Below are 330472 nucleotides of genomic sequence, written 5' to 3' on the forward strand. Positions count from 1 at the left end.
CCACGACGACGCGGGCCTTGTCGGTCTCCTCGATCTTCACGCGACCGGCCGACTCCGAGATCGGCGTACGACCCTTGGGCGAGCGGGCCTCGAAGAGCTCGACCACACGGGGCAGACCCTGCGTGATGTCGTCGGCGGAGGCCACACCACCGGTGTGGAAGGTACGCATGGTCAGCTGCGTGCCGGGCTCACCGATGGACTGGGCGGCGATGATGCCGACCGCCTCACCGATGTCGACCAGCTTGCCGGTGGCCAGCGAGCGGCCGTAGCACTTGGCGCAGGTGCCCGTGCGGGCGTCGCAGGTCAGGACCGAGCGGACCTTGACCTCGGTGATGCCGGCCGCGACCAGCTCACCGATCTTGACGTCGCCGAGGTCCTCGCCGGCGGCGGCGAGCACCTCACCCGTCTCCGGGTGGGTGATCTCGACGGCGGAGGCCCGGGCGTACGCCGAGGTCTCCACGTGCTCGTCGTCGATCCGCTTGGGCAGGCCACGCTCGGTGCCGCAGTCGTCCTCACGGATGATGACGTCCTGCGACACGTCCACCAGACGACGGGTCAGGTAGCCCGAGTCGGCGGTGCGCAGCGCGGTGTCGGCGAGACCCTTGCGGGCACCGTGGGTGGCGATGAAGTACTCGAGGACGGTGAGGCCCTCGCGGAAGTTCGCCTTGATCGGGCGCGGGATGATCTCGCCCTTCGGGTTGGCCACCAGACCACGCATGGCCGCGACCTGCCGGATCTGGTTCATGTTTCCGGAGGCGCCCGAGTCGACCATCATGTAGATCGGGTTGGCACGGTCGAAGTTGGCCTCCATGGCCCGACCGACCTCTGCCGCGGCCTGGGTCCACAGCTCGATGAGCTCCTGACGACGCTCGTCGTCGGTCATCACACCGCGCTCGTAGTTCTTCTGGACCTTCTCGGCCTGCGCCTCGTAGCGGCCCAGGATCTCGGCCTTGCTGTCGGGCGTGGTGACGTCGTCGATCGAGACGGTCACACCCGAGCGCGTGGCCCAGTGGAAGCCGGCGTCCTTGAGGGCGTCGAGCGAGGCCGCGACCTGCACCTTGGTGTAGCGCTCGGCGAGGTCGTTGACGATCGCGCCGAGGCGCTTCTTGCCGACCTCCTCGTTGACGAACGGGTAGTCCGCCGGGAGCGTGTCGTTGAAGTAGACCCGGCCCAGGGTGGTCTCGAGCAGGATCGCGGTCCGGTCCTCCCAGTCGGCACCGAGCTCGAGGTCGAGCGGCGGGACGACGTCGTCGAGGCGGATCCGGACCTTGCTCTGCAGCGTGATCTCGCGGCGGTCGAAGGCCATGATCGCCTCGGCCGGGCTGGAGAACACGCGGCCCTCGCCAGGCTCGCCCTCACGGTCGGTGGTCAGCCAGAACAGGCCGATGATCATGTCCTGCGAGGGCATGGTCACCGGGCGGCCGTCCGACGGCTTGAGGATGTTGTTGGTCGACAGCATCAGGATGCGGGCCTCGGCCTGCGCCTCCGCGGACAGCGGGAGGTGGACGGCCATCTGGTCACCGTCGAAGTCGGCGTTGAACGCGCCGCACACGAGCGGGTGGATCTGGATGGCCTTGCCCTCGATCAGCTGCGGCTCGAAGGCCTGGATGCCGAGGCGGTGCAGGGTGGGCGCACGGTTGAGCAGCACCGGGTGCTCGGTGATGACCTCTTCCAGGACGTCCCACACGACCGGGCGCGCACGCTCGACCATCCGCTTGGCGGACTTGATGTTCTGCGCGTGCGACAGGTCGACGAGGCGCTTCATCACGAACGGCTTGAACAGCTCGAGCGCCATCTGCTTGGGCAGGCCGCACTGGTGGAGCTTGAGCTGCGGGCCCGAGACGATGACCGAACGGCCTGAGTAGTCGACGCGCTTGCCGAGCAGGTTCTGACGGAAGCGACCCTGCTTGCCCTTGAGCATGTCGGACAGCGACTTCAGCGGACGGTTGCCCGGTCCGGTGACCGGACGACCGCGACGGCCGTTGTCGAAGAGGCTGTCGACAGCCTCCTGCAGCATCCGCTTCTCGTTGTTGACGATGATCTCGGGGGCACCGAGGTCGAGCAGCCGCTTGAGGCGGTTGTTGCGGTTGATGACGCGGCGGTAGAGGTCGTTGAGGTCGGAGGTGGCGAAGCGGCCACCGTCGAGCTGGACCATCGGGCGCAGGTCCGGCGGGATCACCGGGACCGCGTCGAGCACCATGCCGATGGGCTGGTTGCCGGTCTTGCGGAACGCGTCGACGACCTTGAGGCGCTTGAGCGCGCGGACCTTGCGCTGGCCCTTGCCGTTGGCGATGGTGTCGCGCAGCGACTCCACCTCGGCCTCGATGTCGAAGTCCTGGAGGCGCTTCTGGATCGCCGTGGCGCCCATGTGGCCCTCGAAGTACTTGCCGAACCAGGTCTTCATCTCGCGGTAGAGCAGCTCGTCGCCGAGCAGGTCCTGGACCTTGAGGTTCTTGAAGGTGTCCCAGACCTCCTCGAGCCGCGCGATCTCACGGTTGGCGCGGTCACGGAGCTGGTTCATCTCGCGGTCGGCACCGTCGCGCACCTTGCGCTTGGCGTCGGCCTTGGCGCCCTCGGCCTCGAGGGTGGCGAGGTCCTCCTCGAGCTTCTTGGCGCGGTCCTCCACCGAGGTGTCGCGGCGCTTCTCGAGGCGCTCGCGCTCCAGGCCGACCTTGTTCTCGAGGGAGTCCATGTCGCGGTGACGGGCGTCCTCGTCGACCGAGGTGATCATGTAGGCGGCGAAGTAGATGACCTTCTCGAGGTCCTTCGGCGCCAGGTCGAGCAGGTAGCCCAGGCGCGACGGGACGCCCTTGAAGTACCAGATGTGGGTCACGGGAGCGGCGAGCTCGATGTGGCCCATGCGCTCGCGGCGCACCTTGGAGCGGGTGACCTCGACGCCACAGCGCTCGCAGATGATGCCCTTGAAGCGCACGCGCTTGTACTTGCCGCAGTAGCACTCCCAGTCCCGGGTGGGACCGAAGATCTTCTCGCAGAAGAGGCCGTCACGCTCGGGCTTGAGCGTGCGGTAGTTGATGGTCTCCGGCTTCTTGACCTCGCCGTGGCTCCACGTGCGGATCTCGTCCGCGGTGGCCAGGCCGATCTGAAGCTGGTCGAAGAAGTTAACGTCGAGCACGATGGCTGCAGTCCTTCGTTAGTACGTGGGAAGTTGAGCTGGGGACCGAGGGGGCCCGCCCGCTGGTCGAGGAGGTCGCGCTAGCGACCGTCACGAGACCACCGGACGGGCGTCACCTCAGACTTCTTCGACAGAGCTGGGCTCGCGGCGGGACAGGTCGATGCCGAGCTCCTCGGCCGCCCGGAAGACGTCTTCCTCGGCGTCCTTCATCTCGATGGTGGAGCCGTCCTGCGACAGCACCTCCACGTTGAGGCAGAGCGACTGCATCTCCTTGACGAGCACCTTGAACGACTCGGGGATGCCGGAGTCGGGGATGTTCTCGCCCTTCACGATGGCCTCGTAGACCTTCACGCGGCCGGGCACGTCGTCGGACTTGATCGTCAGCAGCTCCTGGAGGGCGTACGCGGCGCCGTAGGCCTCCATCGCCCAGACCTCCATCTCGCCGAACCGCTGGCCACCGAACTGGGCCTTACCGCCCAGGGGCTGCTGCGTGATCATCGAGTAGGGGCCGGTCGAGCGAGCGTGGATCTTGTCGTCGACGAGGTGGTGCAGCTTGAGGATGTACATGTAACCGACAGACACCGGCTCCGGGAACGGCTCACCCGAACGACCGTCGAAGAGGTGGGCCTTGCCGTCCTCCTTGACCATCCGCTCACCGTCACGGTTGGGCAGCGTGGAGCCGAGCAGGCCGGTGATCTCGTCCTCGCGCGCACCGTCGAACACCGGGGTCGCGACCTTGGTGTCGGGGTCGGCCTTGTCGGCGCCGATGGCGATGAGGCGCTTCTTCCAGTCCGACTCGCCCTTCTCGCCGGAGAGGTTGAGGTCCCAGCCCTGCTTGGCCAGCCAGCCCAGGTGCAGCTCGAGGATCTGGCCGATGTTCATCCGTCGCGGCACACCCAGCGGGTTGAGCACGACGTCGACCGGCGTGCCGTCCTCCATGAACGGCATGTCCTCCACGGGCAGGATCTTGGCGATGACGCCCTTGTTGCCGTGGCGTCCGGCGAGCTTGTCGCCGACCGAGATCTTGCGCTTCTGCGCGACGTAGACGCGCACCAGCTCGTTGACGCCGGGGGGCAGGTCGTCGCCGTCCTCGCGGTTGAAGACGCGCACGCCGATGACCGTGCCGGACTCACCGTGCGGCACCTTCATCGAGGTGTCGCGCACCTCGCGCGCCTTCTCACCGAAGATCGCGCGGAGCAGGCGCTCCTCGGGGGTCAGCTCGGTCTCGCCCTTGGGCGTGACCTTGCCGACGAGGATGTCACCGGTGGTGACCTCGGCGCCGATGCGGATGATGCCGCGCTCGTCGAGGTCGGCCAGGCCCTCCTCGGAGACGTTGGGGATGTCCCGCGTGATCTCCTCGGGGCCGAGCTTGGTGTCGCGGGCGTCGACCTCGTGCTCCTCGATGTGGATCGAGGTGAGGACGTCCTCCTGCACCAGGCGCTGGCTGAGGATGATCGCGTCCTCGTAGTTGTGCCCCTGCCACGGCATGAAGGCGACGAGCAGGTTGGTGCCCAGTGCCATCTCGGCGTCGTCGGTGCAGGGACCGTCGGCGATCGGGGTGCCGACCTCGAGGCGGTCACCGGCCTTGACCAGCGGGCGCTGGTTGATGCAGGTGCCCTGGTTGGAGCGACGGAACTTGGCCAGGCGGTAGGTCTGGTAGGTGCCGTCGTCGTTCATCGTCTCGATGGCGTCGGCGGACACCTCCTTGACCACACCGGCGTTGTCGGCGACGACCACGTCACCGGCGTCGACGGCGGCGCGGTACTCCATGCCGGTGCCCACGAGCGGGCTGTCGCTGGTGATCAGCGGCACGGCCTGGCGCTGCATGTTGGCACCCATGAGCGCGCGGTTGGCGTCGTCGTGCTCGAGGAACGGGATCAGGGCCGTCGCGACCGACACCATCTGGCGCGGCGAGACGTCCATGTAGTCGACCTCGTCGGCCAGGATCGCGTCGACCTCGCCGTCCTTCTGGCGGACGAGGACGCGGTCCTCGGCGAAGCGCATGTTGTCGTCGAGCGGCGCGTTGGCCTGCGCGATGACGTAGCGGTCCTCGTCGTCGGCGGTGAGGTAGTCGATCTGGTCGGTGACGACACCGTCGACGACCTTGCGGTAGGGCGTCTCCACGAAGCCGAACGGGTTGATCCGTCCGTAGGAGGCCAGCGAGCCGATCAGGCCGATGTTGGGGCCTTCCGGGGTCTCGATCGGGCACATGCGGCCGTAGTGCGACGGGTGGACGTCACGGACCTCCATGCCGGCGCGGTCGCGGGACAGACCACCGGGGCCGAGGGCGGAGAGACGACGCTTGTGCGTCAGGCCCGCGATCGGGTTGGTCTGGTCCATGAACTGCGAGAGCTGCGAGGTGCCGAAGAACTCCTTCAGCGCCGCCACCACGGGGCGGATGTTGATCAGGGACTGCGGCGTGATGGCCTCGACGTCCTGGGTCGTCATCCGCTCGCGGACCACACGCTCCATGCGGGCCAGGCCCGTGCGGAGCTGGTTCTGGATGAGCTCGCCGACCGTGCGCATGCGGCGGTTGCCGAAGTGGTCGATGTCGTCGGCCTGGACCTTGACGGGAGCACCGTCCGGGCCCTCGACGACGTTGCCCTCGGCGTCGACCAGGTCGGGCGCCTCGGCCTGGACACCCGCGGCGTGCAGCTGCACGACGTAGCGGATGGCGGCCACGACGTCGTCGATGGTCAGCGTCTGCTGGTCGAAGGCCTCGTGGAGGCCGAGCTTCTTGTTGATCTTGTAGCGGCCGACCTTCGCCAGGTCGTAGCGCTTGGGGTTGAAGTAGTAGTTGTTGAGCAGCGTCTGCGCGGCCTCGGCCGTCGGCGGCTCGCCCGGGCGGAGCTTGCGGTAGATGTCGAGCAGCGCGAGGCGGGTGACCTCGTCGTTGACCTGCTCGGCGGTCGGGGCCTCGCCCCGCGCCTTCTTCTGCAGCTCCTCGTAGACGACCTCGTAGCGGACGCTGTCCTTCTCGAGGGTCAGCATCATGGACTCGTACTGGCCGAACTCCTCGCGGATCTGCTCAGTGGTCCAGCCGAGCGCCTTGAGCAGCACGGTGACGTTCTGCTTGCGCTTGCGGTCGAGGCGGACGCCGACCAGGTCGCGCTTGTCGATCTCGAACTCCAGCCAGGCACCGCGGCTCGGGATGAGCTTGGCGGTGAAGATGTCCTTGTCGGAGGTCTTGTCCGGGGTCGACTCGAAGTAGACGCCGGGCGAGCGGACGAGCTGCGAGACCACGACACGCTCGGTGCCGTTGATGATGAAGGTGCCCTTCTTGGTCATCATGGGGAAGTCGCCCATGAAGACCGTCTGGCCCTTGATCTCACCGGTCTCGTGGTTCATGAACTCGGCCGAGACGTAGAGCGGGCGGGAGTAGGTGAAGTCCTTCTCCTTGCACTCCTCCTCGGTGTACTTCTCGTCGAGGAAGACGGGGTTGTCGAAGGAGAGCATCATCGTCTCGGAGAAGTCCTCGATCGGGGAGATCTCCTCGAAGATCTCCTGCAGACCGGTCTTCTCGGAGACGTCCTCACCGGCGGCCCGACGGGCTGCCACCTCCTCCTCCCAGCGCTCTCCGCCGACCAGCCAGTCAAAGCTGCTCGTCTGGAGCGAGATGAGGGGGGGAACCTCGAGAGGTTCGGTGATCTTTGCGAAAGAGGTGCGACGGTGGTTACCAGCGGAGCTGCGCGCGGCCAAGAGGTGTCCTCACAAATGATCCAAGTGATCTCGGCGCCGGCCGACCACCGCAACAGCCGTCCGGAAGGCGTCGGGCATCTGAGGGCAGGCGCAAGGAGCCACACTAGCGCACTTGTGGACACGCCTCAAACGCGGGGACCATTTTCCCGGAGGACCACTGCCACGCGTTGGCGTCGACTATGAACGCCGGAGCCTCCCGGGTCAAGCAGAACGCGCCGATCCGGGCCCGCTCGCTCACCCCTGGGCGGGGGAGGTCGTGAGGTCGTCGACCAGCCACTCGCCGTCGACGAGCTGCATCGAGACCGTCACCTGGTCCTTGTAGACCACCGGCTCGGCGTTGAGCTTGTTGGTCGTCGGGCGGTCCACGAAGACGAGCACCTGGACCCGGTCCTCGGTGGCGCGGACGATGCCCGAGGCGACCACCTCGGCCGTGACGCGCGTCTGCGTCTGCGGCGCGTTGTCCTCGAGGACCGTGAACAGCTTGTCGTACTCCTCGCGGTAGCCGCCGGTCATCACCGCCTGGGCCGCCCGCTGATCGGCCTCGAGTGTCTCGTGGTCGTAGGAGAGGACCGGTACGACGGCTCGCTCGGCCGCGACCTGCGCCGCCCGCGCCGCGGAGTCATCGGCCTGCGCGCTGGCCGACCACGCCCACGCCGTGGCGGCCAGGAGGCCCGCGGCGAGCACGCCGAGGCCGGCCAGGAGCCAGCCCGCGACGCCACCGGCGGTCCCCCCGTGGGTCGAGGAACGGCGAAGCCGTGTCACGAGACCCGGTCGCTCGGAGCGTGGTCTCGTGACCGGCGCTGGGGCGCCTTCCTCGACCAGCAACGGCGCGGAGGCAGCCAGGGTCTCGTCGTACGCCTCGCGCGCGGCGGGGTCGAGGAGCACCTTGGCGGCGCGGTTGAGGGCGTCGAAGCGGCGGTCGCCGGGCTCGAGGTCGGCGATCTGCGCCTTCCAAGCGGCCCTGACGTCCGCGGACGTGGCGTCGCGGGGGACGTCGAGCAGGTCGTACCAGGTGGGTGCGTCGCTCACGGGGTGCTCCCCTCGGTGCCGGTGCCGGCGCCTGCGCCGCCGCCCGCCGGCGCGCTGACCGGGGTGAAGTCGTCGACGAGCCACTCCCCCTCGATCTTCACCAGGTCGACGGTGAAGCGGAACGGCAGTGGCTCCTGGTCGACGGTGCGGGCCTTGTCGCCCGTCCCCTGGGTGTAGCTGTCGGTGAACGCGCCCGCCACGAGGACGCGTGCGGAGTCGTCGTCGACCGAGGACACCGCGGTGGCGAAGACCTCCGCGCTGCGGGTGATCCCACCCTGGGCCACGAGCTGCTCAGCCGTGGCGACCTCCTTGTCGAAGTCGGCCGCGAACTTCGGCGTGATGACCTCACGGACCTGCTCGCGGTAGGCGGGCATCTGGCCGGAGTCGTCGAGCATGTCGGGGCTGTAGGTGCCGAGGCGCTTGACGAACTGGTCGGTCAGGCTCATCGCCTGCTCCCGCTCCCGTGGCAGGTCGAGGCCGCCGGAGTCCGAGGAGCGGCCGCCGGCGGCGAGCCAGCCGAGCAGCGCGACGCACACCACGCACACGACGACGAGCGCGAGGGCCAGCACCCGGCGCAGGCGGGTGCGGTCAGGGCGTGCGGCGGGCTCCGGCGGTGCGGCCGCCTCGGTCCGGTCGACGCCGACGGGCGTGTCGGTCAGCACGGGCATCTGGGTTCCCTCCCTCGAGATCGCCGGGCCACCCTCCCGGGGCCCTGGGATGTCTCACTGGTGGTCTAACGAGCCTCCTCCGACGGGGTCACGCCTCCCGCCAGGAGCGGCTCGAGGAGGAGCCACTTCCAGGAGTCGCGGCCGAGCGTGCCCGGTGCCGTCGGGCGCGCACCGGTGAGCCGCCGGATCTCTGCAGGGTCCGACGTCACGCCGCCCGTCTCCGGGTCGTAGGCGAAGTCGGCCGTCCCCCAGCCGGTCGCCGCGCGGGGGGCCTGGATGTTCTGGGCGCCACGGGCGTTGGACGTCGAGGCGGGCTCGGTGCAGCGGGCGTCCTCGTTCATCGGCGCGTTGCTGCCGTCGAGGGGCGAGCGGCGGTCGGTGCCCTCGTAGCCGCCGAGGCACACGTGCGGCTCCGAGGTCATCACCATGCCGAAGTGGGCGTCGTAGAGGCCGGTGCCCGGGGACTTCGACACCACGGTGTAGCCGCCCTCGACGACGTAGGGGTAGAGCACCAGCAGCTGCTCGACGCCGTCGAGGTGCTTGACCACCACCTCCCCGGTGGTGACGAGGTTGTTGATCAGGTCGCCGAGCTCGACCTCGTTGTCCTCGAGGAACACGCGCAGCTCGTTGGCCCCGAGCGAACCGCTGTCGATGAGCCGCCGGAGGTCCTTGTCGTTGTCGGCGACCGTCGTGCTGAACAAGGAGAGGTCGCGGGCGAAGCGGCGGAACGCGCCCTCGGAGTCGATCTGCCCGTTGAGCACCGTGTTGCTGTCCCGGATCAGGTCGACGGTGACCTCGAAGTTCGCATCGGCGGCGGTGATGAACGCGTCGCTGCTGTCGAGGATCGTCTGGAGGTCCTCACCAGCGCCGTTGAACGCGAGGCCGAACTCGGAGGTGACCGTACGGAGGTCGTCGGCGTCGACGCTGCGGACGGTCTCGTCGAGGTGGGTGAGCAGCGTGTCGGTGCGGATCGGCGTGGTCGTGAGCTCCTGCGCGATCTCGGAGCCGTCCTCGAGGTAGGGGCCGCGGTCGCTCTGCGGCTGGAGCTCGACGTACTGCTCGCCGACCGCCGACCGGTTGCCGACCAGGGCGTGCGCGTCGGCCGGGATGTCGTCGTGCTCGTCGTCGATGTCGAGGACGAGGTCGACGCCGTCGTCGGTGAGGACGAGCTCGCGGACCTCGCCGACCCGTACGCCGCGGTAGGAGACCAGCGCCCCGGCGAACGCTCCTCCGGAGTCTGCGAAGTGGGCCGTCACGGTGTAGCTCTGGTCGGTCACGAGACGGTCCAGCCGTGCGTAGCGGGCGCCGACGAAGCTCACGCCCACCAGCGTGATGATGGCGAAGACGAGGAGCTGCACCTTGGTCCGGCGGGTGATCATCGCTGCACCATCCCCGGGATCAGGAGGCTCACCAGGTCGGGGTCGTAGGCCTCCATGAGGTCACCCATCGTCGGGTTGCCCGGGCGCGGCCTCTCGTCGGTGCCGGCCCGCGGCAGGCCGGTGGGGACGAGCGTCGGGAGCAGCGTCGACGGGATCGGCAGGGACGGCTCGGGCGGCAGGCCGGGGATCTGGTTGAGCTCGCGGCACACGTCCTTGTCCTTGTTCTCCGCCTTGGCGCACTCCTCGCGCAGCCGGGTCAGCTTCTCCAGGTTGGCCAGGACCTCGGCGCACGCCTCGCTGGTGAGCGAGCCGCTCTGCAGGCAGGCCAGCACGTCGCCGACCACGGCGGTCGGGTCGATGACGGCAGGAAGGTTCGTCGGCAGCGACGGCGTGCCGCTCGCACCGCCCTGGACGTCGACGTCGAGGGTGATGGAGAGGTTGGTGTAGTCGCCCATGTGCAGGTTGCGCGCGACCTGCGGGTCGCGGCCCACGACCTCGTCGACGAACGGGTAGGTGAGGAAGACGTGGAAGGCGTTGGTGAAGTCGTCGCCCGACGCGGCCAGCTGGGTCAGGACCGGGTCGAGACGCTCGAGGGAGGCGATGGTGGCGCCCTTGGACCGCGCGATGACGTCGACGGCGACGTCGGACAGCTCGTTGAGCGCGGCGAGCATCTCCACCAGGTCGTCGCGCTGGCGGTCGATCGAGTCGAGCGCGCTGGGCAGCTCCTCGAGTGCCTTGTCGATCGTCGGCAGCTGCTTCTCCGCGGCCAGGGCCAGACGGTTGAGCGACTCGATCGCGGCGACGATGTCGGCCTTGTTCTCGTCGAGCTGTCCGGTGAACGTGCGCAGGTTGCGCAGCACCGAGCGCGCCGAGTCCTCGCGACCCTCCAGCGCCTTGTTGAGCTCCTGGGTGATGGTCTTGAGCTGCGCGACGCCGCCGCCGTTGAGCAGCAGGCTCAGCGCGCCGAGCACCTCCTCCACCTCGGGGTTGCGGCCCGCACGCTCGATCGGGATCGTCTCGCCGTCCTCGAGCGGATCAGCGATGGCACCCTGCTCGGGCGCGCTCAGCTCGACGAACTTCTCGCCGAGCAGGCTGGTCTGCCGCAGCTCGGCGACCGCGTTGCCGGGCAGCTCGACGTCGCGGCGGATCTCCAGCGTGACGAGCGCCTGGTAGCCCTCGAGGTCGATGTCGGTGACCTTGCCGACGCTCACGTCGTTGACCTTCACCGTCGACTGCGGCACCAGGTCGAGGACGTCGGCGAACTCGACCTTGACCGTCATCGGGTCCTCGCCCACGTCCGGCCCGCCAGGCAGGGGCAGGGAGTAGACGCTGGCGTCGCACGACGACAGGACCAGGGCCGTCGCTCCGGTCACCGCGAGTGCCGTGAGGCGCTTCATCGCTCCACCTCCACGAGTCCGCCGAGCGTCGGGTCGAAGACGTCCTGCGCCGGCAGCGCGGGCGACTCGTCGAGGGCGCCGGCCCGCGGCCGGGCGAGCAGCTCGGTGATCCGGTCGCAGACCTGCCCCGACCGCTCGACCTGGCCGACGAAGCCGCACAGGAACGCCGCGGGGTCGAGCTCGAGCTGGTTGATCGACTCACCGAAGTTGGCCCGCGTGTCGAGGGTGCCGGCCTGCGGGTTGTAGGTCAGCGCGAGGTTGTTGAGCGCGCCCGGGGCGACCCGGAGGATCTCGTCGAGAGCCCCCCGCTGGCGTACGAGCACCTTGGCCACCCGGTTGAGGCCGGCGATGTTGCGGCTGAGGGATCCCTTGTTCTCCTCGACGAACTCCTTGACCGCGGTCAGCGCCACGGACAGGTTCCTCGTGGCCGCGACCAGCTCCTCGCGCTCGCCCGCGAGCATCGTCGAGACGTCGGCCAGCGACTGGTTGAACTGGCGGACGGTCTGGTCGTTCTCGGCGAGGGTCTCCATGAAGCCGCCGAGGGCCTCGACCGAGCCGAACAGCTCGTCAGAGTTGCCCGCGAGGGTGCTGCTGAGGCGGGAGTAGTCCTTCACGGTCTGGCGGAAGGTCGCGCCCTGGCCGCCGAAGTTGTCGGCCGTGACCGAGAGCAGGTCGGACAGGGCGCCGGTCTTGTTGGCGCCGCGTGGGCCGAGCGCGACGTTGAGCCGGTCGAGGCTGTCGTAGATCTGGTCGAGCTCCAGCGGCTGCGAGGTGTCCTCGACACCGAGCTCGGCGCCGTCGGCGAGGACCTCGCCGGTGCCGGAGTAGGCAGGTGTGAGCTGGACGTAGCGGTCGCCGACCACCGACGGGGCGATGATGACGGCCTTGGCGTCGACCGGCAGCTTGACGTCGTCGTCGTAGGTCATCGTCACCGTGACGTCGGTGCCGGTCGGCTCGACGCGGGTCACGCTGCCGACGGGGACGCCCAGGACGCGTACGTCGCTGCCCTCGTAGACCGAGATCGCCCGGGGGAAGTGCGCCACGACGGTGCGAGAGGTGTCGCCGCCGAGCACGCTCACCGCGGCCGCGACGACGAAGCCGAGCACGACGAGGGGCACGAGGATGCGCTTCACGAGGTCCATGGGTCAGCCCACCTGCGGAACGGGAGGGAAGTTGGAGATCCAGGTGTCGAACCACGGACCGGTGCCGAGCGTGTTGGCGAAGACGCGGTAGAACGGCGCCATCAGCCGCAGGCTGCTGTCGAGGTTGTCCTCGTTCTTGTTGAGCACCGCGATGACGTTCTCGAGGTGCGCCAGCGCCGGCTTGAGGTCCGCACGGGACTCCTCGATCAGCCGGGTGAGCTCCTTCGACAGGGTGGTGCTGGAGACCAGCAGGTCGTGGACGGCCTCGCGGCGGGCCACGAGGGCGCGGAACAGCACGTCGCTGTCCTCCATCAGCCTGATGATGTCGCGGTCGCGCTCGTCGAGGACCGTGGAGACGCGCTCGAGGTTGACCAGCAGCGTGTTGAGCTGCTCGTCCTTGGCCGCGATGTTGGCCGAGAGCCGGCTGAGGCCGTCGAGCGCCCCGCGGAACTCCTCGGGGGTGTTGCGGGTGAGGTCGGCCAGTGTCGTGAGCGACTCGGCGAGCTGGTCGGTGTCGATCTGCTCCGACGTGGCGGCCAGCCCCTCGAACGCCTCCACGACGTCGAACGGGGAGGTCGTACGGGCAGCGGGGATCGTGGCTCCCTCGTCGAGACGGCCGCCGCCGGCGGGCTCGAGCGCCAGGAACATCGCCCCCAGGACGGTCTTGACCTTGATCGCCGCGCGGGTGTCGCTGCCGAGCTCGGCGGCGTCGTCGACCTTGAAGCTCACCTTGACCTCGTTGCCGGCCAGCTCGATGTCGTCGACCTTGCCGACCCGTACGCCGGCGACGCGCACCTCGTCGTTGACCTTGAGGCCGCCGGCCTCGGTGAACATCGCGTGGTAGGTGTCGCCGCCGCCGATGAGGGGCAGGTCGTCGGCGCGCAGCGCGGCGACCAGCAGCATCGCCAGCACGACGATGCTGACGGCGCCGACGACGACGGGGTTGCGCTCCCTGAACGGTTTCATCCCAGATCACACCTGTCGGACCCGGTCTGGTACTTGACCGGGATCTGGTTGTTGCCGGGCAGGTTGACCCGGCCCTGGAACTCGCAGAGGTAGAAGTTGAAGAACGAGCCGTAGATCGCGGTGCGGCCGATCTTGTTGAGCTTGATCGGCAGGACCTGCAGGGCGCGGTCGAGCTCGGCCTTGTTCTTGTCCACGCTGCCGGCGACCGCGCGCAGCTCCTTGATGTCCTTGACGAAGGGCTCGCGGATGCCGTCGATGAGCGAGGCCGTCTCGACCGACAGGGCGGAGACCTCCTCCAGCGAGCCGAGGATGGCGTTGCGGTCCTTCTTCAGCCCGCCGACGAGGGTGCGGAACGACCTGATGAGGCGGGTCAGCTGCTCGTCACGGTCGGCGACGTGGTCGAGCACGAGCGAGAGGTTGTCGATCAGCTCGCCGATGACCTCGTCGCGGTCGGCCAGCGTCGAGGTCACCGACGCCGTGTGCGCGAGCAGCCCCTCCAGCGTCCCGCCCTCGCCCTGGAAGACCTGGATCAGCTCGAAGGAGAGCTGGTTGACGTCCTCGGGGGACAGCGCCTGGAACAGCGGCTTGAAGCCGTTGAACAGCACGGTCAGGTCGAGCGCCGGCTTGGTGCGCGAGACGGGGATCGTCGAGCCGGGCGGCAGCCGCCGGGTGTCGCCGACCTCCTGGGTCAGCGAGATGTAGCGCTGGCCGACGAGGTTGCGGTAGCGGATGGTGGCGTTGGTGCCGCCGTTGACCGAGGTCTCCTCGTCGACGGAGAAGGTGATCAGCGCCCGGGTGCGGTCGACGATCTCGACGTCGTCGACGGTGCCGACCCGTACGCCGGCGACGCGGATGTCGTCGCCCTTGTTGACGCCGGTCGCGTCGGTGAACTCCGCGCGGTACTGGCGCGAGGAGCCGAAGCCGAGGTTGCCGATCGTCACCACGAGGACCGTCGTGGCGAGCGACGTCACCACCACGAAGACCAGGAGCTTGACCAGGTCGACGGACGTCTTCTTGTCGAGGAGGCCGTTCATCGCAGCGACACCTCCGCGCCCCGCGCCATCGGACCGACCAGCAGCACGCCGAGGTCGGGGACGTCGTCGGTGCTGACGCCGAGCCCCGGGGCGAGGAGGCCCTTGAGGAGGGCGCTCTCCTCGCGGCCGCCCGCGAACCCGGCGGCGGTGCCGGACCACCCGGGGCCGACCCGGCTGGTGCCCTTGCCCGTGGGCTCGTCGACGCCGTCGACGAAGTCGGGCTGGGTGCCCGGGTTGGCCTGGCTGTAGCTGGGACTGGGCAGCTGGCCGCAGTAGGGCCCGCGCTTGTCGCCGTACAACGGCGTGTCGGCGGTGGTGTAGCCGCGCGGCTGGTTGGGCAACGTCTCCAGCACGATGTGGAGGGTGAACCCGCGGAACGCCTCGGCCTGCAGCTTGCCGGCGCCGACGATCCCGCCGAGCAGGCACGGGTACTCCGGCGCGTACTTGGCGAACACCTCGAGCTGCGCCGCACTGAGGTCCGCGAGACGCACCAGGTTGTCGCCGTTGGCGGTGGTGAACCGGTCGGCGACCGCGGCGAACGCCGACACGTCGTTGAACAGGGCCTTGAGCTTGTCCTCGCGGTCCTCGAGCGTGGTCGTCGTGGTGATCGTGTTGCGCAGGATCGTGGCGACCTCGGGCAGCACGTCGGCGTAGGTGTCGGAGACCTCCGCGGTCAGGCGCAGGTCCTCCACGAGTGCCGGGAGCTCGGGGTTGAAGCGGGTGAGGTAGCGGTCGAGGGTCTCGAGGGACTCGCCGAGCTGCTCGCCGCGGCCCTCGAGGGCCGTGGCGACGGCGTTGAGGGTGGTGTTGAGGTCGGCGGGCTGCACGGCGCGCAGCAACGGGTAGAGGTCGCTGAGGACCTGCTCGACCTCGATCGACAGGTCGGTGCGCTCGATGACGTCGCCGTCGGCGATGGGCGCAGCCGTCGAGCCGCCGTCGGGCACGTCGAGGGAGACGAACTTCTCGCCGAACAGGGTCTTGGGCAGGATCGAGGCCGTCACGTCGCTCGGGATGTCGGTGGTGCGGTCCTGGTAGAGCCCGAGGGTGATCTCGGCGCCCTCGCCGGTGGGCTCGAAGTCGAGGACCTCGCCCACGATGACGCCCTTGATCTTCACGTCGGCACGCTGCGGCAGCTGCAGCCCGATCCGCGATGCCTGCAGGGTCACCTCGTCGTAGTCGCTGAACTTCTTGGTGAACACGCCGTAGGTCGCCCACACCGCGGCGAGCATGAGGACGAGGAACACCACTCCCAGGGACTTGGTCTTCATCGCCCGCTCACCCCGCCAGCCGTACGGTCGTGGACGCGCCCCAGATGGCCATCGACAGCAGCAGGTCGAGGACGTTGATCGCGACGATGCTGGTGCGTACGGCGCGGCCGACGGCGACGCCGACGCCGGCGGGCCCGCCGGAGGCGTTGTAGCCGTGGTAGCAGTGGATGAGGATCACGGTCACGGCGAAGACGAGGACCTTGCCGAAGGACCACAGCACGTCGCCCGGGGGCAGGAACGCGTTGAAGTAGTGGTCGTAGGTGCCGGCGGACTGGCCGTAGATCTGGGTCACCACGAGCCGGCTGGCGAAGTAGGACGACAGCAGGCCGACGACGTAGAGCGGGATGATGGCGATCAGGCCGCCGACGACGCGGGTGGCCACGAGGAACGGCATCGACGGGATGGCCATCACCTCGAGGGCGTCGACCTCCTCGGAGATGCGCATCGCGCCGAGCTGCGCGGTGAAGCCGCAGCCGACGGTCGCGGCGAGCGCGATGCCCGCGACGAGCGGGGCGATCTCGCGAGTGTTGAAGTAGGCCGAGACGAAGCCGGAGAAGGCGGCGGTGCCGAGCTGGTTGAGCGCGGCGTAGCCCGACAGGCCGACCTGCGCGCCGGTGAAGAAGGTCATGCCGATGATCACGCCGACGGTGCCGCCGATGACCGCGAGGGCACCCGAGCCGAGGGTGACCTCGGCGAGGATCCGCATGATCTCGCGGGGGTAGCGCGTGACCGACCGTGGCACCGACCGCAGCACCTTGAGGTGGAAGGCCAGCTGCCCGCCGAGGTCGTCGAGCGAGGACAGCGGCTTGGCGTAGACGTCCTTGAGGGCCATGGTCATCCGCCCTTCGGGGGCACGACCTGGAGGTAGATCATGCTGAGGACGAAGTTGGCCACGAACAGCAGCAGGAACGTGATCACCACGGACTCGTTGACGGCGTCGCCGACGCCCTTGGGGCCTCCGTTGGCGTTCATGCCCTTGTAGGACGCGACGATCGCCGCGATCAGGCCGAAGACCAGCGCCTTGATCAGTCCGATCCAGAGGTCGGGCAGCTGGGCCAGCGCCGTGAAGCTCGCGAGGTAGGCACCGGGGGTGCCGTCCTGGAGGATGACGTTGAAGACGTAGCCGCCGGCCACGCCGACGACGCTGACCATGCCGTTGAGGAAGAACGCGACGAGCATGCAGGCGAGGACGCGCGGCACGACGAGCCGCTGGATCGGGTCGATGCCGAGCACCATCATCGCGTCGAGCTCCTCGCGGATCTTGCGCGCGCCGAGGTCGGCGGCGATCGCGGACCCGCCGGCGCCCGCGATCAGCAGGGCGGTCCCGATGGGTGCGGCCTGCTGCACCACCGCCAGCACGGACGCGGACCCGGTGAAGGACTGCGCGCCGAACTGCTTGATCAGCCCGCCCACCTGCAGCGCGATCACCGCGCCGAACGGGATGGCCACCAGCGCCGTCGGGACGATCGTGACGGAGGCGATGAACCACGACTGCTGGATGAACTCCCGCAGCTGGAACGGCCGGCGGAACAGTCCGCGGAAGACGTCGAGGGCGAACGCGAACAGGTTGCCCGCGACCCCGATGGGGGCGAGCGCGCGTGAGGACAGGGAGGTGGACACGGCTCGTCAGACCCCCGGTGCCAGGCCGGCGTTGCTGGACTCGAACGAGCCGGGCGGCGGGGTGACGCCGTTCTCGCGGCACCACTCCCCCGCGGGTCGCTGGCTGCGGCGCGGGATGCCGTTGGAGGGGTCGAGCTGCAGCGGGATCGGCGGCAGCGGCGGCAGCTCCTGACCGGCCTCCGCGGCGAGCTCGTCGGCGTCCTTCTCCTCCGACATGCCGATCGGACCGACCCGCTGGGCGTTGAGGAACTGGCGCACGACCGGCTCCTCGGAGCTCAGCAGCTGCTCTCGGGGTCCGAACATCGCGAGGTGGCGGTGGTAGAGCAGCCCGATGTTGTCCGGCACCGTGCGTGCGGTGTTGATGTCGTGGGTGACGATGAGGAACGTCGCGTCGATCTGCGCGTTGAGGTCGACGATGAGCTGGTTGAGGAACGCGGTGCGCACCGGGTCGAGACCGGAGTCGGGCTCGTCGAAGAGCACGATCTCGGGGTCGAGCACGAGCGCGCGGGCGAGCCCGGCGCGCTTGCGCATGCCGCCGGAGATCTCGCCCGGCAGCTTGTCCTCGGCACCGAGGAGGCCGACGAGGTCCATCTTCTCCATGACGATCTCGCGGACTTCGGACTCCGACTTGCGGGTGTGCTCGCGCAGCGGGAAGGCGACGTTGTCGTAGAGGTTCATCGAGCCGAACATCGCGCCGTCCTGGAACAGCACGCCGAACAGCTTGCGGATCTCGTACAGCTCGCGCTCCGAGCAGCTCGCGATGTCCGTGCCCTCGATGATGATCGAGCCCTTGTCGGGCTTCAGCAGGCCGATCAGGGTCTTGAGGAAGACCGACTTGCCGGTGCCGGACGGGCCGAGCATCACGCAGATCTCGCCGGCCGGCACGGTCAGCGTCACGTCGCCCCAGATCAGCTGCTTGCCGAAGGACTTCGTGAGGTCGTCGACCCGGATCTCGACACCCATCTGCACCCTCCTGACATCGCGGTCCTGACAGAGCCGCGTGGCTCCCTCCACGCTGCTACTGGGGGGTACAACGCGGCCGGGCGGCGGAGGTTACGGCCGGAGTGCGACGAGCGTCACCACTTCCAGGCCGGGGGGTGGCGCGGTGGACGAGGAGATCGTGGAGTCTGCGTTCCGGCTCCCGGCTCACGGACTCCACGCTCGTGTTGCGATCACCGGTCAACCGGTGATCGCAACCCTCGCGGTCGGGCCCTACCCCCGTCGGCGGCGGATCTCGGCGTTGACCGCAGGTACGACCTCGTGCAGGTCGCCGATGACGGCGTGGGTCGCGCGGGTGACCATCGGGGCGTCCGGGTCGGTGTTGATGGCGAGGATCGCCTTCGCGCTGCTGCACCCTGCCCAGTGCTGGATGGCGCCGCTGATGCCGCAGGGGATGTAGAGCTCGGGCGCGATGCGGCTGCCGGTCTGGCCGACCTGCTCGTGGTGCGGGCGCCAGCCCAGGGAGGTCACCACCCGCGAGACGCCGAGCGAGCCGTCGAGGAGCTCGACGAGCTCCAGCAGGTCGTCGAACCCGTCGGCCGACCCTGCCCCGCGGCCGGCACCGACGACGACCCTGGCCGACGTCAGGGCCCCGGACAGGTCGGGCTCGGGCTCCTCGGTGGAGACGACGCGGGCGACGAGGTCGGCCTCGGCGACGGTGGGGGTCTCGACGACCAGCTCCCCAGCGCCGGGGACGTCGGCGGGCGCCGCCGGCACGGCGTGGCCGGCCACCGTGAAGACGGCGGGACGCTCCGCGAGCCGCATCTCCTCCAGGACGGCGCCGCCCACGACCTGACGGGTCACGGTGAACGGGGAGAGCCCGCCGAAGGACACCACGTTGGCGGCCATCGGCACCGCCAGCCGGGCCGCCACGTGGGCGAGCACCTCGTTGCCGCGGGGAGTGCCGGCGGCCATCACGACCACCGATCCCGCACGCTCACGCACCTCGACGAGACCGGCGGCCCAGGCCGCCCCGGAGAAGGAGTCGTACGCCGGGCCGGTCAGGGCGTGGACTCGCCGTACGCCATAGGACGCGAGCACCCCGGCCAGGGCGTCGTCAGGGGCGCCGACCAGCACGACGTCGACCGGGACGCCGCCGCCGACGGCAGCGAGGTCGCGGGCGAAGGTGACCGCCTCGCGCGAGGTCTCGACGGCCCCGCCCGCAGGCGAGACCTCGACCAGCACCAGGATCATCGCGCCAGCACCCCCAGCCGCTCGAGGAGGTCGACCACCGCCGGCGCGGCAGCGGCCCCCTCCCCCAGCACCTCGACCGTCGACGGTGACGGCGGCGGGAGCACGAGGCGTACGCGGGACGGGCCGACCGGCTCGGTGACCGGCTCCCGCTCCTCGATCAGCACCTTCTTGGCCTTCATCCGCCCGGGGACGGTGGGGTAGCGCGGCTCGACACCGCCCTCGAGGACGGTCACCACGGCCGGCAGCGGCACCCGGTACGTCTCGTGGCCGTCGGGGCCCGCGCCGCTCGCGGTCACCACGCCGTCGGCCACCGACACGGTGCTCACGCCGTTGACGACCGGCCAGCCGAGCTCGTACGCCAGCCGGATCCCGACCTGGAAGTCGCCGGTGTCGGCGGCGTCGTTGCCCAGCAGCACCAGGTCGTGCGGGGTGCCCGCGGCAGCGTGGTCGCGGACCACCGCGGCGATCTCGCGTGCCACGTCGGCCGGTCCGTACGCCTGGGGGTCGGCGAGCACGTGGGTCGCGGCGCTGCACCCCACCGCCAGCGCGGAGCGCAGCTGCTCCACCGCGTCGGTGTCACCGAGGGTGAGGACCGTGGCCCCGCCTCCGCCGTCGGCGGCGATCCGTACGGCGAGCTCGACCGCGCCCTCCTCGTGGGCGCTCGTGGTGAAGCCGGCGAAGCGTCCGTCGACGCCCTGGCCGTCGTCGGTGAGCACCACCTCGCTCGAGGAGTCGACGACGCGCTTCACGCAGACGAGGGGGTTCATCGGATGCGCTCGTTGGCGGGGTCGAGCAGCGGGGTGGCGTCGACCGAGCCGACGGTCACCGGATAGAGCTCCTCCATGTAGGACACGGCGAGCTCGTTGCCGACGACGGCCGCCTCCGGCGGGAGGTAGGCCATCAGGACGTGCTTGCCGAGCGAGGGCGCTGACCCGGCGCTCGTGACGTAGGGGTGGTGGCCGTGCCCGTCGATGAGCGTGCCGCCGTCGCGGGTCAGGATCGGCTCGCCGCCGAGCATGTAGCGCTTCGTCCCGGAGGCGGAGGTGTGGTCGTCGACGGTGAGGGTGCAGAGCACGGCCCGCGGCGCTGCCTCCCGCTGCGCGAGGTAGGCCTCCTTGCCGACGAAGTCGGCCGCCTTGACCTTGGGCCGCTGCATGCCGGCCTCGACGATGGTCCGCTCGGAGTCGAGCTCCGCGCCGTAGGCCCGGTATCCCTTCTCGATGCGACCGGTCGTGCCGTAGACGCCGATGCCGGCCGGGACCGCGCCGTGCGGTGCGCCCGCCTCGAGCAGCACCTCCCAGAGCTCGGCCGCCCGGTCCATCGGCACGTAGAGCTCCCAGCCGAGCTCGCCGACGTAGGAGATGCGCGAGGCGAGGACCGGGATGCCCTTGCCCGATCCTGCCGCCGCCACCGTGACCTCGCGGCACGACAGGAAGCCGAAGCCGGCGTCGGAGACGTCGTCGGAGGTGAGCGAGGAGAGGATGTCGCGGGCCCGCGGCCCCCAGATCCCGATCGTGGACACGTCGTCGGTCACGTCGGCCAGCGTGGTCGTGCCCGACTCGGGCAGGTGGCCGGAGAACCAGGCCCGGTCGGCCATGCCGTGGGCGCCGCCGGTGACCACGCGGAAGTGCTCCTCACCGAGGCGCATCACCGTCAGGTCGGAGCGGAACCCGCCCTTGGTGTCGAGGACCGGCGTGTAGACCACCTTGCCCACGGCGACGTCGCACTGCGCGACGCACGTGGTCTGCACGACCTCGAGCGCCTCGGGTCCCTCGATGTCGAAGATGCAGAACGCGGAGAGGTCGATGACGGCCGCCGCCTCGCGCATCCGGAGGTGCTCGGCGTTGATGATCGGGCTCCACCACCGCGAGTCCCACTCGTGCTCGCGCGGCATCACCGCGTCGCCGTACTGCTCGAGCAGCCCGGCGTTCGACTCGTACCAGAACGGCCGCTCCCAGCCGGCGGTCTCGAAGAAGACGGCGCCGAGCTTGGTCTGGGAGTCGTGCATCGGGGAGAGCCGCTGGTCGCGGTCGGACTCGTACTGCTCGGCGGGGTGCACGATGCCGTAGGTCTTGATGAACGACTCGGTGGTCCGCAGCCGGGTGTGCTCGCGCCGCTTCTGGTGCTGGTGGAAGCGCGCGATGTCGCTGTGGTGGAGGTCGATCTCGGAGTGGCCGTGGGTCATCCACTCCGCGACCGCGCGGCCCACGCCGGGGCCCTCCTTGATCCACACGGCGGCGGCGGTCCAGAGCCCGGCGACCTCGCTCTCGCCGAGGATGGGGTTGCCGTCGCAGGTCAGGGAGAGCAGCCCGTTGATGGCGTAGCGCATCTCGGCGCCCTCCGCGCCCAGCAGCTCGGGCATCAGCTCGTAGGCCTGCTCGAGCTGGGGGTCGAAGTCGTCGGAGGTGAAGGGCATCTCGGTCGGCGACAGCTTCGCCTGCTCGATCGAGGGGATGTCCTCCGGCTCGTGGAGGATCGCGCGGTGGGCGTAGGACCCGACCTCCATGTCGGCGCCGTGCTGGCGCTCGTAGCAGAAGGTGTCCATGTCGCGGATGATCGGGAAGGAGATCTCGCCCTCCTTCTCCGCCAGCTGCGGGCACGGGCCGACGCTGATCATCTGGTGCACCGCCGGGGTCAGCGGGATGCTGACGCCGGCCATGTCGCCGAGCTTGGGGCTCCACACGCCCGCGGCGATCACGACGGTCGAGGTCTCGATGTCACCGCCGGTCGTGCGCACCCGGGTGATGCGACGTCCGCGCGGCCCGTCCTCGGTGTCGAGGCCGACCACCTCCACGGTCGGCACCACGGTCAGCTCGCCGGTCGCGAGCGCCCGCTCGCGCATGATGGTGCCGGCGCGCAGCGAGTCCACCACGCCGACTCCGGGGGTCCAGAAGGCGCCGATGAACTGGTCCTCCTCGATGAAGGGGACCTTCTCCTTGACGAAGGCCGGGCTGACCAGCTCGGCCTCGATGCCCCACGCCCTGGCGCTGGACATCCGGCGCCGCAGCTCCTCCATGCGCTCCGGCGTGCGCGCGAGCTCGAAGCCGCCGGACTGCGTGAAGACGCCCATCTCCCTGTACTGCGCGACCGAGTCGAGGGTCAGGTCGGTGATCTCGCGGGAGTGGTCGACGGTGAAGATGAAGTTGGACGCATGGCCGGTGGACCCGCCGGGGTTGGGCAGCGCCCCCTTGTCGATCTGCACCACGTCCGTCCACCCCAACCGGGTGAGGTGGTGCACGAGGCTGTTGCCGACGATGCCGGCTCCGATGACGACGACGCCGGCGGTCGCGGGGACCTCTGCCATGACAGGCCTCCTGGGAGTCAATAGTTGCGTATCACGCAACCAGTTGCGCTATGCGCGACCTTTCGAAATGTACGCCGCCGCCCCCGCGCCCTGTCAAGGGTGCGTGGGGCGGCGGGGGCCGGTCTGGGACGGCTAGGCCGGCCGACCGTCCTCCGGCCCCGGGCTGACCTCGTCCGGGTCGGCCCCGAGCGCGGCCAGGGCGACCGAGTGGTTCTCGACCGAGTCGTACCTCTGCGCGTGGAGCACGGCCTTGCGCACCCGCGACGGGAGGGTCGCCTCGTACGGCTCCTCGCGCAGCGACTTCATCAGCGAGACGCACATCGCGCAGATCACGAGCATGAACGGGCCGGCCACGATGATCACCAGCGTCTGCAGCGCCCCCAGGCCTCCTGAGAACAGCAGCACGGCGGCGACCGCGCCCTGGGCGACGCCCCAGAAGATGACCAGCCAGCGCATCGGCTCCTCCTTGCCGTGCTGGCTCAGCATGCCCATGACGATGGAGGCCGAGTCGGCGCCGGTGATGAAGAAGATCGCCACGAGGAACACGGCGAGCACCACGGTGACACTGGCGAGCGGGTACTCCCGCAGGGTGGTGAAGAGTGCGCTCTCGGTGCCTTCCTCCGCCAGCACCGCACCGAGGTCGCGCGCACCGGAGAGCTGCAGGTCGAAGGCGGCCCCGGCCAGGATCGAGAACCACACGAAGGACACCAGGCTCGGCACCAGGATCACGTAGACGACGAACTGCCGGATGGTGCGGCCCTTGGAGATCCGCGCGATGAACATGCCCACGAAGGGCGTCCACGAGATCCACCACGCCCAGTAGAAGATCGTCCACGCGCCCAGGAACTCGCTGCCCCCGAACGCGCCCGTGCGGAACGCCATCGTGGGCAGGTGCGTGAGGTAGCCGCCCAGCGACTCGGTGAACGTGCTCAGGATGAAGACCGTCGGTCCGACCACGAACAGGAAGAAGACGAGCACCACGGCCGCGATCGCGTTGGCGTTGGAGAGCAGCTGCACGCCCTTCTCGATGCCCGTCACGGCGGAGACGACGAAGCACGCGGTGAGGAACCCGATGACCCCCACCGTCAGCCACCGGGAGTCGCCGGTGCCGAAGACGTCGTCGAGGCCGCCGGTGATCTGCAGGGCGCCGAGGCCGAGCGACGTCGCCGAGCCGAAGAGGGTGGCGAAGATCGCGATGATGTCGATCGCCTTGCCGGGCCCCTGCGTCGCGCGGTCGCCCAGCAGGGGGCGGAAGGCTCCCGAGACCAGGTTGCCGGTGCCCTTGCGGTAGGCGAAGTAGCCGATCGCGAGGCCGATCACGCTGTACATCGCCCACGGGTGGAAGCCCCAGTGGAAGAAGGCGTACTCCATCGCGACGCGGGCGCTGTCGGGGGTGGAGGGGTCGCCCCGTCCGGGCGGGATGCTGGCCGGATCGGTGGCGGTGAGGTAGGTGAGCGGCTCGGCGACGCCCCAGAACATCAGGCCGATGCCCATCCCGGTCGCGAACATCATCGAGACCCAGGAGAACGTCGAGAACTCGGGCTCGGAGTCGTCGGGACCGAGCCGGATGTTGCCGTAGCGGGTGACGGCGAGGTAGGCGGAGAAGAGCAGGAAGACCGCGCTGACGAGGACGAACAGCCAGCCGAACGACCTCGTCAGCCAGCCGAGCACCTCGCCGGTGCGGGTCCCCATGCCCTCGGAGTCGAGCGTGCCCCACGCGAGGAACGCGATCGCGAGCCCCGCGGCCACGCCGAAGGTGACCTTGTCGAGCGGCAGGTGTCCGCCACGCCCTGCGTGCGGGGGCAGCAGTGACTCGCCCACGGGATCCTTGAGCGCCATCTCGTCTCCGTCCCGTTGCGCAGAGCGCAACTCAGTGCGTGACCTGCAACACACAGTCCTCCGACCACCCGCGGGTGTCAAGACTCACCCGGAGGGGTGGGGTCACTCGGTCCGGAGGAACTCCAGGTGCCGCTCGTACTGGTCGAGGCAGTCGTGGATGACCTGCTCGGCGGTGTAGCCCATGACGTCGTAGTCCTGCCCGCCGTCGACGAGGTGCACCTCGAGCCGCGCGTACTGGTCGCGGTTGCCGATCATCCGCCCGCCGTAGGTCGGCACGGGCGAGCGCCGCACCTGGACCCGGTAGACGAACCGACCCGCCTCCTCCGCGGTCGCGAGCTCGGCGTAGGGAAGCCGGCCGACCTCGCCCCGCGTCACGCTCGCCCCGACCCCCATCGACGTGAGCTCCTCGGCGACCTCGCGCAGGGCGGGCTCGACGGTGCTGGCGAGGTAGGTGGTGGCCGCCTCGTCGTCGACGAAGTTGATGGTCCTGGCGAGGCGGGCCTTCCACGCCTTGCGGGCGTCGTGCGGCGGCCCGGTGCGCGCCGAGAGCAGCGGGGCCATGCCGCGTACGCCCATGTCCTTGCGGCCCTCGTTGCGGATGGAGCGGAACAGGCCCCACATGACCAGCACCAGCACGAAGGCGAACGGCAGTCCCATGATGATCGTGGCGTACTGCAGGGCGAGGATGCCGCCCACGGCCAGCATCGCGACCGTCAGCAGGCCGGTGATGCTGGCCCAGCTGATGCGCAGCCAGGCCGCGCAGTCCTGCTGCACGTCGTGCAGCTCCGAGCACAGGTTGCCCATCACCAGCGCGGCGGAGTCCGCGGAGGTGACGTAGAAGAGCAGGCCGACGACGAAGGCGACGAAGATGACGACGTCGGACAGCGGGTAGTCGCGCAGCAGGTCGTAGAACCCGACCCCGGTGAAGTCGACGGCGGCCTCGGCGAAGTCGTCGTCGCCGGCCCGGACCTTGTCGATGGCGGCGTTGCCGAAGATCGAGATCCACATGACGATGTAGCTGAACGGGATGACCATCGTGCCGAGCACGAACTGGCGGATCGTGCGACCCCGGGAGATGCGGGCGAGGAACTGGCCGACGAACGACGCCCACGCCACCCACCAGGCCCAGAAGAACAGCGTCCAGAGCGCCATCCACTCCTGGGTGTCGGTGAACGCGAAGGTCTCCATCGACTTCGCCGGGAACGAGCGGATGAAGTCGCCGACGTTCATCACGACGGCGTTGAGCAGGAACGAGGTCTTGCCGGTGACGAGCACCCACCCGGCGAGGGCGAGGGCGAGGGCCACGTTGAGCTGGGAGAGGAAGCGGATGCCCTTGTCGACGCCGGTGGTCGCCGAGACCGCCGCCACCGCGACCGCGAGGACCGCCAGCGCGGCCTGGGCCCCGGTCGTCACCGGCACGTCGAAGATCACGTTGAGCCCGACGTTGAGGAACACCACGCCGATGCCGAGGCTGGTGGCGACGCCGAAGATCGTGCCGAGGACGGCGGCGGTGTCGACGGCGTGGCCGAGGGGGCCGTGGATGCGCTTGCCGAAGACGGGGTGGAGCGCCGAGCGCACGGCCAGCGGCAGGCTCTTGCGGTAGGAGAAGTAGGCCAGGGCCAGGCCCATCAGGGCATACATCGCCCAGCCGGTCACGCCGTAGTGGAACAGGGTCCAGACCGTCGCCTCGCGGGCAGCGTCGACGGTGCCGCCGTCACCGACGGGCGGCGCGGTGTACTGCGAGACCGGCTCGATCACCGAGTAGAACATCACGTCGGTGCCGATGCCGGCGGCGAAGAGCATGCTCGCCCAGGCGAAGGTCGAGAACTCGGGTCGCGAGTGGTCGGGGCCCAGGCGGATGCTGCCGTAGCGGGAGACGCCGAGGAAGATCACGAAGCCGACGATCACCGTCGCCAGCGCGACGTAGAACCAGCCGAACCCGGTCCCGACCCGGCCGACGATGTCGCCGATCACGGTCTCGGCGTTGGTGGGCGCGACGATCGCCCACAGCGTGACCACGCAGACGCCGGCGAACGAGGTGATGAAGACCGGCCACCGCACCGCCGCACGCGACGGACCTTCGGGGTCGGGATCGCCCGTGGGAGCGGGCGCATCGAGCTGTGCGGTCATGCTGGCCTCCTGGATCGTGCAGGGTGGCGGGACGGGTCACGTGGCGTTGCGGGGGTCCCCGGGCGGGTAGAGCGGCGACTGGTCGCGGTGCCGGTAGTAGGGCACGTCGGCCGGCGGCAGCGGCGTGTCGCCGAGGATGAGGTCGGCGGCCTTCTCGGCGACCATCATCACCGGCGCGTAGATGTTGCCGTTGGTCACGAACGGGAACACGCTCGCGTCGACCACGCGCAGGCCGTCCGTGCCGTGGACCCGCATGCTGGTGGGATCGGTCACCGCCAGCTCGTCGGTGCCCATCTTGGCAGTGCACGAGGGGTGCAGCGCGGTCTCGGCGTCCTTGCGGACCCAGTCGAGGATCTCCTCGTCGGTCTCCACCGCACTGCCCGGGGAGAGCTCGCCGCCGTTGAACGGCGCGAGGCCGGGCTGGTTGAGGATGGTGCGGGCCACGCGTACGGCCTCGACCCACTCGCGACGGTCGTTGGGCGTGGAGAGGTAGTTGAAGAGCATCTTCGGCTTCTGCCGCGGGTCGCTCGACGCGATCCGGACCCACCCGCGGGTGTCGGCGTACATCGGGCCGATGTGGACCTGGTAGCCGTGGGCGTAGCGGTCCTGCCCCTCCGGCGGCGAGCCGTCGTAGCGGATCGCGATCGGCAGGAAGTGGAACATCAGGTTGGGCCAGTCGACGTCCTCGTTGGACCGGCAGAAACCACCGGCCTCGAAGTGGTTGGACGCCGCGGTGCCGGTGCGCTTGAGGAGCCACTCGAGGCCGACCAGCGGGCGGTTGTGCCACTTCAGGCCCTCCACGATGGACACGGGCTGCAGGCAGGCGTACTGGATGTAGACCTCGAGGTGGTCCTGGAGGTTCTCCCCCACCCCGGGCAGGTCCTGGACCATCTCGATGCCGAGCGGCCGCAGGTGCTCGGGGTTGCCGACGCCGGAGAGCTGGAGCAGCTGGGGGGAGTTGATCGCCCCGCCGCACAGGATGACCTCGCCCGCGGCGGCGTACTCCTGCTTGCGACCGGCGCGGAGGTACTCCACGCCCACCGCCCGCCTGCCCTCGAAGCGCACGCGCGTGGCGTGGGCGAACGTCTCGACCGTGAGGTTCCTGCGACCCATCACCGGGTGCAGGTAGGCCCGGGCGGCCGACATCCGTACGCCGTCGACGATGTTGCGGTCGAAGCGCCCGAAGCCCTCCTGGCGGTAGCCGTTGACGTCGTCGGTGAGCGGGTAGCCGGCCTGCTGGGCGGCCTCGAAGAACGCGTTGAAGAGCGGGTTGGTCGCCGGGCTGCGCTCGAGCCGCAGCGGGCCCGACCCGCCGCGCCAGGGATCGGCGCCGACCTGCCCGTCGGGCATGACCAGCGACTCCATGCGGCGGAAGTAGGGCAGGCAGTGCCGGTAGTCCCAGGTCTCCATGCCGGGCTCGGCGGCCCAGCGCTCGTAGTCCATCGGGTTGCCGCGCTGGAAGATCATCCCGTTGATCGACGAGGACCCGCCGAGCACCTTGCCACGAGCGTGGTAGACGCGGCGACCGCCCATCGCCGGCTCCGGCTCCGACTCGTACTTCCAGTCGTAGAGCCGGTTGCCGATCGGGAACGGCAGGGCAGCCGGGGCGTGGATGAGCGGGTCGAACCGGTCGGTGCGCCCGGCCTCGAGCACCAGCACGCTCGTCGACGGGTCGGCGGAGAGCCGGTTGGCCAGGGCACACCCGGCGGACCCACCACCGACGATCACGAAGTCGTAGGTCCTGCTCATGACGACGACCCTCCGAACCAGCGCTGCGGCTCGGGTGCGATGTTGTGCCACACGTGCTTGGTCTCGCGGTACTCCTCGAGACCGGCCAGGCCCAGCTCGCGCCCGATGCCCGACTGCTTGTAACCGCCCCACTCGGCCTGGGCGACGTACGGGTGGTAGTCGTTGATCCACACGGTGCCCATCCGCAGGCCCGCTGCGACGCGCTGGCCGCGGCCCGCGTCCTGGGTCCAGACCGCGCCGGCGAGGCCGTAGATGCTGTCGTTGGCGATCCGGACCGCCTCGGCCTCGTCGCGGAACGTCTCCACCGTGAGCACCGGCCCGAAGGACTCCTCCTGCGTCACGCTCATGTCGCTGGTGCACCCGTCGAGCACGGTGGGCAGGTAGTAGAACCCGTCGGCCAGCGCCGGGTCGTCGGGGCGGGCCCCGCCACAGCGCAGCACGGCGCCCTCGGCCAGGCCGGCAGCGACGTACGCCTCGACCTTGTCCCGGTGCGCGGCGCTCGTGAGGGGACCGGTCTCCGCCGCCTCGTCGAACGGACCGCCGAGCCGGATCTCGCGGGCGCGGGCGACGAGGTCGTCGACGAACCGGTCGTGGAGCGACTCCTCGACGACGAGGCGGGCGCCGGCCGAGCACACCTGGCCGGAGTGCAGGAACACCGCGGTGAGGGCGAAGTCGAGGGCCGTGTCGTAGTCGGCGTCGGCGAAGACGATGTTGGGGTTCTTGCCGCCGAGCTCGAGGGCGACCCGCTTCACCGTCCCCGACGCGGCGGCCATCAGGCGCTTGCCCGTCGCCAGTCCGCCGGTGAAGGAGACGAGGTCCACGCGGGGGTCCTCCGAGAGCGGGGCCCCGGCGCTCGCACCCTCCCCGAGCACGAGGTTGCCCACGCCGGCCGGCAGCCCCGCCTCCTCGAGCACGAGCAGCAGGTGGATGGCGGTGTGCGGGGTGATCTCGCTCGGCTTGAGGACGAAGGTGTTGCCCGCGGCCAGGCAGGGCGCGACCTTCCACGCCACCTGCAGCAGCGGGTAGTTCCACGGCGTGATCAGGCCGCACACGCCGACGGGCTCGTGGACGATGCGGCTCACCACGGCGGGGTTGCCGGTGTCGACGACCCGGCCCCCCTCGGTGTCGGCCGCGTGGCCGAAGTGGCGGAAGACCGACACCACGTCGTCGACGTCGTAGCCGCTCTCGACCAGGCGCTTGCCGGTGTCGAGCGACTCCGCCCGCGCGATGGCGTCGCGGTCGCGCTCGAGCAGGTCGGCGACGCGCAGCAGCAGGTCGCCACGCGCACGGTTGGACCAGCCCGGCCACTCACCCTCGTGGAAGGCGCGGTGGGCCGCTGCGATCGCCAGGTCGGTGTCCTCCGCGCCGGCCTCCGCGACCTCGCCGACCAGCGAGCCGTCCGCGGGACAGCGGATCTCGCGCCGACCACCTCCGCGGGCCGGGATCCAGCTTCCGTCGATGTACAGGTCGGGCACGGTCGTCTCGCTCTCTCTGTGCGGGAAGGGTCCTGCTGCGCGGGCCCAGCGTCAAGGTCTGGGCTGGTCCGGCCCCGACCGTGGGCGGTGCCCCCAGCCCAGTCGGTGGGAGACCTCGTCCGCGGCCGCCACGACGAGGCGTACGACCTCCTCGACCCGGTCGGCGTGGAGCCGGAACGACGGTCCGGACACGCTCATCGAGGCGACCACGTCGCCGTGCGCGTCGCGGACGGGCGCGGCCACCGCCGTCAGCCCGACCTCCAGCTCGTCGACCGCCACGGCATGGCCCTGCTCGCGCACCCGCGCCACCTCCGCGCGCAGCTGCGCGCGCCCGGTGATCGTGTGCGGGGTGTAGGTCGTCAGGGTGCCGAGGACTGCGACCAGGCCGGCGTCGTCGAGGCCGGCCAGGAGGACCTTCCCGTTGCTGGTCGCGTGCAGCGGGATGCGCTGGCCGACCCAGTTGTGGGACTGCAGCGCCGACGAGCCGGCGACCTGGTCCAGGTAGAGCGCCGAGCTCTCGGCGAGGACGGCGATGTTGACGGTCTCACCGGTGTCGGCGGCGAGCCGTCGCGCGATCGGCCGGGCCTCCTGCACCAGGTCGAGGCGCGCCGTGGTCGCGCCGGCGAGGCGCAGGATCCCGACACCGAGGCGGTAGCGGCCCCGGTCGCTGGTCTGCTCCACGAGGCGGTGCGCCTCGAGCGTCGCGACGAGCCGGAAGGCGGTGCTCTTGTGCACGCCGAGCTCGCCCGCGATCTCGGTCACCCCGGACTCGCCGGTGCGCGCGAGGACCTCGAGGATCCCGAGCGCCCGGTCGACCGACTGCACGCCGCCCCCGGTCGGGGCTGGGTTCGGCACGGTGTCCGCCATGAGGGGGACACTAGCGCAGCAGCTGTTGCGTATCGCAGACTGCGTTTCGCCGAGCGCAACAGCAGTTCGGCGAGCCTCGGTCCCTCCTCCCGCTCCAGGAGACACCATGCCGCACCGCCCCGCAGGTGCCGAGTTCGTCCTGACTCTCTCGTGCCCCGACCGCCCCGGCATCGTCCACGCGGTGGCGGGCTTCCTGGTCGAGCGCGGGGCCAACATCGTCGAGAGCCAGCAGTTCGGCGACCGGCTCACCGACCGGTTCTTCATGCGCATCGCCTTCGTCACCCCGGCTGCGGCCGAGGCCGACGACCTCCGTCAGGAGTTCGCCGGGGTCGCCTCGGCGTTCGGCATGGAGTACGGGCTCTGGGCCGCCGACGCGCCGTACCGGACGCTGATCATGGTCTCGCGGCACCTGCACTGCCTCAACGACCTGCTCTTCCGCGCGAGCACGGGGGCGCTGCAGATCGAGGTCCCGGCCATCGTGTCCAACCACCCGGACGCAGGGGCGCTGGCCCGCTCGTACGGCGTCGACTTCCACCACGTCCCGGTCACGGCCGACACCAAGCCGGAGGCCGAGGCACGCCTGCTGCAGCTCGTCGAGGACACCGGCACGCACCTCGTCGTCCTGGCGCGCTACATGCAGGTGCTCTCGGACGACCTGTGCCGGCGCCTCTCGGGGCGCGCGATCAACATCCACCACTCGTTCCTGCCGAGCTTCAAGGGGGCCCGGCCCTACCACCAGGCCTTCGACCGTGGCGTGAAGCTGGTGGGCGCGACCGCGCACTACGTGACCGGCGACCTCGACGAGGGGCCGATCATCGAGCAGGACGTCCTGCGCGTCGACCACGGCTACGACCAGGACCAGCTCGTCTCGGCAGGACGCGACGTGGAGGCGCAGGTGCTCTCCCGGGCGGTGCGCTGGCACAGCCAGTCGCGGGTCCTGCTCAACGGCGAGCGCACCGTCGTCTTCCGCTGAGGCGACGGGCCAGCCGCAACCGCACCCACCGCCATCGCCCAGGAGCCCGCCATGCAGTCCGACATCGAGATCGCCAACGCCGCCGTCCTGCGGCCCATCCGCGAGGTCGCGCAGGAGACGCTCGGGATCGGCGAGGAGCACCTGGTGCCCTACGGCCACCACAAGGCCAAGGTCGACATCGGCTACCTGACGTCGCTGGCCGACCGCCCGCTCGGCCGGCTGGTGCTGGTCACCGCCCTCTCGCCCACCCCGCCCGGCGAGGGCAAGACCACCACGACCGTCGGGCTCACCGATGCCCTGCACGGCCTGGGTCACCGGGCGATGGCGTGCCTGCGGGAGCCGTCCATGGGTCCGGTCTTCGGCATGAAGGGCGGCGCGGCCGGCGGCGGGTGGAGCCAGGTCGTGCCGATGACCGACATCAACCTCCACTTCACCGGCGACTTCGCCGCCATCGCGGCGGCCAACAACCTGCTCTCCGCGCTGATCGACAACCACGTGCACCACGGCAACGAGCTCGACATCGACGTACGCAGCGTGACGTGGAAGCGCGTGGTGGACACCAACGACCGCGCCCTGCGCGAGGTCGTGGTGGCGCTCGGCGGGCACGCCAACGGCTTCCCCCGCGAGGACGGCTTCGACATCGTCGTCGCCTCCGAGCTGATGGCGATCTTCTGCCTCACCGAGTCCTGGGCCGACCTCAAGCGGCGCATCGGCGACATCGTCGTCGGCTACACCCGCGCGATGACGCCGGTCACCGCCCGCGACCTCGGCGCGGAGGGGGCGATGGCCGCGCTGCTCCGCGACGCCCTCGCGCCCAACCTGGTGCAGACGCTCGAGGGTGCTCCGGCCTTCGTGCACGGCGGTCCGTTCGCCAACATCGCCCACGGCTGCAGCTCGGTGATGGCGACCCGCGCCGGGCTGCGGCTGGCCGACATCGTGGTCACCGAGGCGGGCTTCGGCGCCGACCTCGGCGCGGAGAAGTTCGTGGACATCAAGTGTCGCAAGTCGGGCCTGCGTCCCGACGTGGCCGTGGTGGTCGCGACCGTGCGGGCCCTGAAGTACCACGGCGGGGTGCCGCTGGCCGACCTCGGTCGCGAGGACGTCGGCGCCGTCGAGGCCGGGATGGCCAACCTGCGCCGCCACCTGGCCAACGTCCGCGAGGTCTACGGCATCCCCGCCGTGGTGGCGGTCAACCGTTTCCCCACCGACACCGACCGCGAGGTCGAGCGCGTCGTCGAGCTGGTGGCCGACGAGGGCGTACGGGCCTTCCCCGCCACGCACTTCGCCGACGGGGGCAACGGTGCGAAGGACCTCGCGGAGGGCGTGCTGGCGTCGCTGGCCGAGCCGTCGCCGTACGAGTTCTCCTACACCTACGACGACGACCTCTCGCTCACCGCGAAGGTCGAGGCCATCGCCACCCGCCTCTACGGCGCCGGCCTGGTGACCTGGGACGCCCGGGCTCGGCGGCGCCTGCAGCGCATCGAGCGCGACGGCTACTCGCAGCTCCCCGTGTGCATCGCCAAGACCCAGTACTCGTTCTCGACCGACCCGGCGGAGCTGGGCGCACCGACGGGCCACGAGCTGCACGTGCGCGAGGTACGCCTCTCGGCCGGCGCCGGCTTCGTGGTCGTGGTGTGCGGCGACATCATGACCATGCCCGGCCTGCCGCGCGAGCCGTCCGCGGCGCGCATCGACCTCGCCGACGACGGGACGATCCTCGGGCTCAGCTGACCGCACGCGGCCCGCTGGCCCAGGAGGTCAGTCGCCGAGCTCGGCCCGCCGGCGGACGACGTAGTCCTCGAGCTCCTCGCGGACCGCGTCGTCGAGCGGCGGCTGCTCGTACTCCTCGAGCACCTTCTCGTAGGCGAGCTTCGCGCGCGCGTTGGCGTCGTGGCCGCCCCCGCGCATCCATCGCTCGTAGTTCTCCGAGGACGACAGCAGCGGACGGTAGAAGCACGTGCGGAAGCGTTCCATCGTGTGCATCGCCCCGAGGAAGTGCCCGCCGTGGCCGACCTCCTGGTGGGCGTCGAAGGCCATCGAGGCCTCGTCGATCTCCAGGGGCGTGAACTCGTGGCGCAGCATCTGGAGCAGCTCGACGTCGACGATGAACTTCTCGTAGCCCGCGACCAGCCCGCCCTCGAGCCACCCGGCCGAGTGCATCACCCAGTTCGCGCCGGCGAGGAAGGTCGGCATCAGGGTCATCAGGGACTCGTAGCCGGCCTGGGCGTCGGCCACCTGCGAGGAGGTCAGTCCCCCGCCGGTGCGGAACGGCAGGCCGAAGTGCCGGGCGATCTGGCCGGTGCACAGCAGGCCGATGCCCGACTCCGGGGTGCCGAAGGTCGGGGAGCCCGACTGCATGTCGATGTTGGACAGGAACGACCCGAAGATCACCGGCGTCCCCGGCCGGACCAGCTGCGACAGCGCGATCCCCGACAGGGCCTCGACGATCTGCTGGACGAGGGCGGCCGGGATGGTCACCGGCGACATCGCCCCCATCAGGATGAACGGGGTGAGCACCACCGGCTGGCCGGCGGCGGAGTACTCGAGCTGGGCCTCCAGCATCCGGTCGTCCCAGCGCAGCGGCGAGTTGCAGTTGATGAGCGAGATCGTGGCCGGCGTCTCCTCGATGGCCTCCCGTGAGCCGAACAGGATGGACGTCATCGCGATCGTGTCCGCGGCGTTGACCCCGGAGACGACGTTGCCCATGTAGACCTTGTCGGTCAGCGTCTGCAGGGCGTACGTCATGTCGAGGTGGCGGCTGTCGAGCGGGGTGTCGTTGGGCTCGCAGATCACGCCGCCCGCGGAGTCGAGCACCGCGAAGGACTGGGCGAGCCGGGTGAAGCTGCGGAAGTCCTCCATGGTGGCGTCGCGGCGTACCTCCCCCTGTCGCACGAACGGGGGGCCGTAGACCGCACCGAAGGCCATCGAGTCGCCGCCGATGTGGATGTTGTTGGCCGGGTTGCGGGCCTGGACGTCGAACTCGCGCGGCGCCGTGGCGACCTGCTCGAGGACGAAGTCGGGGTCGAGGAAGACGGTGTTGTCCTCCACGCGCTGGCCCGCCGCGCGGAACAGCGCGAGGGCGCGCTCGTCCATGAACTCCACGCCGATCTCGGTCATCAGCCGGCGCCATCCCCGGTCGAGGGTGGCCATGGCCTCCTCGGACAGCACCTCGTATCGCGGCATCGCGTTGCGGAACACGGACCCTCCCTTGACCTGGCCGTCAGCCGGCTTCTAGCCTCATGATGTGGAACACGGTTCCACATCATGGAACCCCTGGGAACCCCCAGCGAAGGAGTGCACGTGAGCGAGACCGCCACCGGGACGCGGGCCCTCGACCGCGCCGCCGACCTGGTCGCCACGGTCGTGCACGCCGACGAGCCGATGTCCTTCGCCGACCTCCAGGACGCGAGCGGCCTCGCCAAGTCGACGACGTCGCGGCTGCTGACCGCGCTCGAGCGCTCGGGGCTGCTCGAGCGGGACCCGTCAGGGTCGTACGTCGCGGGTCGCCTCTTCTGGCTCTACGCAGCACGCCACGACCCGTGGGAGGAGCTGGTCCGGCTCGCCCGGCCGGTGATGGACGCGCTCGGGGCCGACACCGGCGAGACCGTGCACCTCAGCGTCGCTCGCGGCGAGCGGGTGGTGCAGGTCGCCCAGGTCGACTCGACCTTCCTGCTCGGCACCCGCGACTGGACCGACGTCGAGGTGCCCGCGCACTGCTCGGCCCTCGGCAAGGTCCTCCTCGCCTGGGGTGCGCTCGAGCTGCCCGAGGGCGACCTGGAGCGACCCACACCGTCCACGCTGCCCGACGCCGACGCCGTGCGCCGCGACTGCGAACAGGCACGCCGCCGCGGCTGGGCGCTGACGCAGGACGAGCTCGAGATCGGGCTCACCGGCATCGCGGTCCCCGTCTTCGGGGTGCGCGACGACGTCGTCGCCTCGCTCGGGATCTCCGGTCCCACCCCCCGGCTGGCCCAGCGGGCCGACGAGCTCGGCCGCCGGCTGCTGGACCGGTCCGCCGCGCTGTCGTCCCTCCTGCGCGGCCCCGCCCGTCCGACCACGGTCGGCGGCACCGCTCGCACCGAGAACGAGGAGGTGGTCGCGTGACCCCCGAGGACATCCTGCAGGCCCTGTACGACGAGACGCTGGTGGGCAACGCCCCGCGCGTGCTCGAGCTGACCAACCAGGGGCTCGATCTGTCGATGGAGCCGCAGACGCTGCTCTTCGACGCGCTGATCCCCTCGCTGGAGGAGGTCGGCGCCCGCTTCGAGCGCGGCGACTTCTTCGTCCCCGAGATGCTGATCGCCGGCCGGGCGATGGCGGGCGCGATGGAGCGGCTGCGACCGCTGCTCGCCGAGACCGGCGTCGAGACCGTCGGCCGGTTCCTCATGGGCACCGTCAAGGGCGACGTCCACGACATCGGCAAGAACCTCGTCAACATCATGCTCGAGGGGGCCGGCTTCGAGGTGATCGACCTCGGCGTGCAGGTGGCACCGGAGAAGTTCGTCGCCGCGATCGAGGAGCACCAGCCCGACATCGTGGGCTTCTCGGCCTTCCTCACCACCACGATGCCGATGTTCAAGGCCAACATGAACGCCCTCGAGAAGGCCGGCCTCCGTGACGAGGTCATCGTGATGGTGGGCGGTGCGCCCGTCACCCAGGAGTACGCCGACGCGGTCGGGGCCGACGGCTACGCCGCCGACGCCTCGCAGACCGTGAAGCGCGCCAAGAGCCTGCTCGAGGCCAAGCGCACGAAGGTCCCGGCATGAGCATCGCGGAGCCGCTGCGGACGGTCCTGCGCTCCGCCTCGCGCGAGGTGGTCATCGGTCACGACACCCGCTTCACCGTCATCGGCGAGCGGATCAACCCGACCGGACGCCGGATCTTCCAGGAGCAGCTGCGCGAGGGCGACTTCTCCGCGATCGAGCGCGACGTCAAGGCGCAGGTCGAGGGCGGCGCCGACGTGCTCGACGTCAACATGGGCGTACCGCTGACCGACGAGCCCGACCTGCTGGCCCGGGCGATCACGATGGTGCAGGAGCTGACGGACCTCCCGGTCTGCATCGACTCCTCGGTCGTCGAGGCCCTCGAGGCCGGTCTCGCCGCGTACGAGGGCCGGGCGCTCGTCAACTCCGTCACGGCCGAGGACGACCGCCTCGAGCTGATCCTGCCGCTGGTGAAGAAGCACGACGCGGCGGTCATCGCGCTGCCCAACGACCACGACGAGATCCCGATGGAGGCCGACAAGCGGCTCGAGCTCACCGCCAAGATCGTCCGGGTCGCCACCCAGGAGTACGGCATCGCGCAGGCCGACATCGTGATCGACCCGCTGGCCATGCCGATCGGCGCCGACACCACGACCAGCCTGGTCACCTTCGAGGTGATGCGCCGCATCCGCGACGACTTCGGGGTCAACATGACCTGCGGCGCCTCCAACGTCTCCTTCGGCATGCCCGGTCGGCACACCCTCAACGCCACCTGGCTGCCGATGGCGATGGCCTCCGGGCTCACCAGCGCGATCATGGACGCCCGCACGCCGCAGGTGGTGGAGGCGGTGAAGGCGGCCGACGTCTTCCTCGGCCACGACGACTGGGGCATGGCGTGGATCTCCGCCCACCGCGCCAAGCAGGCGGCCGCGGACGGCGCGTGAAGACAGCCCGATGACCCGACCGATCGACGGGCCCGACTTCTCCCTCGCGGACGTCGCCCGTGAAGGGCTGATCGAGCGGCCGGGCGCCGAGCCCGCGCCCCACGACGGCACCGGTCGCGTCGACCTCGCCTTCACCGTCCACAGCACGGCCGAGGACGGCACCGAGGTCGCGCCGGCCCAGCGCGGCGTACGGGTCCCGCCCGGGGTGACCGTCTTCGACGCCGCCTCGTGGAACGGCATCGCCATCGACTCGACGTGCGGCGGGCACGGGACGTGCCACAAGTGCCGGATCCGGGTCACCTCCGAGGTCGAGGTGCCACTCACCCGCCACGACGTGCGCACCTTCACCGCCGACCAGCTCTCCGCCGGCTGGCGGCTCGGCTGCCTGCTCCACGCGACCCGCGACCTCGCGGTCGACGTACCCCCGCTGACCACCCGGCCCAAGGCGGCGACCGTCGGGATCGGCCGGCAGGTGATCCTGCGTCCCGCGCTGCAGAAGCGCTACGTCGAGCTCGCCGAGCCGAGCCTGTCCGACCAGCGCACCGACCTCGTGCGGCTCACCGACGCCATCGACGACCTCGAGCTCACCGCGGACCTCCACGTCCTGCGGCGGCTCGCCACGGTGCTGCGCCAGGCCGACTTCAAGGTGACCGCGGTCGTCCTCGACGAGGCGCTCGTCGACGTGGAAGCCGGCGACACCACGGCGTTCCGCTACGCCATCGCCTTCGACCTCGGCACCACGACGGTCGTCGGCACGCTCCTCGACGTCGGCACGGGGACCCCCCTCGCCGTCGCCTCGTCGCTCAACGCGCAGCAGCCCTTCGGCGGGGACGTGATCACCCGGATCAGCGCGACGATGATGGACCCCGCCGCGCTCGGCCGCCTCCAGCAGGCGGCCGGCGCCACCCTGGCCGACCTGGCCCGGCGGGTGTGCCGCGAGGCCGGGGTCGAGCCGACCGACGTCTACGAGGTGGCCGTGGCGGGCAACGCGACGATGACCGCACTCGTGCTGGGCATCGACCCCGAACCGCTCGGGGTCGCGCCGTTCGTGATGGCCGCGGCCGAGCCCCCCGACGTCCTCGCCTCCGAGATCGGGCTCGACCTCCACCCGCGCGCCCGGGCGTTCTTCTTCCCGGCGCTCGGGGCCTACGTCGGCGGCGACATCGTCGCCGGGATGCTCGCCACCGGCATGGACCGCGACAAGCGCACGCGGTTGTTCATCGACGTCGGCACCAACTGCGAGATCGTGCTCAGCGACGGCGAGACGCTGCTGTCCACGGCGGCCCCTGCGGGCCCGGCTTTCGAGGGAGGCGCGATCAGGTGCGGGATGCGGGCCGCCGACGGCGCGATCGAGGTCGTCAAGGTCGACCCGCACGCCGAGGACCCCGACGCTGCGGTGACCCTCGGCGTGATCGGCGACGTCGAGCCGCGGGGCCTGTGTGGGTCCGGCCTCGTCGACGCCGTGGCCGAGCTCGTACGGGTCGGGCTGCTCGACGCCAGCGGCCGCCTCGTGCCCGAGGAGGAGGCGAAGGGCGTCGCCCCGGCCCTCGCCGACCGGCTCGCCCGCGTCGGCGAGGAGCGCGTGTTCGTGCTGCACCGGCCCGGTCCCGGGGTCGACCCGGCGGAGTGCGTCTACCTCTCGCAGCGCGACGTCCGCGAGCTGCAGTTCGCCAAGGCCGCCATCTCCACCGGCTGGTCGCTGCTGCTCGCCGAGCTCGGCCTGGAGCACCGCGACGTGCAGCAGGTGCTGCTCGCCGGCTCGTTCGGCAGCTACCTCTCCCCCGCCTCGGCCGTGCGCATCGGCCTCGTCCCGCGGCTGCCCGTGCTGCGGATCGTCGCCGCCGGCAACGTCGCCGGCGAGGGAGCCAAGATGGCCCTGCTGTCCGTACGCGAGCGTGCCGGCGCCCTGGCCCTGCTGGAGGAGGTGACCTATGTCGAGCTCTCCGACCGCCCCGACTTCAACGACGCCTTCGTCGAGCAGCTCGCGTTCGGGCGCTGAGGAGGGTGCGCCCAACCGGGTCGCCTTCATCGCCTGCGGGGCCATCGCCCAGCCGGCCGCCGCTGTCGTCGAGCGCCACGGCTGGGCCGTCGACGTGCACCCACTGCCGCCGCTGCTGCACAACCACCCCGCTCGTATCGCCGGCGAGGTGCGCGCCCTGGCCGAGCGGCTCGCGGAGACGTACGCCCGGGTCGTGATCGGCTACGCCGACTGCGGCACGTACGGCGCCTTGGACGACGTGTGTCACGAGCTCGGCGTCGCGCGCCTCCCCGGGCTGCACTGCTACGACGTGTACGCCGGGGAGTCGCGGCTCGAGCGCTTCTTCGACGAGCAGCCGGGGACCTACCTGCTGACCGACTTCCTGGTGCGCTCGTTCGCCCGGACCGTCGTGCAGGAGATGGGGCTCGACCGCCACCCCGAGCTGCGCGAGGCCTACTTCGGCAACTACACGCGCGTGGTCTGGCTGGCGCAGCAGCCCGACGACGACCTGCACGACCTCGCGCAGCAGGCCGCCACCACGCTGGGGCTCCCCCTCACCGTCGTGGAGACCGGCGACCACGGCCTCGAGCGGGCCCTCGCCGAGCACCTTGCCCGGTAGTCAGGGACGTTCTGGTGGGCAGACGGCCCCGTACGCCCCCAGAACGTCCCTGACTACCGCCCGTGGGCGTCGCGCAGGCGCTCGAGCATCCCCGTACGCCACGCCTCGGTCTCGGCGACCTGGTTGAAGGTGAAGACGTGCAGGCCCTCGACGAGCGCACCCTCCTCGCCGAGGGCCGGCGCACACCTCTCCAGGAAGCGCTCGCCGGTGAAGCCGCCCGGCGCGGCCAGGCGGGCGAAGACGCCCTTGTTCTTGGCGAGGAACCTCGTCGACTCGCCGACGCCGATCCTGGTGGCCATCGCGAGGAGCTTCGCGCGCTCGACCGGGCCGGGGATCCCGAGCAGGAGCGGCATGGCGACACCGCGGGCGCGAAGCCGGCGCACCCAGTCGCGCACGACGGCGGGGTCGAAGGTCAGGTTGCTCACGATGTGCGTGGCATGACGCCGCTTGTCCCACATCGACTGCACCGTGAGGTCGTCGTGGATCGTCGGGTGCGACTCGGGGTAGCCGGTGATCCCCACGTGCGCAAAGGGCGAGCCCAGCTCCTTGAGGTCCTCCAGCAGGGCGAGGGCGTCGGGGTAGTCGCCGACGGTCTCGGCGTCGCCCCCGGGCACGAACACGCTCGTGACGCCCTTGCCACGCAGCCGCTCGACGATCTCCACCAGCTCACCGCGGCCGGAGACCATCCGGGCGGCAAGGTGCGGCACGGTGGTGTAGCCGTGACCGGTGAGGCGCTCGGCGAGCTCGAGGGTCGCAGCCAGCCCTTGGGACGGCGAGGCCGTCACCGTGATCGTACGGTCGCGGGGCAGGTGCGCGAGGACCTTGTCCTCCGTGGAGGCGGTGGGCAGCACCTCGTACCGGGCGTTCTCCAGCAGCCGGACCATCGTCGCCGCAGTTCGCTTGTTGCGCATGGAGCAACTCATTTCGTGATGCGCATCCAGTGCTGGTCACTGTAGACCGTGCGCCGCCGCGGCGACAGCGCGCGCGGCACCCTGAAATGGCACGAGGGGCGGCCACCTCTCGGTGGCCGCCCCTCGGCTGGGACGTGCTGGAGCGACTAGCGGATCGTCACTTGACGGTGACGGTGGCGCCGGCGGCCTCGAGGGCCTCCTTCGCCTTGTCCGCGGTCTCCTTGTTGGCACCCTCGAGGATCGTCTTGGGGGCGGCCTCGACCAGGTCCTTGGCCTCCTTCAGACCGAGGGAGGTGAGGGCGCGCACCTCCTTGATGACGTTGATCTTCTTGTCGCCGGCGGCCTCGAGGACGACCTCGAACTCGTCCTTCTCCTCGGCGGCGGCGTCGCCACCGGCGGCACCACCGGCGGCCGGGGCGGCGGCCACGGCGACGGGGGCGGCGGCGGTCACGCCGAAGGTGTCCTCGAACTGCTTGACGAACTCGGAGAGCTCGATCAGGGTCATCTCCTTGAAGGCGTCAAGGAGCTCGTCGGTGCTGAGCTTCGCCATGATGGCAAACCTTTCCATGTGTGGCGCACCCGCATCTGCGCGGGGCGCCGGGGTTTCAGGTGGTGTACGTCGGCCCGGTCAGGCGTCGGTGGACTCGGCGGCCGTGTCGGCTGCCTCGTCGGTCGCCTCGGGCTCGGCGGCCTCCTCCGAAGAGGGTGCCTCCTCCACCGGGGCGTCCTCGGCAGCGGCCGGCGTGCCGGCACCACCTGCGAGGATCGAGGGGTCCTGCTCGGCCTTGGCCTGCAGCGCACCCGCGAGACGGGCGGCCTGGGCGATCGGCGCGTTGAGCAGGTAGACGGCCTGGGACAGCGAGGCGAGCATCGCGCCCGCCATCTTGCCCAGCAGCACGTCGCGCGACTCGAGGTCGGCCAGCTTGGCCACCTCGGCAGCGTCGAGCGGCTTGCCGTCCAGGACTCCACCCTTGATCACAAGGGCGGGGTTCGCCTTGGCAAAGTCACGCAGACCCTTGGCGGCCTCGACCACGTCTCCATTGATGAAGGCGATGGCGGTGGGGCCGGTCAGCAGGTCGTCGAAGCCTTCGATCCCCACCTCGGTGGCGGCGATCTTGGCGAGCGTGTTCTTGACCACGGCGTAGTTGGCGTTCTCGCCGAGGGAGCGCCGCAGGTCCTGCAGCTGCTTCACGGTGAGCCCGCGGTACTCGGTCAGCACAGCGCCGGCGGAGCCGTTGAACGAGTCAACGATCTCTGCGACGGCGGCAGTCTTTTCTGGCCGCGCCATGGGTCTCCTTCCGGGGTTGACCACCGGCGTCCGGCCCACAGACGACGAACGCCCTGAGCACAGGCTCAGGGCGTGATGGCGGCGAGGCCGCTGCTCTGACACCTGCGCCGGCCGTCCGCTGCTGCGAACCTTCGGTCACGAGCTGGAGCTCACGACAACCTGCGGTCTCTGGTTTCGAGTGGGAACTGTACGCGGCGGCACACGGACGCGACAAATCGGCGCCGGACGCCCGCCAAACCGGGCAATCGGCCCACCCGCGGCCCCCAACACTGGTTGCATGGGCCCGTGGACCACCAGCTCATGACCGTAGGGGCCTCCCTGGCCCGCAGCGACGAACGCATGCTCACCGGGCGCAACGCGGCCGGACGCGTGTGGAAGACCGGCTTCGTCGGCCTCGACCCGCTGATCGGCGGCGGGATGCGCGCCGGGTCGCTCGTCCTCCTTGCCGGCCCGCAGGGACTCGGCAAGTCGACCTTCGCCCTGCAGGTCGCGCGCAACAACGCCGCGACCGGACGGCCCGTCCTCTACTTCTCCTACGAGCACGACGCCGAGGACCTGACCCAGAAGCTCATCGCCATGGAGGCGGGCGAGCTCGACGACTCCGACCAGGTCCGGGTCACGACCATCCGCTCGATCTTCGACGACCTGTGGGTCAGCTCCCTGGAGCACCGGCTGGAGTCGGTGCCCTCCGGCGTCGAGGCGCTGACGAAGGTCTCGCAGTACTCCGAGATGCTCTTCGTGCACCGCTCGACGGGCACCCGGACGGACCTCGACGCCATCCAGAACGCGATCGAGGCGGTCCGTGAGCTGTCCGGAACCACCCCGCTGGTGATCGTGGACTACCTCCAGAAGGTGAAGTCCATGCACGAGGACGAGGAGGCCAGCACCACCCAGATCGTCGAGGGCCTCAAGGACCTCGCCATCGACATCAACGCCCCGGTCCTGGCCATCGCCGCGGCCGAGAAGGAGGCGCTGCGGTCGGGCAAGCGGATGCGGGCCAACGACCTGCGCGGCTCGAGCGCCCTGGCGTACGAGGCCGACGTCGTGCTGGTGCTCAACAACAAGTTCGACATCGTCGCGCGCCACCACCTGACCTACGACCTCGGCAACGCCGAGCGCTTCCGCGAGTACGCCGTGCTGACGATCGAGAAGAACCGCTTCGGCCGCGACGGTGCCGTGCTCCAGTTCCGCACCCGCTTCGACCAGGGTCGCTTCGTGCCCACGGGCACCGAGGTCAAGGAGCAGCTGATCGACGAGCGGGTCTTCCGGGAGTGACCCGCCCGCCGACCCGGGTCACAGGCCCGGCTGCTCGGTGACCTCGCTGGCGGGGGGCGCCTCGATCTCGACGTCGGTGCCGAAGTCGGAGTAGGTGCCCTCGGTGGTCGAGGTCGTTGGCTTCACGCCGCCCGCGGCCGGCGACTCGGTGGTCTGGGTGAACTTGCGCGGCAGGTTGTCGGCGTCGACCCACATCTCGGTCACCAGCTCCTTGGGGAGCATGTCGGCCATCGCCGCGGGGAACTCCATGGCCTTCACGTACTGGGTGGGGTCGAGCGTGATCCGGTAGTGGTTGGTGTCGACCCCGTCGACCTCCTCGGACCCGACGAGCTCGAGATCCTTGGGCTCCTCCATCGCCTTGAACATGACCTCGGGGTCCGTGGCCTTGCCGATCATCCCGAACAGCGAGTTGGGGTCGCTCAGGTCGATCTTGAGCCACTTGTCCCCCGTGCCGAGCTCGGGCGACTTCATGTACATCGCCTGGTCGAGCAGGATCATGTCCATCGCCTGGGCGCCGCTGCCCGTCGCCTGCATCTCCATGCCGTCGTCGCCGAAGCGGGCCGTGCCGGACATCGTCTGGGTCTGGCCACCGGTGTCGGAGGTGGTCTCGAAGGCGAAGGTCTCGGCCTCCTGCAGCGCCTCCATCACCGCCGGGTAGAAGTCGGCGGCGGACAGCTCGGCCAGCGACGCCTCGGCCGGCTCCTCGGTCTCCTCGGCGTCCTGCGTCGACTCGTCGGTGCCCTCGTCCGTGCTCTCGTCCGTGGCCGAGCTCGAGGAGTCGGTGGAGGAGGAGTCGTCACTGCACGCAGCGAGTCCGGCTCCCAGGGTCAGGACCAGGGCGGCGGAGCCGAGGCGGCGGGCAAGGGACGTGACGCGCATGTGTGTCTCCTGGGACGAGTGGTGCGGAGGTCAGGGCGGGTTGGTTGCCTGCGGTCGTTCTACCCGATGGTTCCACAACCAAACGGCCCGGCCGCCCCTGAGGGGCGACCGGGCCGTACGGAGTGCGCGGCTGTGGGCCAGGTGCGGCTCAGGCCTGGACGGCCTCGTCCTCGCTCGCGACGTTCTTGGTGCGGTTGGGGTCGACCTGGATGCCGGGGCCCATCGTCGTGGAGACGGTGACCTTCTTGATGTAGCGACCCTTGGAGCTGGCGGGCTTGAGACGCAGCACCTCCTCGAGGGCGGCGGCGTAGTTCTCGGCCAGCTGGACCTCGGAGAAGGAGGCCTTGCCGATGATGAAGTGCAGGTTGGCGTGCCGGTCGACGCGGAACTCGATCTTGCCGCCCTTGATGTCCGTGACGGCCTTGGCCACGTCAGGGGTGACCGTGCCGGTCTTGGGGTTCGGCATGAGCGAACGAGGGCCGAGGACGCGACCGAGGCGGCCGACCTTGCCCATCATGTCGGGCGTGGCGACGACGGCGTCGAAGTCGAGCCAGCCGCCGGCTACCTTCTCGATCAGCTCGTCGCCACCGACGAACTCGGCGCCGGCCTCGCGGGCGGCGTCGGCCTTGTCGGCGTTGGCGAACACGAGGACGCGGGCGGTCTTGCCGGTGCCGTGCGGGAGGTTGACGGTGCCGCGGACCATCTGGTCGGCCTTGCGCGGGTCGACACCCAGGCGCATGACGACGTCGAGGGTCTCGTCGAACTTCTTCTTGGAGCCGGACTTGGCGATCTTGATGGCTGCCAGCGGGGCGTAGAGCTCGTCCTTGTCGAACGTCTCGGCGGCCGCGCGGTAGGTCTTGCTGCGCTGCATTGTCTTCTCGATTCTCTGGTGCGAAGGATGTGGTTAGCGAGCCAGCGCGGCTCTCCCACGTGTCAGTCGGTCGTGATGCCCATCGAGCGCGCAGTGCCCTCGACGATCTTCATGGCCGCGTCGATGTCGTTGGCGTTGAGGTCGGGCAGCTTGGTGGTCGCGATCTCGCGGACCTGGTCCTTGGTCAGCTTGCCGACCTTCTCCTTGTGCGGGACGCCGGAGCCCTTGGAGAGACCGGCAGCCTTCTTGATGAGCTCGGCGGCCGGCGGGGTCTTGGTGATGAAGTCGAACGAGCGGTCCTCGTAGATGGTGATCTCGACGGGGATCACGTTGCCGCGCATGGACTCGGTCTGGGCGTTGTAGGCCTTGCAGAAGTCCATGATGTTGACGCCGTGCGGACCGAGCGCCGTACCGACCGGCGGGGCCGGGGTGGCCGAACCGGCCTGCAGCTGCACCTTGACGAGTGCGGCGATCTTCTTCTTGGGAGGCATTGCCTTCTACTTTCTCTCGTGTGGTCATGACGAGGGCCACTGCCCCCTGCCACGGGTTGTCGCTACTGCATTGTCAGGCCGCATGGCGGCCAGACGCCAATCGTCGGGGCCTGGCGTCAGACCTTCTGGATCTGCGAGAAGGAGAGCTCGACGGGGGTCTCGCGGCCGAAGATCTCGACGAGCGCCTTGACGCGCTGCGACTCGGCGTTGATCTCGGTGATCGTCGCGTGGAGCGTGGCGAACGGGCCGTCGACCACCATGACGGAGTCGGAGACGTCGAAGTCGGCGACCTCGACCGGCTTGCGCGGCGTGGTGGAGGAGCCCTTCTCGCCCGCCGCGGCGGCCTCGGCCTCGGCGACGGCCACGACGGCGGGTGCGAGCATGTCCTCGACCTCGCTCATGCTCAGCGGCACGGGCTGGTGGCTGTGGCCCACGAAGCCGGTCACCGAGGGCGTGTGGCGCACGGCGGACCAGGACTCGTCGGTGAGGTCCATGCGGACCAGGACGTAACCCGGGAGCACGGTGCGGGTGACCATCTTGCGCTGGCCGTTCTTGATCTCCGCGACCTCCTCGGTGGGGACCACGATCTCGTGGATGTAGTCCTCCATGTTGAGGGAGATGATGCGGTTCTCGAGGTTGTGCTTGACCCGCTTCTCCATGCCGGAGTAGGTGTGCACGACGAACCAGTCGCCGGGCTTGGCCCACAGCTCGCGACGGAAGGCCTCGAGCGGGTCGTTCTCCTCGGCGGCCTCGGCAGCCTCGTCCTCGTCGCCGGCGACCTCGTCGACGTCAGACCCGGTCTCGCCGGTCTCGTCGGCACCGTCGGTCACGGTCTCGTCGGTGTCCGCGACGAGGTCCGCGGAGGCGTCCTCCGGGGTCGCCTCGTCGACGGACTCGACCTGGTCGTCGACCTGGTCCACGTCATTGTTCTCAGACACGTCTCACTCCGTACGTCGTTGCTGGTTCCGGCCGCGGGGCCGGGGCCGGGATCACCCGGCGGGATTCACGAGCGGTGGATCACTGCCGCGATCGTCACTGGGTGTTGCTGCCGGTGAAGACCTCGAAGACCAGCTTGCCGAAGCCCAGGTCGAGCAACGTCACGATCGCCATCACCACGATGACGAAGACCAGCACGACGAAGAAGTAGGTGATCAGCTGCTGCTGGGTGGGCCACACCACCTTGCGGAGCTCGGCCACCACCTGGCGCAGGAACGTGACGGGGCTGGTGCGCCCACGGTCGTCGCCGCGCGAGTCGCGCCGGTCCTGAACCGCGTTGCCGTCGGCCACGTCATCCACCTTCTCGTTGTTGCTGTGCGTGCTGCTGGTGCAGTGATCTCTCGCAGGGCACGAGGGACTTGAACCCCCAACCTTCGGTTTTGGAGACCGATGCTCTGCCAGTTGAGCTAGTGCCCTTCGACGGTTCCTGTCCCCATCGCTGGGGCATGCCGAAGCATGTGGCGAAACCACCAATCGGGAAGCATACGTGGCCGGTCCGGCCCGCGTCGAACCGAGGTCGCCGTGGCGCCTACGATGCGACGCATGACGGCAACGGGGGCGGACGGCTCGCGACGCCTGCGCGACGTCTCCCGGCTGCCGAAGGCGCACCTGCACCTGCACTTCACCGGGTCGATGCGCCACGAGACGCTGCTCGAGCTCGCCGAGCGCGACGGCGTCGTGCTGCCGGACTCCCTCGTCGAGGACTGGCCGCCGCAGCTCAGCGCGGCGGACGAGAAGGGCTGGTTCCGCTTCCAGCGTCTCTACGACGTGGCGCGCTCGGTCCTGCGCACGCCCGAGGACGTGCGCCGGCTGGTGCTCGAGGCGGCCGAGGACGACGTCCGTGACGGCGGTCGGTGGCTGGAGATCCAGGTCGACCCCAGCGGGTACGCCGCGCGCTTCGGCGGGATCACTGCCTTCACCGACCTGGTCCTCGACTGCGTGCGCGACGCCACCGAGCGCACCGGCCTCGCGATCGCCGCCGTCGTCGCCGCCAACCGCACCCGGCACCCGCTCGACGCGCGTACGCTCGCGCGCCTCGCCGCCCAGTACGCCGGGCGCGGGGTGGTCGGCTTCGGCCTGTCCAACGACGAGCGCCGCGGCCGCACGGAGGACTTCGAGGGCGCCTTCCGGATCGCCCGGCGCGCCGACCTGATGCTCGTCCCGCACGGCGGGGAGCTGCGCGGTCCCGACCACGTCCGCCAGTGCCTCGACAGTCTCGGGGCGCACCGCCTCGGCCACGGCGTACGGACCGTCGAGGACCCCGCGCTGCTCGAGCGCGTCGTCGCGTCCGGGATCGCCCTCGAGGTGTGCCCGACCTCGAACGTCTCGCTGGGCGTCTACTCCGACCTGACGTCGGTGCCGCTGCCGCAGCTGCTGGCAGCCGGCGCGACGGTCGCGCTCGGAGCCGACGACCCCCTGCTGTTCGGGTCGCGCCTCGCCGGCCAGTACGCCACGATGCGCGCCGCGCACGACCTCGACGACGCCACCCTGGCCCGCCTGGCCGAGATGTCCTTCGAGGCCTCGTGCGCGCCGTCGGACGTCGTCCTGGCCGCGAAGCGCGACATCGCCGCCTGGCTCGCCTGAGACTGGGTGCCCCCTTCCGCCCACCCGCTGCGGTAGTCAGGGACGTTCTGGTAGGCCAACCAGGGGTCCGACCTACCAGAACGTCCCTGACTACCGTGGCGACGGCGAGGTCCTCAGAGGGAGCAGCCGACCGTCACGGGCTCGTTGACGAGGGTGACGCCGAACCTCTCGCGCACGCCGTCGCGCACCTCGCGGGCCAGCGTGAGCAGCTCGTCGGTGGTGGCGTCGCCGCGGTTGGTGAGGGCGAGCGTGTGCTTGGTCGACAGGCGCACCCGCTCGCCAGCCGCGGCGCTGGTGTAGCCCTTGCCGAAGCCGGCGTGCTCGATCAGCCAGGCGGCGCTCGACTTCCACGACCCGTCGGGCTGCTCCCACCGCGGCGCACCCTCGGGAAGGGCGGCCACCTGCTCCGAGGTGAGGAACGGGTTGGTGAAGAACGAGCCGGCGCTCCAGGTGTCGTGGTCGGCGGCGTCGAGGACCATGCCCTTGCCCGACCGCAGCGCGAGCACGGCTTCGCGGACCTCCGACAGCGGCGCCCGCTGGCCGGCCTCGACGCCGAGACGGCACGCCAGCTCGGCGTACGCCACAGGCTCGGACAGGTCGCCCTGCCTCAGCTGGAAGGTCACCTCCAGCACGACGTGTCGACCGGGCTCGGCCTTGAACCGGCTGTGCCGGTAGCCGAAGCCGCAGTCGGCGGCGGCGAAGGTGCGCTGGGTGCGCTCGACGCGGTCCCACGTACGGACCCGGGAGATCGTCTGGGCAACCTCCTGGCCGTAGGCGCCGACGTTCTGGATGGGTGTCGAGCCGACCGCGCCGGGGATCCCGGACAGGGCCTCGATGCCGGCCCAGCCGTGCGCGACCGCGCGGGCGACCAGAGCGTCCCAGTCCTCGCCGGCAGCCACCGTGAGGACGACCCCGCCGCACTGGGCGAGGGCGTCGACGTCGCAGGTGTCGGTGTCGGCGGCCACCCCGGTCGTGGCGACCTGCACGACCCGGCCGTCGAACCCCTCGTCGGCGACGACCAGGTTGGAGCCGCCGGCCAGCAGCAGCACCGGCGTGCCGGCGGCGTCCGCCTCGGCGACCGCGGCGATCAGCTCGGCCTCGGTGGTGGCGCGTACCCACTCGCGGGCCGGACCACCCAGGCGGAGGGTGGTGTGGTCGCGCAGGTCAGGCACGTACGACTGCCTTCGGCATGCCGAGGACCTTCTGGCCGCCGCAGGTGACCTCGAGCGACAGGGTCGCGAGCCCGTCGGCCACCGACTTCACGGTGCCACCGACGACCACCTCGGCCCCGCCCTCGGCCGGGACGACGACCGGGCTGGTGAACTTCGCACCGAGGTCGACCACCTCGGCCCCGCCGGTCCACTCGGCGACCGCGCGGCCGACCAGGGCGAGGGTGTACATGCCGTGCGCGATCACCCCGGGGAGACCGACGCTGCGGGCGACGTCCTCGTCCTGGTGGATGGGGTTGTGGTCGCCGCTGGCGTCGGCGTAGGCGACGAGGTCGGCACGGGTGACGGTGAAGGTGGTGGGGCCGAGCACGTCCCCGGCGGCGAGCTGCGCGGTCACTGGTCGGCCTCCGCGGACGAGTGGACGAGGGTGGCCTTGCCGGTGCACACGACGGCGCCGGTGGCGTCGGTGAGCTCGCTGGCGGTGGCGATGATGTCGGCTCCGCCGATCTGGCGCAGGCCGGTCACGGTCAGCGTCGCGCTGAGCTCGTCACCGACGGCCAGCGGGCGTACGTAGGCGAAACGCTGCTCGCCGTGGACGATGCGGTGCAGGTCGATGCGCTCGGCGTCGAGGAAGGCCTGCATCGCGTCGAAGGCGAGCACGATCGGGAAGGTCGGCGGCACGTCCGCCCCGGGGTGGCCGACGGCGGCGGCGAAGGCGGCGACCCGGTCGGAAGTGATGGTCAGGGGGGCCGGCGCGGGGAACTCACGTCCCACCAGCGAGGAGTCGACGGGCATGCCCCGACCCTAGATCACGCCCGGAACACACAACGACCCGTCCGATGGCACGGACGGGTCGGAGTGGAGGAGGAGAAGCGTCAGCGGGTCTCGCGGTGAGCCGTGTGCGCGCGGCAGCGCGGGCAGAACTTCTTCAGCTCGATGCGGTCGGGGTCGTTGCGACGGTTCTTCTTCGTGATGTAGTTGCGCTCCTTGCACTCGGTGCACGCGAGCGTGATCTTGGGGCGAACGTCAGAAGACTTGCTGGCCATGAGGAGAACCTTTGCGTTGGCGGGTGGTGCGGGGTGGAGCTGGCGGACACTGGTGGTAGCGGGGGCGGGACTCGAACCCGCGACACCACGATTATGAGCCGTGTGCTCTAACCACCTGAGCTACCCCGCCGCGGAGGTCGGGGGCTCCCGGAGGAGACCCGACCCAGAGCCCCTTTACGGAATCGAACCGTAGACCTTCTCCTTACCATGGAGACGCTCTGCCGACTGAGCTAAAGGGGCAACGACGGAGAACGATACACACGCCCCGCCGCGATGAGAAATCGGCCTGGGCGGTGCGTCATCCGGCCTCTGCAGCCTCCTGGATCCGGGGCCAGCCGACCGCTTCCTCGAGCTCGTAGGCGAGCCCCAGCAGACGTGCCTCGCGACCGGCTCCGGCGCCCAGCATCATGCCCTGCGGGAGGCCGCTGGCGGTGGTCGCGAGGGGCAGGGAGATGGCGGGCTCGCCGGTGGCGTTCTGGAGCGGGGTGAACGCGACCCAGTCCATCAGCCGGTCCATGATCTCCTCGTAGTCCTGGTCGGGACGCAGGTGGCCCACGCGCGGCGTCTCGGTGGCCAGCGTCGGCGTGAGCGTGACGTCGTACGAGGCGCGGTGGCGGGCCGCGAGGTGCTGCGAGCGACGCAGCACCGCGATCGACAGCGGCTGCTTGTGCAGGTTGCGCGCCGCGTGCCGCGCGAGTCCGAGCGTGAGGTTGTCGAGCATGGTGGGGTCGAAGGTGTCGCCGTAGTCCTTGCGACCCCGCTTGGCGATGACGTAGGCGAGCAGCGACCAGAACCGCACGAAGTGGTCCGGGAAGCTCGCCGGGACCGGGTTCTCCACCTCCTCGACGTGGTGGCCGAGCGACTCGAGCAGGGCGGCCGTGGCGAGGGTGAGCTCGCGCACCTCGGGGCTGCACTCGCGGCCGATGCCCTGCGTCACGACCGCGACCCGCAGCCGCGCCCGGCTGGGCCGGGTGACGTCGCCGACCGGCGCGAGGAGCGGGTTGCGCCAGATCTTCTCGGCCTCGCGGTAGAACGCGGCGGTGTCGCGCACGCTGCGGGTCAGGACGCCGTCGGAGACGATGCGTACGGGCATGTCGCGCATCATCCGGTCCTGGGCGAGGCGGCCGCGGGTGGGCTTGAGCCCGACGAGGCCGTTGACCGCGGCCGGGATCCGGATCGACCCGCCGCCGTCGTTGGCGTGGGCGATCGGCACGGCCCCGGCGGCCACGAGCGCGGCGGACCCGGCCGAGGAGGCGCCCGCGTAGTGGTCGGGGTTCCACGGCGAGCGCACCGGACCGAGGCGTACGTGGTCGGCCGCGCCGGAGAAGCCGAACTCCGACAGCTGGGTCTTGCCGAGCGGGATCAGCCCCGTCGCGAGGTACATCCGCGCGAAGTCGCCGTCGGCCGTCGCGGACCGGGCCGTGAAGGCGTCCGCGCCGTGCTGGGTCGGCATGCCCGCCACGTCGACGTTGTCCTTGACGAACGTCGGCACGCCGGCGAACCAGCCGCCGCGCGGGTCCGCTGCTTCGGCGCGGGCGCGGTCGTAGGCGGCGTGGGCGACCGCTCCGAGCGCGGCGTCGACCTGCTCGGTGCGGGCGATGGCCGCCTCGACGACCTCCGGCACCGAGACCTCGCCCGCCCGGAGTGCGGCGACGAGACCGGTCGCGTCGAGGTCGGCCAGGGCGTCATCGGTGAAGGCGTGCACGCGCGTCATGGACGGAGGCTAGGACCTGCCCTCAGCCCGCACAACCGCGCCGGTGGCAGTCCTCGAGGTGGTCGTCGACGAGCCCGATCGCCTCCATCAGGGCGTACATCGTGGTCGGCCCGACGTGGGCGAAGCCGGCCCTCTTGAGCGCCTTCGACAGCGCGACCGACTCGGGCGAGGTGGTCGGGACGTCGGCGGTGGTGAGCGGTGCCGGGCCGGGGTCGGGACGGAAGGACCAGATGAGCTCCTCGAGGCCGCCGGTCTCGCGCAGCGCGACGGTGGCTCGGGCGTTGGCGATCGCCGCGTCGACCTTGCGCCGGTTGCGCACGATGCCGGCGTCGCCCATCAGGCGCTCGACGTCGCCGGGCCCGTAGGCCGCGACGACGTCGGCGTCGAAGCCGGCGAAGGCCGCGCGGAAGTTCTCGCGCTTGTCGAGGATGGTCCGCCACGACAGGCCGGACTGGAACGCCTCGAGCGTCAGTCGCTCGAGATGGGCGGACTCGCCGGAGACCCGCAGTCCCCACTCGGTGTCGTGGTAGGCGAGGTTGACCGCGTCGCCGGCACCCCAGGGGCAGCGGGGCAGGCCGTCGTCGCCGACGATCACGGGTGAGCCCATCGCTCAGCGCCGGAGCTTGAGGCGGACGTGAGGCATCTCGGGCGCGGGGATCGCGTCCATGTCGATGTCGACCACGCCGAAGCGGCCGTCGACCTGGCGGCCGTCGCGGATCTGGGCCTGCCACTCCTCGCGGTAGCCCACGATCTCGTCGTGGTCGCGACCGATGAAGTTCCACCACATCACGATCGGCTCGCCGAAGGGCGGCCCGCCGAGGAGCAGCAGTCGGGCCTCCTCGTGGGCGGTGACGGTGAGCGTACGGGAGCCCGGGGCGGCGTAGGCGAGGTCGCTGGGCTTGAGGTCGGTGCCGTCGACGTCGACCGCACCGACGTCGAGCAGCACGCCGTGCTCGAAGGACTCGTCGACCTCGATCTCGAGGGACCTGCCGGTGGCGAGCATGATCTCGGCACCCAGCAGCGGGGAGTGCGTCGCGACAGGCGACTCGGCGCCCAGCACCGAGCCGAGGAAGACCCGGGCCTCCCAGCCGGGGCCGCGCACGGGCTCCGGGACGAAGTGCTCGAAGCCGGGGTCGGTGTGGCGCGCGCCGTCCGGCAGCGCGATCCACAGCTGGGCGCCGTGCAGGACGGACGTGCCCTCGGTGGAGACCTCGGTGTGGGAGATGCCGCGCCCGGAGGTCATCAGGTTGAGCTCGCCCGGACGCACGATCGCCCGGGTGCCGACCGAGTCCCGGTGCTCGATCTCGCCCTCGAAGAGCCAGCTCGCGGTCTGCAGGCCGGTGTGCGGGTGGGGGGCGACCACCATCCCGCCGGTCTGGTCGACCTCGTCGGGCCCGTAGTGGTCGACGAAGCACCAGGCGCCGATGAGCGAGCGGTGCCGCTGGGGCAGCGTCCGTCGTACGCGCATGGCCCGGGGACCTCCCAGCGGGACCTCGCGCGAGGTGAGCACGTCGATCTGCGTGGTCATCACCGCCACGCTAACCGATCGGGTGAACTCGCGGCGGGCCGGCTCACGTCGGCCCGGGTCAGCTCAGGTGGTGAGGGGCGTCGTCGCGCATCGAGCCGGACCCCTGGTCGGGAGAGCCCTGGGAGTGGCCGTGCTGCTGCTCGGGCTCGCCGGGGCGGTCGAGGCGCACGACGATCGACTTGTAGACCGGCTGGTTGCTCTGCTCCGCGGTCGAGTCGAGCGGGACGAGCGCGTTGGCCTCGGGGTAGTAGGCCGCCACGCACCCGCGCGGCTGGTCGTACGCCACGACGCGGAACGACCGGGCCGTGCGCTCGACGCCGTCCTTCCACTCGCTGACCAGGTCGACGACCTCTCCCTCGGCGAAGCCCAGGTCGCGGATGTCGTCGGGGTGGACGAAGACGACCCGGCGACCGCCCTTGACCCCGCGGTAGCGGTCGTCGAGGCCGTAGATGGTGGTGTTGAACTGGTCGTGCGAGCGCATCGTCTGGAGCAGGTAGCGCCCCTTCGGCACGTCGAGCACGTCGATCGGCGTGCACGTGATGACCGCCCGGCGGCTCGGCGTCTCGAACACCCGGTTGTCGCGCGGCGGGTGCGGGAGCACGAAGCCTCCCGGCTCGTCGACCTTCTCCTCGTACGACGCGCAGCCGGGCACGACGCGCGCGATCCGGCGGCGGATCTCGGTGTAGTCGTCACGGAAGTCCGCCCACGGGACCGGCGAGTCCTCACCGAGCGTCGCGAGGGCGAGCGAGCAGATGATGTCGACCTCGGAGCGCAGGTGCTCCGACGGCGGGTCGAGCGGTCCCCGGGAGGCGTGCACGGCCGACATCGAGTCCTCGACGGTCACCCGCTGCACCCGGCCCCCGGTGAGGTCCTTCTCGCTGCGCCCCAGCGCGGGCAGGATCAGGGCCTCGGACCCGTGGACCACGTGCGAGCGGTTGAGCTTGGTCGACACGTGCACCGTCAGCGCGGCGTTGCGCATGGCCGCCTCCGTGGCCTCGGTGTCAGGAGCCGCACCCACGAAGTTGCCGCCCATGCCGAAGAAGACCCGGACCCGCCCGTCGCGCAGCGCCTGGATCGAGCCGACGGTGTCCAGCCCGTGCTCTCGGGGCGGCTCGAAGCCGAACTCGTCGCGGATCGCGTCGAGGAAGTGGTCGGGCACCCGCTCCCAGATGCCCATCGTCCGGTCGCCCTGGACGTTGGAGTGCCCGCGCACCGGGCACACGCCCGCGCCGGGCTTGCCGATGTTGCCCTGGAGCAGGGCGACGTTGACGATCTCCTTGATGGTGCCCACGGCGTTGTGGTGCTGGGTGATGCCCATCGCCCAGCAGGTGATCGTGGCCGGGGACTCCGCGACCATCCGGGCCGCCTCGGTGATCTGCGCGCGGGTGAGGCCGGTCGAGGCCTCCACCTTGGCCCAGTCGAGGTCGGCGACGTGGGCGGCGTACGCCTCGAAGCCGGTCGTGTACCGCTCGAGGAAGTCGTGGTCGAGCGCGTCCCACTCGACCAGCAGCGCCCCCACCGCCTGGAAGAAGGCGAGGTCGCCGTTGAGGCGGATGGGCAGGTGCAGGTCGGCCAGCGCGGTCCCCACCGCCAGGCCCTTGGCGTGCTGCGGGTTCTTGAAGCGGACCAGGCCCGCCTCCTGCAGCGGGTTGATGGAGATGATGCGGGCCCCGCGCGACTTGGCCTCCTCCAGCGCCGAGAGCATCCGCGGGTGGTTGGTGCCGGGGTTCTGCCCCACGACCAGCAGGAGCTTGGCCTGGTGGATGTCCTCGAGGCTGACCGAGCCCTTCCCGATGCCGATGGTGTCGACGAGCGCGGACCCGGACGACTCGTGGCACATGTTGGAGCAGTCGGGCAGGTTGTTGGTCCCGAGCGAGCGCGCGAAGAGCTGGTAGACGAAGGCCGCCTCGTTGGAGGTCTTGCCCGAGGTGTAGAAGGTCGCCTGGTCGGGGTGGTCGAGGCGGCGCAGGTGCCCGGCGATCGTCGCGAACGCGTCGTCCCAGGAGATCGGGGTGTAGTGGGTCGCGCCGGGTCGAAGGACCATCGGCTCGGTGAGCCGGCCCTGCTTGCCGAGCCAGAACTCGGTGCGCCCGGCGAGGTCCTCGACGGAGTGGGTGGCGAAGAACTCGCGGTCGAGCAGCTGGCGGGTGGCCTCCTCGGCGACGGCCTTGGCGCCGTTCTCGCAGAACTCGGCCGCGTGGCGGTGGCCGGGCGCCGGGTCGGGCCAGGCGCAACCTTGGCAGTCGAAGCCGTCGACCTGGTTGAGCCGGGTGAGCGTGGACGCGGTGCGACGCAGACCCATCTGGCCGAGGGCGCGCCGCATCGCGACGGCGACCGCGGTCGCACCGGCCGCGGCGTGGGCGCCCGACTCGACCTCGACCTCCGTCTCGTCGACGTCGTGGGTGGGCACCTGGCGGGCCTCGTTGCGCAGGCGGGCCGGCACGTCTCGCAGCTGGGAGAGGAGCGTCACGCGTCCCATCCTGCACTCCGGTCTGTGCCCTGCACACCGCCCGCAGGGGTCCCGCGACCCCGGAGAGCGGACGTCGACGCCGGAATAGCCCAGTGCCACCACCGGTTGGCACCTGTCATGCCTTCCCTCTTCGAGCCCCTGTCCCTCGGCGCGGTCAGGACGGAGAACCGCGTCCTGATGGCACCGCTGACCCGGATGCGCGCCAGCGTCCCGGGCGACGTCCCCAACGAGCTGATGCGCGAGTACTACGTGCAGCGCGCCGGCGCCGGCCTCCTGATCTCCGAGGGGACGCAGATCAGCCCCGAGGGCAAGGGCTACATGGACACCCCAGGCATCCACAGCGACGAGCAGGTCGAGGGCTGGCGCACGGTCACCGACGCGGTGCACGAGGCCGGCGGCCTCATCGCCGCGCAGCTGTGGCACGTCGGCCGCGTCTCCCACGAGTCCCTCCACGACGGCGAGCTGCCCGTCTCGGCGAGCGCCGGCCCCTACCGCAACCGCACCACGGTGCGCGGCGAGGACGGACGCCCGACGCGCGTGGCCTGCCCCGTTCCCCGCCCGCTGCGGCTCGACGAGATCCCCCGGGTGGTCGACGACTACCGCCGCGCCACCGTCAACGCCCGCGAGGCCGGCTTCGACCTCGTCGAGATCCACGGCGCGCACGGCTACCTGCTGCACCAGTTCCTCGCCGCGGACAGCAACCTGCGCACCGACGCGTACGGCGGTCCGCTGGAGAACCGCGCCCGGCTCATGCTCGAGGTCACCGACGCGGTGGTCGACGCCTGGTCTGCCGACCGGGTCGCCGTACGGATCTCCCCCATCGGGTCGTTCAACGGCACCGAGGACCCCGAGGGCGCCGAGGCCGGCCTGCACGTCGCCCGTGAGCTCGGCCGTCGCGGCCTGGCCTTCCTCCATCTCTCCGAGCCCGACTGGGCCGGCGGACCCGTGCTCGAGGACGACTACCGCCGGGCCTTGCGCGAGGCGCACCCCGGTCCGATCGTCGGCGCCGGCAACTACGACCTGGCCAAGGCGGAGCGGCTGCTCGAGGCGGGCTGGATCGACGCGGCGGCGTTCGGCCGGTCCTTCATCGCCAACCCCGACCTGCCGCGCCGCCTCGCCGAGGGGCTCCCGCTCAACGCGCCGCGACCGGAGACCTTCTACGGCGGGGACGCCGAGGGTTACACCGACTACCCGGCGTACGGGGCCGCCTGACGGGCACCCGCCCGGCCGGTCCCGTCGTCGCGTCTGCTTATTGCGTCGTGCCGACGGGGTCGGACCACCTAGGGTCGTCGGTGCCATGCAGGACTTCCCACCCCGGACCGCGACGTTCTTCTCGGGTACAGACGCCGCCCCCGACCCGGACCCCGACACCCGTACGCCTGCCGCGTTCCTGAGGTGGGTGCTGGGCCGGCAGAAGGCGCTCATCGCCCTGTCGTCGCTGTGCTACGCGCTGTGGTTCCTGCCGATGACCCTCGGGCCGTGGATCTTCGGCCGGGCCGTCGACGACGGCATCGTGGGGGGCTCGACACCCGCGCTCCTCGGCTGGGCGGCCCTGCTGCTCGGCGTGGTCGCCATCGGCGCCGTGTTCGGCATCGTGTCGCACACGCTCGTGGTGCGCACGTGGCTCATCGGCCTCTACGGCGCGCTCGAGATGGTGACCCGCAAGGTCGTGCAGATGGGGCACGTGCTGCCCCGCCGCTCGCCGACCGGGGAGGTGCTGAGCGTCGCCTCCAGCGACTCCGACGAGTTTGGGGCGCTCACCGAGATCCTGGCCCGCACCGTCGGCCAGCTCGTCTCCTACCTCACGGTCGCCGCCATCGTGCTGACCATGTCGTGGCAGCTCGGCCTGCTGACGCTGGTCGCCGCGCCCGTGCTCGTCGGCGCCGCGCTGCCGCTGCTGCGCCCGCTGCACCGTCGTCAGCAGCTCGAGCGCTCGCGCACCTCCGACCTCACCTCGCTGGCCACCGACATCGTGGCCGGCCTGCGGATCCTGCGCGGGATCGGCGGCGAGCAGACCTTCGGCGCCAACTACGACCGGCAGTCGCAGTCGGCCAAGGAGGCCGGCGTGGCGGCCGGCATCTGGCAGGCGGTCGTCGAGGCCGTCGGTGTGCTCCTGTCGGGCATCTTCCTCGTCACGCTGGTCTGGCTGGGCGCCCGCCAGGTCGAGGCCGGCGCGCTCACGGTCGGCCAGCTCATCACCTTCCTCGGCTACGGCCTGTTCATGGTCGGGCCCATCCGCACGTTCTTCGAGTTCGCGCAGAAGGGCGTGCGCTCGATGGTCAGCGCCCGCAAGGCGATCGCGATCTTCGAGCAGCGACCGCCGTGGCGCGACCCGGCCGAGCCCGTCGCCCTCGACGGCACCGCGGAGCTCCACGACGCCGCCAGCGGGCTCACCGTGCGGCCGGGCATCCTCACCGTCGTCGTGAGCGCCGTCCCCGAGCAGAGCTCGGCACTCGCCGACCGCCTCGGCCGCTACCTGCCGGCCGACACCGAGCCCGTCCCCCTCGACGGGGACGTCGACGTGCGCGGCCGAGCCGCCCGTCGCGCCCGCGCGGAGAAGGCCCGCGAACGGGCGCGGATCGCCGCGCTCGACGAGGAGCGCGCGGGGCGCGACTGGGGCGTGACGCTCGGCGGCATCGACCTCGCCCGCGCCGACCTGGCCGACGTACGCCGCCAGGTGCTCGTCAGCGACACCGGCAGCCAGCTCTTCGCCGGCACGCTGCAGGACGCCGTCGACCCGCACGGCCGGCTCAGCCGCGAGCAGGCCGAGCACGCGCTGCGCGTGGCCAACGCCGAGGACGTCTACGACGCGCTGCCCGAGGGCTGGCAGGGACAGCTCGACGAGCGCGGTCGTGGCCTGTCCGGAGGCCAGCGCCAGCGCGTCGTGCTGGCGCGGGCGATCGCCGCGGACCCGCCGGTGCTGGTGCTGGTGGAGCCGACGTCGGCCGTCGACGCCCACACCGAGGCCCGCATCGCCGAGCGCGTGACGCAGACCCGCCGCGGGCGCACCACGGTCGTCACGACCGTCTCGCCGCTGTGGCTGCACCACGCCGACCACGTGGTGCTGCTGCACGACGGCACGGTGGTGGCCGAGGGCCGGCACGCCGACCTGCTCGAGACCGACGACTACCGCCGCGTGGTCGCCCGCGCCCTCGACGAGGAGGAGGTCAGCCGGTGAGCGCTCCCTCCAGCCATGACCTGCTCGCCACGTCGGCCGCGACGTGGCGTGACCGGACCGAGGACCCGCCGGCCGTCCCGCCCGAGCTGCGCCCGCCGCCGGCGGGTGTCGGCGCGCGCGAGCGGAACCGCGCGCTGTGGCGGCGCCACGCGCTGCGCCGGCAGCGCGCCGAGGACGTCTACGCGGCCTCCCGCAACCCGGCGCGCGGCTGGCCCGTGTCCGGCAACCGCGCCGTGCTGGCCTTCTTCGGCGACCTCGTCCGCAGCCGCAAGCGCTCCTTCGCCGTGCTCGTCGCCCTCAACGCGCTCGCCGCCGGCTCCGCGCTGGTCGTGCCGCGGCTGCTCGGCGAGCTGGTGAACCGCGTCGAGTCCCAGGGCTCGGGCGTCGAGGGGCTCGACGCCCTCGCGCTGACCGTGGTCGGCGTCGTCCTCCTGCAGGCGCTGTTCACCTTCGGCGCCCAGCGGACCTCCACCCACTTCGGCCAGGACCTCCTCGCCTCGGCTCGCGAGTACATCGTCGGCACGATCCTGCGCCTGCCCGTGGGACGGGTCGAGGGAGCGAGCACGGGCGACCTCGTCACTCGCGTCACCCGCGACGTCGGCACCATGGCCCGCTCGGTGCAGTGGGGCGTGCCCCGCCTGCTGATCTCGCTGCTCACGGTGCTGCTGTCGGTGGTGGCGATGCTGCTCAACTCCCTCGTGCTCGCCGTGCCGGCGCTGCTGGTCTTCGCGCTGTGCACGCCCGCGGTGCGGACCTACCTGCAGCGCGCGCCCAAGGCGTACATCACCGAGGGCGCGACCTACTCGCGGATCAACACCACCCTCACTGAGACCGTCGAGGGCGCCCGTACGGTCGAGGCGCTCGGCCTCTCGGCCGCGCGGGTGCGCGCCGGGTCCGACGACATCGAGGTCTCCGCGCAGGCCGAGCGCTACGGCATGACGCTGCGCAACGTGCTCTTCACCGCCCTCAACGGCGCCTTCCAGGTGCCGCAGGTCGTCACGCTGCTGGTGGGGGCGTACGCCTACTCCCGCGGATGGGTCGACCTCGGGCAGATCACCGCCGCGATGCTCTACGTGGTCGCGCTGAGCGAGCCGCTCGACGCGGTCATCGGAGAGGTCGACCGGCTCCAGGTCGGCGCGGCCTCGACCAGCCGGCTGCTCGGCATCGCCGAGGTGCCGCCCGACCGCGAGCCCGGCGACCGCCTGCCCGACGGGGTGGAGCTGGTGGGGGAGGACCTGCGCTTCGCCTACCGCGAGGGACACGACGTGCTGCACGGCGTCGACCTGCACCTGCGCACCGGCGAACGGCTGGCCGTCGTGGGACCCAGCGGTTCGGGCAAGTCGACGCTGGGCCGGCTGCTCGCGGGCATCAACCGGCCGCGCACCGGGTCGGCGCGGGTCGGCGGCGTCGACCTGGTCGACCTGCCGCTGGAGGTGCTGCGCACCGAGGTCGCGCTGGTCACCCAGGAGCACCACGTCTTCATCGGCACGGTGCGCGACAACGTCGTGCTCGCCCGTGAGGACTCCTCCGACGACGCCGTGCGCGAGGCGCTGCGTGCGGTCGGGGCGCTCGCGTGGGTCGAGCGGCTGCCCGAGGGGCTGGACACGACGATCGGGTCCGGTCGCAACGCCCTCACCCCGGCGCAGGCCCAGCAGGTGGCGCTCGCGCGGCTGATCATCGCCGACCCGCACACGCTGGTGCTCGACGAGGCCACGTCGCTGATCGACCCCCGCACCGCGCGCACGCTCGAGGGCTCGATGAACAGCCTGCTCGAGGGCCGCACCGTCGTCGCGATCGCCCACCGCCTCCACACCGCCCACGACGCCGACCGCATCGCGGTCGTGATGGACGGCCTCGTCGTCGAGCTCGGCAGCCACGACGAGCTCCTCGAGCTCGACGGGGAGTACGCCGCGCTCTGGCGGGCCTGGACCTCCTGACCTGCCCGGGCCGCCCCGCGAAAGGTGGCGGCACATCGCACGCCGCACGCGCCCGTACGTGCAAGCCGCCGCCACCACCCGACGCCCGCCCCACAGGGTGGCGGCACATCGCACGCCGCACGCGCCCGTACGTGCAAGCCGCCGCCACCACCCGACGCCCGCCCCACAGGGTGGCGGCACATCGCCGCCCCCGCCCCCTCGTACGCGCAATCTGCCGCCACCACCGGCGACCCACCCGGGCTGGATCAGGCGCGCGCGGCGGCGGCCGTGACGGGGACGCGCGAGGCGTGCTGGTGCCAACGCCAGCACGCCCAGCCGAGGAGCACGCACACGGCGGCGGCGATGGCGAAGCCGAGGACCGAGCGTCCGGCGTACGGCACGAGGACGGCGGCGCTGACGGCGTTGAAGACGAGCGTGACGAACGACCCCGCCGACATGACCGCGCCCCGGCGGGTGGGGACGAGGTCGAGCATCAGGAGCTGGATGTTGGGGAAGGCCAGTCCGTTGCCGAAGGCGACCAGGGCGACCCCGGCCGCCGCCCACGGCAGCACATCGCCCGCCGGGGTCAGCGCGACGACGACGCCGAGCATCGCGCCGGCCGCGCTGATGGCGTACCCGGCGGAGACCAGTCGCGTGCTCGACACGAACCCCCCGAGGCGTCCACTGAGGACCGACCCGACCACCATCGAGCCGATCATCGGGGCGAAGAGCTTCCAGAAGTCGAGCTCGCCCTCCCCGAGCAGGTCGACGACGAAGACCGCGGCGCCGCCGATGTAGAGGAACTGGGCCCCGAAGACCAGCGTGCCGGCCCACGCCATCCGGTGGAAGGCGGGCACCCTCACGACGGCGGCGAGGCCGACGACGACCTCGCCGACGCGCAGCGGGACACGGCGCTCGGGCGGGTGGCTCTCGGGCAGCAGCACCAGCGAGCCGACGAGCAGGACGACCGCCAGCGCTGCCATGAACCAGAAGACCGTCTCCCAGGGCCCGACCTGCACCAGCAGGCCGCCGACGACGGGAGCGATGGCGGGCGCCAGCCCGAAGAGCACCGCGACCTGGCTCATCATCCGCTGCGCCTCGGCCCCGTCGAACAGGTCGCGGATGATGGTCCGGCTCACGACCGTCGACCCGCCCGCGGCCAGGCCCTGCACGACGCGACCGGCCAGCAGCCACTCGAGGGTGGGGGCGAAGGCGCACGCGACGGACGCGACGGCGTACGCCGCGAGCGACCACACGATGACCGGCTTGCGGCCGATCGAGTCCGACAGCGGCCCGTGCAAGACGCTCATCGCCGCGAACGCCAGCATGTAGGCGGTCACGACGAGCTGCAGCTCGGCCGAGGACACCTCGAGCGCCTCTCCCATCCGCGCGAACGCGGGGAACGGGGTGTCGATGCTGAACGGGCCGATCATCGACAGCATGGCCAGCACGAACGGGATCAGCACCAGGGTTCCGCGGGCCGGCCGGGTCCCCGGCACACTGGTCATGCGTCGAGGCTACGGTCCAGGTTGATCACGGCGCTGATCAGGCTCAGGTGCGTGAACCCCTGGGGGAAGTTGCCGAGCTGCTCGCCGTTGAGGCCGACCTGCTCGGCGTACTGTCCGACGTGGTTGGCGTAGGTGAACATCTTCTCCAGCGCGAGCCGGGCGTCGGCCAGCCGGCCGGCCCGGGTGAGGGCCTCGACGTACCAGAACGAGCACAGCGAGAACGTGCCCTCGCCGTCGAGCATGCCGCCCTCGACCCCACCCTCGGCCGAGACGCCGTCGTCGAACGCCTCCGGGTCGTAGCGCAGCACCAGGCTGTCGGAGACCAGCCGCTCCTCGATCCTGGCGAGCGTGGAGAGGAACCGCGGGTCGTCGGGCGCGACCATCTTGACCATCGGCATCAGCAGCGCGCCGGCGTCGAGCACGTCGCTGCCGGGGAAGGCGGTGAAGGCGCCGAGCTCCTCGTTCCAGCACTCGTCCATCACCCGCTCGTAGATCGCGTCACGGGTGGCGGCCAGCTCGGTGAGGTCGCCCGGCAGGCCGCGGCGGCGCGCCACCCGCATCATCCGCTCGGCCGCCACCCAGCTCATCACCAGCGAGGTCGTGTGGGTGCGCGCCTTGCCGCGGATCTCCCACATCCCGGCGTCGGGGCGCTCCCAGTTGTCCATCAGCCAGCCCACGATGCGGCGCAGGTCGGACCAGCCGTCGTGGCTGATCCCGAGCCCGTGCTTGTCGAAGAGGTAGACCGAGTCGACCAGCTCGCCGTAGACGTCGAGCTGGAGCTGGTCCACCGCACCGTTGCCGACGCGTACGGGGCGCGAGCCGCGGTAGCCCTCGAGGTGGTCGAGCTCGCGCTCGTGGGGGATGCCGCCGTCGAGGTCGTACAGGACGCGCAGCGGGCCAAGGTCCTCGTCGTCGGTGGCCTCGCCGAGCCGCTCGGAGAGGAACCGGACGAACGACGCGGCCTCGTCGGTGAAGCCCAGGCGCAGCAGGGCGTAGACGCTGAACGCGGCGTCGCGCACCCAGACGTAGCGGTAGTCCCAGTTGCGGGTGCCGCCGATGCTCTCGGGCAGGCTGGTCGTCGGCGCGGCGACGATGCCACCGGTGGGCTCGTGGCACAGCAGCTTGAGGGTCAGCGCCGAGCGGTCGACCCACTCGCGCCAGCGCCCGGTGTAGGTGCTCTGCGAGAGCCAGTCGCGCCAGAAGGCGGCCGTGGCCTCGAAGAGGTCGTCGACGTCGGTGTCCCCGCACGCCTGCGCGGGCTGTCCGGGCGCGAGGACCTCGAGCACGAAGAGGGCGGACTCGCCGGCGCGGAGCGCGAGGCGGGCCGAGGCCGAGCAGTCGTCGACGTCCAGCGGCACGGTGCTCGACAGCGCGAGGTGGACGTCACCGTCAGCGAAGCGCACGACCCCGTCCTCGACGTCGAGGTCCGGCTCGGTGGTGCCGTAGTCGGGTCGCGGCGCCATCGACATCGTGAGGTCCACCGACCCGCGCAGCCCGACGACGCGGCGTACGAGTCGCTGGCGGTGGTCGGGGTCGTGGGCCCGCAGGACCGGCATGAAGTCGTGCACCTCGACCACACCGCGCTCGGTCATGAACCGGGTGACGAGGATGTTGGTCTCGGGGTGGTAGTACTGCTGGCTGCGCGCGTCCGCGTCGTCGGGGGACATCCGCCACGACCCGGCGTCGGGGTCCAGGATCGAGGCGAAGACGCTGGGCGCGTCGAAGCGACCCGGGCAGAACCAGTCGATGGTGCCGTCGGTGGCGACGAGCGCGGCGGTGCGGAGGTCGCCGATCAGGCCGTGGTCCGCGATCGGGACCCCGGCGGGCCGGTCCTCACTCCCCATCGGAGCCCTTGCGTCCCAGTCGCCAGCCTCCGTCGGGGAGGTCGAGCGCCTGCTCCGGCCCCCACGATCCGCGCGGGTAGAGCAGCGGGTCGGGGCGGTCGTCGAGGACGGGCTGGCAGACCTCCCACAGGCGCCGGGTCTCGTCGGCGTGCGCGAAGAGCGTGTGGTCGTCGTGGAGCACGTCGAGGATCAGCCGCTCGTAGGCCTCGAGCGGCTCGTCGTGCGGGAGCTCCTCGCCCAGGTCGAGCCGCATCGTGGCCGGCGCGAGCTCTATCTCCGGACCGGGGCGCTTGCCGAGCAGGTCGACGTGCACCTGTGCCTCGTCGGTGAGCTCGAGGACGAGCTCGTCGGGGGCCAGACCGGAGCCGAAGACCGTCGACTCCGGCGCGCGGAAGCGGAGCGTCACCGTGCGCCGCGTCTCGGCCATCGCCTTGCCGGTGCGCAGGTGGAACGGGACGCCGCGCCACCGGTCGTTGTCGACGAAGGCCTCCAGCGCCACGAAGGTCTCCACGTCGGACTCCTCGTCGACGTCGTCCTCGTCGCGGTAGCCGTCGTACTGGCCGAGCACCACCCGGGCGGGGTCGAGCGGGCGCACGTCGTCGAACACCGCGGCCCGCGCGCGTCGTACGGCGGTGGCGGACCACTCCCCCGGGTCCTCCAGCGCGACGGCGCCGAGGATCTGGAAGAGGTGGGTGGACACCATGTCGCGCAGCGCGCCGGTCGACTCGTAGAAGGAGCCGCGCCCCTCCATCGCGAGCGTCTCGGGCACGTCGACCTGCACCGAGGCGATGCTGTCGCGGCCCCAGGCCGGCTCGAAGAGCGCGTTGGCGAAGCGCAGCGCCAGCAGGTTCTGCAGGGCCTCCTTGCCGAGGAAGTGGTCGATGCGGAAGACCTGGTCCTCCTCGAACACCTCGTGCACGTCGCCGTCGAGCTCCTCGAAGGACGCCAGGTCGAGCCCGAAGGGCTTCTCGACGACGAGGCGCGCGCGCTCGGCCAGCCCCTCCCGGCCCAGCATGGCGACCATCCCCGACATCGCGGTCGGGGGCACGGAGAGGTAGACGAGGCGCAGCACGTCGTCGCCGAGCCCGTCCTCGACCTCGCGCACCCGGGCCGCGAGGTCGGCGCCGTCGTCGGCGTCGGAGGTGCAGAAGGACGTCCGCGCGAGCAGGTCGCGCGCGACGTCCTCGTCGAGGTCGTCGACCGACTCCCGCAACCCGTCGAGCACCTCGGCGCGGAAGTCGTCGTCGGAGCCGGGCGAGTGGCGACCGCTGCCGATGACGGCCCAGTCGCGCGGCAACCGGTCGGCGGCGGCGAGGCGGTAGAGGCCGGGGAAGAGCTTGCGGGCGGCGAGGTCGCCCCGGGCGCCGAAGAGCAGCAGGACGCAGGGTCGGAGGTCGGCGTCGCCGCCCGAGTGCTCAGCGGTCGTCATGCCCGCCACGCTAACGACCACCCGAAGGAAGGGGGCCGCACCGAGGTGGTCAGCTGTTGCTGAAGACCGCCGGCCCGCCGTCCTCGTCGGAGGCACCGCTCGCGGGTCCGCGCCCGGCCCAGGTCCAGGCGTACGCCGGGTCCTCGACCGCGAGGCCGCCCTCCCCGAGCTCGAGGGGGGCGAAGGTGTCGACCATGACGGCCGACTCCTCGAAGTACTGCACGCCGAGCGACGCCTCGATCGCGCTCGGCTGCGGGCCGTGGGCGTGGCCGCCGGGGTGCAGGCTGATCGAGCCGATCCCGATGCCGGAGCCCTTGCGGGCCTCGTAGTCGCCACCGACGTAGAACATGACCTCGTCGGAGTCGACGTTGGAGTGGTAGTAGGGCACCGGGATCGCGAGCTCGTGGTAGTCGACCTTGCGGGGCAGGAAGTTGCAGACGACGAAGTTCCAGCCCTCGAAGACCTGGTGCACCGGCGGCGGCTGGTGCACCTTGCCGGTGATCGGCATGTAGTCCTCGATGTTGAACGTGTAGGGGTAGAGGCAGCCGTCCCAGCCGACGACGTCGAAGGGGTGCGTGGCGTAGGTCAGCCGGGTGCCGACGATGCCCGCGCTGGTGCGGTGCTTGACCAGCACCTCGACATCGGTGCCCTCCGCCTGGAAGGTCTCGGCCGGCCCGTGCAGGTCGCGCTCGCAGTAGGGCGCGTGCTCGAGGAACTGGCCGAAGCGCGAGAGGTAGCGCTTGGGCGGGTGGATGTGGCTGTTGGCCTCGATGGCGTAGAGCCGCGAGGCCTCGGCCGGCACCCAGCGGTGGTCGGTCGCCCGCGGGATGAGGACGTAGTCGCCGGCGCGGTAGGGGACGACCCCGAAGACGGTCTCCACGGCGCCGCTTCCGGACTCGACGTAGACGCACTCGTCGCCGATGGCGTTGCGGTAGAGCGGGGAGGGCTCGGTGCCGGTGACCACGTAGGCGATGCGGACGTCGTTGTTGCCGAGCACGAGGCGGCGGCCCTCGACCGGGCAGTCGCCGGTGGCGAGGTCGTGGAGCTTGAGGTGGCGCGGCTTGAGGGGGTGGTTGGGGGTGCGGGTCTGGTCGCCGAGCTCCCACACCGTGCTGTCGGTGATCGCGCTCGGGACGCCGCGGCGGTAGAGCAGCGAGGAGTCGGAGGAGAAGCCCTCCTCGCCCATCAGCTCCTCGCGGAACAGCTGGCCGTCGTCGTCGCGCAGCTGCGTGTGCCGCTGGCGGGGCAGGCGGCCCAGCGCTCGGTAGTAGGCCATCGCTCGCATCTCCTCATCCGACTATCGGACGCGTGCGTCCGTTATCTGGCGACTAGAGTAGACCCGTGACCCCCTCCCCCGCACCCGTCGATCCAGTGCCCGGCGATCGCGGCGCAGCCGACTGGCCCGAGGAGTGGAGCGGCCTCGTCGACGACGCCGCCATCTTCCCGCCGGGCGACGCACCGCTCCACGACGCGACCGCGGCGTACGGCGCCCGCCGCGACGAGTGGTGGTCCGGTCTCGTCGGGAGCTTCGTGCTCCGCGACACCGACGTCCCGCTCGTGCGCGGCTTCGGCGGCCCGCTCTCGGTGGTGGTGACCGGCGGCGCCGGCCAGCTCGCCGGGCCGCTGGGCGCCGCCGCGCGCCTCGGACTGCACGTCGCGGCCGTCGAGGTCGCCGTGCGCGACACCGACGACCCGGTCGGCAACGTCCGGCGCATCGACGCCGCGGCTCGCGCGGCCGACCTCGACGCGCCGCTCTTCATCGAGGTCCCCGGCCCCGTGACCGCGGCCTGGCTGGCGGCGGCCGACGAGGTCGCGGCCTGCGACCACCGCCTCAAGCTGCGCCTGGGGCACGTCGACCACGACCTCGTGCCCGACTCCGCGACGGTGGCCGCGTGGATCGATGCGGCACTCGACCGGGAGACGCGGTTCAAGGCGACCGCCGGCCTGCACCGCGCCGTGCGCCACGACCCCGAGGGCGGCGGCAAGCACGGTTTCCTCAACGTCGCCGCAGCGACGAGGACGCTCTGGGACGGTGGGTCCGTCGACGACGCGACGGAGGTGCTCGAGCAGCGCGACGGCGCGGCACTGGCCGCGAGCCTGGCCGACGGCGGCGTGGCCGCCGCCCGCCGCTGGTTCACCTCGTTCGGCTCGTGCTCGGTCACCGAGCCCCGCGACGACCTCGTCGCCCTCGGCCTGCTGCCCCACCGGCCCCCTCGGAAGGACGCCTGATGAGCACACCCACCACCACTCCCCGGACCCCGGCCAGCTGGGTCGAGGGAGCCGCCGGCTCCGGCTTCGACGTCGACCACCTGCCCTACGGCGTCTTCGCGCGGTCCGGCGAGGACCCGCGCGTCGGCGTACGGATCGGCGACCAGGTCCTCGACCTCAGCGTCGTCGCGGCCGCCGACATGGTCGACACCCACGCGCTGTTCGACCAGCCGACGCTCAACCCCTTCATGGCGGCCGGACCGGCCGTGTGGGACTCCACCCGCGCGTGGGTCACCGGGCTGCTGACCGACCGCACCGAGCGCGACCTCGTCGAGCCGGCGCTGGCCCCGCTCGACTCGGTGCACCTGCTGATGCCGTTCACGGTCGGGGACTACGTCGACTTCTACGCCTCCGAGCACCACGCCTCCAACGTCGGGCGGATGTTCCGTCCCGACGCCGAGCCGCTGCTGCCCAACTGGAAGCACCTCCCCGTCGGCTACCACGGCCGCTCCGGCACCGTGGTCGTCTCGGGCACCGACGTCGTGCGCCCGTGCGGGCAGCGGGTTTCGACAGGCTCAACCGACGGGGGTGCGCCGCAGCCGACGTACGGCCCGTCGGCGCGCCTCGACATCGAGGCCGAGCTCGGCTTCGTGGTCGGGGTGCCGTCGGCGATGGGCGAGCGCGTCGCGACCGCCGACTTCGCCCGGCACACCTTCGGCGTCGTCGGCCTCAACGACTGGTCGGCGCGCGACATCCAGGCGTGGGAGTACGTCCCGCTGGGACCGTTCCTCGGCAAGTCGTTCGCCACCTCGATCAGCGCGTGGGTCACGCCCCTGGCGGCCCTCGACGCCGCGTGGACCGACCTGCCCGGCCAGGACGACCCCGAGGTGCTCGACTACCTCCGTGTCGAGGGTCCGGCGGGCCTCGACATCGAGGTGGAGGTGGTGCTCGACGGCGAGGTCGTCGCGCGTCCGCCCTACCGCACGATGTACTGGTCGCCGGCGCAGATGCTGGCCCACACCACGGTCAACGGGGCGAGCGTGCGCACCGGCGACCTGTGGGGCTCGGGCACCGTGTCGGGCCCCGAGCGCGACCAGCGCGGGTCGCTGCTCGAGCTGTCGTGGGGTGGCAAGGAGCCGTTCACCGTCGCGGGCCGCGAACGCACGTTCCTCGAGGACGGCGACGAGGTGACTCTGCGCTACACCGCTCCCGGCACCGGCGGCGGCCGGATCTCGCTCGGCGAGGTCACCGGGCGCATCCTGCCCGCCCGCTGACGTCCCCTCCGCAGTCGGCATCCGTTCACCGGTCCGTTCACCTGGCTGCGCCACCGTGCGCGCATGCGCATCGCCCAGCTCGCCAACTTCGTCGGCCCGGCATCAGGAGGGATGCGTACGGCGCTGCACGCGCTGGGTGCGGGGTACGTCAGCGCCGGCTGCGAGCGGCTGCTCGTGGTGCCCGGTCCCGTGGACGCTCGCACCTCGACGCCGTTCGGAGAGGTCGTCCAGCTCCGCGCGCCGCGGGTGGGCGGCGGCTACCGGCTGATCGTCGAGCCGTGGCGGGTGACCGACGTCCTCGAGCAGTGGCGGCCGACGTCGATCGAGCTCAGCGACAAGCTCACCCTCCTCCCCGTCGCCCGCTGGGCGCGGCGTCAGGGCGTCGGGTCGGTGCTGCTCTCGCACGAGCGGCTCGACGACATGCTCGCGCTGCGCACCGGGTTCGACGCCACGTCCAAGGTCTCGGTCGGCCTGCTCAACCGGCTCCTCGTCCGCAGCGTCGACGCCGTCGTGGTCACCTCCGAGTACGCCCGGCAGGAGTTCACCGAGGTCGCTGCCACCGCGGGCTGCCCGGTCGTACGCGTCCCGCTCGGCGTCGACCTGGCGACCTTCCGCCCCCGCCCGCGCGGGCCCGTCGAGGTGTTGCGACTGGTGCACGCCGGCCGGCTCTCGCGGGAGAAGAGCCCGCACCTCGCCGTCGCGACCGCGGTGGAGCTGCACCGCCGCGGCGTGCCGGTCCGTCTGGACGTCTACGGCGTCGGTCCGCACCGGGACGAGCTCGTCGCGATCGCCGGCTCCGCGCCCGTACGGTTCCGCGGGTACGTCGACTCCCCCGCCTGCCTCAGCCGGGCGCTGGCGCACGCCGACGTCGCGCTGAGTGTCTGTCCGGGCGAGACCTTCGGCCTTGCAGTGCTCGAGGCGCTCGCGTCGGGCACGCCGGTGGTGACCGCCGACCGCGGCGGCGCGCGCGAGCTGGTGGACGAGGCATCCGGCGGCTGGGGCTCGCCCGATCCGGCCTCGCTCGCCGACGCCGTGCTCGCGGTGGCCTCCCGCCCGGTGTCCGGCAGGCGCGCCGCCGCGCGCGAGCGGGCGGCGCGTTATCCGTGGTCGGCGACGGTGGCGTCGATGCTGGAGGTGCACTCGTCGGTCGTGATCCCGGCCAGTCGCTCGCGGGCCCGCCGGGTGAGCAGCAACAGCACGGCCGCGCCGGCGACGACCAGGGAGCCGGTCACGATCGCGAGGTAGGCGCCGTGCAACGACGAGTCCATCGGCGCGACCAACCCGCAGACCAGGGACACGGCGACCAGCGACGACGTCGCGGCGCGACCGAGCTGCTGGACGGCGACGAAAGGCACCACCCACAGGAAGTACCAGAGGTGGACCACTGGGCTGAGGGCCACGACGGCGAGCATCACCAGCGCGAGCGCGCGCACCGCAGCGCGCCCGTCGCCGGCCGGGTGGGTGGACAGCACCCGTGCGACGAGCACCACCACGGCGACCTGGGCGAGCAGCCGGACGATGCCGAGGAAGGCTCCGTCGGGTGTGCCGGCCCCGAGGAGCCGCGCCACGAGGTCGAGGCAGCCGCCGAGCAGCGTCGGGAGCGACAGTGGCGTGTCCACGGTGCCGGGCACCCCCAGGGCACCGAGCCAGCCGGCACCCAGTCCCCACGCGACGCCCGGCAGGACGAGCGCAGCGACGGCGACGGCGCCGACGCGCACCGCGTGCCGAGCCCTCGCCGACGCACGTGCCGCCGCCGGCAGGGTCAGCAGGACGACGGCGACGCAGGCCAGCCCTCCGGGCAGCTTCACCCCGGCGGCGAGCCCGGCCAGCACGGCGCCGGCGACCCAGCCGTGCTCGCGCGCCACCACCACGGCAGCGGCCATCAGCCCCACCATGAGCAGGTCGTTGTGCAGCCCTGCCACACCGTTGGCGATGGTCAGCGGCGAGGCCAGCACGAGACCCGAGGCGAGGGCGGGGTTGGCGCCGCACCAGCGCGCCAACCGAGGCAGCGCCCACGCCAGCAGGGCCAGTCCGACCAGCGCGAGGGCCCGGTGGACGACGACGAGCAGCCACGGGTCGGCTGTCACGCCGGCCGCGAGGTCACCGCCGATGAGTGGGACCGGGCCGTACGGCGCCGGCGTGGCCATCCACCGCGGATCCACGCCCTCGACGATGGGCCCCGGGACCGAGCGCGGCCCCACCAGGCTCCACGGGCCGTGCTCGTACGGCGAGAGCCCGCGGTGCACCAGCATCCCCTGGGCGGCGTACGACCAGCCGTCGCGCGAGAAGAGAGGCGGCGCCGCGAGCAGGGGCAGGGACCACGCGACGGTCGCAGCGCGCACGCGCACCAGCGCGGTCGACTGTCCGGGTCCGTCCGCTCGAGCCGCCTGCCGGCACAGCCGCAGCCAGGCAGACGACAGCAGGGCGAGCCCCGCGAGCACGACCACCAGTCCGGCCATCCGGCCGGCGCTCGAGCCGCGCACGGGCTGCATCAGGTCGACGACCGCGTAGCCGCCCGGGACCGTCGCGACGACCAGCCCGCCGAGCAGCACCAGCAGGCTCCCGACCACGCCGCGGGACATCACGGGCTGGACGCTAGAGGTGCCCCTCGACGGCGGTCCGACCGTCGGGTGAATGGTCGGCCAACGCCGTCCGTGGCCCGGTGCCGGACTTGTCGCTGGCCCTAGGCTTCGGGTCGTGAAGCAGCTCGGCCAGTACGCCGCCCCGCGGCACGTGGTGGCTCATCTCAGCGACCCGCACCTGATCGGCGGCGGCAGGCTGCACTACGGCGTCATCGACAACGTGGACCACCTGCGTCGCACGCTCGACCGGCTGGCGGCCGTACAGCCCGTGCCGCAGGCGCTGGTGTTCACCGGCGACCTGGCCGACCGGGGAGAGCCGGAGGCGTACGCCACCCTCCGGGGGATCGTGGAACCGTTCGCGGCGGAGATCGGCGCCGTCGTCGTGTGGACGATGGGCAACCACGACGAGCGCGCACCGTACGCCCGCGGGCTCTTCGACTCCGACGACGCCGGCCCCCAGGACCGGGTGCACGAGGTCGACGGCCTGCGGATCGTCGCCCTCGACACCAGCGTCCCCGGCCACCACCACGGTGAGCTGGCGCCCGAGCAGCTCGGGTGGCTCTCCGAGGTCCTGACGACCCCCGCCGAGCACGGCACCCTGCTGGCGATGCACCATCCGCCGCTCCCGCTCCCGATGCTGCGGGCCGCCGAGCTGATCGAGCTGCACGAGCAGCAGGCGCTCGCCGACGTGATCACCGGCACCGACGTGCGCGGCATCCTCGCCGGCCACCTCCACCTGACCACGTGGTCGACCTTCGCCGGCGTGCCGGTCTCGGTCACCTCGGCCAGCTGCTACACCAGCGACCCCGCCCCGGTGGACCGCTTCGTCTCGGGCGTCGACGCCAACCAGGCCTTCACGATGGTCCACGCCTACGACGACCGCCTCGTCCACACGCTCGTGCCGCTGGAGCGCGGCGTCGAGGTGAGCCACATCGGCTCCGACGTCGCCGAGGCGCTCGAGACCGTCCCGCTGGAGCAGGCGCGCGAGCTCGCGTCCAGCAAGACCTCCGAGTTCAACTCCTAGCCCCCAGGACCCTGCCTTGCGACTGCTGCTGATGCGCCACGGCCAGACCCACGCCAACGTCTCCGGCGAGCTCGACACCGCCCACCCCGGCCTCGAGCTGACCGACCTCGGTCGCGCCCAGGCCGAGGCGGCCGCCAAGGCCATCGCCGAGCACCGCCTCGACGCGATCTACGTCTCGAGCCGGGTGCGCACCCACCAGACGGCCGCCCCGACCGCCGAGCACCGCGGCCTCACCCCGACCGAGCTCGACGGGCTCGAGGAGATCGCCGCCGGCGACTTCGAGATGCGCAGCGACCACGACGCCGTCGCGGGCTACATCGGCTCGGTGGCGACGTGGCTCGAGGGCGACCTGACCCACCGCATGCCGGGCGCGGAGACCGGCGAGGAGTTCCTCGCCCGCTACGACGCCGCCGTCCGTACGATCGCCGAGGCCGGTCACGACGCCGCCCTCGTCGTCTCGCACGGCGCCGCGCTCCGTACGTGGGTCTCGACGCGGATGAACCCGCACCCCGACGCGCCGTCGGTCCACCAGCCGCTGCACAACACCGCGCTGATCGTGCTGGACGGCCACCCCGACACCGGCTGGGAGATGGTGTCGTGGCAGGGCCACCCGGTCGGCGGCGAGCTCCTGGAGGACCCGGCCGCCGAGGACCCCACCGGCGACCTGGACTCCGATGGGGACGGCGAGATCGGCTGAGCCGGCGGCCTACTCGTCGGCGACGACCTCGTTGAGCATGTCCGTGAACTCCGGCCCCGCGTGGACGGACTTCGTCCCGTCGGCGTCGATCCGGGTGAGCTGCTCGTAGCCGGTCCCGTGCCACCAGTAGACGTGCGGGCTCAGGGGGCTGGGTGCGTCGGCGTGCATGACGGCCGCGAAGTGGGCCATCGCGGAGACGACCGGGAGGACCGAGGCGTCGCGGACCACGTGCCAGGCCACCTGGTGCCGGTTGGGGATGCTCATCAGCCATCCGTGACCGAGGTCGTCCTGCCCGGTCAGCGTCGAGGCGAGCTCGGGCAGCAGCAGCGCGCGGCTGGCGGTGTGGACGGAGTCACCGATGAGCGCGTGGAAGACTCCGCCACCCGGGACGTCGACCTGCTCGAGCTGCTCGACCGGCAGCGAGCGGAGGTTGGCGACACCGTGCTCGCGCAGTCGTTCCCAGCCACCCAGCCGCGACGCGTGCTCACGGTTGTAGACCGCCACCGTCTCCGGGAGGTCGAGGGCCAGCAGCTCCACCACTCCGGGCACGAACTCACGGTGGGGGAAGCCGTCGAGCGAGGGCATCGCGCTCTCGTCGTAGAGCCGCGCGTAGGTGTGCAGCGCGGCCTCGTCGGCGGAGAGGTCCTCGAACGGGTCGGGCGCGTCGAGGCTGGCGAGGACCCGGTCGACGTGCTCGGCGGCGAGGCGCGGCCACTCCCGGCGGCGCGCCTCGACACACTGCGCGGCGAGGTTCCACAGCCCGAACTGCCGCCCGGCGGCGTCCACCGCGTGGTCCGGCCTCATCTGCACCTCGAGCCCACGCGCGCCGAGCGTCGCTCCGACCAGCGCCCGGAAGTCGTCGGCCTGGTCGCGGGAGAAGAAGGTCAGCGCGTCGTCGGGGGGACCCGCGTCCCGCCCCCGCGACCTGGAGAAGAGGCCCATGCCCGCATCCTCTCCGAGTGCGCGGCGGCTGTCCTGCGAATGCGGCGGCCGCTGCCTCAGACGCCCTCGGTCCCGATCCCCGGGTGCACGAACGGGTGCCCGGCCCTCATCTGCTCGACGGAGCCGGGGTGCACCCGGGCGAGGTGGGCGAGTCCGCGGCGGCGGTAGCGGAGGACCTGGACGAAGCCGAGGGTCCAGAACAGGTACTGCACGGCCATCGCGAGCTTGAAGTCGCCGAGCGTGTAGGACTCCATCCCACCGCTCGCCGACAGGTCGAGCACGACCCCGATGAGCGCCATCGTCAGCAGCGAGGCGGTGAACCCACCGATGTTGACCAGCCCGTTGGCGCGACCGGTCTCGTGGGGCGGTGTGAAGGAGCGGGCCAGGTCGAAGCCGACCATCGAGGCCGGGCCGCCGCTGGCCGTCGTGAAGGCCATGACCACCACGAGCCAGGTCGGTGCGGCACCGGGCCACAGCAGCACCGCGGTCCACGGCACCACCATGGCGAGGACGACGCCGACCACGAGCCACGACCGGTAGTAGGGCAGCCGCGACGCGAGCCGGGCGAGCACGAGTCCGCTCACCACCGCCCAGGCGGTCATCGCCATCAGCAGCGTGCTGGCTCCGCGCGAGGTCCACCCGAGCCCCTGCACGAGGAACGGGTAGCCCCACAGCATCGCGAACACCGTCGCGGAGAACTGCGAGGCGAAGTGGGACCACATGCCCAGCCGGGTGCCCGGGTTGCCCCACACCGTGCGCACCGACTGCGCCAGCGCGCGGAGCTTGACGGCCACGACGTCGTCGCGGGCGTACGGCGAGTCCTTCACCAGCGCGAGCACCACAACGAGGAGTACGACGCCGACGCTGGAGGTCAGCGCGAAGGTCTGGGTCCAGCCGAGCTCGTGCAGCAGGTACGACAGGGGGCCGGCCGCGGCGATCGCCCCGAGCTGGCCGGTGAGACCGGTGAGCTGGGTGACCAGCGGCGCCTGCCGTACCAGGAACCAGACCGTGACGAGACGGATCACGCTGACGAAGATCATCGCGTCGCCCGCTCCGACGACGGCGCGAGCGACGACGGCGCCGGCGAAGGAGGTGGAGAACGCGAACGCGAACTGCCCGGCCGTCATCAGCACCAGGCCGACCAGGAGGATCGCGCGTGAGCCGAAGCGGTCGAGCAGCACCCCGACCGGCACCTGCATCCCCGCGTAGACGACGAGCTGGAGCACCGTGAAGGTCGCCAGGCTCGTCGCGGTTATGTCGAAGCGGTCGGAGGCGATGATGCCCGCGACACCGAGCGAGCTGCGGTGGAAGACCGCGAGCACGTAGACGGCCAGCGCGACCAGCCAGATGACCCAGGCGCGGCGACGGCCGATGTCGTGGATCTGCTGCGCCGTCACTCCCGGCCGACTTCGGGGCCGTCCCCCGTCGCCGCGCTCAGCTCGGCCCGCGTGGGCGGGTCCGCTCCGGGACGCGAGACGTTGATCGCGGCGCCGATCGCGGCGGTCGTCACCGCGCCCAGGACATCGCGGTCCGACAGCGCGCGCAGTGCGTCGCCCGCTCCGGCACCGTGCGCGCCGAGCGCGAGCAGGGCGTCCACGAGCACCCCGCTGAAGGTGTCGCCGGCGCCCACCGTGTCGGCGACCGCGACCGGCACCCCGGGGACCTCGAGCGTGCCGCCGCCCGGGCGCACGGCTACGGCCCCCTCGCCACCGCGCGTCACCACGACGAGCCCGGGTCCGGCGGCGGCCCAGCGGGCGGCGGTCGCGACGGGGTCGCGGTCGGGGTGCAGCCACGCGAGGTCCTCGTCGCTCACCTTGACCACGTCGGCGAGCGCGACGAGCTCCTCGACACGAGCGGCGGGACCGGCCCGGTCGGGTGTGATGGCGGGGCGGGCGTTGGGGTCGAGCGACAGCAGCGCCCTGCCCTTGCGGGCGCCGAAGGCCTCGAGGACGACATCGGCGCCCGGGTCGAGGACGGTGGCGATCGACCCGACGTGGAGCACCTCGCACTCCTCGTCGGGCACCGCCGACAGCTCCCAGTCGAGGTCGAAGACGTAGCTCGCCGCGCCGGACTCGTCGAGGGTCACCGCCGCGCTCGACGTGCGGCCCGAGCCGGTCGGTCCGGCCAGCACGACCACGTTGCTCGCCTCGAGCCAGGCGCGTACGGCCGCGCCGCGCGCGTCGTCGCCGAGCAGGGTCACGAGCCGTACGTCGCGCTCGAGCCGGCCGAGGGCGATGGCGACGTTGGCGGGACTGCCTCCGGGGAGGTCGCGGGGCTCACCGTCGGGACCGGGGACGACGTCGACGAGCGCCTCGCCGACCACCAGGACGCGGGGCTGCGTGTCGGTCATGGCCCCATCATGCCGGGGCGGACGGGCGCTGCGACAGGGCCACCGCGCGGGCGAGACCCGGCGCCAGGGGAAGGCGGGGCAGCAGCGTCGCCTGCACCGCGTGGTAGAGGTCCGGCTTGCCCGGCCAGACGCTCGCGTGCGGGTGGTTGGCGGGGTCGAGCTCGTGGTGCCACGACCCTCGCTCGCGGTCGAGGAGGTGCTCGGCGGCGTACGCCCACCACTCGGCGTAGCGGCGTGCGTGGGTCTCCTCGCCGGTGCGCCGGTGCAGCGCACCCGCGGCCGCGATCCCCTCGGCCGTGACCCAGTGCATCCGCTGCCGCACCACGGGCCGGCCGTCCCAGTCGGTGGTGTAGACGAACCCCGGCGCGCCGTCGGCGTGCCAGCCGTCGGCGACGGCACGGTCGAAGAGCAGCCGCGAGGTGTCGAGCAGGCCGGGCGGCGCCTCATCGCCGAGCGTCGACTCGACGTGGAGCAGCAACCGCGACCACTCCAGGCCGTGGCCGACGGTCGCACCGTACGGCTTGAAAGGGTCGTCGGGCCGGTCCCGGTTGAGGTCGAGGTCGACCGACCAGTCAGGCCCGAAGTGCTCGGGGAGGCGGCCGTCGTACGCCGGCGCCAGGTCCACGACCAGCCCGGCCAGGCGCGCGGCCCGCCGGTGCCAGGTGGTGTCGCCAGTGGCGTCACCGGCCGCGAGCATCGCCTCGACGGAGTGCATGGTGGAGTTGAGGCCGCGGTAGGGCACCGGCTCGGACCACGGGCGATCCCACTCGTCGACCACCCGGGCGAGGTCCTCGTCCCAGAAGCGCTGCTCGAAGACCGCTGTCGCCTCCGCGAGGAGGTCCTCGGCACCGGGCAGACCGGCGACGGTGGCCGTCGACGCGGCGAGCACCACGAAGGCGTGGTCGTAGCAGGACTTGCCCGTGCCGACCGGCTGCCCGTCGGCGTCGACCGCGCCGAACCAGCCGTCGTGCTCGGCGTCGCGCAGCGTCGTACGGAGCCCGTCGAGGGTCGCGGTCGCGATCGAGGCACAGCCGTCGACGCCCAGCAGGGCGCCGAGGGCGTGGACATGGACCATCCGGGCGGTGATCCACGTGTGCACCGGGCGCGACAGGTCGGGGGCGCCGTCGTCGTCGAGCCACGCCGCACCGCCGACGGGATGGGCGACGCGGCGGCCGAAGTCGAGCAGGCGGCGGCACTCGGCGTCGAGCCACGCGTCGTCGGGTGGGGCCGGGGCGCTCACGGGGCCAGTCAAGCAGCGCCGCCGGGAAATGCACGAGACCCCCGCCTGTCGACGGGGGTCTCGCGACTGGACTGCGTCCAGTGGCAGGTAGAGGATTCGAACCTCTGTAGGCAATGCCGGCTGATTTACAGTCAGCTCCCTTTGGCCGCTCGGGCAACCTGCCGGGCCGTGCGGAACAATAGCAAGGCACGGACTTCTCCACGAATCGCCGGGGCGCCACAGAAGGCCCCAGCACGCACGCCCACAAGGAGGCACAACCATGGCTGACTCGAGCTTCGACATCGTGAGCAAGCTGGACCGCCAGGAGGTCGACAACGCGCTCAGCCAGGCGGCCCGCGAGATCGCCACCCGCTTCGACTTCAAGGGCACGGGCGCGTCGATCGAGTGGAAGGGCGAGAAGGCCATCGAGATCACCGCGTCGGCCGAGGACCGGGCGAGCGCCGTGCTCAGCGTCTTCCAGGACAAGCTGATCAAGCGCAACCAGAGCCTGAAGATCCTCGACGCCTCCGAGCCCCGCCAGTCCGGCCAGGTGGCCAAGATCGACATCTCGCTCAAGGAGGGCATCACCTCCGAGGACGCCAAGAGGATCTCCAAGCTGATCCGCGACGAGGGCCCCAAGGGCGTCAAGGCGCAGGTGCAGGGTGAGGAGCTGCGTGTCTCGTCGAAGAAGCGCGACGACCTCCAAGCCGTGCAGCAGCTGGTGAAGTCGCAGGACTACGACTTCGCGGTGCAGTTCACCAACTACCGCTGATCACCAGCGTCTGGTCTCCGCCAGCTCCCCGACGAGCGCCACCACCGCGCGCACCGGGTCGGCGGGCAGCGCCCGGGCCCCGACCTCGGCCAGGGTCTGCTCGTCGGCACCCCGGCCGGCGGCGTACAGGGCGTGGTCGGCGGCGAGCTTGCGCAGCGCCGAGGCGTTGGCGGTGAACATCGTCGGCCTCGTGGCGGCGAGCACTACGGCGTCGGCGGCGGTGCCGCGCGCGGCGGTGAGGATCGCCGGGATCGGGGTGTCCGCCCCGAGGAAGCGCACCCGTACGCCGCGCTCGCGCAGCATCAGGGCGACGCACAGCAGCACCATGTCGTGACGCTCCCCCGGCGGGCAGGCGAGCAGGACGACGGGCGCCGGCGCCGCCGCGCCGTCAGCCGCCCGTGGCGGCACGGCCGCGAGCGCGGTGAGCTTGCGCCGCAGCATGTCGCTGACGAAGTGCTCGTGGGCGACCGACAGCGTGCCGGCCTCCCACCGGTCGCCGACCTCCTGGAGGAACGGCAGGACGACGCCGGTGACCGCCCCGGAGAGCGGCACGTCCCACAGGAGTCGTGCGATCGCGACCTCCGCCGCCTCGGCGTCGAACGTCTCGACCGCGGCCCACAGCTCGTCGGAGGTCGTCAGGATGGTCACGGCTCGCACGCTAGTGCCCCGGGGGCCTGCCGGCCTGCGTTCGGCCCGACTCTCCCCCACGCGGGTGATCCTCAGACGACCGCCGCCATCCGGGGCACGACCGTCGCGCCGGTCGCCGGCGTCAGCCACACGGTACTGCCCTCCTCCAGCCGCTGGGCGCGGGCGTGCGCACGGGTGACGACGACCGAGACGGCGTCGCCGTCGACGGTGAGCACGGTGAGCCGGACCTCGACCCCGATCCGGACCAGCCGGGACACCGTGCCCTCCACGCTCCCGGCGAGCGACGGCGCCACCTCCAGCTCGATGTCGTGCGGGCGGAGTGAGACGCCGCCGAGGTGGGTGACCTCGCCGAGGAACGACATGACGAAGTCGTTGGCCGGCTCGTCGTAGAGCTGGTCGGGCGTGCCGACCTGCTCCACCCGCCCCTCGTTGATCACCACGATCTCGTCGGCGACCTCCAGGGCCTCCTCCTGGTCGTGGGTGACGAAGACGGTGGTGACGTGCACGTCGTCGTGCAACCTGCGCAGCCAATCCCGGAGCTCCTTGCGGACCTTGGCGTCGAGGGCCCCGAACGGCTCGTCGAGCAAGAGCACGCTCGGCTCGACCGCCAGGGCGCGGGCGAGCGCCATGCGCTGGCGCTGGCCGCCGGAGAGCTGCGAGGGGAGCCGGTGGGCGAACTGCGAGAGGTGCACGAGCTTGAGGAGCTCGTCGACCCGGTGCGCGATCTCGTCCTTCGGACGCTTGCGGATCTCGAGCCCGAACGCGACGTTCTTCGCGACGGTCATGTGCTTGAAGACGGCGTAGTGCTGGAAGACGAAGCCGACGTTGCGCTTCTGGGCCGGCAGGTTCGTGGCGTCGACGCCCTCGATGTCGACCGTGCCGGTGTCGGCCTTCTCGAGGCCAGCGATGATGCGCAGCAAGGTCGACTTGCCGCCACCGCTGGGACCGAGGAGTGCGGTGAGCTGCCCGGTCGGGATCGTGACGTTGACGTCGTCCAGCGCGACGAAGTCACCGAACTTCTTGTTCAGTCCTGACACTTCGATGCTCATGGAGGTGGCCTTTCGGGAGACGTGGGGACGCTGAGCCGCGGCTCAGGCGTGGTTCTTGGGACGGATGATGGCGACGATGACGATGCAGGCGACCGAGACCATCGCCAGCAGGAAGGCGGTCGCGTAGGCGCCCTGCTGGTCGAAGTTGAGGTACTTCTCCTCGACCGCCAGCGTGGCCGTACGTGTCTGCCCGAGGACGTTGCCCGAGACGACCTTGACCGCGCCGAACTCGCCGAGCGAGCGCGCCAGGGTGAGCACGACGCCGTAGACGATGCCCCAGCGGATCGACGGAAGGGTGATCCGCCAGAACCGCTGGAACCCGCTGGCCCCGAGGCTCTGGGCGGCCTGCTCCTGCTCGACACCGATCTCCTCGAGCACCGGCACGAGCTCACGGATCATCAACGGCAGCGCCACGAAGGTGGTGGCCATGATGATGCCCGGCGTCGAGAAGATGACCTCCAGCCCCCATCCGGCGAGCGTGGGCCCGAGCCAGCCGTTGCGACCGCCGTAGACGAGCACGAGCGCGAGCCCGACGACGATCGGCGAGACCGACAGCGGGAGGTCCAGCAGGGCGTTGAGCAGTCGCTTGCCGGGGAACTCGTAGCGGACGAGCAGCAAGGAGATCCCGACGCCGAACAGCGTGTTGATGACCACCGACCACACCGCGACGTACGCGCTGAGCTGCAGCGCCACGACCATGTCGGGGTCCTCGAAGAGCGAGGTGATCGCCCCGACGCCGTCGGCGAAGGTGTTGGTCACGACCAGGGAGACCGGCCACGCCACGAGGAGGAACAGGTAGACCGTCGCGATGGCACGCAAGGCGTACGTGGTCGGGGTCTTGCGCACCCGTGGCGGCCGGCGGCGCTCCGGCACGGGAGCGGACTCGGCGACGTCGTGGACCAGCGTGTCAGCCACGTGCGGCCACCCGCCTCTGGATCACGTCGAGGAGCACGATCACTGCGAGCGAGATGGCCAGCAGGACGGTGGCGACCGAGGCCGCCGCGACGACGTTGTCGTTCTCGATGCTGCTGAGGATGCGCACGGAGGTGACCTCGGTCTTGAACGGGAGGTTGCCCGACAGCAGCACGAGCGAGCCGTACTCGCTGACGCCGCGGGCGAAGGACAGGGCCGCGCCGGCAGTGATGGCCGGGGTCAGGCTGGGCAGGATGATCCGGCGGAAGGTCGTGAACCGGCTGGCACCCAGGGACGCCGCCGCCTCCTCGACGTCGAGCTCCAGCTCCTCGAGCACCGGCTGCACCATGCGCACGACGAACGGCAGCGTCACGAAGAGGAAGGCGAGGAACACGGCTGGCCTCTCGTTCGCGATGTCGATGCCCAGCGGGCTGTCCGCGTCGCCGTAGAGGGACAGCAGCACCAGGCCGGCGACGATGGTCGGCAGCGCGAAGGGGATGTCGATCATCACCTCGAGGACCGACTTGCCCCAGAACCGGTCACGGACCAGCACCCAGGCGATGAGCGGACCCATGACGACGTTGACCGCGGTCACGCTGAGGGCGGTGAAGACCGTGAGCCTGATGGCAGCCGCGGTCTGAGGACCGGTGATCGTGTTCCAGAAGGCCTGCCAGCCGCCGTCGGCGGCGGTGACGACGACGGCCGCGAGTGGGATCAGGACCAGCGCGCTGAACCAGATCATGGCGATGCCGAGCCCGAGCCCCGACGAACGCGTCAGCGTGTTGCGCGGGCCCGACCGGCGAGGAGTCCTCGCCGGTCGGACCGCGGCAATCTCGGTGGAGGTCATTCAGTCGATCATTCGAGGGAGAGACCGGCGCCGAGGATGGCCTGGAAGATGAGGCCGTTCTCCTCGTCGAAGAACTTCGTCGAGACCTCGTCCCAGCCGCCGAAGTCCTCGTCGACGGTGAGCAGCGTCTCGACCGGCGGGAACGGGTTGCTCGGGTCGGCGGCGCCCTCGACGGTGCCGCCGAAGTCGACGTCGTCGCGGATCGGGCGGAAGCCGGTCAGGGCGAACTGCGTCTGGCCCTCGTCGGAGAGGACGAAGTCGAGCCAGGCCTGCGACGGCTCGGAGGCGTCCTCGAGGATCGCGCCCGCGTTCTCGATGAGCAGCGTGGTGTCCGGGAGGACGTACTCGAAGCCCTCGTCGTTCTGCGCGGCGAGGATGGCCTCGTTCTCGTACGCCATCAGCACGTCGCCGGTGCCGCCGAGGAACGCGGTGGTGGCGTCACGACCGCTGCTCGGCAGGGAGACCACGTTCTCGAAGAACTTGTCGACGTAGTCGGTGGCCTCCTCCTCGGTGCCACCGTCGCTCATCACCTGGCCGTAGGCGGCCAACGCGTTCCAGCGGGCCGCACCCGACGAGGCCGGGTTGGGCGTGACGATCTCGACACCGGGCTTGACCAGGTCGGCCCAGGTCCGGATGTTCTTCGGGTTGCCGTCGCGGACGCCGAAGACGACGACCGAGCGCGACACGACGCCCTGGTTCGCGCCGGCGTCCCAGTCCTCGGCCACCAGGCCCTCGTCGACCAGGCGAGTCACGTCGGTCGGGACCGAGAAGTGGACGTAGTCGGCCTCGAGGCCCGCAGCCACGGCGCGGCTCTGGTCACCCGACGGGCCGTAGGAGGTCTGGAACCTCACACCCTCACCCTCGTCGGTCTCCTGGAACTCGGCCGCGATGTTCTTGTTGGCGGCCTCGGGGACGGCGAAGCCGACGATGCTGATGGTCTCCGCCGTGTCGGCGTCGCTGGTGCTGCCACTGCCCGGCGCGCACGCCGACAGGAACGAACTGGAGACGAGTGCCCCGAGAAGGGAGGCCGCAGTGGCGGCGCGTGAACGGATGTGCATGGGGTTCTCGACTTTCTGGAGCGGGATGCAATGTCGAGTAACATACATGACTTTAGTGACAACATCGTATTTGTTCGTGCCACGTCGCGTGTCGTGCGTCACTCCGCGTGCGTGAGAGCCCCGCGGGAGGCGTCCATCACGTGGGGAGCGGGGTCCCGACGACCGCGGCGCGGCTAATGTGGGCGGTTGGGAGAGGACTCTCGAGAACACGAGGAAGCAGGGCAAGAGGTGACCCAACCCGCCAAGCAGGTCAAGCAGCTCGACCGCGTCATCATCCGGTTCGCGGGCGACTCCGGCGACGGCATGCAGCTCACCGGTGACCGGTTCACCCAGGAGACCGCGGCCTTCGGCAACGACCTGGTGACCTTGCCGAACTTCCCGGCCGAGATCCGCGCCCCCCAGGGCACGCTGCCGGGCGTCTCGTCGTTCCAGGTGCACTTCGCCGACCACGACATCCTCACCGCGGGCGACACCCCCGACGTCCTCGTCGCGATGAACCCGGCCGCGCTGCGCGCCAACCTCGGCGACCTCCACCGGGGAGCGACGATCATCGTCGACACCCACGACTTCACCGCGCGCAACCTGACCAAGGCCGGCTACACCGAGAACCCCCTCGAGAACGACTCCCTCGCCGAGTACGCGCTGCACACCGTGGACCTCACCGGCATGACGGTCGAGGCGGTCAAGGAGTTCGGCCTCTCCCGCAAGGACGCCTCGCGCGCCAAGAACATGTTCGCCCTGGGCCTGCTGTCGTGGATGTACGGCCGGCCGGGCGAGTCGACCATCGACTTCCTGTCCAGGAAGTTCGCCAAGGTCCCCGACATCCGCGACGCCAACGTGGCCGCCTTCAAGGCTGGGTGGAACTTCGGCGAGACCACCGAGGCCTTCGCCGTCCAGTACGAGGTCAAGCCGGCCGTCCTGCCGCCCGGCACCTACCGCAACATCACCGGCAACCTCGCGCTGGCGTACGGGCTCGTCGCCGGCGGCGTGCAGTCGGGCCTCCCGGTGTTCCTCGGGACCTACCCGATCACCCCGGCCTCCGACATCCTCCACGAGCTCAGCAAGCACAAGTCGTTCGGCGTGACGACCTTCCAGGCCGAGGACGAGATCGCCGGCGTGGGCGCGGCGATCGGCGCGTCGTACGCCGGCCACCTCGGCGTGACCTCCACCTCCGGACCGGGCGTGGCGCTGAAGTCCGAGGCGATCGGCCTCGCGGTGATGACCGAGCTCCCGCTGGTCGTCATCGACGTCCAGCGCGGCGGCCCGTCGACCGGCCTGCCCACCAAGACCGAGCAGGCCGACCTCCTGCAGGCGATGTTCGGTCGCAACGGCGAGGCGCCGGTGCCGATCGTGGCGCCCCAGTCCCCCGGCGACTGCTTCGCCGCGGCGGTCGAGGCCACCCGCATCGCCGTCACCTACCGGACGCCCGTCCTGCTGCTCTCCGACGGCTACCTCGCCAACGGCTCGGAGCCGTGGCGGGTGCCGACGATCGACGAGCTGCCGGTCATCGACCCCGACTTCGCCACCGAGAAGAACCACGGCTCGGGCGAGGATGCCGAGTTCTGGCCCTACCTGCGCGACGAGAAGACCCTCGCGCGGCCGTGGGCGATCCCGGGCACGCCCGGCCTCGAGCACCGCATCGGCGGCCTGGAGAAGGGCGACGGGCACGGCAACATCTCCTACGACCCGGCCAACCACGACTTCATGGTCCGCACCCGCCAGGCCAAGGTCGACCGGATCGCCGAGTCGATCCCGCTGGTCGAGGTCGACGACCCGTCCGGCGAGGCGAAGGTCCTCGTGCTGGGCTGGGGCTCGACCTACGGCCCGATCGGCGCCGGCGTACGCCGCGTGCGCAAGGCCGGCTACCACGTCGCCCAGGCGCACCTGCGCCACCTGAACCCGTTCCCCAGCAACCTCGGCGAGGTCCTCGAGGGCTACGACAAGGTCCTCGTGCCGGAGATGAACCTCGGCCAGCTCTCGCTGCTGCTGCGCGCGGAGTACCTCGTGGACGCCGTGGGCTACAACCACGTACGCGGCCTGCCCCTCAAGGCCACCGACCTCGCCCACGCGATCGGCGAGCTGGTCGGCCAGGCCGAGGGCGTCGACGTCGAGCTCGGCGTGTGGGGCGAGCCCACCCAGAAGGAGCACATCTGATGAGCACAGACCTCGGCCTGCCCGGCCTCCGCTCCGGCACCGAGCTCGTCCCCACCACGGACCAGCCGCAGACCGGCAAGGACTTCACCTCCGACCAGGAGGTCCGCTGGTGCCCCGGCTGCGGCGACTACGCCGTGCTCAAGGCCGTCCAGTCGTTCCTGCCCGACCTCGGCCTGCGCCGCGAGAACATCGTGTTCGTCTCCGGCATCGGCTGCTCGTCGCGCTTCCCCTACTACCTCGACACCTACGGCATGCACTCGATCCACGGCCGCGCGCCGTCGATCGCGACCGGCATCGCCACGGCGCGCGAGGACCTGTCGGTCTGGGTGGTCACCGGTGACGGCGACGCGCTGTCGATCGGCGGCAACCACCTCATCCACGCGCTGCGCCGCAACGTCAACATGACGATCCTGCTCTTCAACAACCGCATCTACGGCCTCACCAAGGGCCAGTACTCCCCCACCTCGGAGACAGGCAAGATCACCAAGTCGACCCCGATGGGCTCGCTGGACCACCCGTTCAACCCGGTGTCGCTGGCGCTGGGCGCCGAGGCGTCGTTCGTGGCTCGCACCATCGACTCCGACCGCAAGCACCTCACCCAGGTGCTCGCCGCCGCCGCCGCCCACCGGGGGACGTCGCTGGTCGAGATCTACCAGAACTGCCCGATCTTCAACGACGGCGCCTTCGACGCGATCAAGTCGCCGGACACCAAGGCCGACGCGATCATCCCGCTCGTGCACGGGGAGCCCGTCACCTTCGGCGCTCGGCTCGAGGACGGACGCGGGGCGAAGGCCCTCGTGCGTGACACCGCGACGGGTGGTGTGAAGGTCGTCGCGACCGCCGACGTCGCTGCCGGCGACATCCTCGTCCACGACGCCCACAACGAGGACCCGTCGACCGCATTCGCGATCTCCCGCCTCACCGCGGCGGACTACCTCGACCAGTCGCCCATCGGGATCTTCCGCCAGGTGGAGCGCCCGACCTACGACGACGCCGCGCGTGAGCAGGTCGCGGCCGCGACCCCCGCGTCCGCGAGCCCCGGGGACGACGACACCGCCGACCGCGCCGCTCGACTGGCCGCGCTGATCGGCGGTGGCGACACCTGGACGATCCTCTGAGCGTCCGGGTGGTGGCCCGGCCCACCACGTGTGGGCCGGGACCGGGGCTCACCTGAAGAAGAGGGTCCAGACCTCGCCCTTGGTGTTGGCGTAGCCGTTGGAGTGGTCGACCTTCGAGCGCCACTTCCAGCGGCCCCGCTCCGGGGCGTAGATGCGGGTCTTGAAGACGCCGTCAGCGTTGGTCTTGACCTTCTTGACGGTCTTCCACTTGCAGGTGCCGCACTTCTTCTTGAGGATCTTCACCTGCTGGTTGGCGTAGGGCAGCGTCGTGCCGTCGACCTGCGGCTCGAGGACGGTGCCCTTGAGCTTGAAGGCGTTGTAGGTGACCTGCTTGGTGCTCGGCGGGATCTCGTCGATGATCCGCTCGGGCTTCGACGCGGCGCCGGCGCTCGTGCTGAGCACGCCGGCGACGAGCAGTGCGGCGACCAGGGCCGCCAGGACGGTGCGGAGAGTCCGCATGGTTGTTCCCCCTCGAGAGACGATGAGTGTCTGACCTTCGGGGTTCCCCACCCCGAGACCGCTCCATCGTAGGCGACGACCCGCCCCTAGACTCCCGGAGTGCCAGACAACCGTCGCGGACTGATCTACGGTGCCTCGGCCTACGCCCTCTGGGGCGCCTTCCCGCTGTACTGGACGCTGCTCGAGCCGGCCGGGGCGATCGAGATCCTCGCGCACCGCATCCTGTGGTCCGTGCTGACCATGGCGGTGATCCTCGTCCTCGCCCGACGGGTGGGCCACTTCCGCGCCCTCGTCCGGGACCGACGACGCCTGGTGCTCATCGGCTGCGCGGCGGTCGTGATCACCGTCAACTGGGGCGGCTACATCTGGGGCGTCAACAACGACCGCGTCGTCGAGACGTCCCTGGGCTACTTCATCAACCCGCTCGTCACGGTCCTGATGGGCGTGCTCGTCCTCGGCGAGCGGCTACGCCGCCTGCAGTGGGCGGCCATGGCGATCGCGTTCGTCGCGGTCGCGCTGCTCACCCTCGACTACGGAAGGCCGCCGTGGGTGGCCCTCGTCCTCGCGTTCTCCTTCGGCACCTACGGCCTGCTCAAGAAGCAGGCGGGCGTCGGTGCCGTCGAGAGCATCACGCTGGAGACGCTGGTCATCGCGCCGTTCGCCGCGGCGTACATCGGCTGGCTGGTCGTGGCGGGCGAGTCCGGCTTCGGCACCCACGGGGTCGGGCACGCGCTGCTGTTCACCACGACGGGCATCATCACCGCGGTGCCGCTGATGCTCTTCGGTGCCGCCGCGATCCGGGTCCCGATGGTCTCCCTGGGGCTCCTGCAGTACCTCGCGCCCACCCTCCAGTTCGCCCTCGGCCTGCTCGTCTTCCGCGAGGACATGCCGGCCAGCCGCTGGATCGGCTTCGGGCTGGTGTGGGTCGCGCTGGTGATCTTCACCGTCGAGGCCGTGAACCACCGTCGCCGGCAGCTGCGGCTGGTTGCCCAGGCCAGCGCCGCCTGAGTCGACAGGCCGGCTCAGGCCGTACGGGTCGCCACGATGTCGGCGAAGGACTCCAGCGCCTCGCGGACCGGACCGGGGTCGAGGGCCTCGAGGAGCTTCTTGGCGCGCGAGGCCTCGGCGAGGACGTGCTCGCGGGCCCGGTCCATCGCGGGGTGCGCACGCATCAGCTCGAGCGCCTCGGCGTGCTCGGCGTCGTCGGTGAGCGGGCGGCCGAGCAGCGACAGGAGCCGGGCGTCCGACGGGTCCGACGAGGCCTGCGCCATCAGCACCGGCAGCGTCGGCACGCCCTCGCGCAGGTCGGTGCCCGGCGTCTTGCCGGACGCGTCGGACTCCGAGGCGATGTCGAGGATGTCGTCGGTGAGCTGGAAGGCCGAGCCGACGATCTCGCCGTAGGCGCTGAGCGCCTCGACGACCTCGGGCCGCGCGCCGCCGAACATCGCGCCGTAGCGCGCGGACGTGGCGATCAGCGAGCCGGTCTTGCCGGCCACGACGTCGAGGTAGTGCGCGAGCGGGTCCTCGCCGGGGCCGGGCGGGACGGTCTCCATGATCTGGCCCTCGACGAGCCGGGTGAACGTCTGCGCCTGGATCCGTACGGCCTCGGGGCCCAGGTCGGCGGTCAGCTCCGAGGATCGGCCGAAGAGGAAGTCGCCGGTGAGGATGGCGACGTTGTTGTCCCAGCGTGCGTTGGCCGTGTGCGCCCCGCGGCGCAGGTCGGCCTCGTCCATCACGTCGTCGTGGTAGAGCGAGGCCACGTGGGTGAGCTCGACGACGCACGCCGCGGTCTCGACCTCGGGGGCCTCGGGGTGCGGCCCGCTCTCGGCCGCGAGCAGCACCAGGAGCGGGCGGAACCGCTTGCCGCCCGCCGCCATCAGGTGCGCCGCCGCCTCCGAGACGAAGGCCGTGCGAGCACGGCAGTGACCTGCCAGCTGCTCCTCGATGCGTGCCAGCCGGTCGAGCAGCCGCTGCTCGAGAGCGGCGTCGACGACGGGCAGCGCAAGCGGGGAGTCGGTCACCTGATGAATTCTCCCGCAACGGCCGCGAGCTCGAGCACCGGCCCCGGCAGCACGCCGAGGACGAGGGTCACGGCCGCGCCGACGGCGATCGTCGTCGCGGTCAGCACGGACGGGTACGCCACGCTCGGGCCGGCGCCCACGGGCTCGTCGAAGTACATGACCTTGATGACCCGGATGTAGAGGAACGCGGCGAGGATGCTGGCGAGCACGGCGGCCACGACCACCGGCCAGGCACCCGCGGCCAGCGCCACGGAGAACACCGCGAGCTTGCCGACGAACCCGGACGTCAGCGGGATGCCCGCCATGGCGAGCAGGAAGAAGGCGAAGACCGCCGCCACCACGGGCGACTCCTTGCCGAGGCCGGCCCAACGGTCGATCGCGGTGGTCTCGCCGCCGCCGTCGCGCACGAGGCCGACGACCGCGAAGGCGCCGATCGTCGCGAAGCCGTAGGTCGCGAGGTAGAACAGCACCGCCTGGACCGAGGAGATCTCGCCGGTCGCGAGCTGGTCGGCGGCCTGCACCCCGAGCACGCCGGTGAGGATGAAGCCGGTGTGGGCCACCGAGGAGTAGGCCAGCAGGCGCTTGATGTCGCTCTGGGTGATGGCGAGCGCGGCGCCGACGAACATCGACAGGATGGCGATGATCCACAACATCGGCTGCCACGACCAGCGGTCGGCGCCCAGCGCCACGTAGAACAGCCGCATGATGGCGCCGAAGGCCGCGACCTTGGTGCCGGCGGCCATGAAGGCAGTGACGGGGGTCGGCGCACCCTGGTAGACGTCGGGGGTCCACGCCTGGAACGGCACGGCACCGACCTTGAACAGCAGGCCGACCGACATCAGACCGGTGCCGATGAGCAGCAAGCTGGAGCTGCCGACGTCGTTGCGCACGGCCTCGTTGATCGCGGCGAAGTCCATCGACCCGGCGTAGCCGTAGAGCAGGGCCGCGCCGTAGAGGAAGAAGCCGGACGAGAAGGCGCCGAGCAGGAAGTACTTGAGCGCGGCCTCCTGGCTCAGCAGGCGGCGCCGGCGGGCGAGGCCGCTCAGCAGGTAGAGCGGCAGCGACAGGATCTCGAGGCCCACGAACATGGTCAGCAGGTCGTTGGCGGCCGGGAACAGCATCATGCCGAACACCGCGAACATCATGAGGGGGTAGACCTCGGTGTGCTCCCGGTTGGCCGCGATCGACGCGGTCTCGGCGTCGGTGCCCGGCACCGCGGCGGCCTGGCCGGCGAAGGCCGAGACGCCGCCGTCGAGGTGCCGCTCGGCGAAGAGCAGCACGCCGGCGACGGACAGCGCCAGGACCAGGCCCCAGATGAACAGGCTCGGCCCGTCGACGGCGATGGTGCCGCCGACCGCCAGGATGCCGCGGGCGGCACCGTCGTCGTACGTCCGCACGTCCTGGGCGACCAGCACGACGCCGACGAGGGCCAGCACGAGGCCGCCGATCGCCAGGACCACCTGGACGGGGTAGCGCAGCGTGCGCGGCAGGAAGGCCTCGACGACGACGCCGAGGCACGCGGCGCCGAAGACGACCAGCAGCGGCCAGAGCTCGAAGTACTCGATGCTGGGCTTCACGAACTCGGTCACTGGGGACCACCCTCCTGGCCGATGCCCACCGCTGCGAGCGAGTCGTGGACGAACGGGTTGATGACGTCGAGCAGCGGCATCGGGTAGAAGCCGAACAGCACGAGCGCGAGCAGCAGCGGCGCGAGGATGCCGACCTCACGCCGGTCGAGGTCGGCCACGGGGGCGACGCCCTCGCGGTCCGGGCCGGTCATGGTGCGCTGGTACATCCAGAGCGCGTAGAACGCGGCCAGGACGATCGCCAGCACCGCGACCGACCCGACCAGCCAGTGGTGGTCGAAGGCGGCGATGATGACGAGCATCTCGGACACGAAGGGCGACAGGCCCGGCAGGCCGGCCGCGGCGAGGCCCGCGACGAGGAAGAAGCCGGCCAGGACCGGGGCGCTCTTCTCGACGCCGGCCATCTGGCGGATCGACGCCGTGCCGGTGCGACGGATGAGGAAGCCCGCCACGAGGAACATCAGCGCGGTCGCGATGCCGTGGTTGACCATGTAGAGGATCGCGCCGGCGCCGCCGGTCGGGCTGAAGACGAAGATGCCGAGCACGATGAAGCCGAAGTGCGACAGCGACGTCAGACCGATGAGGCGCAGCACGTCGTCCTGGCCGATCGCCACGAGCGCGCCGTAGATGATCGAGACCAGCGCGAGCACCACCACGACCGGGGTCGCCCACTGCGAGGCGTCGGGCAGCAGGCCGAGGCAGAACCGCAGCATGCCGAACGTGCCGATCTTGTCGAGGATGCAGACCAGGAGCACCGAGGTGCCGGTGGTCGCCTTCTCCGTGGTGTCGGCGAGCCAGGTGTGCACGGGGAACATCGGCGCCTTGATCGCGAAGGCGATGAAGAAGCCGACGAACAGCCAGCGCTGGGTGGTCTCGTCGATGTCGAGCGCCGCCAGGTCGCTGATCAGGAAGCTCGGGTTGCCGGCGTCGGCCGACACGACGTAGAGACCGATCACCGAGGCGAGCATCACGAGCCCGCCGGCGAGCTGGTAGATGAGGAACTTGGTCGCGGCGCGACCGCGACCGGCGCGACCGAAGCCGCCGATGAGGAAGTACGCCGGGATCAGCGTGGCCTCGAAGACGACGTAGAAGAGCAGGACGTCGGTGGCCGTGAAGACCGCCAGCGACATCGCCTCGAGGGCCAGGGTCCAGGCGAAGAACGACCGGGCGCCGTTGTTGCCCTCGTCCTCCGACTCGTTCCAGCCGGCCAGCAGCACGATCGGCACGAGGACGACGGTGAGCAGCACCATCAGCAGACCGAGGCCGTCGACGCCGAGCGCGTAGTGGACGCCGAGCGACTCGATCCACGTGCGGGTCTCGGTGAGCTGCATGCCCCCGCCGAGGGAGTACTGGCTGGCCACGACGACGCCGGCGACCAGGGTCGCCGCGGCGAAGCCGAGGCCGACGAGCCGCGCGAGCGCAGCGGGCACGAAGGCCGTCGCGAGCGCGCCGACCAGCGGCAGCAGGATCAGGATGGTCAGGATCATCGGAGGTTCACCGCCAGGAGAGCCAGGACGACCAGCAGGGCGCCACCGAGGAGGGACAGGGCGTAGGAGCGGACGAAGCCGTTCTGGACGCGTCGCAGCGTGGAAGAAAGGCCGCCCACGGCCAGCGATCCGCCCTCGACGGCACCGTCGACGCCGCGACGGTCGAAGGCGGTGAGCCCGCCGACGAGCCCGGCACCCGGACGTACGACGACCGCGTCGTTGATCGCGTCGCCGTAGAGGTCGGCGCGGGCGGCACGGGTCGCGAAGGACACGTCCCGCGGGGCCTCGCGCGGGATGTCGCGCTTGCCGACGAGGAACCAGGCGGCCGCGACGCCGATCGCGACCACGGCGGTGATGATCAGCGTGATCACGAGGGCGGGCAGCGGGGGCTCGTGGTGCTCCACGGTCCCCGTGACCGGCTCGAGCCAGGTCTTGATCCAGTCGCCGAGCAGCAGGACGCCGCCGAGGACCGAGAGCGCGGCCAGGACGACCAGTGGCACCGTCATCACGCGGGGCGACTCGTGCGGGTGCACGCCGGGCTCCCAGCGCTTGGTGGTGAAGAACGTCATCAGCATCAGGCGGGTCATGTAGAAGGCGGTGATGCCGGCGCCGAGCAGGGCGAGGAGGCCGACGACCAGGTTCTCGGCGAGCGCGGTCTCGATGATCCGGTCCTTGGACCAGAAGCCGGAGAAGCCGGGGAAGCCGATGATCGCGAGGTAGCCCATGGCGAAGGTCAGGAACGTCACCGGCATCGCCTTGCGCAGCGCGCCGTAGTGGCGCATGTCGACGTCGTCGTCCATCCCGTGCATCACCGAGCCGGCTCCCAGGAACATGTTGGCCTTGAAGAAGCCGTGGGTGAGCAGGTGGAAGATCGCGTAGGGGTAGCCGGCCGGGCCGAGGCCAGCGGCGAGCATCATGTAGCCGATCTGGCTCATGGTCGAGCCGGCGAGCGCCTTCTTGATGTCGTCCTTGGCGCAGCCGAGGATCGCACCCCACAGGAGCGTGACCGTCGCGACGACGACCACCGCGGTCTGCGCGACCGGCGTGAGCTCGTAGATGAAGTTGGACCGGACCACGAGGTAGACGCCGGCGGTGACCATGGTGGCGGCGTGGATGAGCGCCGAGACCGGGGTCGGGCCCTCCATCGCGTCGAGCAGCCAGGCCTGCAGCGGGACCTGCGCGGACTTGCCGCAGGCACCGAGCAGGAGGAGCAGGCCGAGGGCGTTGAGCGTGCCCTGGTCGGCCTCGCCGGCCAGCTCGCTGACGGCGCCGAAGTCGGTGGTGCCGAACGTGGCGAACATCAGCGCGATCGCCAGCGACAGGCCGATGTCACCGACGCGGTTGATGACGAAGGCCTTCTTGGCCGCGGCGGCGGCCGAGGGCTTGTGCTGCCAGAACCCGATGAGCAGGTACGACGCCAGTCCGACGCCCTCCCAGCCCAGGAACAGGCCCACGAAGTTCGCCGAGAGGATCAGCGTGAGCATGGCCGCGACGAAGAGGTTGAGGTAGCCGAAGAACCGGCGGCGGCGCGGGTCGTGCTCCATGTAGCCGATGGCGTAGACGTGGATCAGCGAGCCGACGCCGGTGATGAGCAGCAGGAACAGTGCGGCCAGCGGGTCGTAGAGCAGGTCCATGCCGACGGTCAGCGAACCGGTCTCGAACCAGGTCCACAGCTGCTGGCCGACCTGGCGCGCCTCGGCGTCGCGACCGAGCAGCGCCACGAACAACACCAGGCTGAGCACGAAGGACAGCGCGGCAAGCGCCGTGCCGAGCAGGTGACCGTGCTTGTCGACGCTCGCGCGCAGCGACGGCGGGAGGAACGGGGTGACGCCGAGCAGGAGGACGGCACCGAGCAGCGGCAGCGCGATGACCAGCCACAGCAGGTCGAACACACCGCCGGCGCCCATGTCGGGCGCGACCACGGGTGCGGTGGCTCCTTCCTCGGCCATGGGCAGGCCGGCAAGCAGCACCGAGTGGGACAACAGGTTCACGAGCGCTCCCTCAGTACTTCAGCAGGCTGGCGTCGTCGACCGAGGCCGAGCGTCGGGTGCGGAAGATGGTCATGATGATCGCGAGCCCGATGACGACCTCGGCGGCAGCCACGACCATCACGAAGAACGCGGTGATCTGGCCGTCGAGGTTGCCGTGCTGGCGGGCGAAGGCGACGAACGCCAGGTTGCAGGCGTTGAGCATGAGCTCGACGCACATGAACACCACGATCGCGTTGCGCCGCGTGAGGACGCCGACGCAGCCGATCGTGAAGAGGATTGCCGACAGGACGATGTACTGGGTCACTTCTGCACGTCCTCTTCCGTGGTCGCGGGCGCGCCGGCCTTGCCGGAGGTCTCGGGCATGGCGGTCGGGTCGTCACCGTCGAAGCGGGCGATCTGGCGGCGCACGTCGTCGATGTCGTCGGCGAGCGCCGGTGCCGACCGCACCGTGCCGCGGGCGGCGAGCACCCGCGAGACCGACGACTCGGCGGCGGTGCCGTCCGGCAGCAGCGCGGGGGTGTCGACCGCGTTGTGGCGGGCGTACACACCGGGCGAGGGCAGCGGCCCGAGGGGCTTGCCGTGCTCGGCGTAGTCACGCATGCGCTGTGCTGCGAGCGCGGCCTGACCGGCCTTGGGGGTGAGGCGCTCGCGGTGGGCGAGCACCATCGCGCCGAGGGCGGCGGTGATGAGCAGGGCACTGGTCGCCTCGAAGGCGAACACGTAGCGGGAGAACAGGATGTTGGCGATGGCCGGCACGTTGCCGCCGGCGTTGGCCTCGTCGAGGCCGACGACCACGCCGAAGGTCACCTGGCTGATGCCGAGCACCAGCACGGTGCCGAACGCCAGGCCCAGGACGACCGCCATCACCCGCTGGCCGCGGATCGTCTCCACGACCGAGTCGGCTGCGTCGACGCCGATCAGCATCATCACGAACAGGAACAGCATGAGGATGGCGCCGGTGTAGACGATGATCTGCACCGCGAAGAGGAACGGGGCGTCGAGCACGGCGTAGAGGAACGCCAGGCTGATCATCACCACGGCCAGCAGCAGCGCGGCGTGCACGGCCTTGCGGACGAACAGGATGCCGAGCGCGGCGGCGACCATGATCGGGGCGAGGATCCAGAACGTCATCGCGTGGTCCCCCTGTAGTAGTCGCCCTCGTCGTCGCCGAGGCGCATCGGGTGGGGCGGCTGCTCCATGCCCGGCAGCAGCGGGGCCAGCAGGTCGGCCTTCTCGTAGATCAGGTCGGCACGGTTGGTGTCGGCCAGCTCGTACTCGTTGGTCATCGTCAGCGCACGCGTCGGGCACGCCTCGATGCACAGCCCGCACAGGATGCAGCGTAGGTAGTTGATCTGGTATACGCGGCCGTAGCGCTCGCCGGGGCTGAAGCGCTGGCTGTTGCCGTCGGCGTCCGGCGCGTCGCTGTTCGAGGCACCCTCGACGTAGATCGCGTCGGCCGGGCAGGCCCACGCGCACAGCTCGCAGCCGATGCACTTCTCCAGGCCGTCGGGCCAGCGGTTGAGCTGGTGCCGGCCGTGGAAGCGGGGCGCCGTGGGCAGCTTCTCGAAGGGGTACTGCTCGGTGACGACCTTCTTGAACATCGTCCGGAAGGTGACGCCGAACCCGGCGATCGGGTCCCAGAAGCTCTCCTTGGCCCCCTTGGCGACCCCCTTGGACTGCCCGGATTTCTGACCGGGATTCTGAGAGGACTCACTCATGGTCGGGGTTCTCCTCCGCTGCAGCGGTGACGGTGGTGCGTCCCCCCGGTGAGTGGGCGAACGTCAGCGGCGCGGCGGCACCGCGTACGGCACCTCCCGCCGGCATCGGCGGGACGGGGTACCCGCCGGCGAAGGCGTCGTGCGGCTCCTCGCGGACCTCCGCAGGCTCCTCCTCGGTCTCCTTCTCGCCGACGAACATCAGCCCGACGGTCAGCACGAGCAGGACGGCTATCGCGGCGACGAGGTAGGTGCGGTCGATGTTGCCCTCGAGCGAGATGACGCGGATGGTGGCCACGGCCACGATCCAGGCCAGCGAGACCGGGATGAGGACCTTCCAGCCCAGCGCCATGAACTGGTCGTAGCGCATGCGGGGCAGCGAGCCGCGCAGCCAGACGAACAGGAAGATGAAGCAGAAGACCTTGCCGAAGAACCACAGCACCGGCCAGTAGCCGCTGTTGGCGCCCTCCCACACGTTCTCGATGCCCCACGGAGCGGCCCACCCGCCGAGGAACAGCGTCGTGGCGATGGCCGACACGGTCGCGAGGTTGATGTACTCGGCCAGGAAGAACAGCGCGAACTTCAGGCTGGAGTACTCGGTGTGGAAGCCGCCGACCAGCTCGCCCTCGGCCTCGGGGAGGTCGAAGGGCGCGCGGTTGGTCTCGCCGACCATCGAGATGACGTAGATGACGAAGGACGGCAGCAGGATCAGGCCGAACCAGAGGTCGTCCTGGGCTGCGACGATCTCGGAGGTCGACATCGACCCGGCGTAGAGGAAGACCGCCACGAGCGCGAGGCCCATCGCGACCTCGTAGGAGATCATCTGCGCGCTCGAGCGCAGGCCACCGAGCAGCGAGTACGTCGAGCCGGACGACCAGCCGCCCAGCACGATGCCGTAGATGCCGATCGAGGCGATGGCGAGCATGAAGAGGACCGCGACCGGCATGTCGGTGAGCTGCAGCGGGGTCTGGTGGCCGAAGAAGTTGACCTCGGGCCCGAACGGGATGACCGCCCAGGTGACGAAGGCGGGCACGACCGCGATGACCGGGGCCAGGAGGAAGACGACCTTGTCGGCCGCCTTGGGGATGATGTCCTCCTTCAGCGCCAGCTTCACGCCGTCGGCCAGCGACTGCAGCAGGCCGAAGGGACCGTGCACGTTGGGCCCGACGCGGTGCTGCATCCGGGCCACGACCCGACGCTCGAACCAGATGTTGAACAGCGTCAGCAGCACCAGCACCAGGAAGATCAGGACGGCCTTGAGCAGGATCACCCACCACGGGTCCTGGCCGAACTGGGCCAGGTCCGGGTCGGGCAGGTCCGCCGCGAGCGGCAGGATGCTCATCACTGTGCCCATCATCGGGAGGCTCCCTTCAGGGTGACCGGGCTGCCGGGCGAGGCCAGGTCGGCGAGGACGCCGCGACCGAAGGACCGGGCCGGGACCCAGACCACGCCGTCGGGCAGGTCGGCGACCACGACCGGCAGCGTCACGCTGCCCCGGTCACCGGTGATCGTGGCGAGCTGCTCGCCGGCCGGCTGTGCCTCGAGCATCCCGAGGACCGACTCGTAGGTCCCGCGGCTGACGCGGGCGACCGGGGTGCGGGCGGTGGCGCGCAGGTGCTGCTCGCCGTCCTGCATCGACCCGAGGTCGACCAGCTGCTTCCAGGTGGCGAGCGCGAGGGGCGTCTCCCCCTTGCGCGGCGCCTTGGGGGGCTTGGGCGCCTTGCCGGCGTCGAGCGCGGGCCGCGGACCGTCCCACGGGCCGAGCGCCTGCATCTCCGCGCGGACCTCGGCGACCGTACGGAAGCCGAGCGAGCGCCCGGTGCCCCCGGCGGCGAGCTCGTCGGCGATGCCGGCGAGGACGCGCAGGTCGGGCAGCGAGGCCGGGTTCTCGAAGACGGCGTCGAACGAGCGGGCACGACCGTCCCACGTCACGAACGTCCCGGCCTTGTCGGCGACGGGCGCGACGGGCAGGACGACGTCGGCCACCCGGGTCACGTCGGTCTCGCGCAGCTCGAGGCTGACCACGAAGCCGGCCGCGTCGAGGGCGGCGCGGAAGGCGGCCGGGTCGGCGGTGTCGTCGGGGTCCACGCCACCGACAACCACGCCGCCGAGGTCACCCTTGACGAGGGCGGCGACGATGGCGTTGCCGTCACGTCCGGGCTTCGCAGGGAGCGTCTGGACGCCCCACGCGGCCGCCACGTCGACGCGGGCCGACGCCTCGCCGACGGGACGTCCGCCGGGCAGGAGCGTGGGAAGGGCACCGGCCTCGACCGCACCGCGGTCGCCGGCGCGGCGCGGCACCCACGCGAGGCGGGCTCCCGTGCCGGCGGCGAGGTCGGCGGCGGCGCTGAGCGCGCCGTGGGTCTGGGCGAGGCGCTCGCCGACGAGGATGATCGCGTCCTTGGTGATCCCGTGCTCGGCGTCCCTGAGCGAGCCGATGGCCTCGACCTCGGCACCGGGGGCGGCCGGCACGAGCCGCCCGCGCATCTTGGCCAGGCCGCGCGAGGTGAAGGGCGCGACGGACACGACCTGCGTACGACCGCGCTTGGCGGCCTTGCGCAGCCGCAGGAAGATCGTGGCGGCCTCGTCCTCGGGCTCGAGGCCGAGGAGCACCACGACCGGCGCGGCCTCGAGGTCGGCGTAGGTCACGTCGCCGGACAGCGCGACGTGCGAGGCCAGGAAGCTGGCCTCCTCGGCGCTGTGCGGGCGGGCACGGAAGTCGACGTCGTTGGTGTCGAGCGCCACACGGGCGAACTTCGCGTAGGCGTAGGCGTCCTCGGCGGTCAGGCGACCACCCGTGAGGACCGCGGAGGCGCCGGCGTCGCGGAGCCCGCGGGCGGCGACGGCGAAGGCCTCGGGCCACGAGGCCGGGCGCAGCACACCGTCCTCGCGGACCTGCGGGTAGGTGATCCGGTCCTCGACCTGGGCGTAGCGGAACGCGAAGCGGTCCTTGTCGCTGATCCACTCCTCGTTGACCTCGGGGTCGTTGCCGGCGAGGCGGCGCATGACCTTGCCGCGCCGGTGGTCGATGCGGATCGCAGCACCGCACGCGTCGTGCTCGGCCACACCGGGGGTGGAGACGAGGTCGAAGGGGCGCGAGCGGAAGCGGTAGTCGGCCGAGGTGAGCGCGCCGACCGGGCAGATCTGGATGGCGTTGCCGGAGAAGTAGCTCTCATAGGGCTCGCGCTCGTAGATCGCGACCTGCTGCAGCGCGCCACGCTCGGCGAGGGCGATGAACGGGTCGCCGGCGATCTGCTCGGAGAAGCGCGTGCAGCGCGCACACAGCACGCAGCGCTCGCGGTCGAGCAGGACCTGCGCGGAGATGTTGATCGGCTTGGGGAAGGTGCGCTTGACCCCACCGGTCTCGGCGAAGCGGCTCTCGCCCCGACCGTTGCTCATGGCCTGGTTCTGCAGGGGGCACTCGCCACCCTTGTCGCAGACCGGGCAGTCGAGCGGGTGGTTGATCAGGAGGAACTCCATGACCCCCTGCTGGGCCTTGTCGGCGACCTCGCTGGTCGCCTGCGTGTTGACGACCATGCCCTCGGCGACCGGCAGGGTGCAGGAGGCCTGCGGCTTGGGGAAGCCACGGCCGTTGCCGGCGTCGGGGATGTCGACCAGGCACTGGCGGCACGCGCCGACCGGGTCGAGCAGCGGGTGGTCGCAGAAGCGCGGGATCTGCACGCCGACCTGCTCGGCGGCGCGGATCACCAGGGTGTCCTTGGGGACGCTCACCTGGACGCCGTCGATCGTCAGCGTGACGGTCTCGACCTCCGTACGCTCGGGAGTGGTGGTCATGCAGTGGCTCCAGCCGCAGTGGTCATCGAGGAGGGGAAGGCGGTCGAGGCGGCCGGGTCGAACGGGCAGCCCCCATGGGTGAGGTGCGCGAGGTACTCGTCGCGGAAGTACTGGATCGAGCTAGTGATCGGGCTGGTCGCGCCGTCACCCAAGGCGCAGAAGGCGCGACCCAGGATGTTGTCGCACTGGTCGAGCAGCACGTCGAGGTCGGCCTCGGTCCCCTCGCCCTTCTCCAGGCGCGCCATGGTCTGCGTCAGCCACCAGGTGCCCTCGCGGCACGGCGTGCACTTGCCGCACGACTCGTGCTTGTAGAACTCGGTCCAGCGCAGCACGGCGCGGACCACGCAGGTGGTCTCGTCGAAGAGCTGGAGCGCACGCGTGCCGAGCATCGAGCCGGCCGCGCCGACCGACTCGAAGTCGAGGGGCACGTCGAGGTGCTCGGGCGTCAGGAGCGGGGTGCTCGAGCCGCCGGGCGTCCAGAACTTCAGCTCGTGGCCCTCGCGCATGCCACCGGCCATGTCGATGAGCTCGCGCAGGGTGATGCCCAGCGGCGCCTCGTACTGGCCGGGCGTCCTCACGTGGCCCGACAGGCTGAAGATGCCGAACCCGTTGGACTTCTCGGTGCCCATCCCGGCGAACCACTCCGGGCCGTTGACGATGATGCTCGGCACGGACGCGATCGACTCGACGTTGTTGATGACCGTGGGGCTGGCGTAGAGGCCGGCGACCGCGGGGAACGGCGGGCGCAGGCGGGGCTGGCCGCGACGGCCCTCGAGGCCCTCGAGCAGCGCCGTCTCCTCGCCGCAGATGTAGGCACCGGCACCGGCGTGCACGACCAGGTCGAGGTCGTAGCCCGAGCCGTGGATGTTCTTGCCGAGGTGGCCGGCCAGGTAGGCCTCCTGGACCGCGCGCTGCAGGCGGCGGATCACGTGGAGCACCTCGCCACGGACGTAGATGAACGCGGTGTTGGCGCGGATGGCGTAGGAGCTGACGATGACGCCCTCGACCAGCGTGTGGGGGCTGGCCATCATGAGCGGGATGTCCTTGCAGGTGCCCGGCTCGGACTCGTCGGCGTTGACCACGAGGTACTTCGGCCTCGGGTTGTCCTGCGGGATGAAGCCCCACTTCATGCCGGTGGGGAAGCCTGCGCCGCCGCGACCGCGCAGGCCGGACTCCTTGACCGCGGCGATCACGTCGTCGGGAGCCATCGCGAACGCCTTGTCGAGGGCCGCGTAGCCACCGCGCTCCTCGTACGCCGCGAGCGTCCAGGCGCGCTCGGTGTCCCAGTTGTCGGTCAGGACCGGTGTCAGGGTCGTCACTTGTCTACCTCCGGAGCCGTCCAGCCCTTCTCACGGGCGATCTTCAGACCCGCCAGCGACGCGGGACCGGCGGCCGGACCCTCGTCGGCGCGGTCGTCGGGGAAGCCGGCGAGCACCCGCTCGGCCTCGCGCCAGGTGCACAGCCGCGGTCCGCGGGTCGAGTGGACCTCGCGACCCTCGCGGAGGTCGTCGACGACCTGGACGGCCGACTCGGGGGTCTGGTTGTCCATGAACTCCCAGTTGACCATCATCACCGGGGCGTAGTCGCAGGCCGCGTTGCACTCGATGTGCTCGAGGGTGATCTTCCCGTCCTCGGTGGTCTCGTCGTTGCCGACGTCGAGGTGGTCCTTGAGCCGCTCGAAGATCAGGTCGCCGCCCATCACCGCGCACAGCGTGTTGGTGCACACGCCGACGTGGTAGTCGCCGACGGGCTTGCGCTTGTACATCGTGTAGAAGGTCGCCACGCCGTTGACCTCGGCGGCACTGATGCCGAGGATCTCGGCGCAGGCCTCGATGCCCTCGGGGGTGACCCGGCCCTCGACCGACTGCACGAGGTGCAGCATCGGGAGCAGGCCGGAGCGGGCCTCGGGGTAGCGGGCGGCGATCTCGCGCAGCTCGCCCCAGGTGTTGTCGTCCAGACTCATCGGTCGACGCCTCCCATCACGGGGTCGATCGAGGCGATCGCGACGATGACGTCGGCGACCATGCCGCCCTCGCTCATCACGCTCGTCGCCTGCAGGTTGGTGAAGGACGGGTCACGGAAGTGCGCGCGGAACGGACGCGTGCCGCCGTCGGAGACGACGTGGGCGCCCAGCTCGCCGCGGGGCGACTCGACCGGGACGTACGCCTGGCCGGCCGGGACGCGGAAGCCCTCGGTCACCAGCTTGAAGTGGTGGATCAGCGCCTCCATCGACTCGCCCATGATGTGGCGGATGTGGTCGAGGCTGTTGCCCATGCCGTCGCTGCCGATGGCCAGCTGGCTGGGCCAGGCGATCTTCTTGTCGGCCACCATGACGGGCGCGCCCTCGAGGCCGGCGAGGCGCTCGGCGCACTGCTCGACGATCTTGAGCGACTCCCACATCTCGTTGAGGCGGATGCGGAACCGGCCGTAGGAGTCGGCGGTGTCCCAGGTCTGGACCTCGAAGTCGTAGTCCTCGTAGCCGCAGTAGGGCTGCGTCTTGCGCAGGTCCCAGGCGTAGCCGGTCGAGCGGAGCACCGGTCCGGTGAGGCCGAGCGCCATGCACCCGGCGAGGTCGAGGTGGCCCACGCCCTCGAGCCGGCCCTTGAAGATCGGGTTGGCGTTGCAGAGCGCGGCGTACTCGGGCAGGCGCTTCTTCATCAGGGCGACGAAGTCACGGATCTCGTCGAGCGCGCCGGGCGGGAGGTCCTGCGCGACGCCACCGGGACGGATGAACGCGTGGTTCATCCGCAGGCCCGTGATCAGCTCGAAGAGGTCGAGCACCAGCTCGCGCTCGCGGAAGCCGATCGTCATGACCGTCAGGGCCCCGATCTCCATGCCGCCGGTCGCGATCGCCACGAGGTGCGAGGAGATGCGGTTGAGCTCCATCAGGAGCACGCGCATGACCTGCGCCTTCTCCGGGACGTCGTCCTCGATGTCGAGCAGGCGCTCGACGCCCAGGACGTAGGTCGCCTCGTTGAAGAACGGGGACAGGTAGTCCATCCGGGTGCAGAAGGTCACGCCCTGCACCCAGGAGCGGAACTCCATGTTCTTCTCGATGCCGGTGTGGAGGTAGCCGATGCCGCACCGGGCCTCGGTGACCGTCTCGCCCTCGAGCTCGAGGATGAGGCGGAGCACGCCGTGGGTGGACGGGTGCTGCGGGCCCATGTTGACCACCACGCGCTCGTCGGCGGACTCGCCGATGCTCTGCGTGATCGAGTCCCAGTCCTGGCCGGTCACGGTGAAGACGCGACCCTGGCTGGTGTCGCCGGGCGCGGCGTAGAAGTCCTGCTCGGTGGTCATGTCAGTTGTAGCTCCTGCGCTGGTCCGGCGGAGGGATGGAGCCGCCCTTGTACTCGACGGGGATGCCGCCGAGCGGGTAGTCCTTGCGCTGCGGGTGGCCCGGCCAGTCGTCCGGCATGAGCACCCGGGTCAGAGCGGGGTGACCGTCGAAGATCAGCCCGAACATGTCGTACGTCTCGCGCTCGTGCCAGTCGAGCGTGGGGTAGATGCTCACCAGGCTCGGCAGGTGCGGGTCGCTGTCCGGCGCGGTCACCTCGAGGCGGATCCGCCGGTTGTGGGTCATCGACGTCAGGTGGTAGACGGCGTGCAGCTCGCGACCGGTGTCCTCGGGGTAGTGCACCCCGCTGACGCCCGAGCAGAACTCGAAGCGCAGCGCCTCGTCGTCGCGCAGCATCTGCGCCACGAAGGGCAGGTCCTCGCGGCGCACGTGGAAGGTGATCTCGCCGCGGTGGACCACGACGCTCTCGATGGCCGACGTGAGCTCGGTCGCCTCCAGGCGCGCCTCGAGCGCGCCCGCGACCTCGTCGAACCAACCGCCGTAGGGCTTCTGCGACGGGGCAGGGAAGACCGTGGCGCTGACCAGGCCCCCGTAGCCGGAGGTGTCGCCGGTGCCGGAGACGCCGAACATGCCGTGGCGGGCGCCGACCGCGCGCACCTCGCCGGTCGGGGCGGGGACGTTCTCCGGGGACTGCTCGGGAGCCGGCTGCGCGACACCGCTGCCGGCGCCGGTCTCGGCCTTGGCCTTCTCGAGGTTGCGCTCCTCGACGGGCCGGGCGCTCTCGTTGGCGTCGGTCTTGTCGTCGGTCGTGTCGTCGCTCACCGGAGCAGGCCCTTCATCTCCGAGGTGGGCAGGGCACGCAGCGCGGCGGTCTCGAGCTCGGCGACCTCGTCGCGCCGGTTGGCGCCCAGCTTGGTCTGCTGCACCTGGTCGTGCAGCTTGAGGATCGCGTCGATGAGCATCTCCGGGCGCGGCGGGCAGCCGGGGAGGTACATGTCGACGGGCACGACGTGGTCGACGCCCTGAACGATCGCGTAGTTGTTGAACATGCCGCCCGACGAGGCGCACACGCCCATCGCGAGCACCCACTTGGGCTCGGGCATCTGGTCGTAGATCTGGCGCAGGACCGGGGCCATCTTCTGGCTGACGCGACCGGCGACGATCATCAGGTCGGCCTGGCGCGGGCTGGCCCGGAACACCTCCATGCCGTAGCGGGCGAGGTCGTACTTCGGGCCGCCGGTTGTCATCATCTCGATGGCGCAGCAGGCCAGGCCGAAGGTGGCCGGCCAGAACGACGCCTTGCGCATGTAGCCGGCGACGCCCTCGACCGTGGTCAGCAGGACGCCGGACGGCAGCTTCTCTTCAAGTCCCATGGTTCAGTCCCAGTCAAGTCCGCCGCGGCGCCACACGTAGGCGTAGGCCACGAACACAGTCGCGATGAAGAGGACCATCTCGACGAGGCCGAACAGCGCCATCTGGTCGAAGTGGACGGCCCACGGGTAGAGGAAGATGATCTCGATGTCGAAGATGATGAAGAGCATCGCGGTGATGAAGTACTTCACCGGGATCCTGCCGCCTCCGATCGGCTGCGGCGTCGGCTCGATGCCGCACTCGTAGGAGTCGAGCTTGGCCCTGTTGTAGCGCTTGGGCCCGATGACGGCGCTCATGATCACGGAGAAGACCGCAAAGCCCGTCGCCAGGAGTGCCAGCGCCAGGATCGGCGTGTAGAGCTCCATCGCTTCCCTTCCGGTGGACCTGCGCGCCCGTCACGGAGAATGTGACTTTGTGAATGGCTTCACGAGTGGCGCGTGCCACAGTCTAGGACTCGGGTGTCACGTACGTCACGTGGGGGTCCGGACCAGACCGGGGGCCGCGATTGCGGGTCTGACCTGCGGATTTAGGTGACGCAGGCGTGCCCTAATTGGGTCGCGGCTCAGGCGGTGGCGCGGTGCAGCGCGACGATGCCGCCGGTGAGGTTGCGCCACTCGGGCCGCTGCCAGCCCGCCTCCGCGACCAGCTCGGCGAGCCCGGCCTGGTCGGGCCAGGCGCGGATCGACTCGGCGAGGTAGACGTAGGCGTCCGCGGCGCTGGCGGTGAGCGAGGCGATCGCGGGCAGCGCGCGCATGAAGCCGTCCATGTAGACGCTGCGCAGCGCGCCGTTGGTCGGCGTGCTGAACTCGCACACCACCAGGCGTCCGCCCGGGCGGGTCACCCGCAGCATCTCGCGCAGACCTGCGACGGGGTCGACGAAGTTGCGCAGTCCGTAGGAGATCGTCACCGCGTCGAACGTGTCGTCGAGGAACGGCAGCCGGGTGCCGTCGCCGGCGACGAAGGGCAGGGTGGGACGGTCCTTCTTGCCCTGCTGCAGCATGCCGACGGAGAAGTCGCACGGCACCGCGGTCGCGCCGCGGTCGAAGAAGGGCTCGCTGGAGCAGCCGGTGCCGGCGGCGAGGTCGAGGACGAGGTCGCCGGGCTGCGGAGCGACGGCGTCGACCATGGAGCGGCGCCAGCTGCGCTGGATGCCGGCCGTCATCAGGTCGTTGGTCAGGTCGTAGCGCCTGGCCACGGTGTCGAACATGCGACGTACGTCGGTCGGTTGCTTGTCCAGGTCAGCGCGGGCCACGCGGTGAGCGTAGGCGCCCGATCAACGGCACGTGCAACGTGGGGCCGTCGTACCGCGTCCCTATGATCGAGTCCTCGATGGCTCCAGGGGGAGGAACCACATGCCACACCGTCCCGCACAGCGCCTCGGCGCGCTGCTGCTCGCACTGCTCGTCGCCGCGGGCGGCCTGTCCGTCGTCGGCGCGTCGAGCGCCGCCGGTGCCGCGCGCGCCGACTTCGTCGCGATGCGCTTCGGCGACACCGGCTGGCGGGTGCGCGAGCTGCAGAGCCGCCTGCACCAGCTCGACCTCCACTCCGAGGTCGTGACCAGCCGCTTCGACCGCGAGACGCGGTCGGGCGTGGTGACCTTCCAGCGCCGGCGCGGCTGGCCCGCCGACGGCGTCGTCGACGAGCGCACCTGGCGCCGGATCACCTCGCTCACGACCGAGCCGACCACGGAGGCGCTGCACAACGTCTACACGCCCGGTCGCCCGCTGCTCCGGCGCGGCGACACCGGCATGTGGGTCCGCCAGGTCCAGGCGCGGCTCGCACAGGTGCGCTGGTACGACGGCCGGGTGACCGGTCGCTACGCCGGCTCGACGGTGCGCGCCGTCGAGGGCTTCCAGGCCAAGCGGCGGATCCCGGTGACCGGCCAGGTCGACCGCCGCACGCTCACCCGGCTCAAGGACATGACCCGCACGCCGACCAGGGCCGAGCTGTTCAACATCGTGCCCACCGGTCCCGCGCTGGACCCGCGCTGCACGACGGGCCGCGCGATGTGCGTGGACAAGACGTCGCGGTCCCTGCGCTGGGTCGTCGACGGCGTCGTGCTCAAGACGGTCGACGTGCGCTTCGGCTCCGACGAGCTGCCGACCCGCGAGGGCGCCTTCGCGGTCTTCCGCAAGTCGCGCGACCACGTCTCGAGCCTGTACGACACCCCGATGCCGTTCGCGATGTTCTTCTCCGGCGGCCAGGCGGTGCACTACTCCCCCGACTTCGCGGCCAACGGCTACGACGGCGCGTCGCACGGGTGCGTCAACGTGCGCGACCGTCCGGCGGTGGCGTGGCTCTTCGACCGGGTCCGGATCGGCGACAGGGTGATCGTCTACCGGTCCTGAGCCGGTCTCAGGTGCCCGGCGCGCCGGCGATGGAGAAGGCGGAGTCGAGCGCCTCGCCGGCCCGGCCGCGGCGCGGGAGCGACACCGACGTCGCCTCGACCGAGGGCGCCGCAGGGACCTCGACGACAGCGTGCTCGCGCGACAGCTCGAGCTTGACCGCGGGGTGGTGGGCGATCCGGCCGACCTTGAAGCCGAGCGAGGTGGCGAGGCCGCTGATCGTCCGGTTGACGCGCGCGTCGAGCACCAGGACACGGATCCGCCCACCCCACCAGGGGCACAGCGCCACCACGTCGGCGGCGAGCTTCCTGGCCCGCGACCCCAGGCGAGCCTCGGCCACCCGGGCGGACATGGCGTCGAGCACGTCGCGCGGTGCCGGGTGCCACGGGGCACCGCCGACGGTGCCCGCGACGAGCAGGTCCTCCAGGACCTTGGCGCTGACGTGGTCGAGCAGGACGTGGGTCGGTGCGACGTGCGCGAGCGCGGCCTCGAGCCGGCCGGGCGACTCGATCCACGCGAGCGTGCACCCGGAGGTGAGGTGCGCGTCGCGCGCGACCGTGGTGAAGCGGTCGGTCGCCTCGCCCACCAGCAGCACGACGTCGTCGGCGACCAGGTCGCCCAGGGTGCCCGACGACTCCGGGCGGAACAGCCAGGCGTGGCTCTTCTCGCGGGGCAGGCCGAGCACCGCCCCCGACGGCGCGCCGCTACGGGCGTCGGCCACCCAGGTCAGCAGGTCCGGCTGGCGCTTGCGGCGCTCCAGGCCCATGCCGCGCAGGCGCTCCCAGGAGCGGTCGTCGCACTCGAAGAGCTGGGCGTCGGCGAGGGCGGCACGGCGCAGCAGGGGCAGGCGGCTCTCGTGGTCGACGACGACCAGGCGCACGCGGACCTGGGCGAGCAGGCGCGCCGTCTCCTCGACGCCGAGCTGGTCGGGCAGCAGCAGGGGCACCGCCCCCGCCACCCGCGTCGCGAGCTCGAGCTCGAGCTGGCGGGTGCCGGCCGGGACGCGGATGACGACGACCTCACCGGGATGGACCCCGGCCTCGATCATCCCGGCGGCACCGTCGATGACACGACGGTAGAGCTCGTTCCACGTCAGCGAGGACCAGACCCCGTCCCGCTGCTCGACCACCGCGACCTCGAGCGCGCGGTTGCGCGCGTGCCGCTCCAACCGGACGAGTGGGTGTTCGTCGACGGGCACGGCAGGGCTCCTAGAGGGGGGCGGTTGTCGCAGCAACCTAGGTGACCTGCGCCTCTCCTGTCCGCGGTTTGGCCGATCTCCCGTCACCGCCCTGCGCGCTCCGGCGTAGGCTCCCACCTCGTGACGACCCCCGCGTCCGCACCCGGCACCGGACCTGCTGCGCCCCTCGTGGTGCGCACCGTCCCGGTCGACCTGGCGGACCTCCCGCTCCTCGACCTGCTCCCGCGCGAGCAGCCGGTGAGCTGGCTGCGCCGTGGCGAGGGCCTGGTCGGCTGGGGCGTCGCCGCCCGTCTGGAGACCTCGGGCCCGACCCGCTTCAGCGACGCGGTGAAGTGGTGGGCGGAGACCGTCGCGCGCGCCGACGTGGTGGACCACGTCGGTGAGCCGGGCACCGGCCCGGTCTGCTTCGGCGCGTTCGCGTTCGCCGACGAGCCCGGCGACTCCGTGCTCGTGATCCCGCAGGTCGTCGTCGGTCGCCGCGGCGACCGCGCGTGGCTGACGACCGTGTCGGTCGACGCCCCCGTCCTCGCGCCCACCGAGCCGCCCGCGCCGCCGGCGGGACTGGTCTTCTCCGACGGCGCCCGCAACGGCGAGGAGTGGATGTCGGTCGTCGCCGAGGCGGTGCGCCGCATCGGCGCAGGCGACCTGGAGAAGGTGGTCCTCGCCCGCGACCTGATCGCCACCACCGACGAGCCGCTCGACGTCCGCTGGCCGCTGCGACGCCTCGCCGCGCAGTACGAGATGTGCTGGACGTTCCACGTCGACGGCCTCTTCGGCGCCACCCCCGAGATGCTCGTGCGGCGCGAGCGGGGCCTGGTGACCTCCCGCGTCCTCGCCGGCACCATCCGGCGCACGGGAGACGACGAGCGCGACCTCGCGCTGGCTGCGACCCTGGCGCGGTCGTCGAAGGACCTCGAGGAGCACGAGTACGCCGTGCGCTCGGTCGCCGACGCGCTCGAGCCGCACTGCTCGTCGATGAACGTGCCGGAGGCGCCGTTCGTGCTGCACCTGCCCAACGTCATGCACCTGGCGACCGACGTCAACGGCGTCGTCCACGACGTCGCGACCTCGCTGCAGCTCGCCGAGTCGCTGCACCCCTCAGCAGCCGTGGGCGGCACCCCGACCCCCGAGGCGACCCGCCTGATCGAGGAGATCGAGGGGATGCCCCGCGACCGCTACGCCGGCCCGGTGGGCTGGATGGACGCCTCGGGTGACGGCGAGTGGGGCATCGCGCTGCGCTCGGCGATGGTGACCGAGAGCGGCGTACGCCTCTTCGCCGGCTGCGGCATCGTCGCCAGCTCCGACCCCGAGGCCGAGCTCGCCGAGTCGCAGGCCAAGTTCGTCCCGGTCCGCGACGCGCTCGAGGCGGGCTGAGCCCAGCCGCCTCAGAGGTCCTGACCGGGCTCGCGGCGCTCGTAGGCCTGCCCGTCGGGCAGCAGGTTGCCCATGTGGGTGGCGACCATCTCGAGCCCCACGTCGCTGTAGACGCGGTCGTGGATCGCCAGCGACCGCGGCGCGGCGACCTCGCGCACGAAGTCGACCGCCTCGCTGACCTTGAGCCACGGAGCGCTCACCGGCGCGAGCAGCACGTCGACCTCGCGACCGGGCGGGGTCAGTGCGTCGCCGGGGTGGTAGACGCTGGCGCCGCCCGACTCCAGGACGTAGCCGGAGTTGTCGAAGCGGTCGTAGTCGGGATGGATCACCGCGTGCTTCTCCCCGACGACCTCGACCGCCGTGCCCGCGACCTCGAGCCGGTCACCGGGGCGTACGACGGTGACCCGCGCCGCCACGTCGGGCGCCTGCTCGTGCAGCAGCCGCTCCACGGCGGCGATCGTCCAGACGGGCACGTCGCGCGAGCGCAGGTGGTCGGCATGGATGTGGTCGGCGTGCTCGTGGGTGATCAGCACGGCGTCCGCGCCGTCGAGGGCGGAGACGTCGGTGAACACCCCGGGGTCGATGACGACGACGCCGCCGTCGCCCTGGACCCGCACGCAGGCGTGTCCGAACTTGGTGATCCGCATGCCGTCCACCCTAGGCGTGCCGACCTCGCGGCGAATCGTCCGACGGGAGGGACGGAAGGTTAAGGTGGGGCAGCCTCCGACGGGTAGGTGCCCTGGGGGAACCACCAATCGCACCCGAGACGAAGAGAGTCCTACATGTCTGCACGCCGCGTGCTCGCAGGCAGCGTCACCGCGCTGCTCCTGCCCGCGTCCCTGCTCCTCACGGTCGAGACCGGCTCGGCCACCGACTCCGCGGCCCGGCCTGCGTCGACGTCGGTGACCAAGAAGGCCAGCCAGAAGATCTCCCTGGAGGTGCTCCCGCAGATCGTCCAGCAGGGCAAGCGCACCGCCAGCGCGGACTCCGCGAAGGCCGGCGTCACCGCGACGATCAAGCCGGTCAAGGTCGGTCGCAAGGTCGTCCTCGAGCAGCTCAACGGGTCGTCCTGGAAGAAGGTCGGCACCGCCAAGCAGGAGAAGTCCGGTCGCGCCCACTTCTCCGCCGTCGTCTCCAAGGGCGGCGCCGCCGTGACCTACCGGGTCACCGCGATGAAGTTCAAGGGCCTCAAGAAGGTCACCAGCAAGACCGCCGACACCTCGCGGTGGCTGACCCCGACCTTCACCGACGAGTTCTCCGGCTCCAGCCTGAGCCCGGTGTGGAGCATGCGCGGCCAGGACTACGAGCCGACCAGCAAGCGCAAGTGCTCCAAGGGTGACCCGAAGGCCGTCAAGGTCGGCGCCGGCGCCCTGCGCCTGAGCGTGATCAAGGACCGCGACAAGAAGGGCAAGTGCCTGGCGAAGTCGCGCAAGCTGAAGAAGAAGATCGCCTACCGCCTCAACGGCCACGTGGGCACCCGGGGCGGGTTCGACTTCAAGTACGGCGTCGCAGCGGCCCGCATCAAGATGCACAAGAGCCAGGGCCAGCACGCCAGCTTCTGGTCGCAGCCGATCGACGAGAACAGCCCCAACAGCGACGGTCACGAGATCGACGTCATCGAGTACTTCGGCGACAAGCACCCGCAGGGCGGCCTGACGAGCTTCATCCACTGGTACAAGGGCAAGCGCCTGATCAAGACCGGCTCGTGGATCAAGGACTCCAAGTCGTTCCTGAAGAACAAGCGCGACGGCTGGTCGAAGAACTACCACGTGTTCTCGGTCGAGTGGACGCCCCGCGTCATCATCTTCCGCATCGACGGCAAGGAGACCTGGCGCACCTCGAAGCAGGTCTCGAAGGAGCAGCAGTACCTCATCCTGAGCCTGCTCGCCTCCGACTACGAGGCGCTGGAGATGAACGACAAGAAGCTGCCGCAGCACATGTACGTCGACTGGGTCCGCGTGTGGGAGACCCCGCAGTCCTGATCGGCTGAGCAGCCACGCACCACGGTCCGCGCGCTGGTCCGCTCCCTGGAACCTCAGGGGTGGGCCAGCGCGCGGATCTTTTCGTCCAGCGCCCGGCGGTCGTCGCGGCGCACGCGCGCCTCGACGACCTCGATGCCGCCGTTGGGCGAGGCCAGCGCCTGCTCGAGCTCGGGCAGGCTGGTGACCCGCAGGTGCGGCACCCGGGCCGCGGCGCACAGGCTGGCGACGTCGACGCCGTGGGGCGTGCCGAACAGCGTCTCGAAGCGGTCCGCGTGCTCGGGCGCCCCCTGCTCGAGCGTGGCGAAGATGGAGCCGCCGTCGTCGTTGACGACCACGATCGTGAGGTCGGGGCGCTCCTCGCGAGGGCCGAGGAACAACCCCGTCGTGTCGTGCAGGAAGGTCACGTCGCCCATCAGCGCGAGGGCCCGCGACGACTGCGGACGGCCGAGCGCGGCGCCGATCGCGGAGCTGATGGTGCCGTCGATCCCGGCGAGCCCGCGGTTGGCGATGACCTTGCGACGCCCGCCCACCTCGTACGGGGCGACCATCAGGTCGAGGTCGCGGATCGGGTTGGAGGCGCCGACGACCAGCAGGCCACGTGGCGGCAGGGCGCGGCTCACCGCGCCGGCCACCTCGTACGGGGTCAGGTCGGGCTCGGCGGCCAGGAGGCGGTCGAGCCGGCGCGACAGTACGCGGTCGGCCTCGCGCCACGCCTGCGCCCACGCCGGGTCGTCGGGCGACGCGACGTCGAGCTGGTCGGCCTCCTGCGCGACGGCGTACGGGCGCTCGGCCCACGCGCCGCGGGCACGCGCCGACACCACCTGGACGTCGTCGCGGGCGAGGAGCCGCGCGACCGGCCGGGACAGCGTGGGGTGGCCGAGGACGACCGCGCGCTCGACCTGGGCTCCGAGCTCGCCGGACAGCAGCAGCCGGTAGGTGCGGATGACGCTGTCACCGGTGCGGCAGCCGCTCGACGGCTCGGCGAGCAGCGGCCAGCAGGCCTTCTCGGCGAGCACGCGCGCGGGCGGCCCGGCGTCGTCACCGGCGACCACGACGGTGCGCGGGCCCAGCACGAGGACGTGGCTCGTCAGCGGCGCGCCGTCCGCGGGCGCGGTCCACTCGGGTGCCGGTCCCCCGTCCCAGCCGTCGTCGTCGGGCAGCAGGGGGTCGTCGAGCTGGACGTTGAGGTGGACCGGCCGGTCCCAGCCGTGCCCACGGACGAAGGCGGCGAGCAGCTCGTCGAGGTCCGCCCCGGCGACGTCGAGGGTCGGCGCGAAGGGGCCGAAGATCCCGACCTGGTCGGTCGTCTGGTTGGCCCCGGTGCCGCGCAGCCTGGCCGGTCGGTCGGCGGTCACCACGACGAGCGGGACCCCGGCGTGGGCGGCCTCCATCACCGCGGGGAGCAGGTGCGCGACGGCCGTGCCGGAGGTGCAGGTCACGGCGGCCGGACGGTTGCCCACCTTGGCCAGGCCGAGGGCGAGGAACCCTGCCGTGCGCTCGTCGATCCGCGTGTGGAGGCGCAGGCCGCCTGCCTGCGCGGCGTCGTACAGCGCGAAGGACAGCGGGGCGTTGCGGGATCCGGGGGCGACGACCACCTCGTGCACCGCCGCACCGCGGAGCGCGGTCACCACGGAGCGGGCGAGCCGGGTCGAGGGGTTCATCATGTCGGCTGATCCTGCCCGACCGAGGCCAGCCGGGCGTGCCAGTGGTCAGCCCGGTCGGCGGGCGCGGCGAGCCGGGCGAGCGCCTCCTCGTCGACCTCGGGCATCCCGACGCGCAGCATCCCGTCGACCGGCAGCAGCGGGTGGGCGGCGACGTCGTCGGTGAGCAGCTGGACGGTGGCGAGGCCGCTGGCGTGGTGGAGCTCCGGCAGGGCGGCGGCGAGGGCGACCCCGGCAGCGATGCCGACGCTGGACTCCAGGGCGCTGGAGACCACCACCGGCAGGCCGATGTCCTCGGCGATCCGCAGGCACGCGCGGACGCCTCCCAGGGGCTGGACCTTGAGCACGGCGACGTCGGCTGCCTCCAGGTCGCGGACGCGGTAGGGGTCCTCGGCCCGGCGGATCGACTCGTCGGCGGCGATCGGCACGTCCACGCGCCGGCGCACCGTGGCGAGGTCCTCGACCGTCATGACGGGCTGCTCGACGTACTCCAGGCCGCCGGCGGCCCGGTCGATCGCGGCGATCGCGCGCACCGCCTCGTCCACGTCCCAGGCACCGTTGGCGTCGACCCGCACCAGGCCGCCGGGCCCCAGCGCGTCGCGTACGGCCTCCACGCGCGCCAGGTCGTCAGCCAGGGTCTGGCCGCGCTCGGCGACCTTGACCTTGGCCGTGCGGCAGCCGCCTGCGGCGACTATGGCGTGAGCGTGCTCGGGGTCGGTGGCCGGGACGGTGACGTTGACGGGCACGAGGTCGCGCACCGGCGCGGGCCAGCCCTCGTCGGCCGCCTCGCGGGCGCACGCCAGCCAGGGCCGGCAGGTGGCGTCGTCGTACTCGAGGAATGGCGAGAACTCACCCCAGCCGGCCGGGCCGCGCAGCAGCACGCCCTCACGCACGGTGATCCCGCGGAACCGCGTGCGCAGCGGGACGGAGAAGACGTGGACGTCGTGCATCAGAGGCCGGCCCGGACGGCCTGGCGGTCGACCTTGCCGTTGGGCAGCAGCGGCAGGTCATCGACCCGGTGGAACTCGCGCGGGGCCCACGACCGCGGGTGCGCCAGACCCACCCAGTCGCGCAGCTCGGCGTCGTCGGCGGTACTGACCACGACAGCGACGACCCGCTGGCCCCACTCGGGGTCGGTGACGCCGAAGACCTCGGCCTGCTGCACGAGGACGTGCTGGCGCAGGCGGGCGGCGACGGTCTCGAGCGGGACCTTCACGCCGCCACTGACCACGACGTCGTCGATGCGGCCGAGGACCTGGAGCCGACCGTCCTCGTCGAAGCGGCCCGCGTCGGAGGTGAGGAACCAGCCGTCGACCAGCGACGCGGCGGTGAGCTCCGAGTCGCCCTCGTAGTGGCTGAACAGGGTGGGACCCGCGATCCGTACGCGGCCGTCGACCCCGAGGGTCACGCCGACCCCGTCCAGCGGGACGCCGTCGTAGACGCACCCACCCGCGGTCTCCGACGAGCCGTAGGTCGCGACGAGGCTGATGCCCTGCTCCCGGGCCCGCCGGCGCAGGTCCGGGTCCAGACCGCCGCCACCGACGAGCACGGTGTGGCACCGCGCGAGCGCGGCCACCTGCTCAGGGTTGCCGAGGACGCGGTGCAGCTGGGTGGGCACCAGCGAGACGAATGTCGGGGTGTCGCGGTGGTCGGCCGCCGCCGCACGACCGACGTCGAGGCCGTCGACGACGAAAGGCTCGTGCCCGGCGACGAGCGATCGCACGATGACCTGCACCCCGGCGACGTACGACGACGGCAGGGCCAGCAGCCACCTGCCCGTCTCCCCCAGCCGACGTGCCGAGGCCTCGACGCTGGCGAGCACGGCGCGACGCGGGAGCACCACGCGCTTGGGCCGGCCGGTGGAGCCGGAGGTCTCGATGAGCAGCGGGTCGGGCGTGTCGGCCTCGAGCCAGCGCGACAGCTGCCGGACAGCCACCGAGGGCTCGTCCGAGGGCCGCAGGAAACTCACACGGCGAACGCTAGCGGCTCGGCCGCGCCGTTCCGCAAGGATGTCGTCATGCAACGGAGCAGGGTCCACGTCATGGGAGCCAGCGGGTCGGGGACGAGCACGCTCGCACGCGCACTGGCGGACCACTGGTCGGTGCCGCACGCGGATGCCGACGACTACTTCTGGGTGCCGAGCGACCCGCCGTACGGCCACAAGCGCGACGAGGTGGCCCGGGTGTCGCTGATGCGCGAGGTGTTCGTGCCCCGCGAGGCCTGGGTGCTGGCTGGGTCGGTGGTGGGCTGGGGCGAGGCGGTCGTCGAGGAGTGCGACGCCATCGTCTTCCTCACCCTCGACCCCGACGAGCGGCTGCGGCGCCTCGAGGAGCGCGAGGTGCACCGGCGGGCCGGGCGGTCCTTCGACGAGGACGCGTGGGCGGAGTTCCTCGACTGGGCGGGCAGCTATGACGACCCGTCCTTCGACGGGCGCAGCCGGGTCCTCCACGAGGCGTGGCTGACCGAGCGCCCCCAACCCGTGCTCCGCCTCGACAGCGCGGCGAGCCCGCGGGCGCTCGTGGACGCCGTGCTGGACTGGAGCCCTGACACCCCGGCATAGGCTCGCAGCATGACTGCCTACTGGATCACCACCTACCAGGCCGTGCACGACCCCGCGAAGGTCGCGGCGTACGCCGAGCTCGCCGGACCCGCCCTGCGTGCCGCCGGCGGGACATTCCTGGTGCGTGGCACGCCGGAGGCGACCTTCGAGAACGGTCAGGCCACCCGCACCGTGGTCATCGAGTTCCCCTCGGTCGAGGCCGCGGTCGCCGCCCACGACAGCGAGGCCTACCAGGAGGCGCTCCGTGCCCTCGACGGCGGCGCGGACCGCGACATGCGCGTGGTGCCGGGGGCGTAGCGCGCCATGGACGTCTACCGCCTCGTGCTGACCATCCTGGTGTTGGCCGGCGTGGTCGTCGCGATCCTGCTCTTCGAGAAGCGACGGGCCCAAGGGATCGAGCGGGACACGCGGGACATGGCGCAGGGGCAGGATCGTCAGGACGACAGCCCGGACGACCTCGACCCGGACCGTTAGCGAGTCCCCTCGAAGGGGTGGGCCGGCGCTTGCAGCGCACCGTGCACGACGGTTAGGACATGTGCCCACAATGGCTCACTGGAGACCACGGTGAGCGCCCCGGAGAGCGGGAAGGACCACCACCGTGGTCGATGTGCAGATCACCCCCCACCGTCACCTGGCCTCGACCGGTTCGACGGCCCCGGCGCCCGTGTCGGGGCGCGACCTCCTCACCGACGAGCTCATCGAGACCCACCTCGAGGTCGCCCGGTCGATGGCGTTGCGCTATCGCAACCGTGGCATCGACGTCGATGACCTCGAGCAGGTCGCACTGCTCGGGCTCACCAAGGCCGCGCACCGGTTCGACCCCGATGCCGGACACGAGTTCCTGTCGTTCGCCGTCCCCACGATCCGGGGCGAGCTGCGCCGCCACTTCCGTGACTGCGGGTGGATGGTCCGCCCGCCGCGCCGGATCCAGGAGCTGCAGGCGCGCATCGGCCAGGTCGAGGACGAGCTGCTCGCCCGTCACGGGCATTCACCGCGACCCAGCGACATCGCCGCGCACCTCGACGTCGACGTGGACGACGTCGTCGATGCCCTCTCGATCGACGGATGCTTCACTCCAGCGGCCCTCGAGACGCCCGTCGGGGACGGCACCTCCACGCTCGCCGACTTCCTCGGCTCGCCCGACGAGGCGTACGGCGCGGCCGAGGCGGCACTCATGCTCGAGCCCGCTGTGCGGCAGCTGACGCCCCGGGACCGTCGCATCGTCTACCTGCGGTTCTACGAGGAGCGGTCCCAGGAGGAGATCGGCGACGCCGTCGGTCTCTCGCAGGCGCAGGTGTCCCGCGTCCTCAACCGCATCCTGAAGGACATCCGCGACGTGCTCGGGGGTCAGGCCCCGGTCGCGTGAGCAGGTGTGTCTTCGCTGGTGGGGCCGCCTGCCGGGTCGTGTAGACGAGTGCGACGACTCGAGCGCGGGGACTACGGTAGTGGGCGTGCGCGAGACAGGACCGTCCTGATGGAGCTGCCGTGCGAGGACTGTGGCGGGACCGTGATCTCCGGCCCCGAACCCTTCGCCCCCGGCGATGATCCGGAGCCGGAAGCAGACGGCCGGTCGAAGGCCTGGAGCGACTGGTGCACGAACCTCGAGTGTTCGTCCAACCACGTCCTGAGCGGCCTGACCCGCGTCGGCGTGAACGACTACGTCTGCACGGTCTGCGGCACGTCGTTGCGGACACCGATGAGCGCAGTCCTGGCCCACCGCGCAACGCACTGATCCTCCGCAGTCCTCGTGACACATCGCTGGCGCTGGTAGCGCGCACCTGTGGCCCGATCACCGGGTGGTGGTCGGGCTCAGCGGGGCGGTCAGGGTCTGGAAGCTGGCTCTGGTCGCGGGCGTGGGCGTGGGGGGTCGGTGGTGATCTGTCTGCCGGAGGGCAGGGTCCACTCGTAGGTGCCGTCGGGGCGGCGCTGGTAGGTGAAGTCGCCGAAGGTCTTGGCCCGGTGGTGTCGCCGGCACAGCGGCGCGAGGTTGGCTGGGCGGGTCTGGCCGGGTGGGCCGTCTTCGTCGAGGGGGACGTACTCGACGATGTGGTCGAGGTCGGCCCGACCGGACGGGCGGGTGCAGGCGGGGTATACGCACGTCTCGTCCCTGAGGCGGACGGCGGCCGCCATCCGCGCGGGCGGGTCGTGCTGGTCGACCGGGTGCATCCGCTCTGCGTCGAGGACGGGCTGGATGATCACCTTGCCGGCGGTGAGCAGCCAGGTGTGCAGCCGCTCGAGCAGCATCGGGCCGAGCTCCTCGGAGCGGGCCACGCCGTGCGGATCGGCGAGGAGGTCGGTGTCGGTGACGTGCAGCACCAGCCGCACCTCGCCCGACCTGTTGGGCCCGTCCGGCTGGGTTTCGGCGCCTCGGGGATGGGTGGGGCGGCGGAACGGGTCCGGCGTGGCGTAGGTGGCCTCCTCGGCCACGCACACGATCTCGTCGGCGGCGGGGTCGACGACCCGGTCGGGGTCCGCGACGTCTACGGCGGCGAGGAGGTCGAGGGCCTGCTGGGGGTCGGCGAGCAGCCCGACCGCGTGGGCGCGGCGTACGCCGAGGTCACCGCCGTGACCCAGCGCCTTCATGGTGGTGGCCATCGTGGTCACCGTGTGGTCGAACGCCACCGCATCGGCGACATCGAGGCTCATGAACACCTCGCTCACCCCGGGTGCGCCGTGCTCGTGGTGGACCTCGACGCGCCGGGCCACGAGGGCCTCGTCGTGGTCGGCGATCGCCCGGTCCGGGTCGGCGTACAGCCGGGCCTCGTGGACCAGCACCCCGATCCGGTGCGGGTTGAGCCGACGCGGCTGCCAGACCAGCAGCCGGTCCGCGTGCGCGACCGTCGCCTCGTCGAGGTCACGCGAGCCCCGGGCTGCCTCCCGCCCCAGCCGCACCGGCACCTCCAGCGAGCAGACCAGCGCCCACAACCGCGGGAGGCGGTGGGCCAGGTCGAGCACGTCTCCCAGCAGCGCCAGCGTCGCCTCGTACGACTGCTCCAACACGCCCGCGAGCTCGACGACCGCGAACTCCGCCACCAGCGGCGCACCCTCGCCCGCGAGCGGCAACGGACGCTCCCCGAACAACGCCGCCGCCGACCCGGCCGGGTGGATGACCTCCGAGCGCCAGCCCGCCGCCACGTCCTCCCCGGTCACCACGTGCGCGTGGGCCCACGCCAGCGCGGACTCCAGGACCTCGACCTCGACCCGCCGGCGCGCGGTCATCGCCGCGACCGCGCGGTCCAGCACGGCAGCGGTGCTGCGAGCCGGGGCCGGAGCGAGGGCCGGAGTGGTGGTGGACATGGGTCCAGTCTCCCAGAGCCCACCGACACTGCGACCTGCGAGAACTGATCTGTGGAGACGTATTTTCGAACAGGTGCCCACGACTCGGCGCTGCGCGACCTCCTCGACCAGCGAACTGCGCGCGCCTAGCTGTACCTAGCCCCCGCCGCCACCGAGCCACTGGTGGGGGGTCATCCGGTCGGCGGGGTTCGCCTGCTTCCTCGCCCGGTAGCGCTCGAGGCTCCTCTTCTCCCCCCGCAGCCTCGCGGTCGCCTTCCGTGCCTCCGCCAGGGCCTCCTCCTTCGAGCTGGCCTTGGCACGCCGTCGGAAGAGGTTCACGGCGCCACCCTAGGGCTCTCGCGAGTCGCGTGACGGAGAGCACGTCGCCACCCACTGCCCCGACCGAAAATGGCAGGACGGGTGTCGGTCCCGCGGGAGAGGATGACCGGCGATGCTCACCGCCCTGAAGAACTACGCCACGCCTCCGTCCACCCTCGCCCGGAGGCTGTCGATCCAGTCCCTGCTCTTCGCCTCGGGCGACGGCGCGTTCCTCGCCGGGTCGGCCGTGTTCTTCACCCTCGTGGTGGGACTCTCGCTGGCCGAGGTGGGCATCGGCCTCACCATCGCCGCGATCGCGAGCTTCGTCGTCGCGGTGCCGATGGGCAAGCTGGTCGACCGCTTCGGCCCGAAGCGCATGTGGACCCTGTCGGCGTCGATCCACGGCGTGTTGTTCCTGGCGTGGCCGTTCATCGACAGCTTCCCCGAGTACGTCGCGCTCGCCGTCGTGATGGAGGTCGCCGGGACCCTGGGCGGTGCGGCCCACGGGGCGTACGTCATCGACATCCTGCCGCCGGCCGAGCGCGTCGAGTCGCGTGCCTACCTCTACTCCGCGCTCAACGTCGGCTTCAGCATCGGTGCCTTCCTCGGCGCAGGCGCCATCGCCTTCGGCACCGACGTCCTGCGGTGGGCGCCCGTGGTGAGCGCGGTGCTGTTCCTCCTCAACGCCCTGGCGATCCCCCGGCTCCCCGACGCCAGCCACGACGTCCGCAGCTCCGAGCCGCGGGTCAAGCCCGAGGGCATCCCCGCGATCCGCAACCGCAGCTGGATCGCGGTCACCTTCTTCACCGGCGTCATGTGGACCAACCAGGTGCTGCTGCACACCGTCATCCCGGTGTGGCTGGTCACCGAGACCGACGCGCCCAAGGTGCTGGTCGCGGTGCTCTTCGGCACCAACACGGTCATGTGCATCGTGCTCCCGCGGCTGGCCTCGCGCGGCATCCGCAACGTCGAGACCGCCCTGCGTGCCGTACGGCTGTCCACCCTCTTCTTCGTCCTGACGTGCCTCGTCACCCTGGCCACCCACGAGACGACCGGCTGGCTGACCATCGTGCTGTTCTTCGTCGGCCACATCGTCCTCACCTGGGCCGAGCTCTTCCTCTCCGCCTCGGGCTGGACCCTCGAGGTCGAGCTGATGGACCCCCGTCGCCGCGGCGACTACCAGGGCGTCTCCGAGCTCGGCGGCACGCTCGGGCGGTTCTGGGCCCCCGCGGCCTACGGCTTCCTCGCGATGGAGTGGGGCGCCTTCGGCTGGCTCACGATCGCGGCGATCGTCGTCGTGGCCGCGGCCGGCCTGCACAAGTCCGCACACTCGGGCCGACGCTTCCTCGAGCAGCACGTCCCCGCCGACGTCCTGGCAGACGCCCGCGCGAGCGACCCGGAGCCCATGGAGGTCGCGGTCTCGCAGGAGCCCACGCCGATGGAGCCCGACGCACCCCTGCCAGAATCCACCGGTGACCTCCACCGCTGACTGGATCGCCGGCGCCCGGCCCCGCACCCTTCCCGCTGCGGTCGCGCCCGTGCTCGCCGGCACGGGCGTCGCGGCGTACGCCGACCAGGTGGTGTGGTGGAAGGCCCTCCTGGCCCTCGTCGTCAGCCTCGCGCTGCAGGTCGGGGTCAACTACGCCAACGACTACTCCGACGGCATCCGCGGCACCGACGCCGACCGGGTGGGCCCGATGCGCCTCGTCGGCTCGGGTGCGGCGACAGCCGGGGCGGTGAAGGCCGCCGCGTTCGCCGCCTTCGGCGTGGCGGCGGTGGCCGGGCTCGTGCTCGCCGCCACGACCGCGTGGTGGCTGGTAGCCGTGGGCCTGGTGTGCGTGGTGGCCGCGTGGTTCTACACCGGCGGCGAGAAGCCCTACGGCTACCTCGGGCTCGGCGAGGTGATGGTGTTCGTCTTCTTCGGCCTCGTCGCCGTCATCGGCACGACCTACGTCCAGACCGGGACGTGGGAGTGGCCCGCGCTCTACGCCGGCACCGGCATCGGCGCGCTCGCCTGCGCGATCCTCGTCGCCAACAACCTGCGCGACATCCCGACCGACACCGTCGCCGGCAAGCACACGCTGGCCGTACGCCTCGGCGACGAGCGCACCCGCTACCTCTACGCCTTCCTCGTCCTGGTGGCCGCCGCGGCGGTCGTCGCGGTCGCCGCCGCCACCACCTGGTGGGCGCTGCTCGGGCTCGGCTTCCTGGCCCGCGCGGCCTCCCCGACGCGGTCGGTCCTCGGCGGCGCGAGCGGTCCGGCCCTCATCCCCGTCCTGGCCGCGACCGGGGCGTCCGAGCTGATCTGGTCGATGCTGGTCGCGGTGCCGCTGCTCCTGGTCTCGTGACGGGACTTCGTCCCTCCTCGACCAACGGATAAACGATGGCCGAGCAGTGTCCGCGCTCACTAGCGTGACCGGGTGGACTACGACTTCGCGATCCTCGACTTCTCCGACGACTCCCCCGAGGCCGCCGCCCGGCGCCGTGGGTGGATCGAGGCGGTGCTGCGCGGCTTCCGCGACGACCGCCCCGATGACGATGCCGTCGCGAGATGGGTGAAGCACTACCGCAACGACCGGGTGACCGTGCGCGGCGCGTGGCTCCCCGAGGGCGAGTTCGGCGCGGGCCCGATGCCGGTCGCCACCTACGCCAGCCTCGACAAGACGCTCAACGCCGGCCGCGAGCTGCTCCCGCTCCGGATGATCACCGACGTCACCACGAGCGCCACGCATCGCCGGCAGGGCCTGCTACGCCGCATGATCGAGGACGACCTCGCCGACGCCGTCGCCGCAGGTGTGCCGATGGCCGCGCTGACCGCGGCAGAGGCCACGATCTACGGCCGCTGGGGCTTCGGCCCGGCGACCTTCCGCGTGGGCGTGGACGTCGACACCACCCCCGGGTTCGGGTTCCGCGACTTCGTGGACCCCGGTCGCGTCGAGCAGCTCGAGCCGTCGGAGGCGTGGCCGCACGTCAAGTCCGTCTTCGACGCCTTCCACGCCCGCCAGCGCGGATCGGTCGAGTGGCCCTCCCCCTACGAGGACATGCACACCGCGGCGTGGGATCCCAGCGGCGGCGGCGCCAACCGCAAGCTCCGCGGCGCCGTCCACCTCGACGCGAGCGGCGCCGTCGACGGCTTCGTCCTCTGGAAGCCGGGCGAGGACAACGCGGTGAAGGTCGACGAGATGGCGACGCTCACCCCGCAGGCACAGCTCGCCCTCTGGTCGTTCCTCGCCAGCATGGACCGCGTCACCAAGGTCAGCTTCAACCTGTTCCACCCCGAGGACCCGCTGGCGTGGGCCCTCACGGACCTCAACCGGGTCAGGACGACCGAGGTCAAGGAGTTCCTCTGGCTGCGGGTCCTCGACGTGCCGCGCTGCCTCGTCGCCCGCCCGTGGTCAGCCGACGGCTCCGTCGTGCTCGAGGTCGACGACCCGCAGGGACACACGAGCGGGCGCTACGCGGTGACCACCGCCGACGGGGTCGCGACCGTGACCCGCACCGACGGCGACCCCGACGTACGCCTCACCTCGGAGACGCTCGGGTCGCTCCACCTCGGTGCGGTCCCCGTACGCATGCTCCACCGCGCCGGCCGTCTGGAGGGCTCGGAGGAGGCCGTACGCCGCTTCGGCGCGATGGCCGACCTGGCCGAGCCGCCCTACAGCCTGACCGGGTTCTGAGGACCGTTCAGTCCTCGTCCTCGCGGGCCTTGCGCTGCTCGAAGGCGGCAGACGCCTTGGCCGCACGCGCCTCGACGCGGCGCGCGAAGGCCTCCCGCTGGCGGTCGAGGACGTAGAACGACGCCACGCCGGAGATCAGGAAGGCGAGGACGATGGCCCAGAACAGGTTGTAGCGACCGTCCAGCACGAGCGCCATGACGCCCACGACGATGCCGAAGGACGCCAGGAACAGCCCGATCCGCATGGCGGTGTAGACGATGAACTCCTTCACGCCTCAAGCCTAGGACGTGGCGTCTACATTGGAGGAATGCTGAAGGTCCTGCTCGTCGTCGCGGCGATCGCGGTCGTCGTGTGGTTCCTCGTCAGGCTGACGCTGCGTCGCCTCGACGGCGGCTCGGCGTCACGCCCGCGCGTGATCGGCCCCGACGACGACCCCGACTTCCTCCGCGGCCTCGACCGGCCCCGCGAGCCCGACGACGACTGAGGTCTCCGGCGCGGCCCCCTCGGCGTAGGAGTGCTGGCTCGAGGAGCTGAAGAAGTTGATGCCGATGAAGTTGAACCACAACGTCGCGGCACCGACCAGGGCCAGGATCGCGGCGTTGCGTCCGCGCCAGCCCGCCGTCGCGCGGGCGTGCAGGTAGGCGGCGTAGACCACCCAGGTGATGAAGGCCCACACCTCCTTGGGGTCCCAGTTCCAGTAGGCGCCCCAGGCCTGGTGTGCCCAGATCGGGCCGGTGATCAGCACGGCGAACGTCCAGACCGGGAAGCCGAAGGCGTGCATCCGGTAGGACAGCCGGTCCAGCACCTTGGGCTCGGGGACGCGGGCGAGGTAGCCGGTGGTCGACGTCGAGCGTTCCTTGGCCAGGTAGAGGCCGGACAGCAGCGCACCGATCGTGAAGGCGCCGGTCGAGATCACCGCCGACACCACGTGGATGACCAGCCACGGCGAGTTGAGGGCGTCCGGCAGCGGCAGGACGGCGTCGTCGAGGCCGAGGAAGGCCGCCATCAGCGCCGCGACGACGAAGGTCGTGACGAGCGGGCCGAGCCACTCGATGTCGGTGCGGAGGGTGGCGAGGACGAAGATCAGCGCCACCACGAAGGTGCCGGAGATCGTGAACTCGTACATGTTGCCCCACGGCACCCGGTTGGGGTTCGCGGCGAGCCCCCGCGCGACGAGGGCGACGAGGTGGACGACCACGGCGAAGACCGTCAGCACCAGGCCGAGACGGGCGGCGACCTCCGTACGGCGGGGCGTGGCCACGAGCGCCTGGGTGCTGCCGCCCGCGGCCTGCTCGTGCTGCTCCTGCTCCTGCGCCGTGAGCCGGGCCGCCGAGCGCAGGCTCGCGAGCTCGAAGAAGTAGGCCAGCATCGCGATGAAGTAGAGCACCGCGGCGCCGATCACGCCCTGGTAGCTGAAGACCTCCCACTGTGCGTCGGTCACGACTCGTCCTCCTCGCGCTTGCTGTTCTTCGTCTCGGGTGTCTCCCCCTGGAGTGCTGCCACGACCTCGGCGAGCTCGGCGGCGCCGTCCTCGGGGTCGCCGGCCGAGGACCGGTCGAGCCGTGCCACCTCGACCAGTGTGGTGCCGTCGTCCTGCCGCCGTGCCCGCACCCACATCCGACGCGGGCGGATGAAGAGCGAGCCGAGCAGTCCGATGAGCGCCAGCACGACTCCGGCCAGCGCCACCATCTTGCCGGGGCTCCGGCTGACCTGGATCTTGTTCCACCGCTGGAGGCCGTCGAAGGACACGGTGCCGAGGTCGTCGGGCAGCGTCACCGTGTCACCGGGGCGCAGGTCCATCCGGAACGGCTGGCCGTCGTCCTTGACGACCTGGGTGGCCTTCGCCTTGTCGAGGACGTAGACCGAGGCCGGGGTGCCGTCGTCGAGGCCGAGGTCGCCGGTGTAGACGAACAGCGAGACCAGCGGGTCGATCGCGTCGCCGAAGACCGAGGCCGGCATCGTCAGGTTGCCCTCGGTGTCGCGTCCCATCGCGAACGTCGGGTAGAACGTGCCCTCGAGCCCGATCTGGTCGGGCCGGGCGTCGGGCGCCTTGATCACGCCGAAGGACTCGAAGGTCTGGGCGTTGGTCGGCAGGAACACCGACGGGCCGCTGTAGGCGACCTCGCCGTCGCCGTCGCGGATCGTGATGACCGGCGCGTAGCCGTGACCGATGAGGAACACGTCGGTGCCGCCGATGCTCAGCGGGTGGTTGACCCGGAGGTCGTAGGACCTGGTCTCCCCGCCCGGCTCGATGGCGTAGTCGAGCTCGGCGACGAACTCGCGGGCCATCCCGGCCCGCCTGCCCTCGGTGAGCCAGTCGACCTGGAAGTCGGTGATGCTGAAGGAGAACGGCTCCATCACGTCGGGGTCGAAGAGCGCGCCCGGCGCGAAGTCGTCGTACTGGGTGAGGTTGTTGGAGAAGCCGTAGTCGTCGCCGTTGAGCATGATGACGCCACCCTTGTAGCCGAACAGGCTGCCGACGGCGACCCCGACGAGCACGACGATGACGGCGAGGTGGAACAGCAGGTTGCCGGCCTCGCGGAGGTAGCCGCGCTCGGCCGCGACCGCGTCGGCGCCGGCGTCGACGCGGAAGCGCCTGCCACGCAGGGCGGTCGCGGCGCGCTCGAGCACGGCCTCGGGGCTCTCGTCGGTGGCGTACGACGCGCTCTCGGGCAGCCGGGTGAGGTGGCGCGGCGCCCGCGGTGGCCGGGCCCGGAGGGCGCGGGCGTACACGAACAGGCGCGGCACGATGCACCCGACGAGCGAGATCATCAGCAGGATGTAGATCGAGGAGAACCACACCGACCCGTAGACGTTGAACAGGTCGAGGCGGTCCCAGATCGGCGCGAGCTGCGGGTGGTTGTCCCGCCACTGCGAGACCGCGAGCGAGTCGATGTTCTCCTGCGGGATGACCGACCCCGGGATCGAGGCGAGCGCGAGCAGCAGGAGCAGCACCAGCGCCGTGCGCATCGAGGTCAGCTGCCGCCACGTCCACCGCCCGAGCTCGCGGGCGGTGAGGTCGGTGGGCAGCGCGGTCGCCTGGCGGTCGTGGGACGGTCGCTGCTGGAGGTCGGGCTTGAGGTCGGTCACACCGGCACCGTGAATCCCTGGACGACCTGGAGCTGGAGCCACTGCACGATGCGGTCCCACCAGCCGCTGACGAGCAGGAGGCCGACCAGGATCATCATCGCGCCGCCGAGGCGTACGACGAGCTGCTGGTGGCGACGGATCACGGCGAACGCGCCCAGCATCCTCCGGTAGGCCAGCGCCGCCGCGATGAAGGGCAGGCCGAGCCCGAGCGCGAACACCGCCGACAGCAGCGCGCCACGCCCAGCGGTGGCCTCGTTGACCGACAGCACGTTGATCGCGGCCAGGGTCGGCCCGACGCACGGCGTCCAGCCGACGCCGAACAGGAAGCCGAGCAGCGGCGCCGCCGCGAGCCCGACGGCCGGCACCTTGTGGATGCGCCAGTCGCGCTGCAGGAAGCCGAAGGCTCCGAGGAAGGCGATGCCGAGCAGGATCGTGATGACGCCGAGGACCACGTTGAGCTGGCGGGTGTGGGTGAACAGCCACGCCCCGGCGGCGCCGGTGAGGCTGCCGAGCAGCACGAAGACCAGCGAGAAGCCGAGGACGAAGAGGCTCGCGCCGAGCACCAGGCGGCTGCGTCGCGCCTGGTCGAGGTCGCCGCCGGAGATCCCGGTGGCGTAGGACAGGTAGCCCGGCAGCAGCGGGATCACGCACGGGCTGAAGAACGAGACCAGTCCGGCGGCGAGGGCGACCGGCAGGGCCAGCACCATCGACCCCGACAGGGCGGTCTCGCGGAACCAGTCACTCATCGAGGACCGCCTCGACCAGGGACAGCAGCGTCTGGGTGGTGGGGATGCGGCCGTTGACCGAGGCGGCGATCCTGCCCTCGGCGTCGAGCACGACGGTGCTCGGGATCGAGCGCGGCGTCAGCGTGCCGGCGAAGGGCAGCAGCGCCGAGCCGTCGGCGGAGTAGACCGAGGCGTAGGGCACCTCGAGGTTGCGCACGTAGGCCTGGGCGTTCTCGCGCGAGGCGTCGCGGATGTTCAGCCCGACGAAGGAGACCTCGTCGCCGAGCTCGGCTGCGGCCTCGTTGAGGTCGGGCTGCTCGACGCGGCACGGCGGGCACCACGACGCCCACACGTTGACCACGACCGGCTTGCCACGCAGCGCCGCGAGGTCGACCTCCTCGCCGTCGAGGTCGGTGCCGGTCAGCGTGACCGGCTCGCCGCGGTCGGCGGGCGCGACCTCGGTCGGGACGCCCTCCCCCGAGATGTAGCCCTTGTCGCCGGTGCCGGACAGGTCGGAGCAGCCCACGAGCAGGAGCAGGCAGGCGAGCGCCACGAGGGGCGCGGCAAGGCGGCGCAGCATCGTCACGGCCGGTCCTCCCGCGGCGCGCCCCCGGCCGAGAACGGCGCGGACCGGTCGCCGACCGGGATCAGGTCACCGGCCGGCTCGGAGTAGCGGACCTGCACCACGCGGTCGTCGTCGAAGACGATGCTGGTGAGCGAGCACAGGGTGCACTGGCGGGTCTTGGGGTGGTGGAGGTAGCTGCGCTTCTCGAGGAAGAGCCGCGTGGTCCAGATGGGCAGCTGGTGCGAGACGACGACCGCCTCGTGCCCGGCGGCCGCGTCGCGGGCGTCGTGGACGGCGGCGACCATCCGGCCGGCGATCTCGTCGTACGGCTCCCCCCACGACGGCTTGAACGGGTTGTACATGTGGCGCAGCAGGTCGGGACGCTTGAGGAAGGTCTTCGCGCCCGCACCGAAGTTGACGCCCTGGAACTTGTTGCCGGACTCGATGACGCGCGCGTCGACCTCGGGCGTGATCCCGAGCGTGGCCGCGAGCGGCGCCAGCGTCTCCTGGGCCCGCTCCAGCGGGGAGGTGCGCAGGTGCACGATGTCGCGGTCACCGATCGAGTCGGCGATGCGCTGCGCCATCTGCCGGCCGAGGTCGGACAGGTGGAACCCGTCCATCCGGCCGTAGAGGATGCCGTCGGGGTTGTGCACCTCGCCGTGGCGCAGCAGGTGCACGATCGTCTCGACGCCCATGTCAGTGGCCTCCCGCCGTCGCGGCCGCGAAGGCGGCGGCCGGCAGTGCGTCGACGATCGTCTGGATCGCCCGGTCGTCGTGGGCCGCGGAGACGAACCACGACTCGTACGCCGACGGGGGCAGGTAGACGCCCTGGTCGAGCATCGAGTGGAAGAAGGCGGCGTACGCCGCGGTGTCCTGCTGGCTCGCCTCGGCGAAGTCGCGCACCGCCGCGTCGCGGAAGAACACCGAGAACATCGTGCCGGCGGTCTGCACGACGTGCGGCACGCCGGCGGCGAGGAGGTGCTCGGCCACGGCGTCGCGGATCGTACGGGCGGTGGCGTCGAGCTGCTCGTAGACCTCGGGCGTCGCGAGGCGGAGGGTGGTCAACCCGGCGGTGGTGGCGACCGGGTTCCCCGAGAGCGTGCCCGCCTGGTAGACCCGGCCCTCGGGCGCCAGGTGCGCCATCAGGTCGGCGCGACCGCCGAAGGCGGCCGCGGGGAAGCCGCCGCCCATCACCTTGCCGAAGGTCATCAGGTCGGGCGTCCAGCCCTCGATGGCGCCGTCGAGGCCCCAGCCACCCTGCTCAGTGGCGCGGAAGCCGGTCATCACCTCGTCACTGATGAACAGGGCGCCGTGGGTGCGGCAGGTCTCGGCGAGGAAGGCGTTGAAGCCCGGGGCCGGCGGGACGACGCCCATGTTGCCGGGGGTGGCCTCGGTGATCAGGCAGGCGATGCGCGAGCCGTACGCCTCGAAGGCGGCGAGCACGGCCTCGCGGTCGTTGTAGGGCAGCACGAGCGTCTCGGCGGCGGCCGACGCCGGCACGCCGCTGGTGCCGGGGACCGCGAGGGTGGCCACGCCCGAGCCGGCCTCGGCCAGCAGCGCGTCGACGTGGCCGTGGTAGCAGCCGGCGAACTTCACGACGAGGTCGCGCCCGGTCGCACCGCGGGCGAGCCGGATCGCCGACATGGTCGCCTCGGTGCCGGAGGAGACGAAGCGGACCCGCTCGACGGGGGTGCGCGCGACGATCTCCTCGGCGAGCTCGACCTCCGGCTCGGTGGGGGTGCCGTACGACGTGCCGCGCGCGACCGCCCCGGCGACGGCGGCCTGGACGTCGGGGTGCGCGTGCCCGAGGAGCATCGGCCCCCAGGAGCAGATCAGGTCGACGTAGTCGTTGCCGTCGGCGTCGGTGAGCCAGGCACCCGACGCGGAGGTGATGAAGCGCGGGGTGCCGCCGACGGCGTTGAACGCGCGGACGGGCGAGTTCACCCCTCCCGGCGTCACGGCCCGGGCTCGCTCGAACCAGGCCTCGCTGGCCGCGGTCGTGGAAGGGGTCGTCGCGGAGGTCACCTGGTCATTGTCACGCAGGTGCGCAAAGGGATCCCACTCGGCGGGTCCGGACGGGCCCCGACCTGTGGGTTGGCGCACAGGTGGACGGAGCGTAACTTGGAGTGACGATTCCTCGTTGGCGAGGTGTGGATGGGCCCGGAGGGGGCATCATCACACCCGTTCGACCGAGGGTTCGACCAAGGGGAGGCACGACATGCCGGGTTCCGGGCGACTGCACCGAGCGACCGCCATCGTCCCGCTGGCGGTGCTCTCCGCCGCGTGGACGGCGAGCCTCACCGGCGGCGTCAGCACCGCGAGCGCGGACCCCGACGGTCCCCGTACGCTGCCCGACGGGACCGCGCTGCCGGCCTCCGTGATCGAGGCGCCCGCGAGCGTCGGCGACCCGGTCGCCCGCACCGCCGCGCTCACCCCCGGGTCGGCCGGCGACATCCCCCAGGCCGCGCTCTCGGCCTACCAGCGCGCGGAGGGCGTCATCAACAGCGCCGACAAGGGCTGCAACCTCCCCTGGGAGCTCCTGGCCGCGATCGGGAGGGTCGAGTCCGACCACGGCCGCTTCGGCGGCAACGCGCTGGACGGCCAGGGCGTGGCCCGCCCCGGCATCTACGGCATCGCGCTCAACGGGCGCAACAACACCCAGGACATCGCGGACACCGACGCTGGCCGGTACGACAACGACACCCGTCACGACCGGGCGGTCGGGCCGATGCAGTTCATCCCCTCGACCTGGGCGGTCGTGGGCGTGGACGGCGACAGCGACGGCACCCGCGACCCGCAGGACATCGACGACGCGGCGCTCGCGACCGCGGTCTACCTGTGCTCCGGCGACGACGACCTGTCCGGCGAGCAGGGCCAGCGCGCCTCGGTCTACCGCTACAACCACTCCAACGACTACGTCGACCTGGTGCTGGAGATCATGCAGGCCTACATGGACGGCGACTTCAGCGCCGTCCCGACCGCCACCCTCGCCAGCGGCGTGATCGTGCCCGACACGACCCCTGGGGCCTCGGGCGACGGCGGCAAGGGCGGCAAGGGAGGCAAGGGAGGCAAGGACGACGGCGGCAAGGGCGGCGGCGGCAACGGCGGCGGCCCCTCCACCTCGACCCAGACCCCCACCCAGACCCCGACGCAGACGCCGACCCAGACGCCGACGTCCACCCCGACCTCCACCCCGACCCAGACACCCACCCAGGCGCCGACGAAGAACCCGACCGAGTCCGTCACGACCTCGGTGCCCACGTCGGTGCCGACGCTCTCCCCCACCCTGCCGCCGCTCCCGACGGCGACGATCAGCAACACGATCACCTGGGCCGAGGCCCAGCTCCAGTGCCTCGCGGCGAACCCGCTGCTCTCGGGCGCCGCGCTGGAGGCGTGCATCGCGGACCTGATGAACCCCTGATCCGGACGCTGGTCGAGGAGGGCGCCCCAGCGCCCGTCACGAGACCCCGCCTCAGCGGGTCAGCAGCCGCGCGGCCTCCGAGGCCCAGTAGGTGAGGACCACGTCCGCGCCGGCGCGGTGGATGGAGGTGAGGGTCTCCAGGATCGCGGCCTCGCGGTCGATCCAGCCGTTGGCGGCCGCGGCCTCGACCATCGCGTACTCGCCGGAGATGTTGTAGGCGGCGACCGGGACGTCGACGGCGTCGCGCACCCGGCGTACGACGTCGAGGTAGGCCAGGGCGGGCTTGACCATCACGATGTCGGCGCCCTCCGCGACGTCGAGCAGCGCCTCGCGCACGCCCTCGACGGCGTTGGCCGGGTTCTGCTGGTAGGTGCGGCGGTCGCCCTCGAGCGAGGAGTCGACGGCCTCGCGGAACGGGCCGAAGAACGCCGAGGCGTACTTCGCTGAGTAGGCCAGGATCGAGACGTGGCTGTGCGCCGCGGCGTCCAGCGCCTGCCGCACGACCGCGACCTGGCCGTCCATCATGCCGCTGGGGCCGACCATGTCGACGCCGGCGGCGGCCTGGGCGAGCGCCATCTCGCCGTACGCGACGAGGGTCCGGTCGTTGTCGACCTCGCCGTCGGGCGTGAGCAGGCCGCAGTGGCCGTGGTCGGTGAACTCGTCGAGGCACAGGTCCGACATCACCGTCAGCTGGTCGCCCACCTCCGCGACCACGTCCGTGATCGCGAGGTTGAGCACCCCGCCGGGGTCGATCGCGCCCGAGCCGGTGGCGTCCTTGTGCTCGGGGATGCCGAAGAGCATCACTCCGCCGAGGCCGAGCTCGGCCGCCTCGGAGACGGCCTGCTTGAGCGAGTCGCGGGAGTGCTGGACGACGCCGGGCATCGAGGAGATCGGCCGCGGCTCGTCCAGCCCCTCACGGACGAAGACGGGCAGCACGAGCGAGCTGGGCACCACGTGCTGCTCGGCGACCATCCGGCGCAGGGCCGGGGTGCGCCGCAGCCGCCGGGGTCGGATCGTCGGGACCTGGACGTGGGTTTCATCGGTCACGGGTGCATCCTTCCCCAGCGGCGGTGACGGCTACTTGGCGCGGGCCTTGCGGCGCCCCGAGGCGGTCCGCTCGCTGGGCCGGGTCACGGGCTCGCCGGCCTCCAGCATCGCGAGGCGACGGGCCGCCCCGAAGTCGGCCAGCGCGTCCACCAGCACCTCCACGTCGGGCGTGGGTGCGAGGACGTCGACGCGCAGGCCGTGCTCCTCGGCGGTCTTGGCGGTCTGCGGGCCGATGACCGCGATGACCGTCGACGGGTGCGGCTTGCCGGCGATGCCGACGAGGTTGCGCACGGTCGAGGACGAGGTGAACACGACCGCGTCGAACTTGCCGGTCTTGATCGCGTCGCGCACCGGCGCCGGCGGCGGCGTGGCGCGCACGGTGCGGTAGGCCGTGACGTCGTCGCACTCCCAGCCGAGGTCGATCAGGCCGGCGACGAGGTTCTCCGTGGCGATGTCTGCGCGCGGCAGGAAGACCCGGTTGATGGGGTCGAGGACCTCGTCGTACGGAGGCCAGTCCTCGAGCAGGCCGGCGGCCGACTGCTCGCCCGTCGGCACCAGGTCGGCGCGCAGGCCCCAGGCGGCGATCGCCTGGGCGGTCTTGTCGCCGACGGCGGCGATCTTGAGGCCCGAGAACGCGCGCGCGTCGAGGCCGTACTCCTCGAACTTCTCGCGCACGGCCTTGACGGCATTGACCGAGGTGAAGGCGATCCACTCGTAGCGGCCCTCGACGAGGCCGCGGACGGCCTTGTCCATCTGGAGCGGGTTGCGCGGCGGCTCGACCGAGATGGTCGGCACCTCCTCCGGCACCGCGCCGTACTCGCGCAGGCGACGCGAGAGCGAGCCGGCCTGCTCCTTGGTGCGGGGCACCAGGGCACGCCAGCCGAAGAGCGGCTTGGTCTCGAACCACGACAGCGTCTCGCGCAGGTCGACGACGTCGCCGATCACGATGATCGCCGGCGGCGCGACGCGGGCGGCACGGACGTCGGTCGCGACGGCGGCGAGGGTGGAGGTGAGGGTCTGCTGCTCGGTCGTGGTGCCGACGCGGGTGACCGCGACGGGGGTCTCGGGCGAGCGGCCGGCCTCGACGAGGGCCGCGGCGGTCTCGCCGATGCTCCCCACGCCGGAGAGCAGGACGAGCGTGCGGTCGTCGGCGTACGCACTCCAGTCGACCTTCTCACCGCAGGTCACCACGGCCATCTCGCGGTGGCGCTTGGTGGTCAGCGGGATGCCGGCGTAGGCCGGGACGGCGCTCACCGAGGAGACGCCCGGCACGACCTCGAAGCCCACGCCGGCCTTGACGCAGGCCTGCGCCTCCTCGGGGCCGGAGGCGTAGAGGAAGGGGTCGCCGGTCATCAGCCGGACCACGCGCTGCTTCTTGCCGTGGCGCACGACGACCTTGGCACGGGCGGCGTGGGTCAGCGGCTGGCCGTCCTCGCCGAAGCCGCCGTCGACGATCTCGGGGCCGCCCTCGAACCCGTCGGGGCCCTCGACGAGGCCGAGGACCGTACGGACGAGGTCGACGTGCTCGGGCGCCTCTGTGACGACGACGTCGGCGCCCTGGAGCAGCTCGACCGCGCGTACGGTCAGCAGGCCCGGGTCACCGGGTCCGCTGCCCACGAACGACACCCACCCCTGGGCCGGGGTGGTCGCGCCCTTGCCAGTCGTGCCAGTGGCCTGGGGGGTCTGTACTCGCGTCATGCGTGCTGCTTCCTCACTGGTGGTCCCTGCTAGGTGCTGTCGTCATCTGGGGTGCCGTCATCAGGTCTGCTGCTCCCTCGTCGAGCATGTCGCCCGCGAGCCGTGTTCCGAGTCGTACGGCCTCGGTCACCGGGCCGGTGGCGCTCATCCGCACCGAGAGGACGCCGTCCTCCGACAGCGCGACGGCGCGCAGCCACAGCTCCTCGCCGTCCTCCCCCTCCACGACCTCGGCCAGGGCACCCAGCGGGGCCGAGCAGCCGGCCTCGAGGGTGGACAGGACCGCGCGCTCGGCCGTGACGGCGGCGCGGGTGGCGGGGTCGTCGAGCCGGGCCAGCGACGCGACGAGCTCGGCGTCGTCGGTGCGGCACTCGATCGCCAGCGCGCCCTGGCCCGGGGCCGGGAGCATCTGGAGCGGGTCGAGGACCTCGGTGACCTCGTCGAGGCGGCCGAGGCGGGCCAGGCCCGCGCGGGCCAGGACGACGGCGTCGACCTCTCCCTCGCGGACCTTGCGGATGCGGGTGTCGACGTTGCCGCGGATGCCCTGCAGCTCCAGACCGAGACCGAGCGCGGCGAGCTGGCTCACGCGCCGGGGCGAGCCGGTGCCGAGGCGGCTGCCGACCGGAAGCTCGCCCAGGGTCAGGCCGTCGCGGGCGACGACGACGTCGCGCGGGTCCTCGCGCACGGGGATCGCCGCGAGGGTGATGCCGTCGGCGGGCGTGGTCGGCAGGTCCTTGAGCGAGTGGACGGCCAGGTCGACCCGGCCGTCGAGGAGGGCGTCGCGCAGGGCGCTGACGAAGACGCCGGTGCCACCCATCGACGCGAGGGGCGCCCGGTTGACGTCGCCCTCGGTCGAGACCTCGACGAGCTCGACCTCGCGGCCGAGCCGCTCGCGGACGAGGTCGGCGACGTGGCCGGACTGGGTCGTGGCGAGGGCGGAGGCGCGGGTGCCGAGTCGCAGGGGCTGGTCAGTGCTCACGTGGGTGGTCATGGCTGCCCCTCTGCCCGCGAGATGGCCTCGACGGCGTCGGGGTCGAGGCGGAACAGCTCGGCCAGCGCGGCGGTGTAGGACACGGCCGGCTCGGCGTCGGCGAGCTCCTTGACCCGGACGGTCGGCTCGTGGAGGAGCTTGTCGGCGACGCGCCGCACGGTGTGGAGCAGCTCGGCGAGGGTCGCCTCGTCGAGGTCGGGCAGGCGCGAGGCGAGGCGCTCCATCTCGGCGTCGACCACCGAGGTCGCCATCGAGCGCAGGGCCACCACCGTGGGGGTCACGCTCGCCTGGCGGCGTACGGCGAGGAACGCGGAGATCTCCTGCCCGACGATGGTCCGCACGTCGTCCACGCCCGCCGTGGTCTCGAGGCCGCGCAGCTCCTCGGCGAGGCCGGCGAGATTGACCAGCTGTACGCCGGGCAGGTCGGCCAGCGACGGGTCCACGTCGTGGGGCAAGGCGAGGTCGATGACCGTGAGGGGGCGGTCGCTGCCGCCGCGAGCCGTGACGACGTCGCCGAGGCGTACGAGCGGCTCCGGCGCCCCGGTGCAGGATATGACGATGTCCGCTGTGGCGAGCTCGGCCCCGAGCGCCTCAGGGGGCACGGACGTCGCGGCGTACTCGCCGGCGAGCCGCTCGGCGCGGGCGGCCGTGCGGTTGAGCACCTTGATGCTCGCGGCGCCGCTGCGCGACAGGTGGGCGACGGCGAGCGAGGCCATCGCCCCGGCACCGATGACGAGGGCGCGGGCGCCGGCGACCGGGACCGTGCTCCGCTCGAGCGCCGCGGTCACCAGGGACGGCGCGGCACGGTCGATGTCGGTCTCGGCGTGGGCGCGCTTGCCCACGCGCAGGGCCTGCTGGAAGAGGGTGTTGAGGGCGGGGCCGACCGTGCCCTGCTCCTGGCCGATCCGCAGCGCCTCGCGGGTCTGGCCGAGGATCTGCCCCTCGCCGACGACCATCGAGTCGAGGCCGGCAGCGACCTGGAAGAGGTGGGAGACGGCGCCCTCGTCGTAGTGGACGTAGAGGTGCGGCAGCAGCGCCTCGGTCGACTGCTGCGCCCGCGCGACCAGGAGGCCGGAGAGGTCCTCGACGCTGCCGTGGAAGCGGTCGACCTCGGCGTAGACCTCGAGCCGGTTGCACGTGACGATCGCGGTCGCCTCGGAGACGTGCTCGCCGCCCATCACGTCGGCGATCAGCTTGGTGGTGCCGTCGCCGTCGAGCGCGAGCCGCTCGAGCAGCTCGACGGGCGCGGACTTGTGGGAGATGCCCACGACGAGAACACTCACGACACGACCTCCGCTCCGGGAGCCACTGACTTGCGCTGCTCGTGGTAGGCGAGGATCTGGAGCTCGATGGAGAGGTCCACCTTGCGCACGTCGACTCCGTCGGGCACCGACAGGACCGTCGGCGCGAAGTTCAGGATGCTGGTGATGCCCGCGGCGACCATCCGGTCGGCGACGGACTGCGCGGCGACCGCCGGCGTGGCGATGACGCCGATCGACACCGCGTTGTCGGCCACGATCGACTCGAGGTCCTCGAAGGAGCGCACGTCGAGGCCGGCGACGACCTCCTCGTGGCGGTCGGGGTCGGCGTCGAGCAGCGCCACCACGCGGAACCCGCGACTGCGGAACCCGGAGTAGTTGGCGAGCGCGTGCCCGAGGTTGCCGATGCCGACGATGACCACGGGCCAGTCCTGCGTCACCCCGATCTCGCGGGCGATCTGGTAGCGGAGGTACTCCACGTCGTAGCCGACGCCGCGGGTGCCGTAGCTCCCGAGGTAGGAGAGGTCCTTGCGGAGCTTGGCGCTGTTGACCCCTGCGGTCGCCGCGAGCTCCTCGCTGGAGCAGGTGGTGGTGCCGCTCTCGGCGAGGCCCGTCAGGGCACGCAAGTACACGGGAAGCCTGGCGACGGTCGCCTCGGGGATGTCCCGGGCAGAGTCGGGGGTCCGTGCGGTCACAGCTGCTCTTTCCAGTCCGCGCGAATCTCGCTCGGACCCCGCCACTGTAGGAGTTTGTGAACGGGAGAACAAAACGAGAACAGGGGTGGCTAGCACATGTGAGAAGACCCACCTCACGCGGGGGTCACCCGACTTGCGCGAGGGGTGCCGCAGGGCATATCAGAGGCCTTGCACCGCGCCCGCCTCGCGGGGGTCGAGGAGCTACGAAGTCGCGTCACGAGACCCCCGCCCCCGCCGGTCGAGGAGCGACGAAGTCGCGTCACGAGACCCCCGCCCCCGCCGGTCGAGGAGCGACGAAGTCGCGTCACGAGACCCGTCGAAAGTCGTAGGCCACTTACCGTCCACAGCCATGGTCAGTGTCGGTGGGCTCGCGTAGGGTCGAACACATGATCGAAGTCGCTGCAGGGCCCGGAGCAGGTGAGGTCGAGGACCTCGCCGCCTCCGACCTGCTCGCCTCTATCCGGCTGGAGCGGGCCGCCGAGAACACCGCGGCCGCCCGCCAGCTCGTCCTTGCCGCGCAGTGGGCGGACCTGCACCCGCCCGAGTCGATCCACTCCGCCGCCGCGTTCACTGTGCCGGGGTGCGAGCACGAGGAGCCCATCGCCGGCGACGGTACGCCCCTGGTCGCGGAGTTCTGCATCGCCGAGCTCGGCACCGTCCTCGGCATCAGCACCACTGCGGCGAAGAAGCTCATCGGCCACGCCCTCGAGCTGCGCCACCGCCTCCCCCGGCTCTGGGACCAGGTCCACGCAGGGCGTGTGCCTGCGTGGCGGGCGCGGTCGGTCGCCGAGACCACCATCCACACAAACCCCGTCCTGACCCGTGAGGCGGCGGGGTTCGTCGACGCCCAGGTCGCCGCCGTCGCCGGCCGGATCGGTCCCGCGCAGCTCGACCGGCTCGTCGCCGAGACCATCAAGCGCTACGACCTCGCCGTCGCCGACCCGACAGCCGATCCGGAGGACGGCTACCTGTCGGTGGACCCGCGCCACGTGACGGTGCATGACGACGACGTCCACTTCGCCGGCACCATGCGCATCGAGGCCGAGGTCGACCTCGCCGACGCCCTCGACCTCGACCGCGCCGTCGCGCACGACGCCGCCACCCAGAAGGCACTCGGCTCGCAGCTGTCGCTCGACGCCCGCCGGGCCAAGGCTCTCGGGAACCTCGCCCGGACCCAGACCGCACTGGACCTCCACGCCTCGGGCGCGACCGGACCGGCAGACACTGATGGTCTGCCGCCGGCGCGGGAGATGGTGATCCACGCCCACTTCGACGCCACCCTGTCCGGCGACACCACCGTGTTCGGTCCGACCGGGCGGATGGAGAACGGCCAGCGGCTCGTGCTCCTCGAGCAGATCCAGGCCTGGTGCGGCGACACCCACACGAGCGTGACGATCAAGCCCGTCATCGACCTCAACACCCCGTTGACCGCGCAGGGCTACGACATCCCGGACCGCATCCGCGAGCAGATCATCCTGAGGGATCGCACGTGCGTGTTCCCGAACTGCAGCCGCCCCGCCCGCGGCTGCGACATCGACCATGTCGTGCCGTGGGACGAGCACGCCGATGCCGAGGGCAGACCCCAACCCGGACCCACCACCACGAGCAACCTCGCCGCCCTCTGCCGCTTCCACCACCGCCTCAAGACCCACTCGGGCTGGCGATACGAAGCCTCCGCGCCGGGGGTGTTCGAGTGGACGGCTCCCCACGGCTACCGCTACCGACGCGACCACACCGGCACCACCGAGCTCGACCCACCCGATCCACCCGGCATCCCACGCCCCCGCCGACGATGACCCCGCCCCACACCCCGCCAGTCCCCACGATGGCGGGGGCACAAGCACGTCCTCCCGTGATCACTACGATCCGCACGTGCCGCTCCTGATGGTCGACCTCGACAACACCCTCGTGGACCGTGCGGCCGCGTTCCTCGCGTGGGCCGAGGCCTTCTGCCGGGACCACCATCGCGACGACGACGAGGCCGTCACGGGGCTCGTCGAAGCGGACGCTGACGGCTACACCCCCCGCGACGGATTGGCGGAGTCGGTGCGCGAGAGGTTCCGGTTGAGCCCTGGTGCCTTCGCCGCTTTGGTGGACGACCTGCGCTGGGGGATGGCGGACCACCTCGAGCTCGAGCCGCGTGTGGTCGACGCCGTGAGGCGCGCACGCACTACCGGCTGGACGGTGGTCATCGTCACCAACGGGACGGTGGAGCAGCAGCAGCGCAAGCTGCGCCTCACCGGGCTGGACGAGGAGGTCGACGCCTGTGTCATCTCGGAAGCCGCAGGGGTCAAGAAGCCGTCGCCGGAGATCTTCCACCTCGCGGCCTCCACCGCATCCGAGACGCTCGAGGGCGCTTGGGTGATCGGAGACTCGGCTCGCGCGGACATCGCCGGCGCCCACGGCCTCTCGCTCCGGAGCGTGTGGCTCCGCCGGGGGCGGACATGGGACGAAGAGGATTTCGCACCGACCCTCGAGGCAGACGACTGTGCGCAGGCGATCGACCTCGTCATCGCGCGCCGTCCGTCCTGACGAACGCGCCGGCAGCCAGGGCTCAGCCCCCCAGCGCCGCCCGCAGCCGCGCGGCGTCGACCCGCCAGAAGTCGTGCTGGCGCCCGTCGACCAGGGTCACCGGGATCTCGTCGCCGTAGCGGTCCTCGAGGTCGTCGTCTGTGGTGATGTCGACCTCCTCGTACGACTCCCCGAGCTCGGCGCACACGGCCTCGATGACCGCCCGGGCGTCGTCACAGAGGTGGCACCCGGGCCGGGAGTAGAGGGTGACGCGCGGGGCGGTCACTCGAGCAGCCCCTGGACGCGTCGGCGCTCGATCCCGCGCAGCCGGCCCTTCTGCACCTTGCCGGTCGCGGTCAACGGCAGCTCGTCGACGACCTCGATGCGCGACGGCTGCTTGAAGCGCGCGAGTCGCACGACGGCGTGCGCCCGGACCGCGTCCTCGAGGTGGGTCATCGGGCGGGACGGGACGACGTACGCCACGACAGCCTCGCCGGTCTCCGCGTCCGGCGCGCCGACCACGGCGGCGTCGGCGACGCCGTCGACCTCGCGGATCACGTCCTCGACCTCGGTCGGGTAGACGTTGAAGCCGCTGACGATGATCAGCTCCTTGACCCGGTCGACGAGGAAGAGGTCACCGCTCGCGTCGAGGAAGCCGACGTCGCCCGTGGCGTACCAGCCGTCGGCGTCGGGGCCGTCGGCCCCGTCGGGCCAGTAGCCGCTGAAGAGGTTGTCGCCGCGGACCTGGATCTGGCCGGGGTCCTCGCCCTCGACCTGCCCCCACGTCTCGTCGACGAGGCGCAGCGCGATGCCGGGCAGGGCCGCGCCCACCGAGCCCGCCCGCGGCTCGGTGCTGCACAAGGTGCTCGTCACGACCGGCGCCGCCTCGGTGAGCCCGTAGCCCTGGTGCACGGGAATCCCGGTGAGCGCGGTGAACTGCTCGATCACCTCCGGCTCGAGCGGCGCCGAGCCCGACAGCACCAGCCGGACCGGGCCGAGGCGCTCGCGCAGGTGCTCGTCGGGCAGCCAGTGCGCGAAGACGGGCGGTGCGATCGGCACGACGCTGCACGCCTCATCGTCGATGAGGTCGAGCACCGCCTGCGGGTCGTAGTCCTCGACGAGCAGCAGCCGGGCGCGGTGGCGCAGCACCCCGCCGAGGACGGCGTTGAGACCGTAGACGTGGAACAGCGGCAGCACGCCGAGCACCACGTCGTCGCCGTGCATCATCGGCGGCTCGACGGCCGCGACCTGCTCGATGTTGGCCAGCAGCGCACGGTGGCTGAGCATCGCCGCGCGCGGCAGCCCGGAGGTACCGCTGGTGTAGAGCAGGGCCGCGAGCTTCTCCGGGTCCGGGAGCGGCGGGACCGGGCGTACGACGTCCGCGCGCAGGTCGCCGAGGGCGACCTCGCCGTCGGCCGGGGCCGTGCCGGTGACGACGACGGTGGGAGCGGGGACATCGGCGTCGAGCTCGGCCACCGCTGCACGTACGACGTCGACCGCCCGCTCGTCGACGACCACCAGGCGCGACCCGGAGTCGGCGATCATCCGGGCGACCTCGCCGGCCGTGGACCGCGGGTTCACCGGCACCGCGACCACCTGGGCGCGCAGCACCGCGAGGTAGGTGGTGACGAACTCGATCCGGTTGCCGACGACGATCATCACCCGCTGCCCCGCGCGTACGCCGTGGGCGCCGAGCCCGGTCGCGAGACGGGCCACCTCGTCCTCGAGCTGGGCCCAGGTGAGCGAGCGGCCGCCGCTCTCGACGAGGGCCTGCCGGTCGGGGACGTCCGCGGCGGCCTCGGCCACCAACGCGGAGATGTCGTTGCGCGGCATGGGCCGATCCTTCCACAGCTAGGCTGGGCGGGTGACCCCGTCCGAGCGACCGCGACGCCTCAACCTGCAGCAGCGCTCGGCGCTGGCGGGCGAGGCGGCGGCGGCCTCGGCGGAGGTCGAGAACGCGCTCCTCACCCCCAGCGACCCCACCGCTGCGGCGTTCTTCGACGTCGACAACACCGTGATGCAGGGCGCGAGCATCTTCCACTTCGCCCGCGGGCTGCACCGCCGCCAGTTCTTCACCACGCGCGAGATCGCCTCGGCCGCCTGGAAGCAGGCCTACTTCCGGATCGTCGGAGTCGAGGACCCCGAGCACGTCGCCGAGGCCCGCAACTCGGCGCTGTCCTTCATCGCCGGGCACACCACGGCCGAGCTCGAGGAGCTCGGCGAGGAGATCTTCGACGAGGCGATGGCCCACCGGATCTGGCCCGGCACGCGCGCCCTCGCGCAGCTGCACCTCGACGAGGGCCAGCGGGTGTGGCTGGTGACCGCCGCGCCGATCGAGATCGCCACCATCATCGCCCGCCGCCTCGGCCTCACCGGCGCGCTGGGCACGGTCGCCGAGCACGTCGACGGCGTCTACACCGGCCAGCTCGTCGGCGACCTCCTGCACGGCCCGGCCAAGGCCGAGGCGATCAAGGCGCTCGCCGCGCGCGAGGGCCTCGACCTCGCACGATGCTCGGCCTATTCCGACTCGAGCAACGACCTGCCGATGCTGTCGATGGTCGGCGACCCCTGCGCCATCAACCCCGACGCCCGCCTCCGGGCCCACGCCCGCGCACACGGCTGGCGGATCCACGACTACCGCACCGGGCGCAAGGCGGCGCGGGTGGGACTGTTCGGCGCCGCCGTCGCAGGGGCGCTCACCGGAGCCGTCGCCGCCGGGGTGGGCGTGCGAGGCCGCGACCGCTCAGCCTGAGACGTAACTCGAAGTTACTCACGGGTTCACAAGACCCGCGGTGCGGCCTATCGTGGATGATGCTGCAACCGGGAGGGGACACCGCATGCGGTCACCAGACGACCTTCAGCATGCCTTCGACGAGGGCATGGACGCGCTGCGGCGCGCCGTCCTCGCCGTGCTGTCCCCCCAGCTCGCCGGGCAGGTCCTGCTCGCCGAGACCGCCGTGCCCGGCTCCGCGCCGCTGCCCGCGCGCGGATCGGTCGGAGCAGGCCGGGGCCCGGGGCCCGGGTCGAGCCCCGTCGGCGACGAGGACCGGGCCACGTCCTCGGAGGTCGACGAGGCGGAGCGCGAGCGGCTCATCGCCCTCGTCGAGCTGGCCCGTGCCGGTGACAAGGAGGCCTTCGGCCTGCTCTACGACCACTACCACCTCGCGGTCTACCGCTTCCTCCACCACCGCACCCGCTCGCAGACGCTGGCCGAGGACCTGACCTCCGAGACCTTCTTCCGGGCCCTGCGGAGCATGAACAGCTTCCGGTGGCAGGGCAAGGACTTCGGCGCTTGGCTGATGACGATCGCGCGCAACCTCACCACGGACCACTTCAAGGCCGGCCGGACCCGCCTGGAGATGACCACCGAGGACATGACGCCGCACGACGACGCCACCGAGGGCCCCGAGGACACCGTCATCGCGGGGCTCACCAACGAGGTGCTGCTCACCGCGCTGACCCAGCTGCCGACCGAGCAGCGCGAGTGCCTGGTCATGCGGTTCCTGCAGGGGCTGTCGATCGCTGAGACCGCGCTCGCCCTCGACCGTTCCGACGGTGCGGTCAAGCAGCTGCAGCTGCGCGGCGTGCGCAACCTGGCCAAGCTGCTGCCGGAGGGGTTGAGAGACGCGTGACACACCCCGTAACCCCGGCCTCGCCTGGCTCGTTCGTCCGAGTGGGAGGAACCACCCGCAGTGAGACAGGACGATCGCGATGACACCCGCCTTCTCGGCACGACGGCGTGCCGACGAGTTCGAGGCACTGCTCTCCCGAGACCCCGACGCCCCGCTCACGGGGCGTGACGCCGAGCGGTTCTCTGCCCTCCTCGACGTCGTCGCCGACCTGCGCGCCGTCCCCCAGCCCGTCCCACGTACGGAGTTCGTCTCGTCGCTGCGCGAGCGCCTGATGGAGGAGGCCGACACGGTCCTGGTGCGCCAGCCCCCCGCACCAGAGCGGCTCGCCATGCCGGCGGCCTCCCGCACCCGCCAGCGACGGCTCGGCGCACTGCTCGGCGGGGCCGCCCTCGTGGGCTCCGCCGCGACGATGGCCGTGGCCGCGCAGACAGCCCTGCCGGGTGAGTCGTTGTACGGCGTGAAGCGCGGCATCGAGTCCGCGCAGGTGCGGCTCGCGACCGACGACGCCGCCCGCGGGCGCGCCCTGCTCGCCCAGGCCGGCACCCGGCTCACCGAGGTCGAGGAGCTGGCGGCCGGCGACGCGGGCGAGCAGCTGCTGGCCGACACCCTCGACAGCTTCACCCGCCAGTCCGGCGACGGCGTGCGCACGCTGTTGACCTCGTACGAGTCCACCGGCCGCGAGGACGACGCCCAGGACGCCCGCGACTTCACGACCTCGAGCATGGAGCGGCTCGCGGCCCTCGAGGACCAGCTGCCCGAGAGCGCCCGCGACGAGCTCGTCGCGGCCGGCCGCACGCTCAGCGACCTGGACCTCGAGATCAGCAACACCTGCCGCGCCTGCACCGGCGACCTGACCACGGTGCCCGACTTCCTGCTCGCGAGCGCTCCGACCGACCTGCTGGCCGGTCTCGACACGGACGACCTCACGCTCGAGGCCGCCCCGATCTCGGGCCAGGACCTCACCGGCATCACGGTGCCCGAGGAGCTCGACCCGCAGCAGCCGGTGCCGACGGCGGGCCTGCCCTCGGCCCCGGTCCCGACCCCCACGCCCCCCGGCCCGACCGCGACCGAGTCGACCACGATCCCGCCGACGACGCCGGTCGAGGAGGTCACGGAGACGGTCACGGAGACGGTCACCGGCACCACCGGTGGAGTCCTCGGCGGGGTCGACGGCGCGACCGGCGGCGCGGTCGGCGGGTTGACCACCGACATCGACAACGCGACCGGCGGACTCATCGGCGAGGTGACCGGCAGCATCGACGGAGCAACGGGCGGGACCCTCGGCGAGGGGACGGGCGGTCTGCTGCCCTGACCGCTGCGGGCTAGCTGAACACCCCGTCTCGCTCACGCAGCAGGTCGAAGAGCGTGTGCTGGATCGTCTCGCGCACCTGGTCGGTGACGTTGAAGACCAGCATCGGATCCTCCGCCTCGCCCGCGTCGTAGGCATCGGTGCGGATCGGCTCGCCGAACTCGAGGATCCACTTCGACGGCAGCGGCACCATCCCGAGCGGACCCAGCCACGGGAAGAACGGCGTGATCGGGATGTAGGGCACGCCCAGCAGCCGCGCCAGCGACGGGACGTTGCCGACCAGCGGGTAGATCTCCTCGGCGCCGACCACCGAGAGCGGGATGATGGGCACCCCGGTGCGCAGCGCCGCCGACACGAACCCGCCGCGTCCGAACCTCTGGAGCTTGTAGCGCTCGCTGAACGGCTTGCCGATGCCCTTGAACCCCTCGGGCCACACGCCGACGAGCTCGCCGCCGGCGAGCATCCGCTCCGCGTCCTCGATGCAGGCCAGGGTGGCGCCGCCCTTGCGTGCGAGCGAGCTGACGACCGGCAGCCGGAAGACCAGGTCGGCCCCGAGCGGGCGCAGGAAGCGACCGGCGTGGTCGTGCACGGTGAGCATGGTCATCAGGCCGTCGAGCGGCACCGTGCCGGAGTGGTTGGACACCACGAGCGCCCCGCCCTCGGCGGGGATGTTCTCCAGGCCGCGGACCTCCAGGCGGAACCACTTCTCCGCGATCGGGCGCAGCGCGGTCATGAAGAAGCGCTCGGTGAGCTCGCGGTCGAAGCCGTAGTCGTCGACGTCGTAGTCGCCCTCGAGCCGACGGCGCACGAACGCCATCAGCTCGGCGAGGCGGCGCTCCCAGTCCTCGCCGAAGACCTCGTGCGCGGCCGCCTGCAGGGCGGAGAGCCACTCCCCGACCGGGATGCCCGTCGTCGGTGCCGCGGCGGCGGGAGGCGGGGTCGTCGCGTCGTCGCCCGCGGGGGGCTCGGCGGCGGGCTGCTGGGCGCCGGACTGCTCGGGGGCGGGCGCCTCGGGCCGGGACGCCCTCGGGGTCCTGCGCGGTGCGGCCTTCGCCGATGACGACCTCGAGCCGGACGGGGCGAGGTTGCGGGCGGCCGAGGAGGGGCGGGCGCTGCCGGACCCGCGACCGGGCCGGCCGCCGGTGCCGATCGGGATGACGACGGCGTCCTCGCTGCGGCGGGCTTCGTCAGGCACGACCGGCTCCTTGGCTCTCGTGGTCCGGGTGGGGAGCCGCGTGGCGGGCACCGGGGGCGGAGGGGAACTCGCGGCAGAAGTCGGCGAAGGCCTCGGCGGTGGTGAACCTCGGCTCGAAGCCGAGCTCGGTGCGCATCCGGGTGGTGTCCACGCCTCGACCGTAGGTCAGGAACCCCAGCTGCTCGGGCGAGAAGTCGGAGATGCGGGCCTGTCGCATGGTCGCGCCCAGGCGGCCGACGGCGAAGCTCGGCAGCGCGACGGAGGGCCGGCCGAGGCGTCGTACGGCCTGGCTCAGCGTCATCAGCCCGTCGCCTGCGACGTTGAAGGTGCCGGGGATGCCGGTGACCGCGGCGTGCCGCAGCACGCGCAGCAGGTCGTCCTCGTGGAGGAACTGCAGGCGCGGGTCGAAGCCGAGGACCCGGGGCACCACGGGCAGGCGGAAGTAGTTGGTGAGGGGGCTCGAGACGTGCGGGCCGACGACGTTGGCCGCCCGGACCATCGTCACGTCGACGTCGGGGCGGCGGCGCGCGAACCCGCGGACGTAGCCCTCGATCTCGAAGACGTCCTTGCCGTAGCCCGAGGAGGGCAGGCGCTTGGGCCCCATGTCCTCGGTGAACATCGCGGGGTCACGAGGACTGGAGCCGTAGACGGTGGTGGTGGACTTGACCACCAGGCGCTCGACGGTCGTCGACCTCTGGCACGCAGCGAGCAGCTGCATGGAGCCGATGACGTTGAGCTCCTTCATCGTCCCGCGGCCGCCGGCGGAGCCCGGCGTCGCGATCAGGCTCATGTGGACGACGGTGTCGACGTCCTCCTTGGCGATGACCTTGGCGATGACGGGGTTGCGGATGTCGGCGCGGACGAACGAGACGTCCCCGATGTCACCCCGTGGCGGGACGACGTCGACCCCGATGACTCGATCGATGGACGGGTCGCCGGCCGCGGCGCGCGCGAAGCGTCGCCCGATGTCCCGGGAGATCCCGGTGACCAGCACGACCCGCCCCATGGTCGAGGGGTGTTACTTGCCGAGCTTGCGGCGCTGGACGCGCGTCTTCTTGAGAAGCTTGCGGTGCTTCTTCTTGGCCATGCGCTTGCGCCGCTTCTTGATGACAGAACCCACGTGGATCAGACCTTTCCTTGCGACCGGCGTTCGTCGGTCGGACCCGCACACCCTACTTGCCTGGTGCGCGGACGGAGGAATCGCGTCCCGCGGGGGTCAGCCGGCGTTGTAGAAGCTCTTGCGGAGGTACTCGTTCACGTCGTCCTCGGTGACCCGGAACGAGCGACCGACGCGCACCGCGGGCAGCTCGCCGCCGTGGACGAGACGGTAGACCGTCATCTTCGAGACGCGCATCTTCGCCGCGACCTCGGCAATGGTCAGGAACTGCGCCTCGGACATGTCGCCAGGGGTGTTCTCAGCCATGGTGTCCACCGATCCTTCTGCGCGGCGACGGCGCCGGCTTCCGCGCCGGCGTCACAGGCGTGCCGCTTCCGCTGAGAATAGGGCTCGCGTGACGCGTGGGGAAGAGGAATGCCAGAGAAACTTGTGGGACTGGCGGCGTGTCGGCTTGCCTCAGGGCAGCGGGTCGAGGCCGTGCAGCGGGAAGACCTCGGTCCGGGTGGCGTTGATCGCGCGGTCCAGCCACGTCTCGGGGTCGTAGCCCGCGGACCAGTCGCGGTAGGCCGGAGTGCGGCCGTCGGTCATCCGGTGCGGGGCGGTCGCGCCGACGACGTCGGTGACGTACGCCCGCCAGCGCGGCGGCGTCGGCAGGGCGGGGTCGAGCGGACGGCCCGCGGCGATGGCGAGCAGGTGCGCCCAGGCACGCGGCACGACGTCGACGATCGAGTAGCCGCCGCCGCCGGTGACGACCCAGCGTCCGCCCGCGACCTCGTGGGCGAGCTCGTGCAGCGCGAGGTAGGCCGCGCGCTGGCCGTCGATGCTCAGCATCATGTGCGCGAGCGGGTCGTTCATGTGGGAGTCGCAGCCGTGCTGGGTCACCAGCACCTCGGGGGCGAACTCGCGCAGCACCGGCGGCACGACCGCGTGGAAGGCGCGCAGCCAGCCGGCGTCGGAAGTGCCGGGCGGCAGTGCGACGTTGACCGCGGTGCCCTCGGCGCCCGGGCCGCCGGTGTCGGAGGGGAAGCCGGTGCCGGGGAACAGCATCTGCCCGGTCTCGTGCAGCGACACCGTCAGGACGCGGGGGTCGTCCCAGAAGATCTTCTCCACGCCGTCGCCGTGGTGGACGTCGATGTCGACGTAGGCCACCCGTTCGGCGCCGTCGGCGAGCAGCTGCTTGATCCCGACCGCGACGTCGTTGTAGATGCAGAACCCGCTGGCCTTCTCGGGCATCGCGTGGTGCAGGCCACCGGCGATGTTGACCGAGTGGAGCGACTCCCCGCTCCAGACCTGACGGAACGCCTCCAGGGTCGCGCCGACCACGTGGGCGCTGGCCAGGTGCATGTCGGCGAAGACCGGGTCGTCCTCCGTGCCGAGACCGCGGGAGGCGTCCTCGAAGCCCGGCGTCGCCCCGGCACGGGTGACGGCGTCGATGAGTCCCCGGTCGTGCACGGTGGCGATCTGCTCGTCGGTGGCGACCGGCGCGTCGACGCGCTTGACCAGCTCGAGGACGCCGAGCTCCTCGGCCAGCCGCATCGTCAGGTCGACACGGACCGGCGACATCGGGTGGGTGGGCCCGAAGTTGTACTCCGTCAGCGTCTGGTCGAACACGACTGACGTGGGCCCGACGCACTCCATGTGGCGGACGTTACTCCAGACGGCGGGCGGCGGGCCTCCCGGTCCACCGGTACGCGGCACCCACGATCAGGCAGGCGGCGTCCACCACCAGGCCTCGGGAGCGGCCGGGGACTCGAAGCCGGCCTCCTGGTCCACCCCGCCGAGGACGAAGAGCCGCTGGTCCGCCCAGGTCGCGGCGAGGTTGTGGTCGAGCCCGGAGTCGGGACGGTCGAGGGCGACCCAGGCGCCCGTACGGGTGTCGAGGAGGTGTCCGAGGCTGACGATCCGGCTCCCGGCCGCCGCCGAGACCCGCCATCCGGTGTACGACAGGTCTGCCCGCGGCACGTCCAGCGGCTGCCAGTCCCCCGTCCGCGGGTCGAGGGTGCCGGCGAACGGGTAGGCGCGGTCCCACGCGTTGACCTCGCCACCGTCGACCTCACCCGGCTCGACCCCCACCAGCCGTCTCCCGTCCCAGTGGCCGAGCCAGCCGACCTGGCCGGTGACGAACCGTCGCCAGCCCCCCGCGCCGTCCGGGACGTCCACCTGGGTGAGCGTCGGCTCGTCGGGCGCCGCTTCGCCGTAGCGGACCCCGGCCAGCACGGGGCCGGCCGGCGTGACGAACAGCTGGGTGTCCTGCAGCGGGCGCTGCGGTGCGTACGACGCCTCGAGCCGCACCGCGTCGGCGACCGGGTCCCAGCTGAGGATGCGGCTGCCCGAGCGCGCCCAGAGCCGGTCCCCGCTGGCGACGAGCCGCCCCTCGAAACCCGGCGGTGGGCTCAGCGTCGACCACGCGTCGCCGACCACGTCGTAGCCGCGCCACGACGTGTCCCTGGTCCCCCGCACGACCAGCAGGTCGCCCACCACCACGGAGTCGTGGCCGCCGCCCCAGCTGTTCCAGACCCCGACGGGCGCCGGGGCGACCTGGCGCCAGGTGCCGGTCGCCGGGTCGAGGGCGACGCCGTCGGAGGCGAGCTCCGTGGGGGTGGTGCAATCGGCGTACGGCGGACAGATCGAGCCGGTGTTGCCTCCGACGACCAGCACCTCGGACCCGGTCCAGGCGAGGACGGGGTCGGTGCGCGGCGAGAGGGGGATGTCGGGCACACGCGCCCAGGTCGCGCCCTGCCCTGCGACCCTCTCCACGCTTCGCCCCGGACCGCCGGGCGTCGCCGCGGGACCGCAGGCGGACAGGCAGACGGCGAGCGCGACGGCCGCGAGGCGGCGTACGGGGTGCGGCGTCATGCCCCTCGGACGGCGCGGGTGCCGGTCAGGATCCCTCGGCGAGCTCCCGGGAGCGGTTGCGGGCGGCCTCCATCGCGGCGAGGAACGCCGCGCGGACCCGGTGGATCTCGAGCTCGCGGAGGGCGGAGGCCGTCGTGCCGTTGGGCGAGGTGACCTGCTCGCGCAGCACCACCGGGTGGGTGCCGGTCTCGCGCAGCATGGCCGCCGAGCCGACGAGGGTCTGGACGACCAGCTCGGTCGAGGTGGCGCGCGGGAGGCCGAGGTGGACGCCCGCCTCGATCATCGACTCGACGACGAAGAAGATGTAGGCCGGGCCCGAGCCGGAGATCGCCGTGACGGCGTCCATCTGCTTCTCGGGGATGCGCAGCACCTTGCCGGTGGAGGCCATCAGCGACTCGACCTCGGCGAGGTGGGCCTCGTCGCAGTGGGAGCCGGGCGAGATCGCGGCCATGCCCTCGTCGACCAGGGCGGGCGTGTTGGGCATGACCCGCACCACCGCGACGCCGTCGGGCACCCGGGACTCGATGAAGTCGGTCGTGATGCCGGCGGCCAGCGACACGACGAGCTGCCCGGCCCGCAGCTGGGGGGCGATCTCGTCGAGGACGTCGCCCATGTCCTGCGGCTTGACGACGAGTGCCACGGTGTCGGCCTTCGCGGCCGCCTCACGGTTGGAGACCACGGCGACGCCATAACGCTCCTCGAGCTCGCGGGCGCGCTCGGGACGCTTCTCGCCGACCATCAGCTGGTCGACCCGACGGCCCGCGCGCACGAGGCCGGACAGCAGGGTCTCGCCCATCACGCCGGCACCGATGATGGCTGTACTCATGGCGCCAACCTACTGCGCGGCGGGGCCGGACCTAGCTCTTCGAGACCAGGGAGCGGACGAAGAAGGCGAGGTTCTGCGGCTTCTCGGCCAGGCGGCGCATCAGGTAGCCGTACCACTCGGTGCCGTAGGGGATGTAGACCCGCACGGTCTCGCCGGCGGCGGCGAGGCGCTTCTGCTCCTCGGGCCGGATGCCGTAGAGCATCTGGAACTCGTAGGTGCCGGGCTGGCGGCCGTAGCGGCTCGCGAGGGACGAGGCGATCTGGACCATCCGCGGGTCGTGCGTGGCGATCATCGGGTAGCCCTGGCCGCCGAGCAGCACCTTGAGGCAGCGCACGTAGGACTTGTCGACGTCGATCCGGTCCTGGAAGGCGACGTCCTCGGGCTCCATGTAGGCGCCCTTGCACAGGCGCACCCGCGAGCCCTCGTAGGCCAGCGCCCGACAGTCGGCCTCGGTGCGGTGCAGCATCGCCTGGAGCACCGCGCCGGTCTCGGGGAAGTCCTTGCGGAGCTCGCGCAGGATCGCCAGCGTCGAGTCGGTGGTGGTGTGGTCCTCCATGTCGAGGGTGACCGTGGTGCCGGCGTTGCGGGCGGCACGGCAGATGTCGCGCGCGTTCTCGAGCGCGATCTTGTGGCCGTTGTCGGGGAGTGACTGGCCGATCGCGCTGAGCTTGACCGACACCTCCGCGTGGGGGGCGAGACCCTGGGCCGTGAGGTCGGCGAGCAGCTCCTTGTAGGCCACGACGGTCGCCTCGGCCTGGGCGGCGTCGGTGGTGTCCTCGCCGAGGTAGTCGAGGGTCACCCGCAGGCCGTCGTCGACGAGGACCTGCGTCGCCGAGACGGCCGACCCGGTGGTCTCGCCGGGGACGTAGCTCGTCACGATGCCGCTGGAGACGGGCATCGTCGAGACGAGCCGCTTGACCCCCTGGCTGCGGGCGAGGAGCAGGATCGGCTGGCGGAGCAACGACATGCGTGCAGGCTACGCCGATCCCCGCCGAACCTTCACACCTCCTCCACCCGTTCCGACGGGGTGCGGGCCTAGCGTCGGTGCCATGACTCCGACCCTGACCAGCCCGTCCTCGCCCACCGCGCGCTACGCGATCGCCATGGCCGTGTCGGTCGGCACGGTCCTGTTCCTGCTCCTCGGCATCGGCGCCCTCGGGATCATCGGCGACGGCGACCGGGACTGGGTCTTTCTCGCCGCGCCCGCGGTCCTGCTGGTCGTCGCGCTCGCCACGCGCCTGCGCCCGCGCGGGATGGCGTACGCGCTGGGCGCCGCGGCGCTGGCGACCGTCGCCGCCGGTGTCGCGGCGGTGGTGATGGTCGCGACCGACGACGTGGCGGCCTCGGTCGCGGACGTCGTCATGCTGACCGCGATGTACGCCGGGCTGTTCGCCACCGGCGCGTGGCTCTTCACCCGGGTCAGGGCGTCCGGCGCCTGAGCGTGGCGGCCCCGAGCGCGAGCGCCGCCAGCGCGAAGCACGCGACCACCGCCACGTCGCCCCACACCTCGCCGGTCGCGGTGCTGGCCACGAGGCCCTGCATCGCGTCCACGGCGTACGACAGCGGCAGCACGTCGCTGATCGCCTCGAGGACCTGCGGCATCGCCTCGCGAGGCACGAAGAGCCCGCACAGCAGGACCTGGGGCAGCACGAGCGCGGGCATGAACTGCACCGCCTGGAACTCGGTGGTCGCAAACGCGCTGACCAGCAGCCCGAGGGCGGTGCCGAGGACCGCGTCGGCGACGGCGACCACCCCGAGCAGCCACACCGGCCCCTGCACGTCGAGGCCGAGCAGCCCGACGCTGACGGCGACGGCCAGCGCCGACTGCACCGCGGCGAGCAGCCCGAACGCGAACGCGTAGCCGAGCAGGAAGTCGAGCTTGCCCAGCGGCATCGTCAGCAGCCGCTCGAGGGTGCCGGAGGAGCGCTCGCGCAGCGTCGTCACGCTCGTCACCAGGAACATCACGATGAAGGGGAACATCGCGAGCAGGCCCGGCCCGAAGCGGTCGAACAGGGTGGGGTCGAGGTCCTCGAACATCCACCACAGCACGCTGATCAGCGCGCACGGGACCACCAGCAGCATCGCGAGGGTGCGGTGGTCGCGGCGGACCTGCCGCAGCACCCGGCCGGCGACCGCGAGGGTGACCCGGGGGTTCATCGCGCTCCCTCCTCGCCCTCGACCAGGCGGAGGAACGCCTGCTCGACGTCGGGTGCCCCGGTGCTCTCGCGGATCTGCTGCGGCGACCCGTCGGCGATGATCCTGCCCTCGCGCATGAGCAGCAGCCGGTCGCTGCGCTCGGCCTCGTCCATGACGTGGCTCGACACGAGGACGGCCGCCCCCGTCGCTGCGATCCGGTGGAACAGCTCCCACAGGTCACGTCGCAGGACCGGGTCGAGGCCGACCGTCGGCTCGTCCAGCACCAGCAGCTCCGCGGTCCCGAGCAGGGCGACCGCGAGGCTGACCCGGCTGCGCCCGCCCGAGAGCCGGCCGACGACCCGCGAGCGGTGCTCGTGGAGCCCGACCGCGGCGACCGCCTCGTCGACCCGGCCGTCGTCGACGCCGAGGACACGGGCGAAGAAGGCGAGGTTCTCCGCGACCGTCAGGTCGTCGTACACGCTCGCCGACTGGGTGACGTAGCCGACGCGCGTGCGCAGGTGCCGGCTGCCCGCCGGCTCACCGAGCACCTCGACGGTGCCGGACCGCACCCGCTGCGCGCCCACCAGGCACCGCATGAGGGTGGTCTTGCCGCAGCCGCTCGGCCCGAGCAGGCCGGTCACCCCGGCCGCCACGTCCAGCGAGATGCCCGGCAGGACCTCGTGCCCGCCGCGCACGACGACCAGGTCGCGCGCCTGGACGAGGTTCGTCACCATGCGCTGATTGTGCGCCTCAGGCGCCGCTCATGGGGTGGTCACGCCGAGGTGCGCGCGGGCGAAGGCGAGCGACTCGGCGAGGTCGGCCTCGCGCTCGTCACGGCCGGCGGCCCGACGCGTGTTGATCTCGAGCACGACGTGGCCGGAGAAGCCGGTGCCGGCGAGGTGGCGCAGGAAGGCGTCGGCCCCCATCACGCCCCGCCCCGGGACCAGGTGCTCGTCCTTGGCCGACCCGGTGCCGTCGGTGAGGTGGATGTGGCGCAGGCTCTCGCCCATCCGCTCGGCCATCGCGATCACGTCGCTGCGGGCGATGGCGGCGTGGGACAGGTCGATCGTGGTGTTGGCGTAGTCGTGCGAGCTGGGGTCCCAGCCGGGGAGGTACATCTCCATCCCGCGACGCGACGAGGCCCGCCACGGATACATGTTCTCGACGGCGAAGGCGATGCCCGTACGCGCCTCGAGCGAGGCGATGCCCTCGACGAACCCGGCCGCGTAGTCCTTCTGCCAGCGGAACGGCGGGTGGACGACCACGACGTCCGCGCCGACGGCCTCGGCCATCTCGGCCGACCGCTCCAGCTTGCCCCAGGGGTCAGTGCCCCAGACCCGCTGGGTGAAGAGCAGGCACGGCGCGTGCACCGCGCAGATCGGCACCTCGTGGTGCTCGCTCAACCTCCTCACCGCGTCGACCTGCTGGCTGAGCGAGTCGATGCCGACCATCACCTCGACGGCGTCGTAGCCCAGCTGTGCCGCCCAGCCGAAGGCGTGCGCCGTCGACTCGGGGTAGACCGAGGCGGACGAGAGGCCGATCAGCGGAGCGGCCATGGTCAACGCTGCCTGGTGACGACGGAGATCTGGTCGAGACGCTCGAGGATCACACCCTCGCGCAGCGCCCAGGGGCAGATCTCGAGCGCGGACAGCTCGAAGATGTCCATGCAGGCCTCCGCGACCAGCGCACCGGGGACGATCTGGTGCGTACGGCTCGGTGAGACGCCCGGCAGCTCGGCGAGCTCCTCGGGCGACATGGCCATCAGCTTGGGGATCCAGTCCGACAGCGTCGCGAGCTCCAGCACGCGCGGCACCAGCGGTCCGTCGCCGCTCGGCGCCGCGCCGCAGATCCGCGCCAGTGAGCGGAAGGTCTTGGACGTGGCCGCGGCCCGGTCGGGCACGCCGGGGCGCAGCAGGTGCCCGGCGTCGCGGGCGATGTCGGCGCGGATCTGGCGACGCAGGTCGCGGACCTCGTCCTCCGACGGCGCGCCCCCTCCGAACCAGGCGCGTGCCAGCCGCGCCGCGCCGAGCGGGAGGGACCAGGCGACGTCGGGCGCCTCGTCGGGGCCTCCGGCGATCTCGAGCGAGCCACCGCCGATGTCGAACACCGCGAGCCGGCCGGCCGACCAGCCGAACCAGCGGCGTACGGCCAGGAAGGTCAGCCGCGCCTCGTCCTCCCCCGACAGCACCTCCAGCGTCACGCCGCTGTGCTCGGCGACGTGCGCGAGCACCTCGTCGGAGTTGACGCTGTCGCGCACGGCCGAGGTCGCGAAGCCGATCATCTCCTCGCACCCCTTGTCCTCGGCGATCCTCGTCGCCGACGCGCAGAACTCCGTCAGCGCCTCGATGCCCTGCGGGGTGACCGCGCCCGCCTCGTCGAGGTGCTCGGCCAGGCGCAGCGGCTGCTTGTGCGAGGACGCCGGCAGCGGCGCGGCGCCGCCGTGCGCGTCGACCACCAGCAGGTGGCCGGTGTTGGATCCGATGTCGAGGACGCCCAGGCGCATGCCCTTCACGCTACTAGGGTTGCGGAGTGCCCGAAGTCGACCTGGTGTTCCCCCGCGCGTACGTCGAGTTCGCCGACCCCGCCGACGAGGACCAGGTCTTCCGGTGCGACCTGACCTGGCTGACCTCCGCCTACATGTGCATCTTCGGCCAGGGCTGTGCCGGCATCTACGCCGACGCCCCCGACGTCGGCTGCTGCACCCTCGGCGCACACTTCGCCGACACCGACGACGAGGCGCGGGTCGCGGGGTTCGTCGCCCAGCTCACCCCCGACGACTGGCAGCTGCACCCCCGGCGCGCCGTACGGAAGTCCGACTGGGTCGAGACCGACGACGAGGGCGAGCGCAAGACGCTGGTCGTCGAGGTCGACGGCCAGCAGGCGTGCGTGTTCCACAACCGCACCGACTTCGCCACCGCCGAGGGCCACGTCGGCGCGGGCTGCGCGCTCCACGGCCTCGCGCTGCGCCAGGGCCGCAACCCGCTGGAGACCAAGCCCGACGTGTGCTGGCAGCTGCCGATCCGCCGACAGTTCCGCACCGTCGAGCGACAGGACGGCACCTCCTACACCGAGGTCTCGATCGGCGAGTACGACCGTCGCGGCTGGGGCCCGGGCGGCCACGACCTCGACTGGTACTGCTCGGGCAACACCGAGGCGCACGTCGCCGTCGAGCCGGTCTGGGTCACCCACGAGGCCGAGCTCGTCGAGCTGATGGGCCCCGAGGCGTACGCCGAGCTCAGCCGGCACTGCGAGGCGCACGTGCGCTCCCGCTCGGCCCTCGCGCTGCACCCGGCCGCCCCCCGCTGAGCGCGCCACGGGTTCCGCAGGCGCCGATCGCTCGACATCAAGAGAACCGGACCCCGGTGTCACGGCCCGCAGGCAGCGGGATCACAATCTGGTCATGCGCCTGGACCACGTCAGCTTCGCCGCAGGACCTGATGGACTCGCCAGCACCGCCCAGCGCATCGGGGGGCTGCTCGGCACCGAGTTCGTCGACGGAGGGGTCCACCCTCGTTTCGGCACCCGCAACATGATCCTTCCGCTGGCCTGCGACACCTACATGGAGATCGTGGAGGTGCTCGACCACCCGGCGAGCGACAAGGCTCCCTTCGGACAGGCCGTGCGTGCGCGCTCGGCCCTCGGCGGCGGATGGCTCGGCTGGGTCGTCGCCGTCGACGACATCTCGACCCTCGAGTCCCACCTCGGCCGCGAGGCCGTCAAGGGCAACCGGCACCGCCCGGACGGCACCGAGCTGCTCTGGAAGCAGCTCGGCGTCAACGGGCTGCTGTCCGACCCCCAGCTCCCCTTCTTCATCGAGTGGATCTCCTCCCCGGAGCTCCACCCGGCCCACGGCGCCAGCGGCGACTTCTCGCTGGCGTGCCTGGAGATCGCCGGTGACCCGCAGCGGGTCAGCGAGTGGCTCGGCCACAGCGTCGAGGCGCCGCTGGAGGACGTGAAGGTCGAGTGGGTCGCTCCCAACGGCACCCCCGGCATCGTCGCGGCCCAGCTGCAGACCCCCAACGGGCTCGTCCGCATCTGACCTTGGCGCACCAGCCGAGGCCCTCCCCCAACATCTGGAACACCCCGGAGCTCTACGAGCTCGAGAACCGCGCCGCCGACCCGCACGGGCGCATCGTCGCGGCGATGCGGGAGATCGACGACTGGTCCGGCCGCACGCTCCTCGACATCGGCTGCGGCAGTGGTTTCCACCTGCCGCTGTGGGCCGCCGCCGCCGCGCATGTCGTCGGCGTCGAGCCCCATCCCCCGCTCGCGGCGCTCGCCCGCCGGCGTACGCGATCGCTCCCCCACGTGACGGTCCGCGAGGGCACCGCGCAGGCGCTGCCGGTCCCGGACGCGTCGGTCGACGTGGCGCACGCTCGCTGGGCCTACTTCTTCGGTCTCGGCAGCGAGCCGGGGCTGCGCGAGCTGGACCGGGTCGTGCGCCGGGGCGGCACCGCGTACGTCATCGACAACGACCCCACCCGCTCGACGTTCGGCGCCTGGTTCCGCCGCGGCTTCCCCGAGGTCGACCCCGACGCCGTCGAGCGGTTCTGGTCGATGCACGGGTGGCAGCGTCGCCAGGTCGACATGGGCTGGTCCTTCGCCTCCCGCGAGGACCTCGAGTCCGTCGTACGCATCGAGCTGCCGCCGGAGGTCGCGGAGGAGGCGCTCGCCTCGCACACCGGGACCGAGGTGGACTACGCCGTGAACCTGTGGTGGCGCCGCTTCTAGGACCGGGCGAACCTCAGCTCCGTCGTGCCCCACATCGAGGTCGTCACCCTGACGTCCTGCTCCTCGCCGGCCTGCTCGCACGAGCCCGTGCTCATCGTGCAGCGCACGACCTGCACGGTGTGGACGTAGTGCTTCCCCATCGGGACGGTGTCGTCCCATCGATCGGAGACCGGCAGGAGGAAGCTGTCCGCGTCCTCCCAGACCACGCCTCCCATCTGGGCGGCCATCTGCGCCTGGCCGACACTCGCAGGCATGTCGACGGCTCGCCACTCGCCGTCCCGCAGGTCCCACACCTCGGGGATGTCGTCCGTGACGAGCCAGCGTCGGTCGGGCGAGACCGTGAGCGCCTCACCGAGGCGGCGGCCCATGCAGCCATGCCCCGCCTCCGACCAGGCCCCGTCCTCGAGGGCGTACGACGTGACGCACGTGTCGCCGGCGTCGGAGGCGTACTCGTAGTCCACGGCGAAGTCGGCGGGGACGTCATCGCCGATCCAGCCGCTCGGCGGTTGCGCCTCGATCGTCGAGCCGTCGTCCCTCAGCAGCCAGTAGGTGCCGCGACCCTCGTCGAACGGCGCGCCCTCGTAGACAAGACCCTCGTCGGTGAAGCCGGCCATCCGGATCGTCGCCCCGTAGCCCTCGGACTCGTCCGGCTCCGGCTGGTGCGGGACAGGTGTCACGGCCATGGTCTCGAGCTCCACCACCCAGGACGCGTAGGCGACCCGACGACCGTCGCGCGAGACCTCGACCCGTGCGTCGTGGACACCCCCGCCGAAGGTCTCGGCCGGGAGCTCGCGCAGGGACATGTCGGGAGCCATCACGGCCAGGCCGAGCTGCCCCTCGTCGTGGCCGGTCATGACGAGCCACCCGCCCGCCACCTCACGAGGGGGGTAGGCGTAGTTGACCTCGTCGGGCACGTCGTACATCTGGCCGTCGCTCCAGATCCCGCCCTCGCCGAAGAACGGCAACGCCGGGGGCTCCCCCTGCGGCAGGGAGCGCGCCCAGCTCAGGGCCGCTCTGCCCGAGTCGGTGCCGCCGACGGCGACCTGCCCCTCCCGGGCGAGTGGCCCTGTCCCCGGCCACAGCACCGAGCCGGCGACCACGGCAGCGGTCGCGAGGGCGAGGGCCCCTCCGGTGCGCCGCCGGCGGCGACGACGCCCGCCCACGAGCGCGGTGCGGGCCAGACCCGGCGGCACCACGGTGGGGGCGACGGCGGCGGCCATGCGGTCCAGGAGCTGTGTGTCGAGGCTCATCGCTGGACTCCTGCAAGGTCGATGTCGGTGTCGGCGGTGAGACCGCGCATGATGGCCAGCGCCCGCGAGGCGTGCGACTTCACGGCGCCCGCGCTGCAGCCGAGCGCGTCTGCGATCTGCGCCTCGGAGAGGTCGTCGTAGTAGCGCAGGACCATGACGGCGCGCTGGCGCGGGGACAGCGAGGCGAGCAGCGTGAAGACCTGGTCGCGGTCCTCGGGCCCGACCTGGTGGAACGCGACGTCGGGCACGTCGTCGGTCACCACCTCGCTCCGGCGGCCGCGCTGACGGGTGCGGTCGATGGCGGCACGGGTCATGATCGAGCGGACGTACGCCTCCTGCGCGCCCTTGCGCTGGATGCGCGGCCACGCGACGTACGCCCTCTCCAGCGCGATCTGCAGCAGGTCCTCGGCGGCATGCTGGTCACCAGCGGTGAGCAGCCGGGCCGTGCGCAGCAGCGCCGTGGACCGGGAGTCCACGAACTCGACGAAGTCGTCGTCGCGTCGTGCCACGGGCTCTCCTCGGGGTCGGCGGGTCCTCTGCCCGTGAAGACGACGACGGGCCGCGACCGGTTGACGTCCGGGGTCAGCTCGACTCGCGGATCGCCAGCGTCGGCTCGAGCAGGACGCCCCGCGTCTCGACGGGCTGGTGCGAGAGCAGCGCGCGCAGGGCGCGGACGATCTCGACCGCCACGTCCTCCAGCGGCTGGCGTACGGACGTGAGCCCGACGGGGAAGACCTGCGCGACCTGGGAGTCGTCGAAGCCGACCACCGCGATGTCCTTGCCGGGCGCGAGCTGGCGGATCCAGAGCGTGTGGAGGACGCCCATCGCGAGGGTGTCCGACGCGCACACGAAGGCGGTGGGCGCGGACTCGTCGAGCAACACGGCGGCCGCCTCGGCGCCGCTGTGCACGACGTCCTCGACCCGCGAGGCCAGGCCCGTGGTGGGCAGGCCGTTGGCGTGCATGGTGCGGACCCAGCCGGAGCGACGGTCCTCGCCGATCGGGGAGTCCTTGCGCCAGCCGATCCAGGCGATGCGCGTGTGGCCGCGGTCGATGAGGTGCTGCGTGGCGAGGGCGATGCCGGCGGCACCGTCGACGTCGACCCAGACGTGGCGGGCACCCTCGTCGTCCCAGGGGCGACCGAAGGCGACGAAGGGTGCACGCTGCTGGCTCAGCCACGCCGCCTGGGGGTTGCCGAGGTAGGTGTCGGTGACGACGAAGGCGTCGACCGCGGTCGAGCGCAGCAGGTTCTCGTAGCCGCCGATCGGGTCGTCGTCGTCGCCCGGGAAGAGCAGCACGTGGTAGCCGACCTCCTCGCTGGCCTCGACCAGCGAGTGCACGAAGCGGTCCATCGCGGCGTTGGCGGTGCCCTCCTGCGCGGGGGCGAAGCGCAGTCCGATCAGCGAGGACGTGCGGGTGCGGAGGTTGCGGGCGGCGCGGTTGGGCGAGTAGCCGAGCTCGGCGATCGTCTGCCGCACCCGCTCGAGGGTGTCGGGGCGCAGCAGGTCGGGGTTGTTGACCGCGTTGGAGACGGTCTGTCTAGACACGCCTGCGCGCTCGGCGACGTCGGCCAGGGTCGGCGGGGTGACGGGCAGCGTGCTGCCCGACCGGTGCTCGCTGCGTGCCATGCCCTGCTCCCCCTCGACCGCCCTAGATCGATCCAATCACGGTGAGCATAGGCCCCGGGTGTCGGTGGGCTCACCTAGCGTTGCCCCCATGTCGACGAAGACCGCGCGGGCCCGCTCCTCCTACCGGTGCACCGAGTGCGGCTGGGAGACCGCGAAGTGGGTCGGCCGGTGCGGCGAGTGCCAGGCGTGGGGGTCGGTCGTCGAGGCCGGGGCACCGACGTTGCGTGCCGCTGCCGGACCTGTGTCGACGCCCGCCGTGCCGATCGGGCAGGTCGCGGTGACCGAGTCCGTGGCCCGCACGAGCGGCGTCCCCGAGCTCGACCGCGTCCTCGGAGGCGGGCTCGTGCCCGGAGCGGCGATCCTGCTCGCCGGCGAGCCCGGCGTCGGCAAGAGCACCCTGCTGCTCGAGGTCGCCGCCCAGACCGCCCGGACCCGCCAGCGCACCCTCTACGTCACCGGCGAGGAGTCCGCCGCGCAGGTTCGGCTGCGCGCCGACCGGACCGGCGGTGTGCACGACGAGCTGTTCCTCGCCGCCGAGACCGACCTGGGGGCGGTGCTGACCCACATCGAGGACGTGCGTCCCACCCTGCTGGTCGTCGACTCCGTGCAGACGATCGGCGCCTCCGGCATCGACGGCGTGCCCGGCGGCGTCACGCAGGTCAAGGAGGTCGCGGCGGCGCTGATCCGCGTGGCCAAGACCCGCAACATCACCACGATGATCGTCGGCCACGTCACCAAGGACGGTTCGATCGCCGGTCCGCGCGTGCTCGAGCACCTCGTCGACGTGGTCCTCCACTTCGAGGGCGACCGCAATTCCCGCTTCCGGATGGTCCGCGCGATGAAGAACCGCTACGGCCCGGTCGACGAAGTGGGGTGCTTCGACCTGTCCTCCGAGGGCATCCAGGCCGTCACCGACCCGACCGGCCTCTTCGTCGAGCACCACACCCAGGACGTCTCCGGCACCTGCGTCGCGGTGACCATGGAAGGTCGCCGCCCGCTCCTCGCCGAGGTGCAGGCGCTGCTGACTCCCTCACCCCTCGAGCGCCCCCGCCGTACGGTCTCGGGGGTCGAGTCGTCCCGCGTCGACATGGTGCTCGCGGTCCTCCAGCGCCACGCCGGGCTGCGCATCGCCGGCAGCGACACCTTCGTGGCGACCGTCGGAGGCGCCCGGCTCCACGACCCGGCCGCCGACCTCGCCCTCGCCGTCGCCGTCGCCAGCTCCCACCTCGGCGCCCCGCCGCCGCGCGGCGCCGTGGCCATCGGTGAGATCGGCCTCGCCGGCGAGCTGCGCCGTGTCCGCGACCTGCCGCAGCGCATCGCCGAGGCGTCCCGGCTCGGGTTCAAGGTCGCGGTCGTCCCCCGTGGGCGGGCGCTGCCGAGCGAGCGGGGCATCCCGTCGCGCCGGATGGTCGACGGCCTGCGCGTCGTCGAGGTCGACGACGTCGTCGGTGCGCTGCTGACCCTCGACCTCACGCCGCCGCTGTAGACGACCGATGGTCCAGGTCACGGCTTCCTAACGGAATCAGCGCAGGAGCGCGGCGCACCCCTACACTTCACCGGGGCGCACCGGGGGCGCACAAGGACAGCAGGTGGAGGGGAACCGGTGGCAGAGCGCATCGACGAGCAGCTGCGGCTGCGCGCGACCCTGGCCTCGATCGCACCGGGCACGCCCCTGCGCGACGGGCTCGAGCGGATCCTGCGGGGCCGTACGGGCGCCCTGATCGTGCTCGGCCAGGACAAGACGGTCGAGTCGATCGCCACCGGCGGCTTCACCCTCGACGTGCCGTTCACCGCCACCGGTCTGCGTGAGCTGGCCAAGATGGACGGCGCGATCATCCTCGACAAGGACATCACCCGGGTCCACCGTGCGGCGGTGCACCTGATGCCCGACCACACGATCCCGTCGGAGGAGACCGGCACCCGGCACCGGACGGCCGAGCGCGTGGCCAAGCAGACCGGGCACCCGGTGATCTCGGTGTCGCAGTCGATGCAGATCATCGCCGCCTACGTCGGCGACATCCGCCACGTCCTCGAGGACTCCGGCAAGATCCTGTCCCGCGCCAACCAGGCCCTCGCGACGCTCGAGCGCTACAAGCTGCGCCTCGACGAGGTCTCGGCGACGCTGTCGGCCCTCGAGATCGAGGACCTCGTCACCGTGCGCGACGTCGCCGTCGTCGCCCAGCGACTCGAGATGGTGATCCGGATCGCCCGCGAGATCGAGGACTACGTGCTCGAGCTCGGCACCGACGGCCGGCTGCTGTCGCTGCAGCTCGAGGAGCTCGTCACCGGCGTCGACGCCGAGCGCGAGCTGGTGGTGCGCGACTACCTCCCCGGCGGTCGCCGCCGCCACGCGAGCCCCGCCTCGCACCTCGCCGAGCTCGAGGCGCTGTCGCCGACCGAGCTCGTCGACCCCGCGTCCGTCGCGCGCGCGATCGGCCTCGGCGGGGCCGAGCACCTCGACGCGGCCGTCGCCCCCCGCGGCTACCGGCTGCTCGCCAAGGTGCCGCGGCTGCCCGCCGCCGTCGTCGACCGGCTCGTCGACCACTTCGGCGGCCTCCAGCAGCTGCTCTCCGCCGGCATCGACGACCTGCAGACCGTCGAGGGAGTCGGCGAGCTGCGCGCGCGAAGCGTGCGCGAAGGACTCTCCCGCCTCGCCGAGTCGAGCATCACCGAGCGCTACATCTGAGACACGCAGCGCTCACCGGGACAGCAGCACCCCGACCCCGGACACCACGTTGAGCAGCACGAAGCCGCCCGCGACGACGATCGCCACCACCGCGGGATAGCGGCCGCGGGGGTCGCCGAGCTGCATCGCGCGGCGCCCGAAGTGCACGGCCGCCACGGCCGGCAGCACGAAGACCACCAGCGCCGGCACCGAGGCGACCAGCATCACCCACAGCTCGGCGGGCTGGGAGCCGCCCGGCGGGTGGCCCAGCGCGCTGGCGATGCCCTCGCCGATGGCGAAGGCCAGCCCGAAGGTCACGACGAACCCGAGCAGCGACCACCAGGCCCGGGCGACGTAGGCCCGCGGATCCGTTCCGCGGCGGACATCGGTCGTCATGTCCTCACCCCACCGCGATCACGAGGGCGGCGAAAGCCACGGCGCCGACCACGCCGAGCGCCAACCCGACCTCGGCGAGACGTCGCTGCGCGCCGCCGCGCGACCAGTAGTAGCCGATCGGCACGCCGGCCATCCCGAGCGGGAGCCACACCAACCCGACCACGCGCACCCAGTCGGGTGGGTTCACGCCATCGGCGAGGCTGAGCACGTACGCAAAGGCGACGGCCAGCGCGAACAGCACACCCAGCGCCAGGGTGACGGGTGCGGCGACGTCCGCGCCGGGCAGGACGTCGCGCTTCTCGAGGGTCCTCATGACCCCACCTCCTCGGACACCTCCATCCTCCCGCTGGGACGGGAGCGGCGGCAGGGCCGAAGGGCCCCACTGCCGACGACCTCAGCCGGCGGAGTTGCCCGCGCCGTCCTCACCGGGGGTGTGCGAGGTGTCGCCGTCCTTCGACTTGTCAGCCTTCTGCTGCGGCTCGGCCGTCTGGGTGACCACCTCGGGCTGCCTGGGGGTCAGCTCGAACTGCACGTCGGTGCCGAGTCCGCCCAGGGCGGCCGCCTGCACGTGGTAGAACCCGACCCGCGCCCAGTCGGTCCACTTCGTGCAGCCCTCGTCCGAGCGCCGCGCCGACCAGGTGACCACCACCGGAGCGTCGACGGCCTGGCGCACCACGACGTCCTGCGGGGGGATGGAGGCGGGGCACTCGCGGCTGCTCCAGATGTCGTCGCTGCCGGACGTGATGGTCACCGTCATCGTCTCCGGAGACGCCTGCCACGTGCAGGCCTCGGTGACCACGGTGCGCAGGTTGATCGTGATCGGGATGTCCGCCCCGCCGGCGGCGGACGTGATCGCGGGAGTCGCGACGATGTCGGAGGGCTCGCACGGGCCGGACGGCTCGGCCAGGACGGGCTCGGGCGGGACGGTCTCCACCGGGACCTGGTCCTTCTCGCGGTTCTTGCCCTTCTTGCCCTTCTTCCCCGTGCCCGGAGCCACCTGCGCGGTCGGCCCGGCGGTCGGGGCGGGCGTGGTCTCGACGGCGGCACCAGCCTGCGTGGCCGTGCCGCTCGCGTCGTCCCGCGCGTCCGACGACCCGCCGAGCACGCGGGCAAGCACGACGACGAGCAGGAGCGGGATGCCGAGCACCACGAGGCGCCGGGTCCAGTAGACCCGGGCCGGCAGCGGCCCCCGAGGTCGTACTGTCGTCGCCATGCGCTAAGGGTAGGGAGCCGGCGGCCCGTCTCGGCGGAGGCGCACCGGCTCACCTACGATCGCGGGCGATGGACGCCCCTGACCCCCGTGCGCTGCACGACGCCGTGCTCGACTGGTACGACGTCCACGCCCGCGAGCTGCCGTGGCGTGGAGGGTCGGCCACCCCGTGGTCGGTGATGGTCAGCGAGTTCATGCTCCAGCAGACCCCGGTCGCGCGTGTGCTGCCGGTGCACGCCGCCTGGCTCGAGCGCTGGCCGACACCGGCCGGCCTCGCGGCCGACAGCACCGGCGAGGCCGTACGGATGTGGGGACGGCTCGGCTACCCCCGCCGTGCCCTGCGACTGCACGCCGCTGCCGTGGCGATCGTCGACCGGCACGACGGCGCGGTGCCCCCGTCGTACGACGACCTGCTCGCGCTCCCGGGCGTCGGCGACTACACCGCCTCGGCGATCGCGAGCTTCGCCTTCGGCCAGCGCCACGTCGTGCTCGACACCAACGTGCGCCGCGTGCTGGCGCGGACGGTCACCGGCACGGAGTTCCCCGCCCCGGCCGTGACCCGCGCCGAGCGCGACGTCGCGACCGGCCTGCTCCCCGACGACGAGGCCACCGCCGCCACGTGGGCAGTGGCGACGATGGAGCTCGGTGCGCTGGTGTGCACCGCGCGCCAGCCGTCCTGCGGGTCGTGCCCCGTGGCGGACCTCTGCGCGTGGCACGCGGCCGGCTTCCCGGCGTACGAGGGACCGCCGCGCCGCGGCCAGGCGTGGGCCGGCACCGACCGGCAGTGCCGGGGCCGCATCATGGCGCTGGCCCGCGAGGCGGACTCCGTGTCGTCCGCCCGGGTCGAGGCGGCGTGGCCGGCCACGGAGCAGCGTGAGCGCTGCCTCGCCGGCCTGGTCGCCGACGGGCTCCTGACCCAGATCACCCCGGGGCGCTGGGCGCTGCCCCGCTGACCGGGCGCTTCGTGCCCGTCACACGCAGCGACCGGGCGCTTCCTGCCCGTGTTGCGGCAGGAAGCGCCCGGTCGGCGTTCAGGACGGGCAGGAAGCGCCCGGTCAGGCCTCGTTGGACTTCGGGACGTCGGTCGGGCCAGCGGAGTCGTCCGGACCGTCGCCGGTCGGGCCCTCGACGACCGTCTCGAGCGGCGGCATGTCGGGGACAGCGGAGTTCTTCTGGCCCTTGAAGGTGAACTTCGCCTCCACGCCCTCGCCCTCGACGTCCACCAGCACGATCTGGCCGGGGCCGACCTCGCCGAAGAGCATCTTCTCGGCGAGCACGTCCTCGATCTCGCGCTGCACCGTGCGACGCAGCGGCCGGGCACCGAGCACCGGGTCGAAGCCACGCTCGGCCAGGAGGTCCTTGGCCGGCTGCGTGAGCTCCAGCGACATGTCGCGGTCCTTCAGGCGCAGCTCCACCGCGTCGATCATGTTGTCGACCATCGCGATGATCTGCTCGCGCGACAGCGGCGGGAAGACCACGATCTCGTCGACACGGTTCAGGAACTCGGGACGGAAGTGCTGCTTGAGCTCCTCCGACACCTTGCTCTTCATCCGCTCGTAGGAGCCGGCGGCGTCCCCGGTCTGACCGAAACCGAGGTTCACGGACTTGGAGATGTCACGCGTACCGAGGTTGGTGGTCATGATGATGACGGTGTTCTTGAAGTCGACCACGCGGCCCTGCGAGTCGGTCAGGCGGCCTTCCTCGAGGATCTGCAGGAGGCTGTTGAAGATGTCGGGGTGCGCCTTCTCGACCTCGTCGAAGAGCACGACGCTGAACGGCTTGCGGCGCACCTTCTCGGTGAGCTGGCCGCCCTCCTCGTACCCGACGTAGCCGGGGGGCGAGCCGAACAGGCGCGACACCGTGTGCTTCTCGGAGAACTCGCTCATGTCGAGCTGGATCAGCGCGTCCTCGTCGCCGAAGAGGAACTCGGCGAGCGTCTTGGACAGCCACGTCTTTCCGACGCCGGACGGGCCGGCGAAGATGAACGAGCCGCCGGGACGCTTGGGGTCCTTGAGCCCGGCACGCGTACGACGGATCGCGCGGCTGAGCGCCTTGACGGCCTCCTCCTGGCCGATGACGCGCTTGTGGAGCTCGTCCTCCATCTTGAGCAGGCGGGTGGACTCCTCCTCCGAGAGCTTGACGATCGGGATGCCCGTGGCGACGGCCAGGACCTCGGCGATCAGCTCCTCGTCGACCTCGGCGATCTCGTCGAGGTCGCCGGCGCGCCACTGCTTCTCGCGCTCGGCACGGCGGGCGGAGAGCTGCTTCTCCTCGTCGCGCAGGCGGGCCGCGGCCTCGAAGTCCTGCCCGTCGATGGCGGCCTCCTTGCGCTGGCGCACGTCGGCGATCTTCTCGTCGAACTCGCGCAGGTCCGGCGGGGCGGTCATCCGGCGGATGCGCAGTCGCGAACCGGCCTCGTCGATGAGGTCGATGGCCTTGTCCGGCAGGAACCGGTCGGAGATGTAGCGGTCGGCCAGCGTCGCCGCCGAGACCAGGGCCTCGTCGGTGATGGTGACACGGTGGTGCGCCTCGTAGCGGTCGCGCAGGCCCTTGAGCATCTCGATGGTGTGCGCGATCGAGGGCTCCTGCACCTGGATCGGCTGGAAGCGGCGCTCGAGCGCGGCGTCCTTCTCGAGGTACTTGCGGTACTCATCCAGCGTGGTGGCACCGATGGTCTGCAGCTCGCCGCGGGCCAGCATCGGCTTGAGGATGCTGGCGGCGTCGATCGCTCCCTCGGCCGCGCCCGCACCGACGAGGGTGTGGATCTCGTCGATGAACAGCACGATGTCGCCGCGGGTGCGGATCTCCTTGAGGACCTTCTTGAGGCGCTCCTCGAAGTCACCGCGGTAGCGCGAACCGGCGACGAGCGCACCGAGGTCGAGCGTGTAGATCTGCTTGTCCTTGAGCGTCTCGGGCACGTTGCCCTTGACGATGTCCTGCGCGAGGCCGGCCACGATCGTGGTCTTGCCGACGCCGGGCTCACCGATGAGGACGGGGTTGTTCTTCGTGCGGCGCGACAGGATCTGCATGACGCGCTCGATCTCCTGCTCGCGGCCGATGACCGGGTCGAGCTTGCCCTCGCGCGCGGCCTGGGTGAGGTTCTGGCCGAACTGGTCGAGGACCAGCGAGCTCGACGGCGCCTCGCCACCGGACCCCGAGGTCTGGGCGCCGGCCGTGGCCGACTCCTTGCCCTGGAAGCCGCTCAGCAGCTGGATGACCTGCTGGCGGACCCGGTTGAGGTCGGCGCCGAGCTTCTGCAGGACCTGGGCCGCGACGCCCTCGCCCTCGCGGATCAGGCCGAGCAGGATGTGCTCGGTCCCGATGTAGGAGTGGCCGAGCTGGAGCGCCTCGCGCAGCGAGAGCTCGAGCACCTTCTTGGCGCGCGGCGTGAACGGGATGTGGCCGGACGGGGCCTGCTGGCCCTGGCCGATGATCTCCTCGACCTGGGCGCGCACGGCCTCCAGGGAGATGTCGAGGGACTCGAGGGCCTTGGCGGCGACGCCCTCGCCCTCGTGGATGAGGCCGAGCAGGATGTGCTCGGTCCCGATGTAGTTGTGGGAGAGCATGCGGGCCTCTTCCTGGGCCAGCACGACAACTCGCCGGGCTCGGTCGGTGAACCGCTCGAACATGTGCGCTCCTCTGCGTCTGCGTGGTCCGCGGGTCCGGCACGGGGCCGGGGTGCGGACACTGGGCTCAACGCCCGGGATCAGCCTACGTGTTCCCACCCCAGCGACCAGTGCGTCCGCTGACAGCGAACGGCCCGGACGCTGCAACGCCGGGTTGGTGGCTGTACCCACCCCCATGCAAGGGGGTGGGTACAGCCCGTAACCCGGCGTTACAGGAGTGTGCGGCGGTCAGTGTGCGGCGTCGTACGCCTGCTGCACGTCGGCGGAGATGCGGCCGCGCTCGGAGACCTCCATGCCCTGGGCCTTGGCCCACTCGCGCACGTCCTTGGTGTTGGAGGACGACGACGAGCCGCTCGCGGCCTTGCGGGTGCGCCGGGCGCCGCCGGTCACCTTGCGGGCGTGCCCGACGTAGCCGCTCATCGCCTCGCGCAGCGCAGCGGCGTTGGCGTCGTTGAGGTCGATCTCGTAGGTGGTGCCGTCGAGCCCGAACGTCACCGTCTCGGTGGCCTCGGTGCCGTCGAGGTCGTCGACGAGAACGATGTTGACCTTTTGTGCCATGGTCTTTTCCTTTGCTTTTCCGACGGGATCGAAAAGGAGTGTTGCAGAAATGCGGCAAAGGCGCCAAAAGAAGTCAGGAAACCCCTGACGCGACAATTCAGGAATTGCGCTCGAAAACGAGCCTCAGGCCCTGCAGGGTCAACCACGGGGAATGCTCGGTGAAACACGAACAATCGTCGACGAGAAGTGCCGCCAGGTGCCCGGTCGAAATCACCGTGACGTCATCGGCCGGTTCGCCGAGCTCGGCGATCATCCGCGCCACCAGGCCCTCCACCTGCGCGGCGACGCCGAACACCATGCCGCTCTGCAGGGCCTCGACGGTGTTCTTGGCGATGACCGAGCGCGGCCTCGCGAGCTCGACCTTGCGCAGCTGGGCGCCGCGGCGACCGAGGGCCTCCAGCGAGATCTCGATGCCGGGCGAGATCGCGCCGCCGACGTACTGGCCGGCGGCGTTGACCACGTCGAACGTGGTCGCCGTACCGAAGTCGACGACGATGGCCGGGCCGCCGTACAGCGTCGCGGCGGCGAGCGAGTTCACGATCCGGTCGGTGCCGACCTCGCGCGGGTTGTCCATCAGCACGGGGATCCCGGTGCGGACGCCCGGCTCGACGACGATCGAGGGGACGTCGCCGAAGTGTCGTTCGAGCATCTCGCGCCACTCGTGCAGCACGGCCGGGACGGTCGCGCACACCGAGATGCCGTCGACGTCGTCGATGCGCTCGCCGAGCAGCCCGCGGATCACGATCGACCACTCGTCGGCCGTACGGCGCTCGTCGCTGTTGACGCGCCAGTGGGCGGTGACCTCGTCACCGTCGAGCAGGCCCACGAACGTGTGGCTGTTGCCGATGTCGGCCGCGAGGAGGGTCATGGCCTCACTCCCCCACGAGGTCCATGCCGATGTCGAACACCACCACCGAGTGCGTCAGCGCCCCGACCGAGACGAAGTCGACGCCGGTCGCGCCGATCCGCGCGGCCCGCTCGAGGGTGATCCCGCCGCTGGCCTCGAGCGGCACGCGGCCGGCGGTGCGGCGTACGGCCTCGGTCATGGTCGCGTCGTCCATGTTGTCGAGCAGGACCCGCTCGGGCGGCTCGGGGAGGGCGAGCAGCTCCTCGAGCTGGTCGAGCGTGGTCACCTCGACCTCGACCGGCAGGCCGGGGTGGCGGCCGCGGATCGCCTCGAGCGCCGGCAGCACTCCCCCGGCGGCGAGGACGTGGTTGTCCTTGACCATCGCCATGTCCTGCAGGCTGTGGCGGTGGTTGACGCCGCCGCCGCAGCGCACGGCGTACTTCTGCAGGGCGCGCAGGCCGGGCAGCGTCTTGCGGGTGTCGAGCACCCGCGTCGGGGAGCCGGCCAGCGCGTCGACCCACCGCGAGGTGGCGGTCGCGATCCCGGAGAGGTGGCAGGCGAGGTTGAGGGCGGTGCGCTCGGCGACGAGCATCCGCTGGGTCAGCCCCTCGACCCGCATGACCACGTCGCCGCGCGCGACGCGAGTGCCGTCGGGGAGGCGGTCGGTGACGGTGGCGTCGGCACCGACCATCGTGAAGGCGACGGCCCCGACGGCGAGGCCCGCCACGACGCCGTCCTCGCGGGCGGCGAAGACGGCCTCGGCGCGCACGTCGGGCGGGATCGTCGACTCGCTGGTGGGGTCGACGCGCGGCTCGTCCGGGAGGTCCTCCGCGAGCGCCCGGGCGACGACGTCCCAGACGTGGGCCGGGTCGAGCCCGGACGCGGCCAGCTCGTCGAGCAGCTCCTGCGGGACGTCAGCCAGGGTCGTCATGCCAGCGCCTCCGCTGTCGAGGGATCGGTGGAGGGGGCGTACGTCCACTGCACCGCGACGGTGCCGTCGGCCTCGAGCCACGAGTCGACGTGGCCCGCCCTGGTGTCGTCGCGCTCGGGGTGGTCCTCGCGCCAGTGCGAGCCGCGGGTCTCGGTGCGCAGCGCCGCCGCCTCGGCCAGCGCGGTGCTGACGGTGAGCAGGTTGGTCGTCTCCCAGGCCGCGGGCCCCACCTCGTCGTCGCCGTGGTCGAGGGAGGCGAGGAAGGCCAGCGCCTCGGCGAGGCCCTCGGCGTGCCGGAGCACACCGACCCGGGCGGTCATCACGTCCTGCATCTCCACGCGGCGCTCGCCCGCGACCAGCCCCTCGGGTCGCTCGTCGGGGGCGGGCACGGCCCACGGACGCAGCTCGCCCGGCAGCACGTCGGCGATGCGCCGGGAGAACACCAGCCCCTCCAGCAGCGAGTTGGACGCGAGGCGGTTGGCGCCGTGGACGCCCGAGCAGGCGACCTCGCCGGTCGCGTAGAGGCCCGGCACGCTCGTACGGCCCCACAGGTCCGTGGCGACGCCGCCGGAGGCGTAGTGCTGGGCGGGCGCCACCGGGATGAGCTCGGTGACGGGGTCGACGCCGTGCTCGCGGCAGACCCGCAGGATGGTCGGGAAGCGCCGCTCCCAGAACGGCTCTCCGAGGTGTCGGGCGTCGAGCCACATGTGCGGTCGGCCGGTCTCGATCATCCGGCGCGTGATCGCCTTGGCCACGACGTCGCGGGGCGCGAGGTCGGCCAGCTCGTGCTGTCCCTGCATGAACCGGTCGCCCTCGAAGTCGACGAGGAACGCGCCCTCGCCGCGCACCGCCTCCGAGATCAGCGGCTGCTGGCCCTCCGACTCGAGGCCGAGCCACATGACGGTCGGGTGGAACTGGACGAACTCCAGGTCGCGCAGCCGGGCCCCGGCACGCATCGCGACGGCCATCCCGTCGCCGGTGGACACGCTCGGGTTGGTCGACTGGCTGAAGACCTGGCCGAGGCCGCCGGAGGCGAGCACGACCGCCCGACAGTGCACCGCCCCGACGCCGTCGCGCTGGCCCTCGCCGAGGACGTGGAGGGTCAGGCCGGCGACACCCCCGTCGGGGGCGAGGAGCAGGTCGACGGCCAGGGCGTGCTGGATCACCTCGATCTCGGGCGCGCGCTCGACCGCGGCGGTCAGCGCCCGCTGGATCTCCGCGCCCGTGGCGTCACCGCCGGCGTGGGCGATGCGGTCGCGCAGGTGGCCGCCCTCGCGGGTCAGCGACAGCTCGCCGTCGGGGTGGTGGTCGAACTGGGTGCCGAGCGCGATCAGCTCGCGCACCGCGTCGGGCCCCTCGGTCACCAGCACGCGGACGGCCTCGACGTCGCAGGCCCCCGCGCCGGCCACGAGCGTGTCGTGCTCGTGCTGCTCGGGGGTGTCGCCGGGGCCGAGAGCAGCGGCGATGCCGCCCTGGGCCCACTGCGTGGAGCCCGCGGCGAGGACGTCCTTGGTGACGACCAGCAGGTGCAGGGAGGGGTCGGCGGCGTGGATCCGGAGCGCGGCGGTGAGCCCGGCGATGCCCGACCCGACGACGACCACGTCGGCACGCGTGGTCCAGCCGGGCGCCGGCGCGCGGAGGCGGGCCGGGACCGGCCCGTGCGATGTCATTCGCGCAGGCTACCGAGCGACCGCGTCACCACGCTGCAGCGACTGGTCGCCGAAGGTCTCGGCCGGGTCGAACCCCGTGGCCAGGATCTTGTTGTCGCCGTCGACGAACACGACGTGCGGCTGGTGCTCGCGGGCCTCCGCGGTGTCCATCTGGCCGTAGCCGATGAGGATGACGGTGTCGCCGGGGTGCACGAGGCGCGCGGCCGCACCGTTGATCCCGATGACGCCGGAACCACGCTCGCCGGCGATCGTGTACGTCTCGAGGCGGGCGCCGTTGGTGACGTCGACGATGTGCACGAGCTCGCCGGGCAGCAGGTCGGCCGCGTCGAGCAGGTCCTGGTCGACGGTCACCGACCCGACGTAGTGGAGGTCCGCCTGGGTCACGGTGGCCCGGTGGATCTTGGAGGTCATCATCGTGCGCAGCATGGGCTGCTCCTCTCAGGAAGTGGTCGAGGCCGCGGACGCGGTCCCCGCCGGTCGCGCATCGGGTGCGATGCGGTCGAACACGATCGGCATGTTGTCGATCAGGCGCGTGGAGCCGACTCGCGCGGCCACCAGGATCCGGCCCTCGCCGGTCTCAGGTGGCTCGCCGAGGTCGGGCGAGGTGAGCGCGAGGTAGTCGAGCTCGAGGCCGTCGGTCGCGGCCTCCTTGAGGACCGACATCGCCGCCCAGCGCGCGGCGGGCACGCCGTACGGTGCCCGGTCCTGCGCGGCGCGCAGCGCCCTGCTCAGCGCGCCGGCGACCCGGCGCTCGCCGGCGTCGAGGTAGCGGTTGCGGCTGGAGAGGGCGAGGCCGTCGGGCTCGCGGACGGTCTCCGCGCCGACGACCTCGATGCCCAGGCAGAGGTCGCGGACCATGCGGCGGACGAGCACGAGCTGCTGGTAGTCCTTCTGCCCGAAGACCGCGACGTCGGGGCGGACCAGGCCGAAGAGCTTGGCCACGACCGTCAGCACGCCGTCGAAGTGGCCGGGGCGGGACGCGCCGTCGAGGATCGTGGCCAGCTGCCCGGGCGCGACGGTGACGCCGTCGCGGACCGAGTCGTGGCTGAAGCCACCGGCGTACATCTCATCGACGGACGGGGCGAAGACGACGTCGACGCCTTCGGCGGCGCAGACCTCCAGGTCGGCGTCGAGGGTGCGCGGGTAGCGGTCGAGGTCCTCGGTCGGGGCGAACTGCATCGGGTTGACGAAGATGCTCACCACGACGGGGCCCGCGGTGGCCGCGCGGGCCGTGCGCATCAGGCTCGCGTGGCCGGCGTGGAGGGCGCCCATCGTCGGCACGAACGCCACGGGCTCGCCCGAGCGACGGGCCCCGGAGAGCAGACCGGAGAGCTCCTCGCGGGTGCTCGCGAGGACCGGGGTGGAGGTCATCGAGGCGCTTCGCCGGTCGAGGAGGGGCGGAGTCCCGCGGCGAGGACCGTCGGCAGGTGCGCCTCGGCGGCGGCGAGGACGCGCAGCATCGACGACGCCCGGATCGGCAGCAGCCGGCCGTCGGTGACCGCACGGTCGAGCGTGGCGTGCGCCATCGCGACGTAGGACGGCAGCGTCTGCGGGGCGTTGGCCACGAGGTCCGCGACGTGGGCGCGCACCGTCTCGACGTCGCCCCGGACGATGGGACCGGTCAGCGCGGCGTCGCCCTCGGCGAGGGAGTTGTCGAGCGCTGCGGTGAGGAGCGGGCGCAGCGTGGCGGCGGGGTCCTCGGCGCCGGCGGCCGAGAGGATCTCCATCGCCTCGGCGACCAGGGTGACGAGGTGGTTGGCGCCGTGCGCGAGGCCGGCGTGGTAGAGCGTGCGGCGGTCCTCCGGCACCCACATGGCACGTCCGCCGAGGTCTGCCACGAGGGACTCCGCCAGGTCGCGGTCGGCGGCGAGGGCGGTGACGCCGAAGACGCACCCGGAGAGGCGCGGCAGGTCGACCTCGGTGCCGGTGAAGGTCATGGCCGGGTGCATCGCGACGGTGCGGGCGCCGACCTCGCGGGCGGGCTCGAGGACCGCGAGGCCGTGGCGGCCGCTGGTGTGGACCACGAGCTGGCCCTCGCCGATGGCGCCGCTGGCGGCGAGCATCGTCACGACGTTGCCCAGCATGTCGTCGGGGACGGTGAGCAGCAGGAGGTCACAGCTGCGCGCCACCTCGGTCGGCTTGCCGGCCCGTACGCCCGGGAGCAGGGCCTCGATGCGTCCCCGCGAGGCGTCGGACTCGCCGGCGGCGGCGACGACGTCATGGCCCGCGGCGCGGAACGCGGCTGCCAGGACGGCGCCGACGCGGCCCGCTCCGACCACGCCGATGTCGTGCTTCGTCATGTCGACCTCTTCGTTTCAGTCCCTCGCGGGTACCGATCTACTGCGATCAACACCGAGCGTACGCCTGCGGATTCCGCGGCGGGAACAGCGCGCGGACGTGACGCACGCCACGCTGGCCCGGGAGGATCAGGCGCGCAGGTGCAGCTTGGCGTGGTCGGGGTCGTCGACGACGAACGGCCGCGGCGCCCGCGGCAGCCAGGTGTGGGTGACGTGGTCCACGACGTGGACCCCCTCGGGGGAGGTGATCTCCACGACGCCCTCGGGCACCTCGCCGGCGTGCAGCGCGTTCCAGACCAGCCACTCGCGGCGCTTGCGCCGGTTGCGGATCGAGGTGGCGAAGGACTCCGGGTTGGTCCAGTGGGCGAACTCGTCGCCGTCGAGCCACTTGAGCTCCACGCACAGCCCCTGCGGCAGGGCGAACATCTCGATGCGCTCGGGAGTCGTACGGATCTCCCACTCCGGTGCCTTGGTGTAGACGTAGTCGGGGCTCATCGGGAAGCCCCACTCCTCGATGTTGCGCAGGCCGAGGTCGAGGAAGGCGCGGCGGTCGGACTCGATGTAGAGCCCGTGGCGCGGGAAGCGGATGACGGCCTCGGCCATGCCCACCTGCCAGGACAGGTCGGCCATCGACACCTCGCCCTCGGTGGTGAGGACCATGTCGCCGTCCCACTTCCACGAGTACCGGGTGCGCACGTGGGAGAAGCACCAGTTGTAGAAGTAGGCCAAGGAGTGCACCGAGCGCTCGTTGACCGCCAGGTGCTCGGCACCGGCGCGGGCGACCTGGAACGGGTAGGTCTTGAGCGTGAACCTGTCCGACAGGCCGTGCTCGGACGCGACGCGCAGCGCCTCCTCGCCGGTGCCGTCGTCGGAGCCGTTGTCGACGAGCAGCACGTGGTCGCAGGCGCGCAGCAGCGGGGGCAGGACGAACCGCAGGCCCGGCGCCTCGTTCTTGACCCGCAGCACCGCGGTCGCGCCACGGCGCAGGCCGCCGGGCTGGTTCCACGGCCAGACGATGTCGAAGTCCGCGTGACCCTCGAGGTTGGTGATGCCGTGGCCGGAACCGAGCGGGATCGTCACGACTCGTCCCGCTCGCGGCCGAGCGCCTTGCGCACGCCCCGGCGCACGGACGGCGGGATCGCGGCGCGCACCTCGTGCGGCACCCGGTCGACGATGCCGCGCGAGGCCTCGGCGGCCTCGGCCCGGGCGCGTCGGCGCGCCTGGTGGCGGGCGTGCTCGGCGGTCGAGCGGCTGATCGCCGCGGCCTCCTCGTAGAGGTCGACGTACTCGGCGCGCAGCTCGTCGAAGGTCGCGTGCGCGGCCGTGGTGTCCCCACCCTCGTCGGCGAGCTTGTTGAGCTCGTCCCACGTCGCGGCCGTCAGGTCGTGCAGCCGGCGCGGCAGCCCGAGGTCGTCGAGCGTGGAGGTCACCCGGCGCAGGTTGGGGTCGATGAAGCGGTGGACCTCGCGGATCTGGTCGCTGCGGGTGTGGATGATCGTCTGCAGGTCGAGGGCGTGGCCGAGCGCCGTCGTCGTCCGCACCCAGTCGGTCAGCAGGTCCTCGTAGCGGACGAACACGCGGCCGCCGTCACCCTCGGCGGGCCGGGTGGCACGCTCGGTGTGCAGCAGCATGTTGACCCAGCTGGCCGCGAGGTGGGCCGAGCCGAGCTTGTTGGCGTAGTACTTCTGCTTCGAGCCCACGACCTCGGCCGGCGGGCGCAGCATCGTGGCGAAGACCGGTGTGGCGCCCGTACGGATCGCGGCGACTCGCCACAGGCCGAGGAACCAGCTGAGCCGGGGGTCCTTGACGACCAGCTCGGGGTGCTCGGCGAAGTGCGGCTCGAGCCACTCGCTCACCCGGATGCGGGCGGGCTCGCGGCTGCAGATCCGGCCGGTGTCGAACCACGCCTCGGGGCGGCTGTCGCTGACCTGGACGAGGGCCTCGGCCAGCCACTCGTCGTGGACGTCGACGACCCACTGCGGCTCGCTGAAGCCACGCGGGTTGGAGTCGTCGGGCGGGACCTCGGGCAGTGGGACGTGCATGCCCAGCCGGGAGACGATGCCCGCCAGCGTGCTGGTGCCGCTGCGGCCGGCGCCGGCGACGAAGAGCACCTTGCGCGGGACTCCGTCGGGGTTCATCTCGTCGATCGCTCTGGGCTGCTCGGTCACGGCGGGCAGCCTACCGGCGAGCGGTCATGTCCTAGGGTCCCGCCGTATGAGACGCCTCTTCCGTCGCGCTCCCCTCGTCGGCGTCGTCATCCCCGCGTGGGGGGTCGAGGACTACCTCGACGACTGCGTCCGCTCGCTCCTCGCCCAGACCCACCAGCGGTGGGAGGCGGTGGTCGTCGACGACGGCGCGACCGACCGCACCGGCGAGATCGCCGACGAATGGGCGCGCCGGGACAGCCGGATCCGCGTCGTGCACTCCGTCAACGGAGGCCTCGGGGCGGCGCGCAACCTGGGCGTCTCGCACGTGCGCGGCGACTACCTGGCGTTCCTCGACTCCGACGACGTGCTGCCGCCGACGGCGTACGCCGACCTGGTGGCCGCGCTGGAGGAGTCGGGCTCCGACTTCGCCACCGGCTCGATCGTGCGCTGGGAGGGGGACGCGCTGGTCGAGCCGCCGTGGATGCGCCGGCTGCACCGCCCGCTGCGGGGGGCACGGGTGGAGGACCGCCCCGAGATCCTCGGCGATGTGTTCGCGTGGAACAAGGTCTGGCGCCGTTCGGCCTGGGACGCCGCGGGCCTGTCCTGGCCCGAAGGGGTCCGCTACGAGGACCAGCCGACCACGACGCGGGCCTTCCTCGGTCAGCGGTTCGACGTGCTCGAGGAGGTGGTCTACCGGTGGCGGATCCGCGAGGGGTCGATCACCCAGTCCCGCGCCTCCTCGGTGCGGGACCTCGCCGACCGGTGGGCGACCAAGCGGATGTCGCTGGCGGCCGTGCGCGCGCACGGCTCCACGGAGGTCGAGGCGGTCTTCGTCGACCGGGTCCTCGCCGGCGACCTGTGGCGCTACTTCCTGCTGGTGCCCGGGTGCACGCCCGAGTGGTGGCGGCTGCTGCGCTCCGGCGTGCTCGAGCTGTGGGGCAGGCGCTCGCTGGTGCACAGCGGGCTGCCGCCGGTCCACCGGCTGGCGGGCTGGCTCGTCGAGCAGGACCGCCGCGCGGACGTGGTGGCCCTCATGGAGTGGGTGAGCACCCTCGACGGACCCGCGCCGCGGGTGCAGGACGTCGCGACCGGCGCCTGGCGGCTGTCGGTGCCGCACGCGGTGCTCGACGAGACCACCGTGGCCCCGGAGGCCTTGGCGCTCCGGGACCACGAGGTCTGACTAGATCAGGCCCTCGGACTCGAGGAACTCCTGCGCCACGTCGGCGGGCTGCTCACGGTCGATCTGGACCTGGACGAGCAGCTGGCCGAGCGTGTCGTTATCGAGCGCGGCCATCAGGTCGTTGAGCGGGCCCTCGACGTCGGGGTTGTCGGCGAGGAACTCCGTCGACACCGCCGGGATGAGGTTCTGGGCGGGCTGGATCCCGCGGTCGTCCTCGAGCAGGAGCAGGCCCTGCTCCTCGAGCGTGCCGTCGAGCGTGCTGGTCTGGCCGAGCTCGGCCTCGCCGTCGAGGACCGCCTGGAAGGTCTCGGTCGAGGCGTAGCCCAACGGCTCGAGGGTGACGTCGATGCCGTAGGTGTCGACGAGGCCCTTCTCGCAGTCGGTGCGGCCCTTGCAGTCGGGCGCTGCGGCGAGGGTCACGGACCGGCCCTCGAGGTCAGAGAGCGCGGTGACGCCCTCGGCGTCGGAGAACTCCTGGCTGGTGAAGTAGCCGTTGGCGGAGAACGCCTCGGACGGCTCTAGCAGGGTGATGCCCTTCTCCTCGAGCAGGTCCGCGCCGGCGTCGATCGTCTCCTGGGCGTCACTGGTGGAGAGCGGCTCGGCGTCGGGGCCGTTGGCGTCGGTGTTGAGCTGGTCGACGATGCCGGCGACGTACTCCGGGGCGATCTGCACCGCGTCGGGCATCTCGTTGAGGTAGACCGGGCGGGTGTCGACGAGGCGGGTCTCGACCTCGTAGCCCTGGGCCTCGAGGACCTGCTGATACATCGCGGTGACGAGGGCGGCCTCGTCGAAGGCCTGGCTGCCGATGACGACGGAGGTGCCCTCGCCCCCGCCGGAGCCGGAGGTGGGCTCGTCGTTCTCGGCGGCGAGGTCGTCGCCGGCGCAGCCGGCCAGGAGGGCGGTCAGGGCCAGCCCGGTCACCGCCAGCAGCGGACGTCGTACGTGCATGAGGTTCAACCTTCTGTGTCCCGCGGCGTGGGCCGCGCGTGTCCGGTGATGCGAGCGGGTCCGCTCAGCTCCCGGCAGGAGCCTCCTCCACCGTAGTCGAGCGACCTGACAGCGGCTCCACTCCATCGGGTGACGGGTCGCGGCGCGACGGCCCGCGGGGCATCGGGTCGACCGCGCGCTGGAGGGCCGCGGCGGTGAGCTCGAGCACGAGCGCGACCAGCGCGACGACCACCGCCCCGGCCATGCCCTGGGCGTAGTCGTTGCGGGCGAAGCCCTCGGTGATGATGCGACCGAGTCCGGGGCCTGCGACGAGGGCGGCGATGGTGGCGGTCGCCCACACCTGCACGAGCGCGAGGCGTACGCCGGAGGCCACCACCGGCAGCGCGAGCGGCAGCTCGACGCGCCGGAAGCGCTGGCCGGGCGACATCCCCATGCCGTCGGCGGCCTCCTGCACGTCGGAGGGCACCTCGCGCATCCCGACGTAGCCGTTGGTGATGAGCGGCGGCAGCGCGAAGAGCACCAGCGCGATCAGCGTCGCGAGTCCGGCGCGACCGTACGGGCCGAAGTCGCCCGACCCGGGCCAGTCGGCCGCGACCAGCAGCGCCAGCAGCGCGAAGGTCGGGACGGCACGGCCCACGTTGGAGACGTTGACGGCGAGGAAGCCACCGCGGCCGAGGTGGCCCAGCCACAGCGCGAGCGGCAGCCCGAGCAGCATGGCCGCGACGAGGGCGGTGGCGGTGAGGAGCAGCTGCTCGAGCAGCCGCGCGACGAGGCCGCCGCCACCGGTCCAGCTGTCGGCGTCGAGCAGGTACTGCCAGGTCTCGGCGAAGAGCTCCATCAGCGCGCCCCCGCCGTCCACGGCGTCAGCACCCGCTGGAGGACCACGAGCACCACGTCGAGCACGACCGCCAGCACCACGCACAGCACCGCGGCGGTCATCAGCTCGGCCTTGAAGTCGCGCTGCACCCCGTGGGAGATCAGGTCCCCGAGGCCGCCGTACGCCACGAGCGTGCCGACCGTCGTGAGCGCGATCGTCGACACCGCGGCGACCCGCAGGCCGGCCATCGCGACCGGCAGCGCCAGCGGCATCTCGACACGGGTCAGCATCCGCGCCCGGCCGTAGCCCAGGCCGGTGGCCGCCTCGCGCACGTCGTCGGGCACCGAGCGGAGGCCGTCGAGGAGGGCGCGCACGAGGATCGTCAGGGCGTAGAGGCCCAGGCCGATCACCACCGTCGCCGCCGACAGGCCGGTGAACGGCACCAGCAGCGGGAGCAGCGCGAGCGAGGGGATCGTGTAGACGCCGGTGCTGAAGCCCATCACCGCGGACTCCAGGCGCGGCAGCCGACGGGCCAGGAGCGCCAGCGGCAGCGCGATCGCGATCCCGAGCAGCAGCGCGGCCAGCGTGATCAGGACGTGCTCGACGAGCGCGTCGGTGATCTGCTCGTGCCGGTCCTCGACGTACTGCCAGCAGAACCACTCGTTGACGAACCGGCTGTAGCAGCTCGGCCCGGTGTCCGCCGCGGCAAGTAGGGTCACCGCATGGACGCTACCGCCTCGCCGGAGAGCACGACCTCACCCGAGTCGGGGGCCGACACCATGATCCGGCTCGAGGGCGTGGGCAAGACCTATCCCGACGGCACCGTGGCGGTCCACGAGCTCGACCTCGACGTCGCGCGCGGCGAGATGGTCTGCCTGGTGGGCCCGTCCGGCTGCGGCAAGTCCACGACGCTGAAGATGATCAACCGGCTCATCGAGCCCACCACGGGCCGGATCTGGCTGGACGGCCAGGACGTCACCGACGCCGACCCGGTGGAGCTGCGCCGCGGCATCGGCTACGTCATCCAGCAGATCGGCCTGTTCCCCCACCAGCGCATCGAGCAGAACGTGATGACCGTGCCGCTGCTCTACGGCGAGTCGAAGGCCACCGCCCGCGACCGCGCCCACGAGCTGCTGCACACCGTCGGCCTCGACCCCGACCAGTACGCCCGCAAGTACCCGCACGAGCTCTCCGGCGGCCAGCGCCAGCGCGTCGGCGTCGCCCGCGCGCTCGCCGCGAACCCGCCCGTGCTGCTGATGGACGAGCCGTTCGGCGCCGTCGACCCGGTGGTGCGCGGGCGGCTGCAGGACGAGTTCCGCCGCCTCCAGGACGAGCTCGGCAAGACGGTCGTGCTGGTGACCCACGACATCGACGAGGCGATCCGGATGGGCGACCGCGTTGCGGTCTTCGCCGCCGGCGGGCGCCTAGCCCAGTACGCCACCCCGGGCGAGCTCCTGGCCCACCCCGCCGACGACCAGGTCGCCGACTTCGTCGGCTCGGGCGGCCTGCGCACCCTCACCGTGACCCGGCTGCGCGAGGACCACCTCGAGCCGCTCGACGGCGTCTCGACCGGTGACCTCGGCTCGGCGATCGACATCGACTCCTCGCTCGAGGACGCCCTCGCCGCCATGCTGCGCGACGACAAGCCGATGGTCGGCGTACGCCGCGGGCCGGTCTTCCTCGGCGTGCTGACGCCCGCCGGGGTGCACCGGGCGCTGCGGGAGTCGCTGCGCTGATGGGTGCGGTCGGGACCACCGGTTGACCGGTGGTTGCTGAGCTTCTTGTCCGTTGCAACGGGCAGGAAGCGTACGGAAAGGACTGTCAGTCGACGGGTACGTCGCGGTGCCAGGACTCCGTGACGTACTTCGTGCCCCACCCCATCGAGGTGTAGAGCCCGTCGGCCCCGGTCGGGGAGTCGGCGTCGACCTCGAGGCCCACGCGGTCGCGACCGCGCGAGGCCGCGTCGGCGATGATCGTGCGCAGCAGGCCGGTCGCGACACCGCGGCCGCGGGCGGACTCGAGGACGCCGAGGTAGGAGACGTACGACCCGTCCGGGCCGGTGTCCGACTCGCTGACCGTGCCGACGAGGGCACCGGCGGGCTCGACACGGTCGCCGTCGACGATCTCCGCCAGCCACCAGTGGTCCCAGCGGTGGCCGGGGTCCTCGCGCAGGCGGTGGATGAACTCGTGGAACGTCTCCTCGGCGGAGTTGAAGTGGTCGGTGAAGGCACCCTCGAGCACCTCGTGGACCGCGCGCAGGTCGTCGACGTCGGGCATCCCGCCGGAGTCGGGGCCGCCCTGGCGCTCGACGAGGCGGAAGACGACGCCCTTGCGCTCCCAGCGCGCCGGGTCGGGCACCAGGTCGGCCTCTGCGGCCTCGACCGAGCGGCTCATCTGCCACCAGGTGCGCACGCGGGTGAAGCCGGCGCCCTCGAGCCACCGGTGCTGGCGCTCGTCCTCGGCGAAGGCACCTGTGTCGATCTGCTGCTCGGCCAGCCCGCGCGCGGCGCCGACGGCCTTCGCCTGTGCCTCGGCCCACTCGAAGAGGACGTCGCTGCACCGGTCTGCGAGCCGCTCGTCGATCTCGCGGTCGACGATGTGGACGAAGAGCATCCGGCCCTCGGCGCGGTCGTGCACGCTGCCCCACGCCTGGATCCGGCCGTCCGGGTCTCGCACGACGAGGTTCTCCCGCATCGCGAGACCACGCTCGGAGACCTCGACCAGGACCTCGTCCTCGCCGGACCCGGCCCAGCCGCGACCGGCACGCTCGTGGCCGCGCAGCAGCTCGGTGAGTCGGGCGACCGTCGCCGGGTCATCACCGTCGGGGCTGTCGGCCGACCAGCCGGTCGGCAGCCCGGGGTCCTCGGGCAGTGCGTCGGCGGGGTCGCTCTCGAACCGGTTGTCCTCGGGGATCACGGACGCCATCCTTCCGTACGCCGCCCTGTCGGAGGGTGGAGCGGTGCGTGGGACACGCTCTGACAGCAGAAAACCTGCCTCACGCACCGCCCACCCCGTACGACCGGGGCTGGCGGTGCGTGACGCAGGTTCTCGTCGCCCAACAGCTGCCTCACCCACCGCCCGGGGGCGGCGGGCGTGAGGTCAGGCGCTGCGGTGGTTGCGGCGCGCGGCGGCGGCGCGCAGCGAGTCGAGCTCGGCGCGCACGACGTCGATCTCGGCCTCGAGCTCGGCGACGAGGACGATCGCCTCGGCGGCCCGGGACTCTGCCTCGTCGCGGCCGCGCTCGGCGGTGTCGCGGCCCCGCTCGGCGGCGTCGGCGCGGCGGGCCTCCTGGCCGCGCTTGAGCGTCTGCTCGGCGGCGTGCTTCTGCGCGTCGGAGAGCGCCCGCTCGAGCGCGCTGATGGTGTCCTCGCGCTCGGTGATGCGGCGCGTCATGTCCGCGGCGAACGCGGCGGACTCGGCGGTGCGGCGCTCGGTGAGCGCGCGGTACTCCTGGGCCTGGACGGCGCGGTCGCGCGCGGCGTCCCGGCGGGCCTGCATCAGCTCGGAGTGGGTGATCCGGGTGGCGGCGGCGCCCGCGAGCACGGCCACCACGGCAGCGACAGCGGTCAGTCCGGCCGAGGAGGACGCCAGGGCGCCGATGACGAGCGCGGCGCCGGCGGCGAGGAGCCCGACGGCCACGACCAGGCGCGTGCTGCGCTGGCGTCGGCGAGCCGCGGTCCGGGACACCTGGGACTGCTGGGGCTGCTGGGAAGGCATGTCGCCCAGACTAGGGCTGCGACCGTCCGCCGTCGGCGCGACACGCTCGCTCCAGGGCGAGGGAGGCGAGCGTCACCCCGGCCGCACCGAGCGCCGCGACGAGCGAGCGGAGGAGCCATCTATCGGCGAGCTGCGAGGCGTCGCCGAGCCAGCTGACGGCGTAGCCGACATAGCCCGCGGCGACGAGCGTGCCGCCGATCGCGCAGGCCCGGGCGAGGACCAGCCGGTTGACCGCCTGGTGCGGCTCGAGCCGGTCGCCGCGCACGTGGACGGTCTGCCACGTGTGCCAGGCGAGGAAGCCCATGATCGCGGCCACCATCACCAGCGCGAGCGCCTGCGCCCACGACACCAGCGGCGGACGCCCGGTCAGGGCCGTGGCGACGGGGTGGAGGCCCCAGCCGAGCACGAGCCCGAGCACCGAGGACGCCGTCAGGGCGCGCGCCGACGTGGGGCGCAGGGTGCCCGTGGGCTCCGGCTGCTCGTCGTCGGGTCCGGTCGGCCCGTGGCCTGCGCTCACTCGACCTCGAGGACGAGGTCGTCGCGCTTCTTCACCCCGGCCGTGTCCGCGGACTGCAGCAGCTCGGCGATCGGCCCGTGGTCGGGGAAGACCGCGTCGGGCTCGAGGTCGTGCCACGGCTGGAGCACGAAGGCCCGCTGGTGGGCGCGCGGGTGCGGCAGGCGCAGGAAGTCCTCGTTGGAGCGGCGGTCACCGACGACGATCAGGTCGACGTCGAGCGTACGGGGGGCGTTGCGCACGTCGGTGCGCTCGCGCTCGAAGGCGTCCTCGACGGCCAGCGCGCGCTCCATCAGGCGAGCCGCGGGGAGCGTGGTGTCGGCGAGCAGGACGGCGTTGAGGTAGGCGCCTGCTCCGTCCGGGGAGTCGACCGGCTCGGTCTCGTAGACCGGCGAGACGCCGGTGACGAAGAAGTCCGGGGTGTCGGCGAGCGCGTCGACCGCGCCCTGCAGCGACGCCAGCCGCTCACCGAGGTTGGATCCCAGACCGACCACCACCCGGCGGATCGGGTGCATCTCCCCGGTGAGGGAGTCGGCGTCCACGATGTTCGGGTTGGGGGTCTCAGTCATGAGCGTTGCCTCGCGTTCTGGTGATCGTCAGCGCGACGTCCGAGTACGTCGCGTCGATGGGGGCATCAGGCTTGTGGAGCGTGACTCGCGTCCATTCAACACGAGTGTCCGTCAGGCACACATCCGCGATGCGCTGAGCGACGGTTTCTATCAGGTCGACCGGATCGCGCTCGACGGCGGCCTTCACGGCGTCGACGAGCGTGCCGTAGTTGACGGTCTCGGCGAGGTCGTCGGTGGCCGCCGCGGGCCGGGTGTCGATGCCCAGCACCAGGTCGACCACGAAGACCTGCCCCTCGCGCCGCTCGAAGTCGAAGACCCCGTGGTGCGCGAAGCACTCGATGCCGCTCACGCTGAGCTCGTCCTGAGGAGGGCGCCCTGCGCCCGTCTCGAAGGGCTCGTCGATCAGTCGTCGGGTGCTCACTGCTCGTCCTCCCGTGTGGTGACCCAGCTCGTCTGGCCGGGCTGTCGCAGGCTCAGCGCCTCCGCGACGGCCAGGGCGTCGCGGGTGGCGCGTACGTCGTGCACGCGCAGCGAGTCGACCCCCCGCGCCGCGAGGAGGGCGACCAGCGCCGCGTGGGCGTGCTCGCGCTCGTCGACGGGGCGGGACACGCCGTCGCGCGCCAGCAGGGAGCCGAGGAACGACTTGCGGCTCGCGCCGACCAGGAGCGGGCAGCCCAGCGTCTCGAGCACGTCGAGGAACATCAGCAGCTGCCAGTTGTGCTCGGCGGTCTTGGCGAAGCCGAGGCCCGGGTCGAGGACGACCCGGTCGTGCGGGACGCCGGCGGCCAGAACCGCCTCGAGGCGCTCGCCGAGCTCACGGCGCACGGTCGCGACCACGCCGTCGGGCGAGTAGTCGGTGAAGTCGCGCATCCGGTCGGCGTGCGCGCGCCAGTGCATCGCGACGTACGTCGCCCCGCGGTCGGCGACGACGTCGAGGATCCGCGGGTCGGCCAGTCCGCCCGAGACGTCGTTGACGATCTGCGCACCGGCCTCCAGCGCTGCCTCGGCGACCTCGGCGCGCATGGTGTCGACCGAGACGCCGGCCCCGGCGGCGACCAGCTCGCGGATGACGGGGACGACCCGGTCGAGCTCCTCGGCGACCAGCGGCCGGGTGGCGCCGGGGCGGGTGGACTCACCGCCGATGTCGAGGACGTCGGCGCCGTCGCGGAGGAGCTGCAGGCCGTGGGTGACCGCCCGCTCGGTGGTGTCCCAGCGTCCACCGTCGGAGAAGGAGTCAGGGGTGACGTTGACGATCCCCATCACCCGGGGCCTGCGGAAGGAGGTCCCGCCCGTCACCTGGTGCCTGAGTGGATCAGCGCCATCGCCTCGGCGCGGGTGGCCGGCTTGGTGAGGAACGTCCCGCGCACCGCCGAGGTGATGGTGCGCGCACCTGCCTTGCGCACGCCGCGCATCGTCATGCAGAGGTGCTCGGCCTCGATCACCACGATCACGCCGCGCGCCTCGAGGATCTCCATCAGCGAGTCGGCCACCTGGGTGGTGAGCCGCTCCTGGACCTGCGGGCGCTTGGCGTAGACGTCGACGAGCCGCGCGAGCTTGGACAGTCCAGTGATCTTGCCGGTGTCGGCGGGGATGTAGCCGACGTGGGCGACGCCGGTGAACGGCACGAGGTGGTGCTCGCACATCGACCACAGCTCGATGTCGCGCACCAGCACCATCTCGTCGTGACCGAGGTCGAAGGTGGTGGTGAGCACGTCCTCGGCGCTCTGGCGCAGGCCCTGGGTGAGCTCGGCGTACGCCCGGGCGACGCGCGCCGGGGTCTCGAGCAGGCCCTCGCGGTCGGGGTCCTCGCCGATGGCGTAGAGCAGCTCGCGCACGGCCGCCTCGGCACGGTCGTGGTCGAAGGCGGGCACGTCCTCGTGCGCCCGCTCCGGGAAGGTGATCGGGTCGGTCATGGCGCGTCCGGCCGCGGAGGCGCCGGGGTGTCTCCGCCGATCTCCGGGGTGCCGTGGACGTCGCCGCCGGCGCCGGGGGGCGTGAGGACCGCGCCACCGCGGGGCTCCTCGGGAACCCCGTCGACGTGGGCCCGCTCGCGGATCTCCTGCGGGATGTCGACCGGCGGGATCGACGACGGCACCCGCTCGGGCGAGCCGGTCCACGCCGGACGGCTCGGGCGCAGGACCAGCGGCTCGAAGATCTCGGCGATCTCGGCCTTGTCGAGCGTCTCCTTGTCGAGCAGCGCGAGCACGAGCGCGTCGAGGACGTCACGGTTGGTCTCGAGGATCTCGAAGGCCTCCTGGTGGGCGTGACCCAGCAGCGACTTGACCTCGGCGTCGACCGCGGCGGCGGTCTCCTCGGAGTAGTTGCGGGTGTGGCCCATGTCGCGGCCCAGGAAGGGCTCGGAGTTGCTGTCACCGAGCTTGACCGCGCCGAGGCGCTCGGTCATGCCGTACTGGGTCACCATCGCGCGGGCGAGGTTGGTCGCCTTCTCGATGTCGTTGCCGGCACCGGAGGTGACGTCGTGGAAGATCAGCGCCTCCGCGGCCATGCCGCCCAGCATGTAGGCCAGCGAGTCGAGCATCTCGCTGCGCGTCTGGGAGTACTTGTCGCGGTCGGGCAGCACCATCGTGTAGCCCAGCGCGCGACCGCGCGGCAGGATCGTGACCTTGTGCACCGGGTCGGTGCCGGGCAGGGCCGCGGCGACCAGCGCGTGGCCGCCCTCGTGGTAGGCGGTGACGAGCTTCTCGCGCTCGCTCATCAGGCGCGTACGGCGCTGCGGGCCGGCGATGACGCGGTCGATCGCCTCGTCGAGGGCTGCGTCGGTGATCAGCTTCTCGTTGCTGCGCGCGGTGAGCAGCGCGGCCTCGTTGAGCACGTTGGCGAGGTCGGCACCGGTGAAGCCGGGCGTACGGCGCGCGATGCTGAGCAGGTCGATGTCCTGCGCGATCGGCTTGCCGCGGGAGTGGACCTGCAGGATCTTGTGACGGCCGTTGAGGTCGGGGGCGTCGACCTGCACCTGGCGGTCGAAGCGGCCCGGGCGCAGGAGCGCGGGGTCGAGGACGTCGGGGCGGTTGGTGGCGGCGATGAGGATGACGCCGCCGCGCACGTCGAAGCCGTCCATCTCGACGAGCAGCTGGTTGAGGGTCTGCTCGCGCTCGTCGTGGCCGCCGCCCATGCCGGCGCCGCGGTGGCGGCCGACGGCGTCGATCTCGTCGATGAAGACGATGGCGGGCGGGTTCTCCTTGGCCTGCTCGAACAGGTCGCGCACGCGGGAGGCACCGACGCCGACGAACATCTCGACGAAGTCGGAGCCGGAGATGGAGTAGAACGGCACGCCCGCCTCGCCGGCGACGGCGCGCGCGAGCAGGGTCTTGCCGGTGCCGGGAGGGCCGTAGAGCAGGACGCCCTTGGGGATCTTGGCGCCGACGGCCTGGAACTTGGCCGGGTCGGTGAGGAACTCCTTGATCTCCCCGAGCTCCTCGATCGCCTCCTCGCAGCCGGCGACGTCGCTGAAGGTCGTCTTGGGCATGTCCTTGGTGATGAGCTTGGCCTTGGACTTGGCGAACTGCATGACGCCGCGTCCGCCGCCGCCCTGGGCCTGGTTCATCAAGAAGATGAACAGCAGGATGATCAGCGCGAACGGCAGCAGGGTCGCCAGCAGCGAGCCGAGGAAGCTCGGCTGCGGGTTGTCCATGTCGTAGTCGGAGATGGTGCCCGCCGCGAGCTGCTCCTCCACGGCCGCGATCAGCGACTCCTGCTGGCCCTGGATGTAGTGGGCCGTGACCTTGTCGCCGTCCTCGCGGGTGCCCTCGTCGAGGGTGGCCTCGATGACCTGGTCACCGTCGATGAACAGGATCTCGTCGACCTGGCCCTCGTTGATGTAGGAGGCCAGGGTCGAGGTCTTGACCTCGTCGTAGCCGTCACTGGGCGCGAGGAACTGGATCGCCAGGAGAACCGCGAAGGCGGACAGGACGATCCACAGCCAGGGACCCTTGAATATGCGCTTCACAGGCAACTTTCACCGGTTCGGAGTTGAGGAGGCGACGCTACACGCCGCCGGGACCCACAGTGTCTCAGGCAGGGTGAAGCGGGTGGCCCCGCTCAGGAGTAGACGTGGGGCGCGAGGGTGCCGATGTCGCGCAGGTTGCGGTAGCGCTCGCGGTAGTCGAGGCCGTAGCCGACGACGAACTCGTTGGGGATGTCCCAGCCGACGTACTTGGGCTCGACGGGCATCGAGAGCGCCTCGGGCTTGCGCAGCAGCGTGGCGATCTCGACGCTGGCGGGGTTGCGGCTCGAGAGGTTGTTGACCAGCCAGCTCAGCGTGAGGCCGGTGTCGATGATCTCGTCGACGATCAGCACGTCACGCCCGCTGATGTCGGTGTCGAGGTCCTTGAGGATCCGCACGACGCCGCTGGACTTGGTGCCGGAGCCGTAGGAGCTCACCGCCATCCAGTCCATCTCGAGGTGGCGCGGCATCGAGCGCGCGAGGTCGGCCATCACCATGACCGCGCCGCGCAGGACGCCGACCACGAGCAGGTCGCGTCCCTCGTAGTCCGCGGTGATCTCCGCTGCCATCTCGGCCAGCCGCTGCTGGATCTGCTCCTCGGTGAAGAGGATGTTGACCAGGTCGTGCTCCACGTGGGACGAGTCCATGGCCTGCAGCCTAGGGTCTCAGGGGACCTCGAGCACCAGCAGCCCGTCCCGGCGGATCGCGCGGAGCGGACCGGGGAGGTCGATCCACTTCTGGCCGCGCCAGGCGACCAGGAGCGCGTCGACGGCGAGCACGTGGTCGCGGCCGAGCTCGGAGGCCGGGGCGCCGGCGTCGAGGGCCGCGCGGTGGACGACCCGGTGGCGGATCGCGGGCGGCTCGGCGGCCAGCGTCGCGACGTCGAGCCCGGCTGCAGGAGGGGCGTCACGGCGGGCCCGGGCCAGCGCCTCGCCGGCGAGACCGTCGAGGAGCGCGGTGTCCTCGCGCAGCTGCCCGGCCGTACGGGCGAGCGCCTCGGCGACACCGGGGCCCAGCTCGGACTCGAGCACCGGCAGCACGCGCTCGCGCACGCGGACGCGGGTGTAGCCGGGGTCGTGGTTGTGCGGGTCGTCCCAGGCCTCGAGCCCCTCGACGAGGCAGGCGGTGACGGTGTCGGAGCGGCGTACGCCGAGCAGCGGGCGAGCGAAGACGCCGAACGCCGGGCGCATCCCCTGCAGCGAGCGGCCACCGGAGCCGCGGGCCAGGCCCAGGAGCACGGTCTCGGCCTGGTCGTCGAGGGTGTGGCCCAGCAGCACGAGCCGCGCGCCGAGGTGCTCGGCCACCTGCTCGAGCACGGCGTACCTCGCCTCGCGGGCCGCGGCCTCGGGTCCGAGCCCGGACGTGACGTCGACGGCCACCCGCGCGGTGAGCGTCTCGTCGACGCCCATCGCCGCGAGCTGGGCGACGACGCGCTCGGCCTGCTCGCGCGAGCCCTCCTGCAGGCCGTGGTCGACGGTGACGCCGACGACGCGCAGTCCCGGCCGGCGCGCCTCGAACACGGTCGCCGAGGCGAGCGCCAGTGAGTCGGCGCCGCCGCTGCAGGCGACCGCGACCGTGTCCCCGGCGGCGAGGCCGGCCAGTGCCGCGCGGACCGGGAGCCGGACCGCCGCGACCGAGGGGTGCAGGGTCACCGGGCGGTCACAGCACCCGGGCGACCCAGGCGTCGGGGTCGCTGATCTCCGCCTTGGAGGGCAGGGTCTCCGGCCCGCTCCACACGGCGTTGAACTCCTCCATGCCGACCTTGTCGACGACGTGGCGCACGAAGACGGCGCCGTCGCGGTACTGCGCCATCTTGGCGTCGAGCCCGAGGAGGCGGCGGAGGAGCTTGTCGAGGGAGCCCGCGCCCTTGCGCCGCTGGTTGAACTTGGTGCGGATCTCGGCGACCGACGGGATGACCGTGGGGCCGACGCCGTCCATCACGACGTCGGCGTGGCCCTCGAGCAGCGACATGACGCCGGTGACCCGGTCGAGGATCTCCTTCTGCTCCGGGGTGGAGACGAGGTCGAGCACGCTCGCGTTGCCCCCGCGGAGCACCTCCGCACCGCGCCGCAGGCCGTCGAGCAGTGCGCTCGGCTCGATGGTGTCGGCGACCGCGTGCATCTGGGCGAGGAGGTGCGACCCGAGCCACGGGTTCGCGGTGAACTGCACCCGGTGGGTCTCCTCGTGCAGGCACACCCACAGCCGGAAGTCGGTCGGGTCGGCGCCGATCTCGCGCTCGACGTGCACGATGTTGGGCGCGACGAGGAGGAGCCGCCCGTACGGGTCGTGGAACGGGTCGAACTGCCCGAGGACCTTGCTGCTGAGGAAGCCGAGCATGAGCCCGACCTCCGCGCCGGTGACCCGCGTGCCGACGGCCTCGGCGAACGCCGACGGCGGGCCCTTCTTCTCGATGAGCCGGTCCACGACCGGGCTGAGGATCTTGGAGAAGCCGTCCGCGTTGGCGCGCAACCAGCCCGTACGGTCCACGACGAGCACCGGGGCGGTCCCCGCCTCGGCGTGGAGGCCGGTGAAGTCGCGCACGAGCGGCGTCGAGCGCTCGGCGCCCTCCCGCAGCTCGACCACCGCGGCGGCCGCCTCCTCGGGCGTCACGTCGGGCCCGGGCCCCGCGACCCGGGAGCCCACGGTGACGGCGAAGTCCCAGTCCACGAGGTTCATAGGGCGACAGTAGCCAAGTGGTCGTGAGTGCCGGCTCACCCAGCGGCAGGAGCGGAGCAGCGGCAGGCCGCGAGCGCGGCGGCGGCGCGGTCGAGCGCCTCCTGCGCGTCGTAGCGCTCCTCGGGCGGCGACCTGTCGGCGCCGAGGACGAACGCCATCGGGACCCCGTCGCGCCCGACCACGACGCCGGCGAGGGCGTGGACTCCGGTCAGCGTCCCGGTCTTGGCGCGGACCAGGCCGCGCGCGAGGGCCGGGCCCTCGGCGAAGCGGTAGGTCAGCGACCCGGTGAAGCCCGCCACGGGCATCCCGGTGAGCAGGCTGCGCGCGTCCTCGCCCGCGGGCCCGGCCGCGTGCTGGAGCAGCCCGACGAGGGTGGAGGTGGAGACACGGTTGCGGCGCGAGAGGCCGGAGCCGTCGTACACCTCGTCGGCGGCGACGTCGATGCCGAGGCCGCCGAGGGTCTGGAGCACGCCGGCGGCACCCCCCTCGAACGACCCTGTCCCCGAGGTCGCCAGACCGACCTGGTGGGCGAGGACCTCCGAGCCCTCGTTGTCGCTGACGTCGAGGATCCGCTCGGCGACCTGCGACAGCGGCGCGCTCTCGGCGGCCGCGAGCTCCTCGGCGTCGGGTGGGGCGACGGCTGGCCGTGGCTGGCCGGACACCCGTACGCCGGCCGCGCGCAGGGCGTCGACGAAGACCCGGGCGGAGGCGAGCGACGGGTCGTCCTGCTTGAGGTCGCTGTCGGGCTCGTCGCCCCCGTCGACCATCAGCGCGGTGATCGGGGCGACGATGTCGTCGGGGACGTAGTCGCGTCGCCAGGCCGGGTTGTCGGTCGGCCCGGTGAAGAGGCTGTCGTCGAAGCGCACCCGCACCGGGCCGTCCCCGAGCGCCTCGGCCGTCTCGAGGGCCAGCGTCGTGACGTCGGCGCGGGCGGGGTAGGTGGCCCCGGCCTCGGCGAGCGTGAGCGGCCTGCTCGCCAGGAGGGGGTCTCCCCCGCCGACGAGGACGACCTCGCCCGCACGCTCGCCGCGCACCACCCGCGTGGTGAAGGTGTGGTCGGGGCCGAGGACCTCGAGCGCGGCGCCTAGGGTGAGGAGCTTCGTCGTCGAGGCCGGCAGGTAGCGGCCGTCGCCCGAGGTCCACGACGGCGCCCCGGGCGCGAGCGGCGCCACCTCTGCGACGACGTGGCGCCCCAGGTCGGGGTCGGCGAGGTCGGCGGACAGGGCCGCGGCGACGCGGGCCGGGTCGAGCCGCGGCGCGGCGGCGGGGTCGAGGACGATCCCAGCGGGGTCGTCGCCGGCGTCGTCGGCGGGAGGTGACCACGCGGGCAGGTCCAGCCCGGCCGGCACGAGCACCTGCTCCGGCTCGGTGACGGGGTCGGCGGCGAGCCACGGGAGATGGCGCTGGCCCCACTCGAACCGGTAGGCACCCACGCCCGCTGCCAGCAGCGCGAGGACGAGCAGCGGAGCCAGCCAGTTGCGGAGGAATCCACCCGAGTGGCGTACGTCACGTCCCCGACGTTTCGACCCTCTCGCTTCGCGCATCGGACCCATTGTGCGCGACACTGCCCCCAGACAACGCGTCGGGTGAGTGCCGGACGCGACGGGGCTCGATCTCGGGCCCGACCGTGACTGGGCCCGATGGCGTGCCGGAGAGTGTGGAGGAAGACGTGCTGACGTTCGACGTGCTGGTGGAGATCCCCAAGGGTGAGCGCAACAAGTACGAGGTCGACCACGAGACCGGGCGCATCCGCCTGGACCGCATGCTCTTCACCTCGACGGCCTACCCGGCCGACTACGGCTTCATCGAGAACACCCTCGGCCAGGACGGCGACCCGCTCGACGCGCTCGTGATCCTCCAGTCCCCGACCTTCCCGGGCTGCCTCATCGAGTGCCGGGCGATCGGCATGTTCCGGATGACCGACGAGGCCGGCGGCGACGACAAGGTGCTGTGCGTGCCCGCGCACGACCCGCGCCTGGAGCACCTGCGCGACATCAACCACGTCTCCAAGTACGACCGGCTCGAGATCCAGCACTTCTTCGAGGTCTACAAGGACCTCGAGCCCGGCAAGTCCGTGGAGGGCGCCGACTGGGTCGGCCGGACCGAGGCCGAGCTCGAGGTGCAGGCCTCCTTCGAGCGCTTCAAGACCGAGGGCCACGGCAACGACCTCGACAACATCGCCGACGACAGCCTCGGCGAGGACGCCTGAGCCTCATCGGCTGAGGCCCACCTCCTCGTCGACCGCACGCAGCTTGTCGGGGTTGCGGACCAGGAACAGTCGCGTCACGACGCCGTCCTCGACGAGCATGGTGCCGACCCCGTCGCGCTGACCGCCGACCACGAACTGGATCGCCGGGGACCCGTTGAGCCAGACCGGCTCGAGCTCGAGCGCCTCGGGCGTGACGGCGGTGAGGAAGCGGAGCACCTTCTCGCGGCCGATGATCGGGTTGAGCGCAGCCTTGACCCGGCCGCCGCCGTCGGTCATCAGCACCACGTCCGGCGCCAGCGCGTCCATCAGGCCCTGCAGGTCGCCGGTCTGGGTGGCGGCCCGGAAGCGCTCGATCACAGCGTCGCGCTCCGCCGGGCTGACCGAGGCCCATGGCCGCCGCTCGGCCACGTGCGCACGCGCCCGGCTGGCGACCTGCCGCACCGCCGGCTCGGACTTGCCGACCGCCTCGGCGATCTCGGCGTACGGCACGTCGAAGACCTCGCGCAGCACGAACACCGCCCGCTCGGTCGGCGGCAGCGTCTCGAGCACCAGCAGCATCGCGGTGGAGACGCTGTCGGCGAGCTCGACGTCCTGCGCGACGTCGGGGGCGGTGAGCAGCGGCTCGGGCAGCCACGTGCCGACGTAGTCCTCGCGGCGGCGCGCAAGAGTTCGCAGCCGGTTGAGCGCGAGCCGGGTGGTCATCCGGACGAGGTAGGCGCGCGGGTCGCGCACCTCGTGGGCCGGAACGTCGGCCCACCGCAGCCAGACCTCTTGGAGGACGTCCTCGGCATCGGCGGCCGAGCCGAGCATCTCGTAGGCGACGGTGAAGAGCAGGGCGCGGTGCGCGGTGAAGGCCTCGGTCTGCGTCACGGAGCCATCGTGCCCGTCTCGGCGAGCGGCAGCTCGCACACGTCGCTGAACCCCTGGCTCGCCAGGCCCATCGCCGAGTTGAACCGGGACCGCTCGTTCTCCACGGCCACCATCATCGTCAGCTCGACCACCGCTGCGTGGCCCAGCCGGCGGTCGAGGGCGGCGACCATCTCGTCGGTGACCTCCGGCGGCGTCGCGGTCATCGCCTCGGCGTAGGCCATCACGTCGCGCTCGAGCTCGGTGAAGACACCGGACTCGCGCCACCGGGGCACCTCGCGCACCTTGGCCTCGTCGAGGCCCCGGGTGTGGGCCATGAAGTAGCCGAAGTCCAGGCACCACGAGCACCCGATCGCGCCCGCGCTGGCCATCTCGGCGTACGCCTTGAGGTGCGGGTCGAGCGCGTTCCACCGCGCGACCTTCTGCTCGAAGCCGAAGACCGCCCGCATGACGGGCTTGTGGTGCCAGAGCACGTAGGCGTTGTCGGGAACCTTGCCCCACATCCGCCGGGCGACGCGGGTCATGAGCGCGCCGTACGCGCCGTCGAGGGTGGCCTGCGGGATCCTGAACTGGCTGGGCATGTCGTCTCCTGTGTCGAAGGGCCGGTGCCATGAAGACACCGCCCACCCCGGACCTGTGACAGCCGCTCAGTCCTTGACGGCGCGGAAGTAGCCGATGCCGCCGCTCATCTCCACGCGCGCACCGGGCGCCCCTGCCGCGGCGAGCCAGCGCCGGGCGTCAGCCGCGGTGCACATCGGGCCGAGCACCTGCGAGAGCCGGCCCGCGGCGTGCACCAGCCCATAGCGCCGCTCCAGGCCGCGGAACGAGCCGGTGAACAGTGCGCTTCCCGTGATGGTCCCGCCCGGCCGGAGCACACGCACCATCTCGGTGATCGCGCGGTGCGGGTCGGGCAAGACGTGCAGGCCGGTGAAGGTCGCGACGAGGTCGAAGGAGTCGTCGGCAAAGGGCAGGTGCCCGACGTCGGCCAGCGTCGTGGTCACCTGGTCGTCGACGCCGAGGCGCGCGGCGGTGACGTGCGCCCGCTGCAGCATCCGCGGGGAGATGTCGGCGGCGACGAGGCTGAGGTCACCGCCGGGGCGCAGGCCCCGCAGTGCGATCCCGCTCCCGGTCGGCACGTCGAGGACGCGCGAGCCACCGGGAAGATCGCCGATCTCGCGGACCGCGGCGTACAGGTGGGTGATGTCGGTGCCGAGCCCGAGGCGCCACAGCGGGGCGCCGAGCGCCGGGTGCTCGACGAGGAGCGGGTAGACCTTCGCCCACAGCGGGTCCTCGCTCCAGGCGCCGACGAGCCCGTTCCGGCGGATGCGCATCGGTCCTCCTCGGGTCGCCCCGTCAGGCGTCCTGCCCGATCGGCCACCCCAGCAGCTCGGGGCTGCGGAGCATCTCCTCCGGCACCCCGAAGGCGTCGACGAGGTCGACCGCGAGCGGGCGGATCTTGCGGCACAGCGCGTTGACCTCCCGGCTGATCGCCTTGGAACGCGCGCTCGAGAGCCGCCCGTGCTCCATGAACCAGGCCCGGTCGGCCTCGATCGTGGTCAGCGCGTGGAGGTCGCACAGCAGGTTGAGCGCGACCTTGAGGTCGCCGTCGGGGAGGGCGGCGGCCTTCTGCACGAACGCCTCCAGCACCAGCCGCTCGGTGTGGGCGCGCGCCGCGGCGATGACGTGGTCCTGCACGCGCGAGAAGACGGCGCCGGGGTCCATCCCCTGGTCGACACCGCGCTTGAGCCGCCGCGCGACGCCGCCGATCATGTGCTCCTCGCGGAACCGGAGCATCGCGAGCTGGTAGTTGGGGTCGAGGAGGCCCGCCTCCTGGTCCCAGTGGTCGCCGCCGGGCAGCAGGTCGCGCACGGACTGGACGAGCTTGTGCACCGCAGTGCGCTCGACGACGGTCTCGACCGCGATCCCGGCGACGAAGCGGGCCATGCCGAGCTGGTCGAGGTCCTCGAACTCTCCGGCGTAGTCGGTGAGCAGGCCCTTGGCGACGAGCTGCAGCAGGACGTGGTTGTCGCCCTCGAAGGTGGTGAAGACGTCGGTGTCGGCCTTGAGCGCGGCGAACCGGTTCTCGCTGAGGTAGCCCGCGCCGCCGCACGCCTCGCGGCACTCCTGGATGGTGCGGGTGGCGTGCCAGGTGCCGAGCGCCTTGGTGCCGGCGGCGCGCGACTCGAGCATGCGCCGGGCGTGCTCGTCGGCACCCTCGTCGGTGGGGCCCGGGCCCGAGAAGACGTCGTGGAGCTGCGCGGCGACGACCTCCTGGGCGAAGTGCAGCGCGTAGGTCCGCGCGATGAGCGGCAGCAGCCGGCGCTGGTGCATGCCGTAGTCGAGCAGCACCTGCTCCTCGTCGGGCGAGACCGCCTCGAACTGGCGCCGCCGCTCGGCGTAGCGGGTCGCGATGGTGAGCGCGACCTTGGCGGCATTGATGCCCGCGCCGCCGACGCAGACGCGACCCTGGACGAGGGTGCCGAGCATGGTGAAGAAGCGCTTGTTGGGGTTGTCGATCGGCGAGAGGTAGCGGCCCTCGGGGGTGACCTCGGCGAACTGGTTGAGCAGCGCTGTGCGGGGCACCCGTACGCCGTCGAACCACAGCCGGCCGTTGTCGACGCCGTTGAGGCCCATCTTGGGCCCGCAGTCCTCGATGCGTACGCCGTCGAGGACCCGGCCGTCCTCTCGGATCGGCACGACGAAGGCGTGCACGCCGTGGCGCTGCTCGCCGACCTCGAGCTGCGCGAACACCACCGCGAGCTCGGCGTGGGTGGCCGCGTTGCCGATGTAGTCCTTGCGGCTGACGTCGTCGGGCGTGGTGATCACGAACTCCTGCGACGCGGTGTCGTACGTCGCCACCGTGCCGAGGGCCTGGACGTTGGAGCCGTGGCCGCTCTCGGTCATCGCGAAGCAGCCCATGGTGCGGCCGCTGACGAGGTCGGCGAGGTAGGCGTCGTGGTGGGTCTTCGTGCCGAGCTGGAGGATCGCGCCGCCGAACAGACCGAACTGGACGCCGACCTTGACCAGCACCGACAGGTCGCCGAAGGCGAGGGTCTCGAAGGCGGCGATCGAGGCACCGATGTCGCCCCCGCCGCCGTACTCCTCGGGGAAGCCCATGCCGGTCTGCCCGGTCGCGGCCATCATCACCACGACGTCCTTGACCCGCTCGCGGAAGTCGGCGGTGGACATCTGCTCCTCGTCGAGGAGCACCTGCGCGTGCTCGGCGAGGTTGGCGCGCACGAGGTCGCGGACCTCGCGGTAGCGGCCGTCGAGCACCGCGCGGAGGGCGTCGACGTCGACCTCGGGCTGCCGGTAGCCCTTGTCCGCCGGGACGTCGGCGTCGTCGACGTGGGCCGTCGCGGCCTCGGGCTCGACGGTGGGCATCTCGTCGGCGATGGGTGGGACCTGGTCGGTTGCCATTCACCCACGGTAGCCATGCCGGTAGGTTCACCGCGATGAACGTGTCAGATGCCACTGCTCCGGGCGACGGGCTCGGGTCGATGGCCTACAACTTCGCGGTCGTCGGCGTGCAGAAGGGCGGCACGTCGACACTCGCCGTCACGCTCAACCAGCACCGGCTGGTGTGCCAGGCGCCCGACAAGGAGCGCCACTACTTCGACGACGAGACCGTCGACTGGTCGGCCCCCGACCACGAGCGGGACTACACCGCGCCGCGGCGAGCCCGCGTCCACCGGTTGCTGGGCGACGCCTCGCCCACCTACCTCTACTGGCCGCACGCGCTCGAGCGGATGCGCGCCTACAAGCCCGACATGCCGCTCATCGCCGTCTTCCGCGACCCGCTCGAGCGGCTCTTCTCCCACTGGGTGATGCTCCGCTCGCGCAACCTCGCGTGGCCGGACTGGCCCGACTTCCTCACCGAGTGGCCGCACACGTCGCTGCCCGACGAGGTGCCCGACGACGTACGCACCATGCGGTGGCGGCACATGACGGGGCTGGCGCGCGGGTTCTACGGCGAGCAGCTGCAGCGCGGCTTCGAGCTGTTCGACCGGCGGCAGTGGCTGCTGCTGGAGCTGCGCTCGATGCTGGGCGACTTCGCCGCCACCGTGGACCGTACGACCGACTTCCTCGACCTGCCGCGCTTCGAGCAGGTCCCGCCGCTGAAGAACTGGCACGCCGGCGCCGCGCAGGTGCCCGGCACCGCCCCGACCGCCGAGGACCTCGCCCGGGTGGCCGAGGTCTATGCCAAGGACCTCGCGCTGTTCGAGGAGCTGTCCGGGATCGACACCTCCGCGTGGCCCACCCGGCGCATCCTCGACGGCGACATGGAGCCCGGGGAGCTGGCGGCGAGGTTGGCCCGGAAGGTGCGCTGAGCCGGCGCCGGGGCCGCGTCAGGGGCGGGCGAAGAAGTCCGGTGCCCGCCAGGCGTACATCGACTCCTGGGTGACCGGTCGGCCGGTGCGCGGCGCGTGGATGACCTGGCCGTCGCCGATGTAGAGCGCCACGTGGTAGATCGAGCTCGCGCTGCTCGACGAGCCCCAGAAGACCAGGTCGCCGGGTGCGAGCTGGCTCGCGGTGATCTTCGTCGACTGGGTGTACTGCGCGACGGAGTAGTGGGGCAGCGACTTCCCGCCCTTCGACCACGCCACCGAGGTCAGGCCCGAGCAGTCCCAGGCGTCCGGCCCCGCTGCCCCCCAGGAGTACGGGTCGCCGATCTGGGCCCGGGCGAACGCGATCGCCGCTGCTGCGCCGCCCGAGGCCGGCGGCGGCGTCGGGGTCGGCGTCGGAGGCGGGGTGGGCGTGGGGGTCGGCGTCTGTGTGGGGGTGGGGGTCGGGGCCGGAGTCGGGGATGGGGTCGGAGTCGCAGGGGCGGTCGGCGTCGGAGTCTGCGTCGGAGTGGCGGTCGGCGTCGGAGTCTGCGTCGGGGTGGGGGTCGCGGTGGCCGTCGGAGTGGCGGTCGCAGGGGGAGCCGGGGCCGCCGGCTCCTGCACCTGCTCCTGGGCCGCTGCCTCGGCCGCGGCCTGCGCTGCCGCTGCCGCCGCCTCGGCCGCTGCCGCCGCCTCGGCCGCGGCCTGCTCGAGGGCCGCCTGGCGCCGCTGGGCCAGCCGGACGCTGATGCCCTCGAGCTCGGCGAGCTCGGCGATCAGGTCCGCCTTCGTGGCGGCGACCGACTCGGCCCGGGCGACGGCGGCGGCCTGCGCGGCAGCCGCGGCGGCACGCGCCGCCGCTGCGTCGGCCTTGGCCCGGGTGGCTCGTTCGGCGGCCTGCGCAGCGGTCGTCGCCGTGACCTCGGCGACGGCGGAGGACGCGATGAAGGAGTCGTACTGGTGGTCCAGCGCCTCCGAGGTGTTGCCCATCGTGACCGTGCGGTCGATCAGCGCCTCGACGCCGTCGGCCTCCACGAGCGCGGAGAGGCCCTGCAGCTGGGTGCCCTCCTCGTAGGAGCGCACCACGGTCGCGGCATAGAGCTCGCGCTGCCGCTCGACGTCCTCGCGGGCCGTCGTCGCCGCGGCGTCGGCCGCCGCGGCATCCGTTCGCGCCTGCTCGGCGCGCCAGCGGGCACCGTTCCAGGCCTCGGTGGCCCGGGCGGCGTCGTCGCCGGCAGCGTCCAGCGCCAGGTCGGCACGGATCAGGTCCGCCTGGACGGCCGCCACGTCGCGGCCCTTCTCGGCTGCGCGCTGCTGCGCCGCAGCGACGTCGCCCTCGCTGGGCACCGGGTCCTCGGCGTACGCCCCCTGCCCGGCACCCACGGCCAGTCCGGCCACCAGGACGACGCTCGCCCAGCGCGACGTCGTACGTCCTGGCGCGCTCTGGTGGTGCGGTGGCGGTACGGAGGGCACGGGCGGTTACCTTGGCTGGTCGCGGACCGTGCGACTTCCCCATCGCACGGGTAACGCGAAGCACGTTAGTGAACTTTTGTCACACTGGGAACACATTCCTCATCTTTTTCATCTTCCAACGGCGTGTCGGCTTGCAAACTACAGCCGTGTAGTCCCCCGTGTCGCGGGCGGAGCAACCACCGGTCACCCGGTGGTTGCTGAACTTCCAGTCCGTTGCAACCGGTGATAAGTCGACGAACCACCGGGTAACCGGTGGTTCCGACAGAGGGTCAGTCGGCGTCGACCGGCACCTGACGGGTCGTCGAGGTCGGATGGGACGACAACCCGTGTCGGTCGAACTTCTGCCCGCTCGCGAGCCCGCCGAGCCAGAAGGAGAAGAGCGCGATCACGACGCCCGCGAGGTCGTCGGCGATGTAGTGCCAGCCGAAGTAGAGCGTGGCCACCACCGTGATGGCGAAGTTGGCCCAGAAGACGATGTGCAGCACGCGGTTGCGCAGGGTGTACTGGACCATCAGCGCGACGAGCAGGGTGATCGCGACATGCAGCGAGGCGAAGCCCGCCACCGACTGCACCGCCCCCTCGGCGCCCTTGCGCAGCACGCCGTCGCGGCCGTACGACAACGCGTCCATCAGCGCGCTCGAGCCCGTCTCGGGCAGGTCGGTGTAGAGGTAGCTGTACTGGAAGCCCGGGCCGAGGGTGGGCAGCGCGTAGTAGGACGCGGTGCCGATCGACCAGGCCAGGCACTGCGAGGTGGCGAACCAGTAGCCGAAGGTGATGTTGCGCGACCACACCAGCCAGGCGGCGAGAGCGAGCGGCACGAGCGGCAGGAACCACAGGTAGATCGTGGACAGCACATGCGCGGAGAACCCGGTGCCGAAGACGGTGTGCAGGATCGTGGCCGGCTCGTGGCCGAACATCAGCGCCCGGTCGATCAGGTGCAGCTCGCGGTCGTACTTGTCCTCGCCCATCAGGAAGGGCAGGAAGGACTTGAGGTTCCGGTAGCAGACGTAGGTGATGTAGAAGCACACCAGCCCGAGGACCACGAGGACCATCCGCTCGCGGTCCCAGTGGGTGCGGATCCGCTCGCGCACGATGTCGGGCATCAGCGCCGGCTTCATCCGCGAGTACCACAGGGTGCGCGGCAACAGGTCGAGCAGGAACGCGCCGAGGACCAGCAGCGGCAGCCTCAGCCACGACGGGCCCAGGAAGCCCTCGGGGTCGACGAGCGGCCGGTCGAGCGCGAACGACGCGGTCAGCGCCAGCGCTCCCATGACTGCTGCGACCCCCACGAGCAGGGCATAGGCCGGTCTGTACACGGACGCCAGTGTAGGGACGGCTCAGGACGCGTGGCTGATCGGCAGGACCGCGAGCCTGGTCACGTCGACCCGCAGCGCGACCTCGTCGCCCGGCGAGGTGCGGCTGCCCAGCGCCGCGACGGCGTCGACCCTGCCGACCTCCTCGACGTCGACCACCAGCCGGACCACCTCGGGGGTCACCCGCGCCGACTCCACGACCGCGCGCAGGTCGCCGCCAGGGTCGACGACCAGGGCGGAGCGGCGCAGCGCGACGGCGTACGCCGGGGGCAGGCCGGCAGCCGACAGCACGCGTGCTGCCGCGTCCTCGCGCAGCACCGAGGCGTACCCGAGGAACAGGGCAGTCTCCTCGTCGACCGGCTCGCGCCAGACCTCGCCGATCGCCCCCTGCTGCACGACGCGCCCCGCGCGCATCACCGCAAGCCGGTCGGCGAGGGCAAAGGCCTCGTCGTGGTCGTGGGTGACCAGCAGCGCGGTCGTCCCGGCCTCGCGGAGGATCGAGCGCAGGTCTCCGGCGAGGCGCTCGCGCAGCGTCGCGTCGAGTGCGGACAGCGGCTCGTCGAGCAGGATCAGCCGCGGCTCCACCGCCAGTGCGCGGGCGAGCGCGACCCGCTGCCGCTCGCCACCGGACAGCGTGCCGGGCAGCCGGTCGTCGTAGCCTGCGAGCCCGACGAGGTCGAGCAGCTCACGCACCCGGGCCGCGACCCGCGCCGCGGGCGTACGCCGCAGCCGCAGCGCGTAGGCCACGTTGCGGGCGACGGTGAGGTGGCCGAACAGCTGGCCGTCCTGGAACATCAGCGCGAAGCCGCGCTTGTGGGTGGGCGTGCCGGCGAGGTCCGCGCCGTCCCACGAGATCGACCCCGACGACAGCGGCTCGAGCCCCGCGACCGCGCGCAGGAGGGTCGACTTGCCGCAGCCGGAGGGGCCGAGCACGGCGAGCACCTGTCCGGGGGCCAAGTCGAGGGACACCGCGTCGACGGCGGCGGTGTCGCCGTAGCGCACGGTGACGTCGGTGAGCTGCAGCATGGTCCTAGAACGCTCCCACACCCGGCACCCGCAGCCGCTCGACGGCCAGCACGACCGCGGCCGTGGCGGCGGCGAGGACCACGGACGCCGCCAGGGCCATGCCGTAGTTCATCTCCCCCGGATGGCCGATCAGCCGGAAGATCACGACCGGGAGCGTGGGGCTCTCGTCGCGGGCGAGGAAGGACGTCGCGCCGAACTCGCCCAGCGAGGCGGCGAACGCGAACCCGCTGGCAGCGAGCATCGGCTTCCACACGACCGGCAGGTCGACGGTCAGCAGGGTGCGCCACGCGGACGCGCCGAGCGAGGCCGCCGCCTGTCGCTGGCGGTCGTCCACGCCTGCGAGGACCGGCGCGAGCGTGCGCACGACCAGCGGCAGCGCGACCAGCGCCTGCGCCATCGGGACCAGCAGCGGGGAGTCGCGCAGGTCCAGCGGGGGTGCGTCCAGGGTGATCAGGAAGCCGAAGCCGAGGGTCACCGCGCTGACGCCGAGGGGCAGCATGAAGAAGCCGTCGAGGCCCGCGCGCACCCGACGCTCGGCGGGCGAGTGCGAGCGGCGCGTGACGATGATCGACACCAAGGTGCCGACGAGCAGCGCCATCCAGGTGGCGTCGACGGCGGTGCGCAGGCTGGTCGCCAGCGCGGCGGTGACCGGCACGAGCAGCGCCTGGTCGTCGCCGGGGGTGGTGAGCGCGCGGTAGTTGTCGAGACCCCAGCCGTCGCCCACCGACAGGGACCCGGCGACCAGGGTGAGGAGCGGCAGGAGCATGGCGCCGAGCACCAGCAGCGTGGCGACGACGACGGGTGCGTCGGAGCGGCGTACGGGGCGCACCGGTGAGACGGTGCGCTGGGCCGTCGGGTCGGGCGTCGCGCGCAGCCGCGCGGCGAGGGCGAGGAGGCCGACGACCACCACGATCTGGACCACCGACAGCGCGGCGGCCGCCTGCAGGTCGAAGATCGTCGTGGTCAGCAGGTAGATCTCGGTCTCGACGGTCGCGTAGCGCACGCCGCCGAGGGTCAGCACGATGCCGAACGCCGTGGCGCAGAAGAGGAAGACGATGCTGGCCGCGCCCACGATCGCCGGGCGCAACGCGGGCAGGGTGACGGTGCGCAGCACCTGCCACGGTGACGCTCCGAGCGCGGCGGCGGCCTGCCCGGGACGGGGGTCGAGCGACTCCCACGCGACCCCGACCGTGCGCACGACGACCGCGACGTTGAAGAACACCAGCCCGCACACGATCGCCACCGGCGTGCCGTCGAGGCCGAGGAAGCCCAGTGGCCCGCCCTCGCCGAGCAGCTGGCGGAACGCGACGCCCACCACGACGGTGGGCAGCACGAACGGCACCAGCAGCGCGGCCCGCACCGCGGCCCGACCCGGGAGCGCGAGCCGGTGCAGGGCGTACGCCGCGGGCAGGCCGAGCACGACGGCGAGCAGCGTCGCGGTGCCGGAGGTCCACACGGTGAACCACGCGACCCGGCGCACGCGCGGGCGCGCCAGGACGTCGAGCACCGCCCCCGGCGCGAACCGCCCGTCGACCACGAAGCCCTCCGCGACCATGCCGGCGACCGGCAGGACGAACAGCACGCCGAGCACCAGCACCGGCCCTGCGGCGAGGGCGAGGAGCGCGGCCAGGCGACGGGTCATCGCGACACGACGTCGGTCCACTCCGTGAGCCACTGCTCGCGGTTGGCGGCGATCTCCTCCGGGGACACCTCGTAGGGGTCGGTGGGCTGCGGGGCGAACTCGGCCCAGTCGTCGGGCACGGTCGCGCCGGGCATCACCGGGAAGACGTACATCGACTCCGGCAGAGCGCTCTGCACCTCCTCGCTCAGCATCCAGTCGACCAGGGCGGCGGCGCCCTCCGGGTTGTCGGCGCCCGCCAGCACGCCGGCGTACTCGACCTGGCGGAAGCAGGTGTCGAGCAGCGCCGCCGTGGTGGTGCGCCCGTCGGTGACCGTGAACGCCGGGGACGAGTCGTACGACACCACGATCGGCCGGGTGCCGCGCTCGGCCCCGGCGGTGAAGTCGCCGTAGTAGGCGTCCTCCCAGCCGTCGACGACCTTGGCGCCGTTGGCCAGCAGGTCGGTCCAGTAGTCGGGCCAGTCGTCGCCGTACGCCGCGACCGTGGCGAGGAAGAAGGCCATGCCGGGGCTGCTGGTCGAGGCGCCGGGGGTGACCAGCAGGTCGGCGTACGCCGGGTCGGTGAGGTCGTCGAGCGTCCGCGGCGGTGTGAGGCCCTCCGCCTCGAACCAGTCGGTGTCGACGTTGACGCACACGCTGGCGGAGTCGATCGGGACGAGCCGGTCGCCACCCTCGGCGAGGACGTACTCCTCCGGGGGCGTGGCGGTGGTGGTCACCTCGGCGAAGGCGCCCTCGCCGAGCGGGCGCGAGGCGAAGGTGTTGTCGATCCCGAAGGCCGCGTCGGCGATCGGGTTGTCGGCGGTGAGGCTGAGCTTGGTGGCCAGCGTGCCGGCGTCGCCGGCGGCACGGACCTCGAGGTCGTAGCCGCTCTCCTCCTCGAAGGCCCGCACCAGCTTCTTGGGCAGCGTGAAGGACTCGTGGGTGGCGAGGACGACGGTGCCGCCGGCCTCGCCGGGGCCGGACGACGACGACGGCTCGGTGGCGGTGGGCCCGTCGCCGCCTCCCCCGGCCAGGCTGCAACCACCCAGCAGCAGGGCCGCCGAGGTGGCGAGGGCGATGCGGACGCGTGCGTGCTTCATCTGGACTCCCTTGCGCCGGTGCTAACCGGATCAGGTTCGGAGGGTCTGCGGCTGGTCCGCACTCTCAGCACGCCTGCGCGTGCTCCCCTGTCTTCTGTCCCTCACCCTAGCGCCGGCCCCGCAGGCCCCTACGCTGCGTCCATGCCGAGCCGCCGCCACGACCTCCTCGCCGCCCTGATCCCGCGCCTGCGCCGCGCGCGGGAGATCGACAGCGAGCCGCAGGAGCGGGCCCGCGTCGAGGCGTCGCACCGGACGCTGAACCCGACGCTGCCGACGCGCGCGGTGCCCGGCTTCGCGCGCCGCTGGGACCACGCGGTCACCGACCTCGGTTTTCCGTGCCACGTCCTCACGCCACGGGGCCGCCCGGTGACGCGGACGCTCTACTACGTGCACGGCGGCGGGTTCACCGCGCCGATCGACCCCTTCCACGTGCGCTACGCGACCCGGCTCGCCGACGCGATCGGTGCGCGGGTCGTGATGCCCGACTACCCCCTCGCCCCCGAGCACTCCTGGCGCGACTCCCACGACGCGCTCGTCGACGACCTGGCCCGCTGGACCTCCGAGCCGGGTGGCGCGGTGCTCGCCGGCGACTCCGCCGGCGGCGGGATCGCCCTCGCCCTGGCGCTGTCGGTGCGCGAGCGCGGGCTGGTGCCCGCGACGCACCTGGTCCTCCACGCGCCGTGGGTCGACCTGACCACCTCGACCGAGGAGGAGACGCGGGCCGCCGACGCGATCGACCCGTGGCTGTTCTACGGCAAGCTCGAGGCGTACGCCGGGTGGTGGGCCGGCACGCCCGACGACCTGGCGCGCCCCGAGGTCTCCCCCGCCCTCGCCGACCTCTCGGGGCTGCCGCGCGGCCTCGTGCTGTGGGGCACCCGCGACCTGCTCGCGCCGGGGTGCCGGCTGCTCGCGCGGCGCGCGGTCGAGGACGGCTGGGACCTCACGACGGTGGAGGAGGCAGACCTCATCCACGTCTACGGGCTGCTGCCGGTCGGCCCGGAGGCGCGGCGCGCCTTCGGGCAGGTCGTGGACTTCGTCCGGTGAGGGTGCTGGTCGCCGGAGCCGCCGACCTGCCGGTGCGCACGGCGTACGAGGTGTGGCGACTGCGGCAGGACGTGTTCGTCGTCGAGCAGGACTGCCCCTACCCCGACCTCGACGGACGCGACCTCGAGGACGGCACGCGCCACGTCGTGCTGCTCGACGACGACGGCGCGGTGACCGGCACCCTGCGGGTCCTCGACGACGGTGACGCGGCGCGCATCGGCCGCGTCGTCGTGGCGCCCTCCGGCCGCGGGCGCGGGCTGGCGGCGCTGATGATGGACGAGGCGATGGCCCTGTGCGGCGACCGCGAGGTGCGCCTCGACGCGCAGGCCGGGCTGGCGGGGTTCTACGAGGCGTACGGCTTCGAGGTGGCGGGCCCTGCGTTCGACGAGGACGGGATCCTGCACGTGCCGATGCGTCGACCGCGCGGGGACGGGTCGCCATGATGGGACCGTGCCCCTCAACGTCGAGCTCGCGGAGATCCGCGACTTCCTCGCCTCCCACGCACCCTTCGACTCGCTCCCGGCCGCCGTCCTGGAGTCGGTCCCGCCCCGCCTGAGCGTCGGCTACCACCGGCGCGGCACGGTGGTGCTGGCGGAGGGGAGCACCCCGGCCGAGCTGCTGGTGGTGCGGTCGGGGGCCGTCGAGCTCCGTGACCGCGACGGCGAGCTCGTCGAACGGGGCGCAGCCGGCACCTGCGTCGGCGGCGCCGCGCTGGCCACCGGAGCGCCCCAGCCGGTCACCGTGAGCGCGATCGAGGACACCCTGGTCCTGGCCGTCCCCGCCGACCTGTTCCACGAGCTGACCGGGCAGCACCCGGACTTCGCGTCCTTCTTCGAGCACCGCGCCGGACGCCTGCGCGACGCCGTCACCCGGCAGCGGCAGGAGGTGAGCGTGACCGACCGGTCGGTGCTGTCCAAGTCGGTGCGCGAGCTCGTCGCCCGGGCACCGGTGAGCATCCGCGCCGACGCCTCCGTGCTGGAGGCCGCCCGGCTGATGACCGCCGAGCGGATCTCCTCGGTGCTGGTCACCGACGGCGCGGGCCTCGTCGGGATCCTGACCGACCGCGACCTGCGCACCCGGGTCCTGGCGGCCGCCCACGACCCCGCGAGCCCGGTCTCGACGGTGATGACGCCGGACCCGACGACCACCACTTCCGACACCCCTGCCCTGGAGGCGCTGCTCGAGCTGGTCCGGCGCAACATCCACCACCTGCCCGTCGTCGAGGACGGACAGCCGGTCGGCATGGTCACGGCCACCGACCTGCTCCGCCTCCAGCAGGCCAACCCGGTGTTCCTCGTCGGCGACCTCGCCAAGGCCCACGACGTCGCCACGGTCGCCGAGCTCGCGACCCGGCTTCCGGGCGTCGTCGTCGGGCTCGTGCGGCAGGGCACGTCGGCCCACGACGCCGGCCGCGTCGTCACGAGCGTCGGGGACGCCATCGAGCAGCGGGTCATCGCGCTCGCCGAGGCCCGGCTCGGTGCACCGCCGGTGCCGTACGCCTGGGTGACCCTGGGCTCCCGGGCCCGCTTCGAGCAGGCACTCGGCGCCGACCAGGACCACGCGCTGGTGCTGCACGACGACTACCGGCCCGAGGTGCACGCGACCTGGTTCGGCGAGCTCGCCGAGCTGGTCACGAGCAGCCTGGAGACCGTCGGCTACCCGCGGTGCCGCGGCGGCAAGATGGCCAGCAACCCGCAGTGGCGCCAGCCCCTCGCCACGTGGCGCGACAACGTGGGGCGCTGGACCCGCACCCCGACGCCCGACGCGGTCCTGGAGGCCAGCGTGTTCTTCGACCTGCGCCACCAGCACGGCGACCCCGGCCTGACCGCCGAGCTGGTGGCGGTGCAGCGGCGCTCGGCGCAGGGCTCGCCGATCTTCCTCGCGCACCTGGCCGCGGCGGCGGCCTCGCACCACACCCCCCTCGGGTTCTTCCGCGGCCTGGTCGTGGAGCGTACGGGCGAGCACCGCGACGCGCTCGACGTCAAGCGCGGCGGGATCAACACGATCGTCGAGATCGCCCGCCTGCACGCGCTGGCCTGCGGGTCCGGGGCGACGTCGACCGTCGCCCGGCTGGAGGACGCCGTGGAGGCCGGTCGGATCAGCCCGGTGCTCGGGGCCGACCTGCGCGACGCGTGGGAGTTCCTCGCCCACCTGCGGCTGCGCCACCAGGTCGAGCAGGTCCGCGCAGGCAGCCCCGCCGACAGCTGGGTGGACCCGTCGGCGCTCAGCCACTTCGAGAAGCGCCACCTCAAGGCGGCCTTCGGCGTCATCCGGTCCGCGCAGGGCGCCATCGCCCAGCACTACCCCGTCCGCGAGATGACGTGAGGCCCGACGACCGGACCCCGCTCGACCGGTTGGGCCTGCTCGCGGTGGACCTCGAGACCACCGGTCTCTCCCCGGCCCGCGACCACGTGCTGGCAGTGGGCTGGGTGCCGGTCGACGGGGCGCGCATCGACCTCTCCGGGGCCCGGCGCCACGTCGTACGCCGCGACGACCCCGGCGACGCGGTCACCATCCACGGCCTGACGCACGACGACCTCGGGGAGGGACGGCCGCTGGCGGAGGTGCTGGCCGACCTGGAGCGCGCCCTGTCCGGGCGCGTGCTCCTGGCCCACCACGCCCCGTTCGAGCTCGCCTTCCTCGACGCGGCCTTCCGCAGCGTCGGCAGGCGTCCCGCGCTCCCGGCGGCCGTGTGCACCCTCGAGCTGCAGCGGCGCCTGGTCGCGCGCCACCGTGAGCCGGGCCCCGGCGAGCTGCGCCTGTGGCGGGCCCGGGAGCGCCACGGGCTGCCGGTGACCGCCGCCCACGACGCCCTCGGCGACGCACTGGCCTGCGCCGAGCTCTACCTGGCGCAGAGCGCCGAGCTCGCTGCGGACCGCACGCTGTGCCTGCGCGACGTACGACGCCACGAGCCCTGGCTGGACCGCCTCCGGACCTGGTGGCGCGCCCGCCGCTGAGCAGTCACGCCGGCAGACCGCGGCGCCGGGGCGGTGGCCGCCCCGGCGTCGACGATCCTTCACACCTGCGTCAGTGCACGTCGCCCTGGGCGTGCTTGGCGACGAGCTCGGTCCGGCCGGGGTAGCGGATCTCCTCGACCAGCTCCTGCATCTGGGGGCTGGGCTTCGGGGTGAACTGCGAGACGATGATCGTCACCGCGAAGTTGATCAGCATGCCGATCGTGCCGAAGCCGGTCTCCAGGATCCCGAACACGCCCTCCCCGTTGCCGTAGATGTCGATCGTCCACAGCATGTAGGCCATCGTCGTGACGAGTCCGGCGAGCATGCCCGCCGTCGCGCCCATGGCCGTGCAGTTCTTCCAGAAGATGCCGAGCACCAGGATCGGGAAGAAGCTGGCCGCCGCCAGCCCGAAGGCCAGTGCCACGACCTGGGCCACGAACCCGGGCGGGTTGATGCCGAGGTAGCCGGCGACCACGATCGCGCCGGCCATGGCGATGCGACCGACCATGAGCTGGCGGGCCTCGGTGGCCTGGGGGTTGATCTTCTTGAAGTAGACGTCGTTGGCGACCGCGCTGGAGATGACCAGCAGCAGACCCGACGCCGTGGACAGCGCTGCAGCGAGGGCGCCGGCCGCCACCAGGCCGACGATCGGGGCCGGGAGGCCGCCGATCTCGGGCGAGGCGAGCACGATGATGTCGTTGTTGATCAGGATGTCGCCGTAGCCCACCGTCGCGTCGGACGGCAGTGCCGAGATCGCCGAGCCGTCGGCCTGCGTGATGAGGCCGACCTCCGACCACGTGTTGAACCACGACGGCATGTCGCTGAGCGCGGTGCCGTTGACGTCCTCGATGATCTGCAGCTTGCTGAACGCCGCCACCGACGGGGCGGTGGTGTAGAGCAACGCGATGAAGAACAGCGCCCACAGGGCGGAGTACCGCGCGGCACGCACGCTCTTGGCGGTGTAGAAGCGGACGATCACGTGCGGCAGGCCCGCGGTGCCGAACATCAGCGACGCGGTGATCAGCAGCATGTTGAGCATGTTGGTGCTGCCGAAGGCCGCGGTGTACTCGGGGATGCCGAGCTCGGTCTGCAGCGCGTCGAGCTCGGCGAGGATCGTGCCGAAGCCGATCTGCGGGATCGGCACGTCGGTGACCTTCGCCGACACCGCGACGGCCGGGATCAGGTAGGCGATGATCAGCACGGTGTACTGCGCCACCTGGGTCCAGGTGATGCCCTTCATGCCGCCGAGCACGGCGTAGAAGAACACGATGGCCATGCCGATGATGACGCCCGTGGTCGGGTCCACCTTGAGGAACCGGGTGAACACCAGGCCGACGCCCGCCATCTGGCCCGCGACGTAGACGAACGACACCACGATGGCGGCGACGACCGCCACCAGCCGCGCGGTCTCGTTGTAGCGGTCACCCACGAAGTCGGGGATCGTGTACTTGCCGAACTTGCGCAGGTACGGCGCGAGCAGGAGCGCGAGGAGCACGTAGCCGCCGGTCCAGCCCATCAGGTACACGGAGCCGCCGTAGCCGTTGCCGGCGAAGGCGATGATGCCGGCCATCGAGATGAACGACGCGGCGCTCATCCAGTCGGCCGCGATCGCGGCACCGTTGGCCGGCGCCGGGATGCCGCCGCCGGCGACGTAGAAGCCGGACGTGGTGCTCACTCGGCTCCGGTAGGCGATGAAGATGTAGAGCGAGAACGTGATGAGCACGAAGACGAGCGTCCACAGCTGGATGTCGCTCATGAGTGGTGCACCTCCTCCTCGTACTCGTCGATGCCGAACTCGGCGTCGAGCTTGTCCATGCGCACCACATAGACAGCGATCAGCACCACGAAGGTGATGATCGATCCCTGCTGGGCGAACCAGAAGCCCAGCGGGAAGCCGGCGACCTCGATCTCGTTGAGGGGCTCAACGAAGAGGATGCCCGCACCGAACGACACGAGCGCCCAGATCACGAGCAGCACGGCCATCAGTCTCAGGTTGCGGCGCCAGTAGTCCCGGCGCTGGTGTTCGTCCACGGTGTCCTCCAGTGCTGACGTCTCGGAGTTGCGTGTCCGGCAGCGAAACAGCGCGGCGGGAGGGGGTCAAGGCGCCGATGTGACGCCAGTCACAGTTTTCGCCGAGCGGTAGGAATCGGTCGGCGGGTGGCGACGGCGGCCGTCCGGGAGGCCGCGATCCGGTGGTAGAGCGCCGTTCGTCGTGAAGGACCGACCGTTCGTCGCGCTCCAGCCGTCCGTTCGGCGCGTACGTCGACCGGCCGCCGACGTCCGCTGACGCCGGACGGCGGGCCCCGTTCCGTACAGTCCACCCATGAGCGGTGCAACGGCGAGGACTGCGGTCCGTACGCGACGCAGGCCCGATCCCGCGAGGCGTCGCCTGGCCGGCGCGGTCGCAATGGTCGCGTTCGGCTCGTTCCTGCCGTGGATCGACACGGCCGTCGGCTCGGTGTCAGGAGCCCGCGGGGCGGGGCTGTGGACGTTCTACGCCGCGATGCTCGGCCTCGCGGGGGCGATCGTCCCGCTGCGCAGGGTGGCGGCGGTGCAGGCGGCGGTCTTCGCCGGCGTGGCGCTCGTCGTCCCCCTCTGGCAGGTGGTGCACCTGCTCACGCTGGTCGGCACCGACGGCTGGGTCCCCGGCCCGGGCCTGGTGCTGGTCCTCGGCGGTGGCGTGCTGGCCGCGGCCGCGACCGCTCAGCTCTTCCGCCCGTCGGCGACCACCATCAGCACCGGGCCGAGCACCTCCTCGCGCACCAGCCGGGACTGAGGCGTCAGCCCGCCGATCACGGTCGGGGCGAACCACCACCCGGCACGGTCGAGGGCGTGCCCTCCGAGCACGACGTCGCCGCCCTCGGAACGGGCGAGGTCGACGTAGCGCCGCACCCGGTCGCGCGCCACGACCGAGCGGAGCGGCCCGCACACCGTGCCGGGGTCCGCGGGGTCGCCGAGGGCGACCTCCGACATGGCCGTGACGGCGGCATCGAGCGCTTCGGCGTAGCGGTGCGAGGGCACGACCACGGTGGCCGGGACCCGGCACGCCTGGCCGGCGTTGGCGGCGACCGCGACCGCGGCCGCGGAGACCACCGCGGCGAGGTCGGCGTCGTCGGCGGCGTCGACGGTCAGCGCGCCACCGAGGTCGAGGCGTACGCGCTTGCCGGCGCGCTCGGCGGCGTGCTGCACCCGTTCGCCGGCCACGGCCGACCCGGTGAACGAGACCTCGTCGACACGCTCGTCGAGCGTCAGGGCGATCGCGACGTCGACGTCGCGCGTGGTCAGCACGTTGAGGACGCCGCGGGGCAGGATGTCGAGCGCGATCCGGCCGAGCTCGATCGCCGCGGCGGCCGCCTCCGGCGCTGGCTTGAGGACGACGGTGCCGCCACTGGCCAGGACCCTCCCGACCTCCTCGACGGCCACGGCGAGGGGGGACGTGGCAGGAGTGACGACGGCCGTCACACCGGCGGTCGCGCCGGGCAGCTCCCCGCGGAGGGATGCGATCGGGGCGTCGAGGTAAGCGGCGCGCAGGGCGACGGGCACCCCCGTCTCCGCCGCCATGAGGGCGACGAGGTCGTCGGCACGGTCCAGCAGCGCGGCCTGCAGGCGCCTGATCGTGGCGGCGCGCAGCGCAGCGTCGGTGCTCCACGGGGTGGCGTCGAAGGCGCGGCGCGCGGCGGCGACGGCAGCGTGCGCCTCGGTGACGCCGGCGTCCGGGACGTCCCAGAGGGTCTCGGCCGTCGCGGGGTTGCGCGCGGCGTACGTCCACCCCTCCGCCGTCGGCTGGCCCACGCCGTCGATCGGCAGCCCCCGAGGCCGGGCGTGCTTGCTCATGGGACAACTCCACCATGTCGCGGTGGCCGGACCCATCACCCGGTCGTCCGGTGGTCCCCGGCCCCATGTGACTAGCCTGCTCGGCATGCGCGACGACCTCGGGGCCGACGTCCCCCTCGCCCGGCCGGCCGCACGAGTGGTCTCCCTCGTCCCCTCGCTCACCGAGGCACTCGCCGCGGCCGCCCCCGAGCGGCTGGTGGGCGCGACCGACTGGTGCACCCACCCCGCGGACCTCGACGTGGCACGCGTGCGGGGCACCAAGAACCCCGACCTCGCCGCGGTCCGCGCCCTGTCCCCCGATCTCGTCGTGGCCAACCAGGAGGAGAACCGCGAGCTCGACGTACGCCGCCTGCGCGAGGCCGGCGTCGCCGTGTGGGTGACCCGCATCGAGACGGTCGAGGAGGCGCTGGGGTCGATGGCGCGGCTGTTCTCGACCGCCCTCGACCTCCCCGACCCGCCGTGGCTGGAGTCGGCCCGTTCGCTGTGGACCACGCCGGCGGCGCCGCGGCTGCGGGTCGCGGTGCCGATCTGGCGCGATCCCTGGATGGTGGTCGGGTCGCCGACCTACACCGACGACCTGCTGGCCCGGGCCGGGCTGGTCAACGTGCTGGCCCACGGCCCGGCAGGGCGCGAGGGGCGCTACCCCACCGTCACGACCGCCGACGTCGACGCCGCCGGCGCGGACCTCGTCCTGCTGCCCGACGAGCCGTACGTCTTCACCCCCGACGACGGCACGGAGGCGTTCGCCACCCCGACGCGGCTCGTGTCGGGTCGACTGCTGACCTGGTACGGCCCGGCGATGGTCGAGGCGCACGCGCTGCTGGCCGGGCTGGCTGGATAGCCTCCGGTGCCATGACCCGCGACCCGATCAGCGAGGCCCACCGGCAGTGGGTGGCCCACGGCTGGCCCGAGGCCGCCGACGGGATGGCGATGGTGACGTCGGTCGTGCGTGCCCAGCAGCTGCTGATGGAGCGGATCGACGCGGTCCTGCGCCCGCGCGGGCTGACCTTCGCCCGGTACGAGGTGCTGCGGCTGCTGTCGTTCGCCCGTGACGCGGCGATGCCGATGTCGCGGCTCGGGTCGCTGCTGCAGGTGCACCCGACGAGCGTCACCAACGCGGTGGACCGGCTGGTCGCCCAGGGCTACGTCGAGCGCGTGCGCAGCGACTCCGACAAGCGGGTCGTGCGCGCGGTGCTCACCGAGGCCGGCCGCGACGCGGTCGAGGAGGCGACGGCGGCCCTCAACGGCGAGGTCTTCGAGGCCCCCGGGCTGCCGGAGGGCGACGTACGCGACCTCACCGACCGCCTGACCGCGCTGCGTACGGGCCTCGGCGACGGAGACTGACGAGCGCCCACCCCGGTAGTTAGGGACGTTCTCGTAGGCATTTCGGACGGATCGCCTACCAGAACGTCCCTAACTACCGCAGCGGGGGAGGCCGACGAAGTGACTCGCCAGTAGATACTTGGAAGTCCTAGTATCTATTCATGGCCGACCTGCACACCCCGAAGAACCCGATCCGCCTCGTCACCGCGTCCGCGCTGTTCGACGGCCACGACGCCTCGATCAACATCATGCGGCGGATCTTGATGAGCCAGGGCTGCGAGGTCATCCACCTCGGCCACAACCGCTCGGTGCAGGAGGTCGTGGACGCCGCGCTCGAGGAGGACGTGCAGGGCGTGGCGGTGTCGTCCTACCAGGGCGGGCACGTGGAGTACTTCGAGTACTTGGTGGAGTCGCTGCGCGCCGCGGGGGCCGACCACGTCAAGGTCGTCGGCGGCGGGGGCGGCGTGATCGTCCCGCGGGAGATCCAGCGCCTGCGCGAGTCCGGCGTCACCATCTTCTCGCCGGAGGACGGCCAGAAGATGGGCCTGGTCGGGATGATCAACTCGGTCGTCGCCGACTGCGACATCGACCTGTGGGCCGACCGGCAGGTCACCGCCGAGCAGGTCCTGACCGGCGACCGCTTCGCCGTCGCCCGGGCGATCACCGGAGCCGAGGAGGGCCGCCTCGACGAGGCGATGCTGGCCGAGATCCGTACGGCGGCCCAGCGCCGCGTCGTCCCGGTCCTCGGCATCACCGGCACCGGCGGCTCGGGCAAGTCGTCGCTGACCGACGAGGTCGTACGCCGCTTCCGCACCGACCAGCAGGACAAGCTGCGCATCGCGGTCGTCGCGGTCGACCCGACCCGGCGCAAGGGCGGTGGCGCGCTGCTCGGCGACCGCATCCGCGCCAACTCGCTCGACGGCGACCGGGTCTTCTTCCGCTCGCTCGCCACCCGCGGCGCCCACGAGGTGCCCGGTCACCTCGCCGACGTGATCGACGTGCTGAAGGCCGCCGGCCACGACCTCGTGGTCGTCGAGACGCCCGGCATCGGCCAGGGCGACGCGGGCATCGTGCCGCTCGTCGACCACTCCCTCTACGTCATGACGCCGGAGTTCGGCGCTGCCTCGCAGCTGGAGAAGATCGACATGCTCGACTTCGCCGACACCGTGGCGATCAACAAGTTCGAGCGCCGCGGCGCCAAGGACGCGCTGCGCGACGTCGGCCGCCAGCTGGTCCGCAACCGCGAGGCCTTCGGCAAGCAGCCCTCCGACATGCCCGTCTTCGGCACCAGCGCCGCGACCTTCAACGACGACGGCGTCACCGCGCTCTACCAGCACCTGCGCGACGAGCTGGCCCACGCCGGGCTCGAGGTCGCCGAGGGCACGCTGCCGCACGTCGACGTACGCCACTCCTCCGGCATCCGACAGGTGGTGCCGGCCGACCGGGTCCGCTACCTCTCCGAGATCACCGAGACCGTCCGCGGCTACCACGCCCGTACGGCAGAGCTGGCCGAGGCCGCGCGCCGGCTGCAGCGGATCGAGGCGGTGGCGGCCGAGCTGTCCTCGACCAGCGAGGAGGAGGGGCCGCTCGATGCGCTGCTGGAGTCCGCGCGCAAGGACGTCCCGCACGAGGTCGCCGACCAGATCGAGCGCTGGCCGGCCGTGGTGGAGTCCTACTCCGGGGACGAGCAGACCGTGAAGGTGCGCGACCGGGAGATCACCACCCGGCTGACCCGGGAGTCGTTGAGCGGCAACAAGATCCCGCGGGTCTCGCTCCCCCGGTTCACCGACCACGGCGAGCTCGTCCGCTTCTGGCGCAACGAGAACCTGCCCGGCTACTTCCCCTTCACCGCCGGGGTGTTCCCGTTCAAGCGCGACAACGAGGACCCGGCGCGCATGTTCGCCGGCGAGGGCGACCCGGCGCGCACCAACCGTCGCTTCAAGATCCTCTCCGAGGGCAACGACGCCACCCGGCTGTCGACGGCGTTCGACTCGGTGACCCTCTACGGCCGCGACCCCGACCCGCGCCCCGACGTGTACGGCAAGGTCGGCACCTCGGGAGTCTCGGTCGCGACGCTCGAGGACATGAAGGCGCTGTACGACGGGTTCGACCTCGTCGCGCCGACGACGAGCGTCAGCATGACGATCAACGGTCCGGCGCCCACCGTGCTGGCGTTCTTCCTCAACACCGCGATCGACCAGCAGGTCGACGCGTTCCGCGAGAAGGAGGGCCGCGAGCCGTCCGAGGAGGAGCGCGAGCAGCTGGCGGCGTACGCCCTGGCGAACGTGCGCGGCACGGTGCAGGCCGACATCCTCAAGGAGGACCAGGGCCAGAACACCTGCCTGTTCTCCACCGAGTTCTCCTTGAGGATGATGGCCGACATCCAGGAGTGGTTCATCGAGCACCAGGTGCGCAACTTCTACTCGGTCTCGATCTCCGGCTACCACATCGCCGAGGCCGGGGCGAACCCCATCAGCCAGCTCGCCTTCACCCTCGCCAACGGCTTCACCTACGTGGAGGCCTACCTCGCGCGGGGCATGGACATCGACGACTTCGCACCCAACCTGTCGTTCTTCTTCTCCAACGGCATGGACCCGGAGTACAGCGTGCTCGGCCGCGTCGCCCGGCGCATCTGGGCGGTCACGATGAAGGAGAAGTACGGCGCCTCGGAGCGCTCGCAGAAGCTGAAGTACCACGTCCAGACGAGCGGCCGCTCGCTGCACGCGCAGGAGATGGACTTCAACGACATCCGCACCACGCTGCAGGCGCTGATCGCGATCTACGACAACGCCAACAGCCTGCACACCAACGCCTACGACGAGGCGGTGACGACCCCGACGGAGGAGTCCGTACGCCGGGCGCTGGCGATCCAGCTGATCATCAACCGCGAGTGGGGCCTGGCGATGAACGAGAACCCGCTCCAGGGCTCCTTCGTCATCGACGACCTCACCGACCTCGTGGAGCGGGCCGTGCTGGACGAGTTCGACCGGATCAACGAGCGCGGTGGCGTGCTCGGCGCCATGGAGACCGGCTACCAGCGCGGGCGCATCCAGGACGAGTCGATGCTCTACGAGCACCGCAAGCACGACGGCTCGCTGCCGATCATCGGCGTCAACACCTTCGTCAAGGAGTCGGCGGCGGATGCGCAGCCGCAGGAGATCGAGCTCGCCCGCGCCACCGAGGCGGAGAAGGAGTCACAGCTCTCACGGGTGCGCGCCTTCCAGGCCGCGCACGCCGGCGAGGCCGAGGCGGCGCTCGCCCGCCTCAAGGACGCGGCCGTCTCGGGCGAGAACGTCTTCGCCGTGCTGATGGACGCAGCGAGGGTCTGCTCGCTGCAGCAGGTCACCGAGGCGTTCTTCGAGGTCGGGGGCCAGTACCGGAGGAACGTCTAGCCCGACTCCGCGGTCGGCAGGTCGAACCGGAACACCGACCCGGCCCCGGCGGGCCGCGGCAGGCACTCGATGGTCCCGCCGTGGCGCTGCACGATCGTCTGGCAGATCGTCAGTCCCATCCCGGTGCCGCGGAAGTGGGCGCGCACGGCGCCGCTGCGGTGGAACCGCTGGAAGATGAGCGCCCGCTCCTCCTCCTCCACCCCGACGCCGCGGTCCTCGACCTCGATCACGACCCGGCCGCCCGCGCGCTGCGCCCGTACGGTGACGACGGCGTGCTCGCCGGGCCTGGCGTACTTCACGGCGTTGCCGATGAGGTTGCCGAAGAGCTGGCGCACGGCGACCGGGTCGGCGTGCACCGGCGGGATGTCCGGGCACACGTCCAGCCGGTCGTCCGGGCCCAGGAGCCCCGCCGCCTGGTCGAGGACGCCGCCCGGGCCGCCGAGGTGCACGTCCGTGGCCCGGAGGGCGCCCGACTCCGCCAGCGCGTGCTCGAGGAGGTCCTCGATCAGGTCGGCCATCTGGTCGGCGGCCCGCTCGGCGCGCCGCACCGGCATCAGGGCCTCGGCGTCGTCCTCGAGGTCGTCGACGGCGAGCGACAGCCAGGACCGGATGGCGGACAGCGGGCCGCGGAGGTCGTGGGCCGCGGTCGACGCGAAGCCGGCGAGCGGCCGCAGCCCGGAGCGGTGCTCGGTGACCTCGCCCAGCACCAGGAGCACGCCGGGCCGGCCCTCGACCGTCAGCGAGGTCCGCGACACGGAGATGATGATCTCCTCGCCGCTGCGCAGCGGGATCACCACGTCGCCGACCCCGAGCTCGGCGCGGACCGCGGCGGGGTCCGCGTCGGCGGGGCGGAGCAGCAGCTCGACGAGGTCGGCCAGCGCATCGGCGTCGGTGAGCCCGGGGCTGACCCGGTGGGCGAGCCGGCGGCTGGCGCGGTTGCTGCGCTGGACGCTCCCGTCGGGACCGAGCACCACCAGGCCCTCGTCCATGCTCTCGGTCATCTCGGCGAGGAGCTCGGCCTGCTCGGCGGCCTCCTTCCGGGCCCGGGTCGCGGTGGCGTACAGCTCGTCGACGCGGTCGCCCAGGGCGCCCACCGAGAGGCCGGTGAGCAGGATGCCGAGCATGAAGGCCTGGGAGACCAGCACCTCGATGATCGGGTCCTCGATCCGGTCGAAGGCGCCGTGGCCGGTGAGGCTGAGGACGAGCGCGATCGCCCCGAGGGCCAGGCAGTGCAGCGCGGCCGGGAACGTGCGGAACCGGGCGGCCGACCACACCGCGAACCCGATCAGCAGGAACGCCAGCGGGTAGGGCTGGTCGAAGACGGCGACGGTGGCGACCACCGACGTGAGCCACAGGACGACGAGCTCGGTCGTGGTGCCGCCGTGCGTGCGGTCGGGGATCGCCTGGGTGCGCCACTCCCACGCGAGGTGGCCGACGGCGCCGACCGTGAGCACACCGGAGACGTGCCGGGCGAACCACGCCACCGCCGTCAGCAGTCCCACCTGCTCGCCGGACGCCCAGAGCCCGGTCGTGCCGATCACCGCCCCGGCCGAGCAGCCGATGGCCGCGGCCGCGCCCGCCAGCACCAGGGTGCGCGGCGACCGGATGCTGGCGGTGCCACCGGCACCGAGCATCGTCGGGCACCAGCGCCGCAGCAGCAGGCCGATCAGGGCGGTCTGCACGGTGACCGACAGCGCGCCGAAGAACCCGAGGACCGGCACCACGCCGGTCAGCACCACCAGGACCCCGTGGATGGCCATCAGCGGCACCAGCACCCGCAGGACGTGGCGAGGGGACTCGGCCAGCAGCCACAGGACCGCGGCTCCGGCGCCCGGCCAGACCAGGCTGACGACCTGGCCCTCGATCGCGGTCAGCCGGCCGACGATGGTCAGCACGGCGTACGCGAGGGCGAACGCAGCAGCCCGGGCCGGCGTCAAGCTCGTCTCAGCCGTCGCCGAGGCCGTCGTCGAGGCCCTCGTCATGGCGCACACCCTACGTTTCGCCGAAGCCTCCGTGGCACGGATCCGCAGGTGCGAGGTCACGATCTGGTCGACATGCCCCCGAGCCGTAGGCACCGGGACGCTGCGGACGCCAGACTCTGGCCATGCCACTGCGCAGCCTGGTCGCGGACGACGAGCCCGACATCCGCGACTTCATCGGGCACGTGCTCGCCCGCGCCGGGCACGACGTGACCACGGCGGGTGACGGGGCGGAGGTCCTCGAGCGGGCGTCGGAGCAGCCGTTCGACCTGGTCGTGCTCGACCACCACATGCCCCGGATGACCGGGCTCGCGGTCGCCGACGAGCTGCGCCGGACGAGCCCGGCCACCCGCGTCCTGCTGATGTCGGGGGACGCCGAGGTCGGGCACTCGCACCCGCACTTCCTGCCCAAGCCCTTCAACCGCACGGAGTTCATGGCCGCGGTCGACGCGCTCCTCGCGACGCCGCCCGAGGGCGCGCTCAGAGGTTGACGGTGATGTCCGCGTCGGCGCGCAGGTCCTCCACGAGCGCCGTCGCGACCTTGCCGATGCGCTGGTCGGTGGCCTGCTCGACGAGCTGGTCGCGCGCCTGGGCGAACGGCGGGATCTGCTGCGCGCCGCCCTGGCCCGACTGGCCGGCCTGCGCCTGCTGCTCCTTGGCGCGGTCGTAGATCGCGCGCAGCTCCTTGTCGGTCGGCTCGATCGGCCCGTCCTCGTCAGCGACCAGCTGCTCGACGAGGACCTGCATCTCGACCTGGCCGCGCGCCTGCTCCTCGGTGACGCCCTGTTGCTCGACGGCGTCCAGGAGCTCGTCGGCCGATCCCAACCCGTTCTGCTCGGCGAGGTCGGCGAGCTCGGCGTCGATGTCCTCGTCGCTGGCCTCGAGGCCGCGCGCCTCCGCCTCCTGGGCGAGCAGCTCGGTGTCGACGAGGTCGTCGGCGGTCTGCTTGCGCAGCTGCTCCTCGTCGGGGGCCGCCCCACCCATCTGGGCCTGGGACGCGGCCTGTGCGAAGGCGGCCTCGTAGATCGGGACGAACTCCTCCTTGGTGACCTGCTCGCCGTTGACCTCGGCCACCACGTCGGGGATGGCGTCGAGGTCGGGGCCTCCCTCGGAGCCGGCCTCGGCGCTCGCGCTCGGGGAGTCGCTCGCCGGGGAGTCCTTCTCAGCGTCGGAGGACGAGTCGCCGCTGCCGCCGCACGCGGAGAGGACGAGCAGGCTGGTGGCGGCCACGAGGCCGAGGGCAGTACGGGTTCGCATCAGGTGAGTCATCGCCATCGACCGTACGCACCGATCCTGAGCGCGTTCCTCAGGGTTCTCAGGGTCCGAGCGAGTCGGGCACGACGAGCGCGTCGGGGTCCTGGCGCACGGGCAGCTGGGCCAGGGCCGTGCGCACGAGCGTCAGGCGCGCGGCGACCGCGACCTTCTGCCGCAGCCGGCCGACGCCGCTGTCGCCGAGGGTCTGCTCGACCGCCGCGGCGATCTGCGCGTCGGTGAAGGTGGGCCGGGTGCCGGCGGGAACCTCGACGTCGGGCAGCGCGAGCAGCACGGGCAGCACCTGGCTGCCGACGGCCTCGAGCAGGTGGTAGCGGTCGATCTTGCTCATCGCCTCCCACGCGGCCTCGCCCTTGGCGCGGCGTCCCTTGCCGGCGGCCACGATCTTGGCGGCGGCGGTGACGGCGACGGTCAGCTCGTGCTCGGTGAAGCGCATGGCGTCATTGTCCCTGAGGGCCCTACGGTCGTGCCGTGCGACTGCCCGACCTGACCCCCGACGACCTGACCGACGAGCAGCGCGCGCTGCGCGAGCGCATCGTGGGAGGCCCGCGCGGCTCGGGGCCCCAGCGCTTCCCGCTGGTCCACGCCGACGGCTCGCTGACGGGTCCGTTCGGCGTCATGCTCCACGAGCCCGCGCTCGGCGGCGCGCTGCAGGAGCTCGGCTCGGTGATCCGCTACACCTCGGGCCTCAGCGACCGTACGCGCGAGATCGCGATCCTGGCCGTGGCCGCGGCGACGGGCTGCGCGTTCGAGGCGTACGCCCACGAGCGGGTGGGACGGTCCGTCGGGCTCACCGAGGAGGAGCTGGCGGCGCTGGCCGACGGCACGTTCACCTCGACCGACCCGCGCGAGGACGCCGCCCACGCCTTCTGTCGTCGTCTCCTCGACGAGCCGCCCGGCGCGGCGACCGTTCTGGATGACGACACCTACGGCGCGTACGCCACCGCGCTGGGCACCACGACCCTCGTCGAGCTGGTCGTGCTGGTCGGCTACTACCGCACGCTCGCCCAGCTGCTCGGCGTCTTCGACGTGGGGGTCCCCGAGGACCGGTAGGACGATCAGTAGTGCGCGGTCATCACGTGCTTGATGCGCGTGTAGTCGTCGAAGCCGTAGCCCGAGAGGTCCTTGCCGTAGCCCGAGGCGCCGAACCCGCCGTGCGGCATCTCGGAGACGAACGGGATGTGGGTGTTGACCCACACGCAGCCGAAGTCGAGCTCGCGGGTGAGCCGGTCGGCGACCCCGACGTCGCGTGTCCACACGCTGGCCGCGAGACCGTAGGGCACCCCGTTGGCCATCGCGACGGCGTCGGCCTCGTCGTCGAAGGACTGCACGGTGAGCACGGGGCCGAAGACCTCCTCCTGCACTATGCGGTCGTCCTGGCGCACGCCGGTGACGACGGTCGGCGCGAAGAAGAACCCCGTGTCGCCGTGCCGGGTGCCGCCGGTCCGTACGGTCGCGTGGTCGGGCAGGCCGGTGAGGAAGGCCTCGACCTTGGCGAGGTGGGTGGCGTTGTTGAGCGGGCCGTAGTCGGCCTCGGTGTCGGACGGCGGGCCCGGCCGCGTGCCCTCGGCCGCCTTCACGAGCAGGTCGACGAGCTCGTCGTGGACGCTGGCGTGGGCGATCACCCGGGTCGCGGCCGTGCAGTCCTGTCCGGCGTTGAAGTAGGCCGCGGCCGCGATCAGCTCCGCGGCGCGGGGCAGGTCGGTGTCGGGCATCACCACGACGGGTGCCTTGCCGCCGAGCTCGAGGTGGACGCGCTTGAGGTTCTTGGCCGCCGACGTGGCGACCTCGACGCCGGCGCGCACCGAGCCGGTGATCGCGACGAGGCCCGGGGTCGGGTGCTCGACGAGGTGGCGGCCGGTGCTCGCATCACCGTTGACCACGTTGAGCACGCCGGGCGGCAGGACCTCGCCCGCGATCTCGGCGAGCAGCGCCGTCGAGCGGGGCGTGGTGTCGCTGGGCTTGAGCACGACCGTGTTGCCGGCGGCGAGGGCGGGAGCGACCTTCCAGATCGCCATCGCGAAGGGGTAGTTCCACGGCGTCACCTGACCGACGACGCCGATCGGCTCGCGCCGGATCGCCGAGGTGTGGCCCTCGAGGTACTCCCCCGACGACTTCCCCTCGAGCAGCCGCGCCGCGCCCGCGAAGAAGCGGAGCTGGTCGACGCCCTGGTCGACCTCCTCGCTGGCGATGTAGCGGACCGGCTGGCCGGTGTCGCGGGCCTGCACCTCGCTGATCTCGTCGCGGCGCGCGGCCACGGCGGTCGCGAGGTCGAGCAGGAGTGCCTGCCGGCGGCCCGGGGTGAGCCGCTTCCACGACTCCGAGGCCCGCTCGGCGGCGGCGTACGCCCGGTCGACCTCCTCGGGCAGCGAGATCGGCGACCGGCCGTCGAGCTCTCCGGTGACCGGGTCGACGAGGTCGACGAAGTCGGTGGCGGCCGAGTCGACCGGCTCGCCGTCGATGAAGTTCTGGATCGTGTCGGTCATGGGGTCTTCCCTTCGAGGGCTCAGGCGACGTAGATCTTGCGGATCGTCTCGCGGACGACCCAGGTCGTGTGCTCACCGGCGCGCAGGCGTACGACGCTGCCGGGGCCGAGGTCGACCCGCTCGCCGTCGTCGAACGACACCGTGCCCGAGCCGGACAGCACCACGAACACCTCGTCGACCTCGACGTCGGTGGCGGCGCCGGGCGTCATCTCCCACACGCCCACCTCGACCCCTGCGACGGCCGCGAGGGCGCGGGAGCCGGCCGCGGGCGAGCCGTCGACGACGGTCCCGGGGTCGAGCGGCGTGGTCGGCACGGAGGCGGCGACGTCCAGCACACGGGTCATGTCCTGCATCGTCCCCATCCCGGCCACGGGCGCGACCCGACGATCTGTCGTCACTTGACCTGTCCGCCGAACAGTTCGTCTGCCACGAGCGCGACGTGGAGCGAGACCCGCACGTCGGGGTCGTCGAGGTCGGCGCCGAGGACCGACTCGATCCGGGCCAGCCGGTCGTAGAAGGCGGCGCGCGACAGGTGCAGGCTGGCCGCGGCCTCGGTCTTGCTGGCCGGGTGGAGCAGCAGCGCGCGCAGCGCGGCGAGCAGGTCGGTGCGCGAGGAGTCGGCGCGGTCGTGCCGTGCGAGCGGGCCGAGCTCGCGCTCGACGAACAGGCGGACCCGCTCGTCCTCGCCGAGCAGCGCCAGCAGCCCGCGCAGGTGCAGGTCGGCGAGCCGGTGCACGTCGGGATCGGCGGAGTTGCGCACGTGCGGTGCGGCGTCGGCGACCTGCCCGGCCTCGGTGACCGTACGCGCGACGTCGGCGCCCTCGGTGACCGCACGACCCGCGGCGACCAGCACGTCGTGGTGCGGCAGGACCCGGGCGGCGAGCCGGTCGACGAGGTCGTCGGCCTCGGCGGCCGGGGGCACCGAGACCAGCACCCGCAGGTCGCGGTCGACCTCGCACACCAGGGCCGGCAGCCGGAGCCCGTGGGCGGCGCGCACCACTGTGGCGGCGACCTCGTCGAGGTCGGCGGGGGCGCCCGTGCCGATCCGCGGGCGGACGACGAGACCGACGAAGGTGCGCCGCCGGACCGGGAAGCCGGCCAGCTCGCAGCGGCGCCGGACGTCCTCGGAGCCGGGGTCGGTGGTGAGCCCGGTGAGCAGCTCGAGGTGGGTGCGCCGCATGAGGGTGCCCCGGTCGCGGTCGTGCAGCCGGTGCAGGGCCAGGGCGGCCGCGGCGCGCTCGGCGACCGCGACGAGCCGCTGCGACGGCGGCTCCGGCGACCCGATCACCAGTCGTCCCCACGCCCGCTCGCCCGTGCCGAGCCGGGTGACGAGCCAGCCGTTGCCCGCGTCCCAGCCGGTGCGCCCGGCGACCTCCACCCGCCGCGAGCGGGCGGGCCAGCCGTCGAGGAACCCGCCGGGGTCGCCGGGGCCGGCGAAGTAGTCGAGGGGGCGGTGCTGGGCGTTCTCCACGACGACCGGGCCGTCGGCGAGGCGCTGCACCGCGCGGAGGATCTCGACCGGCCCGGCCTGGCTGAAGCTGAGCTCGGTGAAGGTCTCGTGCACCCGCTGGGCCTCGCGGAGCTCGGCGAGCTGCTGGTCCACGACCCGCTCGCCGATCTCCTGCGCCAGCGTCGCGAAGCGGGTCTCGCGGCCGAGCACGACCAGCGGGAGGCCGTGCCGCTCGCACGCGGCGACGAGGGCGTCGGGGAGGGCGGTGTCCCACCGTCGCCCGAGCTCGACGACCATGCCCGCGCTACCGACGTCGGCGAGCTCGTCGACGAAGGCCGCCAGGCCGGACGCGTCGTCGTCGGCCGGCAGGCCGGTGCCCATCGTCAGCAGCAGGTCGCCCTCGCGCAGCAGCTGGCCCACGTCGGGCCGCTCGGTCGCGTGCACCCACCGGATCGGGCGCGCGGCCCCGGCGCTGCCGGCGACGACCTCCGGTGCCGCGCGCCGGAAGGCGGGCAGCGCCAGCGCCTCGCGCAGCGTCACCCCCGGTGTCATGTCCGGCGTCACGTCCGGCCCACCCTCGGCACACCTGCAGCCTACGCGCGTGCGGGGTGACGAAGTGTCCGGTCGGGGTCGTCGATGCCGACGATCCGACACCCGCGCGGGGGCCGGTGCCGGGAGCAGGATGGCGGGCATGACCGACGTGATCGACGTGACCGAGATCGTGCACTGGGCCGACGGTGCCCCCCTGACCGGCGAGCCCCACGGCTGGGCCGACGTGACCAACCCCGCCACCGGCGAGGTGACCGGCCGCGTCGCGCTGGCGAGCGAGGCCGACGCCGCGGAGGTGATCGCGGCCGCCTCCCGTGCCGCGCGCGCCTGGGGCACCACGTCGCTCGCGCGGCGCACGCAGGTGCTGTTCGCCTTCCGCGAGCTGCTCAACGCGCGCAAGGACGAGCTGGCCGCGATCATCACCAGCGAGCACGGCAAGGTGCACTCCGACGCGATGGGAGAGATCGCCCGCGGCCTCGAGGTCGTCGAGTTCGCATGCGGCATGTCGCACCTGCTCAAGGGCGGGCACAGCGAGGAGGCCTCGACCGGCGTCGACGTGCACTCCAAGCGGGTGCCGCTCGGCGTGGTGGGCATCATCAGCCCGTTCAACTTCCCGGCGATGGTGCCGATGTGGTTCTTCCCGATCGCGATCGCGGCCGGCAACACGGTGGTGCTCAAGCCGAGCGAGAAGGACCCCAGCGCGGCCGGCTGGCTCGCCGCGCTCTGGCAGGAGGTCGGCCTCCCCGACGGCGTGTTCAACGTGCTGCACGGCGACAAGACCGCCGTCGACGCGCTGCTCACCAGCCCCGACGTGCAGGCGATCAGCTTCGTCGGCTCGACCCCCATCGCGCAGTACGTCTACGAGACGGCGAGCCGCCACGGCAAGCGCGTCCAGGCACTGGGCGGGGCGAAGAACCACATGGTGGTGCTGCCCGACGCCGACCTCGACCTCGCCGCCGACTCGGCCGTCAACGCCGGCTACGGAAGCGCCGGCGAGCGCTGCATGGCGATCAGCGTGCTCGTCGCGGTCGACCCGGTCGGCGACGAGCTCGTCGCCCGCATCGCCGACCGCACCCGCACCCTGCTGATCGGCGACGGCGGACGCTCCGCCACCGGCGAGGGCAAGGAGGCCGACATGGGCCCGCTGGTGACCCGGGCCCACCGCGACCGGGTCAGCTCCTTCATCGACTCCGGCGAGGCCGCCGGAGCCAAGGTGGTCGTGGACGGCCGGGACGTCCGGGCCCGCGGAGGCGAGCAGGGCTTCTGGCTCGGCCCGACGCTCTTCGACGAGGTCACCCCGGACATGGAGATCTACCGCGAGGAGATCTTCGGCCCTGTGCTGTCGGTGGTCCGGGTGAGGTCTTATGAGGAGGCTGTCGCGCTGGTCAACGCCAACCCGTACGGCAACGGCACCGCGGTCTTCACCAACGACGGCGGCGCCGCACGCCGGTTCGAGGCCGACGTCGAGGTCGGCATGATCGGCGTCAACGTCCCCGTCCCGGTGCCGGTCGCCTACTACTCCTTCGGCGGCTGGAAGCGCTCGCTGTTCGGCGACACCCACGCCCACGGCACCGAGGGGGTCCACTTCTTCACCCGCGGCAAGGTCGTCACCACCCGGTGGATCGACCCCGCCAACCGCCCGGAGGGCGGCCTCGAGCTGGGGTTCCCGCGCAATGACTGAGACCACCATGACCTCCGACCTGGCCGGCACCCACGACGCCGACCGGGCGTACGAGCTCGACCGCGCCCACGTCTTCCACTCCTGGTCCGCGCAGGGCGAGATCAGCCCGATGGTGATCAGCCGCGCCGAGGGCAGCCACGTGTGGGACGGTGCCGGCAAGCGCTACCTCGACTTCACCTCGCAGCTGGTCTTCACCAACCTCGGGCACCAGCACCCGCGGATCGTCGCGGCGATCAAGGAGCAGGCCGAGACGTTGTGCACGGTCGCGCCGGCCTTCGCCAACGGCACCCGATCCGAGGCCGCCCGGCTGATCGCGAGCCACACCCCCGGCGACCTCGACCACGTCTTCTTCACCAACGGCGGCGCCGACGCCAACGAGCACGCCGTCCGGATGGCGCGGCTGCACACCGGCCGGCACAAGGTGCTCACGACCTACCGCAGCTATCACGGCGGCACGCACCTCGCGGTGAACATGACCGGCGACCCGCGCCGCTGGGCCAGCGACCACGGGTCCACCGGCACCGTGCACTTCTTCGGACCCTTCCTCTACCGCAGCGCCTTCCACGCGAACACCGAGGCCGAGGAGTGCCAGCGCGCGCTCGAGCACCTCGAGCAGGTCGTCGCGCTGGAGGGGCCCTCGACGGTCGCCGCCATCGTCCTCGAGGCGATCCCCGGCACCGCCGGGATCATGGTGCCGCCACCGGGCTACCTCGCCGGCGTCCGGGAGATCTGCGACCGCCACGGCATCGTGCTCGTCGCCGACGAGGTCATGTCGGGCTTCGGGCGGTCGGGGCGGTGGTTCGCGGTCGAGCACGGGGACGTGGTCCCCGACCTGCTGACCTTCGCCAAGGGCGTCAACAGCGGCTACGTCCCGCTCGGTGGCGTGGCGATCAGCGACGAGGTCCACGCGACCTTCGCGCACCGCGCCTACCCCGGCGGGCTGACCTACTCCGGGCACCCGCTCGCGTGCGCGGCGGCGGTCGCGACGATCCGCACCATGGAGGACGACGACCTCGTCGGGCGCGCCGAGCGGCTCGGCGCCGAGGTGCTCGGCCCGGGTCTGCGGGAGCTGGCGCAGCGGCACGAGTGGATCGGTGAGGTGCGCGGCACCGGCGCCTTCTGGGCCGTCGAGCTGGTCCGCGACCGCGCGACGCGGGAGCCGCTGGCGCCGTACGGCGGGTCGAGCCCCGAGATGTCCACGGTCGTCCGGGGCTGCCAGGAGCGCGGGATGCTGCCGTTCAGCAACTTCAACCGGATCCACGTCGTGCCGCCGCTCACGACCACCGACGAGGAGGCCCGCGAGGGCCTGGCGATCCTCGACGCCGCCCTGGCGGCCGCGGCGGGGTGAGCAGCCACCCGACCGCGTACGAGCGCCATGCGCCCGACCCGCGGCTCGTCGAGCAGTCGCTCGCCGGCAGCGAGCCGGGCGTGTTCTGGCTCGAGGACGTGGGCGCCGCCGCGGCCTCGAGGGTGGCGTACGCCCCGCTGACCGCGACGACCCGGGCGGACCTGGTGGTCGTGGGCGGGGGCTACCTCGGGCTGTGGACCGCGGTGCACGCGAAGCGGCGCGACCCCGGACGCCGGGTGGTGCTGCTCGAGGCGCAGACCGTCGGGTGGGCGGCGTCGGGCCGCAACGGCGGCTTCTGCGACGCCTCGCTCACCCACGGCGAGCGCAACGGCCGCTACCGCTGGCCCGAGGAGTACGACACGCTCGCCCGGCTCGGAGCCGAGAACCTCGACGCCTTCGAGGCCGACGTCCGCGACCTCGGCCTGGCCTGCGAGTGGGAGCGCACCGGCGCCCTGTCCGTGGCGGTCGAGGAGCACCAGCTCGACTGGCTCCAGGACTCGACGCACGTCCTGGACGCGACGGCCGTACGAGCCGAGATCGACAGCCCGCTCTTCCTCGGCGGCGCGCTCGAGCCCGACACGTCCGCGCTCGTCCACCCGGCCCGGCTCGCGCACGAGCTCGCCCGGGTCGCGGCCGAGCTGGGCGTCGAGGTGCACGAGCACTCCGCCGTCACCGGGCTGCGGCGCGACGGGACGAGGGTCGAGGTGGCGACCGCCCGCGCGGTGGTGACCGCCGAGCACGTCGTGCTCGCCAGCGGGGTCTTCCCGTCGCTGGTCCGGCGCAACCGGCTGATGACCGTGCCGGTCTACGACTACGTCCTGATGACCGAGCCGCTGTCGGCCGAGCAGCTCGCCTCGATCGGCTGGGCCGGTCGGCAGGGTCTCGGCGACCTCGCCAACCAGTTCCACTACTCCCGGCTCACCCGCGACGACCGGATCCTGTGGGGCGGCTACGACGCGATCTACCCCGCCGGCGGTCAGGTCCACGTGCGCCACGAGGACCGCCCCGGGAGCCACGCCCGGCTCGCCTCGCACTTCCTCGCGACCTTCCCCCAGCTCGAGGGGATCCGGTTCACGCACCGCTGGGCCGGTGCGATCGACACCTCCACGCAGTTCGCCGCGTTCTACGGCCTCACCCACGGCGGCCGGGTCGCCCACGCCGCCGGTTTCACCGGTCTCGGTGTCGGTGCCACCCGCTTCGCCGCCCACGTGCTGCTGGACCTGCTCGGTGGCCGGCCGACGGAGCGCACGGAGCTGCGGATGGTGCGCGAGCGTCCACTGCCCTTCCCGCCCGAGCCGCTCGCCTCGGTCGGGATCAACCTCACCCGCTGGTCCCTGGACCGTGCCGACCACCGCGAGGGCCGGCGCAACGCCTTCCTGCGGGCGCTCGACCGGGCCGGGCTGGGGTTCGACTCGTGACGCCGCCCAGGCCTCCCGGGGCCGTTCGGACCGGGTCCTTCGCCTCGTGACCGAGCGGGGTCGAGGGGCGCACGCTGGCCTCATGGAGACCGACGCTCCCCTCGCCGTCCGGCCGTCAGCCGACGAGCTGCTGGACGCGATCGGCCACGCCGTGATCGCGACGGACGCGCAGGGGACGGTGGTGTTCTGGAACGACGCCGCCGAGGAGATGTACGGCTGGTCCGCCGCGGAGGCCGTCGGCCGCGACATCACGGAGGTGACGGTGCCGGAGCTCTCCCGCCGGGCGGCGGCGGAGATCATGGCCGCCCTGCGGGAGGGCCGACCCTGGTCCGGTGGCTTCGCGGTCCGGCGTCGCAGCGGCGAGGTGCTGCACGCGCTGGTCACCGACAGCGGCGTCTACCGCGACGGCGAGCTGGTCGGCATCGTCGGCGCGTCCCTCAACCTCGGCGACGCCGTCCGGCACCTGCTGGAGCGCTCCAGCGACGCCGCCGTCCTCGTCGACGAGGACCACGTCGTCAGCTATGCGAGCCCTGCGGTCGCCAACCTCTTCGGCTGGTCGGTCGACGGCGTCGTCGGCACGCCGCTGGCGGACCACGTCCACCCCGAGGACCACCCGGCCCTCGAGGAGCTACTGGCCGCCGCCGACCCCACGGGTGCCGAGCGGGTCGGCGAGCTGCGGGTGCGTACGGACGGCGCGTGGTCGTGGGTCGAGGTCGCGGTCACCGACCTCTTCGCCCGGACCGGGGCCCGGAGCCAGGTCTGCAACATCCGGCGCAGCGAGCGGCTCGCCCGCCTCGAGGAGCGCGAGCGCTTCCTCGAGGCGGTCCACTCCGAGGTGCTCCAGGACCTGTTCGCGGCCGAGCTCGAGCTCGACCGCGCCCTGACGCGCGCGACCCCGCCGGGCGCGGCCCGCATCGAGGCCGCTCGCGACGCGCTGGAGCGCGCCATGGGGACGCTGCGCGAGGTCGTCAAGCCCTAGTTCGAGCGCGGGCTCAGGCCGGCGCCCGCACGTTCCTGAACTGCGTCGAGGCCAGGCCGACGGCCACGGCCCCGAAGGTCGCCGCGGCGACGACCAGCATGGTCTGGAGACCGACCGCGTCCGCCAGCAGACCGGCGATGGGCGCCACGACGACCACGACGGCCCGGTTGAGCGAGCGCAGCGTGGTGTTGGTGCGCGCCTGCAGCTCGTCGGGCGTGACCAGCTGCCGGTAGCTCATCTCGTGGGAGTTGCTCATCCCCATCGCCACACCGAGGACGGCCTGGCCGAGCCCCAGCACCCCGGCGGCGTACGGCGACTGCCCAGCCAGCGTCATGGTGACCACCGCCGACGTGGTGAGCAGGTGGCACAGGATGATCGTCCGGCCGGTCCCGAGCCGTCGCCCCACCGCGGTCGTCACGGTCGCCCCGAGCACGGCGCCCACCCCGCCGGCGGCCCCGACGAGACCGAACTGGGCCGCGCTGAGGTCGAGCACGAGGAAGGCGTACGGCGCCAGCACCACACCCACGACCGCGTTGCCGACGAACCAGCCGTGCGTGGCGATCGCCAGCGTCCGCAGGCCCGAGGCGCCGTAGGCCCAACGCACGCCCTCGACGACCTCCGCGACGAGCCCGCGCGCGGTCACCCCTGTGCGCGGTGGCGCCTCGTCCAGCTCGATCCTGCGCAGGGTGAGCGCCGAGTAGACGTACGTCGCAGAGTCCAGGAGGACCGTGAACGGCGCGCCGACGGCGCTGACCAGCAGGCCACCGAGGGCAGGACCTGCGGTCGCCGACACCGCGTCGGCCCCGTCCACACGCGCGTGGGCGGGCTGCAGCTGGCCGCGCTCCACGAGGCGCGGGAGGAACGCCATCGTCGCCGCCATGTTGACCACGGCCGCCGTGCCGTAGGCGAAGACGACAGCCAGCAGCACCGGGAGCGTCAACGCGTCGGCCCACCACAGCACCGGGATCGCGAGCAGCAGCACCGCCTGGACGAGGTCGGTGCGCACCATCAGCGACAGGCGCCGCCTGCCGTCGACGAGCGCGCCCACGACGAGGCCGAAGGTGAGGTAGGGCAACCAGCGAGCGGCGTTGAGCCACCCGACGTCCGCGGCCGTCCCGTCCAGGCTCAGCACGACCAGCGCCTGGAGCGCGAACACGGTGACGTACGTGCCCAGTCCCGAGACCGCCGTGGCGCGCCAGTAGCGGACGAACGACCCCGAGATGAACACGCCCCCGTCGCTCACCGGGCCACCCTCTCACGCAGGAGCCGGGTGCCCAGGGACTAGGTTCGCGGGCATGGATTCTGGGGTTCCGTTCCGGCCGCTGCCCATCGACCAGTCGCACGTGCTGTACGAGCACGGGCCCGACTCCGCACCCCGCCCCGGCGTCACCCCCGGCCGGACGACCCGGCTCCAGCTCGCCGGCTCGGAGGCGTTCCCCGGAACGACCCGCGACGTCTGGGTGCACGCCCCTTCCACGACGGACGACGCGCTGCCCTGCATGGTCTTCCAGGACGGCGGTGGCTTCCTCGACCCCGAGGACGACCTGCGCGCGGGCGTCGTCCTGGACAACCTGATCGCGGCGGGCGACATCCCGCCGATGGTCGGCGTCTTCGTCGACCCCGTCGCCCGCAACGCCGAGTACGACGCCTTCGACAGCCGCTACGCCGACCTCCTCGCCGACGAGGTCCTGCCCCTGGTCGGTCAGCACGTCCCGATCAGGGACGACCCTGCCCAGCGCGGGACCTGCGGGTTCAGCAGCGGCGGCAGCGCGGCCCTCACGGCCGCCTGGCACCGCCCCGACGCGTTCGGGAAGGTCATCGGCTTCTCCTCGAGCTTCCCGCAGGTCGTCGGCGGCAATCCGTGGGCCGAGGTCATCGCCTCCGAGCCCGCGCGGCCGCTGCGCGTCCTCCTGCAGGTCGGGCACCGGGACCTCGGCTGGGACGAGCCGGAGGACAACTGGCTGGTGGAGAACCTGCTCGTCGCCGCTGCCCTGGTCCGGGCCGGCTACGACGCCCGGCTGGTGCTCGGCGACGGAGCCCACGACTCCAACCACCCGGGCGTGCTGCTGCCCGACGCGCTGCGCTGGCTCTGGCGCTAGCCACGGACCTGCCGCTACCCGACCTCCGGGGCCAGCGCCCGCACCGCCGGCAGCACCTCCGCGGCGAAGGACCGCAGGAACTGCTCCTGGTCGTGCCCGGGGGCGTGGAGGACCAGGTGGTCGAAGCCCGCCTCGACATAGGGCCGGACCTCCGCGAGGACCTCCTCGGGCGTGGTCGCGACGATCCAGCGTCGGGCGACCTGCTCGATGGGCAGCGCGTCGGCGGCCGCCGCCATCTCCACCGGGTCGTCGAGCTGGTGCTTCTGCTCGGCGCTCAGCGACAGGGGGGCCCAGAACCGGCAGTTCTCCAGCGCCTCCTCGCGCGTCGGGGCGTACGACAGCTTGATCTCGATCATCCGGCTGAAGGCGCGCTCGACGTCGGACGCGGCACGCCCCTCCTCGACGGCGGGCAGCAGCCGCTCGGTGTAGAGGTCCATCCCCTTGCCGCTGGTGCAGATGAAGCCGTCGCCCACGCGCCCGGCGTACTTCGCCATCTGCGGCCCGCCCGCCGCGACCCAGATCGGGACCCCGCCCTCGGGCCGGTCGTAGATCGTGGCGTCGACGGTGCGGTAGTAGTCGCCCTCGAACGAGACCCGCTCGCCGGTCCACAGCTCGCGCAGGAGGCGTACGGACTCGCGCAGCCGGGCCCACCGCTCCTTGAAGTCCGGCCACTCGGCCAGCCCGACCGAGATCTCGTTGAGCGCCTCGCCGGTGCCGACGCCGAGCACGACGCGGCCGGGGTTGAGCAGCGCGAGCGTCGCGAACTGCTGCGCGAGCACGGCCGGGTTGTAGCGGAACGTCGGCGTGAGCACGCTGGTGCCGAGCACCACCCGCTCGGTGCGCTCGCCGATCGCGGCCAGCGCCGCGAGCGCGTTGGGTGCGTGCCCGCCCTCGTGGCGCCAGGGCTGGAGGTGGTCGCTGAGCCACACGCTGTCGAGGCCGACCTCCTCGGCGCGCACGCCGAGCTCGACGAGCTCGCGCGGGCCGAACTGCTCGGCGGAGGCCTTGTAGCCGACGGCGAGGGGGGAGGGCTGGTTCACGGACGGTTCCGTTCGGTCGGGTCAGGTCTGGGGTGTGTACGGGTCGGGACGGGCGGTGACATCGTGGCCGGATGGACGACGACCTGCCGGCGATCGGCTTCGGTCTCCCAGTCTCCGGGAGCTGGGCAACACCGGGCACGATGATCCACGTCGCGCGTCTGGCCGAGGAGCTGGGCTATGAGTCGCTGTGGACCTTCCAGCGGCTGCTGCAACCGGTCGCGGCCACGGCGACGGACGCCACGGGGAGGCCGGTCGAGAACCCCGGCACCCGGCCGGCCGCGGACCCGGCGTACGCCTCGGTCCACGACGCCGTCCTGCCCTTGGCGCACGTCGCGTCGCACACCACGCGCATCGGCCTCGGCACCGCGACGGTGTGCGCGCCGTTCACGCCGCCGCCGGTGCTCGCCAAGGCGATGGCGACGCTGGACCACCTCACCGCCGGCAGGCTGACGGTCGGGGTCGGCATGGGCTGGCTGCCCGAGGAGTACGAGGCCGCGGGGGTGCCGTGGGCCGGGCGCGGCGCCCGGATGGAGGAGTACCTGCGCTGCCTGGTCGCGCTGTGGACCGAGGACCCCGTCACCTTCCGCGGCGAGCACTACTCCGTCCCTCCCTCGCACCTCGGCGTCCGCCCGCTCCAGCGCCCGCACCCGCCGGTGCTGGTGGGCGGCACGGCGCCGGCGGCGCTGCGTCGCGCGGGCCGGCTCGCCCAGGGCTGGATCGGCAGCACCCGGCAGGACCTCGACACCCTCACGGCGTCCGTGCGGCTGGTGCGCGAGGGCGCGCGCGAGGCCGATCGCGACCCGCGGTCCGTACGGATCCTGCTGCGCGCCGTCGTCGACCTGGTCGACCGCGACCCGGGACCGGGTCGGCGTCCGTTCCACGGCACGCGCGAGCAGGTGCTCGACGACCTCGCAGCCGTACGGAGCCGCGGGGCCGACGAGGTCTTCGTCGACCTGAACTTCTCGCCGCGGGTGGGCTCGCCCGACGTCGACGCGGACGGCGCGGCAGCCGAGGCGGAGCACGTGCTGCACGCCCTCGCTCCGGCCCGCCGGGGCTCCTAGGACGCCTCCACCTTGGGCATGATGTCGTTCTTGAGGCGCTTGAGGTCGTCGAGGGTCTTCGACACCGGCACGTCGGCGAAGGGCGGCCACAGCAACGGCATCGTCATCCCCGCCTCCTGGTAGGTCTTGAGCATGTCGACGAGCTGGCGCTCGCTCCCGACGAGGATGTTGGACACCTTGCCGTTGTCGGTCTGGTCGACGTCCTCGTCGGTGATGGTGAACCAGATCATCGAGCACATGTCGAGGTCGTCGATGGACTTGCCGAGCTCCTCGAGCTCGCGGGCGATCGCGGTGCGCCACTCGGTGAACTCGCGCGGGGTGTCCTGGATGCCGATCCAGCCGTGCAGGCCGTACTTGGCGACGCGGTTGGCCGAGCGCTTGGGGTCACGAAGGCCGCTGAAGTAGATCGGCGGGTGGGGCTTCTGGACCGGCTTGTGGCCGAAGCCGCACGGCTCGAAGTCAGCGTGCTCGCCGTGGTACTCGAAGATCTCGTTGGTCCAGATGCCCTGGGCGATCTCGATGGTCTCGCGCACGTGGGAGTGCCGCCGCGCGAACCGGTCCGCGACGCTCGCCGCGGCGAACTCCTCGGGCATCCAGCCCGACCCGATGCCCACGTTGAGCCGGCCGTTGGAGAGGTGGTCGATCGTGGCGCACTCGGCGGCGAAGAGGGCCGGGCTGCGGAACGGGGTGTTGGTGATGCTCATGCCGATGCGCAGCTTCTCGGTGCGCGCCGCCAGCCACGGCAGGATCGGCCACCCCTGGAACCACTTGCCGCGCGACTCCACCGGCAGCTGGGTCGGGAACTCCTTCATCATGCCGAACGAGTACTGCAGCTCACCGCGGTCGGAGGCCTCGGGGACCACGAGGCGGTCGAGGGTCCACACGGAGTCGAAGTCGAGCTCCTCGGCCAGGTCGGTCAGGTCGGCGAGCTCCTGCACCGTGACGTGGTTGCGGAAGGTCGGCAAGTAGAGGGCGAGCTTCATCTCACGGTTCTCCTCGGGAGGGATCTGGCCCGGTTCGGCCCTTTGTGACGTATCCCACAGTCGAGGGTGCCCGCCCGCAAGGGCAGCGCCGCTCATGGTTTCCTCAACGCTCAACGCTCAGCGCAGGCGCTCGCGCAGCTCGCGCTTGAGGACCTTGCCGTAGTTGTTGGTCGGCAGCGCGTCGACGAAGTGGTAGTCCTTGGGCCGCTTGAACCGGGCGATGTGGTCCAGGCAGACCCGGTCGAGCTCCTCGACGGGCACCTCGGCGCCGTCGGTCACCACGAAGGCGACCACGGCCTCGCCCCACTCTGGGTCGGGCCTGCCCACCACGGCGGCCGCGGCGACGTGGGGGTGGCGCAGCAGCGCCTCCTCGACCTCACGGGGATAGATGTTCATCCCGCCGCTGATGATGAGGTCCTTCGACCGGTCGTGCAGCGTCAGGAACCCGTCCTCGTCGAGGCTGCCGACGTCGCCGGTGTGCAGCCACCCGTCGCGCAGGGCCTCCGCGGTCGCCTCCGGCTGGTCCCAGTAGCCGGCCATCACGACGGCGCCGCGCACCAGCACCTCGCCCGCCTCCCCGGCCGGGAGGGGCCGCCCGTCCTCGCCGGCCACCCGCACCTCGACGTCGGTGCGGGGGAAGCCGACCGACTGCATCCGCTCGCGCCACCGCGGGTGGGCGGTGTCGGCGTGGTCGTGCACCGACAGGGAGGTGATGGTCATCGGGGTCTCGCCCTGGCCGTAGATCTGCGCCAGCCGGGGGCCGAAGGCGGCCAGCGCGGCCTCGAGGTCGGCGAGGTACATCGGGGCGCCGCCGTAGATGACCGTCTTGAGGCCGCCGAGGTCGGCGCCCGCGAGCGCGTCGTCGGCGGCCAGGCGCCGCACCATGACGGGCGCGGCGAAGAACGACATCCCCGGCCATCGCCCGACGAGGTCGACGAGCTCGGCCCCGGTGAGCGCACCGTGCGCGGGGAAGACGCTGACCGCGCCGCGGGCGACGTGCGGCAGCCCGTACAGGCCGGAGCCGTGCGACAGCGGCGCCGCGTGCAGGACGCTGTCGTCGACCGAGACTGCCCCGATGTCGGCGAAGTAGCTCAGCGAGGCCATGAGCAGGTTGCCGTGGGTGAGGGTCGCGCCCTTGGGCCGGCCTGTGGTGCCGCTGGTGTAGAAGAGCCACGCGGGGTCGTCGCCGCTCCGCTCGGTCATCGCCGCCGGTTCGCGGCCGGTGAGCCGGTCCCACCCCGGGCCGGGTGCCAGCACGACGTGCTCGACGGCGTCGATGCGGTCGCGGAGGGTCGTCACGTCGCCGGCGTGCGCCTCGTCGGTGAGGACCGCGCGGGTCCCGGAGTGCTCCAGGACATAGGCCACCTCGTCGCGGTGGAGCCGGGCGTTGACCGGCACCGCGACGAGCCCGGCGTGCCACACGGCGAACTGGGCCTCGAGGTACTCCGGGCGGTTGTCCATCACGATCGCCACCCGGTCGCCGGGTGCGAGCCCCAGCTCCGCGCGCAGCCCTCCGGCCGCGCCGGCCACCCGCGCGGCGAAGTCGGCCCAGGTCGCGTGGACGTCGTGCCCGACGGCGAGGGCCGGCCGCTCGCGCAGCCGGCGGCCCTGCCGCTCCACCCAGCTGGCCAGGTTCATGGCGCCAACCTGTACGGCCGCGCGGTCGCCGGTCAAGCAGGTCGCCGCAGCGTTGAGGAAGGCGTTATGGTCCGGCGCGCGCGGGTGGGGGATTCTGTCGGCATGCGTCTCGACGAGGAAACCTCCCGGTCCCGGCTCGCTGCGCACGTGCACGGCGTGTTCTGCACGCTGCACCCCGAGCGGGGCCCCGACCCGCAGCCCGTGGTCTACGCCGTCACCGACGACGGCCACGTCGGCGTCCCGATCGACTCGGTCAAGCCCAAGAAGTCGTCCCGGCTCCAGCGCGAGGACAACCTCGCCGGCGACCCGCGCGGGTCGCTGCTGGTCGAGCACTGGGACGCCGACGACTGGTCGCGGCTGTGGTGGGTGCGCGCCGACTGCGAGCACGTGCCGGACCCGCCGGACGCCGTCGTCGAGGAGCTCGCCGACCGGCTCGCCGGGACCGTCCCGCAGTACGCAGACAAGCCGTTCCACCGGGTGCTGGTGTGCCGCATCGTGCGGATCACCGGCTGGGCCGCCAGCGAGGACTGATCACGCCGGGAGCCGCAGGTGCATCGAGGTCCCGCCGGGACCGGAGCTCCCGACGGACAGGTCCCCGCCCATGGCCCGCACGAGGCCGTGGGCGAGCGCCAGGCCGAGCCCGATGCTCTCCTCCGCCGACCCGTCACCGGGGGCGGCGCGGGCGTACGGCGTGAAGATGCGCGGCAGCACGTCGGGCGGGATGCCGGGGCCGTCGTCGTCGATCGTCACCAGCACGGACGCGCCGGTGGGGTCCGCGTCGGTGCGGCAGCTGACCTGAACGCAGCCGCCGACCCGGCCGTGGCGCACGGAGTTGGCCACGAGGTTGATCAGCACCTGCCGCAACCTCCTCCGGTCGCCGAGCACCCGCCGCTCGCCCCGGACGTCGTGCACCAGGCGGCACCCGCGACGCCCCGCCTGGGCGGACAGCAGCCCGAACGCCTCGTCGACGACCTCGCCGAGGTCGACGGGCTCGGCGGCGACCGGCAGGACGTTGGCCTCGAGGCGACTGAGGTCGAGGACGTCCGAGAGCAGGTCCATCACGTGCCCGGCCGCCGCGCCGATGTGCTGCAGTGCCTCGCGGCGGCGGGGCTCGTCGAGGTCCATCGTGCCGAGCAGCTCGGCGAACCCGACGATGGCCTGGATCGGCGTCCGCGCCTCGTGGCCGACGGCGGCCAGCAGCTCGAGCCGGGCGCGGGAGAGCTCCTCGGCCGTGCGCCGCGCCGTCTCGGCCTCGAGCCGTGCCTGCCTCTCCTGGACGAGCCGGGCGTGGTCGATGGCGACCGACGCGAGGTGGGTGAAGCGGTCCACGAGGAGCTGCTCGCGCGGGTTCGGGCGGTGCGGACGCGCGTGGTAGACCGCGAACGTGCCCACCGGCCGGCCGTCGCGGCCCTCGATCGGGGTGGACCAGCAGCTGCGCAGCCCGGCCGCGGCCGCGAGGTCGCGGTAACCGACCCACCGCGGGTCAGAGCGGACGTCGGTGGCGACCACCGCGACGTCGAGCGCGGCGGCCGTGCCGCACGACCCCGCCGCCGGGCCGATCGCCATCCCGTCGATCGCCCCGACGTACGTCTCCGGCAGGCTCGGCGCCGCGCCGTGGTGCAGCGTGCCGCGCTCCCGGTCGAGCAGCAGCACCGAGCACCGTGCGCCGGCCATCAGGTGCTCGAGCGAGGCGAGGATGCCGGTGAGCACCTCGGCGAGCGGCGCGGCGCGGGCAATCATCTCCAGCACCTCGGTCTGCCGGTCGAGCAGCTCGCGGGCGTCCTCGACCCACAGCTCCGGGGCCGGTAGCGGCGCGCTCACCCGTCCACCAGCTGGTAGCCCACGCCCCGTACCGTCCGCAGCACCCGCGGGACGGAGGGGTCCGCCTCGAGCTTGAGCCGCAACCGGTGGACGTGCTCGGTGACGGTGGCCTCGCCCAGCCACTGCGAGGAGGAGTTCCAGACCTGGTCGACGAGCTGGGCGCGGGTGAAGACGTGGCGCGGGTGCGTGGCGAGGAAGAGGAGCAGGTCGAACTCCTTGGGAGTCAGCTCCTTCTCCTCCTCGCCGAGCAGCACCCGCCGGCTCGCCGGCTCGATGCGCAGCGTCCCGACGACCACCGCCTCCACCGACGGGTCCGGCGCGCTGCGGCGCAGCACCGATCGCACCCGCGCAGCCAGCTCCCCCGGCGAGAACGGCTTCACGAGGTAGTCGTCGGCACCGAGGTCGAGCCCGGCGATGCGGTCGCCCTCGCCGCTGCGACCCGACAGCACGATGATCGGGGTGTCGGACCGCCCCGCCTGCCCGCTGCGCACGGACCGCAGCACGTCGAGGCCGCCGAGACGCGGGAGCGAGAGGTCGAGCACGACCAGGGTCGGGTGCTCGTCACGGATGCACTTGAGCGCGGAGGTTCCGTCGTCGGCCTCGAGGACCCGGAAGCCAGCGTCGTCGAGCTGCCAGCGCACGACCGTACGGATCGCCGCGTCGTCGTCCACCACGAGGACGACCGGCGAGCGCGGGTCTGCCGCCTGGCTCATGCCTGATTGAACCCCACGACACCGCCGCCAGTCACCGGGTCGGGCCCGGTGGTTCCCGGTCGTTGTGGCTCCGTTGAGCGCGTGGTGGTTCGACGCGCGCGCCGCGTTCCCGACAATGGACCCATGCATGGACCCGTGTCGCTGCCCAGCCCGGACCTCACCGAGCTCCACACGCCGGCGCTGCTCGAGCTGGCCGGGGCCCGCCGCGACGCGCTCTTCGGCACCCGCGTGACGTACTCCCCCAAGGTGTTCATCCCCCTCACGCACATGTGTCGCGACCGGTGCGGCTACTGCACGTTCGCCGAGTCGCCGCGCACGACCGTGCCCTACCTCGCGCCGGAGGAGGTGCTCGCCATCGCGGAGGCCGGAGCCGCCGCCGGGTGCCACGAGGCGCTCTTCACCCTCGGCGAGGCGCCCGAGCTGCGCTACCCCGAGGCCGCCGCGTGGCTGGCCGGGCGCGGCCACCGCACGACCGTCGACTACCTCGCCGAGGCGACCGCACTCGTCCTCGCCGAGACCGGCCTGCTCCCCCACGCCAACGCCGGCGCCCTCGGCCGCGACGAGCTGGCGCTGCTGCGCCGCACCTGCCCGTCGCAGGGGATGATGCTGGAGAGCCTGCGCGAGGACCTGCCGGCCCACCGCGGGGCGCCCGACAAGGTGCCCGCCCGCCGCCTGGCCACCCTCGAGGAAGCCGGCCGGCTGTCGATCCCGTTCACCACCGGGATCCTCGTCGGCATCGGCGAGACCGAGGCCGACCGCCTCGAGGCGCTGGAGGCCATCGCCCGCTCGCACCGCGAGCACGGCCACGTGCAGGAGGTCATCGTCCAGAACTTCCTGCCCAAGCCCGGCACCGCGATGCGCGGCGCCCCGCCGTGCCCGCACGAGGACCACGTCCGCGCGATCGCCCTGGCCCGGCTCGTCCTGCCCGACGACGTGCACGTCCAGGCGCCGCCCAACCTCTCGGCGCCCGACGAGCTCGCCGGGCTGCTGGCCGCCGGCATCGACGACTGGGGCGGGGTCTCCCCCGTCACCGCCGACCACGTCAACCCGGAGCGCCCGTGGCCGTCGCTGGACTCGCTCCGCGAGGCGACCGAGTCCGCGGGCCACCAGCTCGCACCACGGCTGACGGTGCACCCCGCGTACGCCGCGGAGCCGGACCGCTGGCTCCACCCCGCCCTGCACTTCCCGGTGCTCGACCGGGCCGACGCCGACCTCCTCGCCCGCGACGACCCGGGCGCGCTGTGGCCCGAGCGGCACCGCGACGCGGCCAACGTCGGCACCGGCGCGGAGGTCGTGCAGATCGGGCGTCGCTCGACCGCGTGGTTCTCCGGTGCGGGCGTCGACCCGACGCCGCTGCGACGCACCGGCCGCGGGGTCGCCGGCCGGGTCCGCGAGGTGCTCGACGGCGTACGGGCCGGGCAGGACACCGGGGCCGAGGAGCTCGAGGCGCTGTTCGCCGCGCGCGGCGAGGAGGTCGCCGCGGTGGCGGAGGTCGCCGACGAGATCCGCCGCGAGGTCGTCGGCGACGAGGTGACCTTCGTGGTCAACCGCAACATCAACTACACCAACGTCTGCACCTTCCGGTGCACCTTCTGCGGCTTCTCCAAGGGCCCGCTGTCGCTCAACCTGCGCGGCGCCCCCTACCTCCTCGGCCTCGACGAGGTCGCCGAGCGCAGCGCCGAGGCGTACGCCCTGGGCGCCACGGAGGTCTGCCTGCAGGGCGGCATCCACCCGAGCTTCGACGGCGACTTCTACGTCCAGGTCGCGCGGGCGGTGCGCGACCGGGTGCCGGAGATCCACGTCCACGGCTTCACCGCGCTCGAGGTGCTGGAGGGCTCACGGCGGCTCGGGGAGCCGCTGGAGGACTACCTGCTCCGGCTCAAGGACGCCGGCCTGAGGTCGCTGCCGGGCACGGCCGCGGAGATCCTCGACGACGAGGTCCGCGCCGTGCTGTGCCCGGACAAGATCACGACCGACGAGTGGCTCGAGGTGCACCGCACCGCGCACCGGGTGGGTCTGCGCAGCAACGTCACGATGATGTTCGGCTCGGTCGAGCGCCCGCACCACTGGGTGCGCCACCTGCTCCGCACCCGCGAGCTGCAGCGCGAGACGGGCGGCTTCACCGAGTTCGTCGGGCTGCCGTTCGTCCACATGGCGGCCCCGATCTACCTCAAGAGGGGTGCCCGGCGCGGGCCGACGTGGCGCGAGACCGTGCTCGTGCACGCCGTGGCCCGCATCGCCTACGCCGGCGACATCGACCACGTGCAGGCGTCGTGGGTCAAGCTCGGCCGCATCGGGGCCCAGCAGCTGCTCGCCGCCGGCGTCGACGACCTCGGCGGCACCCTCATGGACGAGAACATCAGCCGCGCGGCGGGCGCCAGCCACGGCCAGGGCATGACGCCGGCCGACCTCGCCGCCATCGCGGCGGAGGCCGGCCGTCCACTCCGTCAGCGCACCACGCTCTACGGCGACGTGGTGCGCGCCTGACGCCGGCTCAGGCCGCCGGCGGGTGCTCGACGAGGTGAGCGCGCAGCTCGGCCAGGATCCGGGTCAGCACCCGCGACACCTGCGCCTGCGTGAGGCCGACCTCCTCGGCGATCTCCTGCTGGGTGTGCTCGTCGTGGAACCGGAGCCACAGTATCCGCTGGTCGCGGTGGGACAGCAGGCGTACGAGCGGGTCGAGCACGACCTTGGCCTCGACCTGCGCCAGGGCCCGGTCGTCCTCGCCGAGCAGGTCGCCCAGCGACGTGGAGCCGTCGGCGACCGTCGCGTCCAGCGACGTCGGGGTGAAGCACCCGTCGGCCGACAGCGCCTCGACGACGTCGTCGACCTTCTCGCCCAGGTGCTCGGCGACCTCGCTCGGTCGCGGCGAACGACCCAGCGAGGACTCGAGCGTGTCCTGGGCGCCGGCGATGCGGGTCTGGAGGTCCTGGACGCGGCGCGGCGGCCGGACGGTCCAGCCGATGTCGCGGAAGTGGCGGCGCAGCTCGCCGCGCACCGTGGGGACGGCGAACGACAGGAAGTCATGGCCGGCCGAGGGGTCGAAGCGCTGGGCGGCCTTGGTGAGGCCGAGCAGCGCGACCTGCTCGAGGTCGTCGAGGTCGATGCCCCGGTTGCGGTAGCGCGAGGCCATGCTGCGGGCCACGGCGGCGTTCGTCTCGATGAGCTGACGGGTCAGCTCGCGGGCGTCCGCGTCGCGACGTGCGTCGCGCAGGTCGTGGACGATGGCGTCGGTGCGCCGGGCCCGGGCCTTGCCCTCGAGGGGCTGGACGGGCGTGATGGTGCGGTGGGTACGGGTGAGCTCAGGGGCGATCGACATGGTGACCACGTGCTCGCTTCCTCTGGTGATGATGCTTGCCGTGGTCTCCAGCAAGGCTTCACCTCCACGGTCACACGCGAGCGGACCGTACGACAGCCGTAAAGCGAACGTCTCGTCAGCCGCCGGAGCGGAGCAAGGTCTGTCCAGGGTTCTCCCCGAACACCGCCCGGTACTCGGTCGCCAAGCGCCCGGGGTTGAAGAAGCCGAAGCGGGCGGCGACGTCGCCGACGCTGTGCGCGGTCCCCTCGCGCAGGGCCTGGTGGACCAGGTCGAGCCGGACCTGGCGCAGGTAGGCGTGCGGGGTGCACTCCAGGTGCCGCCGGAAGGCGTACTGGAGCGCCCGCGGGGTGACGTGGCAGGCCTGCGCGATGTCGGAGAGCGACAGCTCGTCGTGGGCGCGCTCCTCGATGAGCCGCTGGGCCCGCCGGACCGTGGACTGGGTGGCGTCGCGCGCGTCGCGGGCGGCCAGGGCACCGTCACCGACCACGTTGTTGTCGAAGGTGTGCAGGAGCGTGTTGGCCAGCAGCCGGGTCGCCTCCGCGCTGGACATCGGGTCGTCGAGCGCGGTCGAGCCGCTCAGCCGGTCCACGACCGCGCGCCACTGGGCGCCGGCGGCGGCCGACCGGGGGACGAAGCTGCTGAAGGCCAGGTCGGAGCTGGTCATCTCGGGGTCGATGTCGGCGATCGCCTCGCTCAGCACGTCGAGCGAGACGCCGGTGTTGCGCACGTCGTAGCCGGGGCCGCCGCCGCTGAAGGGCATGCCCCACCCGGAGGCGAGGACGGTGTCGCCCTCGCGACCGCGGTCGGTCACCGACCCGTGGGTGTACTCCACCTCGCCGTCGAGGACGTCGACCACCACCAGGACCGGCATCGGGTCCGCGTCGAAACGGACCGGCGCGTCGATGCGCAGCCGGTCGAAGGACACCCCGCTGGCCTCGTGCCGTTGGTGGTGGACCGTCCCCATCGGGCCACGCAGGCGCAGCGACGTGTCGTAGGCGGTGTCGAGCCACTCGCGCGCGTCGTCACCGTCGCCCTCGAAGTCGAAGACGTCGGGCGAGCCGCGCCGGGGACGTTGATCCGGCACAGCACCTCCCAGATGGAGAGTGCGGACGACCCGGCGGCTTGAGTCCCCTCGACTGTAACCCAGTCAGCGGTCAGTGGCCCATCCTCGCGCCCCTCCCCCCGGGTGGGAGGAGTCTGTAGACTCGACGACGTAGTCGTTCGATCGCTCCGCCCTGTGTCCGCGGACCTCTTGTCATGTGAAGGTGACGATGTCTGGGATGCCCCTACCCTCTGACGACCCTGCTCCGCAGGCGGACGCCCTGCGCGACGAGGTCGCGCAGCTGCACGAGGCCGTACGCTCGCAGCGTGACATCGGCATGGCCGTCGGCCTGCTGTCCGCCCGCTTCGGCCTGAGCACGGAGCAGGCCTGGCGCACGATGCTGCGGGTCTCGCAGGACAGCAACACCAAGGTCCGCACCGTCGCCCGGGTGCTCGTCTCCACCCACGACGGCACCGTCGACGACGCCGATCGCGAGGTGCTGGGGAGATTCGTCGACCAGCTGCCCGCGTCGGGCTGGCCAGAGGGCCCGTGGAACGGGAACACTCCAGCACCATGAACATCGACGACGCCGCTCTCGCCGAGAGCCTGCGCCGCCTCAGCCAGCCCCGCGACGACGACGGGACCCTCTCCTCCGCGCTGCACTTCGTGGTGTCGGCGTGCGAGGACCTGTTCTCCGTCGACGGCGCGGGAGTCCTGGTGGCCGACGAGCAGGACATGCTCGTCTACGCCGCCGCGAGCGACGGACCCGGCCGGCTGCTCGAGCAGACCGAGGCCGAGGCGGGCGAGGGCCCGTGCACCGAGGCGTTCGTCAAGGGGCGCGCGGTGACCAGCCGCGACCTCCGCGCCGAGGTCGAACGGTGGCCCACGCTGGCCCGCGTGATGGCCGGGCAGCCGGTGCGCGCGGTGCTCGGCACCCCTGTGGTGCTCGGCGGCGTGCCGATCGGCACGCTCGACGTCTACAAGGAGCGTCCGCACGACTGGGACGACAGCGAGGTGGCCGCGCTCGGGCGCTATGCCGAGGTCATCGCGACCACGTTGAGCGCCGCGCTCCAGGCCCACACCGCCGGTGAGCTGGCCCGCCAGCTCCAGTACGCCCTGGACTACCGCGTGGTGATCGAGCGCGCTGTCGGCTTCCTGATGGCCAAGGAGTCGATCGACGCCGTCGCGGCCTTCAACGCGCTGCGCACCGCGGCGCGCACCCGGCGCACGAAGATCGGGCTCGTGTCCGAGCACGTCCTCGACACGGGCGCCCTGCCGGACTGACCTGCCGGACTGATCAGTCGTCGACGACCTCGTCGACCCGCTCGTGCGGGATCGCGCGGGTGGCGACGATCTGGGCGGCGACCTCCCGCAGCTTGACGTTGGTGGTGGACGACAGCCGGCGCAGCAGCTCGAAGCTCTGGTGCTGGTCGATGCCGTAGCGCTCCATCGCGATGCCCTGCGCCATGCCGATGACGTGCCTCGAGCTCACGGCCGTCTGCAGCGTGCTGGCCCGGCGCGCCGACGACAGCGCGGTCGTGGCGTGGACGGCATAGACCAGCGCGATGTCGACGACGTCGCGGTCGGCGAAGGCCCCGGTGCGCGCGCTGTAGAGGTTGAGCGCGCCCAGCGGGCCGTCGCGGTCGGTGACGGCGACGGCGAGCAGCGAGCCCACGCCGAGCTCCGCGGCGCGCGGGCCCCACGTCGGGTAGCGCGTGTCGGTGCCGACGTCGCCGCTGCGCAGCCAGCCGCCGGTGTCGGCGATCTCGACGCACGGACCCTCGCCCAGGGCGTACTGGAGGGCGTCGGCCTCCTCCGCGAGCGGGTCGCTGCTCGCGAGGGTCTTGTGCCCCCCGCGCGAGGTACGGATGGTGAGGCTGACCTGGTCGGCCTCAGGGACGAGCTCGCGCATGCGGGTGACGATCGCGCGAGAGGTGACGGCCTCGTCAGGCTCCTGCTGCAGCTCTGCAGCGAGTGCCGCGAACACGGCCAAGGAGTCGTGGGACGACAATGGAGATCCTTGTGGACGACTGCTCACGACCCGTGTTCTGGAGTCGGGAGGAATTTATCTCACGCATGACGTGGGCGCCCGCGGGTACCTCTGCGCGTGACCACCTCGGACGTGACCGGCGCCCCCACCGCGCCCCCCGTACCCCGCCCCCGGGCCCGACGCCTCGTCGTCGCCTCGGTGCCCGCCGACCACGTCTACGTCCGGCACCTGTCGCCCGAGGACGGGTCCGGGCCCGTACGCCTGCCGGACCCGCCGCCCGCGCAGGCGGCGGCCTCCCAGCAGTGGTGGCCGCCGGTCATGCTCGACGCCGCGTGGGTCGAGGCCAACGACTTCGACGTGTTCCACGTCCACTTCGGGTTCGACGCCCGCAGCCCCGAGGACCTGCGGGAGCTCGTCGCGGCACTGCGCCGGCGGGGCAAGCCGCTCGTGTTCACCGTCCACGACCTGCGCAACCCGCACCACCCCGACCGCCGCGAGCACGACCGTCAGCTCGACGTGCTGGTGCCGGCCGCGGACGCCCTCATCACCCTCACCCGCGGGGCCGCCGCGGAGATCCGGGACCGGTGGGGACGCGACGCGCTGGTCGTCCCGCACCCGCACGTCGTGCCGCTGGACGTGATGCGCAGGGCCGCCGCGATGCGCGAGGTCCGGCGCCGCGGCCCGCGGGACCGCGAGTTCCGGGTGGGCCTGCACGTGAAGAGCCTCCGCGCCGGGATGCACCCGCACCCGCTGCTGCCGGTCCTCGTCGACACCCTGCGCGACCTGCCCGGCGCGGTGCTGCAGGTCAACGGGCACACCGACGTGCTGAGCCCGGGGGGCACGCGGCACGACCCCGCCCTCACCGAGGCGCTGCACGACCACGCCGCCCGCGGCGAGGTCGACCTTCGCATCCACGACTACCTCGACGACGACGGCCTGTGGGACTACCTCGCCTCGCTCGACGTGTCGGTGCTGCCCTACCGGTTCGGCACCCACAGCGGCTGGCTGGAGGCCTGCCGCGACCTCGGCACGGCCGTCGTGGCGCCGTCCTGCGGCTACTTCGCCGACCAGGCGCCCGTGCTGACCTACGGCCACGACGAGCGCCACCTCGACGCCGACAGCCTGGCCGCCGCGGTGCGCCGGGCGTACGCCGGGCACGTCGCACCCACGCCCTCGGTCGAGGAGCGGCGCATCCAGCGGGCGCAGGTCGCCGCCGCGCACGCACGGGTGTACGCCGCGCTGGCCGAGGGAGCCCCGGGGGTAGGGCGGTGAGGGTCTGCCTCATCGCCTCCAACCGCTATCCCATCCGCGAGCCGTTCGCCGGGGGGCTGGAGTCCATGACCGCCACCATCGCGCGCGGGCTGGCCGCCCGCGGGCACGAGGTCACGCTCTTCGCCGGCGCCGGGTCCGACACCTCGCTGCCGGTGCGGGTGCTGCCGCTGTCGTCCGTCGCGGTCAGCCGGGCCGCGATGGCGGACAAGTTCGCCCCCGGCCCCGACTGGATCGCCGACCACCACGCCTACCTCGCGCTCATGCTCTCGCTCGCGCGCACCGGCGCCGAGGACTACGACGTGGTGCACAACAACAGCCTCCACCACCTGCCGGTCGCGATGGCGCCGGCGCTCGACGTCCCGATGCTGACCACGCTGCACACGCCGCCGCTGCCGATGCTCGAGTCGGCGCTCGCGCTGTGCCCGCGCCCGCCCCACTTCGTCTCGGTGAGCGAGTGGACCGCCCACGCGTGGCGCCACGTGGTCGACAGCGACGTGGTCCTCAACGGGCTCGAGCTGGACGACTGGCCCGTCGGCGAGGGCGGCGGTCCTTCCGTCTGGTCGGGACGCATCGTCCCGGAGAAGGCACCGCACCTCGCCGTCGAGGCGTGCCGCCTGGCCGGGGTGCCCCTCGTGCTCGCCGGGCCGGTGCAGGACCAGGCCTACTTCGACCGCGAGGTCGCCCCCCTGCTGGGCGACGACGCCCGCCACGTCGGCCACCTCGGTCGCCGCGAGCTCTCCGCCCTGCTCCGCACGGCGAGCGTCGCCCTGGTGACGCCCGTGTGGGACGAGCCCTACGGCCTGGTCGCCGCCGAGGCGCTGGCGAGCGGCACCCCCGTCGCGGGCTTCTCCCGGGGCGGCCTCAACCAGGTCGTCTCCCCGGCCTCCGGCGTCCTCGTCGCGGCCGGCGACGTGCCCGCCCTCGCCGACGCGGTGGTGGCCGCCTCCCGGCTCGACCGGCGGGCGGTGCGCGCCCATGCGGAGCGCACCTGCAGCGCCGACGCGATGGTCGAGCGCTACCTCGACCTCTACACCCGGCTCGCCCGTCAGGACGACGCGGCATGACGGGCCTCGTCGGCTACTACGTCCACCACGTCGGCAGCGGCCACCGGCACCGGGCCGAGGTGCTCGCCGCCCGGCTGGCCGAGGACGGCACGTCCGTGACCGGCCTGTCGTCCCTGCCTCGCCCGCGGACCTGGTCGGGCGAGTGGGTCCAGCTGCCGTCCGACGACGACGGCGACCCGCGCGAGGTCACCGCACGCGGCCACCTGCACTGGGCTCCGCTGGGCCACGACGGCACGCGCGCCCGGGCGGCAGCCATCTCGGCGTGGCTCGCCTCCGCCGCGCCCGACCTGCTGGTGGTGGACGTGTCCGTCGAGGTGCTGCTGCTGGCCCGGCTGCACGGCGTCCCCGCCGTCGGGGTCGTGCTGCCCGGCCGGCGCGACGACCCGGCCCACCTCCTGGGGCTCGGGATCGCCGAGGCACTCGTGGGGTTCTGGCCCCGCGCCGCCCACGAGGCCCCGCTCGGCATGACGCCCGGGCTCCCCGGCGACGTGCACGACCGGCTCGTTCCGGTGGGTGCGCTCTCGCGCCACCCCGTACGGCCCGCGCGCCGCACCCGAGTGCCCACCGGCCCGCGACCGGGACCGCGCAGCGTCGCGCTCCTGCTCGGCTCGGGCGGCCACGACGTCAGCGCCGACGACGTGCGCGTGGCCCGCGAGGCCACCCCCGGCTGGCAGTGGCACGTGCTCGGCGCCGACCGCGAGACCTGGGTCGACGACCCGTCCGCCGTGCTCGCGGCGGCCGACGTCGTGGTCACCCACGCCGGCCAGAACGCGCTCGCCGAGACCGCGGCCGCCGGCCGCCCCGCAGTGGTCCTGCCGCAGCGGCGCCCGCACGCCGAGCAGCGCACCACCGGCGACGTCCTCGCCGACGGCTGGCCCGCCGTGGTCCGCGCGGCCTGGCCCGCCGCCCACGAGTGGCCCGAGCTGCTCGACCGCGCAGCCGCGCTCGACGCGCGGCGCTGGACCCAGTGGTGCGACGGGTGGGCCGCCGACCGTTTCGCCGGGGTCGTCCTCGAGACCCGCGCGCGCGTCCTCGACCGGAGCGTCGCGTGAGCGGCGCCCCGCCCCACGTCGCGGTCGTGACCATCGCCCACGGCCGCCACGACCACCTCGCGGGGCAGCACCGCTCGCTGGCGCGTGGGTCCGCGCTCCCCGACACCTACCTCGTGGTGGCGATGGACGACCCCGGCATCGTCGAGGAGCACGTCGGCGCGTTGGCCCGCGAGGTCGTCCACCTCCCGCGCGCCCGCGGGGGCGCGCTCCCGCTCGCGTCCGCGCGCAACCTGGGTGTCCGTACGGCCCTCGACCGCGGCGCAGACGTGGTGGTGCTCCTCGACGTCGACTGCCTGGCCGGTGAGCGCCTCGTCGCGGCGTACGCGGAGGTCGTCACCGCGCGCCCGGGGTGGATCTGGTCGGGGCCGGTGACCTATCTGCCCCCGCCGCCTGCGGAGGGCTATCCCGAGGACCCCGCCGACCTCGCCGCGTGGGACGACCCCCACCCCGCGCGTCCCCGCCCCGAGCCGGGCGAGCTGGTCCACGCAGGTGACCCGGACCTGTTCTGGTCGCTGTCCTTCGCCGTCGACGCGCCCACGTGGCGCCACCTCGGCGGCTTCTGCGAGGACTACGTCGGCTACGGCGGCGAGGACACCGACCTGGGCCGTACGGCCGTCGCCCTCGGCATCGGTCTCGGCTGGGTCGGCGGGGCACGCGCCTTCCACCAGCACCACCCGGTCAGCAGCCCCCCGGTGGAGCACCTCGACGACATCCTGCGCAACGGTCGCGTCTTCCACGAGCGGTGGGGCGAGTGGCCGATGACCGGTTGGCTGGAGGAGTTCGAGCGCCGAGGACTCGTCCGGCGCCTGAATGGGCACTGGGTGCGGGAGAGCACCACCGACGACCCGAAGGAGAGCATCGCGTGAGCACCACGAGCCGTCCGATCGCCGCCACCCCGGAGCAGGTGTGGGAGGTGTTGTCCGACGGCTGGCTCTACCCCCTGTTCGTGGTGGGCGCCTCGCGCATGCGCGAGGTCGACGACACGTGGCCCGCGGTGGGCTCGCGTCTGCACCACAGCGTGGGCAGCTGGCCGCTGCTGATCGACGACACCACCGAGGTCCTCGAGGTCGAGGACGGCCGGCGGCTGCTGCTGCTCGCCCGCGGCTGGCCCGCGGGCCAGGCCCACGTGGAGATCACGCTGAGCCCCAGCAACGGCTCCACCGTCGTCACGATGGTCGAGGACGCGACCGCCGGTCCGGGCCTGCTGGTCCCCAAGCCCCTGCGCGACGTGCAGCTGCACGCGCGCAACGTGGAGGCCCTGCGCCGCCTGGCGTTCGTGGTGGAGGGCCGCACCCGGTGAGCGGTGCCCACGACGCGGTCGTGGTGGGCGCCGGGCCCAACGGTCTCGTCGCCGCCAACGTCCTCGCCGACGCCGGCTGGCGGGTGCTGGTGCTCGAGGCCCAGCCGACCCCGGGCGGGGCGGTGCGCAGCGACCGCGAGGTGCACCCCGACTTCGTGCACGACACCTTCAGCGCCTTCTACCCCCTTGCCGTGGCCTCGCACGCGATGACCTCGCTGCGCCTCGAGGACCACGGGCTGGTCTGGGAGCACGCCCCCGCAGTGCTCGGGCACCCGTTCGGCGACGGCGAGTGGGCGGTGCTGCACCGCGACCGCGCTGCGACGGCCGCGGGGCTCGACGCCCTGCACGCCGGCGACGGCGACGCCTGGCTCGACCTGTGCCAGCTGTGGGACCGCATCGGCGGGTCCCTGGTCGACGGGCTCACCTCGCCGTTCCCTCCCGTGCGCGCCGGCGCCCGGCTGCTGCCGGCGATCGCGCGCTCCGGCGGGCTCGACACCGTACGCCGCCTCGCCACCCCCGTCGCGTCCCTCGGTCGCGAGCTGTTCGCCGGGCCGGCCGCCCGGCTGCTGCTCGCCGGCAACGCCGGGCACGCCGACTTCCCTCTCGACTCCCCCGGCTCCGGCGTCTTCGGCGTGCTGATGTCGATGCTCGGCCAGACCGTCGGCTTCCCGGTCCCGCGCGGCGGCGCCCAGGGACTCACCGACGCCCTCGTCGCGCGTGCCACGAGCCGCGGCGTCGAGGTGGTGACCGGCGCCGAGGTGACGCGGGTCGACGTCCGCGGCGGGCGCGCGGTCGGCGTACGCACCCGCGACGGCGAGTCGTACGCCGCGCGCGCCGTGCTGGCCGACGTCTCGGCCACCCGCCTGTTCGGCCGCCTCGTCGCCGAGGAGCACCTGCCCGCGGGCGTGGTCCGCGGGATGCGCGACTTCGAGCTCGACCCCGGCACCGTGAAGGTCGACTGGGCGCTCTCGGGCCCTGTCCCGTGGACCAACGCGCCCGAGCACGCGCCGGGGACCGTGCACGTCGGGGACTCGGTCGAGGAGGTGACGCAGACGCTCGCACAGGTCGCGTCGGGGGTCGTGCCGGACCGCCCCTTCCTGCTGACCGGCCAGATGACCACCAGCGACCCGACCCGCTCGCCGGCCGGCACCGAGTCGTTCTGGGCCTACACCCACGTCCCGCAGCCCGGCGCGACCCGCGGCGACGCCGGCGGCGAGGTGGACGGGACCTGGGGCCACGACGACTGCGAGCGCTTCGCCGACCGGGTGCAGGCGCGCATCGAGGCACGGGCGCCCGGCTTCGGCGACCTCGTGCTGTCCCGGCGCGTGCTCGGCCCGCACGAGCTCGAGGCGCGCAACGCCAACCTCGTCGGCGGCGCCGTCAACGGCGGCACGTCCCAGCTGCACCAGGAGCTGTTCTTCCGCCCCGTCCCCGCCATGCGCGGGCGCGCCGCCACCGGCCTGCCCGGCCTGTTCCTCGCCTCCGCCTCCGCCCACCCGGGTGGCGGCGTCCACGGCGCGGCCGGGGCCAACGCCGCCCGGGCCGCGATCTGGCAGCACCGTACGGACCGCCTGCGCCACCCCCTCACGGGAAGGACCCCCGCGTGACCGAGCACCTGACCTTCGGTTCGCTGACCATCGCCTTCGACGACCGCGTGCTGCGGCCGCGGGAGTGGACGGCCGCCCAGTCGGAGTGGGCCGCCGAGCTGATGACGACCGCCCCGGGCGGGGCGGTGCTCGAGCTGTGCTCGGGCGCCGGGCACATCGGCCTGCTGGCGGTCGCGTCGTCGGGCCGCCGCCTGGTCTGCGTGGACGCCAACGGGGTGGCCTGCGACTACGCCCGCGCCAACGCCCTCAGCGCCGGTCTCGCCCACCTCGTCGAGGTGCGCGAGGGCCGGCTGGAGGAGGTCGTCGGCGACGACGAGACGTTCCCCGTGATCATCGCCGACCCGCCGTGGGTCCCGCGCGCGCAGACCGGCCGCTTCCCCGAGGACCCGCTGACCGCGATCGACGGCGGCGACGACGGCCTCGACGTGGCGCGCGCCTGCCTCGCCGTCGTCGACGCCCACCTCGCGCCGGGCGGCTCGGCCGTGCTCCAGATCGGCACCCCCGAGCAGGCCGACCTGCTGCGCGGCGAGCCCTGCTTCGCCGAGGGCCGCCTGGCGATGGTCGAGGTGCGGCAGGAGGAGCGCGGGGCGCTCGTGCGCATCGACCGCGCCTGAGCCCGTGCGGCCCTCAGCGCGGGATGACCTTGTGGGTCCCGTCGCACCAGGGCAGCCGACTCGACTTCTCGCACCGGCAGAGCGCGACGACCGGCCGCTCGACCGGGTGGACCGTCCCGTCGGCGTCCTGCACAGACCCCACGCCGCGCAGCAGCATCGGGCCGTGCGGCACCAGCACGACGTCGGGGTGGTCGAACTCGGGCGCGCTCACGCGACCTCCGACCCCGAGAGGAACGCGGTGGCGAACCGGGCCTCGACGTCGAGGCAGGTCCAGGCGCCGAAGAGGATCTCGCCTGCCTGGTCGGGCTCGTCCTCGGCGAGGGTCCCGCAGATGTCGCGCAGGGCGAGGTGCTCGTGGATCGCGTCGGCCTCGACGTGCTCGTCGTAGTAGTCCGACATCGGGCCGGCCAGGCCGAGCCGGTCGAGGCCCTGCACCATCTTGCGCGAGGGCAGCGAGCTGGTCATCTCGAACGCCGCGAGGTGCCCCATCGCCGCGCCCCGCAGGCGCCGGTGCAGGCCGAACAGGGACCCGGCGTTGTTCATCTCGAGGTTCTCGGTCATCGCGTCGTCGACGTACGCGCCGTACTCGGCCCGCAGCCCGACGGCCTCGAGGCCGCGGGCGAAGAGGTGGGAGTGCAGCCGGTTGGGGTCGCCGTCGCCGTACTCGTCGAACTGCAGCGCCATCAGCGCGGCCTTGGCCCGCACCGGAAGCCGCGGCACCACGAAGGCCGACGGGTCGGACTCCTTGAGGTGGTAGACCGAGCGCTGCCGGAGCAGCTCCAGCACCTGGTCCCGGTCGGCGTGGCGGCGCACGTGGTCGGCGATCGACGGCCCGTCGTCCGCGGCGACCAACGCCTCGAGCGCCGCCGGCACCTCGTGCGGCGCGACGGCGCCCGCGCGGTCCGTACGGGTCCAGCGGGCGCGCAGCCGCCCCTCGAGCGCGGTCTCGAGCTCGTGGCGCACGCCGAGCAGGGCCGGGTCCCACTCGGCGCGGTCGTCGCCGTCCTCGAAGCCGCGGAAGGACAGCTCGTGCAGCGTCCACAGGGAGAGGCACTCGTCGTCCCACGAGCCGGCGTCGGGCGCTGCACCCGTCACGCCCGCGCCTGCCAGGCGCGCGACCAGCCACTCGCTCAGCGGGCCGCGCGGCTTGGGCAGCCTCATGGCCGGAACACCACCTTGACCATGCCGTCCTCCTTGTCGCGGAACTTCTTGTACGCCTCGGGGGCGTCGTCGAGCGGCAGGTGGTGGGTGGCGAAGGACTCCACGCCGAGGTGGTCGTCCTCCTCCTCCAGCAGGGCGAGGATGTCGTCGCTCCACCGGCGCACGTTGGCTTGGCCCATCCGGATCTGGACCTGCTTGTCGAACAGCTCGAACATGGGCAGCGGGTCCGTCGGGGCGCCGTAGACGCCGGAGATGCTGATCGTGCCGCCGCGACGCACCGCGTCGATGCCGCTGAGCAGCGCGGCGAGCCGGTCGGCGCCGACGTTGAGCATGACCTTCTCCTGCACCTTCTTGGGCAGCAGCCCCAGCGCCTTCTGCGCGGTCTCGGCGACCGGGCTGCCGTGCGCCTCCATCCCGACGGCGTCGATCACGGCGTCGGCGCCGCGGCCGTCGGTCAGCTCGCGCACGGCGTCGCCGACACCGTCGACCTCGGTGAAGTCGATCGTCTCCGCGCCGCGGCCGTGGACGCGGGCGAGCCGCTCGCGCACGGAGTCGACCGCGATCACCCGCAGCCCGCGGTGCATGCCGATGCGCGCGGCCATGTCGCCGATCGGTCCGGCGCCGATGACCAGCAGCGTGCCGCCGTCCTCGACGTCGGCGTACTCCACGGCCTGCCAGGCGGTCGGCAGCACGTCGGAGAGGAACAGGAAACGGTCGTCGGGCGGCCCGTGCTGCACCTTGATCGGGAGCGTGTCGCCGAAGGGGACGCGCAGCAGCTCTGCCTGCCCGCCCGGCACCTGGCCGTACAGCTTGCTGTAGCCGAAGAGGCTGGCACCGGTGCCGGTGTCGCGGTTCTGCGTGGTCTCGCACTGGCTGTACAGGCCGCGGCTGCACATCCAGCACGTGCCGCAGCTGATGTTGAACGGGACGACGACGCGGTCACCGGGGCTGAGCGTGCTCACCGCCGAGCCGACGTCGCGCACGATGCCCATCGGCTCGTGGCCCACGATGTCGCCCGGCGTCATGAACGGGGTGAGGGGGTCGTAGAGGTGCAGGTCCGACCCGCAGAGCCCGGTCGACGTCACCTCGATGACGACGTCGGTGGGCTCCTCGATCCTCGCGTCCGGGACGTCGGTGACCTGCATGTCGAGCTTGCCTTGCCAGGTGACTGCCTTCATGGGGTGCCAGTGCCCCTCAGGCCCCACTCCATGCGCCCCGGGGCGCATGCGCCGCCCGCGCATGGGACCCGCGGTCGCGGGGAACCGCTGGACGACCAGGAGGTGCTGATGGACCGGTCCACCACGACCGACGAGGACCGTGCCGACCGCATCGCGGAGCTCGCGCAGGGGCTCGGCGTCCGGATCGCGCTGGCCGAGTCGCTGACCGCCGGACGGATCTCCGCGGTCCTCGGCCGCGGGCAGGCGGCCTCGGACTGGTACTGCGGCGCCGTCGTGGCCTACGACGCGGAGGTGAAGTTCTCCGTGCTGGGCGTGACCCGCGGCCCTGTCGTCACGGACCGGTGCGCCCGCGAGATGGCGGTGGGCGTACGCCGCCTCCTCGACGCCGACCTCGCGCTGGGCATCACCGGGGTGGGCGGCCCCGGCCCCGACGAGGGGTGTCCGCCCGGGACGGTCCACCTCGCCGTGGCCGGGCCCGACGGCGTCGAGTCGCAGCACGTGGTGCTGGACGGCGATCCCGCCGAGGTGGTGCAGGCCGCCACCAGCCTCGCCCTCGACGAGATCGTCGGCGCGCTGGTCAGTCGGTCGACGGCGCCTCGGAGATAGCCTCCACCAGCCGGCCGGCGTGCTCCTCGGGCAGGTTCTTCGCGATGTCGGCCTGGCTGATCATCCCGACGAGGTCATGGCCGTCGATGACCGGCAGGCGGCGGACTCCGGCACGGGCCATGGTCGCCAGCGCTTCCTGGATGTCGTCGTCGGCGCCGATCGTGACCACCTCGCCACCGGCGTAGTCCTGGACGCGCACCGTGGTGGTGTCCATCCCCTCCGCGACGCAGTTGAGGACGATGTCGCGGTCGGTGATCATCCCCGCGAGCCGGTTGTCCTCACCACAGATGGGCAGGGCTCCGACGCCCAGGTCGCGCATCATCCGCGCCGCCTGGGTGACGGTGTCGTCCACCGAGGCGCAACGCGCGCCGGTCGTCATGATCTCTCGTGCAGTCGTCATGTCGAGTGCCTCTCTCGTGATCGGTGTCCTGCGTCCAACGAGGTCCCGTACCCATCCCCCCGCGACTGATCCGCCCCTCGGGCGGTGCGCGAGGGCCGGTCGGGGTGGTGGGCTCGTGGGTCGTCCAGTCCGTCGCCGGATGGGCGGCCTTCAACGAGGACCGGCTCCAGCAGCTGCAGGACCCGATCGTCTGGACGGCCTACCTGGCCAACGCGGACTTCTGGGCCCGCACCCTGCAGAACTGGCAGAGCGAGTTCCTGGCGGTCGGGACGATGGCCGTGCTCGCCATCTACCTCCGGCAGCGCGGGTCGCCCCAGAGCAAGCCGGTCGGCGAACCCCACGACTCCACCGGTGTGGAGGGCTGACCCCGTCGGTTGCACCCGCGGGCCCCGAGTGGGACGGTGGACTCGGTCGACATCCACCCTTTCGGAGGTACGTGATCAACGACGACGTGTTCGGACAGCAGCTGGCCGACGCCGTGCGCGACCTCGACGCCCAGTCAGACCCTCCCCACACCCTGGAGCGCCTGGTCGAGATCACCCCGGAGTTCTTCGAGTCGTGCGACTTCGTGGGCGTGTCGCTCGTCGAGCGCGACGCGATCCGTACGCCTGCGGCGAGCAACGAGCGGCTGCGCGAGCTCGACGAGTCGCAGTACGCGATCGGCCAGGGGCCGTGCCGCGAGGCCATCCGCGACGAGTCGACGGTCGTCGTCGACGACCTCGCCACCGACCCGCGGTGGCCGGAGTGGGGCCGGGCGATGGTCGACGCCCTGGGCATCCGCTCGAGCCTGAGCTTCCGCCTGTTCACCCGGCCGGACCGCACGTGGGGGGCGCTCAACGTCTACTCCCGGACGCCGTCGGCCTTCACCGAGCACGACGTGGTGCAGGGACAGGCCATCGCGGCGATGTCGGCGGTCGCACTGGCCCGCTCGATCAACGACGAGCAGCTCGCCGGGGCCATCGAGACCCGGACCGTGATCGGCCAGGCGATGGGCATCGTGATGGAGCGCTACGGCCTCGACGAGGACCGTGCCTTCAGCGTGCTACGGCGGCTCTCGTCCCACCAGAACGTCAAGCTGCGCGACCTCGCCGCGCAGCTGGTCGAGACGCGTCGCCTCCCCGGGGCCGCGGGCGAGGAGACCGCCCCTTCGCAGGTGGCGGAGCCCAACGCGTCCCTGTGACGCTCGGCACATGAGCGACCAGCCCTCCCCCGAGCACCAGCGCCCCGAGGGCGTCACCGACGCCACCGTCGAGGCGACCGGAAAGCTGTCGGCCGCGCTCGACCACGTCGAGGACGCCCGCGGCCACCTCTACGCCTTCCACCGTCTGATGGGCAGCGCGGAGACGACGCTGGAGGAGGCCGAGGAGCTCGTCCGCGAGGCCGGGCACACCGACATCGCCGACGCGATGGACCGCGACGTCCTCGGCCAGAACCCGCTCCCCGGCATGTGGTCGTTCCAGATGGTCGAGGCCTTCGACGACGGCTTCTACGCCCGCGCCAAGGGCCTGCACCAGCGCGCCCTCGACGAGCTCATGGGCGGGCAGCGCCACGTCTTCGAGGCCGAGATGAAGGAGCTGCGCCGCACCCGCGGGCGGGAGGGGCACGAGGCCCGTCCCGCCGACGTCGAGGGGCACCCCGAGTACTAGGCGGGTACTAGCGCGCGGCGGGCATCCCGGGACGCACCGGCGGGACGACGGCCTGGCGCACCGGCTGGCGGCCGGCCGGCTGGCGTACGGGCTGGCGCACCGGCTGCACCGGCTGACGCGCGAGCGTGGCACGCACCGGGTCGGGCTCGGTCGGCATGAGGAGGCCGTGCTGGATCGCCCAGAGGACCGCCTGCGAGCGCGAGCTCACCTCGATCTTGGAGTAGGCGCCGCGGATGTAGGACTTCACCGAGTTGATGCTGAGGTTGGTCTCCTCGGCGATCTCGCGGTTGGCCTTGCCGGCGGCGATCATCGACAGCACCTCGGTCTCGCGCTGCGTGAGGGGCCACTTCTGGGCGGCCGCCTTCTCCGCCTCGGCCTGAGGAGTCCAGGCGTCGACGATCGTGCGACCGTCGGCGATCTGGAGCAGGTTCCAGACCAGGCGTCGGGACGGGAGGTACTTGCTGACGAACCCGGCGGCGCCGCGCGCCATCTCGGTCGAGACGGCCTCCGGGCTGCAGTCCCAGCCGAAGGCGACCATGCGGGTCGGGAAGCGCTGGGGCGCGGGGCGTACGCCGGCGGTGCGGCGGTGGGGTTCGTAGAGCGTGAGGTCCACGAGGGGCGCCGGTCCGTCGGCCCGGTGGGCCACGACGGAGATCAGCGCGGAGTGCGGCTCGAGCATGGCGCGGAGGCCGTGGACGACGAGCTCGCTCTCCTCCATGATCGCCACCTTGATGTGGCGCGAGGCGGGGGCAGTAGGTCGGTGCATGACCGGGCAGTACCCCCTTGGGCGGGGGACATGCACACCCGTGTGCGCTAGTGCCTCAGGCCAGCAGCACGCCGGCCACCCCGGCTGCCTGGGCCACGGTCACGCCCGCGCGCGCGGCGGACTCGTGCAGCAGCGCCGCGGCGTCGTCGGTCGTGATCGCCATCCGGGCCGCGACCAGCCCGACGGCCACGTCGACGAGACGCTGCTCGCGCAGCCGCGCGGGCGCCATCTCCGCGCGCCGGAGCGTCTCGAACCCCAGGTCCGCGTTGGTCACCGCCCCGGCCTGCCACGCCCCGAGCGCCTCGACCAGGCCGTCGATGCGGTCGCGGAACGCGTCGGCGGTGGAGGCGTACAGGTCGATGGTCAGCACGGCGCGGCCGTCCTCGACGACCGGCAGCGACACCGTGCTGGCGATCCCGCCGAACGCGCCCTCGCGGGCCATGTGGGCCCACCCGCCCTCGTCGAGGGCGTAGACCTGGGTGCGCGGGAGGCCAGCGGCCGCCGGCTCGTGCTGACCCACGCCGCCGGACTGCTGCGTGGCCTCGTGGTCGACGAGGGTGAACGTGAGGTCCTCGTCGAGGAGCGTGACGCTCAGCGCCACGCAGTCGGGCACCGTGCGCACGGCCCAGCCCTCGATGACGCGCAGCAGCCCCTCGACGTCGTCCACCGACGCCGTGACGTACTCGTCCAACGCCTCCCGGCTCTGAGGCAGCAGCTCCATGACGATCCCCTCATCACTGTCGTGTTGCCTGAACCAGCGATCGTCCTCTGCGCCCGGCACCCACACCACACCCACCGGGGCGACCGGGCGGGCGTGCATGTGACCCCGCCCCGTGGGGTACGGCCGGCCGTGACTGCACAGCCTCTCCACCACCCGGTCGTCGTGCTCGATCTCGACGGCACCCTCGTCGACTCCGTGTACGAGCACGTCGTCGCCTGGCACGCCGCGTTCCGCGACGTCGGGCTGCACGTGAGCGCCGTACGGGTCCACGAGTCCATCGGCATGGGCGGCGACCGCCTCGTCGCGCACGTGGCCGGCGAGCCCGCCGAGTCCGCGGTGGGCGACGACGTCCGCAAGCTCCACGACCAGTACTTCCGCTCCGCCCTGCGGACCATCTGCGGGCTCGACGGCGCCTCCGAGCTCGTCGAGGCGCTCGCCGGGCAGGGCCACCGGGTCGTCCTGGCCAGCTCGTCGGAGGCGGACCTCGTCGACGAGATGCTCGAGCCCCTCGACGTGCGCCGCCACCTGGCCGCGGTCGTGACCGGCTCCGACGGAGCGGCCACCAAGCCCGCCCCCGACGCGGTCGAGCTCGCGGTCGAGCGGGCCGGCGGCGGCAAGGCCATCGTCGTCGGCGACGCGGTGTGGGACGCCCTGTCCGCCGAGGCCGCGGGCGCGCCGTGCATCGGCCTGCGCAGCGGGGGCACCGGCGCCGAGCGTCTCCTGTCCGCCGGTGCGTCCTGGGTGTACGACGGCCCGCGCGACCTGCTGGACCGCATCCAGGACGGACCGCTCCGCACGCCCTGACCCGGACGGTACGAGACCCGCCGGGGCCACCTCGCACGGCGTACGGGAGGTCAGCCCAGGCAGGTCTCGCGCCAGGCGTCAAGTACCCCTTGCGCTCCGATGCATGCGCATCCCGCCCCGCCATCCGGGTACGGGGAGGTCGATCCCCCGTACAGAGCATTGAGGAGACGCTGATGAGCACCCACGAGTCCGACCCCCAGGGCGACCCGCAGACGCACCTCGACACCGACCCGGCCAACCGCCCCGACGTGGAGGACGACCCGGCGCACGACGCCGGTCGCGACGAGGGCTGGGAGTCCGAGGGCGGCGCGACGCCCGCCGGCCCCGCCACCGACACGTGAGCGCCGGGCGCCCCGCGGACCGTACGTCCCTCTGGCTCGACCGCTCCGCACCCGTCGCGGACGACGAGCTGCCCGATGCCGCGCTGGACGTGGTCGTGGTCGGTGCCGGGCTCACCGGCCTGACCACGACCCTGCTGCTCGCGCGGGCCGGCCTGCGGGTGGCCTGCGTGGAAGCCCGGTACGTCGGCGCGGTGACCACCGGCCACACGACCGGCAAGGTCTCCCTGCTCCAGGGCACCCACCTCTCGCGCATCCGCCGCCACACGTCCGCGTCGACGGCGCGGACGTTCGTCGACGCCAGTCGCGAAGGCATGGAGTGGCTGCTGCGGTTCTGCGACGACCACGGCGTGGCCACCCAGCGGCGTGCAGCTGTGACGTACGCCGCGACGACCGGCGAGCTCGGCACCGTCGAGCGCGAGCACCGGGTCGCCGAGGAGCTCGGCCTGCCCGTGCAGTGGCGTGACCGGCTCGACATGCCGTTCCCGCACGTCGGCGCGACCGTGCTGGCCGACCAGGCACAGCTCGACGCGATGGAGGTGCTGGTCGCGCTCGCCACGCAGGTGCGCGAGCACGGCGGCACGATCCACCAGGGGCGGCGGGTCCGGTCGGTCTCGACCTCGATCCCGGGCTCGGGCGACCCGGTCGCCCACCTCGACGACGGCCACGACCTGACCGCCCGGCACGTGGTGCTGGCCACGGGCGCACCGATCCTCGACCGCGGGCTGCACTTCGCCCGGCTCGAGCCGCAGCGCTCGTACGCCCTCGCGTTCTCCGGCGGCCCGGACCTCGACGCCATGTACCTCTCCGCCGGCAGCGACTCGCGCTCGGTGCGCGACGCCCCCGGCGCGGTGCTGCTCGTCGGCGGCAGCGGCCACGTGGTCGGGCGGACCCGCTCCGCGCAGGCGCACGTCGAGGCGCTGCGGTCGTGGACCGCGAGCCACTGGCGCGACGTCACCGAGACGCACGCGTGGTCCGCGCAGGACTACCGCACCCCCGACGGGCTCCCCTTCGTCGGGCACCTGCCGGGCGGTGGCGGGCGGGTCCACGTCGCGACCGGCTACGAGAAGTGGGGCATGGCCACCGCGGTCGTCGCCGCGCGCGCCATCTCCGGCGACATCCTCGGCTCGGAGCCGTCGTGGGCGGGCGTGCTGCACCGGCGCCTGCCGCATCCGTCGGGCGTGGCCGAGGTGGCCCGCTTCAACCTCGGCGTCGGCGCCTCGCTCGTCACCGGCGCCGTCCGGACGGTGCGCGAGCACCTCCCCGGCACCGGCGGTGCGGCCCAGGCCCACGAGTGCGGCGTCGTCGGGGTGTGCACCCACCTCGGCGGACTGCTGAGGTGGAACGACGCCGAGGACACGTGGGACTGCCCCCTGCACGGCTCGCGGTTCACCCGCGACGGCGAGGTGCTCGAGGGCCCGGCCACCCGTCCGCTGCGCAGGCGGTCCCCGGGCTGATGCTGCGCCGGATCCTCCCCCTCGTGGCCGCGATCGTGCTGTTCGGCGGCTGCGGGCTGCTGCCGTCCGACTTCCCCGCCGACCCCGACGGCACGCTCGACCGGGTCCGCACAGAGGGCGTCGTACGGGCCGGCGCCTCGCCCCGGCCCGGCTGGGTCGAGGTGGCCACCGGGGATCCCACCGGCCGCGAGCCGGAGCTGGTGGAGGCCTTCGCCGAGGACCTCGGCGCGGAGGTCGAGTGGACCGTCGCCGGCGAGGAGGAGCTGGTCCGCCTGTTCGAGGCGGGCGAGATCGACCTGGCCGTCGGTGGGTTCACCGACACCAACGCCTGGGTGGACAAGGTCGGCCTGACCCGGCCGTACGTCAGCACGCACGTGCTGATGGTGCCGATGGGCGAGAACGCGTGGCAGTCGCGGCTCGAGCGCTGGCTCGACGACAACGGGGGCGGCTGATGAGGCCCGGGGCCGAACCCGGCGAGGGCGGGCAGCGGTTCGGCCACACCGAGCTGCCGCCCGAGCAGGCGCACGCGCTGCGGCGGGCGAAGCGGCTCGAGGTGGTCACGCTGGTCTACATGGCCAGTGCCGTGGCCGTCGTCTTCGCGACCGCCGGCAGCTCGCAGGCGATGAAGACGGCGTGGGTCGAGGACAGCCTCGCGCTCGTCCCGCCGCTCGCCTTCCTCGTCGCTGTCCGGTTCGGCCACCGGCGTCCCGACGCCGACCACCCCTACGGCTACCACCGCTCGACCGGCGTCGGCCACCTGACGGCGGCGGTCGCGCTGCTGGCCGTCGGCCTGCTGCTCGCGGTGGAGTCGGCGATGAGCCTCGCGCGCGCCGAGCACCCGCCGATCGGCACGGTCCAGCTGTTCGGCCAGACGTTCTGGGCGGGCTGGCTGATGGTCGCGGCGATGACCTACACCGGGATCGGGCCGTTCGTCCTCGGCCGGATGAAGCTCCCCCTGGCCGAGGCGCTGCACGACAAGGTGCTCTACGCCGACGCCGACATGCAGAAGGCCGACTGGATGACCGCCGCCGGCACCATCGCCGGCGTGCTCGGCATCGGCCTCGGCCTGTGGTGGGCCGACTCGAGCGCCGCGCTGCTCATCTCGCTGTCGATCGTCCACGACGGCTGGACGAACCTGCGCCACGCCACGACCGCGCTGATGGACGAGCGCGCGCGGACGTACGACGACGAGCACCCGCACCCGCTCACCCGCCGGGTCGACGAGGTCCTCACCAACCTGACCTGGGTCGACGACAGCCGCAGCCGGGTGCGCGACCAGGGCCACGTGTTCCACGTGGAGGCGTTCGTACGCCCCGTCGCGGGCCGCGCGCCCACCCTCGAGCAGCTCGAGGCCGCTGTGTCGGTGCTCAGCGACCTCGACTGGAAGGTCCACGACGTGGTGGTGATGCCGGTGCGCGACCTGCCCGACACCATCCCGGCGCCGGACTAGCGGTTGCTGCAGACCAGGTCGGCGCTGAGCGCGGCCTCAGCCGGCAGCTCGACGCCCGGTCCGCAGACCAGCTCGAGCGGGTCGGCGGCCTGCTCGACGGCGGCGACGGCCTCGTCGAAGGCCGGCACCACCTCGGCGCACGCGTGCTCGAGCCCGATCCGGGTGAGGTCGGAGGTCGACAGGTCGCCGCTGAGCGCGAGCTCGACGGTCCAGGACGCGGCGTCCGTACGCGCGCAGTCGGCGGCCGCGGACTGCTGCAGCGCGGCGAAGTCGAAGGTGTCGGTGTCGAGCTCGTCCTCCAGCGCGGCACGCCACTCGGCCAGCGCCCGGCTCTCGGTCTGCGCAGCCTGCGCCGCCGTACCGCTCCCTTCCCCGCTGTCCGTGCCGCCGGAGCAGGCGGTGAGGACGGGGACGAGCAGGATCGCCGGGACGAGGGAGCGGAGGGTGGGTGCGCGCATGACCCGCAGGCTAGGAGCGGCGCGGGGGCGACGTCCGGCGTTCGTTACTGATCAGTACGTGATGCTGGCCTCACTGCGCCGACGGGTCGTCAGCAGGCGCGCGGCGAGGAAGCCGCCGATCGCGCCGAACAGGTGTCCCTGCCACGAGACGCCCGGCTGGCCGGGCAGGACGCCGAGCAGGGCGCTGCTGTAGAGCAGGAAGACCGCGACGCCGATGAAGATCTCGGTGGTGCGCTTGTTGAGGAAGCCGCGCACGATGAGGTAGACGATCCAGCCGAAGATCAGCACCGAGGCGCCGGCGTGGTTGCTGGCGGGCTGCGCGAACAGCCAGACGCCGAGCCCGCCGACGACCCAGATGATCGCGGTGGCGGCCAGTCCGCGGGCGATGCCGGTGGCCAGCGTGAGGAACCCGAGCACCAGCACCGGCACGGTGTTGCTGACGAGGTGGTCGAAGCCGAAGTGCAGCGCCGGGGCGGTGGCGATGCCGACGAGGCCGTCCTCGCTGCGCGGCCGCACGCCGTAGGCGTCGAGCGGGTTGCCGGTGGCAGCGTCGAAGATCTCCAGCACCCACAGCAGGACCACGAAGCCGCCGGTGAGCAGCAGCGCGCCCTTCCAGGCGGGCTCGCGCGCAGTGGTCTGCAGGCTGCTCATCGCTCCGCGACCTCGGGCGGGAAGCCGCCGGTCGAGACCGTGCCCCACCGGGTCGGGGTGATCCGCAGCAGCGACTTGCCCTGGTCGACCATGGCCTGGCGGTACTCGTCCCAGTCGGAGTGCTCGCCGGCGATGTTGCGGAAGTACTCCACGAACGCGTCGAGCGCCTCCTGGTTCACGCTCTCACCGTCGCTCGCGTCGAGCACCTCGCACGTGCCGTCGACCTGCACCCACGCGTCGTCCCAGTCGTCGGAGAGCACCACGACCGAGACGCCGGGGCGCCGGCGCGCGTTCCTGGTCTTGGCGCGCTGCGGGTAGGTCGCAACGACGATCCGGCCGCTGTCGTCGACGCCACCGGCGACGGGAGAGGCCTGCGGGCTGCCGTCGGCGCGCTCGGTGATCAGCAGCATGCGGTGGCGCGGGCGTACGAAGTCGAGCAGCTCCTCGAGGCCGACCTCGGTGTTCGTCGCGATCTGGGGTGCCATGGCGTCGAGATTATCTGCGTCGGTGGAACCGGTGGTCGCCGTTGGCGAGGCGCTCGACCCGGAACGCGTCGTCGTGGATGCGATGGTGGTGGTGGCTGCACAGCAGCACCCCGTCGGCGAGGTCGGTGCGGCCGCCGGTGTGCCAGGGGTGGAGGTGGTGGGCGTCGCACCAGGTGCCGGGGACGTCGCAGCCCTCGGCGCGGCAGGTGCGGTCGCGGACCAGGAGTGCCTTGCGCTGGGCCGGGCTGAACAGCCGCCGGGCGCGTCCGAGGTCGAGCGGGAGGCTGTCTGCGCCGAGGACGGCGGGGAGGATCTTCGCGGTGCAGGCGAGCCGTCGGGCCTGGGCGGCGGTGATGCGGTCGCCGGTGAGGTCGTCGCCGGGGACGAGCCCGCCGCCGATGAGGTCGGCGGTGGCGAGGTCGGCCTGGAGGGCTGCGAGGTCGACGGTGACGACGAGGGCGGTGGCGTCGCCACCGTGCAGCGGCATCCGTTCCGTGTCCATCGCCTCGATCAGCTGGGTGAACGCCTCGCCGAGGCGGCGGGGGTAGGGCAGCCGGGCGACCGCGTCACCCGGCTGCTTCACGCTGTCGGGCTTGCGGGGGTTGGCGTACGCCTCGAGGTAGGTCGCGAGCCGGGTGGCGGCCAGGTCGGGGATCCGGCCGGAGATGCGGGTGGTGCCGTCGCCGAGGCGGCGCAGGGTGAGCCGGGTCTGCTGTGCGGCGTGGGCCTCGAGGTCGGCGAGCCGGGCGGCCTCGGCTGCCTCGGCGATCTCCGGGGCGACGACGTCGAGGATCCGCCGCCCGATGCGACCTAGCTCCCTCGGGCCGAACTCCCCGGCCTTCTCGACCAGGTACACCTCGGCCCGGGCGAGCGTCTCGGCGTCGACGGAGGCGGGAAGTGCGACCAGCGCGCGGTCGATGACGTGGGCCTGCGCGAGCGTCGCAGCCCCCTCGCGCATCGCGACGGCCAGCGCGGGACGCTCCCGGTCGAGAGCGGTGGCGAGCGCGAGGTCGGCGCGGGCGTCGGCGAAACGCGTACGGGTGTGGTGCGCGAGCCACCCCGCGGCGTCCTTCGCGGCCGTCTGCTCGGCAAGGTCGCCGGCGTCGGCCAGGACCCGCAGCCGCAGCTCGGCCAGCTGCGCCTCGGCGGCGACCAGCTCACGCAGGGCGACCGCCTTGTCCTCGACCGACATGAACGCGGGGTTCGCGTCGACCACGGCCTTGAGCGAGGCGCGTACGTCCGTGGCAGCCGCAACGATCGGGTGACGGTCCACGATCGGCCTCCTTCGACGACGGGTCTCCGCACCGCACGTCTGTGCGGCAGGTCAACGGTCGTCACCAGGACGCCAACTGGGCCGAGGCCCTCGTAGCACACCTCTCATCCGAGGTTCGCCGACAGCCTACTCGATACAAACACTATGCGCAAGGGTGTTCGACTGCGGACTGCTCGACCGTCAGAATGATGAGCGCGTAGATGATGGCGCCGCTCCAGACGGCGAAGTAGATCGCGAGCCCGAGGTCGGAGAGCGCGCGGTCGTCGTCGGAGCTGCCGGCGAGCGAGAACCCGAGGAGCCAGGCGGCAACCGGTCACCGCTTCTCCACCACCTCTCCCCCCACCCACACCCGCTCCACCTTCGCCGCCCCGACCTCGAGCGGCTCGTCGAAGACGTCCCGGTCCAGCAGCACCAGGTCCGCGACCGCCCCCGGCGCGATGACCCCGGCGTCGTCGCGGTGGCACACCCAGGCCGAGCCGGAGGTGTAGGCCGCCAGGGCCACCTCGAGCGACAGCGCCTGCGAGGGGAGGAACGGCTCGGTCCCCGCACGCCCCGGCTCCCCGTACGCCATGCGGTGGACTGCGACGTGGATGACCTCGAGCGGGTTCGGGGTGCTGACGGGCCAGTCGCTGCCGGCGACGAGCCGCGCACCCGCGCGGCGGAGGTCGCCGAAGGGGTACTGCCGTGCGGCGCGCTCGGGACCGAGGAACGGGATGGTCAGGTCCACCATCTGCTCGTCGAAGCAGGCCCACAGAGCCTGGATGTTGGCCGCGACGCCCAGCTCGGCGAACCGCGGCACGTCGGCGGGATGCACCAGCTGCAGGTGCGCGATGTGGTGGCGCCGCGACGGGTCCGTCCCGGCGAACGCCTCGAGCGCCTCCCGCACACCGCGGTCCCCCAGCCCGTGCACGTGCACCTGGAAGCCCTCCGAGTCCAGCGCCGCGACAGCCGACCGGAGCAAGGTGGGCGACACGAACGACAGCCCGGAGTTCGTCGTCGCGTGCCCACACCGGTCGAGGTAGGGCTCGACCAGCGCCGCCGTCCCGTTCTCCGCCACGCCGTCCTGCATGATCTTGACCGACGTCGCGGCGAAGCGCCCGTACGAGTAGGCCTCCCGCTTCTCCACCAGCTCGGCCACCTGCTCCAGCCCGCGCTCGCGCTCCCACCACAGCGCGCCGACGACGGTCCCCGTCAGGTCGCCGGAGGCAGCCGCCCGGCGATAGGTCGGCCCCGTGTCCCGCATCCCGGCGTACGCTCCGACGATCGCGTCCTGCCACCCGGTCACGCCGAGCGAGTGGAGGTGTCGCTGACCCTCGAGCAATCCGGCGTACAACGCATCCGCGTCGGGCACCGGCAGCACCGCCAGCACCAGGTCCATCGCGCCCTCGTGCAGCACGCCCGTCGGCTCTCCCGCGGCGTCGCGCTCGATGCGCCCGTCGGCCGGGTCGGGGGTGTCGCGGTTGATGCCGGCGACGGCGAGCGCGCGGGTGTTGACCCACATGCCGTGGTGGTCGCGGTTGACCAGCGCGGCGGGCCGGTCCGCGACGACGGTGTCGAGCTCGGCCGCGGTCGGCAGCCCGCCGGGGAAGGCCGCCATCGCCCAGCCCCCGCCCTGCACCCAGTCGAGGTCGGGGCGCGAGGCGGCGTACGCCCCGACGTGCGCGAGGTAGGCCGCGCGGTCGACCGGCAGCCCGCTCAGGTCGCAGGTGAGCCGCTCGATCCCGCCCTGCACGGGGTGGACGTGGGCGTCGACGAAGCCCGGCAGCAGGAGCGCGCCGCCGCAGTCGACGACCTCCGCACCCGGCGTACGGTCCGAGCCGCCCACCGACACGATCCGGCCCTCGCGCACCAGCACGTCACCGGCATCGCCGAGGTAGCGGTGGCCGTCGAAGACCCGAGCCCCGGTGAGGACGAGGTCGCTCATCCCCGCAGCCTGCGCTCGTGCAGCGCGCGGACGCGCTCGTCGTACGGCGCGACCGGCCCGTGGACCCGTACGCCCGGCGCGACGACGGTGACCGGCAGCGCCGCGACGGGCGCGGCGGGGACGCCCCATTCGCGGTGCCACCGCACCAGCTGCTCGGACGAGGCGGCGTAGACGATCGGGCCGAGGCCGACCCACGCGTGCGCGGCCGCGCACATGGGGCAGTGCTCGCCGGAGGTGAAGACGACGCACGACCCGCGCTCCTCGGCAGGCACGTGCGCGGCCGCCCACTGCGCGAGCTCGATCTCGGGGTGCGCGGTGCCGTCGCCGCGGCTCACCTCCTCGTTGTGACCCGTGGCCAGGACGGTGCCGGTCGCGTCGACCAGCACCGAGCCGAAGGCGGAGTTGCCCGTCTCGAGCGCCTGCTCGGCCAGGCGCAGGCACCGCTCGAGGTGGTCGTGGAAGCCGGGCAGCGAGGAGAGGTCGTGCGACATGGCGCCAATCTCCCCGATCCGCAGGGGTGGGACAAGGCCCGTCGCCGCGCACCCCTTCGGGCGGTCTGTCGCGAAGAAGTGCGTGCCTACTGTCGAGGCATGACCACAGTGACCCGCACGTTCGACGTCCGCCCCGAGCCCGCCGTCGTGGTGGACTACTTGAAGGACTTCAGCCACGCCGAGGAGTGGGACCCGGGCACCGAGTCGTGCACCCGCCAGGACCCCGGTCCCGTCCAGGTGGGCTCCACCTGGCACAACGTCTCCAAGATCGCCGGTGTCACCACCGAGCTGACCTACACCCTGCAGCAGCTGACCGACGACACCATCGTGCTGGTGGGGGCGAACGACACCGCGCGGTCGGTCGACACGATCACCGTCGTGCCCCACCCCGACGGTGCCGGGAGCCGCGTGACCTACGAGGCGAACATCGAGATGAAGGGCGCCGCCAAGCTCGCCGACCCGATCATGAAGGTCGTGTTCGAGAAGATCGGCAGCGACACCGAGGACGACATGACCACCGTCCTCAACCGTCTGGCCTGAGGCCGCCGCGGCCCGCCCCTCCTACCCACGTTGGCCCAGACCATACGGATCGGAGGGGTGTGCCGTCCCGGGCGGAGCCGTTGCAGCGTGGAGGTTCCTGCACACCGGAAGAAAGGACCCCCCGTGGACATCGGTGACAGCTTCCAGAGAACGACCGACGGCATCTTCAGCTTCCTGCCCAACCTCGTCGGCTTCCTGCTCATCCTCCTCGTCGGCTACCTCGTGTCGAAGGTCGTCGCCGGGATCGTCAAGAAGCTCCTCGACAAGGTGCACCTCGACCGGCGGCTCCACGAGAGCTCGGCCAACCGGTACGTCGACGCCGTGCTGCCTGGAGCCTCGCCGGCCAACGGCATCTCGCGCGTCGTGTTCTGGCTCATCTTCATCTTCTTCGTCACCGCCGCCATCGGGGCGCTCGGCATCCCGGCCGCGACGAGCTTCATGAACGAGGTGCTCGCCTACCTGCCCAACGTGATCGTGGCGATCCTGATCTTCATCGTCGCCGCGCTCCTGTCGGGTGCGGTCGCCGGCGCCGTCGTGCGCTTCATGGGCGACACCCCCACCGGCAAGGTCGTCGGGGCGGTCGCCCCGGCGGTCATCATGACGATCGCGTTCTTCATGATCCTCGAGCAGCTGCAGATCGCTCCGGAGATCGTGCGCATCGCCTTCACCGCCATCATGTTCGCCCTGGCCCTCGGCCTCGCCCTGGCCTTCGGCCTCGGCGGTCGCGAGCTCGCCGCGGACATGCTGCGCCAGGCCAAGGACAAGGGCGGCCAGGCGGCCGACCAGGCCAAGCACGACGCCCGGGTGGGCGCCGACCGTGCCCGCGACGAGATGAGCAGCCACAGCAGCTCGTACGCCGACACCGGCAACGGCAGCCGCGCGTCCACCACCGGTAGCAACTACCCCACCAGCGTGGACCCGGAGGCGACGCAGCACATGCCCCCGCCCACGCCGCGCAGCTGACACGACCCGCACACCCCGCACGCGGACGGCCCCCACCGGCAACCCCGGTGGGGGCCGTCCCCGCGCGTGGGATGCTGGAGGACCATGGGCACCCACCACCACGCCCCGGACCGCGCCGGGGCCCGGCTCCACCGCACCGCGGCGCTCGTCGTCGTCGCGCCCCTCGCGCTGCTGACGGTCGTCGCGCTCGTGTGGCTGTGGCCCTCGTCCGGCGCGATCGGCGACGGCTCCACCGCGGCTCCCGAGATCCCCGGGCGGGTGGTCGCCGTGGAGGAGGAGACCTGTCCCGACGGCACGCCCGAGGACGTCGAGCGGTGCGGGACCGTACGGGTCTCCGTCGGCACGGTCGACCCCGTCGAGGTGACCGCGCCGCTGCCGGGCGGGCTCGGCGAACCCGACGTCGAGGTCGGCGAGGACGTCGTGATGATCCGCAACGAGACCCCGGACGGGGTGTCGTACGCCGTGGTCGACCACCAGCGCCAGACGGGGCTGTGGTTCCTCGGCCTGGCGTTCGTGCTGGCCCTAGTCGCGTTCGGTCGCTGGCGCGGCGTGGCGTCGCTGGCCGGGCTCGCGGCGACCTTCGCGATCCTGGCCTTCTTCGTGGTCCCGGCGATCCTCGACGGGAGCCCGCCGCTGCTCGTCGCCGTCGTGGCGTCGTCGGCGATCGTGCTCGTGGTGCTCTACCTGACCCACGGCTTCGGGCTCACCACGACGATGGCGGTGCTCGGCACGCTCGCCGCCCTCGCGCTCACCGGTGCGCTCGGCGCCCTGTCGGTCACCCTGCTCCACCTCACCGGCGTCACCGACGACCTGTCCGCCTCGGTCGGCGCCTCGCAGGGCGTCGACATGCGCGGGCTGCTGCTGGCCGGCATCGTCATCGGCTCCCTCGGCGTCCTCGACGACGTCACCGTCACCCAGGCCGCCACCGTGGAGGAGATCGCGCACGCCGACCCGTCCGCCGGCTTCGCCCGCCTCTTCCGCGCCGGCAGCCGCGTGGGTCGCGCCCATGTCGCGTCCGTGGTGAACACGATCGTCCTGGCCTACGCCGGGTCGTCGCTGCCGCTGCTCGTGCTGCTGGTGGCCGACAACGGCTCGCTCACCGCGGTCGTGCCGAGCCAGGTCGTCGCGCAGGAGATCGTGCGCAGCGTGGTCGCCACCATCGGGCTGATCGCGGCCGTGCCGCTGACCACGGCGCTCGCCGCGTGGGCGCACCGCAGCCGGCTGGTCAGCTAGGACGCGAGCAGGTCGCGCAGAGGCCGAACAGCTCGACCACGTGCGTCACCTCGGTGAAGCCGTGCTCGGCTGCGGCCGTGGTCGCCCACCGCTCCACCGCCGGGCCATCGACCTCGACGGTCACGCCGCACGCGCGGCACACGAGGTGGTGGTGGTGCTGGGGTCCGCACTGGCGGTAGAGCACCTCGCCGTCGTCGGAGCGCAGCACGTCGAGCTCGCCGGCCTCGGTCATCGCCTGGAGCGTGCGATAGACGGTGGCGAGGCCGACCCGGTCACCGCTGGCGCGCAGGTCGTCGTACATCTGCTGGGCACTGACGAATGCCTCCTGCCGCGACAGCTGGTCGCGCAGCAGCCGGCGCTGGCGGGTGTCCCGGCGGCCTGGGCCGGCAGGGGCGGAGCCGGAGGTGCGCGCGGTCATGGCGGTCATGCTACTGGGCTGGCCCTTCCCGTCGCCGTGGTCTATTGTTGAGAACGATTCTCGTTACAAGGAGGCGAAGTGAAGCAGGGCATCCACCCCGACTACGGCCCCGTGTTCTTCCGCGACCGGTCCACCGGCGCGCTCACGCTGACCCGCTCGACGCTGGCTGCGCAGCAGCACGAGCGGACCGTGGACATCGACGGTCGGAGCTACCCGGTCGTGGACGTGGACATCACGAGCGACAGCCACCCGTTCTGGACCGGCACCGCCCGTACGCTCGACAGCGAGGGCCGCGTCGAGAAGTTCCAGCGGCGCTACGGCGGTGCCCGATGAGGAGCCCGCTGGTGGTGGTGACCGGCGTCGACCCGGCCGCCATGGACGCGACCCTGCTCACCCTGGCGTGGGACCTGCCCCGCGCGGTCTCGGTGCGCCACACCATCGACCCCGAGTCGCAGGTCCTCGCCCGGACCGTCAGCGACACAGGCGGCGTGGTCGAGCGCCACGAGGTCCAGCTCGAGCACGCGTGCGTGAGCTGCGCCCTGCGCGAGGACATCCTGCCGACGCTGCAGCGTCTGGCGCGCGACGACCGCTGGAGCACGATCGTCTCCGGGCTGCCGACCGGGACCGAGGCCGGCCAGCTCGCGCACGCCCTGGCGACCGACTCGCGCCTGGCCCGCCACCTCAAGCTCAGCGCGATCGTGGCAGCAGTCGGATCGGGCGACACCGTGCGCGACCTGCTCGGCGACGACCTGCTGCGCGAGCGCGGCGTGCACACCAACCCGTACGACGACCGCGGCGTGGGGGAGGTCGCGTGCGCCCAGGTCGAGCTCGCCGACGTCGTCGTGGTCGACGCCGACCCGCGCCCCGAGGCGGTGGACCTGCTGCACGCGCTGGCGCGGCCGGGAACCCCGGTCATCCACGGTGCCGACCAGGTGGACGGGCCTGCGCTCGTGGCCGACCGCCACCACCACAGCCTCGCCGACGCCTGGTGCTCCCCCGAGCTCGGCTTCGACGTCCCCATGCTCGAGCCCGGGCGGGCGTGGCGCCTGGAGCTCCGCTCCCCGCGCCCGTTCCACCCGGAGCGGCTGCTCGACCACATCGAGCGACTCGGCACCGGCGAGCACCGCGCCCGCGGCTGCTTCTGGGTGCCCACCCGGCCGGGAGACATGCTCGAGTGGTCGGGCGCCGGCGGCCAGCTCAGCATCGGCGGCTACAGCCCGTGGGGACGACGCACGCCCGTGACCCGGCTGCTCTACACCGGCCTCGGCACCCCGCCCACCGACCTGCGCAGGGCGTTCGAGGAGGTCCTCCTCACCCCCGCCGAGGCGCGGCAGGCCGAACCGTGGGACGTCGTCGAGGACGGCCTCGAGCCGTGGCTCGGCGACATCCGCGACGTCGCCTGATCCCGCCTGCCCCACCCGCCACCAGACACAGGAGGAACCCGTGGCCGTCCCCAAGCGCCGCACCTCACGCAGCAACACCCGCCACCGCCGCTCCCAGTGGAAGGCGACCCCCGTCGACCTCGTGCCCGTGATCATCGACGGTGAGGTCCGCAACGTCCCGCGCCGTCTCGTCCGCGCGGTGCAGCGCGGTCTCGTCGACGCGAACGGGAGGCCGGTGCGATGAGCGCGCCCCGCAAGCCCAGCGCCGCCCGCACCGGTCGCACCCGGAAGAAGCCGCTGCTCGCCCCCGACGTCACGCACGTCGACTACAAGGACACCGCGCTCCTGCGCACGTTCCTGTCCGACCGGGGCAAGATCCGCTCCCGCCGGATCACCGGGATCACCCCGCAGCAGCAGCGGATGGTCAACCGCGCGATCAAGAACGCGCGCGAGATGGCGCTGCTCCCGTTCACCGGTCGCTGACGCGCCCCCTCCACCACAGAAGGAACCCCGATGAAGGTCCGCAACTCCATCCGCTCGGTGAAGAACCAGCCCGGCTCGCAGGTCGTGCGCCGCCGCGGCCGCACCTACGTCATCAACAAGCGCAACCCCCGGCTCAAGACCCGCCAGGGCTGAGCCGGCCGGGGAGAAGGAGCAACTCATGGCACGCACCTGCCAGGTCACCGGCGCCAGGCCGGGCTTCGGCCACCACGTCTCACACTCGCACCGCCGCACGAAGCGGCGCTTCGACGTCAACGTCCAGTCCAAGAAGTACTGGGTGCCCAGCCTGGGCCGCACGGTCACGCTCACGCTCAGCGCGCGAGGGATCAAGACGATCGACCAGCGCGGCATCGAGGCGGTCGTCGCCGACATCCGCGCCCGGGGAGGGAAGGTCTGATGGCCAAGAAGTCCAAGATCGTCGCCAATGAGCGGCGCAAGCAGATCGTCACGAAGTACGCAGCGAGGCGCGCGGAGCTGAAGGAGGCCGTGCGCACCGCGCGCACGGCCGAGGAGCGGGAGGCAGCCGTACGGGCCCTGGCCCGGCTGCCCCGCGACGCGAGCCCCGTACGGGTCCGCAACCGCGACCAGGTCGACGGGCGACCCCGCGGCTACGTCCGCAAGGCCGGGCTGTCGCGGATCAACCTGCGCACGCTCGCGCACCGCGGCGAGCTGCCGGGCATCACGAAGTCGTCCTGGTAGGCAGGAGCCGTCCACAGGCATGGACGAACCCTTCGCCGCGACGACTGGCACCACTTAGGATCCTCCGGTGATCCCGGCACAGCTGGCGCCCTCATGAGCGCACCGACCCGACAGGACGACGCCCCCACCACCGCGCCCGGGCGCCAGGTGGGTGGCCTCCCGCTCCAGGTCTACGTCGTCTTCGCCGTGCTCGGTGCCCTCGTGGTGTCGCAGCAGTGGCTGGTGCCGCGACTCGACTCGCCCGCGCTGGCCACCTGGAGCACGATCTTCGTCGCGATCGTCGTGCAGTCGATCCCGTTCCTCGTCGGGGGCGTCCTGCTCGCGGGAGTCATCGCGACGATGCTCTCGGAGAAGGCGCTGCGCAGGCTCGTCCCGGCCAACCCGGGCCTCGGCGTGCCCGTCGCCGGCCTCGCCGGCGTGGCCCTGCCGGGGTGCGAGTGCGCGTCGGTGCCGGTCGCGAGCAGCCTGATGCGGCGCGGGGTCGCGCCGGCGGTGGCGCTGACGTTCCTGCTCGCCGCCCCCGCGGTCAACCCGGTCGTGCTGGTGTCGACCGCCGTCGCCTTCCCCAACCGGCCCGAGATCGTGCTGGCGCGCTTCCTGGCCTCGCTGGTGACCGCCGTCGCGGTCGGCTGGCTGTGGCTGCGCTTCGCCGGACGGGTGCCGATCCTGCACCGCCAGCGCACCCACGACCACGGCGAGGGCGCCGCGCAGGCCTTCCTCGGCAGCGTGCGCCACGACTTCATCCACGCAGCGGGCTTCCTCGTGCTGGGCGCGATGATCGCGGCCGCGATCAACACGTTCGTGCCGCGCGAGATCATCGACAGCGTCGCAGGCAACGTCTTCCTCGCGGTGGGCTCGATGGCGATCTTCGCCTTCGTCGTCGCCCTCTGCTCGGAGGCCGACGCGTTCGTCGCCGCCAGCCTCAGCGCCTTCTCCGACACCGCCAAGCTCGTCTTCATGGTGGTCGGCCCGGCGATGGACGTGAAGCTCGCCTCGATGGAGTCCGGCCAGTTCGGCGGTGCGTTCGCCCTGCGCTTCGTCCCGCTCGTGATCGTCGTGGCCGTGCTGTCGGCCTGTGGCATGGGATGGTGGCTGCTGTGACACGCGCGACCCAGACCCTGCTGCTGGCGGTCACCGGCGCCGTGCTGCTCCGCATGGCCGCGGGGGACGCCTACCTGCGCTACGTGAACTCCTGGATGCGCTGGCCGCTCATCGCGTGCGGCGTCCTCCTGATCGTCCTGGCGCTGGCGGACCTGTGGCGCGACCAGGGCTCGCAGGACGACGGGCACGACGCCCACGTCCCGCGGGCGGCCTGGCTCCTCTTCGCCCCGTCGCTCGTCTTCTTCCTCATCGCCCCTCCTGCCCTCGGCGCCCACTTCGCCGAGCGCGCCCAGAACGCGGTCGTCCCGATCAAGGAGGCGAGCGAGGTCTCGCTGCCCCCGCTTCCCGAGGGTGACCCGGTGGCCCTGACGCTCGACGACGTCCTGTTCCGCGCGGCGTACGACGACGGGGCCACCCTCGCCGACCGCCGCCTCGAGCTCACCGGGTTCGTCAGCCGGGACAAGTCCGGCACCTGGTACGTCACGCAGTTCGGCATCAACTGCTGCGCCGCCGACGCCACCGTCATGCGCATCGCCGCGTCCGGCGTGGAGGCACCGCCCGACGACCAGTGGGTGCGCGTGGTCGCCACGCACGTCCCCGGCACGGGGGACGGCGGCGTGGAGCCGCCGGAGGTGACCATCGAGCAGATCGAGCCCATCGAGGCGCCGAAGAACCAGTACAGCTGAGGCAGGCCACGAAATGGCGAGGAGGCCGCACCGTGATCGGTGCGGCCTCCCGTCGTACGCGGGGCGTACGTCAGCCGTTGAGGCTCTGCTTGAGGGCAGAGGCCGGCTTGAAGCCGGCGCTGCGGGACGCGGCGATCTCCATCGCCTCGCCGGTCTGCGGGTTGCGGCCCGAGCGGGCGGCGCGCTCGCGGACCTCGAACGTGCCGAAGCCGGGCAGGGTCACCTTGTCGCCGTTGGCGAGGGCGGACGAGATGGCCTCGACCACCGCGTCGACCGCGGACTCGGCGCCGGACTTGGACAGGTCGGCGCCCTGGGCGACGGCGTCGACGAGCTCACGCTTGTTCATCTGAGTGTTCTCCTTGGTGCTTCAGGTATTGGGAATGATTCTCATCATAGTCGGGGAGTCGTCGCTCCCCACCCGCCCACACTGTCAGAGCGCGGAGACATCCGCGCGCACAGGCCCCCCGAAATGGTGCGGTCAGGGAGGGCAGGACTGCTGGAGGTAGGCCGAGAAGGCCGCGTCGCCGCCGGCGACGGGCTCTCTCGTCGCCCCCACTGCGCCGGGCTCCAGCGAGAGACCGATGGAGTCGTACACGCTCCCGATGAGGGTGTGGTAGCCGCTGCGCGCGGGCAACGACATCCCGGCCGGGACACCGGTGTCGACGAGGGCGTCTGCCGACGCCTCGAGCGCGGCCTCGTCGATCGAGCCGGCGACGTACTGCGCCTGGCTGTCGGCGAGCGCGCGGAAGCCGGCGCAGAAGTCCTCGTCGGTGGCGACCGCGGGAGCGGACGGCGCGGTGGCAGTCTCGGCGGGCGTGGCTGGCGCCCCGGCGGGCTCCGGGGCGCCAGCGGGAGCGTCGCCGGCCGGGCGCTGGACGACGCCGATCAGCACCACAAGGGCCAGGACACCGAGCGCGAGCACGATCCGGGAGGTCGGCCAGGACCGGATGCGGTCTGCCGGTGTCGCCACTGCTCACGTCCCCTCGGTCTGGTCGGGGACATGATCGCACCCGGGTCAGCCGGGCTGGGCCGCCTGGTCCGGCGTACCGGAGTAGAGGCGGTCGAGCGTGGCGTGCGGTGAGGGCGCGCGGTCGCGGGTGGGCGTGAGGTTGTCGCCCGCGGCCTCGACGAGCACCGCGGCGATGTCGCGGACCTTGCGGTTGGTGTCGGCGGAGAACGCCCGCAGGATCGCCCACGCGGTGTCGGGGTCGACGCTGTAGAGCTGCACCAGCACGCCCTTGGCCTGCTATATCACGGCCCGGTGGTCGACGAAGTCCTCCACCGCGCCGTCGACCTCGTCGGCGACCGCCTCCTTGCGGACGTCGGTGATGTCGATGAGGTGGCCGACCACCCTCGGGCCGTCGTCCTCGAGGTGACCGGCCGCGATGACGACGCGCTCGGCGCCGGCGGCGGTCGTGATGCGGTGGACCAGGGAGAACGGCCCACCGCGCTCGAGCGCCGCCTCCCGCGACTCCCACGCCGCCTCGCGGTCCGCGGGGTCGACGTGGCTCATCACCAGCTCCGTGGTGGGGACCACCTGGCCGGGCTCGAAGCCGTGGATGCGGAACATGCCGTCCGACCACCACCACTCGTCGGTGTCGAGGCGGCGGGAGAAACGCCCGACCAGTGCGCCGTGAGGCGCGCTGGAACGGCCCCGCGCGGGACGTGTCGTCATGACGGGATCTTGCTCCCCTCAGGTGGTGGACGACAAGACAAATCGCCACTGGAGCCGCGCGACGTACGTCTCCCCGGGCCGCAGCACCGCGGACGGCCACTCCGGCCGGTTGGGCGAGTCGGGGAAGAGCTGCGGTTCGAGCGCGACACCGTCGCCCTGGCGGTAGCGGCCGCCGCCGGTCCCGCGGCGGGTGCCGTCGAGGCCGTTGGCGGTGTAGACCTGCAGCCCCGGCTGGTCGGTCCAGACCTCGGCACTCGTCCGGGTGGCCCGCGAGGTGAGCACCGCGGCGCGGCGCAGCCCGCTGCCCTGCACGACGTAGTTGTGATCGATGCCCTTGGCGTCGGCGATCTGCGGGTGCTCGGTGCGCACCACCGGGCCGAGCAGCGCCGGCGCACGCAGGTCGAAAGGAGTGCCGGCGACCGGGGCGTGGTCGCCGAGCGGGATCCCGGTGGCGTCGACGGGCGTGAACTCGTCGGCCTCCACCGTGAGCTCGTGACCGTCGACCGTGCCGGCGCCCTCGCCGTCGAGGTTGAGGTAGGCGTGGTTGGTGAGGTTGACGACGGTGGCCGCGTCGGTCGTCGCCTCCATCGTGACGCCGACAACCTCACCCTCGACGCGGTAGCGGACGCTGACGCGCACCTCGCCGGGGAAGCCCTGGTCGCCATCGGGGCTCACGAGCGACAGCACGACCTCGTCCGCCTCGTGGGACACCACGTCCCACAGGCGCGCGTGGAAGCCGTCCGGGCCTCCGTGCAGGCTGTTGCCGCGGTCGTTGGTGCCCACCTCGACGTCCCGGCCGTCGAGGGTGAAGCGCCCCGCCGCGATGCGGTTGGCGTAGCGACCGATGGTGCCGCCGACGTAGTCGCCGCTGGCCAGCCGCTCCTCGACGTCGGGGTGGCCAAGGACGACGTTGCGCCGCTCACCGTCGCCGCAGGTCACGAGCAGCCGGTGCACCGTGGCGCCGAGGGTGAGCACCTCGGCGACCGGGCCGGGTGCGGCGCCGATCGTCAGCAGGCGCACGTCGCGCCCGTCGGGCAGCTGGCCGAAGATCTCGTCACGGGGCACAGGGCCCATCCTCGGGCATCGCGGGTCAGGGCACGAGCACCCCACCCGAGGGCGTTCGCGTCGTACCCTGAAGGTGCGGCAAACGCGTGACGTACGACCAGACGGAGTGGCCGATGGCGCGTCCCCATGAGCGACAGGGCGAGCGACGACGCGCCGGTGCGCTCGAGGTCTCCGGCTTCCGGGTGGTCGACGAGGGGCCGCCCGGTCACGCCGTGCCCGCCTCGCCGCCGCGCACACGTCGCCGGCACCTGTGGCACCGCTGGGCCGTCGTGCGGGTGGACGCGCACACCACGTACGTGGGGTGCGCGAGGTGCGGGCGGCTGCGCACCCCCACCGTCTTCGAATCACCTGTGCCGTGAGCCTTGCTGTTCGAACAGACGTTCGATATAGTGAGGCATGCCGTCGCCCACTCGCATCCCTCAGCCGCCCGCAGCGGCTGATGAAGCGCGTGCGACACAGGTGCTTGACCTGGCTACCAGCGCGCTGCGGGCCCGCCGTCTGGCGGAGGTGGAGGAGCTGCGCCTAGCGATCCAGTGGGCCGTGATCCAGGGACATCCGCGTGATGAGCGGGACCCGATGGTGACGCTCGGCGGCGAAGGCACCCCGCCGGTCCGCGAGCACGCGATCCCCGAGCTGGCGATGGCGCGCGAGACGCACCCGGTGACGTCGCGGGCGCTGATGGCTGACGGGCTCGACCTCGTGCACCGACTGCCGGCGACGTGGGCGGTGGTCGAAGCCGGCGACTGCGAGCCGTGGGTGGCACGCAAGGTCGCGGTCCTCTCGCGCGCCCTGCTGTCCGAGCAGGTGGGTCGTGTCGACCGGGCGGTGGCCAAGGCCATCGCCGGCCACGCCCCGTCCACGGTGCTCGAGATCACCCGGGCCAAGGTCATCGAGGCCGACCCCGAGACCCACCGGGCTGAGCGCGAGCGCTCACGGCACGAGCGCTACGTACGCCTCTCCCGATCCGACGAGTTCGGCTACCGCCACGTGATCGCGCGGGTGACCGCAGGGGACGCCGCCTGGCTCGACGCCATGGTCGACCGCGTCGCCGACATCCTCGGCACCACCATGGGGGCCGACCACAACCACGACGAGCTCCGGTCCCTCGCGATGGGCTGGCTGGCGCGCCCGGTCGACCTCCTGACGCTCCTGCTCGAGCACACCGAGACGTCGGACGACCCCGCTGCCGACGCTCCGGCGTGGGCACCGGAGCACATCGACGAGACCGTGGCCCGGCTGACCACGCTGCCCGCACACCGCCTCGCCAGGCTCCGCGGCCGCGGCCGGCTCTTCGTCCACGTCACCGACGAGGCCCTCCGCACGCGCACCGGCGTCGCCCGCATCGAGGGCGTGGGCCCGATCGACGTGCGCCAGCTCGACGAGGTCCTCGGCCACGCCGACGTCACGGTCACCCCGGTCATCGACCTGCGCGAGCGCCGCCGCGTCGATGCGTACGAGCACCCCGAGGACGTCAAGGACCACGTGTGGGTGCAGACCGGCGGCGACTGCTTCCCGTTCACCCCGCGCACCGCCACCCGCGGCGGCGTCGACTTCGACCACGCGATCCCGTTCGACGACACCGGGCCACCCGGCCAGACCGGCCCGCACAACTCCGGCCCGCTCCGCCGGCGCCACCACCGCACCAAGACCCACGGCGGCATCACCACCCGCGTCGTCGGCCCCGGCCGGCACCTCTGGCGCACGCCCCACGGGCAGGCCTTCCTCGTCGACCACACCGGTACGAGGCGGCTGAGCAAGGACCAGGCGTCGGCTATGGCGGACGCGATCAAGGATGGGGTCGAGCTCTACTTCACCCCGTCGCCGATGGTTCCACCCTGAACGACGAAGCTTCGCGTCGATCGGGCCCGGTGGCACGGAGTTCCACGCAGACCACGTGTGCTCAGAAGCGGCGGACCCAGGGGAAGAATCGGTGGCGCCCCGGCGCCCAGTCCGTGCCCGATCGCCCGAAAGCGGCGACCGACACCCGGACCGGCCCTCGGGGCCGCAGGCAGTCACCACTGCGCGTCATCACGACACGCGTCAGGTCAGCGCGGTAGTCGAACCCACCGGTCACCGGACACGCGATCGGCACGTCGCCGTACACCTGCCAGCGCCTGACCCGCCAGACGTACAACTCATAGATGTTGAGGTCGACGCTGAGCTCGGGACCCAGGCGGTTCGGGTACATGTCAACCATCACCGACACTGCCGGAGTCGCCGGCCGCCGCAGGTCCCGGTGTCGCACCACGACAGCGACGCGCCGTTCGTTGGTCACCTCGACGCTGAGGACGTCCGCGCCTGCGCGAACGTCACGGGCAGGATCACTGAACGAGCCGGTGTCCGCGACCGCGCCGGGCGACGTCATCAGGCCGGCCACCACGATGCTCGCGACGGAGCTCACCAGGATGCCGCGCCGGTGGTGGCCGCACCGCATGACCCACCTCCTCGCCCCCAGTGTCGTCGGCTCGATCAGGGTGGCAACAGGGTCCAAAGTCCCCCGCCGCCCGACGCCGGCTGGCGAATTACACATTTGTTCTTCACTCATCGGCGTGGCGCACTTGACATCAGCCCCATACGATCACCTGGTGCAACAACAGCCTCACTGGTCACAGACGTCACATCGCGTACCCGCCGCACTGCCACAGCTGCAGCGAGTCGTACGCGGAACTGGTCGTGCGACCACGTTGCTCACCGCCGTGCTCGCGCTCGTCCTGCTCGTCGCGCCGACCACCGCGAGCAAGGTCAGCCTGGCGTCGTCGACCTACCTGTGCTCCGGGTACGCCGAGTGCCAGGCGGCCGGCTACGGGCACGCGGGCTACCGCCAGGCGGCGTCCACGTCGTGGTGGCGCATGTACACCGGGCACAACTGCACCAACTACGTCGCCTACCGGCTCGTCCAGTCCGGGATGGCGAACGTCAGGCCCTGGGAGGGCAACGGCAACGCGTCCAACTGGGGCGTGGCGATGGCGAGCATCACCGACCAGACTCCGACGGTCGGGTCCATCGCCTGGTACCGGTCGAACGTCTCCCCGGCGGGCTCCAACGGCCACGTCGCCTACGTCGAGCAGGTCATCTCCGACAGCGAGATCATCGTCTCGGAGGACTACTGGGGCGGGGACTTCCACTGGCGCCGCGTCACGAAGTCCGGCGGGGGCTGGCCCTCGGGCTTCATCCACTTCAACGACCGCGTGATCGCGCCGACGACGGCACCCGCCATCGTCGGGACCCCTGCGGTCGGCGCCCCGCTCGAGGTGGCCGCCGGCGGGTGGACGCCCACGCCGACCAACGTCACCGTCCGCTGGCTCGCCGACGGTGCCGCCATCCCCGGCGCCACCGCGGCCAGCTACGTCCCCACCCCCGACGTGAAGGGCAAGGCCCTCACCGCCGAGGTGACGGCGGAGCTGGACGGCTACTCCCCCGGACGAGCAGTCCTCGCGACCGCCCCCGTCGCCCCGGGCAGGTTCCAGCCCACGGCGCTGCCCACCATCCAGGGTGTCGCGGAGGTCGGCCAGACGTTGACCCTCACGCCTCCGACGTGGGCGCCGCAGCCCACGAAGGTCAAGACCCAGTGGTACGCCGACGGGGTCGCCCTTCCCGGGGCCACCGGCACGTCCCTCGTCCTCACCCGGGACCACACCGACAGTCGCATCAGCGCACGCACGATCGCGAGCGCGAGCGGCTACAAGAAGTCGAGGTCCACCGCGACCGCGACCGAACCCGTCCTGGCCAAGCCGGTCACGATCACCCGCCCCTCCCGGGTGAAGGGCACGCCCGTGGTGGGGCAGAAGCTCGTCGCCCGGGCCGGCTCGACGAAGCCCGGAGACGCGACCGCCACGTACGCCTGGTTCCGTGACGGCCAGCGCATCGCCAAGACCACCAAGCCCACCTACACGGTCCGGCGCGCGGATCTCGGGCGCGCCCTGTCCGTCCAGGTCACCCTGTCCCGACGGCACTTCCGCAGCACCACGGAGACGGTCGCCGTCCCGGCCGTGACGACCAGGCCCGAGGTGAAGGTGCGCACCGACGCCACGCGCAAGCGCGTCGCGGTGGACGTCCGCGTCCGCGCTCCCGGGGCGCCGAAGCCGGACGGGACGATGACCGTCAGCGTCGGCGGCCGCACCGTGGAGGTCCAGGTCGTCGGCGGATCGGCACGGGTCGTCCTGCGCGGTCTCCGTCCCGGCGTCAAGCCGGTGGTCGTGCGCTACGCCGGCACCGACGTCGTGCAGCCTGCCGTCGAGCGCGCGTCCGTCACGGTGCCGCGGCGCGGCAAGCGGTGACCTCCCGGGCGCTCACCAGCGCCCGTGCACCTGCTCCCGGATCCTCCGGTCGTAGAGGTCGCGGACACCGTCGAGGAACGACGCCGGCAGCTCCCCGACAAGGCCGGCGGCGGCGTTGGACGCGGCCTGTGAGGTGTTCCGCGCACCGGGGATCACCGTCGAGACCCCCGGCTGCTGCACGATCCACGCGATCGCGGCCTGGGCCGGCGTGACGTCGCCGAGACCGCTGGAGGCGACGAGGGCGGAGAACTCCTGGGCCGCCGACACCCCCGTCGCGTAGTCGACGCCGGAGAACGTCTCGCCGACGTCGAAGGCCGATCCGTCGCGGTTGTAGGTCCGGTGGTCGTCCTCGGCGAACGCGGTGTCGAGGTCGTACTTCCCCGACAGCAGGCCCGAGGCGAGCGGCACGCGGGCGATGATGCCGACCCCGGCTGACGCGGCCGCCGGGAGCACCTCGTCGAGCGGCTTCATCCGGAAGGCGTTGAGGATGATCTGCACGCTCGCGACGCCGGGCCGGGCGATGGCGCTGAGCGCCTGGTCGCAGGTCTCGACGCTGACGCCGTACGACCGGATGACGCCCTCGGACACCAGCCTGTCGAGCACGTCGTACGTCTGGTCGTCGTCGATGACCTCGCTCGGCGGGCAGTGCAGCTGCACGAGGTCGATCACCTCGACGCCGAGGTTGCGCCGGGAGCGGTCGAGCCAGGCGCGGAAGTTGGGCTCGACGTAGCTCGACGGCACCTGCTCGAGCCGGCGGCCCATCTTGGTGGCGACGGTCAAGCCGGCGTCGGGGTGGGCAGCGACGAAGCTGCCGACCAGCCGCTCGCTGCGGCCGTCGCCGTAGACGTCGGCGGTGTCGTAGAACGTCACGCCCGCCTCGGCGGACGCCTCCAGGACCGCGCGGGCGTCCGCCTCGCTGACGTCGCCCCAGTCGGCGCCGAGCTGCCAGGTGCCGAGACCGACGACCGAGACCTCGCGGCCGGTCCTTCCGAGGGTGCGGTGCTCCATGCGGGCCAGTCTCACACCCGCCCCATGGATGCCCTAGGGTCGAGGTGCCCCCGGGGAGCGCAGCAGCGCTGAGAGTGCGGACAGTCCGCAGACCCGTGAACCTGATCCGGTTAGCACCGGCGTAGGAAGCAGGGAACGCGACCGACCCACCCCTGGGACGGGCGTGGTCTAGGCCCGTGGGCGCGTGACCCCGGAGGACCCGTGACCGCCAGCCCGACCGCCAGCACCCGAGCACCCGTCCACCCTCGCGACCTCGGCGTGGGCGCCCGCTTCAGCGTCCACCCGCACTGTGACCGCTTCGTCGAGGTGATCCTCGGCGCGCTCGCCGAGGCCCGCGAGGCCGGCCTCGCCGACTCGCTGGTCGTCGAGACCGACGAGGTGAGCACGTACGTCGGCTCGGTCGACGACGCGCCCGAGGAGCGCATCGTCGCGTACGTCTCGCACGTCCTCGCCGCGGCCCACCGCCTGTCCGGCGGCGGGCACGTGGTGGGCCACGTCCTGCTCTCGCGGGGGTGCCCGGGCGAGGCCGCCTGCGACCTCGGCGCAGTGAGGCTGCCGATCGTCGCGCCCGTGCGAGTCGAGCCCACCGGCGTGGACGCGGTGGCGCAGTGGTCGCTCTACCCGCTGCTCGACGGCGGGTCCGGTGGCGGGTCCCACGGGGGCGACCACATGGTCCCGATCGAGGCGGCGATCGCGGCTGCCCGGAGGCGGGGCACGGCCGTCGCGCCGGCCCACTACGCGACCCGGCTCCGCGGCGACGTCGCCGAGGTGCTCGCCACCGCGACGGACGCCTGGGCCGGCGTCGGCGCCGAGGTCCCCCACGTCGTCACCCACCTCACGGTGTCAATCGGCTCGCCGAGCGCCACGGGCGTCGACACGGACGGAGCGGCGGCATGACGACGACCGACGAGCGCACGTCCACCTGGGCCATGCGGGACCTGATGCTGATGGTCGTCCTCGGCGTGGTCTTCGGCTTCCTCTACTGGGCGCTGGTCCAGGCCTGGAGCGGGCTGGCCCTGCTGATGGGACCGGCCGGGGACCTCGCCCAGCACGTCCTCCTCGGCGGGTGGCTGATCGTCGCCCCGATCGTCGTCGCGATCGTGCGCCGGCCGTTCGCGGGCGTCCTCGCCGAGGTGCTCGCCTCCGTGGTGGAGGTGGTCTTCCTCGGCTCCCCCGTCGGGCCGATGCTCATCCTCGCCGCCGCGATCCAGGGCGCGGGCAGCGAGCTGCCGTTCGCCCTGCGGCGCTACCGCTCGTACGGCTGGGCGACGTTCGCGCTGTCCGGCCTGTGCGGTGCGGGGCTCGTCTTCGTCTTCTCCGCCTTCAGGTTCGACTGGTTCGGTCAGGACCTCGTCGAGCTGCGCCTCGTGCTCCAACTGGTCTCGGGCGTGCTGCTCGGCGGGCTGCTGGCCAAGGTCGTCGTCGACCGGCTCGCCCGCACCGGGGTGCTGGACAACTACGCCATCGGACGCTCGTGACCCTCGTCGAGATCGACGGAGCGCGGGTCCGGTTCCCCCGGCGGGCGGACCCTGCGCTGACCGTCGAGGAGCTGCGGGTGGAGCGGGGCCACGACGTCGTCGTGCTCGGTCCGACCGGGTCGGGCAAGTCGACCCTGCTGCACGCGATCGCCGGGCACGTCCCCCACTCGGTCAACGCCACGCTCGAGGGCGACGTCGCCGTCTGCGGGCTGCGCACCGCCGAGCACTCGGTCGTCCGCCTCTCCCGCCACGTCGGCCTCGTCGCGCAGGACCCCAGCGCCGGCACCACCCTCCCGTACGTCGAACAGGAGGTGGCCCTGCCGCTGGAGAACCGGGCCGTCGACCCGGTGGCCATCTCCGGTCGCGTCGACCGCGCGCTCGACCGGGTCGGTGCCCGCGGACTGCGGTCGCGGCGCCAGTCGGAGCTCTCCGGCGGGGAGCTGCAGCGCGTGGCGACGGCGGCAGCCCTGGTCGCCGAACCGGACCTGCTGCTGCTCGACGAACCCACCTCGATGCTCGACGCGGACGGAGTGGCCTCCGTGCGCGACGTGCTCGCGTCGGGCGTCGGGGCCGGTCCGACGACGGTGCTCGTCGAGCACCGCCTCGACGAGCTGGCCGGCGCGTCGGGGGCGGGTCTCCCCCCTCGGGCGGTCGTCCTCGACCGCACCGGCCGACTCGTCGCCGCCGGTCCCACGGCGGACGTGCTCGCCGTGCACGCACGAGACCTGCACGCCGCCGGGTGCTGGCTGCCGCTGGACACCGAGCTCCGCGCGGCCACCGGGGCGCCGGGCGGGCTCACCCACCGCGACAACCGTGCCCACCTGCTGACCGCCGGTCGGCGGACGGGCCCGCGCACTCCTCCCCGGGGCGAGGTCGTGCTCGGTGCGCGCGGCCTCGCCGTCGGGCGGGCCGGTGCAGTGCTCGCGGACGTCGACCTCGACCTGCGCGCGGGCGAGGTGGTGGCCGTCCTCGGGGCCAACGGCTCCGGCAAGTCCACGCTCCTCCTCACCCTCGCCGGGCTGCTGCCCCCGTACGCCGGCACGGTCACCGGGCCTCGGGCCGGCCTGGTCTTCCAGAACCCCGAGCACCAGTTCTGCGCGAGCACGGTCGCCGCCGAGACGGCGCACGGCCTGGGAGCAGGCGGCGAGGCGGCCGGGGCGCGCGAGCTGCGCCGCTTCGGCCTGGACGACCTCGTCACGCAGAACCCCTACCGGCTCTCCGGTGGCGAGAAGCGCCGGCTCAGCCTGGCCGCCGTGCTCGCCCACGAGCGACCGGCGCTCGTGCTCGACGAGCCGACGCTCGGGTTGGACCGCGCCGACACCGTGACCACGGCCGCGGCGATGAGGCGCGAGGCGGAGGGTGGCCGGGCGGTGCTGTTCGCCAGCCACGACCTGCGCACCGTGGCGGGGGCCGCCGACCGCGTCCTCGTCCTAGGCGACGGGCGGGTCTTGGCCTGCGCGCCGACGTGGGAGGTGCTGCGCGACCGTGGCACGCTGGCCGGTGCGCGGCTCGCGCTGCCACCGCTGCTGGCGTGGCTCACCGAGCACCTGGACGACGACGGATGCAGGGCGGCCCTGCGCAGCCTCGACGGGGCCGCGCGGTGACCGGGTCGTGGCTCGGGCGTCGCAACCCGAGCGTGAAGCTGGGCCTGGCGTTCGCGGTGTCGCTCGCGGTGTCGTTCGTCCTGACGCCCACCGCCCCGGCCGTGCTCTACGTGCTCGCGCTGCTCGCCGTACGCCTCACGAGCCGGGTGCCGTGGCGCAGGCTCGCCCTGGCCCACGTCCCGTTCGTGGCGTTCGCCTCGGGTGCGCTGCTCGTCAACGCCGTGAGCCGGCCGGGGACCGTCCTGTGGGCCGCCGGGTCGCTCGAGGTCACCGACGCGGGGCTGTCGGTGGGCGCCGCGCTGGCCGCGCGCACGCTTCTGATCGGCGTGCTGGCCGTCGGATTCGTCGTGTCCACCGACCCGGTCGACCTGATGACCAGCCTCCAGCAGAACGCCCGGCTCAGCCCGCGCGTGACCTACGCCCTGCTCGCCGGCCACCGCCTGTTGCAGGAACTGCCGCGGGAGTGGCAGACGATCCGGATGGCCCACGCCGTGCGCGCGCCGTTGCGGGCCGACGGACGTCCGGAGGCAGGCGTGCGGGCCTTCACCCGCGCGGCGTTCGCCCTGCTCGTCGTGTGCGTCCGCCGTGGCGAGCGGACCGCGCAGGCGCTGGAGTCGCGCGGACTGGGGGTCGGCCCGCGCACCGTCTGGCGCCCGGTGCGCGTCGACCGTACGGACGTCACGATGGCCGCGACGGTCCTGTCGGTGGTGCCGGTCGTCGTACTGATGCTGTGAGGCCCCGAGGATGGTCCCGCGATGATGGTCCCGTGATCGTTCACGTGGGCGCCCTCGGCGGCGACGAGGCGACCGAGCTCGCCGTGGCGCACGCCCTCCTGCGCCGCTCCGGCGACGGGGAGGTCGACGAGGCGCTCCGGATCTACACGCCGTCGCGGCCCGCGGTCGTCTTCGGTCGCCGCGACACCCGGTTGCCGGGCTTCGCGGCCGCGGTCGAGGCGTCGCGGTCGGCCGGGTTCGACACGGCGGTCCGGGCCGTCGGAGGTCGCGCGGTGGCCTACACCGACCGGGCCGTCGTCGTCGACCACGTGCGCGCCGAGCCGCAGACCCCGCAGGGGATGGACCGGCGCTTCGAGGAGTACGGCCGGCGGTTCGCCCGGCTGTTCGCCGCCCTGGGCATCGACGCCCGCGTCGGCCCGGTGCCCGGTGAGTACTGCCCCGGCGCGCACAGCGTCAACGCCCGCGACGAGGTGAAGCTCGTGGGCACCGCCCAGCGCGTGCTGCCGCGGGCGTGGCTCTTCAGCTCGCTCGTCACCGTCGGCGACGAGGAGGTGCTGCGCCCCGTGCTCACCGAGGTCTACGACTGCCTCGACCTGCCCTTCGACCCCGCGTCGGTGGGTTCGCTCTCAGCCGAGTCCGGCGCCGTCACCACCGTCGATGTGGTCGGCTCGATCGCCGACGCGTGGGGCGTACGCCTGCCGCAGGCCGTCGACGTCGAGGTCGCGACGCTCGAGCGGGCCGCCGGGCTCGTGGACGACCACCGCCCTCCTCAGTGACACTCGGCGCATGGCTGTCATCGAGCTCCACGACATCGTCAAGACCTTCGGCGCCACCCGCGCGCTCGACCACCTCGACCTGACCGTCGAGCAGGGCGAGGTCCACGGCTTCCTCGGGCCCAACGGCTCCGGCAAGTCCACCACCATCCGGGTCCTGCTCGGCCTGCTGCGCGCCGACTCCGGCTCCGCGACGATCCTCGGCGGCGACCCGTGGCGCGACGCCGCGTCGCTGCACCGGCGCCTGGCGTACGTCCCCGGCGACGTCTCGCTGTGGCCCAACCTGACCGGGGGCGAGGTGATCGACGTGCTCGCCCGGATGCGCGGTGGGCTCGACGAGGCCCGCCGTCGGGAGATGATCGAGCGCTTCGAGCTCGACCCGACGAAGAAGGCGCGCACCTACAGCAAGGGCAACCGGCAGAAGGTCGCGCTCGTCGCCGCGCTGGCGAGCCGGGCCGACCTCTACCTCCTCGACGAGCCCACGTCCGGGCTCGACCCGTTGATGGAGGCCGAGTTCCAGGAGGCCGTCCACGAGGTCCGGGCCGAGGGCGCCACGATCCTCCTCAGCTCCCACATCCTCGCCGAGGCCGAGGCGCTCTCCGACCGCATCAGCATCATCCGCGCCGGTCGGGTGGTGCAGACCGGGACCCTGGCCGAGCTGCGGCACCTGACCCGCACCACCGTCATCGCCGAGACCGAGCGGCCCCCCACGCCGATCACGGCCGTGCCGGGCGTCCATGAGCCGGTGATGCACGGCAACCGCGTCACCTTCGACGTCGACTCCGATCACCTCGACGCGGCCGTCGCCGCCCTCGCCGAGCTCGGCGTGCGCTCCCTCGCCGCGCACCCTCCCACGCTGGAGGAGCTGTTCCTGCACCAGTACGGCGAGGAGGTGTCGGCATGAGCAGCGCCCCGGTCGCCAGCTCGGTCGCCGGGGTCGGCCACCTGCTGCGCCTGGCCCTGAGGCGCGACCGGGTGCGACTGCCGCTGTGGGTCGTGGGCCTCGGCGGCACGATCGTCGCCACCGCAGCGTCGATCCCACCCCTCTACGACACCCCCGAGAAGGTCGCCGGCTACGCCCGGATCGTCGGGTCGACCCCGGTGAGCTACCTCATGTCGGGTCGCCAGGTCGGCCTGGACACCCTCGGCGGCATCGTCGCCAACGAGACGTCCCAGGTGGCCCAGCTCGGGATCTGCCTGATGGTCGTCTTCCTCGTGGTGCGCCACACCCGCGCCGAGGAGGAGTCCGGCCGGGCCGAGCTGCTGCGCTCCACCGTGCTGGGCCGCCACGCCGCCACCCTCGCCGGGCTCGCCTACGGCCTCATGGCCGTGCTGCTGATCAGCGCCATCACGACGGTCTCGATGCTGGCGGTCGGGCTCGACGCGGTCGGGAGCCTCACGTACGGCGTCGGGCTCGCGCTGCTCGGGGCGGTCTACACGGCGATCACGCTGGTGGCCGTCCAGCTCTCCACCTCGGCCCGCGGCGCGCTGGGCCTGGGCGTGGCGGCCGTCGCCGTCGGCTACCTCGTGCGCGGCCTCGGAGCGATGGAGGACAACGTCCTGGTCTGGTTCTCCCCCTTCGGGTGGGCTCAGCGCATGGACGCCTTCGGCGACGAGCGGTGGTGGCCCGCCCTGCTCCTGCTCGCGACCACTGCGCTCCTCCTGGCCCTGGCCGCCCGGCTCATGGCACACCGCGACTTCGGCGGCGGCCTCCTGCAGCCACGACCGGGCTCGGCGCGGGCGGGACGGGCGCTCGGCACCCCGTTCGGTGTGGCGACCCGGCTGCAGCGCGGGCTGCTGATCGGCTGGGCGGTCGGGCTCTTCCTGCTGGGCATGCTCTACGGGTCGGTGATCCCGAGCGTCCCCGACCTCATCGCCTCCAACCCCGAGATGGCCGACTTCGTCGGCGCCGGCGGTCAGGCGGCCGAGGACGCGATCGTCGATGCCTTCCTGGCCTACATGTTCCTCTTCATGGCAGTCATCACCTGCGGCTTCGTGGTCGCCTCAGTGCTGCGGCTGCGCGCCGAGGAGGAGGCCGGCCGTACGGAGGTCGTCCTCGCGACCCCCGTCAGCCGCACGTCGTGGATGGCGGCGACCACCGCTCTCGCACTGATCGCCGCGGTCACGCTGACGGTGATCATGGGCCTGGGCCTGGCCGTGGGCTACGGCCTCGGCAGCGGCGAGTGGGACCAGGTCCTGCGCCACGTCGCAGGCCAGCTCGCGTACGTCCCCGGCACGCTGGTCATCGGTGCCTTCGCCGCGGCCCTGTTCGGCCTCGTCCCCCGCGCGACCGGGGTCGCGTGGGCAGCCGTCGCGCTCGTCGCGCTGCAGGTGGTGCTCGGCGAGATCCTCCGACTTCCCGACGCCGTCCAGGCGATCTCGCCGTTCTGGCACCTGGCCGCCGTCCCGCTCGACGACGTCGAGCTCGTCCCGGTCCTCGCGGAGCTCGCCCTCACGGCGGCGCTCGTCGCGGTCGGGATCTGGGGCTACCGCCGGCGCGACGCCGTGTCGGGCTGAGCGATCAGAGCTGCGGATCCACGAGGACCACGTGGAGCGTGCGCGGGCCGTGCACGCCCTCGACCCGGTCGAGCTCGATGTCGCTGGTCGCCGACGGCCCACTGACCCAGGTGAGGGGGCGGGCGGGGTCGAGGAGCGCGATCGCGTCGGGGACGTCCGCGACGACCTGGCTCTCGTCGACGACGCAGACGTGCAGGTCGGGCACGAGGCTGATCGCGCGCCGGCCCTGGTCGTCGGTGTGGTCGAGCACGATGGTGCCGGTCTCGGCGATGCCCACCCGGGCACGGGTGACGACCGCGTCGCAGACGTCGAGCTCGTCGGCGGTGAGGCCCTCGTCCACCACTGCGCCCGGCACGTCGAGGCCGAGACTGGGAGGCACGACCGCGCGCGCCGGCCCGAGCACGTCGCGGACCACCCGCTCCACCTCCTCGGCGGCGCAGCGGGTGACGATCGCGCGGTAGTCGGCGACCCGCTCGGCGAAGAGGTCAGCCAGGTCGCCCCGGCCCGGCGCACGAGGGGCCGATGGGACGGCCACTGCGGGCGACACGCCGTCCAGTGCCTCACGGACACGCCGCAGGATGTCGTCGCGGGCGCTCACGAGCGGCCCCCGTCCGTACGGTCCCACCACTCGCGGAACGACTCCTCCGGCGGCGCGGGGAGGTCGCGCGCGCCTGTCCACCCGGCGCCCGGTCCGGGAAGGCGGCCGGTTGCTGCGCGACCGCCCGGCAGGGTCGTACGGGAGAAACGGCCGAGGACGCGGCCGGCCAGGCCGGAGGCGCGCTCGGCCAGGCGCAGGCGGCGGGCGTCGGAGAAGGTCCACGCGGCCGCCCTCATCGCGACCGCCTCCGGCTTCGGCACCCGGTCGCCGCGGTGCGAGTCGACGACCGCGGCACGCTGGTCCACCAGCACCGACGGGATGTCGATACGCACCGGGCACACCTCGAAGCAGGCACCGCACAGCGACGAGGCGTAGGGCAGCGACGCGGTCTGCTCGTCGGCCACCCCGTGGAGCAGCGGGTTCAGGATCGCGCCGATCGGCCCGGGATAGACCGAGCCGTACGCGTGGCCGCCGACGCGCTCGTAGACCGGGCAGACGTTGAGGCACGCCGAGCAGCGGATGCAGCGCAGCGCCTGCCGACCGACGTCGTCGGCCAGCGCCCGGGTGCGTCCGTTGTCGAGCAGCACGACGTGGACCTCCTGCGGGCCGTCCCCGGGCGTCACGCCCGACCAGGTCGAGGTGTAGGGGTTCATCCGCTCGCCGGTCGACGAGCGCGGCAGCAGCCGCAGCAGCGGGTCGAGGTCGGCCCAGGTGGCCACGACCTTCTCGATGCCGACGACGCTGATCAGCACCTCCGGCAGGGTCAGGCACATCCGGCCGTTGCCCTCGGACTCGACCACGACGAGGGTGCCGGTGTCGGCGACGGCGAAGTTCGCGCCTGACACGGCGACCGTCGCACGGAGGAACTTCTCGCGCAGGTGCTCGCGCGCCGCGGCGGCGAGGACGGCCGGCTCGTCGGTGAGGTCGTCGGGCGCGGGACGGCCGACCGCGCCCATCCGGCGCAGGAAGATCTCGCGCACCTCCGCGCGGTTGCGGTGGATGGCCGGCACCAGGATGTGCGAGGGCAGGTCGTCGCCCAGCTGCACGATCAGCTCGGCGAGGTCGGTCTCCCAGGCGGCGATGCCCTCGGCCTCGAGCGCCTCGTTGAGACCGATCTCGGCGGTGGCCATCGACTTGACCTTGACCACCTCGTCGACGCCGTGGGCCTTCGTGACCGAGGCGACGATCGCGCACGCCTCCTCCGCGTCGCGCGCCCAGTGCACGGTGGCGCCGGCGGCCGTCAGGGAGGCCTCGAGGGTCTCCAGGTGGGTGGCGAGGTCGCGCAGCGCCGCCTCCTTCACCGCTGCCCCGGCGAGCCGCAGTTCCTCCCAGTCCTCGACCTCGGCGACGACGCGGGCGCGCTTGTCGCGGATCGTGCGGGTGGCGTGGGCGAGGTTGCGCCGCAGCTGGGTGTCACCGAGCGCCTCCCGCGCGGCGTCGGGGAAGGCGGGCATGCCGACGAAGGTGCCGCTCATGCGTCGTCCTCGGTGCTGGCCAGCACCTCGGCCAGGTGCGCCACCCGTACGCCCGCGCGCTGGCGCGACAGCAGGCCGCCGACGTGCATCAGGCACGAGTTGTCGCCGGCGACCAGCACCTCGGCACCCGTGTCACGCACGTGCCGCGCCTTGTCGGCACCCATCGCCACCGACGTGTCGGCGTTCTTGAGCGCGAAGGTGCCGCCGAAGCCGCAGCACTCGCTCGCGTGCGGCAGCTCGACGAGCTCGATGCCGCGTACGGCCTCCAGCAGCCGTCGCGGTCGGTCCCCCACCCCGAGCATCCGCAGGCTGTGGCACGTCGGGTGGTAGGTCACCCGGTGCGGGAAGTAGGCGCCGACGTCGGTCACGCCCAGCACGTCGACCAGGAACTCGGAGAGCTCGTACGTCCGGGGGCCGGTCTCCGCGACCGCAGCGACCAGGGCCGGGTCGCCCGAGCGCTCCGCGACGATCGAGTGCTGGTGCCGGGCCGAGCCCGCGCACGAGCCCGACGGGGTGACGACCGCGTCGTACCCCGCGAAGGCGTCGACGAACGTCCGGACCACCGGCACCGCCTCGTCGACGTAGCCGGTGTTGACCATCGGCTGCCCGCAGCACGTCTGCGCCTGCGGGAAGTCGACCTCGACGCCGAGGCGCCGCAGCAGCCGCACGACCGCCTTCCCCGTCTCGGGGAACATGGCGTCGTTGACGCAGGTGACCTGCAGGGCGACCCTCACGCCTCGACATCCTGCCACCTGTCGGTAGCGTCGCGGCATGGGTCGGGACCGACGTACGCAGCGCTGGCGGGCCATCGCCGTCCAGCTGCTGGTCTTCGCGTGCGTGGGCGGGGCGTTCAACGTGTTCTACGGACTGCTCTACGTCCTGCTGCGTTCCGAGCTGAGCGCCCAGCCGGCGAACGCCGTCGCGCTGATCCTCTCGACCATCGCCGGGACGTGGGGGCACCGCAGGATCACCTTCGGCGTCCGCGGCCCCGAGCGGACCGTGAGACACCAGGCCCTCGGGCTGACGCTCCTCGGCTTCAGCCTGGCGGTGACGGCGGGGTCGCTGTGGTTGCTGAGCGCGTCGGTGGACGCACCGACACGTGGGCAGGAGGTGGCGGTGCTCGTCGCGGCCAACCTCGGCACCGGCCTGGTGCGCTTCGCCGCCTTCCGCACGGTCATGGTGCGGCGCCCGCGGACAGAAGACTCCCCGGGGTCTCGGGTCCCCGGGGAGTCGGAGCCGCCTGTCGGAATCGAACCGACGACCTAATCGAGACGAGTGATTCGCGGTGGATCACGCGTGAAGTGCGCTCTGACCTGCGCAAACGTGCTCTGCCATGGCTCCCGTTCGATCACGCTCGATCACGGCCGCTGAGCATGGAGGACCGCCGGCTCACGGAGTTTTGGTTGACTTTTGGTTGACTTGCGAGGTCGCCTCCGGCGTTCGCTCCGGGCTTCAAGAGGGCTGGGCCCGTCAGACTCTGGGCAGGTTCGCGGGAGGGGGGCTTACGGCATCCCACACTCTGGCGTAGGTGGCCTCTACCACCGGCCAGACCGTCCGAACGCCGTCATCGAGTGATTGCACGTCGTCGGCGAGGTTCCCGAGCAGGACGAACTCGTGCGGGATGACTCGGCCGGACCCGTCCCGTCGCCGGTCAGGGTCCGGGAATCTAAGCGCGACTCCCGCGGAGGTGCGTCGGTACACAGTCGGCTCCTCCGCGCCACCGTCGAATGCCAGCTCGTAGTGCCGAAGCGGGTCGCTCAGACCGGCCGTGACCAAGATTGTGAAGCCCCAGACACGTCCCCGAGTTGCCCAGATGAGGCCAGGCGGCCATTCGGTCTGCGTGCCCATCACTTCCGCCGGAGGAGCAAGCGCTCCTCGACGCCTTTCTCGAGGTCCAGCTTGAGCTGCGTGACGGTTGCGGTCACGAAGTCCTGATCCGCCCGAGCCCGCGCGTTCGCCTCCCGGAGTTCCTGACCGGTCCGTTCGACGGCCCTGACCACAACCGGATGCAGCTTCTTGGCAAAGCGCCCAACCTTCGGCAGCCGACCGAGAAGCCTCTCGACGACTCCGCCGGCGGTCAAGACCACGGCGATGTCCTCCGCGTTGTCCGCGAACGTCTCGAGGACCCTCCTCGGGAGCTCCAGCTGCTGGTGCCACTGCACGCGCCGCTCGAGGGGCAGGATCGATGCGATGGGCAGGATGAGATCCAGGCCGACGCGCTCGGTGACGTCGATCGCGGCGGGTTCCACTGCACCGGCCGACAGCTCGAACTTCGCGGACGACAGCACCATGTAGTCCTCACCGACCGAGAGGGCCTCTGGCGTGTCCACGAGCTCGGCGATCGTTCCTCGAAGTGAATCGCGCTGGGTTTCGTTCCTATGCGTTCCCTTGGCCAGCGAGTGCTGGCTGGGGTGATTCTTGGGCAGCGTAGTACGCGGCCTCGACCTCGAGCGGGGTGCGCATGTCGAGCTCCCCGTGCAGGCGCTGGTTGTTCCACCACCACACGTACTCCAGCGTCGCGAGCTCGACCTGTTCGATCGTGCGCCACGGTCCTCGGCGTCGGATCAGCTCGGTCTTGTAGAGCCCGTTGACGGCCTCGGCGAGGGCATTGTCGTAGCTGTCCCCGACGGTCCCGGTCGAGGGCTTCGCTCCGAGTTCGCCGATCCGGTCGGTGTAGACGATCGAGAGGTAGTTCGACCCGTGGTCGGCGTGATGAACCAGCCCGGTCAGATCAACCGCGCCCTCACGCTTGGCGTCCCAGGCGGCCATGTCGAGGGCCTGCAACGGGAGGATGTCGGCCTTCAACGTCGCGGCGACGTTCCACCCGACGATCCGACGCGAGTAGACGTCGGTCACGAACGCCACGTAGGCGAACCCGGACCAGGTCGCCACGTAGGTGATGTCAGCAACCCATAGCCGCCGCGGCGCGGGCGCGTGGAAGCGCCGTTGGACCAGGTCGGCCGGCTTGACCGCCGCCGGATCCGGCTTGGTGGTGAACACCTTCTTCGACCGCTTCACCCCGCGAACGCCGGCGACCTTCATCAGCCTCGCGGTCTGATCGCGCCCAAGTTCCCAGCCCTGACGGCGCATCAGGGCGTGCATCTTCCGCACCCCGTAGACGCCGTAGTTCTCCGCGTGCAACCTGGCGATCTCCGGGACGAGCAGCTCGTCCTTGAGTGAGCGCGCCGAGGGTGGTCTGGCCTTCGCGGCGCGGTACCCGCGGGCGGTGATGAACCCACGAACTGCCGGGCGCAGTACCCGGCAGATGGCCTCGACCCCGAACTGATCCTTGTGCTCGTCGATGTAGCGGATCATCTCGTCGTGGGGCCGTCGAGCTCCTTGGCGAAAAACACTGAGGCGGACTTCAAGATCTCGTTCGCGCGACGCAACTCGGCGACCTCGCGCTTGAGGCGCTTGATCTCCTCGGCATCCTCGCTCGTAGTGCCGGGCCGGACTCCGGCGTCGACCTGGGCGCGGTGGACCCACAGTCGCAGGGTCTCGACGTTCATCCCCAACAGCCCCGACACATGCCGCAACGCGGCCGTCTCGTGCGGGTGCTCGGAGCGAACCTCGGCGACCATCCGCACTGCCCGCTCACGCATCTCGTTCGTATACCTGGCCATCGTTCCCATCCTGACTGATCAAGCGGAACGAAACCCAGCGCGATTCATCGCCTCAGCAACGGCCAGATGAAGCAGGTGACCGCACCTGCGGACTCCAAGTCAGCCGCGCAGCGGGCCCTACGGCGCAAGATCGACACCCTTGTGACGCCGTTGGGATCCGGAGTGCAACCGGGGTGGACCGTCAACCGGCTGGCTGAGTACTGGCTGGAGAAGAAGACGCGGCACGGCCATGCGCGCAACCGAACTCCTCTCAAGTCCCAGACACTGTGGAACTACAGCGACCAAATCAGGCGGATCATCTCGCCCGCGCTCGGAAGCATCCGGGTCGCCGAACTCGACGTGCCTCTTCTGGAAGCCGCGCTCGACCGCTTGGAGGACACCGGCCTGTCGACGATGCAGGGCCGGGCAGTGCTCAACATGATGTGCAAGCTGGCCGTTCGGGACGGCGCACTCCCGGCCAACCCCATGGCTCTCGTCGCCGCACCCGCTCGGGAACCCCACGAGGTGGAACTCCTCGCCGTCGACCAGACGCGACGCCTGCTCCAGGTCACCCACCCCGACCACCAGCGGATCCCAGGCCGCCGGGGACCGAACCGAGACCTGCACGACTTCGTCGTCCTCGCGCTCGCCACCGGAGCACGCATCTCAGAGATCCTCGCCGTCGAGCATGAGCACGTCGGCCTGACAGCCGACACACCAACGATCACGATCTCCGGGACGCTCGTCGAGCCACGGAAAGGCTTCGTGGAGAAACTGCACCGACAGGAGTCGACCAAGACCAGCATGACCCGGACCCTGGTGCTCCCGGACGCTGCGCTCGCAGTGGTACGCCGCCGGCTGGACCACTCGTCATGGACACAGGTGAAGGCGAACGGAAGCGACGACCCGAATCCGCTGATGGCCTCCGGGCGCGGCACCTGGCTGTGGCCTTCGAACATCCGGACCCGTCTCAGAGCCGCTGTCGCGAACACACCCGAGCTCATCGGCACCACACCCCACACGCTGCGACGTACCGTCGCCAACCACATCGCCCACACCGTCGGGTTCGACGCCGCCCGAATGCAACTCGGTCACTCCCTCACCGGCTCGACTCCCCTGAGCCACTACGTCGCCCACCAGCAGCAGGGGCCCGACCTCCGCCACGTCCTCGACACCTTCTTCGAAGAGATCTGACCGTGTCGACCAGAACCCTCCGCGCACTCAGCGCACCCGACCAATCGCTGCGACCGACGACGCAGCCCGCATCGGCGCCACAAGCACAGGCACCCCGTTCACACGAATGCACCTGCACCGACGGACAGGCGTCCCCATTGCAGGACCACCTCACGCCGGAAGAGCTCGTGGACTACCTCCGAGGAACCCTCACGCTCGGCACGCTCCGCAACTACCGATCCGCGCGCAGGGGGCCCAGATACATCACCATCGGCCGCACCGTGCTCTACCCGCGCACGGCGGTGGACGCCTGGCTCGAGGAACTGAAGGCCGCAGCCGCACTCGACTGGGACGAACCACCATGGCTCAAGACACGGTGACGGCCGCCGCGCCGTTGCCTCACCGCGCACAGGCGACCGTGTGACGCCACAGCAACCGCCGCCGACATGCGTCGCCGCGTCGCGGCAGGAAGCCACTGTGCGTGCTGACTACTCACAGATTGATGGAAATTGCGATGCCCTTGCGACCGCATCGTGCGGGCGTCCGCCCTGAAGCCGCGCAGACGGCGGCGGATTTCCAGTCCGATAACGGCAGACCCCAGGCCGGCACTTGCGACAGCCAATGTCGAAGTTCCCCGGCCATTCCGCTCGGGCCAGCAGGCCGGCGCTCCGATGTCACCGGATGGCTTCGAGCCCCGCAACGAGCAGTTCGGGCACAGCGCGGTACGAGGAGTCGAAGCCGGGGCCTTCGCCCACGCCTTCTCGGTAGCGATAGTCGATGCCTGCCGCGATGACGGCGAGCTTGTAGTAGCCCAGGGCAAGGTGGTAGTCCCACTCGTCCAGCGGCACGCCTCCAGCGGACCGATAGTCGTCAGCGAGCTCCCGCACCGAAGGGAGGCGGTCGCTCGTCCATGCGCTGGGAGCCCCGAGGATGTGGTCCAGGGCTGGATGCCGATAGACACACATCATCGCCACGTCCGCGACCGGGTCACCGACCGTGGAAAGCTCCCAGTCGACAATCGCCGCCACATCCACGTCGGCATCGCCGATTCGCAGCAAGGTGTTGTCGATGCGGTAGTCGCCATGCACGATGCCCACCGCCTGCTGGTCTGGCACCTCCGCCGCGAGGGCCGCACGCAATTGTTCGGCGAGCTCGTCCACCGCTGCGTCACCGCGCGTGACCAACGGCCACTGCCCCGACCATCGTCGCAGCTGGCGTGCGGCATAGCCGTCGGCCCGCCCGAAGTCGCCGAGCCCGACCGCGACGTGGTCGACCTGGTGGAGCTTGGCCAGCGCCTCGACCATCCTGGTGACGGCGCGCTCCAGCAGAGGGTCGGTCAGGGCCTCCAGGTCGGACCGGTGCTGGATGCTCCGCCCTTCGACGAACTCGGCCACGGCGAACGGTCCCCCCAGCAGTGACTCGTCCTCGCACAGCGCCACCGCCCGCGCCACGGGGACGCCGGCGCCGGCGAGTGCCCTGGTCACGCGGAACTCCCGCGCTACGTCGTGCGCCGACGGTGTCCGCCCCGCGCGCGGCGGCATTCTCAGCACCCACCGAGACACGCCGTCGCTCAGGCGGAAGGTCAGGTTGGACCGCCCTCCCGCGATCAGGTCGGCCCGGAGGTCACCAGCCGGTGCGACACCCGCCTCGCGCAGGACTCCCGCGACCGCGGCGAGTTCGGCCGATGTGAGCCCCGTCATGAGGGCTGCTGGGCATACTTGCGCACGGCGCGTCGGGCAAGAGACCAGCGGTGCACCTCGGAGGGCCCGTCGTAGATCCGGAAGGGACGGATCTCTCGCGCGACCCGCGCAACCGGCAGGTCGCTGGACACCCCCAGCCCACCGCACATCTGGACGCATCGGTCGGCCACCCGGTGGAGCGCCTCAGCGGCGAAGGTCTTGGCGACCGACGTGGCTTCCGACGCACGACCACCAGCGTCGAGCTCCTCGCAGGCACGCATCAACAACGCACGGGTGGCGGCGAGGTCGATCTCGTTGTCGGCGATCATCTGCTGCATCATCCCGAGGTCGGCCAGTCTCGCTCCGAAAGCCTCACGCCCGGCGACATGGCGTACCGCGACTTCGTGCGCCCGCTGCACCGCACCTGTCCAGCGCATCACGTGGGTCATCCGAGCCGGCCCCAGACGCACCTGCGCGTATCGGAAGCCCTCGTCCACACCACCCAACACGTCGTCGTCCGAGACGAAAACGTCTGTGAAGCTCATCTCGCAGTGTCCGCCGAGCATCGACCGGTCCATCGTCCCGATGTGTCGCAGCACCTCGAGCCCAGGTGAGTCCGCGGAAGCCAGGAACATCGTCGCGCCTCCCGCCTCACCCGGCTCCCCCCTCGTGCGGGCCATGACGATGAAGAACCCGGCTCCGTCTGCGCCGGTGATGAACCACTTGCGGCCGTTCACGAGCCACCCGCCGTCCACCTTCGTCGCCCGGGTGGCGAGAGCCGCCGGGTCGGCGCCGGCCCCCGGCGCAGGTTCGGTCATCGCGAAGCCGGACCGAACCTCGCCACGGACAAGTGGCTCGAGGAACCGCCGTCTCTGGGTGTCGGTGGCGACGTGGTCGAGCAGGTGCATGTTGCCCTCGTCCGGGGCGTGCACGTTCAACGCCAACGGGCCGAACAGCGACCGCCCCGCCGCCTCGAACACCGGCGACCGGTCCACCATGCCCAGGCCCAGCCCGCCACAGTCCACCGGAGCATGAGGCGACAGGATCCCGCGGGCACGAGCCTCGCCCTGAAGGCGCACCCGGAGTACCTCACCCCCGGCTGCCTCCACGTCTCCGTCGTGCTCGTCCTCCACCGGCAGCGCCACTGTGGTGACCAGGTCTGTGGTCCGCTCGACCACCTCACGCACATCCATCTCTCGTCCTTCCATTCGTCGGTAACCCTGGGCGGGGCAGAGCCGGCGCAGGCGCGTCGGCCGGATATTGGTGCCGGTGCGCCGGAACTGCAGGCGGCCTCCTCGGCTCAGATCGATGGCGTGGTGTCGCGTGGCACCACGCGGCCGTGCGGAAGGGCGAAGTCACTAGTGACACTGAACGCGTCCAAGACCCGGAGAGCACGGAAGGCCCCCCAAGGGTCGGCAGCGGTCGAGTGCAGCTCGACCGCACCAGCACCGCGCCAGATCTCGGGGCGTCCGTCGGCACCTCGGTGCGCGCGGGGTCGGACGTCGACTGCGATGAGGTCGTCGGCTGTCGGGGGTTGGCCGGCCTCGACAGAGGGCACGAGACGATGGCTCAGGGTGGGAAGCATCTCAGCCGTGGGCAGAGCGCGTAACTCGTCGGGTTCCACAAGTCGTTCGGGTCGCATCGTGAGCGTCATGAGTCGCAGCCGGCGGGGACGTTCGACGGTCATGGCGAGCTGCTCGGTGCCTGGGCCTCCGTGTCCCGGGTCGCTCCACGTTAGGTGAGCGAGCTTCTTTCCGTAGCCCCAGACCTCGCGGCCAGCCGCCAGTGGGGTCTCGGAGTCGGTGACGATGACCGGCTGGTACCAGAAGCGCTCCTCCCCCACCTGCACCCGCACGACAAGGTAAGCCTCGAGGTAGGGACCGAAGCTGCTCTCCGGGTAGTGGCAGGCCCACGCCGCACATACAGCAGGGTCGGAGTCAGGTCGCACACCAGACGGCAACAGGTCAATGAAGAGGGATGGGTCCGCCTCGTACACCACCCAGGTCTGCCTCGCCCTGCGAAACTCGTAGGGCGGTGGCGGGTACGACGGCGCAGCAACCGGCATAGAGAAGGGTGGCATCAGCGATCCGCCTCCGGCCTGGACCACATGGGTTCGTTGGCGACGAACCCCGCATCCTCACCCCAGACGTTGCGGTAGGTCACCTCGTGTGCTGGGCGGCGAGGGGCGACTCGCCAGCGACCTCGCGGGTAGCCCATGGCAACGGTCGCGCTGAGCTCCCAGCCCCGGTCCGGGGGCACCCCCAGGATCGCCTTAGTGGTGTCGGGCCGGAAGATGTCGAGGACGTTGGTGAGAGCACTGCCGACGCCCTGGGCGCGAGCAGCGAGCATGGCGCTCCAGACGGCAGGGAAGGTCGATCCCCCATCGCGGTCGTTGCGCGAGAGGACGAAAAGCAACAGGGGCACTTCCTCGAAGTGGTCGGCGAGGTACTGCACGCTCGCCTGGAGCTTGCGGAATCGACGAGACGACTCTGCCTCGGGGTCGACCTCGGCCGCAGCCATCTGCACCGCGTAGTGCCCTTTCCACAGGAGGTCGACCGCCTCACGGTAGGGACCAGCAAGACGTCGCTTCACCTCCGTGTCGTCGACCAGGAGAAAACGCCACGGCTGGCTGTCCCCGCCGCTGGGAGCGCGGACTGCGGCATCCACGATCCGCGCCTGGACTTCCGGCGACACCGGATCCGGTCGCATCCGGCGCATCGCCCGAGTTGTGTAGAGCACCTCCCAGGCATCGGGCGCGCTGGTCATGCGGCAGTCCAGCCGCCGTCTACGACTACGTTGGACCCCGTCATGAAGCCCGACGCGTCCGAGGCGAGGAAGAGCGCCGCGGACACTAACTCATCGGGAACTCCGAAGCGGCCCAGCGGTATCCTCTCGAGCAGATGCGCCCGCCACTTGTCGTGCTCGCGGAGCGCTTCTGTCATATCGGTCTCGAAGTAGCCCGGGGACAGCGCATTCACCCGGACGCCATGCTCGGCCCACTCCAGCGCCAGGGTTCGGGAGAGCGCGTCGACCGCTCCCTTGCTCGCGCTGTAGGGAGCCATCCTTGACATGCCGACCTGGCCGTGGATGCTGGAAATGTTGACGATGGCTCCGCCCCCGGCTTCCAACATCAGCCTCCCTGCCTCGCGAGCGCAGAGGAACGTGCCGGTCACGTTCACATCGATGACGTGACGCCATTCCTCGTCCTCGACGTACTGCGCCTTCTTGAAGACCGGGCTAACGCCGGCGCAGTTCACCAGTGCGTCCAGTCGTCCCCACTGCTGCTTCATCTCCGCTACCGCGGCCCTGACCTGAAGGCCGTCCGACACCGAACCAGTCAGCACGAGGGCCTCGCGCCCGAGATCACGTACCTCGCCCGCCACTCCCTCAACTGCCTCGGCACTGCGAGCTGTGAGGGCCACATCTGCTCCCGAGGCGGCGAACCCGAGTGCGATAGCGCGACCCAGACCACGACTTGCGCCGGTCACCCAGATCTTCTGATTCCTCAGGTCGAAGGTCGCGGTCGAGCGGTGAGGTCCGGCGGTCATCGAGTGGCTCCTTCGGCGGCGTCATGAGACACACAGCTGTGTTGGGCGGAGCGCGCTCCGCATCTAATGGACGAAGTGCCTCGACACCCGGACTGTTCGGGACCAGCAGTCTCCGCGACCACGGCACTCCTACATGGCGACGAGGTCGCCGGGTAGCGACACCGACGAGGGCAGGATGCCGCTCCCGTTGCCGCGACCCTCTCCAGGGTGGTCACTGGTTTGCGCCGAAGAGGTCTGCATGCGCGTCGCGGAGAACCCGCTTCAGGATCTTGCCGGCTGCATTACGCGGCAGTTCTGCCACGTATGTGACCGCAGCCGGCTTCTTGTACGAAGCTAGCTCGGACTTGACGAATTCACAGATGTCATCGATCCCAGGCCGTTCGTCGCCGGATGGCACCACGACCGCTAATGGCGTCTCCACCCACCGCGGGTGGGGCACACCTACAACGGCCACCTCCCTCACCGCGGGGTGCCGTTCGATCGCTCGCTCGACCTCGGCCGGATAGATGTTCTCCCCACCGCTGATGATCATGTCCTTGACCCGGTCGACCACATAGATGTATCCCTCGTCGTCCTGCCTCACCAGGTCGCCGCTGTGGAACCACCCTCCACGGAAGGCCTCTTCGGTCGCCTCCGGCTTCTTGTAGTACCCCTCCATGACCGTAGGACCTCGATACACGATCTCCCCGGTCTCCCCTGGCGGCACGTCTTCGCCGCGTTCGTCCACGACACGCACCTCGACGTTGATCGCCGGCAATCCGACCGAACCCATCTTGCGTTCGACGTCGTCAGCCTTGAGGAAACATGTGTTGGACGACATTTCGGTCTGGCCGAACGCGTTGACGATACCGACTGCAGGGAACGTCTCGAGGAGGAGGCGCAACGTGCTCGGCGGCGCCTGCGAGGCGCCCCACAACGCTCGCCTCAAGCGTCCGGTATTGATCTCGGAAGCCTCGGGGAGCGAGCAGATCTGCTGCCACTGAGTAGCCACGAAGTAGCACATCGTGACCGCGTGCTTGTCCAGCAACGCCAATGCCTCGAGTGGGTCGAAGTTCGTCGACGGGGTGATGACGCATGTGCCAGCCAGGTAGATGAAGGGCAACAAGCCGTTAACCCCGCCAATGTGGAAGAGCGGTAGCCCTGAAAGCCACACGTCGCCAGGGCGAGCCTCCATCTCCATTACCCAGTTGACCGTGTTCGTGACCAGATTCCGATGGGTGAGCATGGCACCCTTGGGGCGTCCGGTGGTGCCGGAGGTGTACATGAGGAAGGCGAGGTCGCTCTCCTCCACGACGTTGTCGGGGGCGTCTGGACTGCCGGAAGCCACTAGGTCCTCGTAGGCCTCCGCGCCTTCCGCTGCCTCGCCCGTTGTTGCCACGAACCGCACTGCCGGAATCTGGGACGTCACGTCCAACGCGAGTTGGGTGAGGCGTCCGTCGGTCAGCACGGCAACGGAGTCGGAATCTTCGAGGATGTACGTGACTTCGCTGGCGGCCAATCGGAAGTTCACGGGCACCGGGCAGGCGCCCAACTTCTGCACTGCGAAGAATGACTCCACCACCTCGATGCTGTTGTACATCAGCACGGCGACCTTGTCGCCGCTCCGCACACCGCGGGCGGCAAGAGCGTTGGCGAGTCGATTCACACGGCGGTCGAGCTCCGCGAAACTGAGCGAGCGGTCCTCAAAGACCACGGCGGCCCGGCTCGGCTCACGACGGGCGTTCCGAGCCAAGATCTCGCCCAATACAAGCCGACGGCTCCGGCTGAGTTCGCGGTCCTGCACGGTGATGGACATGTCGCACCTCAAGAGACGTCGAGATCGAGAAGATGAAGATCCGGCACCCAGCGACAGCGGCCGATTGCGACCGACAGCGGACCTGCGAAGCTGGGAAAACGCGACGGGGGGCCGAGTCGCCGCAACGAGCACCTGACCTTGCGCAACGGCACGGAACGGGACCACTCGTGGGCGGGTCGAAGAACCGCGTCGCAACACTGGTCGAGTACTTACGGCAGACGCTCCACGAAAAGTGGCCCTCCTGCGCGCACTCCTGGTTTGCGCGCAGGACGGCATGGCGTTCCACTCGCACCACGCGCCTCCTAACCACCCGACCCGTCGGTCGGTTCAACTGAACTCTAGGGTGCCCCCGATTGCAGCGTCAAGGCTTCGGAACCTGGATCCCACCCGCATCCAGTCGGGACATTCGGCGGCCCGCGACCGCGCTCAACGCAAAGGATTGACCCTAGGGCGAGCAAGAAGGTACGCAGACTTCAGCATGCGGTTGCGCTACATTGCATAAAGCCAACCGATCGGTCGGTTGGACGAAGAGTCGCCACTAACGAACGACAGGCCGCAAGAGGAGTACTCATGAGGACCGCACAGCGGGCAGCGCGTCGGCGAATGTCGCCATCTGAGCGACGCCAGCAGATCGTCACCTCGGCGGCCGACCTGTTCGATGAGGGCGGGTACACAAGCACCACAATGGACGACATCGCCCGTGGCGTCGGACTTGCGAAGCCAACCCTGTACCACTACTTCCCCAGTAAGGACGAGATCCTCCACGCCATCCATGAGGAGTTCATCGACCTCCTCATCAATCGTCACGAACAGCGCACCGCGACCGGTCTGGGTCCGGAGCAGCTCCTGCTTGAGGTGATGGCCGACATCCTGGAGCTCATGGAGACTCACCGTGGGCATGTGCGGGTGTTCTTCGAGCACCACCGCGAACTTCCGTCGAGCGAGCGGGAGGCGATCAAGGTCAAGCGAGACAAGTACGAACAGTTCGTCGAGGAGCTCATCACCGAAGGGATCCGCAAGGGCATCTTTCGAGAGACGGATCCCCACCTGGCGACCCTGGCTACCTTCGGCATGTGCAACTGGGCGTATCAGTGGTACCGGGCCGGTGGCACGCTGAGGTCACGGGAGGTCGCGTACCAGTTCTGGAACTACCTGGTGTACGGGATCAGCGCCAGCAGCGCGTCTCCTACCTCCTGAGTAGTGTCACTCTCCCGCGCCTCTTGACGTCGGGCGGTCAGCGGTAGTCCCCGGCTTGCCAGGCCTCCAGCCGCTTCTTCACGTCTACGAGGCACCGGGTGGCATCGGCGCCGTCCACGGCCCTGTGGTCGAAGGTCAGTGCCAGCCGGATGATCGGCCGGATCGCGATGGTCTCCTGGCCGTCGGCGAGCTGCACCACCCACGGCCGGCGCACGATGGTCGGCATGCCGAGGATGCCGACCTGGGGCTGGTTGATGATGGCCGGCGCCGAAACCGCTCCGACCGAACCCGGGTTGCTGATCGTGAAGGTGCCGGCACGGAAGTCGTCGGGCCCTGCTTTGCCGTCCCTCACTCGCGCCGCGACCGAGGCGATCGCGTCGGCGAGCGGCTCCACCGTGAGCCGGTCGGCGCCGTGCACCACTGGGACCATGAGGCCCCGCGGCGTGTCCACGGCGATGCCCAGGTTGACGTGGCCCCACCGGATCAGCTGATCGGTCTGGAAGGTGGCGTTGAGGTCCGGGTGCTCCATCAACGCTGCGCAGGCCGCGCGGGCGATGAACGGCAGGTAGGACAGCTTGGACCGTTCCGTATCGGCCCGGTGCCGGTTCATCTCCTGGCGCACCTCGCCGAGCAGCCCCAGGTCGACGTCGACCTCGGTGGTCATGTGCGCCGCCGTGCGTCGCGAGCGGGACATGTGCTCTGCCGTGACCCGGCGGATGCGGCTGGTCGGCACCACCTCGTGCGGCACGTCCTCGTAGCCGGCAGGCGGCCCGCTGGGGCCCACCTCGTCAGGTTTCGCAGCCGCGGCCGGCGCCGCGGCTGGACGAGCCGGCTCGGGAACACGATGCCCAGCCTTGTGCTCGCGCACGTCGTCACGGGTGACGTGTCCCCCGCTCCCGGAGCCGCGCACCTCCGACAGGTCGACCTCGAGGTCGACAGCGAGAGCCCGGGCGGCCGGCGAGGCCATGACCCGGTCGTCGCCGGCTGCGCGAGCCAGCATGTCGGCCAGGGCGGCGTTGTGGTCGAAGGGGCCGGGCCGCAGCTCGGCCGGGGCCCCTGGACGGGTCGCCGGCGGCGTCGGGCGTGGCGGCTGCCCGCTGGGCGCAGAGCTCACCGACGACGGCGCAGCGCCGGCGCGGCTCACCGGCGCCCCCCCGTCCGGGACGCGGCCGGAGGTGCCCGGCGTACCGACGAGAGCGAGCGGCTCACCGACCGGGACATCGTCCCCCTCGGCGTACCGGTGCTCGAGGACCACGCCTTCCGCTGTGCTTTCGATCTCGGTGTCCACCTTGTCGGTGGAGACCTCGCAGATCGGCTCACCGACCTCGACGGTGTCGCCGACCTGCTTCAACCACGTGGACAGGGTCCCCTCGGTGACGGAGACACCCATCTGTGGCATCCGTACCAGTGCGGCGTCGGCGGGATTCTCGTCGGCGCTCGCGTGTCCCTCCGAGCCGGTGCCGGTGGCCCCCGGGGGTTCCGTTGCCGAGGATTTCTCCGGCATCGGCGGCTCATTCTCACGCACCGCGGGCTCCGTCTCGGCCGCGGGTGCGGCGTCATCCGCCTCATCGGCCCCGGCCACCCGCGCCAGCGGAACACCGACGGGGACGGTGTCCCCCTCTGCGAAGAGCTGTTCGGACAGAACGCCCGCCGTCGTACTCTCGATCTCAGTGTCCACCTTGTCGGTGGACACCTCGCAGATCGGCTCACCGACCTCGACAGAGTCGCCGACCTGCTTCAACCAGGTGGACAGCGTCCCCTCGGTCACCGACACCCCAAGGTGCGGCATCATCACGTCAGCCACTGTTCCTCCTCAGACCGCTGCCAGCGCCCGGGCCGCCTCGACGATGTCGTCGACCGAGGGGATGCACATCTGCTCGAGCTCGGGGTCCTGGGGCAGCGGCGTGTCCGTCCCCGCCACTCGCCAGACCGGGGCGTCCAGCGCGAAGAAAGCACGCTCCTGGACCTGCTGGGCGATCTCTGCGCCGAAGCCCGCGGTACGGGGCGCCTCGTGCACGATGAGCAGACGGTGGGTCTTCTCCACCGAGGCGACGATCGTGTCGATGTCGAGCGGCACCAGCGTGCGTGGGTCCACGACCTCCAGGTCAATCCCGTCCTCGGACAGCCGATCGGCCGCTTCCAGCGCGCGGCCCACCATCAGGCCGGTCGCCACCACGGTCATCCCTCGGCCCTGCCGGGCGACGTTGGCGACGCCGAAGGGGACCACAAGCTCCGGGTCCTCCGGAACCGGCCCCTTGGCGCGGTAGAGACCCTTGTGCTCGAAGAAGAGCACAGGGTTGGGATCGCGGATGGCGCTCTTGAGCAGCCCCTTGGCGTCGGCCGGCGTGGCCGGGACAGCCACCTTGAGACCGGCGATGTGCATCCCCAAGGTCTCCAGGCTCTGCGAGTGCTCGGCGCCCGCACCGCCCACGACACCGCTCGGGAGTCGCACCACGACCGGCATCTCGAACTGGCCGTGCATGTAGCGCCACTTCGCCAGCTTGTGGAACACCTCGTCAGCCGCGGTGAGCACGAAGTCGGCGAACTGCAGCTCCACCACCGGGATGGTGCCGCCGAGCGCCGCTCCGGCGGCACCGCCGACGATGAACGTCTCATTGATCGCGGTATCACGCACGCGCGACGCTCCGAACTCCTCCTGCAGCCCTTTAGTCAGACCGAAGACTCCGCCCATCTTGCCGATGTCCTGGCCCATCATCCAGACGCGCTCGTCACGGCGCATCTCCTCGGCAAGAGCCTCGTTGATCGCGCGCGCGTAGCCCAGAACCCGTTCGCTTGCCATGCTGCCCTCCTGGCTCATGCCCACACCGCCTCGAAGATGACCGACGGATCCGCTCGCGGTGCCGCAAGGGCCTCGTCGAACGCGGCTGCGACCTTCTCTCGCGCCTCGGCGTCGATCTGACGGCGCGTGTCGTCGTCGACCTGCTCGCCGAGCCGGTGGACCGGGTCGTTGGGGATCTCGTCGTCGGCCACCTTGTCCTCCCGGTAAGGCTGCCGGTCGCCTTCGTAGTGGCCGCGAATGCGCAGCGTCTTCGCCTCGATCAGGGTCGGCCCCTCGCCGGAACGGGCCCGGCCGATGGCCTCGGACGTCGCGTCGTGCACAGCGATCGGATCCTGACCGTCAACGATCACCCCGGGCATGCCGTACGCCGGGGCCCGGTCGGCGATGTTGGGTGTCGGGCTCTGGTCGGTGAAGCGAGCGGAGAGCGCCCATCCGTTGTTCTCGCAGACCCAGACGACAGGCAGCTTCCAGACGGAAGCCTGCAGGGCGGCCTCGTGCCACGTTCCACGACCAGCGGCGCCGTCACCGAAGAAGACCACGGTTACCCGCCCGTCCCCGAGGAGCTGGGAGGCTGTCGCGGTGCCGGCGCCCATGACAAAGTTGGAACCGAGCGTCCCGCCTTGTCCAAGGACACCGCGGGACTGGTCGGCGAAGTGAACCGTTCCTCCGCCCTTGCCGCCGGTGCTGCCGGTGGACCGGCCGAGCAGGTCGCCAAAGAGGACGGCCATATCCATTCCTTTTGCGATGGCGTATCCGAGGCCGCGGTGGGCGTAGTAGAGGTAGTCGTCGGACCGCATCGCAGCTACCGCGCCGGCCTGAACCCCCTCCTGACCGATGCCCGGGTGCCAGAACCCGCCAAAGCCCTCCGCTTCCACATGCTCGCGGATCCGGAGCTCGGCGAACCGAATGGTCACCACTGTTCGGTAGAGCTCGATCAGGTCGGCGCTGTTCATACTCACTCCCTCTCCCGACCGTCCGGTCGGTCTGGCGCATAGACGGAAGGTTGCCACAGCCGCCTCGGCTTGGCTAGAGGGAGCAGGAGTAGTAGCCGCGGTAATCTGCGGAGGTCGCCGTCTAGGCGGTTACTGCAGGCACTCTTTCGACGTCACCGATGGCTACACTCAGCGCGGCGTACACCGGCGAAGACAAGGGGGCCCGAATGGATGAGGGCCAGGCAGGCAACGGCTCCGAGAGGAGCCGCCGAGACGAAATCATCCGGGAGGCAGCGCTGCTGTTCTTGGAGTCCGGCTACCGGGGTGCATCTATGGAGACGATTGCCGAGCGCGTCGGCATCGCCAAACCGACCTTGTACCACTACTTCAAGCGGAAGGAGGACATCCTCTACGAGATCCACAAGCTCTTCGTCCTTCCACTACTCGAGCATCAGCAGGGGTACGCCGACCGTCGACTCCCACCCGACGACCAGCTCCGGCGGGCGGTGCGCGACATGCTCGCCGCCATGCGCGACGACCCTGGCTACATCCGCTCGGTGATTGAGCACGGACGTGAACTCGGCGAGGAGCGCGACCGCGAGTTCCGTGATATCTCGCGCAGGCACCGGATCTTGCTAGAGGACGCCGTGCGCGACGGAATTGCCCAAGGCATGTTCCGCAAAGTCGACCCGACCATCGCGGCGTACGCCCTCCTGGGGGTAGCGAGTTGGGCCTCGTACTGGTTCCGGCCCGGCGGCGCTTGGACCGCGGACGACGTGGCCGAGCAACTCGCCGACATCATCTTGAACGGGCTGCGAGCCGTCTGACCCCAGCAGCCGCGGGCTGGCGGACGCTCGGACCTGCCGGAGCAGCGCCGCCACAGGCTGTTCTCCCGACGCACACCGTCACCACCTCGGAACTCCCGGACACGGCGGACCAATCCGGACTCCCTGGCCGCCATCTCGGGTCGCTGCGCGCGCCGCGAAAGCGACAGCCCCACCCGGCGGCAGGCGACTCACGAGCTCGCACCGGAACGGGTCCGCCCGCGCCTGGAGGGACTGGAGCGGCTACGGCGGCTCGTTGGACCCTCCTACAAAGACTCCGCCACAGCCGTGGTCGGTCCACGTCGATCAGGCCGCCATAGCCAGCACCGGGTCATCCGACATGGGGTCGCTCCCGGCGCAACTCCTGGCGAGCGACCGTTCGGCGATGGACTGCATCGGGGCCGTCGACGATGCGGAGGGCCCGCGCCCAGGCGTAGAAGTACGCGAGCGGGAAGTCGTCGCTGATGCCTGCTCCCCCGTGCACCTCGATGGCACGGTCGATCACCCGGGTGGCCATAGCCGGGATAGCCACCTTGATACCTGCGATCTCGGTGCGCGCCCCCTTGGCTCCGTGTCGATCGATGAGCCAGGCGGTCTTCTGGACGTAGAGCCGCGCCTGGTCGATCTCAATCCGGGAGTTGGCGATCATCTCCTGCACCACCCCCTGGTCGGAGAGGTGCTGTCCGAAGGCGCTGCGCGACCTGGCCCGGTCCACCATGAGCGCGAGCGCACGCTCGGCCATACCGATCGCACGCATCGCATGGTGAATGCGTCCGGGGCCGAGGCGTGCCTGCGCGATCATGAAGCCGTCTCCCTCCCCCGCAAGCAGGTTGCCGGCCGGGACACGGACGTCGCGGAAGACGATCTCGGAATGTCCGTGCTGGTCCTGATAGCCGAAGATCGGCAGATGCCGCTCGATGATCAGACCGGGCGTGCCGCGGGGCACGAGCACCATCGACTGCTGGCGATGCTGGGCGGCCTCCGGGTCGGTCTTCCCCATGACGATGAACAGCTCACAGCGGTCGTCCGCCGCCCCGCTGATCCACCACTTCCGCCCGTTGATGACATAGCTGTCGCCGTCCCGGACGATCTGCGTGGTGATGTTGGTGGCGTCCGACGAGGCCACGTCAGGCTCGGTCATCGCGAAAGCCGAGCGGGTGTCTCCCTCGAGTAAGGGCTCGAGCCAGCGACGTTTCTGCTCGTCCGTGGCGAACAGGTGGAGCGTCTCCATGTTGCCGGTGTCGGGTGCCTGGCAGTTGATCGCCTCCGGCGCGATCACCGGCGACCACCCGGAGATTTCGGCGACGGCGGCGTACTCGAGGTTGGAGAGACCGGAGACGTCGCGTAGGAAGAGGTTCCACAAACCTCGACGCCTAGCGTCCTCCTTGAGCTCCTCCATCACAGGCGGATGGGCATGCGGCCCGAGCTCGTCGAGCTGCTGGCGCCACACCGCTTCGGCCGGGAAGACCCTGCTGCGCATGAAGTCCCACATGCTGTCGCAGATCTCCTCGGCCTCTGCCGAGAGTGCGAAGTCCATGAGCACCGCCCCTGTTCCCGATCGGATCGTTGGTTGAAGACCTCTACCTGGTACTTGCTTCTTCTTCCGAAAGGATCATCGAACCCGGCGAAGGTCCTATCGCGCTCGCAGTGGCTGACCGGCCAGCGCCCCCTACTGCGCCAGGAAGCCTCCGTCGATGTTGAGTTCTGCGCCTGTTATGAAGCTGGCCTTCGGACTGACGAGAAAGGCAACCGCCTCAGCGACGTCCTCAGGCTGACCGAGCCGGCCCATCGGCGTCATGTCGTACAAGCCCTGGTGGTCCTCGATGCCGTCGAGCAACGGAGTGACAATGACGCCGGGGTGGACGGAGTTGACCCGGACTCCCTCCTTCGCCCATCCCAGCGCAGCAGTCTTGGTCAACGTTCGGACGGCGCCCTTCGCCGAGTGGTAGCCCGGGGAGACCCCGCCAAACCCTCCGCTGACGCCGAAGATCGAGCTCATGTTCACGGCCGCACCTTGCCCGGACTTCTTCAGGTGCTTGCCACAGTGCTTGAGTCCAAGGAATGTGCCTACTTGGGTCACGGCGATGGTGGCCATGTAGGTCTCGAGCGTTGTGTCCTCGATCGGGTCCCAGTCACCGATACCTGCGTTGTTCACCAGTACGTCCAAGCCGCCAAACGCCGCGATCGTCGTCTCCACCGCTGCGGCCCAGGACTTCTCGTCTGTCACGTCGAGATGCACGAACTCCGCCTGCCCACCGGCGCTGCGGATCTCCTCGACGACCTCGGCTCCGCCGCTGTCATCAACATCCGCCAGCATCACCGGTCCATCTTCGGCGAGCCTCCGAGCAGTGGCGGCGCCGATTCCGCTCGAGGCTCCCGTCACCAACGCTACTCGCTGAGTTACTTCCACCATGGGTCTCTCCTCATTCCATTCCCGGCCCAGGAGCGGCTGGACTCCAGACCGCGGTGGTGCCGCCATCGATCGCAATACTCGCCCCGTGCACGAACGATGCCACGTCCGAGATGAGGTACACCGCGAGCGACGCAACCTCCTCGGGGGTTCCTAGGCGACCGGCTGGTACTCCTCGTTCGATGGACTCCTTGACAGCGGGATCAGCAAGAGCCGCGCTAAGCATCGGGGTGACGATCGGGCCGGGCGATATGGCGTTCACCCGTATCCCCCGCGGCGCCAAGTCGGCGGCCAGACCCTTGACCAGGCTGACCAAAGCACCCTTCGACGCGGCATACACGCTTCCGTTGGGTGATGCCAGAACGGCATTGCCGGAGGCTATGAACACGATCGAGGCGCCCGGCCCAAGGTGAGCGAGGGCCGCCTGCGTCAGGAACAACGGAGCTTTCACGTTGATGTTCATGACACGGTCGTAGCTCTCCCGCGTGAGCTCTTCGATGGACATCGTCTCCAGGATCCCCGCCGAGTTGACCACCGCGTCCAGTCCACCGAAGGCGTCGATCGTGGCTGATACCGCAGATTTCGCGGAGTCTTCATCGAGCAGATCCAGGACCACCGGCACCGCTTGAGCCCCCAGAGACTCGGCGACCTCCCGGACATCGTCCTTCAGGTCAACCAGAGCCACCTTTGCCCCAGCAGCGACAAGGGCCCGCGCAGTGGCCGCACCGATACCTGATGCGGCGCCGGTGACCAGGGCGACTCGCCCCTCCACGTTGCGATCGCCCATCTCAGGCGCCTGCTCTATTGGCACCAAACATGAAGACCGCCATCAGGCAAGGCTCGTCTCCACGAACCCGCCACACGTGCCGCGTACCGTTCTGGACGACGGTGTCGCCGGCCCTCAGCACCTTCTCCTCGCCGTCGTCCAGGATCAGAGACACCTCACCACTGATGATCACCTCCATGTCAACGGTGTCGGTGGTGTGCATGCCGTCAGGCTCCAAGTGGTCCATCATCCCGGGGAGTGCAGCATTCACCTCTTTCATGGCCGCTGCCTCGTCGATGCCTTCCGCCGGTGGCGTGCTCTCGGGCGGGATCACGGAGAAGGAAAAACGAAAGCCGCCCACACCCGGGAAGTAGGTTCCCGCCTCTGGCTTCTCTCCGGCGTCGGGGAATGTCGGTGTCTCGTCAGCCCCCCATACGTCAAAGAAGCGCCATCCGGGAAGCACTTCGAACGCAAGCCCGGGCACCTCCTCGTCGCTGGCGAACACGGACTTGCCGTTCGCATCGTGTCCGGTGACTACCCTTCGAATGTTCAATGTTTGCTCCAGGGGACTCGTGCATTATGTGATCAGAGCCGCCTCGCTCTCGAACGCGGCTCGGCTTGCTACTTGATGGCGAGCGCGTTCGGCGGTGAGCCCACGCCCCCGAGGATGTTCAGAGGCGCCGAAGTCAGCAGGAACTCATAGACTCCGTCGTTCGCACAGTCCTCTGCGAGTTCGTCGACGAACCACATCTCCCCCATAGGCATGCCGAGCAATGGGAGGAGGCGGAAGTGGATGTACTGATCGACTGCGAGCTTGTGCGGCCAGGCCTCGATTGCTGGGTTGTCGGCCGCCACCGCTGAGAAGTGCTGGTTCCAAAGCCACTCGACCATGTCCTCGCCGCCGGTGATGCCTGGTGTCTTCAAGCGGGCCAGGGAATCCTCCGCGAGGTCCTTGCGTACCTCCGCCGATGCGGTCCGGTACCAGCTCATCCACCCGGTGCGCAGGACGAGGATGTCTCCTGTCTCGAAAGTGACCCCTTGTGCTTCGCGCACCTCCTCCAGATCCGCGACGGTGAATTCAACATGGTCCCCACCGTCCAGCTCCCGCCCCGTGTTCGCCCAGTGGCGAGCAATGTCGAGCAGGACACCACGCCCGACGATCCCGCGGCGTGCCCAGTGCTCGATTCCGTTCTTGGTCCCTGGCTCCCCGGTGAAGTCACCGTCCGCGCGTCCGTTGTAGAACCCGTGCTCCGGGTGCCCGACGTGGCACAAGGCGTCCCACTGGCTCGAAGCCTGCGTGAAGAAGTTGTCGAGCACGTCATCGAGGATGTGGTCAAGCGGGCGGTCGATCCGGTGCCCGAGGGCGCCCCGACCGTAAAAGGGAGGGTTGGGCTCCTCGAGTGCCCAGTTGAGCGAGAAGACCGCGCCGCGTCGAGCGGCCTGCAAGCCCCGCTGCACCCGATCAGGAGTCAAGAGGTTGATGGTCCCCAACTCGTCATCGTCGCCCCACAGCCCCCAGGACGAACCCTGAGGAAGTCCGGCTCGTACCGGAAGCTCGTCGTACCTAGGCAGGTTCGTCATCGCTGGCTCCTTCTGTGCTTCGCGGCACTTCTTGGTAGTAGCCCCCGTGCTGTTGCCGAAGGACGTTCTTCTGGATCTTCCCCGTGGCGGTGCGGGGGAAATTGTCGACGATCAGAATCGACTTCGGCCGCTTGAAGGGCGGGAGTTTCGTCTTGAGCGCCTCCCAGAGTTCGGCCTCAGTGATCTGTTCACCGGGGTGCGGGATAACGATGGCGGTGACTGCCTCAATCCAGCGCGGATGCGGCAAGCCGACGACGGCCACTTCCTTGATGCGGGAGTCGGCTTCGTACATCGCGCGCTCCACCTCGAGGGACGCCACATTCTCCCCGCCGCTCTTGATGACATCCTTGGCGCGATCCTCGAACCAGAGCATCCCGCCTTCGTCGAAGTGGCCCAGGTCGCCGGAGTGAAACCAGCCGTGCCGCATCACTTCGTTTGAAGCTTCTTCGTTGTCGAGGTACTCCTCCAGTGCGTGCGGTCCCCGATAGACGATCTCCCCAGTCTGTCCGTGAGGCAGCAAGTTGCCGTGCTCATCCATAATTTCGATTTGGACGTTGACGATCTGCTCTCCCACCGCACCGTGATGGCTGATCTGGTGCTCGGGCTGAAAGATCGTGGTCATCGGTACCATCTCGGTCTGACCGAAGCCCAAGGAAAAGCCACAACCGAAGGTTTCCATGGCTCTCAAGAGGTCAGCCTTCGGCAAGGGGGCCATCGCATATCCGGCACGACGGAGGGAAGAGAGATCCGTGCCTGCGGTATCCGGATGGTCGAGCATTTCGCGGTACATGACGGGCAGGCCGAAGACGAAGGACAGACGCTCCTTTTCGACGAGGGCCAGAAGGCCAGGGGCGTCGAAGCCTCGCTTCAGCACCACGGTCCCTCCCACCATGATCACCGGCGTGGTGAAAGCGTTCAGCTGCGCGATGTGGAAGAGGGGCATCATCGCCAGCATCCGCTCTTCAGCAGTGAAGCGCATCTCGTGGGCAGCGGTCAGCGAGCCCATGTAGAGGCCGAGGTGGCTCGACACCACGCCTTTCGGTGCTGAGGTGGTGCCACTCGTGTACATGTACGACAAGGGGTCACGGTCGGCGATAACCACCTCGGGCACCGTCGTCGGCTGACCGGCCGCGAGTTCCTCCAATGGGGTCGCTCCCCGTGCGGACCTCATGCCGTCGTGCTTCTCGGTGAGCCCGGGAGCGACGATGAGTTCTACGTCTGCGTGATCGGACAGGGCCGGCAGCAACGTATCCACCAGTTGGGACTCCACCACGACCCCCTTGGCTCGCGAGTGACCGATGACGTACGAGATCTCAGCGGTACGCCACACCAAGCTGATCGGTACGACGATGAGCCCTGCCTTCGCGCACGCGTAGTAAACGACCAAGAACTCCAGGCTGTTTCCCGACATGAGGGCAAGGGCATCGCCGCGCGCGTACCCTCGCGCGATCAGTCCGTTGGCAAGGGTGTTCACCTGCTCGTCGAACTGGCGATAGGTGAGTCGACGGTCTCCGTCGACGACCGCCTCCTTATCGGGGTACCGCGACGCCGAGCGGGTGAGGGAATCGCCGACGTTCACGCGCTGAATGAGGTTGTGCTGGAGCGACCTGGTCTCGGGTGTCGTCCATTTGCTCATGCGCTGCCCTCCGCATTCATTCACTCGAGGTTTGGCTCAGGTACGCGTCTTCGATCTCAGGCAAACGTCTGAGGGCTTCCTCGGCGGATAGCTCCATCTCAAGGTCGCCACGTTTCATGACAAGCACGCGGTCGGCGTAGCGCAACGCCTTGCGCGCATGTTGCTCCACGATGAGGACCGCGGTCCCGCCGTCAGCGGCATCCCGCACCGCCTGCAGAAGTCGCTCGACAATGAGCGGGGCCAAACCCAGCGACAGCTCGTCGGCCAGGAGGACCGAAGCTCCGCGCGACAGCGCCCGAGCGAGCGTCAGCATCTGTTGCTCGCCTCCCGAGAGCAGCCCGGCCTTGACGTCCATCCGTGACTCGAGCTCGGGAAAGAGCTGCAGAGCGCGTTCGGGACCGACCCCTGCCACGCGGAAGTTCTCGCGCGTGGTCAGTGCCTTGAACACCGAACGCTCCTCCGTGACATAGGACAACCCCTGACGCGCTCGCTGATGCAGCTTCGCCGTAGTCGGCTCGCCGTGCATGAGTACTTCGCCACTCATGAGGGGCAGTTCACCGGCAAGCGCCAGGAGGGTCGATGTCTTACCGGCGCCGTTGGGCCCGAGCAGACAGATCACCTCGCCGGGTGTCACATCGAAGGTCAGGTCCCGGATCACGGGCTGGCCGAAGTACCCCGCCGAGATGCCTCGCGCCGAGAGTGCTGCACCGTCGCTCTTCACAGGCTCAACCCTTCAGTCGAGGAGGGCGGCGTCTGGGCCTCGTGATCGGTGTCGCCATGCTCGACACCCAGGTAGGCAGCGATGACCGCTGGGTCCTGTCGAACGACGGAGGGCGCGCCGCGCGCAATGGTCTGACCGAACTCGAGGACGACGAGTTCGTCGCAGATTGCCATCACAAGGTTCATGTCATGCTCGACGAGCAGCACTGCAACGCCAAACTCCTCCGCCATGCGCTTGACCAACCGCGCCAGTTCAGCGGTCTCGACGTCCCCCAGCCCCGCGGCCGGCTCATCCAGCAGCAGGATGCTGGGGGCGGCCGCAATAGCCCGAGCGATGGCAAGCAGACGCCGCTCGCCGTAAGAAAGGTCCTCCACCTTGCGCTGGAGAACGTCCTCGAAACCAAATTCCCGAATGGCGGTCACGACCTCCGGGGATAGGGAAGGGTTCCGCGGCCACACCAGATCACTGACGTAGGAAACAAGTGCTCGCGGATCCGAGGCGACGCGGAGGTTCTCCAGGACCGTCGAGTCTTCGAAAAGCTCTAGCGACTGGAAGGAGCGGCCGATGCCGGCTCGCGCTCGCTTGGCAGCCGACCAGTTCGTGATGTCCTCGTCGCCCAACATGAGACCGCCCGCGGACAGCTTGGTGAATCCGGTGACTGCGTCGATGAGAGACGTCTTCCCTGCTCCGTTCGGACCGATCAGGCCCAAGATCTGACCAGGCTCGACAGTCAGGCTCACATTGTCTACAGCGGTCGTACCTCCATACCGGACTGTGAGTCCATCCGCCCTCAGCGTCTTCGGCGGCACTTGCTCCGTCTCAGCGTCCGGAAGGACCACAGCCTTCGCCGGCTTCACCACCAGGAACTTCAGCTTCTTCGCGAGCTTCTTCCGGACCCATGCCACCTGCCCGATCGCTTCGTGAGCGATGCCGTTCTGGTTCAGGAGGATGAAGATGATCAACGCAACGCCGCCGACGAGCGGGATATAGGCACCAAAGCCCTCGCCAAAGAGGTCGAAGATCTGCTGGTTGACCGCACCAGGAGCCATCGTTGCCCCGATGAACGCGCCCATCAGATAGCCCACGCCACCAAGTAGCGCGAATCCGACGAAGGAGATGGATGTGAGGCTGTCGAAGTTTCCGTAGCCGATCGACGTACTGTTGAAAGCGATCAGGATGCCGCCGAGCGCCGCAACGCCGGCCGACAGTCCGAAGGCGTAGAGCTTCACCCCAGCGACACCGATACCCAGGGCGGCCGCGGCGCGTTCGTTGGTCCGAACCGCGATCATACGGCGACCGGTCCTGGAACGTCGGAGGTTTGCGACCCCCAGAGCCATGACGACGAAGACCACGAAGTTGAAGATGCCCCAGCGCACGGGCTGCAGGATGCTGCTGATGTCCCAACCGAATAGCGCCGGGAACGGGATTTGCGTCCCACTCAGGCCCCCGGTGTAGTCGGTGTTGTTGAACAGCACCAGTTCGATGGCTGTACCAAGACCGAGGGTCACGATCGCCAGGTTGATTCCTCGGGTGCGCACGGCCGGGAGCGCAAACAGAACACCCAGAGGGATCGTGGCCGCGACCCCGATAAGTAGCGCGGGAAGGAACGAAATCTCGGCGGTGGCGCTCAACCGCCCAGCAACCCAGGCACCGAAGCCAGCCAGGGCATATTGCGCCAGGGAAAGCTGTCCGGTGTAGCCGGTCAGGATGACGATGGAAAGGAGTACCACGCCGACAGCGAAGGTCGTCGTCAGTGCTGCGAGCCACTCCAAGTTCGAGATGGACATCAGGTAGACGACGAGAACAGCTCCGGCAACCAAGGCAGGCCAAGAGATTCTTCCTGACCCGATGGTCGGCATCCTCTGCAACACGAAATCACGCAGCGGGAGAGCCTGGCCGCGTACAACGAGCCACACGACGATGAGCACGAAAGGCACGGCCTGCCCCAGACCAGGCTGGTCGACAAATCTGTTGATCTCCGTTTGCACGATGCCGATCGTGATGCCGGCCACGAGCGCGATGGGGAACGAGCGGAACGACGCGACTAGCGCAGCCGCTGTGGCGCCGAGCACCACGTTGGTCATGACGGCGGGCTGCAGTGTGATGATGGGGGCCACCAGAATCGCTGCAAGTCCTGCCAGTCCACACCCAAGCGCCCAGTTGATGGTCGCGAGCATGTCGGCGGACCAGCCCAACGACGCTGCCGCCCGAGGGTTCTCTGCGACGGCCGAGGTGCCCAGCCCAAATGGCGTGTAGCGGTAGATCACCCACAGGATGACCGAAACCACGACGGCGATCCCGGACAGGATGATCCGGTCTTGGGCCACGACGATGTCTCCACCGATCCGCCAGGTTCCGGATGGCAGATCGGGGTCCACAACGAACGCGGAGGAACCGTAGCGGAGCACTGCGATGGACTGAAGCGTGATCAGGACACCGAGCGTCGCGATGACCCGCACCAAGGGTGAGGCACGCCAGAGCTGTCTCATGACGAGTAGGTGTGTGGCGGCGCCGAGCGTCGCCGCGGCAAGGACACCAACCACCAACGACGGCACGAACGACCATCCATAGTTGGCGTGGAGTTCCCACTGGACGTAGGTGCCGGCCATACCGATCGCGCCCAGAGCGAAGTTGAGCACTCCGGCGCCACGGTAGATGACGATCAGACCTTGGGCGGCAAGCGCGTAAAGCGCGCCGATGCCCAGGCCCAGGAACCCGAACCGGATGATCTCTTCCATCCCCAACTCTTCCTGCGGTCGTCGAGACAGTGCTGGGTCTTCGCCCCTTTCGTCGCCCGAGCCGCATAGGTCCGGGCGACGAGCAGGGCGAAGACGCCGAGGGCGGTTGTCAGTTGAGCGGCTTGCCGAGCATCAAGTTGGTGTAGTCGACGAAGTCGCCAGGGACGGCCACGAGCTTCCCGTCCTCGAAGGTGCTGAACTTTGCAGTGCGGTTGAAGAGCCGTTCATAGCCCTCGGGCCCCTCGGTCCACTCCTGTGTGAAGTCAACCGGCGCGACCATTCCTCCGGTGTCGATCTCGCTGGTCTGTGACGCAGCCTCGAGGAAGGCCTTTGAAGTGATCTCGCCCTCCATGTCCTCGACGATGTCCGTGAACGCGGTGTAGCCAGCCCAGGTTCCAAGGCCATCGAGACCGTTGTAGGAGATGTCAGTCGGTGCGCCGTACTCTTCCAGCGCCGCGCGGAAGTCGTCATACGCCGGCTCGCTGATGTCGGCGTAGGAGTTGCCGGTGATGGCTCCCTCCAGCTCCTCTTCGAACCCCTTGGCAACATCCTCGGTGAGGTTGCCCTGGGGACCGTAGATTCGAGCGTCGGAGCCGAACTGCTTGTACGCCGCCATGAATGCCTTGATCGAGTCAGCATTGACGATCATGATGACGCCGTCGGTACCGTCGGCGAGGGCCTGAGCGGCCTGTGGGGCGAGGTCCTGCGCCGTGGCCGGCAGGATGACCTCCTTGTGGGGCTCGAGACCGTTCGCAGCGAGCGCGTTGGCAATCGGCTCGATGTACGTCTGGGCCCCGTCGATCACGACGATGGCGATCTTCTTCTTGCCGTCGTCGACTGCGCGCTGGGCCAGTGCGGCCCCGTAGGCGGGGCCGTTACCCATGATGAAGGCGTTGTCGAGAGTGAGGTCGGAGACTGCGTTTGAGCAGCATCCGCCGAACATGGCGATGTCAGCGCCCTGGAGAAGCGGGATCGTGGCGTCCCCGGTGTAGCCGAAAGAGGAGATGACTGCAACGACGTCTTCCTGGATGGCTTGACGGGCACAGTCTGCGGCCGCAGCCGGCTCGCCCCTCTCGTCGCACGTGAGAACCTCGAGGTTCATGCCGTTGATGCCGCCTTGGTCATTGATGTACTGCTCATACGTCTTGGCGGCTTCGGTGATGGCGGGATAGTTAGTCAACTGCGAGGTGAGCGGCGCCCACGTCATGACCTTGATGGTGTCGCCGCTCCCGCCATCGCCGCCCGAACCGGTGTCGCTATCCGAGTCGCCGCCGCAGGACGAGAGAACCAGCGCGGCTGCCGCGATGCCGACGATGCCGGCTCTGCGCGCGACGGACGACCTGCCGCGGGTGGGAATGTGTCGCATCATTCGGTTGCCTCCTACGGGCGTTCGCAACTGCCGTGAGCATCCGGCAGAAGTTCGAGAGAGTCGACCGACCAATCGGTCGACTCCGAATATGACCGCCATCACAGCCCTGCGTCAAGACCCCTCGCCAACGATTTCCAAGAGCAGCCCGTAACCCACGATGCGAGGCGACGGTCGGGGGGTGCTGGTCATGCTGCGCCTCGCAAACACACCAAGAGGCAACAAGTGACCTCATCAAGGACGAACCCTTGACCCTCGAAATGCAGGACCCTAGGCTGCTGCAACCGGCCGACCAGACGGTCGAGAAGGAGTGAACCATGACGGATCCAACTGGGTTCGGCGTCATTTTCGAAGGTTCTGGACGCATCCAGTTGCTCGACCTCTCGTGCGGGCAATGTCACGCCTGCGCGTCTGGCCGCACCGTCTGGTGCCTCCAACCCTTGACCGAGGGACCGCCTCTCATGGGCCTCGACGTGGTGGCCGATGCAGACACAATCACGCGGTGGTTCTCGCTCTTGGGAGCATTCGCGGACTCAGCCAGGAAGGCCGACGACGTGGTCCTTGTGCTGTCTGAATCGGACCCTGCCGACGTCAAGGCGCTCGTGCATCTCTGGCATTCCGGCGTCGTTCACGTCTCACCCGATGGTCGAGACACAGAGACACGTGCCGCGTTGAGAGCGGACAGCAGGACAGGTCGAGCGCAAGTGGTACTCGCGTTGAAGGATGCCCGGAGCGCCGTCAAGAGTGTCCAGCGCGGCGGGACTGTCTGTCTGCCGGCCGCGGACGTCGATGCACCAACGATCACCGAGCTCGTCCAACGTGACGTGCGCCTGGTCGGCCCTAGTGACATCACCAGCATCGCGAAGGGCATCGAGGTTTCCGACTTAACCCGACACCTATCCGCCGTTCTGGATCAAAGTCGTCACCCCGGGGTGCACGCATGAACGCGGCGGCAGGACGGGTGGCGGTCGTTGCCGGCGGCGGCCGTAAGGGCAGCATCGGACGGGAGGTCGCGGAACACCTGGTGCGTGAGGGATACCGCGTCGTGGCCTCTGACATCGGCGGGACACTCAAGACCCACCCCGACTACGAAGTCGCCCCGATGGACGACCTCGACGACCTCGCCGCCTCCTACGACCCTGCAGTCCTCATCACCCGCCGGTGCGACGTCACCGACGAAGCACAGGTCAAGGCCCTCTTCGACGATGCCGAAGCCGAGTACGGCGTTGTCGACGTGGCAGTCAACTGCGCCGGGTTGGGCATCGGGCTCAAGCCAGTCGTCGACCTCGAGCTAAGGGACTGGCAAGTCAACATCGACGTCATGGCAACTGGAGCATTCCTCTTCGCTCGTCAAGCCGCACGAACCATGGTCGCAGCCGAGACACCAGGCCGCATCATCACCATCGCCTCGCAGGCGGGCAAGACCGGTGTTCGCCTTCTCGCGGCCTACAGCGCGGCGAAGTTCGCGGTGATCGGACTGACGCAGGCCATGGCCGGCGAGCTCGGAAGGCACGGCATCACCGTGAACACGGTGTGCCCCGGCACGATCGAGACTCCCCTCCTGGCGGTCGAGGGAGGCGTCTATCAGACCTTCTCGAAGGCATCAGGGCGCTCCTCAGATGACTTCCGGAACCGACTGGCCGATTACATCCCTGTGAAGCGATTGGGCACTCCCGCTGACGTGGCTCACGCGGTCGCTTACTTGGCCTCGGCCGAAGCTTCCTTTGTCACCGGCTCCGCTCTGAACGTCGCCGGCGGCGAGGAGATGCACTGATGAACCCAACGCAGTCCTACACGATGGAGGTCAGGAAATGAACGCAGCGTCCGGACGGGTGGCGGTCGTTGCCGGCGGCGGCCGTAAGGGCAGCATCGGACGGGAGGTCGCGGAACACCTGGTGCGTGAGGGATACCGCGTCGTGGCCTCTGACATCGGCGGGACACTCAAGACCCACCCCGACTACGAAGTCGCCCCGATGGACGACCTCGACGACCTCGCCGCCTCCTACGACCCTGCAGTCCTCATCACCCGCCGGTGCGACGTCACCGACGAAGCACAGGTCAAGGCCCTCTTCGACGATGCCGAAGCCGAGTACGGCGTTGTCGACGTGGCAGTCAACTGCGCCGGGTTGGGCATCGGGCTCAAGCCAGTCGTCGACCTCGAACTGAGGGACTGGCAAGTCAACATCGACGTCATGGCAACTGGAGCATTCCTCTTCGCTCGTCAAGCCGCACGAACCATGGTCGCAGCCGAGACACCAGGCCGCATCATCACCATCGCCTCCCGTGCTGGTAAGACAGCGATTCCCAATCTCGCTGCGTACAGCTCCTCGAAGTTCGCGGTGATCGGACTGACGCAGGCCATGGCCGGCGAGCTCGGAAGACACGGCATCACCGTGAACACGGTGTGCCCCGGCAGCATCGACACGCCGCTGCTGTCGGTGAAGGACGGTATGTACGACACCTTCTCGCGCCCCATGGGTAAGACTGATGAGGAGTACATGGCCGAGGTGGTACGACAGATTCCGGTCGGTCGCATCGGTCGCCCCCTTGACGTCGCCGTGGCCGTCGCCTACCTGGCGTCGGTTGAGGCATCCTTCGTCACCGGCACGGCTCTGAACGTCGCCGGCGGCGAGGAGTACCACTGATGCGGGCAATGGTCTACGCGGGCCCAGAAGACCTCCAGCTCACAGAGTTAGACGACCCTGAGCTGGGGCCCCGAGACATTCGTGTGCGTATCGAGGCCTGCGGAATCTGCGGTTCCGACGTAGCCAGCTACCTTCACGGTCACTACGCCGCCCCTGGACAGGTGCTGGGCCACGAGATGTCCAGTGTTGTTGAGCAACTCGGGTCCGAACTGTCGGGTGTGAAGCCGGGTGACCGCGTCGCAATCCGCACCGCCCGGTCGTGCGGTGACTGCGTCTACTGCGACGCCGGGCGTCCCTACTTGTGCGACGACTCGGGGCGCCTCAGCATCGGCTACGGCGCGCGAGGAGGTTTCGCCGACCTCATGACGGTCCGCGATGTGGTGATTGGTGACGACGTTGTCCCAGTTCCCGCAGACGTATCTGCGGACGACATGATGTGGACCGAGCCCTTGTCCGTGGCGCTACACGCGGTACGACGGGCCGGGATCAATGTCGATTCCGGCGCCACGCTCGTCGTCGGCGCCGGATCGGTCGGACTATGTGTGATCGCCGCTGCGATTGCGGAGGGCGCCACCGATCTCGTCGCGGTCGAGCCCCGGGCGGACCGTCGACAAGCGGCGTCTACCCTGGGGGCTCGTACCCTGGACCCCGGACAGTTGGAGAGCGCTTCAGGTCAGCAGTTCACGCATATCATCGATACTTCTGGGTCACTGGGTGCTCTCACCGCCGCGCTCCCCCACCTGAGAGTCGGAGGACGGCTCACTCTGGTCGGCCTCGGCGAAGGTCGAGTTCCGTGGCCGATTCCAGGCATCGAACTCGTGACGTCGTTTGCCTTCGACGAGAAGGACTTCCGCGCAGCCGTCGATCACATCGTGTCAGGGCGTGTCCGGCTCGCGGGACTGATTAGTCACCGGTACGACCTGGCAGGTGCTGGAGAGGCTATCGAAGCTTCAGCACGGGATCCACGTGTGATAAAAGCTGCCGTCTATCCCGGCGCCGGACATTCCGACCTCGACGCCGAGCCAGAATCAGTTACTTCGTGACCGCCAGCTCCAGCTCCTCACTTCGGGCTACGCGCCGGCGCATGAGCGCTGAGGAACGTCGCCAACAAGTCGTTGTCGAGGCCGCCACCTTGTTCGACGAGCTTGGTTATGAGAGCGCCACTATGGACGACATCGCCAAGCGAGTGGGTGTAGCAAAACCGACGCTGTATCACTACTTCCAGAGCAAAGACCAAATCCTCCAAGCGATCCACCAAGATTTCATCGACCTTCTCCTGGCACGCCACAACCGGCGGCTCGAGACCAACCAGGCCCCTGAGACGCTCCTGCTCGCGATCATGACTGATGTTCTAGGCCTGATGGAGACGCACCGTGGCCATGTCCGGGTCTTCTTCGAGCACCATCGGCAACTGCCGAAGGATGCCAAAGACGTCATCCGACTCAAGCGCGATCAGTACCAACAGATTGTCGAAGAACTGTTCGCCGCCGGCGTGCGGCTTGGCGCGTTCAGGAGAACTGATCCCTCCCTCGCAACCCTTGCGCTTTTCGGCATGTGTAACTGGGCCTACCAGTGGTACAGCCCGGGGGGCTTGCTTCCACCCGAAGGCATTGCCAACCAATTCTGGGGGTTCCTGGTTTTCGGCATTGGTTCTGATTCACTGCGAGCTTCGCTGACCGGAGCGAGTGCGGGCTCAGGCCCCAAGTGAGGCGAGGGGCCGCAAATGCATGCACATTCCAATCGAAACGCAAGAGATTTGGAGACCCATTATGCCGGAGAAGCCCCGCGACGTCGCGGACCTGTTTCTCGCCCCCGTGGTGTTGGAGCTCGACTCGAGACTCGAGCGATTCGAGAGGATGAGCGTAGATGAGGTCAAGTTTGACCTCCTCTTGGAGAGCAATCGCGAAGCAATAAGTGAAGAGCAACGCAACAAACTTGTGATCGATGCTCTAACCCGTAACTTGGATCTGCATGGTTGGTCGGTCAGCTGGGACCCCCGCGGACTGCGTGTGGTACGCGGTGAGCACGCTGTGGTCCTAGGGCTGCCCGCAAACGTCAAGGACTACCTCGCCGGTTGAGCCATCGGCCGTCAGTGACAACTTCGCGGTAGTGACAGTCTGATGATGGACGTCCAGCTCGAACACGAAGGACGTCTCTTCGCCGCTCGCACCGGCAAGGCCGGCGTTCCCTCCCCTCGCCGTACGCCGCCTCGATGCCGCAGGGAACGATCTACCGCGCCCAGCACAGAGCCCGTGCCACGGGCTCACCGAGCAGCGCGTCGAGCCACCACTGACACGCCGCCCATACGACTGCGTCTTCCCTGCGTGTCCACATGGCTCAACGCAGAGGTAACGCCCACCCTGGTCACCGAGTGGGGCAACCACCACCCGCCGACGAGCCGCCTTTGCGCCGGCGAACCAGCCGGGCGCGCCAGACGCTGGTGCGAACTAGGCCAGTTCGTCCATGCAGCGACGAGAGCGATCCTCTTCTCACGAGGCTGGCGTACTGCCTGCATGGAGGTTTGGCAGCCGCCGACAAATGCCCTTTGCCGCGCTCACGCCCGTTGAGTCACGGACTTGATGTGGACTTAGTGTTGAATCGAGGTCGAGGAACACGAACATCAAGAACCCCTGACCCGCGTTTCCGCAGGTCAGGGGCCGTGTGTCGAGCCGCCTGTCGGAATCGAACCGACGACCTAGTCATTACGAGTGATTCACGGTGAATCACGCGTGAAGTGCGCTCTGACCTGCGCAAACGTGCTCTGCCATGGCTGCCGTTCGATCACGTTCGATCACGGCCGCTGAGCGCGGAAGACCGCCGGCTCACGGAGTTTTGGTTGACTTTTGGTTGACTGAACCGGGAAGCGGAGGCAAGCCGCCGCGCACCTCTCGAGTGAGTCAGCATCAGACGGCGCCATGTCAGTGCTCCGCTTTATGGTGGCCTCATGATCCGAGCCGTCTCCGCCAACCTAGGCCGGCGTGAGGTCGCTGCCGAATGGGTCGAGGACGTCCTGGGCCGGTCCGGGGATGACGCGGTGGACCTCCTCTTCCTGCAAGAGGTGCCCGTGCGCCGGGACTGGGAGACCATCTGCGATAAGTCGGGCTTCGACGTCGGGATTGGCGCTGGACCCACCTACCAGGTTCGGTCGCTTCTAATGTGGCGCCGATCCGCCATCAGCGGCGCGGCGTTGACGCTGCCGACTGCGGGGTATCACGGCTCGTACCTTGCAGCCGCGCGGCTGGAGTTGCCGCTGGTGGGCGACGTCGTCGCAGTCTCGGTCCACGCCAGCCCGGCCGTCGTCGAGTCGGCATACCAGGAGATCTGGCTCGGGACCGGTCGGGACTTGCCCCAACCACGGACCGCCGCATCCAGTGGTGAGCTGTGGGACTCCGACTTCGTCCTTGCCACGCTTGCCGAACTCGCCCGACTGGGGCCGACGCTGGTGGCCGGTGACTTCAACGAGTGCCTGGCATGGGACGAGACCCACCCCGGCGAATGGGGCAGGGAGTACTTCGACCGCATCGCCAGCGCGTCTCTAATCTCCCTCACTCATCGTGACGGCGAAATCGAGCAGCAGACTGCCTTCACCCACGACGGGCTCGAATATCAACTCGATCACGTGCTCGCCACTCCAGACGTAGCAAGCCATGTCTTGGGGGCACCCCGCGTTGACCCGACCTGGACTCGCGACGCCGTGCTCGCCGGAGCGACCTCAGATCACGCGCCGATCTGGTTCGAGATGCAGGGTCTGGCTCCGTGAAGCCGCGACGAATGCGATGGGTCGGCTCCGGCTTCGCATACGCTCGAGCAAGCTGCCAAGTAGCCTTCATGCATGGACGAGGAGATTGTCATCGGGCGCCTCAGGTCCGTGCCAGCTCGGGAAGTGTGGCGTCATGAAGCTCTCGATTTCACTCCGTGGCTGCTGGACAACGCCGATGTCTTGTCAGAGGTGATCGGACTAGACCTGGAGCTCGACACTGCCGAGCACGCGGTGGGCGATTTCAGTCTCGACCTCATCGGGCGCGACCGCATCTCGGGCGATCTCGTGATCGTTGAGAACCAACTCGAGCAGAGCGATCACACCCATCTTGGCCAGATCATGACGTACGCGGGTGGCACAGACGCGGCTCATATCGTGTGGGTCGCACCGTCCTTCCGACCAGAGCACCGCCGTGCTTTGGAGTGGCTCAATGAGCGGACCGACGAGACAACTCGATTCTTCGCTGTCGAGGTGAAGGCTGTGCGCATCGGGGACTCGCCCTACGCGCCCCTGCTTTCCCTTGCCGTGCAGCCCAACGATTGGGGCAAGCAAGTCCGGACGAAAGCAATCCAGCAGTCTGGTGCGACGTGGTCGTCTTCCGACCTCATGCCGGCGGTGCGAGCGGAGACGACGCCTCAGGTTGCCGACGCGATCGGCGCGTTGCTGGCTGCGCACGAGGCCCTGGGGCCGGGCGCGGGGTTCTATTACGGCACTGCGCGTTCACCGTCGGTCACGGCCACCATGTCTGCCGGAGCCGTTCGTGCCCAGCCGTGGAGCGTGTTCACGCACCTTGGCGTGGTGTGGACCCTCAATCTGGACTGGATCCACAAGCAAGGACGTGTGCTCTCCGCGGACTACATGGAATCGCTTGCCTCTGAGCTTGGCGACCTCCCGGGGCTCGCGGAAGCCTTTGCCGCCGGGCGAGTGGTCGGATGGCGAAAGCGGCCGTCCGTCGCTGCCGAGCCTCTGTTCTCTCACCCTGGCGCCGTCGATCGGATATCGGCAGCCATGGCCCGCATGTTTCAGGAGATCGGCGCCACGGCTGATGCAGCCCCGCCGAGCTCAGCAGCGGCATTCGACTGGTCCCGGCTTCACGCTTACATGGCAGCGATACCGGCAGGCCGGTGGACGACATACGGCGTGCTGGCCCAACTCGTCGGCACAGCAGCGCAACCCCTCGGCCAACACATCACTAGATGTGTGGAGTGCCCGCACGCCCATCGCGTGCTATCGGAGAGGGGCGTCGTTTCGGCCGGATTCACGTGGTCCGATCCGGATGACCTCCGTGACCCAGCTCAGATGCTGATTGAGGAGGGCATCGACATGACTGGAGGTCGCGCGAGCATGGCCCAACGTCTCGACGCCGCAGCGCTCGCCGCCCTTGTTCGCACCACTGGATAGGCCGGTCGCCACACCGCCCGCCTGTGTCCGGTTTGCCGATCACGACCTGCGTTTGCGCCAACCCTCTTGATGACCCGTGGTGCTACAGCGCGTGGCGAGCAGGCGCCGCGGCCAGCTCGTCCGCCAGGTGCTTCACCTGCGCGAGCAGTTCCTCCGGAGGTCGGGTCAGGTCCAGCGTGTGCGCCGTGATGGTGACGTCGGTTCCGACCACCCGGTGGACGGCAGGATCGTCGTTGCCCTTGGCATAGACAAGGTGCCCTTGCTGCAACTCGAGCACCGTGCAGTAGGCCAGGAGCTGGTAGAGGTCGGCATTGGGGAACCCCTCGGGCTTCTCTGCCTTGTACTTCGCATCCACGACAACCTGCCGTCCTGACACCGACGTCCAGAGGAAGTCGGGACTGCTGCACGGATAGGTGACAGGTTGGGTCAGGCTGCCTGAGCGGCAGGTGTGGTCATGATGGTCTCGTACTCGATGGGGGTCAACCGTCCGAGAGCGGCCTGTCGCCGACGGCGGTGGTAGG

Annotated in this window: 324 protein-coding genes, 4 tRNA genes, 2 pseudogenes and 2 riboswitches (1 of these 332 running past the window's edge); of the genes and pseudogenes, 121 read left to right on the forward strand and 209 right to left on the reverse strand. The window is 71.6% G+C overall.

Annotation, left to right across the window (positions count from 1 at the left end):
* From IE200_RS05300 to IE200_RS05400, 21 genes are all read right to left on the reverse strand, one after another.
* A protein-coding gene (locus IE200_RS05300) for a DNA-directed RNA polymerase subunit beta' (protein WP_191278354.1) crosses the window boundary here: on the reverse strand, positions 1 to 3133 show its 5' portion. It extends 713 nt beyond the left edge of the window; 3133 of the gene's 3846 nt are visible here — the first part of the coding sequence; its start codon is at positions 3131 to 3133; the stop codon falls past the left edge of the window.
* A gap of 117 nt (positions 3134 to 3250) precedes the next feature.
* Positions 3251 to 6832 carry a DNA-directed RNA polymerase subunit beta gene (gene rpoB / locus IE200_RS05305; protein ID WP_191278355.1) on the reverse strand — a complete coding sequence of 1194 codons (3582 nt, stop codon included), beginning with the start codon at positions 6830 to 6832 and terminating at the stop codon, positions 3251 to 3253.
* A 234-nt stretch (positions 6833 to 7066) separates the two neighbouring features.
* Positions 7067 to 7861, reverse strand: a complete 795-nt coding sequence (locus tag IE200_RS05310; RefSeq protein ID WP_191278357.1) for a J domain-containing protein — start codon at positions 7859 to 7861, stop codon at positions 7067 to 7069.
* Entirely contained in the window at positions 7858 to 8529 is a 672-nt protein-coding gene (locus IE200_RS05315; RefSeq protein ID WP_191278359.1) for a hypothetical protein, read from the reverse strand. Before IE200_RS05315 ends, IE200_RS05310 begins: the two co-directional genes overlap by 4 nt.
* 65 nt (positions 8530 to 8594) lie before the next feature.
* On the reverse strand, positions 8595 to 9908 hold the full coding sequence (locus IE200_RS05320) for an MCE family protein (protein ID WP_191278361.1): 1314 nt from the start codon (positions 9906 to 9908) through the stop codon (positions 8595 to 8597).
* Positions 9905 to 11305 carry an MCE family protein gene (locus IE200_RS05325; protein WP_191278363.1) on the reverse strand — a complete coding sequence of 467 codons (1401 nt, stop codon included), beginning with the start codon at positions 11303 to 11305 and terminating at the stop codon, positions 9905 to 9907. The genes IE200_RS05320 and IE200_RS05325 overlap by 4 nt, the downstream gene beginning before the upstream one ends.
* Positions 11302 to 12447: an MCE family protein gene (locus IE200_RS05330; RefSeq protein ID WP_191278365.1), complete on the reverse strand. Its 1146-nt coding sequence runs from the start codon at positions 12445 to 12447 to the stop codon at positions 11302 to 11304. Before IE200_RS05330 ends, IE200_RS05325 begins: the two co-directional genes overlap by 4 nt.
* Positions 12448 to 12450: 3 nt before the next feature.
* Positions 12451 to 13413, reverse strand: a complete 963-nt coding sequence (locus tag IE200_RS05335; RefSeq protein WP_191278366.1) for an MCE family protein — start codon at positions 13411 to 13413, stop codon at positions 12451 to 12453.
* Entirely contained in the window at positions 13410 to 14447 is a 1038-nt protein-coding gene (locus IE200_RS05340; protein WP_191278367.1) for an MCE family protein, read from the reverse strand. Before IE200_RS05340 ends, IE200_RS05335 begins: the two co-directional genes overlap by 4 nt.
* Positions 14444 to 15715 carry an MCE family protein gene (locus tag IE200_RS05345; protein ID WP_191278368.1) on the reverse strand — a complete coding sequence of 424 codons (1272 nt, stop codon included), beginning with the start codon at positions 15713 to 15715 and terminating at the stop codon, positions 14444 to 14446. The genes IE200_RS05340 and IE200_RS05345 overlap by 4 nt, the downstream gene beginning before the upstream one ends.
* A gap of 7 nt (positions 15716 to 15722) precedes the next feature.
* Positions 15723 to 16547 carry an MlaE family ABC transporter permease gene (locus IE200_RS05350; protein ID WP_191278369.1) on the reverse strand — a complete coding sequence of 275 codons (825 nt, stop codon included), beginning with the start codon at positions 16545 to 16547 and terminating at the stop codon, positions 15723 to 15725.
* Positions 16548 to 16549: 2 nt separating this feature from the next.
* Complete coding sequence (locus IE200_RS05355) at positions 16550 to 17335, reverse strand: MlaE family ABC transporter permease (protein ID WP_191278370.1); 786 nt, start codon at positions 17333 to 17335, stop codon at positions 16550 to 16552.
* A gap of 6 nt (positions 17336 to 17341) precedes the next feature.
* Positions 17342 to 18298: an ABC transporter ATP-binding protein gene (locus IE200_RS05360; protein WP_191278371.1), complete on the reverse strand. Its 957-nt coding sequence runs from the start codon at positions 18296 to 18298 to the stop codon at positions 17342 to 17344.
* Between the two features lie 249 nt (positions 18299 to 18547).
* A complete protein-coding gene (locus IE200_RS05365) occupies positions 18548 to 19528 on the reverse strand; it encodes an electron transfer flavoprotein subunit alpha/FixB family protein (protein ID WP_191278372.1) in 981 nt (326 codons plus the stop codon).
* On the reverse strand, positions 19525 to 20295 hold the full coding sequence (locus tag IE200_RS05370) for an electron transfer flavoprotein subunit beta/FixA family protein (protein WP_191278373.1): 771 nt from the start codon (positions 20293 to 20295) through the stop codon (positions 19525 to 19527). Before IE200_RS05370 ends, IE200_RS05365 begins: the two co-directional genes overlap by 4 nt.
* Positions 20292 to 22832: a GcvT family protein gene (locus IE200_RS05375; RefSeq protein ID WP_191278374.1), complete on the reverse strand. Its 2541-nt coding sequence runs from the start codon at positions 22830 to 22832 to the stop codon at positions 20292 to 20294. The genes IE200_RS05370 and IE200_RS05375 overlap by 4 nt, the downstream gene beginning before the upstream one ends.
* 132 nt (positions 22833 to 22964) lie before the next feature.
* Positions 22965 to 24671, reverse strand: coding sequence for a BCCT family transporter (locus IE200_RS05380; RefSeq protein ID WP_191278375.1), 1707 nt, complete (start codon positions 24669 to 24671; stop codon positions 22965 to 22967).
* Positions 24672 to 24773: 102 nt separating this feature from the next.
* Entirely contained in the window at positions 24774 to 26801 is a 2028-nt protein-coding gene (betT, locus tag IE200_RS05385) for a choline BCCT transporter BetT (RefSeq protein WP_191278376.1), read from the reverse strand.
* A gap of 36 nt (positions 26802 to 26837) precedes the next feature.
* Positions 26838 to 28550, reverse strand: coding sequence for a choline dehydrogenase (gene betA, locus IE200_RS05390; protein ID WP_191278377.1), 1713 nt, complete (start codon positions 28548 to 28550; stop codon positions 26838 to 26840).
* Positions 28547 to 30025 (reverse strand): aldehyde dehydrogenase family protein, encoded by a 1479-nt coding sequence (locus IE200_RS05395; RefSeq protein WP_191278378.1) that lies wholly within the window; start codon positions 30023 to 30025, stop codon positions 28547 to 28549. The genes betA and IE200_RS05395 overlap by 4 nt, the downstream gene beginning before the upstream one ends.
* Before the next feature lie 51 nt (positions 30026 to 30076).
* Complete coding sequence (locus IE200_RS05400; protein ID WP_191278379.1) at positions 30077 to 30892, reverse strand: IclR family transcriptional regulator; 816 nt, start codon at positions 30890 to 30892, stop codon at positions 30077 to 30079.
* A 106-nt stretch (positions 30893 to 30998) separates the two neighbouring features.
* Between IE200_RS05400 and purU the strand changes: the two genes are divergently transcribed.
* Complete coding sequence (gene purU, locus IE200_RS05405; RefSeq protein WP_191278380.1) at positions 30999 to 31865, forward strand: formyltetrahydrofolate deformylase; 867 nt, start codon at positions 30999 to 31001, stop codon at positions 31863 to 31865.
* 51 nt (positions 31866 to 31916) lie between these two features.
* Positions 31917 to 33596, forward strand: a complete 1680-nt coding sequence (locus IE200_RS05410; RefSeq protein WP_191278381.1) for a formate--tetrahydrofolate ligase — start codon at positions 31917 to 31919, stop codon at positions 33594 to 33596.
* 27 nt (positions 33597 to 33623) lie between these two features.
* On the opposite strand, the gene IE200_RS05415 is transcribed toward IE200_RS05410, so the two are convergent.
* On the reverse strand, positions 33624 to 35063 hold the full coding sequence (locus IE200_RS05415; protein WP_191278382.1) for a trimethylamine methyltransferase family protein: 1440 nt from the start codon (positions 35061 to 35063) through the stop codon (positions 33624 to 33626).
* A 102-nt stretch (positions 35064 to 35165) separates the two neighbouring features.
* Between IE200_RS05415 and IE200_RS05420 the strand changes: the two genes are divergently transcribed.
* Genes IE200_RS05420 through IE200_RS05440 form a run of 5 tightly spaced genes read left to right on the forward strand, consistent with a single transcriptional unit; the run spans position 35166 to position 40109 of the window.
* On the forward strand, positions 35166 to 35969 hold the full coding sequence (locus IE200_RS05420; protein WP_191278383.1) for an IclR family transcriptional regulator: 804 nt from the start codon (positions 35166 to 35168) through the stop codon (positions 35967 to 35969).
* On the forward strand, positions 35966 to 36631 hold the full coding sequence (locus tag IE200_RS05425) for a corrinoid protein (RefSeq protein ID WP_191278384.1): 666 nt from the start codon (positions 35966 to 35968) through the stop codon (positions 36629 to 36631). The genes IE200_RS05420 and IE200_RS05425 overlap by 4 nt, the downstream gene beginning before the upstream one ends.
* Positions 36628 to 37512, forward strand: coding sequence for a dihydropteroate synthase (locus IE200_RS05430; protein WP_191278385.1), 885 nt, complete (start codon positions 36628 to 36630; stop codon positions 37510 to 37512). The genes IE200_RS05425 and IE200_RS05430 overlap by 4 nt, the downstream gene beginning before the upstream one ends.
* A 10-nt stretch (positions 37513 to 37522) precedes the next feature.
* Positions 37523 to 39511, forward strand: a complete 1989-nt coding sequence (locus tag IE200_RS05435) for an ASKHA domain-containing protein (RefSeq protein ID WP_191278386.1) — start codon at positions 37523 to 37525, stop codon at positions 39509 to 39511.
* Positions 39444 to 40109: a DUF1638 domain-containing protein gene (locus IE200_RS05440; protein ID WP_229856150.1), complete on the forward strand. Its 666-nt coding sequence runs from the start codon at positions 39444 to 39446 to the stop codon at positions 40107 to 40109. Before IE200_RS05435 ends, IE200_RS05440 begins: the two co-directional genes overlap by 68 nt.
* A gap of 53 nt (positions 40110 to 40162) precedes the next feature.
* Here the strand turns inward: IE200_RS05440 and IE200_RS05445 are convergent, their stop codons facing one another.
* From IE200_RS05445 to rplJ, 3 genes are all read right to left on the reverse strand, one after another.
* Complete coding sequence (locus IE200_RS05445) at positions 40163 to 41020, reverse strand: methylenetetrahydrofolate reductase (protein WP_191278387.1); 858 nt, start codon at positions 41018 to 41020, stop codon at positions 40163 to 40165.
* 157 nt (positions 41021 to 41177) lie between these two features.
* Positions 41178 to 41570 (reverse strand): 50S ribosomal protein L7/L12, encoded by a 393-nt coding sequence (rplL, locus tag IE200_RS05450; RefSeq protein WP_191278388.1) that lies wholly within the window; start codon positions 41568 to 41570, stop codon positions 41178 to 41180.
* A gap of 78 nt (positions 41571 to 41648) precedes the next feature.
* Positions 41649 to 42308, reverse strand: a complete 660-nt coding sequence (gene rplJ / locus IE200_RS05455) for a 50S ribosomal protein L10 (protein WP_191278389.1) — start codon at positions 42306 to 42308, stop codon at positions 41649 to 41651.
* Between the two features lie 285 nt (positions 42309 to 42593).
* Here rplJ and IE200_RS05460 point away from each other — a divergent pair, with 285 nt between their 5' ends.
* Entirely contained in the window at positions 42594 to 43583 is a 990-nt protein-coding gene (locus IE200_RS05460; protein ID WP_191278390.1) for a DnaB-like helicase C-terminal domain-containing protein, read from the forward strand.
* Positions 43584 to 43601: 18 nt separating this feature from the next.
* Here IE200_RS05460 and IE200_RS05465 read toward each other — a convergent pair whose 3' ends face one another.
* The 6 genes from IE200_RS05465 to IE200_RS05490 form a co-directional block, all read right to left on the reverse strand.
* Positions 43602 to 44462, reverse strand: coding sequence for a hypothetical protein (locus IE200_RS05465; RefSeq protein ID WP_191278391.1), 861 nt, complete (start codon positions 44460 to 44462; stop codon positions 43602 to 43604).
* Between the two features lie 148 nt (positions 44463 to 44610).
* Complete coding sequence (gene rplA, locus IE200_RS05470) at positions 44611 to 45333, reverse strand: 50S ribosomal protein L1 (RefSeq protein ID WP_191278392.1); 723 nt, start codon at positions 45331 to 45333, stop codon at positions 44611 to 44613.
* 62 nt (positions 45334 to 45395) lie between these two features.
* Entirely contained in the window at positions 45396 to 45824 is a 429-nt protein-coding gene (gene rplK / locus IE200_RS05475; RefSeq protein ID WP_191278393.1) for a 50S ribosomal protein L11, read from the reverse strand.
* Positions 45825 to 45940: 116 nt separating this feature from the next.
* The gene (gene nusG, locus IE200_RS05480; protein ID WP_229856151.1) at positions 45941 to 46762 is read right to left on the reverse strand and encodes a transcription termination/antitermination protein NusG; all 822 of its coding nucleotides are present in this window, start codon (positions 46760 to 46762) and stop codon (positions 45941 to 45943) included.
* Positions 46763 to 46856: 94 nt separating this feature from the next.
* Positions 46857 to 47111: a preprotein translocase subunit SecE gene (gene secE / locus IE200_RS05485; protein WP_191278394.1), complete on the reverse strand. Its 255-nt coding sequence runs from the start codon at positions 47109 to 47111 to the stop codon at positions 46857 to 46859.
* 53 nt (positions 47112 to 47164) lie between these two features.
* Positions 47165 to 47237 (reverse strand) — tRNA-Trp (locus IE200_RS05490).
* A 126-nt stretch (positions 47238 to 47363) separates the two neighbouring features.
* On the opposite strand from IE200_RS05490, the gene IE200_RS05495 reads away from it, so the two are divergent.
* Complete coding sequence (locus tag IE200_RS05495) at positions 47364 to 48404, forward strand: adenosine deaminase (protein WP_191278395.1); 1041 nt, start codon at positions 47364 to 47366, stop codon at positions 48402 to 48404.
* A gap of 113 nt (positions 48405 to 48517) precedes the next feature.
* Here the strand turns inward: IE200_RS05495 and IE200_RS05500 are convergent, their stop codons facing one another.
* The 10 genes from IE200_RS05500 to IE200_RS05545 all read right to left on the reverse strand — a co-directional run bounded on the left by IE200_RS05500 (position 48518) and on the right by IE200_RS05545 (position 56331).
* Positions 48518 to 49576 carry a UDP-N-acetylmuramate dehydrogenase gene (locus IE200_RS05500; protein ID WP_191278396.1) on the reverse strand — a complete coding sequence of 353 codons (1059 nt, stop codon included), beginning with the start codon at positions 49574 to 49576 and terminating at the stop codon, positions 48518 to 48520.
* A complete protein-coding gene (locus IE200_RS05505) occupies positions 49569 to 49970 on the reverse strand; it encodes a MaoC/PaaZ C-terminal domain-containing protein (protein ID WP_229856153.1) in 402 nt (133 codons plus the stop codon). The genes IE200_RS05500 and IE200_RS05505 overlap by 8 nt, the downstream gene beginning before the upstream one ends.
* Positions 49967 to 50368, reverse strand: coding sequence for an FAS1-like dehydratase domain-containing protein (locus IE200_RS05510; protein WP_191278397.1), 402 nt, complete (start codon positions 50366 to 50368; stop codon positions 49967 to 49969). The genes IE200_RS05505 and IE200_RS05510 overlap by 4 nt, the downstream gene beginning before the upstream one ends.
* Before the next feature lie 80 nt (positions 50369 to 50448).
* A complete protein-coding gene (gene rpmG / locus IE200_RS05515) occupies positions 50449 to 50619 on the reverse strand; it encodes a 50S ribosomal protein L33 (RefSeq protein ID WP_056602159.1) in 171 nt (56 codons plus the stop codon).
* A 53-nt stretch (positions 50620 to 50672) separates the two neighbouring features.
* Positions 50673 to 50749 (reverse strand) — tRNA-Met (locus IE200_RS05520).
* A gap of 37 nt (positions 50750 to 50786) precedes the next feature.
* Positions 50787 to 50859 (reverse strand) — tRNA-Thr (locus IE200_RS05525).
* Positions 50860 to 50917: 58 nt separating this feature from the next.
* Positions 50918 to 52333 carry an amidase gene (locus IE200_RS05530; protein ID WP_191278398.1) on the reverse strand — a complete coding sequence of 472 codons (1416 nt, stop codon included), beginning with the start codon at positions 52331 to 52333 and terminating at the stop codon, positions 50918 to 50920.
* A gap of 22 nt (positions 52334 to 52355) precedes the next feature.
* Positions 52356 to 52940, reverse strand: a complete 585-nt coding sequence (locus tag IE200_RS05535) for a DNA-3-methyladenine glycosylase I (RefSeq protein ID WP_191278399.1) — start codon at positions 52938 to 52940, stop codon at positions 52356 to 52358.
* Between the two features lie 3 nt (positions 52941 to 52943).
* Positions 52944 to 53861, reverse strand: coding sequence for a pirin family protein (locus tag IE200_RS05540; protein ID WP_191278400.1), 918 nt, complete (start codon positions 53859 to 53861; stop codon positions 52944 to 52946).
* 58 nt (positions 53862 to 53919) lie between these two features.
* Complete coding sequence (locus IE200_RS05545) at positions 53920 to 56331, reverse strand: FdhF/YdeP family oxidoreductase (protein WP_268245527.1); 2412 nt, start codon at positions 56329 to 56331, stop codon at positions 53920 to 53922.
* Between the two features lie 117 nt (positions 56332 to 56448).
* Here IE200_RS05545 and nemA point away from each other — a divergent pair, with 117 nt between their 5' ends.
* The 3 genes from nemA (at position 56449) to IE200_RS05560 (ending at position 61446) form a co-directional block, all read left to right on the forward strand.
* On the forward strand, positions 56449 to 57543 hold the full coding sequence (gene nemA / locus IE200_RS05550; protein WP_191278402.1) for an N-ethylmaleimide reductase: 1095 nt from the start codon (positions 56449 to 56451) through the stop codon (positions 57541 to 57543).
* Between the two features lie 85 nt (positions 57544 to 57628).
* Positions 57629 to 59509 (forward strand): ABC transporter ATP-binding protein, encoded by a 1881-nt coding sequence (locus tag IE200_RS05555; protein ID WP_191278403.1) that lies wholly within the window; start codon positions 57629 to 57631, stop codon positions 59507 to 59509.
* Positions 59506 to 61446, forward strand: a complete 1941-nt coding sequence (locus tag IE200_RS05560) for an ABC transporter ATP-binding protein (protein ID WP_191278404.1) — start codon at positions 59506 to 59508, stop codon at positions 61444 to 61446. Before IE200_RS05555 ends, IE200_RS05560 begins: the two co-directional genes overlap by 4 nt.
* A gap of 245 nt (positions 61447 to 61691) precedes the next feature.
* Here the strand turns inward: IE200_RS05560 and IE200_RS05565 are convergent, their stop codons facing one another.
* Genes IE200_RS05565 through IE200_RS05580 form a run of 4 tightly spaced genes read right to left on the reverse strand, consistent with a single transcriptional unit; the run spans position 61692 to position 67482 of the window.
* Positions 61692 to 62933 carry a multidrug effflux MFS transporter gene (locus IE200_RS05565; protein WP_191278405.1) on the reverse strand — a complete coding sequence of 414 codons (1242 nt, stop codon included), beginning with the start codon at positions 62931 to 62933 and terminating at the stop codon, positions 61692 to 61694.
* The gene (locus IE200_RS05570) at positions 62930 to 64777 is read right to left on the reverse strand and encodes a glycoside hydrolase family 15 protein (RefSeq protein WP_191278406.1); all 1848 of its coding nucleotides are present in this window, start codon (positions 64775 to 64777) and stop codon (positions 62930 to 62932) included. The genes IE200_RS05565 and IE200_RS05570 overlap by 4 nt, the downstream gene beginning before the upstream one ends.
* Positions 64767 to 66206 carry a glucose-6-phosphate dehydrogenase gene (gene zwf / locus IE200_RS05575; RefSeq protein ID WP_191278407.1) on the reverse strand — a complete coding sequence of 480 codons (1440 nt, stop codon included), beginning with the start codon at positions 66204 to 66206 and terminating at the stop codon, positions 64767 to 64769. The genes IE200_RS05570 and zwf overlap by 11 nt, the downstream gene beginning before the upstream one ends.
* A 49-nt stretch (positions 66207 to 66255) precedes the next feature.
* Complete coding sequence (locus IE200_RS05580) at positions 66256 to 67482, reverse strand: homogentisate 1,2-dioxygenase (RefSeq protein WP_191278408.1); 1227 nt, start codon at positions 67480 to 67482, stop codon at positions 66256 to 66258.
* A 65-nt stretch (positions 67483 to 67547) separates the two neighbouring features.
* Between IE200_RS05580 and IE200_RS05585 the strand changes: the two genes are divergently transcribed.
* The 3 genes from IE200_RS05585 to IE200_RS05595 all read left to right on the forward strand — a co-directional run bounded on the left by IE200_RS05585 (position 67548) and on the right by IE200_RS05595 (position 70933).
* Complete coding sequence (locus tag IE200_RS05585) at positions 67548 to 68435, forward strand: hypothetical protein (RefSeq protein WP_229856156.1); 888 nt, start codon at positions 67548 to 67550, stop codon at positions 68433 to 68435.
* The gene (gene fahA, locus IE200_RS05590) at positions 68435 to 69688 is read left to right on the forward strand and encodes a fumarylacetoacetase (RefSeq protein WP_191278409.1); all 1254 of its coding nucleotides are present in this window, start codon (positions 68435 to 68437) and stop codon (positions 69686 to 69688) included. The genes IE200_RS05585 and fahA overlap by 1 nt, the downstream gene beginning before the upstream one ends.
* Positions 69689 to 69751: 63 nt before the next feature.
* A complete protein-coding gene (locus tag IE200_RS05595; protein WP_191278410.1) occupies positions 69752 to 70933 on the forward strand; it encodes a glycosyltransferase in 1182 nt (393 codons plus the stop codon).
* A gap of 2 nt (positions 70934 to 70935) precedes the next feature.
* Here IE200_RS05595 and mptB read toward each other — a convergent pair.
* Positions 70936 to 72270 (reverse strand): annotated as a pseudogene (gene mptB / locus IE200_RS20625) (polyprenol phosphomannose-dependent alpha 1,6 mannosyltransferase MptB); the annotation flags it as partial.
* A gap of 115 nt (positions 72271 to 72385) precedes the next feature.
* On the opposite strand from mptB, the gene IE200_RS05600 reads away from it, so the two are divergent.
* Positions 72386 to 73294, forward strand: a complete 909-nt coding sequence (locus IE200_RS05600; protein ID WP_229856159.1) for a metallophosphoesterase — start codon at positions 72386 to 72388, stop codon at positions 73292 to 73294.
* Positions 73295 to 73310: 16 nt separating this feature from the next.
* On the forward strand, positions 73311 to 73991 hold the full coding sequence (locus IE200_RS05605; protein ID WP_191278412.1) for a histidine phosphatase family protein: 681 nt from the start codon (positions 73311 to 73313) through the stop codon (positions 73989 to 73991).
* A gap of 9 nt (positions 73992 to 74000) precedes the next feature.
* Here the strand turns inward: IE200_RS05605 and IE200_RS05610 are convergent, their stop codons facing one another.
* The 5 genes from IE200_RS05610 to IE200_RS05630 all read right to left on the reverse strand — a co-directional run bounded on the left by IE200_RS05610 (position 74001) and on the right by IE200_RS05630 (position 78686).
* On the reverse strand, positions 74001 to 74933 hold the full coding sequence (locus tag IE200_RS05610) for a hypothetical protein (RefSeq protein WP_191278413.1): 933 nt from the start codon (positions 74931 to 74933) through the stop codon (positions 74001 to 74003).
* A 56-nt stretch (positions 74934 to 74989) separates the two neighbouring features.
* Positions 74990 to 76330 carry an MFS transporter gene (locus IE200_RS05615; protein WP_191278414.1) on the reverse strand — a complete coding sequence of 447 codons (1341 nt, stop codon included), beginning with the start codon at positions 76328 to 76330 and terminating at the stop codon, positions 74990 to 74992.
* On the reverse strand, positions 76327 to 77283 hold the full coding sequence (locus IE200_RS05620) for a PfkB family carbohydrate kinase (RefSeq protein WP_191278415.1): 957 nt from the start codon (positions 77281 to 77283) through the stop codon (positions 76327 to 76329). The genes IE200_RS05615 and IE200_RS05620 overlap by 4 nt, the downstream gene beginning before the upstream one ends.
* A 7-nt stretch (positions 77284 to 77290) precedes the next feature.
* Entirely contained in the window at positions 77291 to 78523 is a 1233-nt protein-coding gene (locus IE200_RS05625; RefSeq protein ID WP_229856160.1) for an AGE family epimerase/isomerase, read from the reverse strand.
* 81 nt (positions 78524 to 78604) lie between these two features.
* Positions 78605 to 78686, reverse strand: a tRNA-Tyr gene (locus tag IE200_RS05630).
* A gap of 96 nt (positions 78687 to 78782) precedes the next feature.
* On the opposite strand from IE200_RS05630, the gene IE200_RS05635 reads away from it, so the two are divergent.
* Positions 78783 to 79274, forward strand: a complete 492-nt coding sequence (locus IE200_RS05635) for a YajQ family cyclic di-GMP-binding protein (protein WP_191278417.1) — start codon at positions 78783 to 78785, stop codon at positions 79272 to 79274.
* Here the strand turns inward: IE200_RS05635 and IE200_RS05640 are convergent, their stop codons facing one another.
* The 5 genes from IE200_RS05640 to IE200_RS05660 all read right to left on the reverse strand — a co-directional run bounded on the left by IE200_RS05640 (position 79275) and on the right by IE200_RS05660 (position 83788).
* Positions 79275 to 79922, reverse strand: coding sequence for a cobalamin B12-binding domain-containing protein (locus IE200_RS05640; RefSeq protein ID WP_191278418.1), 648 nt, complete (start codon positions 79920 to 79922; stop codon positions 79275 to 79277).
* A gap of 71 nt (positions 79923 to 79993) precedes the next feature.
* A complete protein-coding gene (locus IE200_RS05645) occupies positions 79994 to 80971 on the reverse strand; it encodes a sulfate/molybdate ABC transporter ATP-binding protein (protein WP_191278419.1) in 978 nt (325 codons plus the stop codon).
* Positions 80972 to 81013: 42 nt separating this feature from the next.
* On the reverse strand, positions 81014 to 81886 hold the full coding sequence (locus IE200_RS05650) for a sulfate ABC transporter permease (protein ID WP_229856162.1): 873 nt from the start codon (positions 81884 to 81886) through the stop codon (positions 81014 to 81016).
* The gene (cysT, locus tag IE200_RS05655; protein WP_191278420.1) at positions 81879 to 82730 is read right to left on the reverse strand and encodes a sulfate ABC transporter permease subunit CysT; all 852 of its coding nucleotides are present in this window, start codon (positions 82728 to 82730) and stop codon (positions 81879 to 81881) included. Before cysT ends, IE200_RS05650 begins: the two co-directional genes overlap by 8 nt.
* Before the next feature lie 8 nt (positions 82731 to 82738).
* Complete coding sequence (locus IE200_RS05660) at positions 82739 to 83788, reverse strand: sulfate ABC transporter substrate-binding protein (protein WP_191278421.1); 1050 nt, start codon at positions 83786 to 83788, stop codon at positions 82739 to 82741.
* 228 nt (positions 83789 to 84016) lie between these two features.
* Between IE200_RS05660 and IE200_RS05665 the strand changes: the two genes are divergently transcribed.
* Positions 84017 to 85942 (forward strand): 2-oxoacid:acceptor oxidoreductase subunit alpha, encoded by a 1926-nt coding sequence (locus IE200_RS05665; RefSeq protein ID WP_191278422.1) that lies wholly within the window; start codon positions 84017 to 84019, stop codon positions 85940 to 85942.
* Positions 85942 to 87060, forward strand: a complete 1119-nt coding sequence (locus tag IE200_RS05670) for a 2-oxoacid:ferredoxin oxidoreductase subunit beta (protein WP_191278423.1) — start codon at positions 85942 to 85944, stop codon at positions 87058 to 87060. The genes IE200_RS05665 and IE200_RS05670 overlap by 1 nt, the downstream gene beginning before the upstream one ends.
* Positions 87061 to 87108: 48 nt before the next feature.
* Here IE200_RS05670 and IE200_RS05675 read toward each other — a convergent pair whose 3' ends face one another.
* The gene (locus IE200_RS05675) at positions 87109 to 87519 is read right to left on the reverse strand and encodes a hypothetical protein (RefSeq protein ID WP_191278424.1); all 411 of its coding nucleotides are present in this window, start codon (positions 87517 to 87519) and stop codon (positions 87109 to 87111) included.
* A 99-nt stretch (positions 87520 to 87618) separates the two neighbouring features.
* Between IE200_RS05675 and rarD the strand changes: the two genes are divergently transcribed.
* Positions 87619 to 88527 (forward strand): EamA family transporter RarD, encoded by a 909-nt coding sequence (gene rarD, locus IE200_RS05680; RefSeq protein ID WP_191278425.1) that lies wholly within the window; start codon positions 87619 to 87621, stop codon positions 88525 to 88527.
* A gap of 14 nt (positions 88528 to 88541) precedes the next feature.
* Here the strand turns inward: rarD and IE200_RS05685 are convergent, their stop codons facing one another.
* From IE200_RS05685 to IE200_RS05760, 16 genes are all read right to left on the reverse strand, one after another.
* Entirely contained in the window at positions 88542 to 89540 is a 999-nt protein-coding gene (locus IE200_RS05685; RefSeq protein WP_191278426.1) for a polyprenyl synthetase family protein, read from the reverse strand.
* Positions 89537 to 91129: an NADH-quinone oxidoreductase subunit NuoN gene (gene nuoN, locus IE200_RS05690; RefSeq protein WP_191278427.1), complete on the reverse strand. Its 1593-nt coding sequence runs from the start codon at positions 91127 to 91129 to the stop codon at positions 89537 to 89539. Before nuoN ends, IE200_RS05685 begins: the two co-directional genes overlap by 4 nt.
* The gene (locus tag IE200_RS05695; protein ID WP_191278428.1) at positions 91126 to 92613 is read right to left on the reverse strand and encodes an NADH-quinone oxidoreductase subunit M; all 1488 of its coding nucleotides are present in this window, start codon (positions 92611 to 92613) and stop codon (positions 91126 to 91128) included. Before IE200_RS05695 ends, nuoN begins: the two co-directional genes overlap by 4 nt.
* Entirely contained in the window at positions 92610 to 94520 is a 1911-nt protein-coding gene (gene nuoL / locus IE200_RS05700; RefSeq protein WP_191278662.1) for an NADH-quinone oxidoreductase subunit L, read from the reverse strand. The genes IE200_RS05695 and nuoL overlap by 4 nt, the downstream gene beginning before the upstream one ends.
* 94 nt (positions 94521 to 94614) lie before the next feature.
* Positions 94615 to 94908 (reverse strand): NADH-quinone oxidoreductase subunit NuoK, encoded by a 294-nt coding sequence (nuoK, locus tag IE200_RS05705; RefSeq protein ID WP_129456153.1) that lies wholly within the window; start codon positions 94906 to 94908, stop codon positions 94615 to 94617.
* Positions 94905 to 95735 carry an NADH-quinone oxidoreductase subunit J gene (locus IE200_RS05710; RefSeq protein ID WP_191278429.1) on the reverse strand — a complete coding sequence of 277 codons (831 nt, stop codon included), beginning with the start codon at positions 95733 to 95735 and terminating at the stop codon, positions 94905 to 94907. The genes nuoK and IE200_RS05710 overlap by 4 nt, the downstream gene beginning before the upstream one ends.
* Positions 95732 to 96322: an NADH-quinone oxidoreductase subunit NuoI gene (nuoI, locus tag IE200_RS05715; protein WP_191278430.1), complete on the reverse strand. Its 591-nt coding sequence runs from the start codon at positions 96320 to 96322 to the stop codon at positions 95732 to 95734. Before nuoI ends, IE200_RS05710 begins: the two co-directional genes overlap by 4 nt.
* Complete coding sequence (nuoH, locus tag IE200_RS05720) at positions 96315 to 97673, reverse strand: NADH-quinone oxidoreductase subunit NuoH (RefSeq protein ID WP_191278431.1); 1359 nt, start codon at positions 97671 to 97673, stop codon at positions 96315 to 96317. Before nuoH ends, nuoI begins: the two co-directional genes overlap by 8 nt.
* Positions 97673 to 100114, reverse strand: a complete 2442-nt coding sequence (locus IE200_RS05725; protein WP_191278432.1) for an NADH-quinone oxidoreductase subunit G — start codon at positions 100112 to 100114, stop codon at positions 97673 to 97675. The genes nuoH and IE200_RS05725 overlap by 1 nt, the downstream gene beginning before the upstream one ends.
* The gene (gene nuoF / locus IE200_RS05730; RefSeq protein ID WP_191278433.1) at positions 100111 to 101433 is read right to left on the reverse strand and encodes an NADH-quinone oxidoreductase subunit NuoF; all 1323 of its coding nucleotides are present in this window, start codon (positions 101431 to 101433) and stop codon (positions 100111 to 100113) included. The genes IE200_RS05725 and nuoF overlap by 4 nt, the downstream gene beginning before the upstream one ends.
* Positions 101430 to 102077 (reverse strand): NADH-quinone oxidoreductase subunit NuoE, encoded by a 648-nt coding sequence (gene nuoE, locus IE200_RS05735; RefSeq protein ID WP_191278434.1) that lies wholly within the window; start codon positions 102075 to 102077, stop codon positions 101430 to 101432. Before nuoE ends, nuoF begins: the two co-directional genes overlap by 4 nt.
* Positions 102074 to 103414: an NADH-quinone oxidoreductase subunit D gene (locus tag IE200_RS05740; RefSeq protein WP_191278435.1), complete on the reverse strand. Its 1341-nt coding sequence runs from the start codon at positions 103412 to 103414 to the stop codon at positions 102074 to 102076. The genes nuoE and IE200_RS05740 overlap by 4 nt, the downstream gene beginning before the upstream one ends.
* Position 103415: 1 nt before the next feature.
* Positions 103416 to 104234 (reverse strand): NADH-quinone oxidoreductase subunit C, encoded by an 819-nt coding sequence (locus IE200_RS05745; RefSeq protein WP_191278436.1) that lies wholly within the window; start codon positions 104232 to 104234, stop codon positions 103416 to 103418.
* Positions 104231 to 104785: a NuoB/complex I 20 kDa subunit family protein gene (locus tag IE200_RS05750; protein WP_191278437.1), complete on the reverse strand. Its 555-nt coding sequence runs from the start codon at positions 104783 to 104785 to the stop codon at positions 104231 to 104233. Before IE200_RS05750 ends, IE200_RS05745 begins: the two co-directional genes overlap by 4 nt.
* 3 nt (positions 104786 to 104788) lie before the next feature.
* Entirely contained in the window at positions 104789 to 105148 is a 360-nt protein-coding gene (locus IE200_RS05755; RefSeq protein WP_191278438.1) for an NADH-quinone oxidoreductase subunit A, read from the reverse strand.
* 197 nt (positions 105149 to 105345) lie between these two features.
* Positions 105346 to 106035: a demethylmenaquinone methyltransferase gene (locus IE200_RS05760; RefSeq protein WP_191278439.1), complete on the reverse strand. Its 690-nt coding sequence runs from the start codon at positions 106033 to 106035 to the stop codon at positions 105346 to 105348.
* A gap of 100 nt (positions 106036 to 106135) precedes the next feature.
* Between IE200_RS05760 and IE200_RS05765 the strand changes: the two genes are divergently transcribed.
* Positions 106136 to 107131, forward strand: a complete 996-nt coding sequence (locus IE200_RS05765; protein WP_229856164.1) for a L,D-transpeptidase family protein — start codon at positions 106136 to 106138, stop codon at positions 107129 to 107131.
* Positions 107132 to 107138: 7 nt separating this feature from the next.
* On the opposite strand, the gene IE200_RS05770 is transcribed toward IE200_RS05765, so the two are convergent.
* Complete coding sequence (locus IE200_RS05770; protein ID WP_191278440.1) at positions 107139 to 108326, reverse strand: AMP-binding protein; 1188 nt, start codon at positions 108324 to 108326, stop codon at positions 107139 to 107141.
* A gap of 120 nt (positions 108327 to 108446) precedes the next feature.
* On the opposite strand from IE200_RS05770, the gene IE200_RS05775 reads away from it, so the two are divergent.
* Positions 108447 to 109700 (forward strand): isochorismate synthase, encoded by a 1254-nt coding sequence (locus IE200_RS05775; protein WP_191278441.1) that lies wholly within the window; start codon positions 108447 to 108449, stop codon positions 109698 to 109700.
* 11 nt (positions 109701 to 109711) lie between these two features.
* On the opposite strand, the gene IE200_RS05780 is transcribed toward IE200_RS05775, so the two are convergent.
* A complete protein-coding gene (locus IE200_RS05780; protein WP_191278442.1) occupies positions 109712 to 110347 on the reverse strand; it encodes an MBL fold metallo-hydrolase in 636 nt (211 codons plus the stop codon).
* A gap of 135 nt (positions 110348 to 110482) precedes the next feature.
* On the opposite strand from IE200_RS05780, the gene IE200_RS05785 reads away from it, so the two are divergent.
* Positions 110483 to 111682 carry a glycoside hydrolase family 16 protein gene (locus IE200_RS05785; RefSeq protein WP_191278443.1) on the forward strand — a complete coding sequence of 400 codons (1200 nt, stop codon included), beginning with the start codon at positions 110483 to 110485 and terminating at the stop codon, positions 111680 to 111682.
* Positions 111683 to 111735: 53 nt separating this feature from the next.
* Here IE200_RS05785 and menD read toward each other — a convergent pair whose 3' ends face one another.
* From menD to IE200_RS05800, 3 genes are read right to left on the reverse strand one after another with little or no spacing between them, the layout of a single operon-like run.
* Entirely contained in the window at positions 111736 to 113346 is a 1611-nt protein-coding gene (menD, locus tag IE200_RS05790; protein ID WP_308432991.1) for a 2-succinyl-5-enolpyruvyl-6-hydroxy-3-cyclohexene-1-carboxylic-acid synthase, read from the reverse strand.
* Positions 113343 to 114293 (reverse strand): o-succinylbenzoate synthase, encoded by a 951-nt coding sequence (locus tag IE200_RS05795; protein WP_191278444.1) that lies wholly within the window; start codon positions 114291 to 114293, stop codon positions 113343 to 113345. Before IE200_RS05795 ends, menD begins: the two co-directional genes overlap by 4 nt.
* Positions 114293 to 115279, reverse strand: coding sequence for an AMP-binding protein (locus tag IE200_RS05800; RefSeq protein WP_191278445.1), 987 nt, complete (start codon positions 115277 to 115279; stop codon positions 114293 to 114295). Before IE200_RS05800 ends, IE200_RS05795 begins: the two co-directional genes overlap by 1 nt.
* Before the next feature lie 81 nt (positions 115280 to 115360).
* On the opposite strand from IE200_RS05800, the gene IE200_RS05805 reads away from it, so the two are divergent.
* The 5 genes from IE200_RS05805 (at position 115361) to IE200_RS05825 (ending at position 117635) form a co-directional block, all read left to right on the forward strand.
* A complete protein-coding gene (locus IE200_RS05805; RefSeq protein WP_191278446.1) occupies positions 115361 to 115903 on the forward strand; it encodes an AAA family ATPase in 543 nt (180 codons plus the stop codon).
* Between the two features lie 9 nt (positions 115904 to 115912).
* A complete protein-coding gene (locus IE200_RS05810; protein ID WP_191278447.1) occupies positions 115913 to 116200 on the forward strand; it encodes a DUF1330 domain-containing protein in 288 nt (95 codons plus the stop codon).
* Between the two features lie 6 nt (positions 116201 to 116206).
* Positions 116207 to 116377, forward strand: coding sequence for a hypothetical protein (locus IE200_RS05815; protein ID WP_191278448.1), 171 nt, complete (start codon positions 116207 to 116209; stop codon positions 116375 to 116377).
* A gap of 124 nt (positions 116378 to 116501) precedes the next feature.
* Positions 116502 to 117269: a sigma-70 family RNA polymerase sigma factor gene (locus tag IE200_RS05820; RefSeq protein WP_191278449.1), complete on the forward strand. Its 768-nt coding sequence runs from the start codon at positions 116502 to 116504 to the stop codon at positions 117267 to 117269.
* A gap of 108 nt (positions 117270 to 117377) precedes the next feature.
* A complete protein-coding gene (locus IE200_RS05825) occupies positions 117378 to 117635 on the forward strand; it encodes a hypothetical protein (protein WP_191278450.1) in 258 nt (85 codons plus the stop codon).
* 89 nt (positions 117636 to 117724) lie between these two features.
* On the opposite strand, the gene IE200_RS05830 is transcribed toward IE200_RS05825, so the two are convergent.
* On the reverse strand, positions 117725 to 119200 hold the full coding sequence (locus tag IE200_RS05830) for an HNH endonuclease signature motif containing protein (protein ID WP_191278451.1): 1476 nt from the start codon (positions 119198 to 119200) through the stop codon (positions 117725 to 117727).
* A 135-nt stretch (positions 119201 to 119335) separates the two neighbouring features.
* The gene (locus IE200_RS05835) at positions 119336 to 119518 is read right to left on the reverse strand and encodes a hypothetical protein (protein ID WP_191278452.1); all 183 of its coding nucleotides are present in this window, start codon (positions 119516 to 119518) and stop codon (positions 119336 to 119338) included.
* Positions 119519 to 119630: 112 nt separating this feature from the next.
* Between IE200_RS05835 and IE200_RS05840 the strand changes: the two genes are divergently transcribed.
* The 3 genes from IE200_RS05840 (at position 119631) to IE200_RS05850 (ending at position 123174) form a co-directional block, all read left to right on the forward strand.
* Positions 119631 to 120986, forward strand: coding sequence for an MFS transporter (locus IE200_RS05840; protein ID WP_191278453.1), 1356 nt, complete (start codon positions 119631 to 119633; stop codon positions 120984 to 120986).
* Complete coding sequence (locus IE200_RS05845) at positions 120970 to 121845, forward strand: 1,4-dihydroxy-2-naphthoate polyprenyltransferase (RefSeq protein WP_191278454.1); 876 nt, start codon at positions 120970 to 120972, stop codon at positions 121843 to 121845. Before IE200_RS05840 ends, IE200_RS05845 begins: the two co-directional genes overlap by 17 nt.
* Before the next feature lie 72 nt (positions 121846 to 121917).
* Positions 121918 to 123174 (forward strand): GNAT family N-acetyltransferase, encoded by a 1257-nt coding sequence (locus IE200_RS05850; RefSeq protein ID WP_191278455.1) that lies wholly within the window; start codon positions 121918 to 121920, stop codon positions 123172 to 123174.
* A 7-nt stretch (positions 123175 to 123181) separates the two neighbouring features.
* Here the strand turns inward: IE200_RS05850 and IE200_RS05855 are convergent, their stop codons facing one another.
* Entirely contained in the window at positions 123182 to 123445 is a 264-nt protein-coding gene (locus IE200_RS05855; RefSeq protein WP_191278456.1) for a DUF4229 domain-containing protein, read from the reverse strand.
* A 36-nt stretch (positions 123446 to 123481) separates the two neighbouring features.
* Between IE200_RS05855 and IE200_RS05860 the strand changes: the two genes are divergently transcribed.
* Complete coding sequence (locus tag IE200_RS05860; RefSeq protein ID WP_191278457.1) at positions 123482 to 123658, forward strand: hypothetical protein; 177 nt, start codon at positions 123482 to 123484, stop codon at positions 123656 to 123658.
* On the opposite strand, the gene ccsB is transcribed toward IE200_RS05860, so the two are convergent.
* From ccsB to hemL, 6 genes are read right to left on the reverse strand one after another with little or no spacing between them, the layout of a single operon-like run.
* Positions 123575 to 124615, reverse strand: coding sequence for a c-type cytochrome biogenesis protein CcsB (ccsB, locus tag IE200_RS05865; RefSeq protein WP_191278458.1), 1041 nt, complete (start codon positions 124613 to 124615; stop codon positions 123575 to 123577). The genes IE200_RS05860 and ccsB overlap by 84 nt on opposite strands.
* Positions 124612 to 126264, reverse strand: coding sequence for a cytochrome c biogenesis protein ResB (gene resB, locus IE200_RS05870; RefSeq protein ID WP_229856165.1), 1653 nt, complete (start codon positions 126262 to 126264; stop codon positions 124612 to 124614). Before resB ends, ccsB begins: the two co-directional genes overlap by 4 nt.
* The gene (locus IE200_RS05875; protein ID WP_191278459.1) at positions 126261 to 127010 is read right to left on the reverse strand and encodes a cytochrome c biogenesis CcdA family protein; all 750 of its coding nucleotides are present in this window, start codon (positions 127008 to 127010) and stop codon (positions 126261 to 126263) included. The genes resB and IE200_RS05875 overlap by 4 nt, the downstream gene beginning before the upstream one ends.
* Positions 127003 to 127569 carry a TlpA family protein disulfide reductase gene (locus IE200_RS05880; RefSeq protein WP_191278666.1) on the reverse strand — a complete coding sequence of 189 codons (567 nt, stop codon included), beginning with the start codon at positions 127567 to 127569 and terminating at the stop codon, positions 127003 to 127005. Before IE200_RS05880 ends, IE200_RS05875 begins: the two co-directional genes overlap by 8 nt.
* 2 nt (positions 127570 to 127571) lie before the next feature.
* Entirely contained in the window at positions 127572 to 128249 is a 678-nt protein-coding gene (locus IE200_RS05885) for a histidine phosphatase family protein (RefSeq protein ID WP_191278460.1), read from the reverse strand.
* A 1-nt stretch (position 128250) separates the two neighbouring features.
* A complete protein-coding gene (gene hemL, locus IE200_RS05890) occupies positions 128251 to 129579 on the reverse strand; it encodes a glutamate-1-semialdehyde 2,1-aminomutase (RefSeq protein ID WP_191278461.1) in 1329 nt (442 codons plus the stop codon).
* 193 nt (positions 129580 to 129772) lie between these two features.
* Between hemL and IE200_RS21095 the strand changes: the two genes are divergently transcribed.
* Positions 129773 to 130975 carry a lytic transglycosylase domain-containing protein gene (locus IE200_RS21095; protein ID WP_308432992.1) on the forward strand — a complete coding sequence of 401 codons (1203 nt, stop codon included), beginning with the start codon at positions 129773 to 129775 and terminating at the stop codon, positions 130973 to 130975.
* A 51-nt stretch (positions 130976 to 131026) separates the two neighbouring features.
* Here IE200_RS21095 and hemB read toward each other — a convergent pair whose 3' ends face one another.
* The 5 genes from hemB to IE200_RS05920 are packed head-to-tail and all read right to left on the reverse strand — an operon-like array spanning position 131027 to position 136662.
* Complete coding sequence (hemB, locus tag IE200_RS05900) at positions 131027 to 132022, reverse strand: porphobilinogen synthase (RefSeq protein ID WP_191278462.1); 996 nt, start codon at positions 132020 to 132022, stop codon at positions 131027 to 131029.
* Positions 132023 to 132052: 30 nt separating this feature from the next.
* Positions 132053 to 133720 carry a bifunctional uroporphyrinogen-III C-methyltransferase/uroporphyrinogen-III synthase gene (locus IE200_RS05905; protein ID WP_191278463.1) on the reverse strand — a complete coding sequence of 556 codons (1668 nt, stop codon included), beginning with the start codon at positions 133718 to 133720 and terminating at the stop codon, positions 132053 to 132055.
* A 13-nt stretch (positions 133721 to 133733) separates the two neighbouring features.
* Positions 133734 to 134708, reverse strand: a complete 975-nt coding sequence (gene hemC, locus IE200_RS05910) for a hydroxymethylbilane synthase (RefSeq protein WP_191278464.1) — start codon at positions 134706 to 134708, stop codon at positions 133734 to 133736.
* Positions 134705 to 135991, reverse strand: coding sequence for a glutamyl-tRNA reductase (locus tag IE200_RS05915; RefSeq protein WP_191278465.1), 1287 nt, complete (start codon positions 135989 to 135991; stop codon positions 134705 to 134707). Before IE200_RS05915 ends, hemC begins: the two co-directional genes overlap by 4 nt.
* Entirely contained in the window at positions 135988 to 136662 is a 675-nt protein-coding gene (locus tag IE200_RS05920) for a redox-sensing transcriptional repressor Rex (protein ID WP_191278466.1), read from the reverse strand. Before IE200_RS05920 ends, IE200_RS05915 begins: the two co-directional genes overlap by 4 nt.
* Positions 136663 to 137048: 386 nt before the next feature.
* Here IE200_RS05920 and IE200_RS05925 point away from each other — a divergent pair, with 386 nt between their 5' ends.
* Together IE200_RS05925 and IE200_RS05930 are read left to right on the forward strand one after the other, a co-directional pair.
* Complete coding sequence (locus tag IE200_RS05925) at positions 137049 to 138458, forward strand: HNH endonuclease signature motif containing protein (protein ID WP_191278467.1); 1410 nt, start codon at positions 137049 to 137051, stop codon at positions 138456 to 138458.
* A 76-nt stretch (positions 138459 to 138534) separates the two neighbouring features.
* Positions 138535 to 139194 (forward strand): HAD family hydrolase, encoded by a 660-nt coding sequence (locus IE200_RS05930; protein WP_191278468.1) that lies wholly within the window; start codon positions 138535 to 138537, stop codon positions 139192 to 139194.
* Between the two features lie 22 nt (positions 139195 to 139216).
* Here IE200_RS05930 and IE200_RS05935 read toward each other — a convergent pair whose 3' ends face one another.
* Together IE200_RS05935 and IE200_RS05940 are read right to left on the reverse strand one after the other, a co-directional pair.
* Positions 139217 to 139459: a glutaredoxin family protein gene (locus tag IE200_RS05935; protein ID WP_191278469.1), complete on the reverse strand. Its 243-nt coding sequence runs from the start codon at positions 139457 to 139459 to the stop codon at positions 139217 to 139219.
* On the reverse strand, positions 139456 to 141006 hold the full coding sequence (locus tag IE200_RS05940) for a class I adenylate-forming enzyme family protein (RefSeq protein ID WP_191278470.1): 1551 nt from the start codon (positions 141004 to 141006) through the stop codon (positions 139456 to 139458). Before IE200_RS05940 ends, IE200_RS05935 begins: the two co-directional genes overlap by 4 nt.
* A gap of 31 nt (positions 141007 to 141037) precedes the next feature.
* Between IE200_RS05940 and IE200_RS05945 the strand changes: the two genes are divergently transcribed.
* From IE200_RS05945 to IE200_RS05955, 3 genes are all read left to right on the forward strand, one after another.
* On the forward strand, positions 141038 to 141925 hold the full coding sequence (locus IE200_RS05945; RefSeq protein WP_191278471.1) for an HAD family hydrolase: 888 nt from the start codon (positions 141038 to 141040) through the stop codon (positions 141923 to 141925).
* A gap of 85 nt (positions 141926 to 142010) precedes the next feature.
* Positions 142011 to 142805 (forward strand): sigma-70 family RNA polymerase sigma factor, encoded by a 795-nt coding sequence (locus tag IE200_RS05950; RefSeq protein WP_229856166.1) that lies wholly within the window; start codon positions 142011 to 142013, stop codon positions 142803 to 142805.
* Between the two features lie 79 nt (positions 142806 to 142884).
* Complete coding sequence (locus tag IE200_RS05955; RefSeq protein ID WP_191278472.1) at positions 142885 to 144117, forward strand: DUF5667 domain-containing protein; 1233 nt, start codon at positions 142885 to 142887, stop codon at positions 144115 to 144117.
* 10 nt (positions 144118 to 144127) lie between these two features.
* Here IE200_RS05955 and IE200_RS05960 read toward each other — a convergent pair whose 3' ends face one another.
* From IE200_RS05960 to IE200_RS05995, 8 genes are all read right to left on the reverse strand, one after another.
* Positions 144128 to 145309 (reverse strand): lysophospholipid acyltransferase family protein, encoded by a 1182-nt coding sequence (locus IE200_RS05960; RefSeq protein WP_229856167.1) that lies wholly within the window; start codon positions 145307 to 145309, stop codon positions 144128 to 144130.
* Complete coding sequence (locus IE200_RS05965) at positions 145302 to 146315, reverse strand: SDR family oxidoreductase (RefSeq protein ID WP_191278473.1); 1014 nt, start codon at positions 146313 to 146315, stop codon at positions 145302 to 145304. The genes IE200_RS05960 and IE200_RS05965 overlap by 8 nt, the downstream gene beginning before the upstream one ends.
* 12 nt (positions 146316 to 146327) lie before the next feature.
* Complete coding sequence (locus tag IE200_RS05970; RefSeq protein ID WP_008356322.1) at positions 146328 to 146429, reverse strand: 30S ribosomal protein bS22; 102 nt, start codon at positions 146427 to 146429, stop codon at positions 146328 to 146330.
* 96 nt (positions 146430 to 146525) lie between these two features.
* Entirely contained in the window at positions 146526 to 146732 is a 207-nt protein-coding gene (locus IE200_RS05975) for a helix-turn-helix domain-containing protein (RefSeq protein ID WP_129454864.1), read from the reverse strand.
* Positions 146733 to 146882: 150 nt separating this feature from the next.
* Positions 146883 to 148064, reverse strand: coding sequence for an acetoin utilization protein AcuC (locus IE200_RS05980; RefSeq protein WP_191278474.1), 1182 nt, complete (start codon positions 148062 to 148064; stop codon positions 146883 to 146885).
* Between the two features lie 66 nt (positions 148065 to 148130).
* Complete coding sequence (locus tag IE200_RS05985; RefSeq protein ID WP_191278475.1) at positions 148131 to 149282, reverse strand: Kelch repeat-containing protein; 1152 nt, start codon at positions 149280 to 149282, stop codon at positions 148131 to 148133.
* A 25-nt stretch (positions 149283 to 149307) separates the two neighbouring features.
* Positions 149308 to 150108 (reverse strand): pyrroline-5-carboxylate reductase, encoded by an 801-nt coding sequence (gene proC / locus IE200_RS05990; protein ID WP_191278476.1) that lies wholly within the window; start codon positions 150106 to 150108, stop codon positions 149308 to 149310.
* A gap of 31 nt (positions 150109 to 150139) precedes the next feature.
* Positions 150140 to 151075, reverse strand: coding sequence for a proline dehydrogenase family protein (locus IE200_RS05995; protein ID WP_229856168.1), 936 nt, complete (start codon positions 151073 to 151075; stop codon positions 150140 to 150142).
* Between the two features lie 82 nt (positions 151076 to 151157).
* Between IE200_RS05995 and IE200_RS06000 the strand changes: the two genes are divergently transcribed.
* Positions 151158 to 151547, forward strand: a complete 390-nt coding sequence (locus IE200_RS06000; RefSeq protein WP_191278477.1) for a hypothetical protein — start codon at positions 151158 to 151160, stop codon at positions 151545 to 151547.
* Here the strand turns inward: IE200_RS06000 and IE200_RS06005 are convergent.
* The 4 genes from IE200_RS06005 to IE200_RS06020 are packed head-to-tail and all read right to left on the reverse strand — an operon-like array spanning position 151528 to position 154747.
* Positions 151528 to 152265, reverse strand: a complete 738-nt coding sequence (locus IE200_RS06005) for an ABC transporter permease (RefSeq protein ID WP_191278478.1) — start codon at positions 152263 to 152265, stop codon at positions 151528 to 151530. The two genes, IE200_RS06000 and IE200_RS06005, sit on opposite strands and share 20 nt — an antisense overlap.
* Complete coding sequence (locus IE200_RS06010; protein ID WP_191278479.1) at positions 152262 to 152978, reverse strand: ABC transporter ATP-binding protein; 717 nt, start codon at positions 152976 to 152978, stop codon at positions 152262 to 152264. Before IE200_RS06010 ends, IE200_RS06005 begins: the two co-directional genes overlap by 4 nt.
* Positions 152979 to 153005: 27 nt before the next feature.
* Entirely contained in the window at positions 153006 to 153800 is a 795-nt protein-coding gene (locus IE200_RS06015) for a sugar phosphate isomerase/epimerase family protein (RefSeq protein ID WP_191278480.1), read from the reverse strand.
* A 2-nt stretch (positions 153801 to 153802) separates the two neighbouring features.
* Positions 153803 to 154747: a Ppx/GppA phosphatase family protein gene (locus IE200_RS06020; RefSeq protein WP_191278481.1), complete on the reverse strand. Its 945-nt coding sequence runs from the start codon at positions 154745 to 154747 to the stop codon at positions 153803 to 153805.
* A 26-nt stretch (positions 154748 to 154773) separates the two neighbouring features.
* On the opposite strand from IE200_RS06020, the gene IE200_RS06025 reads away from it, so the two are divergent.
* From IE200_RS06025 to IE200_RS06035, 3 genes are all read left to right on the forward strand, one after another.
* On the forward strand, positions 154774 to 155550 hold the full coding sequence (locus IE200_RS06025) for a hypothetical protein (RefSeq protein WP_191278482.1): 777 nt from the start codon (positions 154774 to 154776) through the stop codon (positions 155548 to 155550).
* A 94-nt stretch (positions 155551 to 155644) separates the two neighbouring features.
* On the forward strand, positions 155645 to 156283 hold the full coding sequence (locus IE200_RS06030) for a VOC family protein (protein WP_191278483.1): 639 nt from the start codon (positions 155645 to 155647) through the stop codon (positions 156281 to 156283).
* A gap of 2 nt (positions 156284 to 156285) precedes the next feature.
* Positions 156286 to 156975 carry a class I SAM-dependent methyltransferase gene (locus tag IE200_RS06035; protein WP_229856169.1) on the forward strand — a complete coding sequence of 230 codons (690 nt, stop codon included), beginning with the start codon at positions 156286 to 156288 and terminating at the stop codon, positions 156973 to 156975.
* Here IE200_RS06035 and IE200_RS06040 read toward each other — a convergent pair.
* The 3 genes from IE200_RS06040 to IE200_RS06050 all read right to left on the reverse strand — a co-directional run bounded on the left by IE200_RS06040 (position 156972) and on the right by IE200_RS06050 (position 159851).
* Entirely contained in the window at positions 156972 to 158225 is a 1254-nt protein-coding gene (locus tag IE200_RS06040; protein ID WP_191278484.1) for a hypothetical protein, read from the reverse strand. The two genes, IE200_RS06035 and IE200_RS06040, sit on opposite strands and share 4 nt — an antisense overlap.
* On the reverse strand, positions 158222 to 158734 hold the full coding sequence (locus tag IE200_RS06045; protein WP_191278485.1) for a SigE family RNA polymerase sigma factor: 513 nt from the start codon (positions 158732 to 158734) through the stop codon (positions 158222 to 158224). Before IE200_RS06045 ends, IE200_RS06040 begins: the two co-directional genes overlap by 4 nt.
* A gap of 73 nt (positions 158735 to 158807) precedes the next feature.
* The gene (locus IE200_RS06050) at positions 158808 to 159851 is read right to left on the reverse strand and encodes a LacI family DNA-binding transcriptional regulator (protein WP_191278486.1); all 1044 of its coding nucleotides are present in this window, start codon (positions 159849 to 159851) and stop codon (positions 158808 to 158810) included.
* An 88-nt stretch (positions 159852 to 159939) separates the two neighbouring features.
* On the opposite strand from IE200_RS06050, the gene radA reads away from it, so the two are divergent.
* Complete coding sequence (gene radA, locus IE200_RS06055) at positions 159940 to 161337, forward strand: DNA repair protein RadA (RefSeq protein WP_191278487.1); 1398 nt, start codon at positions 159940 to 159942, stop codon at positions 161335 to 161337.
* Between the two features lie 117 nt (positions 161338 to 161454).
* On the forward strand, positions 161455 to 162537 hold the full coding sequence (gene disA, locus IE200_RS06060) for a DNA integrity scanning diadenylate cyclase DisA (protein WP_229856170.1): 1083 nt from the start codon (positions 161455 to 161457) through the stop codon (positions 162535 to 162537).
* A gap of 12 nt (positions 162538 to 162549) precedes the next feature.
* Here disA and IE200_RS06065 read toward each other — a convergent pair whose 3' ends face one another.
* From IE200_RS06065 to IE200_RS06075, 3 genes are all read right to left on the reverse strand, one after another.
* On the reverse strand, positions 162550 to 162912 hold the full coding sequence (locus tag IE200_RS06065; protein WP_191278488.1) for a hypothetical protein: 363 nt from the start codon (positions 162910 to 162912) through the stop codon (positions 162550 to 162552).
* 4 nt (positions 162913 to 162916) lie between these two features.
* Complete coding sequence (locus IE200_RS06070) at positions 162917 to 163225, reverse strand: hypothetical protein (protein ID WP_191278489.1); 309 nt, start codon at positions 163223 to 163225, stop codon at positions 162917 to 162919.
* An 81-nt stretch (positions 163226 to 163306) separates the two neighbouring features.
* The gene (locus IE200_RS06075) at positions 163307 to 164125 is read right to left on the reverse strand and encodes a hypothetical protein (RefSeq protein WP_191278490.1); all 819 of its coding nucleotides are present in this window, start codon (positions 164123 to 164125) and stop codon (positions 163307 to 163309) included.
* A 68-nt stretch (positions 164126 to 164193) separates the two neighbouring features.
* Here IE200_RS06075 and IE200_RS06080 point away from each other — a divergent pair, with 68 nt between their 5' ends.
* Positions 164194 to 165075, forward strand: coding sequence for an A/G-specific adenine glycosylase (locus IE200_RS06080; protein ID WP_191278491.1), 882 nt, complete (start codon positions 164194 to 164196; stop codon positions 165073 to 165075).
* A 102-nt stretch (positions 165076 to 165177) separates the two neighbouring features.
* Here IE200_RS06080 and IE200_RS06085 read toward each other — a convergent pair whose 3' ends face one another.
* The 10 genes from IE200_RS06085 to IE200_RS06130 all read right to left on the reverse strand — a co-directional run bounded on the left by IE200_RS06085 (position 165178) and on the right by IE200_RS06130 (position 176219).
* Positions 165178 to 167751, reverse strand: coding sequence for an ATP-dependent Clp protease ATP-binding subunit (locus IE200_RS06085; RefSeq protein WP_191278492.1), 2574 nt, complete (start codon positions 167749 to 167751; stop codon positions 165178 to 165180).
* A 225-nt stretch (positions 167752 to 167976) separates the two neighbouring features.
* Positions 167977 to 168306, reverse strand: a complete 330-nt coding sequence (locus tag IE200_RS06090) for a histone-like nucleoid-structuring protein Lsr2 (protein ID WP_191278493.1) — start codon at positions 168304 to 168306, stop codon at positions 167977 to 167979.
* A 97-nt stretch (positions 168307 to 168403) separates the two neighbouring features.
* Positions 168404 to 169174, reverse strand: coding sequence for a type III pantothenate kinase (locus IE200_RS06095; RefSeq protein ID WP_191278494.1), 771 nt, complete (start codon positions 169172 to 169174; stop codon positions 168404 to 168406).
* A 4-nt stretch (positions 169175 to 169178) separates the two neighbouring features.
* Positions 169179 to 170084, reverse strand: coding sequence for a carboxylating nicotinate-nucleotide diphosphorylase (nadC, locus tag IE200_RS06100; RefSeq protein ID WP_191278495.1), 906 nt, complete (start codon positions 170082 to 170084; stop codon positions 169179 to 169181).
* Positions 170081 to 171754: an L-aspartate oxidase gene (locus IE200_RS06105; RefSeq protein WP_191278496.1), complete on the reverse strand. Its 1674-nt coding sequence runs from the start codon at positions 171752 to 171754 to the stop codon at positions 170081 to 170083. The genes nadC and IE200_RS06105 overlap by 4 nt, the downstream gene beginning before the upstream one ends.
* A gap of 9 nt (positions 171755 to 171763) precedes the next feature.
* Positions 171764 to 172180: an aspartate 1-decarboxylase gene (gene panD / locus IE200_RS06110; RefSeq protein ID WP_191278497.1), complete on the reverse strand. Its 417-nt coding sequence runs from the start codon at positions 172178 to 172180 to the stop codon at positions 171764 to 171766.
* Between the two features lie 12 nt (positions 172181 to 172192).
* Positions 172193 to 173125 (reverse strand): pantoate--beta-alanine ligase, encoded by a 933-nt coding sequence (gene panC / locus IE200_RS06115; protein WP_191278498.1) that lies wholly within the window; start codon positions 173123 to 173125, stop codon positions 172193 to 172195.
* Entirely contained in the window at positions 173122 to 174054 is a 933-nt protein-coding gene (locus IE200_RS06120) for a Rossmann-like and DUF2520 domain-containing protein (protein ID WP_191278499.1), read from the reverse strand. Before IE200_RS06120 ends, panC begins: the two co-directional genes overlap by 4 nt.
* Positions 174055 to 174180: 126 nt before the next feature.
* Complete coding sequence (locus IE200_RS06125) at positions 174181 to 175131, reverse strand: glycosyltransferase (RefSeq protein ID WP_191278500.1); 951 nt, start codon at positions 175129 to 175131, stop codon at positions 174181 to 174183.
* On the reverse strand, positions 175128 to 176219 hold the full coding sequence (locus tag IE200_RS06130; protein ID WP_229856172.1) for a sulfotransferase family protein: 1092 nt from the start codon (positions 176217 to 176219) through the stop codon (positions 175128 to 175130). The genes IE200_RS06125 and IE200_RS06130 overlap by 4 nt, the downstream gene beginning before the upstream one ends.
* Before the next feature lie 46 nt (positions 176220 to 176265).
* On the opposite strand from IE200_RS06130, the gene IE200_RS06135 reads away from it, so the two are divergent.
* Complete coding sequence (locus IE200_RS06135; protein ID WP_191278501.1) at positions 176266 to 177378, forward strand: glycosyltransferase family 2 protein; 1113 nt, start codon at positions 176266 to 176268, stop codon at positions 177376 to 177378.
* On the opposite strand, the gene IE200_RS06140 is transcribed toward IE200_RS06135, so the two are convergent.
* From IE200_RS06140 to IE200_RS06150, 3 genes are all read right to left on the reverse strand, one after another.
* Positions 177379 to 178326 (reverse strand): ABC transporter substrate-binding protein, encoded by a 948-nt coding sequence (locus tag IE200_RS06140; RefSeq protein ID WP_191278502.1) that lies wholly within the window; start codon positions 178324 to 178326, stop codon positions 177379 to 177381. It abuts the gene before it with no gap.
* Between the two features lie 64 nt (positions 178327 to 178390).
* Complete coding sequence (locus IE200_RS06145; protein ID WP_229856174.1) at positions 178391 to 179185, reverse strand: ABC transporter permease; 795 nt, start codon at positions 179183 to 179185, stop codon at positions 178391 to 178393.
* Positions 179164 to 179862 (reverse strand): ABC transporter permease, encoded by a 699-nt coding sequence (locus tag IE200_RS06150; protein ID WP_191278503.1) that lies wholly within the window; start codon positions 179860 to 179862, stop codon positions 179164 to 179166. Before IE200_RS06150 ends, IE200_RS06145 begins: the two co-directional genes overlap by 22 nt.
* A gap of 3 nt (positions 179863 to 179865) precedes the next feature.
* Here IE200_RS06150 and IE200_RS06155 point away from each other — a divergent pair, with 3 nt between their 5' ends.
* Positions 179866 to 180879 (forward strand): ABC transporter ATP-binding protein, encoded by a 1014-nt coding sequence (locus IE200_RS06155; protein ID WP_191278504.1) that lies wholly within the window; start codon positions 179866 to 179868, stop codon positions 180877 to 180879.
* A gap of 85 nt (positions 180880 to 180964) precedes the next feature.
* Here IE200_RS06155 and IE200_RS06160 read toward each other — a convergent pair whose 3' ends face one another.
* The 12 genes from IE200_RS06160 to dacB all read right to left on the reverse strand — a co-directional run bounded on the left by IE200_RS06160 (position 180965) and on the right by dacB (position 192127).
* The gene (locus IE200_RS06160; protein ID WP_229856177.1) at positions 180965 to 182059 is read right to left on the reverse strand and encodes a GNAT family N-acetyltransferase; all 1095 of its coding nucleotides are present in this window, start codon (positions 182057 to 182059) and stop codon (positions 180965 to 180967) included.
* A 183-nt stretch (positions 182060 to 182242) separates the two neighbouring features.
* Entirely contained in the window at positions 182243 to 182860 is a 618-nt protein-coding gene (locus tag IE200_RS06165; RefSeq protein ID WP_191278506.1) for a hypothetical protein, read from the reverse strand.
* A gap of 10 nt (positions 182861 to 182870) precedes the next feature.
* Complete coding sequence (locus IE200_RS06170; protein WP_191278507.1) at positions 182871 to 183377, reverse strand: DUF3180 domain-containing protein; 507 nt, start codon at positions 183375 to 183377, stop codon at positions 182871 to 182873.
* Entirely contained in the window at positions 183374 to 183943 is a 570-nt protein-coding gene (gene folK / locus IE200_RS06175; protein ID WP_191278508.1) for a 2-amino-4-hydroxy-6-hydroxymethyldihydropteridine diphosphokinase, read from the reverse strand. The genes IE200_RS06170 and folK overlap by 4 nt, the downstream gene beginning before the upstream one ends.
* Positions 183936 to 184364 (reverse strand): dihydroneopterin aldolase, encoded by a 429-nt coding sequence (gene folB / locus IE200_RS06180; RefSeq protein WP_229856179.1) that lies wholly within the window; start codon positions 184362 to 184364, stop codon positions 183936 to 183938. Before folB ends, folK begins: the two co-directional genes overlap by 8 nt.
* Positions 184361 to 185203, reverse strand: coding sequence for a dihydropteroate synthase (gene folP, locus IE200_RS06185; protein ID WP_191278509.1), 843 nt, complete (start codon positions 185201 to 185203; stop codon positions 184361 to 184363). The genes folB and folP overlap by 4 nt, the downstream gene beginning before the upstream one ends.
* A 32-nt stretch (positions 185204 to 185235) precedes the next feature.
* The gene (gene folE, locus IE200_RS06190) at positions 185236 to 185856 is read right to left on the reverse strand and encodes a GTP cyclohydrolase I FolE (protein WP_191278510.1); all 621 of its coding nucleotides are present in this window, start codon (positions 185854 to 185856) and stop codon (positions 185236 to 185238) included.
* Entirely contained in the window at positions 185853 to 187910 is a 2058-nt protein-coding gene (gene ftsH / locus IE200_RS06195) for an ATP-dependent zinc metalloprotease FtsH (protein ID WP_407940967.1), read from the reverse strand. The genes folE and ftsH overlap by 4 nt, the downstream gene beginning before the upstream one ends.
* 92 nt (positions 187911 to 188002) lie before the next feature.
* Complete coding sequence (hpt, locus tag IE200_RS06200) at positions 188003 to 188554, reverse strand: hypoxanthine phosphoribosyltransferase (RefSeq protein WP_191278512.1); 552 nt, start codon at positions 188552 to 188554, stop codon at positions 188003 to 188005.
* Between the two features lie 18 nt (positions 188555 to 188572).
* Positions 188573 to 189559 carry a tRNA lysidine(34) synthetase TilS gene (tilS, locus tag IE200_RS06205; RefSeq protein WP_191278513.1) on the reverse strand — a complete coding sequence of 329 codons (987 nt, stop codon included), beginning with the start codon at positions 189557 to 189559 and terminating at the stop codon, positions 188573 to 188575.
* A gap of 7 nt (positions 189560 to 189566) precedes the next feature.
* The gene (locus IE200_RS06210) at positions 189567 to 190583 is read right to left on the reverse strand and encodes a zinc-dependent metalloprotease (RefSeq protein WP_191278514.1); all 1017 of its coding nucleotides are present in this window, start codon (positions 190581 to 190583) and stop codon (positions 189567 to 189569) included.
* A 35-nt stretch (positions 190584 to 190618) separates the two neighbouring features.
* Complete coding sequence (gene dacB / locus IE200_RS06215; protein WP_191278515.1) at positions 190619 to 192127, reverse strand: D-alanyl-D-alanine carboxypeptidase/D-alanyl-D-alanine endopeptidase; 1509 nt, start codon at positions 192125 to 192127, stop codon at positions 190619 to 190621.
* A gap of 128 nt (positions 192128 to 192255) precedes the next feature.
* Between dacB and IE200_RS06220 the strand changes: the two genes are divergently transcribed.
* Positions 192256 to 192792 (forward strand): inorganic diphosphatase, encoded by a 537-nt coding sequence (locus tag IE200_RS06220; protein WP_191278675.1) that lies wholly within the window; start codon positions 192256 to 192258, stop codon positions 192790 to 192792.
* Between the two features lie 3 nt (positions 192793 to 192795).
* Here the strand turns inward: IE200_RS06220 and sigJ are convergent, their stop codons facing one another.
* The 4 genes from sigJ to IE200_RS06235 form a co-directional block, all read right to left on the reverse strand.
* Positions 192796 to 193602, reverse strand: a complete 807-nt coding sequence (gene sigJ / locus IE200_RS20640; RefSeq protein WP_229856219.1) for an RNA polymerase sigma factor SigJ — start codon at positions 193600 to 193602, stop codon at positions 192796 to 192798.
* A 56-nt stretch (positions 193603 to 193658) separates the two neighbouring features.
* Positions 193659 to 194240 (reverse strand): carboxymuconolactone decarboxylase family protein, encoded by a 582-nt coding sequence (locus IE200_RS20645; RefSeq protein WP_229856180.1) that lies wholly within the window; start codon positions 194238 to 194240, stop codon positions 193659 to 193661.
* A 66-nt stretch (positions 194241 to 194306) separates the two neighbouring features.
* Entirely contained in the window at positions 194307 to 194990 is a 684-nt protein-coding gene (locus tag IE200_RS06230) for a class I SAM-dependent methyltransferase (protein WP_191278517.1), read from the reverse strand.
* Between the two features lie 22 nt (positions 194991 to 195012).
* Positions 195013 to 197079 (reverse strand): acyl-CoA dehydrogenase family protein, encoded by a 2067-nt coding sequence (locus IE200_RS06235; RefSeq protein ID WP_229856181.1) that lies wholly within the window; start codon positions 197077 to 197079, stop codon positions 195013 to 195015.
* A gap of 35 nt (positions 197080 to 197114) precedes the next feature.
* On the opposite strand from IE200_RS06235, the gene IE200_RS06240 reads away from it, so the two are divergent.
* Positions 197115 to 197990: a sulfotransferase domain-containing protein gene (locus IE200_RS06240; protein ID WP_191278518.1), complete on the forward strand. Its 876-nt coding sequence runs from the start codon at positions 197115 to 197117 to the stop codon at positions 197988 to 197990.
* 18 nt (positions 197991 to 198008) lie between these two features.
* On the opposite strand, the gene IE200_RS06245 is transcribed toward IE200_RS06240, so the two are convergent.
* The 5 genes from IE200_RS06245 to IE200_RS06265 form a co-directional block, all read right to left on the reverse strand.
* Positions 198009 to 199457 (reverse strand): C40 family peptidase, encoded by a 1449-nt coding sequence (locus tag IE200_RS06245; RefSeq protein ID WP_191278519.1) that lies wholly within the window; start codon positions 199455 to 199457, stop codon positions 198009 to 198011.
* A gap of 269 nt (positions 199458 to 199726) precedes the next feature.
* On the reverse strand, positions 199727 to 200773 hold the full coding sequence (locus IE200_RS06250) for a phosphatase PAP2 family protein (RefSeq protein WP_229856182.1): 1047 nt from the start codon (positions 200771 to 200773) through the stop codon (positions 199727 to 199729).
* 21 nt (positions 200774 to 200794) lie between these two features.
* The gene (locus IE200_RS06255) at positions 200795 to 201796 is read right to left on the reverse strand and encodes an ABC transporter ATP-binding protein (protein WP_191278520.1); all 1002 of its coding nucleotides are present in this window, start codon (positions 201794 to 201796) and stop codon (positions 200795 to 200797) included.
* A 4-nt stretch (positions 201797 to 201800) separates the two neighbouring features.
* On the reverse strand, positions 201801 to 203438 hold the full coding sequence (locus IE200_RS06260) for an ABC transporter permease (protein ID WP_191278521.1): 1638 nt from the start codon (positions 203436 to 203438) through the stop codon (positions 201801 to 201803).
* The gene (locus IE200_RS06265) at positions 203435 to 204514 is read right to left on the reverse strand and encodes a thiamine ABC transporter substrate-binding protein (protein WP_191278522.1); all 1080 of its coding nucleotides are present in this window, start codon (positions 204512 to 204514) and stop codon (positions 203435 to 203437) included. The genes IE200_RS06260 and IE200_RS06265 overlap by 4 nt, the downstream gene beginning before the upstream one ends.
* A riboswitch (TPP riboswitch) is annotated at positions 204504 to 204613 on the reverse strand. (Overlaps the previous gene by 11 nt.)
* Positions 204614 to 204655: 42 nt before the next feature.
* Here IE200_RS06265 and IE200_RS06270 point away from each other — a divergent pair.
* The 4 genes from IE200_RS06270 to IE200_RS06285 are packed head-to-tail and all read left to right on the forward strand — an operon-like array spanning position 204656 to position 208515.
* Positions 204656 to 205558, forward strand: coding sequence for an alpha/beta hydrolase fold domain-containing protein (locus IE200_RS06270; protein WP_191278523.1), 903 nt, complete (start codon positions 204656 to 204658; stop codon positions 205556 to 205558).
* On the forward strand, positions 205555 to 206001 hold the full coding sequence (locus tag IE200_RS06275) for a GNAT family N-acetyltransferase (RefSeq protein WP_191278524.1): 447 nt from the start codon (positions 205555 to 205557) through the stop codon (positions 205999 to 206001). Before IE200_RS06270 ends, IE200_RS06275 begins: the two co-directional genes overlap by 4 nt.
* A gap of 7 nt (positions 206002 to 206008) precedes the next feature.
* Positions 206009 to 207883, forward strand: coding sequence for a putative nucleotidyltransferase substrate binding domain-containing protein (locus IE200_RS06280; RefSeq protein WP_191278525.1), 1875 nt, complete (start codon positions 206009 to 206011; stop codon positions 207881 to 207883).
* Positions 207880 to 208515 carry a 3'-5' exonuclease gene (locus tag IE200_RS06285; protein ID WP_191278526.1) on the forward strand — a complete coding sequence of 212 codons (636 nt, stop codon included), beginning with the start codon at positions 207880 to 207882 and terminating at the stop codon, positions 208513 to 208515. Before IE200_RS06280 ends, IE200_RS06285 begins: the two co-directional genes overlap by 4 nt.
* Before the next feature lie 70 nt (positions 208516 to 208585).
* On the opposite strand, the gene IE200_RS06290 is transcribed toward IE200_RS06285, so the two are convergent.
* Both IE200_RS06290 and IE200_RS06295 read right to left on the reverse strand, forming a co-directional pair.
* A complete protein-coding gene (locus IE200_RS06290) occupies positions 208586 to 210271 on the reverse strand; it encodes a sodium:solute symporter family protein (RefSeq protein ID WP_191278527.1) in 1686 nt (561 codons plus the stop codon).
* Complete coding sequence (locus IE200_RS06295) at positions 210268 to 210546, reverse strand: DUF4212 domain-containing protein (protein WP_191278528.1); 279 nt, start codon at positions 210544 to 210546, stop codon at positions 210268 to 210270. Before IE200_RS06295 ends, IE200_RS06290 begins: the two co-directional genes overlap by 4 nt.
* A gap of 292 nt (positions 210547 to 210838) precedes the next feature.
* Between IE200_RS06295 and IE200_RS06300 the strand changes: the two genes are divergently transcribed.
* On the forward strand, positions 210839 to 211291 hold the full coding sequence (locus tag IE200_RS06300) for a hypothetical protein (RefSeq protein ID WP_229856183.1): 453 nt from the start codon (positions 210839 to 210841) through the stop codon (positions 211289 to 211291).
* On the opposite strand, the gene IE200_RS06305 is transcribed toward IE200_RS06300, so the two are convergent.
* Entirely contained in the window at positions 211219 to 212349 is a 1131-nt protein-coding gene (locus IE200_RS06305; RefSeq protein WP_191278529.1) for an aldehyde dehydrogenase family protein, read from the reverse strand. The genes IE200_RS06300 and IE200_RS06305 overlap by 73 nt on opposite strands.
* Before the next feature lie 85 nt (positions 212350 to 212434).
* On the opposite strand from IE200_RS06305, the gene IE200_RS06310 reads away from it, so the two are divergent.
* From IE200_RS06310 to icmF, 3 genes are all read left to right on the forward strand, one after another.
* The gene (locus IE200_RS06310) at positions 212435 to 213190 is read left to right on the forward strand and encodes a helical backbone metal receptor (RefSeq protein WP_191278530.1); all 756 of its coding nucleotides are present in this window, start codon (positions 212435 to 212437) and stop codon (positions 213188 to 213190) included.
* Between the two features lie 11 nt (positions 213191 to 213201).
* Positions 213202 to 213693 carry a MarR family winged helix-turn-helix transcriptional regulator gene (locus IE200_RS06315; protein ID WP_191278531.1) on the forward strand — a complete coding sequence of 164 codons (492 nt, stop codon included), beginning with the start codon at positions 213202 to 213204 and terminating at the stop codon, positions 213691 to 213693.
* 140 nt (positions 213694 to 213833) lie between these two features.
* Complete coding sequence (gene icmF / locus IE200_RS06320; protein ID WP_191278532.1) at positions 213834 to 217064, forward strand: fused isobutyryl-CoA mutase/GTPase IcmF; 3231 nt, start codon at positions 213834 to 213836, stop codon at positions 217062 to 217064.
* Here the strand turns inward: icmF and IE200_RS06325 are convergent.
* Entirely contained in the window at positions 217061 to 219046 is a 1986-nt protein-coding gene (locus tag IE200_RS06325; RefSeq protein ID WP_191278533.1) for an ATP-binding protein, read from the reverse strand. The two genes, icmF and IE200_RS06325, sit on opposite strands and share 4 nt — an antisense overlap.
* A gap of 122 nt (positions 219047 to 219168) precedes the next feature.
* On the opposite strand from IE200_RS06325, the gene IE200_RS06330 reads away from it, so the two are divergent.
* Positions 219169 to 219534: a response regulator transcription factor gene (locus IE200_RS06330; RefSeq protein ID WP_191278534.1), complete on the forward strand. Its 366-nt coding sequence runs from the start codon at positions 219169 to 219171 to the stop codon at positions 219532 to 219534.
* On the opposite strand, the gene IE200_RS06335 is transcribed toward IE200_RS06330, so the two are convergent.
* A complete protein-coding gene (locus IE200_RS06335; protein ID WP_191278535.1) occupies positions 219524 to 220312 on the reverse strand; it encodes a SurA N-terminal domain-containing protein in 789 nt (262 codons plus the stop codon). The two genes, IE200_RS06330 and IE200_RS06335, sit on opposite strands and share 11 nt — an antisense overlap.
* A gap of 46 nt (positions 220313 to 220358) precedes the next feature.
* A complete protein-coding gene (locus IE200_RS06340) occupies positions 220359 to 220751 on the reverse strand; it encodes a hypothetical protein (RefSeq protein ID WP_191278536.1) in 393 nt (130 codons plus the stop codon).
* 35 nt (positions 220752 to 220786) lie between these two features.
* On the opposite strand from IE200_RS06340, the gene IE200_RS06345 reads away from it, so the two are divergent.
* Positions 220787 to 221368 carry a carboxymuconolactone decarboxylase family protein gene (locus IE200_RS06345; RefSeq protein WP_191278537.1) on the forward strand — a complete coding sequence of 194 codons (582 nt, stop codon included), beginning with the start codon at positions 220787 to 220789 and terminating at the stop codon, positions 221366 to 221368.
* A gap of 5 nt (positions 221369 to 221373) precedes the next feature.
* Here the strand turns inward: IE200_RS06345 and IE200_RS06350 are convergent, their stop codons facing one another.
* Genes IE200_RS06350 through IE200_RS06360 form a run of 3 tightly spaced genes read right to left on the reverse strand, consistent with a single transcriptional unit; the run spans position 221374 to position 224815 of the window.
* Complete coding sequence (locus IE200_RS06350; protein ID WP_191278538.1) at positions 221374 to 222801, reverse strand: gamma-aminobutyraldehyde dehydrogenase; 1428 nt, start codon at positions 222799 to 222801, stop codon at positions 221374 to 221376.
* Between the two features lie 20 nt (positions 222802 to 222821).
* Positions 222822 to 223145: a cupin domain-containing protein gene (locus IE200_RS06355; protein WP_229856184.1), complete on the reverse strand. Its 324-nt coding sequence runs from the start codon at positions 223143 to 223145 to the stop codon at positions 222822 to 222824.
* Between the two features lie 50 nt (positions 223146 to 223195).
* The gene (locus IE200_RS06360) at positions 223196 to 224815 is read right to left on the reverse strand and encodes a PucR family transcriptional regulator (RefSeq protein ID WP_229856185.1); all 1620 of its coding nucleotides are present in this window, start codon (positions 224813 to 224815) and stop codon (positions 223196 to 223198) included.
* A 127-nt stretch (positions 224816 to 224942) separates the two neighbouring features.
* On the opposite strand from IE200_RS06360, the gene IE200_RS06365 reads away from it, so the two are divergent.
* The 4 genes from IE200_RS06365 (at position 224943) to IE200_RS06380 (ending at position 230226) form a co-directional block, all read left to right on the forward strand.
* Positions 224943 to 226481: a CoA-acylating methylmalonate-semialdehyde dehydrogenase gene (locus IE200_RS06365; protein WP_191278539.1), complete on the forward strand. Its 1539-nt coding sequence runs from the start codon at positions 224943 to 224945 to the stop codon at positions 226479 to 226481.
* On the forward strand, positions 226474 to 227829 hold the full coding sequence (locus IE200_RS06370) for an aspartate aminotransferase family protein (RefSeq protein ID WP_191278540.1): 1356 nt from the start codon (positions 226474 to 226476) through the stop codon (positions 227827 to 227829). Before IE200_RS06365 ends, IE200_RS06370 begins: the two co-directional genes overlap by 8 nt.
* On the forward strand, positions 227826 to 229247 hold the full coding sequence (locus IE200_RS06375) for an NAD(P)/FAD-dependent oxidoreductase (protein ID WP_191278541.1): 1422 nt from the start codon (positions 227826 to 227828) through the stop codon (positions 229245 to 229247). Before IE200_RS06370 ends, IE200_RS06375 begins: the two co-directional genes overlap by 4 nt.
* An 82-nt stretch (positions 229248 to 229329) precedes the next feature.
* Complete coding sequence (locus IE200_RS06380; RefSeq protein WP_191278542.1) at positions 229330 to 230226, forward strand: sensor histidine kinase; 897 nt, start codon at positions 229330 to 229332, stop codon at positions 230224 to 230226.
* Positions 230227 to 230239: 13 nt separating this feature from the next.
* Here IE200_RS06380 and IE200_RS06385 read toward each other — a convergent pair whose 3' ends face one another.
* Positions 230240 to 231469, reverse strand: coding sequence for an MFS transporter (locus tag IE200_RS06385; protein ID WP_229856186.1), 1230 nt, complete (start codon positions 231467 to 231469; stop codon positions 230240 to 230242).
* A gap of 52 nt (positions 231470 to 231521) precedes the next feature.
* Between IE200_RS06385 and IE200_RS06390 the strand changes: the two genes are divergently transcribed.
* On the forward strand, positions 231522 to 232325 hold the full coding sequence (locus tag IE200_RS06390) for an alpha/beta hydrolase (RefSeq protein ID WP_191278543.1): 804 nt from the start codon (positions 231522 to 231524) through the stop codon (positions 232323 to 232325).
* Positions 232326 to 232339: 14 nt separating this feature from the next.
* Here the strand turns inward: IE200_RS06390 and fgd are convergent, their stop codons facing one another.
* Positions 232340 to 233365, reverse strand: a complete 1026-nt coding sequence (gene fgd / locus IE200_RS06395) for a glucose-6-phosphate dehydrogenase (coenzyme-F420) (protein ID WP_191278544.1) — start codon at positions 233363 to 233365, stop codon at positions 232340 to 232342.
* Between the two features lie 71 nt (positions 233366 to 233436).
* On the opposite strand from fgd, the gene IE200_RS06400 reads away from it, so the two are divergent.
* Positions 233437 to 234426 carry a TIGR03619 family F420-dependent LLM class oxidoreductase gene (locus IE200_RS06400; protein WP_191278545.1) on the forward strand — a complete coding sequence of 330 codons (990 nt, stop codon included), beginning with the start codon at positions 233437 to 233439 and terminating at the stop codon, positions 234424 to 234426.
* Here IE200_RS06400 and IE200_RS06405 read toward each other — a convergent pair.
* Positions 234423 to 235409 (reverse strand): LLM class flavin-dependent oxidoreductase, encoded by a 987-nt coding sequence (locus IE200_RS06405; protein ID WP_191278546.1) that lies wholly within the window; start codon positions 235407 to 235409, stop codon positions 234423 to 234425. The two genes, IE200_RS06400 and IE200_RS06405, sit on opposite strands and share 4 nt — an antisense overlap.
* A gap of 117 nt (positions 235410 to 235526) precedes the next feature.
* A complete protein-coding gene (locus IE200_RS06410; RefSeq protein ID WP_191278547.1) occupies positions 235527 to 237047 on the reverse strand; it encodes an AMP-binding protein in 1521 nt (506 codons plus the stop codon).
* Positions 237048 to 237149: 102 nt separating this feature from the next.
* Here IE200_RS06410 and IE200_RS06415 point away from each other — a divergent pair, with 102 nt between their 5' ends.
* Positions 237150 to 237578 (forward strand): PNPOx family protein, encoded by a 429-nt coding sequence (locus IE200_RS06415; protein ID WP_191278548.1) that lies wholly within the window; start codon positions 237150 to 237152, stop codon positions 237576 to 237578.
* Here IE200_RS06415 and IE200_RS06420 read toward each other — a convergent pair whose 3' ends face one another.
* On the reverse strand, positions 237579 to 238868 hold the full coding sequence (locus IE200_RS06420; protein ID WP_229856187.1) for a GAF domain-containing sensor histidine kinase: 1290 nt from the start codon (positions 238866 to 238868) through the stop codon (positions 237579 to 237581).
* Positions 238865 to 239581, reverse strand: coding sequence for a response regulator (locus IE200_RS06425; protein WP_229856188.1), 717 nt, complete (start codon positions 239579 to 239581; stop codon positions 238865 to 238867). Before IE200_RS06425 ends, IE200_RS06420 begins: the two co-directional genes overlap by 4 nt.
* Positions 239582 to 239704: 123 nt before the next feature.
* On the opposite strand from IE200_RS06425, the gene IE200_RS06430 reads away from it, so the two are divergent.
* Positions 239705 to 242068, forward strand: coding sequence for a bifunctional FO biosynthesis protein CofGH (locus IE200_RS06430; RefSeq protein ID WP_191278550.1), 2364 nt, complete (start codon positions 239705 to 239707; stop codon positions 242066 to 242068).
* A 7-nt stretch (positions 242069 to 242075) separates the two neighbouring features.
* On the opposite strand, the gene IE200_RS06435 is transcribed toward IE200_RS06430, so the two are convergent.
* Positions 242076 to 242900 (reverse strand): sigma-70 family RNA polymerase sigma factor, encoded by an 825-nt coding sequence (locus tag IE200_RS06435; RefSeq protein ID WP_191278551.1) that lies wholly within the window; start codon positions 242898 to 242900, stop codon positions 242076 to 242078.
* Positions 242901 to 243015: 115 nt separating this feature from the next.
* Positions 243016 to 243984, reverse strand: a complete 969-nt coding sequence (locus IE200_RS06440) for a helix-turn-helix domain-containing protein (protein ID WP_191278552.1) — start codon at positions 243982 to 243984, stop codon at positions 243016 to 243018.
* A 196-nt stretch (positions 243985 to 244180) separates the two neighbouring features.
* Between IE200_RS06440 and IE200_RS06445 the strand changes: the two genes are divergently transcribed.
* Together IE200_RS06445 and IE200_RS06450 are read left to right on the forward strand one after the other, a co-directional pair.
* Entirely contained in the window at positions 244181 to 244519 is a 339-nt protein-coding gene (locus tag IE200_RS06445; RefSeq protein ID WP_191278553.1) for an ANTAR domain-containing protein, read from the forward strand.
* On the forward strand, positions 244516 to 245226 hold the full coding sequence (locus tag IE200_RS06450) for a GAF and ANTAR domain-containing protein (RefSeq protein ID WP_191278554.1): 711 nt from the start codon (positions 244516 to 244518) through the stop codon (positions 245224 to 245226). Before IE200_RS06445 ends, IE200_RS06450 begins: the two co-directional genes overlap by 4 nt.
* A 13-nt stretch (positions 245227 to 245239) precedes the next feature.
* On the opposite strand, the gene IE200_RS06455 is transcribed toward IE200_RS06450, so the two are convergent.
* A complete protein-coding gene (locus IE200_RS06455) occupies positions 245240 to 245953 on the reverse strand; it encodes a GAF and ANTAR domain-containing protein (protein ID WP_191278555.1) in 714 nt (237 codons plus the stop codon).
* Between the two features lie 96 nt (positions 245954 to 246049).
* On the opposite strand from IE200_RS06455, the gene IE200_RS06460 reads away from it, so the two are divergent.
* Genes IE200_RS06460 through IE200_RS06490 form a run of 7 tightly spaced genes read left to right on the forward strand, consistent with a single transcriptional unit; the run spans position 246050 to position 252841 of the window.
* Positions 246050 to 247204, forward strand: a complete 1155-nt coding sequence (locus IE200_RS06460) for a glycosyltransferase (RefSeq protein ID WP_229856189.1) — start codon at positions 246050 to 246052, stop codon at positions 247202 to 247204.
* Complete coding sequence (locus tag IE200_RS06465) at positions 247201 to 248268, forward strand: glycosyltransferase (protein ID WP_229856190.1); 1068 nt, start codon at positions 247201 to 247203, stop codon at positions 248266 to 248268. Before IE200_RS06460 ends, IE200_RS06465 begins: the two co-directional genes overlap by 4 nt.
* Positions 248265 to 249320: a glycosyltransferase gene (locus tag IE200_RS06470; RefSeq protein WP_191278556.1), complete on the forward strand. Its 1056-nt coding sequence runs from the start codon at positions 248265 to 248267 to the stop codon at positions 249318 to 249320. Before IE200_RS06465 ends, IE200_RS06470 begins: the two co-directional genes overlap by 4 nt.
* Positions 249317 to 250186 carry a glycosyltransferase family 2 protein gene (locus IE200_RS06475; RefSeq protein WP_191278557.1) on the forward strand — a complete coding sequence of 290 codons (870 nt, stop codon included), beginning with the start codon at positions 249317 to 249319 and terminating at the stop codon, positions 250184 to 250186. The genes IE200_RS06470 and IE200_RS06475 overlap by 4 nt, the downstream gene beginning before the upstream one ends.
* The gene (locus IE200_RS06480) at positions 250183 to 250620 is read left to right on the forward strand and encodes an SRPBCC family protein (protein ID WP_191278558.1); all 438 of its coding nucleotides are present in this window, start codon (positions 250183 to 250185) and stop codon (positions 250618 to 250620) included. Before IE200_RS06475 ends, IE200_RS06480 begins: the two co-directional genes overlap by 4 nt.
* On the forward strand, positions 250617 to 252227 hold the full coding sequence (locus IE200_RS06485; RefSeq protein ID WP_191278559.1) for a phytoene desaturase family protein: 1611 nt from the start codon (positions 250617 to 250619) through the stop codon (positions 252225 to 252227). The genes IE200_RS06480 and IE200_RS06485 overlap by 4 nt, the downstream gene beginning before the upstream one ends.
* Entirely contained in the window at positions 252224 to 252841 is a 618-nt protein-coding gene (locus IE200_RS06490; protein ID WP_191278560.1) for a methyltransferase, read from the forward strand. Before IE200_RS06485 ends, IE200_RS06490 begins: the two co-directional genes overlap by 4 nt.
* Before the next feature lie 13 nt (positions 252842 to 252854).
* On the opposite strand, the gene IE200_RS06495 is transcribed toward IE200_RS06490, so the two are convergent.
* Genes IE200_RS06495 through IE200_RS06505 form a run of 3 tightly spaced genes read right to left on the reverse strand, consistent with a single transcriptional unit; the run spans position 252855 to position 255180 of the window.
* Positions 252855 to 253052 (reverse strand): CDGSH iron-sulfur domain-containing protein, encoded by a 198-nt coding sequence (locus IE200_RS06495; RefSeq protein WP_229856191.1) that lies wholly within the window; start codon positions 253050 to 253052, stop codon positions 252855 to 252857.
* Positions 253049 to 254002 (reverse strand): iron-containing redox enzyme family protein, encoded by a 954-nt coding sequence (locus IE200_RS06500; protein WP_191278561.1) that lies wholly within the window; start codon positions 254000 to 254002, stop codon positions 253049 to 253051. The genes IE200_RS06495 and IE200_RS06500 overlap by 4 nt, the downstream gene beginning before the upstream one ends.
* Positions 253999 to 255180 carry a zinc-dependent alcohol dehydrogenase gene (locus IE200_RS06505; protein WP_191278562.1) on the reverse strand — a complete coding sequence of 394 codons (1182 nt, stop codon included), beginning with the start codon at positions 255178 to 255180 and terminating at the stop codon, positions 253999 to 254001. The genes IE200_RS06500 and IE200_RS06505 overlap by 4 nt, the downstream gene beginning before the upstream one ends.
* Before the next feature lie 108 nt (positions 255181 to 255288).
* On the opposite strand from IE200_RS06505, the gene IE200_RS06510 reads away from it, so the two are divergent.
* Positions 255289 to 255786 carry a CinA family protein gene (locus tag IE200_RS06510; RefSeq protein ID WP_191278563.1) on the forward strand — a complete coding sequence of 166 codons (498 nt, stop codon included), beginning with the start codon at positions 255289 to 255291 and terminating at the stop codon, positions 255784 to 255786.
* On the opposite strand, the gene IE200_RS06515 is transcribed toward IE200_RS06510, so the two are convergent.
* On the reverse strand, positions 255758 to 256186 hold the full coding sequence (locus IE200_RS06515) for a CBS domain-containing protein (RefSeq protein ID WP_191278564.1): 429 nt from the start codon (positions 256184 to 256186) through the stop codon (positions 255758 to 255760). The genes IE200_RS06510 and IE200_RS06515 overlap by 29 nt on opposite strands.
* A 104-nt stretch (positions 256187 to 256290) precedes the next feature.
* Here IE200_RS06515 and IE200_RS06520 point away from each other — a divergent pair, with 104 nt between their 5' ends.
* The 3 genes from IE200_RS06520 (at position 256291) to IE200_RS06530 (ending at position 257832) form a co-directional block, all read left to right on the forward strand.
* The gene (locus tag IE200_RS06520) at positions 256291 to 256551 is read left to right on the forward strand and encodes a DUF6766 family protein (protein WP_229856192.1); all 261 of its coding nucleotides are present in this window, start codon (positions 256291 to 256293) and stop codon (positions 256549 to 256551) included.
* Between the two features lie 71 nt (positions 256552 to 256622).
* Positions 256623 to 257366, forward strand: a complete 744-nt coding sequence (locus IE200_RS06525; RefSeq protein WP_191278565.1) for a GAF and ANTAR domain-containing protein — start codon at positions 256623 to 256625, stop codon at positions 257364 to 257366.
* Positions 257367 to 257376: 10 nt separating this feature from the next.
* Positions 257377 to 257832 carry a hypothetical protein gene (locus IE200_RS06530; RefSeq protein WP_191278566.1) on the forward strand — a complete coding sequence of 152 codons (456 nt, stop codon included), beginning with the start codon at positions 257377 to 257379 and terminating at the stop codon, positions 257830 to 257832.
* Between the two features lie 7 nt (positions 257833 to 257839).
* On the opposite strand, the gene IE200_RS06535 is transcribed toward IE200_RS06530, so the two are convergent.
* Both IE200_RS06535 and IE200_RS06540 read right to left on the reverse strand, forming a co-directional pair.
* Positions 257840 to 258598: a helix-turn-helix transcriptional regulator gene (locus tag IE200_RS06535; RefSeq protein WP_191278567.1), complete on the reverse strand. Its 759-nt coding sequence runs from the start codon at positions 258596 to 258598 to the stop codon at positions 257840 to 257842.
* 55 nt (positions 258599 to 258653) lie between these two features.
* Entirely contained in the window at positions 258654 to 259319 is a 666-nt protein-coding gene (locus IE200_RS06540) for an ANTAR domain-containing protein (protein ID WP_191278568.1), read from the reverse strand.
* 129 nt (positions 259320 to 259448) lie between these two features.
* Between IE200_RS06540 and IE200_RS06545 the strand changes: the two genes are divergently transcribed.
* The 5 genes from IE200_RS06545 (at position 259449) to IE200_RS06565 (ending at position 263368) form a co-directional block, all read left to right on the forward strand.
* A complete protein-coding gene (locus IE200_RS06545) occupies positions 259449 to 260123 on the forward strand; it encodes an HAD family hydrolase (RefSeq protein WP_191278569.1) in 675 nt (224 codons plus the stop codon).
* A gap of 173 nt (positions 260124 to 260296) precedes the next feature.
* Entirely contained in the window at positions 260297 to 260464 is a 168-nt protein-coding gene (locus tag IE200_RS06550; protein WP_191278570.1) for a hypothetical protein, read from the forward strand.
* Positions 260461 to 261918, forward strand: coding sequence for an FAD-dependent oxidoreductase (locus IE200_RS06555; protein ID WP_191278571.1), 1458 nt, complete (start codon positions 260461 to 260463; stop codon positions 261916 to 261918). The genes IE200_RS06550 and IE200_RS06555 overlap by 4 nt, the downstream gene beginning before the upstream one ends.
* Positions 261919 to 261941: 23 nt before the next feature.
* Complete coding sequence (locus IE200_RS06560; protein ID WP_229856193.1) at positions 261942 to 262370, forward strand: transporter substrate-binding domain-containing protein; 429 nt, start codon at positions 261942 to 261944, stop codon at positions 262368 to 262370.
* Positions 262370 to 263368 (forward strand): cation transporter, encoded by a 999-nt coding sequence (locus IE200_RS06565; protein ID WP_191278573.1) that lies wholly within the window; start codon positions 262370 to 262372, stop codon positions 263366 to 263368. Before IE200_RS06560 ends, IE200_RS06565 begins: the two co-directional genes overlap by 1 nt.
* Here the strand turns inward: IE200_RS06565 and IE200_RS06570 are convergent.
* The 6 genes from IE200_RS06570 to IE200_RS06595 form a co-directional block, all read right to left on the reverse strand.
* A complete protein-coding gene (locus IE200_RS06570) occupies positions 263365 to 263826 on the reverse strand; it encodes a hypothetical protein (protein ID WP_191278574.1) in 462 nt (153 codons plus the stop codon). The genes IE200_RS06565 and IE200_RS06570 overlap by 4 nt on opposite strands.
* Before the next feature lie 51 nt (positions 263827 to 263877).
* The gene (locus IE200_RS06575) at positions 263878 to 264477 is read right to left on the reverse strand and encodes a rhomboid family intramembrane serine protease (RefSeq protein ID WP_191278575.1); all 600 of its coding nucleotides are present in this window, start codon (positions 264475 to 264477) and stop codon (positions 263878 to 263880) included.
* The gene (locus tag IE200_RS06580; RefSeq protein ID WP_191278576.1) at positions 264474 to 264962 is read right to left on the reverse strand and encodes a PPOX class F420-dependent oxidoreductase; all 489 of its coding nucleotides are present in this window, start codon (positions 264960 to 264962) and stop codon (positions 264474 to 264476) included. The genes IE200_RS06575 and IE200_RS06580 overlap by 4 nt, the downstream gene beginning before the upstream one ends.
* Before the next feature lie 10 nt (positions 264963 to 264972).
* On the reverse strand, positions 264973 to 266235 hold the full coding sequence (locus tag IE200_RS06585; RefSeq protein ID WP_191278577.1) for an HNH endonuclease signature motif containing protein: 1263 nt from the start codon (positions 266233 to 266235) through the stop codon (positions 264973 to 264975).
* A 313-nt stretch (positions 266236 to 266548) separates the two neighbouring features.
* The gene (locus tag IE200_RS06590; protein ID WP_191278578.1) at positions 266549 to 268159 is read right to left on the reverse strand and encodes an amidohydrolase; all 1611 of its coding nucleotides are present in this window, start codon (positions 268157 to 268159) and stop codon (positions 266549 to 266551) included.
* Positions 268156 to 268650 (reverse strand): nucleoside deaminase, encoded by a 495-nt coding sequence (locus tag IE200_RS06595; protein WP_191278579.1) that lies wholly within the window; start codon positions 268648 to 268650, stop codon positions 268156 to 268158. The genes IE200_RS06590 and IE200_RS06595 overlap by 4 nt, the downstream gene beginning before the upstream one ends.
* 99 nt (positions 268651 to 268749) lie before the next feature.
* Between IE200_RS06595 and IE200_RS06600 the strand changes: the two genes are divergently transcribed.
* The 3 genes from IE200_RS06600 (at position 268750) to IE200_RS06610 (ending at position 271386) form a co-directional block, all read left to right on the forward strand.
* Positions 268750 to 269190: an SRPBCC family protein gene (locus IE200_RS06600; RefSeq protein ID WP_191278580.1), complete on the forward strand. Its 441-nt coding sequence runs from the start codon at positions 268750 to 268752 to the stop codon at positions 269188 to 269190.
* Between the two features lie 123 nt (positions 269191 to 269313).
* Positions 269314 to 270153: a mechanosensitive ion channel family protein gene (locus IE200_RS06605; protein ID WP_191278581.1), complete on the forward strand. Its 840-nt coding sequence runs from the start codon at positions 269314 to 269316 to the stop codon at positions 270151 to 270153.
* 84 nt (positions 270154 to 270237) lie between these two features.
* Positions 270238 to 271386, forward strand: a complete 1149-nt coding sequence (locus tag IE200_RS06610; RefSeq protein WP_191278582.1) for a YibE/F family protein — start codon at positions 270238 to 270240, stop codon at positions 271384 to 271386.
* Here the strand turns inward: IE200_RS06610 and IE200_RS06615 are convergent.
* Positions 271379 to 271804, reverse strand: a complete 426-nt coding sequence (locus tag IE200_RS06615) for a Fur family transcriptional regulator (protein ID WP_191278583.1) — start codon at positions 271802 to 271804, stop codon at positions 271379 to 271381. The genes IE200_RS06610 and IE200_RS06615 overlap by 8 nt on opposite strands.
* Before the next feature lie 78 nt (positions 271805 to 271882).
* Here IE200_RS06615 and IE200_RS06620 point away from each other — a divergent pair, with 78 nt between their 5' ends.
* The 9 genes from IE200_RS06620 to IE200_RS06660 all read left to right on the forward strand — a co-directional run bounded on the left by IE200_RS06620 (position 271883) and on the right by IE200_RS06660 (position 276173).
* Positions 271883 to 272137, forward strand: a complete 255-nt coding sequence (locus IE200_RS06620; protein WP_191278584.1) for a type B 50S ribosomal protein L31 — start codon at positions 271883 to 271885, stop codon at positions 272135 to 272137.
* On the forward strand, positions 272134 to 273207 hold the full coding sequence (locus IE200_RS06625; RefSeq protein WP_191278585.1) for a CobW family GTP-binding protein: 1074 nt from the start codon (positions 272134 to 272136) through the stop codon (positions 273205 to 273207). Before IE200_RS06620 ends, IE200_RS06625 begins: the two co-directional genes overlap by 4 nt.
* A 40-nt stretch (positions 273208 to 273247) precedes the next feature.
* A complete protein-coding gene (gene rpmF / locus IE200_RS06630) occupies positions 273248 to 273430 on the forward strand; it encodes a 50S ribosomal protein L32 (protein WP_191278586.1) in 183 nt (60 codons plus the stop codon).
* Positions 273427 to 273669 carry a 30S ribosomal protein S18 gene (gene rpsR, locus IE200_RS06635; protein ID WP_191278587.1) on the forward strand — a complete coding sequence of 81 codons (243 nt, stop codon included), beginning with the start codon at positions 273427 to 273429 and terminating at the stop codon, positions 273667 to 273669. The genes rpmF and rpsR overlap by 4 nt, the downstream gene beginning before the upstream one ends.
* Positions 273670 to 273699: 30 nt before the next feature.
* Positions 273700 to 273822, forward strand: coding sequence for a type B 50S ribosomal protein L36 (gene ykgO, locus IE200_RS06640; protein ID WP_129454981.1), 123 nt, complete (start codon positions 273700 to 273702; stop codon positions 273820 to 273822).
* Between the two features lie 25 nt (positions 273823 to 273847).
* Positions 273848 to 274084: a 50S ribosomal protein L28 gene (rpmB, locus tag IE200_RS06645; RefSeq protein WP_191278588.1), complete on the forward strand. Its 237-nt coding sequence runs from the start codon at positions 273848 to 273850 to the stop codon at positions 274082 to 274084.
* A complete protein-coding gene (gene rpsN, locus IE200_RS06650) occupies positions 274084 to 274386 on the forward strand; it encodes a 30S ribosomal protein S14 (protein ID WP_191278589.1) in 303 nt (100 codons plus the stop codon). The genes rpmB and rpsN overlap by 1 nt, the downstream gene beginning before the upstream one ends.
* A 93-nt stretch (positions 274387 to 274479) precedes the next feature.
* Complete coding sequence (locus IE200_RS06655) at positions 274480 to 275487, forward strand: permease (protein ID WP_191278590.1); 1008 nt, start codon at positions 274480 to 274482, stop codon at positions 275485 to 275487.
* The gene (locus tag IE200_RS06660) at positions 275475 to 276173 is read left to right on the forward strand and encodes a TIGR03943 family putative permease subunit (protein WP_191278591.1); all 699 of its coding nucleotides are present in this window, start codon (positions 275475 to 275477) and stop codon (positions 276171 to 276173) included. Before IE200_RS06655 ends, IE200_RS06660 begins: the two co-directional genes overlap by 13 nt.
* A 70-nt stretch (positions 276174 to 276243) precedes the next feature.
* On the opposite strand, the gene IE200_RS06665 is transcribed toward IE200_RS06660, so the two are convergent.
* The 5 genes from IE200_RS06665 to IE200_RS06685 form a co-directional block, all read right to left on the reverse strand.
* Complete coding sequence (locus tag IE200_RS06665; protein ID WP_129454987.1) at positions 276244 to 276519, reverse strand: HU family DNA-binding protein; 276 nt, start codon at positions 276517 to 276519, stop codon at positions 276244 to 276246.
* Between the two features lie 132 nt (positions 276520 to 276651).
* Positions 276652 to 277143, reverse strand: coding sequence for a hypothetical protein (locus IE200_RS06670; protein ID WP_191278592.1), 492 nt, complete (start codon positions 277141 to 277143; stop codon positions 276652 to 276654).
* A gap of 45 nt (positions 277144 to 277188) precedes the next feature.
* Positions 277189 to 277407, reverse strand: a complete 219-nt coding sequence (locus IE200_RS06675) for an ANTAR domain-containing protein (RefSeq protein WP_268245529.1) — start codon at positions 277405 to 277407, stop codon at positions 277189 to 277191.
* 12 nt (positions 277408 to 277419) lie between these two features.
* Positions 277420 to 277848 carry a PAS domain-containing protein gene (locus tag IE200_RS06680; protein ID WP_191278594.1) on the reverse strand — a complete coding sequence of 143 codons (429 nt, stop codon included), beginning with the start codon at positions 277846 to 277848 and terminating at the stop codon, positions 277420 to 277422.
* A gap of 18 nt (positions 277849 to 277866) precedes the next feature.
* Positions 277867 to 278913 (reverse strand): aldose epimerase family protein, encoded by a 1047-nt coding sequence (locus IE200_RS06685; protein ID WP_229856195.1) that lies wholly within the window; start codon positions 278911 to 278913, stop codon positions 277867 to 277869.
* An 86-nt stretch (positions 278914 to 278999) separates the two neighbouring features.
* Between IE200_RS06685 and IE200_RS06690 the strand changes: the two genes are divergently transcribed.
* Complete coding sequence (locus tag IE200_RS06690; protein ID WP_191278596.1) at positions 279000 to 279272, forward strand: hypothetical protein; 273 nt, start codon at positions 279000 to 279002, stop codon at positions 279270 to 279272.
* Between the two features lie 100 nt (positions 279273 to 279372).
* Positions 279373 to 280752: a hypothetical protein gene (locus tag IE200_RS06695; protein WP_191278597.1), complete on the forward strand. Its 1380-nt coding sequence runs from the start codon at positions 279373 to 279375 to the stop codon at positions 280750 to 280752.
* Between the two features lie 61 nt (positions 280753 to 280813).
* Here the strand turns inward: IE200_RS06695 and IE200_RS06700 are convergent, their stop codons facing one another.
* The gene (locus tag IE200_RS06700) at positions 280814 to 281290 is read right to left on the reverse strand and encodes a hypothetical protein (RefSeq protein ID WP_191278598.1); all 477 of its coding nucleotides are present in this window, start codon (positions 281288 to 281290) and stop codon (positions 280814 to 280816) included.
* Between the two features lie 319 nt (positions 281291 to 281609).
* On the opposite strand from IE200_RS06700, the gene IE200_RS06705 reads away from it, so the two are divergent.
* On the forward strand, positions 281610 to 283190 hold the full coding sequence (locus tag IE200_RS06705; protein WP_191278599.1) for a CHAP domain-containing protein: 1581 nt from the start codon (positions 281610 to 281612) through the stop codon (positions 283188 to 283190).
* A gap of 12 nt (positions 283191 to 283202) precedes the next feature.
* Here IE200_RS06705 and IE200_RS06710 read toward each other — a convergent pair whose 3' ends face one another.
* A complete protein-coding gene (locus IE200_RS06710) occupies positions 283203 to 284198 on the reverse strand; it encodes an aldo/keto reductase (RefSeq protein WP_191278600.1) in 996 nt (331 codons plus the stop codon).
* A gap of 41 nt (positions 284199 to 284239) precedes the next feature.
* Positions 284240 to 284345, forward strand: a riboswitch (TPP riboswitch).
* Between the two features lie 54 nt (positions 284346 to 284399).
* Between IE200_RS06710 and IE200_RS06715 the strand changes: the two genes are divergently transcribed.
* From IE200_RS06715 to IE200_RS06745, 7 genes are read left to right on the forward strand one after another with little or no spacing between them, the layout of a single operon-like run.
* Entirely contained in the window at positions 284400 to 285095 is a 696-nt protein-coding gene (locus IE200_RS06715) for a YkoF family thiamine/hydroxymethylpyrimidine-binding protein (protein ID WP_191278601.1), read from the forward strand.
* Positions 285092 to 285676, forward strand: a complete 585-nt coding sequence (locus IE200_RS06720) for an ECF transporter S component (RefSeq protein ID WP_191278602.1) — start codon at positions 285092 to 285094, stop codon at positions 285674 to 285676. Before IE200_RS06715 ends, IE200_RS06720 begins: the two co-directional genes overlap by 4 nt.
* Positions 285673 to 287280, forward strand: a complete 1608-nt coding sequence (locus tag IE200_RS06725; RefSeq protein WP_191278603.1) for an ABC transporter ATP-binding protein — start codon at positions 285673 to 285675, stop codon at positions 287278 to 287280. Before IE200_RS06720 ends, IE200_RS06725 begins: the two co-directional genes overlap by 4 nt.
* Positions 287277 to 288014 carry an energy-coupling factor transporter transmembrane component T family protein gene (locus IE200_RS06730; RefSeq protein ID WP_229856196.1) on the forward strand — a complete coding sequence of 246 codons (738 nt, stop codon included), beginning with the start codon at positions 287277 to 287279 and terminating at the stop codon, positions 288012 to 288014. Before IE200_RS06725 ends, IE200_RS06730 begins: the two co-directional genes overlap by 4 nt.
* A 32-nt stretch (positions 288015 to 288046) precedes the next feature.
* Complete coding sequence (locus tag IE200_RS06735) at positions 288047 to 288790, forward strand: lipoate--protein ligase family protein (RefSeq protein WP_191278605.1); 744 nt, start codon at positions 288047 to 288049, stop codon at positions 288788 to 288790.
* A gap of 10 nt (positions 288791 to 288800) precedes the next feature.
* Positions 288801 to 289691 carry an ABC transporter ATP-binding protein gene (locus IE200_RS06740; protein WP_191278606.1) on the forward strand — a complete coding sequence of 297 codons (891 nt, stop codon included), beginning with the start codon at positions 288801 to 288803 and terminating at the stop codon, positions 289689 to 289691.
* Entirely contained in the window at positions 289688 to 291304 is a 1617-nt protein-coding gene (locus IE200_RS06745; protein ID WP_191278607.1) for an ABC transporter permease, read from the forward strand. Before IE200_RS06740 ends, IE200_RS06745 begins: the two co-directional genes overlap by 4 nt.
* 4 nt (positions 291305 to 291308) lie before the next feature.
* Here the strand turns inward: IE200_RS06745 and IE200_RS06750 are convergent, their stop codons facing one another.
* From IE200_RS06750 to IE200_RS06760, 3 genes are read right to left on the reverse strand one after another with little or no spacing between them, the layout of a single operon-like run.
* Positions 291309 to 291902 carry a LutC/YkgG family protein gene (locus tag IE200_RS06750; protein ID WP_191278608.1) on the reverse strand — a complete coding sequence of 198 codons (594 nt, stop codon included), beginning with the start codon at positions 291900 to 291902 and terminating at the stop codon, positions 291309 to 291311.
* Positions 291899 to 293377: a lactate utilization protein B gene (locus IE200_RS06755; protein WP_191278609.1), complete on the reverse strand. Its 1479-nt coding sequence runs from the start codon at positions 293375 to 293377 to the stop codon at positions 291899 to 291901. The genes IE200_RS06750 and IE200_RS06755 overlap by 4 nt, the downstream gene beginning before the upstream one ends.
* The gene (locus IE200_RS06760) at positions 293374 to 294150 is read right to left on the reverse strand and encodes a (Fe-S)-binding protein (protein ID WP_191278610.1); all 777 of its coding nucleotides are present in this window, start codon (positions 294148 to 294150) and stop codon (positions 293374 to 293376) included. Before IE200_RS06760 ends, IE200_RS06755 begins: the two co-directional genes overlap by 4 nt.
* Here IE200_RS06760 and IE200_RS06765 point away from each other — a divergent pair.
* Positions 294149 to 294643, forward strand: a complete 495-nt coding sequence (locus IE200_RS06765) for a GtrA family protein (RefSeq protein WP_191278611.1) — start codon at positions 294149 to 294151, stop codon at positions 294641 to 294643. The genes IE200_RS06760 and IE200_RS06765 overlap by 2 nt on opposite strands.
* Positions 294644 to 295224: 581 nt before the next feature.
* Here IE200_RS06765 and IE200_RS06770 read toward each other — a convergent pair.
* The 3 genes and pseudogenes from IE200_RS06770 to IE200_RS20650 form a co-directional block, all read right to left on the reverse strand.
* Positions 295225 to 295707 carry a hypothetical protein gene (locus IE200_RS06770; RefSeq protein WP_191278612.1) on the reverse strand — a complete coding sequence of 161 codons (483 nt, stop codon included), beginning with the start codon at positions 295705 to 295707 and terminating at the stop codon, positions 295225 to 295227.
* Between the two features lie 46 nt (positions 295708 to 295753).
* The gene (locus IE200_RS06775; RefSeq protein ID WP_229856198.1) at positions 295754 to 296863 is read right to left on the reverse strand and encodes an IS3 family transposase; all 1110 of its coding nucleotides are present in this window, start codon (positions 296861 to 296863) and stop codon (positions 295754 to 295756) included.
* Positions 296815 to 297009: pseudogene (locus IE200_RS20650) on the reverse strand (IS3-like element IS987 family transposase); the annotation flags it as partial. The gene IE200_RS06775 and the pseudogene IE200_RS20650, both read right to left, overlap by 49 nt.
* A 57-nt stretch (positions 297010 to 297066) precedes the next feature.
* Between IE200_RS20650 and IE200_RS06780 the strand changes: the two are divergent.
* Together IE200_RS06780 and IE200_RS06785 are read left to right on the forward strand one after the other, a co-directional pair.
* Complete coding sequence (locus IE200_RS06780; RefSeq protein WP_191278613.1) at positions 297067 to 298173, forward strand: site-specific integrase; 1107 nt, start codon at positions 297067 to 297069, stop codon at positions 298171 to 298173.
* A 137-nt stretch (positions 298174 to 298310) separates the two neighbouring features.
* Positions 298311 to 298532 (forward strand): helix-turn-helix transcriptional regulator, encoded by a 222-nt coding sequence (locus tag IE200_RS06785; RefSeq protein WP_191278614.1) that lies wholly within the window; start codon positions 298311 to 298313, stop codon positions 298530 to 298532.
* Between the two features lie 294 nt (positions 298533 to 298826).
* Here IE200_RS06785 and IE200_RS06790 read toward each other — a convergent pair whose 3' ends face one another.
* From IE200_RS06790 to IE200_RS06815, 6 genes are all read right to left on the reverse strand, one after another.
* A complete protein-coding gene (locus IE200_RS06790; protein ID WP_191278615.1) occupies positions 298827 to 299852 on the reverse strand; it encodes a phosphotransferase family protein in 1026 nt (341 codons plus the stop codon).
* Positions 299849 to 301024: an acyl-CoA dehydrogenase family protein gene (locus tag IE200_RS06795; RefSeq protein WP_191278616.1), complete on the reverse strand. Its 1176-nt coding sequence runs from the start codon at positions 301022 to 301024 to the stop codon at positions 299849 to 299851. The genes IE200_RS06790 and IE200_RS06795 overlap by 4 nt, the downstream gene beginning before the upstream one ends.
* 107 nt (positions 301025 to 301131) lie before the next feature.
* A complete protein-coding gene (locus IE200_RS06800) occupies positions 301132 to 301911 on the reverse strand; it encodes an acetoacetate decarboxylase family protein (protein WP_191278617.1) in 780 nt (259 codons plus the stop codon).
* A complete protein-coding gene (locus tag IE200_RS06805; protein WP_191278618.1) occupies positions 301911 to 302597 on the reverse strand; it encodes a nitroreductase family protein in 687 nt (228 codons plus the stop codon). Before IE200_RS06805 ends, IE200_RS06800 begins: the two co-directional genes overlap by 1 nt.
* Complete coding sequence (locus tag IE200_RS06810; protein ID WP_191278619.1) at positions 302594 to 303379, reverse strand: SDR family NAD(P)-dependent oxidoreductase; 786 nt, start codon at positions 303377 to 303379, stop codon at positions 302594 to 302596. The genes IE200_RS06805 and IE200_RS06810 overlap by 4 nt, the downstream gene beginning before the upstream one ends.
* Positions 303380 to 303590: 211 nt before the next feature.
* The gene (locus IE200_RS06815; RefSeq protein WP_191278620.1) at positions 303591 to 305174 is read right to left on the reverse strand and encodes an acyl-CoA synthetase; all 1584 of its coding nucleotides are present in this window, start codon (positions 305172 to 305174) and stop codon (positions 303591 to 303593) included.
* Between the two features lie 570 nt (positions 305175 to 305744).
* Here IE200_RS06815 and IE200_RS06820 point away from each other — a divergent pair.
* Positions 305745 to 306371: a TetR/AcrR family transcriptional regulator gene (locus IE200_RS06820; RefSeq protein ID WP_191278621.1), complete on the forward strand. Its 627-nt coding sequence runs from the start codon at positions 305745 to 305747 to the stop codon at positions 306369 to 306371.
* Positions 306372 to 306408: 37 nt separating this feature from the next.
* On the opposite strand, the gene sucB is transcribed toward IE200_RS06820, so the two are convergent.
* The 3 genes from sucB to IE200_RS06835 are packed head-to-tail and all read right to left on the reverse strand — an operon-like array spanning position 306409 to position 310124.
* Positions 306409 to 308175 (reverse strand): 2-oxoglutarate dehydrogenase, E2 component, dihydrolipoamide succinyltransferase, encoded by a 1767-nt coding sequence (sucB, locus tag IE200_RS06825; RefSeq protein WP_191278622.1) that lies wholly within the window; start codon positions 308173 to 308175, stop codon positions 306409 to 306411.
* Between the two features lie 9 nt (positions 308176 to 308184).
* Complete coding sequence (locus tag IE200_RS06830; protein ID WP_191278623.1) at positions 308185 to 309171, reverse strand: alpha-ketoacid dehydrogenase subunit beta; 987 nt, start codon at positions 309169 to 309171, stop codon at positions 308185 to 308187.
* Between the two features lie 14 nt (positions 309172 to 309185).
* The gene (locus IE200_RS06835) at positions 309186 to 310124 is read right to left on the reverse strand and encodes a thiamine pyrophosphate-dependent dehydrogenase E1 component subunit alpha (protein WP_191278624.1); all 939 of its coding nucleotides are present in this window, start codon (positions 310122 to 310124) and stop codon (positions 309186 to 309188) included.
* Between the two features lie 206 nt (positions 310125 to 310330).
* On the opposite strand from IE200_RS06835, the gene IE200_RS06840 reads away from it, so the two are divergent.
* Entirely contained in the window at positions 310331 to 310930 is a 600-nt protein-coding gene (locus IE200_RS06840) for a TetR/AcrR family transcriptional regulator (RefSeq protein WP_191278625.1), read from the forward strand.
* A gap of 328 nt (positions 310931 to 311258) precedes the next feature.
* Here IE200_RS06840 and IE200_RS06845 read toward each other — a convergent pair whose 3' ends face one another.
* From IE200_RS06845 to IE200_RS06885, 9 genes are all read right to left on the reverse strand, one after another.
* On the reverse strand, positions 311259 to 312464 hold the full coding sequence (locus IE200_RS06845) for an acyl-CoA dehydrogenase family protein (RefSeq protein ID WP_191278626.1): 1206 nt from the start codon (positions 312462 to 312464) through the stop codon (positions 311259 to 311261).
* Between the two features lie 132 nt (positions 312465 to 312596).
* Positions 312597 to 313340, reverse strand: coding sequence for an SDR family NAD(P)-dependent oxidoreductase (locus IE200_RS06850; RefSeq protein ID WP_191278627.1), 744 nt, complete (start codon positions 313338 to 313340; stop codon positions 312597 to 312599).
* A gap of 10 nt (positions 313341 to 313350) precedes the next feature.
* Positions 313351 to 314124 (reverse strand): SDR family NAD(P)-dependent oxidoreductase, encoded by a 774-nt coding sequence (locus tag IE200_RS06855; RefSeq protein ID WP_191278628.1) that lies wholly within the window; start codon positions 314122 to 314124, stop codon positions 313351 to 313353.
* A gap of 1 nt (position 314125) precedes the next feature.
* Positions 314126 to 314608, reverse strand: coding sequence for a cupin domain-containing protein (locus IE200_RS06860; protein WP_229856200.1), 483 nt, complete (start codon positions 314606 to 314608; stop codon positions 314126 to 314128).
* 116 nt (positions 314609 to 314724) lie between these two features.
* Positions 314725 to 315684, reverse strand: coding sequence for a cyclase family protein (locus tag IE200_RS06865; protein WP_191278630.1), 960 nt, complete (start codon positions 315682 to 315684; stop codon positions 314725 to 314727).
* A complete protein-coding gene (locus IE200_RS06870) occupies positions 315668 to 317320 on the reverse strand; it encodes an AMP-binding protein (protein ID WP_191278631.1) in 1653 nt (550 codons plus the stop codon). The genes IE200_RS06865 and IE200_RS06870 overlap by 17 nt, the downstream gene beginning before the upstream one ends.
* Positions 317321 to 317336: 16 nt before the next feature.
* On the reverse strand, positions 317337 to 318041 hold the full coding sequence (locus tag IE200_RS06875; RefSeq protein WP_191278632.1) for an ABC transporter ATP-binding protein: 705 nt from the start codon (positions 318039 to 318041) through the stop codon (positions 317337 to 317339).
* A complete protein-coding gene (locus tag IE200_RS06880; RefSeq protein ID WP_191278633.1) occupies positions 318038 to 320779 on the reverse strand; it encodes an ABC transporter permease subunit in 2742 nt (913 codons plus the stop codon). The genes IE200_RS06875 and IE200_RS06880 overlap by 4 nt, the downstream gene beginning before the upstream one ends.
* Positions 320780 to 320888: 109 nt before the next feature.
* Positions 320889 to 322148 carry an ABC transporter substrate-binding protein gene (locus IE200_RS06885; RefSeq protein ID WP_191278634.1) on the reverse strand — a complete coding sequence of 420 codons (1260 nt, stop codon included), beginning with the start codon at positions 322146 to 322148 and terminating at the stop codon, positions 320889 to 320891.
* 458 nt (positions 322149 to 322606) lie between these two features.
* Between IE200_RS06885 and IE200_RS06890 the strand changes: the two genes are divergently transcribed.
* The 8 genes from IE200_RS06890 (at position 322607) to IE200_RS06925 (ending at position 329951) form a co-directional block, all read left to right on the forward strand.
* Positions 322607 to 323089, forward strand: a complete 483-nt coding sequence (locus IE200_RS06890) for a hypothetical protein (protein ID WP_191278635.1) — start codon at positions 322607 to 322609, stop codon at positions 323087 to 323089.
* Entirely contained in the window at positions 323086 to 323919 is an 834-nt protein-coding gene (locus tag IE200_RS06895; RefSeq protein WP_191278636.1) for an SDR family NAD(P)-dependent oxidoreductase, read from the forward strand. The genes IE200_RS06890 and IE200_RS06895 overlap by 4 nt, the downstream gene beginning before the upstream one ends.
* 37 nt (positions 323920 to 323956) lie before the next feature.
* Positions 323957 to 324790, forward strand: a complete 834-nt coding sequence (locus tag IE200_RS06900; protein WP_191278637.1) for an SDR family NAD(P)-dependent oxidoreductase — start codon at positions 323957 to 323959, stop codon at positions 324788 to 324790.
* Positions 324790 to 325833 (forward strand): zinc-dependent alcohol dehydrogenase, encoded by a 1044-nt coding sequence (locus tag IE200_RS06905; RefSeq protein ID WP_191278638.1) that lies wholly within the window; start codon positions 324790 to 324792, stop codon positions 325831 to 325833. The genes IE200_RS06900 and IE200_RS06905 overlap by 1 nt, the downstream gene beginning before the upstream one ends.
* Positions 325834 to 325874: 41 nt before the next feature.
* Positions 325875 to 326498, forward strand: coding sequence for a TetR/AcrR family transcriptional regulator (locus IE200_RS06910; RefSeq protein WP_191278639.1), 624 nt, complete (start codon positions 325875 to 325877; stop codon positions 326496 to 326498).
* A gap of 61 nt (positions 326499 to 326559) precedes the next feature.
* Complete coding sequence (locus tag IE200_RS06915; protein ID WP_191278640.1) at positions 326560 to 326868, forward strand: hypothetical protein; 309 nt, start codon at positions 326560 to 326562, stop codon at positions 326866 to 326868.
* A gap of 866 nt (positions 326869 to 327734) precedes the next feature.
* Positions 327735 to 328550 carry an endonuclease/exonuclease/phosphatase family protein gene (locus IE200_RS06920; protein ID WP_191278641.1) on the forward strand — a complete coding sequence of 272 codons (816 nt, stop codon included), beginning with the start codon at positions 327735 to 327737 and terminating at the stop codon, positions 328548 to 328550.
* A 72-nt stretch (positions 328551 to 328622) separates the two neighbouring features.
* Entirely contained in the window at positions 328623 to 329951 is a 1329-nt protein-coding gene (locus IE200_RS06925; RefSeq protein WP_191278642.1) for an MGMT family protein, read from the forward strand.
* Between the two features lie 82 nt (positions 329952 to 330033).
* Here the strand turns inward: IE200_RS06925 and IE200_RS20655 are convergent, their stop codons facing one another.
* A complete protein-coding gene (locus IE200_RS20655) occupies positions 330034 to 330381 on the reverse strand; it encodes a 5-methylcytosine restriction system specificity protein McrC (protein WP_268245532.1) in 348 nt (115 codons plus the stop codon).
* Positions 330382 to 330472: the final 91 nt, after the last annotated feature.

The organism is Nocardioides flavus (ex Wang et al. 2016), from assembly GCF_014653115.1.
Lineage (GTDB): Bacteria > Actinomycetota > Actinomycetes > Propionibacteriales > Nocardioidaceae > Nocardioides > Nocardioides flavus.

Excerpts from the sequence above, each read along its gene's own strand:
- IE200_RS06105 (WP_191278496.1), bottom strand. The coding sequence starts at position 171,754 with ATGACATCGCACGGGCCGGTCCCGGCCCGCCTCCGCGCGCCGGCGCCC.
- hemC (WP_191278464.1), bottom strand. The coding sequence starts at position 134,708 with ATGACCACCCACGTGAGCACTGACCAGCCCCTGCGACTCGGCACCCGC.
- IE200_RS06925 (WP_191278642.1), top strand. The coding sequence starts at position 328,623 with ATGGACGAGGAGATTGTCATCGGGCGCCTCAGGTCCGTGCCAGCTCGG.
- IE200_RS06885 (WP_191278634.1), bottom strand. The coding sequence starts at position 322,148 with ATGATGCGACACATTCCCACCCGCGGCAGGTCGTCCGTCGCGCGCAGA.
- IE200_RS05830 (WP_191278451.1), bottom strand. The coding sequence starts at position 119,200 with ATGTCCACCACCACTCCGGCCCTCGCTCCGGCCCCGGCTCGCAGCACC.
- rplA (WP_191278392.1), bottom strand. The coding sequence starts at position 45,333 with ATGCAGCGCAGCAAGACCTACCGCGCGGCCGCCGAGACGTTCGACAAG.
- IE200_RS06000 (WP_191278477.1), top strand. The coding sequence starts at position 151,158 with ATGACTCCGACCCTGACCAGCCCGTCCTCGCCCACCGCGCGCTACGCG.
- IE200_RS06615 (WP_191278583.1), bottom strand. The coding sequence starts at position 271,804 with ATGACCGCGCGCACCTCCGGCTCCGCCCCTGCCGGCCCAGGCCGCCGG.
- IE200_RS06315 (WP_191278531.1), top strand. The coding sequence starts at position 213,202 with ATGACCCGCGACCCGATCAGCGAGGCCCACCGGCAGTGGGTGGCCCAC.
- IE200_RS06470 (WP_191278556.1), top strand. The coding sequence starts at position 248,265 with ATGACGGGCCTCGTCGGCTACTACGTCCACCACGTCGGCAGCGGCCAC.
- IE200_RS06450 (WP_191278554.1), top strand. The coding sequence starts at position 244,516 with ATGAACATCGACGACGCCGCTCTCGCCGAGAGCCTGCGCCGCCTCAGC.
- IE200_RS06030 (WP_191278483.1), top strand. The coding sequence starts at position 155,645 with ATGCGCCTGGACCACGTCAGCTTCGCCGCAGGACCTGATGGACTCGCC.
- IE200_RS06080 (WP_191278491.1), top strand. The coding sequence starts at position 164,194 with ATGGACGCCCCTGACCCCCGTGCGCTGCACGACGCCGTGCTCGACTGG.
- IE200_RS05980 (WP_191278474.1), bottom strand. The coding sequence starts at position 148,064 with ATGGAGTGCGTCGGGCCCACGTCAGTCGTGTTCGACCAGACGCTGACG.
- panD (WP_191278497.1), bottom strand. The coding sequence starts at position 172,180 with ATGCTGCGCACGATGATGACCTCCAAGATCCACCGGGCCACCGTGACC.
- IE200_RS06915 (WP_191278640.1), top strand. The coding sequence starts at position 326,560 with ATGCCGGAGAAGCCCCGCGACGTCGCGGACCTGTTTCTCGCCCCCGTG.
- IE200_RS06065 (WP_191278488.1), bottom strand. The coding sequence starts at position 162,912 with ATGACGACCGATGTCCGCCGCGGAACGGATCCGCGGGCCTACGTCGCC.
- IE200_RS05435 (WP_191278386.1), top strand. The coding sequence starts at position 37,523 with ATGACCCGACCGATCGACGGGCCCGACTTCTCCCTCGCGGACGTCGCC.
- IE200_RS05325 (WP_191278363.1), bottom strand. The coding sequence starts at position 11,305 with ATGAAGCGCCTCACGGCACTCGCGGTGACCGGAGCGACGGCCCTGGTC.
- IE200_RS06305 (WP_191278529.1), bottom strand. The coding sequence starts at position 212,349 with ATGAGCAAGCACGCCCGGCCTCGGGGGCTGCCGATCGACGGCGTGGGC.
- IE200_RS05785 (WP_191278443.1), top strand. The coding sequence starts at position 110,483 with ATGTCTGCACGCCGCGTGCTCGCAGGCAGCGTCACCGCGCTGCTCCTG.
- IE200_RS05635 (WP_191278417.1), top strand. The coding sequence starts at position 78,783 with ATGGCTGACTCGAGCTTCGACATCGTGAGCAAGCTGGACCGCCAGGAG.
- proC (WP_191278476.1), bottom strand. The coding sequence starts at position 150,108 with ATGAGTACAGCCATCATCGGTGCCGGCGTGATGGGCGAGACCCTGCTG.
- IE200_RS05750 (WP_191278437.1), bottom strand. The coding sequence starts at position 104,785 with ATGGGACTTGAAGAGAAGCTGCCGTCCGGCGTCCTGCTGACCACGGTC.
- rplJ (WP_191278389.1), bottom strand. The coding sequence starts at position 42,308 with ATGGCGCGGCCAGAAAAGACTGCCGCCGTCGCAGAGATCGTTGACTCG.
- IE200_RS06235 (WP_229856181.1), bottom strand. The coding sequence starts at position 197,079 with ATGGCAACCGACCAGGTCCCACCCATCGCCGACGAGATGCCCACCGTC.
- IE200_RS06765 (WP_191278611.1), top strand. The coding sequence starts at position 294,149 with ATGGGTCGGGACCGACGTACGCAGCGCTGGCGGGCCATCGCCGTCCAG.
- nuoI (WP_191278430.1), bottom strand. The coding sequence starts at position 96,322 with ATGAGTGAGTCCTCTCAGAATCCCGGTCAGAAATCCGGGCAGTCCAAG.
- IE200_RS05370 (WP_191278373.1), bottom strand. The coding sequence starts at position 20,295 with ATGAACCCCCTCGTCTGCGTGAAGCGCGTCGTCGACTCCTCGAGCGAG.
- IE200_RS06165 (WP_191278506.1), bottom strand. The coding sequence starts at position 182,860 with ATGCCTTCCCAGCAGCCCCAGCAGTCCCAGGTGTCCCGGACCGCGGCT.
- IE200_RS06430 (WP_191278550.1), top strand. The coding sequence starts at position 239,705 with ATGCATGGACCCGTGTCGCTGCCCAGCCCGGACCTCACCGAGCTCCAC.
- IE200_RS06895 (WP_191278636.1), top strand. The coding sequence starts at position 323,086 with ATGAACGCGGCGGCAGGACGGGTGGCGGTCGTTGCCGGCGGCGGCCGT.
- IE200_RS06655 (WP_191278590.1), top strand. The coding sequence starts at position 274,480 with ATGAGCGCACCGACCCGACAGGACGACGCCCCCACCACCGCGCCCGGG.
- folP (WP_191278509.1), bottom strand. The coding sequence starts at position 185,203 with ATGGGGATCGTCAACGTCACCCCTGACTCCTTCTCCGACGGTGGACGC.
- hpt (WP_191278512.1), bottom strand. The coding sequence starts at position 188,554 with ATGGACTCGTCCCACGTGGAGCACGACCTGGTCAACATCCTCTTCACC.
- IE200_RS05565 (WP_191278405.1), bottom strand. The coding sequence starts at position 62,933 with ATGACCAGTGTGCCGGGGACCCGGCCGGCCCGCGGAACCCTGGTGCTG.
- IE200_RS06515 (WP_191278564.1), bottom strand. The coding sequence starts at position 256,186 with ATGACGACTGCACGAGAGATCATGACGACCGGCGCGCGTTGCGCCTCG.
- IE200_RS05430 (WP_191278385.1), top strand. The coding sequence starts at position 36,628 with ATGAGCATCGCGGAGCCGCTGCGGACGGTCCTGCGCTCCGCCTCGCGC.
- IE200_RS06830 (WP_191278623.1), bottom strand. The coding sequence starts at position 309,171 with ATGGCAAGCGAACGGGTTCTGGGCTACGCGCGCGCGATCAACGAGGCT.
- IE200_RS05535 (WP_191278399.1), bottom strand. The coding sequence starts at position 52,940 with ATGGGCTCACCCGTGATCGTCGGCGACGACGGCCTGCCCCGCTGCCCC.
- IE200_RS05350 (WP_191278369.1), bottom strand. The coding sequence starts at position 16,547 with ATGGCCCTCAAGGACGTCTACGCCAAGCCGCTGTCCTCGCTCGACGAC.
- icmF (WP_191278532.1), top strand. The coding sequence starts at position 213,834 with ATGGCCGACCTGCACACCCCGAAGAACCCGATCCGCCTCGTCACCGCG.
- IE200_RS05805 (WP_191278446.1), top strand. The coding sequence starts at position 115,361 with ATGCAACGGAGCAGGGTCCACGTCATGGGAGCCAGCGGGTCGGGGACG.
- IE200_RS06535 (WP_191278567.1), bottom strand. The coding sequence starts at position 258,598 with ATGCACCGACCTACTGCCCCCGCCTCGCGCCACATCAAGGTGGCGATC.
- IE200_RS06155 (WP_191278504.1), top strand. The coding sequence starts at position 179,866 with ATGGACGCTACCGCCTCGCCGGAGAGCACGACCTCACCCGAGTCGGGG.
- IE200_RS06090 (WP_191278493.1), bottom strand. The coding sequence starts at position 168,306 with ATGGCACAAAAGGTCAACATCGTTCTCGTCGACGACCTCGACGGCACC.
- IE200_RS06240 (WP_191278518.1), top strand. The coding sequence starts at position 197,115 with ATGAACGTGTCAGATGCCACTGCTCCGGGCGACGGGCTCGGGTCGATG.
- nadC (WP_191278495.1), bottom strand. The coding sequence starts at position 170,084 with ATGACGACCCTGGCTGACGTCCCGCAGGAGCTGCTCGACGAGCTGGCC.
- IE200_RS05595 (WP_191278410.1), top strand. The coding sequence starts at position 69,752 with ATGCGCATCGCCCAGCTCGCCAACTTCGTCGGCCCGGCATCAGGAGGG.
- IE200_RS05925 (WP_191278467.1), top strand. The coding sequence starts at position 137,049 with ATGATCGAAGTCGCTGCAGGGCCCGGAGCAGGTGAGGTCGAGGACCTC.
- IE200_RS06710 (WP_191278600.1), bottom strand. The coding sequence starts at position 284,198 with ATGGAGCACCGCACCCTCGGAAGGACCGGCCGCGAGGTCTCGGTCGTC.
- IE200_RS06580 (WP_191278576.1), bottom strand. The coding sequence starts at position 264,962 with ATGGCACCCCAGATCGCGACGAACACCGAGGTCGGCCTCGAGGAGCTG.
- IE200_RS06405 (WP_191278546.1), bottom strand. The coding sequence starts at position 235,409 with ATGAAGCTCGCCCTCTACTTGCCGACCTTCCGCAACCACGTCACGGTG.
- IE200_RS06820 (WP_191278621.1), top strand. The coding sequence starts at position 305,745 with ATGAGGACCGCACAGCGGGCAGCGCGTCGGCGAATGTCGCCATCTGAG.
- IE200_RS06325 (WP_191278533.1), bottom strand. The coding sequence starts at position 219,046 with ATGACGAGGGCCTCGACGACGGCCTCGGCGACGGCTGAGACGAGCTTG.
- IE200_RS06020 (WP_191278481.1), bottom strand. The coding sequence starts at position 154,747 with ATGCGCCTGGGCGTCCTCGACATCGGATCCAACACCGGCCACCTGCTG.
- IE200_RS05660 (WP_191278421.1), bottom strand. The coding sequence starts at position 83,788 with ATGCACATCCGTTCACGCGCCGCCACTGCGGCCTCCCTTCTCGGGGCA.
- IE200_RS06300 (WP_229856183.1), top strand. The coding sequence starts at position 210,839 with ATGAGCGGTGCAACGGCGAGGACTGCGGTCCGTACGCGACGCAGGCCC.
- IE200_RS06910 (WP_191278639.1), top strand. The coding sequence starts at position 325,875 with ATGAGCGCTGAGGAACGTCGCCAACAAGTCGTTGTCGAGGCCGCCACC.
- cysT (WP_191278420.1), bottom strand. The coding sequence starts at position 82,730 with ATGACCTCCACCGAGATTGCCGCGGTCCGACCGGCGAGGACTCCTCGC.
- IE200_RS05465 (WP_191278391.1), bottom strand. The coding sequence starts at position 44,462 with ATGCGCGTCACGTCCCTTGCCCGCCGCCTCGGCTCCGCCGCCCTGGTC.
- IE200_RS06330 (WP_191278534.1), top strand. The coding sequence starts at position 219,169 with ATGCCACTGCGCAGCCTGGTCGCGGACGACGAGCCCGACATCCGCGAC.
- nuoL (WP_191278662.1), bottom strand. The coding sequence starts at position 94,520 with ATGGGCGCCGGCGGTGTGTTCGACCTGCTGTGGCTGGTCATCGCGCTG.
- IE200_RS06810 (WP_191278619.1), bottom strand. The coding sequence starts at position 303,379 with ATGACCGCCGGACCTCACCGCTCGACCGCGACCTTCGACCTGAGGAAT.
- IE200_RS05825 (WP_191278450.1), top strand. The coding sequence starts at position 117,378 with ATGGAGCTGCCGTGCGAGGACTGTGGCGGGACCGTGATCTCCGGCCCC.
- IE200_RS06540 (WP_191278568.1), bottom strand. The coding sequence starts at position 259,319 with ATGGAGCTGCTGCCTCAGAGCCGGGAGGCGTTGGACGAGTACGTCACG.
- IE200_RS06850 (WP_191278627.1), bottom strand. The coding sequence starts at position 313,340 with ATGGTGGAAGTAACTCAGCGAGTAGCGTTGGTGACGGGAGCCTCGAGC.
- IE200_RS05410 (WP_191278381.1), top strand. The coding sequence starts at position 31,917 with ATGCAGTCCGACATCGAGATCGCCAACGCCGCCGTCCTGCGGCCCATC.
- IE200_RS06120 (WP_191278499.1), bottom strand. The coding sequence starts at position 174,054 with ATGACGAAGCACGACATCGGCGTGGTCGGAGCGGGCCGCGTCGGCGCC.
- rplK (WP_191278393.1), bottom strand. The coding sequence starts at position 45,824 with ATGCCTCCCAAGAAGAAGATCGCCGCACTCGTCAAGGTGCAGCTGCAG.
- IE200_RS06565 (WP_191278573.1), top strand. The coding sequence starts at position 262,370 with ATGAGGCCCGGGGCCGAACCCGGCGAGGGCGGGCAGCGGTTCGGCCAC.
- IE200_RS05955 (WP_191278472.1), top strand. The coding sequence starts at position 142,885 with ATGACACCCGCCTTCTCGGCACGACGGCGTGCCGACGAGTTCGAGGCA.
- IE200_RS06500 (WP_191278561.1), bottom strand. The coding sequence starts at position 254,002 with ATGAGGCTGCCCAAGCCGCGCGGCCCGCTGAGCGAGTGGCTGGTCGCG.
- IE200_RS06265 (WP_191278522.1), bottom strand. The coding sequence starts at position 204,514 with ATGAAGCACGCACGCGTCCGCATCGCCCTCGCCACCTCGGCGGCCCTG.
- IE200_RS05885 (WP_191278460.1), bottom strand. The coding sequence starts at position 128,249 with ATGGGCGTCGAGACGATCGTGCACCTGCTGCGCCACGGCGAGGTGCAC.
- IE200_RS05755 (WP_191278438.1), bottom strand. The coding sequence starts at position 105,148 with ATGGAGCTCTACACGCCGATCCTGGCGCTGGCACTCCTGGCGACGGGC.
- panC (WP_191278498.1), bottom strand. The coding sequence starts at position 173,125 with ATGACCTCCACCCCGGTCCTCGCGAGCACCCGCGAGGAGCTCTCCGGT.
- IE200_RS06550 (WP_191278570.1), top strand. The coding sequence starts at position 260,297 with ATGAGCACCCACGAGTCCGACCCCCAGGGCGACCCGCAGACGCACCTC.
- IE200_RS06610 (WP_191278582.1), top strand. The coding sequence starts at position 270,238 with ATGGGCACCCACCACCACGCCCCGGACCGCGCCGGGGCCCGGCTCCAC.
- IE200_RS05985 (WP_191278475.1), bottom strand. The coding sequence starts at position 149,282 with ATGACGCCGCACCCCGTACGCCGCCTCGCGGCCGTCGCGCTCGCCGTC.
- IE200_RS06780 (WP_191278613.1), top strand. The coding sequence starts at position 297,067 with ATGAAGCAGGTGACCGCACCTGCGGACTCCAAGTCAGCCGCGCAGCGG.
- IE200_RS06840 (WP_191278625.1), top strand. The coding sequence starts at position 310,331 with ATGGATGAGGGCCAGGCAGGCAACGGCTCCGAGAGGAGCCGCCGAGAC.
- IE200_RS05795 (WP_191278444.1), bottom strand. The coding sequence starts at position 114,293 with ATGCACGACGTCCACGTCTTCTCCGTCCCGCTGCGCACGCGGTTCCGC.
- IE200_RS06530 (WP_191278566.1), top strand. The coding sequence starts at position 257,377 with ATGAGCGACCAGCCCTCCCCCGAGCACCAGCGCCCCGAGGGCGTCACC.
- menD (WP_308432991.1), bottom strand. The coding sequence starts at position 113,346 with ATGATGAACCCCTCGACCCGGCTCGCCCGCTCCGTGGTGACCGCGCTC.
- IE200_RS06075 (WP_191278490.1), bottom strand. The coding sequence starts at position 164,125 with ATGGCGACGACAGTACGACCTCGGGGGCCGCTGCCGGCCCGGGTCTAC.
- IE200_RS05645 (WP_191278419.1), bottom strand. The coding sequence starts at position 80,971 with ATGAGCATCGAAGTGTCAGGACTGAACAAGAAGTTCGGTGACTTCGTC.
- IE200_RS05315 (WP_191278359.1), bottom strand. The coding sequence starts at position 8,529 with ATGCCCGTGCTGACCGACACGCCCGTCGGCGTCGACCGGACCGAGGCG.
- IE200_RS06210 (WP_191278514.1), bottom strand. The coding sequence starts at position 190,583 with ATGAACCTCGTGGACTGGGACTTCGCCGTCACCGTGGGCTCCCGGGTC.
- IE200_RS06260 (WP_191278521.1), bottom strand. The coding sequence starts at position 203,438 with ATGACCCGTCGCCTGGCCGCGCTCCTCGCCCTCGCCGCAGGGCCGGTG.
- IE200_RS06595 (WP_191278579.1), bottom strand. The coding sequence starts at position 268,650 with ATGTCGCACGACCTCTCCTCGCTGCCCGGCTTCCACGACCACCTCGAG.
- IE200_RS05330 (WP_191278365.1), bottom strand. The coding sequence starts at position 12,447 with ATGGACCTCGTGAAGCGCATCCTCGTGCCCCTCGTCGTGCTCGGCTTC.
- folE (WP_191278510.1), bottom strand. The coding sequence starts at position 185,856 with ATGACCGACCCGATCACCTTCCCGGAGCGGGCGCACGAGGACGTGCCC.
- IE200_RS06570 (WP_191278574.1), bottom strand. The coding sequence starts at position 263,826 with ATGCGCGCACCCACCCTCCGCTCCCTCGTCCCGGCGATCCTGCTCGTC.
- IE200_RS05345 (WP_191278368.1), bottom strand. The coding sequence starts at position 15,715 with ATGAAGACCAAGTCCCTGGGAGTGGTGTTCCTCGTCCTCATGCTCGCC.
- IE200_RS06795 (WP_191278616.1), bottom strand. The coding sequence starts at position 301,024 with ATGGATGTGCGTGAGGTGGTCGAGCGGACCACAGACCTGGTCACCACA.
- IE200_RS06575 (WP_191278575.1), bottom strand. The coding sequence starts at position 264,477 with ATGAGCAGCCTGCAGACCACTGCGCGCGAGCCCGCCTGGAAGGGCGCG.
- IE200_RS06790 (WP_191278615.1), bottom strand. The coding sequence starts at position 299,852 with ATGACGGGGCTCACATCGGCCGAACTCGCCGCGGTCGCGGGAGTCCTG.
- fahA (WP_191278409.1), top strand. The coding sequence starts at position 68,435 with ATGAGCACACCCACCACCACTCCCCGGACCCCGGCCAGCTGGGTCGAG.
- IE200_RS06415 (WP_191278548.1), top strand. The coding sequence starts at position 237,150 with ATGCGTCTCGACGAGGAAACCTCCCGGTCCCGGCTCGCTGCGCACGTG.
- IE200_RS06355 (WP_229856184.1), bottom strand. The coding sequence starts at position 223,145 with ATGACCCGTGTGCTGGACGTCGCCGCCTCCGTGCCGACCACGCCGCTC.
- purU (WP_191278380.1), top strand. The coding sequence starts at position 30,999 with ATGCCGCACCGCCCCGCAGGTGCCGAGTTCGTCCTGACTCTCTCGTGC.
- IE200_RS06865 (WP_191278630.1), bottom strand. The coding sequence starts at position 315,684 with ATGACGAACCTGCCTAGGTACGACGAGCTTCCGGTACGAGCCGGACTT.
- sigJ (WP_229856219.1), bottom strand. The coding sequence starts at position 193,602 with ATGCTCGGCTCGGCCGCCGATGCCGAGGACGTCCTCCAAGAGGTCTGG.
- IE200_RS06410 (WP_191278547.1), bottom strand. The coding sequence starts at position 237,047 with ATGAACCTGGCCAGCTGGGTGGAGCGGCAGGGCCGCCGGCTGCGCGAG.
- IE200_RS06505 (WP_191278562.1), bottom strand. The coding sequence starts at position 255,180 with ATGAAGGCAGTCACCTGGCAAGGCAAGCTCGACATGCAGGTCACCGAC.
- IE200_RS06835 (WP_191278624.1), bottom strand. The coding sequence starts at position 310,124 with ATGAACAGCGCCGACCTGATCGAGCTCTACCGAACAGTGGTGACCATT.
- IE200_RS06380 (WP_191278542.1), top strand. The coding sequence starts at position 229,330 with ATGGAGACCGACGCTCCCCTCGCCGTCCGGCCGTCAGCCGACGAGCTG.
- IE200_RS05725 (WP_191278432.1), bottom strand. The coding sequence starts at position 100,114 with ATGACCACCACTCCCGAGCGTACGGAGGTCGAGACCGTCACGCTGACG.
- betT (WP_191278376.1), bottom strand. The coding sequence starts at position 26,801 with ATGACCGCACAGCTCGATGCGCCCGCTCCCACGGGCGATCCCGACCCC.
- IE200_RS06085 (WP_191278492.1), bottom strand. The coding sequence starts at position 167,751 with ATGTTCGAGCGGTTCACCGACCGAGCCCGGCGAGTTGTCGTGCTGGCC.
- rpsN (WP_191278589.1), top strand. The coding sequence starts at position 274,084 with ATGGCCAAGAAGTCCAAGATCGTCGCCAATGAGCGGCGCAAGCAGATC.
- IE200_RS06755 (WP_191278609.1), bottom strand. The coding sequence starts at position 293,377 with ATGAGCGGCACCTTCGTCGGCATGCCCGCCTTCCCCGACGCCGCGCGG.
- IE200_RS05675 (WP_191278424.1), bottom strand. The coding sequence starts at position 87,519 with ATGCGGACTCTCCGCACCGTCCTGGCGGCCCTGGTCGCCGCACTGCTC.
- rpmG (WP_056602159.1), bottom strand. The coding sequence starts at position 50,619 with ATGGCCAGCAAGTCTTCTGACGTTCGCCCCAAGATCACGCTCGCGTGC.
- IE200_RS05695 (WP_191278428.1), bottom strand. The coding sequence starts at position 92,613 with ATGATCCTGACCATCCTGATCCTGCTGCCGCTGGTCGGCGCGCTCGCG.
- rpsR (WP_191278587.1), top strand. The coding sequence starts at position 273,427 with ATGAGCGCGCCCCGCAAGCCCAGCGCCGCCCGCACCGGTCGCACCCGG.
- IE200_RS05765 (WP_229856164.1), top strand. The coding sequence starts at position 106,136 with ATGCCACACCGTCCCGCACAGCGCCTCGGCGCGCTGCTGCTCGCACTG.
- IE200_RS06510 (WP_191278563.1), top strand. The coding sequence starts at position 255,289 with ATGGACCGGTCCACCACGACCGACGAGGACCGTGCCGACCGCATCGCG.
- IE200_RS06350 (WP_191278538.1), bottom strand. The coding sequence starts at position 222,801 with ATGACCGACACGATCCAGAACTTCATCGACGGCGAGCCGGTCGACTCG.
- IE200_RS05555 (WP_191278403.1), top strand. The coding sequence starts at position 57,629 with ATGCAGGACTTCCCACCCCGGACCGCGACGTTCTTCTCGGGTACAGAC.
- nuoE (WP_191278434.1), bottom strand. The coding sequence starts at position 102,077 with ATGAGTCTGGACGACAACACCTGGGGCGAGCTGCGCGAGATCGCCGCC.
- IE200_RS05975 (WP_129454864.1), bottom strand. The coding sequence starts at position 146,732 with ATGGCTGAGAACACCCCTGGCGACATGTCCGAGGCGCAGTTCCTGACC.
- IE200_RS06040 (WP_191278484.1), bottom strand. The coding sequence starts at position 158,225 with ATGAGCCTCGACACACAGCTCCTGGACCGCATGGCCGCCGCCGTCGCC.
- IE200_RS05780 (WP_191278442.1), bottom strand. The coding sequence starts at position 110,347 with ATGCGGATCACCAAGTTCGGACACGCCTGCGTGCGGGTCCAGGGCGAC.
- dacB (WP_191278515.1), bottom strand. The coding sequence starts at position 192,127 with ATGCGCGAAGCGAGAGGGTCGAAACGTCGGGGACGTGACGTACGCCAC.
- IE200_RS06590 (WP_191278578.1), bottom strand. The coding sequence starts at position 268,159 with ATGAGCGACCTCGTCCTCACCGGGGCTCGGGTCTTCGACGGCCACCGC.
- IE200_RS06340 (WP_191278536.1), bottom strand. The coding sequence starts at position 220,751 with ATGCGCTTCACCGAGCACGAGCTGACCGTCGCCGTCACCGCCGCCGCC.
- ykgO (WP_129454981.1), top strand. The coding sequence starts at position 273,700 with ATGAAGGTCCGCAACTCCATCCGCTCGGTGAAGAACCAGCCCGGCTCG.
- IE200_RS05940 (WP_191278470.1), bottom strand. The coding sequence starts at position 141,006 with ATGCCGCGCAACGACATCTCCGCGTTGGTGGCCGAGGCCGCCGCGGAC.
- zwf (WP_191278407.1), bottom strand. The coding sequence starts at position 66,206 with ATGACGACCGCTGAGCACTCGGGCGGCGACGCCGACCTCCGACCCTGC.
- IE200_RS06920 (WP_191278641.1), top strand. The coding sequence starts at position 327,735 with ATGATCCGAGCCGTCTCCGCCAACCTAGGCCGGCGTGAGGTCGCTGCC.
- IE200_RS05950 (WP_229856166.1), top strand. The coding sequence starts at position 142,011 with ATGCGGTCACCAGACGACCTTCAGCATGCCTTCGACGAGGGCATGGAC.
- IE200_RS06365 (WP_191278539.1), top strand. The coding sequence starts at position 224,943 with ATGACCGACGTGATCGACGTGACCGAGATCGTGCACTGGGCCGACGGT.
- IE200_RS06720 (WP_191278602.1), top strand. The coding sequence starts at position 285,092 with ATGACGACGACCGACGAGCGCACGTCCACCTGGGCCATGCGGGACCTG.
- IE200_RS05875 (WP_191278459.1), bottom strand. The coding sequence starts at position 127,010 with ATGAGTGACTGGTTCCGCGAGACCGCCCTGTCGGGGTCGATGGTGCTG.
- IE200_RS05510 (WP_191278397.1), bottom strand. The coding sequence starts at position 50,368 with ATGCCCGTCGACTCCTCGCTGGTGGGACGTGAGTTCCCCGCGCCGGCC.
- IE200_RS06445 (WP_191278553.1), top strand. The coding sequence starts at position 244,181 with ATGCCCCTACCCTCTGACGACCCTGCTCCGCAGGCGGACGCCCTGCGC.
- IE200_RS05815 (WP_191278448.1), top strand. The coding sequence starts at position 116,207 with ATGGACGTCTACCGCCTCGTGCTGACCATCCTGGTGTTGGCCGGCGTG.
- IE200_RS06255 (WP_191278520.1), bottom strand. The coding sequence starts at position 201,796 with ATGCTGCAGCTCACCGACGTCACCGTGCGCTACGGCGACACCGCCGCC.
- rpmB (WP_191278588.1), top strand. The coding sequence starts at position 273,848 with ATGGCACGCACCTGCCAGGTCACCGGCGCCAGGCCGGGCTTCGGCCAC.
- IE200_RS05740 (WP_191278435.1), bottom strand. The coding sequence starts at position 103,414 with ATGACCACCGAGCAGGACTTCTACGCCGCGCCCGGCGACACCAGCCAG.
- IE200_RS06015 (WP_191278480.1), bottom strand. The coding sequence starts at position 153,800 with ATGGCCGCTCCGCTGATCGGCCTCTCGTCCGCCTCGGTCTACCCCGAG.
- IE200_RS05495 (WP_191278395.1), top strand. The coding sequence starts at position 47,364 with ATGACGGCAACGGGGGCGGACGGCTCGCGACGCCTGCGCGACGTCTCC.
- IE200_RS06625 (WP_191278585.1), top strand. The coding sequence starts at position 272,134 with ATGAGGAGCCCGCTGGTGGTGGTGACCGGCGTCGACCCGGCCGCCATG.
- IE200_RS05905 (WP_191278463.1), bottom strand. The coding sequence starts at position 133,720 with ATGACGCGAGTACAGACCCCCCAGGCCACTGGCACGACTGGCAAGGGC.
- IE200_RS06005 (WP_191278478.1), bottom strand. The coding sequence starts at position 152,265 with ATGAACCCCCGGGTCACCCTCGCGGTCGCCGGCCGGGTGCTGCGGCAG.
- IE200_RS05965 (WP_191278473.1), bottom strand. The coding sequence starts at position 146,315 with ATGGGGCGGGTCGTGCTGGTCACCGGGATCTCCCGGGACATCGGGCGA.
- IE200_RS06855 (WP_191278628.1), bottom strand. The coding sequence starts at position 314,124 with ATGGGCGATCGCAACGTGGAGGGGCGAGTCGCCCTGGTCACCGGCGCC.
- IE200_RS06425 (WP_229856188.1), bottom strand. The coding sequence starts at position 239,581 with ATGAGCCAGGCGGCAGACCCGCGCTCGCCGGTCGTCCTCGTGGTGGAC.
- IE200_RS05340 (WP_191278367.1), bottom strand. The coding sequence starts at position 14,447 with ATGAACGGCCTCCTCGACAAGAAGACGTCCGTCGACCTGGTCAAGCTC.
- IE200_RS06815 (WP_191278620.1), bottom strand. The coding sequence starts at position 305,174 with ATGTCCATCACCGTGCAGGACCGCGAACTCAGCCGGAGCCGTCGGCTT.
- IE200_RS05380 (WP_191278375.1), bottom strand. The coding sequence starts at position 24,671 with ATGGCGCTCAAGGATCCCGTGGGCGAGTCACTGCTGCCCCCGCACGCA.
- IE200_RS05860 (WP_191278457.1), top strand. The coding sequence starts at position 123,482 with ATGCTGAAGGTCCTGCTCGTCGTCGCGGCGATCGCGGTCGTCGTGTGG.
- IE200_RS06745 (WP_191278607.1), top strand. The coding sequence starts at position 289,688 with ATGAGCAGCGCCCCGGTCGCCAGCTCGGTCGCCGGGGTCGGCCACCTG.
- IE200_RS06680 (WP_191278594.1), bottom strand. The coding sequence starts at position 277,848 with ATGACGACACGTCCCGCGCGGGGCCGTTCCAGCGCGCCTCACGGCGCA.
- IE200_RS06135 (WP_191278501.1), top strand. The coding sequence starts at position 176,266 with ATGAGACGCCTCTTCCGTCGCGCTCCCCTCGTCGGCGTCGTCATCCCC.
- IE200_RS05375 (WP_191278374.1), bottom strand. The coding sequence starts at position 22,832 with ATGGCAGAGGTCCCCGCGACCGCCGGCGTCGTCGTCATCGGAGCCGGC.
- IE200_RS06140 (WP_191278502.1), bottom strand. The coding sequence starts at position 178,326 with ATGCACGTACGACGTCCGCTGCTGGCGGTGACCGGGCTGGCCCTGACC.
- IE200_RS06390 (WP_191278543.1), top strand. The coding sequence starts at position 231,522 with ATGGATTCTGGGGTTCCGTTCCGGCCGCTGCCCATCGACCAGTCGCAC.
- IE200_RS06665 (WP_129454987.1), bottom strand. The coding sequence starts at position 276,519 with ATGAACAAGCGTGAGCTCGTCGACGCCGTCGCCCAGGGCGCCGACCTG.
- nemA (WP_191278402.1), top strand. The coding sequence starts at position 56,449 with ATGCCTTCCCTCTTCGAGCCCCTGTCCCTCGGCGCGGTCAGGACGGAG.
- IE200_RS06870 (WP_191278631.1), bottom strand. The coding sequence starts at position 317,320 with ATGAGCAAATGGACGACACCCGAGACCAGGTCGCTCCAGCACAACCTC.
- IE200_RS05360 (WP_191278371.1), bottom strand. The coding sequence starts at position 18,298 with ATGGGTGTCGAGATCCGGGTCGACGACCTCACGAAGTCCTTCGGCAAG.
- IE200_RS05995 (WP_229856168.1), bottom strand. The coding sequence starts at position 151,075 with ATGTCGTTGCTCCGCCAGCCGATCCTGCTCCTCGCCCGCAGCCAGGGG.
- IE200_RS05445 (WP_191278387.1), bottom strand. The coding sequence starts at position 41,020 with ATGCGCAACAAGCGAACTGCGGCGACGATGGTCCGGCTGCTGGAGAAC.
- IE200_RS05670 (WP_191278423.1), top strand. The coding sequence starts at position 85,942 with ATGAGCACAGACCTCGGCCTGCCCGGCCTCCGCTCCGGCACCGAGCTC.
- IE200_RS06905 (WP_191278638.1), top strand. The coding sequence starts at position 324,790 with ATGCGGGCAATGGTCTACGCGGGCCCAGAAGACCTCCAGCTCACAGAG.
- IE200_RS06050 (WP_191278486.1), bottom strand. The coding sequence starts at position 159,851 with ATGGCACGCAGCGAGCACCGGTCGGGCAGCACGCTGCCCGTCACCCCG.
- IE200_RS05440 (WP_229856150.1), top strand. The coding sequence starts at position 39,444 with ATGTCGAGCTCTCCGACCGCCCCGACTTCAACGACGCCTTCGTCGAGC.
- IE200_RS06070 (WP_191278489.1), bottom strand. The coding sequence starts at position 163,225 with ATGAGGACCCTCGAGAAGCGCGACGTCCTGCCCGGCGCGGACGTCGCC.
- IE200_RS05610 (WP_191278413.1), bottom strand. The coding sequence starts at position 74,933 with ATGGGCCTCTTCTCCAGGTCGCGGGGGCGGGACGCGGGTCCCCCCGAC.
- IE200_RS06760 (WP_191278610.1), bottom strand. The coding sequence starts at position 294,150 with ATGCCGCGACGCTACCGACAGGTGGCAGGATGTCGAGGCGTGAGGGTC.
- IE200_RS06230 (WP_191278517.1), bottom strand. The coding sequence starts at position 194,990 with ATGCGCATCCGCCGGAACGGGCTCGTCGGCGCCTGGAGCGAGGACCCG.
- IE200_RS06800 (WP_191278617.1), bottom strand. The coding sequence starts at position 301,911 with ATGCCACCCTTCTCTATGCCGGTTGCTGCGCCGTCGTACCCGCCACCG.
- IE200_RS06310 (WP_191278530.1), top strand. The coding sequence starts at position 212,435 with ATGCGCGACGACCTCGGGGCCGACGTCCCCCTCGCCCGGCCGGCCGCA.
- IE200_RS06845 (WP_191278626.1), bottom strand. The coding sequence starts at position 312,464 with ATGGACTTCGCACTCTCGGCAGAGGCCGAGGAGATCTGCGACAGCATG.
- IE200_RS21095 (WP_308432992.1), top strand. The coding sequence starts at position 129,773 with ATGCCGGGTTCCGGGCGACTGCACCGAGCGACCGCCATCGTCCCGCTG.
- IE200_RS05365 (WP_191278372.1), bottom strand. The coding sequence starts at position 19,528 with ATGATCCTGGTGCTGGTCGAGGTCTCGCCTGCGGGCGGGGCCGTCGAG.
- IE200_RS05400 (WP_191278379.1), bottom strand. The coding sequence starts at position 30,892 with ATGGCGGACACCGTGCCGAACCCAGCCCCGACCGGGGGCGGCGTGCAG.
- IE200_RS06095 (WP_191278494.1), bottom strand. The coding sequence starts at position 169,174 with ATGACCCTCCTCGCGGCCGACATCGGCAACAGCCACACGTTCGTGGGC.
- IE200_RS05840 (WP_191278453.1), top strand. The coding sequence starts at position 119,631 with ATGCTCACCGCCCTGAAGAACTACGCCACGCCTCCGTCCACCCTCGCC.
- folK (WP_191278508.1), bottom strand. The coding sequence starts at position 183,943 with ATGACTGAGACCCCCAACCCGAACATCGTGGACGCCGACTCCCTCACC.
- IE200_RS05570 (WP_191278406.1), bottom strand. The coding sequence starts at position 64,777 with ATGGGGAGTGAGGACCGGCCCGCCGGGGTCCCGATCGCGGACCACGGC.
- nuoH (WP_191278431.1), bottom strand. The coding sequence starts at position 97,673 with ATGGGCACAGTGATGAGCATCCTGCCGCTCGCGGCGGACCTGCCCGAC.
- IE200_RS05710 (WP_191278429.1), bottom strand. The coding sequence starts at position 95,735 with ATGACGTTCTGGATCCTCGCCCCGATCATGGTCGCCGCCGCGCTCGGC.
- IE200_RS06370 (WP_191278540.1), top strand. The coding sequence starts at position 226,474 with ATGACTGAGACCACCATGACCTCCGACCTGGCCGGCACCCACGACGCC.
- IE200_RS06900 (WP_191278637.1), top strand. The coding sequence starts at position 323,957 with ATGAACGCAGCGTCCGGACGGGTGGCGGTCGTTGCCGGCGGCGGCCGT.
- IE200_RS20645 (WP_229856180.1), bottom strand. The coding sequence starts at position 194,240 with ATGCCCAGCCAGTTCAGGATCCCGCAGGCCACCCTCGACGGCGCGTAC.
- IE200_RS06740 (WP_191278606.1), top strand. The coding sequence starts at position 288,801 with ATGGCTGTCATCGAGCTCCACGACATCGTCAAGACCTTCGGCGCCACC.
- IE200_RS06270 (WP_191278523.1), top strand. The coding sequence starts at position 204,656 with ATGCCGAGCCGCCGCCACGACCTCCTCGCCGCCCTGATCCCGCGCCTG.
- IE200_RS05335 (WP_191278366.1), bottom strand. The coding sequence starts at position 13,413 with ATGAAACCGTTCAGGGAGCGCAACCCCGTCGTCGTCGGCGCCGTCAGC.
- IE200_RS06010 (WP_191278479.1), bottom strand. The coding sequence starts at position 152,978 with ATGGTGACGAACCTCGTCCAGGCGCGCGACCTGGTCGTCGTGCGCGGC.
- IE200_RS06805 (WP_191278618.1), bottom strand. The coding sequence starts at position 302,597 with ATGACCAGCGCGCCCGATGCCTGGGAGGTGCTCTACACAACTCGGGCG.
- IE200_RS06890 (WP_191278635.1), top strand. The coding sequence starts at position 322,607 with ATGGGCCTCGACGTGGTGGCCGATGCAGACACAATCACGCGGTGGTTC.
- IE200_RS05880 (WP_191278666.1), bottom strand. The coding sequence starts at position 127,569 with ATGCTGCGCCGCCTTGCCGCGCCCCTCGTGGCGCTCGCCTGCCTGCTC.
- IE200_RS05620 (WP_191278415.1), bottom strand. The coding sequence starts at position 77,283 with ATGACCGACACGCAGCCCCGCGTCCTGGTGGTCGGCGAGGCGCTCGTC.
- IE200_RS06600 (WP_191278580.1), top strand. The coding sequence starts at position 268,750 with ATGACCACAGTGACCCGCACGTTCGACGTCCGCCCCGAGCCCGCCGTC.
- IE200_RS06335 (WP_191278535.1), bottom strand. The coding sequence starts at position 220,312 with ATGACTCACCTGATGCGAACCCGTACTGCCCTCGGCCTCGTGGCCGCC.
- IE200_RS06290 (WP_191278527.1), bottom strand. The coding sequence starts at position 210,271 with ATGAGCGACATCCAGCTGTGGACGCTCGTCTTCGTGCTCATCACGTTC.
- IE200_RS06400 (WP_191278545.1), top strand. The coding sequence starts at position 233,437 with ATGGACGACGACCTGCCGGCGATCGGCTTCGGTCTCCCAGTCTCCGGG.
- IE200_RS06880 (WP_191278633.1), bottom strand. The coding sequence starts at position 320,779 with ATGGAAGAGATCATCCGGTTCGGGTTCCTGGGCCTGGGCATCGGCGCG.
- IE200_RS05540 (WP_191278400.1), bottom strand. The coding sequence starts at position 53,861 with ATGACCACGCAGATCGACGTGCTCACCTCGCGCGAGGTCCCGCTGGGA.
- IE200_RS05530 (WP_191278398.1), bottom strand. The coding sequence starts at position 52,333 with ATGACGCGCGTGCACGCCTTCACCGATGACGCCCTGGCCGACCTCGAC.
- IE200_RS05810 (WP_191278447.1), top strand. The coding sequence starts at position 115,913 with ATGACTGCCTACTGGATCACCACCTACCAGGCCGTGCACGACCCCGCG.
- betA (WP_191278377.1), bottom strand. The coding sequence starts at position 28,550 with ATGAGCAGGACCTACGACTTCGTGATCGTCGGTGGTGGGTCCGCCGGG.
- IE200_RS06435 (WP_191278551.1), bottom strand. The coding sequence starts at position 242,900 with ATGTCGATCGCCCCTGAGCTCACCCGTACCCACCGCACCATCACGCCC.
- radA (WP_191278487.1), top strand. The coding sequence starts at position 159,940 with ATGTCGACGAAGACCGCGCGGGCCCGCTCCTCCTACCGGTGCACCGAG.
- IE200_RS05320 (WP_191278361.1), bottom strand. The coding sequence starts at position 9,908 with ATGATCACCCGCCGGACCAAGGTGCAGCTCCTCGTCTTCGCCATCATC.
- IE200_RS05580 (WP_191278408.1), bottom strand. The coding sequence starts at position 67,482 with ATGGCCTACTACCGAGCGCTGGGCCGCCTGCCCCGCCAGCGGCACACG.
- rplL (WP_191278388.1), bottom strand. The coding sequence starts at position 41,570 with ATGGCGAAGCTCAGCACCGACGAGCTCCTTGACGCCTTCAAGGAGATG.